This is a genomic window from Dyella mobilis (assembly GCF_016904945.1).
GTDB lineage: Bacteria > Pseudomonadota > Gammaproteobacteria > Xanthomonadales > Rhodanobacteraceae > Dyella_B > Dyella_B mobilis.
The window spans coordinates 677182-1135178 of record NZ_JADIKF010000040.1 but is presented as its reverse complement, the minus strand read 5'-3'; the positions used below and the strand labels follow the sequence as shown (position 1 = coordinate 1135178).

Below are 457997 nucleotides of genomic sequence, written 5' to 3'. Positions count from 1 at the left end.
GGCGATCGCGTGCTGGTTACCACGCTCACCAAGCGCATGGCCGAGAACCTCACCGAATACCTCAGCGAGCACGATGTGAAAGTGCGTTATTTGCATTCGGACATCGAAACGGTGGAGCGCGTGGAGATCATTCGCGACCTGCGCCTGGGCGAGTTCGACGTGCTGGTGGGTATCAATCTGTTGCGCGAGGGTCTGGACATGCCCGAGGTGTCGCTGGTGGCGATCCTCGATGCCGACAAGGAAGGCTTCTTGCGTTCCACCGGGTCGCTGATCCAAACCATCGGCCGTGCCGCACGCAATGTGCGTGGCAGGGCCATTCTCTATGCCGATGAGATCACCCGCTCGATGCAGGCGGCGATGGAGGAAACCGGTCGCCGCCGCGAAAAGCAGGTGGCCTGGAACGAGGCGCACGGCATCGTCCCCAAATCCGTGGTGCGGCGGATTTCCGACATCATGGAAGGTGCCCGCAGCGAGGTTCCGGGTCGTGGCCGCGGCAAGTCGGCGCGGGGCCGGGCGGCTCCCGCGGTGGCCGAAGCGCCTGCCGACTATGCCAAGCTGAACGCGGACCAGGCCGCCGCCCTAATCAAGCGGCTGGAGGCTGAAATGCGCAAGCACGCGGAAAACCTGGAGTTCGAGGAGGCTGCCCGGCTGCGCGATCAGATCCATCAACTGCGCGAAAAGGCCCAGTCTTGAGCCGTATCTTTCCGTAGGCTCAGCGCGGTGGGCAGGGCGGTGCCGCCTGGGCCACTGGCACCGGTCCCGATCATTGAGCCTTTCCAGCTCCCCGGGCTTTCTGTATACTGCGCGGCTCCCGGGCGGTTAGCTCAGCGGTAGAGCACTTCCTTGACATGGAAGGGGTCACAAGTTCGATCCTTGTACCGCCCACCAATTTAAAGTGACGACGGCGCAGATCCTTGATCTGCGCCGTCGTCGTTTTGGGAGCATGCCGCCGTGGCGTGCGAGTCACTGGTCTCTGGAGCGCCGGTATTTGCCGGGTTCGCGCGCCACCATGTCCGGCGCGAACCATCGGATGCAGTTGCGGCCTGCGCGTTTGGCCGCGTAAAGCGCTATGTCGGCGTCGCCGAGCAGTTTCTCGCCGCTTGCATAGTTGCCATCGGTCGAGGTGGCCAGGCCGGCACTGGCCGTCACGAAGCGATGCGTGCCCTGGCTGTGCGGAATCTGCAACGCCTCGATGCTCAATCGCAGGCGTTGCAGGACGTGTTCTGCCGTGGCGCGATCGCAGCCGGCGAGCAGAACGGCGAATTCTTCGCCGCCATAGCGGGCCACGGTTACGCCTTCAAATGCAGATGCCGTTGTTTTCAAGGCGGCGCTCGTCGCAGCGAGACACTGGTTGCCGGCCAAATGGCCGTAAGTGTCGTTGTAGGCCTTGAAGGAGTCGATATCCATCATGGCAATCGTGAGCGGCGTTTTTGCCGCCATGGCCATTTCCCAGTCGCGTTTCAGGATACGGTAAAAGCCGCGGCGGTTCAGCAGGCCGGTCAGGTCGTCGTGAATGGCCGCCTGCTGCAGGTCGCGATGCATGCCTTTCAGTTCGTCTTCGAGCGCAAGATGGCGCCCGAGCACGAGGGCCACGCGAATCGCGTACGAGGCAATGCCGAGCACCAGGGCGCCGATGGCGATGATGGGCGCGCGTTGCAGGTATCCGAACGCAATGATGCACAAGGCGATGCTCAATACGAACGGACTTACGCTTTCCGCAACGATCCGCGTTCTCGCCGCGGGACGGTAGCCGCGGAACCACACGGTTCGCCGTTGGCTGAGCAGAATGCCGAGGGCGACGAACGGCAGATCCAGGAAAATCTCGGGCACATACGATTCGCTGGATAGCACGAAGCGATTGTGGATGGCCGGAAAAGCCAGTTCGGCCCAGGAAAACATCAACAGCACGAAATAGAAGCGGCGCTCATCCGCACGCTTGGTGGTGACGAAACGCAAGGTGACGAATGTCGCGACAAACAGCGACATCGCATCGAACATCCACATCACGAACCGGCCGAGATCGGGATTGGTGGCGCTGTCGCCGATGATCTTGCGCAGAAAGACGTAGAACAGCAACGCAATGATGCCTGCCAGAATGGCATCGATGAGGCTCGTCCAGCGCTGTAGCGAACCCACCGCGCGGTAGGCCGCGGCAAGCGTGAGAATCAAGCTGTTGAGGCAGAAGTAGAACGTCGGGTCGAACGCAACCAGGGTGCCCTGGGGATTCTTGAGCGAGTCGATGAACAACAGCACGAACGCCGCCGCCTGGGTGAGCAGCGCCAGCAGCAACAAGGCCCAGGTGGGCCGATTGTGCGTCACGCTAAAACGTAGCCGGCGCCAACCTAAAAACAGTGTGAAAGCCAGGCAGGCCAGGACGAGCACATAACTCCAGGTAAGCACCCTGGCGGGCTCGGCAATGAGAATCGCCACGTGGACGGCCAGTAACGGCACGTAAAACCTGGGTGCCCAGTTCTGCATCTTCATGTCGCGCCCCTTGGATGGAAGGACTCAACGCGCTGGAGAACTTGCCGGTCAAGATTACTCCAGGCGCAGGCTTCCTCCGGCCCATGCCGGTTCCGGTCTTGCGGAGAGGTTAAGGCGCGCCGCTTTCGCCATCACGGGACATGAGATGGGAAGAGCCGCCTGTTGCGGTTCGGGCTTCTCGTGGTGATTCACAGCACGTGCCCCTTGGCCGCCGGCAGCACGATACATACATCGGTGCCCCGCCCTGGGTGGCTGCTTACGCCAATTTCACCGCCATGCCGGTCGATCACCGCCTTCACGAATGGCAATCCCAGCCCCACCCCCATCTCGCCGTCGGCTTTGCCGGCCACCTGGAAAAAGGGGTCGAACAGTCGCGTCAGGTCCTCCTGCGCGATACCGATGCCCTGGTCGATTACGTGCAGCGACAAATGGCGGTCGTCCTTGGCTTCAATGCGGACGGTAATCGATGTGTGCGAAGGGGAATACTTCAACGCGTTGTCGATCACGTTGACCAACGCGCGGATCAGCATGTTGGCGTTTGCCGCGATCAAGGTGTTTTCGAGTGCGCACTGCGGGCCGATCAGATCGATCGCTTTGCTCTCGGCCGCCGGCCATAACTGGTCGATCGCTTCCGTGGCGATATCGAGCAAAGTCGCCGGCGACAGCGTGTCGCGATGAATTTGTTCGGCGCGGGACAGTTGCAGGAAATCCTTGGCCACGCGCAGCGAATAGTCGGCCTGCCGGCGCAGGTCATCGATGAAGGCCTGGTCATACGAAGTCTGCGGAGGCTTGCTGGCGCGTTCTTCGATCAGTTGCATGATGGTCGAAAGCGGGCTGCGCAGGTCGTGCGCGATGTGACGCAATGCTTGCCGGTCGTGCATCACGCTGCGTTTGATGTCGGTGATGTCCATCAGGCAGACCAGGAACGACGCGCGAGCTTCCGTTTCTTCGGCATCCAATGGAGCGTCGATGCCGGCGTAGGGTACATACAGCAACATCTTGTCGCGGCCTCCAAGCAGCACTTCCTCGCTGCGGCTGGCGTCGCCTTGGCAGTGCCGCGTCACCAGGTGTTGCACGTCCGGCAGCGACACGGCGTTGCCGGATCCACGGGGCTCTTCGGTCAGCAGTTCGGAGGCCTGGGCATTCCATACCGAAATGATGCCTTTGGTGACGACGAAAACGGGGTAGGGCAATTGGTTGATCAAATTGACAAAGGTGATTTGCAGGCTGCGAATTTCCCGCATGGCCTGCCGCACTTCGCGTACGGGGTCGCCGGTGCGCGCGGGTGCGATCGGCGCTTGAGTGCCGGCCATGCCGACGTTGCCGGCGATGGCGCGCAACTGGCCGATTTCCCGGTTCAAAAGCGCCAACGTGCGGCTCAGTCGCTCCCAGGCGAAATAGGCGTAGATGCACACGCAAACCAGGGGCAGCAGGCCAAGGCCCAGCCAGCGGTGCGTCATGGCCAGCAGCAACGCGGGAAAGACTGCAATGCACGCGAGCCAGCCCAGTGCCGCCCAGTGCATCGCGTGACCGCGCAACCGCGTGCAGATCAGCACCATGCCCAATGCGAGTGCTACATAGACCGGCACCGCCAGCAGGCCGGGAAGTTCGCTTGCTACGTTGCCGCTGATCACCGCATCGGCCATCAGTGCATCGAGCTCGACTCGTGAAACGGCATCCAGGTTGAGCGAGGAAATCTGGAACCCTCCTTCATCGCCGAGCGCCTGGCCGACAAATACCGCCCGATGCTCAAAAGCATCGGCGGCGACCTTGCCGCCAATCACGTCCGCATAGGAGTAACGAGGGATGCCGTCCGGCTTGCCCAGCATGACCAGGGTGGCGTCCGTCCGTGCAGGTGCGATCGACAGGGCATAGCCTTTGGCAGCGGCGCGCGCCCGCTCGCTCGCGTGTTGAACCCCGGACACGCGGATGGCCTCAAGCACGATATTGGGGGTACCTCCTTGCGCCGAGGGCAGATGCGGCACCAGTCCTGTCACCACGCCGTAATGACCCACCGTGACGCGATGCTGCCCGTGCCCGGCTGCCGTTTCGGCCAAGGCGGATGATGCCGGCACTACGACACGGCCGTTGTTGCGCACTGCCGCCAACGCGGCGTCGGTGCGCACGTCGGCAAGCGGACCATCATCGAGGGTGACGCTGGCGGCTCGATCCAGGCGCTTGAGCAAAATATCGTTCTGCGCAGCCAGCTCATCCGGATCCAGGCCGCGCAGGTCGCGTGGATCGATCGACACGACGGCGACCCGTTTGGTGCTCGGGTGCGCGAACAGCCTGGCGGCGGTATCGAACAGCACCTTGTCGAAGGCGCCCGACATCGATGCACCCATCGGATGCCAGCTGAAAGCCGCCAACAGCAAGAAAGTGCCGATGAAGAAGATGCGCGCCGTGGCGGTGCGGGACGGGCGAAGCGAGTTGGCATGGAATGGCAACATTCAACGACGCCCCCCTTTTTTTATGCGGGTATTCCTGCTTTCCCTGCTTTGCCGGAGGCAAGGCGTGGGCTCAATATACCGATGCGCTTCGCGTCGAAGAGGCCCGCAAGCCGCCTGCCGGGGCCTGTCGCCGCCCGGCCTGGGGCAGCTCTTCGAGGCGATAGCCGTGGTTGTACACGGTGGAAATCAACATGCCGTTCTTGGAGCGCAGCTGCAGCGCGTTGCGCAGCTTGCTCACATAAGTAGCCAGGGTTGCGTCGTACTTGCGATCGGCCGCGCCCCAGATCTTTTCGCAGAGATCCTCCTTGGTAACGACGCAGCCGACGTTACGGAAGAAATGCATGGCGAGCTGAAACTCGCGCGCCGACAGGTTTGCCAGCTTCTGGCCATCCACGCCATCGACCAGCACGCTGCGGGCGTCCGCGTCGAGCGTGTAGCGGCCCACGCGAAGCTTTCGTTCGCGCAGAGTATGGGGGTAATACTTGCGCATCTGGGCACGGATGCGAGCCACCAGTTCGGCTTCACGCGCGGGTTTCACCAGATAATCGTCGGCACCGCTGTCCAGGCCGTGCACGATGCTTTGTTCGTCGTCGTGCTGGGTCAGCATGATGATCGGTACGTCGGCATGCTCGCGGGTAGCTCGCGCCCATTTGAGCACCTCGATGCCGCATTTGCCGGGCACGTCCCAATCCAGCAGCAGCATGTCCGCGGGTTCGTTCTCCAGCATGCTTACGAAGCTGTCGCCGTCGTGTCGCATGACGCTTTCATAGCCGGCCCGATGCAGCCAGTTGGCAACAGAGTGAGCCTGCTTCACGGTGTCTTCTAGAATGGCGATGCGCAAGGTCGTGTCCTCAACGAGTGGATCGGACGCCTACTGGCGGACTTGGATGTAGGAATCTTATGAATCCGCTTGCGTATTGAGGATCAGACTAGGCCTAAAAATCTCAACGAATTATTGAGGAAAGCGTCAACGACGGGTTGGCTCCATTCCTTCGTTCGAACAAGGCCTTTACGCTGTGGCGCTTGGCCGCAAGTCCTGACGCGGGGCGAGGATCGACGTACCATCACGCGGTCGCCATTGCCGCTCGGAGCCGCCATGACCTATCTGTGGATCAAAAGCCTGCACGTGTTATTCGTGATGGCCTGGGTTGCCGCGGTGTTCTATCTGCCCAGGATTCTGGTGAATATCGCCGAGGCGGGCGCCGAGCCGGCGGTGAAGGCACGGCTGGAACTGATGGGTTTGCGCTTGTATCGCTTCGGCCATGCGATGTTCGGCATGGCGTTTCTGTTTGGCCTGACGCTGTGGCTGGGGTGGCACGTCTTTCCGAGCGCGCTGCCGCACTGGGGCGAGATGGGATGGCTGCACGCCAAGCTGGGTCTGGTGCTGCTGCTGCTGATTTATTACACGTGGACCGGGCGGTTGGTGAAGCGCAGCGCGAAGGGCGGGGCATTGCCGCCGTCCCGCACGCTGCGTTTGATGAACGAGCTGCCGGTGTTCATCCTGCTTGGCATCATCTTCCTGGTGATTGCCAAACCGTTCTGACCGGTCTCAGGCGATGCGGTGGTACTCGCGATACCACTGCACGAAGCGCTTCACGCCTTCTTCGATACTTGTATTGGGCGCATAACCTACGTCGCGGCGCAGTGCCGAGACATCCGCCCAGGTATCGGGTACGTCGCCAGGCTGCATCGGCAGCAGATTTTTTTCGACGGTGCGGCCGAGACTCTGTTCCATCAACTCGATGAAATGCATCAGTTGGACGGGCTGGTCGTTGCCGATGTTGTAGACGCGGTAAGGAGCGCTCGACGTACCGGGGTTCGGTTGCAGCGCATCATAGGCCGGATCGGGTTGGGCGACGTGATCCAGCGTGCGGATCACGCCTTCGACGATGTCGTCGATATAGGTGAAATCGCGGCTGTGGTTGCCGTAGTTGAACACGTCGATCGGTTCGCCGCGCACGATGCGGTCGGCAAACAGGATCGGCGACATGTCCGGCCGGCCCCACGGGCCGTATACGGTAAAAAAGCGCAGGCCGGTGGTGGGCAGCGCGTACAGGTGGCTGTAGGTGTGCGCCATCAGCTCGTTGGCTTTCTTGCTGGCGGCATACAGGCTTACCGGATGGTCGACGGCGTCTTCCACCGCAAACGGCATCTTGCGGTTGGCGCCGTAGACGGAACTGGACGAGGCATACACCAGATGCTCGACCTTGCCGTGACGGCAGGCTTCCAGCACGTTGACGAAACCCACTAGGTTGCTCTGCACGTAGGCCTGGGGATTTTTCAGCGAATAGCGCACGCCAGCCTGGGCGGCCAGATTGACCACGCGCTGGGGCTGGAAATCGCCGAATGCGCGGTTGATTGCTTCGGCATCCGCCAGGTCGGCGCGCAAGTGGGTGTAGGCGGGGTGCGCGGCGAAGCGCGCCAGGCGTGCCTCTTTCAGGGCGGGATCGTAGTAAGCGTTGTGGTTGTCGATGCCCAGCACCTGGTCGCCGCGAGCCAGCAGGCGTTCTGTGAGAGCCGCGCCGACAAAGCCGGCCGAGCCAGTGACGAGGATGCGCATCGAGGGGTCCTGAAGGGGAATCTGCATAGTTTATAGCGCTCGTCGTCGCTCATTTGACACTCGCAACGCGCTAAACTAGCTTTTTGGGATGTAACCCGGAGACGAGGTGGCCCGCGCCGAAGGCGTCGGTCGAGTGTGTGACATGGCAACTACCCGCTTCCAGCATTGAAACGGCTACGCCTCGTGTTGAACGACAAGGCGCGTGGCGCCTTTATTTTTGCCCGTCGTCCGGACGGACTAGAACACATCAAAAATGAGCAGCGTCGCAAAGAAGCGGCGTAGCAGGTGCAATCCATGATCGAAATTACGCTCCCCGACGGCAGCAAGCGCCCCTTCGACCATCCCGTCACGGTACAGGACGTGGCCGCCTCCATTGGTGCCGGCCTGGCCAAGGCCACCCTGGCCGGCAAGGTGGACGGCAAGCTGGTGGATGCCAGCTTTCCGATCGAGCACAACGCCAGCCTGGAAATCGTCACCGAGAAAAGCCCGGATGCGCTGGAGATTCTTCGCCACTCCACCGCGCACTTGCTGGCGCAGGCCGTACAGCGCCTGTTCCCCGGTGCGCAGGTGACGATCGGCCCGGTGATCGACAACGGCTTCTACTACGACTTCGCCTACGAGCGCCCGTTCACGCCGGACGACCTGGTGAAGATCGAAGCGGAAATGGAAAAGATCGTTAAGGAGCAGTTGCCGGTCACGCGCAGCGTCAAATCGCGCGACGACGCGGTGACGTTCTTCCGCGGCCTGGGCGAGGAATACAAAGCCGAGATCATCCAAAGCATCCCGGCCAACGAAGCATTGTCGCTCTATACGCAGGGCGAGTTCACGGATCTTTGCCGCGGCCCGCACGTGCCGAACACGGGCAAGCTGCGCGCGTTCAAGCTGATGAAGGTCGCTGGTGCGTATTGGCGCGGCGATTCCAACAACGCGATGCTCACGCGCATCTACGGTACGGCCTGGTTGAACGATAAAGACCTGAAGGCCTACCTGCATCAGCTGGAAGAGGCCGAGAAGCGCGACCATCGCAAGATCGGCAAGGCGCTGGACCTGTTCCACCAGCAGGAGGAAGCGCCGGGCATGGTGTTCTGGCATCCGAACGGCTGGGCCATCTGGCAGGTCGTGGAGCAGTACGTGCGCGGCGTTTATCGCAGTAGCGGCTACCAGGAAGTGCGCGGCCCGCAGATCATGGACGTGAGCCTGTGGAAGAAGTCCGGTCACTGGGACAACTACCAGGAAAACATGTTCTTTACCGAGTCGGAAAAGCGTACCTATGCGCTCAAGCCGATGAACTGCCCGGGCCACGTGCAGATCTACAACACGGGGCTGCACAGTTATCGCGACCTGCCGATCCGCTACGGCGAATTCGGCGGCTGTCATCGCAACGAACCTTCGGGCGCCTTGCACGGCATCATGCGCGTGCGTGCCTTCACGCAGGACGATGGTCACATCTTCTGCACGGAAGAGCAGGTGGAATCGGAAGTGACTGCCTTCCACCAGCAGGCCATGAAGGTGTATTCGGATTTCGGTTTCGAAAACATTGCCGTGAAGATCGCGCTTCGCCCCGACAAGCGCATTGGCAGCGAAGAACTGTGGGACCGTTCCGAGGAAGCCTTGCGTGCCGCGCTGCGCAGCGTAGGCGTGCCGTGGGAGGAGTTGCCGGGCGAGGGTGCGTTCTATGGCCCCAAGATCGAGTACCACATGACCGACTCCATCGGCCGCTCCTGGCAGGTAGGCACCATGCAGGTGGACCCGATGATGCCCGAGCGCCTGGGTGCCGAATACGTGGACGAGCACAGCCAGCGCCGCCGGCCGATCATGCTGCACCGGGCCATCGTGGGCTCGATGGAGCGCTTCATCGGCATCCTGATCGAGCATCACGCCGGCAACCTGCCGCCCTGGCTGGCCCCGGTGCAGGCTCAGGTGTTCAGCATTACGGACGCCCAGGCCGACTATGTCCGCGAGGTGACGCAAACCCTTGTCGAGAAAGGCTTCCGCGTGAAGGCGGATTTGCGCAACGAAAAGGTCGGTTATAAAATCCGCGAACATACGCTGCAGAAAGTGCCCTACCTGCTTGTGGTCGGCGATCGCGAAAAGGAATCGGGGGCTGTTTCCGTGCGTACGCGTTCGGGCGAAGATCTGGGCAGCATGCCGCTTGCCAGCTTCATCGAACGTCTGGAGGCCGAGACGCGGCGCTGATGCCGCCCGGCCAAACTAAAAACACCTCCTGGAGGATAGTGGTATCGCCACCACAGAAACTAAGGGCAATCGTCGCAACCACGAGATCCGCGTACCCCGCGTGCGCGTGATCGGACCGGATTCCGAGCAGCTTGGCATCCTGACCCGCGACGAGGCGCTGCGCGCAGCCGAAGAAGCGGGGCTTGACTTGGTCGAGATCCAGCCGAACGGCGACCCGCCGGTCTGCCGCATCATGGACTACGGCAAGTTCAAGTTCGAAGCCCAGAAAAAGGCTCAGGCCGCCAAGAAGAAGCAGAAGCAGGTCGAGATCAAGGAAGTGAAGTTCCGTCCGGTCACGGACGTGGGCGACTACCAGATCAAGCTGCGTAACATGTTGAAATTCCTAGAGGAAGGTGACAAGGTCAAAGTCACCATCCGCTTCCGCGGCCGCGAGATGTCCCACCAGGATCTGGGCCAGAATTTGGCCAAGAAGATCCAGGAAGATGTCGGCGAGAACGGCGTCATCGAATCCTTCCCGCGCCTGGAAGGGCGCCAGATGGTGATGATGATCGGGCCGAAGAAGAAGTAAGCGCTCCGGCGCTTGACGCTTTTCCCTCTCCCTCCGGGGAGAGGGCAGGGTGAGGGGCTGCCGCGAGCCAACCTTTACCATCTGTTTTTTTTGAAGCCTTTCGTCAAAGCCAGGCTTTGATGGGTTGTGCCGCGACGGTGGCCCTCGGCCCAGGTCCTGCGTCCCCTGAGGGGATAACGCAGATCCGGACTGGCTTTGGTTCCCGGACTCCCGTACAATTGACCGTTCGACCCGCCAGGAAGGGTCGTGAACCGATCGTGGCAGGACGGAAAGAGCGCTCAGGGCGCCGCCAGATCAGTCAGAAACCGGGGAGTGATCCCCCATCAAGGAGCATTTTCATGCCCAAGATCAAGACCAACCGCGCGGCGGCGAAGCGTTTTCGCAAGACCGCGTCCGGCAAGTTCAAGGCCGGTCACGCCTTCAAGTCGCACATTCTCACCAAGAAGTCGACCAAGCGTAAGCGCAACCTGCGCGCCACCAACCACGTCAAAGCTTGCGACACCAAGGGTGTAGCACGCATGTTGCCGTATCTCTAAGGCGGAGGACTGAACCATGGCTCGTGTTAAGCGTGGCGTTACCGCCCGTCGTCGTCACAAGAAAATCATCGGCCGCGCGAAGGGTTACTACAACGCCCGTCGCAAGGTTTTCCGCGTTGCCAACCAGGCCGTCATCAAGGCCGGTCAGTACGCGTATATCGGCCGCAAGCAGAAGAAGCGTCAGTTCCGCGCCCTGTGGATCGTGCGTATCAATGCTGCTGCCCGTCAGTTCGGTCTGTCCTACAGCCGCCTGATCAACGGTCTGGCCAAGGCCGGTATTACCGTTGACCGCAAGGTGCTGGCCGACATCGCCGTGCACGACATCAAGGCGTTTGGAGCCATCGCAGAAAAGGCGAAGGCCAGTCTGGCCGCTTGATCGTCGAACACTGACGAAAGAAGTGAATCAAGCGGGGAGAAGGCCTAAAGCCTTCTCCCCGTTTTTGTTTTGAGTAACGCTTTTTGCGTTGGCCTCCTCTCCCCCATCTTTGATTGAGAATGGAGGAGAGGAATGAGGTGAGGGGTCAAGGCTTGTCCCAACCTCCATCGAAGTACGCTTCGAATAGGGTTCAACGCAAGAGTTTCCCCTCAGCCCAGCCCTCTCCCCAAAGGGGAGGGGGAGTAAAGCGAGAGTCACATCGATGGAAGACCTGGATACCCGCGCCACCCAGGCGCTGGCGGAAATCGACAAGGCCGAAACACTCGACTCGCTCGATGCGTTGCGCGTCAGCCTGCTGGGCAAAAGCGGCGTCGTCACGGCGGCCTTGAAGGCGCTGGGCACCCTGTCGCCGGAAGAGCGCAAGAGCCGCGGAGCCGAGGTGAATCGGTTGAAGGAGCGTCTCAACGATGCCCTCGGCGCGCGCAAGCAAACGCTGGAGCAGGCCGAGCTCGATCGCCGCCTGGCTTCCGAAAAGCTCGACATCAGCATGCCTGGCCGCGACGGCGAGCGGGGCGGCATTCACCCGATCACCCGCGCGCTCGAACGTATCGCCGCGATCTTCGCGCGTCTCGGCTACCAGCGCGCCGACGGCCCGGAAATCGAAGACGACTGGCACAACTTCGAGGCGCTGAACTTCCCGCCGCACCATCCGGCGCGCGCCATGCACGACACCTTCTATTTCGGTGACGGTCGCCTGTTGCGCACGCATACCTCGCCGGTGCAGATCCGCTCGATGAAGGGACGTCAGCCACCGATCCGCGTGATCGCGCCGGGCAAGGTGTACCGCAGCGATTCGGATCAGACGCATTCGCCGATGTTCCACCAGATCGAAGGTCTGCTGGTCGATGAAACATCCAGCTTCGCCGACCTGAAAGGCACGCTGGCCGAATTCATCCGCGCCTTCTTCGAGCGCGATTTCGAGATGCGTTTCCGCCCCAGCTACTTCCCCTTCACCGAGCCTTCGGCCGAAGTGGATATCCGCTGGGACGCCGAAGACGGCAGCACGCGCTGGCTGGAGGTGCTCGGTTGCGGCATGGTGCATCCGAATGTGCTGAAGAACTGCGGCATCGATCCGGAGCGCTACACCGGCTTCGCGTTCGGCCTGGGCGTAGAGCGCTTTGCCATGCTGCGCTACGGCGTTTCCGATCTGCGCGCGTTCTTCGAGAACGATCTGCGCTTCCTCAAGCAATTCGCGTAACCGCCCGCAGGGAACAACACGATGAAATTCTCCGAAAACTGGCTGCGCGAGCTGGTCGAGATCAAGGCCGACCGGGCCGCCCTGGCGCATGCGTTGACCATGGCCGGGCTGGAAGTGGAAGAACTGACCCCGCTGGGTGAAAACCTCGGCGGCGTGGTGGTGGCCGAAATCGTTGGCGCCGAAAAGCACCCGGAAGCCGACCGCCTGCAGGTGTGCAAGGTCGACGCCGGAACGGGCGAGCCGCTGCAGATCGTCTGCGGCGCACCGAATGCACGCGTAGGCATCAAGGTGCCGCTGGCGACGGTAGGCGCAAACCTGCCGGGCGGCATCGCCATCAAGGCGGCCAAGCTGCGTGGCGTGGAATCGTTCGGCATGCTGTGCTCGGCCAAGGAGCTGGGCATCGACAACGACGCGTCCGGCTTGCTGGAGCTGTCCGCCGATGCGCCGGTCGGCAAGCCGCTGGCCGATTACCTTGAGTTGCCCGATGCGAGCATCGAGCTGAAGCTCACGCCGAACCGCCCGGATTGCCTGGGGCTGGTGGGTCTCGCGCATGACGTTGCTGCCTTGTTTGGCAGCCACGTAAAAGTGCCGGAGCAGAAGGATGCTGTCGTCGCTGGCGCCGCGCGCCGCGGTATCCGCCTGGAAGCCGGTGCCGATGCGCCGCGTTATCTCGGCCGCATCATCGAAGGCATCGATCCTGCCGCGCGTACGCCGCTGTGGCTGGCCGAGCGTCTGCGTCGCGCCGGCCTGCGCCCGATCAGTGCGGTGGTGGATGTCACCAACTACGTGATGCTGGAACTGGGCCAGCCGCTGCATGCTTTCGACAATGACAAGCTGCAAGGCGACATTGTCGTGCGCCATGCGCGCGAAGGTGAAACGCTGAAGTTGCTCGATGGTTCCGAAGCGAAGCTCGACCATGGCTTCCTGCTGATCGCCGATGAAAAGAATGGCCTCGCCGTGGCCGGCGTGATGGGCGGCTACGATTCGCGCGTCACCGACACCACGCACAACATCTTCCTGGAATCGGCGCACTTCGCTCCGGCTGCGATCATGGGTCGTGCACGCAAGCTGGGTATGCATACCGATGCGTCGCATCGCTTCGAGCGTGGCGTCGATCCGGAGCTGCCGCGCCGTGCGCTGGAACGCGCTACCGAACTGTTGCTGGCGATTTCCGGCGGCAAGGCCGGACCGGTGCTGGTGGCTGAAAACCTGTCCGACCTGCCGAAGCCGGTAGCGGTTGCGCTGCGTCGCGCACGCCTCAAGCGCGTGCTGGGTGTCGAGGTGGCCGATGCCGAAGTTGCGCGTATCTTCACTGCGCTTGGCATGCAGGTGGAAACCGCTGCCGATGGCTGGCGCATCACTGCGCCGAGCAGCCGCTTCGATATCGAGAGGGAGGAAGACCTGATCGAAGAGGTGGCCCGCATCTATGGCTACGACCGCATTCCCACCCACACGCCGGAGGGCGCGCTGGCGCTCGCCATCGATCCGGAAGCACGCTTGCACGAGCTGGCAGTACGCGAACAGCTGGCTGCCCGCGGTTACTACGAAGCGGTGAACCTTGCTTTCGTTAGTCATGCCCTGATCGAGAAATGGGGCCTGGGCGAACGATTGGTGCCATTGGCCAATCCGCTTTCGGCCGACCTGGCGGTCATGCGCCCGTCCTTGCTGCCCGGCCTGATCGAAGCCCTCTCGCACAACCGGGCACGCCAACAGGAGCGTGTTCGCCTGTTCGAGCTTGGTCGGGTATTCGCGGCGGGTAATCCGCCCGACGAAACGCCGAGCCTGGCCATCGTCGCCAGTGGCAGCGCCCGTTCCGAGCAGTGGGGCGAAGCTGCCCGTCCTTTGGACTTCTTCGATCTCAAGGGTGATCTGGACGCCCTCATCGCCTGGGGTGGCGAGCCGCAGCGCTGGTCGGTACATGCCGACGGTCTCCCGGGCTGGCTGCACCCCGGCCGCGGTGCGCGTGTGGCCCGCGATGGCCAGACGGTCGGCTACCTCGGCGCCTTGCATCCGCAGCTCGCCAAGGCGCTGGACCTGGGGCCGGATGTGCACGTGCTGGAGCTGGCGCTGGAGCCGCTGCTTGGCCGCCGCCTGCCCAACGCACAACCGGTGCCGCGCTTCCCCTCCGTCCGCCGCGACATCGCGGTGGATGTGCCCGAATCGGTGAGTTGGTCACAGATTGAACAGGCGGTTCGCAGCAGCCTGGGCGCGGCCCTGGTGGAGCTGCGACTGTTCGACCGCTATAGCGGAAAAGGGGTCGAAGCGGGCCGAAAGAGTCTCGCTATGGGCTTGATTTTGCAGGACGCTTCACGCACCCTTACTGACGACGACGCGGATCGCTGCGTTCGAAATGCAGTGGCTGCGTTGGAGGTGTCATGCGAGGCGAAATTGCGAGGATAAGATGGCGGCGCTGACAAAGGCGGAGATGGCCGAGCGCCTCTTCCTCGAGGTAGGCCTTAACAAGCGGGAAGCCAAAGAGTTCGTGGACGCCTATTTCGAGGTGGTCCGCGAGGCGTTGGAACGCGGCGAACAGGTGAAGTTGTCAGGATTCGGCAACTTCGATTTGCGTAAGAAGAACCAGCGACCGGGTCGCAATCCCAAGACCGGCGAAGAGATTCCGATCTCCGCCCGTCGAGTGGTGACGTTCCGGCCAGGGCAGAAACTCAAGGTGAGAGTCGAGGGCTATGCTGGATCAGGGGAATAACACCGAACTGCCTGCCATCCCGGCCAAGCGCTACTTCACCATCGGTGAAGTGAGTGACTTGTGCGGGGTGAAGCCGCACGTGCTGCGTTACTGGGAGCAGGAATTCCCGGCGCTGAATCCAGTGAAGCGCCGTGGCAATCGCCGCTATTACCAGCGCCACGACGTGCTGATGATTCGTCAGATCCGTTCCTTGCTGTATGACGAAGGCTTCACTATCACCGGTGCCCGTGCGCGCCTGGAAGGGCCGCAAGCACGGATGGAGGCCAGCATGTCGCACCAGATCGTGCGCCAGGTGCGCATGGAACTGGAAGAAGTCCTGGCGCTGCTTCGTCGCTAAGCGCTCTTCCGGCATGCCAGCCGGAACTGCTACACTTGTCATCTTTGCCGAATCAGTCGGGGCGTAGCGCAGCCTGGTAGCGCATTTGCCTGGGGGGCAAAGGGTCGTGGGTTCGAATCCCGCCGCCCCGACCAATTCGCAAAGCTTCAATGAGGGTCGCGCTTGCGCGATACCTTGCTAGTCAAAAGGCGTCGCACTGCGACGCCTTTTTTCTTGCGCGCGACTCCGGCATCGCGACTACCCGCGATCCGCCTCGAGGCCCGTTCGATAGTCGTGGTTTTCTCGTTTTTACGCCGCGATCCCGTTGACGGCATCCGTGGTCTCCAAGCACACCGCGTCCTTGAAACCTGAAGCGACTCCAGGCGTTGCCAGTTGCCTTGAGTGCTTGGTTTGAGTGATGGGTCATCCCTGGGCGATCACTAATATTGATATAAAAACGTTTCGGAAGCTTTCGAAAGCTATTGTCACGGAACTTTCACTTCTAATACTCTGTGATCGTCATCGTATTGTTTCGTTATTGGGGCGATCTGGGCCGAATGTCTGTCGTTCAAAAGAAAACGAAAGATTTGATAGGCCCGGCCGTTGGTCAAGAGCCTTCCAGGTGCCCAGCGTGATGACTTCGAATTACTCCGGCCACGGCATGGACTTCAAGCGTGGTGTTTCAGCAAAGGGGCTCGCCAGCAGAGCGTGCAGTTGGCGGACAGGCCTCTAGGTTTCATGGCGAGGTTATCGACTAAGCGACGCACACACGAACAGTTCGGGAGACGAGCGGGAACGGCTCGCCTGGCAATGAGTGAATGGATCGCGCGCCTGCGCGCATTCCATCACGGTTGATCCGCTCGACGGGGAGACGGCGGTAACGACCTCACACGGGATGGCCGACCGGGCCATCGCGGACAAACGAGGGTTTGCCAACGGTCTTCAGCGACCGCTTTGGCCGGCTTTTCCAAATCGATATGCGATAGCGGGGTGGGTTCATGAAGTGCGGAGTTTTGTTGAAGCGCAGGTGTCTGGCGACGGTGATCGGCGCTTCGTTGATCTCGGCCGGTGTCTACGGCCAGTCGACCACCAGCAACATCTACGGCCAGGTGCCGGCGGAAAAGGGCAACAGCGTCGTCATTCGCAGCGACACGGGCTTGCGGCGCGAGATCCAGGTCGACAGCAGCGGTCGCTACAATGCCACGCAATTGCCGGTCGGCAACTACACCGTCACGCTGATGCGCAACGGTACTGCCGTGCAGACGCACGATCACGTCGTGTTGAACGTTGGCGTTGGCGTGAACGTGTCGTTTGCCGAGCAGCCCGTACAGGCCAAGCAATTGTCCGGTGTGTCGGTGACGGCCAATAGCACGCCGCCGATCGATGTCAGTTCGGTCGACTCGCGCACGGTAATTACGGCACAACAATTGGCCGCGCTCCCGCTGGGACGTTCGGCAGAAGCCGCTGCGTTGCTGGCGCCGGGCGCCGTGCTCGACGGCGGTGGCTTTTCCAGCACCACCGGCGCTGCACTGCCCAGTTTCGGCGGCTCGTCGGTCGAAACGAATGCGTATTACATCAACGGATTCAACACCACCGATCCATGGCTGGGGCAAGGCGGCATCACGCTGCCCTATGGTTCGATCTCGCAGGAAGAAGTCTATACGGGCGGCTATAGCGCCCAGTACGGCCGTTCCGACGGCGGCGTGCTCAACCTGATCGGCAAGAGCGGCACCAACGAATGGCATTTCGGCGGGCAAATGCTGTACACGCCGGGCGATCTGGTTGGCACGCAGGCCAATACCTACTATGCGAACGGCTTGCCTCCGTTGCCGGTGGCGGGGAACCTGTTCGATCCCAACAGCAGGGACCGGCAGTGGTCGGCGGTCTACGACGCTTATCTTGGCGGCCCGATCATCAAGGACAAGTTGTTCTTCTTCCTGTCCGCGGAAATGACCAACGTAGGCGGCCGGGCGGTCGGTCCGGTGGCGTCCAGCGAGGGCAGCCCGATCAACTCGGGCGGTATCGCACCAGCAACGGGCACCGCCCAGAACTTCCAGCAGCACCAGCCGAAGTGGTACGCCAAGATCAATTGGAATATTACGGACAAGAACCTGCTCGAGTTGACGGCTGCGTCCAGCAAGCAGGAGACGTCCGGCTCGGTTTACGATTACGACTACAAAAACTTGCAGGAAACCGCGTTGGCCGGCTATGCCAACGACACCAAGAGCGGTGGTCATTTCTGGTCGGCCAAGTTCACCAGCTATATCACGGACGACCTGACCTTCACGGCCTTGTACGGCCAGATGAAGACCTTCAATTACAGCGTGCCGGTGGGCTACAACCCGGACGAGACATACATCTCGGGTGCCACCTACCAGAATCCCGCGCTCAATAACGGGGTGCCGAACAATGGCGATCAGATCGTCTCCTCGCTGACCAATCCGTACTACACCACCAACAACCTGCGACTCAGCCTCACGTACGTGCTCGGCGATCACACGATTTCAGCGGGTATCGACAACTTGCAGTCCCGCGCCCTGAATCAGCTCACGGAGGATTCCGGCCCCGGCTATCAATGGGCATACGGCTATACACCGAATCCGACCGAGGCACTGGTGCCGGCCTTGGGCGTGGGGCCGATTGCCAATTATCCGAATGGCGCGTCGGGTTATTACGTCAGCCAGAACGTCTCCACCCAGGGCGGCAATCTCACGTCGGTACAGCACGCCGAGTACATCGAAGACCAGTGGCAGGTGAGCGATCGCTGGCTGTTGTCGATAGGCCTGCGCGACGACGGCTTCACCAACGAGAACGCTTCGTCCCAACCCTACATGCGCCAGACCAAGCCGCAATGGTCGCCGCGCATCGGCTTCAGCTGGGACGTCAATGGCGATGGCAGCTTCAAGGTGTACGGCAACGCCGGCCGCTACTATCTCGGCGGATTGCTGGTCACCGGTCTGGAAGCCAATCCAGTCCTGATCACGCAGCAGTACTACACCTACAGCGGCATTGCTGCGAATGGCACGCCGACGGGGCTCACGCAGGTCTCCCAGCCAGTGTCGGCCAATAACTTCTACGGACAGACGCCTAACCCCAATACGGTCACGGCGCAAAACCTGAAGTCCGAAGATCAGGATGAATTCATCCTGGGCTTTACCAAGACGCTGGGCTCGTCCTGGATCTATGGCGCGAAGGCCATGCGGCGCACCCTGCAGCATGACGTCGAGCAATACTGCGACAACCAGCGCATCATCGACAAAGCGGCCTCGATGGGCATTGACGACGTCAGCAATGCCACCTGCTATTACTTCAATCCAGGCCAGGCCAACACCTTCGCCGTGCAGGACCCCAGCGGGGCCTTCCACAACGTGACACTGACCAACGCCGAACTGGGTCTGCCGTCGTTGTCGCTGAAGTACTACAGCCTCGAAACGTTCCTGGAGCATCCGTTCGACGGCAAGTGGTACGGCAAGATCGACTATCTGTTCTCGCGCAGCTATGGCAACACCGAGAGCCTGGGCCAGACGGACATCCAGGCGCTCGCGGCCAACTTGGACACGTATTGGAATTTCCCCGAGCTGATGCAATATGCCGGCGGCCCGCTCGGCCAGGATCACACCCATCAAATCAAGGCCTACGGGTACTACCAATTGACGCCCGAATGGCAGGTTTCGGCGAACCTCACGCTGGTCTCCGGCGGTCCCAAGAACTGCCTGGGCCTGTATGGCCCGAACCAGACCGATCCGGACGGCTACGGTTCGCTCTATAACTGGTGCAACGGCCAACCGGCACCGCCGGGAGCTGCCGGCCGCATGCCGTGGATGAAACAGGTGGACGTCGGTGTTCGCTATCGTCCGGCATTCGCGGAGAACAAGCTGGGTTTCAGCCTGGACGTGGTCAATCTGTTCAACAGCCAGACACCGCTCAACGAGTATTCGGAATACAACAACCCCACCGTTCCGGCAGCGCCCAATCCGTTGTATGGAACCCCTATGCTGTTGCAGACACCGCGCTACGTGCGGTTTGGCGTGACGTACGATTATTGACCTGGGAAATGTCGAAGCCTGCGGCGATTCGAGCCACGGGCTTCGAACCTGAAGCGCAAGGAAGCGCATGATCGATGAAGGTTATTGACCGCTGGCTGTAGGTGAGGGAGGTTGCTGCATGTTCGATCCGTCACGGCGCAAGTTGATCAAGGCGGCAGCGCTGTTTCCACTGGTGTCTTCGTTTGCGCGAATGGCCGAGGCCGCTTCAAGCCCGTCAGCCGCTTCGGCGCAAGCCACCTTTACACTGCAGCCAGGGCAACCCGGTCGCGCCATCAGCGAAACGTTGACCGGACTCAGCTACGAAACGCTGCAGTTGTCGAATCCGGCTTTCTTCTCTGCCGATAATCACGCGCTGGTAACGCTTTTCCAGCGATTGAATCCGCGCGGCGTGCTTCGCATCGGAGGCAATACCAGCGATTACACGGTGTGGAGCGAATATCGCGGCGCCTTGCCGACCGAGAAGTTCGGCAAAATCGGGCCGCAACACGTGTTTATGCTGCATCCGCAATCGCTGCACAACCTGGCCGGCTTTCTGCGCGCGACGGGATGGAAGCTGGTGTTCGGAGTCAATCTCAAGATCGGCGTGCCGGAGATGGGTTTGCAGTTGGCGCGCGCCGTGCAGGAAATCGTCGGCGATCACCTGATGGCCGTGCAGATCGGCAACGAGGCCAACGATTTCGAGAAAGATTACGCTGCCTTCGACCATGCCTGGATGCCGTATGCCAAAGTCATTCGAGCGGCGGGCATCCCGATTGCGGGGCCTGACACCGGCGCCAATACGGACTGGGTGATCGATTACGCCAAACGGCACGGCGCTGAAAACGTATTTCTCAGCCGGCATTACTACCGCGATGGCGCGCCCAACGGCTCCATTCCCAATTTGCTGGCGACCGACACCGACTTTCTTGCCGAAGTCGAGCAAATCATGCGCGTAGCCGATCCGGCACATTTGCCGTTCCGGCTCAGCGAGGCCAACTCTTATTATTCCGGTGGCCGCGACGGTGTCAGCAACGCATTCGCTTCGGCATTGTGGGGCGCCGATTTCTCGCTCGCACTGGCGCAGCGCGGGGTCGCCGGCATCAACTTTCACGGCGGTACGCTGCAATCGGTAGAGGCGTCGTTGGGGCACGGTGCGGATACGTCCGCCACGTCGGCCGATCTGTCTGCGCGCCGCGATGCCGTCACTTCGCGCTACTCGGCCATCGCCGGCGACGTGGCGCTGGGGTTCCAGCCGCGGCCGCTGTTCTATGGCCTGCGCCTTGCGCAGCAATTTGCAGGGGCGCAGACGTTGCCGGGCAGTTTCGACTCGGGCGGCGCAAACGTTACTGCCTATGGTGCGCTTCGGGACGGCAAGGTGCAGGTGGCGTTGATCAACAAAGATGCGGCACGCCATGCAACGGTGACCGTGGGCGGACTTCGTGGTTTTGCAGGCGGCCAGCTCATGCGTCTGTCTGCGCCATCGCTGGATAGCCGGCACGATATCGTGCTGGAAGGTATCGACGGTGCCGTTGCCGGCCGAGCCATCGGCGTCGATGCGCAAGGCAGCTGCCAGGTCGCGTTGCCGCGCGGCAGTGCCGCCTACCTGACTTTCGATCGCTCGGCCTGACGAACGTGGCCGATGCTTTGCCGGCGGCCACGTGTCAGTGATGGATAGCTGGAGTTCGCGGCTCCTGGGTGCCGCTGCCTTGGCGGCATGGCTGTTGGCGAGCACGCATCCCGCATTTGGGGAGACGGTTTACGCATCGCCCGTGGGCGGTATGCAAGGACCATGTACCGCATCGACACCCTGTACGCTGCTTGCGGCGCAATCACGCGTGCGTGCGCTGCGTCTCGATGGTTGGATTGACGTCGACGTGGCAGTGCTCGACGGCACCTACCGGTTGTCGCAGCCATTGCGGTTTTCCGCGGTCGACAGCGGTTCGACAGGTCATCCCGTGCGCTGGCACGCCGCTCCTGGGGCGCATCCCGAGTGGGTTGGAAGTCGCGCAGTCGAAGGGCAGCAACGTGGCGGCAGGTGGATCTTTGCGATCCAGCCCGGTGACGAACCGTCGAGCATCTATCTGGGCGGCGAGCGCCGATGGCCGGCGCGGACCGCGGCGTGCTCCAGGTGCAAGGTCGATGCAAAGGGCCTGTCCGATATTCCTGCCGCGACCATGCATCAGCTGCAGATCGGTTCCGTGGCCGTATTGCACGCACGCTGGCGGGATTTTCGCTGTGCCGTCACGGCTGTGGCTGTCAGCCGGGTGACGCTGGCGCAGCCTTGTTGGCACAACGCGACCTTGGACTCGCGAAACGATTGGAGTGTGGCCAGTCCCGTCGGCAAATATTACGGCGGTGTGGATGGGTTCGAGAATCTGGCCGGAATGCCGGTCGAGCCGGGCAGCTTTACGGTGGATGTCGGCCAGCACGTTTTACGCTATTTTCCGCGCAAGGAAGATCGCCAGCGACCGGCGATCATCGAGATTCCCGTTGCCGAGCAGTTGTTGCAATTGCGAGGCACGCGCGATGCTCCTGTTCACGATCTCAAGTTCTCCGGCATCACGTTCTCCTATACCGAGTGGCGCAAACCTTCGTCCGACGATGGTTATGTGAGCCTGCAGGCAGGTTATCTGGTGGACGGCGAGGGCAGGGCAAATCTGCCTGACAACGGTGAAGGCATGACCCGGATCGGCTCGGCAGTGCAGGTCGATGCCGGCCGTCAGATCGTGTTCGATGGCGATACCTTTTCCCATCTGGCCGCGGCAGGCGTGGCGTTCGCGCAAGGCACGCATGGTGCTGCCGTGGTGAGCTCCCGTTTCTTCGACCTGGGCGGCGGCGCCATCTTCGCCGGCGACATCCAGGCGCATCCCGTAAGCGCACGAGACGTGACCTCCGACGTGGTGATCGACGACAACCGCATCGACCGCGTCGCGCAGGCTTATCGCGACAACGTTGCGATCATGGCGGGCTTCGTACGTGGCATCGACATCGCGCACAACACGATCAGCGATCTGCCGTACAGCGGCATCTCGGTGGGCTGGGGATGGAACTACGAAGGCGCGGCACCGGTCGAGTCGAGCATCCACATCGTGGCCAACCGCATCGATCGCGTCATGCTGCAACTGGCCGACGGCGGCGCGATTTATACCCAGGGCGCATCGACGCCGGGTACCTCGTGCATCGTGCGCAACGCCATCGACATGCACGGCAGCGGCGTGGGAAATGGTATCTATCTGGACGAGCACAGCGTTCACTTCGACGTGGAACACAACGTGGTGCTGGGCTCCTGGATCAGCGCCTGGGCACCCTGGAGTGGCGACCTGCGCATTGTGTTCAACTGGACCGACCAGGCCATCGGTAAGCAGGACAAGCTTGGACTGACCAAAACGTGGTGGCCGAATTACACGGCTTTGCACATCTTGCCTGCGCAAGCATTGGCGATACGGCGTGCGGCCGGGGCACGCGGCAGCCGGAGCGTTCGGATCGCTGCACCGATCAAGGTGGCCGGGGATTGTCCGTCGGGTTGAGGCCATCTGAAACGAACAGGAAGGCGCCCGTGCCGGATACTGAGGGGAGGGTGCTGCCTGGCGCCCTGGTCCGCCCGCATACGCCTTGCTACGGGCGCTGGATCGACGGCAGTAGGTGCCGGCCACGAGGGCGCGCTAGTCTTGGCGCCAGTGAATCCACTGCCTCAATGAGGAGCTGCCGATGCCGTCCAACACCTGCCATCCGAACGCGCCGCACGTAAAACTGAAAGCCCCCGACTGGTATATCTCCTCGCTGATGCTGGATCGGGCGCTCGACGCCATCCTGCGACGGGTGAAGAAACTCGACCGGGAGCACGACATTCCATATCTGGCCGGCTACAGCCAGGACGGCAAGACCATCTATATCGATCGCCACCTGCCCAAGTCGTTTACGTTCCGCGGACGCACCATCGACGTGGATCGCTTCCTGATCCTGCATGAGGAAGTGGAAAAGACCCTGATCGATCAGCTGGGCTTGCACTACCTGCACGCCCACCAGATTGCCACGCGCGCCGAAGAGGCGGCCGTGCATGCGCAGCGCATCACCTGGAAAGCGTATGACCGCTTCATGCAGAAATACGTCAAGGCGATCGGCGACGAGCGACTGACCAAGGTGCCGGCGGATCTGGATCTGAAGCCGTATCGCGATTACCACGACTACGACTTGCTGCGGCAGATGGAACAACATCTGGAGCATGGAGCAGGGTTTGCCGCGAAGCAGAAGAAGGAACTCAAGAGCTATGCGGACGCCTTCCGCGAAGAGCTGCGCGTGCAGCATCGGCACGAACTGCACGTCGATGCCCCGGCGGACAAGCGGAGCAAGCCGGTCACCAGGAAGCCCGCTGCCGCCAAGCGCCAGGTCGCAAAAAAAACCAAGGCGACGGTGAAGCGCAAAGTGGCACCCAAGCGGGCGAAGTAACCGGTTTCTCGAAAATCGGCGCCCTCCCGCGCGTGCGGGGAGGGCGCTATGAGACTGCGTTCAGGCCGCGCGGATCGTGCCGCCTTCGCTCAAGCCGCTTCCCGTTTCTGTTCGCGAACGGCCGATGTGTGGGCCTGCGATACCTGATGTGAAATTTTAGGCGGCGTGGCGAGTTTGGTATCGCCCAGATTGAAGAACGCCACGCTCTCCACCAGCGATCTTGCGCGCAGTTGCACCGTGTCGGCGGCGGCAGCGGCTTCTTCGACCAGGGCCGCGTTGTTTTGCGTCACTTCGTCCATCTGGCGCACGGCTCGATTGACCTGCTGCACGCCCGCCGATTGCTCCGTGGTTTGCGAAGCGATGGCGTTCACCGTCTGGGCGACGTGATCGACGCTTTCCAGCAGCGTGCCGACCATCGACTCGGCGCGGCCGATCATCTGCGTGCTGCTGCCGATGATGGTGACCGATTCCTCGATCAGTGCGCGGATTTCGCGGGAGGCGGTGCGCGAGCTGCGCGCCAGCGCCTGCACTTCTCCGGCGACGATATTGAAGCCTTTGCCGGCTTCGCCCGCTCGCGCCGCTTCCACCGAAGCGTTCAAGGCCAGGATGTGCGTTTGTGTGGCGATGCGATCCATGGTGTCGGTGATTTCGGAAATCCGATTGGCGACATCCTGTACCTGGGTCATCGCCTGAACCGCTTCGGACATGGCGCTGCCGCTCTGGCGGGCGATATCGGCCGCCGATCCCGCCTGCTGGCTTGCCTGGTGCGTGCGGGTAGCATTTGCATTGATGCTGTTGGTGAAGGCCTGCATTGATGCGGAGGTTTCTTCCAATGCAGCGGCTTGTTCGCTGGTGCGCGTCGACAGATCCTGATTGCCGGTTGCAATCTGGTGGGTGGAAGCGGAAATCTCGGTGGATCCTGCGCGGATGGTGCGCACGACCTGGCGCAATTGGCGATTCATGGCGTCGAGTGCGGCAAGCAGTTTGCCGGTCTCGTCGCGGCCGGTGACGCCCACCTCCGTCGACAGATCGCCTTGCGCCACCGCTTCGGCCACCTTCACGGCGCGTCCGATCGGAACGGTGATGCTGTAAGACAGCAGCCAGATCAGGATGGCGCCGGCCACCATCGCGCACAGCGTCACGGTCGCCAGCAACACGCAGGCCTGGTTGAAAGCCTGTGCGCTTTGCACGTCGATGCGCGCGGAAGCGGCCTGCGCTTCCTGCTTCATGCTGGCGACCAGGCCATCGATCGCCGTGGTGGGCGCGCGGTCGATGCCTGCCACCAGGCCATCGACGACGTGCACGGATTTTTCGTCCTTGGCGTCGTAATGCTGGAGCGCGGCCACGTACTTGGTACGAAGTTCGGTGTGGGTCGCCGCGGCGGTATCAACGCCATCGGTCTTGATGCCCAGCGCGGACATCTGCTGTTTCAGCGCTGCCAGATCCTTGTCGACCGTGGTGGACATGGTGAGAAAGGCGTCGTGCTGTTTCTGGAAGATGGCCGGATCGGCGCCGCGCAGCAGCAGGTCTTTCCATTCCTGCACCTGCTTCTTGAAATCGACCTGGGTGACACGCGCCGTATCCACCGCCGCGGCGAATTTTGCCGCGGTGTCGGTGGAACTCACTTGCAGGTCATGGGTGCGGACCAGGCCGCGCCAGCCGCCGACACCGACGATGACGGTGGCCGCCAGCATCACGACGCCCAGCAGGGCCAGGCGGGCAGCGATTTTTAGATCGTGAAAATGGAAGTTCATAGCAGGACCGCAGAAAAAAACGTTGCCGAGTTAGAGATTTATCGGCAGACGAGCGGTCCAGCTTGAACGGCAGGGGCGACTTTCGTGACGGATGGCGGCTACCGCCACCCGTCGCAAAACGGGAAATCTCAGTACAGCACGCGTGCGCGCAAGGTCCCTGGGATGGCAGCCAACTTGTCCCTTAGCGTGGCGGCCTGCTGCTCGTCGGCCGACACGTCGATCACCACGTAGCCCACCTCGGGGTTGGTTTGCAGGAACTGCGCGTCGATGTTGATGTTGCCGGCGGAGAACAGTTCGTTGATGCGCGAAAGCACGCCGGGCACGTTGCGGTGGATGTGCAGCAGGCGGCGGCTGCGCGGATGCTCGGGCAGGGTTACCTCGGGGAAATTGACCGCGGACAGGGTGGAGCCGTTGTCGCTGTAGCGCACCAGCTTGCTGGCCACTTCGATGCCGATGTTGTCCTGTGCTTCCAGCGTGCTGCCGCCGATGTGCGGGGTGAGGATGACGTTGTCCATGCCGATCAGCGGCGAGACGAAGGGATCGTCGTTGCCCTTGGGTTCCACCGGGAATACGTCGATGGCGCCGCCGCCGACGTGCTCGCGGCGCAGCGCTTCGGCCAGGGCGTCGATATCCACCACGTTGCCGCGCGATGCATTGATCAGCAACGCGCCCTTGCGCATTTTGTCCAGTTCGGTCTTGCCGATCATCATCCTGGTGGAGGGTGTTTCGGGCACGTGCAGCGTGACGACGTCGGCACGTTCGAGCAGATCGTCGAGGCTCGCCGCCGAGCGCGCATTGCCCAGCGACAGCTTGGATTCGATGTCGTGGAAGATCACGCGCATGCCCAGGCTTTCCGCCAGCACGCCCACCTGGGTACCGATGTGGCCGTAGCCGACGATGCCGAGCACCTTGTCGCGCACTTCGTAGCTGCCGGCGGCGGACTTGGTCCAGCCGCCGCGATGGCAGAGCGCGCTTTTCTGCGGGATGCCGCGCATCAGCATGATGGCTTCGGCGATCACCAGTTCGGCCACGCTGCGGGTATTGGAGTAGGGCGCGTTGAAGACGGGAATGCCGAGCTTTTCCGCAGCGCCAAGATCCACCTGGTTGGTGCCGATGCAATAGCAGCCCACGGCGATCAGGCGCTTGGCGCGTTCGAGCACCTCGGCAGTCAGATGCGTGCGCGAACGAAGGCCGATGATGTGCGCGTCGGCAATACGCGCTTTCAATTCGTCTTCCGGCAGCGACTTGGCGTGATATTCGATCTGGGAATAACCGGCGCGCTGGAAGGTTTCCACTGCAGTGCGGCTGACACCTTCGAGCAACAACACCTTGATGTCCTGCTTGGGGAACGAAGTCTTCATGGCGGCCCAGGTTTCGGAAGTCCAAACACTATGCCAGAAATTTGCCGCGTTGCAGCACTAGACGTGTACGGGAAGCGCTGGCACGCTGGGGACTTAGCTCCGGAGCCGACATGACCCAGCCAACCGCCGCCGACCTGGCCCTGCGCCTGCCCTCCCTGCGCCTGCTCACCGATGCCGGCGACCTGGAGCATTACGGCCGCGACTGGACCCGCCGCTGGACGCCGGCGCCCCTGGCGATCGCGCTGCCGTCGTCGATCGAGGAGGTGCAGGGCGTCGTTCGCTGGGCCAACGAGCACGGGGTGGCGGTCGTTCCTTCGGGCGGCCGTACCGGCTTGTCCGGCGGCGCCGTGGCGGCCCATGGCGAGCTGGTGCTGAGCCTGGAACGCATGAACCGCGTACTGGGCTTCGATGCGGTGGACCGCACGCTCACGGTGCAGCCGGGGATCGCGCTGGAAGCCGTGCACGCAGCTGCGCGCGAGCACGACCTGGTTTATCCGGTGGATTTCGCCGCGCGCGGCTCCTGCTCCATCGGCGGCAATATCGCCACCAATGCCGGCGGTATCCGGGTGATCCGTTATGGCAATACGCGCGAATGGATCGCAGGCTTGAAAGTGGTCGCAGGCAATGGCGAACTGCTGGATCTCAACCGCGGCCTGATCAAGAACTCCAGCGGCTACGATCTGCGCCAGCTGATGATCGGTTCGGAAGGCACGCTGGGTATCGTGGTGGAGGCCACCCTGCGGCTGACCGACCCGCCGCCGTCCTCGCAGGTGATGTTGCTGGCGCTGCCGGACATGGATGCGCTGATGCGCGTATTCGCCCTGTTCCGTGCGCAGCTTTCGCTGCAGGCGTTCGAGTTTTTCACCGACGTGGCCTTGAAGCACGTGCTGGAGCACGGCGCGCAGCGTGCACTGGATGGCGATCATCCTTACTACGTGGTGACCGAATTCGAAGCTCCCGACGAGCGTGCACAGGAGGCCGCCCTGGCGGCTTTCGAGCAGGGTGTGGAACAGGGGCTGATCAGCGACGGCGTGCTGGCGCAAAGCGACGCGCAGGCCGCCGCGTTGTGGCGCTTGCGCGAAGGCATCACCGAGAGCCTGGCTCCGCACAAGCCCTACAAGAACGACATCTCCGTGCGCATCGGCGCCGTGCCGGCGTTCCTGCACGAGATCCAGTCGCTGCTCGCGCGCGAGTATCCGCACATCGAAGTGGTGTGGTTCGGCCACATCGGCGACGGCAATCTGCACATCAACGTGCTCAAGCCCGAGTCGCTGGCCGATGCCGATTTCATTGCGCAGTGCGAACACGTCACCAAGCTGCTGGCGGCCACCTTGCAGCGCCAGGGCGGCAGCATCTCCGCCGAGCACGGTATCGGGCTGGTGAAGCGCCCGTATCTGGAAAGTACGCGCAGCGCAGCGGAGATTGCGCTGATGCGCGGGGTGAAGGGCGTGTTTGATCCCAACGGGATACTCAATCCCGGAAAAGTGTTTCCCTGAGCCATTTTTCCTGCTTGCGGGAGAATGGTTTGGGCGTGCGGCTTGGGCTGACGGGTGCGACACCCGTACCATGTGATATCCCAACCACGTTCAGGCCTTCCCCATGTCCGAGAACCGCCGTACCTTGTATCCCGAAATCGAGCCCTACGACGTCGGCCAGCTCAAGGTTTCCGAGTTGCATACGCTGTATTACGAGCAATGCGGCAACCCGAACGGCAAGCCGGTGGTATTCCTGCATGGCGGGCCGGGCGGCGGCACCAATCCCAAGTGCCGGCGCTTTTTCGATCCGGCGGTTTATCGCATCGTGCTGTTCGATCAGCGCGGTTGCGGCAAGTCCACGCCGCACGCCGATCTGACCGACAACACCACCTGGCATCTGGTCAGCGACATCGAGCGCGTGCGTGAGCATCTTGGCATTGATCGCTGGCAGGTGTTCGGCGGTTCGTGGGGCTCGACGTTGGCGCTTGCGTATGCGCAGACGCATCCGGACAAGGTCACCGAACTGGTCCTGCGCGGCATTTTCATGCTGCGCCGCTGGGAACTGGAGTGGTTCTATCAGAAGGGCGCCGACGCATTGTATCCCGATGCATGGGAAACGTATCTGGCCGCGATTCCCGAAGTGGAGCGCGGCGACATGATGAGCGCCTACCATCGTCGCCTGACCAGTCCGAATGCGAAGACGCGCCTGGATGCGGCGCGTGCATGGTCGGTGTGGGAAGGCGCCACCAGCTACCTGTTCCAGGACGAGGGCTACATCAGCAGCAGCGGCGAAGACGAATTTGCGCTGGCTTTCGCGCGTATCGAATGCCACTACTTCGTCAACGGCGGATTCTTCGAGCACGACGATCAACTGCTGCGCAACGTGGACCGCATCCGTCGTATTCCCGCGGTGATCGTGCAGGGCCGTTACGACGTGGTCTGCCCGATGCGCAGTGCATGGGACCTGCATCGTGCGTGGCCGGAAGCGGATCTGCGCATCGTGCAGGATGCCGGGCATTCGGCGTTCGAACCGGGCATCACCAGCGAATTGATTGCGGCCACGGATCGATTCAAAAGCTGAGCGCCTTCGGTGCTCCACTTTTTCCCCTCTCCCCTTCGGGGAGAGGGGAGGGTGAGGGGCCGGTGCTTGCGCAGAGATTCATCGAAGCAGGCCCTGAACATTCGCTTCGCAAGAATCACCCCTCATCCGCACCTGCGGGCCACCTTCTCCCCGGTGGCGAGAAGGGGATGCTATTCGGTTGCCGGCAGTTGCTTGGTGCCGAAAATCTTGTCCCCCGCATCTCCCAGCCCCGGCAGGATGTAGCCGTGCTCATTGAGCCGCTCATCGATCGAAGCGGTGTAGATCTCGATATCCGGATGGCTGGCCTCGATTCGCTTCAAGCCTTCGGGTGCGGCAACCAGAAACAGTCCCTTGATGCGTTTGCAGCCTGCGGCCTTGAGCATGTCCACCGTGGCGACCAGCGTGCCGGCGGTCGCCAGCATCGGGTCGACAATCAGCGCCGTGCGCTCGTCCATGCGTCCGGTGAGCTTTTCGTAGTAGGCGATCGGCTGCAGCGTTTGTTCGTCGCGTTGCAGTCCGACCACGCTGACTTTGGCGGCCGGTATCAGCTCCAAAACGCCCGGCAGCATGCCCAGTCCTGCACGCAGAATGGGTACGATGGTGATCTTCTTGCCCTTGATCTGCTGCACGCGCACGGGGCCGGCCCAGCCTTCGATCTGCGCTTCGACGGTTTCCAGATCCTTGGTCGCTTCGTAGGTCAGCAGCGAGCCTACTTCCGATGCCAGCTCGCGGAATTCCTTGGTGCTGATGCCGGCACGACGCATCAGGCCGAGCTTGTGCTGGATGAGCGGATGGCGAACTTCGACGATCTTCACGTGGCAGCGACCTTTGCAGGGAATGGCGCCAGCATAGCGGCAAATAAAAAGGGCGCCGCCAGCTGGCGACGCCCTCGATCGAAACGCGCTTCAATGAATCTCAGGAGCCTTTCAGACAGGCCGCTTGAGCGGTCTTGAAATCGGCGCCCTTCTTGCCGGCGTTGGCTTTGCTGCACCTGGCCATCTTTTGCTGCTGGGTTTCTTTGGCGGGTGCGGCGGCGGTGTCGCCGCCCTTCATGCAGGCGTCGCGGGCGGCTTTGTAGTCGGCGCCCGTCTTGCCGGCAGCCGCATGGCTGCACTGGCCCAACTTGGTGGAATGCGCCGCCGTGCTGGACGAGCTCTGCGGTGCGGCGAAGGCGGTAGTGGTCGCGAGGGCCAGGACAGCACTGGCGGCGAGCAGGCTGAAACGCATGGACATGGTGCTTCCTCCTGATTTGTGACCGGCGGTTGTGCCGGTGGGCGCAGTCTATGCCTACGGCATGACTGGGGAAAGCTGGTGCCAACAGGCTTCAGGCAATAAAAAACCCCCTCCCCGGTCGGGGAGGGGGTTTCAAGAGATGACTCAGGCCGCGCGCGCTTCGCTCTTGCGCGGTCCTTCCAGCAGGGCATGGCGTACGTGCGCGATCACCATGTCCACTTCGGCGCTGGTGATGTTGAAGTGCGGGGTGAAACGCAGCGAATTGACGCCGCCGTGGATCACGCCCATGCCGCGCTCGCGCAGGTATTCCTCGGTGGAGCCGGCGCCGTAGCACTTGAATTGCGCAGCCAGTTCGCACGAGAACAACAGGCCGGTGCCTTGCACCTTGGTGATCAGGCCGCCCAGTTCGTCCTTCAGCGTGTTGAGCTTGTCGACGAATTCCTTGCCGCGTACGCGGATGTTGTTGCGCACTTCGTCGGTAAGCTGGTCGAGCGTGGCCAGCGCGACGTCGAGCGCACGCGGATTGGCCGTCATGGTGTTGCCGTAGATGCCCTTGCGGTACAAATTGGCGGTGCGATCGGTGACGGCGAGTACCGACAGCGGATACTGGCCGGCGTTGAGCGCCTTGGAGAAGGTTTCCATATCCGGCGGTGCAAGCTTTTCGAAGCCCGGATAGTCGGCGATCGACAGCACGCCGTGTGCACGCAGGCCGGCCTGGATCGAGTCGACCAGCAGCAGCGTGCCGTGCGATTCGGTGAGTTCGCGGGCGGCCTGGTAGAACGCAGGCGTCACGGCGCGCCCCGGATCACCTTCGCCCATCACCGGCTCCAGGAACATCGCTTCGATGAACCAGCCATGGCGGTCGGCATCGGCAAACACTGCTTCCAGTTGCGCCAGGTCGTACGGCGCAACGGTAAGCAGCGTGTCTTCGTGGCGATAGCTGGCCAGATGCTGCTGGTAAGTGCGGCGCGACGAATCGGAATACAGCGCCGGCTTGTCGGTACGGCCGTGGAACGCGCCCTTGACGGCCACGCGCTTGATGGTGCGGCCGGCGTAACGGCCGCCCGCATCGGTCATCAGCTTGGCGTTGACGTCGGCGATGCGGCAGGCAAGGCCCACCGATTCCGAACCGGAATTCAGCGCGAGGTATTGCACGTACGGGTTGGCGCCGCGATTGCGGCCCAGCTCGCGATGCATCGCCTGGGTGAAGCGCATCTGCGAGATGCTGGGCGTCATCACGTTGGCCATCACCTGCGGGCGCGCCAGCGCTGCATCGATCGCTTCGTTGTTGTGGCCGAAACCGAGCATGCCGTAGCCGCCGTTGTCGTGCACCACGGCGCCTTTGAGCGTCACGACCCACGGACCGCGCGCCGTCGCCGGCAGATACGGATTGATGGCATCGTCCGGATAGAAGTTCACGAAGCCGCGTTGCGTTTGCGCCAACTGCTCCGCTTCGTCCTGCTTCAGGAAATCGCCGAGTTCGGCGCGCAGTTCATGGTGGCGCGCAACGGCTTCGGCGATGGCCTTGCCCAATTGCGGATCCAGCGCGGCCATGCGCTCGATGGTGGCGTCGTCCAGACCCGTGGTCCGCGGCTTGCCGCCAAATTCGCGCAGTTCGCGCAGCTGATCGATCACACCCATGACTACTCTCCTCGAATCTCGTCGGCGCCTCGCACACCCAGCGCAAAGCAGGCCGACTATGTGTCGCGTGCGTGGAGGGCGCTTGAGGCCCATGGGCTATGCGCCCGCTCGCACTCGCCGCGTGGGGAAACCGCTGGCGTACGCCCATCAGGATAACCTGGGGGCAGGGTGCGCCGGTACCCCCGGATGACGCCTGTCATCTCCCACTGCTGACGCTGGCAACTGGGTTTGAGCCCTTGCGGTGCCTACGCTGCAGTGCAAGGAGGAGTGCCATGAACCCAACGTCCGATGTCGTTGCACAATTGTCCGGCGCCGTTAAGCGCTATGGTCAGCTAACCGCGCTGGATGGTGTCGATCTCGTGTTGCACCGCGGCGAACTGCTCGCGGTTCTGGGCCCCAACGGGGCCGGAAAAAGCACCAGTATCAGCCTGCTGTTGGGCCTGATTCGCCCGGATGGCGGGCGCGCCGAGCTGTTCGGGCTGGATCCCCAGCAGATTGATGCACGGCGGCGCATCGGGGTGATGCTGCAATCGGCCGTGTTGCCGCCCAGCTTGCGCGTCGGCGAATTGCTGCGGCTGGTGGCCAGCTATTACCCCAACCCTCGCCCGCTGGACGAAAGCGCCCATCTCGCCGGCATCGCCGATCTGCTGAAGCGCCCTTACGGCAAGCTGTCGGGCGGGCAGATGCGCCGGGTGCAATTTGCGCTGGCCCTGTGTGGTCGTCCGGAACTGGTTTTTCTCGACGAGCCGACCGTCGGCATGGATATCGATGCGCGGCAGAAGTTGTGGGCGGCGATGCGCGCCCTGGTCGCCGAAGGTTGTTCGGTCGTGCTCACGACACACTATCTGGAAGAAGCCGAAGCGCTGGCCCAGCGCGTGGTGGTGATGGCCAAAGGGCGAGTGCTGAGCGAGGGCAGCGTCGATGCCTTGCGCGCACAGGTACCGCTTACGCGCATACGCTGTGTCACCGATCTGGACGCCGCCAAGGTGGCGGCATGGCCGCAAGTGTCCTCGGTAGAGCGCGAAGGGGCGCGGTTGCTGGTCAGTACCGACGCGGCGGAAAACGTCTTGCGTCGCCTGCTCGATGCCGACCTGGCATTGCGCGAACTGGAAGTGCAGCGCGCCGGATTGGCCGAGGCATTCATGGAACTCACGCGCGAGGAGCGCGGCATCGAACAGGAGGCAGCGTGATGAACGCCGTATCGATCGCAACGTCGACACCCAACGTATTGGGAACGTGGAGCATGCCTTTTCGCCGCGTCCTCGGCGCTTATCTCGCCGAGGCGCGCAGTGAATGTCTGCGCTATGCACGCAGTCCGGGCTTCATGCTGCCGATCCTGATGCTTCCGACGGTTTTCTATCTGTTGTTCGGCATCGTGATGGCCAAAACCGAAGGCGCGGATGCATCGCGCTATCTGCTGGTCAGCTACGGCGTGTTCGGGGTGATGAGCCCGGGTCTGTTCGGTTTCGGCGTTTCGCTGGCGCTGGAGCGCGACGGCGGCTTGCTGACCTACAAGCGCGCGTTGCCGATGCCGCCCGGTGCGTATCTGCTGGGCAAGATGGTGATGGCCATGATGGCTGCTGCGGTGGTGATCGTGCTGTTGCTGGCGATGGGCGTCGGTCTGGCGCACGTCGCGCTTGCACCGGCGCAGGCGCTGCTGCTGCTGTTGACCGGCGTGCTCGGCGTGCTGCCGTTCTGCGCCATGGGCATGCTGGTGGGTACTTTCATCAAGGGGCAGGGTGCGCCGGGCGCGCTCAACCTGATCTACCTGCCGATGTCGTTCCTGTCGGGATTGTGGGTGCCGATCAATATGCTGCCCAAGGTGTTGCAGCAGGTCGCGCCGATCTGGCCGAGCTATCACCTGCACGAACTGGGGCTGGTCGCCGTGGGCTTGGGCTATGGCAACGTGCTGGAACACGCAGGAATCCTGCTGGGTTTTGCCGCCGTCTTTTTCGGGATCGCCGCCAGGCGCCTGCGTCGCTACGGTTGAAGTAGGATGCGCGAGGGAAACGAGCTCGTGTGGGGAGCACAGCCATGACCATGCAAGCCGTCATTCGCAAGTGGTTTGCGCCGGCCCCGGATTCGGAGGCCGCGCGCAACGTGCGCCGGGGCAAGTCGCCATGGGTCGACGCCGTGCACCTGCTGTGGACAGTGTGGGTGGTCATTGCGCCGATCTTCGACCATTTCACCTGGAGCTGGGTCTGGCTGACGCTGGCCAGCTACCCGGTCTTTCTGCTGCTCTACGCCAAGTCCTGCGTATCGTCGTCGCGGCATTCGCAAGTGTATGCATTCGCCACCGTTGCACTCGCCCTGGTGTTGATGCCGTGGTACTCCAGCAGCCTGGTGTATTTCGTGTTCGGCTGCATCATGCTTCGAACCTGCCGGATGAATTTCCGCCGCTACCTCGCGCTGGTGGCGCTGCTCAATGCCATCCTGCTGGTCGAAGCGTGGTTTGCGCACTATGCGTGGCAGGGGGTGATATGGATACCCGTCACCACGATCATCATCAGCCTGATCATCAACGCCGAGCGCGACAACGAAGAAAAAGCCCAGCAGCTTCGTCTTTCGCAAGAAGAAGTACGCCGCCTGGCCGCCACGGCCGAGCGCGAGCGCATCGGGCGCGACCTGCACGACCTGCTGGGTCACACGTTGTCGCTGATCACCTTGAAACTGGAGTTGTCGCGCAAGCTGTTCGATCGCGACTCCGATGCCGCGCGGCGCGAGCTGGAAGAGGCCGAACGCGTGGCGCGGCATGCACTGGCCGAGGTGCGCGCAGCGGTTACCGGCATCCGTTCCACTGATCTTGCCGCCGAGCTGGCGTCGGCGCGGCTGTTGCTGGAATCTTCGGCCGTGCGCCTGGACTTCGGAGCCTTGCCCACTTCCTTGCCGCTCGATGTCGAGCGCGCGCTGGCACTGATCATCCGCGAGGCGGTCACCAATATTCATCGGCATGCAGCGGCTACCGAAGCCAGCGTGCAGTTCACTCGTACGGAGCAAGAGGTTCAGATGCGGATCAGCGACAACGGCAAGGGCGGCCTTGCCTCGCATGGCAACGGCGTAAGCGGCATGTGCGAGCGGGTGCGCGCCATCGGCGGCAAAATGCAAATCGATTCTCCGTCGCGCGCCGGTACGCGCTTGTTGATCACGGTACCGTTGCCTGCGCCCGCGAAAATTGGAATCGACGGCGCCGGCACGCAAGCGTCGCCCCCGCCCAAAGGCGGCTACTCAGCACGGAGCGCTGCATGATCCGGGTGTTGTTGGCTGAAGACCAGGCCATGGTGCGCGGAGCGCTGTCGGCGTTGCTCAATCTGGAATCGGATATCGAGGTGCTGGGTTCCGTAGCCGACGGCGAGGCGGCCTGGCGCGAGGTGCAGCGACTGAAGCCTGACGTGTTGGTCACCGACATCGAAATGCCCGGCATTACCGGCCTGGAACTGGTGCAGCGCATCCAGCGTCACGAGTTGCCGGTGAAGGCGATCATCGTTACCACCTTCGCGCGCCCCGGCTTCCTGCGGCGTGCGCTGGATGCGGGCGTGTCGGGCTATCTGCTGAAGGATGCCCCCGCGGAAAATCTCGCCGAGGCCTTGCGCACGGTGCATCGCGGCGGCCGCTCGATCGACCCGCAACTGGCCCTGGAGGCGTGGTCGGAAGCCGATCCGCTGAACGACCGCGAGCGGCAGGTGCTGCGCATGGCGGGCGAGGGGCAGTCGGCCACCGATATCGCCGCCCATCTCAATCTTTCGCACGGCACGGTGCGCAACTACCTTTCCGAGGCCATCGGCAAGCTGGGCGCCAGCAATCGCATCGAGGCCTATCGCCTGGCGCGGCAGAAAGGCTGGCTCTAAGCGCGGCCAAGAGGAGGGCAAGGACAGGCCGGCCCGCTTGCGGGATAATGGTCCGTTGCCGATCCAAGCACTCACTGTGAAGAAGTCCGATTTCAACTTCGACCTGCCGCCCGAGCTGATCGCACAGGCGCCCCTGGCACAACGCAGCGCCAGCCGCCTGCTGTTGCTGGACGTGCCCGTGCGCACCTGGCAAGACCGGATGTTCCGCGAATTGCCCGCGTTCCTGCGCCCGGGCGACCTGCTGGTGTTCAACGACACGCGGGTATTGCCGGCGCGCCTGCATGGCCACAAGCCGAGCGGCGGTGCGGTGGAAATCCTGATCGAGCGCGTCATCGGTACCCACGAGGCGATCGTGCAGTTGGGCGTGAGCAAAAAGCCTCGGCCGGGTACGGCGATCGTGCTCGCCGACGGCAGCCAGGCCACCGTGCTTGGGCGGGAGGAGAGCTTTTTCCATCTGCGTTTCGAATCCCCCGAGCCGCTGGAGCGCCTGCTGGCGAGACTGGGCGAGATGCCCTTGCCGCCGTATATCTCGCGGCACGCCGATGCCAGCGACATGGAGCGCTACCAGACGGTGTATGCGCGTGAGCCGGGGGCCGTTGCGGCGCCCACCGCCGGTTTGCACTTTGACGACGGTGTGCTGGGGCAATTGCGCGACAAAGGCGTGGATTTCGGCTACGTGACCTTGCACGTGGGGGCGGGAACCTTCCAGCCGGTGCGCAGCGAAGACCTGGCGCATCACCACATGCATCGCGAATGGCTCAATGTCGGCGCGGGGCTGGTGGACCAGATCCACCGCACGCGCCGCGCCGGCGGGCGGGTGATTGCGGTGGGTACCACGGTGGTGCGTGCATTGGAGAGTGCGACGGTGGAGGGCGTGTTGCGTCCGTTTGCGGGAGAAACGCAGATATTCATCTTCCCGGGCTACCGGATCACCAGCATCGACGGCTTGATCACCAACTTCCATCTGCCGCAGTCGACGTTGCTGATGCTGGTATCGGCATTGGCCGGGCGCGAGTACATCCTGGGCGCGTATGAGCACGCGGTGAAGCAGCGCTATCGGTTCTTCTCCTACGGGGATGCGATGCTGATCCTGCCCCAGGGGGCGCAGGTCGGGTAAGCGCAGTCTGCCAGGGCGCATTGGCCGGAGAGCGACGGCCATTTCTAATGCGATAATAGGCGGATGACTGCCATGCATTTCGATCTTCTGGCCACCGACGGCGCCGCGCGCCGCGGCCGCCTTACGTTTGACCGCGGTACCGTGGAAACCCCGGCGTTCATGCCGGTGGGTACCTATGGTTCGGTCAAGGCCATGACGCCCCGCGACCTGCGCGAGGTGGGTGCCGAGATCATTCTCGGCAACACTTTTCACCTGTTTCTGCGTCCGGGGCTGGAGATCGTCGGCGAGTTCGGCGGCCTGCATCGCTTCATCGGCTGGGACAAGCCCATCCTCACCGATTCCGGCGGCTTCCAGGTGTTCTCGCTGGCGCACAAGCGCAAGATCACCGAGCAAGGGGTGACCTTTGCCTCGCCGGTGGACGGCTCGAAGGTGTTTCTGTCGCCGGAAGAATCGATGCGCATCCAGACTGTGCTGGATTCGGATATCGCGATGATCTTCGACGAGTGCACCCCGTATCCGGCGACTGAGAAAGTCGCGTCCGAATCGATGGAGCTGAGTTTGCGCTGGGCCGAGCGGTCGCGGCGTGCTTTCGACGATCTGAAGAACCCCAACGCGCTGTTCGGCATCGTGCAGGGCAGCGTCTATGAAAACCTGCGCCGCCGTTCGGCCGAGGGCCTGGTGCAGATCGGCTTCGATGGCTATGCGGTGGGCGGCCTGGCGGTGGGCGAGCCGGAAGCGGAGCGCAACCACACGCTGGATTTCACCGTGCCGCTGCTGCCGCAGGACCGTCCGCGCTACCTGATGGGCGTGGGGCGGCCGGAAGACATCGTGGAGGCGGTGCGGCGCGGCATCGACATGTTCGACTGCGTCATGCCTACCCGCAATGCGCGTAACGGCTTCCTGTTCACCGCCCAGGGCACGCTGCGCATCCGCAACGCCAAGTTCGCCAACGATACGCGGGTGATCGAGGAAGGGTGCGGGTGCTACGCCTGCAGTCAGGGCTTCAGCCGCGCCTACCTGCGGCATCTTGATCGCTGCAACGAAATCCTCGGGAGCCAACTGGCCACCATCCACAACCTGCACCACTACCAGCAACTGATGGCGGGGCTGCGCCAAGCAATCGCGGACGGCAAGCTGGAGGCTTTTGTGACGGAGTTCTATGCCCGTCGCCAGGGCTCTGGGGAATCGTAGAAACCCTGGCTTGCAATCGTTGTCCCAGGACCACATGAACCAGTCCTGGGGCGGTATGGCTTGCCGTGCATAGCACCGGGGGGCATGGCATAATCCGGGGTCTTTTATTGGGTGCGCGGCAAAAAAACGTGCTGCGGCCATAACTTGCGGGACTAGCTGATGAATCTTTCGACGAATTTCGTGCTGGCGCAGGCTGCGCCGGGCGCTGCCGGTGGCGGCATTTCCATGCTGGTCATGCTGATCGTGGCCTTCGGCCTGATGTATTTCATGATGATCCGTCCGCAGATGAAACAGCAGAAGGAGCACCGCCAGCTGGTCTCCAACCTGTCCAAGGGTGACGAGGTGGTCAGCAACGGCGGCATCGCCGGCCGCGTCGACGACGTGGGCGACACCTTCATCACGCTCGAGATCGCACCGAACGTGAAGATCAAGGTGCAGAAGAATGCGGTCCAGCAGGTGCTTCCGAAAGGCACGCTGAAGTCGTCCTGAGCGCTTCGCGCCGCGGACAGGTTTCCGATCTCCAATTCACGCTATCCCGCGGCCTGGTGCCGCGGATTTTACGGATGCAAGGCATGAGTGATTTTCCTCGCTGGAAATACCTTCTGGTGGTCGTCGTCCTGGTGCTCGGCACCTTGTTCGCATTGCCGAACCTGTATGTGCCAAAACCTGCAGTGCAGGTGTCGGCCACGCACAGCGCCGTCGTCGACCAGGCCTTGCAGCAGAAAGTGACCGCCGCGCTGCAGGCGGCGAAGATCCCCTATCTCGATTCGAGCCTCAAGCACGACGCCAGTCGCGGCGACTTGATCCTGATCGGCTTTGCCAACCAGGACCAGCAGAAGGCCGCCGCCGATGCGCTGAAGCCGGTATTGGGCGACGACTACACCGCCGCGTTCAACCTGCAGTCGACGGTGCCGTCCTGGCTCAGCGCGATCGGCGGTCGTCCGATGCCGCTGGGCCTGGATTTGCAGGGCGGCGTGCGCTTCCTGATGGCGGTCGATCAGAACGACGTGATCGACAAGCAGGAAACGCGCTATACCCAGGACATCAGCTCGCTGCTGAAGAACAAGAAGATCGCGTTTGTGTCCGTGGCGCGCGATCCGACGCGCGGCCAGGGCGTCAACGTGGTGCTGGGCTCCTCGGCCGATCGCACCGCCGCCAGCGATGCCATCGCCACCGAATTCACCGACCTGACCGTCACGGACGGTGCCAACACCGGCAATCGTTTCGTGCTCAACGCCTCGATCAAGCCGATCAAGCTGCGCGACCTGGCCACCGGCGCAATCCGCCAGAACCTGGCCACCTTGAGCAACCGCATCAACGCATTGGGTGTGTCCGAGCCGGTGATCCAGGCTCAGGGCGAGGACCAGATCGCGGTCGAACTGGCCGGTGTGCAGGATCCGGCCGAGGCCAAGAAAGTGATCGGCGCCACCGCCACGCTGGAATACGTCGCAGGCATGGGCGAGGCGCGCACCAACGGCCGCACCTGGGCCGGCGACCAGGCAACGGTCGATGCGGTCAACACCGGAAACATTCCGCCGGACGATCATCTTTACTACAACCGCGAAGGATCCATCGCGTACCTGGTGAGCAAGAGCATCATCGCCACCGGTGACGAGCTGGTGGATGCCTCCTCCGGCAACGACCAGCAGTCAGGTTCGCCCAGCGTGAACGTCACGCTGAATTCGGCGGGCGCGGCCAAGATGCTCGACTTCACCCGCGACAACGTCGGCAAGCCGATGGCCGTGGTGTACGTGGAAACCACCACGGAAACCAAAGTCGTCAACGGCGCCGAAGTGCGCACGCCCAAGACCACCTACGCGGTGATCAACTACGCCAACATCAACGGCGTCTTCAGCAACAAGTTCCAGACCACCGGTCTTGCCAGCCCGAAGGAAGCCTCGGAACTGGCGCTGCTGCTCAAGGGCGGTTCGCTTGCTGCGCGCATGGAAATCATTTCCGAAGGCGTGATCGGCCCCAGCATGGGTCAGGACAACATCAAGAAGGGCCTGAATGCGGTGCTGCTGGGCCTGGGTCTGGTGCTGCTGGCCGCCGCGATCTACTACAAGCTCTTCGGCCTGGTGGCGGATATCGCGTTGTTCTTCAACCTGGTGATCCTGGTGGCGGTGATGTCGGCGATCGGCGTGACCCTGACCATGCCGGGCATTGCCGGTATCGTGCTGACGCTGGGCATGGCGATCGACGCCAACGTGCTGATCTGCGAGCGCGTGCGTGAAGAAATGCGCAACGGCTCCACGCCGCTGGCGGCGATCCGCGCGGGCTACGAGAAAGCCTGGGCGACCATTCTCGACGCCAACGTCACCCACCTCATTGCCGCGCTGGCGCTGACCACGATGGGCTCCGGCCCGATCAAGGGCTTCGGTGTCACGCTGCTGATCGGTATCCTGACTTCGATGTTCACCTCGGTCACGGTCACCCACGCGATCACTGCGCTGATCCACCACGGGCGCAAGCTCAAGACGCTGTCGGTGTAATCGGAGACCCTCATGGAAATTTTCAACCACAACAGCAATGTGCACTTCCTGGGCCTGCGCAAGTTCACCATTAGCCTGGCGGTTCTGCTGATCGTCGCCTCGGTGGCCGTCCTGGCCACCCGCAGCCTCAACTATGCGTTGGATTTCACCGGCGGCGTCAGCACCGAAGTCTCCTACGACAACCCGGTGGCCATCGAAGACGTCCGCGTTGCGCTGGACAAGGGCGGCATCGAGCACGCCACCGTGCAGAGCGTGGGCGGCACTCGCCGCGTGTTGATCCGATTCCAGCCCAAGGACGACACGCATTACACGCAGCAGGGTACGTCGCTCAATCTCGACGCGATTGCCGGCGACGTCGCCAAGGCGCTGCAGGCCGTGCGTCCCGACGCCAAGGTCGCCAGCCGCAGCTACGTGAGCGCCCAGGTGGGCGAGCAGTTGCGCAGCGATGGTGTGACGGCGGCGATCTTCGTGATCATCGGCATCGGCATTTATCTGTGGATTCGTTTCGAGCGCCGTTTCGCAATCGCCGCACTGGCCACCGAATTGCACGACGTGCTGGTCACGCTGGGCATCGTGTCGCTGATCCACCTCGAGTTCGACATGACGGTGCTGGCCTCGGTGCTGGCGGTGATCGGCTACTCGATCAACGACAAGGTGGTGGTGTTCGACCGTATCCGCGAATTGTTCCGTTCCGCGCGCAAGGTCGACTCGGAAGAAATCCTCAACCGCTCGATCAACAGCACGCTGTCGCGAACCATCATCACTTCGCTGTTCACCGGCATCGCCATGGCTGCGCTGTATTTCTTCGGCGGCCCGTCCGTGCACGGTTTTGCGATCACCATGCTGATCGGTATTCTGGTCGGTACGCTGTCTTCGATCTTCGTTGCCTGCCCGATCTTGCTGTGGCTGGGCGTGTCCAAGAAGGACCTGATGCCGGTGACCAAGGAAAATCCGGAGCTCGCGCGCCGGCCTTGAGCCTTGCTTCACGCTCTTCACGTGCGTCTTCACGAAACGGCCCGATGATTCGGGCCGTTTCGCTTTTTGGGGGTGACGCTAAACGTCACTTTTCAGCCCAAAACGCGTGCGCGTTCGCAGCTCTGGCGCATCGGCATTTTTTTCCTCAACTTCAGTGTGGGACGGTCGATAAGCGTGACTAGGACATTGTTTCCTGGTCTGGAGTCCACATGCTCGTTATCGTCGGTTCCCTCGTTGTGCTTTGCTGCGTGTTTGGCGGCTATGTGCTGTCGCATGGCCACATCCTCGCGCTTTGGCAGCCCAATGAGCTGTTGATCATCGGCGGCAGCTCCATCGGCGCCTTCCTTTCGGCGAACTCGCCGAAGATCGTGAAGGAATCGATGCACAACATCGTGGCGCTGTTCAAGGGGCCCAAATACCGCAAGCAGGATTACGTGGATCTGCTCGCCTTGCTGTACGACATCTTCGGCGTGATCCGCAAGAACGGATTGCTCGGCCTGGAAGTGCACATCGAAGATCCGCAGTCGAGTTCATTGTTCACCGCCTATCCGCGCCTGATTAAAGAACACAACCTGATCGAATTCATTACCGACTGCCTGCGCCTGATGGTCGGCGGCAACATGAATCCGCACGAGCTGGAACAGCTGTTGGAAGTGGAACTGGAAACCCACCAGCAGGAAGCCGAAGCTCCCGCCATGGCCGTGACCAAGATGGCCGATGCCATGCCCGGCTTCGGCATCGTTGCCGCCGTGCTTGGTATCGTGACCACCATGTCGCAGCTGGGAGGCGATACGTCGCTGATCGGCGAACACATCGCCGGTGCGCTGGTCGGCACGTTCCTGGGCATCCTCCTTTGCTATGGCTTTATCGGCCCGTTGGGTGCGGCGATGGAAAGCCGCGTGCACGAGGATGGCAAGGCGTTCGAATGCGTCAAGGTAGCCTTGCTGGCCAGCCTGCGCGGGTACAACCCCAAAGTGTCGGTGGAATTTGCGCGCAAGACGCTGTCGCCGCACGCACGCCCGAACTTCCAGGACTTTGAGGAACACCTCAAGGGCAGCCGTGCGGGCGCCGCTGCATGAGCGAGCACGATTCCGGTCAGTTGATCGTCGTGCGCCGCCCCAAGCGGCAGAAGCACGGGCATCATGGTGGTGCATGGAAGGTGGCATATGCCGACTTTGTTACCGCGATGATGGCGTTCTTCCTGGTGATGTGGCTGATCGGCGTAGGCACCAAGCAGCAGCGCGCCGCGATTTCCGAATATTTCAAGAATCCCAGCATGACTCCCGGCAATGCACCCATGGCGCCGCCGGGCAAAATGGGGCCGGGCGGCGCCAGCGACAGTGCGATCAAGCTCGGCGGCGCGATGGACATGCCGCACGGTCCCGGCAAGGACCGGCGCGCTTCTCGCTCGGCGGCGCCGAGCCAGCAGGAAGTGGAGAAGCTTGCGCGCGAGCAGGAAAAAGAGCGCCTGGAAAGCCTGATGCAACAGATGCACGCGGCGATCGAGAAGAGTCAGGCCTTGGCGCCATTCAAGGATCAGTTGCTGCTGGATATCACGCCAGAAGGTTTGCGCATCCAGATCGTCGACAAGCAGAACCGGCCAATGTTCGACACCGGCAGCGCGACGCTCGAGCCTTACACGGTGGCCATTCTTCACGAATTGGCTGGTTTCATCGCTCAGGCGCCGAACGAGGTCAGCATCTCCGGCCACACCGACGATGCGCCTTACAGCAGCGAACACAATTACAGCAACTGGGAGCTTTCAGCTGATCGTGCCAATGCGGCGCGGCGTGCCTTGCTTGACGGTGGCCTGGTCAGCGACAAGATCGCGCGTGTGGTAGGGCTGGCGGCATCGGTGCCGTTCGACAAGCTCAATCCCAGCGATCCGATCAATCGCCGCATCAGCATCATCATGATGACCAAGCAGGCGCAGGATGCGGCGATGTCGCAGGAGCAGGCCGATGCACCCCAGGTGATGACGCCGTCGATCTTGAACGTCTCCGCATCGGTCGTAAAACCTTCGGTGCCCGGCGCGCCCTGAAGGGTCGATGCGCGTAATCAGCGGTTGAGCGAAGCCAGCCGCTCGGGCGTGCCGACGTCCGTCCAGGCACCGCGATGATGGCTGCCGGTCACGGCGCCGCGATCGATCGCGGCGTTCAGCAGCGGCCGGATCTTGAAGCGCGGCGGCTTTTGTTCCGGATCGCATCCGGCCAGCGACGGCCATTGGTCGAGAATTTCCCGGCGATAGACGCCGATGCCGCTATAGGTCAGCCGCGGCGTGCCTTCGCGATGCAGCACACCCTGCGCATCCAGCACGAAATCCCCGTCGGGATGATGCGGCTGATTGTCGACCATCAGCAGATGGGCGACGCCGGCAGGTTCCTTGGGCAGTGCGCCGAAGTCGGCATCGATCCACACGTCGCCGCTGATGGCGATAAACGGTTCCGGCCCGAGCAATGGCAGGGCGTTGAGCATGCCGCCGCCGGTCTCCAGCGGCGTCGAGCCCTCGTAGGCATAACGGATGCGCAGGCCCCAGCGCGAGCCGTCGCCCAATGCATCGGGAAACTGATCGGCCAGGTGCGAGGTGTTGATCACCACGTAGTGCACGCCGATTGCGGCGAGCTTTTCCAGATGCCAGGCAATCAACGGTTTGCCGCGTACCGTCAGCAGCGGCTTGGGCATGCGATCGGTGAGCGGGCGCATGCGTTCGCCCAGGCCGGCAGCGAAGATCAGTGCGTGCCTCATGCTTGGGCTACCTTGGTGAGATCGCGGCCTTGCGCGCGGCGTTCGATCAGTGCGACGAAGTCGGCCAGTTCCGGATAGTTGCGAGCCACCGACACCACGTAGTGATACACCCGAGGCACGTCGGCGAGGTAGCCCGGTTTGCCGTCGCGATACCAAAGCCGATAGAACTGGCCCAGCACGCGTACGTGACGATGCAGGCCGGTGAGATCGAACCAGCGCAGGAATTGCACCCGGCCGATACTCGCGTCGATCACTCGCGCTTCGATGAGCCGCTGCCGATACGCTTCGACCCACGCTTCGACTTTTTCACGCGGCCAGGCGATGTAGCCGTCGCGCAACAGCGAGGCAAGATCGTAGGTGACCGGGCCGGAGAGTGCGCCCTGGAAATCGATGATGCCCGGATTGTCGCGATCGACGATCAACAGATTGCGGCTGTGGTAGTCGCGATGCACGAAACAGCGCGGCTGCTCCTGCACGTTGCGCACAATCGCCTCGAACGCCGCTTCCAGCACACCCTGTTCGACGCCGTCGGGCTGGTGGCCGAGATGCCGGCCGAGGAACCATTCGGGCATGATTTCCAGCCCGCGCATCATCAGGTCGCGATCGAAAGGCGGCAGGTCGCGGTGATCCACCTGGCTCTGCATGCGCAGCAAGGCGTTCATCGCATCGCCATACAACGCGTCTGCGGTGGCGTCGCTCAAGGCTGGCAGGTAGAGGCGCGATCCCAGGTCCTCGATCAGCAGGAATCCGCGTTCCAGATCCTTGTCGTACACCGCCGGCACGTGCAGGCCGGCTGCGGCGAGTCGTTCGCCGATGACCAGCCACGGGCGCGGATCTTCCTGTGCCGGCGGCGAATCCATCACAATCCAGCTGCGGCCGTCGTGATGCGTGCGCCAGTAGCTGCGGAAGCTGGCGTCGGAGGAAGCGGGTTCCAGCGCGAGCGCGGGGTTGCCGAGGCTGTTTCGCGTCCAGGCCAGGCGTGCGGCGGCGCGATCGAGGGAGTGATCCATGCGGGGCGAGGAGTGAGTGGCTGGAGGAATTTTCCGACTGCCCGCTATGTTCTCACTCCTCCCCATTATTTTCTCGCCTTACGACAGGTTGTACGCGCGCTCCTCGTGCTCGGCGATATCCAGGCCGATCTGTTCCTGCTCGGCGCTTACGCGCAGGCCCATGGTCAGGTCGATCAGTTTCAGGATGCCCCAGCTCAGCAGGGCGCTCCACGCGATGGTGAAGCCCACGCCCTTGCACTGGATCCACAACTGCGCGAGCGGCGAGGTGACGGCGGCATCGAAACCGCCCAGCTTGGGCGCGGCAAAAATACCGGTGAGCAAGGCGCCGACGATGCCCGCAACGGCATGCACGCCGAACACATCCAGCGTGTCGTCATAGCCGAGCTTGTGCTTCAGGCGGGTGGCGGTGAAGAAGCACACCGCGCCCGATGCCAGGCCTAGGATCATCGCGCCGCCGGGGCCGGCCGTACCCGCCGCCGGCGTCACCGCGACCAGCCCGGCCACCGCGCCCGACGCAATGCCCAGCACACTGGCGCGCTTGTGCGCGATCCATTCCACCGCGACCCAGCCGATGGCGGCTGCGGCGGTGGCGATCTGCGTCACCAGCATCGCCATGCCGGCGCTGCCGTTTGCCGCGATTGCCGAGCCCGCATTGAAGCCGAACCAGCCCAGCCACAGCAGGCTCGCGCCGATCACCGTGTAGCCCAGATTGTGCGGCGGCATGTGGGTATGCGGATAGCCGCGGCGCTTGCCCAGCACCAGGCACGCCACCAGGCCGGCGATACCCGCGTTGATGTGCACCACCGTGCCGCCCGCGAAATCGAGCACGCCCAGGTCGCCCAGCAGCGAGCCGGGTCCGCTCCACACTGCGTGCGCAATCGGCAGGTACACCAGGGTGAACCACGCACCGGAAAACACCAGCATCGCGCTGAACTTCATGCGCTCGGCGAACGCACCGATGATCAGCGCGGGGGTGATGATGGCGAAGGTGAGCTGGAACATCACGTACACGCTTTCCGGCACGGTCTGGTACAGCGACGAAGGAGTCAGTCCCGTCAGCATCGCGCGATCCAGTCCGCCGATGAACGAATGCAGGTTGGTGACGCCGGCGTGCATGCCTTCCGTGCTGAAGGCCAGGGAATAGCCGTAGGCCACCCACAGCACCGTAATCAGCGCGGTGATCGCCAGGCACTGCATCATCACCGACAGCAGGTTTTTGGCACGCACCATGCCGCCATAAAACAGCGCCACGCCGGGGAGCGTCATCATCAGCACGAAAGCGCTGGCGACGATCATCCAGGCGGTGTCGCCGCTGTTGAGCGCGGATGCCGGGGCGGTCTGCGCAAACGCTGGCGAAACAACGCCAAGACTCACTAGCAGTACCGCAAAGAGCCCGCCCGGACACAGAACGCCGTGTGTTCCCCGTTTCCCGTTTCCCGTTTCCCGGCCGTCAAAGCGCATCGGCATCCACCTCCTGCGTGCGGATGCGGATCACCTGCTCCAGCTCGCTCACGAAAATCTTGCCGTCGCCGACCTTGCCGGTACGGGCTGCGCTGGTGATGGCATCGATCGCCAGGTCCGCCTGCTCGTCGCTGACCGCCAGTTCGATCTTCAGCTTGGGCAGGAAATCCACCACATACTCCGCGCCGCGATACAGCTCGGTATGCCCACGCTGGCGGCCAAAGCCTTTGACCTCGGTGACGGTCATGCCCTGCACGCCGGCTTCGCCGAGCGCTTCGCGCACGTCGTCCAGGGTGAAGGGTTTGATGATCGCGGTAATCCATTTCATGCGCGGGGTTTCCCAAGGGACGGTTTTGTTGCGATACAGCAGATTGCGTGCCATAGCCTTGGCTATCGCCGGAAGTGCCGTTCTGATGCGGTTCCATGGGGATGGCGGGAGGGCAGAGGCCGACTTTTGTGGCCAGTCTGGTGCGCGCCGTGATTCAAGATGGTGCAAGTGCCCGGTGCCTGGCGGGCGCTTTGAATTGACCCTGTCCGGCATAATCTGTACCATTTTAGTCTGAATTAGCGCGGTGCCTCCCCCCATGTTCCGTGTCAGCCGATTGACGGATTACGCCACCGTGGTGATGACCTGCATCGCCGCGCACCCTGGCGACGTCCTGAGTACGGCGCAGATCGCCGAAGAAACCCACCTGGAACTGCCCACGGTCAGCAAATTGCTGAAGTCGCTGGGGCATGCCGGGCTGGTCGATTCCTTCCGCGGCGTCAACGGCGGCTATCGCCTGGCGCGACCGGCCGGTGAAATCAGCCTCGCGGAGATCGTTGAAGCGATGGAAGGGCCGCTGGGCATGACCGAGTGCAGCCTGAGCGACGGCCATTGCGAGCGCGAATCGCAATGCGGCGTACGCGGCAGCTGGCAACGCATCAACCACGTATTGGACAACGCGCTGCGCACGATGAGCCTGGCCGACATGTTGCGCCCCGCTGCGCACGCGCCGGTCGCCAGCGTGGCGCTTACCGAATTGAAAGGCAGGACCGCACCATGACCATCGAGAGCACGACTGTCGACTCCAACAGCTCTTCTGCGTTGCGCGACAACGCCGAAGTGGCCGCTGCGCTCGGCCGTCGCTATGAAGCCGGTTTCGTTACCGATATCGAAATGCACAGCCTGCCGCCGGGTCTGTCCGAAGATATCGTGCGCCAGCTTTCGGCCCTGAAGGACGAACCGGAGTGGATGACCGAGTGGCGTCTGAAAGCCTACCGTCACTGGCTCACCATGCCGACGCCGCATTGGGCCAAGCTCAATATCGCGCCGATCGATTTCCAGGCGATCAGCTACTACGCCTCGCCGAAGAACAAGCCGAAATCGCTCGACGAAGTCGATCCGAAACTGCTGGAAGCCTACGACAAGCTCGGCGTTCCGCTGCACGAGCGCGCCAAGCTCGCCGGCGTGGCGGTGGATGCGGTGTTCGACTCGGTCTCCGTCGGCACCACCTTCCGCAAAGAACTGGCCGAAGTGGGCGTGATCTTCTGCTCGATGAGCGAAGCGATCAAGGAACATCCGGAGCTGGTACAGAAATACCTCGGCAGCGTAGTGCCCACCGGCGACAACTACTTCGCCGCGCTGAACTCGGCGGTGTTCTCCGATGGCTCGTTCGTATTCATTCCCAAGGGCGTGCGCTGCCCGATGGAACTGTCCACGTACTTCCGCATCAACGCGGGCCATACCGGCCAGTTCGAACGCACGCTGATCATCGCCGAAGACGGTGCGACCGTGTCTTACCTGGAAGGCTGCACCGCGCCCATGCGCGACGAAAACCAGCTGCATGCCGCGGTGGTGGAACTGGTTGCGCTGGAAAAGGCCAACATCAAATACTCGACGGTGCAGAACTGGTACCCGGGCGACGAAGAAGGCCGCGGCGGCATCTACAACTTCGTGACCAAGCGTGGCGATTGCCGCGGCGACGATTCCAAGATTTCTTGGACCCAGGTGGAAACCGGTTCGGCCATCACCTGGAAGTATCCGAGCTGCGTGCTGCGCGGCGATCGTTCGGTGGGCGAGTTCTATTCGGTCGCGCTTACGCACCATCGCCAGCAGGCCGATACCGGCACCAAGATGATCCACATCGGCAAGGGCACCAAGTCCAAGATCGTGTCCAAGGGCATCAGTGCCGGCAAGAGCTCCAACAGCTATCGCGGCCTGGTGAAAGTGGAGAAGGGCGCCGACGGTGCGCGCAACTACACCCAGTGCGACAGCTTGCTGATCGGCAAGAAGTGCGGTGCGCACACCTTCCCGTATATGGAAGTGAAAAACCCCAGCGCGATCGTCGAGCACGAGGCCACCACTTCGAAGATCTCCGACGACCAGCTTTTCTACTGCCGTGCACGCGGCATCGGCGAAGAAGACGCGGTGTCGATGATTGTCGACGGCTTCTGCAAGCAGGTGTTCCGCGAGCTGCCGATGGAGTTCGCGGTGGAGGCGAAGAAGCTGCTGGAGATTTCGCTGGAAGGTGCGGTGGGTTAAGCATGCCGACCATCAGCAGTTTTTACGGCATCTTGATAAGAATGTATTTCGCCGATCACGCGCCACCACATTTCCACGCAGTCTATGGTGAAACTGAAGCTTTGATAGACATTCGTACGTTGGAAGTCATCGAAGGTGGGCTTCCCCGTCGAGCAATGGCTTTTGTGCTCGAGTGGGCCTCAATGCATCGCAGCGAACTTCAAGAGGACTGGGACCTATGTGCAGCTCGCAAGTCTCCGCACCCCATCAGTCCCCTGGACTGAACGCCTACCCGCCTTGGCGCGTGGTAGAAGTGGCAGTCACGACGGGATATCGGCTGGATGTGCGCTTCCGGGACGGCACGGACGGTATCGTGGATATGTCGGCCATGGTGGAAAGTGAGGCGGCTGGGGTGTTCGCCGCCTTGCGGGACAGATCGGTTTTCGAAGCGGTTTACGTCGAGGCCGGGGCGGTGACCTGGCCTGGCAATATCGATCTCGCGCCTGATTCGCTGTATGCCGAGATAAAAGCACGTGGCCGATGCGTATTTTCATCGGATGGCTTGCTTGGCGGCACTTGCGCAAACTCATAGACATTCCGGCCCGAGCGGCCGAATACGGAACATTTTTATGCTGAAGATCGAAAACCTGCATGCCCGCGTCGAGGGCAAGGACATTCTCAAGGGGCTCAGCCTTACCGTGAATCCGGGCGAGGTGCACGCCATCATGGGCCCCAACGGTGCCGGCAAGTCGACGCTGGGCAACGTGCTGTCCGGGCGCGACGGTTATGAAGTGACCGAAGGCTCGGTGATCTTCGAGGGGCGCGACCTGCTGGCGCTGGAGCCGGAAGAGCGCGCGGCGGCCGGTGTCTTCCTGGCATTCCAGTATCCGGTGGAAATCCCGGGTGTGAACAATACCTATTTCTTGCGCGCGGCACTCAATGCGCAGCGCAAGCAGCGCGGCGAACCGGAACTGGATTCCATGCAGTTCCTCAAGCTGGTGCGCGAAAAGCTGAAGATCATGCAGATCTCCGACGAGCTGCTGCACCGCGCCGTCAACGAAGGGTTCTCCGGCGGCGAAAAGAAGCGCAACGAGATATTCCAGATGGCGGTGCTGGAGCCGAAGCTGGCCATTCTCGACGAAACCGATTCGGGCCTGGACATCGATGCGCTCAAGCAGGTGTCGCAAGGCGTGAACGCGCTGCGTTCGGCAGATCGTTCGTTCCTGGTCATCACGCACTACCAGCGCCTGCTCGACTACATCGAGCCGGATTTCGTGCACGTACTGGCCGAGGGCCGCATTGTCGAAAGCGGTGACAAGACGCTGGCGTTGAAGCTGGAAGAACACGGTTACGCCTGGGTTGCCGAGCGCGATCCCGCCGAGGTGCGTGCATGAGCCAGTCGCCCGCCCCGCTGCCCTTTATCGATGCACTGCGCGATGCGGCCGGCGTGCGCCTGCCTGGCAGCGGGCAGGCGTGGCTGGATACCGTGCGGCGCGAAAACCTGGAAACGTTCCTGGCGGACGGACTGCCGGATACGCGCACCGAGGCGTGGAAGTACACGGCTTTGCGTGCATTGGGCCAGCGCCGCTTTGCGCAGGGTGACCCTGACGCCGCAACGCGCGCGTTCGATCCACGTGCATTGGGGCTTCCCGGTGTCGACGGCCCGCGTCTGGTGTTCGTCAATGGCGTGTTTCGCGCGGATCTGTCGCGGCTGGACGGGCTTCCCGCAGGCCTGACGCTGCAGCCGTTGTCGCAGGTACTGGAACGGGATCCTGAGCCGCTGCGCTTTGCGCTGAGCCGCCGCTACCGCGAAGCCGGCGACGCGTTTGCCCGGCTCAATACCGCCCTGGCCGGCGATGGCGTGATGCTGCGGGTTGCCGCCGGTGCGCGGATCAGCAAACCGGTGCAGCTCTGCTTCGTGGGTGTGCCGGCGTCGGGCGACCTGGCTTGGCACGTGCGCAACGTGATCGAAGTAGGCGAGGGCGCCAGGCTCGACCTCGTCGAGCACCATCTCCACGACGCCCCGCACAAGCATCTGGGCACGCTGGTCACCGACCTGGTGCTGCAAAACGACGCCCACCTGCAGCACGTGCAACTGCAAAATGCTGCTGAAGAAAGCGTGCTGATCCGCCGCGGCAGCCTGCATCTGGGCGCCAGGTCGCAGGCCGCCCTGCACGTGCTGGAACTCGGCGGCGGCCTGGTGCGCCACGACCTGCATGCCGAAATGCGCGGCGACCAGGCGCGCCTGGATACGCGTGGCGTGTTCGTATTACGTGGCCGCCAGCATCTCGATACCCAGTTGTCGATCCGCCATCAGGCCTTGAATACCGCGTCGGAATCGATCTGGCGGGGCGTGGCGGACGAGCGTGCGCGCGGCGTGTTTCGCGGTGCGATCGTCGTGGCGGAAGGCGCGGACGGCTCCGATGCCAGCCTCAGCAACAAGAACCTGCTGCTGTCCTCGCTGGCTGAGATCGACACCAAGCCCGAACTGGAAATTTACGCCGACGAGGTGAAGGCGGCACACGGCGCTACGGTCGGTCAGCTCGACGAGCGTGCGCTGTTCTACCTGCGTTCGCGCGGACTGCCGTATGCGGAAGCGCGTGCGCTGCTGACGGCGGCGTTCTGCCGCGCGGTGTTTACCTCCCTGCCGAACGAAACGCTGCGCGATCACTTCTCCGAAGCGCTGCTTGCGCACCTGCCCTGAAACCATAGACAGGTTTTTATCGCCATGAACGCCAAGCCCAGCCAGCCATCCGTCGATTTCGACATCCAGCGCGTGCGCGCGGATTTTCCATTGCTTTCGCGCACGGTGCACGGCAAGCCGCTGGTGTATTTCGACAACGCCAACACCAGTCAGAAACCGGCACAGGTGATCGAAGCGGTCGATCGCCATTACCGCGAGCACAACGCGAACGTGGCTCGTGCGGTGCATCAGTTGGGTGAGGAGGCGACCGCCGCTTACGAAGGCGCGCGGGACAAGCTGGCCGCCTTCATTCACGCGGGCTCGCGCAACGAAGTGGTGTTGACCTCGGGCACCACGCAGTCCATGAACCTGGTGGCTTACAGCTATGCCTTGCCGCGCCTGCAGCCGGGCGATGCGATCGTCACCACCGTGATGGAACACCACGCGAACATCGTGCCGTGGCAATTGGTGGCCGCGCGCAGCGGCGCCATCGTCAAGGCCGCGCCGATCGACCAGCGTGGCGAGCTGATCGTGGAGAAATTCTTCGAGCTGCTCACGCCGGAAGTGAAGCTGGCCTGCGTGGCGCACGTCTCCAATGTCCTGGGCACCGTCAACCCCGTGCGCGAGATTGCGCGCGAATGCCGGCGCCGAGGCATTCCGCTGCTGGTGGACGGCTCGCAGGCGATGCCGCATCGTCCGGTGGACGTGCAGGCGCTGGGTTGCGATTTTTACGCCATCACCGGGCACAAGATGCTGGCGCCTACCGGCACCGGTGCGTTGTGGGCGAAGCGGGAACATCTGCAATCGATGCCGCCGTTCTTCGGCGGCGGAGAGATGATCCGCGAAGTACGTTTCGACGGAACCACCTTTGCCGAACCGCCGCACAAATTCGAGGCCGGCACGCCCAATATCGCGGGTTTTGCCGGTGTGGGCGCAGCGATCGACTATATCCAGGCACTGGGTTTCGAAGCAATTCGCGCGTGGGAGCACGAACTGCTGAGCTATGCGACGGAGCGCCTGCGCGACATTCCCGGATTGCGCATTTTCGGCGAAGCGGCCGACAAGGAGCCAGTGATCTCCTTCCTCATTGAAGGTGCGCAAGCCACCGACGTGGCGACCTTGCTGGATCTGGAGGGTGTTGCCGTGCGCTCGGGGCACCATTGCGCGCATCCGCTGATGCAGTTCTACGGCGTGCCCGCCACGCTGCGCGCCTCGCTGGCGTTCTACAACACGCGCGAAGAAGTCGATGCCTTTATCGCCGCGCTGCTGAAAGTGCGCAAATTGTTGATGTAATTGCCGGATACGTGGCCGGACCGATCGGTTGTCGACGCGCTAACCCGACTTGCGCGGCGACAATTTGCCGAGCGAGGCCGGCAGTGCGAGACCGGCCAGCAGCGCGAGCAACCACGGGTTCGAAAGTCCGCTGGCCATCGTGAGTGTTCGCGCAAACGCCAGCCAGAGCTGGCTGTATGTCACGACCACCCCCAGCAGCATTGCGCCGAGCAAACCGAGCAGGGCGACGCTAAGCCACAGTTCGAGCTGCGCGTCCGCAGTGCGATGTACTTGCGCCGCGACTTCTGCTGCGAAATCGGCAGGCAGTTCTTCATCCAGCGGCTGCCGCAGCGCACGTGCCACGACCCGGTAGCTTTGCAGCTTTGCGTCGCCGTGCGGTGACAGTCCGAGCCGATCGGCGCGCGCGGCTTGCTCCTGCAAAGCCCATTCCCGCTCGGCCGCATCGTTGAAGGGTGGTTGCCGTTCGTGAGTCATGAGGGAACTCCTTGCGCCGGTGCCAGAGCATCGCGCAGGCGCAGGCGTGAACGAAACAGGTGACTCTTGATGGTGCCGGGCGCCAGACCGGTGATGCCGGCTATCTCGTCGATGGAAAGCTCATCCAGATGATAAAGCGTCAGCAAGGTGCGCTGCAGCGGTGGGAGAGCCTCAATGGCCACGTGCAGGCGGGCGCTCATTTCGTTGCTGGCGTAAGCGGTCTCCAGGTCGAAACCGTCGCTGGTGTTCTCGATCAGGGCGAAGACGTCCTCGTCGCTGCACGGATCGGCCAGCGCGATGCGCTTCCGCTCCAGGTGACGCAGGGCAATGGTGTACGCCACGCGCCCGATCCACGATTTAAGTGCGCTTTCATAACGATATTGATGCAGGCTTTGATGGACGCGCAGGAAGGTTTCCTGGCACAGGTCGCGGGCGTCTTCCGGGTGGCGGACCATGCGGTAAATGACGTGCCAGCACAGCGCCTGGTATTCGCGCACCAGGCGTTCGAACGCGCCTGGGGCGTTCGCCAGGACGGCTTCGACGAGCAGGCGATCCGGGTGCGGGCTCATGCAGGGACGGGTTCCTTGATACCAGCATAGATACGGCCAGGCCGCCCCTGGTTGCAACGGCGGCGGTTGCAACCGGAATGAACCTGGGCGTATCTCTTTCACCGTAGACGCCCGCCGGGTGTTCCCGTACTGGAGAGCGATGTGAACGTGGGAGAGCTTGTCCCGATCGTCCTGTTTGTTTGCGTAACGTTCTGCCTTACCTATGGCATCCGGCTGCTGGTCGACGCGCGGGTGCGCATCAAGATGCTGCAGGCCGGGGGGTCGAAGGAATTGATCGATTCCATCGTGCTTGGCGAGCAGCAGCTTCGCCGGTTGGGGTCGTTGCGCTGGGGGATCGTGCTGTTGATGGAGGGGCTGGGATTCGGGCTGATCCAGCTCTTCGGTTGGACCACCATCACACCGGGGGTGGTGGGCTTGCTGATCGGATCCTTCGGCCTGGGCTCGCTCATCTTCTTCGTGGTTGCGCGCCGCTTCGGCTGATTCAGGCATTCTCGATCCCGTTTTGCCCGGCTTCGCGAGCTACGAAAATAGCGCTGACAAGCCCTAGAATGCCGGCATGCCTGATCCCATCGTTCCCGTTTTCCGCATGGCCGGGGCCGCCGACGTCGATGCTGTCGTTGCGCTGGTCGAATCCGCTTATCGCGGCGAGTCCGGCCGTCGTGGCTGGACCACCGAATCGCATCTGCTCGACGGCCGCCGCACGGATGCCGAGCTGGTCGCGGAGCTGCTGCTGTCGCCGGACAGCGCATTGTGGCTGGCGCACGCCGGCGACCGGCTGCTCGCTTGCTGCCATCTGGAAAGGCACGGCTCCTCGGCCTATTTCGGCTTGTTCGCCGTCGATCCGTTGCGCCAGAACGCCGGCTTGGGCAAGCAAGTGCTGGCCCAGGCCGAGCGGTTTGCCTGCGACGCCTGGCAATGCACCGCGATGCACTTGAAGGTGATCGACGCGCGTGGCGAGCTGATCGCCTGGTACGAACGGCGCGGCTATCGGCGCACCGGCGAGTATTCGCCTTTTCCCTATGGCAACGAACGCGTCGGCATTCCTCGCCGCGACGATCTGCGCTTTGAACTGTTGATCAAGGATTTTTCGGAAACCACATCATGAGTGAAACCTGGGTAGAAGTAGGGACGCGGTCGGAGTTGCTTCCCGGCGAGTTCAAGGTGGTCTGGGATGGCGATGCGGCCATCGCCGTGTTCAATGTCGACGGCGATCTTTACGCCGTGGAAGACATCTGCACCCACGACGGTGGCGAACTGGCCGGTGGCGAGGTGGTCGGATTCGAAGTGGAATGCCCGCGCCACGGAGCACGCTTCGATTTGCGCACGGGGCAGCCGACCTGTCCGCCGGCCTATGAGCCGATCCATCGGTTTCCGGTGCGCGAAAGCGACGGCCTGATCTGGACGCGCGACGACCGCTGATCTTTCTCGATCGATTTGGACAAAGGCATCGCACTCGTCGGAGTGCGGTGCTTTTTTTGTGCTGCGCATTTTCACGATTCGTTCTCGAAAAAGTGCCGGCGTCACGATTTTGCAATGACTCGCTTCATCGCATTGATGTGAGAGAACGCACGCACGTGTTGACGAGGATTTCATCGGCGAATTGATACATCGCACCACGAGCTTTTGATGTTTGTTCGCAATGTGATGAGTTGCACGTGATGAGTGCAGTGCGTCTATTTGGAAAGCGTTTGCCGATTGCTTTTTTGCGCTGAGACATTTCTGTTCGTGGCCACGTTGCACGTGGCGATTCAAGGCGCTTGGCGCGTAAGTGCGGGGAAGGTCGAGCAGGCGATGACAGGCAACTGAAGGCCTGCCTTCGTTCCGCTTTTGAAAATCATCGTGCGTAAACCCGATTTTCACGGTGCGTCTGGCCGCGAGGGGGATTTTTTGCCAAAAAAACCGCGTGACGGTCTGCGCGGCAGGAATGTGTCTGGAGCCAACCGGGTTTGGATCACGAACGCGATCGCAATGCCGAGACGGGTTCAGTCGATGAACCGGCTTCTCGTAGCTAGCGCGATGGCGTTCGCAAGGAGATTGCGCCATGAACATCGAGCCGGACGTATCGCTGTCGCTGACCACTGCGCAGCGCGGATTGTGGGTAGGGCAGAAAATCGGTGCAGCCGATGCCACCTTGAATATCGCCGAAATGCTGGAGATTTGCGGCCCGGTGCAAGCGGACCTGTTTGTGCGCGCACTGTGGCAGGTGACGCGTGAAGCCGAGACCTTGCGGGTCGGCATCGTCGAGCAGAACGGACGGCCGCGGCAAATCGTGCGGGCGGAGTATCACGGGGAGTTTCCTTGTCTGGATGTCAGCAGCGAACCTGATCCGCGCGCGGCAGCGGAAGCGTGGATGCACGCGGAATTGAGCCGTCCGGTGGATCTGGCCAACGATCCGTTGTGGGTGAGCGCGTTGTTCAAGGCCGCCGATGATCGCTATTACTGGTATCAGCGGGCGCACCACGTGATTTACGACGGCTATAGCGGCGGCATGATCGCGCGGCGCCTGGCCGAAATTTACACGGCGTATGTCGAGGGCCGCGAGCCCGCGCCGAGTGACTTCGGTTCGTTGCGGGCGCTCATCGAGGCCGAAGCGGACTATCGCGATTCCAGCCGCCTGCAGCGGGATCGCGATTATTGGAAGGAGAAATTGGACCACCTTCCCGAGGCCGTATCGCTGGCGCGCGGTGGCCCGCACAACAGCATGGGAGGGTTGCGACGCAGTACCGGTCACTTGTCGGTGGAGACGGTCGCCCGCCTGCGTGAACTCGGCCAGCGGACTTCGACCAGCCTGCCGCAGATGCTGATTGCGCTGGTGGCGGCGTATTACCACCGTGCTACCGGTGCCAGCGACCTGGTGATTGGCATGCCGGTGTCCGGACGCATCAATGCAACCTTGCGCGGCTCGCCGGGGATGGTGGCCAATATTGTCGCCATCCGTCTGAGTTTCACGCCGCACACCACGGCGGTCGATCTGTTCACCCAAGTCGCGCAAGTGGTCAGGCAGGCGCTGCGGCATCAGCAGTATCGCTACGAGGATTTGCGTCGCGATCTCGGCCTGATCGGCAAGGGCAAGCACATTGCCTGGCTCGGCGTGAATATCGAGCCATTCGATTACCAGCTTCGATTTGCCGGCGCCGGGGTCATTTCGCACAACGTGTCCAACGGTTCGGGAGAAGACCTCACCATCTTTGTCTACGATCGCGGCGATGGCAGCGAGCTGCGCTTCGATTTCGATGCCAATCCCATGCTTTACAGCAGGGCAGAGCTGGACGAGCACCGTCGCCGGCTGGGCTTGCTGGTCGACGGCGTGCTGGCCGACCCGGACCAGGCATTGCGATGTATCGATGTGCTTGGTCCGGACGAGCGGAAGCGCTTGCTGTGCGATTGGAACACTACCGCCGCACCCGCGGCGGAAGAGAGCCTGCCGGCCACGATCGCCAGGCTGGCTCGAGAAAAGCCGGATGCACCGGCGGCAGTGTTCGAAGAAACGGTGTTGAGCTACCGCGACCTGCACGTGCGCAGCGCGGCGCAGGCACGACAGCTGATCGCCGACGGAGTGCTGCCTGGCGACATCGTTGCGGTCATGCTGCCGCGTGGCGAGCAATGGCTGATCGCCATGCTCGCCATCATGCGCACCGGTGCGGCCTATCTGCCGCTGGACCCGGAAGGGCCGCCCGGCCGCATTGCCGCGATGCTCGACGATGCGTCGCCGATCGCCCTGCTTGCTACGCCGGAGCTGTGCCGGCGCTTTGGCGTCGGCGGCATGCTGCTGCTGTATCCGGAGCAATTGGATGAGGCGCCGGCTTCTTCTTCAATGGAACCCGATCTCGCCGATCCTGACGGCACCGCTTATGTGCTCTACACCTCCGGTTCCACCGGGCAGCCCAAAGGCGTGGAGGTGACGCACCGCAATCTCGGCAACTTGTTGCAGGGCATGCGGCGGCAGCTTGCACTCACGGGTGGCGAGCGCTTTCTGGCAATCGCCACGATGATTTTCGACATTGCCATGCTGGAGCGCTTCCTGCCGTTGACGGCGGGGGCATGCGTGGTGATGGCGAGCGCCGAGACGGTGCGCGATCCGGCGGCGTTGTTGCGCTTGATGCGGTGCCAGCGGGCCACCCACTTGTGGGCCACTCCATCGCTCTGGCGGGTGTTGCTGACCCACCCGGACCCGCATCTGGAAAGCGTGCACGTGTTGGTGGGCGGCGAAGCGCTCAACGAGGAACTGGCACGGCAGTTGTTGCATCGTGCCGCACGAGTGACGCAACTGTACGGACCAACCGAAACCACGGTGCTATCCACGGCCATCGAGCTGACCGAGTGGGGCAGGGGTGCGCCGCCGATTGGACGGCCGATTCTCAATACACGGCTCTATGTGCTCGATCCGCAGCAGCAACTGGTGCAGACCGGTGCCGTCGGCGAGCTTTACATCGGTGGCGCGGGCGTGGCCAAAGGCTATCTTCATCATCATCAGTTGACCGAGGCGCGTTTCCTCGCCGATCCGTTTGCCGATGATGGCAGTCGCATGTACCGCACGGGCGATCTGGTGCATTGGGACGACCAGGGTGTGCTGCACTTCGTTGGACGCGCGGATGAGCAGGTGAAGATTCGAGGTCATCGGGTGGAGCTTGGCGAAATCGAGTGCCGCCTGGTCGCGCACGGTGCGGTTGCCGATGCAGCGGTGGCGATCCATCGCGATGGCGAGGGTGCGGCGATGCTGGTTGGCTACGTCGTCGTGCGTGCCGGGAGAAACCTGGCCATGGAGGAACTGCATATGCATCTGGCCAAGTTCCTGCCCGACTACATGATTCCCACGCAATGCGTGCGTCTCGACGCGATGCCGCTCACGGCGACCGGCAAGCTGGATCGGAAGGCTTTGCCAAAGCCTTCCCTGGCCAACCAGGCGGTGTATGCGGAGCCGGCAACCGAGGTCGAAAAAAAGCTTGCGGCATTGTGGCAGCAGGTGTTGAAAGTTGAGCGCGTCGGCCTGCACGACAATTTCTTCCAACTCGGCGGGGATTCGTTGAGCGCAGCCGAAATGATTGCGCGGTTTCCGGAACATTTCGGCACGGAGCTGCCGCTGGTCAGCTTGTTCGAGGCATCCACTGTGGCCGGATTGGCAGCCCACCTGCAACGCGCCGATACGCGTGGCAATCCGCTGGATGCGATCTTGCCGTTGCGTGCTTCGGCACGGGAGCGGCCGCTGTTCTGCATTCATCCGGCCGTTGGCCTGAGCTGGGCCTACGCCAGTCTGCTGCGTCATCTCGGTGACGAGCTGCCGGTATGCGGCATCCAGGCATCGGCGCTGCGTGGCGACGCTCCGCTGCCTTCCAGCATCCATGAGGTGGCGGTCGACTATCGGGCGAAGATCCGGCGGATCCAGCCGGAGGGGCCATACCGGCTGATGGGCTGGTCGCTCGGAGGGTTGATTGCGCACGAAATGGCCGCCCAATGGGAGGCCGATGGCGAGCAAGTGGAATTGCTCGCTTTGCTCGATGCCTACCCCTTCTCGACGGAAATGGCGTCGTCATCCGGCGATGCGACGGATGAGATCCGAGCGATTCTGCATTTCCTCGGCTTTCATCAGCACGCCCAGACACCGCCCGCCAATCTGACCGCGCTGACCGAATTGTTGTGCAAGGAATATGGCGTTTTCGACATGCCCTTGGTGCAAGAGACCGCCAAGAGCGATCCGCGCCTGGTCGAACGGGTTTGCGCGATTACGCTCAATAACCTGCAATTGGCGCGCAAGCACGTACCGGCGCGGATCGGCACCGATGTGGTGTTCTTCCAGGCCGGCATCAGGGAGGGAGTGGATCTGGCCGGTGCGATGTGGGACGAGCCGGCCGCCTGGCACTCTTACGTGAATGGTCGAATGGACGTCCATCCGCTTGCCTGCCATCACCAAGGCATGCTGGACGACGCGCCCGCGGCGCAGATCGGCATGCTGATCATGCAGAGGCTGAAGGCCTTGCAGGCGGAGCGCGCCACTGTACCGCAGCAAGTGGATCCCACATCGACAAGGAGCATGGCTGCGTATGCTTGAGCTGATCTCGCGGCCGGCGCCGATCGCCATTTTCACCATCGGCACGCAAGGCGATATCCGGCCATGCGTAGCACTGGGTGTCGGTTTGCAACGCGCCGGTTATCCGGTGCGCATTGTCACCAGCGACAACTTTGCGAACCTGGTGCGGGAGGCGGGTCTGGCGTTCTTTCCTTTGACCGCCAACTTCCAGACCTTGCTCGATTCGAATCGCGATATCGCCGACAAGGGACTGGACTTTGCGGCGATGGCGCGCATTTCCCGCCGTTTCTACACCGACTGGGCCCGTCGTTGGGCAAGCGAAGGCATGGCTGCGGCGGATGGAGCGGGCCTGTTGATCGGCGTGGCCAACAGCACCCTTTTGGCGAAAGCCGTTGCCGAGGCGCGCGGGGTTCCGTTTGTCGGAGCGCAGTTGCAGCCGCTGACACCGTCGCGGCAGATGTCGCCGCTGGTGCTCACTGGTGGCCGCACGCTGCCGTCCTCGTTGAACATGCCGATCTACAACCTGCTGCGTTTGCTGGTGTGGTACGTGATGAAGCCGGCCATCAACGACATCGTGCGGCCGCAACTGGGCCTACCCCGATATCCCTGGTACGGGCCTTATTTCAAGAACCGCCACCATCGCGTGCTCTACGGCTTCAGCCGCCACGTGGTGCCGAGGCCGGACGATTGGCCCGATACGGTGCAGATCACCGGGTCCTGGTTTCTCGATCAGCCGCATTGGCAGCCACCGGATGCCCTGCGCGATTTTCTCGATGCAGGCCCCAAGCCGATCTACATCGGATTCGGCAGCATGATCAGCACGCAGGCGGAGCGGTTTACCGCGGCGGTGTACGAAGCGGTGCGCAAGAGCGGCCAGCGTGCCGTGCTGGCGACCGGCTGGGGTGGGTTGTCGGGCGAAGAGGGCAGTGCTGATGACCAGATTTTTGTAACCCGCGGCGCACCGCACGATTGGCTGTTCCCTCGGATGGCCGCCGCCGTTCACCATGGTGGCGCCGGCACCACGGCCGCGGCTGCGCGCGCGGGCATCCCATCGGTCATCGTGCCGTTCTTTGGCGATCAGCCGTTCTGGGCGCGCAGCTTGCAACGGGAAGGCGCTGCGCCGCCGATGATTGATCGACGCAACATGGATGCCACCCGGTTGGCGGCGGCCATTGCCATGGCGACACAGGAACCGATGCGTCAGGCTGCCGCGCTGCTTGGCGAAAAGGTGCGCAGCGAAAACGGTGTGGAACAGGCGATTGCCTGCCTGCGCGAATGGCAACTGCTGCCACCGGTGCAGGATGCGCCGTTGGCAAGCGAGACGGAGGCGCGGGTGTTGCTGGCCTGATTCAGTGCGTCGATGTACTGGCTTGCGTGCCGAACTTCACCAGCACGCGCTGGCCGATGCGCAGCGTCGCGGGTTGCTGGTCGAACGCCAGCACGCATTCGACGGTGCGGCTATTGGCGCGAACTTGCGGATCGTCTTCCAGCGTGCTGACGCCGAACACGTTGCCTACGCGCAGTACGTGGGCTTTCAGCGGCGCCATGCCGCTGCCGCTGTCGTCGTCCACTTCGGCATCCATGCCTTGATGCACGATGCGCACGAAGGATTCGTTGAGCTCGGCGCGCACGATGCGCGGCGCATCTGGCAGCACCACGAAGATCGGTCCCGTGGATGGCGACACGGAAGCGCCCGGTTGCACCATGCGCTGCACGACCTGGCCGTCGACCGGTGCGCGCAGGCTGCGCAGCTCCAGTTGATAGCGTGCACCGGCGACTTTTTGCGCGGCGAGTGCGGCGGCGGCATGAGCGTTGTTCAGTTCAGCCTGCACCTGTTGCGCGGCCTGTTGTGCGTCGTCCGCGCTCTGTACGTCGCCGGCGCCGGCCTTGGCGGCCTGCTGCAGACGGGAGGCGCGCAACGTCGCGGCTTTCAGCCGGTCTTCCAGGGCACTGGTCTGGGCTGCGGCTTGTTGTTGTTCGGCCAGCGCGGAGTCCAGCGCAAGCTTGGCCGGTTGCGGATCCAGTTGCGCCAGCAATTGGCCCTTTTGCACGTGCTCGCCTTCGTGAGCATCCACGCTCAGCACGATGCCTTCGCTGGGCATGGCGAGCTTCAGCAGGCCGCCTTCGATGTCGATGCGGCCTCGCGCAATGGCGCTGTAGGCCGGTGCGGCGGCATTGCTGGCGGCCGGCGCATCACCCTGCGAGCAAGCGCCGAGCAGCGCAATGGCCAACAAAGCGAACGGGAGCCGAAGGTGACGATTCATGCAGAGGGCTCCTTGGCCTCGGGTGCAGCAGGTTGCGATACGTCGGGAACATGGTCGCTCAGAATGCGACCGTCTTCCATCGCCAGCACGCGGTCGGCATGGCCGACCAGGCGCGGGTCGTGGCTGACGCACAGCACGGTGGTGCCGTGGTTGCGGGCGATGCGGTGCAGGATGTCGATCACGATCTGGCCATTGGCCGCGTCCAGCGCGCTGGTCGGTTCGTCGGCAAACAGCAGCTCTGGCTGCTTGGCGAGGGCGCGGGCGATGGCTACGCGCTGTTTTTCGCCGCCGGAAAGTTCTGCCGGGCGCAGGCTCATGCGAGGTCCCAGGCCGACTTCTTCCAGCGAATCGATGGCGCGCTTGCGCGCCGTGGTTTTGTCCAGGCCCATGTAGCTGAGCGGCAGTTCCACCTGTTCCAGTGCGGAAAGCGCCGGAAACAGATTGAAGCCCTGGAATACGAAGCCGGTGTGCTGCAGGCGAAAATGCTCCAGCGCGCGCATGCTCATACCGCTGAGCTCGTGCCCCAGGGCATGCACCTTGCCGCCGTCGGCCGGTTGCAGGCCGCTGAGAATCGCCAGCAGTGTGCTTTTGCCGCAACCGGACGGACCTGAAATCAGGGTGAGTTCTCCGCCGCGCACATCCAGCGTGAGGTCGTGCAGCACCGTGCTTTCAACGCGGCCCGATACGAAGGATTTGCGCACGCCGCTGGCTTGCAGCGTGGGCGAGGTGCCTGGCGATGTCTGGAAGGATACGGACACGGTTACCTCAACAGACTCGCCGGATCCGCGCGACGCAAGCTGCGCATCGCAGCCAGTCCGGACACGATCGCCAGCGCCATGCTCAACGTCAGGCAGGCGGCGGCGGTAAGCGGATGCAGTTCCATCGGCACGCTGCGGTTGCGCGCGATGATCAGCAACACGATGCCGATCACGACGCTGCACACGATACCCAGCAGCCCCACCCAGAAGGCCTGTTCCATGATCACCTTGCGCAACGCGCCGCGTCCCACGCCGAGTGCATTCAAGGTGGCGTACTCGCGGATCGAGCCGATGACCGCGGCGATCAGCGTCTGGCTGGTGATCACCGCGCCGACCAGGAAGACGATGCCGGCCAGGAACAGCACGCCGGCTCCCGCTCCGGTGTCCAGCATCCAGTACAACTGCGATTGGCGGGCGAAGTCTTTGGCCGTCCAGACGGTGTACGGCCCGAATGCATCGGAGCCGTTCAATCGCTGGGCAACGGCTTTGGCCTTGGACGGGTCGCGCAGCTTGGCGACGAAGTAGGTCATCATGCCGGCGTCTTCAGGCGCGACGTCGAGCACGCGCGCGGTATCCAGCGACGAAACGATATTGACGCCGCCCAGTGCACGCAGGCCGCTGCTGACGCCGACCACGCGCACGCGTTGGCCGTTGATGGCGGCGGTGTCACCGATGGTTACGCCGAGGCTGTCCAGGTCGGCCTTGTCCACGATCACCGCGCCCGGTTCGTTCAAGCGCGCGCGCAGGGCCGGCGGCAGGGCTTTGGAGAACATCAGTGCGTCGGGGCTGGTATCGATGCCGGAAACGAACACCGACACGCCGCCGGTATCGCGCGGGCCGCGCCAGTCGGCATCCACCCAGCGGAACGGTTCCACCTTGGTGACGTCCGGATCCATGCGCAGGCGCATCGCGATGTCTTCGCTGATCGGGCGGCCGAGATTGACGCTTTGCGTACCCGGATAACCCGCCCACAGGTCTCCCGAGGAGCCGGTGATGTAGACGCTCGCGCTACCGAAGATGCCCAGCACCAGCGCAGCCTGCAGCAATTGCAGCAGGCTGGCGAAACCTACCGCGAGAATGGCCGGCAGAAAGCGGCGCCATTCGTGCACCAGGGTCTTGCGCGCCAGGGCGACCATCAGTGTGCGCCCTCGTGCGTGCGCTCTTCGTCGTAGCCGGCGGCCACGTTGATCGGCGGCAGCGGCGCGCCGCCCAGTGCCTTGTACAGCGATACGTAGGCGAGATCGCGTTCGGCACGGGTGGAGATGAGTTCGAGTTGCGCGTTCTGTCGAGCGATCAATGCATCCTGCACATCCAGGGTGCTGCTCAGGCCGAGGCTGCGGCGTTCGTCCAGCGCGGCGGCGTTGCCATCCAGCGCCTGCGCTGCCCGTTCGGCCGCGGCTTCGCGCAAATGCAGCTGTTGCAGATCGCCCATTGCGGTCTCGGTTTCAGCCACGCCTTGCAGCACGGCCTGCCGGTAGGCGTACACCGCCGCCTGCAGCTCGTGGTTCTTGGCATGGGCCTGGGCGACGCGCATGCCCCAGTCGAATAACGGCATGTCCACCACCGGGCCGGCGGAGAAAATGCCTTCGCCGGAACGGAATACATTGTGATGGGTGAGCAGAGTCAGCGACCAATCCAGCGAGCTGCCCACGCCGATGTGTGGATAGATATCCGCCTTGCTGAGCCCCGCTTCGCCGGCGGCGCGAAGCACGTCGGCCTCGGCGGCGGCTATTTCGGGGCGGGCGCGCAGCATGTCGGCCGGTGCACTGGTCATCTGCCAACTGCCCAGTTGCGGCTGGGAACCGCTTTGTTCCAGCCAGGCCGGATCGGGTTCGGGTTGGCCGACCAGCATGGCAAGTTGCTGGGCATTGGCGTTGATCGCGCGCTGCGGATCGCTCAGTGCCATTTCTGAACGCGCCAGCTCTGCTTCGGCGCTGGCTACTTCGGCGGGCGATACCAGCTTCAGGTTTTCGCGCACCTTGAGCAGCTGCAGTTTTTGGCTTTGGGCGTCGCGCACGGCCGAGAGCAGCAAGGTCTGCTGTTGTGCCGTGCGCAATTCCACCCAGCAACGCACGACCTCGGCCACCAGCGTGACGTACGCGCTTCGCAGCTGGGCGTGGGTCTGGTCCAGCGTCCCGTTGGCGAGCCGGCGGGTGCTCTTGAGGGCGCCGAAGAACGGCATTTCCCAGAGTGCGTCGAAGCCGGCGATGAAATAGGAGGCGCTCGCATTGGGCTCGATCACCTGGTTGGTATCGGCCCTCAGGCTAGGCAGGTATTTATCGGTGGCGTGCTTATAAAGCGTGCGCGCGGCGAGCACGTGCTCGGTGGCGGCGGCCACGTTCAGGTTGTTATCCAACGCGCGCTGTACCACCGCGTTCAGCTGCGGGTCGTTGAAGGCCAGCCACCAATGCTGCAGGTCCGGCTGCTCCGGATTGGCGGGCGTGGCAGCGGCATTGCGCCAGGCCTGGGGTACCGGCGGCTTGAGCTCCGGCAAGGGTGCAGCACACCCGGCGGCCAGCACGGTCACTACCAGCGCAGGCAGCAGGCGCCGTCCAGCCATCGGCAGGCAGCCAATACGAAGGAATTTGCGCAGGGAAGGTTGGTGCACGGGTCGGGGCCGTCGTTAGAGGCGCGCAAGCAAACTGTAAGCATAGCCGGTCGGCCCCCGGTTTTGGCTTACTTACGAGAGGCTTAAGGCCCTAGAAAGGAGACCGAAAGGGGCCAGCCGCCAAGATGGCCCTTACCCTGATGTCAGAACTGCTGCTGGAGTGGCTTGCGCGTGACTGCCTGGAACATCCTCTGCGACTTCGACGGCACCATTTCCGTCGAAGACGTGATCGACTCGTTGTTGGACCGTTTCGGCCGCCCCGGTTGGGAAGCACTGGAGCAGGATTGGCGCGCCGGACGCATCGGCTCGCGCGAATGCATGAGCGGGCAGGTAGCCTTGCTGGACATGCGCAAGGAAGAACTGGATACGCACCTGGACGGCTTGTGGATCGACCATGCGTTCCCGGGTTTCGTGGAGCGCTGCCAGGAGCTGCAGACGCCGATCCGAGTGGTCAGCGACGGCCTGGACTATGCCATTCACCGCATCCTCGGCCGTTACGGCCTGGACCATCTTCCGCTGGCCGCCAATCATCTGGCGCCGGCTACGCCGCCTCGCCAGTGGCAGCTCACTTCCCCGTTCCAGCGCGAAGGATGCCGTAGCGGCACATGCAAATGCGCTTGCGTGGCGCAGGCTGCCACCAGCGGCGGCAAGACCTTGCTGATCGGCGATGGCGCTTCCGATTTCTGCGCTGCCGACCGCGTCGATTTCGTGTTCGCCAAGCACCGCCTGATCGAGCATTGCCGCGCCGCCGGCATTCCTTATGTGCCGATCACCGGTTTCGAGGACGCATTGGAAATGCTGCCGCGCCTGCTCGATGGCAGCCTGCTGGCCGAGCACGAGCGCCACGCTTTGCCGGCGGTTTCCAACTTCTGAGATATCCATTGCCCACCCTTGCGCGAAGCCAAGGGCGGGCTCGGGTGGGGTGACGCCCCAGGGCGATGAGCCATGCTCAACGCCTCCTCCCAAGCCTCCCCTGCGAGCAGCGGAGGCAGAAAAAATTGCTGAACTCCAAAGTCTCCCGTTTCTACTTTTCTCTGGTACCCCTTCGATGAATGCCTACGACCCGAACGCCCTGACCGGTGTGATCCCCGACGCGCAGTTGCTTGCCGACGAAGCCGAGTGGAGCTCCTTTGGCGACACCGTGCACTACGTCGATCCGCCGAAGATTTTTCGCCACGGCGAAGGCAGCTGGATGTACGACACCGCCGGCGTGCCGTTCCTCGATCTGCAGATGTGGTATTCGGCCGTCAATTTCGGCTATGGCAACAAGCGCCTCAACGACACGCTGAAGCGCCAGATCGACGTGCTGCCGCAGGTGGCCAGCCAGTATCTGCACCAGACGCGCATCGAGCTGGCCAAGACCATTGCGGTCGACGCGCAGCAGAAGTTCGGCGTGAAGGGTCGCGTGCACTTCAACGTGGGCGGCGCGCAGGCGGTTGAGGATTCGCTCAAGCTGGTGCGCAACTTCAAGAACGGCAAGAGCCTGATGTTCGCCTTCGAGGGCGGCTATCACGGTCGCACGCTGGGCGCTTCGTCGATCACCTCCAGCTACCGCTATCGCCGTCGCTTCGGCCATTTCGGCGAGCGCGCGATGTTCATTCCGTTCCCGTATCCGTTCCGTCGCCCGAAGGGCATGACGCCGGAAGAATATTCCGACGCCTGCGTGCGCCAGTTCGAGCGCCTGTTCGAAACCGAATACAACGGCGTGTGGGACCCCAAGGTCAACCAGTGCGAATACGCCGCCTTCTACGTGGAGCCGATCCAGGGCACCGGTGGTTATGTCATTCCGCCGAAGAATTTCTTCAAGGACCTGAAGAAAGTGCTCGACAAGTACGGCATCCTGATGGTGGTCGACGAAATCCAGATGGGTTTCTGGCGCACCGGCAAGCTGTGGTCGATCGAGCACTTCGGCGTGACGCCGGATGCGATCGTGTTCGGCAAGGCGCTGACCAACGGCCTCAACCCGCTGTCGGGCCTGTGGGCGCGCGAAGAGATGATCAACCCGACCATCTTCCCGCCGGGCTCCACCCACTCCACCTTCAACTCCAACCCGCTGGGTACCTCGCTGGGTCTGGAAGTGATCAAGATGGGTTACGAGCTGGACTACGAGACCAACGTCGCCAAGAAGGGTGCGCACTTCCTCGATGCGCTGAAGGATCTGCAGAAGCGCCACAAGGAAATCGGCGACGTCGACGGCCTGGGCCTGGCCCTGCGTGCCGAAATCTGCACTGACGACGGCTTCACGCCGAACAAGGCATTGTTGGACAAGATGGTCGACATCGGCCTCGCAGGGGATCTGGAGCACAACGGCAAGAAGATCGGCCTCGTGCTGGACGTGGGCGGCTGGTACAAGAACGTGATCACGTTCGCGCCGTCGCTGGACATTACGCACGAAGAGATCGATCTGGCTGTCGCGCTGCTCGACCAGTTGCTGACCAAGGCCAAGAAAGCCATGTAATCCACTTCAGCTACGGATGCTCGCATGTCCGTAGTGAAACAATGCTTGTTGTCGAGTTTCCCATGCAGGGGAAGTGACAAACCAGGCGGCGCTCAGGCGCCGCCTTTTTTTATGCGCGTATGGCGGATGGAGCATCTTAGGAACGATGCGGCTTCCAGCATGGTTACGTTCGCACTGGGTCGGATAAATACGGTTCTAATTACTTGTCACCAAGCCTGCCTGCGGGTGTGGCAAAAAGGAGTCGGCGGCATGATGTGTCGCGACGTGCCTCCTGGGATGGAGGTGAAGTCATCGCATTTTGGAGTCTCTCGTGATGAAAATTGGTGACAATCCGGCAGGTCCTTTTATTGCGCCTCAGTCAACGGGGCAGGTTGGTTTCAATGCCGTAAAGACACTCGGATCGGCACGGCCGACAATACGGCCAGGCGGATTTCCTTCGCAGTCGTTGAATATGCGCAGGATGCCCAATGTCCCGCTGATGGTTGAGATCGGAAAGGACGGGCCGGAGTTAGAAGGAATAATGGCAAGGTTGTGTGGCGACGCGAAATGGTGTCAAAAGGTCGTCGACTTTCTTACTGACCGGAAACCATTGCAGCAAGGCCCGGATATCGATTCGTTGCCTCATCATCCGGATCTACCGGAAGTGGCGCGGCCAGAAATCCCTACGTTTAGCCAGAATGCCGGCGGCAAAGAAATTATCTCGAAGATTTTCGACAAGACACACGGATTGTTCATCGGCGAAGAGCACGAAAATGACGCGGGCGTACGTTTTCTAATCGAGAACATGGATTCGCTTGCCAAAGACGGCAAGGTCAAGACTATTTATGCGGAAGGCATCGACAAGGACCTGAACAAGGATCTGGACGATTATTTCAAGACAGGGAAAATGTCAGAGAAGTTGAAGAAGGAAGTCGACGACATTGATAGCAGCTACAAGGATAGAGTGGGGCAGTACAACACGAAGGACCTGCTCGAAAAGGCGCGTGAGCACGGTATCCGCCTGCGTGGAACAGAAACCAAAGAAACGCAGGATGACGTCGATGACGGTGATGCTGAGGCTCGAATTAGGAGATTCAATAAAGAGCTTTCGAATCAAATCACAGAGGATCAAAGAGATCCCGATAGCGGCAATTACGTGGCATTGCTAGGGAAGGCCCATACCGGAAATGTCAGCTCTCCAGATATACCGGGGAACCAACGCTATCCAGGTGTTGATCGGATGACAGGAGGAATCAGCCTGGACGTGGATTACGTACGAAAAGGCGAGCAGCCTGGCATAACGCAGGGAACGACGCAGACGGAGTTGGAACCGAACCCCGATGATCCTGCGAATCCTCAACGGGTTCACTATCACCCGGATCTTCGGCTTAGATTGCAGCCGACGGCAAATTGAGAAACTGGCTAATGAAACGGTGAGTAGTTTCCGGTACCTCAGTGAAGCGGACTGCCATGATCTGTGATTCTTTATTGGCGCCGGGGCTATTGTCGGAAGCAGTTTTACAACGGCAGTGCCGGCTTAGATCAGTCGTTCTGTGTGCGGCATCGCAGGGAAAATGACCTCCACGCGCAGGCCACCGTCGCTGCTGGCGTTGAAGTAGCGCACGCGCGCGCCGTGCCATTCGACTATGCGTTGCACGATGGCCAGGCCCAGTCCGCTGCCTTCTTCATCGCTGCCGGGCACGCGGAAGAATCGTTCGCCCAGTCGTTCCAGCCACGCCGGCGGTACACCGGGGCCGTTGTCTTCGACCGCCAGGCAGATGTCCTCACCGTCTCGCCAGAGCTCTACGGTCATCAGCGCACCGCTGCCGGCATAGCGCAATCCGTTGTCGATGAGGTTGTCGAGCATTTCTTGCAGGCGATGGCGGTCGCCGTCAATCCACAAGGGGCCGGATTGGCCGTCGTAGCCCAGATCGATATTCGCGGCCAGCGCTTCGTGCACGCGCTGGCCGACCAGTTCGGGAATCAATGTCGCCAGGTTGAGCGGTTCGCTGTCGCCCACGTCGTGTTCGGTGGTTTGCGCGCGGGTGAGCGCGAGCAATTGGCTCGACGTGCGATTGGCGCGCTGGATCAGGCGCTGGATGTGTTTGAGCGCATCGGAGATCGTTGCCGGATCGGAGCTGGCCTGTGCGCGCTCGGCATGGACGCTGAGGCCCGCCAGCGGCGTACGCAACTGGTGCGCCGCATCGGCGATAAAACGCTCGTGCAGCGCCAGCATGCCGCGCAAGCGGGCGAACAGGCCGTCGATGGTGCGTGTCAACGGCAGGATTTCCACCGGCACGGCCTGATCGCCGATCGGTGCAAGGTCGTGTTCGCGGTTGGCCAGCTGCGTGGTCAGCGGATCGAGCTGGCGCAGGCCGGTGCGCACTCCGAGCCATACCAGCAGAAACACTGCGACGATCAGCAAGGTTTGCGCGGGGATGCTCAACAGCAGAATCTGTCGTGCCTCGACGTGGCGATCGTGCAAGGTTTCGGCGACGGTGACTTCCAGTTGGTCGTTCGCGTCGCGCGGGTTGGTCATCATGACGCTCGCCGCGCGCAAGGCGTGCTTTTCAATCTGGATGCCGTAAAGCCGCGGCTCCGGGCTGGCGGTAAAGACGCCATCGGGCGGATGCAGCGAGGGGTTGCCGCCGATCAGTCCTTCCTTGACGCTGAACACGCTGAAATAGTTTCGCCCTTCCGGTTCGTATTCCAGCAGGAACTGCGCTTGCGGAGAGATACGGCCATCCTGGCTCTGGGTGGCCATCATCTGCACCAGCGCCAGCGTGTCGTCGATCAGGTTTTCGTCGTGCACGTGATTGGCGTAGATCAACGCGCCGACATAGGTGATGAGGCTGTTTAGCAGCAGCAGCACCAGCAGCGGCACCATCACGGTGGTCAGCAGGCGCCGGCGCAGGCTTTGGCGTCCCGGGCGCCATGGGTTCATGCCTGCTTGACCTCTTCCAGCAGGTAGCCCAGTCCGCGAATGGTGCGCACCTGGGTGCCGGAGTCCAACAGCTTGCGCCGCAGGCGATAAATGGCGATGTCCAGGCCGTTGTCGGTGAGTTCCTCGTCCCAACTGCACAGGGCTTCGATCAATTGCGCGCGGCTGGTGACGCGGTCGGGGCGGGCGGCCAGTGCTTCGAGCAGGCCGAATTCGCGCGCGGTAAGTTCCAGCGGCGTGTCGTCCACCCAGGCGCGATGGCCGGGCAGGTCCAGGCGCAGGCGGCCCAGGGTGAGTTCGGGCGCACCTTGCGTGGTGTAGCGACGCAGCAGGGCGCGCACGCGTGCTTCGAATTCGGCAAGGGCAAAGGGCTTGACCAGATAGTCGTCGGCGCCCAGGTCGAGTATGCGCACGCGTTCGCGCAAACCCTCGCGTGCGGTGACCACCAGCACCGGCAGGCCGCTGCCGCGGCGGCGCACGCGCTGCAGCACTTCGCTGCCATCCAGATTGGGCAGGCCCAGATCGAGCACCAGCAAGTCGTACGGCGTGTCTTTCAGAGCGGCATCGGCGCGGACGCCGTCGGCAACGTGGTCAACGGCATGGCCGCCTTGGCGCAGTGCGGCGCTGACGCCCGCGGCAATGGATGGATCGTCTTCAGCAATCAGGATACGCATGGCTCTCCAACTCCGGCCGATCAGCCGTTCGTACTTGCTATCTCCATGAATTTCAACATCTTCCCTGATGCTTCACGGACGCTTCGTGCCTGGATGCGTGCAGCTTAAGGCAACATCCGGCAAGTATCACCGTCACGTGTAAGACAAGTGAAGCCGCAAGGCGTTCGTTGCTTTATGCGCAATGGTAATGCGGAGCATGCGCAGCCCGTTGCGGAACGCATGACCAATGGCGGATGCTCCGGCGACCGTGCCTGGGTCAGGCTCGACACATCTCTTGGGGAGATCATTCGATGAGACTTGCAACCGGTAGGGGCGGGCCGTGGCTCGCCGCGGCTCTTTTGTTGTGGTCATGCCACGCTGGCGCACAGACCGCCAAGCCCGCTGCACAGCCGCAGCCCGCTACGGCGGCGTCGACAGCCGGGGATGCGGATATCCCGTTTGCGCCGGCACACGACACCATGATCACGCAGAAGAGCTCGCCCGACGCCTGGGGCGGCGAGCGTACCGGCCAGGAGGCGACCCTGTCCGATCGCGTGGTGAGCTACACCATCGATGCCAGCCTCGATGCGGCCAAACACGCGGTGACCGGCAAAGAACACCTGACCTGGCGCAATCGCAGCGACCGCGAAGTGCGCAGCGTCTACTTCCACACATACCTCAATGCTTTCCAGAATGAAGGCAGCATCTTCTTCACCGAGCGCAACATAGAGACGGCGCATGGCAGCTCGCGCGGCAATGCGCGGCTCGAGAAGGGGCAGTGGGGCTGGATCCATTTGCAGAAAGTGCAACAAGGCGATGCCGCATTGAAGTGGAGCTTCGTGCATCCCGATGGCGGCCCCGATACCGACCAGACGGTGGTGCGCATCGATCTGGCACAGCCAGTGCCGGCCGGCGGTACGCTGGCGCTGGATATCGACTTTCTCAGCCAGTTGCCGCGCGTGGTCGAGCGCACCGGCTGGTGGGGCGACTTCAATCTCGTCGCGCAGTGGTTTCCGAAAATCGCCGTGCTGGAACTGCCGGGCGAGCGCGGTGCCACGCAGGTACGCTGGAACGCGCATGCGTTCCATTTCAACAGCGAGTTCTACGCGGATTTCGGCCTTTACGACGTACATCTGACCGTGCCCAGCGATTACACCGTCGGTGCGGTGGGCAAGCTGCAAGGCGAACCGGAGCAGAAAAACGGCACGACCACCTATCACTTCGTGCAGGGCGACGTGCACGACTTCGCCTGGGTAGCCGCCAAGGACTACAAGACGCTGGATGGCACGTACGAAGGCGCGGGCAGCCCGAAGGTCGCCGTGCGCGTGATCTATCCGCAGGAATACGTGGCTTCGGCTGCACCGAGTTTGAAGTCGAGCATCGATGCGATCGGCTATTTTTCCAAGACTTTGGGGCCGTATCCCTACGAGACGCTGACCGTGGTGGTGCCCCCTTACAACGCACAAGAAGCGGGAGGCATGGAATATCCGACCTTCTTCACTTCCGAAGGTTTTCAATACGTCGAGCAGGATACCTGGACACAGATGGCCAGCGATTTCGTGAATATCCACGAATTCGGCCACGGCTATTTCTACGGCATCCTTGCGTCAAACGAATTTGAAGAGCCGATCCTGGACGAAGGCCTCAACGAATACTGGGACAACCGGATGCTGGCCGAGCGCAAGCAGGATTTTGTGCTTGCAACGCCTTTCACCAAATGGCTGGGCATTGCGCCGCACATCCCCGGCTTCGTGATGGAGCGCCTGGGAGCGACCTTGAAGCATCCGCGCGATCCGCTGGCGCAGAACAGCTGGGACCGCATCTCCGGCACCAGCTACGGCACGGTGTACACGCGTACCGCAACGGCCATGCACGACCTGGAAGCACGGCTGGGCAAGCCGGCGTTGGAGAAGGCCTTCCGCCTGTATTACCAGCGCTGGCGCTTCCGCCACCCGTCGGTTGCGGACTTCCGTGCCGCGTTGATCGACAGCTCCGGCGACGCCAAGGATGTCGACCAGATTTTCAACGAGTATGTCTACGGCACCGGTACGCTGGATGACACCGTAACGTCCATCGACACTGAGGAAGTGCTGCCGCAGGCGGGCGTGACCTGGAAGGACGACAAGCAAAGCGAAGTGGTTGCCGCCGACCTGGACAAGCAGACCGACAAGCAGCGCGAGGATTGGAAGAAGGCCCACCCCAACGCCAAGCCGGGCGACCCCGGTCCGTTCCCCTGGCACAGCACGGTGACGGTGGAGCGCAATGGCATTGCCGCACCGGAACTGCTGCGCGTTACCTATGCAGACGGCACGCACGAAGACGTGACCTGGGATGACGACCAGCGCTGGGCGCGCTTTGATTTCGTCAAGCCGAGCAAGGTGGTGTCGGCCGAACTCGATCCGGACGGGCACAACTATCTGGATGACAATCGCCTCAACAACAGCCTCACCACCAAAGCGGATTCCGCCGCCTCCCGGCGCTGGACAGCCGACGTCGCCGCCGTGCTGCAAACCTTCTACTCGATGTTGGGGACTCTGTGATGGCTCACGACACGACTCGTTCCGCCGGCTTTGGCCGCTTGTGGTCCTCCATGGCGGCGGCCGTGCAATGGCGATTGCTGTTGCTGTGGCTGCTCGTCATGCTCATTCCGGCAACCGTGGTGGCTTGGCCGCTGTCACGCATGCTGGGCGGTTTGCTCGATACGTCGGTGCACGCGGCCGAATGGGCGCAGCACTTCAACGCGATCATGTTCGGTGACGTGATCGGCGCGTTCGCCGACCATCCCCAATGGTTGGGATCGGCCGCATTGATGGGCCTGATCCTGACCCTGCTGCTGTCGCCGTTCCTGGACGGAATGATTGTCGGCAGCGGACGGGCAGGGCGGCGCCTGGGTTTCGGCGCGCTGCTGCAAAACGGCCTGGTGGAATACGGCCGCATGTTCCGCGTGATGCTGTGGTCGCTGCTGCCCTATGGCGTGGTGCTCGCCGTCGGAGGTATCGGTGCGCACGTGGCCGAAAATACGGCTGACAAAGCCGTGCTCGAGTCCCAGGTCGATTCCGTTCACGCCATTCTGCACGTGGTGCTGCTGATCGTGTTCGTGTTGATGCAATCGATCGTGGAATCGGCGCGCGCGGCCTTTATCGCCGATGGCTCATTGCGCTCGGCCACGCGCGCCTTGTGGCGCGGCGTCAAGCAGTTGCTCCGCCGTCCGCTGAACACCTTGCTGTTCTATCTGGTGGTGACGTTGGTGGGCCTGGTGTTGGCATCGATCTTCGCCATGGCGCGCATCCACGTCACCGCGTTCGGCATGGGCGGCTTCCTGTTCGCTCTGGTGCTGAGCCAGTTGATGGTGCTGGCCATTGGCTGGATGCGCACGGCGCGCCTGTTTGCATTGGGCGAAGTGGCGCGTTCGATGAGTTGATCGGCTGCATTGCCGCGACGAGCTTCTCCACCGTCGCAGGCTGGGTTACCCCGGACTTGATCCGGGGTAACCCAGCCTGCGGGTGCGGCAGGCAAACGTAGATTCGTCCTTTTTCGAATTGACGCTGCGCGAGACCCCGCTCTAACGTCAATGGAGTGATCGCGCGCGGCTGGGTACAAAACCTCGGGCGATGGATCGTGACGAGGAGAGCAGCGATGGAGCGCGAACCGGCATCAGCACGTCTCGAAGCGCGAGAGCCTGTGCTCTCCAAGCCTAGTCGAAAGCGCTTTTTGATCATGGCGCTGATGTTCGTCACGGTGGTGATCAACTACCTCGACCGCAGCAATCTTTCGATCGCCGCACCGGAGCTCTTCCGCGAGCTCGATATCGATTCGGTGCGAGCGGGTTTCGTTTTCTCCGCGTTCGGCTGGACCTATGCGCTGATGCAGATTCCCGGCGGCTGGCTGGTCGACCGGGTCGCGCCGCGCGTGCTTTATGCCGCCGCACTCATCCTGTGGTCGCTGGCTACGGTGATGTTGGGTTTTGCCGGGTCCTTTGTCGCGCTGGTTGCGTTGCGCCTGGTGGTGGGTGCGCTGGAGGCGCCGGCTTATCCGATCAACAATCGCGTGGTAACTACGTGGTTCCCAACGCGCGAGCGCGCAACGGCGATCGGTTTTTACACATCGGGCCAGTTTGTCGGGTTGGCGTTTCTTACGCCGGTGCTGGCCTGGTTGCAGGCCCGGCTTGGCTGGCACGCGGTTTTTGTTTCCACCGGGCTGATAGGTGTGGCATGGGGTCTTGCGTGGTTCGCGATCTATCGCGAGCCGCGGGCGTTTCGGGGTGTGAATCAGGCGGAAATCGAAGTGATTAGCAAAGGTGGCGGGCTGGTGGATATCGGCAACGCGTCATCGCGCTCGCCGGAGAAGCGCACAGGATCGACCTGGAGCGATCTTGCGCTCGTGCTTGGCCGGCGCAAGCTGTGGGGTGTCTACATCGGCCAGTTCGCGGTCAACTCCACGCTGTGGTTCTTTCTTACCTGGTTTCCGACTTACCTGGTCAAATATCGCGGATTGGATTTCGCTACATCCGGCTTTCTCGCGTCGCTACCGTTTCTCGCGGCGTTCGTGGGCGTGGTGAGTTCGGGCGTGCTGTCCGATTGGCTGTTCCGCAAAGGCGCGTCGCAAGGCTTGGCGCGCAAGCTCCCGATTATTGTCGGCCTGTTGATTTCGGCTTCCATTGTCGGTGCGAACTATGCGTCATCGATCGAAGGGGTGATCGCCTTCATGACCATTGCCTTTTTTGGCAACGGTTTTGCGTCCATCACCTGGTCGCTGGTGTCGGGACTGGCACCGGCGCGCCTGCTCGGATTGACCGGCGGGGTGTTCAATCTGATCGGCAATCTGGCTGCGGTGAGCACACCGATCGTGATCGGCTATCTGGTCGACGGTGCGGATTTTTCGCGGGCCATCACGTATATCGCGGCAATGGCGTTGCTGGGGAGCCTGTCCTACATCCTGCTGGTAGGCAAGGTGGAGCGCATGCAGGCCTGAAGTGCCGCGACTTGCCTTCAGGCCAGGGCGCGGCGGGATTCGTGGTGCGGCGGGTAATAGGCGAAGACGTGGTTGTCGCTGCCGAAGAAATCGATATCTTCGATGTGCTCGCCGCCCAGCCGTTCGGCAACGCGATCGGATGCTTCGTTGCCGACGCGAACTAGGCTGATGACGCGCAGGATGTGCAGGTGTTCCCACGCGAAATCCAGCGTCGCAGCACCGGCTTCGGTGGCGTAGCCGTGGTGTCGGTGCTGGGGTTTCACCATCCAGCCCAGTTCGATGTCCGGCCAGCCCTCCGGATGCAGCAGGCCGGCGCGTCCGATGAATTCACCCGTGGATTTCAGTTCCAGCGCCCACATGCCGTAGCCGCGCAGTTGCCAGTGGCCGATCAGCATCGCCAGCGAGCGCCATGCATTGGTGCGATCCAGTGGCAGGCCATCGCCGATCCATCGCGTGCTATCCGGATCGGCGAGCATCGCGGCGTAGTCGTTGAAGTGGCGTTCGGTAAGCGCCGTCATGCGAAGGCGCTCGGTTTCCAGAGTGGGAATCTCGATCATCTCGGATCAGTCGCTGAGACTTGCGCCGTCCAACACGTGGGCTAGGGCGCGAGTCGTGGTCATCAGACTCTCGTACCAGGGCAGGCCGATGATCTTCTCACCAGTGGCCGTGTCGATAAAGTCCTCCTCCTCGCCCGGCGGCAGCAAGTGCCGATAGTCGACGGTGATTTCCGTACCGGCGGGCAGGTCGTGCAAGGCAAACACAAAGCCGAGGTGCCAGAGGCCCGTGGGCTCGAAGCTGTGGTTGATGTAGCACTCGTCCGGCCAATCCGGCGAAAGCGTGTAGCGATCCTGGAACCAGCGCGCGCTGGCGTACATCTGGTCCGGCGCAGCCTTCAGTTCGTCCAGCCGATAGGTACGGTCGATCGCATCGGGCGCGGTGAGGATGCCGCCTGCGGCAATGGATTCTTCCAGAAACAGGCCTTTGCCTGCGCCGCGGATGCGGGAGGCGTCGATACGGTAGCGCGGAAGAATCATGTCAACGGGCTGGCGGTGGCGACCAACGTTTGGTTGGCGCGGAGTGTATCGCAAGCGGTACGGCCCGCCATGGGCCGTATCGCCGGTTGGGTGTTGAATCAGTCTTGTGCGGCCGGTTCGGACGCGGCCGATTTGGCCTTCTTGGCACGCTTGGGTTTGGCCGCGGCGTCTGCTTCGGCCTTGGCGCCTTCGCCGCTGAGCAGGATCGCATCGTGGTTGTGCTGGAGCGTGGCCTGACCGATGCCCTTGACCTGGGTCAGGTCGTCGACGCTTTTGAACGGGCCGTGTTCTTCCCGGTAAGCCACGATGGCCTTGGCCTTGGATAGCCCAACGCCATCCAAGGATTTGGCCAGTGTTTCGGCATCAGCCGTGTTGACGTTGACCGCGGTGGCGGCGAAAGCGGGCATGGCAAATGCCAGCGAGAGGCCGACGATGGCGGCAATTTTCCTGAACATGAGGCGTTATCTCCCTGAGTAGAAAAGGCGGTGCCAGGCGGCGCCGCAATGCCACTTTGCGCCGCGGCCGGCATGGCGGCCCAGTCGGCGAAGTACGTGCAGAGAGGGCGGGTCGAGGCCGGCTTCGTGTGTGGGCCACCTTCCGCTCAGGGTGTGAGCAGTCATCCATCGTGCACTGCTGGCGGCGGAACGGCGGCTGTTAGAATCGCCTTTTCACTCGAACCATGGAGTCCACGTGGATACCGCGCGCATTTCTCGCTTTGTCAGCGATCTGTGGGACGCTGAAATCGTCCCGCAACTGATGGACTACATCCGGATTCCCAACAAGTCGCCGATGTTCGACAAGGATTGGGTCGCGCACGGCCACATGGACGCCGCCGTGAAGCTGATGGAAACCTGGGCGCACACCAAGTTGCCGTCGCTGCCCGGCGCCACGCTCGAAGTGGTGCGCCTGGAAGGCCGCACGCCGTTGATCTACATCGAAGTGCCTGGCCAGAACGACGATACCGTGGTGCTGTACGGCCATCTCGACAAACAGCCGGAAATGACTGGCTGGTCCGAGGGCCTGGGGCCGTGGACGCCGGTGCTGAAGGGCGACAAGCTCTACGGCCGCGGCGGTGCCGACGACGGCTACGCCATCTTCGGGTCGCTGGCTGCGCTGCTGGCCCTGCAGGAGCAGGGCATTCCGCACGCGCGCTGCGTGATCATGATCGAGGCCTGCGAAGAATCCGGCAGCTACGACCTGCCTTACTACGTGGATCACCTGGCTCCGCGCATCGGCAATCCTTCGCTGGTGGTCTGCCTGGATTCCGGTTGCGGCAACTACGAGCAGTTGTGGCTCACCACCTCGCTGCGCGGCATGACCGGCGGCGAGCTGACCGTGCAGGTGCTGGACGAAGGCGTGCACTCGGGCGATGCCTCCGGCGTGGTGCCGTCCAGCTTCCGCATCCTGCGCGATCTGTTGTCGCGCCTGGAAGATCCTGAAACCGGTCGGATCAAGCCGAAGGAACTCTACGCGGAGATTCCGGCGCAGCGCATCGACCAGGCCAAGGCCGCGGCCGGCGTGCTGGGCAAGGAGATCTACAGCAAGTTCCCATTCGTGGAAGGTATGCATCCGGTCACCGAAGACCTCACCGAGCTGGTGCTCAACCGTACCTGGCGTCCGCAACTGGCGGTGACGGGTGCAGACGGCCTGCCGCCGCTGGAAAGCGCGGGCAATGTGCTGCGTCCCAAGACCTCGGTGAAGCTCAGCCTACGCGTGCCGCCGACGCTGGACGGCGCCAAGGCCGGCGATTTCGTGAAGGGGCTGCTGGAAAAGGACCCGCCTTACGGCGCCAAGGTCAGCTTCAAGCTGGAAAAGGACGGCAGCGGCTGGAACGCACCGCAGCTGTCGCCCTGGCTGGAAGACGCCGTGACCAAGGCCTCCGAACAGTATTTCGGCAAGCCGGCCGCGTACATGGGCGAGGGTGGCTCGATTCCGTTCATGGGCATGCTGGGCGCCAAGTTCCCGCAGGCGCAGTTCCTGATCACCGGCGTGCTCGGACCGCACTCCAACGCGCATGGCCCCAACGAGTTCATCCACATCCCGACCGGCAAGCGCGTGTCGATGGTGGTGGCCGACGTGGTGGCGCGCCATTTCGAGCAGGGCAAGCGGGGTTGATCCGTTGACCGATGCCGCGCAACTGGCCGCCAACTGGGCCGCGGTACGCCGGCGGGTCGACGAGGCCTGCCAGGCGGCCGGTCGCGACCCGGCCGAGGTGACCATTCTTCCGGTCAGCAAGACCTTCGGCGCGGACACCGTCCGCGCCGCCTTGGGCCTGGGCTTGCATCGCTTCGGCGAGAACAAGGTGCAGGAAGTCCGCGACAAGGCGGCGGCCCTGGCCGGCGAGGCGATCGAGTGGGTGGTGATCGGTCACCTGCAGACCAACAAGGCCAAGGACGTGGCCCGGCTCGCTCACGAGGTGCAATCGCTGGATCGGCTGGACTTGGCCGAAGCCCTGCATCACCGGCTGCAGCTCGAAGGCCGCAGCCTGGACGTTCTGGTGCAGGTGAAGACGGCCAGTGAGGAGAGCAAGACCGGCCTGCCTCCCGGGGAACTGCCGGCCTTCCTGGTGGCACTGCGAGCCTATCCCACGTTGCACGTGCGCGGCCTGATGACCCTGGCCACCCTGTCCGAGGATGCCGGCGAGGTGCGAGCCTGCTTTCGCCGTCTGCGCGAGCTGCGCGATCGCAGCGCGGCCGAAGGCCACGACCTGCCGCGGCTTTCCATGGGCATGAGCGGCGATTTTCCCCTTGCCATCGCTGAGGGAGCGACGGAAATACGCATCGGTACGGCCATTTTTGGGGGGCGTCACTAGGACAAAATTGTGAGGTTCTTCGCGATTCTGGCGTTAATGTTGCCTAAAAATTTCAGGCCCGCTCGCCTACAATCTGTAACTTCTCATTTTTATTTGTTTAAAAACAAATAATTATGTCGACATCAGGGCATTGCCTGATTTTGCAAACGACGGGGTTCAGTTAACTTCATCCGAACATGTGGGGGGAGTTGCTTTGTTACCTTCACTGCTTCGTCACGGTCGCCGCAGGGGGCGACGACCGGACTAAGTTACCGCCCAGAGATCCACCTAATGCCTAAAACGCGACTCGTACTCGCCGCGCTGGCCACGGCTATGTGCTTTTCAAGCCCGGTCCTCGCAGCTTCCGTCGACGACGGCATGCAGGCACAGATTTCCGGAAAGATCTCCACTTCGCTGTTGAATCCCCTGGCTGCCTTTACGCCCGCGCCTTCCCTGGCGCAGTCCACGATTCCCACCCAGCTTCCGATCGCCGCCCTGGCTGACGCCAAGAACGCTGCGAACACCGATGCAGACGCCGCCGGCGACGACATCACCGCCCAGTTCAGCGACGCCAAGACCGCGCAGGGCCTGCGCGACATGCTGATCGGCCTGGCCATGCAGCTGCGTCACGTGCGCTACGTGCGCGGCGGCCGCGATCCTTCCCACGGTTTCGATTGCAGCGGCTTCGTGCGCTACGTGTTCGAACGTGCGCTGGGCCTGGAGCTGCCGAGCAACTCCGCCTCGCAGTACCTGATCGGCCACATCGTTCGCCGCGACGACATGCAGCCGGGCGACCTGGTGTTCTTCCGCACGGCCGGCCGCCACGGCAAGGGCCGCGTCTCGCACGTCGGCATCTACCTCAGCGACGGCCAGTTCATCCATTCGCCGCGCCGCGGCGAGTCGGTGCGCGTGGACAACCTTGGCGACAGCTACTGGTCGAAGCACTTTGCCGGCGCACGCCGTCCGGATGCGATGGCGCAGATCGATCTGAGCACGCACAACGGCTGATCGCTCCGCAGGCAATTCATGCAAAAGGCCACCCTCGCGGTGGCCTTTTTGTTGGATGAGAGGTGCTCGATACTAGAGCGAGTCGTGCCGGACGTTTCTATGCCAATTCGCCTCCCTCCCATTACCCGTAATCTGATTGTCGCCAACGTCGCCCTGTTCTTGCTGCAGCAGGTGATCGGGGACTATCTGTTGGTGCATTTCGCGCTTTGGCCACTTGGTGCAGATCAGATGCTCCGGGCGGCTGATGGCTCCGTTGTATCAGTAGGCTTCAGGTTCTGGCAGTTGCTTACCTACGGCTTTCTGCACGGCGGATACCTGCACATTTTCTCGAACATGTTCGGTTTGTTTATGTTCGGCCGCATCGTGGAGCCAGTGCTTGGAAAGCGAAATTTCACGATCTACTACTTCGTGTGTCTCATTACTGCCGGGCTCACTCAGTTGGTCGTTGCCCGGTTCGCTCACGATGTCTATCCAACACTCGGTGCGTCGGGCGGGGTCTTTGGTGTGCTGCTTGCCTTCGGCATGCTTTATCCGCGTGAGAAGATCATCGTGTTTCCAATTCCCATACCCATTTCGGCCTGGGTGCTGGTGCCGGGCTATGCGCTAGTTGAGCTTTTCTTCGGTGTGACCAATACACTGCCGGGTATTGCTCACTACGCCCATCTCGGCGGTATGCTGGGCGGCTTCCTGATGATCGAATACTGGCGCGGCAAGCTGCCGATCAAACCGAACCGCCGCTTGATGCGCTGATAAAACACTTACCGACGGGCTTCATCCATGACCCAACACCTGCAGCGCGGCCTCAATTCGCGCCTCATCACCTTCATGGCGCTGGGCATGGCCATTGGTACGGGCCTGTTCCTTGGCTCGGCCAACTCCATCCAGATGGCGGGTCCGTCGGTGATCTTCGCCTACATGTTCGGCGGCTTGATGATCTACATCATCATGCGCGCGCTGGGCGAGATGGCGGTGCAAGATCCGGTGGCAGGCTCTTTCAGCAGCTATGCACATCGCTATCTTGGGCCGTTCGCCGGCTACCTCACCGGCTGGAACTACTGGCTGCTGATGGTGGGCGTGGGCATGGCCGAAAGCACCGGCGTGGGCATCTACATGAAGGAATGGTTTCCCGAACTTCCGCAGTGGATCTGGGTGTTCGGCAGCGTGGTGATGATCGGCGGGCTGAACCTGATGGCCGTGCGCGTGTACGGCGAAATGGAATTCTGGTTCACCATGATCAAGGTGGTGACCGTGGTGCTGATGATCATCGGTGGCGCGTGCATGATCTGGTTTGGCCTGGGCAATGGCGGCCATCCGGTGGGCCTGGGCAATCTGTGGAATCACGGTGGCTGGTTCCCGAACGGCGTGAGCGGCATGCTGCTGGCGTTGCCGATCGTAGTGTTCGCCTTCGGCGGCATCGAGACCATCGGCATGGCCGCGGGCGAGGCGGCAAACCCCTCGCGCACCATTCCGCGCGCGGTCAATTCGGTGCTGTGGCGCATTCTGATTTTCTACGTGGGTGCGCTGCTGGTGATCATGGCGATCTATCCATGGAATCAGCTCGGTACGCAGGGCAGCCCGTTCGTGACCACGTTCGCCAAGCTGGGCATTCACCAGGCTGCAGGCGTGATCAATTTCGTGGTGATCACCGCGGCTTTGTCGGGCTTCAACAGCACCACCTTCAGCGGCAGCCGCATGCTGTACAGCCTGTCGCACAAGAAGCAGGCACCGGCGTTCTTGGGCAAGGTGAGCAAGGACGGCGTGCCGACGCGCAGCGTGCTGGCGTGCATGGCGTGCCTGGTGGTTGGCGTGGTGCTGAACTACCTGCTGCCGGGGCGCATCTTCGCGATGATGATGTCGATCTTGTCGTTCAACACCGTGTGGACGTGGATGATGGTGTTGATCGCCCACTTCAGCTTCCGTCGCCGCCACGGTGCCACCGCGTTTCCGCTGCGTGTGTGGCCGTTGAGCAGCCTGGTGTGCCTGGCCTTCCTCACCTTTGTGCTGGTGATGTTGGGCTACAGCCCGGATACGCGCGTGGCGCTGTATGTTGGCGCGCTGTGGGTGGCGCTGCTGAGCGTGGCGTACGTGGTGTTTGGCGTGGGACGGCGCATGAGTGCGTTGGGTGCCGATGCAAGCACGGTGTAATCGCAGCCGTAAGACGTGGGTTGGATTGCCCCGGAGTTGATCCGGGGGTAACCCGACATCCCGATCGCCATCGCTGGGTTACGCTGCGCTAACCCAGCCTACGGTTTGCGCGCTTGCGCCATTCCGTTGTCGTCAATGCCACGTCGATCTGATCGGCAAAGCTTTCCAGGCATTGGCTGAAAGCGCTGCGTGTTACTTGTAGGGGGATGTCCTCTTCTTCCTGCGTTACGGCGGTGATGAAGTTAGCGATCAGCAGGAGTTGATCGCGAACTTTTTCCAATCGCAGATAATTTTTTTCGGTCAGCAGATAGCCGGACGCGGCGGCGTCCTCGTTGAGGCGCTTGGTCATTGTCGTCACTCCATGAGCGTTAAGTCACGCCGTGCATTGCACACGGCGTGATGGGTTGCAGGAAAATCCTGCACGGAAAAGCGATACCGGCCGATATGGCTTTATCCGCTACCCGGGATGGCCCGACGTCGCCCTGTCCGGACGCGTGTGAAGTGACTCGAAATGTGGCACGGGTGGGGTGCGGGGGTGCACGTGTGCCGTATGATGGGTTTAACCATGATCAACTCTCTTTCAGTTGGTGGTGGCCAGCGGATCGTTTGAGTTGGTAGCTCTTGCGATCCGCGCACTTCACTTCATACGTCGGGTGTGCGATTTCCCGAAAAGCACGGAGCACGCCCGACGTTGCCCATTCTCCACTTTGCCAGACGGTTGTATGTCGGCGGTTGCGGATGGAGTGATTAGGTGAATCCTGACGCACATACGAAAAACCCTCTCCCAATGGGAGAGGGTTTGCTAGCAGACGTATGTGTGGGGACTCAGCGCAGCGCCAGGAAATCAGGGCTTACCACGAAGCGCACGGCATCAAGGCGCAAGCGCGCTTGCGGCAGCGCGGAGAGCAGCGCGGCGCGTTCTTCTTCCACACGGGTCACTTCCGCTTCGCCGATCGACAAGTTGATCGCTTGCAAGGCGCGCAGGCGTGCCAGTTCGGCATCCAGCGTTTCCCTGGCTTCGTCGACGGCCTCGGCGATGCTGGTTTGCGCGCGCAGGGCGGCGGCTGCCTCGGCTTTTTCCAGCATCGGCGGCACCAGCTTGTTGAGGAATTTGCGATAGCGCGGCACTTCGATGTTGCGCTCGGCGGCCTTGCGCAGCGAGCCGTCGCTGGGATGGAAGCCGGCGCGCTCGGTGAGCTTGGTGTCGATGGTGGCCACGATGGGTTGCGTGGGCAGGAAGCGTTCGGCATCGAGCTGACGCGAGGCGACGCATTCCAGCACGTACACCGCTTGCAGCAGCGCGCTGCGCGGCGGCAAGGCGTCGTCGACCATGAATGCGGCGTTGCCACGCTCGCTGGACAGCGCCAGATCGAGTGCGCCGCTGATGATCGGATGATCCAGGCGCAGCAGCGGCAGTTCTTCGCGGGCCAATGCCACGTCGCGCGAGAAGGTGATGGAGGTCGGGCCTTCGGCGAAACCGGGCAGGGCGTCGGTGGACAGGTATTGCGGATCGAGCAGCACGACGTTGCCGCCGAGTTCTTCGGCGTGAATGCCGAAGGATTCGAGCAAGCGCTGTTGGAAGACATCGCGCGACGGGTCGTTGTCCTCACGGCGGAACGCCTGCGCCAGTTCGTCGGCATGCAGGTCGCGGCTGGCGGCGAGTTCCAGCAGGTGGTCGCGGCCGGCGCGGATCAGCTCGGCCATCTGCTCGTGGCTGGCGCGCGTTTCGGCGAGCAGTACATCCAGCTCCTGGTCGCGCTGGTCGTCGCCGCGGGCATGTTCGTCGGCCAGTCGGGTCAGCGGTTCGCCGAAGCGACGCAGCAGTTCGCGGCCGTCGGCGGGGCTGGTGCGGAATGCGTCCACGCCTTCGTCGTACCAGCGCGCCAGCACGTGCTGCGCGCTATCGGCGACGGCGATGATGTGGATGCTGATATCGTGCTTCTGGCCGATGCGGTCCAGGCGGCCGATGCGCTGTTCGAGCAGGTCCGGGTCGAGCGGCAAGTCCCACAGCACCAGGCGGTGCGCGAACTGGAAGTTGCGGCCTTCCGAACCGATTTCCGAGCAGATCAGCAGGCGTGCGCCGTCGGCCTGTGCGAAGTAGGCCGCGTTGCGGTCGCGCTGCACGATGCCCAGGCCTTCGTGGAAGCGCGCGATGCCCGCGCCGGTGCGCGTGCGCAGGGCTTCTTCCAGCGCCATCACTTTGGCCTGGCTGCGGCAGATCAGCAGGAATTTGTCTTGCGGGTGCCGTTCCAGCAGGTCGACCAGCGTGTCGATGCGCGGATCGTTGTCGTAGTCCACGTCGACTACCGGCACCGGCTGCTGGATATCGGTGTGGAATTCGCCGAGCAGGGCCTGGCGCGTGCTTTCGTCCAGGCCGTCGGCGTCGATCAGCTCCCAGCTGGGGATGCGCTTGGGGAAGCCGCCGATGCCGGCGCGGCGGTTGCGGAACATCGAGCGGCCGGTGCCGTGGCGATCGATCAGTGCGGCGACCAGCTCGCGGCTGTGTTCGGGCTTGCTCGTGTCGGCGAGATGGGCTTGCAGTGCGGCATCGCCCTCGAACGCGACGCGCAAAACTTCAAGCTCAGCGGCTTCCAGCGGCGTGCGTTCCAGCAATTTGTCTGCGATGTGTGAAAGCGCCTGGAAGCGCTCGGATTCGGCCAGGTACAGGTCCAAGTCGTGATAACGCTGCGGATCGAGCAGGCGCAGGCGCGCGAAGTGGCCGCTGCGACCCAACTGCTCCGGGGTGGCGGTAAGCAGGATCACGCCCGGTGTGACGGCGGCAAGCCGCTCGACCAGCGTGTAGCGCGGGCTGGCCGCTTCGGGGGTCCAGGCCAGGTGATGGGCTTCGTCGACCACCAGCAGGTCCCAGGGGGCGTCCAGCAGCTCCTCGATGCGCCTGGGGCTGTGTTCGAGGAAGCTGAAGTCGGCGATGACCAATTGTTCGTCTTCGAACGGGTTGTGACCGCCGTCGGACTTTTCCACCGCTTCGCAGCGTTCCTCGTCGTAGATGGCGAAGCTGAGGTTGAAGCGCCGCAGCAACTCCACAAACCACTGGTAGACCAGGGTGTCGGGCAGCAGCACTAGCACGCGCGAGGCGCGGCCGGTGGCGATCTGGCGAGCGATGATCATGCCCGCTTCGATGGTCTTGCCCAGGCCCACTTCGTCAGCCAGCAGCACGCGCGGCGGATGACGCGATGCGGCAATGCCGGCCACGCGCAGCTGATGCGGCACCAGCCCGATACGCGCGGCGCCCAAGCCCCAGCTGGCTGAGCGGCGGGCGTCGGCGCGGCGCTTGAGGCCCTCCAGGCGCAGCTCGAAGTGGTGCGCGGGGTCGGTGCGGCCGCCGATCAGGCGGTCATCGGCCTGGCTGACGCTCTGTTCGTCGTCGAGCTGCCCTTCGTGCAGCTCGCGGCCCTCGCCGCGGTACACCAGCAGCCCTTCGCGCTCCTCGATCCGCTCCACCAGGAAGGCAATGCCCTTGCCGGCGACCCGCTGCCCGGCGCGGAACTCGGCGCGGACCAGGGGCGCCGAATCCACGGCATAAGGGCGCAACACGCCGGATTTGGCAAACAGCACCTGCACGCCGCGTCCTTCGACGCGCAGCACGGTGCCGAGGCCGAGCTCGGGCTCGGCGGTGGAGATCCAGCGTTGACCGGGTACGTACATTTCACAGCCGCTTGTGTCGAGGGGCGCCAATTATCCGCTCCTGCGATGGTTGAAGGAACCTTTTACCGATGGGGTATGCCTTTCGGGGTTATGGGCCACCAGGGATGCGCGGGGTCGGCAGGGTCGATTGACAGCGGCGACGGAGGTCACGATTGCCTTGTGAAGAAGCGCAAATCTCGGCGGGCATCGGGCGCCACTTATCGGGGAAATCTGGCCGTCTGTCAGAAATACCTTTCATTATGTGAGCTTTGCCCTGATGGGCTGCTGTGGGATGCGTACACTTGCCGCCAGGGGCCTAAGGGGGAACACCAGCTATGCATTGCTTTGTCGCGCCAGCGGAGGTCTGTGGTGCGCGTCATCCGGCGGAGGGGCATGTCCCCGTGCGCCGGTTCTCTCGTGCCTCAAGCAAGCCATGCCGCGGCTTTACCCTGATCGAGCTGCTGGTAACGATGGTGATAGGCGTCGTTTTATTGATGTACGCCATCCCGAACTTCATCGTGATGGTCAACAACTACCGGCTGACGACCACCGCCAATGACATGGTGGCCGCGCTCAACCTCGCGCGTATGGAAGCGGTCAAGACCAACGCGGATACCCAGTTTTGCAGTGATTCGTCCAGCAACAATCAATCCGACAAGCTTGGTTCGGCCTGTTCCGCACTGTCGCAACCGGCGGGAGCGGTGGTGACCAAGGTGCCGTCTTCGAGCAGTTCCACGACGACGGTGCAGACGGGGGAGGTTGGCCTCACGTCGCCGGTGCAATTGCATGGCGATATCACTGCCGTGCGCTTTACCCCGCTTGGAATCGGCTACGTCGCCGGGACGACCACGCCGGTGTCGGCGTCATCGACCTCGCCCGCCGTCGCGGACATATGCAACAGCTCACTCAGCACCAACAACCACATCAAAGTCGTCATGACCGGCGGAACGATCGTTTCGACCAGTTTCAGCTCGGGGACGTGCCCATGATGAATATCTCTTGCGACGCTTCAGCGGTCTGTGGGACCACCACCAGGCGACCCCTCAACAAGCGGTCACAGGCCGGGGTCGGCCTTATCGAGGTGTTGGTGGCCGTGGTGATCCTTTCCGTCGGCTTCCTGGGCGTGGCGGCGTTACAGGCCATGTCGCTGTCCACCAACAACAGTTCGATGGCGCGCAACATGGCCGTCATCGACACCTATTCGATCCTGGATGCAATGCGTGCAGATATCGGCAATGCATCGAGCTATACGGGCACCTCGGTGACGGCCAGCAGTTGCTCGACGACGGGAACGACGTTATCGGGGAACCAGATCAACCAATGGTGCAAGCAGCTGGGTAACGACCTCGGCGCAGTCAGCACCACCAAAGGGACGATTTCGTGCACGACCACCACGAGCACGAGCACGGCCAGTTCGACTGCCTGCACGGTCACCGTGCAATTCAGCGACAACCGTTCGGGCAACGGCGGCACCAACGGGACGGGTACCACAGCGGGTATTCAGACCATCACCACGGTGGGCATGTTATGAGTCACCACGTCATGCCGAAACGTGCTCGCGTGCAGATGCGGCCAGTGCGAAAGTTGCGAGGGCCGGACGGCTTTACGCTCATCGAGATGATGGTGGCGATGGTGCTCGGCGTGGTCGTCATTCTTGGCGTGTGCAGCGTGTTTATTGCCAACCTCAAGAGCTATTCCACCAACCAGGCGCTGGACGATGTGCAGAACGAATCGCGCATCGCATTCGAATTGATGTCTCGAGATATCCGCAGTGCGGGGATGAGCGGGTGCAACAACACTGCGCCGGTTGCCAATATCCTCAACAACGGACCCAATGGCGCCGGCACCAAGGTTTGGTGGGCGGATCTGGGCAATGCGGTCAAGGGCTACGATAGCGGCGGGTCGGATCCTGCGATAACGTCGGGTTTTCCTGCCTCCGCGTCCAGCGTTTCCTCGATCGAGTTGGTGGGTGGCGCTGATACTGGCCTCAGCGTCGCTACGGACAACGAGACCACGCAAACCATCACGTTCAATGAAACCACGTCGAGCTTGCAGGCCGGCGATCTGCTGATCGTCTGCGACCCCAATCACACGAGCGTCCTGCAGGCTACGACCTACAGCAGCGGCAGTTCGCTCAGCATTACGCATTCGTCGACGTCCGGCACGCCAGGCAATTGTTCCAACGGCCTGGGTTATCCGACGGTGTGCACCACCTCCGGGCAGGCTTATACGTTTGCCGCCAATGCACTGGTGGCGCAACTCAATCCGGTGGACTGGTATGTCGGAGAAGTGCCAAGCGGGGGCACGGCGTTGTACCGGATCAGTCTGCAGCCGGGCACGAGCGGGGCGACAGTGACGGCGACGTCAACCGAGATGGTGCCCAATGTGACGAGTATGAAGATTTCCTACCTTCAGTCGCCTGGCACGACGTTTGGCACGGCATCCAGCGTGACGAACTGGAGCCTGGTCACCGCCGTGCAGGTGCAGTTGACCATGCAAAGCACCAGTACAAACGCAAGCGTTACTTCCACGCCGATCAGCCGCACCTTTACTTCAACGATCGCCATACGCAACCGAGTGCTGTGAGATGAATTCTGAAACGATTCTTCAGCCAGTATCGACCGCTCATCTGCGCGGAAAGCCATTTCGGTTTGCGATGAGCGGCGCACGTAATTCACAGCGTGGTGTTGCGCTGGTCGTTGCCCTGATCTTGCTAGTGGTGGTGGCCATCGTGGGCTTGCTGGCGATGCGTGGCACGATCATGCAGCAGAAGATGTCGAACAATGCTTACGACCGTGAGGCGGCGTTCCAGGCAGCCGAAGCGGCGATTCGTGTAGCGACGGCTCGTATTGGCGTCGACACCGGCGACATTGCCCGCGTTTGCGGATCGGGTGGCGTGACTTGCCAGGCGAATCCTTTTACCGATTCGACGCTTCCCGCCGGCAGCATCAAGAGCGTGGCGGCTGGTGCTGCCAGCGGGCAGTTCACCACCGGAGTTTCCGCGGGCACGCCCCAGTACGTCGTCGAGAACATGGGCAATTGGTACGACACCAGTACCGATACCGGCTACAACCAAAGTGCCAACGCAGCCCAATACGGCGCGCAAGGCGTGTCTACCACTTCCACGTATTACCGTATTACTGCCCGCAGCGGAGATCCCACAGTGGTGGGCGATCGTGCGGTGGTGGTTTTGCAGGCCATGGTCAAGCAGGGCTGATTTGGCCCACTGCCTACACAATATCTTTGAGTGAAACGCCATGAATATCACCTCGCTCATTCATAGCAAGGTTGGCCGATTCGTCGGCCGGCTCTTGTCGATGGGAACAATCGTTTCGATGCTGGGCCTGGTCTACGCGCCGGCCATGGCCTCAGTTACCGTGGACCAGCAGCCGCTGATCATTCAGGCCGCCTTGGCGCCGAATGTGATGTTGATGATGGATGACTCCGGATCCATGGTGTGGGACTACATGCCGGATGCGTGCTATCTCCATGGTGTGACCTGTACCAGCAATAACAACTACATAAATACCATTAACAATGCCGCCCTGATCGATCCTTATAACAACGGGCTTTATTACAACCCGGCGGTTCTCTATACGCCGCCACCGCACGCAGACAGCACGTCGACCTCTCCGGATAGTTACCAGAGCTATACGGACATGACCAACGTGCCCATCGATGGCTTCAATGTAGCGTCCAGTGGCAATGCCAATCTGACCACTTACACTAACAATGACGTTACAGGCGAAGCGGATCAAGACAACGATACGATTAGCTTTTCGACATCGAAGTCTTTTTCGGTATCGCAGGCAGTGGCATCAAGCAGTGCCTGCAGCGCGTTGTATACCAAGACGGTCGGCTCCAGCAGCGGTTACAAGAACGGCGATTACAAAAACGGAACGTGTTCCTTCAGCTATAGCATTTCGGTTTTTCAATACTCGCTCGACTCCAACAGCGGAGCTGGGCCGTATACGACCTATTACATTGCCACTACGAACTGCGCCAGCTTGAGCAATTGCGTGCTGGCATCCGACACTTCGGGTACCGCGGCTCCCGCGAAGGACGCTAGCGGAGCTGCGCTAGCTGCAGGAACGAATGTCGCCAATTGGTTCGCCTACTACCACACGCGCGTGCAGATGGCGCGAAGCGGCTTGATGACGGCGTTCTCCAACGTGTCGTCCACGTATCGCGTCGGGTTCGGTTCAATCGACGGTACCAACGACGGCAACTTGCCGTCGCCTACGGCATCGTTCAACCAGCAGAACATGGCCGAGGCGGAGCCATTTGGAAATGGCTCGTCCGGTACGCAGAAAGCCAGTATGTGGAATTGGCTGACTGGCGTATCTCCCAACGGCGGCACGCCGCTGCGCATGGCTTTGGATTCGGTAGGCCAGTATTACCAGTCATCTCAGCCATGGCAGGCATCGGATTCTGATACCAGCACGGCCGATATGTACGCCTGTCGCTTGTCCTACACGATCCTGACGACGGACGGTTTCTGGAACGAATCCAACAGCAGCTTCACCGGACCCGGAAACGCGGACGGCACTAGCAGCACCACCGCGATAACCGGGCCTAACGACGAGAGTTATACCTATACGGCGGTCGCGCCTTATAAGGACAGCTACTCCAATACCCTGGCGGACGTTGCCATGAAGTATTGGGAAACCGACCTGCAGCCGAATATCAACAACGAAGTGCCCACCAATTCGGACGACCCCGCCTTCTGGCAGCACATGACCACGTTTACCATCGGCTTGGGTTTCCAGCCCACGGGCATCAGCCCGACCGGTACGACGGTCAGCCAGATATTCAACTGGGCCGATGGCACCGGTCCGGCGATCAGCGGATTCAGCTGGCCGCAACCGGGCTCGAACTCGATCTACAACATCGCCGACCTGGCGCACGCTGGTGTAAACGGTCACGGCGGTTTCTATTCGGCGACCAGTCCCCAGGCATTTACCAGCGGATTGCAGGACGCGCTCAATCGTGCGGCGTCACGCATCGGCACGGGCGCCAGCCTGGCCGCCAATTCCACGGAACTGACGAACGGCACCGTGGCCTATCAGGCGAACTACTACACGTCTCTGTGGTACGGCGACCTTCAGGCATACGACGTGAATGCGACTACTGGTGCGATCAGCACGACGCCAGCCTGGAAAGCTTCAACCGAATTGCCGGCCGCAGCCAATCGCAATATCTGGACCTACAACCCATCGGCGGCGGCGGGCAGCCAGTATGTAGCGTTCCAGGACAACGGCACCACGGGCGCCGCGCCCGCGCTTTCTGCGGCGCAGGCCGCTTCATTGACGGTCGGCTCCATCACCGAGGCGCAGATGATCAATTATCTGCGAGGCGATCCCACGCTCGAAGCGCGAAACCCTGGCGGAACCCTCAGGAATCGCGCGCAGACGCCGATCGGCGACATCGTGGATTCGCAGCCCGTCTATGAAGGCGCGCCCAATCCGAACCAGTTTTACCAGCAGTCCTTCACCGGCACGAGCACCTTCGGTACGTATGCCAGCAACGAGGCGAGCCGCACCGCATTGATCTGGGTGGCAGCTAATGACGGCATGTTGCATGCATTCAATGCGTCGACCGGCGCTGAGACCTATGCCTATATTCCCGGTGCCGTGATTACCGATGGATTGACCTCGGGAGGGGCTGCGGGTCCCAATCCGCTGTCGAATCTATCCAACCTGCTTTACGGGCAAATTGGTTATCCGCACCAGTTCTATAACGATGGGCAGTTGACGATTGCCGATGCCTACATCAATTCCGCCTGGAGTACGGTGCTGATCGGTACCACCGGGCGCGGCACGGCCGAGGCCATTTATGCGCTGGATATCACCAACCCCAGCAGCATCAAGTTCCTCTGGGAACGTTCGGCGACGGACGGACTGACCGGAAGCAACTACATCGGCCAGATGACCGGGCAGCCTGTCATTGCGCAGGTGGCCACCGGAAGCGGTACCAGCAAGTGGGTCGCGCTGATGGGAAATGGCTATAACAGCGCAAAGGGCACCGCGGCGCTGTTGCAGTTCGACCTGGCTACGGGCGCATTGAATGTCTACGGAACGAACACGACCGCCAACAATGGCCTGGCGGCCCCGGCCGTGTGGATCAATACCTTGAGCAACGGCGACAGCACGAGTGCCTATGCCGGCGACCTCTTCGGCAACGTGTGGCAGTTTACGCTTGCCTCCACCACGACCAGTACGACGACCGGCACGTCGTTGTTTACGGCGACGGACGGTACCAGTGCCAACAATCCCCAACCGATCACCTCCGGCATGCTGATCGGCCAGGATCCGTCTACCGAGAATCTGTGGGTGTTCTTCGGTACCGGGCAGTATTTGAGTTCCTCCGATCTCTCCAACACCAATTTGCAAACCTGGTACGGATTAATCGTGCAGAACAATTCCGGCACCACCCTGCCAGCCTTGAGCGGAGGGCGCAGCGCACTCAAGCAGCGCTCGATCATTGCCCAGGTGGCCGGAAATACCACCGTTACACCGCCAGTCTTGCCTACGCGCGTGATTACGCAGGTACCGTCGACGCCCGATATGACCGATGAGTCGGGTTGGTATATCGATCTGGAGGAGCCTGCCGCGACGACCTCGGGAAGTCCGACCCTGCAGGGCGAGCGCATGGTGACGCCGAACGAATTTGACGGCAATTTGCTGATCGGCACTACGCGCATTCCGACGGCTTCGGATATCTGTAATCCTTCGGGCAGCGGCTGGGTGATGGCTGTCAATCCCTTCACTGGCACGGCGCCTTCGGCCAGCTTCTTCGACACCAACGGCGATGGGGTGATCAACGCGTCGGACATGGTGACGGTCAACGGGCAAAGCTATGTCGCGGCCGGCGTGCAATTCACCTCGATTCCGAACAACCCGATCTTCGCGGGTGGCAATATGTTGGTGAGCTTCGATAATGGTGGTAATACCAGCATCAAGACCGGCGGTAATACCAATGGCGTGCAACGCGTCTCCTGGCGCGAGATGGTTACTCAATGAGGGGCAAGCCATGATGGGACGTAGTGCGGTTGCGACGTTGCAGGTATCGGATTCAGTAGCGGGCTACAAAGATGCGCCGTGTGCGACGCCCAGTTTGCGTCGTGGCGCACGAGCGCGCCGTGTAGCTGGATTCACCCTGATCGAAATGATGATCGTGGTGATTATCGTGGCCGTGCTGGCGGCCTACGCGTATTCGGCTTATTCGAAGTACGTCACCCGCACCAATCGCGCTGCAGCGACGGCGTGCCTTTCGGAGGCAGCCAATTATATGGAGCGCTACTACACGACCAGCCTGAGCTATACCGGAGCTACGCCGTCGTCCGCGCTGGATTGCGAAGGGACGAGCTCAACAGGATTGAATTACACCTACGAATTTCCAAGTGCCGCGAGCACGACGGCTTATACGTACGAGGCTGTTCCCAAAGGAACCCAGGCTACCAACGACACCGATTGCGGCACTCTCTCGATCACTAATCAGGGAACACGCGGTTTTTCCGGAACATCCGGGGTGGGTACCGTTGCCGAATGTTGGGGTCATTGACCCGACACCGGTTGTTTCTTTATGTGTCAGACCACATTCGCAACAGATTGTGGTAACAGCCGGTAAGCCGCACTCTTGCGGCTTCGTCGGCGCCGGTAGCGGCAAGCCGCTGAATGGCGTTGTCCAGATCGAACAGCAAGGTTCGCTGCCCGTCGTCGCGCACCATGCTTTGCACCCAGAAAAAGCTGGCCAGGCGGGTGCCGCGGGTGACGGGGTTGACGCGATGCAGGCTGCTGGCGGGGTAGAGGATCAGATCGCCGGCGGGCAGTTTGACGGTCTGGGTGCCGTAGGTGTCTTCCACCAGCAGTTCGCCGCCGTCGTAGCTTTCCGGCGGGGCCAGGAACAACGTGGCGGAGAGATCGGTGCGGATTTTCTGCCCCGTGCCGGGCAGCAGGCGGATGGAGCCGTCGACGTGGCTGCCGAAGTGCATGCCGCCCTGGTAGCGGTTGAACATTGGCGGGTAGACGCGGTTGGGCAGCGCGGCGCTGATAAACAGCGGGTGGCGCTCCAGGGCGGCTAACACGATGTTGCCCAGTTCGATCGCCAGGCCCGAGCCTTCGGCGATCTGCTGGTTCTGCTTGACGTGGATGCCTTGATGGCCGGCGGTGACGCGGCCGTCTACCCAGGGTGCGTTGTCGGCATCGAGCTGGCGGCGGAAGTGTGCGAGCTGTTCGGCGTTGAGCAGGTTGGGGATGTGGACCAGCATGATGGTGCCTCGAATCGTGTCAGCGTGATCGTGCCGGTGCAGTGGTGGACGGGGGCCTGTGCTTCGGGTGCGTGAAAGTCGCTGGGTCCCGGCTTTCGCCGGGACGACGAGCATTAGCTTGCGGCAACTTTAGAACTTATAGGTAAACGTCACCATTTCCGTGCGTCCGATGCCCGGTACCGAGCGGCCGCCGTCCGATTGGATCAACGCATCGAAATAGCGCTTGTTGGCGAGGTTGAGCACGTTGAGGCGGATGTCGTAGCTGGGTTGGTGGTACGCCAGCGTGGCGTCCCAGCGGGTATAGCCGCCCACGCTCACCTTGTCGGTATTGGCGGCGTAGCGCTGCGACATGTAGGTGGGGCCGCCGCCGGCTTCCCAATGTTCGGCGAAGGTGTAGGTGGTCCAGGTGGTGAAGGTGTTGCGCGGGGTGTTCGCCGGCACGTTGCCCTGGGTGCCATCCAGCGCCTTCACGATTCTGCCGTCCATGTAGCTGTAGCCGGAGAATATCTGCCAGCTCTTGGTGAGGTGGCCGACCACGCCGAGTTCGGCGCCGCGCACACGAATGGTGCCGTCCAGGGTGTATTCGCCGGAGGAGGTCTGGGTGCGTGCGTTGGTCTGCTCCAGGTTATACAGCGCGGCGTTGACCGCCAGCACATCGTCCATCAGGTTCCACTTGCCGCCGATTTCGTAGGAGCGGTTTTTCTCCGGCTGCAGATCCTGCGTGCCGTTGGTTAGCGTGAGCTGTTCCAGCGAAGGATCGAACGAGGTGCCGTACGACACGTAATAGGACTGCTGTTCGCTCGGCTGATAGATCAGCCCGCCGCGCACGCTGGTGAAATACACGGTCTGCTGCGCATAGGCGGGCAGCGATACGGTGTTGCTGATGTGCGCGTCGAATTCGTCGCGGCGCAGGCCGGCCACCAGCATCCATTGATCGTTGAAGCGGATCGTGTCGTTGGCGTAGATCGCGGCGGTCTTGGCAACGGATTGCGCGTAGTTGCCGATCGTGGTGGTGACGTTGGAAGGCGTAGCTTCCTGCACGGGATTGAGCAGCGACAGCAGCGGCAAGCCGTTACGCGTGTAGCCCTGGTTGTTGTAGGTCTCGCGTGCCAACTCCACGCCGGTGATCAGCGTGTGCTGCAGGCTGCCGGTGTCGAACTGCGTGGTGAGGTCGGTCTGGCTGTCGAGGATGGTGTCGTGGATGACGCGATCGTGGCTGGCCAACTGTACGTACAAGTCCTGCAAGGGCAGGTTGGTCGGGTTGCCCAGCGTCTTGTTGAGCGTGACGCCGGTATTGGTCACCACGCTGTTGGCTGCGGTTTCGCGGGCGTTGGTGTCGTACTGGCTGTACATCAACTGCGTGCGCAATTTGAAGGTGTCGGAAAACGCGTGTTCCAGCCGCGCGTTGAATTCGTTGACGTTCTGGTTGGTGCGGTCGTCGGTGAGCCCGTACCAGTTTTTGTAACTCACGTCGGCGGGATGGCCGTTGACCGGCGGCAGGCCATAGTCGGGCATGTCGTGGTTGCGCTGGATCAGCGCGGACAGCGTGATCTGCGTAGGCGTGCCGATGCCGAAACGCACCGACGGCGCGATGCCGAAGTCCTGGTTTTTCTGCACGTCGCGGGTGGAATGCATGTCCTGCCCGTAGACGTTAAGGCGCGCGGCCGAGGTGCTCGACAGCTGCTGGTTGAAATCGGCGGTGGTGCGGTAGCGATCATCCGTGCCGACGGTGGCGGTCACTTCGCCGAAGGATTTGAGTTCAGGCTCCTTGGTCACCTGGTTGATCACGCCGCCGGTGGAGCCGCGGCCGAACAGCATGGACGAGGGGCCTTTCAAGACCTCGATCGCATCCAGGTCGAATACGTCGCGGTAGTACTGGCCCGGATCGCGAAAGCCGTCCAGATAGATATCGGTGCGCGCCGTAAAACCGCGCAGGTTGATGTTGTTGCCGATCTGGCCGCCCTCGGCGCCGCCAATGGTGATGCCGGGCACGTTGCGCAAGGCATCCTGCAGCGAAGTGGCGCCTTGTGCGTCCAGCAGGTCGCGATTGACCACCACGACGGTCTGCGGGATGTCGCGCAACGAGGTTGGTACCTTGGCGCCGACGGTGGAGGTGTCCGTTTCGTAGTCGTTGCCGACGATGCTGCCCGTGACGTGTACCGAACTCAGCGTTTTGGCTTTGCCGGTATCGCTTTGCGAGGTGGCGGAGCTGTTGTCGTCGGAAGAAGACGCCGTTTGCGCATGCCCCGTAGCGGGAAGGGCGAGGGTGAGCAACAGGGCGGCGTGCAGGGGGGATACGCGGAAGTTGGCGGGCATGAGAACCGGATCGGCAAAGGGGAAAGGGAGTCCGAACGGTGGTTGGCTCGCTTGAGCGCCTGCCTGGAGCCGGGCTCCGGAGGTGACTCAATCCCGCTTGCTGCCCCACACTGGCTGTTCGGCAAATGCGAATCGTTTTTATTATCACACGCTATTACGAAGTTGTGAAGCAGGTGCGGCGATGCGCTCCCTCCCCTGCGGCGCGAAGCTAGTCCCGTGGAACGAAGCTGGGGGAGGGGTAAGTGCTTGGGTGAGCGCTTCATGAGAGATTCGTGAGCCCACGGGTTATCGCAAGTGCGAGCTACCCCCTCCCAGCCTCCCCCTGCTTGGGCAGGGGGAGGAGCACATAAAAAAAGCCCCGCGTTTGCACGCGGGGCTTTTCGTTTTTTACATCACGGCAATCAAGCCGTGATCGGGCGAGTTACCAGATCTTCACCTGCTTGTCGCCCGAGCGAACCATCGGGTCGGTCGGCTTGCACTGGAATGCTTCGGCGAAGGCCGGCATGTTGGATGGCGCGCCGATCGCGCGCAGCGAAGCGGGAGCGTGCGGATCGGTGTTGAGATACAGCACCGCCTGCTTCTCGCGGATGTTGTTGCGCCACACGCGTGCCCAGCTCATGAAGAAGCGCTGGTCCTGGGTGTAGCCGTCGATCTTTTCCTGCGCTTCGGCCGGGTTCTTCTTCATGGCGTCCTGCAGCGCGTCGTAGGCCACGTTCAGGCCGCCGAGGTCAGCGATGTTTTCGCCCAGGGTCAGTTCGCCATTGACGTGCACGTCTGGCTTGTCCTTCAGCGGCGCATAGCCGTTGAACTGGTCGACCAGCTTGCCGGTGCGGTCCTTGAACTGAGCCTTGTCCTTGGCCGTCCACCAGTCGGCCTTGTTGCCGTCGCCGTCGAACTGCGAACCCTGGTCGTCGAAACCATGGCTGGATTCGTGGCCGATCACCGCGCCGATGCCGCCGTAGTTGATCGCGTCGTCGCCGTTGGCATAGAAGAACGGCGGCTGCAGGATCGCGGCCGGGAAGTTGATCGTGTTGGTGCTCGGGTCGTAGTAGGCGTTGACCGTCTGCGGGGTCATGCCCCACTCGGTGCGGTCGGTCGGCTTGCCGATGTGGCCGATGTCGTAGTCGTAATTGAACTTGCCGGCGGCCATCACGTCGCCGTAGTAGTCACCCTGCTTGATATCCAGGCCGTCCCAGGTGCGCCAATGATCGGGGTAGCCGATCTTGGGCAGGAACTTGTTCCACTTGTCGATGGCCTTCTGCTTGGTCTCGTCGCTCATCCAGTCCAGATGCTCGATGCGATTCTTCAGCGCTTCGCGCACATTGGTGACCAGTTCCTGCGCGTGAGCCTTGGCTTCGGGGGTGAACTCCTTGGCCACGTAGAGCTGGCCCAGTGCTTCGCCCATCGATCCGTTCACGGCGCCCAGCACGCGCTTCCACGTCGGGGTCTGTTCCGGCTGGCCGGACAGGGTCTTGCCGTAGAAGTCGAAGCGGTTGTCCTGGAACGCGGTGCTGAGGTACGGCGAGGCGTCGTCGATCGCATGGAAGCGCAGGTAAGCCTGCCACTGCGACGCGGGCGCCTTGGCCAGCAGTTTGTCGAACTCGGCGAAGAACTTCGGCTGCGACAGCGAGAAGCCCTTGTCGATGGTGAGGCCCTGGGCCTTGAAGAAATCCTGCCAGTTGAAGTGCGGGGTGACCTTGTCGGCGGCGTCGACGCTGACGAAGTGGTACTCGTTATCCAGGTCGCGCATTTCGGTCGGCGACAGGGAGGCCTTGGCCAGCTCGGTTTCGAAGGCCAGCACGTCGTCGGCCTGCTTCTTGGCATCGGCTTCGGCGACGCCGGTCAGTTCCAGCGACTTGGCGATGTAGCCCTTGTAGGCGTCGCGGATGTCGGCGTACTTGGCATCGGTGTAGTAGTCGCGCGTGGGCAGGCCCAGGCCGTTCTGGTTGGCGAAGCCGATCTGGATCTTGGCGTCCTTGAAGTCGGCGCCCGAGCCGAAGTTGAACACCTGCTGGTCGCCTTCGGCGAAGCGGTCGGTGATGAACTTGGCCACGTCGGCCGGCGTCTTGATGGCGGCGATCTGGTCGAGCTTGGGCTTGATCGGGTCGTAGCCGAGCTTGTTGCGAGCATCCTGGTCCATGCCCGCCTGGTACAGGTAGCCGATCTTCTGTTCGATCGAATCCGACTTGGCCTGCCCGGCGTTCTTGGCGGCGGCTTCGACGATGTCGTGCTGGGTATTGAGGCTCTTTTCGCGGAGCACGTTGAAGGCGCCCCAGCTGGTGTGGTCATTCGGGATCGGATTGGCGGCGATCCACTTGGAATTGACGAAGCCGTTGAAGTCCTGGCAAGCATTGATGCCGCTGTCCAGCTCGTTCACGTCGAACACGCTGGTCGGCTTGGCTGCGCTGGCGGTGGTCGATGCGGCGGCGGGTGCAGTGGCGGCGGGTGCCGGAGCCGGCGTCGGTGCGGCGGCCGGTTCCTGCTTGCCGCAGGCGGCCAGTGCGAAAGTGACGCTGGCTGCGAGCAACAGCGGCTTCAAATGCTTGTAGGTCATGGATATCCCTCTTCTAGGTCAATGAATCGCCCGCAGGCGGCTTCCGATGGTGCAGGCCGGTTGTGGACACTCCCCGTTCCGGCCATGACCCACCAAGCTAGGTCAAAGGTCATGAGCCCCATAGTGTCAAAGGTCAGGGGTAGGGTGTAGGCGTATAGGCCGTTATTGCGTGGCCGGATTCACGGTCTTGAATCGGAAAGATGACAGCGGCAGCTTCGTCGCCTGGCTGTTACAGGCCTGTCATCGGGGTTGGCTATGGTCGTGGGCTATCACGCTTAGGGGAGCGTGCCCATCGACCGTCACCGGAGACTGCCATGCGCACTCGTCTTGCCGTCTGTCTTGCCGCAAGTTTGCTCACGCTGTCCGTTGCATCCTCAGCCCAGGGTCCCGATTCCGCCGATTTCCATCGCGGCGGGGATCACGCGCGCACCACCACCCCGATCAAGCACGTGGTGGTGATCTTTCAGGAAAACGTTTCTTTCGATCACTACTTCGGCACCTATCCCTACGCGCAGAATATGCCGGGCGAGCCGGCGTTCTATCCGGCACCGTTCACGCCGCGCGTGAATGGGTTTACGCCGCAGCTGCTGAGCAACAATCCGAATGCCGCCAACGCCGGCAACGGCACGGGCGCGATCAACCCGTTCCGCCTGTCGCCCGCACAGGCGGCCACCGCCGACCAAGATCACGATTACCAGCCGGAACAGCAGGCGTTCGATAACGACGCGATGGACCTGTTCCCGGAATACACCGGTTCGGGCGAAACCTTGCCCGGCGCCACCGCCGCCGAGGAAGGCAATGGCCAGGTGATGGCCTATTACGATGGCAATACCGTCACCGCGATGTGGCATTACGCGCAGCACTTCGCGATGAGCGACAACAGCTACGGTTCGACCTTCGGTGCATCCACGCAGGGCGCCATCAACCTGATCTCCGGCCAGACCAACGGCATCAGCGATTCGATCGCCGCCGGCGGTGTGGAAGTGGCCGATGGTCAGGGCGGCTATACGCTGGTCAGCGACGCCGATCCGACCGACGACGTGTGCTCCACCAGCAGTGGCGCGCGCGTGCACATGAGCGGCAAGAACATCGGTGATTTGTTGAACGCAAAGGGCATCACCTGGGGCTTCTTCGAAGGCGGCTTCGATCTAAGCACCGTCAACGCCAACGGCACCACCGGCTGCAAGCGCAGCACGTTGTCGACGGTGACGCAGACGGTGAAGGCGGATTACATCCCGCATCACCAGCCCTTCCAGTATTACAGCAGCACGTCCAATCCGAACCACGTGCGTCCGACCTCGGTGGCGATGATCGGCCACCAGGGCGATGCGGCCAATCATCAGTACGACATCAACGACTTCTACGCTGCAGTGGAAGCGCACAACATGCCGGCAGTGAGCTTCCTGAAGGCGCCGGGCTACCAGGATGGTCACGCGGGCTATTCCGATCCGCTGGACGAGCAGGCCTTCGTCACGCACGTGATCAATTTCCTGCAGAAACAGCCGGAGTGGCGCGATACCGCCGTGATCATCGCGTATGACGACTCCGACGGCTGGTATGACCATCAGGCCGCACCGCACGTCAACGGCTCGCAGAGCAGCCAGGATGCGCTCACCGGAAGCGGCCAATGCAATGCCCGCAGCACGCTGGCGGGTGTGAACAGCAACGGCCAGCCGGTACAAGGGCGCTGCGGCTTCGGCCCGCGCCTGCCGCTGCTGGTGATCTCGCCGTGGGCGCGCCAGAACTATGTGGACCACGCGCTGACCGATCAGACTTCGATCACCCGCTTCATCGAAGACAACTGGCTGAACGGCGAACGCCTGGGCGGCGGTTCGTTCGACAGTGTGTCCGGCAACATCAACGGCATGTTCGATTTCTATCTGCCGTTCCCGATGAACCGCCGCTTGTTCCTGAGCGAAAAGACCGGCGAGCCGCTGGCCCGCAACTGGTAAATTCGACGCAGCGAGCCGACGCATCGCGCATCGCCCCATTCCGGTGGGGCGATGCTTTTTTGCTTTCAACGGAATTCATCCAGTGCCGCCTTCACGTCGCGATTTCCTGAAGTGGTCCGTGCTCGGCCTGGGCGCCGGTACGTGGCCCGCGTTTGCGCACGACATGGCGTCCATGCCCAGGGCAAAGATGGGCGGTGGCGGCCTGTGCAAGCACGCGGTGGAAGACCATCCGAATGTGCCGTTGCTGCTCGATCCGACCAGGCTGGCGGCGTTCGTCGATCCGTTGCCATTGCCGCCGGTGTTGCGCGCAGATCAGGGCAAGCTGATCCGTATCGACATGAAGGAAACGGAGCAGCGCCTGCATCGCGACCTGGCGCCGACGAGGGTGTGGACCTATGGCGGCTGCATGCCCGGCCCGACGATCGAGGCGCGCAGCGGAACGCCGATGCGCATCGAGTGGCGCAATGCGTTGCCGGCGAAGCACTTCCTGCCGATCGATCATCGGCTTCACGGTGCCGAAAAGGACAAGCCCGAAGTACGCGCCATCGTGCACCTGCATGGTGCGCGCGTGCAGACCGCCAGCGACGGCTACCCCGACGATTGGTACGTACCCGGCCAGTCGCGCGTGAGCACCTATCCGAACGAGCAGGATGCGGCGACGCTCTGGTATCACGATCATGCGATGGGCATCAATCGCCTCAACATCTACGCCGGCATGTTCGGCAGCGTGTTGTTGCGCGACGAGCACGAGCAATCGCTCGGCCTGCCGCAGGGCGAGCAGGAGATTCCGCTGACCTTGAGCGATCGCCTGCTGACCAAGGATGCGCAGCTCTATTACCCGGTCTCCGGCAATAGCGAGGCGCCGTGGGTGTCGGAGGTATTCGGCAATGCGATGCTGGTCAACGGGGCCTTGCTGCCATACCTGGATGTGCAGCCGCGCCGTTATCGCTTTCGCGTGCTCAATGCGGCCAATGCGCGCTTCTTCCGTTTGAAGCTGGCCGGCGCACGGCCGTTCCAGCAGATCGGCAGCGATCAAGGCTTGCTCGCAGCGCCGGTCGTGCAGAAAAACGTATTGCTCGCGCCTGCCGAGCGAGTCGACTTGGTGATCGACTTTTCATCGATGGCCGGCCAACAGGTGGAACTGATCAACGACGCACTGCCGATCATGCAGTTTCGTGTCGGTACGCGAAGTGTGCACGACGCCAGTGTGGTGCCGGCGGTGCTGCGCGACGTACCGCGCATGCCCGAATCCACTGCCGGCAGCAACCAGCGCCTGATGACGCTGGATCAATACGACGATTGCGTGGCCGAGCCGATGCTGATGTTGCTCAACGGCAAGCGCTGGCATGAACCGGTAACCGAAAAGCCGGTGCTTGGCAGCACTGAAATCTGGAGCTTGATCAACCTCACGGACGACACGCACCCCATCCATTTGCATCTGGTTCGGTTCCAGATTCTCGACCGCCGGCCGTTTGATCAGGGCCAGTGGCTGGCATCGAAAACCATCCGCTACACCGGCCCAGCACAATCGCCGCCGCCGGAAGAAGCCGGATGGAAGGATGTGGTGCAAGCGTGGCCGGGCATGATTACGCGCATCATCATTCGTTTCGACGGCTACGTGGGCCGTTACGCATGGCATTGCCACCTGCTGGAACACGAGGCGAACGAAATGATGCGACCGTTCGAGGTAGTGCCTGCCTGATGGTGTTTGGAGAACAGGCTGGTTACCCCGGGCTTGATCCGGGGTAACCAGCGATGTCGGGCTCGATGTCGGGTTACGCTGCGCTAACCCGACCTACCGTGAGTGCCGCCGGCTATTTGGTCCCGAGTATGGCCAGCTGTGCAGCATCCAATCGCAACACCGGATACCGCCCCACATTCTGCGCCGCGTACCAGGGAGAGCGCTCGAAGAAGAATTCCAGCCGTGCGCGGCTGTCGGCGGCAAAGGCCGGGTCGGCGCGCAGTTTTTGCTCGAATTCGGTTTTCAATGCGGGATCTTTGGCGATCATGTCGCGTGCCAGCTTTTCCAGTACGCGCGGCTCGCCATATTCCTTGGCTTCGAAGATCTCATTGAGATAGCCCCAGTGCAGCAGCGAATCGGGCGCTTGCGGTTCGAGCAGTTCGATGGCGACGTTGGCGTCGCGCTGATCGAGTGGCACGACGATCGATCCGGGCGACAGGTTTACTTCGGTAGGTAGGCTTTCGAGCGTGAAGCTGCGCAGCATGAGGTGGCCTTCGAACGGTTCGCTGGCCCAAACGGGATGGCCCAGCTGGTAAGCCTCCGCCTGCACTTGTTTCATGGGGTGGCCGATGCGGCGGTAAGCAATGCCGTGCGCATCGAGCTTGTCGATGATTGATGTCCATTCCCCGGGCACCACATAAGCCGCCGGCGGTGTGATCGAAAGATCAGGCAGCAAACTGTTCCAGTTGTCGATGCGGTAGTTCCGCGGTTTGCTGGGGTCGTATTGAATCCAGATGTCGTTGGAAATGTCGCTGTGGGATAGCGTGAACGCGTAGCCCTTCAATTCGAAGGGCTCGGGTGTAGGGTCGAGCTTGAAGGTGAGCGGCACCGTTGCATGGCTGTCCGCTGCGCGAGCGATGGTATCGGCGTCGGCTTTTTCAGTGACTGCCAGCAGGTCGGCGGGATGACGATTGATGTCGTCCAGCAGCACGTGCAGCAAGTCGTAGACGGCCTGCACGCGCACCTCGTACGGCTTGAGCATATGCGTTTCCAGCAGCAGCGCCGGACGGTTCTGCAAGGCGGCGTAACCGGTGGAGAAGCGCGGGCCTGACCCGAAATTCTCGATGCCTTTGCGTGGATCACGTGCGTCCTTGAATTCCAGGTAGATCGAGGCGAGATGGCCGAGCTTTTCATAGGCCGGCATGGTGTCGTGGACGATGGTTTTCTTCTGCCAGGCGTCGATGGCCGGATCGAGCTTGTGCGGATCTTCGGTATACCAGGTCAGATCGTATTGGTAATCGGCGCCGTCGGTGGTGTGCACATCGACCAGGAAATTCGGCAGCCACGTCTGCCACAGTTTCAGCCAGGCGCGCATTTCCGGTGCATCGGCCTTGATGTAGTCGCGATTCAAATTGAGGTATTGCGACTGGCCACGAAAGCCCATGCTCGCCGGGCCGTTCTGGTTGATGCGGTGATAAGGCGAACTGTTTTCGTGTCCGTCCACGCTGAATACGGGAATATAGACCAGCACCGCGTGGTCAAGCAGATGCGGGAATTTTCCGGTGACGGCGATATCGCGCAGCAGCATCAGGCCCGCGTCCTTGCCTTCGATTTCGCCCGGATGGATGCCTGCTTGTACTAGCACGATGGGTTTGTGTGCGGCGCGGGCGGCTTGTGGCGTGAACGTGCCGTCGCCGCTGGCAATGACCACGGTCATCGGCCGGCCCTGCGGTGAGATGCCGAAGCTTTCCAGCTTGATCTTGCCGGGCGCGGCTTGCTGCAGATGCTGCAGATAAGCCAGGGTCTGCTCGTAGTTGGGCGTGGTCGCGAAATGCGCAGCTTCGGCGGGTGTTGTCCAATTGTTGTCGCGCGTATCGGCGGCAAAGGCCGTTACCGCGAACGTGGCGAGCAAAATCGATAGCAGTGCGCGCCCGCGGATCACGCAGGGTTTCCGTTGTGTTGGATTTGCTTGGACGCCGGCAAGGTATCCGGTGCGACCGCGCCGCCGGAAATGATGAACGCCATGGCCTGGTCCATCGTCCAGTCGGTGGGCGTCACCTCGTCTACCGGCACTACTTCCAGATAGCCGCCGGTCGGGTTGGGCGTGGTGGGAATGTAGACGGCCGCCATCTCGCGGCCGGTGCCTTCCTCAGTCATCACGCGGGTGACGAAACCGACTACCTTCATGCCTTTGCGCGGAAAATCCACCAGCACCACGCGTTGCACGCCGCTGGGCTTGTTTTGCAATACGGCCATCAGTTTCTTGGTGCCGCCGTAGATGGTCTGCACCAGTGGAATGCGTTGCAACAGCGTGTCAAAGGCGTGCAGCAGGCGCTGCCCGATTACCCGGTTGGCAAGAAAGCCGATGGCGTACAGGGCACCCAAGGTCAAGACCAGGGCCAGCAGATAAGTAGCCCAGCTCTGGTTGAGCTGGGTGGCCGTTTGCGGTGCCACGAAACCCAGCGTACCCAGTAGTGCCGATACCAGCGGCGTGCCCAGTTCAACCAGCAGGCCGAGTATGAATTTGAAAACCAGGAAGGTGACCCACAAAGGCATGAAGGTCAGCAAGCCGGTGAGGATGTAGCGTTTGAGTCGCAGCGGCGGCATGGGGAGGCGCGTCGAGGAGGGGAGCGCCCATTGTAGGCGGAGCGGGTCAACGATGCGGCAATCGGCGGTGCCCAAGGCTCTTGCGATAGAGGCGGCGCAAGCCGATAGCCGCCACCAGCGCCCACAGCAGCAGGCTTGCATAGACGCCTGCCGCCGGAATGGGCAGCAGGAAGGGCGCGTCCAGTGCCTGGGCCAATTGGTAAGTACCTACGCTGTACATGCCGATCGGGAAGACGATGTCCCAATCGTCAGTTTCGTAGCGCAGCGGAACGTGTCGCCAGCCGTGTCGCCAGATTTCCAGAATGACCAGCAAGGGTATCCACCAGCTTGCTGTCGCCCAGAAAAACAGAGTGAAGCCTTTGACGAAAGGTTGCAGTGCCATTAGTGGCCCTGTCGCAGGCGATTGCAGCACGATCAGGCTTCCCGCCAGGGTGGTGACCGCGAGCGCGCCCATGTCGATCCAATAGGGCGGACTGAACTGATAAGCGCGCAGCGGAAAGAACACCATACGGTAAACCACCAGCGTGATGATTAGCAGATAGAGTGCCGCTCCCAGCAAGTAAAGGCACAGCGACGCAAACAGCCACAGCACGTGCCGATCGCCCGCCAGCAAGGCGAGCAGCGTGGCCAGTGCCTGCGTGGCGACCACGGCCACCAGCCAGCCGCCGTTGATGCTGCGGGTGAAGCCGGGCTTGATGCGTGCCGTAATGGTTGCGGCGAAGAACAGGTAGATCAGCACCAGCCACTGCGCAGCGCCAGCGACGGCCAGCCACGTCGCGAGCTTCGGCAGCGGCACCACCAGCACGCATTGGCTGCCCAGGATGCAGGTGGCTGCAGCGAGGGTGAGAAACCCCGCGCCGCGCGAAGGATTGATGAAGTCGGCGATCACCTCGTTGCGAAAACGCGCGAGGCGCAGCGCACTCAAGGCCAGCAGCCAGACATAGAGAAAAAGGTTCAGCCAAAACATGCACCGCGCGACGGTGGGCATGCCGTGTTCGCTGGCAGCAACCGACACGATGCCGGTCGCCATGACCAGGGCGAAGCAGTCGGGGGCGAGTCGTCGGACTCGCACCAGGGCGCTGTCGATGGCAGCCATCGCGTCTTCCCGCCAACGAAGATCGAAGGCGATTATCCGCTGCCGCGCCGGTTAACCGGCGTGAAGAGCCGGATGTCGAGGATGCCGGGGCGGCTACGCCTCCGACGCGACGGGTTGCCGGGCGGCATTCGGGCGTTCGCGCGGCTTCAGCCGCACGTAGATCTGCTTGCGCACGATGGCGATGACTTCGCCTTGAGCGGTCTTGATGTGTACCTCGAACCAGCGCAGCACTTTTTCGCCCTCCGCGGCGGCCTTGCGCAATTCGTCCAGAACGCCCGGTTCGAGTTTGAAATGCGCGTAGACGTCGGTGCGGCCTGGCGCGACGAAATCGATGGCGCCGGCCTTGTCCCACACGTAATGGTCCTCGCCCAGATGATGCAGGATCAGCAGCATCCAGAACGGGTCGGTCATGGCGAACAGGTTGCCGCCGAACTGTGCCCGCACGTAATTGCGATTCCACGGGCGCAAGCGCAGTACCACGCGTGCTTCGGTGTAACCCTCATCCAGGCTCAGCACGCGGATGCTGTTGCACAGGAATGGCGGCCACAAGTTCAGCAGGCGGCGGAAGGTGGATGCGCGCATCGGGAGTGCTCCGGGGAGGAGCACTCAGCCTACCATACTGTTACGTATGGAATGGATTGCGGCGCTAACGGGCCTTAGAACAGCAGGGACGACATGCGCCGGCGATAGCGTCCCACCAGCTCCGCGTCGTCGAGCGTATTGAAGGCGGCGATCAGGCGTTTCTTTGCTTGTCCGTCGCTCCAATCGCGCGCTTTTTCGAGCACCAGCAGCCAGTGTTCCAGGCCTGCGGCGGGATCGTCGCCGAGCAGCAGGCGCACGCCGAGCAGATCGTGCGCTTCCCAATCCTGCGGATCGGCGTGCACGCGTTGCTGCAACGCGTCCAGCGACGGCTTGCCTTCGAGCGAACGGATCAGGTCGAGCTGGCTGCGCAGTCGCACGGCGCGCGCATCGGTTGCCAGGTTGGCGGGCAGGGCGTTGAGTTCGGCTTCGGCGGCCGAAGCCTGGCCGGCCTGGGCCAGCGCGATCGCCAGGTCGAGTTTCAGCTCGCCGCGGTCCGGGTCGGCGGCGATCTGTTGCTGCAGACGGAGAATGGTCTGTTCGGGCGATTCCAACGGCGCTTCCGCATCGGGCGCTTCATCGAGGTCGCCTTGCAGCGGTTCCATGTGTCGGGACAGAAATTCGCGCAATTGACCTTCCGGCAAGGCGCCGGCGAAGCCGTCCAGGATCTGGCCGTCTTTCACCAGCATCACGGTGGGGATGCTGCGGATGCCGAACATGCCGGCCAGCTCCTGATGCTGGTCGACATCCACTTTGGCGAGGCGGAAGGCGCCGTTGTATTCGTTGGCCAGTTTTTCCAGCAACGGGCCGAGCGACTTGCAGGGACCGCACCAGGTTGCCCAGAAATCGACCAGCACCGGGGTCTGCAAGGAGGCTTGCAGCACTTCGGACTCGAAGTTTTCCGTGGTTACGTCAAAAATGGGCGAGGCGGTTACGGTGGCGTTCACAAGCGGCTCCTGAGTCTTATCCCGGTTGAGGTCGGGGCTGCGCGGAGGATATCAATAGTTCAGCACACGCCTACGCGCATGCTCGCCGGGGATTTGCGAGAATTAGCCTCATGACACTGCCATCTTCCAGTTCCGCACGTGCGCAGACGGCATCGACGCCGGATCTGCTGATCTGCGAGCACTGCGACACGGTTTATCGCCGCCGGACGCTGGTCCGTGGCGACGTGGCGCGCTGCGTGCGTTGCCATGCGGTGCTGGAGCGGCATCAGCGGATCGGCCTGAACGCGATGCTGGCGCTGGTGGCCACGGTTGCGGTGGTGTTCGTGCAGGCCAATGTCTGGCCGATCATCACGTTGGGCTTCAACGGCGAGCAGATCCACGCCCGGCTGTGGGGCATCATCCTCATGATGTGGCAGGAGCATTCGCAGGTAGTAGCGGTGTTGGCGGCCGCCACACTGTTTTTCTTCCCCCTGTGCAGGATGCTGGCGCTGGGCTGGTTGTTGACCTACGCCAGGCGGGGGAGGCGCGCGCCGGGGTTCCGTCCACTCATGGTGATGCTGTACTACATCAGGCCCTGGACCATGAGCGAGGTGTTCGTGCTGGGCGTGCTGGTGTCGATCGTCAAGGCGCAGCTCTACTTCGACGTAAAACCGGATGCCGGCGCGTTCGCCTATGCAGCGCTGGCCCTGCTCATTACGGTGTTTTCCGGTATCGACATACGCCAGTTGTGGGACAAGATTCCGGAGCAGGCAACGTGAGCACCTCTCTGCCGCGCGCGCACGAGCTGGGCCTGATCGGCTGCCACGTCTGCGGACTGGTATGCCGCGACACGAACATCGAGCACGCGGCCTGTCCGCGCTGCGGCGGCGCGCTGCACCGGCGCAAGCCCAATAGCTGCGCGCGTACCTGGGCGCTGCTGATTGCCGCCTTCATCCTGTACATTCCGGCCAATGTGCTGCCGATCATGCGCACGGTGAGCCTGGGCGACGTGGACGACAACACCATCCTCAGCGGCGTGGTCGAGTTGTGGGTGAAGGGGTCGCCGGATCTTGCCGTCATCGTGTTCACCGCCAGCATCGTGGTGCCGATGATGAAGTTCCTGGTGCTGGGCACCTTGCTGATGAGCGTGCATCGCGGCACCAATTGGGCGCGTACGCAAAGAGCCAAGCTGTACCGCCTGGTGGAGTTCATCGGTTACTGGTCGATGCTGGACGTATTCGTGGTATCGCTGCTGACGGCCCTGGTGCAGTTCGGCTTCTTCAGTGCTGTGGAACCTCTGCCGGGCGTGGTGTATTTCGGCCTGACCGTGGTGCTTACCATGCTCGCTTCCATGAGTTTTGATCCACGCCTCATATGGGATTGCAAGGACGAAGATGACTGAAAAAAATTCACCTGACTTGGAGCACGGCCTGCCCCAGCCGGTGGTACGGCATCGTCGTGTCAACGTATCCCTGATCTGGCTGGTGCCGATCGTGGCGGCCCTGATCGGCCTGTCGCTGGTCATCCATGCCTGGATGCAGCAAGGGCCCGCCATCAGCATCAGCTTTCAGACGGCCGAAGGGCTGGACCCCGGCAAGACGGTGGTGAAATACAAGAATGTGGTGATCGGCAAGGTCACGACCATCCGGCTCAGTCCCGATCGCCACCGGGTGGTGGTCAAGGTGGATCTGGAAAAAAGCGCTGCAGGCATTGCCGTGTCCGATACGCGCTTCTGGGTGGTGCGCCCGCGCATCGGCCTGGGCGGAGTGTCGGGCATCGATACCTTGCTGTCCGGTTCCTTCATCGGCGTGGACGTCGGCGATTCCCAGCAGCAGCAAACCGATTTCGTGGGGTTGGAGACGCCGCCTTCGGTGACGCACGATGCCGAAGGCAAGAGCTTCGTTTTGCACACGGGCGACCTCGGTTCGCTCGATATCGGTTCGCCGGTGTACTTCCGGCGCATCCAGGTCGGCCGCGTGGCGTCTTACAAGCTCAATGACGATGGCAAGGGCGTGACGCTGCAGATTTTCATCGAAACCCCCTATGACAAGTTCGTTACCACCGATTCGCGCTTCTGGAATGCCAGCGGCGTGGACGTCTCGCTGGGTGCGGACGGCCTGAAGCTCAACACGCAGTCGCTGGCTACCGTGCTGGCCGGTGGCGTGGCTTTCGGCGATTCACCGGGGCCGCACCCGAATCCGACCATGGCCAGCCAGGATGCAGCCTTCACGCTGTTCGACACGCAGGCCAATGCGATGGCTCCGCCAGACGGCGAGCCGCATTTCATCCGCATGCGCTTCGACCAGCCGCTGCGTGGCCTGGCAGTCAATGCGCCGGTGGAATTCCTCGGCATCAACATCGGCAACGTGGTCTCGATCCGCATGGACTATGACGAAAAGACCGGGCACTTCCCGATCTACGTCGGTGCCGTGATCTATCCCGATCGACTCGGTGCGGCGCACGAGAAGCTGCTGGCGCTGGCCAAGTCGCGCGGCGACAACAACGACATTTCCCACGTGATGGGCGTGCTGGTGCAGCACGGCCTGCGCGCGCAGGCGAAGATCGGCAACCTGCTGACCGGCCAGCTGTTCATTTCGCTGGATTTCATCAAGAACGCGCCGAAGGCCGACTACGATCCCAACGTTCGCCCGGTACTCATTCCCACGGCTCCGGGCAACTTCGACAAGCTGCAGGAGCAACTGGCGGATATCGTGGACAAGGTCCAAAAGATTCCGTTTGACAGCATCGGCAACAACCTCAACCAGACCCTGGCTTCGCTCAACCAGACGCTGACCAAGGTCAATACCCAGGTGTTGCCGCAATTCCAGACCACGCTCAAGGGCGCCAACCAGACATTGGGCGCCGCCAATGACGTGTTCTCCGCCGATTCGCCATTGCAGCAGAACCTCGGCAACACCTTGCAAGAGTTGCAACGCATGGCTCGTTCGCTGCGCGTGCTGACCGATTACCTGGGTACGCACCCCAGTTCGCTGATCAGGGGGCGCAGTGCGGATGCGCCGCCGCCGGCGACGGGATCTTCCAACGCCACACCTGCCGCCACGCCGCAGCAAGGGAACAAGCCATGATTCGTATGCGACACCTGATGGCGGTCATGGGCACAGCGGTTCTGGCGGCCTGCGCGTCGGCGCCGGTGCATTACTACACGCTGGTGCCGGAGCCTGACAGCGCCCCGGTCAACGTGGCTCCGGCCGGGTTTCAGTTCGAGCTGCTGCCGGTGGGCATTCCCGCGCAAAACGATGTGCCGCAACTGGTCGTGCGGCAGGGAGGGCAATCGGTAGCCCTGGTGGACGGCGAGCGCTGGATCGCCCCCCTTGCCGAAGAGGTACGCAGCGCACTGTCCGTCGATCTCTCCCGGCGCCTGGACACGCAGGACATTGGCAGCGGGCTGCCGGCCGACGGCAAGCCGGTGCTGCGCATCAAGGTCGATCTGCGCCGCTTCGATTCTGCGCCGGGCAGCTACGCACTGATCGAGGCGACGTGGTCGGTGCGCCCATTGAAGAGCGGGACCGTGCTCACCTGCAGCAGTCGCATCGAAGAGAACGTAGGGCAGGGTTATGGCGGGCTGGTTGCCGGGCATCAGCAGGCCCTGGCGGAGCTGGCGGGGCAGATTGCCAGCGTCGCGCCGGCGCTGGTGGCGGGCAGTTCGGCGGCTTGTCCTACCCGGTGAAACCGCTGCCAGGGTGGGGCTGGCGATCCAAGCCTCACCCTATTTCTGCTAGTCTGCCGCGTTCCATGCAGTGCACGGCGGCGGACGCCTTGCGCTGGCAAATACGCATAACGGCGCCGGATCATGCAGGATATTCAAGACCAGGGTTCCCCCAACGATTACAGCCCGCAGGCGGTGGAATCCGCTGCGCAGCAGTATTGGAATGCGCAACGCGCTTACGAGGTGAAAGAGGATACCTCGCGGCCGAAGTTCTATTGCCTGGCCATGCTGCCGTACCCCTCCGGTGCGCTGCACATGGGCCACGTGCGCAATTACACGATCGGGGACGTGATCAGTCGCTTCCAGCGGATGAACGGCAAGAACGTGCTGCAGCCGATGGGCTGGGATGCGTTCGGCCTGCCGGCGGAAAACGCGGCGATCAAGAACAATACCGCGCCCGCCAAGTGGACCTACAAGAATATCGACCACATGCGCGACCAGCTCAAATCGCTGGGCTACGCCATCGACTGGTCGCGCGAATTCGCCACCTGCCGCCCGGAGTATTACCGCTGGGAACAGTTGATGTTCACCCGCCTGATGCGCAAGGGCATGGCCTACCGCAAAAACGCGGTGGTGAACTGGGACCCGATCGACCAGACCGTGCTGGCCAACGAGCAGGTCATTGACGGCCGCGGCTGGCGCTCCGGTGCGCTGGTGGAAAAACGCGAGATTCCGCAGTGGTTCCTGAAGATCACCGACTACGCGCAGGAACTGCTCGATGGTTTGGACACGCTGCCCGGCTGGCCGGATGCGGTCAAGACCATGCAGCGCAACTGGATCGGCCGCAGCGAAGGGCTGGAAATCCATTTCGCCGTTGAAAACGAAGCCGAGCCGCTGACCGTTTTCACCACGCGCCCCGACACCTTGATGGGGGTGACCTTCGTATCGATTGCCGGCGAACATCCGCTGGCACTGAAGGCAGCCAAGAGCGATCCGAAGCTGGCTGCTTTCCTGGAGGAGCTCAAGCACGGCGGCGTGTCCGAAGCCGAGCTGGAAACCCAGGAAAAACGCGGCATGTCCACCGGTCTGTTCGCCATCCATCCGGTCACCGGCGACAAAGTGCCGGTGTGGGTCGCCAACTTCGTGCTGATGGGCTACGGCACCGGCGCGGTGATGGCCGTACCTGGCCACGATGAGCGCGATTTCGAGTTTGCGCATAAATACGGCTTGCCGATCAAGCAGGTGATTGCGGTCGAAGGCGCGGATGCCGACTACGATCCGCAGCATTGGAAAGACTGGTATTCCGACAAGACCCGCGCCGACATGCGCGTGGTCAATTCCGGCGAACTCGACGGCAAGAACTATCGCCAGGCCTTCGACTTTCTCGCGGAAAAACTGCAGGCGAGCGGCAAGGGCCTGCGCCGGGTGAACTGGCGCCTGCGCGATTGGGGCGTCAGCCGCCAGCGTTACTGGGGTTGCCCGATTCCGGTGATCTATTGCCCGAAGTGCGACGCGGTGCCGGTGCCGGAAGATCAGTTGCCGGTGGTGCTGCCGGAAGACGTGGCGTTCTCCGGTGTGCAATCGCCGATCAAGGCCGATCCGGAATGGCGCAAGACCACTTGCCCGCAATGCGGCGGCGCGGCCGAGCGCGAAACCGATACCTTTGACACCTTCATGGAGTCGAGCTGGTACTACGCGCGCTACACCAGTCCGGGTGCGAACGGTCAGGTCGACGAGCGCGCCAATTACTGGCTGCCGGTGGATCAGTACATCGGCGGCATCGAGCACGCGATCCTGCATCTGCTGTATTTCCGCTTCTATCACAAGCTGATGCGCGACGCCGGGCTGGTGAAGTCGGACGAGCCGGCCACCAATCTGCTGTGCCAGGGCATGGTGATCGCCGAGACGTTCTATCGCGAAAACGCAGATGGTTCGAAGGATTGGATCAATCCCGCCGACGTCGAAATTCATCGCGATGAAAAAGCGCGCGTGGTCGGTGCAGTGCTGAAGGCCGATGGTCAGCCGGTGCAGATCGGCGGCACCGAGAAGATGTCCAAGTCCAAGAACAACGGCGTCGATCCGCAGACCATGGTGGACAAGTTCGGTGCCGATACGGTGCGCCTGTTCTCCATGTTCGCCGCGCCGCCGGAACAGTCGCTGGAATGGAGCGAGGCGGGCGTGGAAGGCATGGCGCGCTTCCTGCGCCGCTTCTGGCGCGAAGTGATCACGCACGTCGGTCAGCCGGACCATCCCGAGGTCGATCCGGCTGCGCTCGATGCCGGGCAGAAGGCGCTGCGCCGCCAGCTGCACGAAACCATCCAGAAGGTCAGCGACGACTTCGGTCGCCGCCATGCCTTCAACACCGCGATTGCCGCGTTGATGGAGCTGCTCAACGCCGTCGGCAAATTCAGCGATCAGAGCGACCAGGGGCGCGCGGTGCGCCACGAAGTGCTGGAAACCATGGTGCTGCTGTTGAACCCGGTGGTGCCGCACGTCAGCCACGCGCTGTGGCAGGCGCTGGGCCATCCACAGCGTGTGCTGGACGACCAGCCCTGGCCGAAGGTGGATTCGCAAGCGCTGGTGCGCGATTCGCTGACCCTGGCCGTTCAGGTCAATGGCAAGCTGCGCGGTACCATCGAGGTGCCCGCCAATGCCTCCAAGGAAGAAGCCGAGGCGTTGGCGCGCGCCAATCCCAATGTCGCCGCTTTCCTGGATGGGCAGACGGTGCGCAAAGTCATCGTGGTGCCTGGCAAGATCGTCAACATCGTCGCAGGATGAGTTCATGAACCACCGCGTGCTCAAAGTCCTTTCGTTGCTGCCCCTGCTTGCTCTGGCGGCATGCGGCTTTCACCTGCGCGGCAGTGCCGCCTTGCCCAAGGGCATGGAGCGGGTGCACCTCACGGTCGGCGGCAACGGCGATTTCCAGCGCAAGCTGGTGCGCGCCCTGGTGGCGTCGAACGTCCAGGTCGAGGACAAGTCGGGCCCGGGCATTGCAGAACTGCACGTTCCCGCGCAGAACTTCAACGTGCAGACGCTGACGGTCAACGGCGTTGCGCAGGTGACGGAATTTGCCGTGCGCTTCCACGTCGTATTTACCGCGACGGATCCGGACGGCAAGCTCATCGTTCCGGACGAATCGATCGATCTGCAGCGCGAATACAGCTACGACGCCAGCCAACCGGTGGGTACGCAGGCACAGATGGAGCAAATCCAGGGCAGCCTGATCGACGACGCCATCCAAGCATTGCTGTTCCGCTTGCAGGCGGTGGCCAGGCATGGCGAGCAGGCGGCGGCCAAGGCTGCCGGTCCGTTGCCGGCCAACGCCAGCACGGTCGCGCAACCGCCGCAATATTCGCCGCCGATCGACTGAGTCGCATGCCGCTCAACCACGCACAGTGGCAGAAGGCGTTGGCTGGGGACAGCCTGAGCCCGGTCTACCTGCTTGCCGGCGAAGAATTGCTGGTGCTCGAGGCGGCCGATGCCCTGCGGGCGCAAGCGCGCAAGCTTGGCTACACCGAGCGCGACGTGCTGGACGTGGGTGCGCATTTCGATTGGGATGAACTGGCGCGCTCCGCCGCAGGCATGTCCTTGTTCGCCACGCGCCGCCTGCTGGACCTGCGCCTGCCGACCGGGCGGCCAGGTGTGGAAGGCGCCAAGGCGATCAACGAGTTCTGTGCCAATCCGCCTCCCGACGTCAGCCTGCTGATTACCGCGGTGGAATGGAGCAGCAAGCACGAAGGTGCCTGGACCAAACAGGTGGATGGCGCCGGCAGCATGGTGGTGTTCAATGCGCCGCGGTCCAACGAATGGCAAGCCTGGGTCGGCGCGCGGCTGGCTTCGCGCGGCCTGAGTGCGGCACCGGAGGCCGCGGCCTTGTTGGCCGAACGGGTGGAAGGCAATCTGCTTGCGGCCGCGCAGGAAATCGACAAGCTTGCCGTGCTGCACGGACAGGGCAGGATCGATGCGGCCGAGATGGAACATCTGGTTGCCGATAGCGCCCGCTACGATGCTTTCAAGCTCAGCGATGCCGCGCTCGGCGGCGATGGTGCGCGTGCCTTGCGCATTCTCGACGGGCTGCGTGCCGAAGGCGAGGAGCTGATCGCCTTGATGGGTTGGCTGGTCAATCAGCTTCAGCTCGCCATGCGCCTTGCCAATGCGCGGGATTTCGCCGCGCAAGCGCGGGCCGAGCGTCTGTGGCCGGCACGCGAACAGCTGTTTCGAAAAGCGCTGCGTCGCGCGCCGCGCGAGCACTGGATGCAGTGCCTGGCGCGCGCTGCGCGCATCGACCGCATCGCCAAGGGGCGCGAAGCGGGCGATGCCTGGCTGGAAGCCCAGCGCTTGATTGCAACCATGGCTGAGCCGCGGGCGGCCGGGGCGCTGGCATGATGAACAGGCACGACAAGTAGGAAGCTTGGCATGAATCCGCTCGCTATCTTCGGCGGTACTTTCGATCCGATCCACATCGGCCATCTCAGCGTCGCCTGGGAAGCGGCCGAACTGCTCGATGCCGAGGTGCGGCTGATGCCGGCGAGTGTTCCGCCGCATCGTTCGCCGCCTACCGCCAGTGCCGAGCAACGCGTGAGCATGTTGCGCGCCGCGCTGCGCGGGCAGACGCGCCTCAGTCTGGATACGCGAGAACTGGACCGCAGCGGCCCGTCCTACACGATCGATACGTTGTACGAGCTGCGCAGGGAATTTGGCGATCGTCCGCTGGTATTGCTGCTCGGGGCCGACGCCTTCGCCGGTCTGCGCAGCTGGCATCGTTGGCGCGACCTGTTCGATGTCACGCACGTCGGCATGTTGAACCGTCCCGGCATCGAAGCCTGCATTCCAATCGAGTTGGAGCGCGCCGTGGCGCCGCGTCGCACGGATGATTTCAGCATCATTCGCACGCAACCGGCAGGAAGGGTGATAGAGCTTTCCGTCACCCCGCTGGAAGTATCGGCCACGCGCATTCGCGAATTGCTGGCTGCGGGACGCGATCCTCGTTACCTGCTGCCCGCCGGGCTGTTCGACGATCCATCCCTGCTGGCACCTTATCGCGCTAGCTGACCCGGAACGCGACAAACCGCATCGCCACCGAATTCATGCAGTAGCGTAGACCGGTCGGTGCCGGACCATCGTCGAAGACGTGGCCCAGATGGCTGTCGCAGCCGGCACAGCTGATCGCCGTGCGGACCATTCCGTAGCTGGTGTCATTGCCTTGGATGACATTCTGCTTGGCGATCGGTTGCCAGAAACTGGGCCAGCCCGTGCCGGAGTCGAATTGCGTGGCCGCGTCGAACAGCGCCGTGTCGCAGCCGGCGCAGCGATACATGCCCTTGCTGTTTGGTTTTTCGTGCGGACCGCTGAATGCGCGTTCCGTACCGTTGCGGCGCATGACATTGAAAGCCGCATCGGAAAGGCGCTGATGCCATTGTTCGTCGGTCAGTACCAGCTTGCGTACGTTGCATGGACCCAGGTTGTGGCCGTCGTCGTCGGAAAAGCATTCCAGCAACAGAGTTTGTGCCGGTGACGCCGCCGGTGTGGCTGCAGCCGTCGTGCCGGTGCCTTTGCCGCCGGCAAACAAGCGAGCCGCCGACAGGCCGCCAACGGTGAACGCGGCACCGCCGCCCAGTACGGCGAGCAGGAAGCGGCGGCGATCCATGGCGAGGTTGTGAGAGATGGAAGTCACGTGAATCTCCTTAGGACCGCTCAACCGAAGGTGAAGGCGTAGGCGTACACGCCCGGATCGAGAAAAGTAATTTCGAAGTTGCGGTCGCCGGTACCGTGCGCCTGACGCACCAATTGGTAGAGCCGTTGTCCGGTGACGACGCCATTGCCGTCGGCGTCGGTATCGGCGCCGTGATCGTCGCCGGGCGCTTTGCCGTCAAGGGTGACGCGGAAGCGAACAGGCTTGCCGTCCTTGCCCGGTCCCAGCACCAGGTGCAGGTCGCGGCCACGAAAGCGATAGACGATGCTGCCGTCCGCGCGATTCAACGAGGCGCTTTGTGCTTCGACGGTCCAAAAACCCTTGAGCCCCCATTGATTCACCTCCAGCAAGGGCGCGCGATAATGATCCTCGTAGTCTTGCGATATCGGCCCACTCACGAAGTTCTTGCTTTTTGCATAACCCACATAGGTTTCCGGTGATCGGCTGACGTCGCCGGAGCCGGCCGCTTCTGCGCCCGTTGCACCGGGTTGCACGTAGCCGCCCGGCAGGTTCTGGTAGCCGGCTTCGGTCAACAGGCGGCGGATCTCGTCCTCGCTGGCGGTGTAGGCGCCTTCGCCATAGTGGTGCGCACGAATGTGCCCTTGTGCGTCGATGAAGTAATGCGCTGGCCAGTATTCGTTGTTGAAGCCTTTCCAGATCGCATAGTTGCTATCTACTGCAACGGGGTAGGTGATGCCGAAATGCTTGATCGCCTTGGCGATATTGGCGGGATCTTTTTCGAAGGCGAATTCCGGCGAATGCACACCGATCACCACCAGGCCGTGATCGCGATATTTCTGTGCCCAGGCATTCACATAGGGCAGCGAGCGAATGCAGTTGATGCAGGAATAGGTCCAGAAATCCACCAGTACCACCTTGCCGCGCAGCGATGCGGGCGTCAGCGGCGCGCTGTTGAGCCATTGGGTGGCCCCCGACAGCGAAGGCATTTCGCCTTCCACCGGCAAGGACTCTCCGGCCGAATGCGTGGTGGCCGCCGCCACGGGCGAGGGGCTTATGGCGTCGATCAGCTTTTGCTCGATGCTGCCGGTATTGGCCAGCGATGCGCGCGTCAGCCATCCGGTATCTGCACCCAGCGCCACCACGACAACTCCGGCCAGCACCAGCGCACCCAGTCCGCGGCGCGCCCATTCGCCAGCGCCAAGCGAGCGCTTCATCGCTGCAAATACGCCGCCGCCAACCAGTAGTGCGGCGGCGAGCGAAACCGCCGCGCCGCAGGCATAGGTGAGCAGCAGCAAGGTGGTTTGCACGCTAGCCCCTTTGAGTGCCGCACCGGTCAGCAACAATCCGAGGATGGGGCCCGCGCAAGGCGCCCACAGCAAGCCGGTGGCGATGCCTAGACCTGCGGACGACCACGCCGAATCGTGTTGCGCGTTCGAGCGCGAACTCAGCCGGTTGCCCAATGCCACGAACGGGCGGGTGAGCCATTGGGCTACGCGGGAAGAAAGCAGGGTGAGTCCAAGCAGCGCAAGCACTGCCATGGCGGCATAGCGCCCGTATTGGTTGGCGCGTACCGCCCAACTGCCGCCGACAGCGGCGAGCGTGGCTACCAGTGCGAAAGTGAGTGCCATGCCGATCAACATTGGCAAGCCGTTACGCGCGAATGGACGATCAGCTCGTGCGAATACGAAAGGCAGTACGGGCAGGATGCAGGGGCTGAGAATGGTCAGCACGCCACCTAGAAAGGCAAGGATCAGCAGGATCATCACGATGGCTCTCGGCTTGGTTTCTGACGGGGTATTCGCCACGCGGGGCGGAGCGGTTACGAGTGTGCGCCATTTTTTTTAGCGGTAACCAGTGCTCGAAACGCAACGAATAACGCTACATACGACGGCCCGGACGGCTCATGGCGCATTCTCCGACTTTCGATAGCTTGACCTTTGGTGACGCGTGGGTACTACTACGCGGGCTCCCAGCTCGGGAGCCAGGTAACCCGAAGGCCGTGTCGACCGAAACCATCCACGCCAGCGAACAGGCTGACCGGCAGCGGGCAGCATGGATGGCCGCCGCGCAAGCGGGCGACCAGCGCGCCTATGCGCGCCTGCTGACCGATTCGGTGGCCTTGATTCGGGCCGTGGCGCGAAGGCAGGGCGTGGCGGTAGATGCCTTGGACGATGTGGTGCAGGAGACGCTGTTGACGGTCCACCGCGTACGCCACACGTTCGATCCGACCCGTTCCTATGACGCATGGCTGGCGGCCATCGCCAGCCGGCGCGCGATCGATGCCTTGCGCAGCCACGGTCGTCGCGACCGGCGCGAAGTGCACGACGAGCGGGCTTACGACATGCATGCGGACCGCGACGATGCCAGTGCCGAAACCGAGCGCGCGCAGCAGGCCGGGCGCTTGCGCGAGGCGATTGATGCCCTGCCGCCGGGCCAGCGTGAGGCGGTCGAGCAACTCGGCTTGCGCGAGCGTTCGCTGGCCGAGGCTGCCGAGCACACGGGGCGCAAGACCGGTGCCCTGAAAGTTAATCTGCACCGCGCACTGAAGACGCTGCGTGACCGAATGAACGGAGAATCCTGAACCCGATGTCCGACGCAGCACGCCACGAAGCCCTGATCGACACGCTCGGTGCCGAGCTGACGCCGGTGCGGCGTCTGCCGCCGCCATGGCGGCGCGCGCTCGGCTGGCTGCTGGTGGTGGCAGTAATTGCCGCGGTGATGTTCATGCACTACGGCGCGCATACCATGCTGCATCGATGGGCCGCAGCGCCGGATCTTGGCTGGGCGGCCTGCGGCGCCGTGTTGACGGCGGTCACTGCCGTGCTGGCGGCCCTGGTGCTCGCCGTGCCTGGGCGCCCGACCGCCTGGGCGTGGCTGCCGGTGCCCAGCACCGTGCTGTGGATCGGCGCCAGCGGCCTGGGCTGCCTGCGCGCCCACATTCCCGGCATGCCGGTGATGGATCTGCACGGCGCCAACGACTGCCTGATCTTCATTATCAGTTTCTCGATTCCGCTGTCGGGCCTGCTGATCTGGCTGTTGCGCAGGGCTTGTCCGCTGCGGCCGGTCCTGACGGCGGTGATGGTCGGCCTGGCCAGCGCCGCCGCCTCGGCCAGCCTGCTCGAGATCTGCCACAACTTCGATGCCGCCGCGACGGATCTGCTGATGCACGCGCTGGCCGTCGCCATCGTGGTGGCCGCCAACGCGGCCATGGGCGGGCGCCTGCTTTCCAGGGCCTAGGGCGCAATCCGCTTGACGCCTGGTCATGGCTGGGCGGATATACTGCAGCCGCGCGATCCCGCGTTGTCGATATGCCTAAGAGGCCCCGACTCTTGACCACTACCCGCCATACCAAGGCCGTCACCACGGCCGCCCTGCGCAAGTCCGTCATCGCCGCACTTGAAGATCTCAAAGCCAAGGACATCCGAGAGATCGATGTACGCGGCAAAACCTCTATCGCCGACCTGCTCGTGATTGCTTCCGGCACCTCGGCACGCCACGTCAAATCCATCGCCGACGAAGTGGTCAAGTTCGCCAAACAGGCGGGCGTGATGCCGCTGGGTGTCGAAGGCGAGCGCGAAGCGGAGTGGGTGCTGGTGGATCTGGGTGACGTCATCGTGCACGTCATGCTGCCGCGCATTCGCGAGTTCTATGGGCTGGAGCGCCTGTGGACGGTGGGCGACCGCGACGCCCAGGGCGAAGCTGCCCTAGCCGGCTGAGAAAAACATCGGTATGCGCGCCCGCCTGATCGCCATCGGCGAACGCATGCCCTCGTGGGTTGCAGAAGGGTTTGCCGAATACCGCAAACGGCTGTCCCACGATTTGCCCCTCGAATTGATCGAGCTGAAGCCCGGCGCACGCGGCAAGAGCCGCGACGATGCGCGTGCGATGCACGATGAGGGCGCCTCGATACTGGCGGCACTGCCTCGAGATACCCACGTGGTTGCGCTGGATGGCCGCGGCAAGACCTGGTCGAGCGAGGAGCTTGCCGAACAGCTGGCCAGGTGGCGCATGGCCGGCCGCGACCTGGCGTTTCTGATCGGCGGCCCGGATGGCCACTCGCCCGACGTTTTGGCGCGTGCCGACCAAAAGTGGTCATTGGGTCCGCTGACACTGCCACATATGCTGGTGCGGCTGGTGCTGGCCGAGCAGCTCTATCGTGCGACGACGCTGCTCGCCGGGCATCCGTATCATCGCGCCTAGGGCACCTGAAAACCTCCGGCGTGCGTCTTTATCGCCACCGGAGTCGATATGGGCTTTTCCATTCATCAAGCCGGCATCCAGGATCTCGACGTGCTGGTGCCGCTGTTCGACGGTTATCGGCAGTTTTATCGACAACCCTCCGATCCCTCGCGTGCCCGCAGCTTTCTTGCCGAGCGTTTTGCCCATCACGAATCGGTGATCGTGCTGGCGCGCAGCGATGAGGACAGTGGCGTCGGCTTCGGTTTTGTCCAGCTCTATCCGCTGTTTTCATCGGTGCGTACGGTGCGCACTTATGTACTCAACGATCTGTTCGTATCGCCCCAGGCGCGCAGGCAAGGCGTTGCGAAGGCGCTGCTACTTGCTGCGGCTGATGGTGCGCGCGCACTGGGCGCGGCCAGCTTGTCGCTGACGACGGCGCTCGACAATCATCCGGCGCAAGCGTTGTACGAATCCCTGGGATGGCAGCGCGACCGCGAATTTTGCGAATATGCTCTCGTATTGCCATGAGAATGGAGCCGCAATGTGACAGTGACGTCGGAAAATATTGTTCGCAGCGGAGAGCCTAGTCGCACCGCATGGCGGGTAGCGGCCTTGCGCGCGGCACACCAGCTGCTGGATGAGCCGATCGTGCTCGATGATCCCGTCGCTTTGCCGATACTCGGGCGCGAGCGCGAAGCGGCAATGCGCGAGGATCCTTTCGAATACAACGATCCGCTATCGCGCGGCCTGCGGGCCGCTCTGGTGGTACGAAGCCGCGTTGCCGAGGACGAACTGGCGCACGCGGTGTCTGCAGGAGTGCGGCAATACGTGGTGCTCGGGGCCGGCCTGGATACGTTTGCGTACCGCAATCCGCATAGTGCGATCGGCTTGCGCGTGTTCGAAGTCGATCATCCTTCGACGCAGCAATGGAAGCGGCGATGCCTCGATGCCGCGGGTATCGCGCTGCCGGAAAACCTGACTTTCGCACCGGTGGATTTCGAGCGCGAAACATTGGCGCGAGGGCTTTCCGACGCGGGCTTTCGTGCAGACCTGCCGGCCTGCGTGTCCTGGCTTGGCGTAACGATGTATCTAACTGAGGACGCAATCATGCGCACCTTGGCGTTTGTGGCCAAGCTGCCTCGCGGTAGTTCGATCTGCTTCGACTATCGTCTGCACGAGTCCCTGCTCAATCCGATCGAGCGAGTCGTCGGCGAAATGATGGGGCAACGTGCGGCGGCCATTGGCGAGCCGTGGATTTGTGCCTTCCATCCGCAGGTACTGCAACGCCAGTTGCTGGCGCTGGGTTTCAGCGAAGCGGAAACCTTGGAGCCGGATGTGCTGAACCGCCGTTATTTGTTCCGACGCAAGGACGGATTGCGTTCGGGTGGACGCGTGATGTGCGCCAGAGTGTGAGCGGTTAACCCCGAAAGAACCGGGCGCCGCCACGTGGCGGCGCCCGGCCAATATTGCCTTACAGGCCGATGACGGTTTCAGCCTTCACGTACGGCAGGTTGTGAGCCTGGGCAACCGGCTCGCACACCACCTTGCCTTCGCACACGTTCAGGCCGTTGCGCAGATGAACGTCCTGCGCCAGCGCCTTCTTCCAGCCGTTGTTGGCCAGGGCCAGGGCAAACGGCAGGGTGACGTTGTTGAGCGCGAAGGTCGAGGTGCGCGCGACGGCGCCGGGCATGTTCGCTACGCAGTAGTGCACCACGCCATCGACCACGTAGGTGGGGTCCGAATGAGTGGTGGCGTGCGAGGTTTCCACGCAACCGCCCTGGTCGATGGCGACGTCCACGATCACGGAGCCCGGCTTCATGGTGCGCACCATGTCGTGGGTCACCAGCTTGGGTGCAGCGGCACCCGGCACCAGCACGGTGCCGATCAGCAGGTCGGCGCGACGTACCAGCTCTTCGATCGCCGAGCGGGTGGAGAACACGGTGGAGATCGAGGTGCCGAACTGCGTGGCCAGGCGCTTGAGCGCGTCGGCCGAGCGATCGACCACGGTTACCTTGGCGCCCATGCCCACGGCGATGGTGGCGGCATGGGTGCCGGACACGCCGCCGCCCAGGATCACCACTTCAGCGGCCGGCACACCCGGCACGCCGCCCAGCAGGACACCGCGTCCGCCCTGGGCTTTTTCCAGCGAATGCGCGCCGACCTGAGGAGCCAGGCGGCCTGCGACTTCAGACATCGGCGTCAGCAGCGGCAGCGCGCCATTGGCGGAGGTGACGGTTTCGTACGCAATACAGATGGCGCCGGAGGCGATCAGGTCGTGCGTCTGTTCGGCATCGGGGGCGAGATGCAGGTAGGTGAACAGGATCTGGCCCTTGCGGAGCTTCTTGCGCTCAACCGCCAACGGCTCCTTGACCTTCACGATCATGTCGGCTTCGGCAAAGATCTGGTCGGCATTGTCGACGATCGTGGCACCAGCGGCGACATAGTCGGCATCGCTGAGGCCGGCGCCGACACCGGCGTCCTTCTGCACCATCACTTGATGGCCGTTGTGCACCAGTTCCTGCACGGACGAGGGGACGAGGCCGACGCGGTACTCGTGGTTCTTGATCTCTTTCGGCACACCAATGCGCATGAATGTTCTCTCTCAAGTGGGTTTGCGCGCCGGCCCTCCCGGTCTCGCGCGGTTCGCAGTATGATCGAGACATTGCGCAATTTCTCGCTGATTAAGGCAGTGGTATTACCTATTTTTCGCATCCATTGCGACAAATTTGGATAAGCATAGAATTTATGACGACTCCTTCGCCCCCTTTGGACGAGCGCGACCGAGCCATCCTGCGACTGCTGCAGCAGGACGGTCGGTTGGCCAACATGGACCTGGCCCTACAGATAAATCTTTCGCCGTCCGCCTGCCTGCGCCGGGTAAAGCTATTGGAAGAGCGGGGGCTGATTTCCCGCTACGTGATGCTGCTGGACGAAAAGGCCGCCGGGTTGGCTGGTACGGCGTTCGTCCTGGTGACGCTCGATCAGCAGGGGCGCGCCGCGCTGGACGCCTTCGAGGCAGCCATCCAGCAGCACCCCGAAGTCACCGAATGCTGCCTGCTGGCCGGCGCGGCCGATTACATGGTGCGTGTGGCCTACGCCGACTCCGCCGATTTCGAGCGCATCCACACCGAGATCCTCACCCAATTGCCAGGCGTGGTGCGCGTGCAGTCGACGCTGGCGCTGCGTACCGTCAAGAAGACCACGGCGCTACCGGTGTGAATCGCGTGACCCGGTGACACCGCTCCGTTCCCTTGGCGCTCCCGTGCCTGACACGCCGTTTTGCCATCGATGAGGATGACCTGTGCTTTATCTCGCTTCGCAATCTCCGCGCCGCCGTGAACTGCTCGAACAAGCCGGCGTGGCCTTTTCGGTATTGAATGTGGATGTCCCTGAGCAGCGTGCTGACGGCGAATCGCCGCAGGATTACGTGCAGCGCGTGGCGCGCGACAAGGCGCGCGCCGGACTGGAGTGCCTGAAGGGCAACGATCGGGTTGATGCCATCGTGCTCGGCGCAGATACCGAGGTCGTATTGGACGGCGAGGTGTTCGGCAAACCGGTCGATGCGGCCGATGCGGGCGCCATGTTGCAGCGCTTGTCCGGGCGTACGCACGAGGTCATGTCGGCGGTGTGGCTGGCGGCAGTCGATCGGGAGCGGGGCGAGGTTTGCGTATCGCGCGTGCGCTTTGCCGCACTCGACGAAGCAGCGAGGGCAGCATACGTGGCCAGTGGCGAATCCTTTGGCAAGGCCGGCGCCTATGCGATCCAGGGCCTGGGTGCCACGCTGATCGAATATCTGGAAGGCAGCTATTCCGGCGTGATGGGTTTGCCGTTGTTCGAGACCGTGCGCCTGCTGAGAAACTTTCGCGCCGATATCACGGTGCCGCCAGCAGCGCGATGAAAGCGAACAGGTTGTAGACGCCGTGCGTAAGGATCGCAGGCCACAGCGATCCTGATTTCAGGCGCAGCCAGCACAGCACGACGGCTAGCAGGGTGAGGTTGGGCACGGCGTACCATTGGAAGTCCAGTCCGACCAGGTGCACGACGCCGAACAGCACGGCGCAAATGGTCACCGACCAGCGCACCGACAGACGTTGCATGAGCGCGGAAAGCAGCACCCCGCGAAACATCAGTTCTTCGATCATCGGACCGACGGTTACCGCGACCAGGCCAAGCGGCAGACGCAAACTACCCGAAGCCTGGCGGCTCAGTTCCTCGACGTTCTGCGTTACCGGATGGCCGTGCGCCAGCCATTGGGTGATGAACGCTCCGAGCGGCGGCATCACCAGGCCGACCAATAGCGCAATGACATACCAGCCCGCCGATGATGGCGCAGCCAACCCGAAACCGGGCGGCATGGCACGCGTCCACAGTGCGGGCCAGTTGCGCTGTACGAACGTGAGGATCAACAAGGTGATCAGCGGCAGAGCCACGACGACCAGCAGTGCGTTGCTGTCGGGCTGACGCAGCAAGGTCAGCGCGTGTTCGTGGGCTTGGGCTCGGGTCAGGTCCGGGTGGAGGATTCTTTGCGCCAGGCCGACGATCAGGCTGACCAGGCCGCCTGCCGCGATCTGCAGCAAAAAATACGCGGCAATCAGCGCCAGTGCGTAACCGACGTTTGGCGCGCGAGGCGTGTCGTCGAGCGGCTGCGGTCGTTGCTTGCGCAGGTTAATGGGCCATGCCGCCACGTTGCACCGTTTCAGCCGGCCAGCATCGCGCGACCCAGTCCCATCGCTGCCATGACCACCAGCGCCCCCCATCCCAGCATGCCGACCATGTACCCCGGTCCGCGCTTCTTGGCATCCCGCAAGTACGACAGCGCGTACCAGACCCGGCCGACTACCCAGACGAGGCCTGCAATGCCCGCCGCCAGGACATAGCCATAGTGGGCAGCGACCCACAGCGTGGGCAGGAACATCACGGTGCTTTCCAGCGTATTCATCTGCACGCGGTAAGCGCGTTCAAATGCAGGATGCCCGCTTATGGCCGGGGCCTCGATCCGGTATTTCCCGCGGGCATGTCCCACGGCGAACATGGTGCCGAACTGCAGGATGGCGGCCAGCAAGGCAACCAGGGCGGGAAGGTTCTGGATCATGGTCGAGTCAGTGCAGGCAGGTGATGTCACTGTAGCGGTTTGGTGCGATGCTGTGGGGCATGGCCGGAGGTGCCGGCTGGCACATTGACGACGCAGCAGCTCGGAGGGCGTATGGACTGGCAGAAAGGCGAGCAGAGCGAGAATGTCGAAGTCGATAGTGGCGGAGGCGGGGGTGGCAGAGGGTTTGGTGGCGGGCGCATGGGGATCGGGGGGTTGATCATCCTGGCCTTGCTGGGCTGGATCTTCTTCAAGAACCCGCTGGCCTTGCTGGATCAGGGTGGCGGGCAGCCCGGGGCTTATGCGCCGAACAGCCAGCCCGTGCAGGTGGATCCGCAACAGAAGGCGTTTGTCTCGCACATTCTTGGTTCCACCGAAAAAACCTGGGGCGACATCTTCGCCGGCATGGGTCGCACTTATACCGATCCCAAGCTGGAGCTGTTCAGTGGCGGGGTGAATACCGCGTGCGGTGCAGCGTCTACGGCGGTGGGGCCGTTCTATTGCCCGGGCGACCAGAAGATTTATCTGGACCTGGATTTCTTCCGTGAACTGGGCACGCGTTTCCACGCCAGTGGCGACTTCGCGCGTGCCTACGTGATTGCGCACGAAGTCGGACATCACGTGCAAAACCAGCTCGGCATCTTTGCCAAGACCAGCCAGCTGCAGCGGCAGGGCGCGCGCATGGAAGGCGCGGATGGACTGTCCGTGCGGCAGGAACTACAAGCCGATTGCTTCGCCGGCGTATGGGCCAACCGCACGCAGCAGCGCCTGCAGTGGTTGCAGCCCGGTGACGTGGAGTCGGCACTCAATGCCGCCAGCCAGATCGGCGACGACACCTTGCAACGCGAGGCGCGCGGTACGGTGGTGCCGGATTCGTTTACGCACGGCACCTCGGCGCAGCGCGTGAAGTGGTTCAAGACCGGACTGCAGAGTGGCGACATTCAGCAGTGCGACACGTTTAGCGGGGCGCTTTGATCGCAGTGGCACGCAGCACGGGCGCAATCGACGCACCATGGCCCAACCCTGCCTGCACTGCGGTACCTGTTGGGCGAGTTTTCGCGTGACGTTGCATTGGCTGGAAACCGCATCCCAGGTGGGCGAGGGAGGCGCTTGCGCTTGCTGAAAAGCTCGACCGGCACCGTCTGGCCATGCTCGGCACGCAAGCAGCTCACCCTCGTCAAATTGCGCTGGGTGGCGTCATCGGGCAACAGGTACGTTGCACGATCTATCTGCAGCGTCCGACCGTGTGCCGCGACGTGGAGTCATCCTGGGAGCCCGGCATCCACAACCCACAATGCGACAGAGCGCGTCCTGCCGCCAAATCAAGAAGACTGGTTGGCAAAAGACAGTCGTTTCGTACGCCTCGCACCTGTCGCTTCAACGTGCGACTGATGTTGAAGCATCGTCCTGAAACGCCAGTACGAACTGATGCAATTCGCTTTCGCTGACGTCGGAGACTGCAACGTAATGCACGCGGTCTGCGGTCCAGCAGATTACGTTGTAGCCGTGCCATTGCGTCGCTTCTTCAGCGGCGGATCCCGACGAAGCGGGCCACTGATAAAGATTGATGATGTGCAGTCGCCGCTTGTAGATCAGCGCGGCCACGCTGTGGCCTTCCAGCGCATCCAGGCGACCGCCTATCAATGGAAAGCCTTCACTCACCAGATCTTTCACGCGTGGCGCGAAGTCGAGCTTGCCGTCGAACCAGGGTTTCACCGTGTGCTGGTCGGTCGATACCACATCCATCAAATGCTCTGGCTGCATCGAGCGGATGTGACTGGAGACGACATCGCTGATTTCGGTGTTGGTGCCTGCATCCTGGCGTTGCGAGACGTAGAACCATGCCGGCGCAGTCAGCAATAGCGCAGCGACGAATCCTGCCGCCATGGCCAGGGCGACCGGTGGACGGCGCAGTTTGGTAGCCGCTGCGGTGGGGGCGGACGCGGTCGGTGTCCATGCCTTGCGCAATGCATCCGGCGCGCGGCGATAGAGCGCCGGTTGCGCCATGGCCTTGCTCAGCTTGGCGAATTCCGCATAGCTGGCCGCGCAGGCTGCGCATTCTTGCACGTGACGGGTAATCGCCAGGCTTTGCGCGGCATCCAGCTCGTCGTCGAGATAGGCATGCAGAAGCAGCCTGGCGTCATGGCACATCATGACGGCGCGCCTCCGTGGAGTGAGAAGTGAGTTCCAGCCTGAGCCGTTCGCGTGCGCGTGCGAGGCGCGACATGACGGTGCCGATCTTCTGTCCGGTAATGGATGCGATTTCCTTGTACGAACATTCTTGCAACTCCCTCAGCACAATGGTCTCGCGCAAGGCATGCGGCAGCTTTTCCAGCGCGCGTTGCAGGGAGTCGACATCCAGTGCAAGCAAGGCACGCGCTTCGGGAGTGGGTTGATCGTCGGCCGGCACGTGCACGTCGTCGTCGAAGGCTTCGCGAGCGCTATCGGGCAGCGTCTTCATGCGCAGGGAATAAAAGGTGTTGCGCACAATGGCCAGCAGCCACGTGCGCGCATCGCTGCCGTGGAAGCTGGCGTAATAGCGGAATGCGCGCAGCAGCGCTTCCTGCACGACATCCTGGGCGTCCGCATCGTCCCGGGCCAGCCAGCGCGCAAGGTTGTAGGCCGCATCCAGGTGCGGCAAAACCACTCCCTCGAAGCTCGCGCTTGCGGTAGCGGGCAGGTCAGGTGGATGGTCGTGAATATTCACTGGCATAAGCCTTGATACCGCGCTTGCCGCGACTTTATTCCCTGCTGGCAAAAGGCGGAATAGGCGGACTGGAAAGCGGGTAATGCCAGTGAAGGCCGCAACGGGCGGCCCGCTTCCAGGTGGAGTATTGGACTATGCAAGACACCCCCGACAGTCGACGGCAGTTCCTCAAATGCATGGCCTGGGCCGGAGCCGGTACGGTCTGGCTGATGAAAGGCGGCGTGCTGCATGCCCAGCCGCTGGGCGGCGATCAGGCAGCGGCGAAAGATGCCAGCTTCAGTTTCGTGCAGATCAGCGACTCGCACATCGGTTTTCACAAGGCGCCGAACGCGGATGTGGCCGGCACCTTTCGGCAGGCGCTGGCGCGGGTGAACGCGGAAGCTTCGCGTCCGGCGTTTCTGCTGCATACGGGCGATCTCACGCACTTATCCCGGCCTGAAGAATTCGACACCCTGGCGGGATTGATGCAAGAGGCGCGTGTTGGGCGCACTTTCTACGTACCGGGCGAGCACGACGTGATCGGCGATAGCGGTGCCGAATTCTTTCGCCGCTTCGGCGAGCGCCAACAGGCGGGCGGCTGGTACAGCTTCGATCACGGCGGTGTCCATTTTGTCGGCTTGATCAACGTGCTCAATCTGAAAGCAGGCGGCCTGGGTTCGCTTGGCACTGATCAGCTTGCGTGGCTGAAGAACGATCTGGGCGGCCTTTCCGCCTCCACGCCGATTGTGGTGTTTGCGCACATGCCGCTGTGGCCGTTGTATCCGCCATGGGGCTGGGGCACGGACGATAGCGCCGAGGCGCTGGTGCATTTGCGGCGCTTCGGGTCGGTGAGCGTGTTGAACGGACACATCCACCAGATCCAGCAGAAGGTGGAGGGCACCATCACCTTCTACACCGCGCGCTCAACTGCCTATCCGCAGCCGGCACCGGGTGAAGGCCCTGCTCCCGGTCCTTTGGCGAGCGTGCCGCCGGATGCCTTGCATCGCTACATCGGCGTTCGCGATGTACGCCACGTGCAGGGCAAAGAGCGCCTGGCGATCACTGACGAGGCTTTGTCGCGATGAGCACCGTCATCAAGGCTTTGGCGTTTGCGTTCGCGTTGACGGTATTGCTGTGCGCTGTCGAGGCGTCAGCGATGACCGCAAAGGCATCATCATCCAACGGCGCGAGGACCTATCAGGTCGCGATCCGCAACTTTGCTTTCGAGCCGGGAACCATCACGGTGCCGGCTGGTGCCACCGTGGTATGGGTCAACCAGGATGAGGAGCCGCATACGGTGACCAGCGCCGGATCGGGCTTTGCCTCATCCAAAGCGCTGGATACGGACGATAGGTACGAGGCGATCTTTTCCAGGCCGGGAACGTATACCTACTACTGCTCGATCCACCCGCACATGGTGGGCACGATCATCGTGCAGTAGCGGCGGCTTCCTGCGTATCGAAGCGGTAGATATCCATCGCCAGGAAGCCCAGGTCGATGCCGGCATCGATGCGTCGAACGGCAGCATCTTCACCGGCTGCACCGAGCGCCACGTAGAGCGGCAACAGATGCTCGTCGGTCGGATGCGCGTGTTCGGCAAACGGCGCCTGGCGGCGGTAGTCGAGCAGGGCATCGATATCGCCGGCCTTCATCTTTTGCTCGAGCCAGCCGATGAAGGGGCGTACATAAGGGGCTTCGCGCTCCTCGCTATACCCGGCGCGGAAATCGTGCAGGTTGTGGGTGATGCTGCCCGAGCCGATGATCAGCACGCCTTGCTCGCGTAACGGTGCCAGCGCGCGGCCGACGGCGTACTGATGCGCCGGCCCCAGGTTGGACTGGATCGACAAAGGCACCACCGGAATATCGGCCTGCGGATAAAGCAGGCGCAACGGCACCCACGCACCGTGATCAAGGCCTTGGGCTCGGTCGAGCCGGGGCGCGAGTCCGGCGCGATCGAGCAACTGCGCAACCTGCAGGGCAAGTTCGGGCGCGCCGGGCGCAGGGTAGCGAATCGCAAACAGTTCGCGTGGAAAGCCGTAGAAATCGTGGATGGTTTCCGGCTGTGGCGAGCCGCCTACGGTCGGCTCGTGCGCGAGCCAGTGAGCCGTGGCAATCACGATGGCTTTCGGGCGCGGCAACTCGGTCGCCAGTTCGGCCAGACGCTCACCCACCTTGCCTGGATGCAAGGCAGTCATCGGCGAGCCGTGCGAAATATAGAGACTGGGCAACGTATTCATGGTGACCGCTCGGGGAGGCGCTTCCCTGCAAGTATGGGCCACGTTGCGTTTTTGCAGCGGCAACGAGGCGAAACGCATCGTTGCCTGCTGCGAAACAATCAAAGCTTATTTGCGACGCGGCGGCTTGCCGCCACCATGGCCGTGCGGACGCGGTTTGCCGGCGTGACCGCGCGCGTTCGCGGGTCGGAAGCCCTGCTTGCGTGGCGGGCGTTCGCCACCGCCATCGTCGTTGCCGTCCCACTCAGTGATGTGCAGCATCTGCTGGTTCACCCACACCTTTTTCAGATGCTGGAAGGTCTCGGCGGGCATGCCGTCGGGCAGGTCGATCAGGCTGTAGTCGCCGCGGATGCTGAGGCGGCCGATGAATTGGCTTTCCAGGCCCGCTTCGTTGGCGATGGCACCGATGATGTTGCCGGGTTTGACGCCGTGCTCGTGCCCCACCTCGATGCGATAGGTGCGCTTGCCGGCTTCCGTGGCATGCGGGCGCACCTGGCGAGGTGCGAAGTCGCGCGGTTCGCTGTCGCGATGGCGCGGCGGCCGGCGCGTATCGCCTTCCTGCGCGTGACTGGGGCGCGGCTCGCGCTCGCGAACGTGTTCGCGCTTGGCCGGCGGCTCCATCAACAGCGGGCGATCGCCTTGCGCGATCCGTGCAAGGGCAGCGGCGATTTCGATCGCCGGAATATCGTGTTCCTGTTCGTACTGCTCGATCAGCTGCTGGAATTGCTCCAATCCGCCGATTGCCAGCGTATCGCTGATGTTCTGCTTGAAGCGTGCGATGCGGCGGTCGTTGACGGCCTCGACGGTAGGCAGCTTCATTTCCTCGATCGGCTGGCGCGTGGCGCGCTCGATCGCGCGCAGCATGCCTTTCTCGCGCGGCGTTACGAACAGGATGGCTTCGCCGCTGCGTCCCGCGCGGCCGGTGCGGCCGATGCGATGCACGTAGCTTTCGGTGTCATAAGGGATGTCGTAGTTCAGCACGTGGCTGATGCGTTCCACGTCCAGGCCGCGTGCAGCGACGTCGGTGGCGACCAGGATGTCCAGCTTGCCATCCTTGAGCTGCTGGATGACACGCTCGCGTTGCGGCTGTGCGATGTCGCCATTGATCGCGGCGGCGGCCAGGCCGCGCGCCTGCAGTTTTTCGGCTAATTCTTCCGTGGCCTGCTTGGTGCGCGCGAAGATGATCATCGCGTCGAACGGTTCCGCCTCGAGGATACGCGTCATCGCATCGAGCTTGTGCATGCCGCTTACCCACCAGTAGCGCTGGCGGATATTGGCAGCCGTGGTGGTGGCGGCCTTGATGGTGACTTCCACCGGATCCTTCAGATGCTGCTGGGCGATCTTGCGGATCGGCGGCGGCATGGTGGCGGAGAACAGCGCCACCTGACGCTGCGGCGGAGTGGCCTGCAGCACTTTCTCGACATCGTCGATAAAGCCCATGCGCAGCATTTCATCGGCCTCGTCCAGCACGATGAAACGCAGCTCGGAAAGATCGAGCGTGCCGCGATCGAGATGATCGATCACGCGACCCGGCGTACCGACCACGATGTGCACGCCGCGGCGCAAGGCATGCAGCTGCGGTCCGTAGCTTTGTCCGCCATAGATCGGCAACACCTGGAAGCCAGGTATGTGCGAGGCATAGCGTTGGAAGGCCTCGGCCACCTGGATGGCCAATTCGCGCGTTGGCGCCAGCACCAGCGCCTGCGGCTTGCCGGGGCGCATTTCGATGCGCGAAAGAATCGGCAGCGCAAAAGCAGCTGTTTTACCGGTACCGGTCTGCGCCTGGCCCAGAACGTCGCGCCCTTCCAACAGCGGCGGGATGGTGGCGGCCTGGATCGGCGATGGCGATTCGTAACCCACGTCGGACAAGGCGCGCAGCACCTCCGGCGTGAGCGCAAGCGCAGAGAAGCCAGCGGAGGCCGGAGCGGAGTCGGAAGACGGGGACGACATGGGGAGACCTCGACGTGGCATGCACGGATGCATGCAGGAGAATAGTCACTATTGTATCAGTCCCTGACGGCCATACCCTTATTGGCTGACGCGTTTATAGGGAAAAGGCCGTGAAAGATCGCTTGAAAGACCGTATTGCCCTGGTGACGGGGGCTTCTTCGGGGATTGGCGAAGCCACCGCACTGGCCTTGGCCGAGCAGGGGGGCAAGGTCGCGATCGCCGCAAGGCGCAAGGACCGGCTGGAGCAATTGGCTGCCAAGCTGGCCGATCTCGGTGCCGAGCCCTTGGTGCTGGCTGCCGACCTGACGCGCGAAGCCGAGGCGCAGCGCATCGTGAGGGAGACGGAGGCGCGCTACGGACGCCTGGATATCCTGGTCAATAACGCCGGCGTGATGTATCTGGAGCCCGTGGCCGAAGCCGATCTTGGCCGTTGGCGCAGCATGCTGGAGCTGAATGTGCTCAGCCTGATAGCTTCCACCCAGGCGGCCCTGGGCGGCATGCGCGCGCGCCGCGAAGGGCACGTGGTGAACGTGTCCTCGGTGGCCGGGCGCGTTGCCAATCCCATGGCGGCCGCTTATGCGGCGACCAAGTTTGGCGTGGTGGGATTCTCCGAGTCGCTGCGGCGCGAGGTCTACAAAGACAATATCCGGGTCAGCGTGATCGAGCCGGGCATGGTGGATACCGAATTGCGCCAACACGTTGCCCACGAAGCCAGCCAGCGTGCGGTGAATGTACGTGCCGGCGAAATGCGCCAGTTGCAGGCTGAAGATATCGCCGATGCGATTCTGTTTTGCGTGACGCGTCCGGACTACGTGTGCATCAACGAGGTGTTGATGCGCCCGACCGACCAGGAACGCTGAGCGCGTGGTTGCCCTTCCTCGTTTGCAAACGCTGCGCACGCGTATTCGCCTCGCTGAGGAGTCGGATGCGGCCATGTTGCTGCAGTATCGCGTTGAAAACCGCGCGCACCTGGCGCCGTGGGAGCCTTTGCGCGAATCGGAGTACTACACGCTGGGGCATTGCACGAAGACCATCGTCGAGGGCCGCACGCTCGCCAGCCAGGATCGCGGCTATCCGTTGATCGTCGTCGATCCGGACGACCGGCGCATTCTGGCGACTGTCACATTTGCCAATGTCGTGCGCGGAGCATTCCAAGCCTGCCATCTAGGCTATGGCGTTGCCGTGGATGTGCAAGGGCAGGGACTGATGCGGGAAATTCTTGGGCCCGGCATCGCCTGGGCCTTCGGTGAGCTCGGCGTGCATCGGGTGATGGCCAATTATCTGCCGCACAACGAGCGCAGCGCGAGGCTGCTCGCATCGTTGGGTTTCGAGCGCGAAGGCTATGCCAAGCGCTATCTGCAGATTGCCGGCCAGTGGCAGGACCACGTGCTTACGGCATTGGTGCGCCCCGACGAGTGATGCCGCGGGTTGGGTTACCCCAGCCCGCGGAAACCAGCGGCGACGTTACGCTTTCGCGGCCGGCCTGCGACCGCGCGGGCGCCGCTTGCGATTGCCCATGGCGTGGTCGCCACCGCCGTTGTTCTGTTGCGCATGTCCATGCGGGCGATGCGATGAGTTGCCTTGCCGTTGCGGCCGCTGCTGCGGTTGACGCTGTCCCTGTTTCGGGCGCGGCGCCTGCGCATCCAGGCGCAATGGCGAGGACAGCTCAAAACCCGGCACTTCGCTGATGGCGATGTCCTGGTTGAGCAGTTTGCGGATGTCGCGCAGCAGGCCCGATTCTTCGTGGCTGACCAGCGACAGCGCCACGCCTTCCGCACCGGCGCGGCCGGTGCGGCCGATGCGGTGCACGTAGTCTTCGGCGACCATCGGCAGGTCGAAGTTGATCACGATCGGCAACTGGTCGATATCGATACCGCGTGCGGCAATATCGGTGGCGACCAGCACGGTGGTGCGGCCGTTCTTGAAGTCGGACAGAGCGCGCGTACGTGCGTTCTGGCTCTTGTTGCCGTGGATGGCGGCGGCGCGCAGGCCCGATTGCTCCAGGTAACGCACCAGCTTGTCCGCGCCGTGCTTGGTGCGGCTGAACACCAGCGTCTGGCGACGGCTCTCTTTGCTCAGCACGTGCAGCAGCAGATCGCGCTTGCGCGAGGCGTCCACCGGATGCACCTGGTGGCTAACAGTCGTCGCCACGCTGTTGGCCGGCGTTACCGAGACTTCGCGTGGCGAGTGCATGAACTGCATGGCCAGCGACTTGATCTCCGGCGCAAAGGTGGCCGAGAACAGCAACGTCTGGCGTTGTCTCGGCAGGGCGCTGACGATGCGCTTCAACGAGGGCAGGAAGCCCATGTCGAGCATGCGGTCGGCTTCGTCGAGCACCAGCACCTCTACGCCGCTGAGGTCGATCGTGCGCTGCTGCATGTGATCGACCAGGCGACCGGGCGTGGCGATGACGATGTCGACGCCTTTGCGCAGCGTCTGGATTTGCGGGCCCATGCTGACGCCGCCGAAGATCGCCGTGTTGCTGACGCGCAGATGTTTGCCGTAGACGCGTACGTTGTCGAGGATCTGTGCGGCCAGCTCGCGCGTGGGCGTCAGTACCAGTGCGCGGGGGCGGCGGATGCCGGGCTGCGAACCCTGGGACATGCGCTGCAGCAACGGCAGCGAGAAGGCGGCGGTCTTGCCGGTGCCGGTCTGTGCGGCGGCCAGCAGATCGTGGCCTTCCAGCACCACCGGAATGGCGCCAGCCTGGATCGGCGTGGGTTCGGCGTAGCCCTGATCGGCGAGCGCGCGCAATAACGCGGGCACCAGGCCCAGCGATTCGAATGACATGAAGTACTCCAGTGTGCAACCCGGAGCCTTGATGCAGAACCGCGTTGCCGTGTTGATAAATAGTGGCTGGGTAGGGGAAAACGTACCGCCCGGACGGGCGTACCCAGTCGCACAGTATACATGAACGATGGACTTCCCGTCGGCATGCCTTTTTTAACGTGCTAGCCTCCGGCCATCACACCCTGGGAGCGCCACGTGTCCGTCCTGTCAGCCTTGCGCGAGTTGAACCACGAGCAACGGCACACCGTGTTGGCGAGCTTCCTGGGTTGGATGCTGGATGCATTCGATTATTTCATCTTCACGTTTGTGATCGTCGGTATCGCGAACGAATTCCACGTCGATCGCACCCGGGTCACACTGGGTATCTGGCTGACCCTGGCGGCGCGCCCGGTGGGTGCGTTCCTGTTCGGGCGCCTGGCCGATCGGTTTGGCCGCAGGCCGGTGCTGATGATCGACGTGATCCTGTTTTCGGTCTTTGAGCTGGCTACCGCGTTTTCGCCCACCATCACCGCCTTGCTGGTCATGCGCTTTTTGTTCGGCGTCGCAATGGGCGGCGAGTGGGGCATTGGCGCGTCGCTGGTGATGGAATCGATCCCGCCCAAATCGCGCGGCCTGGTCTCGGGCCTGCTGCAAAGCGGCTATCCCTGCGGTTTCTTTCTCGGCGCCCTGGTGAACTGGCTGCTGGTGGATCACATCGGTTGGCGCGGCTTGTTCGTGGTGGGCGCGGTGCCGGCCCTGCTGGTGCTGTACATCCGCCACAAGGTGCCTGAATCCCCGGCGTGGAAGGCCAGCCAGGCCGAGCATGGCAAGCGCGGTCTGGTCGATGCCATGCGTGGCCACTGGAAACTGGCGATCTACCTGATGTGCCTGATGGCGGCCTTCAACATGTTCAGCCACGGGTCGCAGGACATGTATCACACCTTCGAGGAAGTGAACCTGCATCTGCCGACCGGCTCGAGCATCGCCTTCGTGCTGGTGGCCCTGCTCAACCTGGGTGCCCTGGTCGGCGGCATCTGTTTTGGCGCATGGTCGGAAAAGATCGGCCGGCGCCGGGCCATGATCCTCTCGGCGTTGCTGGCCATTCCAGTCATTCCGCTGTGGACCTATGGCGGCTCCTTTTTGCTGCTTGGGTTGGGCGCGTTCCTGATCCAGGTGATGGTGCAAGGCGCCTGGGGTGTGGTGCCTACCCACCTGAACGAGCTGTCGCCCGACGCCGTGCGCGGCACCTTGCCGGGTTTTGCCTACCAGATGGGCAACCTGATTGCGGCAGGCACGGCCACCGCCCAATCCTGGCTGGCCGGCAAGGATGGACTGGCCCTGGGTCTGCCCCTGGTGATGTCGCTGTGGATCGCGGCCGTGGCGATCGTGCTGGCCTTGCTGGTCTGGTTGGGGCCGGAGGCGCGCGGCGTAGGCTTCGGCCAGCGCGGCAACTGATAGAATCGGTCCTTTCGCTTCTATCGAGAGACAGGCAATGAAGGCTGGCAAGGACAAGGTCATCGCACTCCACTACACGCTTACCGTGGACGGCGAGAAGGTTGAAAGCTCGCACGACACCGGGCAGCCGTTGTGGATACTGCTGGGCCACGGCCAGTTGATTCCCGGGTTGGAAAAAGCCCTGGACGATCATGCCGCCGGCGATACGCTGCAGGTGGAGATCGAGCCTGCCGAAGGTTACGGCGAGCGCCAGGAAAACCAGGTCCAGCGCGTGCCCAAGAAATATTTCCAGGACGCCAAGCATCTGAAGCCGGGCATGGTGACGGTGCTGGCGCTGAAGGAGGGCGGCCAGCGCGCCGTGACGGTGCACAAGGTCGGCATGAGCACGATCGACGTGGACCTCAATCATCCGATGGCCAGCAAGACGCTGAACTTCGACGTGGCGATCCAGGAAGTGCGCGAGCCGACCGAAGAAGAACTGCAGCACGGCCACGCGCATCCGCCGGGTGCCGAAGCGCACTAAGCCGCTTCCCGCAGACAAGCCAACGGCGCCCTTGGGCGCCGTTGCTGTTTTTGCGTTACGTGAAAATCAAACCAGCACGATCTGCACATCCACATTGCCGCGCGTAGCGTGCGAATACGGGCAGATGTCGCGATGGGCGATATCCACCAGCTCCTGCGCAACCGCGCGATCGATGCCTGGCAGGCTCACTTCCAGCTTTACGGCGATGCCAAAGCCGGTAGGTTCGCGCGGGCCGATGCCGACGTGGCCGGTGACCGAAGCTTCCTTCAGCGTCACCTTCTTCTCGCGTGCCACGTAGCGCACGGCGCCTTCGAAACACGCCGAATAGCCGGCGGCAAACAACTGCTCCGGATTGCTGCCGTGGCCGCCGGGGCCGCCGAGTTCCTTCGGCACCTTCAGGTCGAAATCGAGTACGCCATCGCTGCTGTGGATGTGGCCTTCACGGCCGCCTTTGGCGGTGGCGGTGGCGGTATAGAGGATCTTGGCTGGGTTGCTCATGGTCTTGGTCTCATTCGTCGTCGGAGGGGGCGGCCAACTGCGCCGCGAGGGATTTGAGTTCGTCGCGCAGGCGCACGAATGCGTCCACGGACATGCAGAGCCGGTCAGCCAGGCAGCGCGGAATATCCGCCGCGCGCTCGTGCAATTTGCCGCCGGCATCGGTCAGGGAGATTTCCACCTCGCGCTCGTCGCTCTGGCGGCGGCGACGTGCGACCAGGCCGGCCTGTTCCAGGCGCTTGAGCAGCGGGGTGAGGGTGCCCGAATCCAGTTGCAGGCGGGCGCCCAACTCGCGCACCGTCAGCCCGTCGCGTTCCCACAACACCAGCATCACCAGGTATTGCGGATAGGTCAGGTCCATTGCTTCCAGCAAGGGGCGATACGCAGCCGTCATGCGCCGCGAGGCCGCATACAGCGCGAAGCAGAGCTGTTCGTCCAGAAGCAGAGAGGGGTGGATGGGTGTCTTCATGGCAGTAACGTTAGCATCAAATTTAATTGTGAACAATATAAATTTCGTGAAGGCCGTATTGGAGTCATCAGGTGGCCTGGTCTAGGGGCTGTTGACGAGTCCGGCAAACAGGATGCGATCGTTGGAGCGATCGCCGATGGTCAGAAAGAATGGCCGGTCGACCACCATGGAAAACGGCGGGCGCGGAGCCCGTATGGCGGCAGCGACAGCGATCACCGAGGTGGCCGCCGACGCCTCGGTGGACACCTCGTCCATGGCGAACGCGGTTTTGTGCACGATTTCGCTGATCTTCAAAGGGTGCCCTTGCACGATGCCGTTGAACTGCGCCGCATCGGAAAAGGGGCGGTGCATGCCAAGTGCTTGCAACTCGCGCGACAGCGTCGTGGAAAAGCTCGATTTCAGCTTCGGCACCTGCAGCGAGCCGGGAGTCCGCTGCAGCGTGTTGAGCATCGCTTTCCAGGATGTTTCGTCGATGGATGCAAGCCAGGTGTGAATATCGAGGTTCTGCCTCGGCAGGAATACGGTCATCACCAGGTGATCGTTGCCGCTGTAAGGCAGCCGGATGATCTGGCCGCTGTCGTTCTGGGCGTAATCGAACTTGTTGGCCTGGAACATGGTTTCGACATCGGCGGTCTTGCCGCCGGCGAAATGGAAAGGCCGTGGCTTGGTATTGTTTTTGTCGAACGGCAATTGCCAAGTGCCTTTGAAATAGAGCACTGCCGTCAGCACGATGCCGGTCTCGGGCGCCTGATCCAGCACCTGGGTGATCATGCCGTGCGTATGCTGGCTCACGAAGTCGTTGATGGCGGCGGGCGCGGCCTGCGGGCTGGTGCTTTGCACGTGAACGCCAGGCAGGCCTTCGGCAAAGGAAGGCTGCAGCTTTTCCACCGGCGCCACCCAGATATCCATGGCCGATTGCGCGGAACCGAGCGAAGTGTTGTCGATACTCTGGTAGGAGCCGGTGAGCGCAACGATTTGCTGCTCCGTTTCCCCTTCTGCTCCCGTGGCTACGGCGGCCAGCGCCGTTCGTATGTTGCGCGGAGCAATGATCACGTTGCTGTCGGGGTGCTCGGCGCTGACGCGCTTGAGCAGTGCGAAACCCAGGGATGCATCGCTTGGCATGACTGCCTCCGCCCACAACGGGCCGGACAACGAAAACAGAAGGGCCAGAACCATCGCTTGCAGGCGCATGCTTGCATTCCTCCGCGTAGAAGGAGAGCCGATCATGGGGATCGTATGCGAGATCCTGTGCGACCGGTAGTGCGCGCAGGCGAGATATCAGTCCAGCAATCGTTTGCCGTAGACGAAGTGGTCGCGCCAGTACGGGCCGTCGATGTCGTCCAGCCGCACCGTGCCGCCGCTGTTGGGAGCGTGCACGAAACGGCCTTTGCCGACGTATACGCCGACGTGGCTGATGCCGCCGCGGCTGCCAAAAAACACCAGGTCGCCGCTGATCAGGTCATCCATGCTGCGCACTTTCTCGCCGTTGACCACGGCCATGTCGCGCGAGCTGTGCGGCAATTGGATGTTGGCGGCATTGCGGTAGATGTAATCCACCAGCCCACTGCAATCGAAACCGCTTTCCGGTGTATTGCCACCCCAGTGATAGGGCGTGCCGACCAGCGCCATGGCGCGGAACAATACGTCGTTGGCGGTGCCTACGGAGTTTTCAGGTGCACGCGCGGGTTCGTTGGCCAGTTGCGACTCGGAAGGCTTGTAAGTGGCTTCGCGGCGAGGCGAGCCGGCGCAGGCGGCAAGCAGGGATGCCAGGCCGACCAGCGCAGCCCGGCGCAGCGCCGTTCGGCATGATCGGTATTTGTCGGCGTCACCTGTGCTGGCCAGAGCCATAAAAAAACCTCGGCGTGTTTGCGCCGAGGTTATATCAAATCAATAGCTTGGGTGGAAGTTCTCAGGAATTGGAGGAGCTTTGCCCAACGGGGCCGCCGGGCGGCGGAGGGGGCGGTGGCGGAGGCGGCCCGTTGCCCGGTGGAGGCGGTAGCGCTCCGGGCGGTGGCGGTGGACCGTGCGGGCGTGGCGGCAGCGGGTTCAAGCTGAAGAGCACCGGCACTTTCACCCAGCTCTCCGTCGGCCTGCCGTTTTGTAGTTGCGGATTGAAGTGCCATTTCATCACGGCGTCGCTCGCCGCCTTGGCGAGTTCCGGCGAAGCCTTGGTGGCGCTCTGGTCGATGTCGATCCGGAGGGCGGTGCCGTCGGTGCTGACCAGCACTTTCAGCATCACCATGCCTTCCTCGTGATTTTTCACTGCATCCGCAGGATAAGGCGTGGCGACGGAAAGGTTGTAGGCGTAATCCGGCGCAGGTCCGCTACTGGTGCCAGCAGGTGCAGCGTTGTGAGTTTGCGCAACGACGACTCCGCTGGCGAGCAGGGTTGCCGCGACGACATAACCGAATCGGCGTCGCCATTTGCTGTGTGGTCGACGGCTTATCATGGTAAGACGCTCCTTCAATTGCGACTCGGCGAGCCAGGGGATCATGGCCGGTTGCGCATCCACGCCATGACTGCGCATCAGTGCACGGGCGTAACGCAGCTCGTGTTCCGGCGATGCGCGCAGCACGCGTTCGTCACAGGCCAATTCCTGATCGAGCTGGAAGCGCGGCAGTGCAAACCATGCCAGCGGATGAAACCAAAGCAGCGCCAGTGCGCATTCGCTCAACAAGCACCACCACGCGTCGCCGCGCTGCAGGTGGCTGCATTCGTGGCGCAGCACCATGTCGCGCGCCTCGGTGTCGTAGCGGTCCAGAAAATCCGCCGGCAACAACAGGCGCGAGCGCGGCGCCCACAAAATGGCAGGACCTTGCACGTGAAGCCAGAGGCTGTGCTTGCCCAGTGTGGGATGTTCGGCAAGCAAACGACGATGCATCGATTCCGGCAAGGGCCGGCACGTACGCGCCAGGCGCACGTAGCGGACGACCAGATTCACCGTGCCATACGCAGCACCGAGCAACCAGAGTGCGATCAGCCACGCGTAACTGTTGGCCGGTGTGTCTCCCGGTAGCAGCCAGGTTTGCGCAGGGAGCGAGGTAAGTACAGGCGGCAGCGCCAGCGATTTCGTCGGCATCGGCAACCACGGAGCCAGCGCCAGCAGGGCCGGCAATGCCCACAGTGTGAACGCCGGCCCGGCGCCGAAGGCATGGCGCACCGGCTTGCGTAGCAAGAGCGCCAGGGTCAGCCCCAGCGATGACATCAGCAGTACGTACAACAGGAGAGATGCCATCTCAGCGCTCCTTCCGCTCGATGCTGTCGATCAGTTTGCGCAGTTCGGCGACATCCTTCGCCGAGAGTTTTTCGTGCTGACTGAAGTGGGCGAGCAGCGGCGCAACGCGACCGCCGAAGACGCGATCGAGCAGGCTGCGACTTTCCTGCGACTGCCACTGCGCGCGACTGAGCAAAGGGCTATACAGATAGCGCCGCCCGTCGCGGCTGGCTTCGACCGCCTGCTTGCTCAGCAGGCGATTGAGCAGGGTGCGGATGGTTTTCTCGTGCCAGTCGCTGTGCTTTTGCACGGCAGCGACAATTTGTTCGGATGACAACGGCGACTGGCGCCACAGCACTTCCATGACGTGGCTCTCGGCTTCGCTGATTGAGGCGGGGGGCGTGGGCACGTGGGGTTCCTCGTGGATTACATCTGTAGTCTATGGATAAAATTACGCCCGTAATTTGATTGGCGCAAGCGCTTTCTACACTAAGGGGCGGCCGGGCCGGTTTGCATCGCCCCCGTCGTGGGCGATGAGGACAAGCGGCAGCTAGCGCGCAGGTACCACGATCTCTTGCTCCGACAGGGTCGTGCCGCCGGCATTCCAGGCACGCAGGCGATACCGCCCAGGGTAGAGATAGAGCTCGTTGCGCGAGTGCGCGTCGTGGAAGGTGTAGCGATCCGCCGGAACGGAGGTGTCCGGTTCGTTGGGGTAGTAAGCATCCACGACGCAGGGGATCCGTCTGTTGCAAAGATCCTGGTTGATGGTGAAGGGCACGCGCTTGCCGCCGAGTGTCAGCCAACTGGGGCGTTGGTCCATGTCGAAAGGTTCGCTGGGCAGAAGAATAATTCGCCGCATCAAATCGGGCTTCATGAGTCCGCGCACGTCCAGGTCCCGTTCGGTCACGGGCGGCAGAATGACCGAAATGTCGTGGCGTGACGGATCGGAACTCCAGATGGCGTTCGTGTGCCGGTTGCGTAGGGCAATCGGGCCTTGCGGCCTGAATTGCATGGCAACCGTGCTGTAAGGGCCGAAATCGAGCCCGCCCGGGGCCACGTCGCGAAACTGCACCTGGTCCACACAAAGCGGGTCGAGGCCGCTGAGCTGTTTCAATTGCATGGCCATCGGATGAATATCGTCGCCGAGGTTGCCGGGAGCTTTGTCCACGTGCGAATAGCCGGCGTGCACGAACAGCTTGGCTTGTGGATCCTTGGCGAATACTTTGGCATAAAGCGCCGCGGCTTCTTCGGTGTCGCGATTCTCTATGGTCGCCTTTTCAGGGTCGTAGGGCACGATAATGAAGCCGAGCTTGATCGCCTGGCGCACTATTTCGCCATAGAGCGGTTCCAGCAGGTACTCGCTGCCCGATTGCTCGGTGACGTAGCCGCGCTGCACTAGGTCCGGATCTTTGTCGCCTAGGGCTTCGATGGCGAAATAGCGAAAGCCCATGGCGCGCAATCGCGGCAGCAGGTCCAGCGTCAATTCGCGAGTGTGGGCGTCGTGGTGGGCCTCGTTGATCATCACGATGCGTCGATCTGCCGCCGCAGCCACCACTGCGTCTGCGGCATCGACGCTGCGCCAATCGTCCTCGAAGGGCAGCGGTATGGAGCTTGGTGGGGCAATGCGATTGTCGAACGGGAACGCGACCAAGGCTTCGTTATACAACCCCAATTCGCTGTCTACCGTCGCCAGCAACTGCTGCACGAGCGATCTGTCGTCGCCTTGCACGAGCGGAAGTACCGATGTGAGGTAGTTGTAGCGGGCCAGGCCATTAGGTGCGGAACCGAACTCGGTCAGCAACTCCCGCGTAGAAGGTCCCTGCGGAGGTGCAGGCGACTGCGCGCGCGCGCTGGTGGTGGCCAGCAGCACGGTAGTGCAAAACAGGCACGTCACAATCGCTATACGCATCGGAGTGGGGATGTGTCAGAGGCGTGACACCAGCGTGCGACGATCTTGGGGCCGGCGCAAGTACCAATCTTGCAAGAAATTCTTGCCGGCCCCGGGAGCGGCCTGGCCGGCCCGGGCTGCCGTGAGCGGGGGCTGGCTGACCGCTACAATGGCCCGATGGATGCTTCCCATAGTGATGTATTGATCCTTGGCGGCGGTGTCGTCGGCCTCTCCTGTGCGCTGTATGCGTTGCAGCACGGTGCCCACGTGCGGGTGCTTGAGCAGGGCACGCCCGGCTGCGGCAGTTCGCACGGCAATTGCGGCACCATCACCCCCAGCCATGCGGCGCCGCTGGCGATGCCTGGCACGCTGGCGATCGCCTTGCGCTCGGTGTTCAGGGCGGATGCGCCGCTGTACCTCAATCCGCGCTTGGACGGTGCCCGCCTGCGCTGGTTGCTGGGTTTTGCGCGGCATTGCAACTGGCAGGACTTTGAACGGGCCGCTCAGGCCCGAGCCGCCATTTTGCTGCGATCGCGGCAACTGATCGGGGAATGGATAGGCAGGGAAAAGCTCGATTGCGAATTCGTCGAGTCCGGTGTGATGTACGTCTATCGACAGCCCGGTCCGATGGTGGCAGACGAGCACCATCACACCACCTTGCTGGAGCGCCTGGGCATTCCCGTGCAGCGCCTGCGCGGCGACGAGGTGGAAGCCATGGAGCCTGCGCTCAAACCCGGCGTGAAGGGCGGGCTGCTGCATCCGGGTGACGCGCGGCTTCGCCCCGATCGTTACGTCGCCGAGCTGGCCCGCCTGGTGCGCGAGCGCGGGGGCGTTATTGAAACCGGCGCGCGAATCGAGCGTTTCGATACCGAGGGGCGACGCATCGTTCGCGTGGGCACCAACCGAGGCGATTTTGCCGGCGACCGGGTGTTGCTGGCTTTGGGGGCCTGGTCGCCGCTGCTTGGCAGCAAACTGGGTCTGCGCTTGCCGATGCAGCCGGGAAAGGGGTATTCGCTCACCTATACGCGGCCCTCACTTGCTCCGCGGAACGCATTGGTATTGCGCGACGTGTCCGTGTGCGTGACGACCTGGGACAGCGGCTTCCGGCTCGGCAGCACGATGGAGTTCTCCGGTTATGCAGAGGGGTTGAACCGTACCCGCATCGATGCGTTGCGGCGAGGTGCCGCCGAAGGTCTGCGCGAACCGGAAGGTCCCCGCTTGCAAGAAGAGTGGTGGGGTTGGCGCCCGATGAGCGTGGATGAAGTGCCGATCATCGGCCCGAGCACGCGCTGGTCGAATCTGCATCTGGCCACTGCGCACGGCATGCTGGGCGTCAGCATGTCGGCGGCGACAGGCGAGCTGGTCGCGGCGCAACTCAGCGGCACCACGCCAGCGTTCGATCCAGCACCGTACGCGCCGGCTCGTTTCGGTCTGTAGCCAAGCGATGGCGGCCAGAGTGTTTTCAATCCCAAGGAAACGATGATGAGCGAACGCTTCGATGTGATCGTGCTGGGTGCTGGCTCGGGTGGCTTGAGCGTTGCCCAGCACGCCGCCAGATTGGGCGCGCGCGTGGCCTTGTTCGATCCCGATGCCCTGGGCGGCACCTGCGTGAATCGCGGTTGCGTGCCCAAGAAGGCGATGTGGTACGCGGCGCAGATCGCGGACCTGCACCGCCTGGCCGCCGACATCGGCTTTGAAACCGCGCCGATGCGTCTGGATTGGACGCGGTTTCGGCAACGGCGCGACAGCTATATCGCGGGCATTCGCCAGCGCTACGCCACGCGTCTGGATACGGCTGGCATCGAGGTGATCGGGGAGGCTGCCTGCCTGGTGTCGGCCGATACCGTCGCTACCGCGACCGGTATGCGGGCCAGCGCAAGGCATCTGGTCATCGCTAGCGGCGCTCGCCCGCGCCGGCTGGACATACCCGGTTTCGAACTGGGCATGTTGTCGGACGACATCTTCAAGTTGGAGGCCGCACCGCGGCATCTGGCCATCGTCGGTGGCGGCTACGTGGCCGTGGAGTTCGCGTGCCTGATGCACGCGCTCGGATGCGAGGTGGATTTGCTGGTGCGGGGCCACCTCCTTGCCGGCTTCGATAGCGAGGTGGTCGATGAGCTCGCCGCACAGATGCAGGCACGCGGCATCCGGTTGCTTGGCGAGACGCAGGTTCGCGCCGCGCGCGGCAAGCCGGGAACCATCACCTTGGAAACCGGCGCCGATACCCAACTGGATGGTTACGATGCCGTGCTGTGGGCGCTCGGCCGCGTACCGAACAGCGACCGCATCGGGCTGGAAGAGATCGGCGTGGCGCGTGATGAAAACGGCCACGTGCTGGTCGACGCGTGGCAGAACACCAGCGTGCCCGGCGTATACGCCGTGGGCGACGTGACCGATCGCAGGGCGCTTACTCCCGTGGCCGTGGCTGCCGGCCGAGCGCTTGCCGAGCGCCTGGTGTCCGGTCATGCCGATGCGAAATTCGACGACAGCGTCATTCCCAGTGTGGTTTTTGCCGAGCCGCCGCTGGGCATGGCCGGTTTGACCGAACAGCAGGCGCATGCCCGCTACGGTGCGGCCGTCAGTGTGCACAGCGGGCGCTACACGCCGTTGTTGAGCATGGTGGCGGGGCGCTCCGAGCGCAGCCTGGTGAAAATCGTCTGCGTGGGCGATGAGCGCAAGGTGGTTGGCATCCACGTGCTTGGCCCCGGTAGCGACGAGCTCTTGCAAGGGTTTGCGGTGGCTTTGCAAAAGGGCTTGTACTGGCGCGACCTGAAGGCGGCGATCGCGATCCATCCCACGGCATCTGAAGAGCTGCTGTTGCTGCACTGAGTGCAGGCGGGTCAAACTGAGCAGATGGATATCTTCTCGCTCAAGCAGGGTAGTGCCCCGCTGCTGATCAGCCTGCCGCACAACGGCAGCTACATTCCCGACGGACTGGCCCAGCGCCTGCGTGCGCCGGCACGTCATTCGCCCGATACCGATTGGCACGTCGGGCAGTTATACGAACCGTTGGCCGAAGCCTTGGGAGCCAGCCTGCTCAAGCCGACCGCCTCGCGCTATGTGATTGACCTCAATCGCCCCGCGGACGGGCAGGCGCTCTATCCAGGCCGGCGGGAAACCGGACTGGTGTCGACCATCGGCTTCGACGGCGAGCCGCTCTACGTAGACGGCCAGGAGCCCGATGCCGAAGAGATCCGGCAGCGAGTCGAGCAATGGTGGCAGCCTTATCACCAGGCGCTGGCAGGCGAAATCGTCCGCTTGAAAGCGCTGCATGGGCGGGTAGTGCTGTGGGAAGGGCACTCCATCCGCAGCCACGTTCCCATGCTTTTCGAGGGGAGGCTTCCGGATTTCAACCTAGGCACGGCCGACGGGACCAGCTGTGGAGCCGACCTGCAATGGCGCCTCACCAACGTGATGGAAGCTCAGTCGCGCTATGACTTCGTGGTCAACGGGCGCTTCAAGGGGGGCTATATCACCCGACACTACGGGAGCCCGGCCGATGGCGTGCAGGCCGTGCAATTGGAGCTGGCCCAGCACCGCTACATGGACGAGGAGAGCTTTGCCTGGGATGCAGATAAGGCAAGGCCGGTGCAGGACACGATCCTTCAGTTGCTGCGTCAGTGCCTGACCTGATCCTGTCGAAAGTCGCCGGAAATGCCTGACGGGGGGCGTCCGCTCAATTTGTAAGCAAATAGCGGGGTTTTCTTAATTTCGTTCAGTTCCGGTATGCCGAAGCCAATGCATTGTTAAGGCCGTCACGCCGCCCGTGTAAGCCGGGTTCCGGCCGGGTCCGTGGCAATCAAAATCTCGAGGCTCATGATCATGATGCGTAAACTTGCGATCGCTTCTCTGCTCGTTGCAGGTGTGGCCCTCTCCGGTTCGGTGTTTGCCCAGGAGACGTCCTCGGCTGCTCCGGCCGCTGCTTCGTCCAGCACGGCCGCTCCCGCCAAGCACCACAAGGCGGCGAAGTCGACCACCAGCCACAAGCACACCAAGAAAGCGAAGTCTGACAGCAGCGCTCCGGCCTCCAGCAGCACGGCTGCCGGGAAGTAATCGCTTTAAGCAATACGGTTCGGTATACCGAGAAACCCCGGCTGGCCCTGTCAGCCGGGGTTTTTAATTTTCAGCCGCCGGACGGCAGTGCCGCGATGCATTTGAGCTCGATCGCGATCGGCGTGGGCAGCGCGGTGATGCCGAGCGTGGTGCGGCACGCATCGACCCCTTTGAAATGGTCGGCATACAGGCGGTTGTAAACAGGAAAATCGTGCGTCATGTCGGTAAGGAACACGGTGACGTCGACCAGGTGCTCCCATTTTGCGCCGCTGGCTTCAAGCACGGCGCGCACATTGGCAAACACCTGCCGGCATTGCTGCTCGATGTCGTAGCCGATCAGTTTTCCGCCGCTGTCGTAGACATTCCCTGGGATGTCGTTGCTACCAGGTCGGCGCGGACCGACGCCGGAAAGGAACAGCAAGTTTCCCACGCGCCGCGCATGCGGATAGGCGCCGACCGGTGCGGGTGCACTGTCGGTGCGCACCACGTCGCTCATCGCGGCTCACCCGCGCGGCGCATCAGATCCTGCAGGGCCTGCTCGTAGCTCGGGCGCAGCGATTCGCGCGAATCCACGTGCATCCCCAGGTCGTGCATGTGTCCGTTGGACAGGCTGTAGCACCATGCGTGGACGGAGAGTTTTTGGCCGCGCTCCCATGCTTCCATCACGATCGTGGTGGCGCAGACATTCATGACTTGCTCAATGGCATTGAGCTCGCACAGGCGCGTGTTGCGCAATGGCGCGGAGCTGAGCGAATGGAGCATGTCCGAGTGCTTTTGCGCCACGTCGGCAACGTGGCGCAGCCAGTTGTCGACCAGGCCCAGGCGCCGCTCGTCCAGCACGGCTTGCACGCCGCCACAGCCGTAATGTCCCACCACGATGATGTGCTCGACCTTCAGCACATCCACCGCAAACTGCATGGCGCTGAGGCAATTGAGATCGCTGTGCGAGACCACGTTGGCGACGTTGCGCTGCACGAAGATCTCGCCGGGCGGCAGGTCCACGATCTGCGTGGCGGGTACCCGCGAATCGGAGCACCCTATCCACAGATACTTCGGCGATTGCTGCTGGGCCAGCCGTTCGAAGAAATGCTGGTCGGACTGTGTGACGGCGGCCGACCAGCGGCGGTTGCTGTCGATCAGGTGCTGCAAGGGGCTGCTCAAGGCGGTTTCCTCAGTAGCGAATACAAATGTTGCGAGGTTCGGTGAAGAAGCGCAAAGCTTCGGTGCCGCCTTCGCGGCCGACTCCGGATTGTTTGCTGCCGCCGAACGGCGTGCGCAGGTCGCGCAGCAGCCAGCAATTGATCCACACGATGCCAAATTCCAGTTGTGCACCCATGCGGTGTGCGCGTGAAAGATCTGCAGTCCACAGCGATGCGGCCAGGCCGTAGCCGGTGCCATTGGCCAGGGCGATCGCTTCGTCTTCGTCTTCGAAGGGGATCAGCGTGACCACCGGGCCAAAAATTTCCTGCTGGTTGGTGGCGGCATCGTTGCCCAGGCCGTCGATCACGGTGGGGGCGACGAACCAGCCGTTTGCACAGCGCCCTGGCGGCGACAGCGCCTGTCCGCCGATGAGGATGTTGCCGCCCTCGCTGCGTGCCTGCGCGATGCAGCTCATCACTTTGTCGAAATGCTCGCGCGATACCAGGGCACCGAGATTGCTGGAAGCGTCCTGCGGATCGCCCACGCGCAACGCCTTGACGCGCGCCAGATAGCGCTCGCGGAAAGTCTCGTAGATAGAGCGCTGCACCAGCAGGCGTGAGCCGCAGAGACATATCTCGCCCTGGTTGGCGAAGCCGGAGCGAACGATGGTGTCGAGATTCTGCTCGGAGAGATCGGCATCGGCAAAGACGATCGCAGGGTTCTTGCCGCCCAGTTCCAGCGAGATTTTCTTGAACTGCGGTGCCGCCGTGGCGGCAATGCCGGCGCCGGTGCGGGTGCTGCCGGTGAACGATATCGCCTTGATCGCGGGATGCTCGACGATGGCCTGGCCGGTGGTCGGGCCGCGGCCCTGCACGATGTTCAACACGCCGGGCGGGAAGCCTGCCTCGATGCTCAGCTCGCCTAGCAGTGCCGCCGTGCAGGGCGTGATCTCGGAAGGCTTGGCTACCACGGTGTTGCCGCTTGCCAGTGCGGGAGCAATCTTCCAGGTAAACAGATACAGCGGTAGATTCCACGGACTGATGCAGCCGACCACGCCCAGCGGATGGCGCAAGGTGTAGTTGATCGCGCCCGTTTCCATCGCGTGCGATTCACTCTCCCAGGCGATGATCGCCGCCGCGAAGAAGCGCAGGTTCGACACGGCGCGAGGGATGTCCAGGCGCTTGGCCAGTGCCACGGGCTTGCCGCTGTCGCGCGATTCCAGCGCGGCGAACTCGTCAAGCCTTGCTTCGATCAGGTCGGCAAGGCGATGCAGCAGGCGGGAGCGATCTTCGGAGGGCGTTGCGGCCCATCCTGCTGCGGCTTTGCGGGCGGCTTGCACGGCGTCGTCGACGTCGCTGGCGGAGGAATCGGGACATTGCGCGAAAATCGCGCCGGTGGCGGGCTCGTAAACATCGAGCCAGCGATCGTCCCGCGGCGCCTGCAGGCGACCGTCAATGAGATTGGCGAGGCGTGTGCTTGGCATTTGTACAAGCTTAAAACTTGTACAGGGCGATTGCACCGGACGCGTGCGTATCGGCTTAGCTCAGCGCCTTGGTGCGTCCACCGTCCACCGCAATGCTGACGCCATTGACGTAGGCCGCGGCCGGGGTGCACAAGAAGGCAATCACCGCGGCCACCTCGCCCGGTTCACCGAACCGGCGCGCCGGCACTGCGGCCGCCATGTCCTTTGCCAGATCCTCTTCGCTGCGGCCGCTCTTCTGCGACTGTGCCGTCAGCAACCCATCGAGTCGGGCGGTGCGGGTGTAACCCGGCAGCACGTTGTTGACGGTGATGCCATCGGCGGCGAGTTCCCCCGACAACGTCTTGGCCCAGGCGGCGACGGCGGCACGAATGGTGTTGGAGACGCCCAGCCCGGGAATGGGCTCTTTCACCGATGTGGAGATCACATTGACCAGTCGGCCGAATTGGCTGGCGCGCATACCCGGAAGCACGGTCTGCAACAGCACTTGTCCGGCGATCAAGTGCTGGCGGAACGTGCTTTCGAATGCCGCCGGCTCCGCGCTGTGTGCCGGGCCGCCGGGCGGGCCGCCGGTGTTGTTGATCAGGATGTGCACAGGGTGCGCGGCGACGATTTCGGCAGCAATGGCTTGCAGGCTGCCGGTGTCTTGCATGTCGACGCTGCGCCAGTCGTGCCGCTGTGCTGGATGCTTGAGCGGCAAGCTTTCGGCGACTGCCTTGAGTTGATCGGCCGAGCGTGCGAGCAAAGTCACGTCGGCACCAAGTTCGGCCAACTCCGTGGCGGTGGCGCGGCCGATCCCTTGGGATGCGCCGCAGACGAGCGCGTGCCGGCCGATCAGATTCAGATCCATGGGAGCTCCTTGGAACGCGCTCAGGCGCGGCTATGCCATTGCAGTGCAAGCGCGGCGACCCAGCAGCCCCAGGCCAGCCATTGGCTGTAGCGCCAGGCGCGCCACAGTCGTGTGAGGGACGCGTTGCCGATGGCTACGATGGCCGGGGAGCGCAGCACCTGTTGCATGCGCAGCCACAGTCGTGGCCCACGGGCTGCGCGATTGCCGTCTCCCGTGTCCACGATCACCTGCCAATGATGCGGGTAGTCCTCGCGCAGGCGCTTGGCAATGCGAAAGGGCAGGGCCGCATGCGCGATGAAGCAGATGAGGCCGATCAACAGCAGCCCGATGTAGATCGCCAATGAAATCAAAGGCTGCTCCAGCTCAAATGAGTGGGTATGTCTTTACCCAGGGTATGCAATACCCCGTCGCCCGCAGGAGCTTTTCCGCATACCGCCTTGTTGACGGCCTGGGAATACGACTTGTCCATCATGCCGACCCAGACAGTGCCGTCCGGACCATGCTTGATCTTGTAGCTGCCGCCGGTAGTGGTGGTGGCGGGCGTCGTGCTGCTGGCGGTGGAAAACGTGCTGGCAGATTGTTCCCAGTAGGTATCGTCGGTTTGTTGCTTGCCGGAGCTGTACACCACCACGTAGCTCGCGCGCTTGTCGGTCACGGTGACACTGCCGAACGCACCGCTGTCGCTGTTGCTCCAGCCCATGTATTCGCACAGCTTGACATCCTGGGTGTCGATCGGCTGGAAGGCATCGTTGAGCTGCACCACCGTGGGCGCGAACAAATAGCTGCCGCTGCCGACCGAGCGGCCGGTGAGTTCGGATTTCAGCGCGATCTTGTAGGGAAGCTTGGCATCCGCCGGCAACTTGAAGGCGATGAAATAACTGTGCACGCCGTTGATGGCCGCCACCTGGCTGCCGGTGCCGAGCACGAATTGCTGCGGTGTCCAGGGCAGCTGATTCTGGTAGGAAAAATCGGCAAAGCTGGTGCAGCACGGCGTGGCGTCATCCAGCGCTTTCCTGGCGTCCGCCAACGTCCTGGGCGGTGGACTGTCCGGCAGGATGCTGGGCAAGCTGGGCAGCTTGACGCTGTGGCAGGCGGCAAGCAGCAGGAAGACGGCGAAGGTGGGGAGCAGTCGGAAACGCATAGGCAATCTGAATTAGAACTCGGCACTCCCTGCCGCACGGGGATAGGGGATGGCATCGCGGATGTTCTGCAATCCGCAGACATACACCAGCAGGCGCTCGAAGCCGAGGCCGAAGCCGGCGTGGGGCACGGTGCCGTAGCGGCGCAGGTCACGGTACCAGCCGTAGGTGGCAGTATCGAGACCGAACTGGGCCATGCGGCGGTCGAGGTAGTCCAGGCGTTCCTCGCGCTGGGCGCCGCCGATGATTTCGCCGATGCCCGGCGCCAACACGTCCATCGCGGCGACGGTTTTGCCGTCGTCGTTGAGGCGCATGTAGAACGCCTTGATCTGTTCGGGGTAGTTCATCACCACCACCGGGCGGCCGACGTGTTTCTCGGCCAGGTAGCGCTCGTGCTCGGTTTGCAGATCGATGCCCCAGGCCACCGGGAATTCGAAATGATGGCCGGATTTCTTCAGGATCTCGACGGCCTCGGTGTAGTTGATGCGCTCGAACGGCTTGGCGATGAAGTTTTCCAGGCGCGTGATCGCTTCGGGCAGCACGCGCTCGGCAAAGAAGGCCATGTCGTCGGCGCGTTCTTCCAGCACTGCTTTGAAGATCGCCTTGAGGAAGGCTTCGGCGCAATCGGCGTTGTCGTTGAGATCGGCGAAGGCGATTTCCGGCTCCACCATCCAAAACTCGGCCAGATGGCGCGGCGTGTTGGAGTTTTCGGCGCGGAAGGTCGGGCCGAAGGTGTAGACCTTGCTCATCGCCAGGCAGTAAGCCTCGACGTTGAGCTGGCCGGACACGGTGAGGAAAGCCTCGCGGCCGAAGAAATCCTTGCGGAAATCGATCTTGCCCTTCTCGTCGCGCGGCAGGTTGGCCAGGTCCAGCGTGGACAGGCGGAACATGTCGCCCGCACCCTCGGCATCCGAGGTGGTGATGATGGGCGTGTTGATCCAGAAGAAGCCCTGTTCGGTCAAGTGGCGGTGGATCGCCATCATCATCGTGTGGCGCACGCGCGTCACGGCGCCGAACAGGTTGGTGCGCGGGCGCAAGTGGGCGACCTCGCGCAGGAATTCCATCGAGTGTTGCTTGGGTTGGATCGGGTAGGTTTCCGGGTCGTCGACCATGCCGGTCACTGCTACGCTGTCTGCCTGCAGTTCGAACGCCTGCCCCTTGCCCTGCGAGGGCACCAGGGTGCCGGTGACGATCACGCCGGCGCCGGCGGTGAGGTGCTTCACCTCGGTCTCATAGTTGCCCACGGTGGCGGGCACCACGGCCTGGATCGGATCGAAACAGGAGCCGTCGCTGATATTGACGAATGACAGGCCAGCCTTGGAGTCGCGCCGGGTGCGTACCCAGCCGCGTACTGTCACTGTGCTGCCGGCCTCGAGCTTGCCGGAAAGAGCCTGTTTGACGCTGACCACCGTCATGGATTGAAACTCCTGGGGATTGCGCCCATGTGTTAAGGGAGTGAAGGCAAGCGGGCATGATAATGTAGGCCTTGCCCGCACTGCGACATGCAGTCCATGCCAAAAGTGCCGAAAGACTAATAAACGCCGTTATGACGATTTCGATTACTCCCTCTGCCAATCAGCGCATGCGCCAGTTCCTTGCGCAGTCGCCTGCCGCTGCTGGCGTCCGTTTCGGTGTGAAGCGAACCGGTTGTTCGGGTTTTGCCTACGTGGTGGACCTCGCCGATACGGCGAGCGCCGACGACCAGACCTTCCAGATCGACGGCGTGCCGGTCATCGTCGATACCAAGAGCCTGCCGCTGGTCGATGGCACCGTGATCGACTTTCAGCGCCAGGGCCTCAACGCCACTTTCGTCTTTCGCAACCCCAATGCCACGGGGGAGTGCGGCTGCGGCGAAAGTTTCACGGTCGGCTGAGCCCGTCCGGGCATCCCTATCTAATTCAGCGACTTGCGCCGACAGGCTCGCCCCGCTTACAATTCCGCTTCTGTCCGTGCCAAACAGGCCTGGGCAGTCCCTTGCCTCACCGCATCGGCGGGAGGCTGTCTGGCCCGTAAGGGCCACATCCACAAGGAGTTTCTCCGATGACCTTGCGTCATTACGAAGTAGTGTTCCTGGTCCACCCTGACCAGAGCGAGCAGGTTCCGGCGATGATCGAGCGCTACAAGGCGCTGATCACGGCCGATGGCGGCCAGATCCACCGCCTGGAAGATTGGGGCCGCCGCCAGTTGGCCTACCCGATCGTGAACCTTGCCAAGGCTCACTACGTTCTGCTCAACATCGAAGTGAGCCAGAACGTGCTGAACGAACTGGAGTCGGGTTTCCGCTTCAACGACGCCGTGCTGCGTCACCTGGTGATCAAGCGCGACGAGGCCGATACCGATCAGTCCTTCATCCTGAAGAGCAAGGAAAAGGACGATGCGAAGTCTTCGCGCCGCCGTGACGACGACGCCGAGGGCGACGACCGCCGCGTGGGTCGCGCTGACAGCGACGACGCCGATATCGAAGACTGATTAGGAGCCCAGACCCATGTCCAAGTTCTTCCGCCGCCGCAAGTTCTGCCGCTTCACGGCCGAAAACGTCAAAGAGATCGACTACAAGGATCTCAACACGCTGCGCCAGTACATCACTGAGAACGGCAAGATCGTTCCCAGCCGCATCACCGGCACCAAGGCTCGTTACCAGCGCCAGCTGGCCACGGCCATCAAGCGCGCTCGCTTCCTGGCGCTGTTGCCGTACACCGACAACCACGACGTTTGATCGCGTGGGTCCGGCTCCGTCAAGGACCGGACGTGCTTCAGCCCTCCTGCTCCGGCGGGAGGGTCAACACTTCGGACAACCGTCCACGGCTGCACCGGGCCACACCGGTGCTAACGAATTGAGGATTGACCCATGGAACTGATTCTTCTCGAAAACGTGCGCAACCTCGGCAAGCTTGGCGACAAGGTCAAGGTGAAGCCGGGCTACGGCCGCAACTACCTGCTGCCGCAGGGCAAGGCTGTGCGCGTCAATGCCGAAAACCTGGCCGCGTTTGAAGCCCGCCGCGCCGAATACGAAGCCAAGGCCAACAAGCTGCTGGTCGACGCCGACTCCCGCAAGGCCAAGCTGGCCGACGTGACGGTAACCATCTCCGCCAACGCCAGCCCCGAAGGCAAGCTGTACGGCTCGGTCGGTCCGCGCGAGATCGCCGAAGCGCTGCAGGCTGCCGGTCACGACATCCACAAGGGTGAAGTGATCCAGGGTGAAGGCCCGATCCGCCACATCGGTGAATTCGAAGTGGTGATCAGCCTGCACGCCGACGTGCAGGGCTCGGTCAAGGTGATCGTGGTCGGCGAGAAGGCCTGAGAGCCGTAAATCGGGAGTAGGGGGCCAGGAGTCGCAAGAGCCTGGTTCCCGCGCCGCTCGATCCATTCATTTCTTCAGGCTTTACGTTTGAATAAATGGGCGCCAGAGGCGCCCATTTGTTTTTGCCGGGAATGCGCCGGCAGGTTGGGTGCAAGAGGCTTTGTCGATTTTCGACTCCCCGTTCTCGGCTCCCGGCTTTATCCCCAAGCTTCCACAAGATATCCACAGACTTATTGTCTCGTCCCTTGAGACCGCCCCGCGTATGCTCGCAGTTTGTGCCTGCCTACACGGTTTTATGCACCTTCCTTGCAACAGGGAATGTCCATGTCCTTCGCGCCCGAACGCAAATCCGGCAATAACAACAACAGCGCCATCGAGGCCTTGCGGGTTCCTCCGCATTCCATAGATGCAGAGCAGGCCGTATTGGGCGGCCTGATGCTGGCCGCCGATGCGCTGGACAAGGTCGCCGACAAACTCACCGAACAGGATTTCTACCGCCGGGACCACCGGCTGATCTGGCGCGCCATCACCGAACTGGCCAACAAGGGCATGCCCTGCGATGCGGTGACGTTGGGCGACTGGTTCGAGGCCAATGACCTGGCCGAGATGGTGGGCGGTGCCGGCTATCTGGTCGAGCTCGCCAACACGACGCCGAGCGCGGCGAACATCGCTGCCTATGCGGACATCGTGCGCGAGAAGTCGGTGTTGCGGCAGTTGATCGACGCCGGCACGGCGATTACCGAAGACGGCTTCCGCCCCGAAGGCAAATCGGTGCATGAAGTGCTGGAAACGGCCGAGCAGCGCGTATTCCACATTGCCGAGTCGGGCGCACGCGGCAAGAAAGATACCGTGTCGATGCGCGAAGCAGTGAAGGACGCCTTTCGCATCCTGCACGAGCGCTACCAGAATCGCGGCCAGCTTACGGGCATCTCCACCGGCTTCACCGACCTGGACAATCTCACATCCGGTTTGCAGCCCTCGGATCTGATCATCGTCGCGGCGCGTCCGTCGATGGGCAAGACCGCTTTTTCGGTCAATATCGCCGAAGCCTGTGCGTTGCGTACGAAGAAGCCGGTAGCGATCTTTTCGATGGAAATGTCCGCCTCGCAGCTGGCGTTTCGTTTGATTTCTTCGGTGGGTCGCATCCATCAGCAGCATCTGCGCAATGGCGACCTGGCCGAAGAAGACTGGCCGCGCGTGACCAACGCGATTGCCCTGTTGTCGGAAGCCAAGATCTTCATCGACGACACGCCGGGCCTTTCGCCGGTGGAACTGCGCTCGCGCTCGCGCCGCATTGCGCGCGAACACGGCGGACTCGGCCTGATTGTGATCGACTACCTGCAGCTGATGCAGGTGCCGGGCAACAAGGAAAACCGCGCTACGGAAATTTCGGAAATCTCGCGTTCGTTGAAGGGTCTGGCCAAGGAACTCAACGTGCCGGTGATTGCGCTGTCGCAGTTGAACCGCTCCTTGGAACAGCGTGCCGACAAGCGCCCGATGATGTCGGACCTGCGCGAATCGGGCGCTATCGAGCAGGACGCGGACGTGATCATGTTCATCTACCGCGACGATTACTACAACAAGGAATCGCCGGACAAAGGTCTGGCCGAAATCATCATCGGCAAGCAGCGTAACGGCCCGACGGACACGGTGAAGCTGACCTTCCTGGGGCATTACACCAAGTTCGAGAACTATAGTCCGGATAACTATACCGGGCACTTCTAAGGGCGCTGCCCGCGCTTTGCCATCTCGCTGCCCTGATCCGCAGACCGCCAGCCGTTACTCTATGCGCCAGCGGTCGGGTGTTTTGGTACGCCCGAAACGCAGTTTTCGATCGAGCCAGGAACCATGAGCCGCACCACTGTCGCCACCATCCACCTGGGCGCGTTGCGCCACAATCTGGAACGCATCCGCGAAATGGCGGCGCCTGCCCAGGTCATGGCGGTGGTCAAGGCGGATGCCTATGGACATGGCCTGGAGCGTGTCGCGCGCGCACTGGATGGTGCCGCCGATGCCTTTGCGGTGGCCTCCCTGGGTGACGGCCTGCGCTTGCGTGCGGCGGGACATCGGCAACGCATCGTGGTCCTGTCGGGGCCTGATCAGGCTGGCGACATCGCCGAGATGCAGCGACTCGGTCTTGATGCGGCGATCCATCACGAAAGCCAGCTTCGCTGGCTTTCGGAGGCTTCGCCAACGCGTGGGCGCTTGCGCGTGTGGCTGAAGGTCGATAGCGGCATGCATCGCCTTGGCTTTGCGCCGGAGCGCGCGGCTGCGGTACACGCGCAATTGTCGACCATGACCGGCATCGATCCGGATATCGGCCTGATGACGCACTTCGCCGAATCCGAGGTTTTCGATGGCGAGCGTACGCGCGAGCAGATTGAGCGCTTTCGCAAGGCCACGATGGGCTTGTCGGGCCCGCGCTCGCTCTCCAATTCTGCGGCCGTACTGGGATGGCCGGACGCACGTGGCGACTGGGTCCGTACCGGTGGCCTGCTGTACGGGTTGTCCGTGGTCGAAGGCAAAAGCGGCGCAGATTTCGGTTTCCGCGCGGCCATGACCCTGTCCACGCGCCTGATCGCCATCAATACCATCAAGCGCGGCGAACGTATCGGCTACAACGGCTTGTGGGAATGTCCCGAGGACATGCCCGTGGGCGTCGCGGCAGTGGGTTATGGCGACGGCTATCCACGCAGTGCGGCGGCCGGTACGCCGGTGCTGGTGGGTGGTCAGCGCGTGTCCCTGGTTGGGCGCGTATCGATGGATCTCATCACGTTGGATCTGCGCGAGGCGCCGCAGGCAAAAGTCGGCGATCGCGTGGTGTTGTGGGGGCCTGAATTGCCGGCGGAAGTGGTTGCGGCCCAGGCCGGCACGATCAGCTACGATCTTACTTGCGGCATGACCCGTCGCGTTCTGTTTGTCGAAGACGACCAGTGATGCGTTGCATCTCGCGGCTTGCGACTCGCGCGAGCTAAGCTCGCATCGTCTATTTCACACGTATACACATCATGGCCAAAGCCAAGACCGCCTACGTCTGTACCGATTGCGGTGCCGAGCACTCCAAATGGCAGGGCCAGTGCGTGGAATGCGGTGTGTGGAACACGCTTTCCGAATTCGTGGTGCAGTCGGCGCAGAAGTCCGTCGCAGCGGCGCGGCAAAGCGGTTACGCCGGCGCCGCGAACAGCATTCCGCGCGTAACGCCGTTGACTGAGGTGCTGGTCACCGCCGAATCGCGCACGCTGACCGGCATTGGCGAGCTCGATCGCGTTCTGGGCGGTGGCTTGGTCGATGGGTCCGTGGTCTTGATCGGCGGCGACCCCGGTATCGGCAAATCCACCCTGCTGTTGCAGATGCTGGGCACGCTGGGCGAAAAACTTCCCAGCGTATACGTCACGGGCGAGGAATCCCTGGCCCAGGTGGCGGCGCGTGCGCAGCGTCTCGATCTCTCGTTGCAACCGCTGCATGCACTGGCGGAGACGGGTATCGAGCGGATTCTCGAGCAGGTTGCGGCCACGCGGCCGAGGGTGCTGGTGATCGATTCCATCCAGACCATCTGGACCGAGCTGCTCACCGCGGCCCCCGGTTCGGTCAGTCAGGTGCGCGAATCGGCGGCCAAGTTGACGCGCTTCGCAAAGGAATCCGGCACCTCGGTCTTCCTCGTGGGCCACGTCACCAAGGAAGGAGGTATTGCAGGCCCTCGCGTGCTCGAGCACATGGTCGATGCCGTGCTGTACTTCGAGGGCGAATCCGGCAGCCGCTTCCGCGTGCTGCGTGCGTTCAAGAACCGCTTTGGCGCGGTCAACGAGCTCGGGGTCTTTGCGATGTCCGAGAAGGGCCTGCGCGAAGTGCCCAATCCCTCGGCGATTTTCCTGTCGGCGCACAGCGGTCCCACCTCGGGCAGTGCCGTGATGGTTACGCGCGAGGGTACGCGTCCTTTGCTGGTGGAGGTGCAGGCGCTGGTGGATCAATCCTCGCTGGGCAATCCGCGTCGCGTCGCACTGGGGTTGGAGCAGAACCGACTCGCCATGTTGTTGGCGGTATTGCATCGCCACGGCGGCGTCGCGGCCTATGACCAGGATGTTTTCGTCAACGTCGTGGGCGGCATTCGTGTGCAGGAGACGGCAGCCGATTTGCCCGTATTGCTCGCCGTGCTGTCCTCCTTGCGCGATCGACCGCTGCCGGAAAAGACCATTGCTTTTGGCGAGGTGGGCCTTTCCGGAGAAATTCGTCCGGTGCCCAACGGTGAAGAGCGCATGAAGGAGGCGGCTCATCACGGCTTTCAGCGGGCTATCGTGCCCAAGGCCAACGCGCCGAAGAAGGGGCGCGTCGGCGAGATGGAAGTCATTGGCGTGGAGCGGCTCGCCCAGGCGATTGATGCTTGCCGCTGAGGCAGGTCAATCGACCGCGCGATGCAGGATTACTTCAAGCACGAACTTCGAGCCGAAGAAGGCCAGCGCCAGCACGCCCATGCCGATCAGGGTGAGATTCACCGCGCTGCGTCCGCGCCAGCCATGTTTCCAGCGGCCGTAGAGCAGGGCGCCGAACACCAGCCAGGCGATGATCGACAGCACCGTCTTGTGCACCAGGTGTTGGCCGAAGAGATTGTCAACGAACAGGATGCCGGTAAGCAGGGTGAGCGTGAGCAGCACGAAGCCCGCGCCGATCAATCGAAACAGCAGCGATTCGGTCAGCGTCAGCGGGGGCAATGCGCTCAGCCATGCCCCTAATTGGCGATGACGCAGGGCGCGATCCTGCACGGCCAGCAGGATCGCCATGGCTGCAGCGATCGAGAGCACGCCAAAGGCCAGCAGTGCGACGGTAACGTGCAGTTTGATGTGCCAATCCATCGATTCCGGTGCGGTAGGCGGCGCCAGGAAGCTGTCCACCCACAGCAGCAAGGCGCTCAGCGGAAAGGCAATGACGCCAAGTGCAGACACTGGCCGGCTGAGGTTTACTAGCAGGGTGAGTGCCGATACCACGCAGGCCACCAGCGAGAGCGCGGCGAAGAAATGCAGATCCAGTGCGCCGCGATGCATGGCCAACAGATTACCGGCATGCGCCAGCACGGCCAGTGTGGCGATGGCCAAGGCCGGGCGCGTGTAGCGCGCGGGTACCGCCACCGAGCCGCCCAGCAGCGGCCGCGCCAGCAGCAGGCTGGCGAGCAGGTAGCAGGCGATGGCGAAGATGGACAGGGCGGCTGGCATGTCTTGCAAGTGTGGCACAGGGCGTGCGAGGCGTGAACGCGGCAAATCGAGGCACTTGCAATATTTAGATATTTATCTAATTATCTAGTCATCGAACCGATGGTCGCCCATGAAACAGCAAGCCGTCTTCCGTGCCCTGGCTGACCCGACCCGCCGCGCGATCCTCAAGCGGCTGCAGGGCGGGGCGTTGAGTGCGGGTGAGATCGGAGAGGCCTTCGATATCACCGGCGCATCGCTGTCACATCATTTTGCCGTGCTCAAGCAGGCCGATCTGGTGCGTACCGAGCGGCGGGGCCAATACATCGTCTATTCCTTGAACACCACCGTGATGGAAGACTTTGCACGGATGATGCTCGATCTGATCCCGGCCGCCGGGGGGCGTGGAGGCAAGCGATGAAACCTGCAAGCAGTCTCTTTTTATCCGTACTTTTCCTGCTGATACTGCTGGCTGCTTTTGCATGGCTGCGTGCGCAGATGCCGGCACTGGTTGCGGTGCACTGGAACGCCCACGGGCAGATCGATGGCTATGCCAGTCCAATCAAGGCCGTCGCCGTTCCCATGATTGTCATGGCATCGCTTGCGCTGCTTACCATCGTGTTGCCGTCCATCTCGCCGCGAGGCTTCGAAATCACCCCGTTCTTGCCGGTGTTTGTCACCATCATGCTGGCGGCGCAGGCATTTGTGCTGGTTACCGCGCTGGGTATTCTGCTGAATGCGGCAGGACATCCTGCAGGAAGGCTCGTGGTTCCGCTGCTGCCGATGGGCCTGCTATTGATGTTCGTTGGCAATTACATGGGCAAATTGCGCAAGAATTTTTTTGCGGGGATACGTACGCCGTGGACCATTGCCAGCGATGAAGTGTGGGAGCGTACCCATCGCTTTGCCGGGTGGGTATTCATGCTTGCGGGGATCATCGTGGTCGTTGCCAGCCTCGTGAACGCACCTGTCTTGCTTTCGGTATCGGTAGTGGTAGTGGCTGCGTTTATTCCCGCTGTCTATTCGTACTTGGTTTATCGGCGCGTAGAGCGCCATCACTAAGCGTACCTAGGAGGCTTTATGAATACCTGCGCGCTGAGCGTGCTGGTCGGGCTGCTGTGTCTCGCGTTTACCCTGTCCAGTCGAGCGGAATCAACCGACGCGTGCCGTGCCCGTGGCCAAGCAGCGCTTGCTGCATGGACGCAAGGCAATGAAGCGGACGCGATCAAAAACTTTGCGCCGGACACCGCAGCACAAGTAACACCGGAGAAGCTGAAGGCCGCTTGGGCCTCGCTGCAGGGCGTGGCGGGAGCCTTGCAAAAGCTTGGTCAGCTGCAGTCGCGAGCCGTCGGTGGTCACCCGATGCTCGTTGCGAGGATGGATTTCGCCAAGCTCTCGTTTGCGACGCTGGTTGACTGCGATGCGCAAGATCGCATCACCACGTTTCGGATCGTGCCAATGAGTGTGCTGGGCGATACCTCGCCGTTGACGAGCGCGGGAGTCGAGCATGCCGTGCAGGTGGCTTCGCCATTTGGCCCCTTGCCAGGTACCCTGGTCGTTCCGGAGGGGCGCGGCCCGTTCCCGGCCGTTCTGCTCGTGGTTGGCTCCGGTGCGCTCGATCGCGACGAGACCATCGGTCCCAACAAGCCTTTTCGGGATCTGGCAGAAGGGCTGGCGGCCGCGGGCATCGCCTCGCTGCGTTACGACAAGCGCTCGCACGTTTACGGCGAGCAAATGTCCGGCAAAAACATCACAGTCGATGAGTCGGTGACCGATGATGCGGTGGCCGGGCTGCAGTTGCTGGCAAAGCAGGCTTCCATCGATCCGGCGCGTCTGTTTGTCCTGGGGCACAGCCTGGGCGCCGCGATGGCGCCGCGTATCGCTCAGCGCGATCCTCAGGTAAACGGCATCGTCTTGCTGGCTGCGCCGGCAAAATTGACGCTGGATACGGTCATTCGGCAGATGCGCTACCTGGGTCCCTTGCAGGGAGCTTCGCCGGAGCAGATGGACAAGCTGTTGGCGCCGGTCATCCAGGCGCGAGATGCAGTGGCTCACGCCGATCCGTCGCACCCTCCCCAGGGCCAGGTGCTCAACGGGCCGCTAAGTTTCTGGTTGAGCCTGCGCGATTACGATCCGATTGCCACGGCCAAGGGGCTGTCCAAGCCGATACTGGTGTTGCAAGGCGGCGACGATTATCAGGTACTTCCGCAGCAGGATTTCTCTCAGTGGCAGGACGCCTTTGCGCACGATTCTCGCGCAAAGCTGATTCAGTATCCGGGATTGAGTCATTTGTTCATGCCTGGAGGCACGCCGCCTAGCCCCGCCGATTACATGAAACCCGGCCAGGTGGATGCACAGGTCATCCGCGACATCGTCAACTGGATCGAGGCTCAGCCCAGGCACTCCTGAGAAAACGGGCGTCTGGTATATTTGTCAATCCGCTCAGCCTTTTCCGATCCTATCGCCATGTTCGAGTCGCTCAGCCAACGCCTGTCCGCCACCGTCAACCGCCTGCGCGGCCGCGGTCGCCTGACCGAGGAAAACATCCGCGAAAGCTTGCGCGAGGTGCGCATTGCCCTGCTGGAGGCCGACGTGGCCCTGCCGGTGGTGCAGGCGCTGGTCGAGCGCGTGAAGGTGCGCGCGGTCGGCCAGGAAGTGCTCAAGAGCCTGTCGCCCGGCCAGGCGCTGGTGAAGGTGGTCAGCGATGAGCTGACCGCCGTGATGGGCACCGCCAACAGCGAGCTCAATCTTGCCCAGCAGCCGCCGGCTGTGGTGCTCATGGCCGGCCTGCAAGGTGCCGGTAAAACCACCACCGTGGCCAAGCTGGCGCGCTTCCTCACCGAGCGAAAGAAAAAGCGCGTGATGGTGGTGAGCTGCGACGTGTACCGTCCGGCCGCCATCGAGCAGCTGCGGACGCTGGCCGATCAGGTAGGCGTGAGGTTCTTCCCGTCGGAAGCCGGCCAGAACCCGGTGGATATCGCCAAGGCGGCGATTTCCGCAGCACGCAAGGAAGTGATGGACGTGCTGCTGATCGACACCGCCGGCCGTCTGCACGTCGACGAAGCGATGATGGCGGAGATCAAGGCGCTGCACGCCGCGGTCACGCCGATCGAAACGCTGTTCGTGGTCGACTCGATGACCGGCCAGGACGCCGCCAACACGGCCAAGGCCTTCAGCGAGGCGCTGCCGCTCACCGGCGTGGTGCTGACCAAGACCGATGGCGATGCGCGCGGTGGCGCGGCCCTTTCGGTGCGCTATGTCACCGGCCGCCCGATCAAGTTCCTTGGCGCCGGCGAAAAGACCGATGCGCTGGAGCCGTTCCACCCCGATCGCGTGGCACAGCGCATTCTCGGCATGGGCGACGTGCTGTCGCTGGTCGAGGAGGTGGAGCGCAAGGTCGACCAGGAAAAAGCGCAGAAGCTCGCCACCAAGGTGATGAAGGGCAAGCGCTTCGACTTGAACGACATGCGCGATCAGCTCGAGCAGATGACCAACATGGGAGGCCTCGCCGGCCTGATGGACAAGCTGCCGGGCGTTTCGAACCTGCCTGAAAATGTGAAGTCCAAGGTCAACGACGGCGAAATCAAGCGCATGGTCGCCATCATCAGTTCGATGACCAAGAAAGAGCGCCGCCATCCGGATCTGCTCAACGGCTCGCGCCGCGCTCGCGTGGCCAAGGGCTCGGGCACTCAGCCGGCCGACGTGAACCGTCTGTTGAAGCAGTACATGCAGATGGAAAAAATGATGTCCAAGCTCTCCAAGGGTGGCAGCAAGGGCCTGTTGCGCCAGATGCGCGGTGCCATGAAGGGCATGGGCGGCATGGGTGGCGGCTTACCGCCGATGCGCTGAGCGGGGCCTGCTGACTGAAGGACGGGGTAACCCCTTCCTTTTTCCACAAATTTCATTAAAATGTCGCGTTTACCGCGTCCGTCCCAGGGCGCGTTTGCCGGGCATGCCGGCAACTCTGGAGCTTTTACTATGGTTAAGATTCGTCTTTCGCGCGGCGGCGCCAAGGGCCGTCCGTTCTACCACGTCGTCGTGACCGACTCGCGCAGTGCGCGTGATGGCCGCAACATCGAAAACGTGGGTTTCTACAACCCGGTCGCCTCGGGCAAGGACAAGCGCCTTGAGCTGAACGTTGTGCGCGTTCAGGAATGGGTGTCCAAGGGTGCCCAGCTGAGCGACAAGGTCGCCGCCCTGGTGAAGGAAGCCGGCAAGCAGCAGGCTGCCTGAGCATGACGGCAGCCGGTCGGCGCGTCCTGGTTGGACGCATCGTCGGGTTGTACGGCGTACAGGGCTGGCTCAAGGTTGAATCCTGGACCGAGCCCCGCACGCAGATCTTCAAGTACCTGCCCTGGCTGCTTTCATCGGCACCGGGTCAGGAAACGGAGGTCAACGGTGTCAAGGGTCACCCTCAGGGCAAGGGCCTCGTGGCCAAATTGCCTGAGGTGGACGATCGGGATGCCGCAGCCGCTTTGGTCGGGCAGGACATCTACGTCCCCCGCGAGCAGTTGCCGCCTCCTGGCAAGGATGAATATTACTGGGTCGATCTCGAGGGTCTCGAGGTCGTCACCACCGAAGGTGTAGCGTTGGGGCGGGTCAGTCACCTGTTCGCCACCGGCGCCAACGATGTGGTGGTGGTAAGGGACGGCGAGCGCGAGCGGCTGGTTCCTTTCGTCCAGGGTGTTTACGTGCGTTCGGTGGATATTTCCGGTGGACGCATGGTGGTGGACTGGGATCCTGAATTCTGAAGATTGAGGGTCCGATGCGCATCGATGTCGTCACGCTGTTTCCCGACTTCATGCGCCAGTGTGCCGCCGTCGGTGTAGTAGGGCGCGCGCAGCAGCGCGAGCTGTTGCAGGTGGAAACCTGGAACCCGCGCGATTACGCCACCGATAATTACCGTACCGTGGATGGCCGCACCTGCGGCGGCGGCCCCGGCATGGTGATGCTGATTGAGCCTTTGCGTTCAGCTCTCAAGGCAGTACGCGAGGCGGCACCGGATCCGGTGCATGTGATTTATCTCAGCCCGCAAGGAGCGCGGCTGACGCAGGGCAGGGTGGAGGCGCTGGCAAAATTGCCGCGCATCGCCTTGCTTTGTGGACGTTACGAAGGTGTGGACGAGCGTCTGCTGGCGCACGAGGTCGACGAAGAGCTTTCTATCGGCGATTATGTGCTGTCCGGTGGCGAGCTGGGTGCCGCGGTGATCATTGATGCCGTGGGCCGCCTGCAGGATGGTGCGCTGAACGATGCGCAATCGGCCGAGCAGGATTCGTTCTCGAACGGCTTGCTCGATTGCCCGCACTATGCAAAACCGGTGCACGATGCACTCGGCGACGTACCGGACGTATTGCTCTCCGGCGATCACGCGGCCATTCGCCGTTGGCGCCTGAAGCAATCACTGGGACGGACCTGGTTGCGACGTCCCGATTTATTGGCGCAGCGCGCGCTGGATAAGGAGTCCCGTGCGCTGTTGGATGAATTCCGCCGTGAACATGCCCAGTGGCAGGCGCGGCAAAACGATGCGGTCAATGAAGACCGCAATCATTGAGAAAAGACAGGTGTTGCCATGAACAAGATCATCGAACAGTTCGAAGCCGAGCAGATCACCCGCCAGCTGCCGGAGTTCGGCCCTGGCGACACCGTGATCGTCAACGTCAAGGTGAAGGAAGGTAACCGCGAACGCGTCCAGGCGTTCGAAGGTGTCGTCATCGCCAAGCGCAGCCGCGGCTTGCATTCCGCTTTCACCGTGCGCAAGATCTCGCACGGCACCGGCGTGGAGCGCGTGTTCCAGGCACACAGCCCGAGCATCGAGTCGGTGACGGTGAAGCGCAAGGGCAAAGTGCGCGGCGCCAAGCTGTACTACCTGCGCGGCCTGGAAGGCAAGGCTGCCCGCATCAAGGAAGACATCGCCGCTTCCTCTTCCTCGTCGGCCGACTAATCTCGGTTCGCTTGGTACAAAAAAAGCCCGCGGAGCAATCCGCGGGCTTTTTTGTTTGCCCCTGCGGCAGGCCGGGGCTTTGCCCGGCCTGCGCGAGATTAAACGTTCACGACCAACTGCTGCGGTTCCTGCAGGAAGTTGCCCTGCACAAAATCCACGCCGCAGGCGAACAGCAGCGAGGTGCTTGCCGCATCCTCCACCCACTCGGCTATGGCCATGCGCTTCATCTCGTGCGCCTGCTGGCAGATCTCGGTGATCTTCTTCTGGTTCTCCGGATGTTGCGGGAGGTCGGCCATGAAGCTGCGATCGATCTTCAGGTAATCGGCGTCGATGTGGTTGAGGAGCTGGAAGGAGTTGAGGCCCGAGCCGAATTGCTCCAAGGCAAAGAAGCCGCCGAGTTTCTTCCAGCCGGTAATGAACTCCTGCGCGGGCCGCAGCAGAGTCACCACCTTGCTCTCGGTCATTTCCAGCACCAGCCTGCCGTTCTTAAGGTTTGCCTGCTTCAACTGGCGGTCAAGCCAGGACAGCAGATTGGCCTGCGGTTGCAGCGAATCGGGCGTGAGCTTCACGAAGAAGGTGGTGGGGAAGCCGAGTCGCTCGCGCGACTTCAGCGCATTGATCGCCTGGTTCAACACCCAGCGGTCGATTTCGGCATTGAGGCCGTTCTTTTCCGCGATGGGCATGAAGAAGCCCGGCAGCACCTCGCCCTGTGGGCCGTTCATGCGCAGCAGGATTTCCGAGTAGTCGCCTTCGGCGTCTTGCAGGCTGATGCTCTGCTGGTGATAAAGCACGAATTCGTTTTGGGTGAGTGCCTGGCGCAGCAGGCTCAGCCAATTGCGCTCGCGCTCGGCATCGGCCTTTTCACGGGCCGCCGGGTCGTGCAGTTCGCTGCGGTTGCCGCCTTGGCTTTGCGCGCTGCGCAGAGCCTGGCTGGCCTGGTTGAGCAGCATGTCGGTATTGGCGTTCTTTTCGCCCAGCAAGCTGCCGCCGATACTGGTGGTCAAGGTGATCGACTGCGTACCAAGGTCGAATATCTCGCGGGATATGGCTTGCTGCAATGCCCCGATCCAGTCGCGAATGGCGTCGTCGCTTTCGGTATGCAGGATCACGCCTATCGTATGTTCGGCGAGCAGGCCGGCGACATCCTCCTGATTCAGCGATGAGCTGACCCGGCGGGCAAAGGCCGACAGCAACTCGTCGGCCTTGCCCAGGCCGATGCCATTGACGATCGGAGCCCAGTTGTCGGGTTCGATCAGCAGCAGGGTCTGGCCTTTGCGTCCTTCGCTGGCTGCTCCGACGGCATTGTCGAGGTGCTCCAGCGTGCGTGCGCGGTTGAACAGGCCGGTGACTGCGTCGCGCTGCAATTGCTCGATCAGGGCCGGATCAACCTGTTGCCGGCGGAACACGATTTGCAGGCAGGTTTCGCCTTCAAAGGTGGCATGGGCGAATTCGGCTGTAGCGGGGAACGTGCTGCCGTCCGCGCGCCGCGCGTGCAGTTCGAGCCGGTATTCGGCCTTTTCGCCGCGCGAAAGCGCGCGCAGCAGATTCTTGAACGCGTCGGCGTCGGCCGGACCGATCAGGTCCAGAACCGGCAACCCGAGCAGGTCGTCGTAATCGGCGTAGCCGAAGGTATCCAGGTAGGAGCGGTTGGCGCGCACGTGCATGCCTTCGTGCACGTAGGCGATGGGATCGTTGGAGGAGTCCAGCAGCGCATCGCAACGGCGCTCGGATTCGCGCAGGGCGGCCTCGAGGCGACGTACCTGGCGGCGCGTATTGAGTGCGTCGAATTCGCGCTTGATGACCGTGATCAGCTGTTTGGGCTGACCGCGTGAGGCAACGCCTTGCACGCCGTCCTGGAACATCTCGGCAACGCCCTGGTCGTCGATTTTCGATACACAGGCGATCAGTGCAATGTCGCGGGCACTGGCGTCGATCTGTTGGGCAACACTGCGCAACGGCAGGCCGCTCACGCCGGGATTGAACAACACTAGGTCGGGGCCGAGATCTTCCAGGGCCGCGTGGATCTGGTCCGTGGTGGTCGCCTGGGCAGGGCGCACGGCGATGCCCGCATTGCGCAATAACGTGATGATCTGTTCCGCGTCCTCCACCGAGTTTTCGATGAAGAGGATCTTGATGACGGAGTCTGTCTTCATGGGTGCGTCGTGCTTCCTTGGATGTGGCTGTCCATGCTGAAAGTGTCCATGGACTGGCCGGCACTACACTCGAGTTTTAACGGATTCTGTTCAGCCTCGCCAGCCTTAATTCATGCAATGGTGATCAAACGCATGCATGGACGGGTCATCAAACGGGCCGCTTGGCCGGATCGCCGCCGATTTCACGGACCAGCTTGGGGACCAGATAGCCGGGCAGGCGGGCGCGCATGGCCTCGACCAGCGCCAGCGCGCGCGCGTCGGCGACCTCGAAGTGGGCGGCGCCCTGGACGCGATCGAGCTGGTGCAGGTAGTAAGGCAGCACGCCGGCGGCGAACAGGCGTTCTGACAAATCGACCAGCGCATCGGCATCATCGTTGATATCGCGCAGAAGCACCGATTGGTTGAGCAGCGTGGCGCCTGCGTCGCGCAGGCGCGCGCAAGCGGCGTCCACCGCTTCGTCGAATTCGTTGGCGTGATTGGCGTGCAGCACGATCACCTTCTGCAGGGGCAGGGAGCGCAGCCAGGCAACGAAAGGCCCGTCGATGCGCTCGGGCAGTACCACCGGCAGGCGCGTGTGGATGCGCAGCCGGGTGACGTGGGGCAGGTCGGCCAGGCCGCGCCCGAGTTCCTCGAGTTTGCTGGTGGCCAGGGCGAGCGGGTCGCCGCCGGAAAGGATCAATTCGTTAATCGACTTGTCCTGCGCGACGTGTTCGAGTGCCTCGCGCCACTGGCCGGCGGCCGCAACTTCATCGCCATACGGGAAATGGCGGCGGAAGCAGTAGCGGCAGTTGATCGCGCAACTGCCGCTGGCGATCAGCAAGGCACGGCCCTGGTATTTGTGCAGCACACCCTGTGCTTCGCGGGCAGCCAGGTCGCCCACGGCGTCGGCGACAAACCCCGGTACCTGCGCCAATTCGGCCAATTGCGGCAGGGCTTGCAGCAACAGGGGGTCGCGCGGGTCGCCACGGCGCATGCGTGCCGCGAAGCCGCGTGGCACGCGCAGGGCAAAGCCGGCATCTTCGGCAGGCCATTGGTCAGCCAGATGGCCCAGGTCGAGCAACTCGAGCAGCTCGCGGCCATCGGTGATCGAGTCGCGCCAGAGTTGCCGCCAGTCGGGTGATGTAATGCGGGCGCCGGGGCTTACGGTTATCATAGAGGGCTGAATATGGGGCTTTGGCCCCTTGGACCTTTTATTTTAGCCGCTATGAGCGGCAGTTTTCCTCATCTGGAGCGAAGTGCATGGCCAGCTACGATCTTAACGGCGTCAAGAACGGTCTGAAGATCATCGTCGACGGCGATCCCTACATCATCACCGAGGCGGAGTTCGTCAAGCCGGGCAAGGGCCAGGCCTTCACCCGCATCAAGATCCGCAACCTGCTCAACGGCCGCACCACGGAAAAGACCCTCAAGTCCAGCGATTCGTTCGAAGGCGCCGACGTGGTCGATACCGACATGCAATACCTCTACAGCGACGGCGAGTTCTGGCATTTCATGCACCAGGAGTCGTTCGAGCAGCATCAGGCCGACAAGGCCGCCATGGCCGAAGCGGCCAAGTGGCTGAAGGGCGAGGAAGAATGCGTGGTGACCCTGTGGAATGGTCGCCCGATCTCGGTGCAGGCGCCCAACTTCGTGGAGCTGAAGATCGTCGAGACCGATCCGGGCCTGCGCGGCGACACCTCCGGCGGCGGCGGCAAGCCCGCCAAGCTGGAAACCGGCGCCGTGGTGCGCGTACCGCTGTTCGTGAACCAGGAAGAAGTGATCAAGGTCGATACGCGCTCCGGCGAATACGTCAGCCGCGTGAAGTAACGCATCGGCACGATCGCGCAGGTTGATTTACCCCGGATCAAGTCCTGAGTAATCAACGTGCGAAACAAAGCGGGGCGGGCATCGTAAGATGTGCCGCCCCCTTTCGCATTCCCTCCCCAACAAGGCGAACGAGATGAGCCAGAGCGCTCCGCAGACCATCGATCTCCTCATCGAAGCCCGCTGGGTCGTTCCGGTCGAACCGCACAACGTGGTGCTGGAGCAACATGCTGTCGCCATCGATGGCGAGCGCATCGTCGGTATCCTGCCGATTGCCGAGGCCCGCACGGCCTACGCACCTCGCGAGCGGGTCGAACTCGGCGAGCACGTGCTGATTCCCGGCCTCATCAACACCCACACCCACAACCCGATGACCTTGCTGCGCGGCCTGGCCGACGACCTGCCGCTGATGGTCTGGCTGCAGCAGCACATCTGGCCGGTCGAGGGCAAAGTGATCGGCCCCGAGTTCGTGCGCGACGGCGTGGAGCTGGCGGTGGCCGAAATGATTCGCGGCGGCACCACCTGCGCCAACGAAAACTATTTCTTTCCCGATGCGATCGGCGCCACCTATCGCAAGCTCGGCTTTCGCGCGGTGGTCGGTTTGCCGGTCATCGAATTCCCGACGGCCTGGGCACGCACGCAAGACGAATACTTCGAGCGCGCGGCGGAAACGCACGACAGCTTTCGCCACGATGCGCTGGTGCGTACCGCTTTTGCTCCGCATGCGCCCTACACGGTGTCGGATGAATCGTTTGAGCGCATTCGGGTCATGGCGGATCAGCTCGATATTCCCGTACACCTGCATTTGCACGAAACCGCGAACGAGGTCGAGGAAGAGCGCAAGAAGAGCGGCCTGCGTCCGTTTCAGCGCCTGCAAAAGCTGGGTCTTATCAACGACCGGCTGATCGCCGTGCACATGACCCAACTCACCGAGGGGGAAATGGCGGCTTGCGCGGAGGCTGGCGTATCCGTCGTGCATTGCCCGGAGTCCAACCTCAAGCTGGCCTCCGGCTTCTGTCCGGCAGAGAAATTGCGCAAAGCAGGCGTCAATCTCGCCATCGGCACCGATGGTTGCGCGTCCAACAACGACCTGGACATGTTTGGCGAAATGCGTACCGCTGCTTTGTTGGCCAAGGCCGTGGCTGAAGATGCGGCGGCGTTCGATGCCGGTTATGCATTGCGCACGGCGACGATCCAGGGGGCCAAAGCTCTCGGGCTGGAGGCCAGCATCGGTTCGATCGAAGCCGGCAAGCAGGCCGACTTGGCGGCCGTGCGGCTCAGCGACCTGGAAACGCAGCCGCTGTTCCACGTCATTTCGCAACTGGTCTACGCCACCGGGCGGCACCAGGTTACCGACGTGTGGATCGCCGGCAAGCGAAAGCTCGCTGCGCGCGAGCTGGTGGATCTGGATACGGTTGGCATGCTGGCGCGCACGCACGCGTGGCGCGAGCGCATTGCATCGCTGGACAAGGGCTGAAGAGACACGTGAACCGCTATCTCGTCATGATGTTCCGCCGACCGCACTTCGATCCCGCGATCGTGCCGTTGCATCAGCAATTTCTGGAAGAGTTGCGCAGCCAGGGGCGCAATGAAATGTCCGGTCCTTTTGGCGACAAATCGGGTGGCGCCTATCTCTTGCATGCCGAGTCGATGGACGAAGCGCGCCAGATCGCCCACAGCGATCCGGCACATACCAGCGGCGGCTGGGAGATCACGCTTTACGAATGGCACGCGCGCTAAATTCGCCGAACTTGCCGGAGTTCCAAGATGAATCAAGCTACACAAAACGTCAGCCACGATGAAATTGCCCGCTTCGACAAGCTGGCCGCACGCTGGTGGGATCCCGATGGCGAGTCGCGCCCGTTGCACGATCTCAACCCGATGCGCACCGACTACGTTGCGGCACGCGTGGCGCTGCGTGGTGCCAAGGTCGCCGACGTGGGTTGTGGCGGCGGCCTGCTGAGCGAGGCACTGGCTCGGGCCGGTGCGGACGTCGTGGGCATCGATCTTGGCCTCAAGGTGATCGAGATTGCGCGGCTGCATCTGCACGAGTCTCATCTCAGCGTGGATTACCGCAAGCAATCCTCGACGGAACTCGCCGCGGCCGAGCCGGAGAGTTTCGATGCCGTGTGCTGCATGGAACTGATCGAACACGTCCCGGATCCCGCCGCGCTCGTGCACGATCTGGCCGCCATGCTCAAGCCCGGTGCGCGCCTTTTCATGTCCACGCTCAACCGCACGCCGGCGGCGTTCGGTGCGGCGATCATCGGCGCGGAATACATCGCCCGCATGCTGCCACGCGGTACGCATCATTATTCGCAATTCCTCAAGCCGTCCGAGCTCGCACGCCTGCTGCGCCACGCAGGACTCGAGCTCGAGGACATCAGCGGCCTGGGCTACAACCCGCTGAACCGCAAGGCCTGGCTGAGCCGAATTACTGCCGTCAACTACCTTCTTTGCGCGCGCAAACCTGCATGAAATCGCTACCTATCGCGCCGCAAGGCGTCTTGTTCGATCTCGACGGCACCTTGCTGGACAGCGCTCCGGATTTGCACGGGGCCCTGGCCGTCTATTGCGATGAAGTCGGCGCGCCAGTACCTGCTTATGCGCAAGTGCGCGAAGTGGTTTCGCGCGGTTCGCGTGCGATTCTGCGCTGCGCATTCGCAGAAACCGACGAGCAATTGCTCGAACGCACCCCGCGGTACCTCGAGCTTTATCACGCCATGATGTCGCAGCACACGCGGCCATTCGAAGGCATCGACGCACTGCTGGAAGCGCTTGAAGCTTCCGGAGTGGCGTGGGGCATCGTGACCAACAAGCCGGGTTATCTCACCGACGAACTGGTGCGCCGGATCGGCTGGAGCGATCGCGCGTGCGCCGTGGTCTCCGGCGATACGTTGCCGGTGCGCAAGCCCGATCCCGCACCGGTGCTGCTGGCTTGCGAACGTGCAGCACTGGATCCGGCACGATGCCTGTTTGTCGGCGACGATCGTCGCGACGTGCAGGCGGGCAACAGCGCCGGGCTCTATTCCGTGGCCGTGCATTGGGGTTATCTCGACGGCGGCGATCCTCATGCCTGGGGCGCCGATGCGGTGGTGGAGCATCCGCACGATCTTGCCCAATTGCTCAAAGTGAAGGTTGCGGCGTGAGCGAAGAGGTGTCCCAGCACGGGGTATTGCACAGCTACGTAGACAAGTGGCTTGCCGTGCAGCCCGAGCAGCGTACGGCGCTGGTTTTTGTCGACCCGGTCAAATATCCCGGGCACGTAGCGCTCGCCGCGCTGGAGCAGGAACTGCTTTCCGCGGCCTACGGAATACGCGAACCCCAGGTAGCGGCCACCAAGCTCAACTGGTGGGCCGAAGAACTTGGCGGCGCCGCGGCCAGTGGCGGGCGGCACCCATTGACCCGCGTCCTGTTCGACGACGATCGCGCCCACAGCATGCCCCAGGAGCGCTGGCTTGCGCCGGTGTTGGCGGCCATGGCGCAGTTGGAGGAAGGTACGGCGGTCGACTTCGCCGCTCAGCTCAACGCCGCTTCGGCCCTGCATGGGGCATTGGCCGAACTGGAGACCGCCTGGTGGTATGGTCAGGCCGCCGCATCGGCGCGAGCGGCCCGGTTGGCCACCTTGAGCCACCTGCTGCACGCCTTGCGCCGCCTGCAGGACGACGCCGAACGTGATCGTCTGCCCTTGCCGATGGCGCGGTTGGCTCGCTTTGGCCTCAGTCGCGGAGGACTGCGCGAGCCTAGCGAGGCGCGAAACCAGGCGATCGGGGCTCAGTTGGATGACCTGAAATCGGCTTGGCGCGAGGCGTCCTGCTTGGCCGGCCCGCTGAGCGTGTTCCGCACCCTGGAGGCCGCCGAGGGCGAGCACCTGGTGAACAAGGCAGCCGGTGCGGGCGAGCCGCTTGCCGTACTGCAACGGGGAGGTCCGGGCGGCGGTTTCGCCACCACGCTGCGCGCCTGGCAAGCGGCGCGGCGCTGGCACAATCAGATCGCCGGATAAACGCGCCGTTCGCGGCCGCTTGTTGCGACGCGTCAAGCTGCCCCAACATATGAGTCTCGCGGCGTCCGAACGCCGGCTGTTACCAGGATCGCCCCATGCACAGTCATGAAAACACCGTTCGCCTGATGCCTGATGTGGCCACCCAGGCGCAGCCGCATCTCGCCGGGGCGTTGGACTGGGTGGGAATGGACGGCATCGAGGTGCCCGTGCGGTTTGATGCCGGGGACGGCGAGGTGCAGCGTTCCAGCGCCCAGGTCGGCGCGTTCGTGAATCTCACTCGGCCGGACCGTCGCGGCATCCACATGTCGCGGCTTTATCTCCTGGTGGACCAATACCTGAGCACGAAGACGATCGATGCGGCGATGCTCGAAGCGCTGCTGCGCGCTTTTCTCGAATCGCACGCGGAACTGTCCGATCGTGCCCGCATCAGCATCCGCTTCGATCAATTGGTACGCCGTGCCGCTTTGCGCAGCGACAACAGTGGCTGGCGTACCTATCCGGTTTCGATCGAGGCCAGTTTGTGCAAGGAGGGCTTTCGTCTCGAGCTGGGCACCGAGGTGGTGTACTCCTCGACCTGTCCTGCTTCGGCGGCGTTGTCGCGGCAACTCATCCAGGAACAGTTCGCCAAGGATTTCGAGGCGGACAAACCGCTGGCGCATGCCGCGGTGCTGGCCTGGCTCGGCAGCGACAAGGGCATCGTCGCGACGCCGCACGCGCAACGCAGCGTGGCGCGTTTGCTGGTTCGGTTCGTGGATGGCTCGCCGCTCAAGCTGATCGACTTGCTGGACCGCGTCGAGCAGTCACTGGGAACACCGGTGCAGACGGCGGTAAAGCGCGAGGACGAACAGGCTTTTGCGCTGGCCAACGGCAGCAACCTGATGTTTTGCGAAGACGCGGCGCGGCGCATTCAGCAGGCGCTGGATGCCGATGGCTCCATCGCCGATTTCCACGTGCGCCTCGAGCACCAGGAAAGCCTGCATCCGCACGATGCGGTGGCTTATGCGAGCAAGGGCGTAGCGGGCGGTTACGGCGCCTGATTTAGCGTTCCTGCATGGCGCCGTTGTTATGATCGGCGCCATCGCGAAAGAGGAGTTTCCATGAAGATTCGTATGAGCCTGCTGTTGCTTGGCGCGTTTGCGCTGGCCGGTTGCGGCTGGATGCCGCATTTCGGCAAAAAGAAAAGCGAAGCGCCGGTGCAGCAGACGCTGATGAAGTCGCTGGCCGGGGAAGTCGATTACACCCTGACCCATCCGATTCCCGCCGACGCCTATCTCGAGGTGACGCTTGCCGACGTCAGCAAGCAGGATGCGCCGGCGCGTGTCATTGCCACCGATCGCATCGCTCCCATTGGCCAGTCGCCGGTGGACTTCGTATTGACCTACGAGCCTTCGGACCTTGCAGATGGTGTGGATTTTGCCGTGTCGGCGCGAATCAAGCAGGGCGATCGCACGCTGGCGCTCAGCGACACGCAGGTGAGCGTGCTTGGGCGGTCCGGCAATGATGGCCCGGTGCGGGTCGTCATTGCGGAAATTCACTAAGGCCTGTAGGCAGTATTTCCTTGGCCCGCACTGCCGTTGAGTGGTCGCCAAGGAGTAAGGCGTCGCCTCTTCTCCGCAAGGGAGTGGAGGCGACGCAAAGCATTACGTTTATCGGTCGAACGCCAGTCGCTCGCCACGCACGGAATCGTCGATGCGCGAACCATCCCATACCCGGCGACCGTTGACGAACGTGGCGACGATCGAGTTGCTGAAGGTATGGCCCTCAAACGGCGACCAGCCGCACTTGGACAACACTTCTTCGCGCCGAACCGTATGCGGCTTGCGCGGGTCCACCAGGACCAGGTCGGCCGCGTAGCCTTCGCGCAGGAAGCCGCGTTCGTGCACGTCGAACAAAGTGGCCGGTGCGTGGCAGACCGCTTCCACCACGCGCTCCAGAGTGAGCTTGCCTTCGGTCACGCGCTGCAAAGCCGCTTGCAGGGCAAATTGCACCAGCGGGATGCCGGACGGCGCCTTGTCGTAGAGCTGTCTCTTTTCTTCCAGCAAGTGCGGTGCATGATCGGTGGCGAGCACGTCGATGCGCCGTTCGGCCACGGCCTTGATGATTGCCTCGCGATCGGTCGCCGTCTTGACGGCCGGGTTGCACTTGATCAGAAAGCCCAGCCGCTCGTAATCCTCGTCGCTGAAATGCAGGAAATGCACGCAGGTTTCGGCGGTAATCTTTTTGCCCTTGACCGGGCCGGGCTGAAACAAGGCCAGCTCGTCGGCGGTCGAGATGTGCAGCACGTGCAGGCGGGTGCCGTGCTTCTGCGCCAGGCCGATCGCCAGCCTGGTCGATTTGATGCAGGCCTCGCGCGAGCGGATCAGCGGGTGTTCGCGCGCCGGGATGTTCTCGCCGTACTTTTCGCGCGCCTTGGCATGCAGCGCATCGATCATCGGCGTGTCTTCGCAATGGGTGATGATCGGCGTGGGCGCCTCGCGGAAGATGCCGTCCAGCGTTTCCGGGTTGTCGACCAGCATGTTGGCGGTGGAGGCGCCCATGAACACCTTGATGCCCGGCGCCGCCTTGGGATCCAGCGCGCGGATCGCTTCGAGATTGTCGTTGCTGGCACCCATGTAGAAGGCGTAGTTCACCGCGGAGGTTTCGGCGGCACGGTTGTACTTGGCCTCCAGCGATTCGCGGTCCAGTGCCGGCGGTTTGGTGTTGGGCATTTCCATGAAGCTGGTGATGCCGCCGGCGGCGCAGGCGCGCGATTCGTGTGCGATGTCGGCCTTGTGGGTCAGGCCCGGCTCGCGGAAGTGGACCTGGTCGTCGATCATGCCGGGCATCAGCCACAGGCCCGCGGCGTCGATGACCTGTTCGCCGGGGCGTGCGTCCAGGCTGCCGCCGATCGTCTCGATGCGGCCATGTTTCACGCGCAGGTCGGCGTAGGAGCGACGGCCCTCGTTGATCAGTTCGGCATTCTTGATCAGCCAGTCAGTGGCCATGCGGTTCTTCAGGGCTGCGGCAACGGGGGAAACGGAATTGCTCGGGGACAGGATCTTGCCCGCCGTCGCACAGCGGCTGACAGCGTAATATGCGCCATCCGGCCAGCAGGCTTCCCCGCCAGGGACCAAAGCGGGAAACTGCAATCCGTGCATAATCGGAGCAACTGGGGTAAAAGCGACAACGCTGCCCTAACAGGGGGCTGACAAAGCGCTTATAGACTCTGAGCAGGAAAAGGATTAGTCGACTCACGGCATTCACACTGCCGAAACGCTTGTGGCACCAAATGTTGCAAGTATCCCAGAAGGAAGGTTGCCGGTGTGAGGGTATTGGGCTATAACAGCCGGCCGCCACAGCCAAAATGGTGAAGGTAAATGGCGAAAACCACGCGTAATTCCACCGCCGCCAAGAATGCTCAGAAAGGAAAGGCGACGGGTAAGGGCCATGAGGCTCGGGTTAGCAAGGCCAAGGTCGCGGCTACCAAGCCCGCGAAGACCACTGCGCCGGCCAAAAAGGCTGCGGTGAAGAGCGCGCCGGCCAAGGCAGTGGCGAAAAAGGCGCCGGCCAAGAACGTGGCCGTGGCGAAAAAAGCCGCCAAGCCCGCCGCCGTGGCCAAGCCGCAACCCAAGAAAGCCGCGCCGGTCAAGAAAGTCGTTGCCAAACCGGAACCCAAGCACGCTGCGCCGGTCAAACCTGCGCCTGTGAAGAAATCCGGCGAAGAAAAGATCGTCGCCAAACCGGCGGCCAAGCACGCACCGACGCCCGCGAAGCCGGCGCCGGTACAGGCAAAGCCACCGGCGTCACAAACTGCAACACATCAACCCGTATCATCGAAGGCCACACCTGTCCCCGTTGGCAAGGTGGCCAGTGCCGTCGGACCGACGGCGGCGCGGGTGGCCAACGCCACCGCGAATCACTCGACCACCAAGAAACAGAAGACCCCGCAGTCCTCAATGAATAGCTCCGCGACCACTCTCGATAATGGCGTAACCCGTGAAGACGGCCGTTATGCGCTGCCCCTCACCACCAACATCGACCTGCCTCCCGGGTATCGTCCCTCCTCTGACGAGGAGTACATGAATCCTCGGCATCTCGCCTATTTCCGCAACAAGCTGCGGGATTGGCGCGATCAGCTGGTGGAGGAGTCCCGGCAGACGATGGAAAACCTGCGTGACGAAGTGCGCGACGTCGGCGACGAAGCCGAGCGTGCCACGCGCGAAACGGAAAACTCGCTGGAGCTGCGCACCCGCGACCGTTATCGCAAGTTGATCTCCAAGATCGACAAAGCGTTGCGCCGCATCGAAGAAGGCCGCTACGGCTACTGTGAAGAAACCGATGAGGAAATCGGTCTGGAGCGTCTCGATGCGCGCCCGATCGCCACCTTGTCGCTGGACGCGCAGGAACGTCGCGAGCATCTGCAGAAGCAGATGGGCGACTGAGGACGCCTTGCGTTCTTGAATCGGCAAAAAGCCCCGCCAGTGCGGGGCTTTTTATTGGCTCGCAAGGAGAGGCGATGCGCTTTTGCCGCGAACGTACTTGCCCCGGTGGGATGGGGGAGGGCGGATCGTCAGGCGCCTTTTAGTGTCGCCGCCGCATGGGCCTTGAGCTTCACCAGCATCGCCGCCAGCCCGTTCGAGCGTGTCGGAGACAGATGCTTGGCCAGCCCGATCTGCTGGATGAATTCCGGCTCCGTCGCAACGATCTCGGCGGCGGAGCGGTCGGAATACACCCTCAGCACCAAGGCAATCAGCCCTGAAACAATGGCCGAATCGCTGGTGGCGTCAAAATGCATCTGCGAAGCATCGCCGCTGGGCACCAGCCACACCATGGACTGGCAGCCGTGCACGCGATGCTCCTCGGTTTTCCATTCCTCGCGGAAGGGCGGCAGTTGCTTGCCGAGGTCGATCAGGTATTGGTAGCGCTCGGTCCAGTCGCCGAAGAAGGCGAATTCGTCGGCAATATCTTGTTGGGCTTGGGCGGCGCTGGCGTTGGCAATCGTATTCATGCGTACATTATCGCGCGGATCCGCACATCGGGTCCGAATCAGCGCTTTACGACGCTCCAGCGCGTGCCCTGGGCGCCATCTTCGATGACCACGCCCATCGTCGTCAGCTCCTGGCGGATGGCGTCCGCGCGGGCGAAGTCCTTGGCGGCGCGCGCCGCGCGGCGCGCTTCCAGCAGGGCCTCGACCTGGTCGGCGTCCACGTTCTGGTTGCCGGCGTGCTTGAACCAGGCTTCAGGATCGTCCTGCAGCAAGCCCAGCATGGCGCCCGCCCCGAGCAAGGCGGCCTTGGCGGGGGCGGAAGGGGCCTGGCGAGCGGCATCCGCCAGCAAGGACAGTTCGGCCAGTGCCTTGGGTGTGTTTAGGTCGTCGCACAAGGCTTCTTCTACCTGTTGCGGGACCGGCAGCGCTTGAGCGGGGTCGAGGTCAATGTGGCTGAGTTCGCGCAGGACGCGATACCAGCCATCCAGCGTGCTGATCGATTGGGTGATGGCCGTGTCGGACCAGTCCAGCGGCTGGCGATAGTGGCCGCGCAGCAACAGCAGGCGCAGGGCTTCCGGCGGGTGCAGCGCGAGCAGCTGATGCAACTGCAGCACGTTGCCCAGCGATTTGGACATCTTGCGGCCGTCGAAGGTAAGCATGCCGTTGTGCAGCCACCAGCGCGCGAACACCTTGCCGCCATGAGCGCAGGTGGACTGCGCGATCTCGTTCTCGTGATGGGGGAACTGCAGGTCGACGCCGCCGGCGTGGATGTCGATGGTCTCGCCCAGGTGCGCGGCAGTCATCGCCGAGCACTCGATGTGCCAGCCCGGGCGCCCGCGTCCCCAGGGGCTGTCCCAGCCCGGCAGCTCGGGAGTGGAGGGTTTCCACAGCACGAAGTCGGTCGGGTTTTTCTTGTACGGAGCCACCTCGACGCGTGCCCCGGCGATCAGTTCGTCGGTGTCGCGCCCGGAGAGTTCGCCGTAAGCGGCGTAGGAGCCCACGTCGAACAGCACGTGACCTTCTGCCGCATAGGCGTGTCCCTTGGCGATCAGGGTTTCGATCATCGCGACGATCTGGTCGATGTGCGCGGTGGCGAAGGGTTCGATATCCGGCGGCGCAATGCCCAGCTTGGCCACGTCTTCGCGGTAGGCCTCGGTGAAGCGGCCGGTGATGGTGCCGATCGGTACGCCTTGCTCGATGGCGGCGTTGTTGATCTTGTCGTCCACGTCGGTGATGTTGCGGGCATAGATCACGCCCGGGTAATGCCGACGCAGCAGCTTGACCAGCACGTCGAACACCACCGGGCCGCGTGCGTTGCCGATGTGCACGTAGCTATAGACCGTCGGCCCGCACAGATACACCGTCACCCGGTTCGGATCGAGCGGCACGAAGGGCTCGATGCGGCGGCTGAGGCTGTTATGGAGCGAGATCGGCATGGGGCGAAGTCCGCGGGTTTGGCTGGCGTGGGCGAATCGGCCGGCCATCTTATCAAGGTCTTGGGGGCGGACGATCCGGCTGCTCGTTCGGATCTGACTAAACGTTACATTTCTCAACACAAATCAAGGCACTAAGTTGCGGCCTTTCTAAGCGTGGATTCAGCGTGAATTTGCTGCAATTTCGTCATGCGCAGAAAGCGCTTTCATCCCCCTCCGCGGAGGCTGTTCATGAATAAGAAGATGCTGTTGATCGCGTTGCTTGGCCTGTTGACCGTATCCACGGGTGTAGCGGCGCAGACCAACTACAGCGATTACCCGCCGCCGCCCCCGCCGGGCGCGGCCCCGCCGCCGCCTGGAGCCGGCGGCGACAACGCGCACTACGCCTGGGCGGATGTGCTGCGGGTCGACCCGGTCTACGGCGTTACCCGTACCGCCACCCCGACGCAGCAGTGCTACAACCAGCAGGTCGTGCAGCAGACGCCCGGCAACAAGGGCCTCGGCACGGTGCTGGGTGCCGTGGTTGGCGGCGTGCTTGGCAGCACCATCGGCCACGGCCGCGGCAACACCGCCGCCACGGTGGGCGGCGCCGTAGTGGGCGGTGCGGTCGGCAACTCGGTCGCCAGCGGCGGTCAGACCTATACCACCGACCAGACCGTTTGCCAGCCGGGCAGCCAGGTCAGCGAACAGCGGCAGATCATCGGCTACGACGTGGAATATCGGTATCACGGGGACGTCTATATGTCCCGCCTGAGCTACGACCCAGGCGAACGCCTGCGCGTACGGGTCAATGTCTCTCCGGCAGACTGATGCTCCTGCCGGCTTTGCCCAAGCGGCCGCGTACGAGCGGCCGCTTTTGTTTTAGTGATTTTTCTACACCGACAAAGCCCATGGCCGCGTCCGGTCGGAGGAGCGGAAAAGGTCGAGGCGTTCACGTGCTTCGCCTGTGTGACGCACCCCGGCGACCTTTCCTGTTGCATGGCAGCGAAAATCCGGTCATGATTAAAGTTCAACCACCCGGAACACCCATGTCCGCAGCCGTCTATACCGCTACTGTGCTTACCAGCGCCCGCATGGCCGCTGGCATGACGTCGCGTGCTCGCCGACCGCTGGACCGACATTCGGCCGGGTAGGCTGTCGCCACGTTTTATGTGTAACACGACGACAAAACCCGGCCTTTGCGCCGGGTTTTTTGTTTTTTCGGACTGGAGTCAACGATGTCGCTTCGTCACTTCCTAACCACCCAGGACTACAGCCGCGCCGAAATCGACGCACTGCTGGAGCAGGCCGCCGCATTCAAGCGTTCGCCACGCGGCCAGCAGCTTGCCGGCAAGTCGGTCGCGCTGCTGTTCTTCAATCCTTCGATGCGCACGCGCACCAGTTTCGAACTCGGTGCGTTTCATCTGGGCGGCCACGCCATCGTGCTGTCGCCCGGCAAGGACGCATGGCCGATCGAGTTTCGTCCCAACGTGGTGATGGATGGCGAGGCGGAAGAGCACATCGCCGAAGTGGCGCGCGTGCTCAGCCGCTATGTCGACCTGATTGCCGTGCGCGCATTTCCGAAATTCCAGGATTGGTCGGTGGATCGCGAGGATGCGGTGATCAAGGCGTTCGCCCAATACGCCACGGTGCCGGTGATCAATATGGAAACGATCACCCATCCTTGCCAGGAATTGGCGCACGCGTTGGCGCTGAAAGAGCGGTTCGGCGATCTCACCGGGCGCAAGTATGTGCTCACCTGGACCTATCATCCCAAGCCGCTGAATACGGCTGTGGCCAATTCCGCGCTGCTGATCGCAACGAAGATGGGCATGGATGTCACTTTGCTGTGCCCTACGCCTGACTACGTGCTGGACGAGCGTTACATGGCCTTCGGTGAGCAGAACGCGAAAGAAAACGGCGGCTCGCTCAAGGTCAGCCACAACATCGAAGAAGCCTACAGCGGCGCCGACGTGGTCTATGCCAAGAGCTGGGGCGCCCTGCCGTTCTTCGGTCGCTGGGAAAACGAAAAGCCGATCCGCGACGCACACAAGCACTTCATCGTCGACGAAGCGAAGATGGCACTGACCAACAACGGCGTTTTCAGTCACTGCCTGCCGCTGCGCCGTAACATCAAGGCGACCGACGCCGTGATGGATTCGCCGGCCTGCATCGCCGTCGACGAAGCCGAGAACCGCCTGCACGTGCAGAAGGCGGTGATGGCTTCGCTGATCGCGCAGCGCTGAGCGGCGGGGTTTTCATGTATTTGCCCAGATCCTTTCACGAAACACGCACGGATGTGCTGCATGCGTTGATTCGCAGCTATCCGTTTGCCACCGTCGTGATGCAAGGCGGCGACGGCCTGGTTGCCAATCACCTGCCGTTTGAACTGGCGGGCGACAGCCTGTTGCAGGGACACGTGGCGCGCGGCAACGAATTGGCGAAGGCGGACGGTGCGCCGGTGCTGGCGATCTTCCAGGCCGCGGACGGCTATATCAGCCCCAACTGGTACCCCAGCAAACGTGAAACCGGGCGTGAGGTACCTACCTGGAATTACGCCGTCGTGCACGTGCGCGGGCGTCTGCGAGTCGTCCACGACAAAGTGTGGCTGCGCACGCTATTGGAAAAGCTGACCGATCGTCACGAAGCGACACAGCCCGAGCCGTGGCACGTGGGAGATGCACCGGAAGATCACGTCGAGCAGATGTTGAACGCGATCGTAGGCCTGGAGATTGCCGTCGAGCACATCGAGGGCAAATTCAAGCTGAGCCAGAACCATCCGGACGCCAACCGTGAAGGCGTCATCAAGGGACTCGGCGAGCGTGCAGGCAGGCGCGACGCCGAGCTCGTGGAACTGATGCAACGTGCCGAGGAGCGCCGCGATGAGCGATAAGCAGCACCAGTATCCCGTGCAGGTGACGTGGACGGGCAACCGCGGCGAAGGTACCCGCACCTATCAAGGCTATGGGCGCGAGCACGAAGTGCAGGTGGCCGGCAAACCGGCGATCGCCGGTTCGTCGGATGCGGCATTCCGCGGCGACGATTCCAAGCACAATCCGGAAGACTTGCTGGTCGCCTCGCTGTCCAGTTGCCACATGCTCTGGTATTTGCACCTCGCTGCGGTGGCGGGCGTGGTGGTAACCGGCTATGTCGATTCGGCAGTGGGCACACTGGTCGATCGCGGCAGCGATGGACATTTCACCGAGGTGGTATTGCGTCCGCAGGTGACGATCACGCCCGACAGCGATCCGGCCCGTGCCGTCGCCGTGCACGAAGACGCCCATCACGCCTGCTTCATTGCCAACTCCGTCAATTTTCCGGTGCGCTGCGAACCGAGCATCGTCATCGAATCTCCGTAAAAAACTTTTTTGGATCCCGCATCATGAGCAAAGACATCGTTCTCGCGTTCTCCGGTGGCCTCGACACCAGTTTCTGCATTCCGTACTTGCAAGAGCGCGGCTGGGCGGTACATACCGTGTTCGCCGATACCGGCGGAGTCGACGCCGAAGAGCGGGCGTACATCGAGGCGCGCGCCAAGGAACTGAAAGCCGCCAGCCACGTCACCGTCGATGGCGGCCCGGCGATCTGGAATGGTTTCGTCAAGCCGTTCACCTGGGCAGGCGAAGGCTATCAGGGGCAATATCCTTTGCTGGTATCCGATCGTTACCTGATCGTGGACGCAGCGCTCAAGCGTTGCGCCGAACTGGGCACCCGCGCCATCGCGCACGGCTGCACCGGCATGGGCAACGACCAGGTGCGCTTCGACCTGGCGGTGAAGGCGCAGGGCGACTATGAAATCGTCGCACCGATCCGCGAAATCCAGAAAGAACACACCGAGGTGCGCGCGTACGAGCAGAAGTACCTGGAAGACCTGGGTTTCGGCGTGCGCGCCAAGCAGAAGGCCTACACCATCAACGAAAACCTGCTGGGCCTGACCATGTCCGGCGGCGAAATCGATCGCTGGCAGGCACCGGGCGAAGGTGCCGTGGGCTGGTGCAAGCCGCGCCCTGAATGGCCGTCCAAGCCTCTGCAACTGAAGATCAGCTTCGTCAACGGCGAAGCGGTCGCACTGGACGGCGAAAAGATGGTCGGCCACCTGATGCTGGCCAAGCTCAATACGCTGCTCGCGCAATATGGCGTAGGCCGCGGCATTTACACCGGCGATACCACCATCGGCCTGAAGGGACGCATCATTTTCGAAGCCCCCGGCCTGACCGCGCTGCTGGTCGCGCATCGTGCCCTGGAGGAAGCGGTGCTAACCAAGCAGCAAAACCGCTTCAAACCCGAAGTGGCGCGCAAGTGGGTGGAACTGGTCTATGAAGGCTTCTTCCACGATCCGTTGAAAACCGACCTCGAAGCCTTCCTGGCGTCCAGCCAGGCCACCGTCAACGGCGACGTTACCTTGGAAACCAGCGGTGGCATCGTCAACGCCGTGGCGATCGAATCCAAGCACATCCTCAATGCCAAGGGCGCCACCTATGCGCAGGCGGCCGACTGGGGCGTGGCCGAGGCGGAAGGCTTCATCAAGCTGTTCGGAATGAGCAGCACCTTGTGGGCCGAGGTCAATCGATGAGTGCGGAACTCGCTAGAGCCGCACTGCTGGACGCGACGCTGGCGCATCTGCGTGCGCTGGTGTCGTTCGACACGCGCAATCCTCCGCGCGAAATCGGCACCGGCGGCATCTTCGACTACCTGAGCGAGCATCTGCCCGGCTTTCAGGTGAAAGTCGAAGACCATGGTGCAGGCGCGGTGACCTTGTATGCGGTGCGCGGCAAGCCGAAATATTTGTTCAACGTGCATCTGGATACCGTGCCCGATTCGCCGCACTGGAGCCGCGACCCGCACGAGTTGCTGGTAACCGAAGACCGGGCCATCGGCCTGGGTGCCTGCGACATCAAGGGCGCCGCCGCCGCGCTGCTCGCGGTCGCGAATGCCAGCCAAGGCGACTTGGCTTTGCTGTTGTCCACCGACGAAGAGGCGAACGATCCGCGCTGCATCGCCGCCTTTCTGAAAGAAGGCCATTCCTACGACGCGATCATCGTCGCCGAACCCACCCGCGGTGAAGCAGTGCTCGCCCACCGCGGCATTCATTCGGTACAGATGAGGTTTCAAGGCCAGGCAGGGCATGCGTCCGGCGAGCAGCGTCCCAGCGACAATGCCTTGCATCAGGCGATGCGCTGGGGCGCGGCAGCGCTGGACTATGTCGAACGCCAGGCACACGAACGTTTTGGCGGACTGACCGGGCTGCGCTTCAACATCGGTCGCGTCGAAGGCGGCATCAAGGCGAATGTGATTGCGCCGACCGCCGATGTCCGTTTCGGCTTCCGTCCGCTGCCGAGCATGAATCCGGATCAGCTGCTGGAGGCTTTTCGCACGCTGGTCGAGCTGCATCCCGTGGAATTTGCCGAATTGTTCCGCGGGGTGTCGTTGCCCGCGGGCGATACGGCCACGGCCGAAACCAGGCGCCTGGCCGCACGCGACGTCGCCGACGAACTGGGCATTCCGGTGGGCAACGCGGTGAATTTCTGGACCGAGTCCGCCTTGTTCTCCGCCGGAGGCTACATCTCCTTTGTCTACGGACCCGGGGACATTGCCCAGGCGCATACGGCCGACGAATGGGTTGCCTTGGATCAATTGCAGCAATACGCCGAAACCATTTACGAGATCGTCAACCGTGGAAGCGCATAAGAACACCCGTCAAACCATTGTGCGCCTGCTCTCCGCGATGGGCAGCGCCAAGGAAATCCAGCAGTACCTCAAGCGTTTTTCGCAGCTTGACGCCAAGCGCTTCGCCGTGGTCAAGGTCGGCGGTGCGGTATTGCGCGATGAGCTCGCCGACCTGACTTCTTCGCTGACCTTCCTGCAGCAGGTCGGATTGACGCCCATCGTGTTGCACGGCGCCGGCCCGCAGCTCGACGAAGAACTGCAGGCCGCAGGCATCACCAAGCAGACCATCAACGGCCTGCGCGTGACCTCGCCCAAGGCCTTGGGCATCGTCCGGCGCGTGTTCCAGCAGCAGAACCTTCGCCTGGTCGAAGCGCTGCAGGCGATGAACACGCGCGCCACCTCGGTGCCGTCGGGGGTCTTCATGTCCAGTTTCCTGGACAAAGAAACCTACGGCATGGTCGGCAAGGTCGACAGCATCAACCTGGCGCCGATCGAGGCCAGCCTGCGCGCCGGCTCCATTCCGGTGATCGCCAGCCTGGGCGAAACGGATGAAGGCCAGTTCCTGAACATCAACGCGGATTTCGCCGCCAATGACCTGGTGCGCGTGCTGCAGCCGTACAAGATCATCTTCCTGACCGGCACCGGCGGCCTGCTCGATGATCAGGGGCGCATCATCGACTCCATCAATCTGAGCACCGAATTCGATCATCTGATCGCGCAACCGTGGATCAACGGCGGCATGCGCGTGAAGATCGAACAGATTGCCGACTTGCTGCAAAGCCTGCCGCTGACCTCCTCGGTGTCGATCACGCGCCCATCCGAGCTGGCCAAGGAACTGTTCACCCACAAGGGTTCCGGCACCCTGGTGCGTCGCGGTGAAAAAGTCTTTCGCTATGAAAGCTGGGAAGGTATCGATCTGGCGCGCATGCGCGAGCTGATCGAGTCGAGCTTCGGACGCAAGCTGGTCGACAATTATTTCGAGCGCACGCAGCCGTATCGCGTTTACGTCAGCGAGAACTACCGCGCGGCGATGATCCTCACCTGCGAGGATGGCCTGGTCTATCTGGACAAGTTCGCCGTGCTCGACGATGCCCAGGGCGAAGGCCTCGGGCGCGCAGTCTGGCTGGTCATGCGCGAGGAAAATCCCAGCCTGTTCTGGCGCTCGCGCCACGGCAACCAGGTCAATATTTTCTATTACGCCGAATCGGATGGCTGCTACAAGCAGGAACGCTGGAAGGTGTTCTGGTACGGCATGGAAGGATTCGACACCATCGCACGCTGCGTCGCTCACTGCGCCGTGCGCCAACCCACCCTGGTGGACTGATCGACATGGCTGATTCCAAGAAAAGCATCGGTATCGTTGGCGCGCGCGGCCACACCGGGGCCGAACTCATTCGGTTGGTGGCGGCCCATCCCTCGCTGGAGCTCGCGTATGTTTCCTCGCGCGAGCTGGACGGCCAGCGCGTGGATGCACACGTCGCCGAGTACCGGGGGGATCTGTGCTACAGCTCGCCGGCACACGAAGACCTTCCCGGCCTGGGTGCCCACATCGTGGTGCTGGCGCTGCCTAACGGCAAGGCAGCGGCCTGTGTCGAAGCCTTCGATGCGGCGGGCAAGGATCCGGTGATCGTGGATTTGTCGGCGGATTACCGCTTCGACAAGCAATGGTATTACGGGTTGCCGGAGCTCACGCGTGGCAAATGGCGCGGTGAAAAGCGCATCAGCAATCCGGGTTGCTATGCCACCGCCATCCAGCTTTCCATCGCGCCGCTCAAGGATGTGCTTGCCGCGCCGCCAGTGTGTTTTGGCGTTTCGGGTTATTCCGGTGCCGGCACCACGCCATCGGACAAGAACAATCCGGAACTGCTGCGCGACAACCTGATGCCGTATGCACTGACCGGCCACGTGCACGAGAAGGAAGCCAGTTGGCACCTGGGCATCCCGGTGGAATTCATGCCGCACGTTGCCCCGCACTTTCGCGGTTTGACCGTCACCACCAATCTCTACTTGTCGCGCGCACACAAGCGCGAAGACATCCAGGCGCTGTTCCAGCATCGCTACGGTAGCGAGAAGCTGGTGCGCGTAGTGGATGAGGCACCGTGGGTCAGTCGGATCGCCGGCAAGCACCACGTCGAGGTCGGCGGTTTCGCGATGTCGTCCGATGGCAAGCGCGTGGTGGTGGTCGCTACCCTGGACAACCTGCTCAAAGGGGCTGCAACGCAAGCCATGCAGAACATCAATCGCGCCATCGGCGTGGATGAATACACGGCCATTCCCGCCCACTGAACCCCTCTCCCTCTGGGAAGAGGGTCAAAGCAAAGAGAATTTCGTCATGACCGACCTCCTTTGGCAAAAAGCCGGCGTCGAAACCAATGCCCGGATCATGAAATTCCTGGCCGGCGACGACGTGCTGCTGGACCGCGAATTTTTTCTGCACGACATCACGGCCAGCAAGGCGCACGTCGAAGGGCTCGCCCACATCGGTGTGGTCAGTACCGAGGAAATGCAGAATCTCAAACGCGAGCTCGATGCATTGGCCGAAGATTTCCGTGCGGGACATTTCGTGCTGGACGAGCGTTACGAAGACGGCCACTCCGCCATCGAAGCACGCTTGACCGATCGCCTCGGTGACGCCGGCCGTCGCGTGCATACCGGGCGGAGCCGCAACGACCAGATCCTGGTTGCCACGCGCCTGTGGCTGAAAGACCAGCTTGCGGTGCTGGGAAATCATTGTCGCATCATCGCCGAAGTATGCCTGCAGCGCGCAGCCCAGCCCGCCTTGCCCTTGCCGGGCTATACCCATCTGCAACGTGCGGTGGTGTCGTCCACGGCGATGTGGTTTGCGGGCTTTGCCGAAGGCTTTGTCGACAACGCCTGGCGCGCGCGGCAAACCGCGGCGTGGATCGACGCCAACCCGCTGGGCACGGCCGCGGGCTACGGTGTGAACCTGCCTCTCGATCGCCAGCACACGACCAAGGCATTGGGCTTTGCGCGCATGCAGGTATCGCCCATCTATGCGCAGCTCTCGCGCGGCAAATTCGAAATGGCGGTGATGGAAAGCCTCGGTAGCGCCATGCTCGACGCGCGTCGCCTTGCATGGGATCTATCGCTGTTCACCACGGCGGAATTCAATTTCGTCTCGCTGCCCGCCGAATACACCACCGGCAGCTCCATCATGCCCAACAAGCGCAATCCCGACGTGGTGGAACTGCTACGTGCTTCCTATGCGACAGTGGCTGCGTCGCGCTGCGAGATCGAGCAGTTGTTGTCGCTGCCCTCGGGCTATCAACGCGATCTGCAATTCTCCAAGGGATCGCTGTTTCACGGCGTTACGCACGGGCTCGCCGCACTGGAATTGCTGCCCGACCTGCTTGCCCGCATGCAGTGGAACGAAGCGGCCATGCGAGCCGCCATCGAGCCGGCCATGTATGCCACCGATGTGGCCATTGAGCAGGCGGCCGCAGGCGTGCCGTTCCGCGATGCGTATCGGGCGGCGGCAGTTGCAGCCAGTTCGGCGGGGCAGGGTCGCACGCCGGAGCAGAGCCTGGCCGCACGCACTTCGCCCGGTGCGGGCAACGATCTGCACCTGGACATCTTGAAGCAACGGCTTGCCGATCTGGCCGCTTGAGGGAATGGCCATGGACACGGTCAGTACCGCCAACGCCGAGCACTATCACTGGGGTCAGGCTTGCGATGGCTGGCACCTGCTTGCCACCGGCGATCTGAGCGTGATCGAGGAACGGATGCCCCCGGGAAGCTTTGAACGGCGGCATCGTCACCTCCATGCACGCCAGTTTTTCTACGTGCTGGATGGCGAGGCGATATTGGAAGTGGAAGGCACGCTTCATCGCTTGCGCCGCGGCGAAGGCTTGCACGTACCGCCGCAAAGCGCGCATCAGATGCGCAACGACAGCGATGCCGACGTGCGTTTCATTGTGGTCTCTGCGCCGCGCAGTCACGGAGATCGCGTGGACGCGCCGACGGAAGAGGGCACGACGTGACGGCGCCGGCACGCCAGCTACCCGAGCGTGCGCTGCCTGCGTGGCACCGCGCCGTACTGAAGGTCGGCAGCAACCTGCTTGCCGCCGATGGCGGCGGATTGACGCCGCGCTATGCGCAGGCGCTTGCTGCGTTCGTCGAGAAGAGCCACCAGGAAGGGCGCGAAGTCGTGCTGGTATCCTCGGGCGCGGTGGCTGCCGGACGAGCCCTGATGCGCGAGCGAACCCGGTTGGACGGCGATCTTGCCGCGCGCCAGGCGCTCGCCGCGTTGGGTCAGGCCCCCATGATTGCGTTGTGGCAGGGCTTGTCGGATCGTCCCGTCGCGCAGGTGTTGCTGACGCACGACGATCTGCGCAACCGCCGCCGATATCTCAATGCGCGTGCCACCTTGCGCGAATTGCTGACGTTGGGTGTGCTGCCTGTCGTGAATGAAAACGACACGGTGGCGGTGGACGAGCTCAAGCTGGGCGACAACGACAACCTCGCCGCCATCGTCGCCGCCCTGGTCGATGCCGATCTGCTGCTGATCGCTTCGGACGTGGACGCGCTGTACAGTGCCGATCCGCGACGCGATCCGCATGCGCAGCCTATCGGCCACGTGCCGCAGCTCACGGCAGATATCGTTGCCATGGCCAGCGGAAGCGGCACGTCGGTCGGCACCGGCGGCATGCGGACCAAGCTGCAGGCGGCCGACAAGGCGGCGGCAGCCGGCATTCCCACGGCGTTGTTCAGCGGCCGCGACGAAGCCACCGTGGCAGCGCTTGCCAGCCACCGGCTGCGTGGTACGTTGATAGACGTGTCGGGCAACCGTATGCAGGCCCGCAAATACTGGCTGCGTCACGCGCCGGGCGGTGTCGGGCGCATCAGTGTCGATGCGGGTGCCGCACGTGCCTTGCTTGGCGGGCGCGCATCGCTCTTGCCCGGGGGTATCCTGGGTGTGTCGGGTGAGTTCCACCGCGGTGATCTGGTGGAAATCGTCGATGCCGGAGACCGGGCAATCGCACGTGGCCTGTGCCAATACGGTGCCGCGGAAGTGCGCCGCCTGGCCGGCCGCCACAGCCGGGAAATCGAAGCGGCACTGGGTTACAGCTATGGTGCCGAGATCGTGCATCGCGACGATCTGGCAACAGTCGTGGATCCGCAAACGAAGGCGGGAGAAACCAGCACGTGAGCGACATTCGGAACCTGGCATTGGCGTGCCGCGATGCGGCCCAGACGTTGTTCTCGCTTGACGGCGAGAGCAAGCGCGAACTGTTGCGAGGCATGGCAGCTGCCCTCGATGCGCACAGCGAAACCATTCTTGCGGCCAATGCGCGCGATTTGCAGCAAGCGGCCGCCAAGGGTGTTCAAGGCGCCATGCTGGATCGCCTTCGTCTGGATGCTTCGCGCGTAGCAGCCATTGCGCACGCGGTGCGCGAGATTGCCGCCTTGCCCGATCCGGTCGGGCTGGTGACGCGCCAGGAGACTCGTCCCAATGGTCTGCAAGTGGAGCGCGTACGCATTCCGCTGGGCGTCATCGCGATGATTTACGAAGCCCGCCCGAACGTCACCGCCGATGCCGCGGCGCTGTGCCTGATGGCCGGCAATGCCGTCATCCTGCGCGGCGGCTCGGAGGCATTGCATTCGAATGTGGCGATCGCCCAGGTGCTGCGTGACGTACTGGAGCAACGCGACATTCCCGCTGCCGCACTCACCTTGATCGAGGACTTGCGCCGCGAAACCATGGTGGAATTGCTGCAGTTGAGCGACATCATCGACTTGGCCATTCCGCGTGGAGGCGAGGGGCTGATCCGTTTCGTCGCCGAACATGCGCGCGTGCCGATCATCAAGCACTACAAGGGCGTTTGCCACCTGTATGTCGATGCTTCTGCCGACGAAGCGCGAGCGCTGAATCTGCTGGTCGACGGCAAGACGTCTCGCCCGGGCGTGTGCAATGCGTTGGAAACGCTGTTGATCCATCGCGACATCGCGGCGTCCTTTCTGCCCAAGGTGGTAGCCGCGCTGGAAGAGCGCGGCGTCGAACTGCGTGGCTGCGAACGCTCCCGCACTCTGGTGCCGGGCATGCGCGCGGCCACCGAGGAAGACTATGCCGCGGAATTTCTAGATCTGATTCTGGCCATTCGCGTGGTGGACGATCTGGGCGCAGCCATCGGCCACATCCAGCGGTTTGGGTCTGACCACACCGAGGTTATCGTGACGCGCAACGACGAATCGGCGCGCCGGTTCGTACAGGCCATTCGCTCGGCCGTCGTCATGGTCAACGCATCGTCCCGTTTCTCCGATGGCGGCGAGCTCGGCCTGGGCGCGGAGATCGGCATTTCCACTACCCGCCTGCATGCCTATGGCCCGATGGGGGCGGAGGCGCTTACCGTTGAGCGGTTTGTCGTACGCGGCGAGGGCCAGGTGCGCCATCCTTCCAGCCGCTTAGACTAGCGCAAGCTTCAGTTCAGCTTCCTCGGGCCGATACAGGTGACGGGACAACCACCTGGGGAGGGAAACGTGAACATCGAAAAGTTCAAGCGCGAGCATGCGGATCTGCTCGCAGCAGTCACCGCTTTGCGCGAGCTGGTCCAGACGGGTGTGCAGGAACACGCGGACAAAATTCTGGCGCAGCTGGTCGGTATGAGCTCGGTGATCAAGCTGCATTTGGCGGCGGAGGATCGCGTGCTGTATCCGGCTCTCATGAGTGCCGGCGATCCGCTGGTTGCCGAAACCGGCAAGCGCTTTCAGGAAGAAATGGGCGATCTAGCGCAAGCCTACGCGGGCTTCGTTTCGCGCTGGAATCTGGCATCGCGAATCAGCCAGGATCCGGAAGGTTTCCGCAACGATGCCAATAATGTGTTCAAGGCATTGCACCTGCGCGTGCAACGCGAAAATCGCGAACTCTATCCGCTGGCCGAGCAGGTCTAGCGAAATCGCCTGCGGCAGATCGGGCGGCAGGCGATGCGGGATTTCAAGGCTTGCAAAGGCGGTAAGGGCAGCACTGCGCCCGGTGCCTGAGAGCAAATCGGTGCTGCCGGAGCACAGGCTCCGGCAGCATCCTTCATACTGTTTGACTGCTCCAGTCGCGTACGGCTTGCGCAAACGCCAGGCAATCGGCGAATCGGTTGTACAGCGGCGCCGGCGAGATGCGGATGACATCCGGCTCGCGCCAGTCGCCAATCACGCCGTGTTCGATCAGGTAGTCGAACAACGACCGTCCGCGTTCGCGGCCGCCCAATACACGGATCGAAAGCTGCGAGCCGCGGCGTTCGGTTTCTTTGGGCGTGACGATGTCCAGCACGCCGGCGAGCTGGCTCTGCACCAGCCATTCCAGATAACCGGTGAGCTGCAGCGATTTTTCGCGCAGGCGCTGCATGCCTGCGCGGTGGAATATGTCCAGCGAGATGCGCAACGGCGCCAGCGCCAGAATCGGCGGATTGGAAAGCTGCCAGCCGTCCGCGCCGGGAGTGGGCACGAATTCCGGTCCCATCTGGAATCGCGTGGTTTTGTCGTGTCCCCACCAGCCGGCAAAACGCGGCAAGGTGGCGTGGGCGTGACGCGCGTGCACGAAAGCTCCGCCCACCGCGCCGGGACCCGCATTGAGGTATTTGTAGCTGCACCAGATCGCAAAGTCGGCGCCGCTGTCGTGCAGGCGCAGCGGCAGGTTGCCGACCGCGTGGGCCAGATCGAAGCCCACCGTGCAGCCATGCTCGTGGGCGAGCTTGGTAATCGCCTGCAGGTCGAAGGCCTGGCCGGTGCGGTACTGCACACCCGGCAGCATCACCAGCGCAATGCGCGAACCGTGCTCGGCCAGTGCGCGCTCGATCGCGGCCATGGATAGCGTGCCGTTCGCCTCGTCGCCCTCCAGTTCGATCAGCGACAGCTGCGGGCTGAAACCGTGGAAGCGGATCTGCGATTCCAGCGCATAGCGGTCGGTGGGAAAGGCGCCGGCTTCCATCAGGATGGCGTGGCGATCGGGAGTCGGGCGATAGAAGCTCACCATCATCAGGTGCAGGTTCACGCCCAGCGTGTTCATGGCCACGACTTCGTCGGGCTGTGCACCGACGACTTCCGCGAGATGGTCGCGCACGAATTCGTGATAGTCCATCCACGGCAGTCGGCCCTTGAAGTGGCCTTCCACGCCCAGCTCGCCCCAATAGTTGAGTTCCGCGTTGACGGCTTCACGCACCGCGCGCGGCTGCAAGCCCAGCGAGTTGCCGCAGAAATAATGGCTTTCGCCGCCGGTGTGCGGCGGAATCAGGAATTCATCGCGAAACGCACGCAGCGGATCGTTGGCGTCGCGGGCCTGGGCCCAGGCAGCAGTGGCTTCGTAGGGTGCGGACATCGGTACATTCCAGCTTGATTCGTGCGAAGTCCCGTTCGGCACGGGACGACGAAGGAGAGGCGTTCGGGCGGATCAACTGCCCAATGTGGTGGCGATGGCGCGGCAACCTTTGTCGAACGTCGCGGCCCAGTCCTGCCCTGCCTGGCTGGTGACGGGGCGGGCGCAACGCAGTTGAATCGCATGGCCGTTACGGAACCAGTAGCGCTCGACGTAGGTATAAGGCGTGCCGCTTTCGCTGGCGGTGTAGATGAAGCTGTTTTGATCGCCCGACGTGCTTTGACCGGGCTGGTAGTTCTTGAGCTGCTTGGCCTTTGCCACCGCGCCGCCCACGTAGGTGTTGAAATCCTGCAGATTGGCAGCCTGCTTCACCGTGACGCTCACGCGCGCCAAGGTGGTGCTGGCGCTGGGCGACGGATCGGGAACCTGGAACACGCGTACTTCCGGATCGCCATCGACCTGCATGATGCCTACCCAGCTCGAAGGCGTGCTGAAGTGCACGCTGCCGGACGCCATGCTGACATCGTCCGCTCGTGCCACCGCGATGCTGGCCAGTGCCAAGACAGCGGTCACCATCGTGTAACGCCTGAAATTCATGCGTGCTCCTGAGATTCGGTAGTGAAACGACGTAGTGGCAACCCCAGCCATTCCAGCGCGGTGCCGTGAAACAGGCGAGCGCGGTCCGGGTCATCGAGGCTCAGCGATTCGATGCCGCTGCCTGGGTGCTGCTCCCCCAAGGGGAAAGGATAGTCGGTGCCGAGCATGACGCGGTCGACGCCGGTCACATCCAGCAGATAGCGCAGGGCCTGGGGATCGTGCACGCAGGAATCGAAATACAGGCGCTTGAGGTATTCGCGCGGATTGCGCGGGTTGTCGGTGGCAACCAGGTCGGGCCGCATGCGGAAGCCGTGCTCGATGCGTCCGATCGTCCAGGGGAAGCTGCCGCCGCCATGCGCCAGCATCACGCGCAGCTTGGGCAGCCGTTCAAGCACACCGCCAAACGCCAGGCAGCAGGCCGCACGCGATTGTTCCGCCGGCATGCCGACCAGCCAGGGCAGCCAGTACTTGGGCATGGTGGCGGCGCCCATCATGTCCCAGGGGTGCACCATGATGGCGGCGCCGAGATCGGCAGCCGCTTCGAAGAACGGGAAAAGTTCCGGCGCGTCCAGGTTCCATTCGTTGCAGTGCGAACCGACCTGCACGCCGCACAGGCCCAGTTCGTCGATGCAGCGCTCAAGTTCGCGGATCGCCAGGTCCGGTGCCTGCAGCGGGACGGTGCCGATGCCGGCGTAGTGCCTGGGGAAATCCCGGCACATCTCGCCCATGTGGTCATTGAGATGCCGGTGCAATTCCAGCGCCTGGTAGCCCGGCGCCCAGTATGAAAACAGCACCGGTACGGTGGAGATCACCTGTACGTCCACGCCGAAGCGGGCGTAATCGTTGATGCGATGCTGCGGATCGAACGAGGATTCCCACACTTCGCGGAAGAACTTGCCGTCCTTGTAGATGCGATGCCGTCCGTCGTTGTGGTTCATCACCGGGAACGCGTCGTTGCCGTACTTGGCGGCCAGGTTGGGCCAGTCGCGCGGAAGGATGTGGGCGTGGGTGTCTATTTTCAGCATTCGCCAAGTGTAGCGCCTGCCGCCGTTGGGGGCTCGTGCACGGGTCCAGGGCCTGTTAGCACTATTTTCGCGAGCCACGAAAATAGTGCTAACAGGCGCTAGGAGGGCACGCGTTGGTTCCCGTGCGTGGCCGTCTCCTGCGGTCCGCGGCCGACCACGTAGGCGAGCGTGTTGATGTTGTCGACCAGGCGGTCGCTGATGCGCACGATCTGCTCGGCGCGCGGCTTGTCGTCGGCCATGGCCAGCAGGCTGGACAGGCTGCGCTGCAGTTGCCGCAGTTCCGGCGCGGGGCGGGGCGGCTGGTTGGTGCGCAAGGCGAGGGCCAGGTCGTGCAGGTACGCGGCCGAATGATCGATGAAGTAAGTGACTTCGGTTTGCTCGGGCAGGTTGTCGCAATCGTGCAGCAAGGCTTCCAGTGTCATAGTCGTGCGCGCCAGGCGGTTGCCATTGAGAAATAGCGCGTTGGCCAGTTCCAGCAGGGCCAGGGGTGTGGCCGGCTCGGCCTGCATGCGATCGAGCGATGCCTGCGCATTGGTGCGCGCGGTGCGTGCGGCGGTGCGTGTTTCGCGATGACTGTCGCGCTGCTGCGGATGGGCCAGCGCGCCCAGGTAGTGGGCGTAGGCGTCAAGCATGTCCGAGAGCGCGGCGCGGGCGCGCCCGCGCTCCCAGGTGGGCCACACGACATAGGCCAGCAATGCCATGCCGCTGCCGAGCGCGGTATTGAGTACGCGGTCGAGCACGGCCGTACCCGAGTTCACGCCCTCGAACGAAAGAAAGATCACCACGGTGCCGGTCAGCGCCGCCACTGCGATGCCGTAGTGGGCGGTGGCTAGGTAGCGAAACGCCATGCACAGCAAGGCCATCAGCGCGAGGTGCGTCCATGCATCGTGTGGAGTGACCAGCAGCAGCGCCGTGGTCAGCACCAGCCCGAGAATGGTGCCCACCACGCGCAGCAATCCAAAATTGAAGGTGGCAGCGAAATCCGGGCGCAGCACGATGGCGGCGGTCATCGGCAACCAGTAGCCGTGCGGAAGTTGCCAGATGCGCGAAGCGAGCAGGGCCAGGCTCAGGCACGTGGCGCAACGCATGGCGTGGCGGAAAGCCACCGAATGAACGGTAAGGTTCGCACGCAGCACACCCAGTGCCGAGTTGCCGCGCAACGCGCTGGGCAGGCGCATTTCCGCTGTTTCCGCACGTGTCTCGCCGCGCGAGCCGGCCCAGTTGGCATTGCGCACGGCGGCAGCCAACTGGCCGGACAATGCGTGGATGTGCGCCGCGACGCTGTCGTTGCGCGAATGGTTGTCGAGCAGTGCGCGTTCGCTGGCTTGCAGCGTTCGCAGCGCGCGCGAAGCCTGCTCGGGCGACTCGCCTGCTTCCAGTGCTTCGGCTACGGCATTGAGCACGCGCGAGGCATCGGCACGGAACAAGGCGAGGACCTGGGTGGCGCCATGCATGTTGGACATGGCCACCAGTTCAAGGCGGATGCGCTCAGCCAGCTCCAGCAGTACCGCGAAGGCTTCCATGGCGCGTCCCCGCGCATGGTGCTTGCCTAGCAGGGTTTGTTGCAGCGTGGTCATGGCGTCGGTCAGGGCAGGGACGTCGCCTTCGTCCTGCGCACGCTCGTTGGCCAATGTTGCCAGCCCCCGGTACACGGTAGCCAAGGCGTAGCGCTCCGGGCGGTAGCGCAACAACGGCCACGCAGCGACTGAAAACAGGGCCAGCAGCAAGCCGCCGCTGAAGATCAGGGCGGCGCCGACCAATGCTTCGTGCAGGCCGGCCGGCGACGCTGCGGTGACCACCAGCAGGATCATGCTGGTCATGCCCACGCGTGCGATGTCGGTGCCGAACACCACCAGCAAACCGCCAAAGAACCCGAAGGCCGCCGTGGCGAGAGTCATGGGCAGCAGTTCGCCGCCGACCAGAAAGCCGCATAGTGAGGCCAGCCCCGCCGCCAGCGATGCCAGGAACAGTTGCCAGAGCCGCTGCCGGTAAGGGCCGGGCTGATCGGAAAACATGGTGTCCAGCGCACCGGCGGCGACCGCCAGGCCCGCTTCCTGGTGGCCGGTCAGCATGCCGATGGCCAGCGGCAGCACGACGGCCGCGGTATTGCGCACCACCACCCACAGAGGCACGTCCGGACGCTTGGTCGCGGTCAGACTCTGCAGCACGCTGGCGCGCAGCGAATAAGCTCGGGTGGACATGGAGGGAATCGATGCCGTCGATGCATCGATTCTGCCTCACCGGTGCAGCCGGTGTCGCCTGTGGATCGGACGAAAATAGGGACCTGCTGCGACTCTCTGGCCCGGGTGGTGAGACGGCCGGGTTGAGGGGCAAATCTGCGACGGTATCGTTGTAAAAACACTTGATGAAGGCAGTCGCAAGAGCCGCCCCTCACCGCAATCCTCTCCCCGGAGTGGAGAGGAAGCCAATGCAAAAAGCCGTGCTTATGCGCGGCCGGCGAATTCGCCGGTCAGGGTGTTGACCCAGACTTTCTCATCGTTGGTGATGTATTCGGGCACCTGGATTTCGATACCGGTGTTGAGCTTGGCCGGCTTGGTGCGCTTGGTGGCGCTGGCGCCTTTCAGTTCCGGCGCCGTGTCGACCACGGTCAGCGTCACGCTGGTAGGTACCTGCAGGCCGACCGGCGCATCGTCGATCACCTGCACGTAATAACCTTCCACGCCTTCCACGATGTAGCCGGCATTGTCGCCGACCACTTCCGGGCCAAGCACGTACTGGGTGTAGTCCTCGTTGTCCATGAACACGAACGCATCGCCATCCATGTAGGAGAAGTTGGCCGGGCGGCGTGCCAGATCCACTTCTTTCAGATCGTCGTCGGCGCGCAGGCTGAGGTCGAACTTGCGTCCGCCGGGAATCGAGTACAGCGTGAAGCGGAAGGTGACGTTGCCGCCGCGGGCGGTCGGTGAGCTGCGCTCGATGTCGCGCACCTGGTAGACGGTGCCTTCGTGTTCGATCACGTTGGCTTTCTTGACGTCGGAAGCTTTCATGGATTTGAGCCGGGAATGGAGAGTAGGGAATCGGGATTCGTCAAAAGCGCAGCCACGCGAAAGTGGGCGGAGAACGGGGTTTGCGATTCCCGATTCTCCATACCCGATTCGCTTACTTGGGTTGCAGACGCACCGCGCCATCCAGGCGAATGGTTTCGCCGTTGATGTAGCGGTTGCCCAGGATGAACGCCACGGTGGAGGCAAATTCGTCTGGCTTGCCCAGGCGCGAGGGGAACGGAATCGAAGCGGACAGCGATTCCTGCACCTGCGGCGGCATGCCGTCGACCATGGGTGTCCAGAAGATGCCCGGGGCAATGGTCGCCACGCGAATGCCAAAGCGCGAAAGTTCGCGTGCCATCGGCAGGGTCATGCCCACCACGCCGCCCTTGGAAGCGGAGTAGGCGGCCTGGCCGATCTGGCCTTCGTAAGCGGCGACACTGGCGGTATTGATGATGACGCCGCGCTCGCCGTCTTCGCCGGCTTCATTGCTCTGCATCAGCGCAGCGCCGGCCTTGGCAACGTTGAAGCTGCCGACCAGGTTCACCATCACTGTGGAGGCGAAGGTGCCCAGCGGCATCGGGCCTTCCTTGCCCAGCACGCGGCCGGCGCCCAGGATGCCGGCGCAGTTGATCACCACGTTCAGGCCGCCCATGGCTTCCCTGGCCGCGGCCACGTTCGCGCTCACGCCCTCTTCGGAGGTGACGTCGGTACGGAAGAATCGCGCGCTGCCGCCCAGGGACTTGGCCGCTTCCTGGCCCTTCTCTTCGTTGACGTCGAACAGCGCGACCTGGGCGCCGTTCGCCGCCAGATGCTGGGCGACCGCATGGCCGAGACCGGAGGCGCCGCCGGTAATGATGGCCTTCACTTGATTGAGCTGCATGGGATATCCCGGGAACCTAAAACCGCAATGGTAGCGCAGAGCCCTTGGCCGTCGCCCGCGCGGGCAAGCTGAATGGCCGGAAGCAAGATTCACGAAGCATTCGGCAGGCTGACGCAATCTTGATCGCCCTGCCGGGAGCGCGACTCCGGGCAGGCCCCGGCCATGCCGGGGAGCGCGATATCCGCACAGGGAAAGGTGCAGCCGTGCGATTCCCGTGCAGTCAGGTCTCTACAAGGAGTACGCCATGAAGAAACAACTGGGAGCGCTCGCCCTTTGCGGCGCGATGCTGGTCTCGTCTCAATGTGTCATGGCCCAGGCCTATCGTCCTGGCCCGCCGCCTCCGCCGCCGGCCCCGCGCTATCACGGCATGTACGACCAGGGGCGCCACGAAGGCTGGTACAAGCGGAACGGACGCATTCCCCAGCAATATCGCGGCAGCCGGTATGTGGTCAGCGACTGGCGCCACTATCGCCTGAGGCCGCCGCCGCGCGGCTACCAGTACATCCGCAGCGACAACGGCGATTTCCTGCTCGCTGCGATCACGACGGGCGTGATCGTGAGCATCATCGCCGCCAATCATTGATGGCGCGCTCGATGCGTGCGCGATGAGCGAAAAGCCCCGGCAGGCATGCCGGGGCTTTTTGTTGCCGAGTGTCGCGCGTCAATACAGACAATGGTCCGTCAAGCTGTCGTAGATGGTTTTGCCGGTACGGGGCAAGGGAGTGAACAGCGGATTTGTATTGGAGAGCGCCTGTGCAAGTTCCGCTGCCGTGGTTCCCGGCGCCAGCGGTGTGGCGCATTGCCAGTTGCGCGGCTCGGCGATGATCCTGCCGTCGCTTGGGCTAACGGTTTCCTGGCTGGCGGCAAAGATGAATACGCATTCGCCCACCGTGCCGCTGGCGCTGTCGACTGAACAGCGGTAGCTCAAAGCCTCCAGGTTCGGGTATTCGCCCTCGCAGAAGGTATCGCCGCAAATGTCGTTGAAATTCACCTTCAGCCAATAGGCCGTGTCCAGCCAGCCATCTTGCTGTTGCCAGGTAGGCAAGGCATCCCAGATATCCACGTACGGTCCGGCCGCCTTGGCGGGCGCCGCCATGCCCAGCACGAACAGCGCGGCCAGGGCACAGGTGGCGCGTTGGATGATCGAACGAATACTCATGACTTCATCTCCCTATGATGCGATGCGCGCCGGAATGAGGCGCCGAGTCATTGAGCGCCTTGGGACGAAATCGCAGTAGGGGCCGCCCGCACGGTGTTGCGTATGCTTTCAAGCCGCAAGCACGTATGCCGGGCGGAAGACGGCTGTCAGCGTTTGCAACTGCGCTGACAGCGGAGTCCGTGCCGTCGGCCGGTTTTCAGGTGCGCTGCAATAGTGCGTGCAGCTCGTCTGTCTGCATCAGCGAGGAAAAGGTGTGCACGGCGGCAGGCGGATTCGCCGGCGGTTGCAGGGTTTTCTGCCACACGCCGACATCCCACCATTGCCCCAGCTTGTAGCCCGCTGCGCGCCAGACACCAGCCGGTGCGAAACCCATGGACTCGTGCAGCGCGACGCTGACCTGGCCGGGCAGGGTGATCACCCCGACCGCCTGGTTGATGCCCTGCAGGCGCATCACATCCAGCAACACCTCGTACAGGCGTCGTGCAATGCCGCGCCGACGCGCGTCGGCATGCACGTAGATGGAAGTCTCGGCGATCCAGTCGTAGGCGGCACGTTCGCGAAAACGCGTGGCATACGCATAAGCCAGCACTTCGCCGTGTTCTTCCCAGGCCAGCCATGGATAGTGCTGCAGGCGCGTGAGAATGCGTTGGCGCATGGCTTCCGCGCCGGGCAGTTCGGTTTCGAAAGTGATCGCCGTATCGGTAATCGTCGGTGCGTATATCGCGTGGATGGCTTCGGCGTCTTCGGCGCGGGCGATGCGAATCATTGCTGGTATTTCCAATTGCGGTGTTTGCCTTCGGCCAGCCACTCCAGCGCCGTAGTCATGCGTTTCTGGCGGGTGGCGTCGGTCTTGGCTTCGTTGATCCAGTCGATATATTCACGCTGGGCACTGGGGCTGAAAGCGTCGTAGTGTTTGCGCGCCGCCAGCTGCTTTTTCAGGAGTGCGGCGAAGTCCGCGGGCAATGCCGGTGCCGGTTTGGCGGGAGCCTTGGGACGTGCAGTTTTCTTGCCGGCCTCTTTCAGCGCCATCGCCTTGCGGATATAGCCGGCGAGATCTTTCTTGCTCGGCAAATCCTTGATCGAGAGGATCTTGCCGAATTCGCCCGCACCTTCCTTGGCGGCATCGCCCACGATTTCCTTTCCGTTCCAGAAACCCAAGCTGCAATACTGCTTGAAGGCAGCCATCGAGCACATCAGGCTGCCCTGATAGCTGAAGTGTGGGCAACCCCATTTGATGCCTTCTTCCACGTCGGGGCAGGTGGCGTGCACGACAGTGCGGATGTGTTCGAGGATGGGGTGGGCAAAGTCTGCGGACTTTGCGATGTATGCATCGATGGCTGGATTGCGGCTGGCCATGGCGCCCTCGCTCGCTACAGTTCGAGAAGATAAAAGCGGTCGCAGCTGAAATGCCCGGTACCGCCCATCGGTGCGCTCAGCGTCGCAAAGCCATGCCTGCGGTACAGGGCTTGCGCGGCATCCATGCCGGTGAGCGTTTCCAGATAGCAGCGCTTGAATCCCAGCTCGCGCGCAGCATCCAGGCAGATTTGCATCATGCGCGAGCCTGCGCCGATACCGCGCGCCTCGGGAAGGAAATACATTTTGCGCAATTCGCAAACTTCCGCATCGCCGCCTTCCAGCGGTGCGACCCCGCCACCGCCCACCAGCTTGCCGTCTCGTTCCACCACGAAGTAGGCGCTGCGGGCGCGGGAATAAGCGGCGTGCATGTCATCCACTTCGGCATCGTGGATGGCGAAGCCGGGACCATCCGCACCGAATTCAGGCATGACGGTACGGATGATGGTTGCCACGGCGGCGCTGTCGCGTGGCTCGATCGTGCGGATCAGAAAGTCGGACATGAGCGGCAGTAGGTTGGGTTAGCGCAGCGTAACCCAACAGCAGTCACCTGGCATCCATGGATGCCACTGCGCGATACGCCGGCTGCAGGTATCAGACCGTCGTGCGCGCCTTGGTCACCCGGCTTGCCGTCGGCTTGTTGAGCTGGGCGGACAACCATGCGCCGGTGGCGACCAGCAGTTCCAGGTCGATGCCGGTCTGCATGCCGATCCCGTGCAGCATGTACACCACGTCTTCGCTGGCCACGTTGCCGGTGGCGCCCTTGGCATACGGGCAGCCGCCGGTGCCGGATACGGCGCTGTCGACCACGCGTACGCCTTCGTCCAGGCACGCGAGGATATTGGCCAGTGCCTGGCCGTAGGTGTCGTGGAAATGGACGGCTAGTGCGTCGATCGGCACTTCCTGCGCCACCGCATGCAGCATGGCTCGCGCTTTCACCGGGGTGCCGACACCGATGGTGTCGCCCAGCGAGATTTCATAGCAGCCCATCTCGTGCAGGCTCTTCGCCACGCGCACGACATCCGCCACCGGTACATCGCCCTGGTAAGGGCAACCCAATGCGGTGGACACATAGCCGCGCACCTTCACGCCTTCCGCCTTGGCGTGATCCAGTATGGGCTGGAAGCGTTGCAGCGATTCGGCAATGCTGGCGTTGATGTTGGCGCGGTTGAACGCTTCGGAGGCGGCTGTGAATACCGATACCTCGGTGGCGCCCGCCACGCGTGCAAGACGGTAGCCCTGTTCGTTCGGCACCAGCACGGGATAACCCACGTGCGGTACCTTGCGGATTTTGCGGAACACTTCATCGGCGTCCGCCAATTGCGGCACCCAGCGCGGGCTGACGAAGCTGGTCGCTTCGATCGTTTTCAAGCCGGTGGTGGAAAGGCGGTCGATCAAGGCGATTTTTACGTCGGGCGGCAGCAGAGTTTTCTCGTTCTGCAAGCCGTCGCGCGGGCCGACTTCGACGATTCTCACTTCTGAAGTCATGTGAAGCTCCTGCAACCCTGGCGAAAGTTCACGACTTGAAACGCACGAGTACGGCGTCGGCTTCCACGAACTCGCCTTGCGTAGCGCTAAGGCTTTCAATGGTACCCGCGCGCGGAGCCTTCAAGGCCAGTTCCATTTTCATCGCCTCCATCACCAGCAGTTCCTGGCCTTCTTCGACGTTGTCGCCCACCTGGGCCTTGACCAGCACAATGCGCCCGGGCATCGGCGCGATGATCTGATTGCCGCCGGCACCTTCTTTCGACTTCCAGGCGAATGCGGCAGCGCGAGCAAATGCGTGGCGTTGCCCATCGATATCGTGCAGCGACACGCGCTCGCCATCGACGATGATCGGCAGACGCATGCCCTGGCCATCGAAGCGCGCGCTGAGTACGTCAGCGGCGTGGCGTGCGCCGTGTACTTCGCAACGCGCCTCGCCGTGTTGCAGTTGATAGTTGCCGTCGTGGCCGTGCGCCTCAATCTCGTAGCGTTGCTCGCGCAGTGACAGCGCCACGATGCGTTTGCCGGCATGACCGATGCGCCAGGCATCGGCGCGCGACCACGGCGAATGAGGGTCGTCGCCGTGACGCGCGCTGTCGGCGATGATCTTTTCGTCGTGGAGCAAGGCAGCGGTGGCGGCGGCAAACAGGACATGATCCGAGGGTGCGGCATCGCCGGTAAGAAATTCGCTAAGGTGGCGATCCAGGTAACCGGTGTCGATGCGCCCTTCGATGACGACCGGATGACGAACCAGCCGTTCCAGGAATGCGATGTTGGATTTCGGTCCGACGATGTCGCACTCGGCCAGCGCTTCGCGCAGGCGTTGCAAGGCCTGCGTGCGATCGGTGTCGTACACGATCAGCTTGGCAATCATCGGGTCATAAAAAATCGTTACGGTATCGCCCTCGATCACACCGCCATCCAGGCGCACGTGGCGCGAGGCTGCGGGCAGTTTCAGCGTGCGCAACTTGCCGGAGCCCGGCAGGAAGTTCTGGTCCGGATCTTCCGCGTACAGGCGCACTTCGATGGCATGTCCGCGTGCGTGGATCTGCTCCTGCTGCAAGGGCAGGGGCTCGCCGGCGGTAATGCGCAATTGCCATTCCACCAGATCCAGGCCGAGGGTCTCCTCGGTAACCGGATGTTCCACCTGCAGGCGCGTATTCATTTCCATGAAGAAGAAGGTGCCGTCTTGGCCCACGATGAATTCCACCGTGCCGGCACCGACGTAGTTCACCGCCTTGGCGGCGGCCACCGCGGCCTCGCCCATGGCCTTGCGGCGTTCGGGGGTGAGGAACGGCGATGGCGTTTCCTCCAGCACCTTCTGGTAGCGGCGCTGCGCCGAGCATTCGCGCTCGTTCAAGTGGATGACGTGGCCTTGGGTGTCGCCGAATACTTGGAATTCGATGTGGCGCGGATGTTCCACGTACCGTTCCAGGATCACCCGCGTATCGCCGAACGAGCTGGCGGCTTCGCGTTGTGCCGAAGCCAGCGCATCGGCAAATTCTTTCTCGGCGCGCACGATGCGCATGCCCTTGCCGCCGCCGCCCGCCGCCGCCTTGATCATCAGCGGAAAGCCGGTCTTGCGCGCCTGTTCCGCGAGGAAGGCGCCGTCCTGGTTCTCGCCGTGATAACCGGGCACCAGGGGCACCTGGTGTTTTTCCATCAGGGCCTTGGCCGCCGCCTTGGAACCCATCGCGTCGATACTTTCCGGGCGCGGGCCGATAAAGGCGATGCCGGCATCGGTGCAGGCCCGCGCAAAGCCGGTGTTTTCGGAAAGAAAGCCGTAACCGGGGTGGATCGCCTGCGCGCCGGAATTTTTTGCGACGTCCAGGATCGCATCGCCGCGCAGGTAGGAGTCGGCCGGACGCGGGCCGCCGATCGGCCAGGCCTCGTCGGCCAGCCGAACGTGCTGTGCGTCCTTGTCCGCTTCCGAATACACCGCGATGGTATGGATACCCATCCGCCGACAGGTGCGGATCACGCGGCAGGCGATTTCGCCGCGGTTGGCAATCAGTACGCGCTCAAACATGCGGGATCCTTACGAACCTGACGGCATCTGCAAAGCCCATAAAACTAACAGATTCGCGTGTCCGATCCGATGCGCGGCGCAGCATGCGGCCCGGTTTGCCGGTTACTCGCCGTCCCAATAGTCGAGAGAATCCTGCGGCCGGCCGATCACCCTTACCTGGCGAGGGGCGCCGCCGGTCGCATCGGCCGGGGCAAAGGCCAGGTACTTGCCGGAGTCGGGGTACTCGCAGATTTCCGCTTCAGACTGGTTGCTTACCGCCAGGTAACGAAGTTCCACCTCGCCGGTGTTGATGATCTGATGCGCCGTGTCCGGGCCGCCGGTAGGACAGGCGATCACATCGCCGGCGCGGATCGGGTAGCGCTTATCGCCGTAGCGTAGCTGGCCACTGCCTTCGAGAATAAAGAACATCTCTTCTTCGACACGGTGGCTGTGAAACGGACAGTTGCGCTTGCCCGGCGCGACCACGGTGAGGTTGTAGCCGAGCTTGCGCGCGCCGATCCGGCTGGCGATTTCGCCCCAGCGGATGTCGTACTGTTTTGCTGTCTCACCGCGCGGTGCGCGATCCACTTGGGTGGTTTCGATAACTATGTCGGCAATGTTGATGAAGGGCTTGTCCACGATGACGGCCTCATTCGCCTTCCCAGTAATCCACGTTATCGCCTTGCCGCGTCAGGATGCGAATCACCTGCGGCTTGCCTTCGGCATCGGGGCCGAATTCGCCGAGGATGCCGTACTTGTGCGTGTCCGGGTATTCGCAGATCTCCGGCGAAAGCTTGCTGCTGACCGCGAGGTAGCGCAATTCGCCGCTGCCGGTATTGATGATCTGGTGCGCGTTTTCCGGCCCGCCCGGCGGACAGGCGATGATGTCGCCCTGGCGGATGGGGTGTTTTTCGTTGCCGATGCGCACTTCTCCGCTGCCTTCCAGCACGAAGAACATTTCTTCGTTCACCCGATGGTTGTGAAACGGGAACGCACGCTTGCCGGGCGGCACGGCGGTGACGTTGTAACCGAGTTGTTGCGCACCGAGCTGCACGGAGATCCTCCCCATGCGCGCCTCGTAGCGCTCGGCGGTTTCGCCGGTGGGGCCCATGCCGGGCGGGAAGGGCTGCAGTTCGATATCGGCGACGTTGACGATGCGCTTCATGGGAGGTTTCCGGCTTGGCGTGGAAGGGCAGGCAGTAGCGTACGGCGACGCTGTTGCCAGGGTGGTGTCAGCTGGCCGACACCCAATCCGGTGCGCGCTTGTCGAGGAAAGCGCCGAGGCCTTCCTGGCCTTCCTGCGATACGCGCAGGCGGGCGATCAGCGCCGCGTTCTGCAGATCCAGGCGCTCGGCGTGTGTACGGGTGAAGCCGTGCATGTCGAACGCCAACTGCTTTGCTTCGAGCTGGGCGACCGGGCCGGCCTTGGCCAGCAATTTCAAAACGTTGTGTACGGTGTCGTCCAGGTAGTCGGTGGGTACCGACTGGTGCAGCAGGCCGATTTGGGCGGCGGTATCGGCATCGAACAGCTCCCCGGTCAGGAACAGCCGGCGCGCCTGGCGCAGGCCGATCGCCGCGATCACATAGGGTGAAATCACCGCTGGCACCAGGCCAAGCTTTACTTCGGTAAGGCCGAACTTGGCCGTGTTCACGCCAATGGCGATGTCGCAGCAGGCGATCAGGCCGACCCCTCCGCCATAGGCCGCGCCGTTGACGCGGGCGATGGTGGGCTTGGGCAGGAATTGCAGGGTGCGCATGAGGGCGGCAAGGCGCAGCGAATCCTCGCGGTTTTCCGCCTCGCTGGCCTTGGCCATGCCGCGCATCCAGTTGAGGTCCGCCCCGGCCGAAAAGCTCGCGCCGACGCCGGTCAGCACCACCGCGCGGACGCTGGCGTCACGGCCAGCCGTCTCCAGCGCCTGGGTCAGGTCGGCGATCAGGCGGTCGTCGAAGGCGTTGTGCACCTCGGGCCGGTTGAGGCGGAGTTCGCGGATGCCGGCGTGGTCGGCCGTCTGGATGGAAGAGGTCATGGGGAGGTCCACTGGGGTCGTTCCTAAAAGCGTAGAGCAAGCCCCGTATCCACTGGGAGGGCCTGGCAGGCTGCACGACTTGCGAAAAGTGGTTACAATGCGAACCATTCTTATTTAGAAGCGTAACAACCGTGCGCCTGTCCGATTTGCCGAAAGGTGCCTCTGCCGTGGTTGAGCGAGTTGAAGATGTCCAAGCCAACGATCCGATCGCGCAGCGCCTGCGGGATCTGGGTTTTGTCGAGGGCGAACGGGTGAGGCTGGTGGCTAGCGGCCCGATCGGGGCCGATCCGTTGCTGATCCAGATCGGCTATACCCGCTTTGCCCTGCGCCGCAGCGAAGCGGCGCGCGTGACCGTGCGGGAGGTCGCATGAGCACCGGCTCGCTGCGCATCGCCCTGGTCGGCAATCCCAATTGCGGCAAGACCGCGCTGTTCAACCAGCTCACCGGCGGCCGCCAGAAAGTGGCCAATTACGCCGGTGTCACGGTTGAGCGCAAGGAAGGGCGCTTTACCGCACCGTCTGGCCGCGTGTTGCAGATCCTGGATCTGCCGGGCACTTACAGCTTCGATGCCACCAGTCCGGATGAGCAGATCACCCGCGACGTGCTGGAAGGCAACTATCCCGGCGAAGCCGCACCCGACCTGATCGTCTGCGTCGCCGATGCGACCAACCTGCGCCTGCATCTGCGCTTCGTGCTGGAAGTGAAGCGCCTGGGTCGCCCGGTGGTGCTGGCCTTGAACATGATGGATACCGCGCGACGCCGCGGGATCGAGATCGACATTCCCCAATTGCAGCAGCGCCTGGGCTTGCCCGTGGTGGAGACCGTTGCAGTCAAGCGCGGCGGTGCGCGTGCGCTGATCGAGCGCGTCGACGGGGAAGTACCCGTTGCCGCTCCGGCCATGCCGGACGATGCCGTCAGCCGCGCCGGCCTGCATGCGCAAGTGCGCGCATTGCTTGACGCCACGGTGCGCATGCCGCGCGCCACGGCGGCACTGGACGATGCGCTCGATCGCTGGGCGTTGCATCCGGTGTTCGGCCTGATGATTCTTGCCGTGGTGATGTTCCTGGTGTTCCAGGCGGTCTATTCGTTCGGCAAGCCGATGAGCGACCTGATCGGCGACGGCTTCGACTGGATCGGCGCGCATCTGGCCATCTGGCTGCCGCAGGGACCCTTGCAGGGTTTGCTCAAGGACGGCATCTGCACCGGCCTGGGTACCGTGCTGGGTTTCCTGCCGGAAATCCTGGTGCTGTTCTTCTTCATCCTCACCCTGGAAGAGTCCGGCTATCTGCCTCGCGCGGCCTTCCTGCTCGATCGCATGATGCTGTCGGTGGGTCTGACCGGCCGCTCCTTCATTCCGCTGCTGTCGAGCTTTGCCTGCGCCATTCCCGGCATCATGGGCACGCGCAGCATCCAGGATCCCCGTGACCGTCTCACCACGATCCTGGTGGCGCCGCTGATGACCTGCTCGGCACGCTTGCCGGTCTACGCATTGCTGATCGGCGCCTTCATTCCCATGCATCGGGTATGGGGCATTTTCAACTTGCAGGGGCTGGTGCTGTTCGCGCTGTATGTCGCAGGCATTCTCGGCGCGATGCTGGTGGGCTGGGTGATCAAGCATCTGCGGCATGACCGCAGCGAGCATGCGCTGTTGATGGAGTTGCCTTCCTATCGCGTGCCGCAACCCCGCGATGTGGCGATCGGCTTGTGGGAGCGCGGTGCGATCTTCCTCAAGCGCCTCACTGGGGTGATTCTCGCGCTGACCGTGCTGATGTGGTTCATCTCCACGTTTCCCTCGCCGCCTGCTGGCGCCACCGGGCCCGCGATCGATTACAGCATCGCCGGTTATCTGGGTCGCGGCCTGCAATACGTGTTCGCGCCGCTGGGGTTCAACTGGCAGATCAGCCTGTCGCTGATTCCGGCGTTTGCCGCCCGCGAAACCGCCGTCGCGGCGCTGGCCACGGTTTATGCCGTGGGCGGCGACGCCACCACGAACGGTCTGGCGCATGCGCTCACTTCCAACTTCTCGCTGGCCTCCGCGCTGTCGTTGCTGGTGTGGTTTGCGTTCGCGCCGCAGTGCATGTCCACGCTGGCGGTGATTCGCCGGGAAACCAACTCCTGGCGCAACGTGGCGATCTCCTTCAGCTACATGTTTGCCGTGGCCTACTCGGCATCGTTCATCACCTACCAGTTGGCGAGGTGGTTCCTGTGAGCACGAGTTTCGTCGTTCAGTACATCGTGATCGCATTGATCGTGCTGGCCAGTGCGCTTTACGCATTCCGCAAACTGGCCCCTGCGCTGACCAACCGCTGGATGGCTTCCGCTTCGATCCGTTTCAGCCAGCCCGGGCATGCTGCCTGGGTGCGCGCGTTCGGCCGCCGCCTGCAGCCCAAGCAAGCCACCGGCGATTGCAGCGACGGATGCAGTACCTGCAGCGCTTGCGGCCCCAAGCCGCCCGCCAGTGCGAAGGGCGACGCGATGCCGCTGGAGTTTCGTCCGCGCCAGCGCTGATGGGATGACGGCTGTTCACATCGACCTCCTCCCCTCGCGAGAGGGGAGGAAGTTTGAAGCCATGGACAAAATCAATCCGACCAGGGCGTGCCGCCCGAGTAATCGCTGCTCATCGTCGTTTCGAGCTGCGAGATGATGCTCGAATTGGTGGTGGTGAGCCCAAGCTCGCGGTTTTCGGTGAGCGAGGCATTGGAGAAGTTCTCCGAACCTACGAAGGCGTTCTGATTGCTCGTGCCGTAATCGGCCACGATCGCCTTGGCGTGGATATACAGCGAGGTGCTGTTGTCCGGATAAGTGCTGATGTTCGCGCCGGCCGTGGTGAGGTCGTCGAATTCGCTGGCGTAGTCGTTGTCGTCGTTGGTCATCACGATCGTGACGCTCACGCCTTTTTCAGCGGCGTTCTCCAGTGCGTCGACGATGGCGGTGTCGCTCATCTCTTCGTTTTCCACCAGCAGGCTGGTAGTAGCATTATTGATGATATTGAGCAGCGAACTCTGGGAGTTGGTGGGGCTCCACACCAGGTCGTCGCCGTCAGTCGGGGTCACCGAGGAATGCGCAAAATCCTTGGCAAAGGTGGCTTCGATCGCCGAAATGTCGTTCGCATCGTTCTCGATCACTGCGAAGTCGCGGGTGGTGCTGTAGTAACGGCTGGTGAGGTTGGCCGTCATGATGGCCGTCTGCGCGCTGGAGGTCGCGGCATCGATGGTGATCGTCTTCTGGTGGGTCGCCTGGTACTTGGTGTAGGCCCACTTTACGCTCACGCCGCAGCTATTGAGCTGGTTGTAGGCGGCCGTGTTGTTACTCTTTTCCAGGTTCACGTCGAGGATCACGCGCACCGTCACGCCGCGGGCGGCGGCATTGCAGAGGTCGTTCTGCGCGGTGGTGTCCTGCAATTCGTACATCGTCATGTCGATGGTTTTTTGCGCTGAATTGATCAGGTTATAGATCGACGTGTAGCCCTGGTCGGGAAAAATCACCAGCGTTTGCGTGCCGGTTTGCGCAGCGGCGGGCAGGGCTGCGCCGAAAGTGCCGGCAACGGCCAATGCCGCGGAAAGGGCGGTTTTCGCAAAAATGGAACGCTCGCAACGGTTTTTCATGTTTTGGTCCTTGTCGTCGAATGAAAGTAGACGCATCTCCATGCGTTCGACTGCCGCTCTCCCTGGGCGGCTTCGGTTGACCGGTCCGTCCGGTCTTCCCCACGACGGCGCAGGCGCGCCGTACCGAAGCGGTGATAACAGCCGCACTTGATGACACGAATCTTTCTACGGCGTTGCATCGCGAAAAGCATTTAAGCGGCGTGCGCCTTCGTCACGTTCGAGTGAACGTGAAACGGATGTGGATGTGATGGAACGGTCTACGCAGACTTGCTTGCCGCTGACGGAATTTCGACAAATCAGCTTTGAAAAAAACGCGGCAATATCTGCGCGCGATAACGCCACGTGTCGGCGAGCCAGATAAAAAGCGTCGCGGCAATGGCCAGCGGCAGCACGAAACTCTGGGCCTCTTGCGAACGGTCCATCGCCATCGCGGCATACACGCCGATGATGGCAATGCCGGACCTTGTGGACCTCACGAGTGCTTGTACGCGTGGGTAATGCTTTGACGTGCGGCGCCACCAGCGGCGCAGCGCAAGCAACAGGCTTGCGAATACGATCGTCGCCGAAACGGCATAGGTTGCATCCAGCCCATACAACCACGTGCCGAGGCCGCAAAGCGCGGGAATGAACAGGCGGCGCGACCACGGGCGCCGCGACGGCGCGGACTCAGGGAGTCCCTGCCAATGATCCAGCCAGATGCAACCGAGATAGAACAGCCACAGCACCAGCGGCGTAAATCCGACGCCGAATGCAATGATGATGGCGCCATCCCTGTTGCTGGCGTCCGTTGCACCCACTTGGTTGGTCAGGCTGGGCAGAAGCAACGCCATGGCCAACAGTCCGCTGGTCAACGCCAGGATGCTCGCTCGCCACGCGCCAATGATCAGGCGAGGCGTCGTGAACACGCCGCCCGTCGTGGAGGCCCGATACCAGAAATAGGTGTGGTGCCGGTCGATGGACGGAGGAAGTTCTTCCACGCCCCCTTTGCCGAGGATGATTCTGGCCAGCCACCCGATGTTGCGCACGCGACCCGGCACGAGCGCCTTCCACATCACTTCGTGCCAGCGCAGCGGCTTCTTCAGCGACGCAAGGTCGCTCTTGATCCACCCGTGCCGGGGCCGGATGCCTGAGACCAACTGCATCTCCCGCGCCAATTCGCGATGGTGGTGCGGTTCCAATTGCCACAGGGTAAGTTGGCGCGATCGGAGCTCCTGCAGCGCGATCGGATTGATGCCGGACAACACGTGATCCAGGTCGAAGAAGCTCAACAGCGCGTCCAGGCTTTCGGTGGACATCGCTTGCGGATGCTTGAACAGGCTTTGCAGTATCAGCCGTCCCGTTTGCTGCTTGATGGCGATCGACCAGAATTCCTGGCGGTCGTGCAGCCATTGCTGCATGACGTTTCCATCGTCGACGTGCGTTGCCTGCTGGACCACCTCGTTGGCCAGGGCTGGAATATTGACTGCCGGAATGACTGGTCGCACCGTGCTGGCGGGTGGCTGAGCGATGGAGATCGTCGCAGCCGGCCGGATCGGAGAGGCAGGATGCGTGGCGGCTTCGTTCCGAGGTGTAACTGCTTCGCTGCCGCTTTCCGGGGTCGGTTGCGAAGGTGCAGAAGTGTTGCTTGCGTGTGCCAGTGCAGCTTTGTACGCGGTGTGCAGTTGCTGGAACGCTTCGGGATCCTCGTCGGGGCGGGTGTTGCGCAGCAACCTAGCATAGGCGCGCTTGACGCTCGCCGCATCCGTATCGATCGGCAGGCCGAGCAGATCGAAGGCCCACTTCACAGTTGTGTTTCCAGCGAGTCCAGTGCGCTGCCGAATTGCTGCCGATGGTTCTGGATCAGGCGTTCATCCTGGCTTTCCAGGGTCTGGCGGAATTGCCCGATCCATTGCTGCAGCACCTGGCGCGAAGTGAGGTGTTCTTCGAACAGCCGCTCGGCGCGCGCAAGCAGGGCGAGATTTTCCTGCTTCTCGCGGGGATGGATTTTCAGTTCCGAAAGGGCGGCAAGGCGGGTACGAAGTTCGGTTTCGCTCAGTGTGCCCGGGTTCTGTTCCAATAGCAGTTCGTGGCGCAATCCGCTGGCTTTGGGCGTGGCCTCGATTTGCAGGACTCCGTTGATATCGTAGGTGAAACGCACCACGACCTCATTCTGCGAGACGGACAATGCGGGATTGAGCGGGATGTCCAGCTCGCCCAGCTTGATGTTGTTGTTGACCAGCGGATTTTCGCCCTGGTAAACCTTCAGGCTGAGCGCGGTCTGTTGTTCGGTCATCGGCCAATAGCTGCTTTCGCGGCTGACCGGTACCACGCTATTGCGGTGAATGATCGGCGAAAACAGCCCGTTCTGCACGTTGCCGCGTGCGTCGCGCTGGCCGACTTCCACGCCCAGCGTATAGGGGCATACGTCGGTAAGAATGATTTCTTCCAACGTCGCGTCGCGGCTTTTCATGCCAGCGGCGACGCAGGCGCCCAGCGCGATCGCTTCATCCGGATTGACGTGGCGCAGCGGCAGCTTGCCGAACATGCGCGCGATCAGGCGCGATACCAGCGGCATGCGGCTGGCGCCGCCGACCAGCACGATTTCGTTGAGTTGCTCCGGATGCAGGCGTGCGTCGCGCAGTGCACGCTCGAGTGGTGCGCGCATGCGTTGCATCAACGGTTCGGCCAGGCTCGCAAAGCGTTCCTGATCGATGTGCCACTTGATTTCGTGCTTGCCGGTCCGGGTTTCGACGGATATTTCCCCATGCTGGCTGAGGTTGCGCTTGGCCGCTTCCAGGCGGCGACGCAGCGAGCCGCGCTCCACTGGCGAGAAATCGTCGGCGTGCAGCTTCAGGTCCGTCAGGCATGCGTTCTGCAGCACATCCAGGAAATCCTCGCCGCCGAGGAAGTTGTCGCCTGCGCTGGCATGCACTTCGACGACGCCCTCGAACATCTCCAGCACCGACACGTCGAAGGTACCGCCGCCCAGATCGAATACCATAAAACGGCTGCCTTCCTGTCGTTCCTGCAAGCCGTAGGCGAGAGCCGCAGCGGTCGGTTCGTTGATGAGACGTTCCACCTTGATACCGGCCAGTTCGCCCGCGGCACGGGTGGCTTTGCGCTGTGCGTCGGAAAAATAGGCCGGCACGCTGATCACCGCTTCTTCGATTTTTGCACCGAGCGCGGTTTCGGCATCGGCAAGCAGGCTGCGCAGCACCAGCGCGGACAATTCTTCCGGCCGAAAGCTGCGGCCGCCGAGCTGGGTTTCGCGGGGCGTGCCCATGCGACGCTTGAAGGCGGCGATGCTCGATGCCGGGTGGCTGATCAAGCGATCGCGCGCCGCTTCGCCGACCAGCACGTGCCCTTGCTCGTCGACGCTTACCGCCGAAGGGGTGAGGTAGTTGCCAAGTGCGTTGCGAAACAGCTGCGGACCGGTGTCGCCGTAGCAACCGATGAGCGAATGGGTGGTTCCCAGGTCGATGCCGACGATCATTGCGTTGTCCCCTGAAACATCCTTGAATGAGGTGTCGCGAACGTGTTTTCGACACGCCTGCAAGACCGAAGCAACAGCACTTCTTGGGCCGCGCCATTTCCGTTTTGGCGGAAATGGCGGTTGCAGGTGGCGGGTTGCGCAGCGATGCGGATACTCGGCACCCGTAAAGCCGTTACATGCGGAACACGCCGTAGCGCTGCGGCTCGATCGGCGCGTTCAACGAAGCGGAGATGGCCAGCCCCAACACGCGACGGGTATCGGCCGGGTCGATGATGCCGTCGTCCCACAGGCGCGCGCTGGCGTAATAGGGGTGACCCTGATGCTCGTACTGCTCGCGGATTGGATTTTTGAAGGCGTCTTCTTCTTCCGCGCTCCAGCTTTTGCCGGACGCTTCGAGGCCGTCGCGCTTCACGGTCGCCAACACGCTCGCTGCCTGTTCGCCGCCCATCACACTGATACGGGCGTTCGGCCACATCCAGAGGAAGCGTGCGCCATAGGCGCGCCCACACATGGCGTAGTTGCCGGCGCCGAAGCTGCCGCCGATCACTACGGTGAATTTCGGCACGTGCGAGCAGGCAACGGCGGTAACCATCTTGGCGCCGTCTTTGGCGATACCTGCGTTCTCGTATTTCTTGCCGACCATGAAGCCGGTGATGTTCTGCAGGAATACCAGCGGCACGTTGCGCTGGTTGCACAGCTCGATGAAGTGCGCGCCCTTGAGCGCGGATTCTGAAAACAGGATGCCATTGTTGGCGACGATGCCCACCGGATAACCATGAATGTGCGCAAAGCCGCAGACCAGGGTCTTGCCGTAGCGCGCCTTGAATTCGTGGAATTCGGAGCCGTCGACGATACGCGCGATCACTTCGCGGATGTCGAACGGGCGGCGGGTATCCTGCGGGATCACGCCGTACAATTCTTCGGCGGGGTAGCGCGGTTCGACCGGCGTCTGTAGCGCGAGCGGCATGGTCTTCTTGCGGTTGAGGCTGGCCACGATGTCGCGTGCGATCGACAGCGCGTGCGCGTCGTTTTCGGCGAAGTGGTCGGCCACGCCCGAGGTGGCGGTGTGCACGTCCGCGCCGCCGAGCGCCTCGGCGTCCACCACTTCGCCGGTGGCGGCCTTCACTAGCGGCGGGCCGCCCAGGAAGATGGTGCCTTGCTCGCGCACGATGATCGTTTCGTCGCTCATCGCCGGCACGTACGCGCCGCCGGCGGTGCACGAGCCCATCACCACCGCGATCTGCGGGATGCCCAGGCCGGACATGCGCGCCTGGTTGTAGAAGATGCGGCCGAAATGCTCCTTGTCCGGAAAGACTTCGTCCTGCAACGGGAGGAATGCACCGCCCGAATCGACCAGGTAGATGCACGGCAGGCGGTTTTCCAACGCCACTTCCTGCGCGCGCAGGTGTTTTTTCACCGTCATCGGGAAATAGGTGCCGCCCTTGACGGTGGCGTCGTTGGCGACGATCACCACCTCGATCCCGTGCACGCGGCCGATACCGGTAATGACACCCGCGGCCGGAGCGGCGTCCTCGTACATGCCGTGGGCGGCGAGGGGCGACAGTTCCAGGAAGGGCGAACCCGGGTCGAGCAGGGCGCGGATGCGCTCGCGCGGCAGCAACTTGCCACGGGACACGTGTTTCTCGCGAGCTTTGGCACCGCCGCCTTCGGCGCTGCGGACCAGCTCTCGGTGCAGATCTTCAACCAGGGTGCGCAATTGCGTACTGCCGGCCTGGAATTCGGGGGAACGGGAATCGATCTGCGAAGTGAGGACGCTCATGGCAGGTGCTGCGACCGTAAGGGGCAAACCGTGGATGATAACGGCGAGGGCGGTTGCTCTGCATTTGCGCCCGCAGCTTGACGATTGCCCTGGGGCAACCCCCACAAAAAAACCGGCCGCCCGAAGGCGGCCGGTTTTCGGAAGCTCAACGAAGGATTAGTTACCCTTCGTGGCGTCCTTGGCAGCGGTAGCGGCCGACTTGGCAGCGTCGGCAGCCTTGCCGGCAGCCTGCGATGCGTCAGCAGCGGCGCTCTTCATCGCATCGCCAGCGGCGGGAGCGGCGGTCGAAGCCGGAGCAGCAGCAGCGGTGGAAGCCGGAGCAGCAGCCGGGGCAGCAGCGGTGGAAGCCGGAGCAGCAGCCGGAGCGGCAGCGGTGGAAGCGGTGGCAGCGGCCTTCTGAGCCTGGTCAGCAGCCTGCGAAGCGGCTTGCTGGGCCTGGTCAGCCGACTTCTGTGCGTCCTGCGCGGCATCCTGCGCGCCGTTGCTGCAAGCCGCCAGCAGCGCGACAAGCGCGGAGGCGAGAAGGGTACGCGTGAACTTCATGATGGATCTCCTTAGCCGTGGAATGCCAATTGGCACGATTATTAATAGCGCGTTCGTGTTAAGTGCGCTACCTGTTTCTTAAACAACTTTTACACCACATTAAACCAGCGGCAGGGGAAGCACCCCTGCCGGACCACACGTGGGACGGTGGTTTAATCCAAACGCTCCACGGCGATGGCCGTGGCTTCGCCACCACCGATGCAAAGCGAAGCCACGCCGCGGCGCAAGCCACGGGTTTTCAGGGCATTGAGCAGGGTAACGACCAGGCGGGCACCGCTCGCGCCAATGGGATGGCCCAGGGCGCATGCGCCGCCGTTGACGTTGAGCTTGTCGTGCGGAATGCCGAGCTCGCGCATCGGCGCCATGGCCACCACGGCAAAGGCCTCGTTGACCTCGAACAGGTCGACGTCGCCGACCTTCCAGCCGGCCTTGTCCAGCACCTTGTTGATGGCCGATACCGGGGCGGTGGTGAACCACTCCGGCTCCTGCGAGTGGGTGGCATGGGCCACGATGCGGGCGAGCGGCTTGATGCCGCGTGCCTTGGCGTCATCGGCCGAGAGCAGGATCACCGCGGCGGCGCCGTCGGAGATGCTCGACGAGCTGGCGGCGGTGATGGTGCCGTTTTCCTTGCGGAACGCGGGCTTGAGGGTGGGGATCTTGGCAAGGTCCGAGCGGCCCGGCTGTTCGTCGGTGTCCACCTGCACATCACCCTTGCGGCCGGACACGGTCACCGGCACGATTTCATCGGCAAACGCGCCCGATGCCTGGGCGGCCTTGGAGCGGTTCACCGACTCGATTGCAAAGGCGTCCTGCTCTTCGCGGCTGAAGTGGTACTTGTCCGCGCACAGCTCGCCGAACACGCCCATCGCCTTGCCGTCGTAGGGGTTGGTCAGGCCGTCCCATGCCATGTGATCGACCAGCTGGCCGTCGCCGTAGCGGATGCCGCCACGGGCGTTGACCATGTGCGGCGCATTGGTCATCGATTCCATGCCGCCAGCCACCACCACGGCCGCCGAACCGGCCTTGATCAGGTCGTGGCCCAGCATGATGGCCTTCATGCCCGAGCCGCAGACCTTGTTGATCGTGGTGCAGCCGGCGCCGGTGGGCAGCCCGGCCTGTAGTGCGGCCTGGCGGGCAGGGGCCTGGCCGAGGTTGGCCGGCAGCACGCAGCCCATGATCACCTCGCTCACGTCGCCAACCCCGACACCGGCCTGTTCAAGCGCCGCGCGGATCGCCGTAGCGCCGAGCTTGGGGGTGGGTACGCCGGTGAACTGGCCGAGGAAAGAGCCGATGGCGGTGCGCTTGGCACCTGCAATGACAACGCTGACGTCCGACATGGTGGTCTCCGAAGGAGCTTTGACGCGTACCCCGCCAAGGGCGACGCTGGGGAAATAACTTGCGGATTATCGCAGCCTTGGGTGCAAAGCAGCAAACCTAAATTTTCGTGAGAAATCGCGTACTCGCGAGTGCTCGCATTCCTATGAAGCGAACGAATAAGCTATGGCTTGGACGGCGCCACTGGAGTGGCGGCGGCTCTACGTGTTGTGGGGACCAACATCGACAATTAGGGGTAAGTAACATGGCAACTGGATTGCAGTTTTCGCGTCGGCGCGACATCGCCGTATTGATTAGTCTTGCCTTGGGATTGACCGGTTGCGGGGGCGGCGGCGGCAACAGCAACGTCATGGGCGGTTCCCCCGCCATATCTTCTCCTTCTCCCTCGCCTTCGTCCCCTTCTCCCTCGCCTAGCGGCGTCACGGTGACGCCGCAGCAGGAAACGGCGCAGATCAGCGAGACCAACGCGGCGGCGGCGCATCAGGCGGGCTTTACTGGCGCAGGCGTAACTATCGGCGTCGTCGACAGCGGCATCATGCCGAACAATCCGGCGATCGCCGGACGCGTCACGCAGGAATTCATCGACGTCGATCCAACCACCAACAACACCAGCATTCCCGATGTCGTGGGACACGGCACCTGGGTGTCGCAGATCGCGGCGGGTGTGTCCTACCAGAACTTCGCCGGCGGCATCGCCCCGGGGGCCGACCTGGTGTCCGCGCGCATCATCGACGACAGCGCTCCGGACGACAACGGTTCTACCGCGCCTTCGCAGGTGACTCCCTCCGATGCCACTCCGCTGGGACAGGTGAACCAGCAATTGATCGGTGCCGGCGTGCAGGTCATGAACAACTCCTGGGGCGGCATCACCTGGAGCAGCACCGATACCGCCACGACCCAGGCTTTCGATCAGGCTTATGCGCCGTTTATCGAACAGCACAACGGCCTGGTGGTGTTTGCGGCGGGCAACGATTCGCAGGCCAATCCCAGCACCATCGCTTCGCTGCCGACCGTTGCGAACGACCCCGCGCTGCAGAAGGGATGGCTGGTCGCCGTTGCGCTCAACAGCAACACGCCGACCCAACTGGAAAGCTACTCGAACAAGTGCGGCGTCGCGATGAACTACTGCCTGGCCGCGCCGGGCGATGTCGTGGTGCTGGACAAGGACACGCTCTCCACCACCGCCAACCCCACCTATTACCTGGTGGAAGGCACGTCGTTCGCCGCACCGCAGATATCGGGTGCGGCCGCACTGGTGTGGCAGGCCTATCCGTATTTCTCCAACTATCAGGTGCAGCAGACGCTGCTGGGCACCGCCACGCCAATCGGCGCGCAGCCCAATCCCACGTTTGGCTATGGCGCCTTGAACGTGGGAGCTGCGGTGAACGGTCCTGAGCTGCTCAACTGGGCCGACGTGGAGGTTGGATTCTCGGGCAACTCGAACTGGAACAACCCGCTGTCCGGCACGTACGGCGTGATCATGGACGGTCCCGGCACGCTCAACCTCACCCAGCCGGCAACTTACAACGGACAGACCGTCGTCAACGGAGGCACCTTGAATGCGGTGTCGCTGTCGTACAGCAACAGCATCGTCGTCAACAACGGTGCGCTCAACGTCGGCTCGATTACCGGCTTCTCCGCCACGGTGAAGGCCGGCACCTTGACCACCGGCTCGTTCTCCGGATTCAACACCGAAGTCGACGGCGGTACGTTGGCGGCGGGCACCATCTCGGCACAAAGCAACTTCGTTGGGACCGGGGGGACGCTGGCGATTACCGGTAATTCGACGACCGCGACCGCTCCATTGATTAATGGCAATTTGTCGAACGATCAAGGCACGGTCGTGGTGGGCAGTACCAACCTCACCATGACGGGCAACTATTTGCAGATGGGCGGGCGCCTGGCTGTGCCGTTGGGATCGGCCTTGCAGGTGACCGGCACAGTTACCCTGGAAAACAGCCCGCAGCTCTACGTGTACGGTGCCGATTCGGGTTACGTCGTCAACGCGCACACCGTCGTGCTGTCGGGTACGCAAGGTTTCTCCGGAACCTTCGCCGGGGTAAGCACGCCTTCCACCGTCACCCTGCAGGCGACGCTTGGCTATGACGCCAACCAGGACGCTTACCTCAATGTGCAGCAGGTCAATCTCACCCAGATCACCGGACTGCCTTATTCGGCTGCCACGTACGGGGCTGCCGAGCGCGTGCAGAATGCGTTCAACGCCATCAATGGCACGATCCAGAGCGGTTCGAGCGCGCAACCGCTGCCGAGCAGCTTCGTCGGTAGCGCAGCCAGCATCCAGCAGTCGCAGACCACGGCGGCGTTGCAGCAGTCCTTGAACAGCCTTTCGGGGCAGATGTACGCGGCCAGCGCGGCGATGACCTTCGAAGCCATCGACGCCGACACACGTGCACTGTCCGATCGGTTCGACGGGTTGCTCGATCACCCGCAGCAGCTCAGCCTCAACAAATTCCAGAGCTGGTCGCAAAACCTGGGTTACCAGGGCAGCATGTCGCGCAGCGGCTACGACAGCATGGGCTTCCAGCTCAACGGCAGCGTGATCGGCGGCGATTACGGGTTCAGCAACGGCGGCATCGTTGGTTATGCGTTGAGCCAAAGCCAAGGCCTTGGCAACGTCGAGCAGAGCGCCGACCAGGGCTTCAGCCGTGCGATGGAAGGCATGGTCTATGGCGGCCTGGTGCATGGCAACTGGTACGCCATGGGCCGCGTCGGCGTCGGCAGCGATTGGCAGGATACGCGGCGCGAATTGCTGTTGGGCACCCAGACTGCAGGCGTATCGAGCTTCAGCAACGGTCGTTACGACGTGGTCTACAGCGAAAGCGGCTATCGCTTCAATGCAGGCAACTGGAAATTCACCCCGTATGCCGACCTCGAGTACGCCAATGTCGAACGCGACGGTTTCAACGAAGCGGGCGGCAACGGGTTCGGCCTGGATGCGAACGCGCAATCGATCCAGCGCTGGCAGGGTGGTTTCGGGTTGCGTGCATCGCGCCAATGGATCATGGCCAACGGCACCAGCCTGAGCTTGCGCGCACGCATGCTGTGGCAGGATTCGTTCGCCATGCACGGTGTGCTGCCCAACGCCAGCTTCGCGGCCTTGCAGCAGTTCACCCCGGTCGAAGGCATCGGCCTGTCGCGTTACGGCAGCGTCGCCGGCGTGTCGCTGGATTGGCGCTTCTCGCAGCGCTCCCACATTTCATTTGGCTTGGATCAATACAGCGCGCAGCGCGAGAACGCCACCATGGGGACGCTCAATTACAGCCTGAATTTCTGAGTCGTTTGCGTGAAAAAAGGCCCGCTTTGGCGGGCCTTTTTTATTGCGTGGGAGGTTGCTTGCCTCACGCCTTGCCGTGAAACAGCTCGCGCCCGATCAGCATGCGGCGGATTTCATTGGTGCCCGCGCCGATCTCATAAAGCTTCGCATCGCGCAGCAGGCGGCCGGCGGGGAACTCGTTGATGTAGCCATTGCCGCCGAGCGTCTGGATCGCCTCCAGTGCAACCTTTACGGCATTCTCTGATGCGTTGAGCAGGCAGGCTGCCGGATCGATACGCGATTTCACGCCGGCATCGAACTCCCTGGCCACCATGTAGGCGTAGCCGCGCGAGCTCTGCAGTTTGGTGTACATGTCGGCGATCTTTGCCTGCATGACGCCGAAGGTGCCGATGGGAGCGTTGAACTGCTTGCGCTCGCGCACATAGGGCAGGGCGAGGTCCAGCGCCGCCTGCATCAGGCCGATCGGGCCGCCGGACAGCACTAGGCGCTCGGTGTCCAAGCCGCTCATCAGCACGCGCACGCCTTCGTTCACTTCGCCCACGATGTTTTCCGCGGGAATCTCGCAATCCTCGAACACCAGCTCGCAGGTGTTGGAGCCGCGCATGCCGAGCTTGTCCAGTTTCTGCGCCGTGCTGAAACCCTTCATGCCCTTTTCCACGATGAACGCGGTCATGCAGCGGCTGCCCGCCACGCGCGGTGCCGTGCGCATGTACACCAGCAGCACGTCCGCGTCGGGGCCGTTGGTGATCCACATCTTCGAGCCGTTGGCCACCCATACGTCGCCGCGTTGCGTGGCTTTGCAGCTCATTGAGCCGACCACGTCCGAACCTGCGCCCGGCTCGCTCATCGCCAGCGCGCCGACGTATTCGCCGGAGCACAGTTTGGGAATGTACTTGCGGCGCTGCGCTTCATTGCCGTTGTGATAGATGTTCTGCACGCACAGGTTGGAGTGCGCGCCGTAGGACAAGCCCACCGACCCGGATGCGCGCGAAATCTCCTCCATCGCCACCATGTGTGCGAGGAAACCCATGCCGCTGCCGCCGTATTCTTCCGGCACGGTGACACCGAGCAGGCCCATGTCGCCCAGCTTGCGCCACAGATCGTGCGGGAACAGGTTCTCGCGGTCGATGTGATCGGCGCGTGGCGCGATTTCCTTTTCCGCAAAAGCGGCAACGCTTTCGCGCAGCAGGTCGATCTCTTCACCGAGCGGGAACGGACGCATCGCAAGACTCCTGGGGAGGGGATTTAGCCGGGGAATTGTAGCGCAGGGAACGTTCGGGCTCTGGTGCGGCGCATCAGAGTAGTGCTACTGCACCTTCGCCAGCTTGCCCTTCATGATCACGCCGGACATCAAAAAGCCCACGTGGCATTCATAATTCTGGTTGTCGCGGTATTCGTTGCCATAGTCGCTGACGATGTTGACCACGGCGTTGGCGCCGGCCTTCTTGGCCAGGTCCTGCAGGCTGATCAGCGCCGATTGCATCGCCCAGTCGCAGGTGGCCTGGTCCTTTTTGCCGAACGCATTGGTCTTGCGATTGACCTCGACGTCGTCGTTGACCACCGTAACCTGTCCGCTCGGCGTATTGCCGGCCAGGTAGAACTTCACCGTGCCGTCGAGTTTGCCGTCCTTGGTGGCGGCGTCGATGGCGTTCTGGATGGGAAAGTGCAGCACCTTGTCGGCGGCGCTGGCGAGGCCCGGGGCGGCGAGCAACAGGGCGATGCATGCCATGGTCTTTGCTTTCATGCTTTGAAATCTCCAGAGGTGGTTGCTGGCAAATCGGGCGTATGGCGCGGCTTCAACACAAGCCGCCGTTGACGGACAGCACCTGCCGGGTGATGTAGCCGGCTTCTGGGCTGAGCAGAAACTGCACCGCAGCGGCGACTTCATCGGCCGTGCCGGCGCGCTGCATGGGAATCGCCTTCATGATTTCTTCCAGCGGCACGTCCTCGCCGATCATGTCGGTATCGATCAACCCCGGCGCCACGCAATTGACCGTGATCTTGCGCTTGGCCAATTCCACCGCCAAGGCCTTGGCGGCGCCGATCACACCGGCTTTCGATGCGCTGTAGTTGACCTGGCCGCGATTGCCGATCAAGCCCGATACCGACGTGATGCAGACGATGCGCCCGGCAGCGCGGCGCCGGATCATCGGCATGATGAGCGGATGCAGCACGTTGTAGAAACCGTCCAGGTTGGTGCGCAGCACCTGGTCCCAATCTTCATCGGTCAAGGCAGGGAAGGCGCCATCGCGGGTCAGCCCCGCGTTGCACACCACGCCATAGTAGGCGCCATGCTGCTGCACGTCCGCTTCGAGTGCAGCCGTGCAGGCAGCGCGATCGGCGATGTCGAACTGCAGGATGCGCGCCTGGCGCCCAATCTGTTCGATCGACGCATGCACCTGCTCGGCTTCGTCGCGGCGGCTGCGACAATGCAGCACCAGGTCGTAGCCGGCGTGTGCCAGGCGCAGCGCGATGGCGCGCCCGATGCCGCGGCTGGAACCGGTAACCAGAACGGTGTCAGTCACGTTGTATCTCTCCGGCGATCTGGTTGAAAAAAGCGTCCGCGTCGGGCGGACGGTAAACGTTCAAGCGCGCTTCGGCATGCACGCCGGGCGCGTCGATGCGGCAACTGAAGACACCCATGCCGTGTTCGTCGTGAAACGAGCGTACTGCTTCGATGCGCAAGCAACTTCCCGGCGCAAAGACATCGGCGTTGCAGGTGTAATGTCGCGTGCCGAGCAGAAAGCCCAGTTGCACCGGCTGTCGGTCGGCGCGTGCACGGCAGCCGGACCACGCAGCGATGCTTTGCGCCATCAGTTCCACGCCGACCCATGCCGGCAGGCTGCCGTCGGCGTTCTGGAACAGGCCGTTCGTGCCCAGCGTGCGGGTGCAAACGATGCGCTCGGCCTCCACTTCCTCGATACCGTCGAGCAGGATCATCTCGCCCGCATGAGGCAGCACATCGGCGATCGGCCACGGCTTCACGCCGGATCTCCGAGAATCAGCGAAGCATTGTTGCCGCCGAAGGCAAACGAGTTGCTCATCAAGCGGCGCGGTCCGCCCGTGGGCAGATGGCCGCCGTTCTGCACCAGGTTCAAAGCGGGCAGGGACGGATCCGCCTCGCCATCCCAGCGATGTGGCGGCAGGCGCCGTTCGGCGCGCGCATCGGTCAGGCTGAGCCAGCAGAACGCCGCTTCCAGTGCGCCCGCGGCGGCCAAGGTATGGCCGGTCAGCGACTTTGTCGAAGAGCAGGGCACGGGATGTTCGAAGACGGCCGCGAGTGCCTGGCTTTCCATGCGGTCGTTGTGTTCGGTGGCGGTGCCGTGCAGGTTGACGTAGTCGATCTGCGCAGACTCCAGCCCTGCGTTGCGCAATGCGCTGCGCATCGCTGCTTGCGCACCGATGCCGTCGGGGTCGGGCGACGAAAGGTGATACGCATCCGAGCTGGCGCCGCCTCCCAGCCATTGCACCGGGCCGGGTTCCTTGCTCATCAGGAACAGTGCGGCGGCTTCGCCGATATTGATGCCGCGGCGATGCCTGGAAAAGGGGTCGCAGCGCTGCATGTCCACCGCTTCCAGTGCATGGAAGCCGTTAATGGCCAGGCGGCACAGCGTGTCCACGCCGCCGCACAGCACCGCGTCGCACAAGCCCAGGCGCAACAGCCGCTGTGCACTGAGCAAGGCGCGCGCGCCGGACGTGCACGCGGTGGAAATGCCGTAGCAGGGGCCGCTGAGGGCCAGCCATTCGGCGAGAAAGGCAGCCGGAGCGCCGAGCTCCTGATGGGCGTAGCGGTAATCCGCCGGCCATGCGCCATCGCGTCGATACGCACCGATGCCACGTGTCGCTTCTTCGATACCCGTGGTGCTGGTGCCGAGCACCACGCCGATGCGCGCGTGCCCGTAGCGGCCGATGGCGGCGTGAATGTCGCTTTCGATTTCCTGCGCGGCGGCAAGCAGCAGACGGTTGTTGCGATTGTCGCGATGACCGCGCAAGGCTTCCGGTATGGCGGGCAGTTCGCCTCGTACGCCGCCAAGCGGCGGCGCGTGGCCGGGGATCCAGTCCTGCTCGGGGCGAATGCCACTATCGTCGCCGGCGAACAGCGCTTCGGCCACGGCCGCCTTGCCGGCGCCGAGGCTGCAGGTGACGCCCAGGGCATTGAGGTAGATGTTCATGCCGGTTTGCGTACCGCCGCATTGACCAGGGTTTCCTCGCGCCGTCCGGGCGGCGGCGGCGCGCGCAGGCCCCAGCGCTCCAGCAATCCGAAGTCCTTGGAGCGGCTCCACCACAGGTAGGGGAACGAAACATTCTGTGCGCCGAACACGAAGCCCTGCTTGCGCAGCATGTCCAGGTATTCCTCGGCGCTCTTCTGGACGTCCATCGGATGGCGGAAGAACCAGCGAATCACCCAGGTATCGATATAGGCCTTGGTGGATTCGGCGAACAGCAACAAGCCGCCGGGCTTGAGCACGCGCCAGAATTCGGCCAGCGCGCGCTCCTGTTCCACCAGGTGATGAAAAGTCTGGTGGCAGAACACGATGTCGATGCTGCCATCGGGCAGGGGAATGCTGGCGCAATCGGCGGCCAGCACCTCCAGCGGAATGTTCTCGCGCGCGGCTTCCGCTGCGGAAAGCTCGAGGCTAGCTGGGTCGGCATCCAGCCCCAGTACGCGCGTGGGCTGGAACGCGTCGCGCAACAGGCGCAACGACTTGCCCTGGCCGCACCCGACATCCAGCAGGCTGCCGCCTTGCGGCCGCGGTTCCCCGGTCAGCCGCTTGAGGTCGTTGATCGCCACGCGCAATACGTGATGCTGCCAGGTACGGCTGCTCAGGAAATGGAAACCGATGCGGGTTTCCTCGACATACGTAGGGCTGGCGTAATTCATGTCGCGATCGGAGTGGAAGATGTTTGGGAAAGGTCGTGCAGCCGGCGTTCGACGGCCTGCACGAAGACATCGGGTGACACCAGTTGCATCTCGCCGTCGTCGATCTTCACCGCTACCTGGACGCTGCTGGCGCGCGTGATGCGCTGGCCGGTTTCGGCGTCCTGGATCAGGTAGTGCAGCAGCAATCGGTTTTGCCATTCGATCAGGTCGGCGCGCACGCTCAGGCGCTGGCCGAAACGCGAGGCTTGCACGTAGCGCAGTTGTAGATCTATCACCGGCCACGTATAGCCGGAGGCCTTCATTTGTACGTAGTTGTGGCCGATGTCGTCGAGCAGCGCGCAGCGCGCCACTTCCAGATACTTCACGTAGTGGCCGTGCCACACCACGTCCATCGAATCGACGTCGAAGAACGGTACCACCACCTCGACGGTTGCATGCAGTACGCCGTTACGTCGCATCGTTGGCCTCCTTCTCGCGCGGTTGCCAATAAGCGTAGAAATTGAACCACTGCTGCGGTGCCATCAGGCACTGTCCAGCCAGATGGTCGGCATAGCGCTGCACCCATTGCTGGATGACGGCATCGCGCCGGCTGCGTTCCCATTGCGCCACGTCCAGGAACGGATCCAGATGGATGCGATAGCGGCCATCTACCTTCAGGCAACACAACAGGTTCACCGGGCAGCGCAAAAGCCCTGCAAGCAGCCACGGGCCTTGCGGAAACGCCGCCACGTATCCGAGAAAATTCACGGTGACGCGTCGGCCGTCGTGCAGCGGCACGCGGTCGCCGGCAATCGCCAGCCATTCGCCGCGCTCCACCCGTTGGGACAGGTCCATCATCATGGCCGTATCCAGCTCGCTCACCTGGATCAAACGCATGCTGCGGTCGCCGGCTTCGCCCAGCAGGCGATTGAACTGGGCAACGTGGCGGTTGTGTACCAGCACGTTGAGCGGAACCTGCTCGCCAAGTTCCGCCATCGCGCGGCATACGTCCGGGTTGCCCAGGTGGGTTACCACCAGGATTTCGCCGCGTCCGCCGTGTTGGCTGCGCAACAGCCGCGGGCGGATGCCGGAAGGGTCGACCAGTTGCACCTGCTCGAAACGCAGGCGACCGCGCCACACGTCCAGGCGATCGAGCAGGTTGTCGGCGAAGGCGATGAACTGGCCGAACACCTTGCCCAGCGTGGGTTTCAGTTCGGGCTTGTCGCTCCAGTCAGCCAGATAGGTCTGGTATTGGCGGATATTGCGCCGCGCGCTGCGTGCCGAGACAAAGAAATAGAGCACGATCAGATACAGCACCGGCGCCAGCAGGCGGCGGCCGAACAGCCTTACGCTCAGCGCCGTCAGCCGCATCAGGAACAGGCTGCCGCGTTCTTTTTGCGTGGACCAATGTCTTTCTCGTGCAACGTGTACGTTCATCAAGCGGCACTCCATGCCAGTCGACCCGAAGAATACGCCCGATCGCCGTAGCGATAGGCGAAATGCAATTTGTGGCGAGCGGTGTCGTGATGCAGGCTCAGCTCCACGCGATCGCCGGGGCGCAGCAACTGCTGGAATTTAAGTGCTTCCATCACGTTGCAGCGTTGCGGCGTACCCAGCCGCGGTGCGGCGAGCGCCAATGCCCAATCGATCTGTACCGCGCCCGGCAGTACCGGTGCCTGTGGAAAGTGGCCGGGGAAATACACCAGGTCCAGCGGAACGCGCAGGGCCAGGGTCCAGTTGCCGTCGTGCTGCCGTTCGTCCAGCAGCAAGGGCTCGCGCGGCAACGGTGCGTGCAGCCACGCGTCGATCTGTGCGGCATCGGTGGCAGACGGCAAGGTATCCCGCAGCCGCCAGACGATGGCGTCGTCGGCATGCCCGGTGTCGCGTTGCAGTGCTTCGATCAATCGCGCCCGGCCCATGCGATGCAGCGCGGCAATCCCCGCTGCGTTGAGCGCCAGCACGATGCCTTGCGCGGCCGCACCGGCTTTCCCCTCGCGCGCGTCGGTCACCCAGGCATGGGCACGCAAGCGCTCGACCGCCTCAGGCAGTTCGATGCTCAAGCGGTGCCTCGCAAGCGCCGCCGCAACAGCCATTCGCCGGCAAACAGGGTGCCCATGATGAAATACACGATCAGCCCGTTGTAGAGCGTCCACAAGCTCAATCGCGCCCACAGCGTCAAGGCTGCCGATACCACGCCGTTGAAGACGAAGAATCCGACCCACACCCAGGTGACCTTGCGCGTGTAGGGAATCGCGGCATCCGGCAAGTCAGGCTCACGCACGCGTGCAATGCGTTCCACCAGCGGCGGCCCGTAAATCAGGCTCAGGCCGAAGGCGCACAGCAGCAGCGCACTGATCAGGGTGGGATACCAACGCTCCAGCGCATCGTTGCCGCTGAAGGCGAGCAGGGCGCAGTAGGTCAAGGCGGCCCCCAGCATCAGCCGGCCGCCGGGTTGCTTCAGCAGCGCTGGCGCGCGGATCAGCCAGATCGCGCCGAGCACCAGTGCGAACATCGGCGGCGGTACGCGATCCATGCCGAAATACACCACGAAGGGGTAGAGCACCCCGACCAGCGGCAACAGGATGGAAGTCAGTTTTTGCATGCTTCCTGCTGTGCCTGCACGAAGGCGGCGAGCGTGGCGACGGTGGTGAAGTGCTGGCGCGCATCTTTCGAATCGGACGCGATGCGGATGTCGTAGCGTTTCTGCAACGCCAGCGCCAGTTCCAGCGCGTCCACCGAATCCAGCCCCAGGCCCTCGCCGAACAGCGGCTGGTCCGGCGGAATGTCGGCGACGGTGACATCCTCCAGGTTGAGGGTATCGATGATCAGTTGGGCGATTTCCTGCTGCAAGGCATTCACGATGAAAGCTCCCTGAGAAAAAGTTGGTGCAGATATTCGTTGAGCCTGCGCGAAGCAATCGGCAGCGGCGCTTGCGCATTGAAACTGTCCGGATCGATGTCTTTGCCCACGCGCAACGTCACTTTCACGCGCCGCTCGGGAATGCGATACCAGGGCTCGGCCTTGGTCAGCGTGGTGGGCCTGACGGTGATGAACACCGGTGTGATGACGCGTGCTCCGCGCAGTGCAATGGCAGCTGCGCCGCGGTGGAAGACCGGCGCGTGGTCGGGGGCCGTGCGCGTGCCTTCGGGAAAGACGATCAGCGTTTCGCCGCCACGCAGCGCATCGGCGGCTTCCTCCAGCATCTCCGGGCTGCCGTTGTTGCTGATGTATTGGGCGCGGCACACTGGGCCGCGCGTGCACGGGTTGCGCCACAGGCTTTGCTTGACGATGCAGTTGGCGTCGCGGATGTGCGCGATCAGGAACACCACGTCGATCAGCGAGGGGTGGTTGGCGATGATCATCTGGCCGGGTCGGCCGAGCTGCTCGGCACCCTCGAAGACGTATTCCAGCGTCCCGCTGCGATACATGAATTGCACGTGCAGATAGAACGCCTTGCTGATCGCGGCACGGGCGCGCCGGCGGCGCGTTTTCGCATCGCCCGGAAGCAAGCCGAGCAGCGGCAGCACGATCACGCGCAACACCAGTCCGCCCAGGCCGAACAGCAGGAAACTGGCGCCGGTGGCCAGCAGCCGCCAGACGTAGTTGCCGGCGCTCGAGCGCCTTACGGGATTCGCTGCCAGATCCATCGACGTGCTTTCCAAGAGTGATCCAACGTGCCGTGTTTTTCGTGCATGGCGCGGACGAACTGCAATGCGTGCGGGCATTCGCTCGCCGCGTCGTGGTGGTGGTCGTCGGGCTCCAGGCGCAGTTGCCAACGTTCGCCGGTTTGCATGCCGTGATCCGCGTCGATTCCCCTGACCCTCAGTGCCAGAGCATACGAAAACGGTACGTCGTCGATCCACTCGCGGTAGGGTTCGGGTGGGTATTCCTCGGCGATCACCACCAGCACGGCGGGGGCACCCTCGCTCAGCAGGGCAGCTGCTTCCACCATGGCATGCTCGAAGGTATCGGCTTCGCCGGCGATGGCCACCGATTCGCCGCGCTGGCCGCGCAAGATGGACCACTGCCCGGCGATGGCGTTGTGCACCGACAGGCCGAACTGCGTCGGCGACAACGGCTGCTGATCGGCCACTTCGCTGAGCAAGGCGTAGGTGCGCGGCGTTTCGCCGTGGCGCGAGGCGAAAACGAACGGCAGCTGCTCGTCTTCCGCGCACAGCGGCCACGCGACGTGCAAGGTCATGCGTGCCAGTCGGCTGAGCCGGCGGCGTTGCATGGCGGGAAGAAAATCACAGGCGGGCCGCGCGTCGTCATCCGGTACGCGAACGGGATGGCGCGACCAGGCTTGCCAGGCTTCGTCGCTATCCAGGCCTGGAGCCCAGGCGCGCCATTGTTCGATGACGAAGTTCATGCCGTTCCAGCTTGCAAGCTTTGCTCCTCCCCCTGCGTGCAGGGGGAGGCTGGGAGGGAGGGATGCTGTTCGCACCGGCCCGTGAACATCACACGCACGCCTTGAAGATCAGCGACGTATTGATGCCGCCGAAAGCGAAGTTGTTGTTCATCACGTAGTCGGTCTGGATCGTGCGTCCGTTCCCCACGATGTAGTCCAGCTCCGCACACGCCGGGTCCGGTTCGTCCAGGTTGATCGTCGGCGCAAACCAGCCGGCGCGCATCATCTCCACCGCCCACCAGGATTCCAGTGCGCCGCACGCGCCCAGGGTGTGGCCGACGTAGCTTTTCATCGAACTGATCGGCACGCGCGGGCCAAGGACATTGGCCGTGGCGTGGCTTTCCGCGATGTCGCCGCGGTCGGTGGCGGTGCCGTGCGCGCTGACGTAGCCGATGGCCTCGGGCGCGATCTGCGCATCCTGCAAGGCGAGCTGCATCGCCGTCGCCATGGTTTCGCTGGTGGGCTGGGTGATGTGGTTGCCGTCGGAATTGCAGCCGAAGCCTACGATTTCCGCATAGATGCGCGCGCCGCGTGCGCGTGCGTGTTCGTATTCCTCCAGCACCAGGGTGGTGGCGCCTTCGCCGACCACCAGTCCATCGCGGCTACGGTCGAATGGACGCGGCGTCAGCGCCCCGTCGTCGTTGCGGGTGCTGGTGGCGAACAAGGTATCGAACACCGCCACGCTCGGGCCGGAAAGTTCTTCGGCCCCGCCGCACAGCATCAGCTTCTGCTTGCCCTGCTGGATCGTCTCGTAACCGTAGCCGATCGCCTGGCTGCCGGAGGTGCATGCGCTGGAAGTGGGCAGGATGCGGCCTTTCAGCCCAAAGAAGACACCGACATTCACTGCCGTCGTGTGCGCCATCATCTGCACGTAGCTGGTGGCGGTAACGCCCTGCATGGAGCCGGTTTCCAGCATGCGGCCCATCACGCGGATGGGGTCGACGCTGCCGCCGGAGGAACCGTAAGCCACGCCCATGCGACCATCGGCAATGCTGTTGTCGCCGTGCAGCCCGGCATCGCGCAGTGCGCGCTCGCTGGCGGCGACGGCCAATTGCGCGACACGGCCCATGGAGCGCAGGTGCTTGCGCGGCCAGTCCGGCAGTTGGAAATCATCGACAGGGCAGCCCAGCCGGCTGTTGAGCGAGTCGAAGAAATCCCACTCCGGCATCTTGCGCACCGCATTGCGTCCCTCGCGCAGGCGCGATGCGACCTGGGACCAATCGTGCCCCAACGGCGTGACGCCGCCCATGCCGGTAATCACGACACGTTTCATCGATCCGCGCTCCACGAAAAATCAAAAATGCTCATGAGGAAGTAACCCGACGTGCCGAACTGGTCGGCACCAGCAAAGCGGTGAAGCCGATGCCCAGCAGCAAGGTGAGGCCGAAGTCGCGCAACGCGGGCATGGAGCTCCATGCCAGCAGGCCGAACGACAGCAAGGCGGTAATGGCCGAAAGCAGGACGCTGGCGTAGCTCGCGCCGGGACGGTGCGCGGCATGCGGTTCGCCTTCGCGCAGGAACACCGCGTAATTGGCGCCCACACCCAGCACCAGCATCAGTGCCATCCAGTGAAACAAGGTCAGCGGCTGATGCACGTAGCCCAAGGTGGCCAGCGTGAAAGCGATGCCCAGCACCGGCGGTGCCAGTACGCGCGGCACGTCGCGCCAGCCGTAGCGCCAGCCGAACACCGGCACGATCAACAGCACGGCAGCCAGCAGCCACACGCTGGCGTACCGGCGATAGCGCCCGAACAGATTCGATACGCCCGCCGCCTTGTCGACCAGGGTCACCCCGGGCAGACCAGCGGCCGCCGCTTGCAACGCCTGACCGGATGCGTCGCCCTGTGGCAACACCAGCGATGCGGCCCCGTGGCCGGACGCATCGCTCATCCACAGATAGCGGAACGGCGTGGCGAGCGGGCTCTTCAGCCAGGTGTGCAGATCGAGCGGCGTGCCCGGCCACGCGTGGATGAAAGCATCGGCATCCGCCTCGCGAAAGCCGGCCTGGACCAGCCATTGGCGCATGCGATCGGGCTGCGCGAACAGCGGCGCCAAGAGTGCCTGGTCGGCTTGTTGGCGGTGCAGGGAAGGCACCATGCCCGCCAGCCCGAGCCAGCTTTGCAGCTGATGCGCGTCGACCATTTTCTGCAGCCGCTGCTCCAAGGCTTCCTCGCGCTGCAAGACCTGTTCGTCGTCGTCGCCCTCAACGAGATAGAACTGCGTGCCGTTGCCGAGGCCGGTGATGTCGCGAATGCTCGCTTCCTGCCGGGCCAGTTCGGTCGGCGGCGAGATCAGCAAGTGCACGTCGTCGTCGTGGCTCAGCTGGTGCCAGCCGGGAATCGCGCAAAGCAACGCAACCACGGCCAGCGTCATGCCGCGCTTTCCCGACGAGATGCCTGCGATGAATTGCTGCAAGGCCTGCGCAGCGCGCACCGGCAAGCTCGAGAGCGGCCTGGCCCGGCGTTGCAGTAGTGCGGGCAGCAAGGCGAACACGCTGAGGCAGGCGACTGCCATGCCGGTCATCGCGAAGCAGGCCATCTGGCGCAGCGCCGGAAACGGCACCAGGCCCAGCAGGGCATAGCCCAGCAGCGAAGTACCCAGGGCGAGCAACAGGGCCGGGCGCACCTGGCGCAAGCCCCTGCGCGGTTCCCACGCATCGCCGGCGTTGGCGCGGGCGCTGAGATACTGGATGGAGTAATCCACCGCCTCGCCCAACAGCGCGGCACCAAACACCAGCGTGAGCAGATAGATCTGCCCGAACGCAAGAATGCTCACCACCGTGGCGGCGATCACGCCGATGGCGGTGGACAGAAATGCCAGCAGCAACGGTCCCGGTGAGCGGAACACGCCGAGCAGCAGCAGGGCGATGCCGAGCGTGGAAATCAGGCCCACCCGATGCACGTCGCGTTCAGCATCGGCACGCGCGGCGGCGGCGTAAAACAGCGCGCCGGTGCGCAACAGGCGGGTGCCGGGTTGATCGTGCTCGATCTGTGCTTGGGCGTGATCCAGCGCCAGCAATGCGCGCTGCTGGATCGTATCGTCGTAAGAGGAGCCGTTGAGCGTGGCGGTCACCAGCACATAGCTGCCATCGTCGCGATGCGAGGTCAGCAGGTTGTCTTCCGGCAGCAGTGCCGAACGGCTCCATGGCTGCTGATCCAGCCAATGCTGCAGCCAGCCGAAAGGATCGTCCTGCAGGCGCGTGCCCACACCCGTGACGAAGGGTTCGTTGACGCGTTGCGCCAGTGCCTGGGCAGGGTTGTAGCCGGGTTGCGCCAGCGCCTGTCGGTCCGCGTCGGTGAGCAGATTGAAACGGTGCGCCAGATAGGGCGCGGTGAGTTGTTGCAGATCGAACGGCGGCAGTTCGGCGGTTACCGACGCGAACACGTCGTTCTTCGCCAAGGTTTTGCCCAGCTCGCGGGCGGCGTTCTTGGCGCGGTCGTCGTCGGCATTCGCGACCAGCAGAATGATGCGGTCGCCGTTGGCGCGGGCCAACCGCTGCGCGGCGACCTCCGCCAGCGGATTGCGCTCGGTGGCGGGCAGCATCGCCAGCAGGTCGGTCTGGATCGGCGAGCGGCCGCGGCCGAACAGCAGCCACGCGCAAAGCAGGGTAAGCAACACCGTTGCCGCCGAAAACCACGTTGCGCGCCGCCGCAGACCCGATCGGCTCATGGCAGGCCGAGTGCGCGTTTTTCCAGCTCGCCCAGCGGGCCGGCGTCCCGGGTGTCGGTCATGCGGATATCGGTTTGCGCACCATCTTGCATGTCGATGCGGATGCCTTGCAGATACGCGCCGCCGTCAAGCTGGATGTCGCGCAATACCTGTGCCACCCGCGCCTGCTTGGGCGTGAAGTGCAAGGTCCATTGCGCCGCGGTGCCTTCTGCACTCACGTTGAATTGCCGCATCACCGCGTCGAGCTGGCCGGCCAGCATCGATTGCAGCATCTGCGAAATCTGGCTGACGCCGCGTTCGTTGCGCACCGGTTGCGCGTTGCCTCGTGCATCGAGGCGCGCCACGCGGTTGCCGGTGAGCGCGAGGGTTTCCTGGTAGGGCTGCTGCACCTGCCACAACATGCCGTGCGCAGCGACGAACAGCAGTTGGCCGCTGCTGGTCTGCGGTTGGGTAAGCGCGGGATTCTTTCGCTGCTGGGTGAACGCGGCGCGCACGGCAGCATGCTGGTTCAATTGATTGAGCACAGCGTGCAGCAGATCGGGTGACGCACTTTGCGCCCGCAGGCTGGCCGAACAGAGCAGCGCGATCAGGAGCGCAAAAAATCCCCGTGACAGGCGGCGAATCCCTCTTCTGTAAGCATGGGAGGAGTGGGGCGGGGTTGCACGGGTTTGCGAAAAAGCTGCACCCCCTCCCAGCCTCCCCCTGCCAGCAGGGGAAGGAGCAAAAAGAGACTCGATCAGATTGCGCATGCAGCTCTCCGGCGCTTGCGCCACAGCAGTACCGGTGCGCGCGGCAGCATGCCCAGCAGCAGCCGGGTGTGCATGGCGGAAATGCGCAGGTTGTCGTGCAGCATGCGGAAATGGGAAAGGCCGTTTTTCGGGTAGATCACCCGGGTTCGCAGGTTGCGCACCGGTACGCCTTGCCAGATCAGCCGTACCGCCACCTCGGTGTCGAAATCCATGCGCGCCGGTAAAGGCTTGCGATCGATCTCGGCACACGTCGCTTCCAGCGGATACAGACGGTAGCCGCACATCGAATCACGCAGCGTGAACGAGAGGGTTTCCAGCCACACGCAGACATGCGTGATGTAGCGGCCATAAAGCCGCGAGCGGGGCACGCTCTGGTCGTATACCGGGTGGCCGCAGACCAGGGCGCTTGGATGCGCGCGGCCTTCGGCAAGAAACCGCGGCGCGTCGCCGGCGTTGTGCTGCCCGTCGGCGTCGATCTGCAGGGCGTGCGTGTGGCCTTCGTCGCGCAAGGCGATCAGCCCGGCGGTCAGCGCGCGGCCCTTGCCGCCGTTGCGCGGCAGACGAATCAGCTTGACGGCGGTTTCCTTGGCGGCAAGCGCCTGGAGCACGGCCTGGGTGGCTTCGTCGCTGCCGTCGTCCACGATTACCACCGGCAGGCGGTGCGCACGCAGGGCCTTCACCGTCGCGACGATGGTTTCTTTGTGGTTGTAGATGGGAATCAACGCGCAGGGCCGGAAGCTGTCTGCGGTGACGGCGGACGCCTGCTGCGCGGACATCGGATCAGCGATTGAGCAGCGCGCGCACGGTGGCGACCACGTCGCCCACCGTCCGCACGTTCTTGAAGTCCTCGGGCTTGATGCGCATGCCGGTCATGTCCTGCACCTGGATGGCCAGGTCGACCGCGTCGATGCTGTCCAGCTCCAGATCGGTGAACAGATGGGTTTCCGGCTGCACCCGGGCGGGATCGATCTCGAAGGTTTCGCGCAGCACATCCTTCAGCCTGAGCAGGATGTCCTCATCGCTGATCCCGGTTTCCATGATTGCGCTCATACACATCAATCCGCGTCTGCTCTTCCGTGGCGCCCATGCGTAAACCTTTCCCACCCGGTTGGTTCGCCGCGGTTGGATGCGGCGACACGAACGGCAGCCGGATGACGCACAGACCGTGAAGATATTTGTCTTGTACTACACCCGCGAGGCGGGTCCCCTGAAGCTCGATCCCGTGGGCGGCTTTGCCTGTCGCGGCAAAGCCTTACGCCACATTTTCTTGCGAGGGGAAAGTCTATCAGAACTACCGTGGCGGGATGCCGCCCATGGAATTACTGTACGCCGTCGATCACATTTCGGCGCGGATCCTTGGGCCGAAAATCAGCGCAGGCTCACACGGGTTCGCGCCAGTCAGGAGTTGCTGACCCAAATGGTGGGCAAAGAAAAGGCCGCCGGTCGCCCGGCGGCCTTTTTCCTGAGCACTTGGCCAATTACTGACCGCGCATGCGACCGGCAAAGCGCGTGCTGCCATTGCCCATGTGCGGCAGCTTGATCTTGCCGATGGACGAGATGCGCTCTTCGGCCAGACGGTCGGCGGCCTTGTAGGTCGGCACGTTCTGCGTCTTGCTGATTTCGAAGATGCGACCCAGGTTGTAGTAGATCGTGCGCATCATGCGCATCGCGCGCTCGCGGTTGTAGCCGTCGATTTCCAGCGACACGTTCATCACGCCGCCGGCGTTGACGGCGTAGTCCGGCGCGTACAGCACGCCGCGGCGCTGCAGCTCGTCGCCGATCGCGTCGTTGGCCAGCTGGTTGTTGGCGGCGCCGCAGATGATCTTGGCCTTGATGCGGTCGATCGTCTGTTCGTTCACCGTGCCGCCCAGTGCGCAGGGCGAGTACACGTCGGCGTCGACGTCGTAGATTTCGTCCAGGCCGACGGCTTCGCAGCCCAGCTCATCCACGCAACGCTGCACGGCGTCCTTGTTGATGTCGGTGACGAACACCTTCGCGCCCTGCTCGCGCAGCAGCTTGATGAATTCGCTGCCCACGTGGCCGGCGCCCTGCACGGCGTAGCTGTACTTGCCCACGTCTTCGTTGCCGTGACGGAAGTTCAGCGCGGCCATCAGGCCCTGCAGCGTGCCATAGGCGGTGAACGGCGAGGGATCGCCCGAGCCGCCGTGCACCTGGTGCACGCCGGTCACGTATTCGGTTTCGCGGAACACATATTCCATGTCGTTGACGTCGATGCCCACGTCCTCGGCGGTGATATAGCGGCCGTTGAGCGAGTTGACGAAACGGCCGAAGGCGCGGAACAGCGCTTCGGACTTGTCTTTGGACGGATCGCCGATGATCACCGCCTTGCCGCCGCCCAGGTTCAGGCCGGCCACGGCGTTCTTGTAAGTCATGCCGCGCGACAGGCGCAGCACGTCATTCACGGCGTCCTGCTCGGTCTTGTACGGCCACATGCGCAGGCCACCCAGTGCCGGACCCAGCACCGTGTTGTGGATCGCGATGATGGCCTTCAGGCCGGCATCTTTGTTGTGGCAGAAGACGACTTCTTCGTGGCCGGTTTGGGCGATGGTTTCGAAAATCATTGGAACATGGACTCCACGTTTTACGGTGCCGGGGTCGGCAGCCATGATTGGAAGCGCGGCCCCGCCAAGGACCCGACGCCTGAAACTCAAAGCCCCAGCAGGGAGCCGGGGCGAAGAGTTAGCCCCATAAGTTTAGTACGGCTCGGAAAAGGCCGCTGGTGCGGCGCAACAAAGGCCGCCCCTGCCACCTTTGCATGACAGGCCGTTGACCGGATGGTCGCCGTGGGTGCCAAAACATCGCTCGCCGACGCGTAGCGCTGTTCGTCGCCTCGCATGCGCCGATCAGTGCAGGACATTCTTGAAGCGCTCCGGTTCGACGCAACCGTTCTCGGCGGCGATACGGTCGATGTCGCTTTGCGACACGTGCGCATCGATGAGCTGTTGCGGCGTCATACCCCGCCAGGTATCGACATCCACGCAGTGCGGATGAGGGGCGCCGAACAGGTAGCCAATGAAGTGCACCGCCATCGCGCCGGCCGAGCGTTCCTCGATCATGGGGATTCGCGGCGCGCCGGGCACGAAATCGCCGCCAGGGACATTCGGAACCGATGCGTTTTCGCTGGCGCGCAGTCGTTGTTGAAAACCGTTGCTGCCGGCGACGTAGCCTGGTGCGGCGGGAGCCGGGGTCGAAGTGTCGAGTAACTGGCTGGGCATCGTCGGCGTTGGTGCGGCTGCTGTTTCAGGCAGCGCAGCCGGCGCGACATGCGGCGCACTGCGACGGATCGGCACGTGGGCGATCGGCGCAGGAGCGGCAAGGGTGACGGGCTTCGCCGCAACGGGTGGCGCGACATGCAGATGAATGAAGCGAAGCTGCATCGAGCCGTCGTCGTCGATCCGGCGTCTGCTACGGTCGGTCTGAAACGGCGTTGCCGGCTGCAGCATCACCCACAACAGGCCCAGGTGCCCCAGTGTGACCAGCGCCAGCAGAACCGGGCGTTCAAGCCATTCGCGGCTTTTGCGGGCGAATGGGGCCGCCTGGTTTGCATGCGATCTTCGGGTGCTGCCATGACGCTGAAGCATCGAAGCACATCCTGTTGCCGGCTATGCAGGTCATTCCTCGACCGGCTCCGGCGCCCAATGTTCCCGCATTGGCTTTCGCGCAAAAAAACGCCCCGCCGAAGCGGGGCGTTTCGAGCCTCGTGGCAACGCGCTGGATCAGCCCGCCACCCACACACCGACGCGGAAGTGCCAGCCACCCTGGCCGCGCTCCCAGTGCGGATGCACGTAGTGGTAGCCCGGGCGAGCCACTTCCCAATGACCGCGCACGGCGACGTAGCGACCGCCATCCCAATGCCAGTAGGCGCGGGCCCAAATAAAGCCCGGACGCGGCGGCGGCACTTCTTCGATCACCGTGACCGGCGGCGGCTGCGGCGCGACCACTTCCACCACCTGCGGCGGCGGGGGCGGCGGCGGCGCGACGTAAACCACGCGACGCGGATGCGGAGCAGGCTGCTCCACCACGCAACCGGCAGTGATGGCGGTAACGCCGGCCAAGGCCAGCAACGTAGCTAAACGCAATGACATGAATGATTTCCCCAGACGAATGGATCGAAGAATCTGTCGATCCGAGCAGAATGACTCGCAAGTTTAATCGGTGCTCGAGCGAACCGAACCTGCGCTCCATCGCGTGAAGGAGCGCAGGTTATTGCGGGATCAGCGGCCCCAGTAACCACCGCGCCACTGCCAGCCGCCACGGCCGCGCACCCAGATGCCCTGGTGATAGCGCCAGCCCGGACGCGCCACGATCCAGGTGCCCTGCACCCATACGTGGCGATGCCAGCCCGGATTCCATTGCCAGTAGCCCGGCACCCAGACATAGCCGGGGCGTGCCACCGGAACCACTTCATAACGCGGCGGAGGCGGTGCCACGCCGATGCCCACGCCGACGACAACCTGCGCCGAGGCGGACGGGGTGTAACTCACACTGGCCAGCGCAAGGCCAATGCCAGCAACAAGGGCCAATTTGCGGGTCAAGCTAATCATGGTGTCCTCTCCAGATTTGAATGCAGCCGCGGCAGGCGGCTGGCAGTACGGGGAACGCAATCGTATCGAGCGTTGTTGACGTGATTGCTTTCGCTTGTTCAGGAATCAGCCGAATTACTTGCGATTCCGTGGCCGGCTAGTTGAGTCGCCATCCCCCTGATGACTTGTCCGCGTGGGCCGCGGCGCTCGAACCGCTGTTGATACCGGGCGAGGCTGACCTTTGGCTTACCTCAGGCCGCCTTTTGGAGAGGGGTGTCGGCAGACATTGGAATAATACGAACGGTCGTGCTATTTTTCGCGCCATGAACGCAGCCACCCTCCCCAGCAAAGGCGCCGCCACCCGCGAGCTGATCATCGACCACGCCTACGAACTGGCTCGCCAGGACGGCCTCGAAGGCCTTTCCATCGGGGCCCTGGCGTTGGGTGTGGGCATGTCCAAAAGCGGAGTCTTCGCGCATTTCGGTTCGCGTGAAGACCTGCAATTGGCCGTGCTCGATGCCGCCACCAAACGCTTCGTCGAATTTGTGCTGCTGCCGGCCGTGCGCCAGCCGCGCGGGCTTCAGCGCCTGCGCGCCATGCTGGAACGCTGGACCGAGTGGGGGCGCATCCACCAAAGCGGCTGCGTGCTGATCAGCGCCGTGGCCGAATACGACGGCCGCGACGACAGCCCGATGCGTCAACGCGTGAAAGAACAGCAGTCGGGCTGGCGCCGCGAAATCGTCCGCGCAATCGACCAGGCCATCGACGCCGGCGATCTGCGCAGCGGCATCGACACCGACCAGTTCGCGTTTGAACTCTACTCACTGATGCTCGGCCTGCATCACGACGCCAGCCTGTTCGGTTTCGAACAAGCCCGCCGCCACGCCTGGGCCGCACTCGATCGCCTGTTCACCAGTTATCAGCCCTGAACCCCCAGGAGCACCCCATGACTCGTCAGACAGCAACGCCACGCGCGCGCAGTTCCCACCAGGCGTGGAAACTCGGCGCCGTGCGCATCGCGTTCACCCTCGGCAGCCGGCTTGCACCGCAACGCACCGTGGATCGCGCCGCACGTTTGTTCTCCACGCCTTTTGCCAGCAGCCGCAGCCGCGCGCGCGCCGCGCAGCCCGATGCCGAGATGCAGCGCGGGCAGTTGCAGGTCGGTGGCGAAACCATCGCGACGTATGTATGGGGCGATCCTTCCAGGCAGCCTTACGCCTTGCTGGTGCATGGCTGGTCCAGCTTCGGCCTGCGCTATTTGCCGTGGGTGAACCAATTGCGCGAACGCGGCTTTGCAGTGGTCAGCTTCGATCAGCCCGGCCACGGCGCCAGCACCGGCAAGCTGTGCACCTTGCCCGATTGCGTCGACGCCACGCGCGCAGTCGGCCGGCATTTCGGCACCGCTGCTTTGGGCATCGGCCATTCCATGGGCGGCGCGGCCTTGGCGCTGGCGCAAGACGAAAGCTGGCGTGCGCAGCGCCTGGTATTGGTGGCGCCTGCGGCAGACCTGGAAGCGGCCGCCAATCGCTTTATCCGCTTCGTGCGCTTGGGCGAGCATCTGCGCGATCGCTTCTTCAATTGGTTCAAGCAGCGCACTGGCGCTTCGCCGCGCGACTTCGCCGTGCATCGCCACGTGCCGACCCTCGGCCAGCCCGGCCTGATCGTGCACGACCTCAACGATCGCGAAGTGCCGTGGGAAGAGGGCGAGCGCTATGCACGCTACTGGCCCGGTTCGCGCCTGCTCACCACGCAAGGGCTGGGGCATCACCGCGTGCTGGATGCACCGGAAGTGATCGAAGCCAGCATGGCATTCATTCGCGGCGAACGCGTGGGCGATCGCGTGGTGGCGACGCCGAACCTGCCATTTGGTTTGTGCTAACAGACCCCAGGTAGGTTGGGTTAGCGCAGCGTAACCCAACGGTTTGCAAGTGAGAAAAAGAGAAGAGAGAAGCAAGAACGAGCCAGAATGCTGCCTTGCCGCGTTCTCAATACTCACTCCTCGTCACTCACCTCTGAATGGTTGGATTACCCCCGGATCAAGTCCGGGGTAACCCAACCTACGAATCGGAACGCCCCTCTTCCATTCGAAGAGGGGCGTTGCAGTTTTACCGCTGAAGCTGCAACCCCGTCGCAAGCGAACCTGCATTCCACGAACCCCATCCGGAAGCCTGGTTGAACTGCCCCGGGACCACGGAATAAGCTCCGTTGCTGCCACCGGTCAGCAGGTTGTAGCAGCTGACGCAATCGGTGTTGGTGTGATTGACCTGGCCCACGCCGAGCTCGTAGAAATTTTGCTGCCAGAAATACGGCGGGATGCCACTTTGCAGCAATCTTGCATACGTGCCGGCTAGTAGCGGTGCGGCGAGACTGGTGCCGCCGTAGACGGCCCATTCCGTTTGATAGGTACCGGTGCTGTCATAGCCGCCGGTGACGATCCACAAACCGGAATTCGGGTCGCCATCCATCACGAAGTCCGGCGTGCCGCGCATGCTGCCTACGATGTTGGAAACCACGTTTTGATAAGCCGGGCGCGGCTCGGTCGCAGCCGGTCCGCTTTCGCTACCGGTCCACAAGGTTTCGTGATCGTAGGTGGAGTAGGAGTCCACCGTATTGAAAAGTGTGGACGCACCCACCGAAACGACATACGGCGAACTGGCCGGAAAGCCGGTGGAACTCTGGTTGTTCGAGCATCCCGGATAGCCACCGTCGTCCTGCGTGACGGCGAACACTGTGATGCCCTTGGCGACCGCCGCCGAAAGTTCCTGATCCCAGCTGGTGCGCAAATCCTGGCCGATATCCGAATCGCAGCTGGCGGCGAACGAAAGAGAAATGGTCGAGCGGTTGTCGTTGATCGCGGCCGTCACCGCAGTCAGTTCGTCATCGAGATTGGTCGACGGTGCCGAGTAAAACGCGATGTTCTGCAATCCGCCGGTCATGGTGGCGACCGCATCCACGTCGAGCGCGGCCTCCGTCTGCGCCTCGTAATCGCCGGGCGTATAGCCGGTGGGGTAGGTCACATTGAGCGGAATGAACGGAAAGCCGTAATTGCTGGCCCAGGTCTGATACAGATAATTGGTGTTGCTTTGATCGCCCACGCCGATCACCGCCACCACCTGATTGCTCGCCGGTGCGAGGTTGCTGGCGCCGTACAGCGAAGGAAAGTCGGTAGGGCCGTGCACGCATTCGCGGCAGGCCACCACGCCCTCCGTCGACTCCGCACCCGGCGCGCCCTTGCCCTTCCAGGTGAGTTTGCCCTTGGTGCTGGCGGCAACCTTCGCTGCCGACGTGCCGCGCTCGGCGTAGGAGCGCAAGCCATGCACCGCGCCGATCACATCGCTCAGGCTGGAAGGAATACTCACCGGATCGGCATTCGCCACACCAGACCGCTTGCCGCGATGCAGGCTGTAAAGGCGTGTCTTGAAAGCGGACTGCACATTGGCCGATGTACCCACGGCCGTGACGATCACATTGTCCTTGGAGATATAAATCTGATCGAAGCCGTTGGCGTGCAGAAAGTCGGAAACGCGTTGCGCATCGGCACGAGTGGGCAGGTAGCGATTGGCCAGATCGCTGTCCGACAACGGATTTCGCTGGTGCGTTCGCACGGCTTCAGCGATCTGCTGCAGTTCGGCCGGGTTGTGCATTTTCAGCACGACGTTCACGCGAACCGGCGCACTCGAACCCATCAACGTCGCTTGATCGCCAGCTTGAAGCGCGACGGCTTCGTTCAACGTCACCTTGGATGCAGGTGATGCCTGCGCGGCAAACGCAGTATCCACTACGCCGATGCTTGCCAGTCCCCAACAGGCAAGCGCCAATCCTTTCGAAAGCATTGCGGGTCGTAACATGATCTACCCTCCCAATGTCTGGATGTGTGACGAACCGGGTCGCGAAACGACGGTTCGTTCGCTCAATGGCGTTATCGCCAGCACAAAAGCTGGCGTTCTCCAGTGTGGGAAGCGTGGCGGCTCAGGTCTTGAGGAAAATTTCGTCGGAGAGATGACGATGTCGGCACAAATCGTCAGCGCACCAGAAATCCGTGGGTCAGGGGATCGCGCTCGTCGATCAGCCACTGGGCGAAACCGCAGACGTATGCGTCGCCTTCGATTTCCGGAATCACGGCATCGAACCGGTCGAGCGTGGTTTGCTCCAGCACGCGGCCGCGAAAGATCGTGCCGATAATGGACTCATTCACCAGTGTGTCCTGCCGCGCCAGTTCGCCGCGCAAGAACAACTGCGCCACGCGGCCGGCGGTGCCGGAGCCGGTGGGGGAGCGATCCACTTCGCGGTCGGCGAACACGCAACAGTTGGCCTGTGTGGAACCGGCGTGGCGCGGCGCGTTGTCGATAATCGTCCCGTAGATGTGGTTGATCTCGGGAATCTGCGGGTGCACGACCTTGTACATCGCGTTGGCGGCGCGCTTTACCTCGTCGCCGAATTGGGTAAGCCGATCCACCTCGGTCTCGCGGATCGACAGCCCGAATGGCCGGCCCGACGCATAAAAATAGAAGGCGCCGCCGAACGCGATGTCGCCGCGCACTTCGCCAAAGGACGGCGTTTGCACCACGGCATCGCGCTGCCAGATGAAAGAGGGCACGTTGACGAAATGTACACGCCCGGCGTGCTCGCCGTTCCATTGCACGAATGCTTCGATAAAGCCGCATGGTGCGTCGATGCCGACGCGCGTTTCCGGCTTGCTGCGCTCGACCCAGCCCAGCTCCACCGCCGCCGTGGCCAGCGCAATCACGCCGTGGCCGCAATGATCGCTATAGCCTTCGTTGTGCATGAAGATCACGCCGAGGTCGGCGCCTTCGCTGACGGGCTCGGTCAGGTAGCCGCCGTACATGTGCGCGTGGCCGCGTGGCTCCAGCATCAGGGCGCGGCGCAAGTGGTCGGCGTGTTCTTTCAGCCAGGCGCGGCGTTCCACGATGCTGCGACCCAAAGGCTTGGGCCAGCCGCTGGTGACGATGCGAAACGCCTCGCCGGCGGCATGCACTTCCACGGTGTCGATGAAACGATCCGGCTTCATCCTTCCCCCTTGCTGGCGCGCGAGTGGGCTGAAATGTAGGCCACCACACAGTGACAATCAAACGGATCGCTATACTCGCCGAGCGAGTAGTCGCCAATAAAAGCCGATGGGAGGCGTGCATGGCCAAGAACGAGGCAGTCTTCGGCGGGTCCTTTCGTCCCAAGCAAGTCTATGAGCAGGTTGCCGAGCGCATTCGCGGCAATATCCGCAACGGCCAGTTCAATGCCGACGAACGGCTGCCGTCGGAACGCGAGCTGGCCTCCCGCTTCCGCGTAGGGCGGCCGGCGGTGCGCGAGGCCATCGGCGCATTGCAGAACCAGGGCCTGGTGGTCACGCACCGCGACGCCGGCACGTATGTCAGCGGCGATGCGCTGCAGTTGCTGTCGCTGGCCGCGACGATCGGCGACATCGAGGCCGACCCCGATTTCAGCCCCGGCTCCACGCTGGATCTTCGCCTGATTCTGGAGCCTGCCATTGCCCGGCGCGCGGCGCAGCGCGCGAAACCGGATGCGCTGGCCGAGCATTATCTGGCCCGCATGGAATCGATCGACGACATTGCCGATCTCGAACAATGTGCGCTGTGGAACGACAGCGACCGCATGTTTCATCGCCAGCTTGCCGTGATGACCGGCGATCCGCTGCTGGTGAAAATCGCCGACGTGGTCGCCAAGACCATGGATCAGCCGCTGTGGAAGCGCCTGAAAGACGAAGGCATCTATGAGGCCAAGCGCGTGCGGCTGTATGTGTCCGAACATCGGCTGATCTACGAGGCCATCGTCTGCGGCGATCCGGATGCGGCGGCGATGTACGTGGAGCAGCACATCAAGCGAGTCGGGCGGGACGTGGTGCCGCGTTGACCATCGACGCCGCATTTCTCTGTTTCCTGGTGCGGCAAAAAAAGGGCCCCTCCCGTTGCCGGAGAGGGGCGAGTTCACTCGGGAATCGATTGCTCGCATCGAACGTTTCGTCTGTCGCCGTGCACGTAACCATCTTCGTTCACCATGGCGAGAGGCCGCTTGATCAAAAAAAGCGGCGAGCGATGCGCATGTCTGCACAACTGAAAAATTGTGTGGAAATTGCGTTGGAAATGGGCCAAGAATGCTTGCGCTGGCGTGACGCGAAGTGATTATCGGCGTCGCCACCGATGCCGAAGAAGGCATCGATACATCGCCACGCCCACCTGTGTCCACACTCATAACGAGGTTGTCCATGCGCTTTTCGTGCATCGTCTTAGCTGTACTTCTCACGATTTCCGGCACCGCGAATGCCGAAACGCCCGTGGCCAAAACGCCGCCGATGGGTTGGAATAGCTGGAATTTCTTCGCTGAAAAAGTCACTGATGCCGACGTGCGCGCGGCGGCCGACGCCATGGTGACCAGCGGCATGCGCGATGCCGGCTATGTCTACGTGAATATCGACGACGGCTGGCAGGGCGAGCGCGACGCGAAGGGTGTCATCCACCCCAACGCACGCTTTCCCGACATGAAGGCACTGGCCGACTACGTGCATAGCAAGGGCCTGAAGCTTGGCATCTACAGCTCGCCGGGCCCGAAAACCTGTGCAGGTTTCGCCGGCTCGCTTGGGCACGAAAAGCAGGACGCGCAGACGTACGCCGACTGGGGCGTGGATTACCTCAAATACGATCTTTGCAGCTACGGCGACGTGATGAAGGAAAAAGCGCCGAACGATCCGGAAGCACAGATGCGCTTGATGGAAGGCGCCTACCGAACCATGCGCGAGGCCTTGAACACGGTCCATCGGCCGATCGTCTACTCCCTGTGCCAGTACGGCATGGATGCGGTATGGGAGTGGGCTTCCGATGCTAGCGTCGGCGGCAACCTGTGGCGCACCACTGGCGATATCTCACCGGACTGGGATCGCATCTATACGCTTGCCTCGCAGCAAGCCGGGCTTGCCAAATACTCGCGCCCTGGCCACTGGAACGATCCGGACATGCTGGAAGTCGGCAACGGCCATCTCACCGCCGCGGAAAACCGCTCGCACTTCAGCTGGTGGGCGATGCTTGCCGCACCGCTGCTGGCCGGTAACGATCTGGCGCACATGACACCGGCTGTGCGCGACATTCTCACCCGCCGCGAAGTGATCGCAATCGACCAGGATGCGCTAGGCAAGCAGGCCACCCGCGCCTATGCCGACGGTGAAGTGGAAGTGTGGACGCGTCCCTTGCAGGGCGGTGCGCTGGCGGTGGCGGTATTCAACGTTGGTGGAACGCGTCATGCCGGCACGCATCCGTTCCATCTGGATCTTTCCAAACTGGGCCTGCACGGCACGCAGCAAGGCGAGGATCTGTGGACGGGCAAGGCGGTGACGCTGCAGGATCATCAAGCCATCGCACTGCATTCGCACGACGTCCTGCTGGTGCGCATTCCTTCGCCGAAAGTGTGAGTCCATCACACGAAATGGCCGTGCTGGTACCAGCACGGCCATTCACTCTGCAAAGCGCTAGACACCGTCAGGCGCTTTGGTAGCACTTCTCATCCAAAGCGCCTTCGGATTTCGCCACCATCACTGCCGTAACCGTATCGCCGGTGACATTGGTGGTGGTGGCCAGCATGTCCAGCAGGCGATCCACCGCGGCGATCACCGTGATCACTTCCAGCGGCAAACCAACCGACGACAACACCAGGCCCATCACCACCAGCGCCGCACCCGGAACACCCGCTGCACCGATCGAGACCAGCGTGGTGGTCACCACCACCATCACCAATTGCGACAGCGACAGCTCGATGCCATAAGCGTTGCTGGCAAAGATCACCACCGAACCCAGATACACCGCCAGGCCGGCCATATTTACCGTGGAGCCCAGCGGCAGCACGAAGCTGGCCACGCGCTTGTCCACACCCAGGCGTTGCTGCGTGGTTTCCAGGTTCAGCGGTAGCGTGGCGGCACTGCTCGCCGACGAGTAGGCAAACAGCTGCACCGGCAAGGCCTTGCGCAGGAACGGCAGCGGATTGATGCGAAACGCCAGCAACATCAGGCTGCACACCACCACGATAAAGAACAGCATCACCGCATACGCCACGCCCACCAGTGCACCCAAGTGCCCCAGCACCGAGAAACCGTGGTCCGCGGTGACGTGAGCCATCAGGCCGAACACGCCGAACGGGGCAAACTTCAGCACCATGCCGATCAACTTGAACACCACCGCCGACATGCTGTCGAAAAGCTTGCGCACCGGCGCCGCCGCGTTACCGGTGAAATTGATCGCCAGGCCAAACAGAATCGCAAACACGATCGTTGGCAACAGCGCGCCATCGGCAAATGCCTTGAACGGGTTGGAAGGAATGGCGCTGAGCAGCGCATCCTTGATGGTGGTGGAACCGCTCGCCACTTCCGCGCCCGTACCGACCGTGAGATGCAAGCCGCTGCCGACCTGAAAGAAGCTCGCCGCCCCCATCGCCAGCACCGCCATGATCGCCATCGACACCATGTAGATGGCAATCGACTTCCACGCGATACGCCGCATGGCGGCCAGATCGGTCAGCGAACTGATGCCGCACACCACCGACACAAACACCAGCGGCACCACGCACATGCGGATCAGCGACATGAACACGTCGCCCAGCGGTTGCAGCATCTTGGCCGGCTCGCCAATGAAGTGCCCGGCAGCCATCCCGAGAATCATGGCAATAAGAATTTGTTGCCACATCGCAATACGCGACAGGCGGAATCGCTTGGCGGAAGTCATGGGCTCGTCCCCGTCTGGATAGGTCCAGGGCGAGCATGCGGCAGCGTGGCGGCCTTGCCGGACAATCTCAACGGATTCTAGGGACGCACTGAAATTTTCGTTACGCCATCTGCGCTCTCCTCCCTCTCCCCTCCGGGGAGAGGGCCGGGGTGAGGGGCCAAGGCTTGCGAAAAGTATGTCCGTGCACGACGTGCGCGCTCTTTTTCCAACCACCGCACCAACGCAACGCCGCGCAAGAGTGCCCCCTCACCCCAACCCTCTCCCCGCAGGGGAGAGGGAGAAAATCTCCCCAGAGCGAAGAGCAAGAAAAACCCGCACCGTTAAAAATTCCTCATTAAGAACAACCCCCTAGCCACCACCCCAAGCGCCCGCCCCCCAACCCCACTAGAATAGGAAGATTCCACGCACACGTTGTCGGAGTCCCCATGAGTTCCCCCGCCAAGCACGTCCCTGCCAGCGCAGCGCAGGCCGAAACCACTCCCCTGCGTTTCGTCACTGCCGCCAGCCTGTTCGACGGCCACGATGCAGCCATCAATATCATGCGCCGCATCATTCAATCGCAGGGCGCGGAAGTCATTCATCTGGGCCACAACCGCTCGGTGGAAGACGTGGTGCGTGCTGCACTGCAAGAAGACGCCGACGCCATCGCGCTGTCCTCCTACCAGGGCGGCCACGTCGAATACTTCAAGTACATGGTGGACATGCTCAAGGAGAAGGGCGCCCCGCACATCCGCGTGTTCGGCGGTGGCGGTGGCACCATCACTCCGGAGGAAATCCGCGAACTGCAAGCCTATGGCGTGGAGCGCATCTACCACCCCAACGACGGCATGAAGCTCGGCCTCACCGAGATGATCGAAGACGTGATGAACCGCGCCGGCGGCGCTGCCGCCAAGCGCGAGCAGACTGACGCCGTGCCCGCCACCGTCGATATCAACGACGAGATCAGCATCGGCCACATGCTCTCCGCCATCGAGGAAGGCAAGCTCGCCGAAGTCGAACTCGCCCGCCTGCGCAAAGAGTGGTCGCTGGCCGGCAAGCAGACTCCCGTGCTCGGCATGACCGGCACCGGCGGCGCCGGTAAATCCTCCGTGGTGGACGAACTGCTGCTGCGCTTCCTGCACGCCTTCCCGCACATGCGCATCGCCGTGCTCGCCGTCGACCCGACGCGCCGCCGCAGCGGTGGTGCCTTGCTCGGCGACCGCATCCGCATGAATGCGCTGCGCAGCCATCGCGTGTATATGCGCTCCATGGCCACGCGCCGCCAGCACGCCGCCACCAACGAAGTGCTGCACGACTGCATCAACTTCCTCAAGAGCCAGCCCTACGACCTGGTGATCGTGGAAACCGCCGGTATCGGCCAGAGCGATTCGGAAATCGTCGACCTGGTCGACTTCCCCGTCTACGTGATGACCAGCGACTACGGCGCCGCCAGCCAGCTCGAAAAAATCGACATGCTCGATTTCGCCGAACTGGTGGTGCTCAACAAATTCGACAAGCGCGGCGCCGAAGACGCCCTGCGCGACGTGCGCAAACAGTGGAAGCGCAACCGCACCGCCTTCACCATGAAAGACGAAGACGTGCCGGTGTACCCCACCATCGCCAGCCAGTTCAACGATCCGGGCGTCACCTGGATGTTCACCAACCTGTGCCGCCTGATGCGCGACAAGCTCACCGGCAAGAGCGAGCACGGCATCGAAGGCGAACACTGCAACTGGCAGCCCAACCTCGACATCACCCTCAAAGAGCCGCGCGCCACCGTGCTGATCCCCGGCGCCCGCGTGCGCTACCTCGCCGAAATCGCTGAGCAGGGCAGGGGCATCAACACCGGCATCGAGCGCGAAGCCGAATTCGCCAGCAAGGCGCAGCATTACTACGAATCGCTGAAAGAACTGGGCGACGACAAGCTGCCGCGCGCACTGGAACGCTACGACCACGATTCCACTCACGACACCAGCACCGACCGCACTCTGCTGGTGCTGCGCCAGCGCTACAACGCCGCCCTGCGCGAACTCAGCAGCGAAGCCGTGCACCTGCTGCGCGACTGGCCCAAGCTGTACAAGTCCGTCACCGACGAGGTGAACGAATACAAGGTGCGCGACAAAGTCATTCGCGTGGAAAACTACCGCGAATCGCTCAGCCACCAGAAAATCCCGAAGGTCGCGCCGCCCAAGACCAAGAACTGGGGCGACCAGCTGCGCTTCCTTATGCGCGAAAACCTTCCCGGCCATTACCCCTACACCGGTGGCGTGTACCCGTACCGCCGCAGCGGTGAAGATCCCACCCGCATGTTCGCGGGCGAAGGCACGCCCGAGCGCACCAACCGCCGCTTCCATTACCTCAGTCAGGGCGGCGCCGCCACGCGTCTTTCCACCGCGTTCGACTCCGTCACCCTGTACGGCGAAGATCCCGCACCGCGCCCGGACATCTACGGCAAGATCGGCAACTCCGGCGTCAACGTCGCCACCCTCGACGACATGAAGAAGCTGTACTCCGGCTTTGACCTCAGCGCGGCGAGCAGCTCCGTCTCCATGACCATCAACGGTCCCGCGCCGATCATCCTCGCGATGTACATGAACACCGCGATCGATCAGAACGTGGAGAAATACCTCAAGGAAGATCCCGCCCGCTGGACCGCCGCGCAAAAGCGCATGGGCGAACTTTTCGCCGGCAAGGCGCGCCCGCAATATTCCGGCGACCTGCCCAAGGGCAACGAAGGCCTCGGCCTCGGCCTGCTCGGCGTCACCGGCGACCAACTGGTGGATGCCGACACCTACGCGCGCATCAAAGAGGAAACCCTGCAAACCGTGCGCGGCACCGTGCAGGCCGACATCCTCAAGGAAGACCAGGCGCAGAACACCTGCATCTTCAGCACTGAATTCGCGCTGCGCATGATGGGCGACATCCAGCAATACTTCGTCGACCACAAGGTGCGCAACTTCTATTCGGTCTCCATCTCCGGCTACCACATCGCCGAAGCCGGCGCCAACCCGATCAGCCAGCTCGCCTTTACGCTATCCAATGGCTTCACCATCGTTGAGTATTACCTCGCGCGCGGCATGAATATCGACGACTTCGCGCCGAACCTCAGCTTCTTCTTCTCCAACGGCATGGACCCGGAATACACCGTGATCGGCCGCGTCGCTCGCCGCATCTGGGCCCGCGCCATGCGCGAGCGCTACGGTGCCAGCGCCCGCAGCCAGATGATGAAGTACCACATCCAGACCTCCGGCCGCTCCCTGCACGCGCAGGAAATCCAGTTCAACGACATCCGCACGACGCTCCAGGCGTTGTACGCCCTGTTCGACAACTGCAACAGTCTGCACACCAACGCCTACGACGAAGCCATCACCACGCCCACCGAAGAAAGCGTGCGCCGCGCCGTAGCCATCCAGATGATCATCAACAAAGAGCTCGGCCTCAACTTCAACGAAAACCCCTGGCAGGGCAGCCACGTGGTCGACGCCCTGACCGATATCGTGGAAGAGGCGGTGTACAAGGAATTCGAAGCCATCAGCGAGCGCGGCGGCGTACTCGGCGCCATGGACACCATGTACCAGCGCGGCAAGATTCAAGAAGAATCGATGTACTACGAACACAAAAAGCACGACGGCAGCCTGCCCTTGATCGGCGTCAACACCTTCCTGCCCAAAGACCACGGCGGCGAAATCGCCACCGAGATCGAACTGATCCGTTCCACGGAAGAAGAGAAGGGCCAGCAGATCGAAAACGTGAAGGCGTTCGGCAAAGCCCGCAACAGCCTGGCGCCGGAAAGCCTCAAGACGCTACAGAACACCGCGCGCGAGCGGAAGAATGTGTTCGAGCAGTTGATGGAGGCGGTGAAGTACAACTCGTTGGGGCAGATCAGTCATGCCCTGTATGACGTGGGTGGGGAATATCGTCGCAACATGTAACAAACTCCGTTACAAAATGCCCTCTCCCCTCTGGGGAGAGGGTTGGTGTGAGGTGTTGTTCGGAGCGACAAATCTACACTCCTCTCAGCCGCTTCATTTCATTGCAAGCAGAGTGAGGTAGGCCAGCAGGTCTACCATCACCAAACCTTCACGCCACTCATCACACTCCCTTGCTAGCATCAGGTCCGGGAATCCGGTTCTAGCAGAAGAACAGGGGGAGAAATGAACACGTTTCTGGTCATGGCGGCAAGCGCCATGTCGTTTGTTGCGTGTGCTCAGGCGAAGACTGGGCTTCTAACTGGGACATGGTTGGCCTCGGGTTGACTGGCTTACGCGCCAAGCCAAGTAGTGGTGTGCTCGGAGCACTCTAGTTCCGGATGGGCCTGCCGGCTTGGTACTTTGCATATACGCGTTTTTTAGCGGCCGCCTTTTTTCCTGTGTTTGCTGTCGGTTGCAATAAATTGAATAGTCTTTCGGGAAATGATGCGATTACTTGAAAACGTCCAGAGTGGGCTGGAAAGAGGTTGTGAGCGCTTAATTTTATTCAATGAATCATCTATTCAACTTCGATATGTTTCATCAAAAGGTGGGTAAGGGATGAGAGCAAAAAACGCGAAAAAAATATCCACAATTGCGGAATATATCGATGCGATCGGTGACATCTCGGATCAAATTAATTTGGCCCCAGATAGCATCTGGTTCCGCGGCATGATGAATGGGCAGTATCATTTAACGCCAGGTGCCTTTAGGAAAAAAAAGAAAGGGTCCGAAATCGATGAAGAGTCGATTACAGATGAATTTCTCGTAAGTTTGCCGATGTATGGCGGGACTAAATTTTCTGGCTCTTGGGAAATTTATAGTCTTATGCAGCATCACGGATTGCCGACAAGGCTCCTTGATTGGAGTAAGTCACCGCTTGTCGCATTATTCTTTGCTCTTGATTTTGAAGAGAAGAAAGTGAGTTCGGACCTATCGCCGGTTGTTTGGGTTCTGAATGCCTATAAGGTAAATGAATTAGTTCACAATGATCCTAGAATCTTTATCCCCAAGATGGGATATGGGCCGCCGGAGGTAGAAAAGCTTGTTGGATCTTATTTGCCAGATACGCTGCGGCCAACCTCGTCGTTTGATGGCACTAAGAGACCGAGTGGACCAATCTCCATAGAGCCGACGTTTTCTAATCCACGGTTAATTGCTCAATCTGGTTGCTTCACCGTGCATGGCTCGGATTCCATTCCCTTAAACCAGGTCCCCGGTATGGATGCACATTTATATCGCATAGATATAAAGCCAGTGGCAACGCCTAAGCTTAGGGATGATCTAGAGCGGCTGGGTTATCGAGCTGATTTGATATATCCGGATCTTGATCATCTTTGTCGTCGAATTGTTTCAATTCGATCCTAAGTGGACTTTGAGAAAATAAGAGGAGAGCAGGGCCGGGTTCGCTAAATCGCAGCGACGGCCTATGCAAAGTGGGCTTGACCCCGTTTTTTGCATTTGGGTGGGGTGATACACAGTGGCGATTATTTTCCCACATAGGTAATCTGTAGTTCAGGGACACGGAGCATCAGGGGGATGCACGATGAAACGGTTTTGGCTGGCCTGCTTGCTGGTCTCGGTGGCGTTTGCCTGTATGGCGGATGGTGCGCCGAAAACCATGGATTATTTTCAGCGCGCCGAGTACGAGCGTGTGGCGATATCGCCGGATGGGGCGCTTCTCGCGATTGTGCATCGGGAAGATGACAGCACGCAGGTCACCGTCGTGCGACGCGCGGACATGCAGGTAGTTGCGCAAATCGGACCGGGAAGTCGTGGTGAGATTGGGGATTTGTCGTGGTTGGGCTCCGACCATCTGGTGCTTTCAGCCAACCGCGATTCGGAAAGGTATCACCAGCCGATCTCAGACCCGTGGACTTACCTGGTGGATATTCATGCGAAGCATCCACAGACGTTGGATTCCAACTTTTTCGGCACGGTAAGCGGCGACGAACATCATTTTCTTGTCCGCGAGTGCAAAGACTTCATGGATGGCGAGTGTCGCTTCAGTGTGAAGCGCTATGACATCGACCATCTGATGAGCAAACCCGATGAGCTGGGCGAAGCGCCTATTGGCGATGCCTCCTTGATGGTTGATCACACCGGCACGGTCCGCATCGCTTGGGCGTGGAGCAAAACAGCGCGAAGCCAGCTCTACGTGCGTGACGACAGTGGTAAATGGACCTCCATTAACGATAGCGACGCCACGCACGTCGAGGAGATTCCGCTTGGCATTTCCAGGGACAACAAACTGGCGTTTCTGCAGCGCGAACGCACCGATGCCCCAGATATCATCGAAAGCTACGATTTTGCGAGCGGCAAGCGAACCGAGCTGTTGAGCGATCCGGTCTCCGATCCGCTTCACGTCATCTATTCCATGGACGGGAAGGAGCCGATCGGCGCCTGGTTTGGTCCTGGCGTACCACGGGCGCGTTACTGGGCCCCGAGCAGCGAAGACGCCAAGTGGCACAGTGCGCTGGTGAAGGCCTTCCCGAACACGGTGGTCGACGTAGTAAGCAGCACCGCCAATGGTTCGACCCTCATCGTGTATGCGTACAGCGACCGGGATGAAGGCTCCTGGTATCTGCTGGATCGCGTAGCGAACAAAGCCACACTGCTATTTCATTCCCGGCCGTGGCTGGACGCTACGGCGATGGCCGCGATGGAGCCTTTCCAGCTGAAAGCGAGAGACGGGCTGCCCTTGCATGGATTTCTTTCGCGCGCTCATGGCACAACGGGTCCGGCACCCATGGTGGTTATTGTCCACGGCGGCCCGTACTACATCGCAGACGACTGGATGTTCGACGGTGAAACCCAGTTCCTGGCCGCGCATGGATACAGCGTGCTGCACGTGAATTTCCGCGGCTCGGCGAATTTCGGCCAAAGGTTCATGAAAATCGGTTACCACCAGTGGGGGCGCGGCATGGTGAATGACATCACCGACGCAACGCAGTGGGCCATTGCGCAGGGCGTGGCGGATCCCAAACGCATTTGCATCTACGGTGGGAGTTACGGCGGCTACGCTGCGCTGATGAGCGCTGCACGCGAGCCCACGCTGTACCGCTGCGCCATCGGATTGGCTGGACCCTATGACTTGAGCAAACTCTACCGCTGGGGTGACATCCATCGCAGCGATTACGGCGAGTATTACCTCAATATAGTGCTTGGTTTGGATAAAGCAGCACTGCTTGCCGATTCACCCGTTTCGCACGCGTCGGACATCACCATTCCCGTTCTGCTCGTGCATGGTCAGCAGGATGAGCGCGTACCGATTCAATACGCAAAGGCAATGCAGTCGGCGCTGAAAAAGTCAGGGCATCCGGCGCAATTCGTGAGTTATGACTGGGAAGGGCATGGGCTCGTGGACCCCGCAGACCAGCTGGATTTCTATACGCGGATGCTTACGTTCTTGTCCAGCAATATCGGGCCTGGAACAGACAACGCAGGCAGTGGAGCAGTGGCGGCTAGCGGCGATGTCAAAGGTGCTGGCGGAAATTGAGTGAAAAAAAGTCAGAGTGCATTTATTTCTGAGAGTGCACTTTGGCCCCTTGTCTTACATCATTCACAATCCCCTTCTGCGTTGGACATCACTTGTTCTAAATCATCGTGAGCGTCCTTTACATTATTAAAATTACTATCACAGCTATCCGAGGGATCATATGTGGATGCGCACCTGACTAATTCCATTGCTGCACCCCTCAATTCTTGTTCTGCGTCTTGAATAGCTGCACACTTCCTAGAGACATGTGCTTGCGACTGAGTTATCAGGGTGCAGGGTAGAAGAATTAAGAGTAGGACAACAATAGGACGTTGAAACTGAGTCATACATGCCCCAGCTTAGCCACGTGAAATTGAAGTTAGAGTACGCTTGTTTTGAAAGTGCGCTCTGTCATCTATTTGGAGAGGTCATCTTACTTTGCGGTTAAGCTTCTAATGCCACATGATGAATAGAATTTTTCAATATTATTAATTATTTCTTCTTTGCCGTCACCAATAATTGTTGCAGATCCATTTCGTGTAATCATAATCGTCGATAGGACTGATTTTAGAAAAAGCTTTGCCTTTAATGACTCAACTTTGTGCGGATATGATTTTAGCAATGCTTTATCATCTAGATGATTTTCTTCTGTCGCAGTTAATTCAAATTTCCCCACGGTTTTGTTGTTGATTGCTACGGAGCTTACGATTTTTCGAACAATTTTTGTATTATATTGCGTGGATATAGCTCTGAGTGTTAGCGTGGGATCGATGTCTATGTTTGATATGTATATAGGCGAATTTAATGCGCTGCAAAGATTGTTTATTAAGCCAGCAACTCCTCTTGATGGATTAATTAGGCATATGATAAAAAATCCTTTTTTTATCTGCTCGATAGTGAATGTAATTATTTCATAACTTTCGATTACTTGCTCCGTAATGGATCCAAATGGGTCTTCTATGATTTCTCTTTCTACAACCTTCTTAATAAATTTCGCTCTAATTTTAAAGTTGCTAGGCTTATCTTCAAGATAAAATCCGCTCAGAGATGATTTGTTAAACGGATTTTCTTTGATTGCGGCAGATATGGATTTGATAGAAGTTGATGCCTCCGCTATCATCCATTTATATTTATTTTGCATGATACTTTTCTCTAATACTTGTCATGGCCCGTGTTGCGGAATCCTCAAGTAGTGAGTACATAGTATCAATTTCCTTTTTTAGCGGTGATCGCTGATGCGGTGGCCGGCCCTTTCCGATGTATTGATGTACTCTCCGGAGAAGATACGAAAATCCAGAGCAGGATTCTGGTTCGGAGAAAGTTGCATCTATGTCGAAGCGGTCCTGAGAACTATCAGCGACGGACCAACTGACACGGACCGCATAAAATTCTCTATTGTGGAGCGCCTTAATTTCTTCTGATCGATGGACTCCCTTGCCGCTCAGTGAAGCTCTCTCAATTCGTATATCTTCAAGGTCATCGCTAACATTGTCATCGTCATCGATTTCGTCTGGATCGGGATGCTTTTTAAATACGTAAGCTGCACTGACGTCTATTAGTGGGTATCCAATTAATCCATTTATTAGTAAGTCAAAGAACTCTGTTCGATATTTGTGATCAGGGACGGCTTGTAGATTAATTGTACTCAATGAAAAATTCTTTCCTTGACAAGCCTTTTCTGCTTCGGCAAGGAATGACTCGACTCGTTCATCTATATACGGGGTCTGTGTGCTGCGAACGATATAGCCAGTAGCGCTTTTTATAACGTCAATGACTCCGGTTTGCCGCCGAACTTGAGAGAATTCTGAGCGTCTATAGTCTATTGATATGTAATCAATGGAGACTGTCAGGCGGTTATCGATCAAGTTTATGTCTATTCCGTCTTCACGCTTCTCGATTTCGGATTTTATTGCATCCGCAGCATGTTCAAATATAGATATATCGTTTTGTGTCGTTATAAATCTAGAAGTCGTGCGATCTCTGCGAGGTTGTACTTCCATGGCGTCCGCTATTTCTGCCTGATCATAGTAATCGTAGTTTAAGCGGCTGAAGTAACCGGCCAGATAGTCGCGCGCGTTCTCTGAGGACAATAGTATCCCTCGGCTGTAAAGAAGGCGTTGCAGGGATTTATCGCTGATTTTTGGTTGATTTAGAGCATCACGTATACTTTTGTCCGAAGCATAGTAGACGGATGGTCCGTAATGATTTTTCATGGTTCATTTCTCCATCCGGCTTTCATGGCGCTATAATTTGGAACAACTTTTTGTATTGATTCGACAGATATTTGATCAAGCTCATTTTTTCTTATTTCATCAAGATTCCACTCTCGTAAATATCTTGATTTTGCCTTTTCAAAATTATTTAGATAAGGTTTTTTTTCATTTGGTGATGTCATGCGAATTTTTATTGGCAGTCTTTCGCTAAGTATTTGAAATCTAGATAAGGTGTCTATCAAATACATGAATTCTTCGGTGTATTCTCCTCCTCTGTTGTAGTAAATGACGTAACCACTCGTTTTCTTATCGCCATTGTTTCTGTATTTTATTATCAAATACGGGGATGTAAGCGTTTCGATTGTTGCCGATTGATCCCATATGTCACCCTGCCTTTTCCACCTTACTAGGTCTGGATATACAAAAGTGTAGTCGTTAGACATCTCACCTATAAACGATAGATGGGCCATGTCTTGTGCTATGGTATATGAGTTAACTATTTTTTCTGGGTCGAATAGATGGATGATTTGACCTTGTCTTAGATTTAAATTATCTAAGTTGGTGGAGGCAAGGTGCCTTTTAAAGTTTTCGTCATATTGGTTGTCGTGGTTATATATAAAAAGCATGCCCCTTATTTCATGGGGTATGTCTTCTATAACATATCTTCCTTTCCATTCTCCAGAAACTTTTGCGCAATCAACAGCGTTGGCTAATGATGTGATAGCTTTTCTAATGGGTACATTACTCCTAAGTGATGATTCGCTATAGCTCTTTAAATCTGACAATAAATAAATATTTTTTCCTAGATAGGGATCGTGGTAATGGAAGACAGCGTCAGTCGGGTGAGTTCTTCCGCTTTCGCTATCGTCTTTGGGATAATGATTTGATTTCTTTAGGCAGGCAAAATTTTCGTCCTTATGAGGATGAATGTTCCACTTGAATGTTTTAAATATATCGCTACTTACTTTGCTGGCAAGTGTTGATATGTTAATGGTTTCGCCGCCCATTAGTTATTCCTGTGGCTAAATTGATTAAAAATTTTCTTTTATAGAGGCTTGTGAAGCTTAGTGCATTGTTCGGCTAAGTAATTTATTGGGACGACTTGGTCGAGCCCGAAAGATAATCCTGGTTTTCAACCGCTTTAGTCCCCCTGCAGGATGGATATTTTACGCAGCCCCAAAAGGCTTCTTGAGTTTTTCGATTAAAACGTTTAATCATGCTGGACTCACAGTTTGGGCAAGTGGGATTTGTTGACGTTATAGCTTGAGGTGTTACTGCTTTAGTGAAACTATGGGACGCAGGCAATGTGCTAGCAGTTGTCGAGGTCTGCACCTCACGAACCATCGTAAGCAGCGTTTCCCCACTTATCAGCTCGATAGCCTTACCTTTCGCAAACCGCCGTGCATCCGCTGTGTAGTCGCCTATTGCAACAATCTTCACAGCTGCCGCACCCCGGTCCATCAATAGACCAAACATCTCCCGCACAACCTTGACGTCAACCCGCTGCGTCTTCCATTGCTTGCATTGCACGAGCGTGTTCTTGCCATCCTTGCGCAAGACCAGATCGATGCCGCCGTCGGGGCCGCCAAGTCCTGTTTCACTGACTGCATAGCCTTGGCGACGAAATGCTTCACCCACAAGCATCTCGAACTCACACCAGCTCATCTTGCGCAGGCTATCGAGTCCCGTTTGGGTTTCCAGTAGGTGTTTGCGGTGGCAGCGGCGTACGAAGGAGATAATCGCGCCGAGCCAACATACCGCCAGTACAAACCACGCGATGGGTGTATAGATGCCCGAAGAAGCGATTTTGCCGAAGCTTTGGGCGAGGGGGCTGTTGACGCTGGACATATACCAGCCAACGCCATAACGAATAGCTACGTAAGCGACGATGCCCAGTACGAAGCCGACCGGCCAGGGGAACGAAGCTATCAGCTCCAGGCCGCTTTCCTTGCGCTTTGCCATCACTCCCCCTGAGTTACGTGCTTATCAGAACCTTGCATAGAGAGGCACTGGATGGATCAGTGTTGTGCCGTCTATGCGTCCCCCGCTTAAAGGCATCCAAACATTAAGCAGAAAATGGGCCATATAAAAGGCCTCTCAGGAAGTCCTTTGTTTCACAGCTACTTAGCCGCCTGAAGCGTAGACGCGCTGGTTTAAGCACATGGGGCATCTCGTCAGCTACCGACGCGATACGTCAGCCGATGATGTGAAGGCTATGTGTAGAACCGAAAGTCGGGAGGGCATATCCCGACTCGGCGTTGTACTACAGGGAACGAGCGGCGGCCTTGGGTCACGTCAAGCGAACCGGACATGGTTGTCGCGCCATCGAAGAACATCACAAAGGCAAGATCACGCACACCCGCGCCATACAAACCCTACATGGATGCGCCGCTCGCCAGAGTAATCTCCGCATGTCATCGGTGTGCTTTGTAAACCCGCAACACCGATGACCCTTGCAGCAATGCTTGGAGAAGCGCGGATCGCGAGAGCGCTAACTCTCACGATCCGCTAAACCACAAACAACAGAATGAGTGTTGATTATGGCCTCCGTAGATCATACGGCACGTTTGCGCCTCTTGGCGCAAAACAAGCCAAATTCTAAAACGTCTTCATCGGTCGACAACCCGCCCGACGCATCGGGCGCAGGGCAGGGGCGACGGCAAACTTACATGTCTCGAAGGGCTGGCAGTGCGCTGGCCGTTGCGGTGATTGAAGGGCTTCGGCGAACGCATGAGCAGTTCGTGAAAACCCATCCCGACGGCAAGAGAGTGGGTCTTCTACCACTCAACCCGGTGCAACTCATCGGCCTGGAGAACGCCATCGACCTTCTCTGCGAATACGTCGACACGCTTACTCCGGAGGGAGGTGGATAACCCAAGCGTGTCCGTATGACGCGGCCATTTGGCGCGTTGAGTAGGAACGGCGCGTCGTATTCGGCACGTTGCGTAGGAACAGCGTGCCGGTTTTTTGGGTACTCACGAGATCGTGTTGCTTTACTCCTCGCCACAATAACCGGGCCAGGGGTAAACAGGCTCGATTATCTGACTTTGTTCCGCATGCACCGAATCACTGCGGTCGCGAAGCGCACGAGCGCAAACAGCATGACCACGATGAAGATAAGGTCGGATATCGGCAGAATCAGATGCCCGCCATGCGCCTGATACCATGCCAATGCAATCAGGCCGCCAGCGAGAACAAGGCTGAGAACAATCGATGCGATGCGAACGTTCGACATAATTCCTCCAGGTGTGGATGCCGGACCGACCTGTGCTGGCCTGTGCCGTCGGAATCAAAGTCGCCGTCACTGGGTATTTCTTACAAATTTTCTTCCAGCGACTTCAGCTTCGCTGTGAGCTCCCGGAGTTGGCGCCGCCTGGCGCGAGCCAGCACGAGGCCAGCGATGATCATGGCGGCCAGCGCTAGCAGGCTTGCGAGCGGTGGAACCATCGCCAGACTGGGTTGGGCGATGTGTCCACCCGGCGCTGTCCCTGGTGCCAGCACCCGCATCAGAACCGCTCCCGCTACGGCACCCAGTGGCGTGCCCAGATAAAGACAGCGCGCCTGGAAGAGTCCCCGCTTTGCCCGGGCGATCATGCGCTTCAGAAGGGTAACCGTATTGAGGTCGAGCGGGTCCACGGCGCGGCAGCGCAGGCGTTGGTATCCGAGCGCACCGGCAACAAAGGCAATCCACAGCACGCTGATAAGCCCATGCGTACCGGACCACCGGGTGGTCTCCTCGAAAACCAGAAACAACGCAATGCCGCAGATAATGGCGATGAGCATTCGCTGGTGCCAGCGTTGCGCGCTCTGCCATCGCTGCAGGTCCCGCATGAGCTGCCGGGTATCCGGTTGGGGCGCGGATTGCCAAAGCGCGGCGAAAGGATCAGTTTGCGACGGTTCGCTCATGGCACGGCTCCGAAGTTCAACCGGATAAATGTTTTGGCGCGATGCAGTCGTACGGACGCATTGCTTTCGCTGATACCCAGGATCGTCGCGATGTCCTTGATCGGTATCTCTTCCAGATACAGGCCTGCGACGGCCTTCAACGGCTCAGGCAATTGCCGTATCACCGCGGTGAGGCGGGCCAGTTGCCTGGCGTGGTCGGTGGCCTCGTCGACAGGCATGGACCCATCTGGAATGCCCTCAGCCAGGGGCTCGTCCTTGCGCACCAGTGCGCGGCGCACGTGGGTGACACAGATGTTCTGGGCGATGCGGGCGATATAAGGCTTGAGCATCGAAGGGTGGTCCAGGCGCGGCAGTGCCTGCCAGACCGCCAGCCAGACTTCCTGCACGAGATCGTCGATCCGGTCGGGATGGCGCTCGTAGACCGTCGCAATGCGGCGGACCATGCCGGCGTATTTGTCGACGATCTCTTCCAGGTTCAACACGGCTGTTGGTATCCCATCCCTTTGGGGCCTTAGTCGCATGGGCCTGGATTTTCTTACAAGGCAGGCGACAAAAAAATTCGTAGCCCGAACTGTAAGACCCGTATCCGGACCGCGACTGCAAGTCTGACGCCAATCCGGCGTTCTGCAGAGGGTCATGACCTTGAATACGCATGGTACGAAACGATCGGTGGCAAAACGCCTGTTTGCTGTCGGCAGCCTGTTGGCGCTGGCGGTCGGCGCGGTCTCGGCCGAAGACGCCGCCGGTGATTGGGGCGGGCTCCTGGCTGGCCAGTATCACATCGTGGTGCACGTGGCCAAAGATGGGGCAGGGCACTACCAGGCAACGCTCGAAAGTCCCGATCAGGGAAGCTTTGTTCTATCTGCCGCGGATGTCGTAACAGATGCCGACCAGTTGAGTTTCACCCTTCCAAAGCTCGGCGCCGCTTATCAGGGACATTGGGACGCTGGCAAAAAAGGCTGGGTGGGAACCTGGAAGCAAGGCGCCACCATGCCGCTCTTCCTCACCCGGATGACGGGTAAGGCGTCGGATGCCGCGCCTCCCAAACGTCCGCAAGAAGAAGCCATTGCCGCCGGCCCACGCCCTTACCGGCAGCAACAGGTCATCTTCGACAATGCCTCGGCGGGGATAAAGCTGGCCGGTACGCTCAGCGTGCCCGACGGCAGCGGCCCTTTTCCGGCTGTGGTGCTGATCGGCGGCAGCGGGCCGGAAACGCGTGACGAAACCCTATTCGGCCACAAACTGTTTCTGGTGCTCGCCGATGCCCTCAATCGTCGCGGCATAGCTGTGTTGCGCTACGACAAGCGAGGTGTCGGTCAGTCGGGTGGCGACTTTGCCACGGCGACCATCCCCGACTTCGCCTCCGATGCCGAAGCGGCCATGGCCTTTCTGATGTCGCGCCCCGAGATCGATGCGAAGCACATCGGCCTTATCGGCCACTCGGAGGGTGGCGCGATCGCACCGATGATCGCCGTTCGCAATCCGGCAGCGCGATTCGTCGTACTTATGGCCGGGCCGGGTATGCGCATCGGTCGACTTTTGAATGTGCAGGACTCCCGCATTGCCAGGGCATCCGGCGTTCCCGAGGAGCAAATTGCCGAGCGAAGTGCTTTTTTCAACAAGCTCTATGCCGATCTTGCGAGCGCGGCCGACAACCAGGCAGCGCTCTCAGTGGCCAAGGCAGATATTGCAAAAGGCGTTGCCGACAAGCTGATTCGACCCGAAAATGCAGACGCGTTTGCCCACCAAGTCACCAGCCCCTGGGCGCGGCAGGCCTTCAACTACGATCCCATCCCGACGCTTCGCGCGCTCCGGACACCGGTGCTTGTGCTCGATGGCAGCCGCGATCTCTACGTGCCGCCGGAAGACAATTTGCCTTCCATCAAGGCAGCTTTGAAGGGCAACCCGGATGCGACGATTGTCGAGCTTCCAGGCATCAACCACCTGTTTCAGACGGCCAAAATCGGCACGCCGGCGGAATCCGCCAGCCTTGAGGAGACCGTGTCGCCGGTTGTGCTGATAATGATTGCCGATTTTGTGGTGGCGCACGGGTCGTGACGACCAGGCGATAAACCTCAGGGGGCGGAGGTGGTTAATGACCTCCGCCCGCGCTGGTTGTTCGTCGGACACAGACCCGGCCGATGATGTGCCAAGCGCGGTTATGGAACCGGCGTTCTGGCAAACCATGCCTTCCTGGACTGACAAGTCTCCATGGCCCGCTTGTAGCCTTCGCGTGCACTGGTGCGAGCGATATAGGATTTCTCTACCTCGCCAAGGGCGATGCCTGCACCGCGCTGAGCTAATTCCAGCGCATAGGTCACCGAAATATCGGCGGCTGTAAACATCTCTCCGGCAAGGTAGGGCGTGCGTGCCAACTGCCGTATCACCAGGCCCAGCCGGCTCTGGAAAACATCCAGAGCTTGTCCAGCACTCCAGTTCTGCCGCTCACTCTCCGGCGCAAAATTGCGCGCGCCGAGGACAAAGTAGGCGGAGGCAGCAAGGCCGGCTTCGCCAAGGTGCAGAAACTGCTGGTAAGCGGGAAACGTCGGATCGTGCGGGGCAGGCGCCAGCGGCGTCGGTCCGTAGCGGGCCATCAGGTACTCCATGATCGCGATGGACTCGACCATGGTGACGTCGCCGTCCCGGATCGCAGGGATGAAGCCGGCAGGGTTGATGGCCATGAACTCCAGGTCGTTCTCGACACCGGCCGGCATGTCCACCGGCCTCAACCGGTGAGGGAGCCCCATCTCTTCCAACAGCCAGATAACCCGAAAGCCTCTTCCTTCGCCATAGACAGTGATCATCGCTAGCTATCCTCCTGTGGTTCGGCCTTGTCGGCCCTACGGCAGGAAGACGAATGGGGCCTTCGGAAATCGACATCAATTACTCGCTCATTATGCTCTGCGCTGAATGCTACGGATGCGAATAAGAAAAGATGGGCTAAACAAACCCTGGAGAGGTAGTTCACGATGAATATTTCTGCACAAAGCTTGATGCTGGCCATCTCATCCATGGTGCTCGATCGATGCCGCCTGTTGGAACAAATCCAGAAGGTTGATGCCGATGTCGACTATGACGAGCATCTATCGGATCAAGTTTTTGAAATAGACAAAGCTTTGAACGAACTGTCGGGTTTCTACAGCGACAGTTTGAAGCGAGGGCCCATGTTTCCTCCCTACGAACAGCTCGTCGAAGCGGCCGAAAGCTATTGGGAAGAGATGCGCAAGGCAGGCGGTATTTAAAAGGGGCGCTGCCGAGGGAAGCGAGATGGTTGACCGGTAATCCTCCGAGATTTTGTCGGCGGGGCAGCATGACGGCCAAGGCTTTCCTACTGGAGAAGCAGGGCGAATTTCGTTAATCAGGCTTAATAATTTCTGCCCATTTTGTTTCGGCTTTTGTATCGTTTTGTTTCTTTAAGCCGGCGCACGATCCCTGAACGGACACATATAGGCGCCCGTAGGGAGTTCTTTATATGAAACGCCTGATCATCGCCACAACCATTGCGCTCAGTCTTTCGTGCGCCAGCAGCATTAGCGCCCAAGACGAGACCCACGCTACTAACCTGCAATATTTCACCGTTACTGCACAACCGGGTCAATACGAGACCTACTACATCGACTTGCATACCGGCTACGGATTGGCGGCGCTCGTCGGGAATACGCATCGTGAGTACATGCAAGCGGAGCGGGCGGCCGAGAGGTCCGAAGCCCTGCGGGAGATGGGTTTGGCGCGGCAGCCGTTAGTGGCCGTCGCCATCGACAACTCGACCGGCCCCGGTGTGGCGAAACGAATCGTGGTGAGCGATCACGCCCAAAACACCGTTGCCGTCGTGGACGTGTTTTGCAAGCGGGCCGCACCGGTGGATGGCAAGCACTGCCAAGTGTTCCATCGGGAGTATCGGGCCAACGTATAGCCAGCATCTGGCGTGAGCCGACAAGCGGGTGGAGGTAGTCCCATCGCGTTGACTACCTCCACGTTGGGTTGCGCCTTAATGGCTGCCAGTTCGGGCGTGTATCGCACGGCAAGCACCCCATTGGTCCGCCTCACAGGCCTCTTTCGCACTCTCGATTACATCGGCAGCATCCCCGGCGTACGGGAATGCTGCCATGACGGAGTCTGCGCCGTGGAGCGACTTGTCGCGGGTATCCAATCGCGTGGCAATTTCGATGGTGTGGAACCCCATCGAATACTTGGCATGACGCGCCCTCGTTTTCGCGCTATTAGCGGGCCGTTCCGGGGGATTCCGCCGCACCATGCAATTCCCACAGGGTCGCGTAGTTCATGATGGGGCGCTCGAAGGTGGCACCCTTTTCAATGAACGGCTTGCCGAGATCGAGCATCGGCTTGAACGTATCCAGTTGCTTGGCCGCTTCCAGGCTGGTCCAAAGGCTGACGTTGGTCAGCGAGGATGTCTCCTCGTCCGCGCCGAAGTAGAAGGAGAGCAATCCCGGCATGGCCTCTATGCCTGGCCGCAAGATGGGATCGGCGTCCGCCGCCATTTGCCGGAGTTCGGCAAAGTGCTCCGGTGAACACCGCAGAATCGATACGCGTACGACTGGCTTCATGCACTGCATCCTTTTTGGGTCCGCCGAGGGCGCGCAAGATCCTAGCAATGCGTCGATAGGCTCACAAGCGCTGCGGCGACTCGCCAGGACGCGAAATCGACGCAGGTCCGAAAACCAGTAATGTCCTTAAAGTGTCACGCGCCAGCAAGGACGCAAGGGCGGCTTGCCTAGAATCGTCACCTGAATTTCACGCAATCTCGCTGACAGTTTCGGGTGGGGATCCAGCTGCAAGGTCAACGCGGGGACTGTGAAGAATCTCTCTTCGTGGCGACATCGGTCACGCCCTTTCGCGTCTGCATTCCCCGAGGTTTGACAAACCCCACGTGCCGGCTCGGCGCGTGAGCAAGACGGGGAATGCCGAGCCAGAGCTCTTTATTGGAGCTCGTAACGCCAGGCCGGAAGGCATGCCGGGTGGCGTGAGAGCGAACGTAGGCCAAAGTGATATTTGTGGCTTCACCGGTGCAACCCGTAGCGGCGTGCCGGTGAAACAACAATGGATCAAGGAGAAAGCCGATGAGCGTTCCAGGTGGGCAGGTCGCACAAAATCTGCGCAAGCGCAAGCGAGTCTCTTACGCGGAGGATGACGTCGACGAGGATGGCAAGAAGCTGCGAAAAATCGAGAGGACGATCAGCGTGTGCGCATGGAACATGCAGCGAAGTCCGATCGAGACTGATCGAAGATATAGAAAGCAGGATGACGCGCGCCGAAATCGAAAAGCCCAGCTGCATTATTTGTGCAGCCAATACGACATCGTCTGTATTTCCGAACCCTCAAAAGGCCTGCGCGAAAGCGTGAACGACCCGCATGCCCACGCGTCGCTGCCTTCGGGCGGAACCTGGATGGCCAGCTCGTTTATAGACAATCAAAGCGATAGCGCCGCGTGCCGGTCGCTTCTTTTCGTCAAAGCCCGTCTGAAACCCCAGACAGTGGATATCAATTTCACGTCCGGCTCCGACGACGCCAGCCGCTATCCAGCGGCAGCCATCATAAATGTCAGTGGCATCAAGCTATTGGTTGTCTCGTTTCACGCCACGAGTTACGGCGGCGCCAGCAACACCAACAATCTGATTGAATTGCTGCACGAAAAGACCGGCGACATGAAAAGCTGGGAGCACGTCGGTGTGATGGTGGGCGGCGATCTCAATTGCGAAGAAGCGAAGTACGGAGGAACCCGCACGCCGGATGAAGTAACCCATCAACGAGGCGGCGTATTGGATGGCTTCTATGCCGAAGGCATCGACGCGATGGCTTCCGCCCTGGTGGATGGCGTAAGAATTGTTCCCGGCTTTAAGCTGAGGACCACCCGTTCCGCCAAGATCAGCGGAAAAGAGCCCGGCTGCTTCAGGATCGGCACGCCTTTGCGGCTCTCCGATCATGCGCCCGTTTGCGCGACGCTCACCTTGTCAGGGGCAGTGCCTAAATAGAGGTGATGGCGCCTGGAGCGTTCGCTGAAGTGCTGGCGGGGTGGCGGCAGGAATGGAAGGGCGCTAAAACGTTTGATAGAAGTGAGAAGCTGAATGGGCCGAAGCTGGGTAAATGAGATTGACCCGCTTCGGCCCGTTTTCTTTTCATTTTCCGGCTTCCTTGAGATGGGTTCTCCGTCGGCTTTGTGCCTAATCAGGGGCGCCTTCACGTGCCGCCCGTTGCCAATGAACCTATCCAGCTTTTTCCTTCTACCAAACCTATTGCGGCGCATCCATGAAATAGGCCGGTGTTTCGATTATCGTAGAAGCTAGACAGGGACGAGGGGGCTGGGGGTGGATGAGTCTGTGCAAGTGGCCGTTGCGGCTTCAGCGGAGCAGGCTGCATCGGATACCGCTGTGCCAAAGCTATTTAGCTTTGCGTGGCTGGAGGCCCGTCTTGAAGAACTTGCCAAGGGCGCGGATGAACCGGTCACCACGCGCCTGGAGCGGTATGCGATGGCGGCGGCGGTAATTATTGGCGGGGCGGCAATTCTGGTCGCGCTGCTGCTACGCAATCAGGTTGGCGTGTCGATCTTACGCGTGGGCATTATCGCGGATTGGATTTGCGTTGCGTTGATCTACGCGAGTAGCGGGTATCGAGCTTGGCGTTACTTGAAGCGCCAGCACCGCGAATTTGCGATCGATCTCGACAACCTCTATCCGCAATATCGCTCCCTGATCGATAAGTTCCGGGAGTTTCCCGCGACCGAACTGGGAAACCAATTGCGCTATGTGCGCGATCGCAAAGCTACGTTCTTATACCGCTATGGCCTGATTATCGGAAGCACCGAAAAGCTGGGTGTTCTGCCTCTTTTAGCCGTGCTGTATTTGCAGCTGAAGGATTGGTCGTTCAATGGCTGGGCGGATGCGCTCAACCACATCCACCTGGTCGGCGGTCTTCTGTTGTGGATGCTTCTGCTCATGTACCTTCTTGCATGGTGGGGTATGCGCACCAAAGGTCGGCTTGATCTTTATGAGATGCTTTTGACGGAAGCAAGCGAGGCTGGTGGCGGGGTTTAGGCGGATATGGCGACTAACTGCATGGATCGCTTTCGTTGTCGGAGCAGTCTCGCTTCCGATTCATTTTTGTTTACAGGGAGTAATCGCCAATGAGTATTCTTTCCCTTGCAGGTATGATCGTTTTCACGGCGCTCTATTACAGCAAGCTTGGTTGGGTTTCCGTCGCAAAATATTGGCTTGGATGGATCGCAGGATCGGCACTTTTCTACTATGTGTTTAACTTGCCAATAGCGGCGACGACTTATAGCTGGGCATTTGTGGTCTACGCCATCTGGTCTGCGCAGTAGTGCGAATACACGCGTGTGTCAGACAGTTAGCGACCTTTACCATCGCCTCGCCGTCATCCCAGCGAAGCTGGGATTTGCATCGAAATTACTGGATCCCAGTTTGACCTGCTTCGCTGTGGTGAAGCATCTCGTGGGTATCCCTCTTGGCCGAAGGTGGCCGCCATCGCCTGCCACCTTCGGCCTTTTCCTGGAACTCTCTCCGTCTTACCAAATCACACACCGATCCTTCTTCACCATCGGGCTCGGCGGCACGATGCCGAATGCCTTCTGGAATTCCGGAATATCGGCCAGCACGCCGTTGGTGCGGTAGATTTCCGGCGGATGCGGATCGGTGGTGACGCGGGTTTTGGCGGTTTCTGGACGCGTGGCCATGGCCCAGGAATGGGCGTAGGCGATAAAGAACTGCTGGTCCGGGGTGAAGCCGTCGATGGTCTTGGCGCTGGCGTAGCCGGGCTGAGCATGGAAGGCACGCAGTGCCAGGATCAGTCCGCCCTGGTCGGCGATCGCCTCGCCGGTGACCAGTTTGCCTTGCACGTGCACCCCGCCGTCCACGGTGTATTGCGAGTATTGATCGGCCACGCATTTCACGGCGACCTGGAATTTCTTCAGGTCCGCCGGCGACCACCAGTTTTTCAGGTTGCCGTGCCCATCGAACTGTGCGCCCTGGTCGTCGAAGCCGTGGGTCATTTCATGCCCGATCGTGGCGCCTGTATTGCCGTAGTTCACGGCGTCAGGCCAGGACGGATCGTAAGACGGCGGTTGCAGGATGCCGGCGGGAATATTGAGGCTGTTCATGGACGGGTCGTAGTACGCATTGACCGTCTGCGGGGTCATGTCCCAATCGCTGCGGTCGACCGGCTTGCCGATCTTTGCCAGCTCGCGCTGCTGTTCGAATGTGGTGGCACGCATCACGTTGAGCACATACGGGCCGCGGTCGATCTGCAGCGTGGAGTAGTCGCGCCATTTGTCCGGATAGCCGACGCGCAGCTCCATCATGTCGAGCTTCTTCACGGCCGCTTCGCGCGTGGCCGGGGTCATCCACGAAAGGGTTTTCAGATCCTGGCGCAGGGCGTCGCGGATCTGGTTGACCATCTGGGTGGCCGCCTGCTTGTACGCCGGCGGGAATTTCTGATCCACATAGACCTTGCCGATGGCAAAGCCGAGCGCGCCATCTTCGGCGCGAAGCACGCGCTGCCAGCGGGGCTTCTGCTGCTGCTCGCCGCTCAGCACGGACGACATGCGGAAGCCTTCGTCGGCAAACGGCTTGGACAGATAGGGCTCGTAGGTTTGCACCAGCTGCCAGCGCAGATAGGTTTTCCAGTCGTCGAGCGAAACGCTGGTCAGCTTGTCGTTGACTGCTTTGAAGAAATCCGGCGTGGCGACATTGAAGTTCTGAATTTCCGGATGACCGACCCCAGTCATCACGGCCTGCCAGTGCAACTTGGGCGTCAGCGCATTGGCGCTTGCCACGTCCATCAGGTGATAGACCGCATGTGGATCGCGCATGGCCACATCGGTCATGGATGCCTTGGCCAGGCTGATTTCCAGGGCCATCACGGTCTTGGCTTCGGCGTCCGCAACGGATGCGCTATCGCCCAGCAACTGGAAAGTGCGCGCCACGTGTGGCACATATTCCTTGCGGATGTGCTCATTGTTGGCGCCGCCTTCCACGTAGAAATCACGGTCGGGCAGGCCGAGGCCGGCCTGCATGACGACCGCGATGACTTTGCTGCTGTCTTTGAAGTCCTGCATCTGCGCCAGCGCAAACGGTGCGGCGACGCCGATCATCGTCAGGTGCGCGAACTCGTCCTGCAATTGCGCTACGGAGCTGATGGCCGCGATGCGATCCAGTTCCGGTTGCAGCGGCTTGATGCCCGCGCTGTCGATGGTCTTTTCATCCATGCCGCTGGCATAGAAGTCGCCGACTTTCTTTTCGGCGCTGCCCGCTGCGGCCGCCGTGTCCTGGCTGGCCTTTTCCACCATGTCGTGGATATAGCGCTGGTTCTGCAGGTCGAGCGCGACGTAGGCGCCCCATTCGGATCGATCCGCCGGAATCGGGTTGGCCTTGAGCCAGCTGCCGTTGGCGAAATGGAAGAAGTCGGTACCGGGTTTTACGCTGTGGTCCAGCCAGTCCAGATACTGCCCGTCGGGACTGTTGAAGTTGGGTGTCGGATCGGCGGCCAGTGCGCCGAGCGGGTACAGGCACAGCGCGGCGAGCACTGCCTTGCGGATCGAAAACATGGCTTCCCCTTTCTCGTGGATTGAGCGTCTTGCTCGAGTGGCACGATGCTAGCGGGTGTCCTGGAGGAGTTCCAATGCCACTAATGTCACGGTGGGAGGTGGCGCCGTGGGATGGGGTAGTGCCTAAATCGAAGGGCTTGGGGAGATATTCCAGCCTCGGTACCTTGATTCGAAATACCGGTCAGGTTCGTGCCGGGCGCCTCCGATCCGAGGTTGGCGCAGTAAAAAGGCCGGAAGTAGCTGAGCGCTGCTCGCTACGTTCCGGCCTTCTCGTGGGATGGGCGGCCGTGGCCACCTACGAGCCGAAGGCGGCCTATCAGGCGGCGACTGATTCCGTCGTTCCCGTCACGCGGTCGTCACCGCATACGTCCCGCCACAATTGATACATCACCCCATACATGATCGTGAACACAACGAGGATCACTGCAACATAGAGCGCGAAGATGAGTACAGGCATGAGCCACAGGCTGATCAGCTTGCCAATCAGGGCAATGAGCAGGAAGGCGACCGCAAAGCCGATACCGACAACGATGCCGGCGAGGATCAGGCCCAGCAGAAGCATGAACAATGGCAGGATGTTCTTCAGTGCGCCGGTAGCGCCATCAGCGATGGCGCCCACCACGCTGCGGTTTTGAAGAGCCACTTGTCCAAGGCCGATCGAATAGACACCCATCATCAGCGTGCCGCAGAGCAAGCAGAGCAGAAACGTGATGCCGAAGCCGCTTGGCAAGGTCGTTGGGGGTGGCTGGTGATTGAGCTTCGCGCTAAGCGCCTGCACGTACCACTCGGCGACACTGCTCCCAACCGTGAACAGGATGAGGGCGAGTATGGCGCTGTAAACCACCAACATGGCAATGCCAAAGCCGATTACACGCAATGCCAAGCCGTCTCGATAGGGTCGGAAGACATTGCTTACCCTGATTGCCTGACCTCGTACCGTGGTGTCGATGATCTGCAGGTAGCCCGCGTACAGTGGCAGGACAAGCAAGCCGACGAGCATGGATAACCACATGATCCAGCCGAAGGCGTTTGGCTGTAGCGCCGTGCCGGCAAAGAGCGAATGAAATTGCATGGGCGCCGTGATGAGCGTCGGAAGCATAGCCACCAGTGTTACGAGTGCGGCAGCGCCGAAAAGTGGTTTTGGATGGCTAAAGGCTGCGCTGAAGCCGCGATTGAGCCAGCCGAAGCCGGCTGACGGTCCCCTGGATCGTGTTGCCATGGTGCTCCCCGGTGAGCGGCGCCCCCGCGCCGTACCGGCCAAGCATAGCAAGCTGGCGTAGGCAAAATACCCGGTAGGCGAATAATCGTTGGAAAGGGCCGGGCCTGCCTGTGGGAGGGCGGGAAGCCCGACGGCCTGATGCGTGTGGCGATCGGGTGCCACCGGCCTCCCGATGAGATAAGTCGGGCCAATGCGGACGCCAATGATGAGGGACATTCATCTAATCAGGTTGCGCAAGTGGATAGGCTTTGAGCGGCCAGACGAGTGATTTATAGTCCAACCGACCGCTATTTTTAAAAGGGAGTTTAAAGATGGGAGAGGTAACGAATTTGCCACGGAACCCATTGGACAGGCAGGCGTTCGAAGCATTCAAGTCCACGGCAGAAACCGTTGCCATGCAGATGGCTACACGGGTATTGAGCGAATACGGTGAAGAAGGCATCTACGCCTTTGCCTTTTGCCTCAATGAAAATTACAAGCGTGTCTCCGCAACGGTGATGACCGAGGTGGCGCTGAATAGCCTCGTCGAGGAGCGCTGGGCGAAGCCGCGTTTAAAGCGCATCTGGCAGAGTCCCGAAGCCCTGGCAGTCTGGCTGCGATGGAAATACTCGGATTTGCCCTCGCACAAAGCGCTCGCCAAAAGCCCGGAATTGGAAGTGCTGCAGAAATCGTTGAGCCGGTTGTGGAAAACCGCGAACATAGAAACCAGTGAAGATTACAACGAGGTCGCGCTTCATTTGAGAGCGGCTTTGATGGAAGCCCTGGACCGGGTGAGAAAACAAGGCGTCTTGCGCAGGTGCGTGGCGTTCAATGTTTTCTCGAAGAGTCACGATCTCGAGTTCAGTCTGCGCATTTCTGAGATCATCAACTTCGGCGACGCACATCGCTACTATCGCTCGACCGTGATGACGGCTGTCGATGCAAGAAGGCGCGCTTATACCGCGATGCTTGCCGACTTTCGCACCAAATTCGAGCAGGTGGCGCTTCGTGCAGCGAGGCTGGCCGTCGAACAATATGGCGACGAGGACATCTATGGCTTCGCGATCATTACGGACGGCGATTGGAAATATGTTTTTCCCGCGGTACTGACCGAGGCGGGATTGAGTGAAGTGGCCAAGGGATACGGCGAGATGCAATTTGGCGATGAGCCCGTGGATGTATCGGATATCGATTTTCGCACGCAGTTGCGATGGAGTGCGTTCGATTCTCCAAGACACGAAGCGCTCGCCGATGTGGAGGGCATCGAGGAGGTCGATAAGCTCGTTCGCAAATACTGGGGATCCGCCGACACTGGTTCGGAAGCGGCCTATGTGGATGCGAGGGATGCCTTCGTCGATGCGGTGCTCCACGTGCTGGCTTCGGTGCGTGACCAGGGTATTTTTCGAAACCCCGTGGTGATGAATTTTTTCACTGGCGACCAGGGCGAACAGGAGAAGTTCGAATATTCCGAACGGGTCAATTCGACTGATCTCCACGAGTGGTTTTGCACGAGCAGCAAGGAGGGTCTTCGTATTTATTTCGAGTGGTCGGATCGACTCACCTCCGGAAAGAGGAGCAAGCGTAGGGCGGTGCCGGGTTTGTCGTCGGAGCGGGCCGGCGATGCCGAAGAAGAGTAGATCCGGCTTGCCGGCATCGATTTGTCTTTCCGGGTGTATCGACGATGGCGGCAAGGCGATTTTCATCGTGCGTATAGCGCCATGCGGTTTAATCGGAATGATCGTCGGCAAGGCCTGTGTTTAATACCCGACCGGAGATCGCCTCTCCTTGCGGTCTGCGGTCGCTGGGTGCCGATATAGGGCGATCCAGGCTGCGGCGGTGCGTGGAGCTCCAGGCCGTTTCTATTTACACTGGCCAAAGAAGCGATGTCCTTACCCTTTGACCGTCATTCTTGCCGAAGCCTGGAGAGCGTCAACCATGACCCTGCGTGCAAGCACCCTGTTGGCCGCGGTGTTGATCCTGGCCGGATGCGCCACCACCGATCCGTCCATCACGGTGATCCATCGCATTCCCCACGGGAGCACGGTGGCCGTGGTGATGTTCAGCGACTGCCAGATTGCCGACCAGGCCAGCTGCGACGGTTCCGGGTTGGCGGCGGGCTCCATTTTCGTTCGCGTGCTTGCGCAAAAGCCGGGCATGCATGCTGTTTCGCTGCCGCGGCCGGTAGGGGCCAAGGCGCCGCTTAGCGACGGTGCTGCGGTCGCGTATGCCAAGGCAAAAGGCTATCGCTATGTCATGAATGGCGAGGTGCAGGATTATTACCAGACCGGACACCTGGCGCTTCACGCCAATCGTGCAGGTATCTCGGTGCGTGTGCTCAATACTTCCAACGGGCAGGCGGTGGTGACGTACACGTATCAGGAGCGTTCGAAGACGCATCTCACGTCACCCGATGACATGCTGGAAGACATGGCCAAGCAATTGGCTTTTTCCATGGATGCGGATTCGAAACGGCTGCACCAGGGCAATTTCATCTTTTACAAAGGCAGCTGATTGACGCTGGGTTCCGGCGGTGCGGTTTTCCAATAATCAGACCTGACAAAACGGAGAGGGGAGCAGGCATGACGCTCGGGTGGACCCTGTTGGGTACGATTGTGCAGATGGGGCTGGTCCCATTCCTGTTTATGGTGGTCGTTTTTTCGGCGAGCAGCATCGGCAACGATGGCTCGCTCGGCAAGTTCCACACGGGCCTGCTGAATTTGTGCATATTTGCACTGCCGGCGATCAGCGCGCTGAGTGCGCTCATCGTGATATTCCTGCATTGGCACGGCGGCGGTGCGGAGTCGTACTGGTGGTATGCGATGCCCGTGGTGGCGACGGTGTTGTACCTGGTTTACGCCATCACGTTGGCGCATCGGACGGCCAAGTAATAGGGCGAGATCGACTGGCAAGGGTAGGTTGGTGGCAGAAGCCCAGGGCCTTGACCCTGCGCAAACCGGGTTGGTTTCGATAGCGGGCTTCAACGACAATCGATGGCAATCAAACGGAGAGGCAGGCAGACATGTCAGTCGTATGGACGGTGCTGGGCACGATTGTGCAGCTGATGTTGGCGCCTTTTCTGTTCATGCTCGTGGTCTTTTCGGCGAGCAGCATTGCCGATGCCGGCACGGTCGAAACCGGCATTTTGAATCTGAGTATTTTCCTGCTGCCCGCGCTTTGCGTAGTGAGCGGGCTGATCGTGATCTATCTGCATTGGCGCCGCCGCGGCGCTGCGTCGTATTGGTGGTACGGCATGCCGGTGGTGGGCACGGCGGCGTATCTGGCCTACGCTATCCACCTTGCTCATCAGGTGGCTCAATAAGCGGATCGGAGGTGGGTGAATGCGCATCGCAAGTGCAGGTCACGCCGTTTTCTCAGTCACCATGATCGCACTGGGCATCCAGTGCCTGGTTACCGGTCATTTCGCCGCGCTTTGGCAACCGCTGGACTTGAGCGCGCCCAGTCATCCGGTGCTGGCCTATCTGTGTGCGGGTGTTACGTTGGCATGCGGCGTGGGCCTGCTTTGGCAACGCGTCGAAGCGGCTCTTGTTTTGCTCGCGTACTTTCTGGTCTGGTTACTGTTGTATCGGGTGCCGGATTTCTTCTCCGCCGCCGCGGATGACCCCTGGTACGGCAGCGCCGAGTGCGCGGTCTATGTGGCCGCTGCCTGGGTGTTGTTCGCGCGGTTTTCGACGAGTTGGAAAGTGACGCTGCCCTTGCATTTCATCACCGGCGATAACGGTGTGCGTATTGCCAGGGTGTTCTATGCGCTGGCGATGATCTACTTCGGCATAGGGCACTTTCGCTATTTCAAGGAGACCGTGCAGCTGGTTCCGTCGTGGCTGCCGTGGCACGCGACGTGGGCTGGTTTTACCGGCGGAGCCTATGTGGCTTCGGGTGTTGCGATGTTGATCGGCATCCGCGCGTGCTGGGCGGCTGCGCTCTCGGCGTGGCAGATGGCAGGTTTCACGCTGCTGGTCTGGGTGCCTATTTTGATCTCGGGTGCCAACGCCTATCAAGGCAGCGAAAGCGTCGTGTCGTGGGTTTTGACCGCCAGTGGGTGGGTGGTCGCCGATTCCTATCGAACCCTGCGAGCAAACTCCAGGCAATAATCGATCTCCGTCGGCGGAGATACTGAAAAATTCCCGGCATCACCGGCTGCTCGCCGGTGCAGTCCCTCTTCGTGCAAGCAGGGCGAGCTTGGCTGTGCGCTGCCAGCTTTTCGCCATGAACGCGCGTCGGCAACTGTGGCCATCGATCGACTGCCGATCATTCAGTCCACTCAATGTCGCGCGATGCCTACAAGAGCCGAGAAATGCCCGACAGAAAATGAAGGTTCGGCATCTTTCCTGATGCACGTGCATGTTCGACTCTGAGATCGGAACAAAAAAGGGGAGTCCGATTTTTGCGAACACTGTGCTTGCACGAGGAGTTTTACCATGTCAAAACCTATCAGCCATCTGCTCGCCACATTCGTCATTGCCGCATTGCCGCAGGTCGGCGCTCATGCCTCAACGCACGTCGCGCCGACATCAAACGAAAACGAAGCACCACTTTTGCTCTCTACTGATCCGGGAGCGGAACGCTTCAGACCGGTGGGGAAGCTGTCAGCCAGCAGTCAATGTACGGCCACGCTGATCGCAGGGGCTCATCTGCCAGCGGACAGTGCGTCCGCTCTTGTTCTGACCGCGGGGCACTGCGTAGGGAGCTTCGATACCAACAAGGTGCTAGTGAATGAGGCGGCTCCCAATAACTGGACCTTTACGCCAGCCTATTTTGTGGATAACGGGCCGCAGCATCGTTCTTTCGCAGTTCGCCGTATCGCCTATGCCACGATGAAAAACGTTGATTTGGCGGTATTGGAGCTGGGTGCGACGTACGCCGATCTGGCAGCTGTGGATGTATATCCCATGCACCTTTACGCGACGCAGCCGGAGCCTACCGCTGGCATCCAGGTGGCTCACGTTCCGATCCAGGACATTCCGGTCTACGAACGATTCCTGCGTCTGTCCAACTGCCATGCGGATACGCGGCGAACCATCTTCGAATCGTTGTATCCTTGGCTTTGGAGCGAGGCGGTTCCCAATCTGTGTCAAGGCATCCGAGGCGGATCTTCCGGGTCCCCCGTTGTACTGCAAAACCAGAATGAAGTGGTTGGCGTGATCAATACCACCGTCGATCCCAGTCGCAACGGGTGCGGTTTAAATCGGCCATGCGAACTCGAGGGGAAGGCAGGGCTCATACGCGAAGGTGTCAGCTACTACATTCCCATCGATGTCATTGCGCAAGCGCTCACGGCCGACAGCAAGTTGGATCTCTCCAAGTTGGACCCGGGTGATGGCGCCACGCTGACGCGAAAATTGCACGCCTATTGGGCCACCCAAAGAACGGTCGACGATGGTGATGGCACGAGGGTGCCTGCACCGTGGAACCTGACCATTGGCGAGGAATCGCAGCAGGTTCGATACAAGACTGGGTTGGCCGATCGCACGAGTTGCGCGGGTATCGACGGTTACGGAGATACCATCGATGCAGCAGAGCAGCCGCTGAAAAACCTTGCAATTCCGTCTGCGGAGGGTATTTATAAAATCTGTGTGATTGCCAGGCAAGCCGGCCAGGACAAGTGGCAAGAGCCGGCTTATGCAAGTTTCATGTTGCATCAAATCGATAATACTCCGCCTGTCTCGACGCCACGTCTGCGTTTTGATGAAAGCGATACGTTCTGGATCGCTTACGCGGAAGACGACTTGTACGATGTCTTTACCCGCACCATCAAATATGGCCCCCTGGCCGAAACCGATTGCGACGATCCTGAGGGATTTTTCACGCCAAGCCCGATCTTTCCAGGGGTGAGGCTGAACAAGGCAGAGGCCCCCTGGCGATTCTGTGCAAAGGGTTTTGATATCGCGGGCAATGTATCCCCTGTCGTCTATCAGGATTTTGTCAACTAAAGGGTTTGCGCGCGCGCTCCATCGGAGTGCGCGCGCAAATGCGGGCGTTTTCCAAGACAAGGGAAAGGGGCTGATTGCTGGGTGAATGCCTCTATTGGTTGTAGTCCTTCATGACGAACGATGTCCGGTGATGGATGGCAGTCATCAGGAAAAATGCCGGTTGGGAGCATCTGCATTGACTTACTTATGCCTTGAATGTGCCTCTCTACGATGGGAGTCGTTGCAGGGAATGGCAACGCCAGTCCGGTCGCGCGAGCTTGCGCAGGGTTTTGCTCTACACGTTAGCGCCGGGGATCGCCATGGGCTGGTTCTTTCTACGCGGCATGCGTTGCGCCGGCAGGGAACCGGCGGATGTCCGCGCCTTTCTTAAAGGAGCTTCACCTATGAAACTCAAGTCCACCGTGTTTTTTTCCGCCATGGCAGGCCTGTTTGCCAGTAGCTGTGCTTATGCCGCTCACGAGCAATCCGTTGATGTGACGCAATTGCCTGCCATCTCGGCCAACTCCATCTCGGCATCGTTCGGCCTGTCGGCGCAGAACGCGTTACAGGAGGTCTCGTCGCTGCCGGTGAAGAATGGCGAGAGTTTGGTCCGTATGCGCCAAACCTATCGCGGCGTACCCGTGTATGGGCAGGTCGTTACTGTGATCAAAGACGGCCAGGGGCGCGCACTGCGTGCATCGGGCAGGGTGCTGCAGGGCATCGATGCCGATTTGCCTTCGGTCAAGCCTCGCTTGAGCGAGCAGCAGGCCATGGCGCGCTGGAAAGCTAGCCATCCCGATGTTGCAAAGGCCAGCCTCGAACAGTCGAAACTGTATGTGTATTTCAACACTGATGGGCGCGCTCAATGGATGTATCACCTTTCCTATTATGTCGGCGGCAAGCAGCCACACCGTCCTACTGCCTTGGTGGATGCCGACCATGGCACCGTCATTCGCGAGTGGGATGGTTTGACCCGCGATAACGCTTCGGCGGTCGGTCCTGGGGGCAACGAAAAGGCTGGGTTTTATCAATATGGCGTCGATCGCCCGGCCATGGTGGTGACGCAAAGCGGCAGCACCTGCCAAATGTACAACTCGGCCGTAGCGACTTTCGACATGCATCAGCAAGACGATGTAACGAAAGCGGTGTTGTGGAATTTCACCTGTCCTACCAGCCAGGGCGACGCCATCAACGGCGCGGCCTCGCCGATTAACGATGCCCACTACTTCGCCACCGTGGTTTACAACATGTATGCCGAGTGGTTTCAGACCCCACCACTTGCCGATCGCATGAATCTGTTGGTGCATTATCTGGATGGCTTCGAGGGTGCGCATTGGGCCGGCGGCAATATGTACTTTGGTGACGGTGGGGCCAATTTGTATCCGGTGGTGGCGCTGGACGTTACGTCGCACGAGGTCAGCCACGGGTTTACCGAGCAGCGCTCGGGACTGGAGTATGAAAACCAGTCCGGCGGCATGAACGAAGCCTTCTCGGATATGGCGGGCGAAGCGGCCAAGTTCTACGACCGTGGCGACAACGATTTTGTCGTGGGCTGGGATGTGGTCAAGCGCGGCTCTGTATATGGCGACGCTTTCCGTTACATGTGTACGCCAAACCGCGATGGTTACTCTATCGAACACGCGAAAGACTATGTCGAAGGCATGGATCCGCACTACAGCAGCGGGGTCTATAACAAAGCGTTCTGTTTGCTGGCGACTTCGCCAGGTTGGAATACGCGCAAGGCATTCGAGGTGTTTACCTATGCCAACGCCGCGTATTGGGGCCCCACCGAAACATTCGATTCCGGTGCTTGCGGCGTTGAAAATGCCGCGACACTCTACGGCTACAACCGCAAGGATGTGATCGACGCGTTCGATGAAGTGGGCGTTACCTGCTCCAGCGGTTCTTGAAGCAGCGGGGCCGGGAAATACCCGGCCCCTTTTCGTCGCGGCAGAGGTTTAAATTACTGAACGATCTATGCCATCTGGCACTGTATATCTCGCTCGGGTGAGCATTAACTTGGCAGACAACGGTAAGTCCCTTCACGACAACTTCCCCACTTTTGCATCGGCTGAACAGGCGGATGCGAAAGGTCGTTATGCCAATCAAAAATTATCGCCCTGCGTTCATGCTTGTCGCAGGCTTGGTGCTTGCGTCCTCGTTTTTCGGCGATGACGCGTGGGCCAGTCTGATCATTCCTGCGGATACGGCCGAAGCAAACTTCACGGCCGATATTCCTGCGTGCCATCGATACGACGGCTTGCAGCCGCAGGGCACGACCAATCCAGCCATCAGCACCTGCGAAACCATGTCGCCGGGCATGGGCAAATTGCGCCAGGACCTGGCCGATCACGGCTGGCTGATCCAGGGTGGTCTTTCGTTTGGCGGAACCTTCGGCCTGTTCAATCACCAGGCCCATCCCCAGCTCTATATCGGGCAGGACCCTACTTATCGCGCGAATGCGATTGTCACGGCGACGTACGATCTGACACGGATAGGTTTTGCAGGTGCTTCGCAGTTGGTCATGAACGCGAATGTGCAGTTTTTTCCTATGCAGGGGAAAATCCCACCGGTTTCGCCATCAATAGCCTGTATGTCAGCCAGCGTTTCAACGACGGGCGCGTGCAGCTGCAATACGGTTTCGAGGAACTTGGCAACCAGTTCTACGGGTTTTCTCTGGGCACCAATTCGACCACGTCGCCGGCCGGTGTCGGCAGTTCCATTCCGTATGAAGTCGGCTTCATCTTCAACAAGACGGCGCCCGAGATCAATCTGCGGCTGGCGTCGCCCGACAAGCATTTTTACGAGCGCTTCGGCGTGACGCGCAGCGTGGACCCTGACGGCCCGCAGGCGGATTGGGATAGCAATAATTTTCTTGGCTTGAAGTGGCACATTCCAGGTGCGAAAGGACTCTTCATCAACGAGGTGGGATATCAGACCGATGCCGCCCCGCAGCAGGACATGACGTGGCTGCGCCAGGGCGTGATGTACAACCAGAGCCATTTTCCCGATTTTCACGGAGGCTACGCCGACAGCAACTATGCCTACTATCTGGTGGGCGACCGTCAATTGCTGCAAACCGACAGCACGCAACCGTTTCGCGGGCTGTACATCAACGCCAAGGCCGACTATGCGCCGCCCGACCGCAATGTCTACGCAGGCGATGCGGGTCTCACGCTTTATTTACTGGGCCCGCTTGATCGGTCTTATGACGTGGTCGCGCTGGGTTATACCTTCGACCGGTTGAGTCGCTCGTTCCAGCACGTGCAGCAGGCAAACGGGATCACGGCGACGGACTTCAGCCGCAACTATGCGCTGTCTTATGTCTATCGGGTGTCGCGCGGCATTTATCTGTCCAATCAGCTCAGCTACACGGTCAACCCCATTCCCACGCCAAAGCAGGCACCGGCTTTGACGTGGATGAGTACGTTGTCGTTTTCCTATTGAGCGAAAGGGCAGGCTAGCGCTTGTCGAGGGAATATTTTCCCGGGCCGGTTATGCACAGCAGCAGCAGGCCGCCGGTAATGCTGAAATTCTTGTAGAAGTTGATCATCACGTCGATGCGTGCCAGCGGATTGTCGGTGACCAGCCAGTAGCGGTGCCCGATCAAGGCGGTGACCAGCGTGTAGATTGCAAGCAGCAAGGCCAGCGGGCGCGTGTAATAGCCCAGCACGATGGCGATACCCACGGCGAATTCCATGACCAGCGCGATGAGCGCGGCAAAAGTGGGCAAGGGCAGGCCTACGGATTCCATGTAGGAAGCGGTGCCCGAAAAGTTGATGAATTTGTCCCAGCCGAAGAGCACGAACAGGATCATCAATAGGATGCGGGCGATCAGCAGCACTTCGTCTTTGCGGCTTTGGAACAGGGTATATCGCATGGTCATTCTCCTTCGACGAGTACGCTATTAGCCAACTCGCGTCCGGTTTTTTCCCTGTCGACGACTCCGCACCGGGCGCGTCGTCGGGTGTAACTATGAACCTAGTGCGATGGCTTTCCAAGAGGCACGTGTTCGCCTTTGCGCGGCGCAACACGTGTGTTTCGCGAGCTTCACAGAATGTAGCCGCCATCGATGCGGAACGTTTAGAAAATGGTGTGGGCCGGTCCGTCGCCCGATGCGAGTGGACGCCCGAGCGCCTCTCGGACCAACGGCACGTGGTTGGGGGAGGGCCGGAGCGCGGCATGGATCTGCGCAAAAGCCAGGCATCTCCCATCCCCATTTGCCCGGGGCAGGCCGTTGCTCTTGCGGAGCACGGCAAGGGGTGATCGGTTGTGGCGGCTCAAGACGCCAGCTGTTCTTCCAGCAAGGCGCCAAACGCGGAGGCCGTCAGCGGCTTGCCGAGCAAATAGCCCTGCATCTGGTCGCACTCCATGATTTGCAGCTCGGTCAGCTGCGACTGGGTCTCCACGCCTTCGGCCACCACTTCCATGTTCAGCGAATGGGCGAGGGCGATGATGGCCGAGACGATTGCCCGGCTTTCATTGCCTTGCGCGTCCAGGCCGCTGGTAAAAAAGCGATCGATTTTCAGTTGCTTGGCGCGGAAGCGTTCCAGATACGCGAGGCTGGAATAGCCGGTGCCGAAGTCGTCGATGGCGATTTCGAAACCGGCCCGCTGGAAGGCCTGGATCATCTCCACGGTCTTCTGCGCATCGTGCATGGCCACCGCTTCGGTGATCTCGAAAATGATCTGGTCGCAACGCACGTGCTCGGCGCGCACGATATCGATCATGGTGTCGACGAGGTCCGGCTGCGCGATCTGGCGCGGCGAAAGGTTCACCGCCACTTTCATGGACGACAGGCCCATCGTTTGCCAATGCCGGATCTGCCGGCAGGTTTCGCGCACTACCCATTGCCCGATCTGCACGATCTGGCCCGAACGTTCGGCGGTGGGGATGAATTCCGACGGCATCAGCAGGCCGAGTTCCGGATGATGTAGCCGGATCAGCGCCTCGGCGCCCACCAGCTCGTTGGTGGTGCCGCGGAACTTGGGCTGGAAGCGCAGCGAAAAATAACCTTCGTCGAAGGCGGCACGCATGGCGTTCTGGATCTGCAGCGTGCGCATCGCCGCGGCGTTCATGCTGGCCTCGAAGAAACGCCACGTCGCCCGGCCGGCACGCTTGGCTTCATACATCGCCGCATCGGCGTTTTTCAGCAGGGTGTCGGCCGTTTCGCCGTCGCGTGGAAACAACGCGATGCCCACGCTCGGCACCGCCTGAATGGATTGCCCGTCGTGCCAATGTCCGCGTTCCATGCGGTCGATGACGTCTTGCGCCACGTCTTGCGCGTCGTCCGGCGATTCGAGGTTTTCCATCAGCACGACGAATTCGTCGCCGCCGAGCCGGGCGACGGTATCGCCGTCGCGCACGCATTGCAGCAGTCGCCGCGCGAAGGCCTTCAGGACTTCATCGCCGGCGGAATGTCCGAGCGAGTCGTTGATGGTCTTGAAGCCGTCCAGATCCATGAACAGCACGGCGAAAGCCGTCTGCATGCGCTTTGCCGTACGCACGGCGGCATCAATGCGCTCGACCAGCGCCCAGCGGTTCGGCAGGTCGGTGAGCGCGTCGTGATTGGCCATGCGCACGATCTGGTCGTTGAGCTGGGTGACCGAGCCGGCCAGCAGCGCTGTCCTCACGTCAAAGCGGGAAAGGATCAGCGTGACGGTGAGGATGGCGAAGGTGAATAGCGAGATCGTCGTCGCCAGCCAGTGCGCATCCACCCCATGCGTGGCGCCGCATATCGATCCCGGCATGAAGTTGGCTGCCGCCATGCCGGTGTAGTGCATGCCGGTGATCGCAAGGCCCATCACCAGTGCGGCGCCCACACGCTTGGCGATGACGTTGTGCAGCCTCGCATCGCTCAGCATGCGCGCGATCCACAGCGCCGCTGTCGATGCCACGATGGCGACGACGATCGATGCCGCGAAAAGCAGCGGATCGTAATCAATGCCAGGTTCCATGCGCAGGGCCGCCATGCCGGTGTAATGCATGCCGGCAATGCCAAGGCCCATCAGCACCCCGCCCACTGCGATATCACGCAGTCCCAGCGTCGACCGGGTCACGACATAGAGCGCAAACCACGAAACGAAAATCGCGATCAGCAGCGAATAGCCGGTAATGGCCGGGTCGTAACCGAGCGGAATCGGCAGCGAGAACGCCAGCATGGCGACGAAGTGCATCGACCAGATGCCCACCCCCATGGCCGTTGCGCCTCCGGCCAGCCACGCGTGCCGGCCGGCCGAATGCTTCAGCAAGGAAATGCGGCTTGCCAGATCGAGCGCCGTGTAAGACGCAAACGTGGCCACCGCGAGCGACATCGCGACGAAGAAGGGGTTATAGGTGCTGTGCATGGGGGAATGCAGGGGCGGCTTTTAGCTCTGAGCGTGAGTTATCGGCGGATGTGGCCCGCACTAAAGGGGGCTGTTTGAGTCAGTTTGGTGCCCGGCAGGTCGTGAAACTGCCGCAATTTGGCATGGATGACATCCTGGCATTGATTGAGAAAGCGAGGCAGCCTGGGCGTGTCCCAGGCGTTTTTGTCGGATCAAACCGGCAAAAAAAACGGGGGCACGCCTCAAACGGCCGGGAATTTTTCCGAGCATTTCGCCGTCATGTCAGCGCAAGCTGATGTTCAGGCTGTCGAAGCGTCGGAACACGTCTGCGGCATCGTTGCAAGGATGATTCCAACTTTCCGGGGATTGACTGCAGAACCGGGTTCAGTATTTATCTCCAGGGAAAATCGGTGCCGCTGTTTCCGATTCGCAGTCGCGGCGGATGTTTGCAGCGCTGGCTGGCGCGTTGACGCTTTTCGTTTTTCTCATCTAGATTGGCGACCCAGCAGGGCTTCGGAACGCTGAAGCAGCCTCATTTGGAAAATCATTCGGAACAGACTTCGGCTTCGTGCAAGCCGCCCAAGGACGAGGAGTGCAGATATGCCACGGTTATCCGCAACGGTCGGCGTATTTGTGTGCTGGCTTTTGTTCACCGTCGCGCTCGCCGCGTCTTGCAGCGCTCTGGCGCAAAACGCAGCACCGACTGGCGCATTCGCCAAAACCCGATGGGTCGTGGCAGACGGTTATTGCCCGGTGGGATGCGCGGCGCTGGTCAGCGATTTCATCAAGGCACAGGTAGGGACGGCGGTGACGCTGTCGAACAACCAGTTCAGCGCTCCGTTTCTGGACCCGTGCAGCGGAACCGTCCACTTTCAGTATGCGACCCTGGAAACTCGTCAGCTTGCTTCGGAACTGAGCCAGGGCTTGAGCGGAAAGAAGCAGTTCACGGCGGAAAACATGCGCCTGGCAAGCCCCAGGGTTTTAACCGCGCTGGCTTTGTGCAACAGCGATGGGAGCGATTCCACCATGGCTCGCATTCTCAGCATCGAGCCGGACAGAATTCGCGTCTTGTTTGAAGGCTGGTCGATCATCGAACTTCGTTGAGCGGCCACGCGGCTCAACGCTTTCGCAGCGGATCGAGCAAGGGCCTTAGCCCGTTGTGGTCGAGTTCGAGCATCAGCGCCAGCAAGTTTCCCAGGTCGCCGCGCGGAAAGCCCTTGCGGGCGAACCAGGCGAGGTAGCCACCGGGCAGGTCCGCGATCAGGCGGCCCTGGTATTTGCCGTAGGGCATGGTGACGGTGACCAGCCGCTGCAGATCTTCGGGTTTCACGTTGCAAGGTTCGTAGAGCGAATCGGAACGGATCAGCGTACAGCGTTTGCCGCACCTGACAACACGCTTGGTACTGCGGCCCCTCCCCAAGTGCAGGAGGAGGGGCCGGACATTTACGCCATTGATGCGTCACGCCAGGCACTTCCGTGCGCGGCATGGACTTGAAATGCCATTCCTCCGTTCAACCCGTCATGGCGCAGGCGCCGGCAATTGCGCGTCCAGAAAAGCGTAGATATCGGCGTATTCGGCCGCCTCCGCACCGAGCGAGCGCTGGATGCCGTGGCCTGCGTTGGCATCGGTGCGAATCCAGATCGGCCTGCCACTGGTAGTGGCCGTGCGCAGGCGCGCCGCGAACTTGCCGGTTTCCCAGGGTGCTACGCGGCTGTCGTTGAGGCCGACGTCGAGCATCACCGCCGGATAGGCCACGTGCGAGCGAATCTGCTGGTACGGATCCATCGCCAGCACCGAGGGGAAATCGCTGGCCTTGCGCGGATCGCCCAATTCGCCGAACTGATTGGCGCCGTTGGGTTCTTCGGCCATGCGAACCGGATTGAGCATGCCGACCATGATGATGGCAGCGCCAAATTTCTCCGGGTGCTGCACCACCGCGCCGCCGGCCAGCAGGCCGCCTGCGCTGCCGGCGATCAGTGCCGTGCGCTCCGGACGGCTGTAGCCCAGTTCGCTTAATCGCGCCACGCCGGCAACGAGGTCTTCCACGCCTTTGTGTTTGTTCGGTCCTTTGCCCGCCAGATGCCAGGCTTCGCCTTTTTCACCGCCGCCGCGAACGTGCGCAAAGGCAAAAACGTTGCCTTGTTTGACCCATTCCAGGCGGACCGGCTTGAACGAAGTGATGACGGACATGCCATAGCTGCCGTAGCCGTAGATGATGGCGCGATGGGAGCCGTCCAGCTTGATGTCTTTGCGATGCACGATCGTCAGCGGCACGTGCGTGCCATCCGCGCTGATCAGCTCGGTCTCGGTCGCTTCGACCATGCTGTAGTCGGCGGGACTGGCTTCGTCCTGGCCGAGGCTGTGCATGGCGCTCGTGGCAGGATCGTAGCGCCAGGATTTCGGCGGCGTCGTCCAGCCGCGCAATTCGAGCAGAAACCCGTCCTGGGTGTCGTTGGTGCGAAATAGCGAGGCGGCGCCGACCAGCGGCATCGGTATCGTTTCCACCTTGCCGCTGCGGTAATCGATGCGGCGCACGCCATCGATGCCGTCTTTAGAAATTTTTACGTACAAAGCATCGCGTGCCGGAGCAACCATCTGCGTATCGCCAATGCTGGCGTCGATGATTTTTTCGTCGTCCTGCATTGGCAGGATGGAGTGCGCATCTTTGAGTGACGCATCCGGGCGTGAAAGATCCAGCGCGAGCAATTCGCCGTTGGAGCGCCGTTTCGCGGAAACCAGATAAAGCGTATCGCCGTGAATGGCGGCGGCGACCACCTCGTCGCCTACGTTGGCGATACAGCGCCACGTCGCGCCAGGCTTTACGGCCTGCTCCTGGGTGGTTACGCAATAACGCTGCTCGGTCGCCGCGCTTTGATCCATGCCCAAGGCCCAGCGCGAACCGGTGGGAAACTGGATATCGGGAAAGTGATTGGACGCAATCGCAAACGACGCATTCGTGCCTTGCCCGTTGCCGGCACGCAGCAGGTACGCATCCTGCGCGGCGGGCGTGCCCATCCAGTGCATGCGCAAGCGCATATCCTGGATGGGGTCGTCGCCGGTGCGCTGGTCGGATGGTGCCATCTGGGTATAGGCGAAACCCTTGCCGTCAGGCAGCCACTCGGCGCCGAACTCGCCCCACACCGGCTCGACCACGTCGCCCGTGGGCTTGCCGGTTTTTACGTCGAGCACTTCCAGGCGGGTGACTTCGGTGCCGCCGTGATCGATATCCACCGCCACCTTGCTGCCGTCGGGCGAGGGTGAGAACAGGGTGATCGAAGCATGGCCGCCGTGGTCAGTAAGCGTCGCCGGATCGAGCAGCACGCGCTCGGCGCCGTTCGCCTCGCGGATCATCAGGGTGCCGTTGCCGCCGGAGCCCTGGCGAATGAAGAACAACCTGCCATCGACGTACTGCTGGGCGCGATGAATGACGGTGCTGGTACTGATTTTCTGCAAGGCGTCTTGCCAGGATTTCAGCGTGGGCAAGGCATCGAGCTTTTGGCGGGTGTATGCGCCCTGGGCGACGAGCCATTGCTGGAACTCGGTATTGTGCGCGCCCTCCATCCAGCGGTAGGGATCGGGCAGGGCCGTGCCGAAGAGATGGTCGACGACGTCCACCGTGCGCGCCGTTGGCGGCTGGTCGGTCTGTGCTGCGAAGGCGGGAAGCGCAGCGATCAGTGTGCTGACGGCCGTGCAGAGCATGCTGTTGCGGATCGCTGTAAAACGCCGTGGGCGCACAGCGAACCCGGTTGCCTTACCCACCATGGGGACGTTCCTTTGCGTCGGGAAAGCAACACCGTCTCACGATCGAAGTTGACCAGAACAGTGCTGGAAGCCCTTGTGCAGCCTTCACGCACTCGTCACGGGCAACGTGGACGCCGTGGGAAAATGCAGCGGGCCGGCCATGGTCGCGCGCGGATTTGCAACGATTGCCAGGTGGGGTTAGGCGCGGCCAAACCGTCTTGGTACGGGGAAGCCATCGGGGCCGGTCTTCGGCGCTCGTGGAAATCAGGGGGTTGTTTCTCGTGGATGCTCACGTTGTTGAATTGACGGTCCATCGCGCCTACGTGCCGTGGGCCGACCGCATGCGGAATTACCGGGTGGTGGTCGATGGCAAGGAAGTCGCGCAGGTTGCCAATGGTGCCAGTGTCACGGTGCAGGTAAGCGAAGGCGAGCACGTGGTGTGGCTGAAAATCGATTGGTGCCGTTCCCCGCAGCTGAAATTTCGCGCCGTGCCAGGACAACCCCTGGCAGTGGATTGCGGTGCGAATGCCGAGCCGTTGCTGGCATTGCTCTATATCAGCTTTCTACGCCATCGCTATATTTGGTTGAGCGAGGGCAAGGCGGGCAAGCGCATGGCCAACGGCCCTCTGCCGCCGGTGCAAAGCTTGCGTACGGCGGGCATCCTGGTGGGTATCTATCTCGCCTGTGCCATGCTGATGGTGCTTCTGGGGCACTTCAATCACCGCGGCAATCAGTGGCTGCTTTATGTGCCCGCAGCGCTTTGTGCGGTCAGCGGGTTCATACGCCTGTGGGGGATGCGCAAGCGGTTCGGCCCAGGGTCCTGAGCGAGGTGTGCGTGCAATGGCACGGCTCGATAATCGGCCGTGCAGGCAGGGTGTTGCCCGATCGCGATCCACGGCACACGTGGCATTTGCCGGTTTGCGCCGAGGGGCGGAAAATAGTTCGCCGTCAAAAAAAGCAGGTGACTCATCATGTCTCAGGGATCATTGCCGGGCTTCGATCTGGCCATTCCCACCGATCGCCTGTTTCTGGCGGTTTTTCCCGATACGCAGCACGCGGCACAGTTGCACGCCCTTGCCACGAAGTACCTGGCCGGCCGGCGGATCGGCGGCGACGCGGTGTTGCCGGAGCGCTTGCACGTCACACTGTTCCACCTGGGCGACTACACCGAGCTTCCGCCCGGATTGATCGAGCAGTCAGTGCAGGCGTTGTCTCGCACGGTTGCCGAGCCTTTCACCATTCGCTTCGATCAGGCCGGCAGCTTCAACAGCCGTCAGTCCCGGGGCGCGTTCGTGTTCACCGGCAGTGGCGGCAATGAAGTGCTGCACGCGCTGCACGCGCAGTTGGCGCTTCATCTGCGCAGCGCGGCCCTCGCGGAACATGCGCGTGCCTCCTTCACGCCGCATCTGACCATGGCCTACAACAAGCCCGCGGTGCCGTTCGAGCCCATCGAGCCGGTGACGTGGCCGGTGCACGAGGTGGTGCTGATCCATAGCCTGCTCGGCAAGACGCGACATATCCGTCTGGCTGGCAAGAAGCTTGGTTGATGGTCGGACGTCTGAAGGCCAACTTACCTGTAGGACTATTTTGAATAATGCAAATTCCGAGCGGATTCGACTTGACGTAAGTGCTGTCTGATAGAGGGTGTGGCGGCAGAGGGCTAGCTTTGCGCTCCCTTTTCGGTTCTCTTCAGGCATGTCAATCAAAAGAAAGCGAATGCTCTCCGTCGTGGCGGTGGTTTTGTCCAGTGCCGCGCAGGCGCAGACCTCCGATTCGGCCTTGCAGGCTAACCAGCTGTTTACCGGCTCGCACTTCAGCAGCCCATTCTCCGGGCTCTATGTAGGAGCCAAGGCAGGCGCCAACGTTTCCGACGCTACCGGAAGGCTTCGGCAGCCATCGCATACTTCGTTCTTTCCCGGCGTCACGGTAGGTTTCGGATTCGACGCCGGCCCGATCATGCTGGGCGGCGAAGCCTTCGCGGATTTTCACCACGGCTCCACCACCCGCAAGGATGCCGGCTTCGATGGGAAGCTGGGTGTGCCGATCGATGGGCGCTACATGCCCTATTTGCGTATCGGTGCCACCTCGCAATGGCCCGATTCGCGCCTGCATTATGGTTTTGGCGTGGAATACAAGGCACTTCGCAGCTTCGGCGTGGCGGCGGAATGGACGGCAGACAAGTCGAATGCGAATGGCATCCGCCGGCACAACAACAGCTTCACCCTGGGCGTGCACTATTACTTTCAATAGCGCCCGAAGATTTTCCCGGCAGGTAAGGGGCGCTCCCACGGGGCGCCTCTTTTTTTATGTGCCCGCGCCCGATTGCGTAGGTTCCGGCCACTGTTTATGCTCTCCCGAATACCTGTCGGGGGATGGTATGAAACGATCAAGGACGGCGTCGCTGGTGGTCATGGGGTTGACTCCGCTGTTTATCAGCGCCTGCGACGATACGCAAAAGAGCCAGCAGGAATTCGTGTCGGTGGATGCCTGTACGCAGGCCGGCGTACCGGTCGCCAGCTGCCAGGAAGCCTACAACCGTGCAGTGCAAGAAGCGCCCGGCGACGAGATGCACTACGCCAACGAATCGGATTGTTGGGCCACCTACGAACAGAACACCTGCGTCGAGAGCCAGGACGCCCGTGGCAATAGCTATTGGAGTGCGGGCATGGCGGCCTTTTTGATCGCGCGCGTCGTGCATGGCGGCGTTACCTCGTACTACCCGGCGGGGCCGGTTTTTCGCAAGCGCGATCTGAGCGACTATTCGCCGCACTACGGCAGTGTCTATGCCGGTGGCGGTTCGGGCTGGCGCACGGTGTCTTCGGGTGAAGTGGCCGGTGAGGGCGATACGGTGAGCCGCGGCGGTTTCGGCGGCGACGGCGAGGGCGGGCACAGTTGAGCATCGAGCGTTGACTCAAACGTGAAGCGCATGGTTGTTGCACCGCGACCCGATTGGCAGGCTACGGCCGAGCGCTACGGTTTCCTGTTCCATACCATCGACGGCGCACCCTATTGGGATGAGTCGGCTTACTACGCCTTCACGCTGGAACAGATCGAGCGTGATATCGAAGCGCCGACCGACGAATTGCACTCGCTTGCGCTGTCGCTGATGGATGACATCGTTAACAACGAAGCACTGTTGACGCGCCTGGCCATTCCCGAACCTTACTGGGACTGGATCGCCGAATCGTGGAAGCGTCGCCAGCCGCATCTGTATGGCCGGATGGATCTGGTCTATGACGGCACCGGGCCGGCCAAGCTGTACGAGCTCAATTACGATACGCCCACCTCCGTGTATGAGGCAGCGTTCTTTCAATGGATATGGCTGGAAGAGCAGCAACGTCGCGGCGTGCTGCCGAAGGCCGCCGACCAGTTCAACCAGTTACAAGAGCTGTTGATACTCGCTTTTGCCACGCTTGCGAAACACGTTCGCCGGCCGTTTTACTTTGCCGCAGTGCGCAACAGTGCCGAAGACCAGGGTACCGTCGCCTACCTGCGCGACTGCGCCATACAAGCAGGCCTGGATGGCGAGATCATCGCGCTGGAAGATATCGGCCTGTCCAGCAAGGGTACGTTTACGGATCTGCAAAACAAGGTGATCGGCGCGCTGTTCAAGCTTTATCCGCTGGAAAACCTGTTTGTCGAACCGTACGGGCCTCATCTGCCCAGGTCCGGACTTCAGTTGATTGAGCCGCCTTGGAAAGCGGTGCTCAGCAACAAGGGCATCATGCCTTTGCTGTGGCAGCGCTACGAAGGTCATCCCCATTTGCTTCCCGCATTTTTTGAAGATCGTGCCGCTGCGCCGTTGCCGGCAGGATGGGTGCGAAAGCCTCTGTTTTCGCGCGAGGGCGCCAACGTGCAAATGGCACTGCCTGGCGGCGAGTACATCGAATCGCCGGGGCGTTATACGCACTGCCCGACCATCCGTCAGGCATTTCATCCGTTGCCGCGTTTTGCCGGCGGTTATCCGCTGATCGGTAGCTGGGTGGTGGGCGACACGCCGGCCGGCATGGGTATTCGCGAAGATGCCACGCTCATCACGCGCGACACTTCCCGTTTCGTGCCGCACATAATTATTGACTGAGCACAGGTGACGTGATCTTCTTTGCAAGGCGCTTGGGGCTAGAGGTATGCGCAAAGTTTTGCGCACGTTTGGCGTCACGACTCGTACACGTGGCTAACTGCATTCTGACGTGAACCAGTCGAGCAAACCGGATCGCAGTGTCGGATAAATTTGGGGAGTGAGAGAGAAGGGGATGGGTTCCACGGCTGCTTGGGGGAGTTGCCTGGAACACCACAGCCACCCAGCCTGACCTGCCCGTTGCGTCAGTCACGATGCAATCGCGCGTATGGCACAGACGGTGGCTGCTGCGGGTTGCGGAGAGCGACCTGAGCACTTGAGGTAGCGCATGACTGCGGCGATATCGCAGGCCATGGCAGCGCCAGCAAGTAGCTGAAGCCCGATGGCGTTTACGCGCCTGGCGGCCGAAGCGATTACCAGACGGATCTGTTATCGCCGCGTTTTCTTCTTTCCAGGAGAGGAGAGAAGCTGACCGCAGGGGACACGTTGCAACGCTTTGCGTTGCCCGCGTGTGGGGAAGTGCTGTTGGAAGTAACTCGGCTTTCGGATTGTCCGAGGCCGCAACCTATCGCTTTTTGCACTTGGGGAGAATTGCAATGCAAGCTAAGTTGAATTTTGTGTTCGTGGCTGGTCTTGTAAGCGCTGCTTTCGTTCCGGCTGTTTTCGCGGCGCCGTCCACGAACGTTTACGGATCGTCTTCAGTTCAACAGGTGGGTCCGATGGAAGCCGTGGCACGTGCCGCGTGGCGCGATGACATGGCCAAGATTGCCACGCCAGCGGAAGGTTGCTTCCACGCTTCTTATCCCAGCATCGTCTGGCAGCAGGTTTCGTGCCGCGCCCTGACCGCGACCCACGCGCATCCGCTGCCGCACTACTATCTGTTCGGCGCACCGCAGACCGCCGGCAACGGCAATGACTACACCATCAACACCGGTTCGGCGCTGATCAAGTCGGCCGTGGGTACCTTCCCGACGGTATCGGGCGTTACCTCCGAACAGAGCATTGGCGTTGCGGCATACGGCGACGGCGGCATCCTGGGTGCGAACGAGTACTCGGTGCAGCTCAATACGCAGTTCACCTCCACCACCTCGGCGTGCAAGAGCCATTCTGGTTGCACGGTGTGGCAGCAGTGGGTGTATGCGACGGACTACGAAGAAAATGGCGAAGGCGCCATCTTCATGCAGGACTGGCTGATCGGCTACGGCGGCAGCCGTTGCCCCAGCGGCTTCGGCAGCGACGGTTCGGGCGACTGCTACAAGAACAGCAACGCCGCGCTTCCGCCGGATATCTCGCCGGCCAGCCTGGCCAGCCTGAAACTGACCGCTACGGCCACCTCGGGCGGCAACGACACCGCCGTGGTGACGTATGACGGTGAGGCCTACAGCACCAGCCAGTCCGACAGCACCCTGTATATCTCCAAGGTGTGGAACACCGGCGAGTTCAACGTCGTCGGCAATGCCGGCGGTTCGGAAGCCGAGTTCAACAGCGGCACCACCATCGGTGTGAACCTGGCGGTGAGCGACGGCTCCACCGCTGCCCCGTCCTGCGTGGCCGACTCCGGTACCACCGGCGAGAGCAACAACCTGAACCTGGGCAGCTGCTCTGCCGCAGGTGGCTCGAACCCGTCGATCAGCTTCACCGAATCGAACTGAGCCAAGACTCTCGCCATTCGTGGCGATAAGACTGAAGGACCGGGAGGAGTGATTCTCCCGGTCTTTTTTTGCCGCAGATTTGTCCTTTCCGCCGCATTGGCGGGTAAAGAAATGTAAAGCGTTGCGCAGATCGAACAGGCGCACTGGCCTGTTCGTTACCCCGCAGGGCTCCCATGCAAAACCGGGAGGCATCGAATTGCCTTCAACGGTCGCGATTTCCTTCATTTGCCGGGTCGTGGCATTGCCTTTGCTAGAAAAACCAGGAGTCGGCGATCAGGTGGCTGATAAAAGCCGCCGCACGGCGCCGTGTCATTCAGCCTTAAAGATATTGGTGGAGCTGCCGATGTGCTTGCAGCGAATTCGTGATGGTTTTGTGAATGCGAATCATGCTTGCCGGCGCTGCGACGCCATGCATGCATCGCATTAATGGTTTCACGACATATAAAACGATGTACCTACAACCAAAGCCGCTGTGCAGCCAGGAAAGGCGGATGGCCTGCCAGCGTAGTTCCGGAAGGGGCCGCCCGTTGCCGGACAGGGATGTTGCGTAAAAATTTACGTCAACCAGTTGCGAGCAGCCCGTGGCGGGCTGCACGGCGTGCGCGGCCCGAGTGAATGTCCTGGAAAGAACTCCCTGATCTGCTAGCCGTTGGATTGCTGATCTACGCGTTCATTTCGGTGGCGCGTCCGAGCGGCGGCCTGATGACGCGCCTGTGGTTGGCAGGATGGATATGCGTGGAGTTTCACTTCGCTGCGTACTCCTTCCTCGACGTGCCGGGTACCGGCGGCGTCATCGCGGACATCGCCGGCACCGCTTCGCTGGTCTGGTGCGCGCAGCTCTTTTGTTGGTCGATGGATCCCCAGCCGAAACAATGGGGAGCCGTTGCGCTGTTCTGGGCTGTTTCGTTCGTCTATACGCTTTATATCGGGCTGACCTCGCTGGAGACGATTCCATCGCAGCCGATCATGCAGGCGGCCGCGAGCCTCTTTGCGCTGGTGCCGCTGGCCATTGTCGCGGCCACGCCGCGCGCGCATCGGCCAGCCAGCCGGTGGATCATGGTGGTGGTGAATATCGCCTTGGCCGCAACCTTGATGCGTTGGCAGTTCTCCAAGCACGGCCCCGATCTGATGGGCGTGCTGCCTTTGTTCGCCACCTATTTCATCTGCTGCCTGCAATTTGCGGTATCCAACCAGCGCAGGACGGGCGGATTCGTGGTGACGGTATTGGGCCTGCTGGCCTGGTCGCTGGTATTTCCGGTGGGCATGGTGTTCGACATCTATATGCCGAAGGTCGAGGTAGGGGCGGAAGTGTGGAACCTGCCCAAGTACCTGGTGGCCGTGGGCATGATCCTGCTGCTGCTGGAGACCCAGCTCAAACGCAACCAGCACCTGGCACATCACGATGTACTGACCGGCTTGCCGAACCGGCGCCTGTTCCAGGACCGCATCAGCGGGGCGATGGAGCGCGCGCGGCAACGCCATGGACGCACGGCCGTGCTGGCGATCGACCTGGACGGTTTCAAAGAGGTCAACGACACCCTGGGACACCATGCCGGCGACGAAATGCTGCAGCAGGTTGCCCGTCTGTTCGAGGCGTCCCTGCGGCGCGTGGATACCCTGGCGCGCACCGGTGGCGACGAATTCTCGGTGATTCTGGAAGGCCCCATTACGCGCAAGCAGGCGGCCGAAGTGGCCGGCATGCTCAAGGAACTGCTGCAGGAGCCTCTGCCGGTGGCAGGGCGCAGCATGCAGATCGGTGCAAGCATCGGCCTGGCGATGTTCCCGGACGACGCGCAGACGCCGGACAAGCTGTCCATCCTCGCTGACGAACGCATGTACGCGGCCAAGCGCAATGGCGGCTGTCAGGTGCAGGCCGGCTGAAAACGCGGTTTTCGATCGGCGTAAGCTGGCGCCTCGACCAAACGAGGGGCTGGCGATGAAAGCATCCGTCTTTGTAGGAGTCAGCGTGGATGGTTTCATGGCGCGCCTGGACGGTGCACTCGATTTTCTTCCGGCCGACGGCGGCGAGCCGCACGGCTATGAGGAGTTCATGGCCGGCGTGGACGCGCTGGTCATCGGCCGCAACACCTATGAGACGGTGCTTGGATTCGAGACCTGGCCGTACGCTGAAAAGCCGGTCTTCGTGCTCAGTTCGCACGCGCTGGCCAAGGCGCCGGACGGCGCGCGAATGGAGCAGATGTCGGGACCGCCGGCGCAGATCGCCGCGGCGCTTGCCGCACGCGGCATCGGGCACGTTTATGTGGATGGCGGCATCACCATTCAGGGGTTTTTGCGCGCGGGGTTGATCCAGCGGCTGATCGTTACGCGCGTTCCGGTGTTGATCGGCACCGGAATTCCGCTGTTCGGCGCGACTTCGCGCGATATCGTGCTGAGGCACGTGCTCACGCGCTCGTATGCCAGCGGATTGGTGCAGAGCGAGTACGCGATCGTTGCAGCGGGAGGCGACCCCGGCGGGGCGAGCCATGGCGAACCATCGCCATAGGCCCTTCGGTCGACGTCAGGCGTCGTTTTGCAGATAGTCGATTTTCTTGTGCTTGGGCAGTTGCTTGATTTCCCATTCGGCGCGCGACGCCTGTGCCCGATTGGGGTAGCGGCGCGCGCCGATCAATCGCAAAGGCGGGTGCGAGCGGGTGTAGCGCGCACCGCGCCCTTCCACGTGAGCCTGATAGCGGTTGTCGAGATTATTGGTGACTCCCGCATAGAACGAACCGTCGCGGCACTCGATCAGATACAGGTACCACGGCTTGTCGTTGGCGGTTTCGCTCATGCCGGCGATGGTAGCTCTTGTCAGCGTATGTGCACGATGCTGGTGATGGCGTCGACGTACGAAAGCTTGTCGCTGACCAGCAGCGGCAACAGCGGGGTTACCGACACTTCGTTGGTCTTGGTCCAGCGCAGTTTGCCGCTGGCGTCGTGAAACACCAGGCCGCCGACATCTTGGATCACATACGGTTGGCCATCGACCCGGCCCAGGAACATCATCACGTGGCCGGGAATGTAGATCAGGTCGCCGGTTTGCGCCTGGGCGATGGCCTGCATGCGCGTGGCGTGATTGTCGGCGGCAGTGAATACGCGATGGTGCAAGGCCGGGCTGATGCTTTGGTCGCCGGTATTACGCGGCATCTGCACACCCATGCTGCGGTAGACATCGGAAACGAAACCGCTGCAATCGCGGCCGTTGTACAGGTGTCCCCAGCCATAGCGCTCGCCGAGGAACTTGAATGCCTGGCGCACGATATTGGCCTGGGTCAGCGGCAGATAGTCTTGCGAGCTGTCGAGCGTTCGCTGCAGCAGGGCCGGCTGGAAGCGCAGCGAGCCGTCGTCGGCACGAACCGGCAGCTTCAGCGTCCACGCTTCATAGGGGCCTTGGCCGTTCACCGGTTGATCCGGCGGCAGGTTGTCCAGCGGAATGCGCAAGCCCATGTCCAGTTGCAGCTCCGATACGGCAGGCGCCTCGGGGGTATAGACCGTGCGCACCTTGTCGCCGGTGATCACGCGAGAGGGTGTTTGTGCTGCATAAGCCAGCACTTCGTCGCGGCTGCCTACGGCGATGGCGGAACGCTCCACCCACGCGGCATAGCGTGGACTGACCACGAAGAACCACTGGCCATCGAGGCTGGTGTGCACGATCGCCACCGGATCACCGGGAAAAAGCGTGCTTTCCTGGAAGCGCTCGAAATCTTGCAGCCCTTTGCCGGGAAAGGCGCGCAGGCTGGTCGGGAAATTGCGCAGCGATACGCGGTGAACCACCAGCCCGTAGCGCGCCTGCGACACGGCGGGAACCTGGTCCAGCGCAATGCCGGCAACGACGGCATCGATGGTCGAGCGCGGAATCGGCTGATCGTGTTCGTCGTAAAGCGGTTTGTCGTCGAGCTTGGAAACGTGCTCGATCCACCCCTGGATTTGCGCACGCGTGAGCGCGGGGCCGATCTTGGCGAGGTCATACGTGCTGGTATCGGTCTTGAACAATTGCGCGTTCTGCGCATCGATCTGTGCCTTGCTCAGAATCACCTGGTTTGGCGACGAGAGCTTCGCTACCCAGTAATCGGGTGACAGCATGGCTTCCTGGATACCGATCACGCCTGAAGCGGGAAGGGTGGTGGGAGCGGTCTGGGCGATAACCGTGGAGCAGGCGAGTACCGTAACCACACCGCTGGCCAGGCGTGAAACGAATGTCATGAGAGTCCTTCGATGAAACGTTGCGAGGAAGCTGTGGCGGATCGTCGTTGCTCAGCCGGCGGAATGAACCGCAGCGGCAGTCGCGTGAGCCGCGGCGAGATGTGCGGCGTGCTGCGGAGCGGTCAGCATGGAGCCGACGGTCATCACGCAGATCAGCAGGCAGGCGGCGAACAGGCTATGCAGCATCAGGGTCTCGAATTTCATGGTGGTTCTCCTTGAGTTGAATGATTGAAGCCTTCGATGGGTATGTGGCAAAGGCCGTGCCAAGCATTCAAATCGCTGGAAAACCGCATTGCAGAGCCATTTCTCAAATATCTGCATCTATCAGGGCGACTGTCCGCGGACGTCTCGGAAGTATTTCCGGACATCGCGCGGACAGCGGACAGCGCGTACGCCATCACGAAGCGTTCACGCGCGTGGCTTCAATCCGCGATGGTGTAAGGCTGATCGCTGTGTACGTTGGCGAAGATCAGGAAGCGCAGCACCTTGTGCGCGTCGGCGTTGCGAAAAACGGTGTGCGGCACGCCAGGAAGATCCTGGAAGGTCTCGCCTGCGCGATAAAGCTTCGGCGCATCCTTGCCATAGGCGGATTCGGCCGATCCTTCGAGCACGTAGTTGAGTCCCGCCACGGAATGGTGATGCGGCGGTGCCGACACGCCGGGCTGGTAGACGACCAGGATGACTTCCATCGTTTCGTCCGTGCCCGCAATGGGATGCCGTTCGAGCACGGTGCGGGTTATCGGTGCAACCGGTGCTGCTTGCAACGGAGTTGCGGCGATGAGGAGTGCGGCAATCGCTGTTGGAATGAGCCGATTGCAGCGAGGCGATGTGCGAAAACGTGGCAAGCGCATGACAGGTCCAGTGTGATGGCAGAGAAGACGAGTGTTGTCGCGATCATTTCGCTTTCGATGACGGCGCGGACGAAGTCATCGCCATCGCCTGCTTGCCGACCGCCTTGGCAATCCGTTCGGCCAGGACCGGGTCGGGCACGGCGCGCGCCAATGTCACGCCGCCGGAAAGCAGGGCGAGCAGGGCAATGGCTCTCTCGTCGCGCTCGTTGGCGGTGCGATGGCCCAGGCCCGAAGACACCTCATCGATGAGCCGCAGCAGTTCTTCTTCGTAAGCGTGGCGGGTATCCGGATCGGCCCGTGTCATCTCGGGAGAAAACGTAGGCAAGGCGCAGGCTTCGCCGATGTCGCAGGTGCGCTTGGCCCCCAGGTATACGTCGACGAAGGTCTTGAGCCAGCGCTTGCCGCCCTCCGCTTTCAAGCCGGCGATGGTAAGGCGGAATTCTTCGAGTCCTGCCAGCACCACGGTGCGAAAGGCTTCGCTCTTGGATTTGAAATGGCCGTAGAAGGCGCCGTTGGTGACGCCGGCTGCCTTGGTGAGGCCTTCGATGCCGGAGCCGCCGTAGCCTTCGCGACGGAAGACGCGGGCGGCGGCGTCCAGGATGCGCGTGCGGGTTTCTTGCTTGTGCTCGGTCGAATAGCGCATGCGAATGTCCATTAAAGAGTGATCACTCTCTTGTATAGAGAGTGATCGGTATGTATTGTATAGAGAGTGGCTGGTTTTTATAGCACGGCCGGCCACCCCGCCAACCTGAGGATTTCATCATGCCGATCACGCTAACCGTGCCCGAGGGCTTGTTGTCTGCCAAGGCTGAGGCCGAGGTGTTTGCCGAATTGACCCGTTCGTTGCTCGGGATTGCCCAGCTCAGCGGCAATCCCTTCATGACTCCCAATGTCGTCGGCAGCTTGCAGGTGCTGCCCAAGAACCACGTCTTTGCGGGCGGCAAGCCTGCGCCGGCCGCGTTTGTCGAACTGAAGCTGCCGGAGATTGCGCTGGCCCGGCCCGAAGACAAGCAGGCGTTTATCGAAGCGGCGACCGCCGCCGTGGAACGCGCCGCGGAGGGGCGCCTGCAACGCGATCACATCTGGACAAACATCGTTTATGTCGAGGAGGGATCGTGGGGCGCTGCCGGGTTGGCGTATGACAACGCCAGATTGATCGGCGCCATCCAGGCGGCGGCCGCGTCGCCGGCGAACGCCTGAGCAAGCGCTGGGTTGCATGGCGGCGGGCAATGCGAGGCATTGCCCGCCGGAATCGTTCGGCGCAAGCAGCGCGACGCGGGCGCGTGACGATGCGGTGAATTTGTCGGCCTCCGGCGAAATGATGCAGAATCGCGGCATCGTTCACGAGGGTAGGCGTATGCGAAGCGGATTCGCAGTTCGTGTTGCGGGCTCGCTGGCATGTCTGGTTTTGTTGACGGCCTGCGGAGAACGCGTGGTGAAGGAGCAGGCGGCCGCCTCGTTTGTCGATACGTCGCGCCAGGCCATCGCATCGACCCAGCAGTTCTACCAGGACCTGGTAAGCGCCAACGATGCCTACAACGATTTTCGTTGGGCGGTCGATGCGCAATGTCCGGTGCTTTCACCGGGCGAGCAGCGCACGGCGCCGGGCATCGACGACCCCACGGCACTTCCCTTGGCGATCGAGCAGTTGCCATCGGGCAGAGCGCGCGCGCTGCCTGCCGCTTGCCAGGCTTACGCAGCGCAGTCCTGCAGGCATGAATCGGCAGGAGCGCTACGCTGCCATCCCCTGGCCGGAACGGTCGCGGCAAACGGCTTTTTTTGCCCAAGCCAGGCGGCGCAGCGTTGCGCGGCGGCATTGACGATGCAGGATTGGAAGCGGGTATCTCCCTATACCGACAATCCGCTCAAGCCCGACTTCCAGTACATATCGCTGGCCAGCAGCGATTTTGCCGCGGACACCGAAAGCATCCGGATTCTTACCCGATACCTGGATTCGCTGGCTGCGCTGACCGGACACCCGGGGCAGGATGTTGCACCGGAGCTTGGCGAAGAGGCCAAGCGGTTGCAGACCTTGGGCGAGTCGCTCAAGTCCAAACCCAAGTCTGTAAAGGTCAAGGCGGCGGACGCGGACCACGACCAGGCATCCAGCGGGACGACTGGCGGCAGTGGCCTGGCCGCGCCGCTTTCTTCGCTGGCCGGCGGTATCCAGTCGGTGATTGCACAGGGCGGTTCGACGCCCGCGGTAACGAGGATGCTGAGTCAGCCGCAGTTGCAAAGCCAGGTCAGCGATGCGATCGGCCAGCTCGCCCGGGCCGTCGACGAAAAATTCTGCACGACGCAGCCCGTCGACGCCTTGCGCAGCGCTGCGGATATCAAGAACTACCTGAGCTTCGGCTACGGTCCCAACGACCTCGCCGCACGCGAAGCCCTGGTCAAACAGGCGGTGAGTTACCAGGCGCTGGTGGAATCCAATCTGGGCGCGTGCCGTCGTGTGCAGCAGGCCAATGCATCGGGGGATTATCGTCCGGCTTCGCCCGCGGCGACGTTGCTGATCGGCATCAAGCAGGCGAACGACGCATTGGTCAAGCAGATCGTCGATGGTCAACTCACCGATGCGCAGCAGAAAAAGGCCCGGCAGATCAGCCTGGATGAGTTCAAGGCAGCCGTGCAGGACGCAGTCGATCTGGCCACGGCACTGAAGGGCCTGTGATGGCTTGCATCACTACACGTGGGATGAGCGACGATGACTACGCGTGACACGACCGAAGGCCTCTCCGGCCTTTCCCATCAGGTTGGCGCTTGCACCACCGAGTGTACGAATGCTGCGGGCAGGGCGGTCGATACGCATCTGCAAACGCGACTGGCCAGTCTCGCCGGGCAGGTGGATGCGATGGCGTTGCGTATCGACGCTTACGCGCATGCCGGCAAATCCACGGCTTCTTCGACGGTCGTGGCCTTGACGCAACAGGCCGTGGCGGCCGCCGCCGCGATGCGCAATGCGCAAGGCGATGACGGCATCTACCAGGCGATGCCGTTGATGCAACAGCTGTTCGGTGCGCTGGAACAGGCCTTTCCCGCGCTTTCGTAGCAGTGGTTCTACAAGGTCCTGGCCGATGCCGGGGCGCGTATGTCGCGCAGCATCGAAAGCAAGGTATTGCCGTTGATCAATTCGATCGGCTTGCCGTGGACGAATCGCTGCGCATCATCGGTATAGCTGCCGATGGCGATGATCTTCACTACGTCCGCGTGGTGATGAACCAGCAAGCCGTACATCTCCCGCACCCATTTCACATCTACCAGCTTGGTGCGCCATTGCCGGCATTGCACCAGGGTCATCATGCCGTCCTTGTGCAGGATCAGGTCGACGCCGCCATCGCCGTCGCTGAGGCCGATCTCGCGCACGCTGTAGCCCTGGCGGCGGAAAGCTTCGCTGACCAGCATTTCGAATTCGCGCCAGTCCATCGTGCTCAAGACGCCCACGCCGCTTTGCATACCGCGCAGGTGGCGCCGCCGCCGCTCGTCCAGGAAGGAAATCAACGCAGCCAGCCAGCAGGCGCCCAGCAGCAGCCAGGCGATGGGTGCATACGTGCTATCGGCGAGCGTGCCGTCCAGGGTCTGACCAACCGAACCGCCGAACGTCGCCACGCACCAGCCCACGCCGTAGCGCACGGCCACGTAACTGGTTACGCCGAGCACGATGCCTGCAGGCCATGGCAGCCCGGAGACCATCTGGATGCCGCTGTCTTTGCGCCTTGCCACCGCTCCCCCTGAGCGCCAGATCGCACGGATGGCCGGGGCCGTCGCGCGAGGGTTGTCTCGACGTAGTGTCTTCAACCAGAGGTAAGCAGGAAGCGCGCCAATGAGTGATTGAGGACTGGCCGGCCGCGGTGCTCGAACCGGTCCCCGGAAGTGCCTGTTTTCCAACGCATCGACCCGGATGCAAACGAGGCGTGGCGAGTCAATGACGATTTGTGCGACTGACTCGCCGCGTCACCTGACGCATTGGGGAAGGGCACGAGCAGTTGTGTTGCTTACGCGGAAGTGACGATCGAAGCGAGAAGTTCGATGAAACGAATTTTGTCAACGCCTCTTCCACGGATGTGAGTGCTGCGTGATGAAAGGACGAGCGAGCACGTGTTGCGGTTGTGGCGGGCTGCGGATACCGAAAAAACTAGAGCGCAGCGTTGAGCCGCCGCAGGGCGATGCCCAGCGCAATGCGATAGCTCGCCACCGTATCGCCGTTGATCACCACGGTTGCCAACGGTGCCTGGTGTGCCTGCTCCAGCGCGGCATCGCAATCGTCCTGCACTTCGATATAAGGCATGTCCAGCGCATCGAGCGCGTCACTCAGTCCGGACTCGGGATGAGCATGGGCTTGCTCTGCCAGCTTGCCGGGGGCCAGCAGCATGAATTCGGTGGACTGCGGTTTTGCCGTGCGAATGCGTGCCACGAATTCGCGCATGCCGTTGCAGGTACATACCTCCACCGTGCGTCCTGCCGACAAGGCGAGCTGCTTCAGGTGGCCAAGCAAATCCTGGCTGAGGGAGCGGGCCGTGGCGTGTGGCCCTTGGATGATCATGATGGTCACGGTAGCGATGCTCGTCGGGCTGCCTCGGAGTGACGCATGGTCGCGTCGGGCGGGGTAAAAGAGCTATGCGCACGGCAGGCCCGCCGCGTAAATTCTTCGCAATTTATTTTCGGCGGGGTGCGCTTTTTTCCGGAAAGGGAGGATAATGCCGCGCATTGGCGAAGCATTCGCCCATTCGCGCCTACTGCGCAAAGCAAAGAGCCGTGAACCAGCCATCCTGACGCTGAGCTTTCCTGGCAACGCCGCGCCTCGCGCGCCACTCCCGTTTGAGCCAAGATGCCTCCCATCCAAGGGGGAAGCCACGCATATGTCCGCACCTGATCAGGTCCGCTCCGGCAACTGCCGTCTACCTGCGGTGAAGATTGCCCGGCCCTGAGCCGCTGAGCCTGTAACGCTTCGAAATCCGCAGCCGGACTGCCCGCCGTGGCGGACCTTGCTGCACGTACTTTCACTGCACCTGTAATGGAGAAGATCCATGCTTAATCTGCCGGCCAAGGATTTGCGCGGTTTTTCGGGTCGTTTCGGCGTTGGCGGCTTGCTTGTCGTCATCGTCGTGATCGCGTTGCTGTTAAACAGCGTTTTCGTGGTCTCGCCCAGCGAGGAGGCTGGCACGCGGTGGATGGGCGGTACGCCCATGACCAGTGTGCCGCTGACCACGGGCGTGCATTTCAAGGTGCCGTTCTTCGAAAGCGTCGACCGGCTGCAGACCAGTCGTTCGATCTATACGCTCAACGGACTCGACGTCTACACCAACGACAACCAGAAGGTGACGATCGACGTCAGCCTCATCTACCAGATTCCAAGCTCTGCCGTGATGAACTTGCTGTATCACGTAGGCCGCGCGGGTGCGGTGGATATTGAAGCGACCATCCTGCCGGTGGTGAGGGACCGCGCCTTGGCGGCATTCGCGCAGTACAACACGCTGACCATTTCAGACCAGCGCGCGCAGATCACCGCGCAGATGCGCAAAGACATCAGCGAAGCATTGCTGCGCTTGTTCGACGTGGAGGTGATTGACGTGCAGCTGGTGGGAATCCATTACTCGCCGGTGTTCGACCAGTCCATCGAGGAAGCCGTACGTGCAAAAAACCTGGCGGTGCAGGCGGAAAACACCGTGGCGCAAAAGAAATACGAAGGCGAGCAGAAAACCGTGACGGCCAACGCCGAAGCGACCGCTGCGGTGGAACGCGCCAACGGTGAAGCGCAGGCGACGGTGCTGCAGGCACAGGCGCAAGCCAAGGCGATCCAGACGGTAGGCGACGCGCTGAAGAACAATCCGGAATACGCGCATTTCTACGGATTGCAGCACTGGAATGGCGCGCTGCCGCAAGTCGTGGGAAGCGGCTCGATGCCGATGATCGACCTGAGCAAGGGGCAGGATTCGAGCAAGTAACGGGAGCTGAAACGCGCATTCCGTTTCGGTCGATCCGCTCCCTCCACACGAGGGAGCGGATCGCGCAGAGGGAGATGCTTACTTGCCCGCCGCGTAATCGAAGGGTTCGCGCCCCGGCGGAACGGGAACGGGGCGGGCGCCCGAGGCACTGGTGCGCGTAGCGCTGCCGGAGGGCGATATGTTGATCACCACGCGATTGCGGCCGTCGCGCTTGGCGCGATAAAGCGCTTCGTCAGCAGCGATCAACAGCAGATGCAGGTCGTGGCCGTGGTGAGTTGTCGAGGCGATGCCGAGGCTGACCGAAATGGGGATGCATTCGTCTTCCTCCCGCGAGCAGGTATAGATGGCAAGGCGGATCTGCTCGGCGCGCTCGATCGCCACTTCGGCGCTGCAGTCGGTCAGCAGGATGCCGAACTCCTCGCCGCCCAACCGGCCGAAGATGTCGTTGGAATGCAGGTAGCGCTGGCATATCGCGACGGCGTGGCACAGCACCTGGTCGCCGGCTACGTGGCCATGGGTATCGTTGATGGCCTTGAAGTGATCGAGATCGATCAGCAGCAGGCTGGCCGGTTGCGTGGACTTCGCCGCAAAGCGCAGCGCCTGTTCCGCCTCGTGGACGAAGTGCTGGCGGTTGTAGATATCGGTCAGCCCGTCGTGGTGCGCCATGCGCATGAAGCGAAGCTGTGAGCGTTTGAGGCGATAAAGCCACAAAACGATCGAGGCAAGCACGGTAAGCAGCAGGGCGATATACAGGCGGCTGGCTTCCACCGCCTTGTGGTCCAACGCCTGCTGCAGTTCAAGAATCTGGTTTTGCTTGCTGAGCGAATTCAGCTCTACTTTCTTGGCCTCTACCTGCTGCTTGACGAGTTGATAGGCAAGCGCTTTTTCTCGTACGTCGTCCAGGCGAGTGTTGTCCGTGCTCATGTACTTTTCGTGGTACACAAGGGCCTCGCTCAGATTGCCTTTCTCCCGGGCGATCTGGTAGAGCAGTTGATAGGCCTTGCTCAGTGCCGCTACATAATCGGCTTTAGAAGCAACGTCAACGGTTGCCGTGGCATATTTTTCCGCCAGGGACGCGTCATTTTGCTTCCAGTACGCTTCCGCGAGCAGATCGTCGTACCCGGCGATCACTTCCGGATATTGGAGCTTCGACACTTCGGTGTAGGTGCCTTGCAGCAATGCAATGGCATCGGTGAGCTTGCCCTGCTCAACTTCAATGCTCGCTATGTCCTTGCGCAATCTATCGGCTATGAGCAAATGGCCAGCCGCTATGCACGTTTGGACGCCACCCTGAAGTTGTGAGAGCAGTGACTCGGTATGTGGCCCTTTGAGGAACTCGGTATCAAGTTTGATGTTGTTTCCGATGCAGCTGTAATCGTTTGCAGCAGGAATCTGCATGAGCTGCTCGGCATAACTTATGGCGAGATCGTACTGTCCTGCTTCCGACAATAGCTGTGCGGCTTCTGCCAGGACGTGCTGGCGTGTGCTGTTGCGGACGATGTGAGGAAGCTCATCGAGTGCCTGGTCAAGATAAGAGAATGCCTCCTCGTAGTGATGGCTGTTGGACAGGATGTTGATGATGGTCGCCCTGGCCTGTTCCTGCAGATCGTCGTCGGATGCCTGCTTTATTACATCGCCAAGCAACCGGAGTGCTTTGTCATTCTGGCCGACATAGGTCGCCTGCCAGCCCTCCAGGTAGCGAAGATGCCATTTGTCCGTTTCAGACAGCGTGGACGACCGATTTTCGAGCTGTGCAATCAGTTTTACGTAGCTGGCATTGTCAACCAGCTTGATTTCATCGGCGCGGGCGAAAAGCCGCGCCGTATCGTCGGGAGTGGCGTTGGCGGTGGCGGTGGCGCCAATCGACGCACAGATAAACGTGCTCAGCAGCGCCGTGACTGCCAAGCACGTGTAACGCGTGGCGCCTCTAGCAGGCATTTTCCGTGCTACGACTGGCTGCGCGACGATGTGAAAGACGATCCGCCGATCTGATTTGAAGATTTGTTTCCGGCGGGATTTGCCTTGTCGTTCTCTTCGTCCTCTTCCTCGCCCGGTGCGGGTGTCGGAGCCGGCGTCGGCTTCGGCTTCGGTATCTCGTGTGGCGTCGGCGAAGGCGAAGGCGAAGGCGTCAATATCGAGTTGCTCGTTTTTGCCTGCCCCAGCAGTGCACGTACCAGCGCCGCATTTTCGGCCAGGATGGCGTCGCTCATTGGGCCTGCGATATCTGCCTGGATCAGGGCCAGTTCGACCTCATCCCTGGAGGCGTGTCGCAAACGCGCATCGCTCCCCATTTTTTCCAAAAAATCGACCACGGTGGACATTCAGGCAACCCCCTGTTGAGCTACAGCAATTTGACATTATCCCTGCTGCGCCGCTCCTCCGAATCCTGGAACGGCGGCGGGCCAGCGCCCATCATAGCTCGGCACGAGCTTCGGCACGTGGCACTGTGCCGAAGGCAATAGGCGGACCACTTTGCGGCGTGATCTCGAAGTGGTCGTTCACGATTGTGAAAAGCTAATCCTTGCTGGCTACTCAACCTGAAAGGAGCGTCCCCAGTTCGCTGTCCAGCGCGTGCAGCTGCGCCAGGACGCCGGGGTCCATTTCCATGCCGCGTGCGGGTGGAATGGCCAGTGTGTCCGTCATGCCGACTTCCGCCCGGGGCAACATTTCGAGCGCCAACCGCTCGATACGCGGCGTTTGAATGGGCAGGGTTGCAGCCTGGTAAATAATGACCTCGTGATCCAGTGGATAGTCGCGCGCCAGGATTTCCACCAATACCTGCCTGTAGGCGGGCCCGGTGGTAGTGCGGAGGTTGGTCTTGTCGCCGGCCAGGCCTATCTGCCACAGGATCAGCCAGGCGCTCGGATCGATGCGCCGCCGGTAAAGCATGAATTGGCTGGTTTCGTAGTGCTGGCAGCCGAAAGTGGCAGGATCTATGCCGATGTCGGCATATAAACAGTCCTCAGAGGAGATGCCCGGCTCCATCTGCGCCGGAAAGCCTTCGCTGCGAGCCGTTTCGACGGCTTTGTGCGGCGCCCAGGCGAAAACGCCGGGATGGCCGTAAAACACTCCGCAAACGCGCTTGCCGGCACGGACCTCGGTCATCATGGCCTCCACCATTTCCCGGTAGGTATCTAGGCGTGATTTACCTTCCGCGTAATAGGGCTGCAGGCTGCGCGTGTCCGGGTTCATGCCTTTGAGCCACAGCTCGACCACGCCATCGGAGACCCCCATGAACACCACGTCGGCCTGCTCGATGTGGCTGCGGGCCAGTGCGCCGATGTGCGAACCCAGGGTGATGCCGATGCCCACGCAGGCCAGGCTGCCTTTGGATGACGGTGCTTGGTTCAATCGTTTCTCCCCCGAACGGCTAGCGGCGAAGTATTGCCCGATAATCGTTGCCGGTCGAGTTGCCCGGACATCCTGGGAAGTGCTGTGAACGAGCCGGATGCGTATCTCAACCTGGATGTCTTGCATGAGCCTCGCCGAGGGCGGACTTTTGTCTACGTGCTGCCAAGCATGGGAGAAGACCTGACCAAGGTGGGCTTTACCCATGACCCCGTCCAGCGCTTCCGCAGCTTTCATCCGCGCTTCTTCGCGCTGTTCGACCTGGAGCAGGGGATGCTGATCGAGACGCGTGCACTGCGCGATGCGCGGCGCGTGGAGCGACTGCTGATCGAACGCTGGCCGGAGCATCGGGCCAGCGCTCCGTTATTGGTGTCGGAGGCGGCGGGAGGGCATACCGAGTGGTTTCGCGGCATCGCCGGCGAAGTCGGCGCCTTTGCTGGCCGGATTGCCGAGCGCTATGGATACGACGTGCACGCGCCGTTGCGAGCCTGGTTTCATCACCGTTTTACGGAGCGCGCCGATGCGCTCTATGAGTGGTCATCGCGCTTGCTGGACCTGATCGAGTGGCAGGCGCTCAATCTGCCGGTGCAGGCGCGCGATGCTCGTCCCGCGAAGGTCCTGGCCGATACGCTCGATGCCTGCAAGGCGGTAGGCATCGATCTTTCCGGGCTGGTATCGCCCAGCGTGCTGGAATGGCACGAATGCGGTGGCACAATCCCCAGGCGTTGCTGACACGACGGTGTCAGCAGCAGGCCCCCAAGCTACGCCTACCTTCCTGTTGCGAGCCATGGACATGTCGCCTTCGACCCTCACTCTTTACGCTACCCGCGCCGGTTTCGGCATGCCCGATACCAGCCCGTTCGTGATCAAGACCGAAGTGCAGCTGAAAATGGCCGGATTGGCTTACCAGCGGGAATCGTGCATTCCGCCGCAGGCGCCGAAGGGCAAGGTGCCCTACATCGTCGACGATGGCGAGGTGGTTGCCGATTCCACTTTTATCCGCGAACACCTGGAACGCAAATACGGGATCGACCTGGATGCCGGGCTGGATTCGCGCCAGCGCGCGGAATCGTGGGCGATCGAGCGCCTGCTCGAAGATCACCTGTACTTCGCCATGGTCTGGTTCCGCTGGATCGTTCCGGAGAATTTCGCCAAGGGACCGGCGCGCTTTGCCGACTTCGCCCCTGAAGCCGAACGCGAGCAACTGCGCCAGCAAATGCAGGCGCGCAAGCAGGAGGATATGCGCGCGCACGGCATCGGGCGCCACTCCGCCGAGGAGATAGCCCGGCTGGGCGAGCGCTCCATCGAGGCTGTGGCGCAGTGGCTCGGTGGCCGCCGTTACCTCATGGGCGAGCGGCCCAGCAGCGTGGACGCCACGGCATTGGGCGTACTCGCCTCGGTACTGACCCCGTTCTTCGATACGCCCTTGCGGCAGGCCGTTCTGGCCCGCTCGAACCTGGTGGCCTATGTGCACCGGATGATGGGGCATTACTACCCCGATCACGTATGGGAGCCGGTGCTGAATGCCCAGACAGCATGAAGCTGCGCCGCTCGTGGACGGCGAGTAACATGACAGGCTCGTCGGTAAGTTTCAGGAGGCTCCCATGGCCACCGGTTGGGCTGGCGATGGCGCCGTGCAGGACCAGATCGACGCCACGGTCAACGATGCCGTCCAGCGCGCCAGGCGCCAGTTGAAGAAAGGCCCTGGTTTGACGCATTGCCAAGAGTGCGATGCGCCCATTCCCGAAGCACGGCGCAACGCCGTGCCCGGGGTGCGCCTGTGCGTCGCATGCCAAGAGGCACAGGATGCCGAGCGTACGGCTGCGCTCTATAACCGGCGTGGCAGCAAGGACAGTCAACTTCGTTGAGCAATGGAGCTTCGATGACGGAAAGAGCACGGGAACTGGCCGGCAAGCTGATTCGCAATTTCAATGCAGCGAGCACGGTGCGCGAAACGCGCGATCCGCTTTACGACACGGTTTGCGCACGCCTGGGTACCGGCACCGCGGCGAGCAAGCTGGGTGCATCCATCGATACGGTGGCGCCGGGCAAGCGGTCCTGCCCATATCATTTTCATTACGCGCAAGAGGAAATGTTCATCGTGCTGGAAGGCTCGGGAAGCTTGCGCGTGGCTGGAGAGTTGCTGCCGATCGGTTGCGGCGACGTGATCTTCATTCCGCCGGGGCCCGATTATCCGCATCAGATCATCAATACCTCCGATGCGCCGCTGAAATACCTGTCGATCAGCACGCGTGAGACACCTGAATTGGTGGAGTATCCGGATTCGGGCAAATATTCAGCTATTGCCTACCAACCGGATGCGACACGCGTAAGTGTGGTGCAACGCGCTGAAAACGGTCTCGATTATTGGGACGGCGAACCTTAAGGGAAGCTCACAGGCAGCGACGGCGTAGACGCGCTGATGACAAAATTCCGCGTCGCTTGGTGATAGGCTGGGTTCTTCCCCTTCCAGCGAGGAGCCGTCCATGGACGTCAGCTTCAAAAATTGGGGTGAGGCTGTTGCGTTTGTCTCTGCACGCACTGACATGGCGCTTGAAGGCCTGATGGCGTTGAGTGCGCAACAGATGGTGGATCAACAAGTGATTGCTGCGCTGCTGGCATCGCATTCCCATCTGCGGGACGCGGCCGATACCTGGCGGCAAATGGCCTCGGCGACGCTGCCGATCACGCTGGTACGCAGTCTGCAGGACGACCAGCCAGAGTCGGTGCGCGAGGTGTATTCGGAGCGCATCGCGTATTGGGAAAGCGTTTTTCGCCGGGCCATCCCCGCCAGCGAATGAGGCAAAACGCAGGCAAATCATCGGGCAGGCGTGCATGAGCAAGTGGGGCATGCAACCATATGGCACTGCATCCCCTTTGCCGTATTCGCCACCATGCATGATTCATTACGACGCGTTATCGCGTCTGTCGTTTTGCTGATCGCCGCCAGTGCATCGCTTGCGCAAACGCCGCGGACTGTCCAGGTGCAAGACCTGACCTGGACGGAGCTGCGCGACCAGGTTCGCGCGGGCAAGACCACGCTCATCATTCCCATCGGCGGCACGGAGCAAAGCGGGCCGTACGTGGCAGTGGGCAAGCACAACGTGCGTGCGCAATACCTCGCCGACGCGATCGCGCAAAAGCTGGGCAATGCGCTGGTGGCACCGGTGGTTGCCTACGTGCCGGAGGGCGGCTATGCGCCGCCGACTTCGCACATGCGCTTCCCAGGTACCATCACCATTCCCGACGACGTCTTCGAAAAGCTGCTGGAGTCGGCGGCCAACAGTTTCGCCGTGCACGGCTTTCGCAATATCGTTTTCCTGGGCGATCACGGCGGTTACCAGAAAGACCTGAAGCTGGTGGTGGATCATCTCAACAAGACCTGGGCCGGTACCAACGCGCGTGCCTTCCTGCCGCCGGAGTATTACCAGGCTTCTTCGGAAGGCTTTGCCCAGATCCTGCGCCAGCGCGGCTACCGCGACGACGAAATTGGCACGCATGCCGGCCTGGCCGATACCTCGCTGCAGCTTGCCGTTGCACCGCAAATGGTGCGCCTGAATGCGCTCAAGGCCAGCCCGAAACTGGGTGCGGCCGACGGCGTGTATGGCGGCGATCCGCATCGTTCCAGCGCCGAACTCGGCCAATTGGGGGTCGATGCTATAGTTTCGCGCACGGTCGACGCCATCCGGAAAGATACGGCGGGGCGCTGACGCCGACCGGCTGAAAACAAATCCGTTGTCTTCTCTACCTAGGGAAATTGCTGTGAAATCTGATCGTTTTGGGCGTCTTGCCTCGTTTGCCGGTGCCGTGCTGGCAGGTCTGTGTATCTCTGCCGCCGCCGTGGCGCAAACGGTAACCACCGTTCCCGGCATGCCGCCGGTGACCAATCCCAGCGACATGTACAGCAACGCCGGCAGCAACATGTTCAGCCCGGCGGTGAAGGGCGCCTTGACGCGCATCTACGTGCCCAACCTGCGCTCCAACGATGTCTACGTGATCGATCCGACCACCTTCACCGTGGTCGACAAATTCAAGGTCGGCCGCAGCCCGCAGCACGTGGTGCCGGCGTGGGACCTCAAGACGCTGTGGGTCACCAATAACGCCGAAGGCCGCAACGACGGCAGCCTTACCCCGATCGACCCGATGACCGGCAAGCCGGGCAAGGAAGTGATGGTCGACGATCCGTACAACATGTACTTCACGCCGAACGGCCAGGAAGCGATCGTGGTCGCCGAAGCGCATGCGCGCCTGGATTTCCGCGATGCGCACACCATGGCGCTGAAGCACAGCCTGGAAGTGCCCGAATGCAAGGGCATCAACCACGCCGATTTCTCCATCGACGGCAAGTACGCGATCTTCACCTGCGAATTCGGCGGCAAGGTGGCCAAGATCGACATGGTCAACCAGAAGGTCGTGGGCTACCTCGAATTGCACAAGGGCGGCATGCCGCAGGACATCCGCGTCTCTCCGGACGGCAAGGTGTTCTATGTGGCCGACATGATGGCCGACGGCGTGTTCCTGATCGACGGCGACAGCTTCACCAAGATCGGTTTCATCAAGACCGGCATCGGTACCCACGGCGAATACCCCAGCCGCGACGGTACCAAGCTGTATGTCGCCAATCGCGGCTCGAACAAGGTGCACGGCCCGCGCAACGGCCCGGGCAGCGTGTCGGTGATCGATTTTGCCACGCGCAAGGTCGTCGCCAACTGGCCGATCCCCGGTGGCGGCAGCCCGGATATGGGCAACGTTTCCGCCGATGGCAAATGGTTGTGGCTGTCGGGCCGCTTCGATGACGTGGTGTACGCGTTCGACACGGCCACCGGCAAGGTGAAGATCGTCAAGGTCGGCATGGAGCCGCACGGCCTGGCCGTGTGGCCGCAGCCCGGCCGCTACTCGCTGGGGCATACCGGCATCATGCGTTGAGTTTGAGATGCAGTGGAAAAGGGCCGGTTTACCGGCCCTTTTTTATTGCGCGTCGCATGAGTCAAGCGGCGAAGATGTGCAACGCCGCGTACTGCAGCAGCATGATGGTCTTGCCGTCGCAAATTTCCCCGCGCCACACCATTGCCATCGCTTCGTCGAACGGCAGCTCCATCACTTCGATGTCCTCGCCTTCGTCTTCGAGGCCGCCGCCTTGGCCGACTTTTGAACCGGCATCGTATTCGGCGACGAAGAAGTACAGCTTTTCCGTTACCGAGCCAGGGCTCATGAAAGCCTCGAACACCTTGCGAACCTCGCCCACGCGGTAGCCGGTTTCTTCTTCGGCTTCGGCGCGAATGCGCTGCTCGGGTGAGGCCTGGTCGAGCAGGCCGGCAGGTGTTTCCACCAGCATGCCGTGGTGGCCATTGACGTAGGCGGGAAAGCGGAACTGTCGAACCAGCACCACGCGGCGAGAGGCAAGCTGGTACAGCAGCAGGGTGGCGCCGTTGCCGCGATCGTAGGTTTCCCGCTGCTGGCGTTGCCAACTGCCGTCGGCGCGCAGGAAGTCGAAGGTGGTTTTCTTCAACAGGTACCAGTCGTCGGAAAGCACCTGGCTCGAAATCAGGCGTATGCGTTCGGCGGTTTCGCTCATCGCTGGGGTCCTGGGGGAGGGGTTGCTAAAAACGGTATCGTGCAATATCGTGCATTGTCAATGAATATCGTGCAAACGCCATGCTGACCAGTCATCGAAAACAAGCCATCCTGGCTGCGTTGCAGCGGGATGGGCAGGTGGTCGCCAAGGTTCTGGCTGAGGCTTTTGACGTCTCAGAGGACACCGTTCGGCGCGATTTGCGCGAACTTGCGGCGGAGGGTCTGCTGCAACGGGTGCATGGCGGGGCCTTGCCTTCCTCGCCGGCCGCCGGCGATTTCGTGCAAAGACAGCAGATCAGCGTCGATGCCAAATCAGCCATCGCACGCGCAGCGGCCAGCCTCATTTCATCGGGACAGGTGGTGATCCTGGACGGGGGAACGACCTGCGTACAGCTGGCCGGGCAGCTTCCCGAGACGCTGCGGGCGACGGTGGTGACGCACAGCCCCAGTGTCGCGGTGGCGCTGGTCGATCACCCGGGTGTCGAGGTGGTGATGATCGGCGGACGCCTGTTCAAGCATTCCATCGTGACGGTAGGTGCGGCGGCGATCGAAGCCATCGGCCACATCCGCGCCGATATCTACTTCATGGGTGTTACCGGGGTGCATGCCAGCGAAGGCTTGAGCACGGGTGACCTGGAGGAGGCGTACGTGAAACGCGCGCTGGTGGCGCGTGCCGCGGAAGTGGTGGTGTTGGCTTCGGCGGAGAAGCTCAATGCCGCGTCGCCTTATGTGATTGCGGAGGCGACTGCTGCCACGACTTTGGTGGTGGACGGCGATACGCCCGAGGCGGTGACCGATCCGTTTGCGAAGCTCGGTATTGCGATTCTGCGTGCCTGAGCGGTCGGCAATCCCGCCGGGCGGGAATGACGACTCTGCACGAAGTGTTATCGAAGTGCGCTGAGCTGCTCAGGATTCGACGACGTCGAAATGCACGTCCGGACTCACGTCCGCGTCGTAATCGATGTCTTTGCGATCGAAGCCAAACAGCTTCAGGAACTCGTGCTTGTAGCCGGCGTAGTCCGTGTCCTGCCACAGGTTTTCGGTGGTGACGGTGGGCCACAGCGCCTTGCATGCCTGCTGCACGTCATCGCGCAGTTCCCAGTCGTCCAGGCGCAGGCGGCCTTCCTGGTCGGTTTCCGGCGCCTTGCCGTCCTGGCGATACAGGCACTGATGGAACAAGCGGTTGATCTGCTCGATGGTGCCTTCGTGGATGCCTTTTTCCTTCATGATGCGGAACACCATGGAGACATACAGCGGAATCACCGGAATGGCCGAGCTGGCCTGGGTGACGACGGATTTCATCACGCCGACATAGGCGTGCAGGCCTTCGGCGGCATGGCGCGTGCGCAGTTCGCGCGCAGTGTTGTCCAGATGCTGCTTGGCCTGGCCCAGCGTGCCGTGCCAGTAGATCGGCCAGGTGATTTCGGTGCCGACGTAGCTGTAGGCGATGGTGGTGGCGTCCTTGGCCAGCACGCCGGCCTTGCTCAGCGCGTCGATCCACAGCGCCCAGTCTTCACCGCCCATCACGGTGACGGTGTCCTTGATTTCCTGCTCGGTGGCCGGCTCGACCGTGGCCTGCACGACGGTGTCGCGGTTGGTGTCGACCGACGATGCCGTGAAGGTGTTGCCCATGGTCTTCAGTGCCGAGCGCACCACTTCGCCGGTATCGGGCAGCTTGCGCACAGGCGATGCCAGCGAATAGACCACCAGGTCGATCGGGCCGCCCATTTCGTTCTTGATCACTTCGATCGCGCGCTGGCGGGTCTCGTGCGAAAAGGCATCGCCGTTGATCGAGCGGCTGTACAAGCCGGCCTGCTTGGCGAGCTTGTCGAATGCGGCCGAGTTGTACCAGCCGGCCGTGCCGGGCTTGGCCTCGCTGGAAGGCTTTTCAAGGAACACGCCGAGGGTGGCGGCGCCATGGCCAAAGGCGGCCGTGATGCGCGATGCCAGTCCGTAGCCGGTCGAGGCGCCGATCACCAACACCCGCTTGGGGCCGGCCGCGAAGGCGCCGCTGGCCTTGGTGATGTCGATTTGTTCCTGCACGTTTTTCTCGCAACCGAGCGGATGCGCCGTAATGCAGATAAAGCCACGAACCTTGGGATGGATGATCACGAAGAGCCCTCACGCGACGACAAGCCGCGTATTGTAAAGGCAGGGACGAACATTCGCTGGCGAAGGGCGCGCGGCACCCTGTTTCGTGGGAAGCAGGGGCCGGTTGGCAGGGTGAGCTCAGGCCCCGTCGGCGACGAAACCGACCTTTGCATGGCTCCCATCGCAGAACGGCTTGTTCTGGCTATGCCCGCAGCGGCACAGGAACGCACTGGTGACCCGGGCGACCATGCGGCCGGTGCCGCTGGTGATCTCCAGGTTGCCGCGCACTTTCAGCGGCCCGTTGAGTTGCGGGTCGATGTGCAGCGGACCGTTGCGCACGGCCAATGCCTCGGTCGCATCGCCGGTGGGTGGCTCGCCCGTTGCGGTGAAGCCGGCATCGTGGTGCGAGCCGTCGCAGAAAGGTTTGTTTTTCGAGGCGCCGCACCGGCACAAGGTGGCGCGATAGCCGGCGAAGCCGCCGTTGAGGCGAAGATCGCCGCGAAAAGCGTAAGGGCCGGCTTCGCGGGTTGCGGCGAGATTGACCGGCGGGGCCGATTCCTCCGGACGCCCGTCGTGCCTCTGGTAACGAATCGCACCCGAAGGGCAAGCATGCGCGATATCCACCAGGCGCTCCGCATCCATCGTGTCGGGATGGATCCACGGACCCTGTACGTTGGCCAGGAACACAGTAGGCGCACCCGTTACGCAGAAACGCGCGTGAATGCAGCGCTTCGTTTCGAACAGGATCGTGAGCTGCTTGCCGTCGACCTGCTCGATGCCATCCTGCACGGATGCGGCGGGCGCGGGGGTGGGAGCCGGCGAAGTGGTGTTTGGGGAGGCTGCGGCAGGTATGGCCCACGGCGCCGGACGGGTGAGGTCGAAGTCCTGCTTGGCGCGTTGCGCCAGCCGGGCAAGGATCGATGCCGCGGCTGTCGTGCGCGGATCGCCCGGTTCACGCATGCGCTCCGCCGCTTCGGCCAGTTGCTGGAAGCGCTCGCAGAAAAAGCGGCGCGCGCCGGGACCGGGCGGTAGCGCGGAAGCATCGCGCAAGGTGATGAACGACACGCCCGCATGACAGTTCGGATTCGATGGACCGGCCGGCAAGCGCGCGGCGCGCTCGGCCAAGGGCGTCAGAGCGTGCATGAGGCCGATGGCCAGATCCAGCGACAAGGTCTTGTCCGGATCGCCTTTGGGCACGGCATAGGTATAGGCAAGCAGGCGCAGCATCAAACCGTAGGCGGCATTGGCCAGGTCGACCGTAGCGATGGCGCGCTCGTCCTCGATCCACACCCGCCCTTCGGGACGCGGCGGGCGGCGTAGCACGGGATTGGTGGCTGCCGGAAAGGCCGGTACGAAATCGGGATCGGCGGCCAGCAACTGCTGATACTCCGCACGGATCGAAGCAAATTTCTGGTAATGCGAATCGGCGGTATTGTGCTGCGCGCCTTCGCCCTGCGTGATGATGGCGTTGAATGCCGCGAGCGCGGTTTTCAGGCAGATCACGCGCTTGGCGCCAGGCAGGGCGACTTCCTCGGACGACAATTGCAGCGATGCGTCGCCGCACATCGCGCCGTCTTCGCCGTGCGCTTCGGCCAGCAGGCGCAGGCCGTTGCCCAGGGTCTGGTAGAAGGCGCCGACGGTGTCGTAATCCATGCCCATGGGGGTCAGGCGCGGGCCGGTGGCGCCGCGCGAGAACACGCGCTCCGGCGCAAAGCCGTCGCCGTCCGGTTCGTTGGAGTCGGCCGGTCGTTCCAGGTAGATGAAATGCTGCAAGGTTGCCGCGTTGAATGGCGCGAGTTTTACGACTACGCCGGCTGGCAGATAACCGGGATCGAGCGGGAAGTTGGAGCGCCCGATGCGCGGCGCTCCACCCAATGCGACGGTAATGTTCCACACCGCCATCAGGTGGCCCATTTCTTCCGTGGCCACTTGCAGAATGAGATGGCGCCAGCGCGTGACCGCTTCCAACTGCTCGGCTGTCAGCCCTTCGTCGATCGACGATTTCAGCGAGAAGGCCGCGTACAGATAGGTGCACATCAGGCAGTGCTCGAGCTCGGCCGCCTCGTAGAGAGCGTGCAGCGCCTGCTCGCGGCTAGGCGTGGAATGCAATGGGCTGTAGCTGACCACAACGACTCCCCGAACGATGTCAGACCGCAAAGGTACACCGTTCGGAGAGTAGTGCGCAGGTGCTAAAAGGCCCTAGATGAACATGCCGCCCGATGCTTCGATGCGTTGCCCGTTGATCCAGCCGCTTTCGTTCGACAGCAGCGCGACCACGGCGCCGCCGATATCGTCCGGCAGGCCTACGCGGCCCAATGCGGTTTGCGATGCGACGAAGGCGTTCACGTCGGCGTTGTCGCGCACCACGCCGCCGCCGAAGTCGGTTTCGATGGCGCCGGGTGCCAAGGTGTTCACTGCGATGCGGCGCGCACCAAGTTCCTTGGCGAGATAGCGGGTGAGCACTTCGATCGCGCCTTTCATTGCGGCGTAGGCCGAATAGCCGGGCAGTGCAAAGCGCGCCAGGCCACTGGAGATGTTGAGGATGCGGCCGCCGTCGGCGATCAGGGGCAGCAGTGCCTGGGTCAGGAAGAACGTACCCTTCAAATGCACACTCACCAGTTCGTCGAACTGTGCCTCGGAGGTTTCGGCGAAGCTGGCGTGAACGCCGATGCCGGCGTTGTTCACCAGGTAATCGAACTGGCTGCGCTGCCATTGATCGTTGAGCGCAGCACGCAATTGCCCGGCAAAGGCGGCGAAGGTGGATGCCTTGCCGACATCCAGTTGCAAGGCGACGGCACGGCGGCCCTGTTGCTGGATGGCGGCGACGACCGCGTCGGCTTCGGCCTTGTTGGAGCGGTAGGTCAGCACCACGTCGGTGCCGTGGCTGGCCAGGGCCAGGGCCATGCTGCGGCCCAGTCCGCGGCTGCCGCCGGTAATCAGGGCGATCGGGGTTTGCGTGCTCATGGGTATCTCCGGCTAGTGGGAAGGTGAACCAACGGCGCCCAGCATATTGATCTGTACTCGGCGCATAAATGGTCGGATCATGAGTTGTGTGTTCGTCTATTACGAACAATTGAGGCCCGACTGGAGAAGCTCATGAACCGGATCGAAGCCATGCACATCTTCGTGCGGGTCGCGGAACTGGCCAGTTTCACCAAGGCCGCCGATCACCTCGGGTTGCCCAAGGCTAGCGCTTCGACTGCCGTGCAGCAGTTGGAGGCGCAGTTGGGTACGCAATTGCTCCATCGCACCACGCGCAAGGTGCAGATGACCCAGGACGGCCTGCGCTTTTACGAGCGCTGCAAAGACCTGCTGGCCGATATGGACGAGCTGGCCGGCATGTTCCAGCAAGCCCCGCAGTCGATCAGCGGTCGCTTGCGCGTCGACATGAACGGCAGCATCGCCCGGCGCGTTATTCCGCGGTTGCCGCAATTTTTGCGCGAACATCCGCAGCTGCAGGTGGAATTGAGTTGCACGGATCGCCGCGTCGACGTGGTGGGCGAGGGTTTCGATTGCGTCCTGCGCGTGGGGAATCTGGAAGATTCCAGCCTGGTCGTTCGGCCGCTGGGGCAATTTCCGATCATCAACTGCGCCAGCCCGGCTTACCTGGAAGAACACGGCGTGCCACGCGAACTCGACGATTTGGTGCAGCACAGGCTGATCCACTATGTACCCACATTGGGGCGGCGCTCGCCGGGTTTCGAGTATCTGGAAGGGACGCAGTGCCGCTACGTACCGATGCAAGGTGTGCTGACGGTCAACAGCATCGATGCCTACCAGGAAGGTTGCCTCGCCGGGATGGGCATCATCCAGGCGCCCAGGGCGGGACTGGTGCATCTGCTGGAGCAAGGTCGCCTGGTTGAAGTGTTGCCGCAGTACCGAGCGGAACCGATGCCGGTGTCGCTGCTTTATGCGCAACGGCGCAATCTTTCGGCGCGCGTGCACATTTTCATGGAGTGGTTGAAGGACGTGATGGCACCATACCTGGATCCGGTGTGAGCCTGCCGACCGCATTGCTCCAAACGGTCACAATCGCGCATTACTTTCGTCGCATGAATCGCGACGACGCTGGCTGAACATCCGTTGTGGCGAAATGCGTCGTCTTCCATTGCGAGGTGCTCCATGTCTGCTGCTCCTGCGAATTCGCTGTCGTCGATCAACCACATCGTCGTGCTGATGCTGGAAAACCGCTCCTTCGATCACATGCTGGGTTTTCTGTACGCCGATGCCGGCAATGTCTCGCCGGCCGGGCAGCCCTTCGAAGGCTTGAAAGGCACGGAGACCAATCCCGGTACCGGCGGTACCGATCCGGTAGCCGTGTTCAAGATCCAGCCGGCGACTGCGAGCACGTACTACATGCCGGGTGCCGACCCGGGCGAAGGCTACACCGCTACCAACTCGCAGCTGTTCGGCAGCAATACGGCGCCGACGCCGCCGGTGGCGACCAACCAGGGTTTCGTCACCAATTTTGCCTATACGCTAGGTTGGGAGGCGAAGGAAAACTACACGATCCTCGCCGGCACCGTCGCCAACGACATCATGGGCATCCACACTCCGGAGACCTTGCCGGTGTTGTCCGCGCTGGCGCGTGGCTTTGCGGTGTGCGACTACTGGTACGGTTCGGCGCCTACCGAAACGCTGCCCAATCGTGCCTTCGTCCATGCGGCCACTTCGCAGGGACACATGGACGACAAGACCAAGACCTTCACCGCGGCGACTATCTACACGTCGCTGACCAAGCAGAACGTCAGCTGGAAAATCTACGGCTACGATGCGGACCCGCTGACGCGCCAAACGTTTACCGACCTGACCGGCCTGGCCGACACTTTCTTTGGCGAGTTCAGCAATTTCCAGAGCGATGCGGCGAGCGGTTCGCTGCCCGCGTATTCGTTCCTCGAACCGAGCTGGGGTTCGACCGGCAACAGCCAGCATCCCAACTATGACGTAGCGCTGGGCGAACAATTTCTGCATGACGTCTATTACGCCCTGCGCAATGGGCCGGCATGGAACCAGACCTTGCTGATCGTGACGTATGACGAGCATGGTGGTTGCTACGATCACGTTCCGCCGCCTTCCGGCGCCACGCCGCCGGACTCCAGCGCGGGCGAATACGGATTCGATTTCACGCGTTTCGGGCCGCGCGTGCCGACCTTGCTGATCTCGCCGCTGATTCCGGCCGGCACGGTGTTTCGCGTACCGCAGGGGTCCGTGCCGTTCGATCACACCTCGGTGCTCAAGACGGTGGAGCAGCGTTGGAGCATTCCGGCCTTGAGCGCACGCGATGCGGCGGCGCCGGATGTGGCGGCGGTGCTGAGCCTTGCCACGGCGCGCACGGACGATCCGTTGAGCGGTGTTGTCGTACCCGTATCGAGCGGCACCAATCCGTCCGCCAATCGGCCTTCGCACTTGCAGGAAGTGTATGCCGACCTGGTATCGCGCCTGCCGGTGCCCGACGCACAACAAGGTACGCACCGGCCCACGCCGAAGCTGGAGACCGGCTACGACTACGATCGCTACATCAAGGAGCGGCTGACGGCCTGGAAAGCCAGCCGCAATAAAGCCAAGCCTGCGAAGTAATCAATGTATGCGGTGAATTGCGCCCTTTCCTGCATCAGCAGGCAAGGGCGCAATTCATTCAAGGCTTGGCGCGAAACGTTACGACCAGTACATCGCGATGCGCCGGTTCCGTGGGAACCAGCGGAGTAACCGGAGTCACACCGTGAAACACCCGCGGGTCGTGGATCAGCGCCGCGTCGAAGGTGTGCGCCAGGGTGAAGTCGCCCAGCGGTTTTCCATCCGGCGTGTGGATGGTGGTGGTGCCGCTGTCGATGTTGTGGCGATCCACCAAAAGCACCAGCACGAAATCCACGCCGTCCCGGTGGCTGCCTTCGGGTGTCGGTTCGCCGGCCGCATCCACGCTGGCCTCGATGCGGAACTGATGCACTTCCACGTGCCAGTCCGCGACGTGGGCTGCCAGCGTGCTGAAGAAGTCGTTGCAGAAGGCGAGAATCGTGTGCAGGCTGCCGCTATTGGCGACGGCCGGATCAATCGGCTCGAACCAGCGCTCGATATCGCCTTGCAGCGCGTTGTACTGCAGCGATTGATAGTGCGCCTGGTGCGGCGCCAGGGCGACGGTCCCGTTTGCCTGGGCTGTGTAGGTAGCGTGCCGCCGCCGGCGAAATCGCCCTTTTGCCGCCAGATAGGGATCGGGGCCCAGATGGTCCCAGCTTTGTGCAAAGTCAGGCCAATCGGCCAGCGTACCCATCGAACTCAGCAGCGGCTGCATGACGTCGGCGGTGACGAAACAGAAACCTTCGCGCCGGACCTCATCGGATAGCTGCGACATCGGCAAAGGGAGCGTAGTAGGCATACGGTATTATAGAAGAGCTTGCCTGCCTTGGGTTCGCTGAACGTGCCTGGGGTAATGACTCTGCTGGCGTACCTCGAACATCGTTGACGAGCGAGACCATGGATCAGGAAACTCTGGGTGCCTACGACCGTGAAGCGAAGCAATTCGCCGATGACTGGCACGAGCAGCCGTCGCCCGACGATTTATACGCACTGCTGCAACGTTATTTTTCACCGGGACTCACCGCCGATGTAGGCTGCGGCTCCGGCCGCGAAGTGGCCTGGCTGCAAGCGAACGGTTTCGATGCCGTAGGCTACGATCCTTCGCTGGGTCTGCTGCAACGAGCGCGCGAGCGCTATCCGGCGCTGCGCTTTGCACAGGCGGCCTTGCCGGAACTGGAAGACGTGCCATCGGGCCAGTTCCGCAACGTATTGTGCGAAACCGTCATCATGCATCTGGAGCCGGTACTGATTGCTCCGGCGGTGCGGCGCCTGCTCGATATCCTCATGCCAGGCGGCACGCTGTTCTTGAGCTGGCGGGTGACCGAGGGAGCGTCCTTGCGCGATGCGCACCGACGACTGTACACCGCGTTCGATCCGGGCCTGGTGCTCGACGCCTGCCTCGGCAACGAGGTGCTCTTGGACGAACGGAACGTCAACCGGTCTTCCGGCAAAGCTGTTCATCGCCTGGTTGTCCGAAAGCCGGCAATGGGTGAATAAAAGCACGCGAGCACCACGTGTCGTGGTGCTCGCGCGATTGTTTCAACGAACGCCCAGCACGTCGATGCGCCCGATGCCTTGCGTCTTGGCACTGGCCAGCACTTTGGCGACGACGTCGTAGGGCACGCCGTCGGCCGCATCGATTTCCAGTGCGGGTTGCGTACCCAGTTTTGCGGTAATGCCGAGCTGGGTGTCGAGTTGATCGATGCTCAGCGGTATGTCGTTCCAGTACATCTGTCCATCGGCCTGAATGCTCAGATGGATGGGCGCGACCCGTTCAGGGGTGGAATGCAGCGAAGGTTGTGGAAGATCCATCGTTGCCTTGTGCGTAACGATGGGGGCGGTGATCATGAAGATGATCAGCAGTACCAATAAAACGTCGACGAGCGGGGTGACATTGATCTGCGCAATGACGTCGTGAGATGCGCGTGCAGAGAAAGCCATGGTCCTTCCTCCCGGGCGAGCGTGCTGATGTCGATGTGAGTGCCCGGCGCAATGGGGGAGCCGGGCGGGATCAGCTTATCGCTACCTGCGCCGGCTGGGCAGGGGGACAACCGTCGAGCAAGGCTCTGGCGATGTCGTCGAAACGATTGCACAAGGTCGACAGGTGGGCTTCGTGAGGGTAGGCGGTCAGCCGCGCCGTTGGGATGTCGGCGAGTGCCGCGCGTACCAGCCGAAGCGGCACGTGGGCGTCCTTCATGCCGTGGAAAACGTGCAAGGGGATGGGGATGTCCTGCACGCGGATGTCGAACGGATGCACGTACAGGCTCACGTCCCAGGCCGGCCCCTTGGCGCCCTGGCGCATCGCCTCGCGCAGTACATAGCCGAGAATTTCGAAGCGGCCGGCGCTTTCGAGCGTGTCGTAGTCGGGCTGGGGCAGAACGCTTTTCATCCTTGCCAGATCCCTGCCTGCGGTTGTCGCGACGTTTTTCAGCAAGAGGCCAAGCAGCGGGGGCGCCCACTTTGCCAGCCGCCAGGCCAGGCGCGTCATCACGTGCAGGCCGGCCAGGTTTTGCGGTTGATCCATGCGCCAGATGCTGGAGACCATGACGGCGCTGTGCAGGCGCTGGGGAATGCGCGCCGCGCAGGCAGCGGCATAAACGCCGCCGCCGGAGTTGCCCAGTACCGAAAATTTTTCCAGCCCGAGGGCATCGGCCATGGCAGCGACGTCGACCGGCCAGGCGGAAAAGCCGCGATGGGTCTGGAAGCTCGAACGCCCCATGCCTGGACGATCGGGGGCGATGATCCGCAGGCCATGACGGATGAAGGCGTCTTCGCCAATCAGCAGCGGTTCCAGGCGCGAGGAAGGCGCGCCATGGAAATAGAGCACCGGGTGACCGTCGGGCAAACCGTATTCGGCATAGGACACGTGCCTGCCGTCGGCAAGCACGACATTGCCTTCGGTTGCCATTGCCACCCTCCGCCGTCGCCTGAGTGAATTGTGCACTCGGCAGATTGACGATTAACAGGGCGAGCGTCGCGATTTGCAGCCGTGCCCGGCCTATCCTGACGTACGCGAACAATCCCTAATGAAAGGGCCGAAGGCTGCGATGCCTTCGGCCTTCTTTACGCAAGACAGCAAAGCGGCTCAGGTGCTGGGTGCGGCTGCTGAGGACGAGGCGCTGGCCGGCTTGCTGCCCTTGCCACCGTGACCGCCGGCGTGCGGACGGGGCGGACGGTTCTTGAACAACTCGTCTGCCGTCTGCTTCTGTTCCGGCGTAAGCACCGCGTACAGCGCACTGAATGCGGACGACAGCTTCTGCATGTTGTCCGCATTGAGCTGGGACAGCTGCGCATAGGACTTCATGGAGTCGTCGGCATTCATGGATTCCATCTTCTGATGGCGATCCTTCAGCGCTTCGCCGGTTTTCTGCGCGTTGTCGTGCATGACCTGGGCATAGGCGCTCCACTGGGTGGATTCGGCATCGGTGATGCCCAGTTCATCGTGCAGGTCGCTGATCTGCTGTTCCACTTCGTCCATGCGGCGCTGCATGTGCGATTTCTTTGCGACAGGCGCGGTGGACGACGATGACGCCGCGGCGGGTGCCGCGCTTTGCGCCATGGCCGTGCCGGCCATCAGCGCGAGCGAGAGTGCGAAGGGGACAGCAGCCTTGCGAAGGAGGTGTTTCATGATGGGAAGCTCCAATTCATGAGTACAGGCCGATAGCGGCCCGAATAAGGCACGAGGTGGCTGGATGCGCGTCAGGCGCTCAGTATCCCGGAGGCGGCGGTGGCGGCGGATAGCCGTTGTTGTAATAGACCACGCCGGGCGGGGGCGGCGGCGGCGGCGCCGAATACACCACGCCCGGAGGCGGCTGGGAAGCGGAAGCGGCGGAATTGGCGATGGCCGCACCGGCCACGACACCAAGCAGTCCGGCCGCAATCGCCACGCCGGCATTGTTGCCACCGCCATGCCGGCGATCCCAGCGGGGCGGCGGCGGTGGCGGCGGCCGATGCCAGCCACGGTCGTCGCGGCGGTAATACTGGGCCTGGGCCGGCAACGTCGAAGCCAAGGTGGCAACGGCGATCGCCGCGACGGCAAGCGGTCGCAGGAGCGGGACGCGAGAGGTGCGAGTCATCACTTAGCCTCCTCAATAGTGCAACGTTTGTCGCATGCCACGGGCCAGTTCCGCGCGTTTGCGAAGATAAAAGTCCACTTGGCGAATCCGGTAGCGGCTATGACGCCTGGCTCACCCTTACCGTTCGCCGTGGGCGGAGTCTATGACAAATCGCGCGTAGCTTTTGTCAGCACAGCATCTTCGTTTGGGGATCGGTTCACGTGTTCGGCGACGCGAATGATTTTCAAATTCGAACGCTGCGATAAAGGGTGTTTCGTGGCGAGTGTGTCTTCCGCGGCTGGCGCGAAAAGCGCGCTAGGGCCAATCAGGGGCTGAACACCAGCACCAGGAACACCACGAACAGCGACAGGTGTACCGCCCCTTCCAGCATCGTGGTGCGCGAGTTGGAGAAGGTGATCGAGCTCAGCAGCAGGGTGGAGACCAACATGACGATGCCGGTGGGTTCCAGGCCCAGCAAAACCGGCCGGCCGGTGTACAGGCTGATGGCCAGTACCGCGGGCACCGTCAGCCCCAGCGTTGAAGTCACCGCGCCCAGGCACAGATTGATGGCGCGGGTAAGCCGGTCGGCCCGGATGGCGATCAGCGCGGAAATGCCTTCCGGCGCGAATACCAGGGTGGCGATGACAATGCCGCCCAATGCCGCCGGCGCACCGGTCTGTGCAATGCCGTAGTCCAGAATTTTCGCCAGGCTCTTGGACAGGATCACGATCGGCAGGATGTTTACCAGCAGCAGCCCGAAGTGAACCAGCAGGGTTTTTTTGTCGATCGCCACCGGGCGGTGATGCGCCATTTCCTTCGGATCGATAGGCTGCGCATCCGGCGCCACGAAATAGCCTTGGTGCCGCCCTGTCTGCAGCCACAGGAACACGCCGTACAGGCCGATGGTCAGCAGGGAAAACATGATCGCCTGGGGCGGCGACAGCGATCCGTCGTGAGTGGACTTGGTGAAGTCCGGCAGCACCAGGGCGATGATGGTCAGCGGGATGATCACCGACAGGTAGGCGGTCGCGCCTTTCAGGTTGTAGGTTTGCTCGTAGTGGCGGATGCCGCCCATCAGCAGTCCCAGCCCGACCACGCCGTTGAGCACGATCATCAGTACCGAATACATCGTGTCGCGCGCCAGCGTGGCGTTGTCGTGCGAGCCCAGCATCACGGCCGAAATCAGCACGACTTCGATCACCACGATGGAGAGCGTGAGGACCAGGGTACCCAGCGGCTCGCCCAGCATGTCGGCCAGGGTTTCGGCTTCGTGTACGACGCCGAAGGCGACATAGACGATGACCAGGAACAGCCACACGAACATGGCGAGTCCTGAGGCGTGGCCGATGCCGGACATCCAGCCCGATCCGAACAGCACGAAGGCGGCGACGGTAAGCCAGCCGATCAGGGGGCGCAACGAAGATTTGAGTATCTGCATTCCGCTCGTTCCTGTTCGCGGCGTCGATGCCTGCCCAGGATATTAAGCGGTAATGTCCTTCGTGGGCGATTGGGCGGGGCGGCCCATCATAAAGACAGTTCCGCCCCGCCAGCACAATCGAAGAAGCACGAAACTCAGGGTTTCCAGCTTCCCGCTACCTGCCGGGTGGCCACGTTGAGGCGGTTCCAGACATTGATATTGGCGATGGCGAGCGTGAGTGCCGCCAGTGCCGGTTCGTCGTAGTGCTTGCAGGTTTCATCCCACAGTTCGTCCGGCACGGGATCGGCACGGTCGCTGATGCGGGTAAGCGCTTCGGTAAGCGCCAGCGCGGCCCGTTCGGCGTCGGTGAAATAGGGTGCTTCCCGCCAAGCCGCCACGGCAAACAGGCGTTCGTCGGTTTCACCGGCCCTCCTGGCCAGGCGCGAATGCGCATCCAGGCATACGCTGCAGCCGTTGATCTGGCTGGCGCGCAACTCGACCAGCATCAGGGTCTTGGCCGGCACGCTGCCCTTGTCGGTGGCAGTCTTCAGCGCCCACAGGGCTTGCATGGCTTCGGGCATGATTTCGGCGGGATTTTTCATACGTGCTTGCATGGGTATTGCCTCCTGGTCACATTGATGAGGTTTGGTACGTCACCGCTATGACGAAACACAAAACGGGAATGTGACCGATGGACGAAAATAAATGGCTGGCTGAGCGCTTCCAGGCCCAACGGGTGCGATTGCAGGCCGTGGCGTACCGCATGCTCGGTTCGCACAGCGAGGCGGAAGACGCCGTGCAGGAAACCTGGCTGCGGCTCAACCGGGCCGACACCAGCGACGTGGAAAATCTGGCGGGATGGCTTACCACCGTGCTTTCGCGGGTATGCCTGGACACGTTGCGTTCGCGTCAATCGCGACGGGAGGAATCGCTGGATCTGGAATTGGCCCATCCGGCCCTCGACGAGCCGGACGGCGGCGACCCTGCGCACGAAGTGCTGCTGGCCGATTCGGTGGGCTCGGCCTTGCTGCTGGTGTTGCAGACATTGTCGCCCGCAGAACGACTTGCGTTTGTCTTGCACGATATGTTTGCGGTGTCGTTCGACGACATTGCGCCGATCATCGATCGCACGCCGGTTGCCGCACGCCAGCTCGCAAGCCGTGCACGCCGCCGCGTTCAAGGCGCGAATGAGGGAAACCAGGCGGATCCCGCACGGCAGCGGGAGGTCGTGGCAGCCTTTCTTTCTGCGTCGCGCAACGGCGATTTTTCCGCATTGCTTGCATTGCTCGATCCGGAGGTCGTGCTGCGCGCGGATGCCTTTACCGTGCAGGCAAGCATCGCCAACCAGGCCAGCGGTGCTCCGCGTCTGTTCCCCGAGACCGTGGGCGCAAAGAACGTGGCGGATACCTTTTCGGGGCGCGCGAAGGCGGCGAGGCTGGTGCTCATCGACGGTCTGCCGGGTGCGGTGTGGGCACCGGGCGGGGAGCCGCGCGTCGCCTTCCGCTTCGCGGTGGATGGAGGAAGGATCACGCAGATCGAGCTGGTTGCCGACCCCGAGCAGATCCGGCACTTCGATCTCACCTGGCTGGAGCATTGAACGCCCATGGCGCCGACGCACCTTGGCGTCGGCGCGATGCGCCATTCAGCGGTGTTGGATCGTACCCGTCAGGAACGTTCCAGCGTGGACTTCAGTCTTGCCAGCGCGCGGTCCCACTGTCCTGCGATGCTTTCCAGTGAGCGCCTTGCTTCGTCCAGGCGACTCGGTTCGAACTCCCACAGGCGTTCGCGACCTTGCTTGAGGTCGCGCACCAGGCCGGCATCGGCGAGCACTTGCAGATGCTTGGTGACGGCCTGTCGCGTGATGTCGGTGCCGTGGGTCAATTGAGCAATGGAAAACGCACCGCCTGCGCAAAGCACGGCGACTAGGCTGAGGCGCGTTTCGTCGCCGAGCGCGGCAAACACCGGCGCGGCTTTCTGCAAGGCTTGGTGTGCGGATCTGGTGTTAGTGCGAGGCAACGTGGTTCTCGATATTCACCATTTGCTGGTCCCAGCCTCCGCTGTTCATGCGGAAGGCTTCGGCGCGCCGTTCGGGAGGAATCCGGTCGAAGCCGGATTCGGTGAGGCGTAGCAGGGTTCCGTCGTGCGTTTCTTCCAGCTCGAAGACCACCAGGGTCGTGGGCTCGTGCGAGTAATCGACGTCCGGATCGATGGCGTAAGGGTGCCAGCGGAATGACAGTAATCGTTCGGGCTCGATGCGATCCATCACCACCCGCCACGTGATGTGCTCATATCCCGGATAGGTGATGGGGCCTTCCACGGGTTCTCCGGCAACGAAGCGCTTGCCTTTGAGCGCAACGCCGAACCAGTCGCCGAAGCTTTCGGCATCGGCCAGTGCGCGCCACACCTTTGTGCGTGGTGCCTTGATGTGGATCTGTCGCTCGATGCGATCGGTGGATGTATTCATGGGCAACCTCCTGGTTGCATATTAGGCCGGGGATTTTCAACGTGCAACCTTTTTGTTGCTCGTTCGCGCGGCGGGCGGGCCGGTGCGCCCGTTTTGCGCGTGCGACCGAATCTGACCGGTCACGTCTCGGGTTGGGTAAAAGCATGCGCCACGGTGCCGCTGCCTCTGGCAGAATCGGTCGACCTTGCCGAGGGAATTCATGGAAATGCGCAATACCGTCACCACACCGGTCAATTCGCCTGGCCGGGTGCTGTTTGCCAGCCTGATCGGAACGACCATCGAGTTTTTCGATTTCTACATCTACGCGACGGCGACGGTGCTGGTGTTCCCCAAGTTGTTCTTTCCAGCGGCGGATCCCGCATCGGCAACGCTGCAATCGTTTGCCACCTTCGCACTGGCCTTCATGGCGCGCCCGATCGGCTCGGCGCTGTTCGGGCATTTCGGCGATCGCATAGGGCGCAAGGCGACCCTGGTCGCAGCCCTGCTCACCATGGGCATCTCGACCGTGGTGATCGGCTTGCTGCCGACTTATGCGCAGATCGGTGTCACGGCGCCACTGCTGCTTTCGCTGTGCCGCCTGGGGCAGGGGCTGGGTCTGGGCGGCGAATGGGGCGGGGCGGTATTGCTGGCAACCGAGAACGCGCCCGAAGGAAAACGGGCCTGGTATGGCATGTTTCCGCAGCTAGGTGCGCCGATCGGCTTCTTTATCGCCACCGGCCTGTTTCTGTGGATCAACGAAGTGATGAGCGACGCGAGTTTCTTCGCGTGGGGATGGCGCATACCGTTCCTGGCCAGTTCCGTGCTGGTGCTGGTCGGTCTGTGGATGCGCCTGAAACTCACCGAAACACCGGCTTTCGCCCGGGCCATGGCCCAGCACGAGCGGGTCAAGGTGCCGATGCTCAACGTGCTGGCGCAGCATCCGCGCGAGCTCGTCGCCGGCATGTTCGCGGCGCTGGCCACCTTCGTGATTTTCTATCTCATGACGGTGTTCGCGCTGAGCTGGGCCACCTCCAAGCTTGCTTATTCGCGCGACGCGTTCCTGCTCGTGCAGATGGTCGGCGTGCTGTTCTTTGCCGCTTTCATTCCGCTTTCCGCCGTGTTGGCGGATCGCCGCGGCAACCGTTTCACGATGTTGCTGGCGACCGTGTTGATCTTCATCTTCGGCGTGGCCTACGCTCCGCTGTTCGCCCACAACGGCATGTTGTTCATGGTGCTGGGCATGTGCGTGGTGGGCATCACCTACGGCCCGCTGGGGACGATCCTGGCCGAGATGTTTCCCACTGCCGTGCGCTATACCGGGGCATCGCTGGCGTTCAACCTGGCGGGCATTTTCGGCGCTTCGCTGGCGCCCTATCTCGCTACCTGGCTGGCCAAAACCTACGGGCTTGCCTACGTCGGGTATTACCTGTCGGCTGCGGCCGTGTTGAGCATGCTGGCGCTGATAGCCAAGCCGCGTAGCGCCCAAAGCGTGGCTTCGTGAAAAGCGGGCATCCAGCCGCCAGGGCCGGTCGTGCATGAGTACGGCCGCCGACTTGCCGGCGTGGATGCCGGTTGCCATGGCGGAGCGTGGCGTGAAGCGCCTGGGGCCTGGCGAAAGCCATCCGCGCATCGTCGAATACAACGGCTGCACCAACCTGATCGGCTATGACGACAAAATTTCCTGGTGCTCGTCGTTTATCAACTGGTGTTTCAATCGCGTGGGAGTGACGGGGACGGGCTCTGCATTGGCCCGCTCCTGGCTCGACTGGGGCGTGGCGATCGATCGGCCAGTTTACGGTTGTGTCGCGGTGCTGCGGCGCGAAGAGGCAGACAGCTGGAAAGGCCATGTCGGTTTTTATCTCCGCCACGATGCCGAGTTCATCTATCTGTTCGGCGGCAATCAGCTGGACGAGGTGCGCGAGCTTGCGTATCCGCTCGACCTGGTGCTCGCCTATCGCTGGCCTGCATAGCCGAGCGTCCGCTGCCGGACAAGAAACGGAGTGCGCCCTTGCCCGCGGGAGACTAACCTGCATGGCCGTGCCATCGCAGTAACGTAGAGAGCGTGCATGAAAACGTTTGAAGAACCTGGCGCCCAGCATTTGGGCGATCCGCTTTCCGTGCTGGATTGGCCATTGATCGAGCGCGAACTCGATGATGTCGGCGCCACCACGGTTCGCGGTTTGCTCAGTGCGCAGGAGTGCCGGTTGATGGCGGAACTTTATCCCCGCGACGCGCATTTCAGGAGTCGCGTGGTGATGGGTCGGCACGGTTTCGGCCGTGGCGAATACAAATACTTCAGCTATCCATTGCCGCCACTGATTCAACGGCTGAGAGCCGACCTGTACCCCAGGCTTGCGTCGATCGCCAATCGATGGAATGAAGCGATGGCGATCGAAACGCGCTACCCGGAAGTACATGCCGACTACCTGCAGCGTTGCCACGCCGCCGGACAGATGCGTCCTACGCCGTTGCTGCTGCAATACGCGACTGGCGACTACAACTGCCTGCATCAAGACCTTTACGGCGAGCAGGTTTTTCCGTTGCAAGTAGCCATTTTGCTCTCGCGCCCCGGCGAGGATTTTTGCGGCGGCGAATTCGTGCTCACTGAACAACGCCCGCGCATGCAGTCTCGGCCGGAGGTCGTTTCGTTGCAGCAAGGCGATGCCGTCGTTTTTGCAGTACATCATCGGCCCGTGCGCGGGGCGCACGGCATTTATCGGGTCAACATGCGGCATGGAGTGAGCCGCATCCGTTCCGGCCACCGGCATACGCTGGGCATCATTTTCCACGACGCCACCTGATATAAAAAAGCCGCACTGGGTGCGCGGCTTTTCGACGTCTAGGGATGTGCCGCCGTTCGCGGGCGATGATGCATGGGCGGCGGAGATGCCGGTGCGCGGAAAGGCACCACGCCGGGGTCGGGCGGCAATTGCGCGTCGCTCAGCATGGCCAGCAGCGTTTCGCCGTAGATCAGTTCGAACGGCTTGCCGGCCACGAACTTCCATGCATCCTCGGTGTAGTCGCCGCAGGCGACGATCTTTACCGACGAAGCGCCGTGGTATTTCATCAGGCTGAACATTTCGCGGACGTCTTTCACGTCGACGTTGCGATTGCGCCAATGCCTGCACTGCACCAGCGTAACCAGGCCGTGTTTGTGCACGATCAGGTCCAGGCCGTTGTCCACGTCGCCTTGCGCCAGCGGTTCGCCCACGAGCTGCTCGACGGCATAGCCGCGGTAACGGAATGCCTGCGCGACTTTGTCTTCGAAGGTTCTCCAGCCCAGATGGTACAGCGCGGTCAATTGATCGCGGATGATCAGTCGGTGCATGCGTTGGCGATGGCCCATGCAGCAGAGCAGGGCGCAAGTCCAACAGGCAAACAGCACCAGCCACGTGATCGTCGCGTGGACGGCTGTGTGCGCGCCCGAGCCATAGCGAATGCCGATATAGGCACTCAGGCCGAACAAGGTGCCGGCAGGCCAATGCACCAAGATCAGTTGCTCGATGCGATGTGTTCCGTGCTTCGCCATCAACTCCCCCGAGCTGTGAACGCTGCTTCTGAACCGTGTGGTTGACCTTAGCGCGGAAGATTCGGGAGTTCAGCGTGCAATGCGGCATACGGTCGCAGCGCGATTACGCCGCAGTTTATGCACGAAGAGCCAGGCGAAATGACGATTATTGGTGCGATGCGGCGAGTCTTAACGCAGGTAGTATGGCTTTGGACCCGTACGATCCCGGGCTGAGATGCCGGGTGTATACAAGGCCTTAACGTACGTGGATTTACTCCATAACCGAATTCCCCACCCCGTTTTCGGAAGAGACGACCATGACCCACAGGCCTCAAACCCGGGTTTCCTCGGTACGCGTCGACTGGAGCGATCCAGAATTGGCGTCGTTGCTCAACCGCAGCGAGGGCTGGAAGCTCGACAACCGCGGCGGCTTTACCCCGCAAGAAGTGCAGGTGTACCTCGGCTGGAGCGGTAGCGTAGGCCGACCCGCGACGTTGGTGTGGGAGCGAGACAAATCCGTGGTGCTGGAGACGGTTTTTCCGTTGAGCAAGGGAGAACAGGTGCGCGTGGACAAGCACCTGGGCGAGAGCATCCGCACCTTGTGGGGTGTGGTGGTGGAGGGGCGCGAGGGGTATCGGGAAGAGGACCGCAGGCGGGGCATTCACCTTTACTGGTTGCAGGTGCGCTAGGTCTGATGGCTCCCGTGGGGCGTATTGCGGATCGCGCTAAAGAAAGTCGGCGAGCTGTCGATAAAACGTGAAAGCGCGGCAGCTGTCCAACCGTTCTCGATCTTGCCCCGTCGTGGTCCCCCGGCCAGGACGCGGCAGATCGGCTTGATGCGCCCATGCAGACAACCGCGTGGGTCGGCTAAGGATCGTACGGCGATGTTGCGTGCGACGGACGGCGCAGCGACGTCAGCGTGACCTGGAAGTATTCCTGCATGAGCCATTTCAAGCCCAATTCGAAGTTTTCAAACAATCAGGTGGACTGGAGCGATCCGCGCCTGGATTCCCTGTTGCGCAAGACCGAAGGCTGGACGCTTGATAACCGCGGCGGATTCGCCGCCACGCCGGTCCAGATCCACGTCGGCTGGGGCGCCAATAGCGTGCGCCATGCGGTGCTCGTTTGGGAAAACGATCAGGTGATGGTGCTGGAAACGCGCTTCCTCATTCCTCAAGGCGAGCACGTTCGCGTCGACCGGGCCTTCGGCCAGACCGTGCGCACGGTGTGGGGAGTGGTCGCCGAAGGGCGCGAGGGCTTCCGAGAGGACGATCGGCTCAACGGGGTCTACGTGCACTGGCTGCACGCGTGCTGAGCTGATCAACGCCGGCCTCCGGTTACGGCGTTTCCCCTGCCAGAAGATAGAAGCCGACCTGCGCACGCTTGGCATGGCGCTTGGCGCGTGCGGCCAACGTCGCCAAGGTTTCCGGATGTCCGGGGAAGGGCGGCGTCACGCGTACCGCGCCGATCGCCACCGTGGTGAGCGGAAAGAACTGGGTGTTGCCGTGGCGGTCTTCGCCGACGATGCCTCCTCGGGCAATGTCTTCCTCGGCGAACAGGTTTTGTGCGCGTTGATTGAACTGCGCCACGGCTTGCCGGCAGCGCTCTTCCCAGTCCTGGCTCTGCAGCACCAGCAGAAAATCGTCGCCGCCGATGTGGCCGACGAAATCGGAACGCGGATTGATCTGCGAGGTAAGAATGCCGGCCAGCAGGCGGATCATTTCGTCGCCGCGGAAATAGCCGTACTGATCGTTGAACGGCTTGAAGTGATTGAGATCCACGTAAGCGACGGTGAAAGGAATTTCGGCGCGCAGCAAGCGGGCGACGTGTTCGGTTACCGGGATATTGCCAGGCAGGAAGGTCAGCGGATTGGCGTAGCGAGCGGCTTCGATGCGCAGTTCGGTGACGCGGCGGACCAGCGATTCGCCGGTGCCCAGGCCCAGATAGCGTCCTTCGCGGACGATGACGAAGCCGTCGCTGAGGTAGCGTTGGTCTTGTCCGCGCAGGATATCGGCCATGCTTTCCAGGGATTGCCGCACGTCGCACAGCAAAGGGGCTTCGTGCATGAACGCCGTGCAGCTTTTGCGGCCGTACAGTTCGCGCGTATAGGGCTGGGCCATGCGTTCGCTGAACAGGCGGCGGTTGATGATGCCGATCGGTCGGTCGTCTTCCACGACCGCCAGCGCATGCAGTTGCGGCAGGCGCGCAAACATTGCGATCACTTCGTTGTTGCTGTCCTGTGCGCACAGCGCCGGTGCGTCGATGACCAGGTGTCCCAGGTGCATGGGCCGCTGCGTTACCGGTCCGCGCAGGCATGGCAATACGGTAATGGAAGGTCGGTTCAACAGTGTGGTGACCGTTTCGCTGATCCTTTCGCAGACCTGCGGCGAGGGATGGCCGAGCAGAAAACCCTGTGCAAACGAGATGCCCAGCTCGCGCAGCACGTGCAGGTCGTCGACATCTTCCACACCTTCGCCGACCAGATCGGCGCCCAGGGTCTCCGCCACCTGGCACAAGGCGCGCACGATCGCCAGGCGTTCGGCGCTCTTGGCCAGGCCATGAATCAGGTAACGGTCGATCTTCACCACTTCCGGATGGATTTCGTTCCACATTTCGAAATTGGAGTGGCCGTTGCCGAAATCGTCCAGGGCGAAACGCACGCCACGGGCGCGCAGGTAACCCAGTTTGTGAGCGAGGCGAGCCGGTTCGTCGACGATGTCGCGTTCGGTCAGTTCGATGGTGATGCGGCTCAGGTCCATGCCGCCGCTGCTCAAGGCGGCAATCAGGTCGTCCGGCCTTACCGATTCCTGCATGAAGGCCTGGGCACTGAGGTTCACCAGCAGGCGCCCGGAAGTCTGCTGTGCCCCGAAGGCGTTGCACACGGTGCGCGCGGCGGCCAGTTCGAATTCGCCCAGGCGGCCTTCGACCCGGGCCAGATTGAGCAGTTCCGGTGTGCTGATGCCGCCCAGGTGTTCATCGGGACGCGTGAGTCCTTCGTGCGCGACCACCTCCATGGTGTCCAGCCGTACCAGCGGCTGAAAAACGGCGCGCAAGCCTTTCTGCGCTCGATCGAGCAGCGACGTGAGCCGGGCATTGTCACGGGCAAGGATCATGGTGGCGCTAGGCCGCTTCGTCCAACGGCGGAGAGACCGGTTCCTGGCGGGCAACCAGGCCCAGCACCGCATTGCCACGGGTGGCAATGGCCGCATCGCTGCGCGGCTCGCCCTCTTCGATGCGGAAGAAACTCATTTGTTGCAGCAGGGCTTCGGCGCTTCTGTGCATCGTGTGGCTCATCGTGGCCGTGCGCTCCACCAGCGCGGCATTTTCCTGGGTCATGCCGTCCATGCCGGACACGGCCAGATTGACCTGCTCGATACCGGCTTTCTGTTCCCGTCCGGAGTGCGCCATGCTTGCCACTTTCTCCGATACCTGGGCTGCGCTGGTGACGATGCCGGCCAACGCGTGGCCTGAGCGTTTGGCGCAGGTGCGTCCATCCTGCAGCGCCTCGGTGCTTTCCTCGATCGATTGCCGTACTTCGCGCGCCGCGGCGGCGCAACGTTGCGCGAGTTGCCGCACTTCAGCTGCCACCACGGCAAAGCCCCGGCCGTGTTCGCCGGCGCGCGCGGCTTCCACTGCGGCATTGAGCGCGAGCAGATTGGTCTGGAAGGCGACGTCATTGATCAGTCCGACGAATTCGGTGATGCGCCGGCCCGAACGATCGATGGCGTCCATCGCGACGACGGTCTGTGCGACTACCTGCTGCCCTTCTTCGGCAAGCCGGCGCGAATCCGCCGCAACCCGGCTGGCCTGGTCGGCCGTGCTGGCGGCTTCCGCCACGCTGGCCGCCATCTGTTCCATCGAGGCCGAGCTCTGTTCCAGGCTGGCCGCCTGCGCTTGAATGCGTTGACTCAATGCGTGCGTGTCGTGCTCCAGCGTATGCGCGCCCTCGCGCACGCGTGCCGCGTCGCTGCGCACTTGCCGCACGACGTCCGTAAGCTGGATATCCATCGCGGCAAGCGCGCGCAACAGATCGCCGATCTCGTCTGCGCGCCCCACCTCGATCGATCCGCCCAATTCGCCGCGCGCGATGCGCCGCGCAACATCCGAGGCCAGGCGCAGCCGTGCGTCCAGTGCGCGAATCAGCGTGCCGTCGGTCAGGCTGGCCAGCAACAGTGCTCCGGCAAATGACGCAAGCAATACGAACAAGCCTTGCCGGTTGACGGCGTGTTGTGCATCCGCTTGTGCCTTGCCGGTAGTCAGCGCGTTTTCGAACAGATTGGTGAAGTCGCTCTGCAGCGGCACCAAGTCAGGTTGTACGTCGGTGGCCAGCTTGAGTTGGGCGATGTCGAACTGGCCGGCCTGAAGCAATGCGAGCGTATCGTCCATCGCCTGCTCGGCATCTTTGCGGTGTTGCGCGGCGATGGTGAGCAACGGTTTCTGCTGTGTTCCCAGGCCGCTTTGCAGCAGCGGGTTCCAATAACGATCGATGTCGACGCGGTTGCTCTTGAGCGCGTTGGCGGCATCGTCGGCAGCGGAAGGCAGGCGCATCAGCACCGCATGAGACAGCGCCTGGAAATCGTTGTTGAAGTCGCTTTGGATCCGGCCTACGTCGGAAATCGGTGCAAGCGTGTCGCCGACCACGGACCGGATGCGCTGGTCGGCACGCATGAGGTCGACGGCGCTCAATGCGCCGATCGCGATCAGCGACAGCAGTATGCCGGCGAGGCGAAGCAGCAGGATTCGACGCAATGTGAGCCGTGGCAGGCCGGAAAACAGACGAGGCATGTCGCACCTTGGGGGAGGGGATGCCTGCTGATCGGCAGTCGCTGCTTCAACTTGAGCGAAAAATCACAAAAAAATTCTTATATTTCAATTATTTGACGAATTTGTGGCGATCGTGTTTTTAAGGCCGCAGGGTGCTCAGGAGTCCGCCGGTGCGGAGGCCAGAAGGGGTGTTTCCCTGGTTGCCTGCGCGTGCAGGAAAAGCGCCAGCAAGACGGCGGCGATGGCGGCAACGGCCGCCAGTCCGTAGATGGCGTTGTACCCCATGCCGCTGGCAACCCATCCACCCAAGGGGCCGGTGACGGCCATGGCCACGTCCATGAATACCGAATACACGCCGAGCGCGGAGCCACGGCTGTGCGCCGGCACGCGATGCACGGCTTCGACGCCCAGTGCCGGGAATACCAGGGAAAAACCGAAGCCGGCGACGGCCGCGCCCGCACAGGCAAGATGCGCATCGTTGGCCAGGCACATCACCATCAGGCCGATGGCTTCGATCGACAGCGACGCCATGGCGACACGGTAGCCGCCCAGCCAGTTGATGGTGGGCGAGAAAACGAAGCGCACGCCCACGAACACCACGCCAAACACGGTGAGCGCGAAAGCGGCGTTTTCCCAGCCGTGTGCCGCGTAAAACAGCGTGATGAAGGTGGCGATGCAGCCAAAGCCGATCGAGCCCAGCGCCAGGCCCACGCCGTAAGGGACGACACGCGCTGCCACGGTGCGAAATGGCGAGCGCTCTTCGGCTTCCACGGTGGTCGCCCGTTTGATGCGGGCCAGCGGCAAGACGGCCAACGGCAGCAGCAGGCTGACCAGGCCGATGGCGGAGAATCCCAGGTGCTGATCGATCAGCACGCCCAGCGGTGCGCCGGCGGCGATGGCGCCGTACGTCGCCACGCCGTTCCAGGAGATGACGCGCGCAGTGTGATGATGGCCAACCTGGCCCATGCCCCAGGTGATGGCGCCGGTGCCGACGCAGCTTTCGGCGCATCCCAGCGCCAGTCGCGCCAGGAAAATCAAGCCCAGGCTGAGCCAGGGCAGCGGTGCGGCAAGCGCGCCCAGCAGCAACAAGCCGCCGCTCGCGGCGCACAGGACAAGGCCCGTCATCACGGTGCGCTTGGGGCCTTTGGCATCCGCCATGCGGCCCACGTGCGGTCGGCTGAGCAAGGTCGCCACGTACTGAATGCTGATCGCCAGGCCCGCGAGCATGGCGCTCATGCCGAGGCGGCCATGCACGAAACTGGGCAACACGGCAAGCGACAAGCCGATGGTCAGGTAGGCGACGAAGGTGAAGGCGACTGTGCTGAGAATCGACAGCAACACGGCGGATGAGCGGCCGGCATGGGTCGCGCTGGAACGGGAGGCATCAGCCATAGGGAATAGACAACCTGGCAATCAATCCGGGTCGGGAGGCCGGATGGACTAATTGTATGCTTTTATGGTGCGTCGCGTCATTGCGATTTTTCCTATTGCTGGATTGCCTGCCGCCTGCGGCTTTTTGGCGGTGGTGCCGCACGCGGCGTGGCACGTGGCTCAGGCAGCCGCTCCGCGCAATTGCGCCAGGTCGATCTTTTTCATCGTGAGCATGGCCTGCATGGCCCGCTGCGCCTTGGCCGGATCGGCGTCGCTGAGGTAATCGAACAAAGCCGTCGGCACGATCTGCCAGGACAGTCCGTAGCGATCCTGCAGCCAACCGCATTGTTGCGCGGCGGGATTGCCGCCCTCGGACAGATGGTTCCAGTAATGGTCGACCTCTTCCTGCGAGTGGCAATTGACGACCAACGACACGGCCGGCGTGAAGGTGAATGCGGGCCCGCCGTTGATGCCGGTGATTTTCTGGCCGTCCAGTTCGAATGCGATGGTCATGACCGAACCTTCGGGCCTGCCGGTGGCCATGGCGGCTTCCCTGCTGTAGCGAGTGCTGGTGACGATGCGGGAATGCTCGAACACCGAGACATAGAAGTGCGCGGCTTCTTCGGCGTTGTCGTGAAACCACAGGAAAGGAGTGATGCGCTGGAAGCGTTCGTTCACGGTGAGTCTCCAGGTGGACGCTGAGGGTGTCGCATCACTGCGACGAATGTGGCAGGCGCGATTCGACGTGGAGCAAGGCAGGGTTTTCGCAGTGGGAAGCCTGGCAGCCGGGGCGCAGATTTTTTGCGCTTCTACATGGCTATCGTTGTCATAAGTGTCCATAGGCCAGATTTCACCAGAGTGCGCGCAATGATCCGTTTTCGAAGGCCGCATACCTTGCGAATTGCTCGAAATAGCAGCGCGACAATTGAAGGTTTCTTCGCCGATGGGCTGTGAAATTCGCCTCTGTCTTGTTGCGTTGCGGCGAAAATCACGGGATTTTTGCGTGCTTTTAAGGCGGTTGCACGTGCACGTTGCGTGAATTGATGCGCTGCAGATATGGCAATTTCTTCTTTGCGATGCGAATCACGTTCCAGCGTGGGCATAGCGGCCAAATAGACTGGACAACGTTGTCATAAGAGGCAGATACTCGCCGCACTTTTGGCGGTAGCGACGTGCATGAAGAGGGAGCGTGCACGAATGCGTGAAGGCGGCAGTCTCCACGTGGCCAAGGGAAATGCAGCCATGAAATCGCTGATGCCATTCACCTGTTGCGGTTCAACCAAGCCTGGAGGGAGGCAGTCACCATGCAAGTGAAGAAGTCGACGAAGTGGTCCACCTTGACGTTGGGTTCGCTGAGCAGCGCATTGGGCGCGGCGCTATCCACCACCTTGCTTACTGCGGTGCCGGTGCAAGTGGTGCATGCGCAAACGAGTTGCACCGCCGCCTGGAGCTCGACGGCGGTCTATACCGCAGGCGACGAGGCCAGCGAGAACGGCATCAACTACAAAGCGAACTGGTGGACGCAGGGCAACGATCCGGCAACCAACAACGGCGGCGCCGGCAGTGGCCAGCCATGGACGTCGCAAGGAGCGTGCGGCAGTTCGCCCACGCCGACACCGACACCTACGCCCACACCGACTCCAACACCCACTCCGACGCCGACACCTACTCCGGCGCCTAGCGGATTCGTGTTCAGTCCGTACAAAGACATCAGTGTCGCCGTCAATTGGAATACCGACGTAATGCAAACCGCGGTGAGCGGATCTACGCTTCCCCTGGTGGGCAGCGGCAGTTTCTACGCAACGCAGGAGCCGAACCTTGGGGCGATCTCGTTGGCTTTCGCCACGGGCACCTGCGGCAGCGAGAACTGGGCGGGCATTTCGGCTTCCGGTTTCATCGCCGGCAATATCAGTGCGCTGTCCAGCGCCGGGCTCGATTACGTGGTATCCACCGGCGGCCAGGCGGGAACGTTCACCTGCCCATCGGCATCGGCCTTCGAGAGCTTCATTGCTTCGTATTACACGCCGCAGATGGTCGGCGTCGATTTCGATATCGAGGGTGGGCAAAGCCAGGCCGATATCCAGCAGTTGGTGGCGGACGCCGCGGCCGCGCAGTCGGAATATCCGAACCTGCGCTTCTCTTTCACCATCGCCACGCTCGGCGCATCGGATGGCAGCTACGGCGGCGTCAATTCGCTGGGCGCTGAAGTGGTGCAAGCGATCCAGGCATCGAGCCCCGCGATCAACAACTACACCGTGAACCTGATGGTGATGGATTACGGCGGCACCAGTGCAGCCAATTGCGTAGTGGTGAACGGTGCTTGCGAAATGGGGCAGTCGGCGATTCAGGCGGTGGAGAATCTCGAGCATACCTACGGCATCCCCGCCAGCCACATCGAACTGACGCCGATGATCGGGCAGAACGATTCGCAAGGCGAAGTCACCACGCTAGCCGATATCGACACGATCACCAATTACGCCACCGCCAACGGTCTTGCCGGCCTGCATTTCTGGTCGCTGGATCGCGACGATCCGTGCGCGGCGGGCTCTGCCTCGTCGACGTGCAACTCCGATCCCAGTGTGGGCGATTTGGGTTTCACCAACGAGTTCCTGAAGGATCTCGGCAAGTAGAGCCGATCGCAGCAAGCTGGGCGAGGCTTCGATGCCCGATCCGTTGATGGATCGGGCAGGGGACTTTGCAGCGGTCCGGCGCGGTCCGGGCCGCTGCAAAGAGCGGGTAACTGCGGCGCGAAGCGGTCGCTTCATGCCGTTTTCTTGAATCATCGCAAGCCCATTACACGCAGTACGGTGCATGGATGCGTGATGGCGTCCGTCCCCACGTGGCCGCGGGAATGCGGGCACGAATCCGCCGATGTTTTTCATCTGTTGCGATTCCATCCAATCTTGGAGACAGTCCCATGTCAGTGAAGAATTCAAGCAAGTGGTCCGTGCTGACTTTCAGTTCGTTGAGCACCGCCGTGTGCGCGGCTTTGTCCGCTACGGCGTTGACCGTGGCGCCGGTGCAGGTGGTGCATGCGCAAACCAGTTGCGCGGCAGCCTGGAATGCATCGACGGCTTATACGCAAGGCCAGGCGGCCAGTGAGAACGGCATCAATTACGTCGCCAACTGGTGGACGCAAGGCAACGATCCGGCCACCAACAATGGCGGTGCAGGCAGCGGCGAACCGTGGACGTCGCAGGGCGCGTGCGGCGGTTCGCCGGCACCGACTCCAACGCCTGCTCCAACCCCCACGCCCACGCCGACTCCAACGCCAAGCGGTTGCGATCCCGCGTGGAACGCTTCGACCGCTTATAACGGCGGTGCGTTGGTGAGTGAGAGCGGGCTCAATTACAAGGCGAACTGGTGGACGCAGGGCAATGATCCGGCCACCAATAATGGGCCGTCGGGCAGCGGCCAGCCGTGGACTGAAATCGGTACCTGCAGCGGCTCGCCGACGCCCACACCGACTCCAACCCCCACGCCCACGCCGACTCCTACGCCAACTCCCACTCCCACTCCTGCCCCGAGTGGATTTGTCTTCAGTCCTTATAAGGACATGAGCATCAATATGAACTGGAATACCGATGTCATGCAGACGGCGGTGACCGGTTCGGCGATCCCGGTGGTGGGCAGCGGCGGCCTGTATGAGACACAGGTACCGAAACTGCCGGCCATTTCGCTGGCCTTTGCCACCGGAGAGTGCGGCAGCGAGAACTGGGCGGGCGTGACGCCGGCGCAATTCATCTCCGCCAACATCACCCCGGGTGCGGCCAATTCGCTGTCCAGTGCCGGTCTGGATTACATCGTTTCCACCGGCGGTGAAGCAGGTACGTTCACCTGCTCCTCGCCCTCTGCGTTCGAGAGTTTCATCGCGAAGTACTACACCCCGCAAATGATCGGCGTTGACTTCGACATCGAAGGCGGCCAGAGCCAGGCCGATATCCAGCAACTGGTCGCGGACGTTGCGGCGGCGCAGTCGCAATATCCGAATCTGCGCTTCTCCTTCACTATCGCTACGTTGGGGGCATCGGACGGCAGCTATGGCGGCGTCAATACGCTGGGGGCGTGGGTGGTGCAGGCGATCCAGGCGTCGAGCCCGGCGCTCAACAACTACACCGTCAACCTGATGACGATGGACTACGGTGGCGCCACCTCGGCGAACTGCGTGGTGGTGAGCGGAGCCTGCGAGATGGGGCAGTCTGCGATTCAGGCGGTGGTGAATCTGCAGCACACTTACGGTATTCCGTTCAGCCACATCGAGCTGACACCGATGATCGGCCAGAACGACAGCGCCGGTGAAATCACCACCTTGGCGGATATCGACGCCATCACCAACTATGCGACCACCAACGGTCTGGCCGGTGTGCATTTCTGGTCGCTCGATCGCGATACACCGTGCGCGGCGGGCGGCGCCTCATCGACGTGCAACTCCTATCCGAGCGCAGGCGTTCTCGGCTTCACCAACGAGATTTTGAAGGACATGGGCAAGTAAAGCGCAGGGGAACCCGCTGCGAGACAGGAGGCATGCCTGCTTCGCAGCGGATGTGACGTTGGGCAAGGCAAGCCACCGGTACGGAGTGCCGGTGGCTTTTTATCGATGGCGAAGGATGGGCGGGCAGATGCCTGCAAGGCGATGGAAAAGCAGGCCTTTCAAGTGTCCACGACCGTATCGTTTTCGCTGAAGTCGGGCGAGGCGATACCTAGCCGGTTGCGGCCGCGCCGCTTGGCCGCGTACATGGCAGCATCGGCGTGGCGCATCAAATGCTTGCGATCCTTGCCGTGCTCCGGATACATCGCAATACCGATGCTGGAGGATATCCGCAGTTGATGTTGGCCGAGCTGGAATGGCTGATTCAGCACGCTGCGAATCTTCTCGGCAACGGCCGAGGCATCCTCCGGCCGATGCATGCCCGTCAGCACCACGGCAAACTCGTCCCCGCCCAGGCGCCCGACCGTATCCGATTCGCGCAGGCATTGACGGATTCTCCGTGCCGCCTCGCGCAGCACTTGATCGCCGGTGTCGTGGCCGTGGCGGTCGTTGGCCTGCTTGAACCGGTCCAGGTCGATATAGAGCACGGATAGCCGCTGCAGGTCACGTCCTGCCGCAACGAGCGCGGTATCGAGTCTATCGTTGAACAACTCGCGGTTAGGCAGGTCGGTGAGCGCGTCGTGCCCGGCCACGTATTGCAGCCAGGCGGCGTTGCGCTTGCGCTCGATCGCGGTGGCGATCTGGTCGGAGACAAATTGCAGCAGTGCCTGATCCTCCGTCGTGTAGCGCACGTCGCCGGAATAGCTTTGCACCACGATCGCGCCGATGCATCCGTTGGGCGTGGTGAGAGGCAGGCCCAGCCAGTCCAGGGAATCGCACCCTATATATTGAATGCCCCTGCCTAGCACCTGGGAGCGAGTGTGGGGTGTCAGCAGGATGGCCTGCCCGCTGCGAACGACTTCACCGGTGAGCGTGCCGGAATTCAAAGGGCGCGGTGCCGGCGCCGGATCGCATTCGTCGACGAAGTAAGGAAAGCTCAGCTCGTCGGCGCGTTCGTCGTATAGCGCCACATAAAAATTCCTGGCCGGCAGCAGCCCGTCGATGATCTGGTGGATGCGCTGAAACAGCGCAAGCAGGTCCTTGGCGGTGTGCGCGGCCTCGGAGATTGCCAGCAGCGCGGCCTGCACCGACTCGGCGCGCTTGATCTCGGTAACGTCGCGCGCCAGCGCGATACGTACCTGTTCCGCTTCGGACCAGCGGGCCGACCACGTGATGTGCACAACCTTGCCGTCCTTGCGGATATATCGGTTCTGGAAGTTCGCCTCAGGTTGCCCCTGCATGATTTCTTGCGCCGTCGCGAGGGTACGTTCGCGGTCGTCGGGGTGGACCAACTCGATCATCGGGCGTCCCAGCACTTCCTCCGCCGCATAACCGAAGATCTGTTCATAGGCGGCGCTCACATAAAGGTAGCGGCCCTCCGCGTCGACCACGCAGATCGCATCGAGCAGCAGGTCGATGATGGTGGGCAGGGGAGGGCAGCTGTTTCTTTCCATCTCGCCGCGCGTGGCCAAGAGCCACTTTTGGGGCTCGGTAACGGACCTCATGCATGGGTCGTGCCGAAGAAGGGGGTATGAGCCTCGTTGGGCTCAGAACGTGGATTGTTCGGCTGGCGACGCCTTACAGGGGCTTCAGCGGACCCATTAATCGTTAAGGAAGTTTTCAGTGGACACGCCCGTCACCTGTGTGTAAGTTGTGTCAACTTACGGCAACCTGACGCGTTAGGTAGTCGTGGCCTGACGAGAATTCGTGGGCGAGTTGGTAGTCCATTATAAAAAGCGGGGGGCGTGAGCGACTCATGCAAAGGACCTTTGTTGTCGGGTGTCCGCGGTCGGGCACCACCATCGTGCAGGCCATGCTTGCACGGCACCCCCAGGTCTTCACCCTTCCAGAAACCAGTTTCTTCCCGCGCCTGCTGGGCGGCCTGCATTGGCGATTGGGCGATGAAGGCGCCAAGCAGCACCGTCGAAAATTGGCCCGGATGCTCGGCTTGACTCGTCGCTACGGTCGCCGTCAGTTTGTCGAACTGCAGCAGGTCTTGCTGGGTTCTGAGCAGCCGCTTGCCCGTGCCCCCTGGTTTCAGCGCGATTGCGTTGAGCGTTTCATCGACATGCTGGATGGTCTCGCCGTTCAGGCCAAGCGCTCGATGTGGATCGAAAAGACGCCGCTCCATTTGTTTTATCTCCCGGAAATCGAGTCCTACCTGCCGGAAGCGCGCATCATTCACGTGATCCGCCCAGGCCTCGACGTGCTGGCCTCGATCACCGACGCTGAGCTGCGCTACGACAACAAGTCATTCAGTGGCGGTTTGATGCAGTGGGTGCGGCGCTGGAACCGGGCGGCGGAGGTTCATCGCTCGCGCATCGGCGTGCGCAACCATCATTTCGTCTTTCTGGAAGACCTGATCCACAATCCGACCGAAGAATGGCAGCGCTTGTGCAAGTTCCTGGATCTGCGGTCGGATGTCGACCTGGATCAAACCTGTCATCAGAATATTGCCGATCCCAAAGCTGAGCCGTGGAAGTGCAATGCGCTCAGCGGACTTCCACATCAGGCAGAGAGCAAAGTGGAGAGCTTGTTCGGCCCGCAGTTGCGCGAATGCTTGCGTGAGCGTCTCAACTCCTACGAAGAGCTCTACGCTGCCAGCAGTCCGGTGTACAACCGCGAAGACAGTTTCCAGGTACCGCGGTCCGAGTTGCGTCCGAATAAAGGGTCCGATGTGCCGGAGGTCGACGCCGCCGCGCTGGCGGATGGCCGTTTCCGGGTCGCTTGAGCCGGTATCGGGTTGATCGCTTGCCCGCTGAGACAATGCCGCGGTAAGCCAATAGTCGAACAAAGCGCTTTCCGCCCTGTCACAATGCCTGTTCCCTCGTGAAACAGGTAGCGTCGTGAATCGCAGATCGAACAAAAAGAAGACGTCCTACGGCAGTTGGTTTCTTGCGATCATCGTGCTCGCGGCCGTCATCGTCGCAGGTGTGTACTTGGTGCGGATGGCGATGCAGCCCAAGGACGTGGCCAATGTACTGCCTGCCGCCCCGCCGGCGGCCGCATCGTCAAGCACGCCGGCCAGCAGCACATCCACAGCCGTGATTCAGCATCCCATCGCCCAGGCCGAATCCGGCCCGGCTGCCGCATCCACGGCACCGTTGCCGGCCTTAGCCGATAGTGATGCAAGCGTGCTGGACGCATTGTCCAAGTTGGCGAGCGGCGGCGACGTGCGCGCCTTGCTGGCTCCGAACCAGGTCATCTCGCGTGTCGTCGCTACGGTCGACGCGTTGCCCAGGCACGGCTTGGGCAGCAGTTTCATTCTGCCGCTGCGCACTCCGAAAGGATCGATGCAGACCACGCAGGCCAACGGCGAAACGTTGATCGCCTCAGACAACGCGGGTCGCTACGCTCCGTATGTCGCAGTCCTGGAAAGCGTCGATCCGCACGTGCTGGTGGCGTGGTACCGGCACAACTATCCATTGTTCCAGGAAGCGTATCGCGAGCTGGGTTATCCGCGAGGATATTTCAACGACCGCCTGATCGTGGCGATCGACGACATGCTGGCCGCCCCTGATCTGCACGACCCGGTGGCCGTAACGAAGTCGGGTCCGCACTATGTGTTCGTGGATCCGTCGCTGCAGTCGCTGTCCAACGGACAGAAGCTGATGGTGCGCATCGGTCCGGCGAACGAACAGCAGTTCAAGGCGAAGCTGCACTTGATCCGAAGCCTGCTGGTGGGTGCACAGATCGCACATTGAGCCACGCTGGACAAAAGAAACCCCGCCACCGGCGGGGTTTCTTTGCAGAAGGCTTGGCAGAGTTATTTTGCCTTGCCGAACTTGTAGGTGCCTTCCAGGTAAATGCCGCGCCCGAACACGTTGTAGTCATTGTCGTTGTAGGGCGAGGCGCTGGTGCCGGGGTAGCTGTGATCTTTCGGCGGCATCTTGTTGAACACGTTGTTGACCATCAGCGACAGCGCAAGACTGTCGATCGGGGTGTAGCTTACGCTGGCGTTGTACAGGATCCACGGTGCCAGGCGGCCCGCGCCGGGCGCGTTGTAGTCGTTCAGCGTGCGAGCGAGGTAGTTCGGCGAGCTGCCGTAGCGATTGGCGAACACCGTGGTGCTCCAGTTGCCGATCGACCAGGTGATCGAGGCGTTTACCTTGGTCTTGAAGTCGTAGCTGTAATACGGGTTGCGCAACAGGTCGAGCACCGGGTCGTTCGGATACTGCTGCAGCTCGTGCTTCAACACGTTGCTGTAGGAGGCGTTGAAGGTCAGCGAGCCGAAGCGGCCGACGTTCAGTAGATAGCCGAAGTTGGAAACCAGCGCGTTGACCTTCTCCTTGGACGTATTCACCTTCGGCGTGTAGATCTGGGTGATGTCGCCCAGGAAGGTATTATCGGTGGCAGCCTGGCGAACCACTTGCGAAAGTGCTGCCTTGCAGGTCGGCGAATTGATGTCGAGCGTGCCGATGCGACACAGATACTCCTGCTGCGAGAGCAGGTCCGCGCTTTCCTGGTTCACTTCGTTGCTGATGTCGTAGTGATAGTAGTCGGTGCTGAACGACAGGTTGTTGATCGGCGCCCATACGAAACCGTAGTTCCACACTTTGGCGGTGATCGGCTTCAGCTGCGTATTGCCGGACTGCACGCCGTTGAACTGTACGTTGTAATACTTGTTCGGGCATTGGCCGATCGATGGACCGACATAGCCGAGCTGAGCACAGTTGTAATAGTCGGTGACCGAGTCGTAGTAGCCGCTTTGTCCCTGGAATTCATCGGCCAGCGTCGGTGCCTTGAATGCCGTGCCGTACTTGCCGCGCAACAACAGGGTTTCGAGCGGGCGGTATTCGATGCCGATGTTGTAGGTGGCGTGGCTCACGTCGCCATTACCGACGTGATAGCTGTCGTAGCGGGCGGATGCATCGAGGGTCAGTTGCTTGAACAACGGAATGTTCAACTCGGTGGTGGCGGCATAGCGCGAGCGATGGCCTGCGCCTTGTACATCCGTGCTGCCCCAGACCTCACCGTCGAGCAGGCGCGCATCGGGCGTGTAATTCCAGCCCTGGTTGCCGCCTTCCACCACGACCGCCAAACCGGCATCGCCACCCGGCAGGGCGAACAGGGATGCGTTGGTGACCTGGGCGCGCAAAAGGTTGTCCCAGGTCTTGGCGTTGCTGTAGGTGAAGCCGGTGAAGCCGCGGAAATCGGCCGGCGAAATGGGCTGGAAGAAGGCGCCGTAATTGGGAGCGTAAACGCCGTATCCCTTGTTGGTACCCAATTCCGGACCGAGCACCTTGTCCAGGAAGTAGTTGTCGATCTCGTTGGCCCAGCGTGCGAAGCGGCGCGAGGTGAGATGATCGTCGGAATGGGTGTAGGTAACGTCGTAATCCCAATTCGATTGGCCGAACGTACCTTTGCCGCCCAGCGTCAGCATGTACGAGTTTTCGGTGGTCTTGTTCATGATCGACTTGTAGCCGCCGATTTCTTCAGGCGTAAAGCCGCGCTGAAGGTTCACGAAGTCCTTCAGGTTTGCGTCGTAGATCTTGCCGAAGTCCGCCGAGGTGCCCCACCAGGTGTAGCCGGAGCCGGTGGAAAATTTCTGCTCTTGGTAGTTGTAGAGGAAGTCGCTGTACAACTGCAGATTGTCGGTGGCGTCGAAAGTGGCGTGTGTGTACACATTCGCCGTCTTCTCGTCATTCGACAGGGTTTTGTAGCCGGCGGAGTTGTATGAGCCGCAGTAGTAGCCGCTGTTCTGGCGGTATTGCAAGGCTTCGCCGCCATTGAACAGTCCGTTGGTGGCATTGCAGCCATTCGGCGTCAGAGTGCGCGGATCGACGTAGCTGTTCTTGATCTTGGTGGTGCTGTTGACCAGGAAGTCGCGGCTTGCGGTGGCGGGGCTGGTGCCGTCGGCATAGTAATTACGGGTCAGTGCGCGGTCGAAGCCCCAGATCGGCTGCGAGCTTTCGAACTGTACGCCGGCCAGCACGTTGAGTTTGCCCCAATTGAAGCTATCGGCCAGGTACACGCGGCGATCTGCGCCGCCGCCGGTGTGCCAGCCATAGCGCACGTCGACCACCGGTGCATCGAGTTTTTTCTTCAACACGATGTTGACTACGCCAGCGATCGCATCGGAGCCGTAAATCGAGGATTGGCCACCCGGCAGGATATCGATGTGATCGACCATCTCGCTGGGGATGCCGCTGAGGTTGTTGAACGCGTCGCTGCCGTTGTACAGCGCAGGAAAATCGCCCATCGGGCGACCGTCAATCAGGTATTTCACGAAGCCGACCGGCAGGCCGAACATGCTCAGGGTCTGGGCGCCCTGGGTGAAGCTGGCCGAGGTGCTGGCACCTTGCACGGCACCGGTCGAGAAAGAGGATTGCTGCAGTGCCTCAGCCACCGTGGTGAAGCCGCGCGATTTCATCTGGTCGGCGGTAATGGTCATCACCGGTGTCGAGGTTTCGACCTGCGATTGGGGGATGAGCGATCCGGTCACCGTCACGGTGTCGAGCTTTCTCGCCTTGCTGGTCGAGGCGGCGCCTTGCGCAGCTTCCTGCGAATCGGGTGTGTCCTGCGATTGGGCCGCGGTAGCGGCTAAGGTGTGCGAAGAACCGAACGCCATGGCGGCCAGCACGGCAACCGTGAGCTTTGACTTCAACATATTGTCTCCCCAGCAAATTTTGGTGAACCGCGCGTCCCGATCGGAGCCATGCCGACGCAGTTTTCCAATGTTTTCGCCAGTGCGTTGTGTGGTGCCCTGGCGGGCAAGTGGGCGTTCGCCTACTTATGGCTTCCGTAAAATCTTACGCAAAATATCACGTTATTGCCACGAATGCGCAATATTTTGCGTTCGACTTCTGGCATGGCTTGTTGCCCTGGGGAGGGGCGGCGGAAAAAGCTGCGGACCAAAAGAAAAAGCCCCGGAAGCGGTGCTTCCGGGGCTTGGGGGTTGAAGATGGAGTTGCGGTCTCAGCCGTGGCGCGAGTCGTGGCTTCCGCCCTGTGGGTGCCCACCGCCGCCGCCTCCACGCGGTGCAGCGGCCGGTCGCGATGCAGCCCGATACGCCGGTGCGGCAGCGTGATACTGCGGGGCGGCGCGGTATTGCGGAGCCGCTGGGCGATAGCTGTTCGCCTGCGGCCGGTAAGCGCTCTGCGTGCGTGCGCCGGAATTGTTGTTGTAGCTGGCCCGATTGAAGCTGTTGGCGGCCGGACGTGCCGCCGCGCTGGCGGAGGTGTTCGCGTGCGGCGCATAGCTTGCCGAGCGCAGTGCCATGGAATTGTTCACGCGTTGTGCGCTGGCTGCCGCCGGCGTGAATCGCCCCGCTGCCGCGCTGGCGCCGCGCGATGCCGTCACCCCGGCACCGGAAAATGTACCGGCACGCGACGTTGCGGCAATGGAAGGACTGCCATGGTTGACCGACGCCTGCATGGCGCGGTTCTGGCTGGCCATGGTCATCTGACGCTGCTGGGCGGCGATCGGTCCAACGTTGTGCGGGTCTCGCGCAAAAGCCATTTGCTGCTGCGTGGCACGCGAGGTCAGTCCGCCCTGGCCGCCGTTATAGCTGGTCCGGTTGATGTAGGTGTTGTTGATCACGGTCTTGTTGTACACGTTGTTGATGTGCACGCCGCCGAACTGGTTGACGGAGCGGTTGTAGTAGAAACCGCCCGGGCCCCAGTGGCCGCCGACATAGCCCACACCCGTATAGCCGAAACCGTAGTTCACGCCGCCGTAGAAGCCCACGTGAGGGCCCCAGTAGCCGGCGTGGAAAACATATACGCCGCCGATCCAGCCCCAGTAGCCAGGGGTCCACAGCGCGCCGTAGTACGGCGGAAGTATCCAGGTACCCGGTACCCAGTAATACGAGACACCGTTCCATGCCCAGTAGCCCGGAGTCCAGATGTAGCCGGGAGCGGGAATCGAAGGCTGCACGTAGACCGGCAACAGCGGCGGCGGAAAGCCGACGGATACGCCGACGCCGACGAACACGCCTGCGTGGGCCTGCTGCGGAAGCACAGTGAAGGCCGCTGCGGCCGCCAGCAAGGCGGCGGCGGAGCGTACCAGCCACGTGCGCTTCGTCGAAGAAAATTGCGCGGACGTCATTGCTTTCATGGTGTTTTCCTCCTCGGGCTGCACCGTACAGCGGAAAACGCGGGAAATCGCTCGATTGTGCACGTGAAAATTCGCGCAAGTTCATTGGCGTTCAGCGGCAAGGTCAGTCCGGCGTTGGCATCTTCCACGCAAGGCGTTGTGCGGCTTGGTTTTGGAGCAATCCCAATAGCAGATAAACGAGTACGCGCGTGGCGTCATCCGGGGTTGCGGGTACCATGGGGCACTCCTTTTCGTGGGCCTGCCGCATGTCGTCGCTTCAACATTTGCAGATGCTGATGCGCTACCGGGCGTGGGCCGACCGGCTGCTTTATCAGTCCTTGTCGGAATTGCCGGAGCAGGCATTGAACCACCCGCAGCCGATCGTGTTCGGGAACCTGTTGCGCACCCTTCACCACGTCAATGCCATGGATCAGGTGTGGCGGGCCCACCTGGAGGGCGTACCGCACGGTTTCACGTCACGCAATCCCGAGGAGTGTCCCGGGTTCGATGTGCTTCGCGCGCAACAGGTTGAGATCGACGAGTGGTATATCCGTTTTGCCGGGGCACTGGATTCGCGAGCCTGCGACGAAGAGGTTCGCTTCACCTTTATCGGCGGCGGCGAGGGCGTAATGCGCCGGGGCGACGTGCTGCTGCACGTGGTAAACCACGCGACCTATCACCGTGGCCACGTGGCAATGATGATGTATGGCTTGTCGGCCAACGTACCCACCACCGACCTGCCGGTTTTCCTGCGCGAAACGTCCTGAGCGCGTTCGGCCGGATGCTGGGCGTGATCGATGGAGTATGCTTCGGCGATGCCTGCGCCTGCACCGGAGCCTTCCTTGCAGCATGGCCTTTTCGGCCAGCCGCCTGCGCGTGCGCAGACGCATCGCCTGTTCTTTGCATTGGTGCCGGACGATGCAGTGCGTAGCGACATCCAGCGTGTTGCAACGTGGCTGTACGAGCAGCATCCTGAATTGGGTGCGCGGTGGCTGAAGCCCGAGCGCTTTCACGCGACGCTGAATTTTCTTGGCGATTTTCCGCAACTGCCTGAAGACGTCGTGGAGGTCGCCAAGCGCGCCGCGCAGCGCGTGCGCGCTTTGCCATTCGATTGGACGCTGGACCATGCCGCCAGTTTTCGCGGGCGCGAGCCGCCTTGCGTCTTGCGCAGCAACGTGGTGCCCGAACCGCTATCGGCACTGTGGCGAGACGTGAATGCTGCGCTGAAGGAAACCGGCCTGCACTGGCCCTTGGAGCGGTCTTTCACGCCACACGTGACGCTGGCCTATGCCCGCCAACTGCTGCCCGATCCCGTGGCGATCGCGCCGATTGCCTGGCAGATCAGGAACTTCGTGCTGATTCACAACGTGGTAGGCAGGGGAAGCTACCAAATGCTGGGCGATTGGCCGCTATCGGTCTGATGTGGGGCTTGATATGGCCCAAAGGTCAGGTAGGCGTCGTAGAACGGCGGGCGCACAATCGCCGCGATGGCTCAACCCTCAATCGAAGAAGGAGATCCTCATGCGTTCGCTATCTGTCGTTTTGCTTGCGGCGCTAGGCCTGCCCGGGGTGGCTCTGGCGCAGGCCGCGCAAGTGAGTCACGTCCACGCCATGCAACACGTACCGCCCTATGTCCGCGCAGCCGTCGCCGATCCGGCACGCGGCCAGGATGCGAACAACGATGCGCGCCGCAAGATCACCGATGTCATGGTTTTCAGCGAAGTGAAACCTGGCCAAAAAGTGCTGGAACTGATTCCCGGCAGCGGCTATTTCACGCGGGTGTTCAGTGCGATCGTCGGAACCAAGGGGCACGTCTATGCGCTGTGGCCCAACGAGTACGCGAAGGAGGATGCGGATGACGTGACAGGCTCCGACAAGTTGGCCGCCGATCCGCATTACGCCAATGTGTCGGTACTGAAGCAGCCGGCGGCGCAATTGAGCGTGCCCGAACCGGTGGACCTGGTCTTCACGTCGCAGAATTATCACGACTATCCGGACGCTTTCATGGGCAAGGTCGACCCGGTGGCGTTTGACAAACAGGTATATGCGGCGCTCAAGCCTGGCGGCTTGTTCGTGGTAATCGATCACGTAGCGCCAGCCGGGTCGGGCATGGCCGATACGGACACCTTGCACCGCATCGATCCGGCCATCGTGAAAAAGCAGGTGGAGTCGGTGGGGTTCGTGTTCGCCGGTGAAAGCAGCGTATTGCACAACCCTGATGATCCGCATACGAACAAGGTGTTCGATTCATCCATACGCGGTCATACCGATCAGTTCGTCTATCGCTTCCGCAAGCCGAATTGACGCGTGCTGGTGTCCCTCCCTCGGCCGGGGGCCGAGGGAGGGCGAGCTTAGTGAAGGCCCTTCCACATATCGTCGAGCAATTCGTCGGTGGGATCGGCGGTCTGTTCCCAATACATGATGCCGCCCAGGTGCTGCGACTTGATAAACGCCATTTTTGCGGCAATCGACTGCGGGTCGTCGTAGCTGATGAAGTGGCGCGTCTTCGCGTTCCATAGCCAGGGCGCCTGCGCGTCGGCGTCCCAATAGCGCACGAAGCCTTGCTTGTTTATGTAGTCCTGCTTCAGTTCCGGCCAATTGTGCCCGCCCTGGTAATGACCGAAGGTTTGATACAAGCCGTTGTGATCGGGGTTTACGTCGGCAAATTCGCGACCGTAAAGGGCCGCGCCGATAAACAGTTTTTCTGGCGGAACGCCCGCGGCAAGGAACTGCCGCACGGCGCGATCGGTGGTGCGTCCGTCGCCCTTGATCAAGGCCGAAGGATGCAGGCCGGTGTGATGGCCGGTGGTCGGCGTCATCGCATTGACGAAGTCGTAAGTCATCAGATTGAACCAATCCAGGTACGGATTGATGGCGCCGATGTCGATATCGTCCACAAAGGGGCCGTCGGCAATGGCTACGCTGAGCGTGTAATGGTTGGCGCCGCTGCGCCCGTTTGCCGCCCCGGTGCTATCGAGGCTGGTGCGGATCGCTTTGAGCAGCAACGTGTAGTTGGTTCTGTCCTGCGGACTGGATTTAATGCCGGACTCGTGGTGGCCCGGATATTCCCAATCCACATCGAGGCCGTCCGCGTGCTGGGCTGCCACGAGCTGCGCGGCGCTATCGGCGAACAGCTTGCGCCCGGCTTCGGTGCTGGCGGCCTCGGAGAAGCCGCCCACGCTCCAGCCGCCGACGGATATCTCAACCTTGAGTTTCGGATTGATCGCCTTGAGCGCGAGCAGATCCTGAAGATGTTTCACGTCGCCGGGTGCGATGACGACTTTGCCGTCTTTCGGGTGCGCAAAAGCAAAGATCAAGGTGTCGATCTTGCCGACATCCTTGGTCTGCTGCGGATTCCAACCGGTGGCGTAGCCGACGATGCGATAAGGCGACGATGCAGGCTGGGCAACGGCAAGGCTGGCGGCAAGCAACGTCGCCGGCAACAGCAGGCCGGCGATCAGCTGCCTGGGCGATCGGAGAAAACATTTACGCATCGTGCGTGCTCCCAGTGATGAAGGTAGTAACCAGCGCGTTCCTTCGCGGAATATTGCGGCGCTTCATTGCGCCGCTGCGTAGTGGGCTTGAATGCCGATGCCGAGCTACCATGCTGGTGGTATCAGGTTCCCTTTGCCCATGAACGACGACTCATCTCTTTTCCGCGACAAGCTGCTGCGCGACGACCCGCCGCCAACGCCGCCGGTCGAACCCGATCCGGGTGATTGCTGCGGCAACGGCTGCGATCCATGCATCTTCGATTATTACGAAGAGGCCCGGCAGCACTACCGCGAACGGCTGGCGGCCTGGCGTGAGCGCCACCCGGACGTTGACCCGGTGTCGCTCTTGCCGACACCGGGCTCATCGGATCAGCGGACGCCGTAAAGCGTTTTGACGTCTTGCAGCAGCGCAGCCTGGCTGTCCGGGCGCGAGTAGAACATGTGCCCGCCGGGATATTCCTTCACTTGCACGCGCGTGGGGTCGCCCATGGCCGGCATCTGGTCGACGATCAGTACAGACGCCATGAACGGGCAGGACAGGTCGTCCCAACCGTGGGCAATCAGCACGCGCAGATTCGGGTCGTTGGCCACGGCTTCGCGCAATTGATCGACCGAGCCTTTGTTGGCGTCGTCGTCTTCATGCCATGCGTCGTTGACGTCGTAGCTCAGTGCGTTGTAGCGGCCGTCGTATTTCCAGCCCACGGTCTGCGTGACGAAGTTCACCATCGCCGTGGTGGTCGGGGCGATGATGCCGTTGAGGATGGGGTCGCCGCCGACTTGGTGCGGTGCATACGGGAAGGGATCCCACGCCGTGACATTGGAATCGTACCGGCTGCCGAGTTTGCCTTCGGCGCGATAGACCTCGCGCAGATAGGCCTGCGTTTCCAGTCGACCGCCGGAACGCTTCACGAAGACCGCATCCAGCCCGGTCAGCTCGGTCACTTTCTGAATCATTGCTGCGGTGGCGGCCGGATCGGTACGGCCCTTCATCAACGCGACGGCGTAGTCGCCGCGCGTGTAGTCGATGATCGGCGCCATCGCTTCGGGGGTCAGTTGGTGTTCGCGTTCCAGGTGTGCGGCTGCGATGGACGGAAGCGTCAGCATCCACGGCAGCGGCGAAACGTTTTCGTTATCCGACGCGGACGCATCGAGATAGGGCGAGAGCAGCACCACGCCATTCATCGCCACGCCAAGCTGTGTCTGCAGGTATTCGGTGATGCGCGGACCGCGGAAACCGCCGTAGCTCTCGCCCACCAGATATTTGCGCGATTCCATGCGGCCGTTTTTCACCAGCCAGTCGTAGACGATGCGCGACAGGTACTTGATGTCGTTGTCAGTGCTGTAGAAGAGCTTGGTGGCTTTGTCCTTGGGCACCAGTGCGCGGCTGTAACCGGTACCGATCGGATCGATAAAGACCAGGTCGGTAAAGCCGAGCCAGGTGCCGGGGTTGCCATGCAGTACGGCGGCGTCGGAGGGATTGTCGCCGTCCAGGCCGAAGTTCACGCGCTTGGGGCCGATCGCGCCGAAGTTCAGATACACCGAGGATGCGCCAGGGCCGCCGTTGAGCGCGAAAGTTACAGGGCGATCCTTGCCGGGCATGGTGTAGGCGGTAAACACCACCTGGCCGGTGACGTCGCCCTTTTCGTCGCGCACCGGCAGGGTGCCGACGGTGACCGTGTATTTGAGCGTCTTGCCGCCGACTTCGACGGATTGGCTGACGTGGGCGTCGGCAGGAAAGGGCGGCAGGTGAAAGCCGTCCGCGTTCGCTTCCTGCACGGGTGTTGCCGTGGTGCCTGGGCTGGCAACGACGGGGGACGTGCCGGCGGCGATCAACGCGGCGAGCAGGGCAAATGACAAGGTCTTGCGCACAACGAATCCTCGGGACATACGAACCCAACAGACTAGCCAAGCCGCGCGCTCATGCCCACTGTGCCCAATGGCAGGGGCGGGCTGCGTCACGTGGCGCGGAGCAAGGCGTTGAAGCGCTTGCTGCGCTGCATTAGATTCGCAATCTTCGTTGAAGGGGAAATTGAAGATGAAGCGCTTGTGGCTCTTGGGGGCTGCCGCACTGCTCGGTGCGTGCGGGGGGCAGGTTGTACACGAACCGGCCGCAGTCGGCGATCTGGTTACGCCCGGTACGGCGCCGTGGCTGACGGTAACCGGCGGCGACGACAAGCTCGAGGTGCGCGGGCTCGACCACAAGCTGATTCTGGAACCGGCGCCGAATCTGGCCGCGGCGGTGCAATCGCAGCTCGGTGCGCAATTGCAGCCCAGCTATTTCCAGGACCTTGTGGTGACGTGCTCGTCGCTGGTTGCTGGCTTGCACGTCAATCAGAAAAAGGCCCCAGGCAAGCTCGCCATGGACGTCGGTATGCATTGCGGGATCTGGGCGCATGGTTTCGACAGCAGCCACGACTACGAGGCAGCGGTATCGGCAGCCGTGGGCGAGGGCGCTGCCGACCAGGCTTACGCGCAGGCGCTGCCCAAGCTGCTAGCCGACAGTGCCGGGGAGATTGCCACCCAGTTGCGCGGCGATCTGCAGAAATTCAGGGGCGCGCAAACCCAGCACTGAAGCCCGTGTCAAGAGGCGCCCCGTCGGTGGGCGCCTACGTACCTTGAACGGCTCCGGCCAACATCGCCCCGGCGATCCACGCTATCTTGTTAGCTGGACAGTTTGGGGAGACGCCCGTGAACGCAGTACCTGGATCCGGCGCCGCACCGCGCGCCGAGCTCACTATTCGTGGCCTGATCATCGGCATCGTGATCACTCTGGTGTTCACCGCGGCCAACGTGTTCTTCGGCTTGAAGGCCGGCCTGACCTTCGCCACGTCGATTCCGGCGGCAGTGATCTCGATGGCTATCCTGCGCGCGATGAAAGGCGCGACGATGCAGGAAAACAACATCGTGCAGACGGTGGCCTCGGCCGCGGGCACGCTCTCATCGATCATCTTCGTGCTGCCTGGCCTGATCATGGTGGGCTGGTGGAACGGCTTCCCGTTCTGGATCTCGTTCGGGATCTGCGCCGCGGGCGGCATCCTCGGCGTGATGTACACCATCCCGTTGCGCCGTGCGCTGGTCACCGATTCGGACCTGCCGTACCCGGAAGGCGTGGCGTGTGCCGAGGTGCTGAAGGTCGGTTCCGGCGAAGGCGGCGAGGACGTTTCCGCGTCGGCAGCGGTGGAAGGCGGCAGCAGCGGCTTGATGGCGGTGGTCGTCGGTTCGGTCGTTTCGGCGCTGTTCTACATCGTCGTGGAAACCAAGGTCTTCGCCAGCGACGTGGCGCAGTATTTCCGCATCGGCGATCGCGGCGCGGCCAGCGGCTACGACTTCAGCCTGTCCTTTGCGCTGTTCGCAGTCGGTCACCTCGTCGGCCTGTCGGTCGGCGTTGCCATGCTGATTGGCGCGTTCATAGGCTGGGGCTGGGCGGTACCGCATTTCACCTTGCTGCATCCGGCCGCGGGCGATGTCGCCGACGTCGCCCAGGGCGCCTGGAGCCACTACGTGCGTTTCGTCGGTGCGGGAACCATCGGCGTAGCAGCGATCTGGACCTTGGCCAAGTTGGTCAAGCCGGTCGTCAGCGGCCTCACTTCCGCCATGGCCGCTTCGCGTGTGCGCAAGGCCGGCAAGGGCGCCACGCTGCCGCGCACCGAACAGGACATGCCGATCGGCATCGTCGGCCTGATCGTGCTGCTCTGCATGCTGCCGATTGCCTGGCTGCTGGGTAACTTCAGCATGACCAGCGGCTTGGGCTCTCACACCGCACTGTTGGTGATCGGCGGCGTGATCTTCGTGTTGATCCTCAGCTTCCTGGTGTCGACCGTGTGCGGCTACATGGCCGGCCTGATCGGTTCGTCCAACAGCCCCTTGTCGGGCATCGGCATCCTGGTGGTGATCATCGCTGCGCTGCTGCTGGTAGCGGGCGTGAAGTCGGACCTGCCCGCGGATTCGGGCAAAGCGCTGGTTGCGTTTGCGCTATTCATCACTTCGGTGGTGTTCGCCGTGGCCGCTATCGCCAACAACAATCTGCAAGATCTCAAGACCGGCCAACTGGTGGATGCCACGCCGTGGCGCCAGCAGGTCGCGCTGGTCATCGGCGTGATCGCCGGCGCCATCGTCATTCCGCCGGTGCTGGATCTGCTCAACCATGCCTACGGCTTCCTCGGTGCGCCGGGTGCCGATCCGGCACACGCGCTGCCTGCGCCGCAGGCCGGCCTGATCTCGGCGCTGGCCCAGGGCGTGATTCAGAACAACATCGATTGGAGTCTGATCACCATCGGCGGGCTCATCGGCGTCGGCCTGATCGTGATCGATGCGGTGCTCGGCGCGACCACCAAATCGGCGCGCCTGCCGCCATTGGCAGTGGGCCTGGGTATTTACCTGCCCACGTCCACCACGTTGATGATCGTGGTGGGCGCCATCGTCGGCTGGTACTTCGACAAGCGCGCGGAACGCACAACCAAGGCCGAGGCCATCAAGCAACTTGGCGTGCTGCTGGCCTCCGGACTGATCGTCGGCGAAAGCATCATCGGCGTGGTGGTGGCGGCCATCGTCGTGTTCTCGGGCAAGCCCGCGCCGCTGGCCCTGGTGGGCGACAGCTTCCAGAACGCTTCGATCTGGATCGGCGGCGCTGCTTTTGCTGCGGTGACATTCTGGATGTATCGCTGGATCGCCCGTCTCGGCCAGAAGGCCTGATTCATCGCATGGCCCTCGTGCCGGCCCCTCTCCGTTTTGGGGAGGGGCATGCGCCACGGGTACAATGCGTGCATCGATTTCCACCGGATGTGCGTGTTTGACGATGGTCGGTGCCCCTGTGTCCACGCCCGATACCGCGCTGGATGCGCTCTTTCTTCCCATCTCGGATGGTCCGTTGCGTCTGCCCGCCGACGGCAGCGTGTTGTTTCTGCGCGCGCGCGATGGCTATCGCCTGCGCGAAATGGCGCAGGCGGGATGGCTGTGCGAGCAGAGCTTCAAGCCCTTTGCCGAGGCCTTGATGCGCAGTGGCTTGAAGCTCGGCGAAGCCCTTCCGGGCGAGCGCTTCAAGTTGGTACTGGTATTGCCGCCGCGCCAGCGCGACGAGGCACGTGCGCTGTTCGCGCGTGCGGCGCTGCATGCCGAGGGTGGTGGCGCGGTGCTGGCGTGCGTGCCGAACGCGGAAGGTGCGAAATCCGCGCAGGCCGATCTCCAGGCCTTGCTTGGGACAGTGAGTCACCTGTCCAAGCACAAGTGCCGCGTATTCTGGGGAACATCGCAAACCGCCGCGCTTGATCGATCCCGGGTGGAGGCCTGGTTGGCGCTGGATCAGCCAAGGGAGAACGCCGCCGGATATCTCAGCCGACCTGGGCTGTTTGCCTGGGATCGGGTGGACACGGCTTCCGCTTTGCTCGCGGCGAACCTGCCAGATGACTTGCACGGGCAAGTCGCTGACTTGGGCGCTGGCTACGGCTATCTCGCCGCGCAAATGATCGCGCGTTGTCCTCGCATCGAGAGGGTGGATCTTTACGAAGCGGAGGCACGTGCGCTGGAGTCGGCGCGGCTCAACGTGCAGCGCGCGATGGCTGAAAGCGGTCGCGAACTGGCATTTGCGCTGTACTGGCACGATGTCACGATGGGTATCGAGCGACGTTACGACACTATCGTCAGCAACCCGCCTTTCCATCAGGGCAGGGCTGACCTGCCCGAGCTGGGCCGAGCCTTTATCGCGCAGGCGGCCGATGCGCTGTTGCCGCACGGGCGCCTGTGGCTGGTGGCCAATCGCCATCTTCCTTACGAGTCGACATTGGCCGCACATTTTCAACAAATACGCACGGTGGCACTGCAGGATGGTTTCAAAGTGATCGAAGCAAAAGGGCTGCGCAAATGAGGCTGGTCAGGCTGATTGCGAATCTTGGCTATGGCAGCCGCAAGGAAGTGGCGTGGATGTTCCGCGAAGGTCGTGTCACCGATCCGCAAGGCGAGGTGCTATATGCGGACGACAAGGTGGAACACGAGCAGATCCGCATCGATGGCGAGCCGCTCGATCCGCCGGTCGGCCTTACGCTGATGATGAACAAGCCGCTGGGCGTAACCTGTTCGCGCAAGGATCCGGGGCGGGTGGTGTACGACTTGCTGCCCGTGCGCTACCGCATGCGCAGTCCCGCGCTTTCCACCGTTGGACGTTTGGATCGCGATACGTCCGGATTGCTCTTGTTTACCGATGACGGCGCCTTGCTGCACCGGATCATTTCGCCGCGTGCCAATGTCGGCAAGATCTACGAGGCCACACTTGCGCAGGATTTGCAGGGTAGCGAGCAGGCCTTGTTCGCCAGCGGCACCTTGATGCTGGAATCGGAAACCACCCCTTTGCTGCCGGCCGGGTTGGAGGTGCTCGCGGCGAGGCAGGCGCGCTTGCATCTCAGCGAGGGGCGTTATCACCAGGTGCGCAGAATGTTTGCTGCCACGGGCAACCACGTCGAGACTTTGCAACGTACGGCAGTCGGTGCTCTCGAACTTGGAGGGTTGGAGCCTGGAGCCTGGCGCCTGCTTGAAGCCGACGATGTCGCGAAAATTTTCGAGGACTTCAGGTCGGTCAACGCGTAGCGAAGACCGGCCCGGATGCTACTTCTCGATCTGGCTTTGGTGGAATCGGGCCAGTTCGTCTTCGCGGCGCGATTGGGCGTTGGACGTCCAGGTGACCAGGTTGAATGCTGGTGATTTACTGCTGCGAAGAGGTGTGTCTTGCGAGACGACAACCGACAGCATCCCTGCTACCAACTGCATTCCGCGCGAAATGGCGGAACGAGCGACGAGCATGTGCATATTCCTCACTCCATCGGCTGCCCCTGTGCAACCGCGAATAAACTTTAGCAAGGTTCGAATGTGAATGTATAGGTAACGTGAAGAATTTTACGATCTTCCCGTTTGCCTCGACCCGGCCGCCATTTATCCGCATGCGCCTTTTTCTATGTCATTGACTTCCTTGCAATTTGATAACGTCTTCATCCGCGACTTGCCCGGGGATCCTGATCGTGGCCCCGGGGCGCGCCAGGTTTACGGGGCGATGTATTCGCAAGTTGTTCCCTCGCCGGTGGCCGAGCCTCGGGTGATCGCCTGGTCGCGGGAGATGGCTGAGGTGTTGGGGTTGAGCGAGACGGAGATCGCCAGTCCGGCTTTTGCAGGGGTGTTCGGCGGCAACGGCCTGCTCGACGGCATGCAGCCATGGGCCTCCAACTACGGTGGCCATCAATTCGGTACGTGGGCGGGGCAACTCGGTGACGGGCGTGCGATTTCCCTGGGCGAGGTGCTGACCGGGCAGGGTCGCTGGGAGCTTCAACTCAAAGGTGCCGGCGCGACCCCTTATTCGCGTGGTGCGGACGGCCGTGCGGTGTTGCGCTCGTCGGTTCGCGAATTCCTGTGCAGTGAAGCGATGCACCATTTGGGGGTTCCCACCACCCGCGCACTCAGCCTGGTGCTGACTGGCGAACAGGTGGAGCGCGACATGTTTTACGACGGGCACCCTCAGTGGGAGCCGGGCGCAATCGTTTGTCGCATGGCACCGTCATTTATCCGCTTCGGGCATTTCGAATTGCCGGCGTCGCGCGGCGATACGGCCTCGTTGCGCAGGCTGGTCGATTTCACCATCCGGCGCGATTTTCCCGGGCTTGACGGCAGCGATGAAACGCGGTACGGCGATTGGTTTGCCGAAATCTGTATACGTACCGCGCGGATGATCGTGCACTGGATGCGCGTAGGTTTCGTGCATGGCGTGATGAATACCGACAACATGTCGATACTGGGGTTGACTATCGATTACGGCCCCTATGGCTGGGTCGACGATTTCGACCCGGACTGGACGCCCAACACCACCGACGCTTCGCGCAGACGTTACCGTTTTGGCCAACAGCCCCAGGTCGCCTGGTGGAACTTGAGCCGATTGGCGGCTGCGCTGGCGCCTTTGTTTGGCGACACCGCACCCTTGCAAGCCGGGCTGGATCGTTACGCCGATGAATACGCTGCGCTGATGCGCGAGAGCATCGCAGCCAAGCTTGGCCTGATGACGTGCCGCGACGAAGACGTTGCCTGCATGGAGACATTGCAGGACTTGATGCACCAGGCGGAAGTCGACATGACTTTGTTCTTCCGCGCACTCAGCGAAGTCGATCTGCAATCGCCGACTTTGCAGCCATTGCTGCCCGCGTTTTACGACGATGCCAAGCGGGATGCATTGCGCGGCGATTTTCAGCACTGGCTCAATGGCTATGCGGTGCGCGTGCAGCAGGAGCAAGAACCACTGGATCGGCGGCGCCTGCGGATGCATGCCGCCAACCCCCGTTACGTGTTGCGCAATTACCTCGCGCAAGAAGCGATCGACCGCGCGAGTGCAGGCGATTACGAGGGTATCCGGACTTTGCTCGAGGTATTGCGTCGCCCTTACGAGGATCAACCCGGTCACGAACACTACGCGCAGAGGCGGCCAGACTGGGCGAAGTCTCGTGCTGGTTGCTCCATGCTTTCCTGTAGTTCGTGAATCCGGCCACCGCCGCCTGATCGGGTTGGATCAGGCGGCGATAGCTGGGTCAGATGTGTTCGCGGGACGGCGGATCAATTGCCATTGTTTCCATTGTCGCCGTTGTTACGTTGCTGAGGATTTGGCTTGGGCGCCGGGCGATTGCCGCCATTGTTCGGCGGCTGCGGCCGGTTTCCGCCGGGTGGTTGCGGGCGATTGCCGCCACCCGGGGGTTGAGGCCGATTTCCACCGGGAGGTTGCGGGCGATTGCCGCCACCCGGAGGTTGAGGCCGGTTTCCGCCGGGCGGTTGCGGGCGATTGCCGCCACCCGGAGGTTGAGGCCGGTTTCCGCCGGGCGGTTGCGGCCGATTGCCGCCACCCGGCGGCTGCGGCCGATTCCCTCCGGGCGGGCCGATCGGAGGGCGCGGCCTCATCGGCGGCCGTGCGGGAGGCCGGATGGGCATCGGCCGGGAGTACCAGCGTGCCCGGTCGCGGTAGAACGGGCGATTGGCGTAATAGTTCGCCCAATAAGTGCCGATCACGAACGACACGATCGGGATGCCGATCTGCGAGCCATAGTCGGCCACGTAGACCGGCTGGTTGTTGTACACGTAGGCGATATACGTGCCGGCCACCCAGCCCCGGCTCGGGCCGCTGATGACGTCGCACCATTCCCACCCCGTCGTGCAACCTTGCACCGAGATCCAGCTGTTGACCGGCAATACCTGCACGATGGGGTAGCCGGGATCGGGGCCGGCCCGCATGTTGACATTGGTAATGACATAGCCGTCCGCCGCAAGGACTGCGGCGGGCGCCATCATCATCAGAACGGCCAGGGCGGACCGCAGCATTCGTTTCATCGGGTAATCCTCCAGCAACGTTCAAGTGATGGACGACATACGACGCTAATGCCGGGCCATGATGGCCCACTTCAAGCTGGCTGCATAGCTGAATGCGAAGCTGGCTCAATGCACCGACAGCAGTTCGATGTCGAACACCAGGGCACTGCCGGGAGGGATGTCGCTGCCTGCGCCGCGGATGCCGTAGCCCATGCTGGACGGGACGATAATCTCGCGCTTGCCACCCACGCGCATGCCTCTTACGCCGCTTTCCATACCCTCGATCACTTCTTCCGCGCCAAGGGTGAAGCTGAGCGGTTGACCGCTGTCGTACGAACTGTCGAATTGCTTGCCGTGATGGTTCGGTGCCTTGGAGTCGTACAACCAGCCGACGTAGTTGATTTTCACGACGTCGTCATCGCGGGCCGCATCGCCACTGCCGACTTTCTGGTCGGTGACGACCAGCTTGGCAACGTCGGCGGCACGTGCCGGGCGCGGGCCGCATGCCCCCAGGGCGAGCAAGGCAGTAGCAAAAAGAGCGAGGGGGCGGTACATGGAAAGCTCCGAAAAGGGATGAACGGCGGCACGTTAGCGGATTGCCGCAGTCTGCGCAGCAGTTTGCATCCTCGCTTCGATGTGGTATCACTTAAGCCATGATCCTCTCCTCCCACCGCTATTACTTTTGGTTTTATGGCTATCCGAAGCCGGCGGCGGAGCATGGTGTGCGATCGTAACTAGCAAGATCACCCACTTTCCTCAAAAGCCGCCAGCCACCCTGGCGGCTTTTTTGTTGGCTGCCGGGCACGAGACAACAGGAGTTTTTCCATGACCTGCCAAACCGACGACTTACGCATCCGAGAAATCAAGGAACTGGCCACACCCGCCGACGTGATGCGCGACTGCCAGCCCGGCGACCACGCCCTTGCCACCGTGGCCGCCTCTCGCCAGGCCTTGCATCGCATCCTGCACGGCCAGGACGATCGCCTTGCAGTGGTGATCGGTCCTTGCTCGATTCACGATACGGACGCGGCGCTGGAATATGCGCGACGCCTGGTTGCCGAGCGTGAGCGCCATGCAGACACACTCGAAATCGTGATGCGCGTGTATTTCGAGAAGCCGCGCACGACGGTGGGCTGGAAAGGCCTGATCAACGATCCGGACCTGGATGAGAGCTATCACATCGACAAAGGCTTGCGCCTGGCGCGGCGCCTGTTGTGCGACATCAATGCGCTAGGTCTGCCGGCCGGCTGCGAGTTTCTGGATCTGATCACGCCGCAGTACATCGCGGACTTGGTGGCATGGGGGGCGATTGGTGCGCGCACGACCGAGAGCCAATCCCATCGCGAGCTTGCTTCGGGGCTGTCCTGCCCGGTCGGTTTCAAAAATGGCACGGATGGCAATATCAAGATCGCCGTGGACGCGGTGCTTGCCGCGGCCCGTCCGCATCATTTCATGGCAGTCACCAAGAGCGGTCAGACGGCGATCGCCTCGACGCGCGGCAATGAGGATTGCCACGTGATCCTGCGCGGCGGCAAATTGCCCAATTACGACGCCGGCAACGTTGCAGCCGCCTGTGCCGCGATGGACAAGGCCGGTTTGGCCGAGCGCCTGATGATCGACGCCAGCCACGCCAATAGCGGCAAGCAACCCGAAAACCAGCCGCGCGTGATCGCCGACATTGCCGCGCAGTTGGAAAGCGGTGAGTCGCGTATCCAGGGCGTGATGGTGGAAAGCCATCTGGTCGCCGGCCGCCAGGATCTCGTGCCCGGCTGCGACCTGGTTTACGGGCAGAGCATTACCGATGGTTGCATCGGCTGGGAAGCGACGACACAGGTGCTGGATCGATTGGCGAAGGCCGTGCGGGTACGGCGCGCGCGGCAGGCGGAGGCGGCCTGAACGGAACATCGTCGGCTTCCGCGTATCGCTTTATGCTTGTACTTTGACGACTCGCAGGAAGGCATCATGAGCTACGACATCCAGCACCTGGCCAAGGCACATCGTTTCGAAACCGTCGTGGACGGCGTGACCTGCGAGCTGGACTACAGCTTGCACGATGGCGTCATGACCATCACCCACACCGGCGTGCCTGCCGAAGTTGGCGGCCGCGGCATTGCCGGTGAACTGGTGCGGACGGCGTTCGAGACGGCGCGCAAGGAGGGGTGGAAAGTCGTGCCGGCCTGCAGCTATGCGAGCACCTGGATCCAGCGGCATCCCGAATACGCGGCGTTGCGCGCATGATGCATTGGAATCGTCGCGACAGCGGTTGCGGCCATGTCCGCTGAGGGCGGGACGCCCGTGCGAACGGCGCGGCGGCATTGGGCGTTGATACGCTTCGTGCGTGCCAGGCCGTGGCTGACAGTGTCCAGCCTGCTGTTCGTCGTGGCGGGTACGGTCATGGCAATGTCCGGTGTGAAGCCCGCTGCGGCGCTATTGCTTGGTTTCGATCTGGGCGCCTTGCTGTTTCTCAGCATGCTTGCTCACCTCTTCAGCCGGGCCGGCGCAGAACGCGTGGCGCGTCAGGCGCGCAACCAGGACACCGGCCGCCGCAGTGCGCTGTGTATTGCCGTGGCTGTTTGCGGCGTGGTGCTAGTGGCCTTGTCTACCGAGCTGCATGCCGCCAAGAGCGGCGGCGCGACGGCGATGGGCATGGCGGCGTTGAGCATCGTGCTGTCGTGGCTGTTCATGAACACCATGTATGCCTTGCACTATGCCCATGGCTATTACGGGGACTTCGGCAAGCAACACGAAGGTTTGGAATTTCCGGGGACCAAGCAGCCGGACTACTGGGACTTTGTCTACTTTGCCTTCGTCATTGGCATGTGCTTCCAGGTCTCCGACGTGCAGATCACCAGCCAGACGCTGCGTCGCACCGCGCTGTTGCACAGCGTGGTTGCTTTCTTCTTCAACGTGTTCATTATCGCGATAAGCGTCAATATCGCAGCGGGACTGGCGTAGATCGGCTTGCCCCGGATCACGCTCCGGGGCAAGGGGGAGTCAGTCGCGGAAATTGTCGAACTGCAGCGGCAATTCCAGCTCCGCTTTGCGCAGCACGGCCATGGCCAGTTGCAGATCGTCGCGCTTTTTGCCGCTGACGCGCAGTTTGTCGCCGTTGATCTGTGCTTCGACCTTCAATTTCGCCTCCTTCAGCGTGGCGATGATTTTCTTGGCCGCGGGCTGCTCGATACCCTGCTTGACGGTGATTTTCTGCCGTGCGCCACCCAGATTGACGTCCGGATCGGCAATATCCAGCGCGCGCAGATCGATTTTTCGGGCCGCCAGCCGCCCGCGCAGGATTTCCAGCATCTGCTGTAGCTGGAATTCGCTCGGAGCGATCTGCGTGATGACCTCTTTTTCCAGTTCGTATTTGGCGTCTGTCCCCTTGAAATCGAAGCGGTTGGACAGTTCGCGGTTGGCCTGGTCGACGGCATTGGTGAGTTCGTGCTTGTCGACTTCGGAGATCACGTCAAAAGAAGGCATGGGGTAGTCCTCGGCGGGCAGGCGATGAGTTTAGGGCTTGTTAGCAGTATTTTCGTAGCTCGGGCCGGGTTTGATGGCCCGCCACCCGGTGTTATCGCGCGGCCGTGTAGGGACGTACACTCCCTCACTTTTTCCTGGCCGGCGAGCAAACAGCTTCCGGCGCGGGCCACGAAAACGGTGCAAGCAGGCTCCAAGCCATGCCTTGTTGGATAATGCACGGATGTGCAATCGGGCGGGTGACGTGGCGGTGATCGCGTGAAAGTGGATGTCCTGGTCATCGGAGCCGGTGCTGCCGGCCTGATGTGTGCAATCACGGCCGGGCAGCGGGGGCGCCGGGTGCTGGTGCTCGATCATGCCAACAAGCCCGGCAAGAAGATCCTGATGTCCGGAGGCGGGCGCTGCAATTTCACCAACCTGGGCGTGACGCCAGCCCAATATCTTTGCGCCAATCCGCATTTCGCCAAGTCGGCGCTGGCGCGCTACACGCCGGCCGATTTTGTCGCATTGGTGGAAAAGCACCGCATCGCCTACCACGAGAAGGAATTGGGGCAGCTTTTTTGCGACGAATCGTCGAAATTGATCGTACGCATGCTGCTGGACGAGTGTGCCGCGGCGGATGTGCGCGTTGAAACCAGCTGTGCGGTGAGCCGGGTGCGCAAGACCGAAGAAGGGTTCAACGTACTCACGGCGAAGGGTGAAGTGCATGCCCAGTCGCTGGTCGTGGCCAGCGGAGGCCTGTCGATTCCCAGCATGGGCGCCACGGGCTTCGGCTATGAACTGGCCCGCCAGTTCGGGCACGGTGTATTGGCTACGCGTGCGGGGCTGGTGCCGCTGACGTTGAGCGGCAAACATCAGGAGCATTATCAGGACCTGGCCGGCGTGGCCTTGCCCGTAGCGGAAGCCCGCGTAGGCAAGCGGCGATTTCGGGCGGGTTTGCTGTTTACTCACCGGGGTATCAGCGGCCCGTCCATTCTGCAGATTTCGTCCTACTGGCAGCCGGGCGACGATCTGCGCCTGGATTTGTCGCCGGAGCAGAATGCAGGCGATTGGCTCGTCAGCCAGCGTGTAGCGCGGCCGGCAGCGGAGTTGCGTAACGTGCTCGGCGACCTGCTGCCCAAGCGCCTGGCGCAGCGCCTGTGCGAGTTGTGGTTGTCGAGCAAACCGATGCGCCAGTATCGCGATGCCGAATTGCGCGCGCTGGGGGCGACGTTGCACGACTGGCCCATGGTTGCCAGCGGCACCGAAGGCTATCGCACGGCGGAGGTGACCTTGGGCGGCGTGGATACTGACGGTCTTTCGTCCAGCACCATGCAATCCAAACAGGTGCCTGGCCTGTATTTCATTGGCGAAGTAGTGGACGTGACCGGCTGGCTTGGCGGCTACAACTTCCAATGGGCGTGGGCATCAGGGCGCGCCGCGGGCGAGTCGGCGTAACAGTATTTTTTGCAAAGGCTGAACGCAGATCGTGTTCAACTGGCTGTCCGCTATCGGAGATCGCTCATGAAAGTCGGCTTTATCGGACTCGGTGCCATGGGCAGTGCCATGGCCAGCAACCTGATTGCCGCCGGGTATGCGGTGACAGTGTGGAATCGATCGGACGCGGCAGCGGAGAAGCTTGCTTCCTTGGGTGCGAAGGTCGCACGCACCCCCGATCGTGCGGCGCAGGGCGACGTGTTGCACAGCATGCTGGCGAACGATCAGGCCGTGCGCGAGGTTTTCCTGGATGGCGGCCTGCTGGATGCGATGGATCCCGGCATCGTGCACGTCAATCACGCGACGATCTCCGTTGCGCTTGCACGGCAACTGTCGGAGGAACACGCCAAGCGCGGGCTGGGCTACGTTTCCGCCCCGGTATTCGGCCGTCCCGACGTGGCGGCGGCAGGCAAACTCAATGTGTTGACGGCCGGAGATGCACGCGCCGTCGACAAAGTCAGGCCTTTGCTGGAGGTGATGGCGGCAAAGCTGTGGCCGATGGGCGAGGCGCCCGAACGCGCGAACGTGGTGAAGCTTGCAGGCAACTTCATGATCGTCACGGCGATCGAAAGCATGGCCGAGGCTTCGGCGCTCACGCGCGCCTATGGCGTCGGCGCAGCCGATTTTATCGAACTGATGAGCAATACGCTGTTCGCATCGCCGGTCTATCAGGGCTATGGCAAGGCGATCGCCGAACAGCGTTTCGCGCCGCCGGGCTTTGCCCTGCCGCTAGGCCTGAAGGACGTCATGCTGGCGCAGGAAGCCGGTCACGCCGAACGAGTGCCGTTGCCACTGGCGGGCGTATTGCGCGACAGCTTGCTGCAGGCGCTGGCTGATGGAGCGGAAGGGATGGATCTGGCGGCGCTGGCCCTGGTTTCCGAACGAAGGGCGAATCTCGACCAGCGCAACCGCTCCTAAGGCTTGTTGACGCGCTGCGCCAGCCAGCGGTCAAGCTGGTTGGCGAATGCCTGCTTGTCGCGGGGATGCAACGCTGCCGGGCCACCGGTATCTACGCCGGTACTGCGCAGCTCTTCCATGAAATTGCGCATGCTTAGCCGTTGCTGGATGGTGTCGGGCGTATAGAGCTCGCCGCGTGGGTGAACCGCCAGTGCCCCTTTGCCGATGACGGCGGCAGCGAGCGGAATATCCTGCGTCACGACCAGATCGCCAACGGCTACCTGCCGGGCGATCTCGTTGTCCGCCACGTCGAAGCCGGCGGGTACCTGGATGCTGCGGATATACGGCGATTGCGGTACCCGCAACGCGTGATTGGCCACCAGTGTCACGGAGATCTGCGCACGCTGCGCGGCGCGAAACAGGATCTCCTTGATGGCTACGGGGCAGGCATCGGCATCCACCCAGATGCGCGGTGCATCGCTCACGCGAGGTTCCAAAGCAGGTTGCCGTCGATCACGGTATTGGTGTGGCCGCCGATCCAGATGTTGCCGTCGGCAATGTGGGCAATCAGCAGCGCGTCGTGGCCCATTTCGCGCCCCTGGCTTACCGAATAGCCGCGCGCAAGCGGACCATCGGGTTCGGCATGAAGCAGATAGGCTGCAATCAGTCCGTTCGCAGCGCCGGAGGCGGGGTCCTCGACGATGCCCACACCGGACGGAAAAGCGCGCACGACCAATTGATAGTCCGGGTGGCTGCTGCGCGCGAACGCACACAGTCCCATGCTGCCGCTGGCCACGGCCAGGGCTCCGATCGCGCTGTGGTCCGGCTCCCACGCACGCAGGCTGGCTTCGCTTGCACATTCGGCCAGCCACCAGCGCCGTCCACCGTCCACCAGTGCAGGCTGCAGCCGGCCCAGATCGATGCTGTCGAGCGTGGCGGCGAGCAGCGGATGGGCATGCAGGCCGGTCTTGACCACGCGTGCCGCGGGCGAATGCAGCAGCAACGTCCGCCGCGGGCCGCTGCCCTCCACCCGGATGGGCAGAACGCCGGCGCCGCATTCCTGCCAAAGCAGGCCGTCTTTCGGCGCAGCGATGCCGCATTCGAGCACCGCGTGGGCGCTGCCCACGCTGGGGTGGCCGGCAAAGGCGATTTCCTTCTGGGGGGTAAAAATGCGCACCTTGTAGCTGGCTTTCGGATCGCTCGGCGGCAGCAGGAAGGTGGTTTCCACCAGATCGGTCCAGCGCGCGTAGCGTTGCATCTGCCCGTCGCTCCAACCAGCGGCGTCGGTGACTACGCCAAGATGGTTGCCGCCGCCGGGGCTGGCGGCGAACACATCCAGATGCATGTAGCGGATCGGTTTCATACGGCTGGGAAAGTAGGGACGTGGCTTGGTCGCGCATTCTAGCCGTCGACAACACCGCTCGCGAACGTCAAGATGGGCGGATGGCTGGCCGCCGAAGAGCCGGTTGCGGCACTCCCCGGATGGCCTGCCGGCGATCCGATGCGTTAAGTGCTTGATTCGCAGTGCCGAGTTCGAACGAGTATCGGGTTTGGCGAGCTTCAAAGGGTGCGGGAAAGCACTTCCAGCAGCCCATTTATTCCAACACATGGTCCGATTCGTCATATGTCGATCACGCTGCTCCTCATTCTTGCCGCTACTTGCATCGTCTCGTTCATGGCGTTCAGCAATCGCCGCCTGATCGACGATCTCATCCTGTGGCCGCCGGCCATCGAGCGGAAGAAAGAGTATTACCGGCTGGTCACCTACGGCCTGATTCATGCCGACGGCATGCATCTGTTGTTCAACATGATGACCCTGTATTTCTTCGGTCGCTTGATGGAGTCGTTTTACAGCGAGGTTTGGGGCGCATTCGGTTTCGGTCTGTTCTATCTGGGCGGATTGATCGTTTCGATCCTGCCGACTTATCTGAAGAACCGGCACAACAACAGCTATCGCAGCCTCGGTGCCTCCGGGGCGGTTTCGGCCGTGCTGTTCGCCTATATCATGCTGATGCCGTGGGCGCGCATCCTGGTGTGGTTCGTGCCGATGCCGGCGATCATCTATGCCGTGCTGTATGTCGGTTACTCGATTTACATGGATCAGCAAGGGCGCGGCAACATCAATCACAGCGCCCACCTGTGGGGTGCCGCTTACGGCGTGGTTTGCACCGTGTTGGCGGATCCTGGAGTTTTGCCGCACTTTTTGCGTGCTTTGCTGCAGCCGGGTACGTGATTTCCGGCACTTGCTCAGACCATGTACATCGTGATCATGTCACTGTTCGATCACTGATTACCGTCGGAGTACGCACGCATGGCAACGACCCGCAAGTCTGCCGCGAAGAAGTCCGCGGCCCGCAAGGCACCCAAGACCGCCGGCTCGATCAAGAAGAAAGCGGTTCCGAAGGCAGCCGCGGGGCAAAAAAAGACCGTAAAAAAAGCCGCGACCAGCAAGCAAGCCGCAAAGCGGGTGGTCAGCAAAGCAGCAAAGAAATCAGTGGCTCGCAAGTCGACGAGCAAGCAGGCGGCAAGCAAGAAAGCCGTAAAGAAGACGGTAAAGAAGGTGGCCGAGAAGGCCGTTAAAAAGGCCGCAAGCAAGGGCGCGGCGCCAAAAGTGCAGAACAAGGCTCCGGCGAAGAAGGCAGCAAAGACGCCCTCGGCGCCAAAGAAACCGGTGGCGAAGAAGCCTGCGCCCAGGCCAGCAAAGGTCGTTGCGCCGATCACGAAGGAGAAGCCTGTCGAAGGGCGTTCCGCCGGCGAATCCAGGAGCGTTGCAGAGACCGACAGGCCTGCCCACATCAGCCCCGAAGAGGCTGTAGCCCACATCCAGGCCTTGTTGCAGGCCAAGCAGGAACGCCTCAAGCAAGGTCCTTCCTGGCCAGGCGCTACGTCGGTACCGCAGGCAGACAACGGCCATTCCCATGGCGAAGGCAGCAACCATTCCGGCAGTGCCTTACCTGGTCCCATGAACCACTCGCGCGGCGATCAAGGCAAGAACGGCAAAAGTTGATCGGGCGTATCTGGTTTATCGTCCTATAGCCGGCTCGTTTCGAACGAAAGCCGGCCTTGTCTTTTTCTGCTCAGGGCTCATTTAGCGGAAGAGGACTACTTTGAGTCGCGTGGATAGCACGGAGCGTCCGCCATGAAACGTACGATCAAACATCTGCTTGCCGGGCTGTCGCTGGCAACGCTTACCGCCCTTCTTTCCGGTTGCTATATCGCTCCGGGCTACAGCTACGTGCAAGGAAACGCCACGGCAGGGGCTGTCTATTACGGCACCGGGCCGTCCGTGGTCTATAACGGTTACTACCCTTATTACGGGTATGGGTATGGTTATGGGTACTACCCGTACGGGTACTGGGGCGGCTACTACGGATGCTGCTGGGGCGGATGGTACGGCGGTGGCCGTTACTGGCACGGTGGTCGTTCCGGCGGCTGGCATGGCGGTCGCGGTGGTTGGTCCGGCGGCCACGGCGGCTGGCATGGCGGCTCGGGTGGCGGGCATTCGCACGGCCACTGAATTCAGGGCTGAACATCGGCAAGGCGCTTAGGTCAGAATGCGAGGATGACGCCGTCTCGCACTCTTCTCCGTATCCGACTGATCTGCTGGATGGTGGCGGCGGCCGTGTTGGGAGGTTGCGCGGACCTTCGCTACTACGCGCACGTCGCCCACGGTGAAAGCGCCTTGCTGCTGCAGCGGCGATCGGTAAAGAAAGTCATCGCCGACCCGGCTACCGATCCGAAGTTGGCCAAGCGCCTGAGTCTTTCGCAAGAAGCGCGGCAATTCGCATCCCGGCAATTGGATCTGCCGGATAACCGCAGCTACACCTATTACGTCCCGTTGCATCGTCCATACGTGGTGTGGAACGTCTATGCCACCCCTCGCTTTTCGGTCGATGCGGTATTGCAGTGCTTTCCGATTGCCGGCTGCGTGGCGTACCGCGGCTGGTTCGACGAGAGCATGGCCAAGGTCAGTGCCGAGAAGCTTCAGGCCAAAGGCGACGATGTCTACGTCAGCGGCGTTCCCGCCTATTCAACACTTGGCTGGTTCGCGGACCCGATCCTCAGCAGCATGATGCGCTGGGACGACGATGAACTGGTCGGGACCATTTTTCACGAATTGGCGCATCAGCTGATTTACGTAAAGGGCGACACGGGGTTCAACGAAAGTTATGCGATGTTCGTGGAAAGCCAAGGCCTGAAGACCTGGCATCGCTCGCGCGGCGAACCGGAAGGTGACGATCGCGATCAGTTGATGGACGACGGATTTACCCAGTTGGTACTCGATTTGCGCGATCGCTTGAAGAAGGTCTACGCCAGCGGTCCAGGCGATGCCGCGATGGCTGCCGACAAGGCGCGCGAGATCGCGGATTTTCGTGTTCGGTACGCCACGTGGCGCGACAAGAACTGGCCGAACGACCATCGCTACGACGCCTGGGTAGCACGGCCGATCAACAACGCCACCCTGCTGCCGTTTGGCTTGTACGACCAATGGGTGCAGGCATTCGGCGAGCTGTTCGCGCAATCCAGGGGGCAATGGCCCGAGTTCTACGCGCGCGTGCGTGCCTTGGCCGGGCAGCCGAAGCAGGCGCGGGACGATAGCCTGCGCGCTTTGATGCGGGCATCCAAAGGCGCCGCCTCGGGATCTACGGAATGACCTTGTGCCGCGCCATGTAGTGCAGGTAGGCGAGCAGGGCGGTCAAGTCCGCGTCGGAGAGCGACTCCTGGGTGGGAAAGCCGAACATTTTTGCCTCAGGCCAGCGCCGCAGCGACTGCGGGTTGCGGATGAAAGCGCGCAACGTGTCATCGCCCAGGTATTCGGTAGGGCTGTGCGGGATATTCAAATCAGGCCCAAGGTGGGAGTCTCCCTGTCCGTTTAGTGTGTGGCAGGCGAAGCAGGTGCGCTGGAAGACTTGGTAACCGCGGCGAACGGGACTGTCTGCGGGCAGCGTGGCCTCGGGTGCCGTGGCCGGGAAGCGTGTCGCAACACTCTGTGTAAGTTGGATGCGTACGAGTTGGTAGGGCCACTGTTCGGTGCTTACCTGGGCACTGGCCGGGTGTGTCCACACGACATAGAAGGGCCCTGCGTCCCCTTTGTTGTCGGGCAACGCTGGCCAAGGGTGCTCGGGATCTTCAACGGCGAGCCAGGCCTCGGCACCGGCATGGTTGAGTATCAGGCTCGCAGGCAGGTCGACTGAAAAGCCGTCCTTAGCCACGAATTGCAGGCGATCTTGCGTTTTCAAAGCTGGCAGCAAGGCTGTCAAAGGCACGGCGCGGTATTGCATGTCGCGGCGGAACGCCACGTCGGCGGGGATGCTTATGTGTTGCGCATCGGGTCGGGCCAGCAGTTGTGCCGTTGTCCATACGCGCGTGCCATGGCCGGTGTCGATACTCAGGTCGGCTGCGTGCAAGGGGATGAGGAAACACAAAGCTAACAAGCTCAAGCAACTGCGTAGCATGCCAATGTCCTTGCAGTGACAATTACTTAGAAACGATGCAGATGAAACCTTCGGTGCCGTGCATCGCTCGATTATCAAAAAGCTGAACCAATGTGCTGCCGGCCTTGAACTTCGGCCGGCGCGACCGCACTAAGTACACGTATCGCCGTGAGGCGACGAGCGGATGGCACAAAGCATCGTGACATTCAGGGGTCGGTTCCAAGTTTACCCTCCCCCCGGAACGCGACCTAACAAACCCCGGCAGTTATTCCCCTGGCTGCCGGGGTTTTACTTTTCACAGTCACGACTTCGGCAGGATAATGAGCGCTTGCGCCCAGCGCGCCCCGTTTCCATGCTTCGGCATGCCCCTCTACCGACGTGGAAGTGATCCATGATCGTCAGTTCGCTCCTCGATACCGACCTCTACAAATTCTCGATGATGCAGGTGGTTCTGCATCAGTACCCCGCTGCCCAGGTGGAATACCGGTTCAAATGCCGCAATCCCGGCGTGAACCTGGTGCCTTACATCGAAGAGATCCGCCGCGAGCTGGATGCGCTCTGCACACTGCGTTTCAGCGATTCGGAACTGGAATACCTGCGCGGCTGGCGTTTCATCAAGAGCGATTTTGTCGATTTCCTGGCGCTGTTCCAGCTCAATACCAAATATGTGGACATCACACCCTCGCCGCTCAATAACGGCGAGATCGAAATCCGCATCCAGGGCCCTTGGCTGCACACCATTCTGTTTGAAGTGCCGTTGCTGGCGATCGTCAACGAAGTCTATTTCCGCAATACCCATCCGGATTTGGACCTGAGCGAGGGTCGCCGGCGTCTGCGGGAGAAGATTTCGTTGTTGCGGGATACGCCGGGTTACATCGACTGCCGCATTGCCGATTACGGTACCCGTCGTCGTTTTTCTCGCCAGTGGCACCGGGAGGTGGCGGAGACCTTGCACGAGGGGCTCGGGCCGCAGCTTGCCGGCACCAGCAATGTCTGGCTGGCCTGGCAATTGGGCTTGCGTCCGCTCGGAACGCTCGCCCACGAATACCTGCAGGCACATCAAGCCTTGGGGCCGCGTTTGCGCGATTCCCAGGTGGCGGCGCTGGAGGCCTGGGCCAAGGAATATCGGGGCGATCTGGGCATAGCACTGTCGGATGTCTACGGGCTCACCGCTTTCCTGCGCGATTTCGACATGTATTTCTGCAAGCTGTTCGACGGCACCCGGCACGATTCCGGTGATCCGTTCGCATGGGGGGAGAGGGTGTTGGCCCATTACGAGGCTAATCGCGTCGATCCGCGCAGCAAGATCCTCGTCTTCAGCGACGGCCTGGATGTTCCGAAGGTCATGAAGCTGTATGAGCATTTTCATGGGCGTTGCCAGCTTGCTTTCGGCGTGGGCACCAATATCACCAACGATGTCGGCCCCGTGCCGCTCAATATCGTCATCAAGATGGTTCGCTGCAACGGGCAGCCGGTAGCCAAACTCAGCGATTCGCCGGGTAAGAACATGTGCCAGGACGACGCGTACATTGCTTACCTGCGGCAGGTGTTCGACATTCCGATGCAGGCTGAGCTCGAGCCCGCCGCATAAAAAAAGCCCGCACCAGGTGTGCGGGCTTTTTTGTTGCGACCAAGGAGTCGATCAGAATGCGGGCAGCACGGCGCCGTGATACTTCTGTTCGATGAAGGCTTTTATTTCCGGGCTGGTCAGTGCCTTGGCAAGCTTCTGTACGCGTGGATCATTCTGGTTGTCGGGACGACCGACCAAGTAGTTCACGTACGGCGAGTCTTTGTCTTCGATCAGCAGTGCGTCCTTGGTCGGGTTGAGCCCGGCGGCCAGCGCATAGTTGGTGTTGATCATTGCCAGGTCCACCTCGTCCAGGGTGCGAGGCAGCATGGCCGCTTCCAGCTCCTTGAACTTGAGGTTTTTCGGGTTGGCGACGATGTCCTTGGTAGTCGCCAGTTCGTTGTTGGGATCTTTCAGGGTGATCAGGCCATGGTGAGCCAATAGCAACAGCGCACGGCTGTTGTTGCTGGGATCGTTAGGGATGGCAACGGTGGCGCCGTCGGGAAGCTGATCGATGGATTTGATCTTGTGCGAGTACGCGCCGAACGGTTCGATGTGCACGCCGGTGATGATCACCAAGTGGGTACCGCGCTCGCGATTGAAGGCATCCAGATAGGGCTTGGTCTGGAAGTAGTTCACATCGATATTCTTTTCCGCCACTTGCGTGTTGGGCTGCACATAGTCGGCAAACACCTTGATGTCCAGAGTTACCCCTTCCTTGGCCAGGATGGGCTTGACCTCTTTCAGTATCTCGGCGTGGGGAACGGCGGTGGCGGCCACGGTAAGGGTCTGGCCGTTCGAATCGCCGGAACCGGAGGGCGAGCAGCCGGCCATGATCAACGAGGCGGCAAGCAGGGCCAACAGCTTCTTCATGGGAGGTCCATCCTGGTGCGGTGCACCAGAGTAGCCGTCCATACGGCCAGATGCAAAGTTCCGGCCCGCCACCGTTCAGTGAGACATCGAGAAGTCCCTAAAACGGACGTCGCTGCGTCATCGGCGGCTGTAGTGCGCCACGATCCGGTCGCCGATCATCTGCAGCAGCTGCACCAGTACGATCAGCAGCAGGACGGTCACCACCATGTAATCGGATTTATAGCTCAGGTAGCCGTAGCGATAGGCAAGGTCGCCAAGGCCGCCGGCGCCGATCGCGCCGCCCATTGCGGTATAGCCGACCAGGGCGATGGCGGTGACCGTGACGCCGGCCCACAGGCTGGCGCGCGCCTCCGGCAGCAATACGTGCCGGACGATCTGCCAGGTACTGGCGCCCATGGCCTGCGAGGCTTCGATCACCCCGCGCTCCACTTCGCGCAATGCCGTTTCCACCAGGCGTGCGAAGAAGGGGGCAGCGCCGATGACCAGCGGCGGTATCGCCCCGCGAATACCCAGCTTGGTGCCAACCAGCAGGTAAGTAAGCGGCATCAATACGATCATCAGGATGATGAAGGGGATCGAGCGCAGCACATTCACGACCAATGACAGTGCCCCGTAAAGCCGCGGCATCGCGTGCATTTGCCCCTTGGCGGTAAGAAACAACAGCACGCCAAGCGGCAGGCCTATCACCACGGTAAGCAACAGCGAACCACCCAGCATCAACAAGGTGTCGATACAGGCCTGGCCCAGCTCGCCCCAATCGTCGATATTGGGAAACAGGGACTGCAACGAGGGCAGGTGAGTGGCGATCATCGGGCAAGCTCCTCCACTTCGATGCCTGCATCGCGTAGCGCCTGCAGTGCGGTGTCCACGTGTTGTCCCTGCATGGCCAGCGTGAGCTGGCCGTAAGGCAGGTCCTTGATGCGATCGATGCGGCCGGCAAGGATGTTGAAATCCACGCCGGTTTCGCGGGTGACCCGCCCAAGCGTGGGCGACCAGGTTGCTTCGCCGCGGAAGGACAAGCGCAGGATGCGTCCCGATACGTGTCGGTAAGGCAGGTGTTCGCCGGCGGATTCTTCCGGCAATGCCTCGTTGACGAAGCGCCGCGTCGTCGGATGTTGCGGATGCAGAAATACATCCGCCACCGAGCCGTGCTCGACGATGCGCCCGGCGTCCAGCACCGCTACGCGATCGCAAACCCGGCGGACCACGTCCATTTCGTGTGTGATGAGCACGATGGTGAGTTTCAGTTCGCGATTGATCTCGGCCAGCAGGTCGAGCACCGAGGCGGTCGTTTGCGGGTCGAGCGCACTGGTGGCTTCGTCGCAAAGCAGGATGGATGGCCGATTAGCCAATGCACGGGCAATGCCGACCCGCTGCTTCTGGCCGCCGGAAAGCTGCGACGGATATTTGGATGCATGCGCCTGGAGGCCTACCCGCTGCAGCAGTTCGTCGACGCGTTGGCGAATGGTTGCCGCGTCCATGCCGCCGGCCAGGCGCATCGGAAAGGCGATGTTTTCCGACACCGTCTGCGACGAAAGCAGGTTGAAGTGCTGGAAGATCATGCCGATGCGCCGCCGCGCGCTGCGCAGCGCCGGCTCGGGCAGGGTGGTGATGTCGGTGCCGTCGATCAGGACCTGCCCGCCGCTTGGGCGCTCGAGCAGGTTGATCAGACGGATAAGTGTCGATTTGCCAGCGCCTGAGTGCCCGATGATGCCGAACACCTCGCCATCGGCAATCTCGAGGCTGAAGGGCTCGAGCGCAGGAATGTCCTTGCCGTCGACGCGGTAGGACTTGTGTACATCGACAAATCGGATCACGACAGAGCCCGGGCGAGAGTCGGAGGCGAGCATTCTAAGCCACCGGGCGCCAGGAGCGCTGGAGTAGACTGTCCTATCGATAGGACAGGAACCTGCGCCATGACCACGGTTTACGATTTCAACGCCCGCGACATCGATGGCCACGACCAGTCGCTGGCCACCTGGCGCGGCAAGACCATGCTGATCGTCAACGTCGCTTCCAAATGCGGCTTTACCCCGCAGTACAAGGGGCTGGAGGAGCTCTGGCGCAGCCATCGCGACAACGGTTTGGTGGTGCTCGGGTTCCCCTGCGACCAGTTCGGCCATCAGGAGCCGGGTGACGAAGCCGAAATCAAGACGTTCTGCGCCACCAGCTACGACGTGACCTTTCCGATGTTCGCCAAGGTCGAGGTGAACGGAGGCAACGCCCATCCGCTTTATCAATGGCTGAAAAAGCAGGCAAAGGGGTTGTTGGGGAGCGAATCGATCAAATGGAACTTCACCAAGTTCCTGATCGACAACGAAGGCAACGTCGTGAAGCGGTATGCGCCCAACGATACGCCTGAGAAGATCGAGAAGGATTTGCAGAAGCGGGCGTGATTTGGGCGTGCCCGTAACCTTGATGCATCCTTTCGGGAATGCTGGCCTCAGCTGTGTCCCCGAAAGGCGGCAAGCAATTCGACGATGGCGTCCAGATTCCGGCTAGGGCTCGGGCCGCCGTCTTCGCGCACGAAATTGTTGAGCATGATGGCGAAGGCCAGGTGTTCGCCGGAAGCCGTGGTCACATAGCCCGCGATGCAACGAACGTGGGTCATGCTGCCCGTTTTGGCGTGCACGTTGCCCATCGCGGTCGTGTCGCGCATGCGCCATTCGAGCGTCCCATCCACCCCGGCACTCGGCAGCGCATCGCGCAACTGATCGCCGTAGGGCTGGGCGGCGAGGTAGCCGAGCAAGTGCACCATCGCATCGGGAGTGGCCAGATCCTGCCGCGACAGTCCGGTGCCTTCTTCCATTTGACTGGCATCGGGCGATATGCCGATGCGATCAAGCAGTTCGCGCAGCGCGCGAATGCCCCAGGCCTCCGAGCTGAGAAAGCCGGGGGCGGGGTCGCCAGCGCGTTCGGCATCGGCTCGTGCTTTTACGCCTGCAATCTGCAACAAGTTTTGCAGATAGAGATTCTGCGAGCGCTTCAGACCCTGCGTCAGCACGTCGAGCAACGGTGGCGAGAGCACCTGGGCCACGACGACGGCTTTGTCCAGCCCGATGGTGTCCTGCTCAGGCCAATGCAGCGTACGCAGTTGGCCCGTGACGCGAATGCCGTGGCGTGCCAATGCTTCACGCAGCGACGTGCCGGCGAACCACGCCGGATCGGGCATCGCCAGTTTGAAATTCTGAGGCTCCGTTCGTTGAGCCACGTGGCCGAACACGTAGAGGGTGCCATCACCAGGTGCACGATAGAGGTTGATGTCGTTGCGCGAGAGGTGTGCCTCCGTCGCCAGCGTGTTCGCTACGTGGGGGAATGCTCCTTGCGGATCGAATTCCAGCGTGGCGGCGTGTCCTGCCGAACTCGAGGGGGATATGGACAGTGCGACCGTGTTTTCCCGCACGCTCAAGGCGGAGGCCGGCACCGCGAACCAGCTTTGCAAGTCTCCGGCTTCCCATCCGGAGCCCACAGCAGGGCCGTTAAAATAGCTGTCGTCGGCAACCAGGTCGCCTTGCACTTCGCGCACGCTCTTGGCTGCCAATTGGTTGGCGAGCTGATCGGCCCAATCGTCGTTGCTCTGCGGAGTACCTAACGTAGGGTCGCCCATGCCGTGCAATACGAGCGCCCCTCTCAGCTGGCCGTCAACGATCGGCCCGGTGGCGAGCAATTGGGTCGGAATGCGGTAATCGGTGCCAAGTGTGTCCAGCACCAGCGCGGCGGTGTACAACTTGGCGGTCGACGCCGGTTGCAATAGCCGATGGGCTTCGTGTGCATACAAGGTGCGGCCCGTATCGAGCGAGGTGACGGCAATCCCCCAACTGGAAGAGGCAAAACGCGGTTGCCCGATCTGCTGATCGATGGCCTTGGCGAGCTGTTGCAAAGTGTCTGGAGCGGTATCCGCGGCGCTGGGCGGCGCGGACTGCGCGTTTGCGGACGCATTCCAGAACAGACAAGCCGCGGCGATCCACGGCAGATATCGCAAGGAGAAAGCTTTCATGGGCGAAGTATTGCCGAAGCGGCTTAGTGCGCGATACCTGGCAGCACCCATGCATGACGCTGGCGAATGCGCAGGCCCAACCACGCCATGCATGCCGCGCGCATCGCCATGAACGCCAGGAAGGCCAGCCACAGGCCCTGATTGCCAAGACCACGGGTAAGCCACAGCAGCAGGGCATAGAAAGCGACCGACACCAGCATGCCGTCGCGCATTTCGCGGGCTCTCGTGGCACCCACGAACAGGCCGTCGAGCAGGTAACTCCACACGCCAATCAAAGGCAGTACGGTGAGCCAGGGCAGATAGCCGTAAGCGAGCTCGCGCACCTCGGGCAGGTTGGTTTGCAGATCGACGAACAGATGCCCGGCGAAGCCGAAAAACAGGGCGTAGAGCACGCTGCCCAGCAATGCCCAGCCGCCGGCGACCACCAGCGCGCGGCGCAATGCCTCGTTATTGCCGGCGCCGATGGCATGTCCACACAGGGCCTCCACTGCGTTGGCGAATCCGTCCAGGCAAAAGGCAGTGAGGATCAAGCCGTTCATCAGTAAGGCATTGGCCGATACGACGGTGTCGCCCATGCGGGCGCCCAGCAGTGAGAGGCTGAAAAACACGCCTTCCAGCGCAATCGTGCGCAGAAAAATATCGCGATTGACCATCAGCAAGGGCCGCCAGTGATCCCAGCCGCGCATGGCCTGCCAGTCGACGCGCCCTTCCGTGTCACGCACGGCGCGGCGCGCAAGCCACAAGCCGTAAATTGCGCCGCACCACTCGCCACCTGCCGATGCCAGCGCGATGCCGCGCACACCCCAGTCCAAGCCCAGGACGAATAGCAGGTTGAGCGCGATATTCACGCCATTGGTGACCAGCAGCAGAGTCAGTGTCGTGCGCGCCCGCTGAGCGCCGATAAACCATCCCGCCAGCGCGTAGTTGAGCAAGGCCGCAGGTAATCCGAACAGGCGCAGGTACAAGTAATCCAGCGCGCGGTCTTCCATCAGCGGTGTTGAATGCATCTGACCGATCAACCAGGGCAACACTGGCATCATGAGGGTGCTGATCAGCACGCCAAGCAGCGTGGCCAGCAGCAGCGCTTGTACTTGCACCGTACGCAATGCAGAGCCCGAGCCGGCGCCCATCGCCTGCGCTGCGAAGCCGGTAGTGCCCATGCGCAGAAAGCCCAGACTCCACACCGGCAGGGCGTAGACGGCGCTGCCTACGGTCACTGCGCCCAGATCCTGCGTCCGTGGCAAGTGGCCGGCCACCGTGCTGTCCACCAGCGCTACCAGCGGCACGGTGAGGTTGGACAGCATCATCGGCACGGCCAGCGACCACACTTGCCGGTGCGTCGCGCGATGGCGCCAGGCTTCGAGAAGGCTCGTCATGGGCTGCAGAAGGGAGGGGCGCCGGGCGATTCTGGCACGTTTTCGGTTCGGCGCCGCGGTGGATGGTACCCTTGTCGTCCGAATCGACATCATTTTTCATCCAGCGAGACCATCATGCAGATTGCCGATAACAGCGTCGTTTCTTTCCACTACACCCTTACCGACGATCAGGGTCAGGTCCTGGACAGTTCGGAGGGCCGTGAACCGCTCACCTACCTGCACGGCACCGGCCAGATCGTGCCGGGGCTGGAAAAGATGATGACGGGCCGCGCTGCGGGCGATAAGTTCAACGCAGATGTGGCACCGGCCGAAGGCTACGGCGAGCATCACCCTGAGTTGATGCAGGAACTGCCGCGCGAAGCCTTCCAGGGCGTGGAAGACATCCAGCCCGGCATGCAGTTTCAGGGCCACGGTCCCCAGGGCGTGATCAACGTGACCGTCACCAAGGTCGATGGCGACAAAGTGCACATCGACGGCAATCACCCGCTGGCCGGTCAGGCCCTGCATTTCGCCATCGAAGTGACCGACGTGCGTGCGGCCACTGACGAAGAGCTGGCCCATGGCCACGTGCACGGCCCGGGTGGACACCACCATTGATGATTGGCTGCGGCGGCCGCGTACGGCCGCCGCGTTCACCCCGCGCGCGGCTCTTTCAAGCTCAGTACCAGTCCAGCAGCGAAATGCCGAGGCCGACGTACGTTGCATTGTGGTTGTAGTCGATGATGCTTTCGCCGTACCCCTTGAACAGCTCCGCGTAGCCGCGCAGGTTGCCTGCCAACGGGAAGCTCCAGGTCAGCCGTCCGGCTCCGTGTTGTTGGCTGCCGCCGCGCAGCGAATCCCGCAGCATCAGGCTGAACTCCTGTCCGTGCCATTCGTGGATGATTTGTACGTCCGCGCGACCCACGTAGTTGCTGATGTCGGGATTGTTGTCGTCCTGGGCCTGCTCGGGGATGCGCCACCAAGGGCGGAAGATGACGGTCCAGTTTTCCCGCTCAAAACCGATTTGCGCCATGACCCGGTTCCAACTGCGCGAAAGCGGGTCGGATTGCCCGTTGGATTGATGGTCCACACCGATGCTGAGCAAGCGGCCATCCCAGTCGAATAGCTGGTAGTTGGTGTCGAACACCAGCATCGCTTCGGGCTCGTAATCGGTCTCGCGGAAAGGGCGCGAAAGTTTCGAGTTGTAGACCTGCCAGTAGGAATCCTGGGTATAACCCACCCACAAATCGCCGATGTCGCCGAACACGCCTTGCCACAGCTTGGTTTTCAGGCTGAGCTGGAACTTGCCTTCAACGCTTTGCATGCCCAGCGGCACCTGCACGGCGTTGACCGGGTTGGGGCTGTAGGGAAGGTTGTTCTGGTTGCTGGTGGCAAATACCGGCAGTACATAGATGGGCTTGTACCCGCGCAGATTGAAAGTGCCGAGCTTGCTTTCCGGCGACAGCTCCCAGCGACTGTCCAGCAACGAGAGCGGTGCGGGTGCGGCGTTTTTGCCCGTGACGGAGGCCGCCGCCGCATGTTCGTGCGAGAACACATTGGGTGAGGGCGTCGCCGCGGCGGTGCGCTTTTGCGCGGCGGGCAAATGATCGCGACCGGTGGCCTTGTCGTAACAGGCCAGTCGTTGTGCGTCGCTTTCGATGGCGGTGCAGGCGCGGATGTCCGCGGGATTTTCGTTCTGAGCCCGGACGGGAGAAATGCCTGGCCCGATCACGGCGCAAGCCATCAAGCAGCTCAGCCACGGTTTCATGGGAACTCCCCGATGCGCCGCTCCTCGGCGCGGTTGCCGCCCAGTCTAACCGTCTTGCTATCAATAAGAAAAAGCCGGCCACGGGAGAACCATGGCCGGCATCGAGGACGTACTTTTGACTAAACGTACACGTTGTCGCTTAGTTGAGGTTTTGCAGCCACTTTTCGTATTGCGCCCTGGTGATGCTCTTGCCGCCGTGGGCCGCGTATTCGAAGTCGTTGGCGAGCGGCGGGTAGGCATTCGCGGCGTCCTTGGTAATCACTTTGTTGCCCGCGGCGAGCTGCTCGAAGGAGGGGGGCGATGCCGTGGAAGGAACCGTGCCCATCTTGGAGTTGATGGTGACCTGGCCTTGCGCGGTGTTGAAGGTATCTTTGTCGCCGGAGAGTTGCTGCTGCGCCGGATATTGCTGTTGCGCAAAAGCACCTGCGCTGCAAAGCAAGCTGGCGCTGATCAGGGAAACCAACAGTGGGGTTCGATATTTCATCTTCGTGGCTCCATGCAGAAATGCTCGACTCGTCAGACCGCTTCCTCTGCCGGGAGTTCTTGGCCGAAGCAGTTCGGCACGTCGAGCTCGTTGAAGACGGTAACCAAAGTGGCATAAATGCAAGCACAATAAGGCGATAACGATTTCGTAAAGGCGATAAACCGTTGAGCGAATCTTCACGTGATGCAAAGCCAATCGCGCCAATGCAGGCGCGAGCCATGCAATTGGCGGCACAAGGGTTACTAAACGCACCAAAACGGCGCGCGCGCCGCGAAGACCTGTTGGCGGCCATTCAGCGCATGCGCCTCCTGCAGATCGACAGCATTCACGTCGTCGCGCGCAGTCCCTACCTGGTATTGCACGCGCGCATGGGCAGCTATCCGCAGACGTGGCTGGATGAAGCACTGGAAGCAGGTCGCATTGCCGAGTGCTGGGCGCACGAGGCCTGTTTCGTGACCGCTGCGGAGATCGGTGTGCACAGGGCGTGGCGATCCCAAATTGCCAGCAATCATTGGGCGGACAAACACGCAGCGCGTGCACGCGACGCCAATCTCAAGGAAATGCATGCGCTGCTAGAGCACGTGCGCCAGTCAGGTCCGGTACGTGCTTCCGATTTCGAGCGCACCGGCCGCGCTGCATCCGGTTGGTGGGAGTGGAAGCCGGAGAAGCGCTGGCTGGAGGCATGGTTTGCCTCGGGCGAGCTCATGGTGACCCGGCGCGAGCGTTTTCAGCGTGTTTATGATCTTGCCGAAAACGTCCTTGCCAAACTTGATCCGCCTTTTGATGCGGATGTATCGGCATTGCGGCGGCGCTTTATCCTCGACAGCGTGCGCGCGCTAGGGATCGCGCGCGCGCGTTGGATCGCCGACTACTTTCGCTTGAAACCCGCTGTGGATGAGCGCGAGTTGGCGCCCTTGCTGGCGGATGGCGAATTGTTGGAAGTGGAAGTGAAGGGATGGAGCGACCCTGGCTATGTCCATCGCGATCACGCGTCGTTGCTGGATGAAGCTCGCAGGGGGCGTTTGCGTGCTACGCATACGGCATTGCTTTCGCCCTTCGATCCGTTGGTTTGGGATCGTGTCCGTTTGCGCGAGATGTTTGATTTCGACTACAGCATCGAATGCTATTTGCCTGCGGCGAAACGCAAATATGGCTATTACGTCTTGCCGCTCCTGCATCGCGGTCGCTTGATCGGGCGCCTCGATGCCAAGGCGCATCGGGCTGAGGGCGAGTTCGAGGTGAAAGCCTTGTTCCTCGAGGACGGGGTTGAGCTCTCGCCCCGGACCTTGAAGGAGGTTGCGCAGGCTATTGCCGACACGGCTGCATGGCACGGCACGCCGAGGGTCCGTTTGGGCCGGTGCCGTCCCGCTGGGGTGGCTTCAGTGTTACGGGCGCACTGGCGTGGTTGATGCCGGAACTGTGGGGGCGGCAACGCCGCTGGCGGGAGAGCAGGAGCGCCCCTGCAAGGCGGCATTGAGCTGTTGGGTCAGTCCGATGCAGCGGTTCGCCAGGTAGGGGCGAACCTGGGGATCGGCAGCGCTTTGCCGAAGGCTGGCCAGCATGGCCTGATAGTGGCTTTCGAGTGAGCTGGGCGGGAGGATGTGCGCGGCGCGGTGGCAGGCCAGATAGCTGTTCAGGTAGGCATTGCAGGCCGGAACGCCTATATCCACGAGGGGCACGGGGGGCGGCGGCGCTTCCTTGCGGACGGCATGGCTGCAGCCGCCCAACAGGCCCAGCGATAACCAAACCGCCCGGCGGATGCCGGTTGGACGAAAAATGCCGGTCTCATTACCCAGGTTCACGGGAGGGCTCTTTTCAGAATGAACGGCATTCAGCATAAACGCCCGGCTGCCGCTGTCCTATGCCTGAATGCCTATTCGCTTTGCGATGCTGTTTGCGGTTATCATGGTCGGACTGTGTTTGCCGGGGTCACCAGAGTCACGTGACCCGATGCAGCCGATTACGATCTGCCTCATCGCTCACCCCCTAGGGTTTTCCTTAGCACACCAGTAAGCCGGCCCCCAATCGGGGTGGTCGAGTCTCTCGTTATTGAAAAACCTAGTTTTGGAGTGTGTTTCATGTCTGATCGTCAGATCGGTACCGTTAAGTGGTTCAACGATGCCAAGGGTTTCGGCTTTATCAGCCGCGACAATGGCCCGGATGTCTTCGTGCATTTCCGCGCGATCCAGGGCAATGGCTTCAAGAGCCTCCAGGAAGGCCAAAAGGTCAGCTTCAAGGTTGTGCAGGGCCAGAAGGGTCTGCAGGCCGATGAGGTCCTTCCGGCTTAATTGCTGGAATAGATCGATTTAAAAAAGCCGGGCTCAATGCCCGGCTTTTTTATTATTCCGATCATTTTCGATCCGTTGTTTAATGTGAATCCAAACGTGAATTTCTCATCACATATTGTTTTAAGAAAATGACTATGCTGTATTCACTGTGTCTGCTCGGTAATGCGCGTGTCCGCATGCGGCCCCTGTCCGCAAGGCTCCACTCGATCTAGGCAAACCCAGTAAGCCGTCGGCTCGGGTGGGTCGACTGGTCTCAGAGTCAAACGCTTTAACGGATGGAGTGTGAGTTATGTCGGATCGTGAAGAAGGCACCGTCAAATGGTTCAACGACGCCAAGGGGTTCGGTTTCATTAGCCGCGCCAACGGCCCTGACGTCTTCGTGCATTTCCGTGCAATCCAGGGTAACGGCTTCAAGAGCCTCAAAGAGGGTCAGAAGGTAAGTTTCAAGGTGGTGCAAGGCCAGAAGGGCTTGCAGGCCGACGAAGTGATGCCGGGCTGAATACCATCGGGTGAATATTTGGAAAAGGCCGGCATATGCCGGCCTTTTTGTATCCATTGCCTGCAGTGATTAATCTGAATCAATGTCTGCGACCTCTACTGCGCCACCTGTCCGTCTTACGGAATCGAATACGCTGGTTCCGGTGCTGTCGCGAGACGGCGCGCGCAGCGAATTGATTTGCGTGCAACCCGTTGGCCGTGCCCGACACGTTTTGTATTGGCTGCCAGCGATGGGTGTTCCCGCCAAGCACTATCTTCCATTGGCCGAGGCGTTTGCGGCGAGGGGAATTGCGGTTGCGCTGCACGAATGGCGTGGCATAGGTTCCAGCGATCGCAGGGCGGGGAGGCGGCACGACTGGGGCTATCGCGAGCTGTTGGAGGCCGATTTGCCGGCCGGGTTGGAGTTGGCGCGCTGGCAGTTTGGGGGCGCCAGGCCCTGGTTGGGCGGGCACAGTCTTGGCGGCCAGCTGTCTTGCCTCTATGCCAGTCTCCAGCCCGGGCAACTGGAGGGTTTGGCGCTGATTGCAAGTGGGGCCCCCTATTGGCGGTGCTTCTCCCGCGGCCGCTGGATTCGCGCGGCTTACCTGCTGGCTTCGCCGCTGGCCCGGTTGATCGGCCATTTGCCGGGGCGGCGGTTGGGTTTCGGGGGTAATGAAGCGCGTGGGGTGATCAGGGACTGGTCGCGCAGCGGGCGAACCGGTCTTTATTCCGCCGATGGCATGCCCGTGGATTTTTCCCGTCAGTTGGCCTCCGTGCCGCTGCCGATATTCGCCTTGCGCCTATGCAATGACTGGCTGGCGCCTGCGGCCTCATTGGATTGGTTGCTCGACCAGATGCCCCAGGCGTCGAAGCAAGTGGGTGGGGTGACGCCGGAACAACTGGATGGACTGCGTGCCGATCATTTCGGCTGGATGAAGACCCCCGACGCGCTGGTCACTCAACTGATTGAGTGGATGGACCGCGAGATTGCGGCGCGCCCCGTTCGAGCGGGGCAGGCTTGATAGTGGGCATTTCGACGCCACGTGTCAGGCTTCACCCGAAGGCGGCACGACCATGAAGCTATTTGAAACTTATCCGCAACGCAGCTTGACCTTGCGCAACCGCATCGTGGTGTCCCCGATGTGCCAATACTCGGCGACCGATGGCGTGCCCAGCCACTGGCACTTCGTGCACCTGGGGAGCCGGGCGGTTGGCGGGGCGGGAGCGGTGATTGCGGAAGCTACTGCGGTGTCGCCGGAAGGGCGCATTTCTGCCCAGGATACGGGGATCTGGAACGATGAGCAGGTCGAGGCGTGGCGACCGATCACTGCCTTTATCGCCGAGCGCGGTGCGGTGCCCGGGGTTCAGCTGGCGCATGCCGGACGCAAGGCCAGCGTGTGGCGTCCCTGGGAGGGCGGCGGATCCTTGCCGGCCGATAAGGGAGCTTGGGTAACCGTAGCTCCTTCTGCGCTTCCTTTCGATAAAGACTGGCACGTGCCGCAAGCGCTGGATGCTGCGGGCATTGGCAAGGTCATTGCGGATTTCCGTGCGGCGGCGGTGCGCGCAAGGCAAGCCGGATTCGCCTTGATCGAGCTGCATGCCGCGCATGGGTACCTGTTGCATCAGTTCATGTCGCCGTTGAGCAACCATCGCCAGGACGAGTACGGCGGCAGCTATGAAAATCGCACGCGACTGGTGCGTGAAGTGATTGGTGCCGTACGCGAGGTTTGGCCGGCCGAATTGCCGCTGTGGTTGCGCATTTCCGCCACGGATTGGAGCGAAGGCGGTTGGACCGTGGACGAGAGCGTGCGCCTTGGCGGTGAGCTTGCCGCGCTGGGCGTGGATCTGGTCGACGTGTCCAGCGGCGGATTGGTGCCGCACGTAAAGATTCCGGTAGCGCCCGGCTACCAGGTGCCTTTCGCTGCGCGTATCCGGCAAGAGGCTGGCATCGCGACAGGTGCCGTGGGTTTGATCACCGAGCCGGCGCAGGCTGACGGCATCATTGCCGGCGGTGCCGCAGATGTCGTATTGATCGCTCGCGCCAGCCTGCGCGACCCGTATTTCCCTCACCGCGCTGCGCTCGAGCTCGGTGCAACGATCTTCGCACCGGAGCAATATCAGCGGGCCTGGTAAGGAGATAAACGTGCAAGCCCATCCCACCCTGATCGAAAACGCCCGCCTGCACGATCTAGGCGACGGATTTGTCGTGCGGCGCATGTTGCCCGTATTGCAAGCGCGGCACGTCGGCCCCTTCGTGTTCTATGACCACGTGGGGCCGTTCGAATTTGCGCCCGGCAAGGGCATGGACGTGCGCCCGCATCCGCACATCGGGCTGGCTACGGTGACCTGGCTGTTCGAGGGCACCATCCGGCATCGCGACAGCCTTGGCAGTCTGGCGGATATCACGCCTGGCGCGGTGAACTGGATGACTGCCGGAAGCGGCATCGTGCATTCCGAGCGTACCCCGCCGGACGCGCGCAGGGACGGACAGCGCATGCATGGCATCCAGGTCTGGGTAGCCTTGCCGCGTGGCGATGAGGAGGTTGCTCCGGAGTTTCATCACCACGACGCCCAAAGCCTGCCGCACCTCCAGCAACCCGGTGCCGAGCTGGTGCTGATCGCCGGTACGGCCTATGACAAGGCCTCGCCGGTGAAAGTGTTTGCACCCATGTTCTTTATCGAGGCCAGGTTGGAGGCGGGGGCGGAACTCGTGCTGCCGCCAGAACACTTCGAGCGTGGCGTGCACGTCGTCGAAGGCGAGGCGCAATGGGGCGACGTGGCATTGTCCGCCACGCAGATGGCCGTACAAGCGGGCGAGTCGGCCCCGGCGCTGCGCGCAAAAACCGCTTGCCGCGTCATGCTGTTTGGCGGGGCACCGCTGGATGGCGAGCGTCACCTTTGGTGGAATTTCGTATCCAGCTCGAGTGAGCGCATCGAGCGGGCCAAGGCGGATTGGGCCGCCCAGCGTTTCGGAAAGGTGCTTGGCGACGAGCGGGAATTCATCCCCCTGCCGACGTGAGTGTCAAAGGCATGGCCAGGTTCGAACGGCGTATTGAGGCCGTTGCGGCAGCGCCTTAAGCTGGCTGTCTGCATTGGCGGGAGATACGCTCATGTCGGCTTTCGCGAGCTTTCACGACTTCTATCCTTACTACCTCGGTGAGCATCGCGATCACCGCTGCCGGCGCATGCATTTCGTGGGCAGCTCGCTGGTGTTGCTGATCGTACTGGCGGCGTTGTTCAGCGGGCACCTGGCCTGGTTGTGGCTGGTGCCCCTTGCGGGCTACGGCTTTGCGTGGATGGGTCACTTCTTTTTTGAGAAAAACCGTCCGGCAACCTTTCGTCATCCGGTCTACAGCCTGATGGGGGATTGGGTGATGTATTGGGACATTCTGCGGGGCAAAGTGAAACTCTAATTTCGCAGGCTCGGCGTAAGGCTCGTGGTGTCTTCGATCACGCGGCTAACGTGATCCAAAATTTTACGCATGCGCCGCAAGTCACGATGAAATGCAGTGACGTCTGAACGCGCACCAACCTGTCACAAATGAGTGACAACCGATTTATGCGGTTCGCGTTAGATTTCACATCCCCGCCGAGACCGATTGCTGGACGGCCATGTCCGTGAACCATCCCCTCCGTCACGTGACAAAGCTGGACGCCAGCATCGTGTCGATCGCCATGCTCGTTACCGCCTGAGTGCTTCATGGCGAACGAACCCAAACAATCCGCGTTGAATGAAACCTGGCTGGCGGCCGACATCGCGTGGATGTTGGGGATCGCACTGCTTGGACTGATCGTGCGTCTGTTCCGCATCGATCATCAGCCTTTCTGGCTGGACGAGGCGCTGACTTGGCAGCGTATCCACCTTGGCCTCAGCGGTTTGGTGTCCGATAGTTTCACCAATCGGCACATGCCTACGTATTTCCTGCTGTTGCAGTTGATTTCTCCGCTAGGCCACGGCAACGATGGTTGGCTGCGAATTCCCTCGGCGCTGTTTGGCGCCGCGTCCGCAGGCGTGGTGTTTGCCATTGCGCGTCGCTTGGGAGGGCGTGGCGCGGGCATGGTGGCAGGATTGCTGATGGCGCTGTCTCCCTTGCAGGTGCAATACGGTCAGGAGGCGCGCTCCTACACCCTGGTCACACTGCTGATCACGGTCGCTTTGTGGGGATTGCTGCGACTGGCACAGGATGCGCCGCGTGCTGCCCTGGATATCCGCCGCGCCGATGCGGAACGCTGGGGATGGGCAACCTATGTGCTGGGCAGTATCGGTGCGCTGGATGTGCTTGGCGATGCCGCGCCCTGGTTGCTTGCATCCAACCTGTCCTTGTTCCTGATCTGGTATCGCTTGCGGTCGGCTACCTCGGCAGGCGAGGGTGCCGCCACCTTCCGACGGAACTGGTTGCTGAGCCTGGTGGCGATCGCCGGCTGTTGTGCACCGTTTTACCTGGCGATTCTGGCTGCCAGCAACAGGCAGCTGCTGCAGAATTTCAATTGGATTCCCGAACTCAGTCTGCAGCACCTGTGGGTCGTTGCCGGCAGTGTTTACCTGATGCGCATGACCGCGGTGGTCAAGTTCGATCTATTGCATACCGCCGTGCCGGTGTTGGGTGCGATGGTGGCACTGGCGGGATGCGTGGGACTGTTTCGCATGCGCCATCGGCTGGAAGGGCGCGTCCTGCTGCTTGGCGTCGTCGTATTGCCCTTGCTGATACTGGCCATATCGTTGTTCAAGTCGATGCTTTTGCCGCGCTACGTCTTGTGGAGCGCGGCGCCGTTCTTCATCCTGGCCGGCCTGGGGGCGGCAGCTTTGCCGCGCCGCGCGTTTCCGGTGGCGGTTACCGCCTTGTTCCTGATGGGGGCAGTGAATCTTGGCCCGGTATACCGGGTGGAAACCAAACCTCGCTGGGACATGGCGGCCGCTACGCTGGCTGCCAACGTCCGTCCAGGAGACACGGTATTCACCGACGATCCCAACGCGCCCACCATGTTGACCGTGCTGCAACCGAAGAACGGTACGCCGATTCAGGCCAACGCACTGGTGACGACGCAATTCGACCAGGCGATTGCGCGTTGGAAGCAAGGTGGGCGGATCTGGGCGGTAAGTGGTCGCTCGGCCCTGGGAAAGCGGGATGACGTGGCCGCGTTCAAATCCCGCCTGGCCGCTTTGGGGGACCCCGCGGAGGAGATTCCCCAGGGCAAGGAAATCACCATCCTGATGTTTCCTGCACCGGAAGAATCGGCGCAAAACTGAGCAAGGCCCTCAACGATACTGTTGATGGCATTCCTTGCAGACCTGGTCGACTGGCTTGAGCGCGGCGATCAGGCTGGGGCAGTCTGCCGGGGCCGACAGGGCTGCCGTTTGCAATGCGGTACGCAAGTGGCCGGCGAGGTCCTGGAACGGTTGGGGGGCATCCGGAAACGCGGCTGGAATGTCACTGGCCGTCATCTGCAAGTGCTGCAACTGCCCCAGGTTGGCGGCGGCATCGCAATGCTGCCCCTTGACGGCCTGCGACAACTGATGGCGATGAAAGCCCATGGTCACCATCACGGCCTGCGGCAAGGGGTTGCGCTCGTTGAGCGCCCGCATGGTGAATACGGTGCCGATGATGCCGATAGCCAGGCCAAGCACGATCAGAAGAGCCGCACGCATGCTGATACCTTCCCGGTCAATGAGTCCCCGAGCATAACGCAGTCCGCGCGGCGAGCGTGCGGCCCCGCTAAAATGCGCCGAATATCTTGAGCAGGGCCCAGGCGTGAAACTTCATACTCCCAAACCGGCACGGGGCCGTCATACGTGAGCGGGCCGGCGTATCCAACCGAACGCTTTGATGGTGTGGAGCGGCTGTATGGCACGGGCAGCGTGGCCCGTCTGGCACGAGCGCACGTATGCGTGGTCGGTATCGGCGGGGTAGGTTCCTGGGCTGCCGAAGCGCTGGTACGCACCGGCGTGGGCCGATTGACCCTGATCGATGCGGATGAGGTCTGTGTTTCCAACACCAACCGCCAATTGCATGCATTGGATGGCGAGTACGGCAAGCCGAAAGTTGGCGTGATTGCAGCGCGTGCGCATGCGATCAATCCCTCGATTCGCCTGGAAGCCATCGAACGCTTTCTTACCCCTGCGACGCTGGACGAATTGCTGGATCGCGGTTACGACGTGGTGCTGGACGCGTGCGACGCCTTCCGTGTGAAGCTGGAGGCCATTGCCTGGTGCCGGCGCCGCAAGCTGCCGATGGTGACGGTCGGCTCGGCCGGCGGACGCACTGACCCTACGCAGGTCCGCGTACGCGATCTGTCGCGTACCGAACACGATGCGATGTTCAGCTTGATTCGCAAAAAACTCCGCCAGGATTTCGGCTTTCCGCGCAACCCCGATCGATACTTCGGCGTGTCGGCAGTGTATTCGCTGCAGAACGTGCAGTACCCGCAACCCGACGGGACAGTATGCGGAACCCGCCCACCGGGTGGCGACGCATTGAACCTGGCTTGCGGCGGCGGCTTGGGCGCCGCCACCCACGTCACCGGTGCCTTTGCCTTCGCTGCAGTTGGCAAGGTGTTGGAAAAATTGTTGCAGTCCGCGGCGGCAGATCAGCGGAACGCCTGATCCGCCGTCGCGGCGCAAAATGCGCTGGCGATCAGCCGCGCAGCGCCTGCGAGAGGATGGCGAGTCCTTCTTCGAATACCGCTTCCTCGATGGTCAGCGGAAACAGGAAGCGGACGACGTTGCCGTAAGTGCCGCAGGTAAGCAGCAGCAGCCCGGCAGCCTCGGCACGTTGTTGCACCTGTTTGGCGAAAGCCGGATCAGGTTGCCCGTCAGGCTGCAAGAATTCCACCGCCACCATCGAGCCTGGGCCGCGCACTTCGGCGATTTGCGGAACCTGCGCCCGCAAGTGCTCCAGGTGAGCTTTCAGTCGTTGCCCCAATTGCTCTGCGCGCGCGCACAGCTGTTCTTCCTCGATGACATCGAGCACGGCATGCGCGGCGGCGACAGCCAGCGGGTTGCCGGCGTAGGTGCCGCCAAGTCCGCCTGGAGCCGGAGCGTCCATGATTTCCGCGCGGCCGATCACCCCGGACAGCGGCAAGCCGCCGCCAAGGCTCTTGGCTATGGTCATGAGATCGGCAAGCACATCGTAGTGTTCCATCGCAAACAACTTGCCGGTGCGGGCGAAGCCGGTCTGGATTTCGTCGGCGATCAGCAGGATGCCGTGTTTGTCGCAGACATCCCGCAAGGCGCGCATGAATTCAGACGGCGCGGGGTGGAACCCGCCTTCGCCCTGTACCGGCTCGAGAATGATGGCAGCGACCTGGCTGGCATCGATGTCCGCCTTGAAACGTTGTTCGATTGCACGTAGCGAGTCTGCAACGGTTACGCCATGCAGCGGCACTGGCGCCGGCACGTGAAAGACGCTGCCCGGAAATGGTCCGAAGCCGGTTTTGTACGGAGCTACTTTGCCGGTCAATGCCATGCCCATGAACGTGCGGCCGTGGAAGCCTCCGCCAAGTGCGATGACGCCAGGACGTCCGGTCGCGCAGCGCGCGATCTTGATTGCGTTTTCGACTGCTTCCGCGCCAGTGGTAAAGAAGGCGGTCTTTTTGACGAAGGGGCCTGGCGAGAGCCGATTCAGCCGTTCAGCGAGCGCCACCGAACTTTCGTACGGCACGACCTGATAAGCGGTGTGCGTGAAGCTTTGCAATTGCTCCTGCACTGCTTGCAAAACGCGTGGATGGCGATGGCCGACATTGAGCACGGCAATGCCCGAGCCGAAATCAATGTAGCGACGCCCCTCCACATCCCACAGTTGGGCATTTTCGGCGCGCTGGGCATAGATCGGAAAGCCGATGCCGATGCCTCGCGGGGTGGCGGCGATACGGCGAGCTTCGATCTGAGCATTGGTCGATGAAGCCGTAGTGTGGAGGTCTCGCTTCGAAAGCACGGAATGATTCATGGTAAGTCTCGCTTGGGGAGGGGCACTGATCGCGGGTCAGATGCCTTCGATGAGGTAACCGGTCAAGTGCCGGGTTTTCGCGTGCGTTTGTGCAACCTGGTCGGTGTCCAGCACGATGTCGATCACGGCCTCGTTTTCGGATGAGGCCAGTGCTACGGTTTTGCCGGTGGGATCGGCGACGTGGCTTTCTCCGCTGAAGCAATAGCGATCACCTTGGCCGACGCGGTTGGCCATGGCGATGAACAACCGATGGTCCATCGCGCGCACGGGAATGGCTTGGCGATGAACGTGGCTGTCCGGATGCATCATGCCGTCCACCAGCACGATCAAATCGGCGCCCTGGCGCGCAAGTTTGCAGGCAGGGGCTGGGAATTCGATGTCGAAACAGATCAGCAGGCCGACTCGTATGCCATGCCAGTCGCACACCGGAAAGCGGGTGCCCGCTTCGAACACACCGTCATCCGATTCGTAAAGGCAGGTTTTTCGATAATGCAGGCAAATTCGTCCGGTTTCATCGACGAGCAACGCGGCATTGAAGTAGCGGCCCTGGTCGGCTTCCGCAAAGCCGATGATCACGCTGACCCCTGCCTGCCGCGCGGCATGGCGAACGGCGCTGATGGATGCACCGTCCAGCGACTCGGCAAGGCGACCTACGTTCTCCGGCGTGGGAAAACCGCTGATGCACGTTTCCGGAAACACCACCAGATCGGCCACGTCTGCACTGGTCGCGATGATGTGCAGCACCTTGGCGAGATTTTCTTCGATACCGCCATCCCTCAAGGTTGGCTGAGTCAGCCTGAGTCGCAATGGATTCATGGTGCCCGTTTCCTGGACGTGGAGTCTCCCGTCCCGATAGCGCGGATAACCCGTTCTTCCACCTGGATATCGATGGATCGCGCCAGCAGCAGGTAAACGGTTCCGGAAACGATTAGTCCCACCAGCCAGGCGATATCCACCCCTTCCAGTCGACGGGCGAAGTAGCCGACAAAGACTTCCTGATTGTTGCTGACGTCGGCGATGTAGAAGAACGGCACCATGGCCGCAAAGCCAATCAGGTAGGCCGAAATGCCACGCATCTGCCACGCACCGTAGATGCCCGAAGGCGTAAAAAAGTGTGGGATGGCATAGCGGCCCTTGCGCACCAGGAAATAATCGACCAGGTTGATGGCGGTCCACGGCACCAGGAAATACAGCAGCATGAGCAGGAAAATGTGCAACAAGGCGATGCCGTCGCCATGGATAGAGAAGACGCAAGCCAGCAGCAACATGCTGATCAGAACGATGGCCACGACGCGATGCCGGCGCGTGGGGCGGATACGGCGGATCGAGTCCACGCCGGTGAGTACGGTCAACGTGGCGCTGTAGGTGTTCAAGGCGATGATGGGCAGGAAGCCCAGCACGGAAACGATGACCACCAAGCTGCCAAAGCCTGGAAATAACGTGTCGCCAACCTGGCCCAGCGAGGCCAGCGCATCGGTGGCGTGAAGTTGTTGGGCCAGCCAGGCGCCAAGGCCGATCATCCATGCCCCCGACAATGACGCGCCAAGAAAAATGTTGGCGATCAGTTTTTTCGGGCAGGTATGTTTGGGCAGATAGCGTGAATAGTCCGAAACATAAGGTGCATAGGAAATGTTGTAGCCCGCAGCAATCGCAAACTGGGTAAAAAACGCGACCCAGTTGAAGCCGGGCGTTACCGTTGCCGACACCGGCTGAGGGCTGGCGCCGAGCATCAGTGCCAAGGTGACGATCGTGTACAAGGGCAGGGTGGCGATCAGTGCCCAGGTGAACACCTTGTGCATCAGATCGTGCCCATAGATGGACAGCAGGGCTCCCAGCACGATGGCCAGCGTACCCACCAGAACGGGATCGAACCCGAATACGCCGTGCAGACCTTGCATGATCAGCGTGACGTTGACGACGTTGAAGCCCACGAACACAAACAGTGTTGCCAGCAAGGCCAGGATCACGCCGCGATAGCCGAACTGCGCGCGCGACTGGATCATCTGCGGCAACCCCATCTGCGGTCCCTGCGAACCGTGGAATGCCATGAACAGGGTGCCGAACATGATGCCGAGGGCGCCTGCCAGCGTGGTCCAGCCTGCGGACAGGCCCATGCCAGGGCCGACAAAGCCGATCGAAATGGTGAAGAAATGAAAATTGCCCAGAAACCAGAACGGGCCCTGGCTGCGTAGTCTTGCGTGGCGCTCGTTTTCCGGTACGTAGTCGATCGAATGGTTTTCTATCTTCGTTGCGGCAACACGGTTCACGAGCACATTCCTTGTCACGTTCAATCCCTGCGGGGGACTCCGGGCATGACACAAAGCAATTCGTAGGCGAGATTGGCTGCCAACAATGCCGTGGTGCCTTGCGGGTCGTATGGCGGCGACACTTCCACGACGTCGGCGCCGATCAGGTTCATCCCCCATGCGCCGCGGATGATTTCGAGTGTTTGCGGCACGGTGAGGCCGCCGATTTCCGGCGTGCCCGTGCCTGGCGCAAAGGCAGGGTCGATACCGTCGATATCCAACGAAAAATAGGCCGGACCCGATCCGATTCTGGTGCGCACTTCGTCCATCAGCGGAACTAGCGAACGTCCCCAGCATTCCTCAACCTGCACCACCTGGAAGCCTTGCTGGCGGCACCAGTCGAAATCCTCCGCGGTGTAGCCGGTGCCGCGCAGTCCGATTTGTACGACGCGGTGTGGGTCGATCAATTCTTCTTCCACGGCGCGCCGGAAGGTGGTGCCGTGGGCGATTTTTTCGCCGAACATCGTGTCGTTGACGTCGGCGTGCGCATCGATGTGGATCAGGCCGATCGGTCCATGCCGTTTTCGCAGCGCACGCAAGATGGGCAGGGTGACCGTATGGTCGCCGCCGAGGGTGATGGTTCGGCATCCTGCTTCGACGATGGGTGTAAAGGCCCGCTCGATGCGTGCGACGGAATCAAGCAGGTTATAAGGATTGATGGCGACGTCGCCGAGATCGGCGATTCGCAATGCATCGAAAGGGGCGGCGCGGGTTGCCATATTGTACGGGCGCAGCAGTACGGATTCGCAGCGTATCTGGCGGGGCCCGAAGCGCGTTCCGGATCGGTTCGATGTGCCGGTGTCGAGCGGTATGCCGATAAATCCGACATCGAGTGTCGAAGGGTTATCGATGACCGGCAGGCGCATCATGCTGGCAATGCCGCCAAAGCGCGGCATGTTGTTGCCGCCTAGCGGTTGATGCAGTTGATCAACCACGCTGGTGCTTCCTGAGGCGCACCAGTCGGCTGAGTAATGAGGGGCGTTCGTGCATAAGCTTGCGTTCCATGCAGTTTCGTCCAAGTTCCAAAAAGCCATCCCTGGCGCTGCTGCCTCGCGCGGTTTCAACGCCTGACAGTTCCATGAATTCGATGCTAGGCCGAGGGCGAGCACTCTTCTATCGCCAATCTAGCGCGTCTACATTGGTGCGCTTCGATGTATCAAGGAAGATTCAATATGCTTGGTAACTTGTCCGATCTGGACTTACGCCTGATTCGCGTTTTTATAGCGATCGTGGATGCGGGAGGCTTGTCTGCCGCCCAGGGATCATTGAATGTCGGACAATCCACCCTGAGCGGACAGCTTGCTACGCTCGAGACGCGGCTGGGTTATTCGCTGTGTCAGCGCGGTCGTGCTGGTTTTCGACTTACACCTAAGGGCGAGCGCTTCGTGAAACTTGCGCGAAGCCTGATCGGCGCCGTGAACGACTTCGGCATTCAGGTACGCCATCTGGATCGAAAGCTGGTCGGCACGCTGAGCATTGGCCTGATCGGCCACGTGTCGACCGAAAAGAATCTGCGCATTGCTCGCGCGATAGCGCGCTTCAGGCAGCGCGACGAGGCGGTGAGGTTTGTATTATTCGCGCGCACCCCGGGTAACCTGGAGTCGCAACTTCTCAATGGACAGTTGCAGCTTGCCGTGGGGTATTTTGCCAATCGGGTTCCTGCGCTCCAGTACGTGCCGCTCTTCGTGGAGCGGCAACTGGCTTATTGCGGACGCGAGCATCCTTTGTTTGCCCGTGCAGGAAACCTGTCGCCGGATGAACTGGCCGGATGCGAATGGGCATGGCGCAGCTACCTGCTTCCCGCCGTCCGGTGGGTGCCGGTGCCATCATTGATGACGGCGGTCACCGACGACATGGAAGCCACCGCCGTATTGGTGCTGTCCGGTCGGCACCTGGGCTATCTGCCGGATCACGTTGCCGCGCCTTACCTCGCTGCCGGGCTGATTGCCGCGCTCAACCCCGGACTCCTTCGTTACGATGCGGACTTTTACGTGGCAACACGCAGCCAAGCCTGCATCGACGAGGTCACCCAGGCGTTCCTGGAGGACTTATTGACGGAGGAATCAACGTTGTCGGCGCTCCAATCCGCACTCGGCAATCTGGATGTGAGCGAAATGTGAAGGGAATACGAGCGAGCCGCTCCATTTGGAGCGGCTCGCTGGAAATACAAACACAAGGACCTTTGAGATCACCAACCCATGTAGTGGCCGCCGTTGATCGACAGGTTGGCGCCGGTGATCCAACTGGCCTCGTCGGTCGTAAAGAAGGTCACGGCGTGCGCGATTTCTTCAGGCTTGCCCAGCCGGCCCACCGGGATTTGCGCCACGATCTTCTCGCGTACTTCCTCAGGCACCGCCATCACCATGTCGGTGGCCACGTAACCGGGCGATACCGTGTTCACCGTGATGCCGAAACGCGCGTTTTCCTGTGCCAGCGAGATGGTGAAGCCGTGCATGCCGGCCTTGGCGGCTGCGTAGTTGGCTTGGCCGTACTGGCCTTTCTGCCCGTTGATCGAGCTGATCTGCACGATACGGCCCCATTTGCGCGTGCGCATGTCCTCAATCACTGGGCGGGTAACGTTGAAGCAGGCGTTGAGGTTGGTGTTCACCACGTCCATCCACTGCTGGTAGGTCATCTTGTGGAAGGTGGTATCGCGAGTAATGCCGGCGTTGTTGACCAGGATCTCGATCGGGCCGCACTTGTGATGGATGGCGTTGATCATGTCTTCGCACGACCCGGGTTCGGCAACGTCGCCGGCCACCAGGCACACCTCGATGCCTTCGTCCGACATTTTCTTGCGCCAGGCTTCGGCCTTTGCTTCGTCGCGGTAATTGGTGGCGACTTTGTGCCCCTGTTTGACGAGGTAGCGCACGATGGCCGTGCCGATGCCGCCGGTGCCACCCGTAACCAATGCCGTACGCTGTGCCATGACCTGATCTCCTTGATTGTCTGCGAGGGAAGTCTCCGCGGCGTGCGCGGACAAACTGGGGTTATACGCAGACATCATGAAAGAATATCGGTTCTCGGTATCACGAACATGTTTCGACTGCGTACCGATCTTTATACCGGGTTAGGCCACGTGATGATCGCTGCATTGCGGCAAATGCTGCGGATTGAAATGAGCAAGCGCCGCATTGAGCAGCCCGGCAGCATCGCGGGCTCCGGCATCGGGCTCCATACCCAAAAATGACAGCGCGCGGCGCAGGCTGGGCAACGGATCGGCCGGATCGATTTCGCGCGAGCGTTCGGACTTCGACAATTTTCGGCCTTGGCTGTCCAGCACCAGGGGCAGGTGCAGGTAGCGCGGCGTCGGCAAACTCAGACAACGTTGCAGCCAGATCTGACGCGCAGTGGAGTCGAGCAGATCGTTGCCGCGAACCACGTCGCTGATGCCTTGCCAGGCATCGTCCACCACGCAGGCCAACTGATAAGAGTAGAAACCTTCGACCCGGCGGATCACGAAATCGCCGACTGCGTCGCGCAAAGACTGACTTTGCGGCCCCTGCAAGGCATCCGTGAAATGAATGGACTCATCCGGCACCCGGATCCGCCACGCCGGAGGGCGGTCGAGATCCGCTGGCGCGACGCAATGCCCATCGCGATGCAGGCCATTGGCGGTGGCGAGGTCGGTACGGCTGCACCAGCAGGGAAAGAGCAGGCCGGTCTGGCGCAATTGTTCAAACGCCGCGTCATAAGCGGCCATTCTCGATGACTGATAGATGACAGGCCCATCGGCGATCAGGCCGAAGGCTGGCAAGGCAGCCAGAATGGCGGCGGCCGATCCGGCCACTTCGCGCGGCGGGTCGATATCTTCCACGCGCAGCAACCACTGGCCGCCAGCGTGGCGGGCACACAGCCAACTGCCTACGGCAGCAACCAGGGAGCCGGCATGCAGCAGGCCGGTGGGGGAGGGAGCGAAACGTCCGCGATAATTCATCGGCGCATTTTACGGAAGCTGACCGAACTGCCCATGGCCGGCCGATGAAAGCGGCTTAAGCCTTGAAAAGGCGGGCTTTTGCCCGAATCTCTGCTGCCGGATTACCATTGTTTCCTTAAGTGTGACCGACCAAGGACCGTTATGCGCCGCATCGCACTCTTCCTCGTTACCAATCTAGCCGTCCTGCTCCTGCTTGGCATGGTCTGCCATCTCTTTGGTGTCGACCAGTGGGCAGCGATGCGCGGCTATGGCGGCATGCCGGGGCTGCTCATCTTCGCGGCCGTGTTCGGCATGGGAGGTGCGTTCATTTCGCTGGCCACGTCCAAGTGGATGGCCAAGATGACCACTGGCGCCCGCGTGATCGAGCAGCCGCAGAATGACGCCGAGCGCTGGCTGGTGGAGACGGTTCGTCGCCATGCCCAGAATGCCGGCATCGGCATGCCCGAGGTGGCCATCTACGACGCGCCGGAAATGAATGCGTTCGCCACCGGCATGACCAAGAACAGCGCCCTGGTTGCGGTGAGCACCGGCCTGCTGCAGCAGATGGATCGCGAACAGGTGACGGCCGTGCTCGGTCACGAAATCGGGCACGTTGCCAATGGCGACATGGTGACGCTTACCTTGATCCAGGGCGTGCTCAACACGCTGGTGATCCTGGCTGCCCGTGTCGTTGGCCGGCTGGTCGACAGCTGGCTTTCCGGAGGGCGCGACAATCGCGGCGGATCGGGCATCGGTTATTTTGTCTCGGTGATGGTGCTGCAATTGGTGTTCGGCCTGTTCGCCTCGATGATCGTGATGGCGTTCTCGCGCTGGCGCGAATTCCACGCCGACGCGGCCGGCGCGAAGTTGGCGGGTCGCGGCGCGATGATCTCGGCCTTGCAGCGCCTGCAGCTCAACCACGGCGAAAGTACCCTCCCCAAGACGATGGCGGCCTTTGGCATTTCCGGTCCCTTGGCGCAGGGGTTCCAGCGCCTGTTCATGAGCCATCCGCCGCTGGAAGAGCGCATCGCAGCCCTGCAAAAGCAGGGATGAAGAACGTCGTTCTCCACTGGCTTTTCGTTTCCCATCTGATACCCACTCAAAACACAACTCACTCAATCGCATGACGACTCCTACTGCCGAAACCCGCAAATTCGAAGCCGAAGTCGCCCAGGTACTGCACCTGGTGACGCATTCCCTTTATTCGCACAAGGAAATCTTCCTGCGCGAACTGATCTCCAACGCTTCCGACGCGTGCGACAAGCTGCGCTTCGAGTCCATCGCCAAGCCCGAGCTGCTGGCCGGCGATGCCGAGCTGCACATCGACGTAAGCTGGGATCCGGCCGCGCGCACGATTACCGTTCGCGACAATGGCGTAGGCATGAGCCGTGACGAAGTGGTTGCCAACATCGGCACCATCGCCAGCTCCGGCACCCGCCGTTTCCTGGAGGCAATGAGCTCGGAGCAGAAGAGCGATGCGCGCCTGATCGGCCAGTTCGGCGTGGGCTTCTATTCTTCGTTCGTGGTGGCGGACAAGGTGACGGTACTAAGCCGTCGTGCCGACGCACCCGCCAGTGATGGCGTGAAGTGGGAAAGCGACGGAAAAGGCGAATACTCGCTGGAGCAGGTCGACCTTGCCGAGCGCGGTACCGCCGTGATCCTGCATTTGAAGGCCGACGAGGACGAATTCCTCAAGCGCTGGCCGTTGCGCTCCCTGATTACCCGCTATTCCGACCACGTCGCCTTTCCCATCCGCATGCCGGTGGAGAAGGACGACCAGCCTACCGATGAATGGGAGACCGTCAACGCCGCTTCGGCATTGTGGGCCAAGCCCAAGAGCGAAATCAGCGAGGAAGATTACCAGAGCTTCTACAAGTCGCTGGGCCACGATTTCAACGATGCGTTGGCCTGGACCCACAACCGCGTGGAAGGCAGCCAAAGTTTCACTACGCTGCTGTATATCCCTTCGCAGCCGCCGTTCGAACTGATGATGGGCGGCCGCGACGAACGCAAAGGCTTGAAGCTGTACATCAAGCGCGTCTTCATCATGGATGCAGCCGAAGAGCTGTTGCCGAACTACCTGCGTTTCGTGCGTGGCGTGGTCGACGCAGACGACCTGCCGTTGAACGTGAGCCGCGAAATCCTGCAGCAGAATCGCCAGTTGGAACGCATCAAGTCCGCTTGCGTCAAGCGCGTGCTCGACCTGATCGAAAAGCTGGCCAGGGACGAGCCCGAGAAATTCGAGACGTTCTATAAAGCGTTCGGCAACACGCTCAAGGAAGGTATCGCCGAAGACCACGCCAATCGCGAGCGCATCGCCAAGTTGCTGCGTTTCGCTTCCACCAAGGGCGAGGGCAACGCTCAGAAAGTATCGCTCGACGACTACATCGCCCGCATGGCCATTGGCCAGGACATCATCTGGTACATCACGGCCGACAGTTATGCGGCGGCGGCAGGAAGTCCGCAACTGGAGGCTTTCAAGGCCAAAGGTATCGAGGTGCTGTTGATGTCAGACCGCATCGACGAGTGGATGATTGGCAGCCTGACTGAGTATGCGGGCAAGAAGCTGCGCAATGTCGCCAAGGGCGAACTGCCGCTGGACGAAGCCGACAAGAAGCAGCAGGAGGAAGCCAGCAGGGCGGCCGAGCCGCTGTTGAAGAAACTCAAAGAGCTGTTGGGCGATCGCGTGGGCGAGGTAAAAGTCTCCGCGCGGCTGACCGATTCGCCTTCGTGCCTGGCCTTGTCCGACTACGAGATGGCCCCGCATCTGGCGCGCCTGTTGCGCGAGGCCGGACACGACATGCCTGCGAACAAGCCGACGCTGGAGATCAATCCGCAGCATCCGCTGCTCAAGCGCGTCGAGGCGGAAGGCGACGGCGTCAAGGCCGAAGATCTCGCCAGCTTGCTGCTTGAGCAGGCGGAGATCGCAGCCGGTGCGCAGCTGGCGGATCCGGCTGCTTTCGTGCAGCGTTTGAATCGCGTACTGCTGGGCTGAGCTCAAGCCCTCTGCGTGTTCGAGCGAAGGCGGCCGCTATACTGCGGCCGCCTTTGTTTTGATTGGAGTCCATGAGCGCGCTGCTACTGCTGTTTGCCTGCATGGCCCTGGGGCTGGCGGTTGCGCGCTGGGCGCGGCCGCCTGCGGGTATCGTGCCGGGCATCAACTGGTGGGTGATCAACGTTGCCTTGCCGGCATTGGTGCTGGACCTGATTCCTCGCGTAAAAATCGACGTACAGCTGTGGTTTCCCGTGGCGGCGATGGTCGTCACATTTGGCGGCGCGTGGCTGCTGTTTGGTCTGTTGGGTCCTCGCCTGGGCTGGTCGCGAGGGCGGATCGGTGCCCTGGTCCTGGTTTGCGGCCTGGGCAATACCTCGTTCATGGGATATCCGATGATGCTGGCCTTGCATGGCCAGCCGGGGCTGTCGCTGGCCGTGGTGGCCGATCAGTTGGGCTGCTTCCCGCTGCTGTCTTCGGCAGGCATCGTGGTGGCCTCGATTTATGCGGGCAGAAGCCCTGACCTGGGCGTGATCGTGCGGCGCATCCTTACTTTCCCTTCTTTTGTGGCGTTGATCTTTGGCATGGTCGTCGGCGCCATGGGCGGTTGGCCGGCGATGGTGCATGGTGTGCTGTCGCCGATCGGCGCAACGCTCACCCCGCTGGCTTTGTTTTCGGTGGGAATGCAGTTTCAGTTCCGGCTTGGTGCGAAACAACTCAGTGCACTGGCCTGGGGACTTGGCTGGAAACTTTTGCTGGCGCCGCTGGCGTGCTGGCTGATCGGCATCGTCACGGGTGTCGGCGGCCTGGTCCTCACCATCGGCGTGCTGCAGGCAGCCATGGCTCCCATGATCTCGGCAGCCATCCTCGCCGATGAATACGAACTCGACCCGCCGCTTGCCAATGCCGTGCTTGGTGCCGGCATCGTCTTGTCCCTGCTGACGGTACCGCTGGGTAATGGCCTGCTGCCGGCCGGTTAATGCAAGGCATGCAACCGAGGCAAATGCGCACCGTCCATCACGGCGAGCATACGCAGCCCGAGAATGACGGCAACCCCGACGCAAACCGCAAAGGTGCGCGGTGCGCCGACTTTTTGCAGGATCAGATACACCACGACGCCGCCGACGGCCGCCGTGGCATATAGATCCTGTTGGAAGATCAACGGTACGCGAGCGCTCATGACGTCGCGCAACATGCCGCCGGCGGTACCGGTCATGGCACCCATCAACACGACGATCAGCGGCGAGTGTGCTTCCGACTCGGCGATTTGCGCCCCGCTGATCGCGAACAAGGCCAGGCCCAGCGCGTCGGCGATCAGCAGGCTGTAACCCGGTGGCGGCAGGAAGGCGACGTAGACCATGGTCAGTGAGGCGGCAATCAGGATCACCAGCAAGTAGCGGGCGTCGCGGATCCAGAAAATCGGGTGGCGATTGAGCAGTACGTCGCGCAAGGTGCCGCCGCCGATGGCGGTCAAGGCCGCCAGGGCGAAGCCGCCGAGCAGGTCCATTCCCGAATGCGCGGCAACCAGTACGCCGCTTACCGCGAATACCGCCACGCCGATCAGGTCCAGCAGGTAGAGAATCATTTTCTTGTCGCCGCGTTCGCAAGCGCCTGCAGGCCCTTCTGGGCATCTTTCAGGCCACAGGCATGGCGGATGCGATAGAGCATCAGGGCATTGATGCGACGGCCGGCGAAGTGCTCGCGCAGGATTTCCTCATCGCTGATGCTTTCCGGCGCGCGTTGGGGAACGGTTGTTTTTGAGGAGAACCTGCGAGCTACCTGGAGACCGGCCCAACAAGCCAAAAGGACGAGCGGGATGACGGTGCTTGACGGGACTGTCACGGACAACCTCCTTGATCGCACGCGGATGGGGAGATAATGACACCCATGAGCGACTCCAGTCTTCCTTCTTTTGTGGCCGTGCGGGCAGACGTCTGGTTGTGGGCTGCCCGCATGTTCAAAACCCGCAGCCTGGCCAAGCAGGCGATCGACGGCGGCAAGGTGGACGTCAACGGAACCGGTTGCAAGCCATCCAAGACCTTGCACGTTGGCGATACCGTGCGGTTGACGCGGGGGGAAGAGCGCCTGGAGCTGGAAATAATGGCGCTCTCGGAGCAGCGCGGACCGGCCAGCGCGGCCCAGCTCCTCTATCGGGAAACCGAAGCCAGCCGTGTCGCCCGCGAACAGCTGCGAGAATCGCGCCGGCTCAGCGGCGCCGGCCTGAACCGGCCGCCCACTCGGCCAAATAAGCAGGAACGTCGGGAATTGCGACGGCTTAAGGATTTCTCGTGAGCAGCACATCTCAGAAATCCGCCTGAATCTGCGTGAATATCCTTCCAAAAGCGGCTGCCCTCAACGTTAGGCGGTCCGCACTGGCAGACGCAGTGGTGGATTTAGGGGATATGCCATGAATGGAATGGGATTTTTCAAGCGCTTGCTTGGCAATCACGCCTCGGAGACCGGGCATAACGGCCGGATGCAGCAAGCTGCTTCCGGCACGAGGATGCTGGTGGTGGACGATTCCCCGACCATACGTGCCGTGTTGGGCAAGATGCTCGGGCAGGAAGGCTATGCCGTACAAAAGGCGGTCGATGGCGAGAGCGCGATCGAGCTGGCCAAGACCGAGCAACCGGAAGTGATTTTCCTGGATATCGTGCTGCCGGGCATCAACGGTTTTGCGGTGCTTCGCGCACTGCGCCACGACCCGCTTACGCAGCACATTCCGATTGTGATGATCAGCGGCAACCAGCAGGCGACCGAGCAGTTCTATGTGCAGCGCTTCGGTGCCGACGACTTCATCAAGAAGCCCTTCGGTCAGCGTGAAGTGCAGCAGGCGATCGATCAACTGGTGAGGGCCGGGCGCCTGGCTTCCCGCGAGTCGGCGGTGACCGTGCCTGTTGCCGAAGTGGGTGAGCCGGGGCGCGCGGCGCCCTCTTATGAAGAAATCAACGACGTCGTGGCCGGGATGGCGGCGTAAGTCCCGCAGCGGTACCTCGCTGGCGGAAGTTCAATAGCTTCAGACGGAAACGCCGCAGCGCAGGGAGCGCTGCGGCGTTTTTTTTAGGCCGGAACGGACTAGAACCGATCCAGGTTCATGACCTTGTTCCAGGCTGCAACGAAGTCGTGCACGAACTTCTGCTTTGCATCCTCGCTGGCATAGACTTCTGCCAGGGCACGAAGCTGGGAGTTGGAACCAAAGAGCAGATCGACACGCGTACCGGTCCAGGTGGTGGCACCCGTTTTGCGATCGCGCCCTTCAAACACATCCTCTGCGTCCGACACCGCCTTCCACTCCGTCCCCATGTCGAGCAGGTTGCGGAAGAAATCGTTGGTGAGGGTTCCCGGTTGCTTGGTGAAGACACCATGCTTGCTCTGCCCGACGTTGGCATCGAGGACGCGAAGTCCGCCAAGTAATACAGTCATCTCCGGTGCGGTGAGCGTCAACAATTGCGCCTTGTCGACTAGCAAGGTTTCGGCCGCAACGCCGTATTTGCCCTTGAGATAGTTGCGGAATCCATCGGCGATCGGTTCTAGCACGGCGAACGACTCGATGTCGGTCTGTTCCTGCGAGGCATCCGTCCGTCCGGCGGTGAAGGGCACCGTGACATTCACGCCGCCGTTCTTCGCGGCCTGCTCGACGCCGGCACAGCCAGCCAGCACGATCAGATCGGCAAGCGAGACTTTCTTGCCTCCCACCTGCGCGTCGTTGAATTCACGCTGGATGCCTTCGAGCACCTTTAACGCCTTTGCCAACTGCTCCGGTTGATTGACGGCCCAGTCTTTCTGCGGCGCGAGACGAATGCGTGCGCCATTGGCACCGCCGCGCTTGTCGGAGCCGCGGAAGGTGGATGCCGAGGCCCATGCGGTGGAAACCAACTGCGAAACGGACAAGCCCGAAGCGAGGATCTTGGCCTTGAGCGCAGCGGCATCCTGCGCATCGATCAGCTTGTAATCGACGGCGGGAACGGGGTCTTGCCAGATCAGCTCTTCGGTGGGTACTTCCGGACCGAGGTAGCGTGCACGCGGCCCCATGTCGCGGTGCGTGAGCTTGAACCAGGCTCGGGCGAATGCGTCGGCGAACTGCTCCGGATGTTCGAAGAAGCGCCTGGAAATTTTTTCATAGGCGGGATCGAAACGCAGGGACAGGTCGGTGGTGAGCATGGTCGGTGCGTGGCGTTTGGCCGGATCGTGCGCATCCGGGATCGCGTTGGCTCCAGCACCGTTCTTCGGCTTCCACTGGTGGGCCCCGGCCGGGCTCTTGGTCAGCTCCCACTCGTAGCCGAACAGGTTTTCGAAGAAGTTGTTGCTCCAACTGGTCGGCGTGTTGGTCCAGGTGACTTCCAGGCCGCTGCCGATCGCATCGCCGCCCTTGCCGGTGCGATAGCTGCTGCCCCAGCCCAGGCCTTGCTGTGCCAGGCCGGCTGCCTCCGGATCGGGGCCGACGTGCGAGGCCGGGCCGGCGCCGTGGGTCTTGCCGAAGCTGTGGCCCCCAGCGATCAGCGCAACGGTTTCTTCGTCGTTCATGGCCATGCGCGCGAATGTCTCGCGAATGTCCCTGGCCGCCGCCACCGGGTCCGGATTGCCGTTCGGGCCTTCCGGATTGACGTAAATCAGCCCCATCTGCACGGCGGCGAGTGGGTTCTCCAGATCGCGGTCGCCGGAATAGCGCTTGTCATCCAGCCAGGTGGTTTCGGAACCCCAGTAGACATCTTCCTCCGGCTCCCACACGTCTTCGCGTCCGCCACCGAAACCGAAGGTCTTGAAGCCCATCGATTCCAGCGCGACGTTGCCGGTGAGAATCATCAGGTCGGCCCAGGAAATCTTCTGGCCGTATTTCTGCTTGATCGGCCACAACAATCGGCGTGCCTTGTCCAGATTGACGTTGTCGGGCCAGCTGTTGAGCGGAGCAAAACGCTGTTGCCCGGCACCGGCGCCGCCACGGCCGTCGCCTACGCGGTAGGTGCCGGCGCTGTGCCAGGCCATGCGGATGAACAGCGGGCCGTAGTGGCCGAAGTCCGCCGGCCACCAATCTTGCGAGTCGGTCATCAGCGCATGCAGGTCTTTTTTCAGCGCCGCAAGGTCGAGAGTCTTGAAGGCCTCGGCGTAGCTGAAGTTCGCATCCAGGGGATCGGTCGAAGGGGTGTTCTGGTGCAGGACTTTTAGATTGAGCTGGCTGGGCCACCAGTCCCGGTTGGTCGGGCCGTTACTGGCCGTGTGGTTGAAGGGGCACTTCGATTCGTTTGACATGGGTTCTCCACCTTTGCTCGTTGGCATCCAGCTACTCGGTCCAGATTGCAGCCCAAGTATCGATAAGTGAAAGGCCTTTATTCAGGGTGTGCGGTCATGCATCGCCACGTTTGCGATTGCACCCTCCGAGTTGGCGACAAGCTGCCTGTCTGGCGTAAACAGCGACTGCATCGGAAGAAACGTCAAGCGCTCCGCAGTCGCCGTTCACAGGGGCTTTTCTTTACGCGATCCGGCGAGTGACTTTGACTTTCCCAGTCGAATTTACGCGTAAGGTATCGCCGATGGAATTTGATTGTTCTTATTTTTTCGATAGTTTGGGGCTATCACTAGTGGCATGGCGGCCACTCAACGGCAACCCTTCGGGCCGGGTCTGTTTGCCCGCCACCCGGCGTCATCACTCGGTCGTGTACGGACGTACACTCCCTCACTCTTCCTTGGCTGGCGTGCAAACAGCTCCCGGCGCGGGCCACGAAAATAGTGCTAACAGGCCCTAGAGGTTTTACTTGTTATTCAGCGTTCGTTGAGTGTGGTGCGCTAGCCGTAGAGTTTCGGTGAAAAGGGATTTCACACTCGGAGCTGGCCGGCGCAGATCGTTGCGGCGTGCACAACGAAGCCCTCTCCTACGAGGAGAGGGTGGGGCGTAGCAGCATTGCATCGTGCACCGGTCGACAACAGCCGGCCGCGACGGGAGAGCAGTCTTTCAGGCGAGCGATTTGAGTCGATAAAGCGCCTCGAGCGCTGCGCGCGGCGTCATGGCATCGAGATCCATGTTTTCCAGCTCGCGTTCCACTACGGATGGTGCACTGGCGAACAAACCCAACTGCGGCGACGAAGGAGCTGACGAGGCGGGTGCGGCGACGTGCGCGTGCATACCGCGCTCCAGTTCCGCCAGCGTACGTCGAGCATCGGCAATCACCGATTTGGGAAGTCCCGCCAGGGCTGCCACTTGCAAGCCGAAACTCCGATTGGCCGGGCCATCTTTCACTGCGTGCATGAATACCAGTTGTTCGCCGTATTCCACCGCGTCCAGATGCACGTTGGCGATCGTGCCGTATTCGGCAGCCAATTCGGTGAGTTCGAAATAGTGGGTGGCAAACAAGGTGTAGGCACAACTGTTTGCGGCCAGGTGAACGGCAGCCGCGCGCGCCAGGGCGAGGCCGTCATAAGTGCTGGTGCCGCGGCCGACTTCATCCATCAGTACGAGGCTTTGCGGCGTGGCGTTGTGCAGGATATTGGCCGTCTCGCTCATTTCCACCATGAAGGTGGACTGGCCGCGCGAAAGGTCGTCGCCGGCGCCGATGCGGGTAAAGATGCGGTCGATCGGTCCGATCATCGCACTTGACGCAGGCACGTAGCTGCCGATGTGGGCGAGCAGCACGATCAGCGCGTTCTGGCGCATGTAGGTGGATTTGCCGCCCATGTTCGGGCCGGTGATGACCAGCATGCGCCGGTTGTCGTTGAGCGCCAGGTCGTTGGGCTCAAACGGCTCCTGGCGTACTTTTTCCACCACTGGATGACGCCCGCGTTCGATGGCAATGCCTGCGGTGTCACTGAGTTCTGGCGCGCTCCAGTCCAGCGCCTCGGCGCGATCGGCGAGGGTGCAGAGCACATCCAGTTCGGCCATCGCTGCGGCGGCGTGCTTGAGCGGCTCGAGCCGTTCGGTGAGCGTATCGAGCAACGATTCGTATAGAGCGCGCTCGCGCATCAGCGAGCGTTCCTTGGCCGACAGAACCTTGTCTTCGAAGGTTTTCAGTTCTTCGGTGATGTAGCGTTCGGCATTCTTGGTGGTTTGCCGGCGCGTGTAATGCGTGGGCGCCTTGTCTGCCTGGCCCTTGCTGATCTCGATGTAGTAGCCGTGTACGCGGTTGTAGCCAACCTTCAGCGTAGGAATCCCGCTGGCTGTTTTTTCGCGCTCTTCCAGTTCCACGAGGTACTGGTCGGCATGGGTGGCGAGACGGCGCAATTCGTCCAGTTCGGCGTCGTAGCCGTCGGCGATGATGCCGCCGTCGCGCAGCAGCACCGGCGGTTGTTCAATGATGGCGTGCTTCAACAAGTCGGCATTGATCGCGTGGTCGCCGATGCCGCTGACCAGGTCATGCAGCAGCGGACTGTCCAAGGAAGCAATGGACTCGCGCAACATCGGTGCGGCGGCAAGGCCGTCACGCAAGGTGGACAAATCGCGCGGGCGCGCCGAGCGCAAGGCGACGCGCGAAAGAATGCGCTCCAGGTCGCCGATGCCGCGCAACTGGTCGCGCAGGTTTTCGTAACGCCGGGTTTCGAGCAGCGCACCGATCGCCTGATGGCGGCGACGCAAGGTTTCGCGTGAGCGAAGCGGCCGGTTGAGCCAACGACGCATCAATCGGGCACCCATTGGGGTTACGGTTTCGTCCAGTACGCCCAGCAAGGTGTGCTCGGTACGTCCGCTGGGGTGCGTATCCAGCTCAAGGTTGCGCCTGGTGGCTGCGTCCATGGCGATCGTTTCGCTGGCGCTTTCCACGGCCATGCCGGAAAGATGCGGCAGAGCGCTCTTTTGCGTTTCTTCCACGTAGCCCAGCAGGCAGCCGGCAGCGGCAATGGCCAAAGGCAAGTTGTCGACGCCGAAGCCGCCCAGGTCGCGCGTGCCGAAGAAGCGATTGAGTTCGCGTCGCGCTGCATCGCTATCGAAATGCCACGGCGGGCGCTTGCGCAAACCGGGCAGGCTGGCGACCAGTTTTGGCCAGGCGACATCTTCGCCGACCAATGTTTCGGCCGGTTGCAGGCGCGCAAGCTCGGCAGCCAAGGCTTCGGCGTTCTGCACTTCACTCAGCAAGAAACGTCCGCTGGAGAGATCGACCCAGGCCAGGCCGTAACTTCCGTGCGCTCCCGCGGCAATGGCCAGCAGGAGGTTGTCGCGCCGTTCTTCCAGCAAGGCGGCGTCGGTGACCGTACCCGGCGTGACGATGCGCACCACTTTGCGTTCCACCGGCCCCTTGGACAGCGCCGGATCGCCGATTTGCTCGCAGATCGCCACCGACTCGCCCAGGCGAACCAGTTTGGCCAGGTAATTCTCTGCCGCGTGATACGGCACACCCGCCATGGGAATGGGCTGCCCGGCCGATTGACCACGCTGTGTCAGCGTGATGTCCAGCAAACGAGCCGCCTTGCGGGCGTCGTCGTAGAACAGCTCGTAGAAATCGCCCATGCGAAAAAACAGCAACACATCCGGGTGCGCAGCCTTGGCGACGAGGTATTGGCGCATCGAAGGGGTGTGTAGAGAAAGGTCGTCCTGGCTCATGCGATCAAGTCTTGGCGTCACGGGGCGGAAGAGGTACAACGAAAACTTCGCGCCGCGATCTGACGGGCGTCGGGAAAGCGTGGAGTTTCGCATGGAGTTGTCATTCGTTCCTACCGATGCCGAATTGGCGGCGTCGGCCGAACAGGTCGCCGCAGACGTGTTGTGGCATGGATTGATGCTGGTGTCCGCCGAATCCTGTACCGGCGGCTGGATCGCCAAGGTGTTGACCGATCTTTCCGGCAGTTCTGCCTGGTTTGAAGCGGGCGTGGTCAGCTACAGCAATGCGGCAAAGGTGTCGCTGCTCGGTGTGCAGGCAGCAACGTTGGAACGCACCGGCGCGGTCAGTGGCGAAACGGCGTTGGAGATGGTTTCGGGGGCTCTGGAACGCATGGGTGCCGGGATAGCCGTTGCTGTCACGGGCATTGCCGGTCCTTCCGGTGGTACGCCTGGGAAGCCCGTGGGCACGGTGTGGATCAGCTGGAAGCGCCGCGGTGGAGAGGCCCGCGCCAGGCTGTTCCATTTCGGAGGCGACCGTGAGGCTGTGCGGAGGCAGACAGTAGCCGCGGCGCTCACGGGGATACGCGAGACGCTGACAGGTTGAGCAGAAAATAGCCAACGGATTGGCTTGACCGATGTGGGATACTCGGTTTCTGCATCGATCCCAACCCGTGAGACGGGGCGCGGGCAAGATGCCTGTCACGACCACTACGACCGGAATCAAGACGATGGATGACAACAAGCGCAAAGCGCTGGCTTCCGCCCTCGGCCAGATCGAGAAGCAATTCGGCAAGGGCGCGGTCATGCGCCTGGGCGACCGCACCGACGACAATATCGAAACCATCTCGACCGGTTCGCTGGGACTGGATATCGCGCTGGGCGTAGGCGGCTTGCCGCGCGGTCGCGTGATCGAGATCTACGGTCCGGAATCTTCCGGCAAGACCACGCTCACCCTGCAGGTGATCGCCAATTGCCAGAAGAACGGCGGTACCGCGGCCTTCGTCGACGCTGAGCACGCACTCGATCCGAGCTACGCCCAGAAGCTGGGCGTGAACGTCGAAGACCTGCTGGTATCGCAGCCCGACACCGGTGAACAGGCGCTGGAAATCGCCGACATGCTGGTGCGCTCCGGCGCGGTGGACATCGTAGTGGTCGACTCGGTCGCCGCGCTGACGCCCAAGGCGGAAATCGAAGGCGAAATGGGCGATTCGCACGTCGGCCTGCATGCTCGCCTGATGAGCCAGGCACTGCGCAAGCTCACTGCCAATATCAAGAAATCCAACTGCCTGGTGATCTTCATCAACCAGATCCGCATGAAGATCGGCGTGATGTTCGGCAGCCCCGAAACCACCACCGGTGGCAACGCGCTGAAGTTCTACGCCTCGGTGCGCCTGGATATCCGCCGCATCGGTGCGGTGAAGAAGGGCGAGGAAGTGATCGGTTCCGAAACGCGCGTGAAGGTGGTCAAGAACAAAGTTGCCCCCCCGTTCCGCCAGGCAGAGTTCGAGATTCTCTACGGCGAAGGTACGTCGCGCGAAGGTGAGATCATCGAGCTGGGCGTGAACCAGAACCTGATCGACAAATCGGGTGCCTGGTACAGCTACAAGGGCGATCGCATCGGCCAGGGCAAGGAAAACGTGCGCCAGTTCCTGCGGGACAATGCGGCCATTGCCGATGAGATCGACCGCGAGCTGCGCGCGCGCCTGCTGGTGTCCGGCAGTGGTGCACCGGCGGCCTCCTCCGAGGCCTTGGAAGAGGCCTGAGCATGAGCGAGAAGCGCCTGCGCATCTTGCTGGTCGGTGCCTCCGGCACGCTGGGGCGTGCGGTGGCGGCCGAACTGGGACAGCGCCACGAGGTGATTGCCGCAGGTCGCAACTCCGGCAGCGTAAAAATCGACCTCACGGATGTCGACAGCATCCGTCAGGGCCTGCAGCAGGCAGGTGAGCTGGATGCCGTGATCAGTACAGCGGGCAAGGTCACCTTTGCCCCGCTTGCCGATTTCAAGGCCGCGCCGCATGGGGAATCCCTGCACACGCTGGGCATCAACGACAAGCTGCTGGGGCAGGTGAATCTGGCCCTGGCAGCGCGCGATTGCCTGCGCGATGGCGGTTCGATCACCCTGACCACCGGCATTCTTTCCGATCAGCCCATCGTGGCGGGAAGCTCCGCCAGCCTGGTCAACGGCGCAGTGGAAGCCTTCGTGCGCGCCGCTGCCATCGAGTTGCCTCGCGGACTGCGTATCAACGTGGTGAGCCCCACCGTGCTGATCGAGGCAATGTCTGCCTACGCACCATTTTTTCGCGGTTTTGAGCCGGTATCCGCCGCACGTGCGGCGCTTGCTTTCAGCCGCAGCGTGGAAGGGGCTCAGACAGGGCAGGTGTATAAGGTTTTTTAGGCGCCCGGCAGGCCATGAAGCGTAAATCTGCGGACGGCGATTCACAAAAAAATCGGCCCAGTGCCTACAACAAGGCGCTGGGCATGCTCGCGCGCCGGGAGCACTCCCGGCGTGAACTGCGCCAAAAACTGGATCGTGGCGGCTATGCCGGGGATGAAGCCAATGAAGCCCTCGATCGGCTTGGCCAGCAGCATTATCAGGATGATGATCGATTTGCCGAACTGCTGATCCGCAGCCGCTCGGCCCAGGGCTACGGTCCCATGCGCGTGCGAGCCGAGCTAAAAAGCCACGGCTTGCCGGACGCGCGCATCCGCAACCTACTGAATGAGGCCGGCCTCGACTGGACCGGCATTGCTTCGGCCCAGCTGCGCCGTCGGTACGGTTCCGCCGGCACATCAGATCCGTCCGAACGCGCCCGCCGCGCGCAATTCCTCTTGCGCCGGGGCTTTCCCGCCGCCACAGTACGGGATGTTACCCACGCCGACGTGGACGACGCAGCCGACGACGCCCCTTGAGGTCCCGTTTCCAGGAAGGATGGATGGGCCGGTCCAGTCGTCCACGCGTGCGGCGAATTTCTCTCTTTTGCCTCCCCCGGTCCCATGAAAACTGCCGACATACGCTCTGCCTTTCTCGATTACTTCCGCACCAAGGATCACACCATCGTGCCGTCCAGTTCGCTGGTGCCGGCCAACGATCCCACCTTGTTGTTCACCAACTCGGGCATGGTGCAGTTCAAGAACGTGTTTCTCGGCAGCGAGAAGCTGCCCTATGTACGCGCAGCCGACGTACAACGCTGCTTGCGCGCCGGGGGCAAGCACAACGATCTGGATTCGGTGGGCTATACCGCTCGTCACCACACCTTTTTCGAGATGCTGGGCAACTGGTCGTTTGGCGATTATTTCAAGCGCGACACCATCGGCTATGCCTGGGATTTGCTGACCAACGTTTTCAAATTACCGCCTGAAAGGCTGTGGGTCACCGTTTATCACAACGACGACGAGGCCTACGGCATCTGGAAAGATGAAATGGGTGTCCCGGCCGAACGCATCGTGCGCATCGGTGACAACAAGGGCGCGCCCTATGCGTCGGACAATTTCTGGCAGATGGCCGATACCGGTCCGTGCGGGCCATGCACCGAAATTTTCTACGATCACGGCCCGGAGATTGCCGGCGGACCGCCCGGGTCGCCCGACGAAGATGGCGATCGCTACATCGAAATCTGGAACCTGGTGTTCATGCAGTTCGATCGCGCGCCCGACGGCACGTTGTCGCCGCTTCCGGCGCCGTGCGTGGACACCGGCATGGGCCTGGAGCGGCTTGCGGCGGTGCTGCAGCACGTTCATTCCAACTACGAAATCGACCTGTTCCAGCACCTGATCAAGGTCGCTGCCGAGTTGACGCACACCCAGGATCTGGCCAACAAATCCCTGCGCGTGATCGCCGATCACATCCGCGCCTGCTCTTTCCTGATCGTCGACGGCGTGCTGCCCTCGAACGAAGGGCGCGGCTATGTGCTGCGGCGAATCATTCGCCGCGCCTTGCGCCATGGCTGGATGCTTGGTGTACGCGGCGATTTCTTCTGGAAGATGGTGCAGCCGTTGGTAGAAGAAATGGGCAGCGCCTATCCGGAACTGGCCGCGAAGCAATCGTTCGTCGAAGAAGCACTGCGCACGGAAGAACGCCGCTTTGGCGAAACGCTGGAAAACGGCATGCGCCTGTTCGATGCCGTGGCAGCCAAATCCAGCGGTGTGATTCCCGGTGGGGATGCGTTCCGTCTGTACGACACCTACGGGTTCCCGGTCGACCTGACTGCGGATATCGCGCGCGAACGCGGTCTGACCGTCGATATGGATGGCTTCGAGCAGTCCATGAAGGAACAGCAGGATCGCAGCCGCGAAGGCGGCAAATTCGAGGCCAAGGGCCAGATGCCCGCGGAGCTCGCCAGCCAGCTCAAGCCGACGGCTTTCCTTGGTTATGAGGTTGTGTCGAGCCAGGCGAGCAAGGTGCTCGGCATCGTGCGCGCCGGCAAGCAGATCGATCAGATTGCTCCCGGCGAAGAAGCGCTGGTAATCCTGGACCGCACACCGTTCTACGCCGAATCGGGCGGACAGGTTGGCGACACCGGCAGCCTGTCCAACGCCGCCGGGACATTCGCGGTGGCCGATACGTTGAAGATGGGCGGTGTTTTCTTCGGTCACGCCGGCCGCTGGCAGGGCACGCAACCGCTGCGTACGGGTGATCTGGTCGATGCGTCCGTCGACACTGCGCGCAGGCAGGCGATCGTGCTCAATCACTCCGCGACGCATCTTCTGCACGCGGCATTGCGCGAAGTGCTCGGCGAGCACGTCACGCAGAAGGGATCGCTGGTTGCACCGGATCGCCTGCGTTTCGACTTCGCTCATTTCAAGCCCGTCAGCCGGGAAGAACTGGCTCGGATCGAGACGCTGGTCAACGCCGAAGTACGCCGCAATGCGCAGGCCGAAGTGCGCCACATGGCTTACGACGACGCCATCGCCTTCGGTGCGATGGCGTTGTTCGGTGAGAAGTACGGCGATGAAGTGCGCGTGCTGAAAATGGGCGACTTTTCCACTGAGCTTTGCGGCGGCACCCACGTGAGTCGCACCGGTGACATCGGCTTGTTCAAGATCGTCAACGAGGCAGGCGTGGCTTCCGGCGTGCGCCGTATCGAAGCGGTTACCGGCGCCGGTGCGCTGGCCTACGTAAGTGAAGAAGAACGTCGTCTAGGTGAGTTGTCGCAAATGCTTTCCACCAGCGGCGACGACGTTACCGAGAAACTGCGCCAGCTGTTGGATCGCCAGAAAAAGCTGGAACGGGAGCTGGAATCGTTGCGCGCCAAGGCTGCGGGTTCGCTGACCGGCAACCTTGCCAGTGAGGCGAAGGATATCGCCGGCATCAAGGTGATTGCGGCACGCCTGGAAGGCCTGGACGCCAAGGCATTGCGCGATGGCGTGGACCAGCTCAAGCAACAACTTGCCGATTGCGTAGTCGTACTGGCGGGCGCGGCCGATGGGCGCGTATCGTTGGTTGCAGGCGTGCACGGTAAAGCGGCGGGACGCGTCAAGGCAGGGGATATCGTCGCCCACGTTGCCGGGCAGATCGAAGGAAAAGGCGGTGGCAGGCCAGACATGGCGCAAGGCGGCGGGCTCGACAAACCACAATTGCCTGACATCCTGACCGGTACAGTAGATTGGGTCGGACAGCAACTTTCCGGTTGATGCGCTGCGTATGGACCGACTGTAAAGATTGTGTGTAGATTGCACCTGGCGCGGACGCTCAGTTAGTATCGGTTAGATAACGGTGCTGCGGGTTGCGTATAGTGCCGTGAAGGCAAGCTGTCTTTCGAGGCAACTTGGTTTTGGAGCCGGGGAAGGCGGTAAGGCCTTTGACGGACGAGACGTCAGAACTGCGTGATGCTGTGCTCAGGGGTGAGGCAACACCATGCAGATGGCCTGTGACCACAAGCATTAAATGGAGTAGCAGCTATGTTGATTCTGACCCGCAGGGTCGGCGAAACCCTGATGATCGGCGACGAGGTGACCGTTACCGTTCTCGGCGTAAAAGGCAACCAGGTTCGCATTGGTATCAATGCGCCCAAGAACGTGGCCGTCCATCGCGAAGAAATTTACCAGCGTATCAAGGGCGAGAACGAAAGCGACGGTGGCACGTCGGGCGAATCAGGCGGTCACTGATTGCCTCTTTACCTTGAATGCTCGGGCCGGTATCCTTGCCGGCTCCGCGGCGACGCGGAACAAAACACGGAGAGATGCCCGAGAGGCCGAAGGGGCTCCCCTGCTAAGGGAGTATAGGGTCAAAAGCCTTATCGAGGGTTCGAATCCCTCTCTCTCCGCCAGATACGCAAAAAGCGCCCTTGAGGCGCTTTTTGCGTATCTGGCGGAGAGAGAGGCCCGATGAGAGCCATTGCGGTTCGACAAATTTGTCAGGAACAACTAGGACAGCCGCAGGCTGGCCCCTCCGCGCAAGCGCGGAGGGCTTTAGCCCATGGACGGGCGAAACAATCCCCCGTCACGCGCTTTGCAGCGCCCAACGCCGCTAACGCTTTTTGCGTATCTGGCGGAGAGAGGGCCACGATGAGAACCCCTGCCGAAGTTTTTTCACTCTTCCCTTGACGGCATGCGACCTACATAGCTCGCTCGCGGCCGTATCAAACTCGCGTTTTCCTGCTGCTCCAGCGCGTGCGCCAGCCAGCCCGCCATGCGACCGGCTGCGAAGATCGCCATGGCGGCATCGGCACTCAGTTCATAGGCTGATGCAATCGCGGCGAGCGCGAAATCCAGATTGGGGCGGCGACCGCACAAGCTCTGCGTGATTTCGAGTAGTTGCAAAACACGGGCAAGCCTGGTCGGATGCGAACGCCTTGCACGCAACGAATTCAACAACACCGTTGCGCGCGGATCACCCTCGGCGTACAGCGGATGCCCCAGACCGGGCACGGCATCGCCGCGTTGCAATCGCTCGCGTATGCGATCGGCGACCTGCTTTTCAGGCAGCATGTCCTGGATAAATGCGTAAGCACGCGCCGTGGCGCCCCCATGATGAGGGCCGGAGAGCGTGGCCAAGCCTGCGCAAGCGGCCGCGTGCAAGCCGGCACCGGTGGATGCCGCGACACGCGTGGCGAATGCCGACGCATTGAGCTCGTGATCGGCGCAGAGCACCAGAGCGCAGCGCACGAGATCGCACAGCCCTTGCTCTTTAATCCCCCAGCTTGCCGCCATTTGTCGATGGATCGGCAGTGAGCTGGGGCGCGTTCCGCAAAGCAGCGCGACCGTTTCGCGCAGCAAGTGCGCAGCATGATCGCGACGACGCCATGGGTCGCTGCTGTGCGGCTGTGCGGCCGTGAGCGCCAATAAAGGCAGCGCTGCGGCTGTGCGTGCCAGAGGAGGCAGGTTGCGATGGCGAAGCAGCGATGAAATCGTCGTCGGCCACCGTTGCTCAAGCGTCGCCGCAAACGGGTCGTGATGACCGCAGTCCCAGAGGATGCGTGCAGTATCTTCCAGCGTAGCGCCTGATTCAGCCAGATCGATGGCCGACTGCCCGCGGTAATAGTGGCCGTGCGGGCGGATCAGCGAGATTCTCGTTTCCAGTACGGGCAGACCCCAGGCGAGGCTGTGCGCGGCGGCTTGCGCGGCGCCGCGCCCGGCCTGCCGGCGGGCGATCAGTTGTTCGATGTCCTCGGCGCTGTATTCGCGGCTGCGCCCGTCGGCGCCCGGGCGTGAGTCGATGCGGCCGCGGCTGACGTAGGCGTAGAGCGTGGCAAGGCTCACGCCGAGCCGTGATGCGGCTACGTCGGCGGGGAGATAATCGGCGCGCATGCGGAATATATTGATCCTGTTAATCAAGATTGATCAATATATTTCTGCGTGACACAGTGGCGTCCCCTGGTTCCCAGGCTATCCCCGTGGCCACTTTTGAAGCGGTATGCGATGCCTTTGCAAGACAGGCAAGGTATTGCGACGAACACGGTTCGCCGTTCACCGCGCGGTTGTTGCGTGGCCTGACCCAGGTCATGCGCGAAGGCGAGCCGGCATTGCAGGCAGTGGCATCCTGGCACGGTGAGCCGATGCTCGATGCGTTGCCCCTGCGTGTTGCCGGCGCCTTGCATGCGCTGGTGCTGGAAGGCTGCGCGCCAGAGCTGACGCGTCATTATCCAGGTGGCGGCGAAGGTCTCGATGAAACGGCACTTAGCCGGGTCGCGGTGGCTGCGTTGAAGGCTTACCCGCAGGTGTTGGCCGACTATCTCGCTTCGCCCCCACAGACCAACGAAGTTGGCCGCGCGGCCGTGTTGGTCGGGGGATTCATGACGATCGCGGCGCATACGCAGCTGCCACTGCGGACGTTGGAACTTGGCGCCAGTGCCGGCTTGAATCTGCGCTGGAACGGCTATCGCTACCGGTTTGGCGATTCGGTGATCGGCGAGGTTTCCAGCCCGCTCGAACTCACCCCTGCCTGGCATGGAGACTTGCCGCCCCCGGCATGGCCGGTCGTCGCTACGAGCGCGGCCTGCGATCAATTTCCCGTGGATATTTCAGATGCCGCGCAACGCCAACGCCTGCGCTCCTATGTCTGGGCGGATCAATCCCTTCGCCTGCAGCAGTTGGACGCGGCGCTGAGTGCGGCCTGCCGGCAGCCGCCGCTCGTGGAGCAGGTCGATGCGGCAGCGTGGATCGAGCGCCAATTGCATGAATCATTGCCGGAAGGCGTGGCGACCGTCGTCTATCACACGATCTTCTGGACCTATCTGAACGCCGACGCGCAGGAGCGGATCGCGAGGGCCATCTGCACTGCAGGGCGGGTGGCAACCGCCGCCGCTCCGCTGGCCTGGCTGCGTTTCGAGATCGGTGATTTCCGCAACCATCCGCGCCTGTTGCTCAGCGTGTGGCCTGGTCCGCAAGATATTCATCTGGCCGATGCGCAGGCGCACGGCAACGAGATTTTCTGGCACGGGGCCGCCGTAGACGAACTGCTGCGTACTGCGCCGCGACATGGCGCTCCCGCCACATCCCTTACAATTGATCATTTCGGAGAATCCCCGTGACCCAGTCCCCCTCTGCAGGTAGCCGTTTCCGGGCTGCGCTCGCCGATGAAACGCCGCTCCAGGTCATCGGCGCGATCACTGCCTACGCCGGCTTGATGGCCAAGCGCGTCGGCTACAAAGCGCTGTACCTGTCCGGCGGCGGCGTGGCGGCAAATTCCTTGGGCATGCCGGATCTGGGCATCAGCACGATGGAAGACGTGCTCACCGACGCACGACGCATCGTCGACGCTACGCAACTGCCGCTGCTGGTCGACATCGATACTGGCTGGGGCGGTGCGTTCAACATTGCCCGCACCATTCGCTCGTTCATCAACGTCGGCGTTGCTGCCGTACACATCGAAGACCAAGTGGGGCAGAAGCGCTGCGGACACCGCCCCGGCAAGGAAGTGGTGCCGAAGGATGAAATGGTCGATCGCGTGAAGGCCGCGGTGGATGCGCGTACCGACGCCGGCTTCGTGATCATGGCGCGCACCGATGCGGCGGCCGTGGAAGGTATCGACGCCGCGATCGATCGCGCCTGCGCTTACGTGGAAGCCGGTGCCGACATGATCTTTCCCGAAGCGATGAAGACGCTCGATGACTATCGCCGCTTCAGGGCGGCGGTGAAGGTGCCGATTCTGGCCAATCTCACCGAATTCGGTTCCACGCCGTTCTTCACCACCGACGAACTGCGCAGCGCCAACGTCGACATCGCCTTGTATTGCTGCGGCGCGTATCGCGCCATGAACAAGGCCGCGCTCCATTTCTATGAAACGGTTCGCCGCGAAGGCACCCAGAAGAACATCATCGACACTTTGCAGACCCGCGAACAGTTGTATGACTTCCTCGGCTACCACGCTTACGAGGACAAGCTGGATCAACTCTTCGCCGACAAGAAGTAAGTCCGGATTGTTTACGGCCGTGCGACTTCGCGCGACCTCGAATTCAAGTACCAAGTACCGCACCAGGAGCATGATCCGATGAGCGAGCAATCCACCGCCCCCAAGCCGAAGAAATCCGTCGCCCTGTCCGGCGTGGCGGCGGGCAACACCGCGCTGTGCACGGTCGGCCGCAGTGGCAACGACCTGCATTACCGCGGCTATGACATTCACGATCTGGCAGCCAAGGGCTGTTTCGAGGAAGTGGCCTATCTGCTGGTTCACGGCGTGTTGCCGAACTGGGCCGAGCTCAATGCCTACAAGGCCAAGCTCAAGCGCCTGCGCGGCCTGCCTGCGCCGGTGAAGAGCGCCCTGGAGCTGCTGCCGGCAGCCACGCATCCGATGGACGTGATGCGCACGGGTTGCTCGGTGCTGGGCACCGTATTGCCGGAGAAGGACGACCACAACGTCACCGGTGCGCGCGATATCGCCGACCGCCTCATGGCCAGCTTCGGCTCCATGCTGTTGTACTGGTATCACTTTAGCCACAACGGCAAGCGCATCGAGACCGAGACCGACGACGAGACGATCGCCGCACACTTCCTGCACCTGCTGCATGGCAAGAAGCCGAGCGAGCTGCATGCCCACTCGCTGGACAAGTCGCTGGTGTTGTACGCCGAGCACGAATTCAACGCCTCGACCTTTACCGCGCGCGTCATCGCCGGTACCGGCTCGGACGTGTATTCGGCCATCACCGGTGCCATCGGTGCGCTGCGCGGCCCCAAGCACGGCGGTGCGAACGAAGTGGCCATGGAAATCATTGCGCGTTATCGCAGCGCTTCCGATGCGGAAGCCGATATCCGTGCACGTGTCGAACGCAAGGAAATCATCATCGGCTTCGGTCATCCGGTTTATACCGTGTCCGATCCGCGCAACGAGATCATCAAGGAAATCTCGCGCAAGCTTTGTGCGGAAGGTGGCAATCCGATCTTGTTCGACGTGTCCGAGCGCATCGAGAAGCTGATGTGGGATCTCAAGAAAATGTTCCCCAATCTCGATTGGTATTCGGCCAGCGCCTATCACATGATGGGCGTACCTACGGCCATGTTCACCCCGCTGTTCGTGATTGCCCGCACCTCCGGCTGGAGCGCGCACATCATCGAGCAGCGCGAGGACGGCAAGATCATCCGCCCGAGCGCCAACTACACCGGGCCGGAAGATCGCACCTACGTGCCGATCGAGAAGCGTTGATCGCCAGGGCAATAAATGTCGTGGTGTAAGGAAAAAGGGGCTTAGGCCCCTTTTTTTGCGGTTGCAGGGACGCGAAAGTTCACGTTCGACCGTGTCAGGAATGGATAAGCGGTGTTGCACGGCTGACACAGCTTTCCGTGCATCCGCGCGCGCCGTAACTTGCTGTCGCCACAACGCGTATCAGCGTTCCCGCGAATGAAAACGGGCAGTTCCCCAGGGGTAGTGTTGCATCTTTGCATCATTTCCTGACTCGAAGACGTTTTTGCATCTCGGTGCATTGCACTTAGCTGACTGATTTTATTGCATCTCGTTGCTGTTGTCGGCCATTTCCCGGTTTGGCATGCGCCTTGCGATACGTGGGAGCTGCACAAGCAAAAAACAGGGGGTCATCGCATCCGTTTCCGGGAGGAATCAACATGCGCAAGACTCTTATATTCACGGCATTGATGCTTGGCTTGGGACTTGCTCTCCCGGCCATGGCCAATAACAACTCCAACCAGCACAACAACAGCAGCACCAACACGACGACCAACACGGACAGCAGTTCCGGCAATGATCGCGCCAACTCCGGTGACGTCAATTCCAATGGCATGGGTACGGCGGCGGCGAACAATGGCGGTACAGCGACATCCGCCGTCAGCGATGCATTCAATACCAGTAATGCGATCGCCAGCACCAACCTCAATGGCTACGTCAGCAATGTCCAGGTATCGGGCATTGGCAACAGTGCGACCGACAATGGCAGCGCCAATGGAGGAAGAGGCGGAAAGGGCGGCGCAGGCTTCGGCGGTCCGGCCATAGCTGGTAGCGGCGGTGTTGGCGGCACCGGCGGCGATGCTTATGCCCACAGTGGAAAGGCTGGCGGCTCCGGTTCCAGCAGCGGCGATGCTGCGGCCGGTAGCGGCGCGGCTGGCGCAGGCGCATTGGGCGATGGCGGAGCGGCCTCAGCCAATGGCGGATCAAAAGGCAGTGGCGGCGCATCGACCGGCGGCGAAGGTTCGGGCATGGGTGGCACGAACACGGCCGGCGCAGCCTCGTCCACCACGGGTACCAGCACCGCAAGTGGCGGAACCAGTGGCATGGTTGCCAATGCCGGTGGCGAAGGCGGAGCCGGTGCGTCCGGTGGCGCGGCAACAGGTGGCGAAGGCATGGCCGGTAATGGCGGTGCTGGCGGCAATGGCGGAAGCACTGCGGCCAATGCGGGCTCCTTCGACATGGCCAACGACATGAACAGCGCAGCCGCGGCGGCTGCCGGCATCACGACGATTGCGCAGAACAGCGGCGCAGCGGCGCTGATCCAGCAAGGCGTAACCGTACAGGCGAACTTGAATGTGGGCGGTCATTGAGTAGCGAGTGATCGACGCCGGGGAGCGCGCATCGCTCCCCGGTTGTCGCGCAAGCCGGGCGACATACGGACGTCAACGATGCGTCAGTCACAGGCGGAGTCGTGCCATGTCCTTTTCAAGATTTGCAGCGGGGATCGTGCTGACAGGGCTGATAGGGTGGCCGGGAGTCACGTTCGCAGCGCCGCCCGCCGGCGCGAATGCGGGCAAGCCGGGCGCAAATCCCGCGTCGTCGAGCGGAGCGCTCGTCGACGGATTCGGTCAGGCGGTAAGCACCAGCGCGCTTCAAAGCTACAGCGGCGGCAGCAGTTTGGTACAAAGCAACCAAAACCTCACTGGCAATGTTTCTAGCGATAGCGCGTCACAGGTTACAACCGGCAACAATGCGATTGCCGGCGGTTCCTTCGAAGGTGCTTCCGGATTGCCTTCGGTTATCCAGAACACCGGCAACAACGTGCTGATTCAGAATGGCGTGATCGTCAATGTGCAGATGAAGCCATGAGGCTGATCTGGTCCATGCTGGCGTGCTTCGCTTGCCTGGCGGCCCCGCCGGCAGGAGTGCGGGCAGCGACCATGGCGCTGAACGACAACGCCGGCCATACCTATGTGTTGCGCCTGGCGACACTGAAAGAAATCAAATACCGCGACACGGTTCACCAGAAATACGATTTCAGTTGCGGCTCGGCTGCCGTAGCCACGTTGCTGACCTACCAGTACAGCTACCCGGTCAACGAGCAGGCGGTATTCGAGCAGATGTATGCGCACGGAGATCGGCGAAAGATCAACAAGGAAGGATTTTCGTTGTTGGACATCAAGCTCTATCTGGCCAGCATCGGTTTCGATGCCGACGGCTTCCACGCTTCCCTGGAGCAGTTGCAGAAAGCCAACCTGCCGGCGATCGTGCTGATCGAAGAGCGCGGCTATCACCACTTCGTAGTGATCAAGGGCGTCCGTTATGGGCGGGTCCTGGTAGGCGATCCGGCCCGGGGCACGCGTGCGATTCCGTTGGATCGCTTCAATCAACTGTGGAAGAACGGGCTGTTGTTCGTCATTCACAACCGGCGCGAATTTGCGCGTTTCAACAGTGACGGCGATTGGCGTAGCGCGCCGATCGCGCCCTTGGGAAACGGCATCGACCGACGCGGGCTGGATACGATCACCATGTCCAAATACGGGCCCGGTGACATATGAGAACGCGGGTGCCCTGCATGAGGATTTTCCTGTGCGCGGTTTTCGCGGGCGCATCTTTCGCGGGTGCGGCCGCGGCTCACGCCCAGTCGATACCTGCGCAAAAGGTAGCCGGATTGGGCTTCCCGGTTGCGAACGAGCGGCTCGACGCAGTGCGCGGCGGTTTCGATCTGGGTGAAGGATTGGAAGCATCGCTGGGCATCGAGCGGGCGGTGTATGTCGACGGCAATCTGGTTACCTATGCCAGCGTCAACATCCCCGATCTCGCTCACGTCACCACGCAGCAGGCGATGGCATTGGCATCTGCGCTGAGCACGGTGAATGTGCAGGTAGGTCCCGGCAACACCTTCGATCCTTCCTCGATGGGAAGCACGACTGCCGCGACCGTCATTCAGAACACACTGAACAACCAGACCATCCGCAATCTCACGACCTTGAACGTCGCGGTAAATACGCTGGGCACCTTCCGCGACCAAGGGCTGCAACAAGCGCTGCAGGCGGCGCAAGTACAGGCGCTTGGACACTGACCCATCAGCACTTCACGCCGGAGGAGGGGAGCCGCAATGAACGAGAAGGGCGGAGCGGTCAAACGGAAATGCAGGCAGAGGACACGGGTCTATGCGATCGGTAGTGCCTGCTACGTGGGCTTTTGCGCGATGGCGGCTGCACAGGATGCGCCGGCGGCGTCATCCTCGGTCGGTGATTCATCGACTCCGGTGATTCGCCAGCGCCTGGAAGAGCAGGGTGCGCGGATCGAGGTCATGCGCGCTCAGATCGATGCGCTACAGCATCAATTGGCACAGCAGGAAGCCGATTACCGTGCGTTACGCCACGCAGTCGGCCTGGGTGAGCTGGACCGGACGCGGGGCGGCAATATTGCGGCAGGCGGAAGCATGGCTACGGCGCTGCCGATGCCATCGGCGGATGCATCGCCCGATCAACAGGCGACCTCGGGTACGCCGTCTACGCCAGTCGGGCAGGCCCCGCCGCAAAATTCGCGACCGCCGGAAGTGGCGCCGATCTTTCAGCAGCCGGGAGTGCTGACGCCAAGGCACAAGATCGTGATCGAACCGGCGTATCAGTTCGGTTATTCCACCGCCGACCGGGTCGCGCTGGTGGGGTATACGATCATTCCGGCCATCCTGATCGGACTTATCGATGTGCGCCAGGTGCGCGACACCACGCAGACCGCGGTGCTTACCGCGCGTTACGGCATCACCAATCGTCTTGAACTGGAGGTGCGCGTTCCTTACGTGGATACGCACGACGATACGGTCAGCCGTGCCGTGCTTACCGGTTCGGCCGAGGACAACGTGTTCAGCTCCAGCGGCAAGGGACTGGGCGATATCGAAGCGACGGCGCGCTATCAGATCAACGACGGCGGCGCAGACCATGCTTACTACGTCGGCTGGTTCCGCTTCAAATCGCGCACCGGCACCGATCCGTTTCAGGTCGTTACGGACTGTGTGACGCGCTGCGTGGAAAATCTCACCGGCACCGGCTTGCCAGTGCAGCAACCTACGGGTACCGGCTTTTATACCTTGCAGCCCGGTGTGACGTGGCTGCTGCCTTCCGATCCAGTGGTGTTTTTCGGCAACCTCAGCTACCTCTACAACGTTGAGCGCCACGGCGTTTACGAACACATCCTGCTGGCCGGAACGCAGTATCTGGGCAACGTGAAGATGGGCAATGAAGCAGATATCAGCATCGGCATGGGTATGGCGCTCAATGACAAGGCCTCGTTGAGCATTGGCTATGACCAGACTTTTATCGGCACCACCTACGAAAGCGGGCAGAAGCTTCCGGGTTCGACCAAGGTCTGGCTGGGTTCGCTGTTGATCGGAGGCTCGTATCGTTTCAACGAGAAGCGAACGCTCAACTTTACGCTTGGTGTAGGCGTGACGCGTGACACGCCCGATGCCAGTGTGACCATTCGCATGCCGATGACTTATTGATCGGTTTGCACTATTGCCAGGGTTGGCGTTCGGAGCATATCGGTGCCTTGCACGTGCGCCGGTTTCAAGCACTGCTCGCGCACCTTCTTGCGGCGAGGCGATTGCACAGCCAGCGTCCGCCGCAGGTGACGATTACCAGGCCTGCTTCGAGTACGTGTTTCATCCAGCCATGCGTATCGAACCAGGCGAGCCAGAGTCTTTCGTGGCTGATCATGCGGCCGGCGGTCCAGGCAATGGCCGCGGCGCCGGCATACACGACGACAGGCAAACGCTCGACCAGCTTCAGGATCAGCGTCGAGCCCCACACCACCAGCGGTATGCTGATCAGCAAACCCAATACCACCAGGCCGGTGTGGCCTTTCGCTGCGCCGGCGATGGCCAGGACGTTGTCCAACCCCATCAAGGTATCGGCGATCACGATCGTGCCCAGGGCGGACCAGAAGCTGGCCGCCGCGGTGACCTCAGGTGCTCCTGCCTGGCCGGGTTTGAGCAGTTGCCACGCGATGGGCAGCAGCAACAAGCCTCCAGCCAGCATGAGGCCCGGCAACTCGAGCAGGTACACCACCAGCACCGTGAGTGCGACGCGCACCGTTATGGCGCCCAGAGTGCCCCAGAACACCGCCTGTTTCTGCGAGGCGCGCGGCAGGCTGCGCGCGGCCAGCGCGATGACGATCGCGTTATCGCCGGCGAGCACCAGGTCGAGCAGGACGATGGTGAGCAGGTCGGACAACAGGTGAGTGGGGAAGATCACGTGGATTCCTTGGCGCGCCGGACTCGAGCGACGACAGCGGGCGCGCGCGGCCCGCCGTCATCGCAAAAGTCTCGTTCGTGAACCCACCGCGATGCCCGGGGCGAGGACCCGCCCGTGATGACGATCACCGCGCGGATGCAGTTGGCCGCATCCGGAACTACTCCCCTTTGGGATGTTTCGTGGGAATTTTCGACAGGAGCGGGCGGGCGGTCAAGCAGTGAGTGGGGCAGGGCGGATACAATGGGCGTTTTCCTACATCGCGAGACCCCTGCCATGAGCGCGCACGATATCCGTTCCGCCAAGCGTCCCGACCCCGATCAGCCGCTGGTCGACATTGCCAACTACGTTGCCGACTATCAGATCAAATCGACCGAGGCGTACGACACCGCGCGCTACATGCTGCTGGACTCGCTGGCCACCGCGATGATGGCCATGAAGTTTCCCGAATGTGTGAAGCACCTGGGCCCGCTGGTGCCGGGCGCCACCTTGCCGGGCGGCGCACGCGTGCCGGGCACCAGCCACGAGCTGGATCCGGTGCAGGCGGCGTTCGCCATCGGCACCCAGATCCGCTGGCTGGACTTCAATGACACTTGGCTGGCGGCCGAATGGGGCCACCCGTCCGACAACCTGGGCGCGATCCTGGCCGTGGCCGATTACCTCAGCCGCCAGGCCGAGCGCGAGGGCGGCAAGCCGCTGAGCGTGCACGACGTACTCAGCTACGCCATCAAGGCACACGAGATCCAGGGCTGCTACGCGCTGCTCAACAGCTTCAACCGCGTTGGTCAGGATCACGTGATCCTGGTGCGCCTGGCTTCCACCGCGGTCGCCACGGCCATGCTCGGCGGCAACAAAGAGCAGATCACCACTGCCGTATCGCATAGCTGGATCGACAACGGCGCGCTGCGCACGTATCGCCACGCCCCCAACACCGGGCCGCGCAAGAGCTGGGCCGCGGGCGACGCCTGCCGCCGTGCCGTCACGCACGCCATCAACGCCGTGTACCGTGGCGTGGTGGGTTATCCGTCGGCGCTGAGTGCCAAAACCTGGGGTTACTACGACGTGGCCTTCAAGGGCAACGCCTTCCAGTTCGAGCGCCCATTTGGCAGCTACGTGATGGAGAACGTGCTGTTCAAGATCAGCTTCCCGGCCGAGTTCCACGCCCAGACCGCCGTGGAGTGCGCCATGAAGCTGCATGCCGAAGTGGCCGGCAAAATCGACCAGATCGAGAAAGTGGTGATCGAGACCCAGGAAGCCGGTTGCCGCATCATCGACAAGACCGGACCGCTCGCCAACTACGCCGACCGCGACCACTGCATCCAGTACATGGTGGCCGTGCCGCTGATCTTCGGCCGCCTCACCGCCGACGACTACAACGACGACGTGGCCGCCGATCCGCGCATCGACGCACTGCGCGACAAGATGGTGGTCAGCGAGAACCCGCAGTTCACCAAGGACTATTTCGACCCGGAAAAGCGCTACATCGGCAACTCGGTGCAGGTGTTCTTCAAGGACGGCAGCAGCACCGAAAAGGTGTCCATCGACTACCCGATCGGCCACCGCAAGCGCCGTGCCGAAGGCATCCCGGTGCTGCTCAAGAAGTTCGAGGCGGCCATGCGCGGCCACTTGCCCTCGCACCGCGTCAAGGCGATCCTTGACGCCACGGCAGATCCGGCCAAGCTGGATGCGATGCCGATCCAGGACTTCCTGGGGCTATTTGCCCTGTAAGATCGGGGAGTCCTTGGAGGAAGTCGCAACAAGCGGTTGAGGGGACGTTCTCAGCCTGCGGCGCCCGGCACCCAGGTGCCTGGACGCCGCTTCCGCGAACCGGTTGCCAAGGCAGCCGGTTTGCAGCGGCCCAGCCCGGCCGCGTGGGGGTTATTGCCGCCGTTTTGCATGCCGTTTAGTTTTTGTTAAACTGGTGGCGCAGGGTGCAGGGTCAGCTGTAAGGCGTAGTTTCCGTTCGTTTCTGTGCATGTGACGAATCCTATTGGCGGATCAATACCCCAATCTAAAAAAGAGGAGACACCTGATGAATCGTAAGGGCCTTTATTTTCTGATCGCTCTTGCTCTTGGGGGGGTAGGTTTCGCCCAAGCGCAAGACAACACGGCCGCCGCGGCCGGCAGCACGGACACCGCTGGTGCGCCGGCATGGCCAAACGGCTTTGACGACCGTTGGTACATTGCCCCCACCGTAGGCGGCTATTTCAACGACTCTGACCGCCAGACGCACAAGAGCCAGATTTTCTACGGTCTGTCGGTAGGCAAGTTCATCAGCTCCAACGTCTCCATCGAGCTGTTTGTCGATCGCACCAAGCGCGATGGCAATACCGACGTGTTCGGCGATGGCAACAAGTGGGCCAGCAACGCCTACGGCGCATCGGCCCGTTACTTCTTTGGCGATTGGAACTCCTGGCGCCCGTACCTGATGGGTGGCGTGATGGGCGACTATCACCACAACCTGTTCAATCGCGGCTGGGCTCCTGCAGCGCAGGGTGGCGCAGGTATTTCCAAGTCGATCACCGACAGCACCGACTTCCGTGCGGAAGTTGCCTACCGTTACGATTGGGATGACAAGACCTTCCCGCAGCACAACGGCTATGGTGACTGGTACGTCGGCTTGAGCCTGGTGGCCAGGATCGGTGCAATTCCGGCGGCAGCCGCCCCGGCAGCTCCTCCGCAGCCTGCCGCTCCGGATTGCTCCAAGCAGTTCCGCAACGGCGTGAACCTGTGCGACAACAAGTGCCCGGATCTGCCGGAAGGCACGATCGTGGGTCCGGATGGCTGCCCGCAGAAGGTAGTGATCGACCTGAAGGGCGTGAACTTCAAGTTCGACCGTCCGAAGAAGGGCGAGACCAACATCGAACCGACCCTGGCCGTGCCGAGCAGCGACTCGATGGCGATCCTGGATCAGGCGGTGGATACGCTCAAGCGTTACCCGCAGGTGAAGGTGATGGTGGCAGGCTACACCGACAGCGTCGGCAAGCCGGCTTACAACCAGGGCCTGTCGGAGCGTCGTGCACAGATCGTGTACAACTACCTGACCTCGCACGGTATCGACGCCAGCCGCCTGGAAGGCCCGGTCGGTCACGGCGAGAACGACCCGATCGACAGCAACAAGACGGCCGAAGGTCGTGCGCGCAACCGTCGCACGGAACTGCAAGTCCAGCAGTAATCGGACTACAGGTGTTAACGAAAAAGCCCGGCAAACGCCGGGCTTTTTCTTGTGTACGGATTGAAAAAAGTTGCGATCTGTATTCGTACGGTAGCGAATGTGCACCATTTAGCTGAACAAAGCTGCACCGGAAACCCATGTCAGGCGAAAGTCTGGCGTGCGGATCTCTTAACGGTTTTGCTACACTTGCCGCGCTTGCTGTTAGGGACACCAAGCAAGGTTGCGAAAAAGTCCCCCGCATACCTAAGTTCTGCCGCGCGATTTCCGTCTGGGGTGGAATGGACGCGAAAACCAATAATCGAGGAGACACCTGATGAAACGTAAGGGCCTTTATTTTCTGATCGCTCTTGCCCTGGGCGGCGTGGGTGCCGTTCACGCGCAGGACAACACGGCTGCGGCCGCTGGTAGCAGCGCCACTTCCGCTCCGGCATGGCCGAACGGTTTTGATGATCGTTGGTACGTTGCCCCGACCGTCGGCGGCTTCTACAACGATTCCGACCGCAACACTCACAGCCGCCAGATCTTCTACGGCCTGTCCGTTGGTAAGTTCATTGCCCCGAACGTTTCGGTGGAGCTGTTCGTCGACCGCACCAAGCGCGATGCCGATAGCGACGTGTTCGGCCAGGGCAATAAGTGGTCGAGCAACGCCTACGGCGTGTCCGCTCGTTACTTCTTCGGCGACGCCAACTCCTGGCGCCCGTACCTGATGGGCGGCGTGATGGGCGACTATCACCACAACCCGTTCGATCGTAGCTGGGCTCCGGCTGCCCAGGCTGGCGTGGGTGTGTCCAAGTCGATCACCGACAGCACCGACTTCCGCGTGGAAGCTGCCTACCGTTACGACTGGGACGACAAGACCCAGCCGGCGAAGAATGGCTACGGCGACTGGTACCTGGGCTTCAGCCTGGTGGCCAAGCTCGGTTCCGTGCCGGCTCCGGCCGCTGCACCGACCCCGCCGCCGCCGGCCGCTCCGGACTGCTCCAAGCAGTTCCGCAACGGCGTGAACCTGTGCGACAACAAGTGCCCGGATCTGCCGGAGGGCACGATCGTGGGTCCGGATGGCTGCCCGCAGAAGGTAGTGATCGACCTGAAGGGCGTGAACTTCAAGTTCGACCGTCCGAAGAAGGGCGAGACCAACATCGAGCCGGCCCTGGCCGCACCGAGCAGCGACTCGATGGCGATCCTGGATCAGGCGGTGGATACGCTCAAGCGTTACCCGCAGGTGAAGGTGATGGTGGCAGGCTACACCGACAGCGTCGGCAAGCCGGCTTACAACCAGGGCCTGTCGGAGCGTCGTGCACAGATCGTGTACAACTACCTGACCTCGCACGGCGTCGACGCCAGCCGCCTGGAAGGTCCGGTCGGTCATGGCGAGAACGACCCGATCGACAGCAACAAGACGGATTCCGGCCGCGCCCGCAACCGTCGCACCGAACTGCAGGTCCAGCAGTAATCGGACTGCAAGGTGTCATGGAGAAGCCCGGCTTATGCCGGGCTTTTCTTTTGTAAGCCCATTAATCTTGCCTCTTCATGCCCATTCCCTCCGCTCCGCGCTTTGGCCTCGCACGCGTGCTCAGCAAGCTGGGCGTGTGCTCGCGAAGCCACGCCGAAAAGGCCGTGCGCGAGGGCAGGGTAAGCGTGGACGGGCGAATCGTGCGCGACCCGGAGCAAAGCGCCGATCCCGAGCGGCAGCACATTTGCCTTGATGGGGAGGCGGTCACCGCGGCAGAGCGCGTCTATCTGGCACTCAACAAGCCGCGAGGGGTTGTGGTCAGTGCTGCGGATGAACGCGGCCGCGACACCGTCTACGCCCTGCTGGCGGATGCCGGCCTGCCGTGGCTGGGGCCGGTGGGGCGCCTGGACAAGGCCAGCGAAGGCTTGTTGCTGCTCAGCAACGATAGTGTCTGGGCGGCTCAGCTCACCGATCCGCGGTACCACGTGGACAAGGCCTATCACGTACAGATCGATGCCATTCCCGATCCATCCGTGCTGGAACGGATGACCGCCGGCGTCGCGGACCGTGGCGAGCACTTGTCCGCCAAGCGCGTATCCGTGTTGCGCACGGGTGAGAAAAACGCATGGCTGGAAGTCGTGCTCGACGAAGGACGCAACCGACACATCCGGCGCTTGCTGGAGACGCAAGGCATCGGCGTATTGCGCCTGATTCGCGTAGCGATTGGCGAGCTGGCGTTAGGCCCTCTTGCCAAAGGGCAATGGCGTCACCTCACTGCTGCCGAAGTTGCAGGCTTGCATCGGGTGCAGCGAGATCCGGGAGGCAGTTCGCTGCGCACTCCGGCAAAGCCGGCGTTGCCTGCACGATCACCGCGTAATGGCACGCGGGGCCCGGTGCGGCGTAAATAAAGCCGCAGAACCAAGGATGACGTGGTATCCCGCGCGGCTTGGGTTCGCGGCAATCGTCCGGCCGCGAACCCCGCGATCGAATCAGCCGATCACGCCCAGCGTGCGCGCCACCTTGGTAAACGCAGCGATGGCCCGGTCCAGGTGTTCGCGCGTATGAGCGGCGCTCATCTGCGTGCGAATGCGCGCCTGACCCTGCGGCACCACCGGATAGAAGAACCCGGTGACGTAAATCCCTTCTTCGAGCAGGCCTGCAGCCATCGCCTGCGCTTTCTTGGCGTCGTAGACCATCACCGGCACGATCGGATGCACGCCCGGCTTGATATCGAAACCGGCCTTGGTCATCTGCTCGCGGAAATACTTGGTGTTCTCCTGCACGCGTTCGCGCAGGTCGCCAGCCGAGCCCAGCATGTCGAACACTTTGATGGCGGCGGCGACCACGTGCGGAGGCAGTGAATTGGAGAACAGGTACGGACGCGAACGCTGGCGCAGCATTTCGATCACTTCCGCGCGGCCGGTGGTGAAGCCGCCCAGCGCGCCGCCCAGTGCCTTGCCCAGCGTGCCGGTAAAGATGTCGATCTTGTCCATCACGCCGTGCACTTCCGCCGAGCCACGGCCATGGGGCCCGAGGAAACCGGTGCAATGGCATTCGTCGATGTGTACCAGCGCGTCGTACTTGGCGGCCAGTGCGGTGATCTTGTCCAGTGGTGCGATAAAGCCGTCCATCGAAAATGCGCCGTCGCTGGTAATCAGCTTGGTGCGGGCGCCAGCGGCATCGGCCGCTTTCAATTGCGTTTCCAGATCGGCTACGTCGCAGTTGGCGTAGCGGAAGCGCTTGGCCTTGCACAGGCGGATGCCGTCGATGATCGAGGCATGATTGAGCGCGTCGGAGATGATGGCATCTTCCTCGCCCAGCAGCGGCTCGTAGAGGCCGCCGTTGGCATCGAAGCAGGCGGCATACAGGATGGTGTCTTCGGTGCCGAAGAATTCGGCGATCTTCTTCTCCAACTGCTTGTGCAGATCCTGCGTGCCGCAGATGAAGCGCACCGAGGCCATGCCGAAGCCGTGTGTATCCAGCGCGTCCTTCGCCGCCTGGATCACTTCCGGATGATCAGCCAGTCCAAGGTAGTTGTTGGCGCAGAAGTTCAGCACCTTGCGTCCGCCTTCCAGTTCGATCTCGGCCGACTGGGGCGAAGTAATGATGCGTTCTGCCTTGAACAGGCCCTGTTCGCGGATGGATTCGAGTTCTTGGGCGTAGCGCGCCTGGCCGGAGTAGCTCATGAGGGAACTGCCAAGTTGGGGGAAGGCGCCAATTGTCGGACTTTCGGGCGGCGCTTTGAAGAGCGGGGCGGTCGGCAAGGGTCGATCACCGCGAAGGCGCACATTTCGTGCGCCGGGGCTCTTGACCGTCCCTAGGGCCTGTTAGCACTATTTTCGTAGCCCGCGTTGTCGTTGAGTGGATGTCAGGTGGTAGTGCGTGGCACTGACTTGGCTGGCGCGCAAACAATTCCCGGCGCGGGCCACGAAAATAGTGCTAACAGGCCCTAGTGCAAGCCGAAGTCGTCGCGCGTGGTCTTGCCCTTGTCGTCAATCCCCTTGGCGTCCAGCTTCGGAGCCAGCACGAACACGCGGCCGTCGTCGATCTTGCCGTGCATGTACTGCCTGACTGCGTCCGCGCGCCGTTCGGCCAGGTGGCGCAAGGCGTCCTGGTCCACGGTTACGTTCGCTTCCATCAGTTTGGTCATCACATCCGGCGGTTGCGACTTGGTCAGGCCGACGAGGTCGCGCTGCTTTTTGAATTTGGCGTGTTTGTAGGCCTTGGCCAGGTATTTGTTGTAATCGTCGGTGCCCGGCTTGGCCGGTGCCGCCTTGGCCGCGTCGGTGCCGATATCGTCGGCTTCTTCCTTCTGTACGGCCTGATCGACCATCACGGTGCGCAAGCCGTTCTCGTCGAAAGCGGGATCGACGCGACCGGTGATGTCCAGTTTCAGCGCGGGTTTCTTGTTGAGGATGTCCACGATCTTGGCCAGCCGATCGTCGGCATCCTTGCTGAGCACGTCGGAGCCCGGGGCGAATTCCACGTAGCCCAGATCCTGCTGGCCACCGCCCATGCCGGCGGCCAGCAGCCGGAAGGGAGCTGTCACGGCACGCTTGATCAAATTCAGGAAGGCCTGCCAGATCACACCGCCCAGGCTGAAATGCGGGTCGTTGAGCGAACCGGACACCGGCACGTGAATATCGATGTTGCCGTTGGAGTCCTTGAGCAAAGCCACCGCCAATTTCACCGGCAGATGGCTGATGCCGGGGCCTTCGATGCGATCGCCGAAGGTCAGCTGATTGAGCACGATGTGGTTGTCGGCGTTCAACTTGCCCTGGTCGAGTTGATAGTGCACATCCATGGTCAGTCGGCCCTTGGTGATCGGGTATCCGGCGTACTTGCCGGAATAGGGCGTCAGATGCGTCAACTCCACGTCGTTGGCATTGGCCTTGATGTCCAGAAAAGCCACCGGCGTAAGCGGATTGATGGTGCCGTTGATGTCGACCGGAGAATTGTTGTCGAGCGAACCTTGCAGCGTGACATCGGCCGGCTTGTCGCTGGTGTCCGTGCCGAAGGCGCCGATCTTGCCCGCCAGTTGGGTGATGTTGGCGGTGTAGTTCGGCTTGATGAAGTTGTCGGTGTAGTTGAGGTTGCCGTTGGCCAGGGTGATCTGGCCGATGTGAATCTGCGCAGGCGGCGCGGCCGTAGTGCTGGCGGAAGCGAGCGTGGCAGATGAGCCCGCGGGCGCGGGTGCTGCCGGTGCGGGCGCAGGCGTAGGCGTAGGCGTAGGCGTGCTTGCCGGCGCTGCCGGTGTCGGGCCGTTTTGCGCGCGAGTGACCGAGACCGGTGCCTGTGCGGGGTTGGAGACCACATCCTGCACATTGATGCGGCCGTTCGCGTTGACGATGACGCGCGCGTAGAAATCGTTGAGCGCCAGCCCACCAATATCCACTTGCGGTGCGCCTTCGCCCATCCGCACTTTCATGCCGCTGGCCGATAAAGCATTCCAACTGAGGAAATCGTCGTTGGTGACTTTATCCAGCACTTTTACGCGGCTCAGCACCACGCGGCCTTGATAGCTGATCAGCGGTGCCGATTTGCGATCGCGATAGCGGGCTCGGCCGTTGGCGCTCAGCAATGCGCTGTCCAGGCGCACATTCAACGGCACGCTCACCAGGGACGCGAACGGAGCCACGTTCAGCCGCGTCGCCTGAATGCGCAGATCCGCATCCATCGGTTCGGGCTTGACGCTTCCATCCACGTGGAACTTGCCACGACCGATGCCGCCCACCAGGTTCAGTTTGACCGGCTTGTGCATATCGTCGGAAAGGCTGTCGATGCCGAACTTGTCGGCGTCGATCACGATGCGGCCATCCTTGCTGGGCAGGCTTGGGTCGGTCAGCGCGAAGGTACTGCCGTCGACGGCCACGTGGGCGATGCTCCAATGCCACGACGGCGAAGCTTGTTGCTTGCCGTGCGAAGGAGAGGATTTCATCAGGTCGCTGAGATCGACGCTGCCGTTTTTGAGGCGCCGCGCATCTATCTTCAGCCCTTGCATGGTCACGTCGCCCAGTTGCGCCACGCTGCTGCCCAGATCCAGGTGCTGGATATCGGCACTGAGCGACTGCCACGCCACCGGTTTGCGGTCGCGTTGCTCCATGGCGAAGCTGTTCAACGCAAGCTTGCTGGTGTCCATGGTCAGCGCAAGCGTCTTGCTCCAGTCCACCTTCAAGTGCATGTCGCCATCGAGCGAACCGCTGGCGATCTGCGCGTTGAGCATCGGCGGTGCCATGGCGACCAATGGTTGCAGGTCGACGCGTGTCAAGCTCACTTCACCGTCGTAGCGACTGGTGCTCATGAACAAGCTGCCGGTGGCATGCACGTTGCCATTGGCCAGGCCTGAAGTGATATCGAACGTGGCCGGTTGCGCGGAAACGGTGGACAGCGCGCGGAGGCTGCCGTGCAGGTTGTCCAGCGTGAGCTGTGCAGGCTTGGGGCCGCTGCGGTCGACATAATCGAATGCGCCATTCTCTAGCGCAAGCACAGCGATCAATGCATCCGTCGGTGGCGTGCCGGGTTTTGCCGGCGGTTTGTCCTTGCCGAGCAACGCGTCGAAGTTGGTATGTCCGCCGGGCAATTTGGCGTAGTGCAGCTTCGCCTGGTCCAATTGGATGAGGCCGAAGTGATAGCGCGTCTGCAGCGGTTGTACGTCGTCCAGCACGGCCGAACCATGGCCCAGTTCCAGCATGGGGGCGCCGTCGTGCGAAGTCATGGCGAAGTTGTCGATCTGCAGTTGGCCTTGCAACTCCAGTTGCTGGGTCGGCTGGGTATCGATGAAGTGCAAGTCCAGCTTGCCCGACAGCAGTCCGCTGGGAATATTGGCCGGCAGCGGTTCGGGGACGTAGCCCAGGTACTTGGCCAGATCCAGGTGATCCAGGTTGAAGCTGATCACCGACTCGCGGCTGTTTGCAAAAGGCTTGGTCTGGCCCTGGATGTGCAGCGGGCTGCCATCCATCTGCATGGACAGCAAGGGCTGCACGAAGATGTCCGTATCGTGCGGCAGGTTGGCCAGGAACGGGATGCCGATCTGCAGCTGGTCGATGCGGTGCGTGGCGTTCAGCACCTTGTCGTCGAGCGTGATGTCGCCGTCGCGCACACTGATATTGGAAAGCGCGAAGCGCGTTGGCGAAGCGTTGGGATTGGCAGGCTGGTTGGCGAAGCGCTGCACGATGTCGCTGAAATTGAACTGCTGCGGCCCGGTGCGCACGATGTGGATCTGCGGATGCACCACGGACAATTCGTCAAGCACCGGCGCCAGACGAAACAGCGATCCCCAGGACGCGTTCACCACCAGGTTGTCGATGTCAATGAAAGATGAAGTGCCGCCGCGCTCGCCGATGTGAAACTTGTCCACTGCCACCCGCAGGGTGTACGGATTGACGTGAATCGCGCCGATCGTCACGGGGCGATCAAGTTGTGTGCCGAGCTGTTTTTCCAGCTGGCTCTTGATGATGCCGGGTGCAATGAAAAAGCCGAACAGCCCCAGCAGCACCAGAAAAATGACGATGACCAGCGCCGTGATGCGCAAGCCGCGGGACCGGTAAAGGCCTATCGCGCGTTCGCGCCCGGCCTGCAGAAAGGCATTGGGTGAGTTTCCGTTTGCCATGCCGTGATGCTCCCGTGACATCGCGGACCGACCGTGCACGGCGGTGGCCGTGCACTTACCTAAGCCAGAAACTCATGTCGGCACGCCCCGGAGCGGAGTGTACAGTGCGGCGTAGGAGATTGCGCAGCACCCCGTAGGCATTTTCCTCAGGACGTGCTGCGCGATTCAGCGGAACGAAGGGTTGCGGGAAACCGGCTTCAATGCCAGGAACAGACCACCTTGCCGCACACGCCTGCATCCATCAGATCGAAGCCCTTCTGGAAGTCGTCGATGTGGATCTGATGGGTCAACACCTTCTGCAGCGGGAAGCCGGTCAGCACCATCTGGGTCATCTTGTACCAGGTCTCGTACATGCGGCGTCCGTAGATGCCTTGCAGGGTAAGGCCCTTGAAGATCACGCGATCCCAGTCGATGCCGGCGCCCTTGGGCAGAATGCCCAGCAGCGCGATCTTGCCGCCGTGATACATGCAGTCGAGCATGTCGTTGAAGGCGCGCGGATTGCCGCTCATTTCCAGGCCCACGTCGAAGCCTTCCATGTGCAGGTCTTTCATCACGTCCTTCAGCGACTGGTTGGCCACGTTCACTACGCGCGTGGCGCCCATGTCGGCGGCGAGCTTGAGACGAAAATCGTTGACGTCGGTCACCACCACGTTACGTGCGCCGACGTGCTTGGCGATACCGGCCGCGATGATGCCGATCGGGCCTGCGCCGGTAATCAGCACATCCTCGCCGACCATGTCGAATTCCAGCGCGCAGTGCGCGGCATTGCCATAGGGATCGAAGAAGGCGGCCAGTTCGGAGGGGATCTGATCGGGAATCGGCCACAGGTTGGAGGCCGGCATGGTCATGTATTCGGCGAAGGCGCCGTTGCGGTTCACGCCGATGCCGATGGTGTTCGGGCACAGGTGCTGGCGGCCGGCACGGCAGTTGCGGCAGTGGCCGCAGACGATGTGACCTTCGGCGGAGACGCGGTCGCCGATCTTGTAGCCGGTGACACCAGGGCCGATTTCCACGACGCGACCGACGAATTCGTGGCCGATGGTGAGGCCGGGCTTGATGGTGCGCTGGGACCACTCGTCCCATTTGTAGATGTGCAGGTCAGTGCCGCAGATGGCGGTCTTTTCGAGCTTGATCAGCACCTCGTTCGGGCCGACTTCCGGCACCGGCACCTCTTCCATCCAGATGCCTTTCTCGGCGTGGCGCTTGACCAGGGCTTTCATCGTTTGCGGCATGGGGCACATCCAAAAAGCGGGGCGGGAGGGGAAACAGGCCGACAATTATATCGGTATGCCGCGTATTGACCTTGGTGCGATGCAGCGTGCTTGCCGAAGGTTGTGGGCTGCGGGCAATTCAAAGATCCAGCCGGTCATAGCTGCGCTTGAACACGATCGGCGCCTGCACCTCGGTGCCGGTCCAGGTTTCCGTCACCGTCAGATGGTGTCCATCGGCCGAGCGCACCCAGGCCTGGTCGAGGCGGGTGCCATCGTCGAACTGCATCGACACCTGTATGCCGCTTGGCGTTTGCTGAGTCCGTACCTGCGCACTGCCATTGAGCGATTGGCGGGCGATGCCGTCGAATTTGGTGTCGAGGCGATCGGTGTTGTTGTAGTCCACCCGCATGCCCTGGCTGGTCTGCTGCACGTTGAGCATGCCGTCGTCGGCCAACAGAGGCGGCGAGGGGCTTTTCTTTGGCGTGCCCTTGCTGCTGCTCGAATCCTGGCTGTCTTGGCTGCCGCTTCCGTGCCGTCCGCCGCCCATGCCGTGGCCGCCGCCGCGTCCACCGAAGGCATGGCTGGGTGCGGCCGGCGTTCCGCTGGAGCTGGCGGCAGCAGGGTTGGATGACGGTGCTTCTTCGCGGCGTTTTTCCGCGCGCAGGCGCTGCGCGATATCGGTCGCGCTGTCGCTGGCCTTGTCGTTGAGCTGCCAGATGCCGCTGACGTCGGTCGGTTTATCCTGCGCGAAGGCACAACCGACGAGCAGCAGGCTGGCAGCCACCAGCACGGCTGGCGAACGGGGACGTTTTCTTGGAGGCATGACGTGCTTCGTTTGGGGTGGGGCGGTTTTCCGATCAACGCACGGCGAGCCCTGCAGTGCACGTGTCGCTGCCGGGCAGGAAGCCGGGAGCCGTACCGAATACAATGCGTCGATGCCAGTCGATCGTCGTCCGCCCGCGATATTCCTGATGGGCCCGACTGCGTCGGGCAAGACCGCGCTTGCCTGCGCCTTGAGCGAGCGTTTTCCGCTCGGGCTGGTCAGCGTCGACTCCGCACTGGTTTACCGGGGGCTGGATATCGGCACGGCCAAGCCCGATGCCGCCACGCTGGCGCGTTATCCGCACGAGCTGATCGATATCCGCGACCCGTCGCAACCGTATTCGGCCGCCGATTTCAGTGTCGACGCGCAAGCTGCCATGGAGCGCGTGCGCGCCGCCGGCAAAGTGCCGCTGCTGGTGGGAGGTACCGGCCTGTACTTCCGGGCTTTGCAGCGCGGCTTGTCGAGTCTGCCCGAGGCCGATGCGGAGATTCGCGCACAACTGGGCGCGGAAGCGGCAGTCATGGGTTGGGACGCCATGCATCGGCGCCTGGCAGAACGCGATCCAGCCGCCGCCGCACGCATCAAGCCCAATGACGCGCAACGCATCCAGCGCGCGCTGGAGGTGATTGCACTGACCGGACAGGCACTCAGCACCCAGCAACGAGGTGGGCGCGGACAATCCTTCCCTTGGCGCGTACTCAAGCTGGCCCTGTTGCCAGTGGATCGAGGGCCTTTGCATGCCCGTATCGCCGGGCGCTTCGAAGCCATGTTGCGGGATGGCCTGCTCGATGAGGTACGTGGCCTGCGCGAGCGGGGGGACTTGCGCCAGGATCTTCCGGCGATCCGGGCAGTGGGGTACCGGCAGGCCTGGGAGCACCTGGACGGTCTCTATGATGCGTCCGATCTGCGTGACAAGGGCGTTTTCGCCACCCGACAGCTGGCCAAGCGACAAATCACCTGGCTGCGCAGCGAGCTGGATGCCCGCGTGTTCGACCCCGAATTGCCCGGCTTGCTGGACCGGTCCACCGATGCCCTGGACCTGTTCCTGGGGCGGCCTGCGCCACGCTCGTGAAGCCTGTGACGCAGTTTTGTTATCTCTTTGTCATAACTTACAAAACTCTTTCAACCACGATTTAAAAGCGGTTAACATTCGAACACCTAGGGCCGGGGTGCCATTGGCACCATTCTTTTTCGGCCCATCCGTTGGACGAGGGGGAGAACAAAAATGTCAAAAGGGCAATCCTTGCAAGATCCGTTTCTGAATGCATTGCGCCGTGAGCGCGTACCGGTCGCCATCTATCTGGTCAATGGCATTAAGCTGCAGGGCACGATCGAATCCTTCGATCAGTTCGTGGTGCTGCTGCGCAATCAGGTGAGCCAGATGGTCTACAAACACGCCATCTCCACCGTGGTGCCCAGCCGCAACGTGCGTGTCGGCAATGGCCATGACGGTCACGAAGGCCACGAAAACCATCTCGAGCACGCGTCTGCCGAAAACGAAGGTTGATTCACCCTGTTTGATAGACAAAAGAAAGGCGAACGAGCCGTGTTGGTCCTGCCGCATTCGCGCGGCGGGAGCGACGCGGCCGAGCGGGCGGAAGAATTCGTCGAGCTGGTGAAATCGGCTGGTGCCGAAGTGCTGGTCACCATCCCTGCTCGCATCGATGTGCCCAATCCCCGCTACTACATCGGCACCGGCAAGACCGAAGAGGTAGCCGAGGCGGTCCGCGCCCTGGGCGCCGATCTGGTGCTGGTCGATCACCTGCTTACGCCGGTGCAGGAGCGCAACCTGGAAAAGGCGCTCAGTACCCGTGTCGTGGACCGCGCCGGGCTGATCCTGGACATCTTTGCCCAGCGTGCGCGCTCGCACGAAGGCAAGATGGAAGTGGAACTGGCCCAGCTCAAGCACCTGGCTACCCGCCTGGTCCGTGGATGGACGCACTTGGACGCCCAGCGCGGCGGTGCCATCGGCAACCGCGGCCCCGGCGAAACCCAGTTGGAAACCGACCGACGCCTGCTCGCCGAGCGCGTGAAGATGCTCAGCAAGCGGTTGGAAAAGGTGCAGACCCAACGCACCCAGCAGCGTCGCGCGCGTTTGCGCAACACGGTGCCGCGCGTGGCACTGGTGGGGTATACCAATGCCGGAAAATCCACCCTGTTCAACACCCTTACGCAAGGCGAGGTCTACGCGGCCGACCAGTTGTTTGCCACGCTGGACCCCACCGTGCGCAAGCTGGACGACCTGAGCTGCGGCCCTGCTGTTCTCGCCGACACCGTCGGATTCATCCGCGAGTTGCCGCACGACCTGGTCGCGGCGTTCCGCGGCACCCTGGCCGAGGCGCGCGATGCGGATCTGCTGCTGCACGTCAGCGATGCGGCCGATGAAGAACGCGAGCGCCTGCACGAGGTGGTCGATCAGGTGTTGGAAGAAATCGACGCTGGCGACGTGCCCCAGCTGCACGTCATGAACAAGATCGACTTGACCGGTACCGAACCGCGCATCGTGCGTAACGGCGAGGGCGTGCCACAGCAGGTCTGGCTGTCCGCCCACACCGGCGCCGGCCTGGATCTATTGCGCCAGGCCCTGGGCGAGGTGCTGGGCGGCGACCGCGTGCAATCGGAACTGCGGCTGCCGTTGTCGGCCGGCCGCCTGCATGCCCGGTTGCGTGCCGCCGGGGCGATTGCCGAGGAAGCCGTCGATGAGGAAGGCTGGCGCCTGCGCATCGATGCGCCGCGCAGCGTGCTGGCGCCGCTGGCCGGCGGGCAGGGCGGCGAGATCGAGCTGCTGCGCGGCCTGTTGGGCACGCCGGACGAAATCGTATAGCCGGTTTTTCTTCCTCTCCGCTTTGGGGGTGCGCCCAGGCGAGGGACGAATCTGGCGAGAAGGCGCATCAAGGCTCGCCCTGAACTTTCGGGTTCGCAAGATTGCCCCTCGCCCAGCCCTCTCCCCGAAGGAGAGAGGGCTACCCTGGCTACCGTCTCTGCTAGAATGCGACCGTTTGTGCACGATGCCTTCCTGGCACTTGCGCGTCCCATTACTCAACACCATGTCCCATCCTGCACAGAGCGTTTTCCGGCCGTTATTGCCGGCCTCCCAGCGGCCCCAAGGAGACTGACCATGGCCTGGAACGAACCCGGCAACGGGCAACGCGATCGCGACCCATGGAACAAAAACAAGCGCGGTGCCGGCGGTAAGCCGGGCATCGAGGCCACGCTCAAGGATGTGGCCAAGCGTCTGGGCAAGCTCGGCGGGCCGGGTGGCCTGTTCACCATCCTTGGGATCTTTGTGTTGGCCTGGTTGCTGATGACCAGCTATACGATGATCGGCTCGGGTCAGGTGGGCGTGGTGCAGCGCTTTGGCGCCTACGCACGCACGATCGGGCCCGGCTTCCACTTCAAGCTTCCATTGCCGGTGGAAACCGTACAGCCGGTGGCCACTTCGCGCATACGCGCGATGTCGGACCAGGTCCGCATGCTGACCCGCGACGAAGATATCGTCGCCGTGGATTTCAGCGTGCAGTATCAAGTTACCGACCCGCAGAAATACGTATTCAACGTCCGCGACCCGGACGGCACGCTCAACGAAGCCGCGCAGGCTGCCGTGAGCGCCGTGATCGGGGCGCAGCCGATGGATGGCGTCCTTACCGGCCAAGGCGATGCCAATGCGTCCGCGCCGGCGCTGGCCACGCTGCAGCAGCAAGTGCGCGACCAGTTGCAGCACGTGCTGGATGGCTACGACTGCGGCCTGCGCGTGACCGACGTGAACTTCCAGTCCGTCAGCCCGCCGCAGGAAGTGAAGGAAGCTTTCGACGACGTCAACGCCGCGCGCCAGGATCGCCAGGGCCTGATCGACCAGGCTCATGCCGGCACCAGCCAGGAGGTGCCGCTGGCCAACGGCGATGCCAAACGCCTGGCGGCCGAAGCGGATGCCTATAAATCCGAGCGCGTCGCGCGCGCGCAAGGCGATGCCGAGCGCTTCAACCTGATCCTCAAGGAATACAAGGCCGCGCCGGATGTCACTCGCCGCCGCCTGTGGCTGGAAACGATGGAAGAGATCCTGCGCGCCAGCAACAAGGTGATCGACGGTTCCGACGGGCGCAGTGTCATCAACATCAGCGGCGAACACGCCGAAGGCCAGCCTGCCACCAACCTGCCAGGCGTAGGCGCGGTGGCACAGCCTGGCGGCGACGACGCAGACAAGGAGAAGCAGCCATGAAGACCACCGCTGCCATCATCGTCGTGCTGGCCTTGCTGCTCGGCTTCAACAGTTTCTACACCGTGGGCGAAGGCCACAGTGCACTGGTGCTGCAGTTCGGCCAGATCCTGCGCACCGACCGCCAGGCCGGCCTGCATGCAAAGGTGCCCTTGCTGCAGCAGGTGCTCGTACTGGACGACCGTACGCTTTCCTTCGATGGCCGCCCCGAGCGTTACGTCACCCTCGACAAGCAGAGCGTGAATGTCGACTTCTACGTGAAGTGGCGCATCGACAATCCGGCCGATTACTACCGCGCCACCGGTGGCGATGAACTGCAGGCCGGCCAGCGCCTCAGCCCCATCGTCAGCAATGTGTTGCGCGGCATCGTGGATACCCGCAGCCTGCAGCAGCTGGTTGCCGGCAATCCCGGCGAACTCAGTTCCGGCACCGTGCAGCAGGCCAACGCGCAGGCGCAGAAGGCGTTGGGCATTTCCGTGGTGGACGTGCGCATTACCGGCATCGAGTTCCCCGACGACATCAAGGCTGCCGTCTACAAGCGCATGCAGACCGAGCGCCAGCAGCAGGCTGCGGCGATCCGTGCCGACGGCAAGCAGGAGGCCGAAGCGATCAAGGCCGATGCCGACCGCCAGGCGCAGGTCATCCGTGCCAATGCAGAAAGCGAAGCGGACAAGGTGAAAGGCGAGGGCGACGCCCAGGCGGCGCAGATCTATGCGCAGGCCTACGGCCAGGATCCGGATTTCTTTGCCTTCTACCGCAGCCTGGATGCCTATAAAAAGGCCTTCGGCGACGGCAAAGGCACCATCATCCTGAAGCCCGATTCCGAATTCCTGCGTTACTTCGGCAACCCGGCACCGGCTTCGGCCAGGCACTGAGCAAACGCCGATGCCACGCGATTTCTATGCGGCGCTGTGCCTGGTACTGGTGATCGAAGGCCTCGTGCTGTTCGCCGCGCCGCAAGGCTGGCAGGCGATGATGCGCGAGGCCCAGAAATTGAATCCGCGTACCTTGCGCGCCTTTGGCGCGCTGGCCATCGGCATCGGCCTGATCACATTGCACTGGGTGCACTGAAGATCAGCCCGCACACCTTCACCGCGCGGTAACCATAGCGCGCGATAGTTTTCCCGTTCCGCCGATCGGAACGTCTTAGAGCGAGAAGCATCATGGGTAAGTCAGTCGTAATTCTTGGAGCACAGTGGGGCGACGAAGGCAAAGGCAAGATCGTCGACCTGTTGACCGAACGCGTAGGCGCCGTCGCGCGCTTCCAGGGCGGTCACAACGCCGGCCACACCCTGGTCATCAAGGGCAAGAAGACCGTGCTGCACCTGATTCCCTCGGGCATTCTGCGCGACGACGCGCTGTGCCTGATCGGCAACGGCGTGGTGTTGTCGCCGGCTGCGCTCAAGCAGGAAATCGAAGAACTGGAAGCCCAGGGCGTCAACGTGCGTCCGCGCCTGAAGATCAGCCCGGCCACGCCGCTGATCATGCCGTACCACATCGCCGTGGATAAGGCGCGCGAAATCGCCGCCGGCGGCAAGGCCATCGGCACCACCGGCCGCGGCATCGGCCCTGCCTACGAAGACAAGGTGGCTCGTCGCAGTGTGCGCGTAGCCGACCTGATGTATCCGCACGAGCTGCCCGAGAAGATCAAGGCCGCCGTCGAATACCACAACTTCATCCTCACCCAATGGCTCAAGGCCGAGCCGGTCGACTACCAGCAGGTGCTCGACGACGCACTCGCCTACGGCGAATTCATCCGCCCGATGGTCGACGACGTCGCCACCATCCTGCACGACGTGCGCAAGGAAGGCGGCAACATCCTGTTTGAAGGTGCGCAAGGCGCGCTGCTCGACATCGACCACGGCACCTATCCGTACGTTACCTCCAGCAACACCACCACCGGCGGTGCGCTGGCCGGTACCGGTGTGGGCGCGGGCGACATCGACTACGTGCTCGGCATCTGCAAGGCCTACGCCACGCGCGTCGGCGGCGGTCCGTTTCCCACCGAACTCAACGACGACATGGGCGAGCGCCTGCGCAAGGTCGGCAACGAATTCGGCGCCAGCACCGGCCGTCCGCGCCGCTGCGGCTGGATCGACCTCGTCGCGCTGAAGCGCGCCGTGCAGATCAACGGCATCAACGGCCTGGCCATCACCAAGCTCGACGTGCTCGACGGCCTGGAAACCATCAAGGTCTGCATCGCCTACGAATACCGCGGCAAGCGCCGCGAACTCGCTCCGCTCGACGCCGACGGCTGGGCCGAGTGCAAGCCGGTCTACCTGGAATTCCCGGGCTGGTCGGAATCCACCGCCGGTATCCGCGAATGGGACAAGCTGCCGCCGGCCGCTCGTGCCTACTTGCGCGCGGTGGAAGAACTCTCCGGTTGCAGCCTGGCGATCGTGGCGACTGGTGCGGATCGTGATGACACGATCGTGCTGGATGATCCGTTTGCCTGAGTTGGGTATTTCTAGTGATCGTTGTAAAGAGGGCCTGCAAGCAGGCCCTCTTTTTTTTGCCTGAAATGCACGGCACGCATCTCATCGCGAGTCACACGTGAAGCGATGCGGCTTTACTCATTGACGATCGTATTCCGGCCGCGCTGTTTTGCGTGATACATCTTCCGATCCGCCATTTCGATAAATGCACGAACCTCATCGCCGCACTCCGGAGTGATCGTGCACAGTCCGATGCTCGCGGTGAGGTATTTGCTGACATCCGATCCGTCATGCGGAATGTGCTCACCGGCGATCAGTTCGCGGCAGCGAGAAGCGATCTTATAGGCGTCGCTTTCGTTGGTATTCGGCATCAGTACGATAAATTCCTCGCCGCCGAATCGCGCGACGAAATCACGCGGACGCGCAGCAGCCACGGTCAACAGCTTGGCTACGCGCTTCAAGCACTGATCGCCTTCCAGATGACCATAATGATCGTTGTACTGCTTGAAGCAATCGATATCGAGCATCAGCAATGAAACCGGTTGCTTGGTGCGGCACGCGTTGTTCCACTCGGTTTCCATCACGATATCGAAGCGGCGGCGGTTGGCGACGCCGGTCAGGCCGTCCTTGAAGGAGAGTTCTTCCAATTCGCGGCGCAGGCCGGCAAGTTGTTCTTCCGTGCGTTTGCGCTCGCTGATGTCGAACATGAAACCGATCAGCGAGTCGACCTCGCCATTTTCCTTGCGCACGACGTGCACCACGTCGCGGATCCAGGTGTAGTCGCCGTTCTTTTTCAGTGCGCGATAGTCGGCTTCGTGGTCGGCGCCGGCCTTCGATTGCGCTACGCAGAAGTTGACCGTCCAGTCGCGGTCTTCGGCGTGGATGCGGTCAGCCCAGTCCTGCACGGTTTGCCAGCTGGATTGTTCCCAGCCCAGCAATGCCTCGATCTGCGGTCCGATATAGGCGAATTGCATGGTTGCCCAATCGATTTTCCACGGGATCGCCCGGGTGGATTCGAGCAGGGTTTTATAGGTGTCGTTGTCCAGGTCCAGCTTGCTGTCGATCAGGTTCATGGTGGCCAAGTAGGGAAAAGGAACGGGTTGCGAAGGGGCGGCCGCCTCTCGCCCAGGCATGCGGGCACGAGCAAAAGCAGCCGCCAAACCCCAATTCCCAAGCAATGGTCGTGCCCGTGCAGAAAGCCGGATATTTCTGCCGTTGCGGGGATGGCAAGCCGGACACAAGGCTTGTAACGTGCTTCACGTAGAAATGACGCTGGGGAGCGATGGGGTGAAGGGGGCGGGGATGGGGCCTGGGAATGCCGGTCATCTGCCGCAGTTTGACGCTCATGGAAGGGTTTTCGGGACGCAGGGGCCGGCCTCTGGTGTGACGCATTAGGTCCACACAGGCCGCTTTGAGCCGCGTTCCGTTTTCAGGGGAGGCAGTGCTTTGCGCGTGGTGTGGCTACTCGTTCTGCTGCTGATCATCCACCCGGTACTCGCGTACTGGACCGGGCACGCGCAGGATGTCCCTCCGCAGCTGGCGATGATTGCCGTGCAGGGTACGGCCCTGTGGTGCGTGGTTGCCCAATATCGCCGTAGCCCGCCGCTGATCCGGATGCCATGGCTGTTGCTGGCGCTGGCGGCACTGATGCAGGTGCTGTGGGCAATTATCAACCTGCTCACCACGCTGCTGGGGGACAAGGGCGGCTATCTCACCGCCATCGGGATCGTATTTTCCGCCATGTACATGATCCCTTGCATGTTCATGGTGACGCGCTCGTTCGGCAGGGACGAGCCGCGGGCCATCGCCATGCTGGATCTGGTGCTCTCCTGCGTGGTCGCCGTATTGCTTTACCGGTTCATCACGACCTTGATGAGCGGGCCGCTGGCGGCCGACCCGTCCAGTGTCTATGTGGTGATCTACCACGCGGATGCGGTCGATTTCTCGTTGTCTGCCATGACAATTCTGCGCATGTTCGGTGCGCGGAGTTTTCGCTGGCGCTTCTTCTATTACGCTGCAAGCACCTATCTTCTGACCAATGCCGTGGTCGCCTATGCGTACAACCGTATCGAGCTGCAAGGCCTGCCATGGTGGGCCGGGTCGATGGTGGACATTCCTTACGTGTTGCTGGTGATGGTTATCGTGCGGCCGCCGCCGCGCTGGCTGCGGGCCTACCATCCGTCTCTGGTGGCCTCGCAAACCATCGCCTCGTTCGCGCCGATCATCCTTACCATGATGGTCGTGCTGCTCGGCATCAGCGTGTCGCGGATCAGCTTTGGCATCGGAGTATTCACCGCCTGCGCCTCGGTGCTGTTCTATGGGTTGCGCATGGCGTTGATCCAAAGCCAGCACGTGGATATGCAACGCGCGGTCGATCAGAGCGCGTGGCGCCTGGAACAACAGGTCGGGCGCGATCCGTTGACCGGCATCGCCAATCGCGCGGCAATGGATACGCGTTTGCGCGAGGCGTTGGCGGAGGGGCGGCGAACCGGCGGATTCTGCTCTTTGCTGATGATCGATATCGATTTCTTCAAGCAGTACAACGACAGCCTCGGCCACGTTGCTGGCGATGCCTGCCTGGTGAAAGTGGCATGCGCGCTCAGCAGCAGCCAGTTGCGGGCGCGTGACCTGGTGGCGCGCTTTGGCGGCGAGGAATTCGTCGTGGTGCTGGCGGATACGCCCCCCGAAACGGCTCTTGAAGTCGCGCGAAGATTGATGGCCTCCATTGAGCGCCTGCAGATCGTGCATCCACGGTGCCCACAGGGGCGGATTACCGTGAGCATCGGTATCGCGACGCAGACCACCGATATGCACGTCGACCCCTTGGTATTGCTGGAGGAAGCGGATCGGGCGCTGTATGCCGCGAAAAGCCAAGGCAGGAATTGCGTGGAGGTGGCTGGCGAGAACACGCGCGCATTGCCGTCCTCGCTGAGCGCGTTCAACGCGAACGGCGGGGCGGCGCTCTAAACCGAAACGAGTCTGCCTAATGATCGTCGGGCATAACCCCGTTGTATGCTTTTTGGCGATTAAAGAAGGGTGCCGGTGACGTCATCGGCACGACGTCTGGCACGTTTATCGTGAGACTCGTCTTCTTAGACTACTGATAAATGACAGGGAGTGTTTGCATGTCCCACCTGCTCTGGAAATCCTCGATCGCTTTGTTACTGGCGTTGCCATGGGTTGCAGCATCGCAGGCCGATACGACATCGGTGCCGGTACCTGCATCGTCCAGCAGCCAGAACGTGCCCAGCGACGCCGAACTTGCTGCGGCCAACTGCGTGATCGGCGAGGAGCGTTTCCTCCCTGGCGATTACTATTACTGTCTGGGTGGCATGACTTACGGCGAACGCCACTACGGCGACGCGCTGCGCTTTTTCACCACTGCGGCCAGTTGGGCCAGCAAGCCCGCGCAATACGTATTGGGGGTGATGGCCTTGAATGGCGATCATCAGCCGAAGAATCGGGCACTGGCGCTGGCTTGGCTGGCCCTGGCTGCGGAGCGTCCGGAGTCGCGCTTCAAGTCCGCTTACGAGCAAGTCTACAAAGCGTCCACGCCTGCTCAGCGCGGTGCCGCCGAT

At 62.0% G+C, this 457997-nt stretch carries 439 protein-coding genes, 3 tRNA genes and 1 pseudogene (2 of these 443 only partly in view); 249 read left to right on the top strand and 194 right to left on the bottom strand.

Annotated elements, in window-relative coordinates; genetic code table 11:
- Together uvrB and ISS99_RS21525 are read left to right on the top strand one after the other, a co-directional pair.
- Positions 1–693, top strand: the 3' portion of a protein-coding gene (uvrB, locus tag ISS99_RS21530; RefSeq protein ID WP_204633641.1) for an excinuclease ABC subunit UvrB. Its footprint begins 1341 nt before the window's first position; 693 of the gene's 2034 nt are visible here — the last part of the coding sequence; the start codon falls outside the window, past its left edge; its stop codon occupies positions 691–693.
- A gap of 120 nt (positions 694–813) precedes the next feature.
- Positions 814–888: transfer RNA gene (locus ISS99_RS21525), tRNA-Val, on the top strand.
- A gap of 75 nt (positions 889–963) precedes the next feature.
- Here the strand turns inward: ISS99_RS21525 and ISS99_RS21520 are convergent.
- The 3 genes from ISS99_RS21520 to ISS99_RS21510 form a co-directional block, all read right to left on the bottom strand.
- Positions 964–2484: a GGDEF domain-containing protein gene (locus ISS99_RS21520; RefSeq protein WP_204633640.1), complete on the bottom strand. Its 1521-nt coding sequence runs from the start codon at positions 2482–2484 to the stop codon at positions 964–966.
- Positions 2485–2672: 188 nt separating this feature from the next.
- On the bottom strand, positions 2673–4934 hold the full coding sequence (locus tag ISS99_RS21515) for a sensor histidine kinase (RefSeq protein ID WP_204633639.1): 2262 nt from the start codon (positions 4932–4934) through the stop codon (positions 2673–2675).
- Between the two features lie 70 nt (positions 4935–5004).
- Positions 5005–5775: a response regulator transcription factor gene (locus ISS99_RS21510; RefSeq protein ID WP_204633638.1), complete on the bottom strand. Its 771-nt coding sequence runs from the start codon at positions 5773–5775 to the stop codon at positions 5005–5007.
- A gap of 255 nt (positions 5776–6030) precedes the next feature.
- Between ISS99_RS21510 and ISS99_RS21505 the strand changes: the two genes are divergently transcribed.
- Positions 6031–6477 carry a CopD family protein gene (locus tag ISS99_RS21505; protein ID WP_204633637.1) on the top strand — a complete coding sequence of 149 codons (447 nt, stop codon included), beginning with the start codon at positions 6031–6033 and terminating at the stop codon, positions 6475–6477.
- A gap of 6 nt (positions 6478–6483) precedes the next feature.
- On the opposite strand, the gene ISS99_RS21500 is transcribed toward ISS99_RS21505, so the two are convergent.
- The gene (locus ISS99_RS21500; protein ID WP_204633636.1) at positions 6484–7494 is read right to left on the bottom strand and encodes an NAD-dependent epimerase; all 1011 of its coding nucleotides are present in this window, start codon (positions 7492–7494) and stop codon (positions 6484–6486) included.
- Positions 7495–7788: 294 nt separating this feature from the next.
- Between ISS99_RS21500 and thrS the strand changes: the two genes are divergently transcribed.
- The 13 genes from thrS to ISS99_RS21435 all read left to right on the top strand — a co-directional run bounded on the left by thrS (position 7789) and on the right by ISS99_RS21435 (position 23919).
- Positions 7789–9690 (top strand): threonine--tRNA ligase, encoded by a 1902-nt coding sequence (gene thrS / locus ISS99_RS21495; protein ID WP_204633635.1) that lies wholly within the window; start codon positions 7789–7791, stop codon positions 9688–9690.
- Between the two features lie 43 nt (positions 9691–9733).
- Positions 9734–10258, top strand: a complete 525-nt coding sequence (gene infC, locus ISS99_RS21490; protein WP_306482327.1) for a translation initiation factor IF-3 — start codon at positions 9734–9736, stop codon at positions 10256–10258.
- Between the two features lie 338 nt (positions 10259–10596).
- Entirely contained in the window at positions 10597–10794 is a 198-nt protein-coding gene (gene rpmI / locus ISS99_RS21485) for a 50S ribosomal protein L35 (RefSeq protein ID WP_019467379.1), read from the top strand.
- A gap of 16 nt (positions 10795–10810) precedes the next feature.
- On the top strand, positions 10811–11170 hold the full coding sequence (gene rplT, locus ISS99_RS21480; protein ID WP_128898432.1) for a 50S ribosomal protein L20: 360 nt from the start codon (positions 10811–10813) through the stop codon (positions 11168–11170).
- A 262-nt stretch (positions 11171–11432) separates the two neighbouring features.
- A complete protein-coding gene (gene pheS, locus ISS99_RS21475; protein WP_204633634.1) occupies positions 11433–12428 on the top strand; it encodes a phenylalanine--tRNA ligase subunit alpha in 996 nt (331 codons plus the stop codon).
- A gap of 21 nt (positions 12429–12449) precedes the next feature.
- Positions 12450–14828, top strand: a complete 2379-nt coding sequence (gene pheT, locus ISS99_RS21470; RefSeq protein WP_204633633.1) for a phenylalanine--tRNA ligase subunit beta — start codon at positions 12450–12452, stop codon at positions 14826–14828.
- A gap of 1 nt (position 14829) precedes the next feature.
- Complete coding sequence (gene ihfA / locus ISS99_RS21465; RefSeq protein WP_126674889.1) at positions 14830–15132, top strand: integration host factor subunit alpha; 303 nt, start codon at positions 14830–14832, stop codon at positions 15130–15132.
- Entirely contained in the window at positions 15113–15469 is a 357-nt protein-coding gene (locus ISS99_RS21460) for a MerR family transcriptional regulator (protein WP_115477489.1), read from the top strand. Before ihfA ends, ISS99_RS21460 begins: the two co-directional genes overlap by 20 nt.
- 57 nt (positions 15470–15526) lie before the next feature.
- A tRNA-Pro gene (locus ISS99_RS21455) sits at positions 15527–15603 on the top strand.
- Positions 15604–16446: 843 nt separating this feature from the next.
- Positions 16447–19494 (top strand): TonB-dependent receptor, encoded by a 3048-nt coding sequence (locus ISS99_RS21450; protein WP_204633632.1) that lies wholly within the window; start codon positions 16447–16449, stop codon positions 19492–19494.
- A gap of 118 nt (positions 19495–19612) precedes the next feature.
- Positions 19613–21100 (top strand): hypothetical protein, encoded by a 1488-nt coding sequence (locus ISS99_RS21445; protein ID WP_204633631.1) that lies wholly within the window; start codon positions 19613–19615, stop codon positions 21098–21100.
- 40 nt (positions 21101–21140) lie between these two features.
- Entirely contained in the window at positions 21141–23000 is a 1860-nt protein-coding gene (locus ISS99_RS21440; protein WP_204633630.1) for a right-handed parallel beta-helix repeat-containing protein, read from the top strand.
- 181 nt (positions 23001–23181) lie between these two features.
- Complete coding sequence (locus ISS99_RS21435) at positions 23182–23919, top strand: hypothetical protein (protein ID WP_204633629.1); 738 nt, start codon at positions 23182–23184, stop codon at positions 23917–23919.
- An 89-nt stretch (positions 23920–24008) separates the two neighbouring features.
- Here ISS99_RS21435 and ISS99_RS21430 read toward each other — a convergent pair whose 3' ends face one another.
- Complete coding sequence (locus ISS99_RS21430) at positions 24009–25673, bottom strand: methyl-accepting chemotaxis protein (protein ID WP_204633628.1); 1665 nt, start codon at positions 25671–25673, stop codon at positions 24009–24011.
- A gap of 128 nt (positions 25674–25801) precedes the next feature.
- Positions 25802–27034 carry a phosphoglycerate dehydrogenase gene (gene serA, locus ISS99_RS21425; protein ID WP_204633627.1) on the bottom strand — a complete coding sequence of 411 codons (1233 nt, stop codon included), beginning with the start codon at positions 27032–27034 and terminating at the stop codon, positions 25802–25804.
- Between the two features lie 110 nt (positions 27035–27144).
- Between serA and ISS99_RS21420 the strand changes: the two genes are divergently transcribed.
- Positions 27145–28530, top strand: coding sequence for an FAD-binding oxidoreductase (locus tag ISS99_RS21420; protein WP_204633626.1), 1386 nt, complete (start codon positions 27145–27147; stop codon positions 28528–28530).
- A 103-nt stretch (positions 28531–28633) separates the two neighbouring features.
- The gene (gene pip / locus ISS99_RS21415) at positions 28634–29590 is read left to right on the top strand and encodes a prolyl aminopeptidase (protein ID WP_204633625.1); all 957 of its coding nucleotides are present in this window, start codon (positions 28634–28636) and stop codon (positions 29588–29590) included.
- A gap of 170 nt (positions 29591–29760) precedes the next feature.
- Here the strand turns inward: pip and upp are convergent, their stop codons facing one another.
- The 3 genes from upp to ISS99_RS21400 form a co-directional block, all read right to left on the bottom strand.
- Positions 29761–30405, bottom strand: a complete 645-nt coding sequence (gene upp, locus ISS99_RS21410; RefSeq protein WP_204633624.1) for a uracil phosphoribosyltransferase — start codon at positions 30403–30405, stop codon at positions 29761–29763.
- Between the two features lie 100 nt (positions 30406–30505).
- The gene (locus ISS99_RS21405; protein WP_204633623.1) at positions 30506–30823 is read right to left on the bottom strand and encodes a PsiF family protein; all 318 of its coding nucleotides are present in this window, start codon (positions 30821–30823) and stop codon (positions 30506–30508) included.
- Positions 30824–30967: 144 nt separating this feature from the next.
- Complete coding sequence (locus ISS99_RS21400) at positions 30968–32464, bottom strand: aminotransferase class III-fold pyridoxal phosphate-dependent enzyme (RefSeq protein ID WP_204633622.1); 1497 nt, start codon at positions 32462–32464, stop codon at positions 30968–30970.
- A gap of 272 nt (positions 32465–32736) precedes the next feature.
- On the opposite strand from ISS99_RS21400, the gene ISS99_RS21395 reads away from it, so the two are divergent.
- The 11 genes from ISS99_RS21395 to motB all read left to right on the top strand — a co-directional run bounded on the left by ISS99_RS21395 (position 32737) and on the right by motB (position 44125).
- The gene (locus ISS99_RS21395) at positions 32737–33654 is read left to right on the top strand and encodes an ABC transporter ATP-binding protein (protein ID WP_204633621.1); all 918 of its coding nucleotides are present in this window, start codon (positions 32737–32739) and stop codon (positions 33652–33654) included.
- On the top strand, positions 33654–34454 hold the full coding sequence (locus ISS99_RS21390; protein WP_204633620.1) for an ABC transporter permease: 801 nt from the start codon (positions 33654–33656) through the stop codon (positions 34452–34454). Before ISS99_RS21395 ends, ISS99_RS21390 begins: the two co-directional genes overlap by 1 nt.
- Positions 34455–34498: 44 nt before the next feature.
- Positions 34499–35710: a sensor histidine kinase gene (locus ISS99_RS21385; RefSeq protein ID WP_239538278.1), complete on the top strand. Its 1212-nt coding sequence runs from the start codon at positions 34499–34501 to the stop codon at positions 35708–35710.
- Positions 35707–36309, top strand: coding sequence for a response regulator transcription factor (locus ISS99_RS21380; RefSeq protein ID WP_204633619.1), 603 nt, complete (start codon positions 35707–35709; stop codon positions 36307–36309). The genes ISS99_RS21385 and ISS99_RS21380 overlap by 4 nt, the downstream gene beginning before the upstream one ends.
- A gap of 76 nt (positions 36310–36385) precedes the next feature.
- Positions 36386–37426, top strand: coding sequence for a tRNA preQ1(34) S-adenosylmethionine ribosyltransferase-isomerase QueA (queA, locus tag ISS99_RS21375; RefSeq protein WP_204633618.1), 1041 nt, complete (start codon positions 36386–36388; stop codon positions 37424–37426).
- Between the two features lie 63 nt (positions 37427–37489).
- Positions 37490–38617: a tRNA guanosine(34) transglycosylase Tgt gene (gene tgt, locus ISS99_RS21370; protein ID WP_204633617.1), complete on the top strand. Its 1128-nt coding sequence runs from the start codon at positions 37490–37492 to the stop codon at positions 38615–38617.
- Positions 38618–38776: 159 nt separating this feature from the next.
- Positions 38777–39106, top strand: coding sequence for a preprotein translocase subunit YajC (yajC, locus tag ISS99_RS21365; protein ID WP_204633616.1), 330 nt, complete (start codon positions 38777–38779; stop codon positions 39104–39106).
- An 83-nt stretch (positions 39107–39189) separates the two neighbouring features.
- Positions 39190–41109 (top strand): protein translocase subunit SecD, encoded by a 1920-nt coding sequence (secD, locus tag ISS99_RS21360; protein WP_204633615.1) that lies wholly within the window; start codon positions 39190–39192, stop codon positions 41107–41109.
- 12 nt (positions 41110–41121) lie between these two features.
- Positions 41122–42084 (top strand): protein translocase subunit SecF, encoded by a 963-nt coding sequence (gene secF / locus ISS99_RS21355; RefSeq protein ID WP_204633614.1) that lies wholly within the window; start codon positions 41122–41124, stop codon positions 42082–42084.
- Positions 42085–42293: 209 nt separating this feature from the next.
- Positions 42294–43163 (top strand): flagellar motor stator protein MotA, encoded by an 870-nt coding sequence (motA, locus tag ISS99_RS21350; RefSeq protein ID WP_204633613.1) that lies wholly within the window; start codon positions 42294–42296, stop codon positions 43161–43163.
- Positions 43160–44125, top strand: coding sequence for a flagellar motor protein MotB (motB, locus tag ISS99_RS21345; RefSeq protein WP_204633612.1), 966 nt, complete (start codon positions 43160–43162; stop codon positions 44123–44125). The genes motA and motB overlap by 4 nt, the downstream gene beginning before the upstream one ends.
- Before the next feature lie 17 nt (positions 44126–44142).
- On the opposite strand, the gene murU is transcribed toward motB, so the two are convergent.
- The 4 genes from murU to ISS99_RS21325 all read right to left on the bottom strand — a co-directional run bounded on the left by murU (position 44143) and on the right by ISS99_RS21325 (position 47628).
- Positions 44143–44829, bottom strand: a complete 687-nt coding sequence (murU, locus tag ISS99_RS21340; RefSeq protein ID WP_204633611.1) for an N-acetylmuramate alpha-1-phosphate uridylyltransferase MurU — start codon at positions 44827–44829, stop codon at positions 44143–44145.
- Complete coding sequence (locus tag ISS99_RS21335) at positions 44826–45839, bottom strand: aminoglycoside phosphotransferase family protein (protein WP_204633610.1); 1014 nt, start codon at positions 45837–45839, stop codon at positions 44826–44828. The genes murU and ISS99_RS21335 overlap by 4 nt, the downstream gene beginning before the upstream one ends.
- A gap of 78 nt (positions 45840–45917) precedes the next feature.
- Positions 45918–47300 (bottom strand): ammonium transporter, encoded by a 1383-nt coding sequence (locus ISS99_RS21330; RefSeq protein WP_204634010.1) that lies wholly within the window; start codon positions 47298–47300, stop codon positions 45918–45920.
- Positions 47290–47628, bottom strand: a complete 339-nt coding sequence (locus ISS99_RS21325) for a P-II family nitrogen regulator (protein WP_204633609.1) — start codon at positions 47626–47628, stop codon at positions 47290–47292. The genes ISS99_RS21330 and ISS99_RS21325 overlap by 11 nt, the downstream gene beginning before the upstream one ends.
- 256 nt (positions 47629–47884) lie before the next feature.
- On the opposite strand from ISS99_RS21325, the gene ISS99_RS21320 reads away from it, so the two are divergent.
- The 7 genes from ISS99_RS21320 to ISS99_RS21290 are packed head-to-tail and all read left to right on the top strand — an operon-like array spanning position 47885 to position 53779.
- Positions 47885–48346: an SUF system Fe-S cluster assembly regulator gene (locus ISS99_RS21320; protein WP_204633608.1), complete on the top strand. Its 462-nt coding sequence runs from the start codon at positions 47885–47887 to the stop codon at positions 48344–48346.
- Positions 48343–49824 (top strand): Fe-S cluster assembly protein SufB, encoded by a 1482-nt coding sequence (gene sufB / locus ISS99_RS21315; RefSeq protein ID WP_204633607.1) that lies wholly within the window; start codon positions 48343–48345, stop codon positions 49822–49824. The genes ISS99_RS21320 and sufB overlap by 4 nt, the downstream gene beginning before the upstream one ends.
- Positions 49825–49826: 2 nt before the next feature.
- Positions 49827–50087 (top strand): DUF4160 domain-containing protein, encoded by a 261-nt coding sequence (locus tag ISS99_RS21310; RefSeq protein ID WP_204633606.1) that lies wholly within the window; start codon positions 49827–49829, stop codon positions 50085–50087.
- A 29-nt stretch (positions 50088–50116) separates the two neighbouring features.
- Positions 50117–50395 carry a DUF2442 domain-containing protein gene (locus tag ISS99_RS21305; protein ID WP_204633605.1) on the top strand — a complete coding sequence of 93 codons (279 nt, stop codon included), beginning with the start codon at positions 50117–50119 and terminating at the stop codon, positions 50393–50395.
- A gap of 37 nt (positions 50396–50432) precedes the next feature.
- Positions 50433–51197, top strand: a complete 765-nt coding sequence (sufC, locus tag ISS99_RS21300; RefSeq protein ID WP_204633604.1) for a Fe-S cluster assembly ATPase SufC — start codon at positions 50433–50435, stop codon at positions 51195–51197.
- A complete protein-coding gene (sufD, locus tag ISS99_RS21295; RefSeq protein WP_204633603.1) occupies positions 51194–52507 on the top strand; it encodes a Fe-S cluster assembly protein SufD in 1314 nt (437 codons plus the stop codon). Before sufC ends, sufD begins: the two co-directional genes overlap by 4 nt.
- A 24-nt stretch (positions 52508–52531) precedes the next feature.
- A complete protein-coding gene (locus tag ISS99_RS21290) occupies positions 52532–53779 on the top strand; it encodes a cysteine desulfurase (RefSeq protein WP_204633602.1) in 1248 nt (415 codons plus the stop codon).
- Between the two features lie 39 nt (positions 53780–53818).
- On the opposite strand, the gene ISS99_RS21285 is transcribed toward ISS99_RS21290, so the two are convergent.
- Positions 53819–54253 (bottom strand): hypothetical protein, encoded by a 435-nt coding sequence (locus ISS99_RS21285; protein WP_204633601.1) that lies wholly within the window; start codon positions 54251–54253, stop codon positions 53819–53821.
- Entirely contained in the window at positions 54250–54822 is a 573-nt protein-coding gene (locus ISS99_RS21280; protein WP_204633600.1) for an RNA polymerase sigma factor, read from the bottom strand. The genes ISS99_RS21285 and ISS99_RS21280 overlap by 4 nt, the downstream gene beginning before the upstream one ends.
- 141 nt (positions 54823–54963) lie before the next feature.
- Here ISS99_RS21280 and ISS99_RS21275 point away from each other — a divergent pair, with 141 nt between their 5' ends.
- The 5 genes from ISS99_RS21275 (at position 54964) to ISS99_RS21255 (ending at position 62195) form a co-directional block, all read left to right on the top strand.
- Positions 54964–55302, top strand: a complete 339-nt coding sequence (locus tag ISS99_RS21275; protein WP_204633599.1) for a hypothetical protein — start codon at positions 54964–54966, stop codon at positions 55300–55302.
- A 76-nt stretch (positions 55303–55378) separates the two neighbouring features.
- Positions 55379–55927 carry a GNAT family N-acetyltransferase gene (locus ISS99_RS21270; protein ID WP_204633598.1) on the top strand — a complete coding sequence of 183 codons (549 nt, stop codon included), beginning with the start codon at positions 55379–55381 and terminating at the stop codon, positions 55925–55927.
- Entirely contained in the window at positions 55924–56241 is a 318-nt protein-coding gene (locus tag ISS99_RS21265) for a non-heme iron oxygenase ferredoxin subunit (RefSeq protein ID WP_204633597.1), read from the top strand. Before ISS99_RS21270 ends, ISS99_RS21265 begins: the two co-directional genes overlap by 4 nt.
- 622 nt (positions 56242–56863) lie before the next feature.
- Positions 56864–60868: a non-ribosomal peptide synthetase gene (locus tag ISS99_RS21260; RefSeq protein ID WP_204633596.1), complete on the top strand. Its 4005-nt coding sequence runs from the start codon at positions 56864–56866 to the stop codon at positions 60866–60868.
- Positions 60861–62195, top strand: coding sequence for a glycosyltransferase (locus ISS99_RS21255; protein WP_204633595.1), 1335 nt, complete (start codon positions 60861–60863; stop codon positions 62193–62195). Before ISS99_RS21260 ends, ISS99_RS21255 begins: the two co-directional genes overlap by 8 nt.
- Before the next feature lies 1 nt (position 62196).
- Here the strand turns inward: ISS99_RS21255 and ISS99_RS21250 are convergent, their stop codons facing one another.
- Genes ISS99_RS21250 through ISS99_RS21235 form a run of 4 tightly spaced genes read right to left on the bottom strand, consistent with a single transcriptional unit; the run spans position 62197 to position 66477 of the window.
- A complete protein-coding gene (locus ISS99_RS21250; protein ID WP_204633594.1) occupies positions 62197–63111 on the bottom strand; it encodes an efflux RND transporter periplasmic adaptor subunit in 915 nt (304 codons plus the stop codon).
- Positions 63108–63869 (bottom strand): ABC transporter ATP-binding protein, encoded by a 762-nt coding sequence (locus tag ISS99_RS21245; protein ID WP_204633593.1) that lies wholly within the window; start codon positions 63867–63869, stop codon positions 63108–63110. Before ISS99_RS21245 ends, ISS99_RS21250 begins: the two co-directional genes overlap by 4 nt.
- 2 nt (positions 63870–63871) lie before the next feature.
- Entirely contained in the window at positions 63872–65005 is a 1134-nt protein-coding gene (locus ISS99_RS21240; RefSeq protein ID WP_204633592.1) for an ABC transporter permease, read from the bottom strand.
- A complete protein-coding gene (locus ISS99_RS21235) occupies positions 65005–66477 on the bottom strand; it encodes a TolC family protein (RefSeq protein WP_284343659.1) in 1473 nt (490 codons plus the stop codon). The genes ISS99_RS21240 and ISS99_RS21235 overlap by 1 nt, the downstream gene beginning before the upstream one ends.
- Positions 66478–66642: 165 nt before the next feature.
- Between ISS99_RS21235 and ISS99_RS21230 the strand changes: the two genes are divergently transcribed.
- From ISS99_RS21230 to ISS99_RS21220, 3 genes are all read left to right on the top strand, one after another.
- Entirely contained in the window at positions 66643–67350 is a 708-nt protein-coding gene (locus tag ISS99_RS21230; RefSeq protein ID WP_204633591.1) for an HAD-IB family phosphatase, read from the top strand.
- 175 nt (positions 67351–67525) lie between these two features.
- Positions 67526–68935, top strand: coding sequence for an aspartate aminotransferase family protein (locus ISS99_RS21225; RefSeq protein ID WP_204633590.1), 1410 nt, complete (start codon positions 67526–67528; stop codon positions 68933–68935).
- Positions 68936–69248: 313 nt separating this feature from the next.
- Entirely contained in the window at positions 69249–70328 is a 1080-nt protein-coding gene (locus ISS99_RS21220) for a membrane-targeted effector domain-containing toxin (protein ID WP_204633589.1), read from the top strand.
- Between the two features lie 123 nt (positions 70329–70451).
- Here ISS99_RS21220 and ISS99_RS21215 read toward each other — a convergent pair whose 3' ends face one another.
- On the bottom strand, positions 70452–71858 hold the full coding sequence (locus ISS99_RS21215; protein ID WP_204633588.1) for a sensor histidine kinase: 1407 nt from the start codon (positions 71856–71858) through the stop codon (positions 70452–70454).
- Positions 71855–72529 (bottom strand): response regulator, encoded by a 675-nt coding sequence (locus ISS99_RS21210; protein ID WP_204633587.1) that lies wholly within the window; start codon positions 72527–72529, stop codon positions 71855–71857. The genes ISS99_RS21215 and ISS99_RS21210 overlap by 4 nt, the downstream gene beginning before the upstream one ends.
- A 290-nt stretch (positions 72530–72819) precedes the next feature.
- Here ISS99_RS21210 and ISS99_RS21205 point away from each other — a divergent pair, with 290 nt between their 5' ends.
- The 3 genes from ISS99_RS21205 to ISS99_RS21195 all read left to right on the top strand — a co-directional run bounded on the left by ISS99_RS21205 (position 72820) and on the right by ISS99_RS21195 (position 77479).
- Complete coding sequence (locus ISS99_RS21205; RefSeq protein ID WP_239538272.1) at positions 72820–75048, top strand: M1 family metallopeptidase; 2229 nt, start codon at positions 72820–72822, stop codon at positions 75046–75048.
- Complete coding sequence (locus ISS99_RS21200; protein ID WP_204633586.1) at positions 75048–75929, top strand: hypothetical protein; 882 nt, start codon at positions 75048–75050, stop codon at positions 75927–75929. The genes ISS99_RS21205 and ISS99_RS21200 overlap by 1 nt, the downstream gene beginning before the upstream one ends.
- A gap of 296 nt (positions 75930–76225) precedes the next feature.
- A complete protein-coding gene (locus ISS99_RS21195) occupies positions 76226–77479 on the top strand; it encodes an MFS transporter (protein WP_204633585.1) in 1254 nt (417 codons plus the stop codon).
- Positions 77480–77496: 17 nt separating this feature from the next.
- On the opposite strand, the gene ISS99_RS21190 is transcribed toward ISS99_RS21195, so the two are convergent.
- The 3 genes from ISS99_RS21190 to ISS99_RS21180 all read right to left on the bottom strand — a co-directional run bounded on the left by ISS99_RS21190 (position 77497) and on the right by ISS99_RS21180 (position 78968).
- Positions 77497–78036, bottom strand: coding sequence for a GNAT family N-acetyltransferase (locus ISS99_RS21190; protein WP_204633584.1), 540 nt, complete (start codon positions 78034–78036; stop codon positions 77497–77499).
- A 6-nt stretch (positions 78037–78042) separates the two neighbouring features.
- Complete coding sequence (locus ISS99_RS21185; RefSeq protein WP_204633583.1) at positions 78043–78513, bottom strand: SET domain-containing protein-lysine N-methyltransferase; 471 nt, start codon at positions 78511–78513, stop codon at positions 78043–78045.
- 98 nt (positions 78514–78611) lie between these two features.
- Entirely contained in the window at positions 78612–78968 is a 357-nt protein-coding gene (locus ISS99_RS21180; protein ID WP_204633582.1) for a ComEA family DNA-binding protein, read from the bottom strand.
- A 235-nt stretch (positions 78969–79203) separates the two neighbouring features.
- Here ISS99_RS21180 and ISS99_RS21175 point away from each other — a divergent pair, with 235 nt between their 5' ends.
- The 5 genes from ISS99_RS21175 to ISS99_RS21155 all read left to right on the top strand — a co-directional run bounded on the left by ISS99_RS21175 (position 79204) and on the right by ISS99_RS21155 (position 84457).
- Entirely contained in the window at positions 79204–80628 is a 1425-nt protein-coding gene (locus ISS99_RS21175; RefSeq protein WP_204633581.1) for a M20 family metallopeptidase, read from the top strand.
- A gap of 4 nt (positions 80629–80632) precedes the next feature.
- Positions 80633–81325 (top strand): YggS family pyridoxal phosphate-dependent enzyme, encoded by a 693-nt coding sequence (locus ISS99_RS21170; RefSeq protein ID WP_239538270.1) that lies wholly within the window; start codon positions 80633–80635, stop codon positions 81323–81325.
- A 270-nt stretch (positions 81326–81595) separates the two neighbouring features.
- Positions 81596–82312, top strand: coding sequence for a C40 family peptidase (locus ISS99_RS21165; RefSeq protein WP_204633579.1), 717 nt, complete (start codon positions 81596–81598; stop codon positions 82310–82312).
- Positions 82313–82330: 18 nt separating this feature from the next.
- A complete protein-coding gene (locus ISS99_RS21160; protein WP_306482316.1) occupies positions 82331–83062 on the top strand; it encodes a rhomboid family intramembrane serine protease in 732 nt (243 codons plus the stop codon).
- Between the two features lie 27 nt (positions 83063–83089).
- Positions 83090–84457: an amino acid permease gene (locus ISS99_RS21155; RefSeq protein WP_204633578.1), complete on the top strand. Its 1368-nt coding sequence runs from the start codon at positions 83090–83092 to the stop codon at positions 84455–84457.
- 88 nt (positions 84458–84545) lie between these two features.
- Here the strand turns inward: ISS99_RS21155 and ISS99_RS21150 are convergent, their stop codons facing one another.
- Positions 84546–84806, bottom strand: coding sequence for an XAC0095 family protein (locus ISS99_RS21150; protein ID WP_204633577.1), 261 nt, complete (start codon positions 84804–84806; stop codon positions 84546–84548).
- 476 nt (positions 84807–85282) lie between these two features.
- Positions 85283–88123 carry an RNA polymerase-associated protein RapA gene (gene rapA, locus ISS99_RS21145; RefSeq protein WP_204633576.1) on the bottom strand — a complete coding sequence of 947 codons (2841 nt, stop codon included), beginning with the start codon at positions 88121–88123 and terminating at the stop codon, positions 85283–85285.
- 380 nt (positions 88124–88503) lie between these two features.
- Here rapA and ISS99_RS21140 point away from each other — a divergent pair, with 380 nt between their 5' ends.
- From ISS99_RS21140 to ISS99_RS23585, 6 genes are all read left to right on the top strand, one after another.
- Positions 88504–89091 carry a pilus assembly FimT family protein gene (locus ISS99_RS21140; RefSeq protein WP_204633575.1) on the top strand — a complete coding sequence of 196 codons (588 nt, stop codon included), beginning with the start codon at positions 88504–88506 and terminating at the stop codon, positions 89089–89091.
- Complete coding sequence (pilV, locus tag ISS99_RS21135) at positions 89088–89633, top strand: type IV pilus modification protein PilV (protein WP_239538266.1); 546 nt, start codon at positions 89088–89090, stop codon at positions 89631–89633. The genes ISS99_RS21140 and pilV overlap by 4 nt, the downstream gene beginning before the upstream one ends.
- Positions 89634–89677: 44 nt before the next feature.
- Positions 89678–90688 (top strand): prepilin-type N-terminal cleavage/methylation domain-containing protein, encoded by a 1011-nt coding sequence (locus tag ISS99_RS21130; protein WP_425490491.1) that lies wholly within the window; start codon positions 89678–89680, stop codon positions 90686–90688.
- Between the two features lie 70 nt (positions 90689–90758).
- Positions 90759–91319, top strand: coding sequence for a pilus assembly PilX family protein (locus ISS99_RS21125; RefSeq protein ID WP_204633574.1), 561 nt, complete (start codon positions 90759–90761; stop codon positions 91317–91319).
- Positions 91320–91419: 100 nt separating this feature from the next.
- Positions 91420–95124, top strand: a complete 3705-nt coding sequence (locus ISS99_RS21120) for a pilus assembly protein (protein ID WP_239538264.1) — start codon at positions 91420–91422, stop codon at positions 95122–95124.
- A gap of 10 nt (positions 95125–95134) precedes the next feature.
- On the top strand, positions 95135–95665 hold the full coding sequence (locus ISS99_RS23585; protein ID WP_275578220.1) for a type IV pilin protein: 531 nt from the start codon (positions 95135–95137) through the stop codon (positions 95663–95665).
- A 19-nt stretch (positions 95666–95684) separates the two neighbouring features.
- Here ISS99_RS23585 and ISS99_RS21110 read toward each other — a convergent pair whose 3' ends face one another.
- From ISS99_RS21110 to ISS99_RS21100, 3 genes are all read right to left on the bottom strand, one after another.
- On the bottom strand, positions 95685–96371 hold the full coding sequence (locus tag ISS99_RS21110; protein ID WP_204633572.1) for a Fe2+-dependent dioxygenase: 687 nt from the start codon (positions 96369–96371) through the stop codon (positions 95685–95687).
- A 129-nt stretch (positions 96372–96500) separates the two neighbouring features.
- A complete protein-coding gene (locus tag ISS99_RS21105) occupies positions 96501–98687 on the bottom strand; it encodes a TonB-dependent receptor (RefSeq protein ID WP_204633571.1) in 2187 nt (728 codons plus the stop codon).
- Between the two features lie 421 nt (positions 98688–99108).
- The gene (locus tag ISS99_RS21100; RefSeq protein WP_204633570.1) at positions 99109–101241 is read right to left on the bottom strand and encodes a M13 family metallopeptidase; all 2133 of its coding nucleotides are present in this window, start codon (positions 101239–101241) and stop codon (positions 99109–99111) included.
- A gap of 314 nt (positions 101242–101555) precedes the next feature.
- Here ISS99_RS21100 and ISS99_RS21095 point away from each other — a divergent pair, with 314 nt between their 5' ends.
- Both ISS99_RS21095 and ISS99_RS21090 read left to right on the top strand, forming a co-directional pair.
- Positions 101556–103193 carry a phospholipase C gene (locus ISS99_RS21095; protein WP_239538262.1) on the top strand — a complete coding sequence of 546 codons (1638 nt, stop codon included), beginning with the start codon at positions 101556–101558 and terminating at the stop codon, positions 103191–103193.
- A gap of 82 nt (positions 103194–103275) precedes the next feature.
- The gene (locus ISS99_RS21090; RefSeq protein ID WP_284343662.1) at positions 103276–104895 is read left to right on the top strand and encodes a multicopper oxidase family protein; all 1620 of its coding nucleotides are present in this window, start codon (positions 103276–103278) and stop codon (positions 104893–104895) included.
- A gap of 112 nt (positions 104896–105007) precedes the next feature.
- Here ISS99_RS21090 and ISS99_RS21085 read toward each other — a convergent pair whose 3' ends face one another.
- From ISS99_RS21085 to trxA, 5 genes are all read right to left on the bottom strand, one after another.
- On the bottom strand, positions 105008–106816 hold the full coding sequence (locus ISS99_RS21085) for a M14 family metallopeptidase (RefSeq protein WP_425490490.1): 1809 nt from the start codon (positions 106814–106816) through the stop codon (positions 105008–105010).
- Entirely contained in the window at positions 106813–107481 is a 669-nt protein-coding gene (locus tag ISS99_RS21080) for a DUF502 domain-containing protein (protein WP_204633569.1), read from the bottom strand. Before ISS99_RS21080 ends, ISS99_RS21085 begins: the two co-directional genes overlap by 4 nt.
- Before the next feature lie 46 nt (positions 107482–107527).
- Positions 107528–108577 (bottom strand): tellurite resistance/C4-dicarboxylate transporter family protein, encoded by a 1050-nt coding sequence (locus ISS99_RS21075; protein WP_204633568.1) that lies wholly within the window; start codon positions 108575–108577, stop codon positions 107528–107530.
- A gap of 93 nt (positions 108578–108670) precedes the next feature.
- Positions 108671–109159, bottom strand: a complete 489-nt coding sequence (locus ISS99_RS21070) for a DUF4442 domain-containing protein (protein ID WP_204633567.1) — start codon at positions 109157–109159, stop codon at positions 108671–108673.
- A gap of 74 nt (positions 109160–109233) precedes the next feature.
- Entirely contained in the window at positions 109234–110103 is an 870-nt protein-coding gene (trxA, locus tag ISS99_RS21065; protein ID WP_204633566.1) for a thioredoxin, read from the bottom strand.
- Between the two features lie 110 nt (positions 110104–110213).
- Between trxA and ISS99_RS21060 the strand changes: the two genes are divergently transcribed.
- The 8 genes from ISS99_RS21060 to nadD all read left to right on the top strand — a co-directional run bounded on the left by ISS99_RS21060 (position 110214) and on the right by nadD (position 118801).
- Positions 110214–110861 carry a paraquat-inducible protein A gene (locus ISS99_RS21060; RefSeq protein ID WP_204633565.1) on the top strand — a complete coding sequence of 216 codons (648 nt, stop codon included), beginning with the start codon at positions 110214–110216 and terminating at the stop codon, positions 110859–110861.
- Positions 110858–111484 (top strand): paraquat-inducible protein A, encoded by a 627-nt coding sequence (locus tag ISS99_RS21055; protein ID WP_204633564.1) that lies wholly within the window; start codon positions 110858–110860, stop codon positions 111482–111484. The genes ISS99_RS21060 and ISS99_RS21055 overlap by 4 nt, the downstream gene beginning before the upstream one ends.
- A complete protein-coding gene (locus tag ISS99_RS21050) occupies positions 111477–113168 on the top strand; it encodes a PqiB family protein (protein ID WP_204633563.1) in 1692 nt (563 codons plus the stop codon). Before ISS99_RS21055 ends, ISS99_RS21050 begins: the two co-directional genes overlap by 8 nt.
- Positions 113165–113770 (top strand): PqiC family protein, encoded by a 606-nt coding sequence (locus tag ISS99_RS21045; protein WP_204633562.1) that lies wholly within the window; start codon positions 113165–113167, stop codon positions 113768–113770. Before ISS99_RS21050 ends, ISS99_RS21045 begins: the two co-directional genes overlap by 4 nt.
- A 123-nt stretch (positions 113771–113893) precedes the next feature.
- Positions 113894–116527, top strand: a complete 2634-nt coding sequence (gene leuS, locus ISS99_RS21040; protein ID WP_204633561.1) for a leucine--tRNA ligase — start codon at positions 113894–113896, stop codon at positions 116525–116527.
- A 4-nt stretch (positions 116528–116531) separates the two neighbouring features.
- Positions 116532–117119: an LPS-assembly lipoprotein LptE gene (locus ISS99_RS21035; protein WP_204633560.1), complete on the top strand. Its 588-nt coding sequence runs from the start codon at positions 116532–116534 to the stop codon at positions 117117–117119.
- A gap of 5 nt (positions 117120–117124) precedes the next feature.
- A complete protein-coding gene (gene holA / locus ISS99_RS21030; protein ID WP_204633559.1) occupies positions 117125–118135 on the top strand; it encodes a DNA polymerase III subunit delta in 1011 nt (336 codons plus the stop codon).
- Between the two features lie 30 nt (positions 118136–118165).
- On the top strand, positions 118166–118801 hold the full coding sequence (nadD, locus tag ISS99_RS21025; protein ID WP_204633558.1) for a nicotinate-nucleotide adenylyltransferase: 636 nt from the start codon (positions 118166–118168) through the stop codon (positions 118799–118801).
- Here the strand turns inward: nadD and msrB are convergent.
- Positions 118794–119423, bottom strand: coding sequence for a peptide-methionine (R)-S-oxide reductase MsrB (gene msrB / locus ISS99_RS21020; RefSeq protein ID WP_425490489.1), 630 nt, complete (start codon positions 119421–119423; stop codon positions 118794–118796). The two genes, nadD and msrB, sit on opposite strands and share 8 nt — an antisense overlap.
- 20 nt (positions 119424–119443) lie before the next feature.
- A complete protein-coding gene (locus tag ISS99_RS21015) occupies positions 119444–121165 on the bottom strand; it encodes a cytochrome c biogenesis protein DipZ (RefSeq protein WP_204633557.1) in 1722 nt (573 codons plus the stop codon).
- Between the two features lie 293 nt (positions 121166–121458).
- Between ISS99_RS21015 and ISS99_RS21010 the strand changes: the two genes are divergently transcribed.
- The 6 genes from ISS99_RS21010 (at position 121459) to ISS99_RS20985 (ending at position 124994) form a co-directional block, all read left to right on the top strand.
- Entirely contained in the window at positions 121459–121983 is a 525-nt protein-coding gene (locus ISS99_RS21010) for an RNA polymerase sigma factor (protein WP_204633999.1), read from the top strand.
- Positions 121984–121988: 5 nt separating this feature from the next.
- The gene (locus ISS99_RS21005; RefSeq protein ID WP_204633556.1) at positions 121989–122639 is read left to right on the top strand and encodes an NrsF family protein; all 651 of its coding nucleotides are present in this window, start codon (positions 121989–121991) and stop codon (positions 122637–122639) included.
- Positions 122640–122731: 92 nt separating this feature from the next.
- The gene (gene rsfS / locus ISS99_RS21000; RefSeq protein WP_239538260.1) at positions 122732–123118 is read left to right on the top strand and encodes a ribosome silencing factor; all 387 of its coding nucleotides are present in this window, start codon (positions 122732–122734) and stop codon (positions 123116–123118) included.
- 13 nt (positions 123119–123131) lie between these two features.
- A complete protein-coding gene (gene rlmH, locus ISS99_RS20995; RefSeq protein ID WP_204633554.1) occupies positions 123132–123602 on the top strand; it encodes a 23S rRNA (pseudouridine(1915)-N(3))-methyltransferase RlmH in 471 nt (156 codons plus the stop codon).
- 48 nt (positions 123603–123650) lie between these two features.
- A complete protein-coding gene (locus ISS99_RS20990; RefSeq protein WP_204633553.1) occupies positions 123651–124109 on the top strand; it encodes a GNAT family N-acetyltransferase in 459 nt (152 codons plus the stop codon).
- Between the two features lie 15 nt (positions 124110–124124).
- Complete coding sequence (locus ISS99_RS20985; protein ID WP_204633552.1) at positions 124125–124994, top strand: class I SAM-dependent methyltransferase; 870 nt, start codon at positions 124125–124127, stop codon at positions 124992–124994.
- Positions 124995–125052: 58 nt separating this feature from the next.
- On the opposite strand, the gene ald is transcribed toward ISS99_RS20985, so the two are convergent.
- Positions 125053–126171, bottom strand: coding sequence for an alanine dehydrogenase (gene ald / locus ISS99_RS20980; RefSeq protein ID WP_204633551.1), 1119 nt, complete (start codon positions 126169–126171; stop codon positions 125053–125055).
- A gap of 155 nt (positions 126172–126326) precedes the next feature.
- Here ald and ISS99_RS20975 point away from each other — a divergent pair, with 155 nt between their 5' ends.
- Positions 126327–126800: an Lrp/AsnC family transcriptional regulator gene (locus tag ISS99_RS20975; RefSeq protein WP_204633550.1), complete on the top strand. Its 474-nt coding sequence runs from the start codon at positions 126327–126329 to the stop codon at positions 126798–126800.
- 82 nt (positions 126801–126882) lie between these two features.
- The gene (locus ISS99_RS20970; RefSeq protein WP_204633549.1) at positions 126883–127479 is read left to right on the top strand and encodes a Maf family protein; all 597 of its coding nucleotides are present in this window, start codon (positions 126883–126885) and stop codon (positions 127477–127479) included.
- Here ISS99_RS20970 and ISS99_RS23700 read toward each other — a convergent pair.
- Positions 127454–128266: a CPBP family intramembrane glutamic endopeptidase gene (locus ISS99_RS23700; protein WP_204633548.1), complete on the bottom strand. Its 813-nt coding sequence runs from the start codon at positions 128264–128266 to the stop codon at positions 127454–127456. The two genes, ISS99_RS20970 and ISS99_RS23700, sit on opposite strands and share 26 nt — an antisense overlap.
- A gap of 11 nt (positions 128267–128277) precedes the next feature.
- Positions 128278–128670, bottom strand: a complete 393-nt coding sequence (locus tag ISS99_RS20960) for an MAPEG family protein (protein WP_204633998.1) — start codon at positions 128668–128670, stop codon at positions 128278–128280.
- Positions 128671–128784: 114 nt separating this feature from the next.
- On the opposite strand from ISS99_RS20960, the gene ypfJ reads away from it, so the two are divergent.
- A complete protein-coding gene (ypfJ, locus tag ISS99_RS20955; RefSeq protein ID WP_204633547.1) occupies positions 128785–129645 on the top strand; it encodes a KPN_02809 family neutral zinc metallopeptidase in 861 nt (286 codons plus the stop codon).
- Between the two features lie 402 nt (positions 129646–130047).
- On the opposite strand, the gene ISS99_RS20950 is transcribed toward ypfJ, so the two are convergent.
- Both ISS99_RS20950 and ISS99_RS20945 read right to left on the bottom strand, forming a co-directional pair.
- Positions 130048–130824, bottom strand: a complete 777-nt coding sequence (locus tag ISS99_RS20950; RefSeq protein WP_204633546.1) for an anti-sigma factor family protein — start codon at positions 130822–130824, stop codon at positions 130048–130050.
- A complete protein-coding gene (locus ISS99_RS20945; protein ID WP_204633545.1) occupies positions 130811–131377 on the bottom strand; it encodes a sigma-70 family RNA polymerase sigma factor in 567 nt (188 codons plus the stop codon). The genes ISS99_RS20950 and ISS99_RS20945 overlap by 14 nt, the downstream gene beginning before the upstream one ends.
- A 134-nt stretch (positions 131378–131511) precedes the next feature.
- Here ISS99_RS20945 and ISS99_RS20940 point away from each other — a divergent pair, with 134 nt between their 5' ends.
- Together ISS99_RS20940 and ISS99_RS20935 are read left to right on the top strand one after the other, a co-directional pair.
- Positions 131512–132441, top strand: coding sequence for a metallophosphoesterase family protein (locus ISS99_RS20940; protein ID WP_204633544.1), 930 nt, complete (start codon positions 131512–131514; stop codon positions 132439–132441).
- Entirely contained in the window at positions 132438–132797 is a 360-nt protein-coding gene (locus tag ISS99_RS20935) for a cupredoxin domain-containing protein (protein ID WP_204633543.1), read from the top strand. Before ISS99_RS20940 ends, ISS99_RS20935 begins: the two co-directional genes overlap by 4 nt.
- Here ISS99_RS20935 and ISS99_RS20930 read toward each other — a convergent pair.
- On the bottom strand, positions 132784–133593 hold the full coding sequence (locus tag ISS99_RS20930) for a dioxygenase family protein (RefSeq protein WP_204633542.1): 810 nt from the start codon (positions 133591–133593) through the stop codon (positions 132784–132786). The two genes, ISS99_RS20935 and ISS99_RS20930, sit on opposite strands and share 14 nt — an antisense overlap.
- 105 nt (positions 133594–133698) lie before the next feature.
- Entirely contained in the window at positions 133699–135540 is a 1842-nt protein-coding gene (locus ISS99_RS20925) for a DEAD/DEAH box helicase (RefSeq protein ID WP_204633541.1), read from the bottom strand.
- Positions 135541–135650: 110 nt separating this feature from the next.
- On the opposite strand from ISS99_RS20925, the gene ISS99_RS20920 reads away from it, so the two are divergent.
- Both ISS99_RS20920 and ISS99_RS20915 read left to right on the top strand, forming a co-directional pair.
- Positions 135651–136400: an SDR family NAD(P)-dependent oxidoreductase gene (locus ISS99_RS20920; RefSeq protein ID WP_204633540.1), complete on the top strand. Its 750-nt coding sequence runs from the start codon at positions 135651–135653 to the stop codon at positions 136398–136400.
- 4 nt (positions 136401–136404) lie between these two features.
- The gene (locus ISS99_RS20915) at positions 136405–136959 is read left to right on the top strand and encodes a GNAT family N-acetyltransferase (RefSeq protein WP_204633539.1); all 555 of its coding nucleotides are present in this window, start codon (positions 136405–136407) and stop codon (positions 136957–136959) included.
- A gap of 45 nt (positions 136960–137004) precedes the next feature.
- Here ISS99_RS20915 and ISS99_RS20910 read toward each other — a convergent pair whose 3' ends face one another.
- A complete protein-coding gene (locus ISS99_RS20910; RefSeq protein ID WP_204633538.1) occupies positions 137005–138330 on the bottom strand; it encodes a DEAD/DEAH box helicase in 1326 nt (441 codons plus the stop codon).
- A 195-nt stretch (positions 138331–138525) separates the two neighbouring features.
- Between ISS99_RS20910 and ISS99_RS20905 the strand changes: the two genes are divergently transcribed.
- Positions 138526–139764 carry an MFS transporter gene (locus tag ISS99_RS20905; protein WP_204633537.1) on the top strand — a complete coding sequence of 413 codons (1239 nt, stop codon included), beginning with the start codon at positions 138526–138528 and terminating at the stop codon, positions 139762–139764.
- A gap of 37 nt (positions 139765–139801) precedes the next feature.
- A complete protein-coding gene (locus ISS99_RS20900) occupies positions 139802–140287 on the top strand; it encodes an FKBP-type peptidyl-prolyl cis-trans isomerase (protein ID WP_204633536.1) in 486 nt (161 codons plus the stop codon).
- 66 nt (positions 140288–140353) lie between these two features.
- On the opposite strand, the gene ISS99_RS20895 is transcribed toward ISS99_RS20900, so the two are convergent.
- From ISS99_RS20895 to ISS99_RS20865, 7 genes are all read right to left on the bottom strand, one after another.
- Positions 140354–140785 (bottom strand): organic hydroperoxide resistance protein, encoded by a 432-nt coding sequence (locus ISS99_RS20895; RefSeq protein ID WP_204633535.1) that lies wholly within the window; start codon positions 140783–140785, stop codon positions 140354–140356.
- A 10-nt stretch (positions 140786–140795) separates the two neighbouring features.
- Entirely contained in the window at positions 140796–141251 is a 456-nt protein-coding gene (locus ISS99_RS20890; protein WP_204633534.1) for a MarR family winged helix-turn-helix transcriptional regulator, read from the bottom strand.
- A gap of 81 nt (positions 141252–141332) precedes the next feature.
- The gene (locus tag ISS99_RS20885) at positions 141333–142442 is read right to left on the bottom strand and encodes a serpin family protein (RefSeq protein WP_204633533.1); all 1110 of its coding nucleotides are present in this window, start codon (positions 142440–142442) and stop codon (positions 141333–141335) included.
- Between the two features lie 87 nt (positions 142443–142529).
- The gene (locus ISS99_RS20880; RefSeq protein ID WP_204633532.1) at positions 142530–143099 is read right to left on the bottom strand and encodes a C40 family peptidase; all 570 of its coding nucleotides are present in this window, start codon (positions 143097–143099) and stop codon (positions 142530–142532) included.
- 61 nt (positions 143100–143160) lie between these two features.
- Positions 143161–144486: a M56 family metallopeptidase gene (locus ISS99_RS20875; protein ID WP_204633531.1), complete on the bottom strand. Its 1326-nt coding sequence runs from the start codon at positions 144484–144486 to the stop codon at positions 143161–143163.
- A gap of 1 nt (position 144487) precedes the next feature.
- Positions 144488–144874, bottom strand: coding sequence for a BlaI/MecI/CopY family transcriptional regulator (locus ISS99_RS20870; RefSeq protein ID WP_204633530.1), 387 nt, complete (start codon positions 144872–144874; stop codon positions 144488–144490).
- 141 nt (positions 144875–145015) lie between these two features.
- Positions 145016–146374 carry a hypothetical protein gene (locus tag ISS99_RS20865; protein WP_204633529.1) on the bottom strand — a complete coding sequence of 453 codons (1359 nt, stop codon included), beginning with the start codon at positions 146372–146374 and terminating at the stop codon, positions 145016–145018.
- Positions 146375–146530: 156 nt separating this feature from the next.
- On the opposite strand from ISS99_RS20865, the gene ISS99_RS20860 reads away from it, so the two are divergent.
- From ISS99_RS20860 to ISS99_RS20845, 4 genes are all read left to right on the top strand, one after another.
- Positions 146531–147790 (top strand): NAD(P)/FAD-dependent oxidoreductase, encoded by a 1260-nt coding sequence (locus tag ISS99_RS20860; RefSeq protein ID WP_204633528.1) that lies wholly within the window; start codon positions 146531–146533, stop codon positions 147788–147790.
- Between the two features lie 45 nt (positions 147791–147835).
- The gene (gene gorA / locus ISS99_RS20855; protein WP_204633527.1) at positions 147836–149182 is read left to right on the top strand and encodes a glutathione-disulfide reductase; all 1347 of its coding nucleotides are present in this window, start codon (positions 147836–147838) and stop codon (positions 149180–149182) included.
- 24 nt (positions 149183–149206) lie between these two features.
- Positions 149207–149986: an N-formylglutamate deformylase gene (gene hutG, locus ISS99_RS20850; RefSeq protein ID WP_204633526.1), complete on the top strand. Its 780-nt coding sequence runs from the start codon at positions 149207–149209 to the stop codon at positions 149984–149986.
- A 189-nt stretch (positions 149987–150175) separates the two neighbouring features.
- On the top strand, positions 150176–150406 hold the full coding sequence (locus tag ISS99_RS20845; protein ID WP_204633525.1) for a hypothetical protein: 231 nt from the start codon (positions 150176–150178) through the stop codon (positions 150404–150406).
- Between the two features lie 70 nt (positions 150407–150476).
- Here the strand turns inward: ISS99_RS20845 and ISS99_RS20840 are convergent, their stop codons facing one another.
- The 7 genes from ISS99_RS20840 to asnS are packed head-to-tail and all read right to left on the bottom strand — an operon-like array spanning position 150477 to position 156430.
- Positions 150477–150902: a RidA family protein gene (locus ISS99_RS20840; RefSeq protein WP_204633524.1), complete on the bottom strand. Its 426-nt coding sequence runs from the start codon at positions 150900–150902 to the stop codon at positions 150477–150479.
- On the bottom strand, positions 150899–151567 hold the full coding sequence (gene can, locus ISS99_RS20835) for a carbonate dehydratase (RefSeq protein ID WP_204633523.1): 669 nt from the start codon (positions 151565–151567) through the stop codon (positions 150899–150901). Before can ends, ISS99_RS20840 begins: the two co-directional genes overlap by 4 nt.
- 10 nt (positions 151568–151577) lie before the next feature.
- Positions 151578–153029 (bottom strand): aldehyde dehydrogenase, encoded by a 1452-nt coding sequence (locus ISS99_RS20830; protein WP_204633522.1) that lies wholly within the window; start codon positions 153027–153029, stop codon positions 151578–151580.
- Between the two features lie 55 nt (positions 153030–153084).
- Positions 153085–153876: an SDR family oxidoreductase gene (locus ISS99_RS20825; protein ID WP_204633521.1), complete on the bottom strand. Its 792-nt coding sequence runs from the start codon at positions 153874–153876 to the stop codon at positions 153085–153087.
- A 20-nt stretch (positions 153877–153896) separates the two neighbouring features.
- Positions 153897–154226, bottom strand: a complete 330-nt coding sequence (locus tag ISS99_RS20820; RefSeq protein WP_239538247.1) for a hypothetical protein — start codon at positions 154224–154226, stop codon at positions 153897–153899.
- Complete coding sequence (locus ISS99_RS20815) at positions 154223–155017, bottom strand: MalM family protein (protein WP_204633520.1); 795 nt, start codon at positions 155015–155017, stop codon at positions 154223–154225. Before ISS99_RS20815 ends, ISS99_RS20820 begins: the two co-directional genes overlap by 4 nt.
- A 12-nt stretch (positions 155018–155029) precedes the next feature.
- On the bottom strand, positions 155030–156430 hold the full coding sequence (gene asnS / locus ISS99_RS20810; RefSeq protein ID WP_204633519.1) for an asparagine--tRNA ligase: 1401 nt from the start codon (positions 156428–156430) through the stop codon (positions 155030–155032).
- Positions 156431–156561: 131 nt separating this feature from the next.
- Here asnS and ISS99_RS20805 point away from each other — a divergent pair, with 131 nt between their 5' ends.
- The 7 genes from ISS99_RS20805 to radA all read left to right on the top strand — a co-directional run bounded on the left by ISS99_RS20805 (position 156562) and on the right by radA (position 162704).
- Positions 156562–156888 carry a HesB/IscA family protein gene (locus ISS99_RS20805; RefSeq protein WP_204633518.1) on the top strand — a complete coding sequence of 109 codons (327 nt, stop codon included), beginning with the start codon at positions 156562–156564 and terminating at the stop codon, positions 156886–156888.
- Positions 156889–157055: 167 nt separating this feature from the next.
- Positions 157056–157484: a 30S ribosomal protein S6 gene (rpsF, locus tag ISS99_RS20800; protein WP_204633517.1), complete on the top strand. Its 429-nt coding sequence runs from the start codon at positions 157056–157058 to the stop codon at positions 157482–157484.
- Positions 157485–157500: 16 nt separating this feature from the next.
- Positions 157501–157731, top strand: a complete 231-nt coding sequence (rpsR, locus tag ISS99_RS20795; RefSeq protein WP_074552179.1) for a 30S ribosomal protein S18 — start codon at positions 157501–157503, stop codon at positions 157729–157731.
- 132 nt (positions 157732–157863) lie between these two features.
- Positions 157864–158316 (top strand): 50S ribosomal protein L9, encoded by a 453-nt coding sequence (rplI, locus tag ISS99_RS20790; RefSeq protein WP_204633516.1) that lies wholly within the window; start codon positions 157864–157866, stop codon positions 158314–158316.
- A 324-nt stretch (positions 158317–158640) separates the two neighbouring features.
- Positions 158641–160041 carry a replicative DNA helicase gene (locus ISS99_RS20785; RefSeq protein WP_204633515.1) on the top strand — a complete coding sequence of 467 codons (1401 nt, stop codon included), beginning with the start codon at positions 158641–158643 and terminating at the stop codon, positions 160039–160041.
- Between the two features lie 123 nt (positions 160042–160164).
- Positions 160165–161253: an alanine racemase gene (gene alr / locus ISS99_RS20780; protein ID WP_204633514.1), complete on the top strand. Its 1089-nt coding sequence runs from the start codon at positions 160165–160167 to the stop codon at positions 161251–161253.
- A 71-nt stretch (positions 161254–161324) separates the two neighbouring features.
- A complete protein-coding gene (gene radA, locus ISS99_RS20775; RefSeq protein ID WP_204633513.1) occupies positions 161325–162704 on the top strand; it encodes a DNA repair protein RadA in 1380 nt (459 codons plus the stop codon).
- Between the two features lie 6 nt (positions 162705–162710).
- Here radA and ISS99_RS20770 read toward each other — a convergent pair whose 3' ends face one another.
- Positions 162711–163520, bottom strand: a complete 810-nt coding sequence (locus tag ISS99_RS20770; RefSeq protein WP_204633996.1) for a cytochrome C assembly family protein — start codon at positions 163518–163520, stop codon at positions 162711–162713.
- A 109-nt stretch (positions 163521–163629) separates the two neighbouring features.
- On the opposite strand from ISS99_RS20770, the gene ISS99_RS20765 reads away from it, so the two are divergent.
- The 8 genes from ISS99_RS20765 to rplS all read left to right on the top strand — a co-directional run bounded on the left by ISS99_RS20765 (position 163630) and on the right by rplS (position 169437).
- The gene (locus ISS99_RS20765) at positions 163630–163917 is read left to right on the top strand and encodes an autorepressor SdpR family transcription factor (protein WP_204633512.1); all 288 of its coding nucleotides are present in this window, start codon (positions 163630–163632) and stop codon (positions 163915–163917) included.
- The gene (locus tag ISS99_RS20760) at positions 163914–164558 is read left to right on the top strand and encodes an SdpI family protein (RefSeq protein ID WP_204633511.1); all 645 of its coding nucleotides are present in this window, start codon (positions 163914–163916) and stop codon (positions 164556–164558) included. The genes ISS99_RS20765 and ISS99_RS20760 overlap by 4 nt, the downstream gene beginning before the upstream one ends.
- An 18-nt stretch (positions 164559–164576) precedes the next feature.
- Positions 164577–165905 (top strand): alpha/beta hydrolase family protein, encoded by a 1329-nt coding sequence (locus tag ISS99_RS20755; protein ID WP_204633510.1) that lies wholly within the window; start codon positions 164577–164579, stop codon positions 165903–165905.
- Between the two features lie 57 nt (positions 165906–165962).
- Positions 165963–167345, top strand: a complete 1383-nt coding sequence (gene ffh / locus ISS99_RS20750; RefSeq protein ID WP_204633509.1) for a signal recognition particle protein — start codon at positions 165963–165965, stop codon at positions 167343–167345.
- Between the two features lie 129 nt (positions 167346–167474).
- Positions 167475–167729 carry a 30S ribosomal protein S16 gene (rpsP, locus tag ISS99_RS20745; protein WP_204633508.1) on the top strand — a complete coding sequence of 85 codons (255 nt, stop codon included), beginning with the start codon at positions 167475–167477 and terminating at the stop codon, positions 167727–167729.
- Between the two features lie 2 nt (positions 167730–167731).
- Positions 167732–168247 carry a ribosome maturation factor RimM gene (rimM, locus tag ISS99_RS20740; RefSeq protein ID WP_204633507.1) on the top strand — a complete coding sequence of 172 codons (516 nt, stop codon included), beginning with the start codon at positions 167732–167734 and terminating at the stop codon, positions 168245–168247.
- A 14-nt stretch (positions 168248–168261) separates the two neighbouring features.
- Complete coding sequence (gene trmD / locus ISS99_RS20735; protein WP_204633506.1) at positions 168262–169047, top strand: tRNA (guanosine(37)-N1)-methyltransferase TrmD; 786 nt, start codon at positions 168262–168264, stop codon at positions 169045–169047.
- A gap of 18 nt (positions 169048–169065) precedes the next feature.
- Complete coding sequence (gene rplS / locus ISS99_RS20730; protein ID WP_204633505.1) at positions 169066–169437, top strand: 50S ribosomal protein L19; 372 nt, start codon at positions 169066–169068, stop codon at positions 169435–169437.
- A gap of 98 nt (positions 169438–169535) precedes the next feature.
- Here rplS and ISS99_RS20725 read toward each other — a convergent pair whose 3' ends face one another.
- A complete protein-coding gene (locus tag ISS99_RS20725; RefSeq protein WP_204633504.1) occupies positions 169536–171590 on the bottom strand; it encodes a GGDEF/EAL domain-containing response regulator in 2055 nt (684 codons plus the stop codon).
- A 148-nt stretch (positions 171591–171738) separates the two neighbouring features.
- Entirely contained in the window at positions 171739–172743 is a 1005-nt protein-coding gene (epmB, locus tag ISS99_RS20720; RefSeq protein WP_204633503.1) for an EF-P beta-lysylation protein EpmB, read from the bottom strand.
- 86 nt (positions 172744–172829) lie between these two features.
- On the opposite strand from epmB, the gene efp reads away from it, so the two are divergent.
- The 8 genes from efp (at position 172830) to ISS99_RS20680 (ending at position 178934) form a co-directional block, all read left to right on the top strand.
- Positions 172830–173396, top strand: a complete 567-nt coding sequence (efp, locus tag ISS99_RS20715) for an elongation factor P (RefSeq protein ID WP_204633502.1) — start codon at positions 172830–172832, stop codon at positions 173394–173396.
- A gap of 133 nt (positions 173397–173529) precedes the next feature.
- Positions 173530–174870: a TRZ/ATZ family hydrolase gene (locus ISS99_RS20710; protein WP_204633501.1), complete on the top strand. Its 1341-nt coding sequence runs from the start codon at positions 173530–173532 to the stop codon at positions 174868–174870.
- Between the two features lie 8 nt (positions 174871–174878).
- Positions 174879–175133, top strand: a complete 255-nt coding sequence (locus ISS99_RS20705) for a YciI family protein (protein ID WP_204633500.1) — start codon at positions 174879–174881, stop codon at positions 175131–175133.
- A gap of 27 nt (positions 175134–175160) precedes the next feature.
- Positions 175161–175871: a bifunctional 2-polyprenyl-6-hydroxyphenol methylase/3-demethylubiquinol 3-O-methyltransferase UbiG gene (ubiG, locus tag ISS99_RS20700; RefSeq protein WP_204633499.1), complete on the top strand. Its 711-nt coding sequence runs from the start codon at positions 175161–175163 to the stop codon at positions 175869–175871.
- On the top strand, positions 175868–176542 hold the full coding sequence (gene gph, locus ISS99_RS20695; protein WP_204633498.1) for a phosphoglycolate phosphatase: 675 nt from the start codon (positions 175868–175870) through the stop codon (positions 176540–176542). Before ubiG ends, gph begins: the two co-directional genes overlap by 4 nt.
- Complete coding sequence (locus tag ISS99_RS20690; RefSeq protein WP_204633497.1) at positions 176539–177396, top strand: squalene/phytoene synthase family protein; 858 nt, start codon at positions 176539–176541, stop codon at positions 177394–177396. Before gph ends, ISS99_RS20690 begins: the two co-directional genes overlap by 4 nt.
- Positions 177397–177491: 95 nt before the next feature.
- The gene (gene folE2, locus ISS99_RS20685; RefSeq protein WP_204633496.1) at positions 177492–178433 is read left to right on the top strand and encodes a GTP cyclohydrolase FolE2; all 942 of its coding nucleotides are present in this window, start codon (positions 177492–177494) and stop codon (positions 178431–178433) included.
- 60 nt (positions 178434–178493) lie between these two features.
- The gene (locus tag ISS99_RS20680; RefSeq protein WP_204633495.1) at positions 178494–178934 is read left to right on the top strand and encodes a YbaY family lipoprotein; all 441 of its coding nucleotides are present in this window, start codon (positions 178494–178496) and stop codon (positions 178932–178934) included.
- A gap of 108 nt (positions 178935–179042) precedes the next feature.
- Here the strand turns inward: ISS99_RS20680 and ISS99_RS20675 are convergent, their stop codons facing one another.
- Both ISS99_RS20675 and yidD read right to left on the bottom strand, forming a co-directional pair.
- A complete protein-coding gene (locus ISS99_RS20675; RefSeq protein ID WP_204633494.1) occupies positions 179043–180380 on the bottom strand; it encodes a dihydroorotase in 1338 nt (445 codons plus the stop codon).
- Positions 180370–180630 (bottom strand): membrane protein insertion efficiency factor YidD, encoded by a 261-nt coding sequence (gene yidD / locus ISS99_RS20670; RefSeq protein ID WP_204633493.1) that lies wholly within the window; start codon positions 180628–180630, stop codon positions 180370–180372. Before yidD ends, ISS99_RS20675 begins: the two co-directional genes overlap by 11 nt.
- Positions 180631–180752: 122 nt before the next feature.
- Between yidD and dksA the strand changes: the two genes are divergently transcribed.
- A complete protein-coding gene (gene dksA, locus ISS99_RS23395) occupies positions 180753–181817 on the top strand; it encodes an RNA polymerase-binding protein DksA (RefSeq protein ID WP_239538245.1) in 1065 nt (354 codons plus the stop codon).
- A 128-nt stretch (positions 181818–181945) separates the two neighbouring features.
- Here the strand turns inward: dksA and ISS99_RS20660 are convergent, their stop codons facing one another.
- Together ISS99_RS20660 and cysS are read right to left on the bottom strand one after the other, a co-directional pair.
- Positions 181946–182383 carry a SufE family protein gene (locus tag ISS99_RS20660; RefSeq protein WP_204633492.1) on the bottom strand — a complete coding sequence of 146 codons (438 nt, stop codon included), beginning with the start codon at positions 182381–182383 and terminating at the stop codon, positions 181946–181948.
- 38 nt (positions 182384–182421) lie between these two features.
- Positions 182422–183798, bottom strand: a complete 1377-nt coding sequence (cysS, locus tag ISS99_RS20655) for a cysteine--tRNA ligase (protein WP_204633491.1) — start codon at positions 183796–183798, stop codon at positions 182422–182424.
- A gap of 228 nt (positions 183799–184026) precedes the next feature.
- Between cysS and ISS99_RS20650 the strand changes: the two genes are divergently transcribed.
- The 13 genes from ISS99_RS20650 (at position 184027) to ISS99_RS20590 (ending at position 196350) form a co-directional block, all read left to right on the top strand.
- Positions 184027–184605 carry a glycine zipper 2TM domain-containing protein gene (locus tag ISS99_RS20650; RefSeq protein ID WP_204633490.1) on the top strand — a complete coding sequence of 193 codons (579 nt, stop codon included), beginning with the start codon at positions 184027–184029 and terminating at the stop codon, positions 184603–184605.
- A 407-nt stretch (positions 184606–185012) separates the two neighbouring features.
- Positions 185013–186020, top strand: coding sequence for an N-acetylornithine carbamoyltransferase (locus ISS99_RS20645; RefSeq protein WP_204633489.1), 1008 nt, complete (start codon positions 185013–185015; stop codon positions 186018–186020).
- 14 nt (positions 186021–186034) lie between these two features.
- The gene (locus ISS99_RS20640; protein ID WP_204633488.1) at positions 186035–186667 is read left to right on the top strand and encodes an FMN-binding negative transcriptional regulator; all 633 of its coding nucleotides are present in this window, start codon (positions 186035–186037) and stop codon (positions 186665–186667) included.
- Positions 186657–187133, top strand: a complete 477-nt coding sequence (locus tag ISS99_RS20635) for an OsmC family protein (RefSeq protein WP_204633487.1) — start codon at positions 186657–186659, stop codon at positions 187131–187133. The genes ISS99_RS20640 and ISS99_RS20635 overlap by 11 nt, the downstream gene beginning before the upstream one ends.
- Before the next feature lie 20 nt (positions 187134–187153).
- Positions 187154–188347, top strand: a complete 1194-nt coding sequence (locus ISS99_RS20630) for an argininosuccinate synthase (RefSeq protein WP_204633994.1) — start codon at positions 187154–187156, stop codon at positions 188345–188347.
- Positions 188344–189462: an acetylornithine deacetylase gene (locus tag ISS99_RS20625; protein ID WP_204633486.1), complete on the top strand. Its 1119-nt coding sequence runs from the start codon at positions 188344–188346 to the stop codon at positions 189460–189462. Before ISS99_RS20630 ends, ISS99_RS20625 begins: the two co-directional genes overlap by 4 nt.
- Positions 189463–189499: 37 nt before the next feature.
- Positions 189500–190765: an acetylglutamate kinase gene (locus tag ISS99_RS20620; protein ID WP_239538495.1), complete on the top strand. Its 1266-nt coding sequence runs from the start codon at positions 189500–189502 to the stop codon at positions 190763–190765.
- Positions 190766–190770: 5 nt separating this feature from the next.
- A complete protein-coding gene (gene argC, locus ISS99_RS20615) occupies positions 190771–191727 on the top strand; it encodes an N-acetyl-gamma-glutamyl-phosphate reductase (RefSeq protein WP_204633484.1) in 957 nt (318 codons plus the stop codon).
- Between the two features lie 46 nt (positions 191728–191773).
- Positions 191774–193069 carry an argininosuccinate lyase gene (gene argH / locus ISS99_RS20610; RefSeq protein WP_204633483.1) on the top strand — a complete coding sequence of 432 codons (1296 nt, stop codon included), beginning with the start codon at positions 191774–191776 and terminating at the stop codon, positions 193067–193069.
- Between the two features lie 10 nt (positions 193070–193079).
- Positions 193080–193442 (top strand): cupin domain-containing protein, encoded by a 363-nt coding sequence (locus ISS99_RS20605; protein ID WP_204633482.1) that lies wholly within the window; start codon positions 193080–193082, stop codon positions 193440–193442.
- Positions 193439–194611, top strand: coding sequence for a glutamate 5-kinase (gene proB / locus ISS99_RS20600; protein WP_204633481.1), 1173 nt, complete (start codon positions 193439–193441; stop codon positions 194609–194611). The genes ISS99_RS20605 and proB overlap by 4 nt, the downstream gene beginning before the upstream one ends.
- Entirely contained in the window at positions 194608–195873 is a 1266-nt protein-coding gene (locus ISS99_RS20595; protein WP_204633480.1) for a glutamate-5-semialdehyde dehydrogenase, read from the top strand. Before proB ends, ISS99_RS20595 begins: the two co-directional genes overlap by 4 nt.
- A gap of 66 nt (positions 195874–195939) precedes the next feature.
- Positions 195940–196350, top strand: coding sequence for a hemerythrin domain-containing protein (locus tag ISS99_RS20590; RefSeq protein ID WP_204633479.1), 411 nt, complete (start codon positions 195940–195942; stop codon positions 196348–196350).
- Positions 196351–196483: 133 nt separating this feature from the next.
- On the opposite strand, the gene kynU is transcribed toward ISS99_RS20590, so the two are convergent.
- The 6 genes from kynU to ISS99_RS20560 all read right to left on the bottom strand — a co-directional run bounded on the left by kynU (position 196484) and on the right by ISS99_RS20560 (position 203274).
- Complete coding sequence (kynU, locus tag ISS99_RS20585) at positions 196484–197767, bottom strand: kynureninase (protein WP_204633478.1); 1284 nt, start codon at positions 197765–197767, stop codon at positions 196484–196486.
- Between the two features lie 72 nt (positions 197768–197839).
- Positions 197840–198361, bottom strand: coding sequence for a hypothetical protein (locus tag ISS99_RS20580; RefSeq protein ID WP_204633477.1), 522 nt, complete (start codon positions 198359–198361; stop codon positions 197840–197842).
- Entirely contained in the window at positions 198358–199386 is a 1029-nt protein-coding gene (locus ISS99_RS20575; RefSeq protein ID WP_204633476.1) for an amidohydrolase family protein, read from the bottom strand. The genes ISS99_RS20580 and ISS99_RS20575 overlap by 4 nt, the downstream gene beginning before the upstream one ends.
- A gap of 98 nt (positions 199387–199484) precedes the next feature.
- Positions 199485–201587, bottom strand: a complete 2103-nt coding sequence (locus ISS99_RS20570) for an FUSC family protein (protein WP_204633475.1) — start codon at positions 201585–201587, stop codon at positions 199485–199487.
- Positions 201588–201830: 243 nt separating this feature from the next.
- Entirely contained in the window at positions 201831–202394 is a 564-nt protein-coding gene (gene efpL / locus ISS99_RS20565) for an elongation factor P-like protein EfpL (RefSeq protein ID WP_204633474.1), read from the bottom strand.
- Positions 202395–202506: 112 nt separating this feature from the next.
- Positions 202507–203274, bottom strand: a complete 768-nt coding sequence (locus tag ISS99_RS20560) for an SDR family NAD(P)-dependent oxidoreductase (RefSeq protein WP_204633473.1) — start codon at positions 203272–203274, stop codon at positions 202507–202509.
- 244 nt (positions 203275–203518) lie between these two features.
- Between ISS99_RS20560 and ISS99_RS20555 the strand changes: the two genes are divergently transcribed.
- The gene (locus tag ISS99_RS20555) at positions 203519–203857 is read left to right on the top strand and encodes an RcnB family protein (RefSeq protein WP_204633472.1); all 339 of its coding nucleotides are present in this window, start codon (positions 203519–203521) and stop codon (positions 203855–203857) included.
- Between the two features lie 78 nt (positions 203858–203935).
- Here ISS99_RS20555 and ISS99_RS20550 read toward each other — a convergent pair whose 3' ends face one another.
- The 9 genes from ISS99_RS20550 to ISS99_RS20510 all read right to left on the bottom strand — a co-directional run bounded on the left by ISS99_RS20550 (position 203936) and on the right by ISS99_RS20510 (position 211306).
- Positions 203936–204433: a hypothetical protein gene (locus ISS99_RS20550; RefSeq protein WP_204633471.1), complete on the bottom strand. Its 498-nt coding sequence runs from the start codon at positions 204431–204433 to the stop codon at positions 203936–203938.
- 196 nt (positions 204434–204629) lie between these two features.
- Entirely contained in the window at positions 204630–205199 is a 570-nt protein-coding gene (locus ISS99_RS20545) for a GNAT family N-acetyltransferase (protein WP_204633470.1), read from the bottom strand.
- Positions 205196–205789, bottom strand: coding sequence for a YdeI/OmpD-associated family protein (locus tag ISS99_RS20540; RefSeq protein WP_204633469.1), 594 nt, complete (start codon positions 205787–205789; stop codon positions 205196–205198). The genes ISS99_RS20545 and ISS99_RS20540 overlap by 4 nt, the downstream gene beginning before the upstream one ends.
- 14 nt (positions 205790–205803) lie before the next feature.
- The gene (locus tag ISS99_RS20535) at positions 205804–206289 is read right to left on the bottom strand and encodes a GNAT family N-acetyltransferase (protein ID WP_204633468.1); all 486 of its coding nucleotides are present in this window, start codon (positions 206287–206289) and stop codon (positions 205804–205806) included.
- A 91-nt stretch (positions 206290–206380) separates the two neighbouring features.
- Positions 206381–207274, bottom strand: a complete 894-nt coding sequence (locus ISS99_RS20530; RefSeq protein ID WP_204633467.1) for a hydroxymethylglutaryl-CoA lyase — start codon at positions 207272–207274, stop codon at positions 206381–206383.
- 28 nt (positions 207275–207302) lie between these two features.
- The gene (locus ISS99_RS20525; RefSeq protein ID WP_204633466.1) at positions 207303–209300 is read right to left on the bottom strand and encodes an acetyl/propionyl/methylcrotonyl-CoA carboxylase subunit alpha; all 1998 of its coding nucleotides are present in this window, start codon (positions 209298–209300) and stop codon (positions 207303–207305) included.
- 102 nt (positions 209301–209402) lie between these two features.
- Entirely contained in the window at positions 209403–209918 is a 516-nt protein-coding gene (locus ISS99_RS23390) for a cupin domain-containing protein (RefSeq protein ID WP_204633465.1), read from the bottom strand.
- A gap of 10 nt (positions 209919–209928) precedes the next feature.
- Entirely contained in the window at positions 209929–210444 is a 516-nt protein-coding gene (locus ISS99_RS20515; RefSeq protein ID WP_204633464.1) for a cupin domain-containing protein, read from the bottom strand.
- 67 nt (positions 210445–210511) lie between these two features.
- Entirely contained in the window at positions 210512–211306 is a 795-nt protein-coding gene (locus tag ISS99_RS20510) for an enoyl-CoA hydratase-related protein (RefSeq protein ID WP_204633463.1), read from the bottom strand.
- Between the two features lie 131 nt (positions 211307–211437).
- Between ISS99_RS20510 and ISS99_RS20505 the strand changes: the two genes are divergently transcribed.
- Genes ISS99_RS20505 through ISS99_RS20495 form a run of 3 tightly spaced genes read left to right on the top strand, consistent with a single transcriptional unit; the run spans position 211438 to position 213814 of the window.
- A complete protein-coding gene (locus ISS99_RS20505; protein WP_204633462.1) occupies positions 211438–211677 on the top strand; it encodes a FeoA family protein in 240 nt (79 codons plus the stop codon).
- Positions 211674–213515 carry a ferrous iron transporter B gene (gene feoB, locus ISS99_RS20500; protein WP_204633461.1) on the top strand — a complete coding sequence of 614 codons (1842 nt, stop codon included), beginning with the start codon at positions 211674–211676 and terminating at the stop codon, positions 213513–213515. Before ISS99_RS20505 ends, feoB begins: the two co-directional genes overlap by 4 nt.
- Positions 213512–213814 carry a DUF6587 family protein gene (locus tag ISS99_RS20495; RefSeq protein ID WP_204633460.1) on the top strand — a complete coding sequence of 101 codons (303 nt, stop codon included), beginning with the start codon at positions 213512–213514 and terminating at the stop codon, positions 213812–213814. Before feoB ends, ISS99_RS20495 begins: the two co-directional genes overlap by 4 nt.
- 71 nt (positions 213815–213885) lie before the next feature.
- Here the strand turns inward: ISS99_RS20495 and ISS99_RS20490 are convergent, their stop codons facing one another.
- From ISS99_RS20490 to ISS99_RS20465, 6 genes are all read right to left on the bottom strand, one after another.
- A complete protein-coding gene (locus ISS99_RS20490; protein WP_204633459.1) occupies positions 213886–214911 on the bottom strand; it encodes a phospholipase D-like domain-containing protein in 1026 nt (341 codons plus the stop codon).
- A gap of 296 nt (positions 214912–215207) precedes the next feature.
- Positions 215208–216695, bottom strand: coding sequence for a hypothetical protein (locus ISS99_RS20485; RefSeq protein WP_204633458.1), 1488 nt, complete (start codon positions 216693–216695; stop codon positions 215208–215210).
- Positions 216692–218383 carry a molecular chaperone HscC gene (locus ISS99_RS20480; protein WP_204633457.1) on the bottom strand — a complete coding sequence of 564 codons (1692 nt, stop codon included), beginning with the start codon at positions 218381–218383 and terminating at the stop codon, positions 216692–216694. The genes ISS99_RS20485 and ISS99_RS20480 overlap by 4 nt, the downstream gene beginning before the upstream one ends.
- Before the next feature lie 172 nt (positions 218384–218555).
- On the bottom strand, positions 218556–220163 hold the full coding sequence (locus ISS99_RS20475) for a carboxyl transferase domain-containing protein (RefSeq protein WP_204633456.1): 1608 nt from the start codon (positions 220161–220163) through the stop codon (positions 218556–218558).
- Between the two features lie 156 nt (positions 220164–220319).
- Complete coding sequence (locus tag ISS99_RS20470; RefSeq protein ID WP_204633455.1) at positions 220320–220706, bottom strand: hypothetical protein; 387 nt, start codon at positions 220704–220706, stop codon at positions 220320–220322.
- A gap of 152 nt (positions 220707–220858) precedes the next feature.
- Positions 220859–222043: a thiolase family protein gene (locus tag ISS99_RS20465; protein WP_204633454.1), complete on the bottom strand. Its 1185-nt coding sequence runs from the start codon at positions 222041–222043 to the stop codon at positions 220859–220861.
- A gap of 242 nt (positions 222044–222285) precedes the next feature.
- On the opposite strand from ISS99_RS20465, the gene ISS99_RS20460 reads away from it, so the two are divergent.
- Positions 222286–225336 (top strand): S8 family serine peptidase, encoded by a 3051-nt coding sequence (locus tag ISS99_RS20460; protein ID WP_204633453.1) that lies wholly within the window; start codon positions 222286–222288, stop codon positions 225334–225336.
- A 64-nt stretch (positions 225337–225400) separates the two neighbouring features.
- Here the strand turns inward: ISS99_RS20460 and ISS99_RS20455 are convergent, their stop codons facing one another.
- The 22 genes from ISS99_RS20455 to ISS99_RS20350 form a co-directional block, all read right to left on the bottom strand.
- On the bottom strand, positions 225401–226558 hold the full coding sequence (locus ISS99_RS20455) for an isovaleryl-CoA dehydrogenase (protein WP_204633452.1): 1158 nt from the start codon (positions 226556–226558) through the stop codon (positions 225401–225403).
- 84 nt (positions 226559–226642) lie between these two features.
- Complete coding sequence (locus tag ISS99_RS20450) at positions 226643–227080, bottom strand: excinuclease (RefSeq protein ID WP_204633451.1); 438 nt, start codon at positions 227078–227080, stop codon at positions 226643–226645.
- A 52-nt stretch (positions 227081–227132) separates the two neighbouring features.
- Complete coding sequence (gene fabG, locus ISS99_RS20445) at positions 227133–227861, bottom strand: 3-oxoacyl-ACP reductase FabG (RefSeq protein WP_204633450.1); 729 nt, start codon at positions 227859–227861, stop codon at positions 227133–227135.
- Positions 227854–228321, bottom strand: coding sequence for a hotdog family protein (locus tag ISS99_RS20440; protein WP_204633449.1), 468 nt, complete (start codon positions 228319–228321; stop codon positions 227854–227856). Before ISS99_RS20440 ends, fabG begins: the two co-directional genes overlap by 8 nt.
- A complete protein-coding gene (locus ISS99_RS20435; RefSeq protein WP_204633448.1) occupies positions 228318–229508 on the bottom strand; it encodes a beta-ketoacyl-[acyl-carrier-protein] synthase family protein in 1191 nt (396 codons plus the stop codon). The genes ISS99_RS20440 and ISS99_RS20435 overlap by 4 nt, the downstream gene beginning before the upstream one ends.
- Positions 229505–230218 carry a class I SAM-dependent methyltransferase gene (locus ISS99_RS20430; protein WP_204633447.1) on the bottom strand — a complete coding sequence of 238 codons (714 nt, stop codon included), beginning with the start codon at positions 230216–230218 and terminating at the stop codon, positions 229505–229507. The genes ISS99_RS20435 and ISS99_RS20430 overlap by 4 nt, the downstream gene beginning before the upstream one ends.
- The gene (locus ISS99_RS20425; protein ID WP_204633446.1) at positions 230215–230676 is read right to left on the bottom strand and encodes an acyl-CoA thioesterase; all 462 of its coding nucleotides are present in this window, start codon (positions 230674–230676) and stop codon (positions 230215–230217) included. Before ISS99_RS20425 ends, ISS99_RS20430 begins: the two co-directional genes overlap by 4 nt.
- Complete coding sequence (locus ISS99_RS20420; RefSeq protein ID WP_204633445.1) at positions 230666–231634, bottom strand: lysophospholipid acyltransferase family protein; 969 nt, start codon at positions 231632–231634, stop codon at positions 230666–230668. Before ISS99_RS20420 ends, ISS99_RS20425 begins: the two co-directional genes overlap by 11 nt.
- Positions 231634–232257: an ApeI family dehydratase gene (locus tag ISS99_RS20415; RefSeq protein ID WP_239538227.1), complete on the bottom strand. Its 624-nt coding sequence runs from the start codon at positions 232255–232257 to the stop codon at positions 231634–231636. Before ISS99_RS20415 ends, ISS99_RS20420 begins: the two co-directional genes overlap by 1 nt.
- Positions 232254–232799, bottom strand: a complete 546-nt coding sequence (locus ISS99_RS20410) for a COG4648 family protein (protein WP_204633444.1) — start codon at positions 232797–232799, stop codon at positions 232254–232256. The genes ISS99_RS20415 and ISS99_RS20410 overlap by 4 nt, the downstream gene beginning before the upstream one ends.
- Positions 232787–233056 (bottom strand): phosphopantetheine-binding protein, encoded by a 270-nt coding sequence (locus ISS99_RS20405; RefSeq protein WP_204633443.1) that lies wholly within the window; start codon positions 233054–233056, stop codon positions 232787–232789. Before ISS99_RS20405 ends, ISS99_RS20410 begins: the two co-directional genes overlap by 13 nt.
- Positions 233053–233844, bottom strand: coding sequence for a lysophospholipid acyltransferase family protein (locus ISS99_RS20400; protein WP_204633442.1), 792 nt, complete (start codon positions 233842–233844; stop codon positions 233053–233055). The genes ISS99_RS20405 and ISS99_RS20400 overlap by 4 nt, the downstream gene beginning before the upstream one ends.
- On the bottom strand, positions 233820–234566 hold the full coding sequence (locus ISS99_RS20395; RefSeq protein ID WP_204633441.1) for a beta-ketoacyl synthase chain length factor: 747 nt from the start codon (positions 234564–234566) through the stop codon (positions 233820–233822). Before ISS99_RS20395 ends, ISS99_RS20400 begins: the two co-directional genes overlap by 25 nt.
- An 88-nt stretch (positions 234567–234654) precedes the next feature.
- Positions 234655–235878, bottom strand: a complete 1224-nt coding sequence (locus tag ISS99_RS20390) for a beta-ketoacyl-ACP synthase (protein WP_204633440.1) — start codon at positions 235876–235878, stop codon at positions 234655–234657.
- A 31-nt stretch (positions 235879–235909) separates the two neighbouring features.
- Positions 235910–238273: an MMPL family transporter gene (locus ISS99_RS20385; protein WP_204633439.1), complete on the bottom strand. Its 2364-nt coding sequence runs from the start codon at positions 238271–238273 to the stop codon at positions 235910–235912.
- Complete coding sequence (locus ISS99_RS20380; RefSeq protein ID WP_284343668.1) at positions 238270–238797, bottom strand: LolA family protein; 528 nt, start codon at positions 238795–238797, stop codon at positions 238270–238272. The genes ISS99_RS20385 and ISS99_RS20380 overlap by 4 nt, the downstream gene beginning before the upstream one ends.
- A gap of 212 nt (positions 238798–239009) precedes the next feature.
- Complete coding sequence (locus ISS99_RS20375; RefSeq protein ID WP_204633437.1) at positions 239010–239798, bottom strand: glycosyltransferase family 2 protein; 789 nt, start codon at positions 239796–239798, stop codon at positions 239010–239012.
- Positions 239799–239802: 4 nt separating this feature from the next.
- On the bottom strand, positions 239803–240072 hold the full coding sequence (locus ISS99_RS20370; RefSeq protein ID WP_204633436.1) for an acyl carrier protein: 270 nt from the start codon (positions 240070–240072) through the stop codon (positions 239803–239805).
- 428 nt (positions 240073–240500) lie between these two features.
- Positions 240501–241604, bottom strand: coding sequence for a Glu/Leu/Phe/Val dehydrogenase dimerization domain-containing protein (locus ISS99_RS20365; protein WP_204633435.1), 1104 nt, complete (start codon positions 241602–241604; stop codon positions 240501–240503).
- Positions 241605–241886: 282 nt separating this feature from the next.
- The gene (locus tag ISS99_RS20360) at positions 241887–242624 is read right to left on the bottom strand and encodes a hypothetical protein (RefSeq protein WP_204633434.1); all 738 of its coding nucleotides are present in this window, start codon (positions 242622–242624) and stop codon (positions 241887–241889) included.
- Positions 242625–242759: 135 nt separating this feature from the next.
- The gene (locus tag ISS99_RS20355; RefSeq protein WP_204633433.1) at positions 242760–243128 is read right to left on the bottom strand and encodes a YXWGXW repeat-containing protein; all 369 of its coding nucleotides are present in this window, start codon (positions 243126–243128) and stop codon (positions 242760–242762) included.
- A gap of 129 nt (positions 243129–243257) precedes the next feature.
- Positions 243258–243587, bottom strand: coding sequence for a YXWGXW repeat-containing protein (locus ISS99_RS20350; RefSeq protein WP_204633432.1), 330 nt, complete (start codon positions 243585–243587; stop codon positions 243258–243260).
- 302 nt (positions 243588–243889) lie between these two features.
- On the opposite strand from ISS99_RS20350, the gene ISS99_RS20345 reads away from it, so the two are divergent.
- Both ISS99_RS20345 and ISS99_RS20340 read left to right on the top strand, forming a co-directional pair.
- Entirely contained in the window at positions 243890–244495 is a 606-nt protein-coding gene (locus ISS99_RS20345) for a TetR/AcrR family transcriptional regulator (RefSeq protein WP_204633431.1), read from the top strand.
- Positions 244496–244512: 17 nt separating this feature from the next.
- On the top strand, positions 244513–245445 hold the full coding sequence (locus ISS99_RS20340) for an alpha/beta hydrolase (RefSeq protein WP_204633430.1): 933 nt from the start codon (positions 244513–244515) through the stop codon (positions 245443–245445).
- Between the two features lie 226 nt (positions 245446–245671).
- Here the strand turns inward: ISS99_RS20340 and ISS99_RS20335 are convergent, their stop codons facing one another.
- Together ISS99_RS20335 and lhpH are read right to left on the bottom strand one after the other, a co-directional pair.
- Positions 245672–247414 (bottom strand): S53 family peptidase, encoded by a 1743-nt coding sequence (locus ISS99_RS20335; protein ID WP_204633429.1) that lies wholly within the window; start codon positions 247412–247414, stop codon positions 245672–245674.
- Positions 247415–247587: 173 nt separating this feature from the next.
- The gene (gene lhpH, locus ISS99_RS20330; protein WP_204633428.1) at positions 247588–248595 is read right to left on the bottom strand and encodes a trans-3-hydroxy-L-proline dehydratase; all 1008 of its coding nucleotides are present in this window, start codon (positions 248593–248595) and stop codon (positions 247588–247590) included.
- Between the two features lie 119 nt (positions 248596–248714).
- Between lhpH and ISS99_RS20325 the strand changes: the two genes are divergently transcribed.
- Both ISS99_RS20325 and ISS99_RS20320 read left to right on the top strand, forming a co-directional pair.
- Complete coding sequence (locus ISS99_RS20325; protein ID WP_204633427.1) at positions 248715–249452, top strand: FadR/GntR family transcriptional regulator; 738 nt, start codon at positions 248715–248717, stop codon at positions 249450–249452.
- Positions 249453–249804: 352 nt separating this feature from the next.
- A complete protein-coding gene (locus ISS99_RS20320; protein WP_204633426.1) occupies positions 249805–251001 on the top strand; it encodes a glycoside hydrolase family 27 protein in 1197 nt (398 codons plus the stop codon).
- 67 nt (positions 251002–251068) lie between these two features.
- Here ISS99_RS20320 and ISS99_RS20315 read toward each other — a convergent pair whose 3' ends face one another.
- Positions 251069–252304 (bottom strand): dicarboxylate/amino acid:cation symporter, encoded by a 1236-nt coding sequence (locus ISS99_RS20315; protein ID WP_204633425.1) that lies wholly within the window; start codon positions 252302–252304, stop codon positions 251069–251071.
- Between the two features lie 425 nt (positions 252305–252729).
- Here ISS99_RS20315 and ISS99_RS20310 point away from each other — a divergent pair, with 425 nt between their 5' ends.
- From ISS99_RS20310 to ISS99_RS20300, 3 genes are all read left to right on the top strand, one after another.
- On the top strand, positions 252730–256215 hold the full coding sequence (locus ISS99_RS20310; protein ID WP_204633424.1) for a methylmalonyl-CoA mutase family protein: 3486 nt from the start codon (positions 252730–252732) through the stop codon (positions 256213–256215).
- Between the two features lie 597 nt (positions 256216–256812).
- Positions 256813–257619 carry an FRG domain-containing protein gene (locus tag ISS99_RS20305; RefSeq protein WP_204633423.1) on the top strand — a complete coding sequence of 269 codons (807 nt, stop codon included), beginning with the start codon at positions 256813–256815 and terminating at the stop codon, positions 257617–257619.
- A gap of 178 nt (positions 257620–257797) precedes the next feature.
- Entirely contained in the window at positions 257798–259750 is a 1953-nt protein-coding gene (locus tag ISS99_RS20300; RefSeq protein ID WP_204633422.1) for a S9 family peptidase, read from the top strand.
- A gap of 412 nt (positions 259751–260162) precedes the next feature.
- On the opposite strand, the gene ISS99_RS20295 is transcribed toward ISS99_RS20300, so the two are convergent.
- The 4 genes from ISS99_RS20295 to ISS99_RS20280 form a co-directional block, all read right to left on the bottom strand.
- The gene (locus ISS99_RS20295; RefSeq protein WP_204633421.1) at positions 260163–260870 is read right to left on the bottom strand and encodes a hypothetical protein; all 708 of its coding nucleotides are present in this window, start codon (positions 260868–260870) and stop codon (positions 260163–260165) included.
- Entirely contained in the window at positions 260860–261942 is a 1083-nt protein-coding gene (locus tag ISS99_RS20290) for a hypothetical protein (RefSeq protein ID WP_204633420.1), read from the bottom strand. Before ISS99_RS20290 ends, ISS99_RS20295 begins: the two co-directional genes overlap by 11 nt.
- The gene (locus ISS99_RS20285) at positions 261939–262949 is read right to left on the bottom strand and encodes a PD-(D/E)XK nuclease domain-containing protein (protein ID WP_204633419.1); all 1011 of its coding nucleotides are present in this window, start codon (positions 262947–262949) and stop codon (positions 261939–261941) included. The genes ISS99_RS20290 and ISS99_RS20285 overlap by 4 nt, the downstream gene beginning before the upstream one ends.
- An 82-nt stretch (positions 262950–263031) precedes the next feature.
- On the bottom strand, positions 263032–263904 hold the full coding sequence (locus ISS99_RS20280) for a restriction endonuclease (RefSeq protein ID WP_204633418.1): 873 nt from the start codon (positions 263902–263904) through the stop codon (positions 263032–263034).
- 707 nt (positions 263905–264611) lie between these two features.
- On the opposite strand from ISS99_RS20280, the gene ISS99_RS20275 reads away from it, so the two are divergent.
- On the top strand, positions 264612–264815 hold the full coding sequence (locus ISS99_RS20275) for a hypothetical protein (protein ID WP_204633417.1): 204 nt from the start codon (positions 264612–264614) through the stop codon (positions 264813–264815).
- A gap of 164 nt (positions 264816–264979) precedes the next feature.
- Here the strand turns inward: ISS99_RS20275 and ISS99_RS20270 are convergent, their stop codons facing one another.
- The 3 genes from ISS99_RS20270 to ISS99_RS20260 all read right to left on the bottom strand — a co-directional run bounded on the left by ISS99_RS20270 (position 264980) and on the right by ISS99_RS20260 (position 266330).
- Entirely contained in the window at positions 264980–265177 is a 198-nt protein-coding gene (locus ISS99_RS20270) for a hypothetical protein (RefSeq protein ID WP_204633416.1), read from the bottom strand.
- Between the two features lie 80 nt (positions 265178–265257).
- The gene (locus ISS99_RS20265) at positions 265258–265848 is read right to left on the bottom strand and encodes a hypothetical protein (RefSeq protein ID WP_204633415.1); all 591 of its coding nucleotides are present in this window, start codon (positions 265846–265848) and stop codon (positions 265258–265260) included.
- Positions 265845–266330, bottom strand: a complete 486-nt coding sequence (locus tag ISS99_RS20260; RefSeq protein WP_204633414.1) for an RNA polymerase sigma factor — start codon at positions 266328–266330, stop codon at positions 265845–265847. The genes ISS99_RS20265 and ISS99_RS20260 overlap by 4 nt, the downstream gene beginning before the upstream one ends.
- Before the next feature lie 154 nt (positions 266331–266484).
- Between ISS99_RS20260 and ISS99_RS20255 the strand changes: the two genes are divergently transcribed.
- A complete protein-coding gene (locus ISS99_RS20255; protein ID WP_204633413.1) occupies positions 266485–267906 on the top strand; it encodes an alpha/beta hydrolase family protein in 1422 nt (473 codons plus the stop codon).
- Between the two features lie 101 nt (positions 267907–268007).
- On the opposite strand, the gene ISS99_RS20250 is transcribed toward ISS99_RS20255, so the two are convergent.
- A complete protein-coding gene (locus tag ISS99_RS20250; protein WP_204633412.1) occupies positions 268008–268652 on the bottom strand; it encodes a glutathione S-transferase family protein in 645 nt (214 codons plus the stop codon).
- A gap of 165 nt (positions 268653–268817) precedes the next feature.
- Here ISS99_RS20250 and ISS99_RS20245 point away from each other — a divergent pair, with 165 nt between their 5' ends.
- Positions 268818–269090, top strand: coding sequence for a hypothetical protein (locus ISS99_RS20245; protein WP_204633411.1), 273 nt, complete (start codon positions 268818–268820; stop codon positions 269088–269090).
- Positions 269091–269320: 230 nt separating this feature from the next.
- On the top strand, positions 269321–269761 hold the full coding sequence (locus ISS99_RS20240) for a hypothetical protein (protein WP_204633410.1): 441 nt from the start codon (positions 269321–269323) through the stop codon (positions 269759–269761).
- Positions 269762–270068: 307 nt separating this feature from the next.
- On the opposite strand, the gene ISS99_RS20235 is transcribed toward ISS99_RS20240, so the two are convergent.
- Positions 270069–270413 (bottom strand): antibiotic biosynthesis monooxygenase family protein, encoded by a 345-nt coding sequence (locus tag ISS99_RS20235; protein WP_204633409.1) that lies wholly within the window; start codon positions 270411–270413, stop codon positions 270069–270071.
- A 513-nt stretch (positions 270414–270926) separates the two neighbouring features.
- Here ISS99_RS20235 and ISS99_RS20230 point away from each other — a divergent pair.
- From ISS99_RS20230 to ISS99_RS20220, 3 genes are all read left to right on the top strand, one after another.
- Positions 270927–271838 carry a hypothetical protein gene (locus ISS99_RS20230; RefSeq protein WP_204633408.1) on the top strand — a complete coding sequence of 304 codons (912 nt, stop codon included), beginning with the start codon at positions 270927–270929 and terminating at the stop codon, positions 271836–271838.
- Positions 271839–272183: 345 nt separating this feature from the next.
- On the top strand, positions 272184–272897 hold the full coding sequence (locus ISS99_RS20225; RefSeq protein WP_204633407.1) for a hypothetical protein: 714 nt from the start codon (positions 272184–272186) through the stop codon (positions 272895–272897).
- A gap of 89 nt (positions 272898–272986) precedes the next feature.
- A complete protein-coding gene (locus ISS99_RS20220) occupies positions 272987–273184 on the top strand; it encodes a hypothetical protein (RefSeq protein ID WP_204633406.1) in 198 nt (65 codons plus the stop codon).
- 204 nt (positions 273185–273388) lie between these two features.
- Here ISS99_RS20220 and ISS99_RS20215 read toward each other — a convergent pair whose 3' ends face one another.
- Both ISS99_RS20215 and ISS99_RS20210 read right to left on the bottom strand, forming a co-directional pair.
- Complete coding sequence (locus ISS99_RS20215) at positions 273389–275425, bottom strand: M13 family metallopeptidase (RefSeq protein ID WP_204633405.1); 2037 nt, start codon at positions 275423–275425, stop codon at positions 273389–273391.
- A 316-nt stretch (positions 275426–275741) separates the two neighbouring features.
- Positions 275742–276644, bottom strand: coding sequence for a hypothetical protein (locus ISS99_RS20210; protein WP_204633404.1), 903 nt, complete (start codon positions 276642–276644; stop codon positions 275742–275744).
- Positions 276645–276955: 311 nt separating this feature from the next.
- Between ISS99_RS20210 and ISS99_RS20205 the strand changes: the two genes are divergently transcribed.
- The 7 genes from ISS99_RS20205 (at position 276956) to ISS99_RS20175 (ending at position 284460) form a co-directional block, all read left to right on the top strand.
- Positions 276956–278260 (top strand): DUF4303 domain-containing protein, encoded by a 1305-nt coding sequence (locus tag ISS99_RS20205; protein ID WP_204633403.1) that lies wholly within the window; start codon positions 276956–276958, stop codon positions 278258–278260.
- Between the two features lie 298 nt (positions 278261–278558).
- Positions 278559–279134, top strand: a complete 576-nt coding sequence (locus tag ISS99_RS20200) for a hypothetical protein (RefSeq protein WP_204633402.1) — start codon at positions 278559–278561, stop codon at positions 279132–279134.
- A 68-nt stretch (positions 279135–279202) separates the two neighbouring features.
- A complete protein-coding gene (locus tag ISS99_RS20195) occupies positions 279203–279511 on the top strand; it encodes a hypothetical protein (protein WP_204633401.1) in 309 nt (102 codons plus the stop codon).
- Between the two features lie 131 nt (positions 279512–279642).
- Complete coding sequence (locus ISS99_RS20190) at positions 279643–279942, top strand: hypothetical protein (RefSeq protein WP_204633400.1); 300 nt, start codon at positions 279643–279645, stop codon at positions 279940–279942.
- Positions 279943–279961: 19 nt separating this feature from the next.
- Complete coding sequence (locus ISS99_RS20185) at positions 279962–280732, top strand: DoxX family protein (RefSeq protein ID WP_204633399.1); 771 nt, start codon at positions 279962–279964, stop codon at positions 280730–280732.
- Positions 280733–281059: 327 nt separating this feature from the next.
- On the top strand, positions 281060–282571 hold the full coding sequence (locus ISS99_RS20180) for a trypsin-like serine peptidase (protein ID WP_204633398.1): 1512 nt from the start codon (positions 281060–281062) through the stop codon (positions 282569–282571).
- Between the two features lie 299 nt (positions 282572–282870).
- On the top strand, positions 282871–284460 hold the full coding sequence (locus ISS99_RS20175; protein WP_204633397.1) for a M4 family metallopeptidase: 1590 nt from the start codon (positions 282871–282873) through the stop codon (positions 284458–284460).
- Between the two features lie 104 nt (positions 284461–284564).
- Here ISS99_RS20175 and ISS99_RS20170 read toward each other — a convergent pair whose 3' ends face one another.
- Entirely contained in the window at positions 284565–284969 is a 405-nt protein-coding gene (locus ISS99_RS20170; RefSeq protein ID WP_204633396.1) for a hypothetical protein, read from the bottom strand.
- Between ISS99_RS20170 and ISS99_RS20165 the strand changes: the two genes are divergently transcribed.
- A complete protein-coding gene (locus ISS99_RS20165; protein ID WP_338081597.1) occupies positions 284879–285997 on the top strand; it encodes a carbohydrate porin in 1119 nt (372 codons plus the stop codon). The two genes, ISS99_RS20170 and ISS99_RS20165, sit on opposite strands and share 91 nt — an antisense overlap.
- A 13-nt stretch (positions 285998–286010) precedes the next feature.
- Here the strand turns inward: ISS99_RS20165 and ISS99_RS20160 are convergent, their stop codons facing one another.
- Together ISS99_RS20160 and ISS99_RS20155 are read right to left on the bottom strand one after the other, a co-directional pair.
- A complete protein-coding gene (locus tag ISS99_RS20160; RefSeq protein WP_239538225.1) occupies positions 286011–286430 on the bottom strand; it encodes a DoxX family protein in 420 nt (139 codons plus the stop codon).
- 400 nt (positions 286431–286830) lie between these two features.
- Positions 286831–288897, bottom strand: a complete 2067-nt coding sequence (locus tag ISS99_RS20155) for a putative bifunctional diguanylate cyclase/phosphodiesterase (RefSeq protein WP_204633394.1) — start codon at positions 288895–288897, stop codon at positions 286831–286833.
- A gap of 624 nt (positions 288898–289521) precedes the next feature.
- Here ISS99_RS20155 and ISS99_RS20150 point away from each other — a divergent pair.
- Positions 289522–289980, top strand: coding sequence for a hypothetical protein (locus ISS99_RS20150; protein WP_204633393.1), 459 nt, complete (start codon positions 289522–289524; stop codon positions 289978–289980).
- A gap of 13 nt (positions 289981–289993) precedes the next feature.
- Here ISS99_RS20150 and ISS99_RS20145 read toward each other — a convergent pair whose 3' ends face one another.
- Together ISS99_RS20145 and ISS99_RS20140 are read right to left on the bottom strand one after the other, a co-directional pair.
- Positions 289994–290206, bottom strand: a complete 213-nt coding sequence (locus ISS99_RS20145; protein ID WP_204633392.1) for a DUF3820 family protein — start codon at positions 290204–290206, stop codon at positions 289994–289996.
- 189 nt (positions 290207–290395) lie between these two features.
- On the bottom strand, positions 290396–292639 hold the full coding sequence (locus ISS99_RS20140; protein ID WP_204633391.1) for a prolyl oligopeptidase family serine peptidase: 2244 nt from the start codon (positions 292637–292639) through the stop codon (positions 290396–290398).
- Between the two features lie 260 nt (positions 292640–292899).
- On the opposite strand from ISS99_RS20140, the gene ISS99_RS20135 reads away from it, so the two are divergent.
- The 8 genes from ISS99_RS20135 to ISS99_RS20100 all read left to right on the top strand — a co-directional run bounded on the left by ISS99_RS20135 (position 292900) and on the right by ISS99_RS20100 (position 300851).
- Positions 292900–293442: a hypothetical protein gene (locus ISS99_RS20135; RefSeq protein ID WP_204633390.1), complete on the top strand. Its 543-nt coding sequence runs from the start codon at positions 292900–292902 to the stop codon at positions 293440–293442.
- A gap of 147 nt (positions 293443–293589) precedes the next feature.
- Positions 293590–294165, top strand: coding sequence for an RNA 2',3'-cyclic phosphodiesterase (thpR, locus tag ISS99_RS20130; protein ID WP_204633389.1), 576 nt, complete (start codon positions 293590–293592; stop codon positions 294163–294165).
- A gap of 169 nt (positions 294166–294334) precedes the next feature.
- Positions 294335–294868, top strand: a complete 534-nt coding sequence (locus ISS99_RS20125) for a hypothetical protein (RefSeq protein WP_204633388.1) — start codon at positions 294335–294337, stop codon at positions 294866–294868.
- A gap of 127 nt (positions 294869–294995) precedes the next feature.
- Positions 294996–295514, top strand: a complete 519-nt coding sequence (locus tag ISS99_RS20120; RefSeq protein ID WP_204633387.1) for a DUF1190 domain-containing protein — start codon at positions 294996–294998, stop codon at positions 295512–295514.
- Between the two features lie 21 nt (positions 295515–295535).
- Complete coding sequence (locus tag ISS99_RS20115) at positions 295536–296699, top strand: glutathionylspermidine synthase family protein (RefSeq protein WP_204633386.1); 1164 nt, start codon at positions 295536–295538, stop codon at positions 296697–296699.
- A 716-nt stretch (positions 296700–297415) separates the two neighbouring features.
- On the top strand, positions 297416–298348 hold the full coding sequence (locus ISS99_RS20110; protein WP_239538223.1) for a hypothetical protein: 933 nt from the start codon (positions 297416–297418) through the stop codon (positions 298346–298348).
- Between the two features lie 615 nt (positions 298349–298963).
- Complete coding sequence (locus tag ISS99_RS20105) at positions 298964–300229, top strand: sensor domain-containing diguanylate cyclase (protein WP_204633384.1); 1266 nt, start codon at positions 298964–298966, stop codon at positions 300227–300229.
- 55 nt (positions 300230–300284) lie between these two features.
- Positions 300285–300851, top strand: a complete 567-nt coding sequence (locus ISS99_RS20100) for a dihydrofolate reductase family protein (protein WP_204633383.1) — start codon at positions 300285–300287, stop codon at positions 300849–300851.
- 15 nt (positions 300852–300866) lie between these two features.
- Here the strand turns inward: ISS99_RS20100 and ISS99_RS20095 are convergent, their stop codons facing one another.
- From ISS99_RS20095 to ISS99_RS20075, 5 genes are all read right to left on the bottom strand, one after another.
- Entirely contained in the window at positions 300867–301136 is a 270-nt protein-coding gene (locus ISS99_RS20095) for a GIY-YIG nuclease family protein (RefSeq protein ID WP_204633382.1), read from the bottom strand.
- A gap of 20 nt (positions 301137–301156) precedes the next feature.
- Positions 301157–302548, bottom strand: coding sequence for a C40 family peptidase (locus tag ISS99_RS20090; RefSeq protein ID WP_204633381.1), 1392 nt, complete (start codon positions 302546–302548; stop codon positions 301157–301159).
- A gap of 51 nt (positions 302549–302599) precedes the next feature.
- Positions 302600–302752 (bottom strand): hypothetical protein, encoded by a 153-nt coding sequence (locus tag ISS99_RS20085; protein WP_204633379.1) that lies wholly within the window; start codon positions 302750–302752, stop codon positions 302600–302602.
- A 218-nt stretch (positions 302753–302970) separates the two neighbouring features.
- The gene (locus ISS99_RS20080; protein WP_204633378.1) at positions 302971–303237 is read right to left on the bottom strand and encodes a cupin domain-containing protein; all 267 of its coding nucleotides are present in this window, start codon (positions 303235–303237) and stop codon (positions 302971–302973) included.
- Between the two features lie 205 nt (positions 303238–303442).
- A complete protein-coding gene (locus ISS99_RS20075) occupies positions 303443–304042 on the bottom strand; it encodes a TetR/AcrR family transcriptional regulator (protein ID WP_204633376.1) in 600 nt (199 codons plus the stop codon).
- A gap of 119 nt (positions 304043–304161) precedes the next feature.
- Here ISS99_RS20075 and ISS99_RS20070 point away from each other — a divergent pair, with 119 nt between their 5' ends.
- From ISS99_RS20070 to ISS99_RS20060, 3 genes are all read left to right on the top strand, one after another.
- Positions 304162–304599, top strand: a complete 438-nt coding sequence (locus ISS99_RS20070; protein WP_204633375.1) for a hypothetical protein — start codon at positions 304162–304164, stop codon at positions 304597–304599.
- Positions 304600–304831: 232 nt separating this feature from the next.
- Positions 304832–306070: a hypothetical protein gene (locus tag ISS99_RS20065; RefSeq protein WP_204633373.1), complete on the top strand. Its 1239-nt coding sequence runs from the start codon at positions 304832–304834 to the stop codon at positions 306068–306070.
- A 33-nt stretch (positions 306071–306103) separates the two neighbouring features.
- Positions 306104–306448 carry a hypothetical protein gene (locus ISS99_RS20060; protein WP_204633371.1) on the top strand — a complete coding sequence of 115 codons (345 nt, stop codon included), beginning with the start codon at positions 306104–306106 and terminating at the stop codon, positions 306446–306448.
- 8 nt (positions 306449–306456) lie between these two features.
- On the opposite strand, the gene ISS99_RS20055 is transcribed toward ISS99_RS20060, so the two are convergent.
- Together ISS99_RS20055 and ISS99_RS20050 are read right to left on the bottom strand one after the other, a co-directional pair.
- Positions 306457–307119: a restriction endonuclease gene (locus ISS99_RS20055; RefSeq protein ID WP_284343673.1), complete on the bottom strand. Its 663-nt coding sequence runs from the start codon at positions 307117–307119 to the stop codon at positions 306457–306459.
- Positions 307120–307531: 412 nt separating this feature from the next.
- Positions 307532–307939 (bottom strand): type II 3-dehydroquinate dehydratase, encoded by a 408-nt coding sequence (locus ISS99_RS20050; protein ID WP_239538469.1) that lies wholly within the window; start codon positions 307937–307939, stop codon positions 307532–307534.
- Between the two features lie 484 nt (positions 307940–308423).
- On the opposite strand from ISS99_RS20050, the gene ISS99_RS20045 reads away from it, so the two are divergent.
- A complete protein-coding gene (locus ISS99_RS20045) occupies positions 308424–309341 on the top strand; it encodes a prohibitin family protein (protein ID WP_204633369.1) in 918 nt (305 codons plus the stop codon).
- 78 nt (positions 309342–309419) lie between these two features.
- Here the strand turns inward: ISS99_RS20045 and ISS99_RS20040 are convergent, their stop codons facing one another.
- From ISS99_RS20040 to ISS99_RS20030, 3 genes are all read right to left on the bottom strand, one after another.
- Entirely contained in the window at positions 309420–311246 is a 1827-nt protein-coding gene (locus ISS99_RS20040) for a GGDEF domain-containing protein (RefSeq protein ID WP_204633368.1), read from the bottom strand.
- Positions 311247–311287: 41 nt separating this feature from the next.
- The gene (locus ISS99_RS20035; RefSeq protein WP_204634035.1) at positions 311288–311662 is read right to left on the bottom strand and encodes a hypothetical protein; all 375 of its coding nucleotides are present in this window, start codon (positions 311660–311662) and stop codon (positions 311288–311290) included.
- 211 nt (positions 311663–311873) lie between these two features.
- The gene (locus ISS99_RS20030; RefSeq protein WP_204633367.1) at positions 311874–312818 is read right to left on the bottom strand and encodes an SAM-dependent methyltransferase; all 945 of its coding nucleotides are present in this window, start codon (positions 312816–312818) and stop codon (positions 311874–311876) included.
- On the opposite strand from ISS99_RS20030, the gene ISS99_RS20025 reads away from it, so the two are divergent.
- From ISS99_RS20025 to ISS99_RS19995, 7 genes are all read left to right on the top strand, one after another.
- Complete coding sequence (locus tag ISS99_RS20025; protein ID WP_204633365.1) at positions 312777–313421, top strand: GIY-YIG nuclease family protein; 645 nt, start codon at positions 312777–312779, stop codon at positions 313419–313421. The two genes, ISS99_RS20030 and ISS99_RS20025, sit on opposite strands and share 42 nt — an antisense overlap.
- Before the next feature lie 61 nt (positions 313422–313482).
- A complete protein-coding gene (locus ISS99_RS20020) occupies positions 313483–314229 on the top strand; it encodes a glutathione S-transferase family protein (RefSeq protein ID WP_204633364.1) in 747 nt (248 codons plus the stop codon).
- A gap of 64 nt (positions 314230–314293) precedes the next feature.
- The gene (locus ISS99_RS20015; protein WP_204633363.1) at positions 314294–314557 is read left to right on the top strand and encodes a DksA/TraR family C4-type zinc finger protein; all 264 of its coding nucleotides are present in this window, start codon (positions 314294–314296) and stop codon (positions 314555–314557) included.
- A 14-nt stretch (positions 314558–314571) separates the two neighbouring features.
- A complete protein-coding gene (locus ISS99_RS20010) occupies positions 314572–315075 on the top strand; it encodes a cupin domain-containing protein (protein ID WP_204633362.1) in 504 nt (167 codons plus the stop codon).
- 100 nt (positions 315076–315175) lie between these two features.
- Positions 315176–315490: a hypothetical protein gene (locus ISS99_RS20005; RefSeq protein ID WP_204633361.1), complete on the top strand. Its 315-nt coding sequence runs from the start codon at positions 315176–315178 to the stop codon at positions 315488–315490.
- A 183-nt stretch (positions 315491–315673) separates the two neighbouring features.
- Positions 315674–316399 carry a creatininase family protein gene (locus tag ISS99_RS20000; protein ID WP_284343674.1) on the top strand — a complete coding sequence of 242 codons (726 nt, stop codon included), beginning with the start codon at positions 315674–315676 and terminating at the stop codon, positions 316397–316399.
- A 52-nt stretch (positions 316400–316451) separates the two neighbouring features.
- The gene (locus ISS99_RS19995) at positions 316452–317615 is read left to right on the top strand and encodes a YncE family protein (protein WP_284343675.1); all 1164 of its coding nucleotides are present in this window, start codon (positions 316452–316454) and stop codon (positions 317613–317615) included.
- A 61-nt stretch (positions 317616–317676) separates the two neighbouring features.
- On the opposite strand, the gene ISS99_RS19990 is transcribed toward ISS99_RS19995, so the two are convergent.
- Positions 317677–318264 carry an NUDIX domain-containing protein gene (locus ISS99_RS19990; RefSeq protein WP_204633359.1) on the bottom strand — a complete coding sequence of 196 codons (588 nt, stop codon included), beginning with the start codon at positions 318262–318264 and terminating at the stop codon, positions 317677–317679.
- A gap of 80 nt (positions 318265–318344) precedes the next feature.
- Between ISS99_RS19990 and ISS99_RS19985 the strand changes: the two genes are divergently transcribed.
- Positions 318345–319100 carry a DeoR/GlpR family DNA-binding transcription regulator gene (locus ISS99_RS19985; protein ID WP_204633358.1) on the top strand — a complete coding sequence of 252 codons (756 nt, stop codon included), beginning with the start codon at positions 318345–318347 and terminating at the stop codon, positions 319098–319100.
- A 69-nt stretch (positions 319101–319169) separates the two neighbouring features.
- On the opposite strand, the gene fabV is transcribed toward ISS99_RS19985, so the two are convergent.
- The 3 genes from fabV to ISS99_RS19960 form a co-directional block, all read right to left on the bottom strand.
- Positions 319170–320375, bottom strand: a complete 1206-nt coding sequence (gene fabV / locus ISS99_RS19980) for an enoyl-ACP reductase FabV (protein ID WP_204633357.1) — start codon at positions 320373–320375, stop codon at positions 319170–319172.
- 117 nt (positions 320376–320492) lie between these two features.
- A complete protein-coding gene (locus tag ISS99_RS23385) occupies positions 320493–322481 on the bottom strand; it encodes a ferritin-like domain-containing protein (RefSeq protein ID WP_284343676.1) in 1989 nt (662 codons plus the stop codon).
- Between the two features lie 72 nt (positions 322482–322553).
- Positions 322554–323318, bottom strand: coding sequence for an SDR family NAD(P)-dependent oxidoreductase (locus ISS99_RS19960; protein ID WP_204633356.1), 765 nt, complete (start codon positions 323316–323318; stop codon positions 322554–322556).
- A gap of 132 nt (positions 323319–323450) precedes the next feature.
- On the opposite strand from ISS99_RS19960, the gene ISS99_RS19955 reads away from it, so the two are divergent.
- Entirely contained in the window at positions 323451–324353 is a 903-nt protein-coding gene (locus ISS99_RS19955) for a LysR family transcriptional regulator (protein WP_204633355.1), read from the top strand.
- A gap of 123 nt (positions 324354–324476) precedes the next feature.
- Positions 324477–325931 carry an alkaline phosphatase family protein gene (locus ISS99_RS19950; RefSeq protein ID WP_204633354.1) on the top strand — a complete coding sequence of 485 codons (1455 nt, stop codon included), beginning with the start codon at positions 324477–324479 and terminating at the stop codon, positions 325929–325931.
- A gap of 58 nt (positions 325932–325989) precedes the next feature.
- On the opposite strand, the gene ISS99_RS19945 is transcribed toward ISS99_RS19950, so the two are convergent.
- On the bottom strand, positions 325990–326724 hold the full coding sequence (locus tag ISS99_RS19945) for a 2OG-Fe dioxygenase family protein (protein ID WP_204633353.1): 735 nt from the start codon (positions 326722–326724) through the stop codon (positions 325990–325992).
- Positions 326725–326822: 98 nt separating this feature from the next.
- Between ISS99_RS19945 and ISS99_RS19940 the strand changes: the two genes are divergently transcribed.
- The gene (locus ISS99_RS19940; protein ID WP_204633352.1) at positions 326823–327422 is read left to right on the top strand and encodes a class I SAM-dependent methyltransferase; all 600 of its coding nucleotides are present in this window, start codon (positions 326823–326825) and stop codon (positions 327420–327422) included.
- A 42-nt stretch (positions 327423–327464) separates the two neighbouring features.
- On the opposite strand, the gene ISS99_RS19935 is transcribed toward ISS99_RS19940, so the two are convergent.
- The 6 genes from ISS99_RS19935 to ISS99_RS19910 all read right to left on the bottom strand — a co-directional run bounded on the left by ISS99_RS19935 (position 327465) and on the right by ISS99_RS19910 (position 332011).
- Positions 327465–327866 (bottom strand): ExbD/TolR family protein, encoded by a 402-nt coding sequence (locus ISS99_RS19935; protein WP_204633351.1) that lies wholly within the window; start codon positions 327864–327866, stop codon positions 327465–327467.
- Positions 327867–327936: 70 nt separating this feature from the next.
- Positions 327937–328833, bottom strand: coding sequence for an alpha/beta fold hydrolase (locus tag ISS99_RS19930; RefSeq protein ID WP_204633350.1), 897 nt, complete (start codon positions 328831–328833; stop codon positions 327937–327939).
- Between the two features lie 177 nt (positions 328834–329010).
- Positions 329011–329553: a Spy/CpxP family protein refolding chaperone gene (locus tag ISS99_RS19925; RefSeq protein WP_204633349.1), complete on the bottom strand. Its 543-nt coding sequence runs from the start codon at positions 329551–329553 to the stop codon at positions 329011–329013.
- Between the two features lie 79 nt (positions 329554–329632).
- Positions 329633–330001, bottom strand: a complete 369-nt coding sequence (locus ISS99_RS19920; RefSeq protein WP_204633348.1) for a hypothetical protein — start codon at positions 329999–330001, stop codon at positions 329633–329635.
- 304 nt (positions 330002–330305) lie between these two features.
- The gene (locus tag ISS99_RS19915) at positions 330306–331418 is read right to left on the bottom strand and encodes a calcium:cation antiporter (protein WP_204633347.1); all 1113 of its coding nucleotides are present in this window, start codon (positions 331416–331418) and stop codon (positions 330306–330308) included.
- Between the two features lie 134 nt (positions 331419–331552).
- Positions 331553–332011: a carboxymuconolactone decarboxylase family protein gene (locus ISS99_RS19910; protein ID WP_204633346.1), complete on the bottom strand. Its 459-nt coding sequence runs from the start codon at positions 332009–332011 to the stop codon at positions 331553–331555.
- 77 nt (positions 332012–332088) lie between these two features.
- On the opposite strand from ISS99_RS19910, the gene ISS99_RS19905 reads away from it, so the two are divergent.
- Positions 332089–332994: a sigma-70 family RNA polymerase sigma factor gene (locus tag ISS99_RS19905; protein WP_204633345.1), complete on the top strand. Its 906-nt coding sequence runs from the start codon at positions 332089–332091 to the stop codon at positions 332992–332994.
- 68 nt (positions 332995–333062) lie between these two features.
- Here the strand turns inward: ISS99_RS19905 and ISS99_RS19900 are convergent, their stop codons facing one another.
- Both ISS99_RS19900 and ISS99_RS19895 read right to left on the bottom strand, forming a co-directional pair.
- The gene (locus tag ISS99_RS19900; protein ID WP_239538221.1) at positions 333063–333377 is read right to left on the bottom strand and encodes an ArsR/SmtB family transcription factor; all 315 of its coding nucleotides are present in this window, start codon (positions 333375–333377) and stop codon (positions 333063–333065) included.
- Positions 333378–333399: 22 nt separating this feature from the next.
- A complete protein-coding gene (locus ISS99_RS19895; RefSeq protein ID WP_204633343.1) occupies positions 333400–333861 on the bottom strand; it encodes an SRPBCC family protein in 462 nt (153 codons plus the stop codon).
- Between the two features lie 199 nt (positions 333862–334060).
- Between ISS99_RS19895 and ISS99_RS19890 the strand changes: the two genes are divergently transcribed.
- From ISS99_RS19890 to ISS99_RS19880, 3 genes are all read left to right on the top strand, one after another.
- Entirely contained in the window at positions 334061–335341 is a 1281-nt protein-coding gene (locus ISS99_RS19890) for an MFS transporter (protein ID WP_425490487.1), read from the top strand.
- A gap of 34 nt (positions 335342–335375) precedes the next feature.
- Positions 335376–335810: an NlpC/P60 family protein gene (locus ISS99_RS19885; protein WP_204633341.1), complete on the top strand. Its 435-nt coding sequence runs from the start codon at positions 335376–335378 to the stop codon at positions 335808–335810.
- A 96-nt stretch (positions 335811–335906) separates the two neighbouring features.
- Positions 335907–336641, top strand: coding sequence for a 2OG-Fe(II) oxygenase (locus ISS99_RS19880; RefSeq protein ID WP_204633340.1), 735 nt, complete (start codon positions 335907–335909; stop codon positions 336639–336641).
- A 38-nt stretch (positions 336642–336679) separates the two neighbouring features.
- On the opposite strand, the gene ISS99_RS19875 is transcribed toward ISS99_RS19880, so the two are convergent.
- Positions 336680–337369 (bottom strand): restriction endonuclease, encoded by a 690-nt coding sequence (locus ISS99_RS19875; RefSeq protein WP_204633339.1) that lies wholly within the window; start codon positions 337367–337369, stop codon positions 336680–336682.
- Positions 337370–337665: 296 nt separating this feature from the next.
- On the opposite strand from ISS99_RS19875, the gene ISS99_RS19870 reads away from it, so the two are divergent.
- Together ISS99_RS19870 and ISS99_RS19865 are read left to right on the top strand one after the other, a co-directional pair.
- Complete coding sequence (locus ISS99_RS19870) at positions 337666–338037, top strand: hypothetical protein (RefSeq protein ID WP_204633338.1); 372 nt, start codon at positions 337666–337668, stop codon at positions 338035–338037.
- A gap of 251 nt (positions 338038–338288) precedes the next feature.
- The gene (locus ISS99_RS19865; protein ID WP_204633337.1) at positions 338289–338663 is read left to right on the top strand and encodes a hypothetical protein; all 375 of its coding nucleotides are present in this window, start codon (positions 338289–338291) and stop codon (positions 338661–338663) included.
- Positions 338664–338685: 22 nt separating this feature from the next.
- Here the strand turns inward: ISS99_RS19865 and ISS99_RS19860 are convergent, their stop codons facing one another.
- The 4 genes from ISS99_RS19860 to ISS99_RS19845 all read right to left on the bottom strand — a co-directional run bounded on the left by ISS99_RS19860 (position 338686) and on the right by ISS99_RS19845 (position 344161).
- The gene (locus ISS99_RS19860; protein WP_204633336.1) at positions 338686–340461 is read right to left on the bottom strand and encodes a GGDEF domain-containing protein; all 1776 of its coding nucleotides are present in this window, start codon (positions 340459–340461) and stop codon (positions 338686–338688) included.
- A 7-nt stretch (positions 340462–340468) separates the two neighbouring features.
- Positions 340469–342133: a methyl-accepting chemotaxis protein gene (locus ISS99_RS19855; RefSeq protein ID WP_204633335.1), complete on the bottom strand. Its 1665-nt coding sequence runs from the start codon at positions 342131–342133 to the stop codon at positions 340469–340471.
- 135 nt (positions 342134–342268) lie between these two features.
- On the bottom strand, positions 342269–343504 hold the full coding sequence (locus ISS99_RS19850; protein WP_204633334.1) for an MFS transporter: 1236 nt from the start codon (positions 343502–343504) through the stop codon (positions 342269–342271).
- 159 nt (positions 343505–343663) lie between these two features.
- Positions 343664–344161 (bottom strand): VOC family protein, encoded by a 498-nt coding sequence (locus ISS99_RS19845; protein WP_284343677.1) that lies wholly within the window; start codon positions 344159–344161, stop codon positions 343664–343666.
- A 626-nt stretch (positions 344162–344787) separates the two neighbouring features.
- On the opposite strand from ISS99_RS19845, the gene ISS99_RS19840 reads away from it, so the two are divergent.
- Together ISS99_RS19840 and ISS99_RS19835 are read left to right on the top strand one after the other, a co-directional pair.
- Positions 344788–346113: a carbohydrate-binding protein gene (locus ISS99_RS19840; protein ID WP_204633332.1), complete on the top strand. Its 1326-nt coding sequence runs from the start codon at positions 344788–344790 to the stop codon at positions 346111–346113.
- Between the two features lie 287 nt (positions 346114–346400).
- Complete coding sequence (locus tag ISS99_RS19835) at positions 346401–347975, top strand: carbohydrate-binding protein (protein WP_239538219.1); 1575 nt, start codon at positions 346401–346403, stop codon at positions 347973–347975.
- A gap of 158 nt (positions 347976–348133) precedes the next feature.
- Here ISS99_RS19835 and ISS99_RS19830 read toward each other — a convergent pair whose 3' ends face one another.
- Positions 348134–349525 carry a GGDEF domain-containing protein gene (locus tag ISS99_RS19830; protein ID WP_204633331.1) on the bottom strand — a complete coding sequence of 464 codons (1392 nt, stop codon included), beginning with the start codon at positions 349523–349525 and terminating at the stop codon, positions 348134–348136.
- A 302-nt stretch (positions 349526–349827) separates the two neighbouring features.
- On the opposite strand from ISS99_RS19830, the gene ISS99_RS19825 reads away from it, so the two are divergent.
- Positions 349828–350802 (top strand): sulfotransferase family protein, encoded by a 975-nt coding sequence (locus ISS99_RS19825; protein ID WP_204633330.1) that lies wholly within the window; start codon positions 349828–349830, stop codon positions 350800–350802.
- A gap of 115 nt (positions 350803–350917) precedes the next feature.
- A complete protein-coding gene (locus ISS99_RS19820) occupies positions 350918–351775 on the top strand; it encodes a DUF3014 domain-containing protein (RefSeq protein WP_284343679.1) in 858 nt (285 codons plus the stop codon).
- 62 nt (positions 351776–351837) lie between these two features.
- On the opposite strand, the gene ISS99_RS19815 is transcribed toward ISS99_RS19820, so the two are convergent.
- Positions 351838–354681 carry a TonB-dependent receptor plug domain-containing protein gene (locus tag ISS99_RS19815; RefSeq protein WP_204633329.1) on the bottom strand — a complete coding sequence of 948 codons (2844 nt, stop codon included), beginning with the start codon at positions 354679–354681 and terminating at the stop codon, positions 351838–351840.
- 308 nt (positions 354682–354989) lie between these two features.
- Positions 354990–356129, bottom strand: coding sequence for a YXWGXW repeat-containing protein (locus tag ISS99_RS19810; RefSeq protein WP_204633328.1), 1140 nt, complete (start codon positions 356127–356129; stop codon positions 354990–354992).
- A 245-nt stretch (positions 356130–356374) separates the two neighbouring features.
- Between ISS99_RS19810 and ISS99_RS19805 the strand changes: the two genes are divergently transcribed.
- The 3 genes from ISS99_RS19805 to ISS99_RS19795 all read left to right on the top strand — a co-directional run bounded on the left by ISS99_RS19805 (position 356375) and on the right by ISS99_RS19795 (position 358412).
- Positions 356375–356875, top strand: coding sequence for a DinB family protein (locus ISS99_RS19805; RefSeq protein WP_204633327.1), 501 nt, complete (start codon positions 356375–356377; stop codon positions 356873–356875).
- A 75-nt stretch (positions 356876–356950) separates the two neighbouring features.
- Entirely contained in the window at positions 356951–357529 is a 579-nt protein-coding gene (gene thpR / locus ISS99_RS19800) for an RNA 2',3'-cyclic phosphodiesterase (protein ID WP_204633326.1), read from the top strand.
- A 100-nt stretch (positions 357530–357629) separates the two neighbouring features.
- A complete protein-coding gene (locus tag ISS99_RS19795; RefSeq protein WP_204633325.1) occupies positions 357630–358412 on the top strand; it encodes a class I SAM-dependent methyltransferase in 783 nt (260 codons plus the stop codon).
- Between the two features lie 47 nt (positions 358413–358459).
- Here ISS99_RS19795 and ISS99_RS19790 read toward each other — a convergent pair whose 3' ends face one another.
- Entirely contained in the window at positions 358460–359602 is a 1143-nt protein-coding gene (locus ISS99_RS19790; protein WP_204633324.1) for a glycoside hydrolase family 18 protein, read from the bottom strand.
- A 139-nt stretch (positions 359603–359741) separates the two neighbouring features.
- Between ISS99_RS19790 and ISS99_RS19785 the strand changes: the two genes are divergently transcribed.
- A complete protein-coding gene (locus tag ISS99_RS19785; protein ID WP_204633323.1) occupies positions 359742–359987 on the top strand; it encodes an oxidoreductase-like domain-containing protein in 246 nt (81 codons plus the stop codon).
- Here ISS99_RS19785 and ISS99_RS19780 read toward each other — a convergent pair.
- Positions 359972–361489 (bottom strand): S10 family peptidase, encoded by a 1518-nt coding sequence (locus tag ISS99_RS19780; RefSeq protein WP_204633322.1) that lies wholly within the window; start codon positions 361487–361489, stop codon positions 359972–359974. The two genes, ISS99_RS19785 and ISS99_RS19780, sit on opposite strands and share 16 nt — an antisense overlap.
- A gap of 148 nt (positions 361490–361637) precedes the next feature.
- Here ISS99_RS19780 and ISS99_RS19775 point away from each other — a divergent pair, with 148 nt between their 5' ends.
- The 4 genes from ISS99_RS19775 (at position 361638) to ISS99_RS19760 (ending at position 366178) form a co-directional block, all read left to right on the top strand.
- Positions 361638–362174, top strand: coding sequence for a hypothetical protein (locus tag ISS99_RS19775; protein WP_204633321.1), 537 nt, complete (start codon positions 361638–361640; stop codon positions 362172–362174).
- Between the two features lie 116 nt (positions 362175–362290).
- Entirely contained in the window at positions 362291–364294 is a 2004-nt protein-coding gene (locus tag ISS99_RS19770) for an OPT family oligopeptide transporter (RefSeq protein ID WP_204633320.1), read from the top strand.
- A 103-nt stretch (positions 364295–364397) separates the two neighbouring features.
- Positions 364398–365462, top strand: a complete 1065-nt coding sequence (locus ISS99_RS19765) for a class I SAM-dependent methyltransferase (RefSeq protein ID WP_204633319.1) — start codon at positions 364398–364400, stop codon at positions 365460–365462.
- On the top strand, positions 365459–366178 hold the full coding sequence (locus tag ISS99_RS19760; protein ID WP_204633318.1) for a pseudouridine synthase: 720 nt from the start codon (positions 365459–365461) through the stop codon (positions 366176–366178). The genes ISS99_RS19765 and ISS99_RS19760 overlap by 4 nt, the downstream gene beginning before the upstream one ends.
- Before the next feature lie 18 nt (positions 366179–366196).
- Here ISS99_RS19760 and ISS99_RS19755 read toward each other — a convergent pair whose 3' ends face one another.
- Positions 366197–366397: a hypothetical protein gene (locus ISS99_RS19755; protein ID WP_204633317.1), complete on the bottom strand. Its 201-nt coding sequence runs from the start codon at positions 366395–366397 to the stop codon at positions 366197–366199.
- A 151-nt stretch (positions 366398–366548) separates the two neighbouring features.
- Between ISS99_RS19755 and ISS99_RS19750 the strand changes: the two genes are divergently transcribed.
- Entirely contained in the window at positions 366549–368105 is a 1557-nt protein-coding gene (locus ISS99_RS19750; RefSeq protein WP_425490494.1) for a protein adenylyltransferase SelO, read from the top strand.
- Positions 368106–368179: 74 nt separating this feature from the next.
- Here the strand turns inward: ISS99_RS19750 and ISS99_RS19745 are convergent, their stop codons facing one another.
- On the bottom strand, positions 368180–368944 hold the full coding sequence (locus ISS99_RS19745; RefSeq protein ID WP_204633315.1) for an SH3 domain-containing protein: 765 nt from the start codon (positions 368942–368944) through the stop codon (positions 368180–368182).
- Between the two features lie 105 nt (positions 368945–369049).
- On the bottom strand, positions 369050–369478 hold the full coding sequence (locus ISS99_RS19740) for an FKBP-type peptidyl-prolyl cis-trans isomerase (RefSeq protein ID WP_204633314.1): 429 nt from the start codon (positions 369476–369478) through the stop codon (positions 369050–369052).
- A gap of 270 nt (positions 369479–369748) precedes the next feature.
- Here ISS99_RS19740 and ISS99_RS19735 point away from each other — a divergent pair, with 270 nt between their 5' ends.
- The 3 genes from ISS99_RS19735 (at position 369749) to ISS99_RS19725 (ending at position 371878) form a co-directional block, all read left to right on the top strand.
- Complete coding sequence (locus ISS99_RS19735; protein WP_204633313.1) at positions 369749–370819, top strand: 3-deoxy-7-phosphoheptulonate synthase; 1071 nt, start codon at positions 369749–369751, stop codon at positions 370817–370819.
- Positions 370820–370885: 66 nt separating this feature from the next.
- The gene (locus tag ISS99_RS19730) at positions 370886–371161 is read left to right on the top strand and encodes a GNAT family N-acetyltransferase (protein ID WP_204633312.1); all 276 of its coding nucleotides are present in this window, start codon (positions 370886–370888) and stop codon (positions 371159–371161) included.
- 33 nt (positions 371162–371194) lie between these two features.
- Complete coding sequence (locus ISS99_RS19725; protein WP_204633311.1) at positions 371195–371878, top strand: DUF1345 domain-containing protein; 684 nt, start codon at positions 371195–371197, stop codon at positions 371876–371878.
- 39 nt (positions 371879–371917) lie between these two features.
- Here ISS99_RS19725 and ISS99_RS19720 read toward each other — a convergent pair whose 3' ends face one another.
- Positions 371918–372400 carry a YajQ family cyclic di-GMP-binding protein gene (locus ISS99_RS19720; RefSeq protein ID WP_204633310.1) on the bottom strand — a complete coding sequence of 161 codons (483 nt, stop codon included), beginning with the start codon at positions 372398–372400 and terminating at the stop codon, positions 371918–371920.
- A gap of 255 nt (positions 372401–372655) precedes the next feature.
- Between ISS99_RS19720 and ISS99_RS19715 the strand changes: the two genes are divergently transcribed.
- Together ISS99_RS19715 and ISS99_RS19710 are read left to right on the top strand one after the other, a co-directional pair.
- Positions 372656–373834: a BaiN/RdsA family NAD(P)/FAD-dependent oxidoreductase gene (locus ISS99_RS19715; protein WP_204633309.1), complete on the top strand. Its 1179-nt coding sequence runs from the start codon at positions 372656–372658 to the stop codon at positions 373832–373834.
- Between the two features lie 66 nt (positions 373835–373900).
- On the top strand, positions 373901–374791 hold the full coding sequence (locus tag ISS99_RS19710; protein ID WP_204633308.1) for an NAD(P)-dependent oxidoreductase: 891 nt from the start codon (positions 373901–373903) through the stop codon (positions 374789–374791).
- On the opposite strand, the gene ISS99_RS23380 is transcribed toward ISS99_RS19710, so the two are convergent.
- On the bottom strand, positions 374788–375255 hold the full coding sequence (locus ISS99_RS23380; protein ID WP_284343682.1) for a YaiI/YqxD family protein: 468 nt from the start codon (positions 375253–375255) through the stop codon (positions 374788–374790). The two genes, ISS99_RS19710 and ISS99_RS23380, sit on opposite strands and share 4 nt — an antisense overlap.
- On the bottom strand, positions 375252–376133 hold the full coding sequence (locus ISS99_RS23375; RefSeq protein WP_239538215.1) for a PhzF family phenazine biosynthesis protein: 882 nt from the start codon (positions 376131–376133) through the stop codon (positions 375252–375254). The genes ISS99_RS23380 and ISS99_RS23375 overlap by 4 nt, the downstream gene beginning before the upstream one ends.
- 261 nt (positions 376134–376394) lie before the next feature.
- Here ISS99_RS23375 and ISS99_RS19700 point away from each other — a divergent pair, with 261 nt between their 5' ends.
- The gene (locus tag ISS99_RS19700; RefSeq protein WP_204633307.1) at positions 376395–377003 is read left to right on the top strand and encodes a rhomboid family intramembrane serine protease; all 609 of its coding nucleotides are present in this window, start codon (positions 376395–376397) and stop codon (positions 377001–377003) included.
- A gap of 50 nt (positions 377004–377053) precedes the next feature.
- Here the strand turns inward: ISS99_RS19700 and ISS99_RS19695 are convergent, their stop codons facing one another.
- Positions 377054–377614 (bottom strand): hypothetical protein, encoded by a 561-nt coding sequence (locus tag ISS99_RS19695; protein ID WP_204633306.1) that lies wholly within the window; start codon positions 377612–377614, stop codon positions 377054–377056.
- Positions 377615–377909: 295 nt separating this feature from the next.
- Here ISS99_RS19695 and ISS99_RS19690 point away from each other — a divergent pair, with 295 nt between their 5' ends.
- Both ISS99_RS19690 and ISS99_RS19685 read left to right on the top strand, forming a co-directional pair.
- On the top strand, positions 377910–378287 hold the full coding sequence (locus tag ISS99_RS19690) for a hypothetical protein (protein ID WP_204633305.1): 378 nt from the start codon (positions 377910–377912) through the stop codon (positions 378285–378287).
- Between the two features lie 45 nt (positions 378288–378332).
- Entirely contained in the window at positions 378333–379424 is a 1092-nt protein-coding gene (locus ISS99_RS19685) for an aminopeptidase (RefSeq protein WP_306482319.1), read from the top strand.
- Here the strand turns inward: ISS99_RS19685 and ISS99_RS19680 are convergent.
- Positions 379414–380226, bottom strand: a complete 813-nt coding sequence (locus ISS99_RS19680) for a c-type cytochrome (RefSeq protein WP_204633304.1) — start codon at positions 380224–380226, stop codon at positions 379414–379416. The two genes, ISS99_RS19685 and ISS99_RS19680, sit on opposite strands and share 11 nt — an antisense overlap.
- Positions 380227–380596: 370 nt before the next feature.
- On the opposite strand from ISS99_RS19680, the gene pncB reads away from it, so the two are divergent.
- Complete coding sequence (gene pncB, locus ISS99_RS19675) at positions 380597–381796, top strand: nicotinate phosphoribosyltransferase (protein ID WP_204633303.1); 1200 nt, start codon at positions 380597–380599, stop codon at positions 381794–381796.
- 51 nt (positions 381797–381847) lie between these two features.
- On the opposite strand, the gene ISS99_RS19670 is transcribed toward pncB, so the two are convergent.
- The 3 genes from ISS99_RS19670 to ISS99_RS19660 form a co-directional block, all read right to left on the bottom strand.
- On the bottom strand, positions 381848–382645 hold the full coding sequence (locus ISS99_RS19670; RefSeq protein WP_204633302.1) for a MetQ/NlpA family ABC transporter substrate-binding protein: 798 nt from the start codon (positions 382643–382645) through the stop codon (positions 381848–381850).
- A gap of 117 nt (positions 382646–382762) precedes the next feature.
- Positions 382763–383455, bottom strand: a complete 693-nt coding sequence (locus ISS99_RS19665; protein ID WP_204633301.1) for a methionine ABC transporter permease — start codon at positions 383453–383455, stop codon at positions 382763–382765.
- On the bottom strand, positions 383452–384462 hold the full coding sequence (locus ISS99_RS19660) for a methionine ABC transporter ATP-binding protein (RefSeq protein ID WP_204633300.1): 1011 nt from the start codon (positions 384460–384462) through the stop codon (positions 383452–383454). The genes ISS99_RS19665 and ISS99_RS19660 overlap by 4 nt, the downstream gene beginning before the upstream one ends.
- 99 nt (positions 384463–384561) lie before the next feature.
- Between ISS99_RS19660 and ISS99_RS19655 the strand changes: the two genes are divergently transcribed.
- Positions 384562–385041 (top strand): glutathione peroxidase, encoded by a 480-nt coding sequence (locus ISS99_RS19655; protein WP_204633299.1) that lies wholly within the window; start codon positions 384562–384564, stop codon positions 385039–385041.
- 47 nt (positions 385042–385088) lie between these two features.
- Here the strand turns inward: ISS99_RS19655 and dacB are convergent, their stop codons facing one another.
- Positions 385089–386642, bottom strand: a complete 1554-nt coding sequence (dacB, locus tag ISS99_RS19650) for a D-alanyl-D-alanine carboxypeptidase/D-alanyl-D-alanine endopeptidase (protein ID WP_204633298.1) — start codon at positions 386640–386642, stop codon at positions 385089–385091.
- Positions 386643–386665: 23 nt separating this feature from the next.
- Positions 386666–388018, bottom strand: coding sequence for an MATE family efflux transporter (locus ISS99_RS19645; RefSeq protein WP_204633297.1), 1353 nt, complete (start codon positions 388016–388018; stop codon positions 386666–386668).
- Between the two features lie 114 nt (positions 388019–388132).
- On the opposite strand from ISS99_RS19645, the gene ISS99_RS19640 reads away from it, so the two are divergent.
- On the top strand, positions 388133–388615 hold the full coding sequence (locus ISS99_RS19640) for an FKBP-type peptidyl-prolyl cis-trans isomerase (RefSeq protein WP_239538211.1): 483 nt from the start codon (positions 388133–388135) through the stop codon (positions 388613–388615).
- A 61-nt stretch (positions 388616–388676) separates the two neighbouring features.
- Here the strand turns inward: ISS99_RS19640 and ISS99_RS19635 are convergent, their stop codons facing one another.
- Positions 388677–389765 (bottom strand): phospholipase A, encoded by a 1089-nt coding sequence (locus ISS99_RS19635; RefSeq protein WP_204633296.1) that lies wholly within the window; start codon positions 389763–389765, stop codon positions 388677–388679.
- Between the two features lie 139 nt (positions 389766–389904).
- Positions 389905–390249 (bottom strand): hypothetical protein, encoded by a 345-nt coding sequence (locus ISS99_RS19630; RefSeq protein WP_204633295.1) that lies wholly within the window; start codon positions 390247–390249, stop codon positions 389905–389907.
- Between the two features lie 218 nt (positions 390250–390467).
- Between ISS99_RS19630 and ISS99_RS19625 the strand changes: the two genes are divergently transcribed.
- On the top strand, positions 390468–391658 hold the full coding sequence (locus tag ISS99_RS19625; RefSeq protein WP_275578214.1) for a winged helix-turn-helix domain-containing protein: 1191 nt from the start codon (positions 390468–390470) through the stop codon (positions 391656–391658).
- Here the strand turns inward: ISS99_RS19625 and ISS99_RS19620 are convergent.
- A complete protein-coding gene (locus tag ISS99_RS19620) occupies positions 391635–392051 on the bottom strand; it encodes a hypothetical protein (protein ID WP_204633293.1) in 417 nt (138 codons plus the stop codon). The two genes, ISS99_RS19625 and ISS99_RS19620, sit on opposite strands and share 24 nt — an antisense overlap.
- A gap of 276 nt (positions 392052–392327) precedes the next feature.
- On the opposite strand from ISS99_RS19620, the gene ISS99_RS19615 reads away from it, so the two are divergent.
- The 7 genes from ISS99_RS19615 to ISS99_RS19585 all read left to right on the top strand — a co-directional run bounded on the left by ISS99_RS19615 (position 392328) and on the right by ISS99_RS19585 (position 398262).
- The gene (locus ISS99_RS19615) at positions 392328–392537 is read left to right on the top strand and encodes a cold-shock protein (RefSeq protein ID WP_204633292.1); all 210 of its coding nucleotides are present in this window, start codon (positions 392328–392330) and stop codon (positions 392535–392537) included.
- Positions 392538–392826: 289 nt separating this feature from the next.
- Positions 392827–393036: a cold-shock protein gene (locus ISS99_RS19610; protein ID WP_204633291.1), complete on the top strand. Its 210-nt coding sequence runs from the start codon at positions 392827–392829 to the stop codon at positions 393034–393036.
- Between the two features lie 82 nt (positions 393037–393118).
- Complete coding sequence (locus ISS99_RS19605; protein ID WP_204633290.1) at positions 393119–394036, top strand: alpha/beta hydrolase family protein; 918 nt, start codon at positions 393119–393121, stop codon at positions 394034–394036.
- 52 nt (positions 394037–394088) lie between these two features.
- Entirely contained in the window at positions 394089–395147 is a 1059-nt protein-coding gene (locus tag ISS99_RS19600) for an NADH:flavin oxidoreductase/NADH oxidase (protein ID WP_204633289.1), read from the top strand.
- A 10-nt stretch (positions 395148–395157) separates the two neighbouring features.
- Positions 395158–396033, top strand: coding sequence for a pirin family protein (locus ISS99_RS19595; RefSeq protein WP_204633288.1), 876 nt, complete (start codon positions 395158–395160; stop codon positions 396031–396033).
- A 91-nt stretch (positions 396034–396124) separates the two neighbouring features.
- Positions 396125–396427 carry an Mpo1-like protein gene (locus ISS99_RS19590; protein WP_204633287.1) on the top strand — a complete coding sequence of 101 codons (303 nt, stop codon included), beginning with the start codon at positions 396125–396127 and terminating at the stop codon, positions 396425–396427.
- 287 nt (positions 396428–396714) lie between these two features.
- On the top strand, positions 396715–398262 hold the full coding sequence (locus ISS99_RS19585) for a glycosyltransferase family 39 protein (RefSeq protein ID WP_204633286.1): 1548 nt from the start codon (positions 396715–396717) through the stop codon (positions 398260–398262).
- A 9-nt stretch (positions 398263–398271) separates the two neighbouring features.
- On the opposite strand, the gene ISS99_RS19580 is transcribed toward ISS99_RS19585, so the two are convergent.
- Entirely contained in the window at positions 398272–398661 is a 390-nt protein-coding gene (locus tag ISS99_RS19580) for a cytochrome c (protein ID WP_204633285.1), read from the bottom strand.
- Between the two features lie 144 nt (positions 398662–398805).
- On the opposite strand from ISS99_RS19580, the gene ISS99_RS19575 reads away from it, so the two are divergent.
- The gene (locus ISS99_RS19575) at positions 398806–399615 is read left to right on the top strand and encodes a tRNA threonylcarbamoyladenosine dehydratase (RefSeq protein ID WP_204633284.1); all 810 of its coding nucleotides are present in this window, start codon (positions 398806–398808) and stop codon (positions 399613–399615) included.
- Positions 399616–399646: 31 nt separating this feature from the next.
- On the opposite strand, the gene gabT is transcribed toward ISS99_RS19575, so the two are convergent.
- The 4 genes from gabT to speB are packed head-to-tail and all read right to left on the bottom strand — an operon-like array spanning position 399647 to position 404372.
- Positions 399647–400957 carry a 4-aminobutyrate--2-oxoglutarate transaminase gene (gabT, locus tag ISS99_RS19570; RefSeq protein WP_204633283.1) on the bottom strand — a complete coding sequence of 437 codons (1311 nt, stop codon included), beginning with the start codon at positions 400955–400957 and terminating at the stop codon, positions 399647–399649.
- Positions 400958–400993: 36 nt separating this feature from the next.
- Positions 400994–401773: a carbon-nitrogen hydrolase family protein gene (locus ISS99_RS19565; RefSeq protein ID WP_204633282.1), complete on the bottom strand. Its 780-nt coding sequence runs from the start codon at positions 401771–401773 to the stop codon at positions 400994–400996.
- Positions 401770–403224 (bottom strand): purine-cytosine permease family protein, encoded by a 1455-nt coding sequence (locus ISS99_RS19560; RefSeq protein WP_204633281.1) that lies wholly within the window; start codon positions 403222–403224, stop codon positions 401770–401772. Before ISS99_RS19560 ends, ISS99_RS19565 begins: the two co-directional genes overlap by 4 nt.
- Before the next feature lie 20 nt (positions 403225–403244).
- The gene (gene speB, locus ISS99_RS19555) at positions 403245–404372 is read right to left on the bottom strand and encodes an agmatinase (protein ID WP_284343683.1); all 1128 of its coding nucleotides are present in this window, start codon (positions 404370–404372) and stop codon (positions 403245–403247) included.
- Between the two features lie 42 nt (positions 404373–404414).
- Here speB and ISS99_RS23815 point away from each other — a divergent pair.
- A pseudogene (locus tag ISS99_RS23815) lies at positions 404415–404630 on the top strand (LysR family transcriptional regulator); the annotation flags it as partial.
- Positions 404631–404678: 48 nt separating this feature from the next.
- Positions 404679–405383, top strand: coding sequence for a substrate-binding domain-containing protein (locus tag ISS99_RS19550; protein ID WP_338081591.1), 705 nt, complete (start codon positions 404679–404681; stop codon positions 405381–405383).
- Positions 405384–405451: 68 nt separating this feature from the next.
- Here the strand turns inward: ISS99_RS19550 and phbB are convergent, their stop codons facing one another.
- Both phbB and gluQRS read right to left on the bottom strand, forming a co-directional pair.
- The gene (gene phbB, locus ISS99_RS19545; protein WP_204633279.1) at positions 405452–406192 is read right to left on the bottom strand and encodes an acetoacetyl-CoA reductase; all 741 of its coding nucleotides are present in this window, start codon (positions 406190–406192) and stop codon (positions 405452–405454) included.
- A gap of 141 nt (positions 406193–406333) precedes the next feature.
- Positions 406334–407200, bottom strand: a complete 867-nt coding sequence (gene gluQRS / locus ISS99_RS19540) for a tRNA glutamyl-Q(34) synthetase GluQRS (RefSeq protein ID WP_204633278.1) — start codon at positions 407198–407200, stop codon at positions 406334–406336.
- Positions 407201–407341: 141 nt separating this feature from the next.
- On the opposite strand from gluQRS, the gene htpX reads away from it, so the two are divergent.
- From htpX to ISS99_RS19525, 3 genes are all read left to right on the top strand, one after another.
- Positions 407342–408232: a protease HtpX gene (gene htpX / locus ISS99_RS19535; protein ID WP_204633277.1), complete on the top strand. Its 891-nt coding sequence runs from the start codon at positions 407342–407344 to the stop codon at positions 408230–408232.
- Positions 408233–408302: 70 nt separating this feature from the next.
- Complete coding sequence (gene htpG / locus ISS99_RS19530; protein ID WP_204633276.1) at positions 408303–410174, top strand: molecular chaperone HtpG; 1872 nt, start codon at positions 408303–408305, stop codon at positions 410172–410174.
- Positions 410175–410245: 71 nt separating this feature from the next.
- Entirely contained in the window at positions 410246–411151 is a 906-nt protein-coding gene (locus tag ISS99_RS19525; RefSeq protein WP_204633275.1) for an AEC family transporter, read from the top strand.
- Here the strand turns inward: ISS99_RS19525 and ISS99_RS19520 are convergent.
- Both ISS99_RS19520 and ISS99_RS19515 read right to left on the bottom strand, forming a co-directional pair.
- Positions 411148–411756 carry a trimeric intracellular cation channel family protein gene (locus tag ISS99_RS19520; RefSeq protein WP_204633274.1) on the bottom strand — a complete coding sequence of 203 codons (609 nt, stop codon included), beginning with the start codon at positions 411754–411756 and terminating at the stop codon, positions 411148–411150. The genes ISS99_RS19525 and ISS99_RS19520 overlap by 4 nt on opposite strands.
- Positions 411753–412013 carry a hypothetical protein gene (locus tag ISS99_RS19515; protein WP_204633273.1) on the bottom strand — a complete coding sequence of 87 codons (261 nt, stop codon included), beginning with the start codon at positions 412011–412013 and terminating at the stop codon, positions 411753–411755. The genes ISS99_RS19520 and ISS99_RS19515 overlap by 4 nt, the downstream gene beginning before the upstream one ends.
- A gap of 45 nt (positions 412014–412058) precedes the next feature.
- Between ISS99_RS19515 and ISS99_RS19510 the strand changes: the two genes are divergently transcribed.
- Together ISS99_RS19510 and ISS99_RS19505 are read left to right on the top strand one after the other, a co-directional pair.
- Complete coding sequence (locus ISS99_RS19510) at positions 412059–412463, top strand: RNA-binding S4 domain-containing protein (protein ID WP_425490486.1); 405 nt, start codon at positions 412059–412061, stop codon at positions 412461–412463.
- Positions 412464–412578: 115 nt separating this feature from the next.
- Entirely contained in the window at positions 412579–413148 is a 570-nt protein-coding gene (locus ISS99_RS19505) for a response regulator (protein ID WP_204633271.1), read from the top strand.
- Positions 413149–413246: 98 nt separating this feature from the next.
- On the opposite strand, the gene katG is transcribed toward ISS99_RS19505, so the two are convergent.
- Entirely contained in the window at positions 413247–415418 is a 2172-nt protein-coding gene (gene katG, locus ISS99_RS19500) for a catalase/peroxidase HPI (protein ID WP_204633270.1), read from the bottom strand.
- Positions 415419–416118: 700 nt separating this feature from the next.
- Positions 416119–418692 carry a DNA mismatch repair protein MutS gene (gene mutS, locus ISS99_RS19495; protein ID WP_204633269.1) on the bottom strand — a complete coding sequence of 858 codons (2574 nt, stop codon included), beginning with the start codon at positions 418690–418692 and terminating at the stop codon, positions 416119–416121.
- Between the two features lie 91 nt (positions 418693–418783).
- Here mutS and ISS99_RS19490 point away from each other — a divergent pair, with 91 nt between their 5' ends.
- The 7 genes from ISS99_RS19490 to ISS99_RS19460 all read left to right on the top strand — a co-directional run bounded on the left by ISS99_RS19490 (position 418784) and on the right by ISS99_RS19460 (position 424955).
- The gene (locus ISS99_RS19490; RefSeq protein WP_204633268.1) at positions 418784–419293 is read left to right on the top strand and encodes a CinA family protein; all 510 of its coding nucleotides are present in this window, start codon (positions 418784–418786) and stop codon (positions 419291–419293) included.
- Positions 419294–419417: 124 nt separating this feature from the next.
- Positions 419418–420452, top strand: a complete 1035-nt coding sequence (gene recA / locus ISS99_RS19485; protein ID WP_204633267.1) for a recombinase RecA — start codon at positions 419418–419420, stop codon at positions 420450–420452.
- 17 nt (positions 420453–420469) lie between these two features.
- On the top strand, positions 420470–421084 hold the full coding sequence (locus ISS99_RS19480; protein ID WP_204633983.1) for a short chain dehydrogenase: 615 nt from the start codon (positions 420470–420472) through the stop codon (positions 421082–421084).
- Positions 421085–421098: 14 nt separating this feature from the next.
- Positions 421099–421599, top strand: coding sequence for a regulatory protein RecX (locus ISS99_RS19475; RefSeq protein ID WP_204633266.1), 501 nt, complete (start codon positions 421099–421101; stop codon positions 421597–421599).
- A gap of 84 nt (positions 421600–421683) precedes the next feature.
- Positions 421684–424320, top strand: a complete 2637-nt coding sequence (gene alaS, locus ISS99_RS19470; protein WP_204633265.1) for an alanine--tRNA ligase — start codon at positions 421684–421686, stop codon at positions 424318–424320.
- Positions 424321–424587: 267 nt separating this feature from the next.
- A complete protein-coding gene (csrA, locus tag ISS99_RS19465; protein ID WP_204633264.1) occupies positions 424588–424794 on the top strand; it encodes a carbon storage regulator CsrA in 207 nt (68 codons plus the stop codon).
- A 68-nt stretch (positions 424795–424862) separates the two neighbouring features.
- Positions 424863–424955: transfer RNA gene (locus ISS99_RS19460), tRNA-Ser, on the top strand.
- Between the two features lie 262 nt (positions 424956–425217).
- Here the strand turns inward: ISS99_RS19460 and ISS99_RS19455 are convergent.
- Positions 425218–426435: a citrate/2-methylcitrate synthase gene (locus ISS99_RS19455; protein ID WP_204633263.1), complete on the bottom strand. Its 1218-nt coding sequence runs from the start codon at positions 426433–426435 to the stop codon at positions 425218–425220.
- A gap of 86 nt (positions 426436–426521) precedes the next feature.
- On the opposite strand from ISS99_RS19455, the gene ISS99_RS19450 reads away from it, so the two are divergent.
- The 8 genes from ISS99_RS19450 (at position 426522) to ISS99_RS19415 (ending at position 434252) form a co-directional block, all read left to right on the top strand.
- Complete coding sequence (locus tag ISS99_RS19450) at positions 426522–427658, top strand: DUF2332 domain-containing protein (protein ID WP_204633262.1); 1137 nt, start codon at positions 426522–426524, stop codon at positions 427656–427658.
- Positions 427655–428539 (top strand): methylisocitrate lyase, encoded by an 885-nt coding sequence (gene prpB, locus ISS99_RS19445; protein ID WP_204633261.1) that lies wholly within the window; start codon positions 427655–427657, stop codon positions 428537–428539. Before ISS99_RS19450 ends, prpB begins: the two co-directional genes overlap by 4 nt.
- A gap of 78 nt (positions 428540–428617) precedes the next feature.
- Positions 428618–429766 carry a bifunctional 2-methylcitrate synthase/citrate synthase gene (gene prpC, locus ISS99_RS19440; RefSeq protein WP_204633260.1) on the top strand — a complete coding sequence of 383 codons (1149 nt, stop codon included), beginning with the start codon at positions 428618–428620 and terminating at the stop codon, positions 429764–429766.
- Positions 429767–430182: 416 nt separating this feature from the next.
- Complete coding sequence (locus ISS99_RS19435; protein ID WP_204633259.1) at positions 430183–431112, top strand: hypothetical protein; 930 nt, start codon at positions 430183–430185, stop codon at positions 431110–431112.
- A 106-nt stretch (positions 431113–431218) separates the two neighbouring features.
- Positions 431219–431611 carry a hypothetical protein gene (locus ISS99_RS19430; RefSeq protein WP_204633258.1) on the top strand — a complete coding sequence of 131 codons (393 nt, stop codon included), beginning with the start codon at positions 431219–431221 and terminating at the stop codon, positions 431609–431611.
- Positions 431608–432300: a C39 family peptidase gene (locus tag ISS99_RS19425; RefSeq protein ID WP_239538199.1), complete on the top strand. Its 693-nt coding sequence runs from the start codon at positions 431608–431610 to the stop codon at positions 432298–432300. Before ISS99_RS19430 ends, ISS99_RS19425 begins: the two co-directional genes overlap by 4 nt.
- 17 nt (positions 432301–432317) lie before the next feature.
- Positions 432318–432824 carry a hypothetical protein gene (locus ISS99_RS19420; protein ID WP_204633257.1) on the top strand — a complete coding sequence of 169 codons (507 nt, stop codon included), beginning with the start codon at positions 432318–432320 and terminating at the stop codon, positions 432822–432824.
- A 36-nt stretch (positions 432825–432860) separates the two neighbouring features.
- Positions 432861–434252, top strand: a complete 1392-nt coding sequence (locus tag ISS99_RS19415) for an acetate kinase (RefSeq protein WP_204633256.1) — start codon at positions 432861–432863, stop codon at positions 434250–434252.
- 64 nt (positions 434253–434316) lie between these two features.
- Here the strand turns inward: ISS99_RS19415 and ISS99_RS19410 are convergent, their stop codons facing one another.
- Positions 434317–435000, bottom strand: a complete 684-nt coding sequence (locus ISS99_RS19410) for a TerC family protein (RefSeq protein WP_204633981.1) — start codon at positions 434998–435000, stop codon at positions 434317–434319.
- A 276-nt stretch (positions 435001–435276) separates the two neighbouring features.
- Between ISS99_RS19410 and ISS99_RS19405 the strand changes: the two genes are divergently transcribed.
- The 4 genes from ISS99_RS19405 to ISS99_RS19390 all read left to right on the top strand — a co-directional run bounded on the left by ISS99_RS19405 (position 435277) and on the right by ISS99_RS19390 (position 440536).
- Positions 435277–436728, top strand: coding sequence for a bifunctional 2-methylcitrate dehydratase/aconitate hydratase (locus ISS99_RS19405; protein WP_204633255.1), 1452 nt, complete (start codon positions 435277–435279; stop codon positions 436726–436728).
- Positions 436729–437032: 304 nt separating this feature from the next.
- A complete protein-coding gene (locus tag ISS99_RS19400) occupies positions 437033–438175 on the top strand; it encodes an OmpA family protein (RefSeq protein WP_204633254.1) in 1143 nt (380 codons plus the stop codon).
- A gap of 313 nt (positions 438176–438488) precedes the next feature.
- Positions 438489–439628 carry an OmpA family protein gene (locus ISS99_RS19395; RefSeq protein WP_204633253.1) on the top strand — a complete coding sequence of 380 codons (1140 nt, stop codon included), beginning with the start codon at positions 438489–438491 and terminating at the stop codon, positions 439626–439628.
- 77 nt (positions 439629–439705) lie between these two features.
- Entirely contained in the window at positions 439706–440536 is an 831-nt protein-coding gene (locus ISS99_RS19390) for a pseudouridine synthase (RefSeq protein WP_204633252.1), read from the top strand.
- A gap of 81 nt (positions 440537–440617) precedes the next feature.
- Here the strand turns inward: ISS99_RS19390 and kbl are convergent, their stop codons facing one another.
- The 4 genes from kbl to ISS99_RS19370 form a co-directional block, all read right to left on the bottom strand.
- Positions 440618–441814, bottom strand: coding sequence for a glycine C-acetyltransferase (gene kbl, locus ISS99_RS19385; protein ID WP_204633251.1), 1197 nt, complete (start codon positions 441812–441814; stop codon positions 440618–440620).
- A gap of 263 nt (positions 441815–442077) precedes the next feature.
- Positions 442078–445737, bottom strand: coding sequence for a DUF748 domain-containing protein (locus tag ISS99_RS19380; RefSeq protein ID WP_204633250.1), 3660 nt, complete (start codon positions 445735–445737; stop codon positions 442078–442080).
- Positions 445738–445934: 197 nt separating this feature from the next.
- Positions 445935–446969 carry an L-threonine 3-dehydrogenase gene (gene tdh, locus ISS99_RS19375; RefSeq protein WP_204633249.1) on the bottom strand — a complete coding sequence of 345 codons (1035 nt, stop codon included), beginning with the start codon at positions 446967–446969 and terminating at the stop codon, positions 445935–445937.
- 118 nt (positions 446970–447087) lie between these two features.
- Positions 447088–447771, bottom strand: coding sequence for a hypothetical protein (locus ISS99_RS19370; protein WP_204633248.1), 684 nt, complete (start codon positions 447769–447771; stop codon positions 447088–447090).
- Positions 447772–447883: 112 nt separating this feature from the next.
- On the opposite strand from ISS99_RS19370, the gene miaA reads away from it, so the two are divergent.
- The 7 genes from miaA (at position 447884) to ISS99_RS19335 (ending at position 454440) form a co-directional block, all read left to right on the top strand.
- A complete protein-coding gene (gene miaA, locus ISS99_RS19365) occupies positions 447884–448843 on the top strand; it encodes a tRNA (adenosine(37)-N6)-dimethylallyltransferase MiaA (RefSeq protein WP_204633247.1) in 960 nt (319 codons plus the stop codon).
- Positions 448844–448996: 153 nt separating this feature from the next.
- Positions 448997–449278 carry an RNA chaperone Hfq gene (gene hfq, locus ISS99_RS19360; protein ID WP_204633246.1) on the top strand — a complete coding sequence of 94 codons (282 nt, stop codon included), beginning with the start codon at positions 448997–448999 and terminating at the stop codon, positions 449276–449278.
- A 6-nt stretch (positions 449279–449284) separates the two neighbouring features.
- Positions 449285–450595, top strand: coding sequence for a ribosome rescue GTPase HflX (gene hflX / locus ISS99_RS19355; protein ID WP_204633980.1), 1311 nt, complete (start codon positions 449285–449287; stop codon positions 450593–450595).
- Positions 450596–450889: 294 nt separating this feature from the next.
- Complete coding sequence (gene hflK, locus ISS99_RS19350; RefSeq protein ID WP_204633245.1) at positions 450890–451987, top strand: FtsH protease activity modulator HflK; 1098 nt, start codon at positions 450890–450892, stop codon at positions 451985–451987.
- A complete protein-coding gene (gene hflC / locus ISS99_RS19345) occupies positions 451984–452859 on the top strand; it encodes a protease modulator HflC (protein WP_204633244.1) in 876 nt (291 codons plus the stop codon). Before hflK ends, hflC begins: the two co-directional genes overlap by 4 nt.
- 10 nt (positions 452860–452869) lie before the next feature.
- Positions 452870–453055: a DUF2065 domain-containing protein gene (locus tag ISS99_RS19340; RefSeq protein WP_204633243.1), complete on the top strand. Its 186-nt coding sequence runs from the start codon at positions 452870–452872 to the stop codon at positions 453053–453055.
- Positions 453056–453147: 92 nt separating this feature from the next.
- A complete protein-coding gene (locus tag ISS99_RS19335; protein WP_204633242.1) occupies positions 453148–454440 on the top strand; it encodes an adenylosuccinate synthase in 1293 nt (430 codons plus the stop codon).
- 113 nt (positions 454441–454553) lie between these two features.
- On the opposite strand, the gene ISS99_RS19330 is transcribed toward ISS99_RS19335, so the two are convergent.
- Positions 454554–455492 (bottom strand): GGDEF domain-containing protein, encoded by a 939-nt coding sequence (locus ISS99_RS19330; RefSeq protein ID WP_204633241.1) that lies wholly within the window; start codon positions 455490–455492, stop codon positions 454554–454556.
- A gap of 379 nt (positions 455493–455871) precedes the next feature.
- Between ISS99_RS19330 and ISS99_RS23695 the strand changes: the two genes are divergently transcribed.
- A complete protein-coding gene (locus ISS99_RS23695) occupies positions 455872–457386 on the top strand; it encodes a GGDEF domain-containing protein (RefSeq protein WP_204633240.1) in 1515 nt (504 codons plus the stop codon).
- Positions 457387–457544: 158 nt separating this feature from the next.
- Positions 457545–457997, top strand: partial view of a hypothetical protein gene (locus ISS99_RS19320; RefSeq protein WP_204633239.1) — the 5' portion only. 285 nt of this gene lie beyond the right edge of the window; only the first 453 of its 738 coding nucleotides appear in the window; its start codon is at positions 457545–457547; its stop codon lies beyond the right edge, outside the window.

Coding starts and splice junctions, on each gene's coding strand:
- ISS99_RS19775 (WP_204633321.1), top strand. CDS start 361,638: ATGAAGCGCTTGTGGCTCTTGGGGGCTGCCGCACTGCTCGGTGCGTGC.
- ISS99_RS21500 (WP_204633636.1), bottom strand. CDS start 7,494: ATGCGCATCCTCGTCACTGGCTCGGCCGGCTTTGTCGGCGCGGCTCTC.
- rpmI (WP_019467379.1), top strand. CDS start 10,597: ATGCCCAAGATCAAGACCAACCGCGCGGCGGCGAAGCGTTTTCGCAAG.
- ISS99_RS20555 (WP_204633472.1), top strand. CDS start 203,519: ATGAAGAAACAACTGGGAGCGCTCGCCCTTTGCGGCGCGATGCTGGTC.
- ISS99_RS20640 (WP_204633488.1), top strand. CDS start 186,035: ATGTATTTGCCCAGATCCTTTCACGAAACACGCACGGATGTGCTGCAT.
- ISS99_RS20005 (WP_204633361.1), top strand. CDS start 315,176: ATGGACGTCAGCTTCAAAAATTGGGGTGAGGCTGTTGCGTTTGTCTCT.
- ISS99_RS19990 (WP_204633359.1), bottom strand. CDS start 318,264: ATGAGCGAAACCGCCGAACGCATACGCCTGATTTCGAGCCAGGTGCTT.
- ISS99_RS20355 (WP_204633433.1), bottom strand. CDS start 243,128: ATGTCATTGCGTTTAGCTACGTTGCTGGCCTTGGCCGGCGTTACCGCC.
- ISS99_RS20755 (WP_204633510.1), top strand. CDS start 164,577: ATGAATACCTGCGCGCTGAGCGTGCTGGTCGGGCTGCTGTGTCTCGCG.
- miaA (WP_204633247.1), top strand. CDS start 447,884: ATGCCAGTCGATCGTCGTCCGCCCGCGATATTCCTGATGGGCCCGACT.
- ISS99_RS19985 (WP_204633358.1), top strand. CDS start 318,345: ATGCTGACCAGTCATCGAAAACAAGCCATCCTGGCTGCGTTGCAGCGG.
- ISS99_RS19870 (WP_204633338.1), top strand. CDS start 337,666: ATGACCCACAGGCCTCAAACCCGGGTTTCCTCGGTACGCGTCGACTGG.
- ISS99_RS21435 (WP_204633629.1), top strand. CDS start 23,182: ATGCCGTCCAACACCTGCCATCCGAACGCGCCGCACGTAAAACTGAAA.
- ISS99_RS21250 (WP_204633594.1), bottom strand. CDS start 63,111: ATGAATCGTCACCTTCGGCTCCCGTTCGCTTTGTTGGCCATTGCGCTG.
- ISS99_RS21205 (WP_239538272.1), top strand. CDS start 72,820: ATGAGACTTGCAACCGGTAGGGGCGGGCCGTGGCTCGCCGCGGCTCTT.
- ISS99_RS20120 (WP_204633387.1), top strand. CDS start 294,996: ATGAAACGATCAAGGACGGCGTCGCTGGTGGTCATGGGGTTGACTCCG.
- ISS99_RS21400 (WP_204633622.1), bottom strand. CDS start 32,464: ATGGGTGTGATCGATCAGCTGCGCGAACTGCGCGAATTTGGCGGCAAG.
- ISS99_RS19855 (WP_204633335.1), bottom strand. CDS start 342,133: ATGCCTCGTCTGTTTTCCGGCCTGCCACGGCTCACATTGCGTCGAATC.
- ISS99_RS20105 (WP_204633384.1), top strand. CDS start 298,964: ATGTCCTGGAAAGAACTCCCTGATCTGCTAGCCGTTGGATTGCTGATC.
- ISS99_RS21165 (WP_204633579.1), top strand. CDS start 81,596: ATGCCTAAAACGCGACTCGTACTCGCCGCGCTGGCCACGGCTATGTGC.
- ISS99_RS19335 (WP_204633242.1), top strand. CDS start 453,148: ATGGGTAAGTCAGTCGTAATTCTTGGAGCACAGTGGGGCGACGAAGGC.
- ISS99_RS19795 (WP_204633325.1), top strand. CDS start 357,630: ATGCGTTCGCTATCTGTCGTTTTGCTTGCGGCGCTAGGCCTGCCCGGG.
- ISS99_RS19390 (WP_204633252.1), top strand. CDS start 439,706: ATGCCCATTCCCTCCGCTCCGCGCTTTGGCCTCGCACGCGTGCTCAGC.
- ISS99_RS20045 (WP_204633369.1), top strand. CDS start 308,424: ATGCTTAATCTGCCGGCCAAGGATTTGCGCGGTTTTTCGGGTCGTTTC.
- rpsR (WP_074552179.1), top strand. CDS start 157,501: ATGTCCAAGTTCTTCCGCCGCCGCAAGTTCTGCCGCTTCACGGCCGAA.
- ISS99_RS21290 (WP_204633602.1), top strand. CDS start 52,532: ATGAACGCCAAGCCCAGCCAGCCATCCGTCGATTTCGACATCCAGCGC.
- rplS (WP_204633505.1), top strand. CDS start 169,066: ATGAACAAGATCATCGAACAGTTCGAAGCCGAGCAGATCACCCGCCAG.
- ISS99_RS19505 (WP_204633271.1), top strand. CDS start 412,579: ATGAATGGAATGGGATTTTTCAAGCGCTTGCTTGGCAATCACGCCTCG.
- secD (WP_204633615.1), top strand. CDS start 39,190: ATGAGTGATTTTCCTCGCTGGAAATACCTTCTGGTGGTCGTCGTCCTG.
- tdh (WP_204633249.1), bottom strand. CDS start 446,969: ATGCCGCAAACGATGAAAGCCCTGGTCAAGCGCCACGCCGAGAAAGGC.
- hutG (WP_204633526.1), top strand. CDS start 149,207: ATGGATATCTTCTCGCTCAAGCAGGGTAGTGCCCCGCTGCTGATCAGC.
- ISS99_RS20480 (WP_204633457.1), bottom strand. CDS start 218,383: ATGATCGTCGGCATCGACCTGGGAACCACCCATTCGCTCATCGGTTGC.
- ISS99_RS23375 (WP_239538215.1), bottom strand. CDS start 376,133: ATGAAACCGATCCGCTACATGCATCTGGATGTGTTCGCCGCCAGCCCC.
- rpsP (WP_204633508.1), top strand. CDS start 167,475: ATGGTTAAGATTCGTCTTTCGCGCGGCGGCGCCAAGGGCCGTCCGTTC.
- ISS99_RS21505 (WP_204633637.1), top strand. CDS start 6,031: ATGACCTATCTGTGGATCAAAAGCCTGCACGTGTTATTCGTGATGGCC.
- ISS99_RS21255 (WP_204633595.1), top strand. CDS start 60,861: ATGCTTGAGCTGATCTCGCGGCCGGCGCCGATCGCCATTTTCACCATC.
- ISS99_RS20255 (WP_204633413.1), top strand. CDS start 266,485: ATGACCTTGAATACGCATGGTACGAAACGATCGGTGGCAAAACGCCTG.
- ISS99_RS20570 (WP_204633475.1), bottom strand. CDS start 201,587: ATGTCCACCCGAGCTTATTCGCTGCGCGCCAGCGTGCTGCAGAGTCTG.
- nadD (WP_204633558.1), top strand. CDS start 118,166: ATGAATCCGCTCGCTATCTTCGGCGGTACTTTCGATCCGATCCACATC.
- rplT (WP_128898432.1), top strand. CDS start 10,811: ATGGCTCGTGTTAAGCGTGGCGTTACCGCCCGTCGTCGTCACAAGAAA.
- ISS99_RS20895 (WP_204633535.1), bottom strand. CDS start 140,785: ATGAGCAACCCAGCCAAGATCCTCTATACCGCCACCGCCACCGCCAAA.
- ISS99_RS20525 (WP_204633466.1), bottom strand. CDS start 209,300: ATGTTTGAGCGCGTACTGATTGCCAACCGCGGCGAAATCGCCTGCCGC.
- ISS99_RS21050 (WP_204633563.1), top strand. CDS start 111,477: ATGACTGAAAAAAATTCACCTGACTTGGAGCACGGCCTGCCCCAGCCG.
- ISS99_RS21385 (WP_239538278.1), top strand. CDS start 34,499: ATGACCATGCAAGCCGTCATTCGCAAGTGGTTTGCGCCGGCCCCGGAT.
- ISS99_RS19380 (WP_204633250.1), bottom strand. CDS start 445,737: ATGGCAAACGGAAACTCACCCAATGCCTTTCTGCAGGCCGGGCGCGAA.
- ISS99_RS20605 (WP_204633482.1), top strand. CDS start 193,080: ATGGACACGGTCAGTACCGCCAACGCCGAGCACTATCACTGGGGTCAG.
- ISS99_RS19785 (WP_204633323.1), top strand. CDS start 359,742: ATGAACGACGACTCATCTCTTTTCCGCGACAAGCTGCTGCGCGACGAC.
- ISS99_RS20950 (WP_204633546.1), bottom strand. CDS start 130,824: ATGATGTGCCATGACGCCAGGCTGCTTCTGCATGCCTATCTCGACGAC.
- ISS99_RS19690 (WP_204633305.1), top strand. CDS start 377,910: ATGAAACGTACGATCAAACATCTGCTTGCCGGGCTGTCGCTGGCAACG.
- ISS99_RS20110 (WP_239538223.1), top strand. CDS start 297,416: ATGGAAGCCGTGGCACGTGCCGCGTGGCGCGATGACATGGCCAAGATT.
- epmB (WP_204633503.1), bottom strand. CDS start 172,743: ATGATAACCGTAAGCCCCGGCGCCCGCATTACATCACCCGACTGGCGG.
- ISS99_RS20470 (WP_204633455.1), bottom strand. CDS start 220,706: ATGAAGTTCACGCGTACCCTTCTCGCCTCCGCGCTTGTCGCGCTGCTG.
- ISS99_RS19645 (WP_204633297.1), bottom strand. CDS start 388,018: ATGACGAGCCTTCTCGAAGCCTGGCGCCATCGCGCGACGCACCGGCAA.
- rapA (WP_204633576.1), bottom strand. CDS start 88,123: ATGTACGTACCCGGTCAACGCTGGATCTCCACCGCCGAGCCCGAGCTC.
- phbB (WP_204633279.1), bottom strand. CDS start 406,192: ATGGCACAGCGTACGGCATTGGTTACGGGTGGCACCGGCGGCATCGGC.
- tgt (WP_204633617.1), top strand. CDS start 37,490: ATGACTGCCATGCATTTCGATCTTCTGGCCACCGACGGCGCCGCGCGC.
- ISS99_RS20460 (WP_204633453.1), top strand. CDS start 222,286: ATGGCAACTGGATTGCAGTTTTCGCGTCGGCGCGACATCGCCGTATTG.
- ISS99_RS19625 (WP_275578214.1), top strand. CDS start 390,468: ATGCAATTGGCGGCACAAGGGTTACTAAACGCACCAAAACGGCGCGCG.
- ISS99_RS19805 (WP_204633327.1), top strand. CDS start 356,375: ATGTCGTCGCTTCAACATTTGCAGATGCTGATGCGCTACCGGGCGTGG.
- ISS99_RS21075 (WP_204633568.1), bottom strand. CDS start 108,577: ATGGCTGCCATCGACAGCGCCCTGGTGCGAGTCCGACGACTCGCCCCC.
- rplI (WP_204633516.1), top strand. CDS start 157,864: ATGGAACTGATTCTTCTCGAAAACGTGCGCAACCTCGGCAAGCTTGGC.
- ISS99_RS20435 (WP_204633448.1), bottom strand. CDS start 229,508: ATGAACATCTACCTCAATGCCCTGGGCGTCACCTGCAGCCTCGGCGCC.
- ISS99_RS20365 (WP_204633435.1), bottom strand. CDS start 241,604: ATGATTTTCGAAACCATCGCCCAAACCGGCCACGAAGAAGTCGTCTTC.
- dacB (WP_204633298.1), bottom strand. CDS start 386,642: ATGAAAGCTTTCTCCTTGCGATATCTGCCGTGGATCGCCGCGGCTTGT.
- motB (WP_204633612.1), top strand. CDS start 43,160: ATGAGCGAGCACGATTCCGGTCAGTTGATCGTCGTGCGCCGCCCCAAG.
- ISS99_RS21210 (WP_204633587.1), bottom strand. CDS start 72,529: ATGCGTATCCTGATTGCTGAAGACGATCCATCCATTGCCGCGGGCGTC.
- ISS99_RS20510 (WP_204633463.1), bottom strand. CDS start 211,306: ATGACCTCTTCCATCCAGACGGCCGACCACGCCGGCATCCGCGAACTC.
- ISS99_RS20420 (WP_204633445.1), bottom strand. CDS start 231,634: ATGAACGTACACGTTGCACGAGAAAGACATTGGTCCACGCAAAAAGAA.
- ISS99_RS19905 (WP_204633345.1), top strand. CDS start 332,089: ATGGACGAAAATAAATGGCTGGCTGAGCGCTTCCAGGCCCAACGGGTG.
- ISS99_RS19930 (WP_204633350.1), bottom strand. CDS start 328,833: ATGGCAACCGAAGGCAATGTCGTGCTTGCCGACGGCAGGCACGTGTCC.
- ISS99_RS20400 (WP_204633442.1), bottom strand. CDS start 233,844: ATGGATCTGGCAGCGAATCCCGTAAGGCGCTCGAGCGCCGGCAACTAC.
- ISS99_RS20185 (WP_204633399.1), top strand. CDS start 279,962: ATGCGCATCGCAAGTGCAGGTCACGCCGTTTTCTCAGTCACCATGATC.
- ISS99_RS19455 (WP_204633263.1), bottom strand. CDS start 426,435: ATGCGCGCCGATTATCTCCCCGCCGACGTAGCCGCATCACGGCTCGGC.
- ISS99_RS21270 (WP_204633598.1), top strand. CDS start 55,379: ATGCCTGATCCCATCGTTCCCGTTTTCCGCATGGCCGGGGCCGCCGAC.
- ISS99_RS19960 (WP_204633356.1), bottom strand. CDS start 323,318: ATGAGCACGCAAACCCCGATCGCCCTGATTACCGGCGGCAGCCGCGGA.
- ISS99_RS19610 (WP_204633291.1), top strand. CDS start 392,827: ATGTCGGATCGTGAAGAAGGCACCGTCAAATGGTTCAACGACGCCAAG.
- ISS99_RS20515 (WP_204633464.1), bottom strand. CDS start 210,444: ATGAAGCGCATCGTCAACGTCGCCGATATCGAACTGCAGCCCTTCCCG.
- ISS99_RS21440 (WP_204633630.1), top strand. CDS start 21,141: ATGGATAGCTGGAGTTCGCGGCTCCTGGGTGCCGCTGCCTTGGCGGCA.
- recA (WP_204633267.1), top strand. CDS start 419,418: ATGGATGACAACAAGCGCAAAGCGCTGGCTTCCGCCCTCGGCCAGATC.
- ISS99_RS19710 (WP_204633308.1), top strand. CDS start 373,901: ATGAAAGTCGGCTTTATCGGACTCGGTGCCATGGGCAGTGCCATGGCC.
- ISS99_RS19950 (WP_204633354.1), top strand. CDS start 324,477: ATGTCTGCTGCTCCTGCGAATTCGCTGTCGTCGATCAACCACATCGTC.
- ISS99_RS21450 (WP_204633632.1), top strand. CDS start 16,447: ATGAAGTGCGGAGTTTTGTTGAAGCGCAGGTGTCTGGCGACGGTGATC.
- trmD (WP_204633506.1), top strand. CDS start 168,262: ATGCGCATCGATGTCGTCACGCTGTTTCCCGACTTCATGCGCCAGTGT.
- ISS99_RS20425 (WP_204633446.1), bottom strand. CDS start 230,676: ATGCGACGTAACGGCGTACTGCATGCAACCGTCGAGGTGGTGGTACCG.
- ISS99_RS21215 (WP_204633588.1), bottom strand. CDS start 71,858: ATGAACCCATGGCGCCCGGGACGCCAAAGCCTGCGCCGGCGCCTGCTG.
- pilV (WP_239538266.1), top strand. CDS start 89,088: ATGATGAATATCTCTTGCGACGCTTCAGCGGTCTGTGGGACCACCACC.
- ISS99_RS20015 (WP_204633363.1), top strand. CDS start 314,294: ATGGCCACCGGTTGGGCTGGCGATGGCGCCGTGCAGGACCAGATCGAC.
- ISS99_RS20270 (WP_204633416.1), bottom strand. CDS start 265,177: ATGTCGAACGTTCGCATCGCATCGATTGTTCTCAGCCTTGTTCTCGCT.
- ISS99_RS20390 (WP_204633440.1), bottom strand. CDS start 235,878: ATGAAACGTGTCGTGATTACCGGCATGGGCGGCGTCACGCCGTTGGGG.
- ISS99_RS21445 (WP_204633631.1), top strand. CDS start 19,613: ATGTTCGATCCGTCACGGCGCAAGTTGATCAAGGCGGCAGCGCTGTTT.
- ISS99_RS21320 (WP_204633608.1), top strand. CDS start 47,885: ATGTTCCGTGTCAGCCGATTGACGGATTACGCCACCGTGGTGATGACC.
- ISS99_RS21045 (WP_204633562.1), top strand. CDS start 113,165: ATGATTCGTATGCGACACCTGATGGCGGTCATGGGCACAGCGGTTCTG.
- ISS99_RS21380 (WP_204633619.1), top strand. CDS start 35,707: ATGATCCGGGTGTTGTTGGCTGAAGACCAGGCCATGGTGCGCGGAGCG.
- ISS99_RS19520 (WP_204633274.1), bottom strand. CDS start 411,756: ATGATTCTCTACCTGCTGGACCTGATCGGCGTGGCGGTATTCGCGGTA.
- ISS99_RS21035 (WP_204633560.1), top strand. CDS start 116,532: ATGAACCACCGCGTGCTCAAAGTCCTTTCGTTGCTGCCCCTGCTTGCT.
- ISS99_RS20990 (WP_204633553.1), top strand. CDS start 123,651: ATGGGCTTTTCCATTCATCAAGCCGGCATCCAGGATCTCGACGTGCTG.
- ISS99_RS21520 (WP_204633640.1), bottom strand. CDS start 2,484: ATGAAGATGCAGAACTGGGCACCCAGGTTTTACGTGCCGTTACTGGCC.
- ISS99_RS19600 (WP_204633289.1), top strand. CDS start 394,089: ATGAAGCTATTTGAAACTTATCCGCAACGCAGCTTGACCTTGCGCAAC.
- ISS99_RS21070 (WP_204633567.1), bottom strand. CDS start 109,159: ATGCGCGCATCCACCTTCCGCCGCCTGCTGAACTTGTGGCCGCCATTC.
- ISS99_RS20890 (WP_204633534.1), bottom strand. CDS start 141,251: ATGAAGACACCCATCCACCCCTCTCTGCTTCTGGACGAACAGCTCTGC.
- ISS99_RS20475 (WP_204633456.1), bottom strand. CDS start 220,163: ATGAGCGTCCTCACTTCGCAGATCGATTCCCGTTCCCCCGAATTCCAG.
- pheS (WP_204633634.1), top strand. CDS start 11,433: ATGGAAGACCTGGATACCCGCGCCACCCAGGCGCTGGCGGAAATCGAC.
- ISS99_RS20180 (WP_204633398.1), top strand. CDS start 281,060: ATGTCAAAACCTATCAGCCATCTGCTCGCCACATTCGTCATTGCCGCA.
- ISS99_RS19745 (WP_204633315.1), bottom strand. CDS start 368,944: ATGAAACGAATGCTGCGGTCCGCCCTGGCCGTTCTGATGATGATGGCG.
- ISS99_RS20490 (WP_204633459.1), bottom strand. CDS start 214,911: ATGAAAAACCGTTGCGAGCGTTCCATTTTTGCGAAAACCGCCCTTTCC.
- ISS99_RS20885 (WP_204633533.1), bottom strand. CDS start 142,442: ATGCGCCTGCAAGCGATGGTTCTGGCCCTTCTGTTTTCGTTGTCCGGC.
- ISS99_RS20075 (WP_204633376.1), bottom strand. CDS start 304,042: ATGCGCTATTCGACCGAGCACAAGCAAGAAACCCGCACGCGCATCCTG.
- ISS99_RS20345 (WP_204633431.1), top strand. CDS start 243,890: ATGAACGCAGCCACCCTCCCCAGCAAAGGCGCCGCCACCCGCGAGCTG.
- ISS99_RS19765 (WP_204633319.1), top strand. CDS start 364,398: ATGGTCGGTGCCCCTGTGTCCACGCCCGATACCGCGCTGGATGCGCTC.
- ISS99_RS19640 (WP_239538211.1), top strand. CDS start 388,133: ATGCAGATTGCCGATAACAGCGTCGTTTCTTTCCACTACACCCTTACC.
- ISS99_RS21105 (WP_204633571.1), bottom strand. CDS start 98,687: ATGCCCGCCAACTTCCGCGTATCCCCCCTGCACGCCGCCCTGTTGCTC.
- ISS99_RS20625 (WP_204633486.1), top strand. CDS start 188,344: ATGAGTGCGGAACTCGCTAGAGCCGCACTGCTGGACGCGACGCTGGCG.
- ISS99_RS19340 (WP_204633243.1), top strand. CDS start 452,870: ATGCCACGCGATTTCTATGCGGCGCTGTGCCTGGTACTGGTGATCGAA.
- ISS99_RS19925 (WP_204633349.1), bottom strand. CDS start 329,553: ATGAAACACCTCCTTCGCAAGGCTGCTGTCCCCTTCGCACTCTCGCTC.
- ISS99_RS20290 (WP_204633420.1), bottom strand. CDS start 261,942: ATGAAAAATCATTACGGACCATCCGTCTACTATGCTTCGGACAAAAGT.
- radA (WP_204633513.1), top strand. CDS start 161,325: ATGGCCAAAGCCAAGACCGCCTACGTCTGTACCGATTGCGGTGCCGAG.
- ISS99_RS20215 (WP_204633405.1), bottom strand. CDS start 275,425: ATGTTTTCGATCCGCAAGGCAGTGCTCGCCGCGCTGTGCCTGTACCCG.
- ISS99_RS21180 (WP_204633582.1), bottom strand. CDS start 78,968: ATGTTCAGGAAAATTGCCGCCATCGTCGGCCTCTCGCTGGCATTTGCC.
- dksA (WP_239538245.1), top strand. CDS start 180,753: ATGGCGAAAACCACGCGTAATTCCACCGCCGCCAAGAATGCTCAGAAA.
- htpG (WP_204633276.1), top strand. CDS start 408,303: ATGACGACTCCTACTGCCGAAACCCGCAAATTCGAAGCCGAAGTCGCC.
- ISS99_RS20925 (WP_204633541.1), bottom strand. CDS start 135,540: ATGTCGTCCCCGTCTTCCGACTCCGCTCCGGCCTCCGCTGGCTTCTCT.
- ISS99_RS20285 (WP_204633419.1), bottom strand. CDS start 262,949: ATGGGCGGCGAAACCATTAACATATCAACACTTGCCAGCAAAGTAAGT.
- ISS99_RS20760 (WP_204633511.1), top strand. CDS start 163,914: ATGAAACCTGCAAGCAGTCTCTTTTTATCCGTACTTTTCCTGCTGATA.
- ISS99_RS21015 (WP_204633557.1), bottom strand. CDS start 121,165: ATGATCCTGCTGATCCTTGCCTTTCTAGGTGGCGTGCTGACCATTCTC.
- pncB (WP_204633303.1), top strand. CDS start 380,597: ATGATCGTCAGTTCGCTCCTCGATACCGACCTCTACAAATTCTCGATG.
- leuS (WP_204633561.1), top strand. CDS start 113,894: ATGCAGGATATTCAAGACCAGGGTTCCCCCAACGATTACAGCCCGCAG.
- ISS99_RS20300 (WP_204633422.1), top strand. CDS start 257,798: ATGAAACGGTTTTGGCTGGCCTGCTTGCTGGTCTCGGTGGCGTTTGCC.
- ISS99_RS20840 (WP_204633524.1), bottom strand. CDS start 150,902: ATGAGCGACGTGGTGCGCACCGACAGTGCACCCGCACCGGTCGGCGCC.
- ISS99_RS21100 (WP_204633570.1), bottom strand. CDS start 101,241: ATGACCTACAAGCATTTGAAGCCGCTGTTGCTCGCAGCCAGCGTCACT.
- prpC (WP_204633260.1), top strand. CDS start 428,618: ATGAGCGAGCAATCCACCGCCCCCAAGCCGAAGAAATCCGTCGCCCTG.
- ISS99_RS19740 (WP_204633314.1), bottom strand. CDS start 369,478: ATGTACCGCCCCCTCGCTCTTTTTGCTACTGCCTTGCTCGCCCTGGGG.
- ISS99_RS19935 (WP_204633351.1), bottom strand. CDS start 327,866: ATGGCTTTCTCTGCACGCGCATCTCACGACGTCATTGCGCAGATCAAT.
- ISS99_RS19790 (WP_204633324.1), bottom strand. CDS start 359,602: ATGCGTAAATGTTTTCTCCGATCGCCCAGGCAGCTGATCGCCGGCCTG.
- ISS99_RS21390 (WP_204633620.1), top strand. CDS start 33,654: ATGAACGCCGTATCGATCGCAACGTCGACACCCAACGTATTGGGAACG.
- ISS99_RS19815 (WP_204633329.1), bottom strand. CDS start 354,681: ATGTTGAAGTCAAAGCTCACGGTTGCCGTGCTGGCCGCCATGGCGTTC.
- ISS99_RS21225 (WP_204633590.1), top strand. CDS start 67,526: ATGAATGCCTACGACCCGAACGCCCTGACCGGTGTGATCCCCGACGCG.
- ISS99_RS20910 (WP_204633538.1), bottom strand. CDS start 138,330: ATGTCATTCGAATCGCTGGGCCTGGTGCCCGCGTTATTGCGCGCGCTC.
- ISS99_RS19885 (WP_204633341.1), top strand. CDS start 335,376: ATGAGTACGGCCGCCGACTTGCCGGCGTGGATGCCGGTTGCCATGGCG.
- ISS99_RS21405 (WP_204633623.1), bottom strand. CDS start 30,823: ATGTCCATGCGTTTCAGCCTGCTCGCCGCCAGTGCTGTCCTGGCCCTC.
- ISS99_RS20575 (WP_204633476.1), bottom strand. CDS start 199,386: ATGCTGAAAATAGACACCCACGCCCACATCCTTCCGCGCGACTGGCCC.
- ISS99_RS20230 (WP_204633408.1), top strand. CDS start 270,927: ATGAGCGTTCCAGGTGGGCAGGTCGCACAAAATCTGCGCAAGCGCAAG.
- ISS99_RS20975 (WP_204633550.1), top strand. CDS start 126,327: ATGACGACTCCTTCGCCCCCTTTGGACGAGCGCGACCGAGCCATCCTG.
- gabT (WP_204633283.1), bottom strand. CDS start 400,957: ATGAATCATTCCGTGCTTTCGAAGCGAGACCTCCACACTACGGCTTCA.
- ISS99_RS20930 (WP_204633542.1), bottom strand. CDS start 133,593: ATGAATACGTTGCCCAGTCTCTATATTTCGCACGGCTCGCCGATGACT.
- ISS99_RS20280 (WP_204633418.1), bottom strand. CDS start 263,904: ATGGCAAAGCGCAAGGAAAGCGGCCTGGAGCTGATAGCTTCGTTCCCC.
- ISS99_RS21150 (WP_204633577.1), bottom strand. CDS start 84,806: ATGACCAAGCGCCTCAACGAGGACGCCGCCGCGTCCGGCTATCTGCTG.
- ISS99_RS21515 (WP_204633639.1), bottom strand. CDS start 4,934: ATGTTGCCATTCCATGCCAACTCGCTTCGCCCGTCCCGCACCGCCACG.
- ISS99_RS20030 (WP_204633367.1), bottom strand. CDS start 312,818: ATGCAAGACATCCAGGTTGAGATACGCATCCGGCTCGTTCACAGCACT.
- ald (WP_204633551.1), bottom strand. CDS start 126,171: ATGCGCATTGGTGTGCCGAAAGAGATCAAGAACCACGAGTACCGCGTC.
- ISS99_RS20310 (WP_204633424.1), top strand. CDS start 252,730: ATGAGTTCCCCCGCCAAGCACGTCCCTGCCAGCGCAGCGCAGGCCGAA.
- sufB (WP_204633607.1), top strand. CDS start 48,343: ATGACCATCGAGAGCACGACTGTCGACTCCAACAGCTCTTCTGCGTTG.
- ISS99_RS19940 (WP_204633352.1), top strand. CDS start 326,823: ATGGATCAGGAAACTCTGGGTGCCTACGACCGTGAAGCGAAGCAATTC.
- ISS99_RS19890 (WP_425490487.1), top strand. CDS start 334,061: ATGGAAATGCGCAATACCGTCACCACACCGGTCAATTCGCCTGGCCGG.
- ISS99_RS19525 (WP_204633275.1), top strand. CDS start 410,246: ATGAGCGCGCTGCTACTGCTGTTTGCCTGCATGGCCCTGGGGCTGGCG.
- ISS99_RS20160 (WP_239538225.1), bottom strand. CDS start 286,430: ATGCGATATACCCTGTTCCAAAGCCGCAAAGACGAAGTGCTGCTGATC.
- ISS99_RS20090 (WP_204633381.1), bottom strand. CDS start 302,548: ATGACATTCGTTTCACGCCTGGCCAGCGGTGTGGTTACGGTACTCGCC.
- ISS99_RS20830 (WP_204633522.1), bottom strand. CDS start 153,029: ATGCCAAGCACACGCCTCGCCAATCTCATTGACGGTCGCCTGCAGGCG.
- ISS99_RS21330 (WP_204634010.1), bottom strand. CDS start 47,300: ATGCGCTTTGACGGCCGGGAAACGGGAAACGGGAAACGGGGAACACAC.
- ISS99_RS20375 (WP_204633437.1), bottom strand. CDS start 239,798: ATGTCCGCGCAGCAGGCGTCCGCCGTCACCGCAGACAGCTTCCGGCCC.
- ISS99_RS19435 (WP_204633259.1), top strand. CDS start 430,183: ATGCGCAAGACTCTTATATTCACGGCATTGATGCTTGGCTTGGGACTT.
- ISS99_RS21185 (WP_204633583.1), bottom strand. CDS start 78,513: ATGATTCTTCCGCGCTACCGTATCGACGCCTCCCGCATCCGCGGCGCA.
- ISS99_RS19565 (WP_204633282.1), bottom strand. CDS start 401,773: ATGAATCCATTGCGACTCAGGCTGACTCAGCCAACCTTGAGGGATGGC.
- ISS99_RS19825 (WP_204633330.1), top strand. CDS start 349,828: ATGCAAAGGACCTTTGTTGTCGGGTGTCCGCGGTCGGGCACCACCATC.
- ISS99_RS20785 (WP_204633515.1), top strand. CDS start 158,641: ATGTCCTTCGCGCCCGAACGCAAATCCGGCAATAACAACAACAGCGCC.
- ISS99_RS19590 (WP_204633287.1), top strand. CDS start 396,125: ATGTCGGCTTTCGCGAGCTTTCACGACTTCTATCCTTACTACCTCGGT.
- rlmH (WP_204633554.1), top strand. CDS start 123,132: ATGCGCGCCCGCCTGATCGCCATCGGCGAACGCATGCCCTCGTGGGTT.
- efpL (WP_204633474.1), bottom strand. CDS start 202,394: ATGAAAGCTTCCGACGTCAAGAAAGCCAACGTGATCGAACACGAAGGC.
- ISS99_RS19605 (WP_204633290.1), top strand. CDS start 393,119: ATGTCTGCGACCTCTACTGCGCCACCTGTCCGTCTTACGGAATCGAAT.
- ISS99_RS20845 (WP_204633525.1), top strand. CDS start 150,176: ATGATGCGTAAACTTGCGATCGCTTCTCTGCTCGTTGCAGGTGTGGCC.
- ISS99_RS21335 (WP_204633610.1), bottom strand. CDS start 45,839: ATGGATCACTCCCTCGATCGCGCCGCCGCACGCCTGGCCTGGACGCGA.
- ISS99_RS20020 (WP_204633364.1), top strand. CDS start 313,483: ATGTCGCCTTCGACCCTCACTCTTTACGCTACCCGCGCCGGTTTCGGC.
- ISS99_RS19875 (WP_204633339.1), bottom strand. CDS start 337,369: ATGGCGAAGCACGGAACACATCGCATCGAGCAACTGATCTTGGTGCAT.
- secF (WP_204633614.1), top strand. CDS start 41,122: ATGGAAATTTTCAACCACAACAGCAATGTGCACTTCCTGGGCCTGCGC.
- ISS99_RS19400 (WP_204633254.1), top strand. CDS start 437,033: ATGAATCGTAAGGGCCTTTATTTTCTGATCGCTCTTGCTCTTGGGGGG.
- ISS99_RS20560 (WP_204633473.1), bottom strand. CDS start 203,274: ATGCAGCTCAATCAAGTGAAGGCCATCATTACCGGCGGCGCCTCCGGT.
- ISS99_RS20900 (WP_204633536.1), top strand. CDS start 139,802: ATGAAGGCTGGCAAGGACAAGGTCATCGCACTCCACTACACGCTTACC.
- ISS99_RS19835 (WP_239538219.1), top strand. CDS start 346,401: ATGTCAGTGAAGAATTCAAGCAAGTGGTCCGTGCTGACTTTCAGTTCG.
- ISS99_RS20060 (WP_204633371.1), top strand. CDS start 306,104: ATGACTACGCGTGACACGACCGAAGGCCTCTCCGGCCTTTCCCATCAG.
- ISS99_RS20350 (WP_204633432.1), bottom strand. CDS start 243,587: ATGATTAGCTTGACCCGCAAATTGGCCCTTGTTGCTGGCATTGGCCTT.
- ISS99_RS20080 (WP_204633378.1), bottom strand. CDS start 303,237: ATGGAAGTCATCCTGGTCGTCTACCAGCCCGGCGTGTCGGCACCGCCG.
- ISS99_RS19330 (WP_204633241.1), bottom strand. CDS start 455,492: ATGAACCTGATCGACAGCAAGCTGGACCTGGACAACGACACCTATAAA.
- pip (WP_204633625.1), top strand. CDS start 28,634: ATGTCCGAGAACCGCCGTACCTTGTATCCCGAAATCGAGCCCTACGAC.
- ISS99_RS20430 (WP_204633447.1), bottom strand. CDS start 230,218: ATGAATTACGCCAGCCCTACGTATGTCGAGGAAACCCGCATCGGTTTC.
- ISS99_RS19655 (WP_204633299.1), top strand. CDS start 384,562: ATGACCACGGTTTACGATTTCAACGCCCGCGACATCGATGGCCACGAC.
- ISS99_RS19680 (WP_204633304.1), bottom strand. CDS start 380,226: ATGCTACGCAGTTGCTTGAGCTTGTTAGCTTTGTGTTTCCTCATCCCC.
- ISS99_RS19755 (WP_204633317.1), bottom strand. CDS start 366,397: ATGCACATGCTCGTCGCTCGTTCCGCCATTTCGCGCGGAATGCAGTTG.
- ISS99_RS19630 (WP_204633295.1), bottom strand. CDS start 390,249: ATGAAATATCGAACCCCACTGTTGGTTTCCCTGATCAGCGCCAGCTTG.
- ISS99_RS20050 (WP_239538469.1), bottom strand. CDS start 307,939: ATGATCATCCAAGGGCCACACGCCACGGCCCGCTCCCTCAGCCAGGAT.
- ISS99_RS21190 (WP_204633584.1), bottom strand. CDS start 78,036: ATGATCGAGATTCCCACTCTGGAAACCGAGCGCCTTCGCATGACGGCG.
- ISS99_RS21160 (WP_306482316.1), top strand. CDS start 82,331: ATGCAAAAGGCCACCCTCGCGGTGGCCTTTTTGTTGGATGAGAGGTGC.
- ISS99_RS20620 (WP_239538495.1), top strand. CDS start 189,500: ATGGGCAGCGCCAAGGAAATCCAGCAGTACCTCAAGCGTTTTTCGCAG.
- ISS99_RS20385 (WP_204633439.1), bottom strand. CDS start 238,273: ATGAGCCGATCGGGTCTGCGGCGGCGCGCAACGTGGTTTTCGGCGGCA.
- ISS99_RS19860 (WP_204633336.1), bottom strand. CDS start 340,461: ATGATCCTTGCCCGTGACAATGCCCGGCTCACGTCGCTGCTCGATCGA.
- ISS99_RS20540 (WP_204633469.1), bottom strand. CDS start 205,789: ATGGCCAGCCGCAATCCAGCCATCGATGCATACATCGCAAAGTCCGCA.
- ISS99_RS21265 (WP_204633597.1), top strand. CDS start 55,924: ATGAGTGAAACCTGGGTAGAAGTAGGGACGCGGTCGGAGTTGCTTCCC.
- ISS99_RS19510 (WP_425490486.1), top strand. CDS start 412,059: ATGAGCGACTCCAGTCTTCCTTCTTTTGTGGCCGTGCGGGCAGACGTC.
- ISS99_RS19585 (WP_204633286.1), top strand. CDS start 396,715: ATGGCGAACGAACCCAAACAATCCGCGTTGAATGAAACCTGGCTGGCG.
- ISS99_RS20550 (WP_204633471.1), bottom strand. CDS start 204,433: ATGAGTATTCGTTCGATCATCCAACGCGCCACCTGTGCCCTGGCCGCG.
- ISS99_RS21125 (WP_204633574.1), top strand. CDS start 90,759: ATGAGCGGCGCACGTAATTCACAGCGTGGTGTTGCGCTGGTCGTTGCC.
- ISS99_RS20305 (WP_204633423.1), top strand. CDS start 256,813: ATGAGAGCAAAAAACGCGAAAAAAATATCCACAATTGCGGAATATATC.
- asnS (WP_204633519.1), bottom strand. CDS start 156,430: ATGACGGTGGTCAGCGTCAAACAGGCTCTTTCCGGCAAGCTCGAGGCC.
- gorA (WP_204633527.1), top strand. CDS start 147,836: ATGAGCGAACGCTTCGATGTGATCGTGCTGGGTGCTGGCTCGGGTGGC.
- murU (WP_204633611.1), bottom strand. CDS start 44,829: ATGAGGCACGCACTGATCTTCGCTGCCGGCCTGGGCGAACGCATGCGC.
- ISS99_RS20865 (WP_204633529.1), bottom strand. CDS start 146,374: ATGCGTATAGCGATTGTGACGTGCCTGTTTTGCACTACCGTGCTGCTG.
- ISS99_RS19830 (WP_204633331.1), bottom strand. CDS start 349,525: ATGGAAAGAAACAGCTGCCCTCCCCTGCCCACCATCATCGACCTGCTG.
- ISS99_RS19430 (WP_204633258.1), top strand. CDS start 431,219: ATGTCCTTTTCAAGATTTGCAGCGGGGATCGTGCTGACAGGGCTGATA.
- ISS99_RS20125 (WP_204633388.1), top strand. CDS start 294,335: ATGCTCTCCGTCGTGGCGGTGGTTTTGTCCAGTGCCGCGCAGGCGCAG.
- ISS99_RS20680 (WP_204633495.1), top strand. CDS start 178,494: ATGAAGATTCGTATGAGCCTGCTGTTGCTTGGCGCGTTTGCGCTGGCC.
- ISS99_RS20190 (WP_204633400.1), top strand. CDS start 279,643: ATGTCAGTCGTATGGACGGTGCTGGGCACGATTGTGCAGCTGATGTTG.
- ISS99_RS20650 (WP_204633490.1), top strand. CDS start 184,027: ATGAATAAGAAGATGCTGTTGATCGCGTTGCTTGGCCTGTTGACCGTA.
- ISS99_RS20140 (WP_204633391.1), bottom strand. CDS start 292,639: ATGGTGGGTAAGGCAACCGGGTTCGCTGTGCGCCCACGGCGTTTTACA.
- ISS99_RS19735 (WP_204633313.1), top strand. CDS start 369,749: ATGACCTGCCAAACCGACGACTTACGCATCCGAGAAATCAAGGAACTG.
- ISS99_RS21010 (WP_204633999.1), top strand. CDS start 121,459: ATGGCCGCCGCGCAAGCGGGCGACCAGCGCGCCTATGCGCGCCTGCTG.
- ISS99_RS21260 (WP_204633596.1), top strand. CDS start 56,864: ATGAACATCGAGCCGGACGTATCGCTGTCGCTGACCACTGCGCAGCGC.
- sufC (WP_204633604.1), top strand. CDS start 50,433: ATGCTGAAGATCGAAAACCTGCATGCCCGCGTCGAGGGCAAGGACATT.
- mutS (WP_204633269.1), bottom strand. CDS start 418,692: ATGAGCCAGGACGACCTTTCTCTACACACCCCTTCGATGCGCCAATAC.
- ISS99_RS20875 (WP_204633531.1), bottom strand. CDS start 144,486: ATGGCATCTCTCCTGTTGTACGTACTGCTGATGTCATCGCTGGGGCTG.
- yajC (WP_204633616.1), top strand. CDS start 38,777: ATGAATCTTTCGACGAATTTCGTGCTGGCGCAGGCTGCGCCGGGCGCT.
- ISS99_RS20645 (WP_204633489.1), top strand. CDS start 185,013: ATGTCGCTTCGTCACTTCCTAACCACCCAGGACTACAGCCGCGCCGAA.
- ISS99_RS20010 (WP_204633362.1), top strand. CDS start 314,572: ATGACGGAAAGAGCACGGGAACTGGCCGGCAAGCTGATTCGCAATTTC.
- ISS99_RS20815 (WP_204633520.1), bottom strand. CDS start 155,017: ATGCGTTTCCGACTGCTCCCCACCTTCGCCGTCTTCCTGCTGCTTGCC.
- thpR (WP_204633389.1), top strand. CDS start 293,590: ATGTCTCAGGGATCATTGCCGGGCTTCGATCTGGCCATTCCCACCGAT.
- ISS99_RS20450 (WP_204633451.1), bottom strand. CDS start 227,080: ATGAAAGCAAAGACCATGGCATGCATCGCCCTGTTGCTCGCCGCCCCG.
- ffh (WP_204633509.1), top strand. CDS start 165,963: ATGTTCGAGTCGCTCAGCCAACGCCTGTCCGCCACCGTCAACCGCCTG.
- hflK (WP_204633245.1), top strand. CDS start 450,890: ATGGCCTGGAACGAACCCGGCAACGGGCAACGCGATCGCGACCCATGG.
- ISS99_RS20935 (WP_204633543.1), top strand. CDS start 132,438: ATGAGCACCGTCATCAAGGCTTTGGCGTTTGCGTTCGCGTTGACGGTA.
- ISS99_RS19490 (WP_204633268.1), top strand. CDS start 418,784: ATGGAGTTGTCATTCGTTCCTACCGATGCCGAATTGGCGGCGTCGGCC.
- motA (WP_204633613.1), top strand. CDS start 42,294: ATGCTCGTTATCGTCGGTTCCCTCGTTGTGCTTTGCTGCGTGTTTGGC.
- ISS99_RS20880 (WP_204633532.1), bottom strand. CDS start 143,099: ATGGCTCTGGCCAGCACAGGTGACGCCGACAAATACCGATCATGCCGA.
- ISS99_RS21240 (WP_204633592.1), bottom strand. CDS start 65,005: ATGGTCGCCCTGGCGCGCAAGACCCTGGTGCACGAATGGCGCCGCTTT.
- ISS99_RS21220 (WP_204633589.1), top strand. CDS start 69,249: ATGAAAATTGGTGACAATCCGGCAGGTCCTTTTATTGCGCCTCAGTCA.
- ISS99_RS20465 (WP_204633454.1), bottom strand. CDS start 222,043: ATGTCGGACGTCAGCGTTGTCATTGCAGGTGCCAAGCGCACCGCCATC.
- serA (WP_204633627.1), bottom strand. CDS start 27,034: ATGAAGACTTCGTTCCCCAAGCAGGACATCAAGGTGTTGTTGCTCGAA.
- ISS99_RS19865 (WP_204633337.1), top strand. CDS start 338,289: ATGAGCCATTTCAAGCCCAATTCGAAGTTTTCAAACAATCAGGTGGAC.
- ISS99_RS20220 (WP_204633406.1), top strand. CDS start 272,987: ATGAGTATTCTTTCCCTTGCAGGTATGATCGTTTTCACGGCGCTCTAT.
- ISS99_RS19370 (WP_204633248.1), bottom strand. CDS start 447,771: ATGCCTCCAAGAAAACGTCCCCGTTCGCCAGCCGTGCTGGTGGCTGCC.
- ISS99_RS20545 (WP_204633470.1), bottom strand. CDS start 205,199: ATGATTCGCATCGCCCGCGCCGAAGACGCCGAAGCCATCCACGCGATA.
- folE2 (WP_204633496.1), top strand. CDS start 177,492: ATGCACAGTCATGAAAACACCGTTCGCCTGATGCCTGATGTGGCCACC.
- ISS99_RS19780 (WP_204633322.1), bottom strand. CDS start 361,489: ATGTCCCGAGGATTCGTTGTGCGCAAGACCTTGTCATTTGCCCTGCTC.
- hfq (WP_204633246.1), top strand. CDS start 448,997: ATGTCAAAAGGGCAATCCTTGCAAGATCCGTTTCTGAATGCATTGCGC.
- ISS99_RS19895 (WP_204633343.1), bottom strand. CDS start 333,861: ATGAATACATCCACCGATCGCATCGAGCGACAGATCCACATCAAGGCA.
- ISS99_RS19760 (WP_204633318.1), top strand. CDS start 365,459: ATGAGGCTGGTCAGGCTGATTGCGAATCTTGGCTATGGCAGCCGCAAG.
- ISS99_RS19810 (WP_204633328.1), bottom strand. CDS start 356,129: ATGAAAGCAATGACGTCCGCGCAATTTTCTTCGACGAAGCGCACGTGG.
- katG (WP_204633270.1), bottom strand. CDS start 415,418: ATGTCAAACGAATCGAAGTGCCCCTTCAACCACACGGCCAGTAACGGC.
- ISS99_RS19685 (WP_306482319.1), top strand. CDS start 378,333: ATGACGCCGTCTCGCACTCTTCTCCGTATCCGACTGATCTGCTGGATG.
- ISS99_RS20635 (WP_204633487.1), top strand. CDS start 186,657: ATGAGCGATAAGCAGCACCAGTATCCCGTGCAGGTGACGTGGACGGGC.
- ISS99_RS19720 (WP_204633310.1), bottom strand. CDS start 372,400: ATGCCTTCTTTTGACGTGATCTCCGAAGTCGACAAGCACGAACTCACC.
- ISS99_RS19670 (WP_204633302.1), bottom strand. CDS start 382,645: ATGAAGAAGCTGTTGGCCCTGCTTGCCGCCTCGTTGATCATGGCCGGC.
- ypfJ (WP_204633547.1), top strand. CDS start 128,785: ATGGACTGGCAGAAAGGCGAGCAGAGCGAGAATGTCGAAGTCGATAGT.
- ISS99_RS20170 (WP_204633396.1), bottom strand. CDS start 284,969: ATGGGCCTGGTGATTGAACAGGCCGAAGGTTCCGCCAAACGAAAGACC.
- ISS99_RS19425 (WP_239538199.1), top strand. CDS start 431,608: ATGAGGCTGATCTGGTCCATGCTGGCGTGCTTCGCTTGCCTGGCGGCC.
- ISS99_RS20070 (WP_204633375.1), top strand. CDS start 304,162: ATGCCGATCACGCTAACCGTGCCCGAGGGCTTGTTGTCTGCCAAGGCT.
- ISS99_RS19915 (WP_204633347.1), bottom strand. CDS start 331,418: ATGCAGATACTCAAATCTTCGTTGCGCCCCCTGATCGGCTGGCTTACC.
- ISS99_RS21285 (WP_204633601.1), bottom strand. CDS start 54,253: ATGACTCACGAACGGCAACCACCCTTCAACGATGCGGCCGAGCGGGAA.
- ISS99_RS20580 (WP_204633477.1), bottom strand. CDS start 198,361: ATGAATTTCAGGCGTTACACGATGGTGACCGCTGTCTTGGCACTGGCC.
- sufD (WP_204633603.1), top strand. CDS start 51,194: ATGAGCCAGTCGCCCGCCCCGCTGCCCTTTATCGATGCACTGCGCGAT.
- ISS99_RS20660 (WP_204633492.1), bottom strand. CDS start 182,383: ATGAATACGATTGCCAACGCCAGCGCCGCCCAAGCCCAACAAGATATT.
- ISS99_RS20315 (WP_204633425.1), bottom strand. CDS start 252,304: ATGACTTCCGCCAAGCGATTCCGCCTGTCGCGTATTGCGATGTGGCAA.
- ISS99_RS19850 (WP_204633334.1), bottom strand. CDS start 343,504: ATGGCTGATGCCTCCCGTTCCAGCGCGACCCATGCCGGCCGCTCATCC.
- ISS99_RS20940 (WP_204633544.1), top strand. CDS start 131,512: ATGCAAGACACCCCCGACAGTCGACGGCAGTTCCTCAAATGCATGGCC.
- ISS99_RS20295 (WP_204633421.1), bottom strand. CDS start 260,870: ATGCAAAATAAATATAAATGGATGATAGCGGAGGCATCAACTTCTATC.
- ISS99_RS19725 (WP_204633311.1), top strand. CDS start 371,195: ATGTCCGCTGAGGGCGGGACGCCCGTGCGAACGGCGCGGCGGCATTGG.
- ISS99_RS21060 (WP_204633565.1), top strand. CDS start 110,214: ATGACACTGCCATCTTCCAGTTCCGCACGTGCGCAGACGGCATCGACG.
- ISS99_RS20535 (WP_204633468.1), bottom strand. CDS start 206,289: ATGTCCGACTTTCTGATCCGCACGATCGAGCCACGCGACAGCGCCGCC.
- ISS99_RS21080 (WP_204633569.1), bottom strand. CDS start 107,481: ATGCCGCCGCTGCGACTCAAACGCTACATCCTCACCGGCTTGCTGACC.
- ISS99_RS20325 (WP_204633427.1), top strand. CDS start 248,715: ATGGCCAAGAACGAGGCAGTCTTCGGCGGGTCCTTTCGTCCCAAGCAA.
- ISS99_RS20100 (WP_204633383.1), top strand. CDS start 300,285: ATGAAAGCATCCGTCTTTGTAGGAGTCAGCGTGGATGGTTTCATGGCG.
- ISS99_RS21460 (WP_115477489.1), top strand. CDS start 15,113: ATGCTGGATCAGGGGAATAACACCGAACTGCCTGCCATCCCGGCCAAG.
- ISS99_RS21325 (WP_204633609.1), bottom strand. CDS start 47,628: ATGAAATGGATTACCGCGATCATCAAACCCTTCACCCTGGACGACGTG.
- ISS99_RS20335 (WP_204633429.1), bottom strand. CDS start 247,414: ATGTTACGACCCGCAATGCTTTCGAAAGGATTGGCGCTTGCCTGTTGG.
- kynU (WP_204633478.1), bottom strand. CDS start 197,767: ATGTCCGCACCCTACGAAGCCACTGCTGCCTGGGCCCAGGCCCGCGAC.
- ISS99_RS20275 (WP_204633417.1), top strand. CDS start 264,612: ATGTCTCGAAGGGCTGGCAGTGCGCTGGCCGTTGCGGTGATTGAAGGG.
- ISS99_RS20235 (WP_204633409.1), bottom strand. CDS start 270,413: ATGAAGCCAGTCGTACGCGTATCGATTCTGCGGTGTTCACCGGAGCAC.
- ISS99_RS20195 (WP_204633401.1), top strand. CDS start 279,203: ATGACGCTCGGGTGGACCCTGTTGGGTACGATTGTGCAGATGGGGCTG.
- feoB (WP_204633461.1), top strand. CDS start 211,674: ATGAGCACCGGCTCGCTGCGCATCGCCCTGGTCGGCAATCCCAATTGC.
- ISS99_RS19880 (WP_204633340.1), top strand. CDS start 335,907: ATGAAAACGTTTGAAGAACCTGGCGCCCAGCATTTGGGCGATCCGCTT.
- csrA (WP_204633264.1), top strand. CDS start 424,588: ATGTTGATTCTGACCCGCAGGGTCGGCGAAACCCTGATGATCGGCGAC.
- ihfA (WP_126674889.1), top strand. CDS start 14,830: ATGGCGGCGCTGACAAAGGCGGAGATGGCCGAGCGCCTCTTCCTCGAG.
- lhpH (WP_204633428.1), bottom strand. CDS start 248,595: ATGAAGCCGGATCGTTTCATCGACACCGTGGAAGTGCATGCCGCCGGC.
- ISS99_RS20710 (WP_204633501.1), top strand. CDS start 173,530: ATGAGCCAGAGCGCTCCGCAGACCATCGATCTCCTCATCGAAGCCCGC.
- ISS99_RS19635 (WP_204633296.1), bottom strand. CDS start 389,765: ATGAAACCGTGGCTGAGCTGCTTGATGGCTTGCGCCGTGATCGGGCCA.
- ISS99_RS21110 (WP_204633572.1), bottom strand. CDS start 96,371: ATGCTGGTCCACATCCCCAACCTGCTCAACGCCGAACAGCTCGCACAC.
- ISS99_RS21120 (WP_239538264.1), top strand. CDS start 91,420: ATGGGAACAATCGTTTCGATGCTGGGCCTGGTCTACGCGCCGGCCATG.
- ISS99_RS19920 (WP_204633348.1), bottom strand. CDS start 330,001: ATGACTCGCACCTCTCGCGTCCCGCTCCTGCGACCGCTTGCCGTCGCG.
- rpsF (WP_204633517.1), top strand. CDS start 157,056: ATGACCTTGCGTCATTACGAAGTAGTGTTCCTGGTCCACCCTGACCAG.
- ISS99_RS20770 (WP_204633996.1), bottom strand. CDS start 163,520: ATGCCAGCCGCCCTGTCCATCTTCGCCATCGCCTGCTACCTGCTCGCC.
- cysS (WP_204633491.1), bottom strand. CDS start 183,798: ATGCCGATCTCGCTCCATAACAGCCTCAGCCGCCGCATCGAGCCCTTC.
- ISS99_RS20340 (WP_204633430.1), top strand. CDS start 244,513: ATGACTCGTCAGACAGCAACGCCACGCGCGCGCAGTTCCCACCAGGCG.
- ISS99_RS21155 (WP_204633578.1), top strand. CDS start 83,090: ATGACCCAACACCTGCAGCGCGGCCTCAATTCGCGCCTCATCACCTTC.
- ISS99_RS21395 (WP_204633621.1), top strand. CDS start 32,737: ATGAACCCAACGTCCGATGTCGTTGCACAATTGTCCGGCGCCGTTAAG.
- ISS99_RS20175 (WP_204633397.1), top strand. CDS start 282,871: ATGGGCTGGTTCTTTCTACGCGGCATGCGTTGCGCCGGCAGGGAACCG.
- ISS99_RS19580 (WP_204633285.1), bottom strand. CDS start 398,661: ATGCGTGCGGCTCTTCTGATCGTGCTTGGCCTGGCTATCGGCATCATC.
- ISS99_RS21200 (WP_204633586.1), top strand. CDS start 75,048: ATGGCTCACGACACGACTCGTTCCGCCGGCTTTGGCCGCTTGTGGTCC.
- ISS99_RS21280 (WP_204633600.1), bottom strand. CDS start 54,822: ATGAGCCCGCACCCGGATCGCCTGCTCGTCGAAGCCGTCCTGGCGAAC.
- ISS99_RS20860 (WP_204633528.1), top strand. CDS start 146,531: ATGGATGCTTCCCATAGTGATGTATTGATCCTTGGCGGCGGTGTCGTC.
- ISS99_RS20245 (WP_204633411.1), top strand. CDS start 268,818: ATGAATATTTCTGCACAAAGCTTGATGCTGGCCATCTCATCCATGGTG.
- ISS99_RS20085 (WP_204633379.1), bottom strand. CDS start 302,752: ATGAAATTCGAGACCCTGATGCTGCATAGCCTGTTCGCCGCCTGCCTG.
- ISS99_RS20530 (WP_204633467.1), bottom strand. CDS start 207,274: ATGACTTCAGAAGTGAGAATCGTCGAAGTCGGCCCGCGCGACGGCTTG.
- ISS99_RS23585 (WP_275578220.1), top strand. CDS start 95,135: ATGATGGGACGTAGTGCGGTTGCGACGTTGCAGGTATCGGATTCAGTA.
- ISS99_RS20805 (WP_204633518.1), top strand. CDS start 156,562: ATGACGATTTCGATTACTCCCTCTGCCAATCAGCGCATGCGCCAGTTC.
- argC (WP_204633484.1), top strand. CDS start 190,771: ATGGCTGATTCCAAGAAAAGCATCGGTATCGTTGGCGCGCGCGGCCAC.
- ISS99_RS20370 (WP_204633436.1), bottom strand. CDS start 240,072: ATGAGCGCAATCATGGAAACCGGGATCAGCGATGAGGACATCCTGCTC.
- ISS99_RS20675 (WP_204633494.1), bottom strand. CDS start 180,380: ATGGCCACTGACTGGCTGATCAAGAATGCCGAACTGATCAACGAGGGC.
- ISS99_RS20210 (WP_204633404.1), bottom strand. CDS start 276,644: ATGGCAACACGATCCAGGGGACCGTCAGCCGGCTTCGGCTGGCTCAAT.
- ISS99_RS21195 (WP_204633585.1), top strand. CDS start 76,226: ATGGCGCTGATGTTCGTCACGGTGGTGATCAACTACCTCGACCGCAGC.
- ISS99_RS19700 (WP_204633307.1), top strand. CDS start 376,395: ATGTCGATCACGCTGCTCCTCATTCTTGCCGCTACTTGCATCGTCTCG.
- ISS99_RS20035 (WP_204634035.1), bottom strand. CDS start 311,662: ATGTCCACCGTGGTCGATTTTTTGGAAAAAATGGGGAGCGATGCGCGT.
- ISS99_RS19415 (WP_204633256.1), top strand. CDS start 432,861: ATGAACGAGAAGGGCGGAGCGGTCAAACGGAAATGCAGGCAGAGGACA.
- ISS99_RS20265 (WP_204633415.1), bottom strand. CDS start 265,848: ATGAGCGAACCGTCGCAAACTGATCCTTTCGCCGCGCTTTGGCAATCC.
- ISS99_RS20765 (WP_204633512.1), top strand. CDS start 163,630: ATGAAACAGCAAGCCGTCTTCCGTGCCCTGGCTGACCCGACCCGCCGC.
- ISS99_RS20205 (WP_204633403.1), top strand. CDS start 276,956: ATGGGAGAGGTAACGAATTTGCCACGGAACCCATTGGACAGGCAGGCG.
- pheT (WP_204633633.1), top strand. CDS start 12,450: ATGAAATTCTCCGAAAACTGGCTGCGCGAGCTGGTCGAGATCAAGGCC.
- hflC (WP_204633244.1), top strand. CDS start 451,984: ATGAAGACCACCGCTGCCATCATCGTCGTGCTGGCCTTGCTGCTCGGC.
- ubiG (WP_204633499.1), top strand. CDS start 175,161: ATGAATCAAGCTACACAAAACGTCAGCCACGATGAAATTGCCCGCTTC.
- thrS (WP_204633635.1), top strand. CDS start 7,789: ATGATCGAAATTACGCTCCCCGACGGCAGCAAGCGCCCCTTCGACCAT.
- ISS99_RS20455 (WP_204633452.1), bottom strand. CDS start 226,558: ATGCGTCCGTTCCCGCTCGGTGAAGAGATCGACCTGCTGCGCGAAAGC.
- ISS99_RS19840 (WP_204633332.1), top strand. CDS start 344,788: ATGCAAGTGAAGAAGTCGACGAAGTGGTCCACCTTGACGTTGGGTTCG.
- ISS99_RS19475 (WP_204633266.1), top strand. CDS start 421,099: ATGAAGCGTAAATCTGCGGACGGCGATTCACAAAAAAATCGGCCCAGT.
- ISS99_RS19405 (WP_204633255.1), top strand. CDS start 435,277: ATGAGCGCGCACGATATCCGTTCCGCCAAGCGTCCCGACCCCGATCAG.
- holA (WP_204633559.1), top strand. CDS start 117,125: ATGCCGCTCAACCACGCACAGTGGCAGAAGGCGTTGGCTGGGGACAGC.
- ISS99_RS19955 (WP_204633355.1), top strand. CDS start 323,451: ATGAACCGGATCGAAGCCATGCACATCTTCGTGCGGGTCGCGGAACTG.
- ISS99_RS20095 (WP_204633382.1), bottom strand. CDS start 301,136: ATGAGCGAAACCGCCAACGACAAGCCGTGGTACCTGTATCTGATCGAG.
- ISS99_RS20725 (WP_204633504.1), bottom strand. CDS start 171,590: ATGAAGACAGACTCCGTCATCAAGATCCTCTTCATCGAAAACTCGGTG.
- ISS99_RS20825 (WP_204633521.1), bottom strand. CDS start 153,876: ATGGATCTGAATCTGATCGGCCGGCACGCGCTCGTCTGCGGCGCATCC.
- ISS99_RS19945 (WP_204633353.1), bottom strand. CDS start 326,724: ATGCCTACTACGCTCCCTTTGCCGATGTCGCAGCTATCCGATGAGGTC.
- ISS99_RS19395 (WP_204633253.1), top strand. CDS start 438,489: ATGAAACGTAAGGGCCTTTATTTTCTGATCGCTCTTGCCCTGGGCGGC.
- ISS99_RS19730 (WP_204633312.1), top strand. CDS start 370,886: ATGAGCTACGACATCCAGCACCTGGCCAAGGCACATCGTTTCGAAACC.
- ISS99_RS19910 (WP_204633346.1), bottom strand. CDS start 332,011: ATGCAAGCACGTATGAAAAATCCCGCCGAAATCATGCCCGAAGCCATG.
- ISS99_RS20155 (WP_204633394.1), bottom strand. CDS start 288,897: ATGCACAGCACCTATAACCCCTTCTTCGTCGCGATGTCGCTCGCGGTG.
- htpX (WP_204633277.1), top strand. CDS start 407,342: ATGCGCCGCATCGCACTCTTCCTCGTTACCAATCTAGCCGTCCTGCTC.
- ISS99_RS20200 (WP_204633402.1), top strand. CDS start 278,559: ATGACCCTGCGTGCAAGCACCCTGTTGGCCGCGGTGTTGATCCTGGCC.
- argH (WP_204633483.1), top strand. CDS start 191,774: ATGACCGACCTCCTTTGGCAAAAAGCCGGCGTCGAAACCAATGCCCGG.
- ISS99_RS20240 (WP_204633410.1), top strand. CDS start 269,321: ATGAAACGCCTGATCATCGCCACAACCATTGCGCTCAGTCTTTCGTGC.
- ISS99_RS21310 (WP_204633606.1), top strand. CDS start 49,827: ATGCCGACCATCAGCAGTTTTTACGGCATCTTGATAAGAATGTATTTC.
- efp (WP_204633502.1), top strand. CDS start 172,830: ATGGCCAGCTACGATCTTAACGGCGTCAAGAACGGTCTGAAGATCATC.
- ISS99_RS21430 (WP_204633628.1), bottom strand. CDS start 25,673: ATGAACTTCCATTTTCACGATCTAAAAATCGCTGCCCGCCTGGCCCTG.
- ISS99_RS20410 (WP_204633444.1), bottom strand. CDS start 232,799: ATGCAAAAACTGACTTCCATCCTGTTGCCGCTGGTCGGGGTGCTCTAC.
- alr (WP_204633514.1), top strand. CDS start 160,165: ATGAGCCGCACCACTGTCGCCACCATCCACCTGGGCGCGTTGCGCCAC.
- rimM (WP_204633507.1), top strand. CDS start 167,732: ATGACGGCAGCCGGTCGGCGCGTCCTGGTTGGACGCATCGTCGGGTTG.
- alaS (WP_204633265.1), top strand. CDS start 421,684: ATGAAAACTGCCGACATACGCTCTGCCTTTCTCGATTACTTCCGCACC.
- ISS99_RS20360 (WP_204633434.1), bottom strand. CDS start 242,624: ATGCTTCAGCGTCATGGCAGCACCCGAAGATCGCATGCAAACCAGGCG.
- ISS99_RS20320 (WP_204633426.1), top strand. CDS start 249,805: ATGCGCTTTTCGTGCATCGTCTTAGCTGTACTTCTCACGATTTCCGGC.
- kbl (WP_204633251.1), bottom strand. CDS start 441,814: ATGAGCTACTCCGGCCAGGCGCGCTACGCCCAAGAACTCGAATCCATC.
- ISS99_RS21420 (WP_204633626.1), top strand. CDS start 27,145: ATGACCCAGCCAACCGCCGCCGACCTGGCCCTGCGCCTGCCCTCCCTG.
- ISS99_RS21005 (WP_204633556.1), top strand. CDS start 121,989: ATGTCCGACGCAGCACGCCACGAAGCCCTGATCGACACGCTCGGTGCC.
- ISS99_RS19420 (WP_204633257.1), top strand. CDS start 432,318: ATGAGGATTTTCCTGTGCGCGGTTTTCGCGGGCGCATCTTTCGCGGGT.
- gph (WP_204633498.1), top strand. CDS start 175,868: ATGAAATCGCTACCTATCGCGCCGCAAGGCGTCTTGTTCGATCTCGAC.
- ISS99_RS19615 (WP_204633292.1), top strand. CDS start 392,328: ATGTCTGATCGTCAGATCGGTACCGTTAAGTGGTTCAACGATGCCAAG.
- ISS99_RS20250 (WP_204633412.1), bottom strand. CDS start 268,652: ATGATCACTGTCTATGGCGAAGGAAGAGGCTTTCGGGTTATCTGGCTG.
- ISS99_RS21095 (WP_239538262.1), top strand. CDS start 101,556: ATGCGCACTCGTCTTGCCGTCTGTCTTGCCGCAAGTTTGCTCACGCTG.
- gluQRS (WP_204633278.1), bottom strand. CDS start 407,200: ATGAATTATCGCGGACGTTTCGCTCCCTCCCCCACCGGCCTGCTGCAT.
- ISS99_RS19665 (WP_204633301.1), bottom strand. CDS start 383,455: ATGATCGCCACTCACCTGCCCTCGTTGCAGTCCCTGTTTCCCAATATC.
- ISS99_RS20395 (WP_204633441.1), bottom strand. CDS start 234,566: ATGAACTTCGTCATCGAACAATGGCGCGCCTGGGCTCCAGGCCTGGAT.